This is a genomic window from Aestuariibius violaceus (genome assembly GCF_040779325.2).
In the GTDB taxonomy this organism is placed as follows: Bacteria; Pseudomonadota; Alphaproteobacteria; order Rhodobacterales; family Rhodobacteraceae; genus Aestuariibius; species Aestuariibius violaceus.
Genome location: NZ_JBFONT020000002.1, coordinates 1 through 443,563 on the forward strand (window position 1 = coordinate 1; position 443,563 = coordinate 443,563).

Annotated in this window: 459 protein-coding genes, 1 tRNA gene, 1 other RNA gene and 4 pseudogenes; 260 read left to right on the forward strand and 205 right to left on the reverse strand. The window is 64.4% G+C overall.

The window, feature by feature from the left end:
• Positions 1-345 precede the first annotated feature (345 nt).
• Both AADZ90_RS07100 and parE read right to left on the reverse strand, forming a co-directional pair.
• Positions 346-1,260, reverse strand: a complete 915-nt coding sequence (locus AADZ90_RS07100) for an abortive infection family protein (RefSeq protein ID WP_367311920.1) — start codon at positions 1,258-1,260, stop codon at positions 346-348.
• Between the two features lie 17 nt (positions 1,261-1,277).
• Positions 1,278-3,239, reverse strand: coding sequence for a DNA topoisomerase IV subunit B (gene parE, locus AADZ90_RS07105; protein ID WP_367311923.1), 1,962 nt, complete (start codon positions 3,237-3,239; stop codon positions 1,278-1,280).
• A 162-nt stretch (positions 3,240-3,401) separates the two neighbouring features.
• On the opposite strand from parE, the gene AADZ90_RS07110 reads away from it, so the two are divergent.
• The gene (locus AADZ90_RS07110) at positions 3,402-4,199 is read left to right on the forward strand and encodes a glycosyl transferase (protein WP_367311919.1); all 798 of its coding nucleotides are present in this window, start codon (positions 3,402-3,404) and stop codon (positions 4,197-4,199) included.
• A gap of 374 nt (positions 4,200-4,573) precedes the next feature.
• Entirely contained in the window at positions 4,574-5,287 is a 714-nt protein-coding gene (locus AADZ90_RS07115) for an imm11 family protein (RefSeq protein ID WP_367311918.1), read from the forward strand.
• Between the two features lie 817 nt (positions 5,288-6,104).
• Here AADZ90_RS07115 and AADZ90_RS07120 read toward each other — a convergent pair.
• Both AADZ90_RS07120 and AADZ90_RS07125 read right to left on the reverse strand, forming a co-directional pair.
• On the reverse strand, positions 6,105-7,247 hold the full coding sequence (locus tag AADZ90_RS07120) for a bifunctional helix-turn-helix transcriptional regulator/alpha/beta hydrolase (protein ID WP_367311917.1): 1,143 nt from the start codon (positions 7,245-7,247) through the stop codon (positions 6,105-6,107).
• Between the two features lie 30 nt (positions 7,248-7,277).
• Entirely contained in the window at positions 7,278-7,790 is a 513-nt protein-coding gene (locus AADZ90_RS07125) for a hypothetical protein (protein ID WP_367311916.1), read from the reverse strand.
• Here AADZ90_RS07125 and AADZ90_RS07130 point away from each other — a divergent pair.
• The 3 genes from AADZ90_RS07130 to AADZ90_RS07140 all read left to right on the forward strand — a co-directional run bounded on the left by AADZ90_RS07130 (position 7,753) and on the right by AADZ90_RS07140 (position 10,415).
• Entirely contained in the window at positions 7,753-8,688 is a 936-nt protein-coding gene (locus tag AADZ90_RS07130) for an Ig-like domain-containing protein (RefSeq protein ID WP_367311915.1), read from the forward strand. The two genes, AADZ90_RS07125 and AADZ90_RS07130, sit on opposite strands and share 38 nt — an antisense overlap.
• A 250-nt stretch (positions 8,689-8,938) precedes the next feature.
• A complete protein-coding gene (locus tag AADZ90_RS07135; protein ID WP_367311914.1) occupies positions 8,939-9,319 on the forward strand; it encodes a hypothetical protein in 381 nt (126 codons plus the stop codon).
• Positions 9,320-9,815: 496 nt separating this feature from the next.
• On the forward strand, positions 9,816-10,415 hold the full coding sequence (locus tag AADZ90_RS07140) for a rhomboid family intramembrane serine protease (protein WP_411997019.1): 600 nt from the start codon (positions 9,816-9,818) through the stop codon (positions 10,413-10,415).
• Between the two features lie 187 nt (positions 10,416-10,602).
• On the opposite strand, the gene AADZ90_RS07145 is transcribed toward AADZ90_RS07140, so the two are convergent.
• Entirely contained in the window at positions 10,603-11,184 is a 582-nt protein-coding gene (locus tag AADZ90_RS07145) for a TetR/AcrR family transcriptional regulator (RefSeq protein WP_367311912.1), read from the reverse strand.
• Between the two features lie 70 nt (positions 11,185-11,254).
• Here AADZ90_RS07145 and AADZ90_RS07150 point away from each other — a divergent pair, with 70 nt between their 5' ends.
• The 4 genes from AADZ90_RS07150 (at position 11,255) to AADZ90_RS07165 (ending at position 16,990) form a co-directional block, all read left to right on the forward strand.
• Positions 11,255-12,046, forward strand: a complete 792-nt coding sequence (locus tag AADZ90_RS07150) for a crotonase/enoyl-CoA hydratase family protein (RefSeq protein ID WP_367311911.1) — start codon at positions 11,255-11,257, stop codon at positions 12,044-12,046.
• A 1-nt stretch (position 12,047) separates the two neighbouring features.
• Positions 12,048-12,476: a DUF1330 domain-containing protein gene (locus tag AADZ90_RS07155; protein WP_367311910.1), complete on the forward strand. Its 429-nt coding sequence runs from the start codon at positions 12,048-12,050 to the stop codon at positions 12,474-12,476.
• A gap of 36 nt (positions 12,477-12,512) precedes the next feature.
• Complete coding sequence (locus AADZ90_RS07160) at positions 12,513-13,193, forward strand: dimethylsulfonioproprionate lyase family protein (RefSeq protein WP_367311909.1); 681 nt, start codon at positions 12,513-12,515, stop codon at positions 13,191-13,193.
• Positions 13,194-13,759: 566 nt separating this feature from the next.
• Positions 13,760-16,990: an HlyD family secretion protein gene (locus AADZ90_RS07165; protein ID WP_367311908.1), complete on the forward strand. Its 3,231-nt coding sequence runs from the start codon at positions 13,760-13,762 to the stop codon at positions 16,988-16,990.
• Positions 16,991-17,627: 637 nt separating this feature from the next.
• On the opposite strand, the gene AADZ90_RS07170 is transcribed toward AADZ90_RS07165, so the two are convergent.
• The 11 genes from AADZ90_RS07170 to AADZ90_RS07220 form a co-directional block, all read right to left on the reverse strand.
• Entirely contained in the window at positions 17,628-19,019 is a 1,392-nt protein-coding gene (locus AADZ90_RS07170) for a sensor histidine kinase (RefSeq protein ID WP_367311907.1), read from the reverse strand.
• Positions 19,000-19,680 (reverse strand): response regulator transcription factor, encoded by a 681-nt coding sequence (locus tag AADZ90_RS07175; protein ID WP_367311906.1) that lies wholly within the window; start codon positions 19,678-19,680, stop codon positions 19,000-19,002. Before AADZ90_RS07175 ends, AADZ90_RS07170 begins: the two co-directional genes overlap by 20 nt.
• A gap of 6 nt (positions 19,681-19,686) precedes the next feature.
• Positions 19,687-20,028 carry a pilus assembly protein N-terminal domain-containing protein gene (locus AADZ90_RS07180; protein WP_367311905.1) on the reverse strand — a complete coding sequence of 114 codons (342 nt, stop codon included), beginning with the start codon at positions 20,026-20,028 and terminating at the stop codon, positions 19,687-19,689.
• Between the two features lie 109 nt (positions 20,029-20,137).
• Complete coding sequence (sctV, locus tag AADZ90_RS07185) at positions 20,138-22,234, reverse strand: type III secretion system export apparatus subunit SctV (RefSeq protein ID WP_367311904.1); 2,097 nt, start codon at positions 22,232-22,234, stop codon at positions 20,138-20,140.
• Entirely contained in the window at positions 22,234-22,578 is a 345-nt protein-coding gene (locus AADZ90_RS07190; RefSeq protein WP_367311903.1) for a tetratricopeptide repeat protein, read from the reverse strand. The genes sctV and AADZ90_RS07190 overlap by 1 nt, the downstream gene beginning before the upstream one ends.
• A 19-nt stretch (positions 22,579-22,597) precedes the next feature.
• The gene (locus AADZ90_RS07195) at positions 22,598-22,798 is read right to left on the reverse strand and encodes a hypothetical protein (RefSeq protein ID WP_367311902.1); all 201 of its coding nucleotides are present in this window, start codon (positions 22,796-22,798) and stop codon (positions 22,598-22,600) included.
• A 181-nt stretch (positions 22,799-22,979) separates the two neighbouring features.
• A complete protein-coding gene (locus AADZ90_RS07200; RefSeq protein WP_367311901.1) occupies positions 22,980-23,858 on the reverse strand; it encodes an FHA domain-containing protein in 879 nt (292 codons plus the stop codon).
• A 75-nt stretch (positions 23,859-23,933) separates the two neighbouring features.
• Entirely contained in the window at positions 23,934-24,125 is a 192-nt protein-coding gene (locus AADZ90_RS07205) for a hypothetical protein (RefSeq protein ID WP_367311900.1), read from the reverse strand.
• Between the two features lie 102 nt (positions 24,126-24,227).
• The gene (locus AADZ90_RS07210; protein ID WP_367311899.1) at positions 24,228-24,875 is read right to left on the reverse strand and encodes a hypothetical protein; all 648 of its coding nucleotides are present in this window, start codon (positions 24,873-24,875) and stop codon (positions 24,228-24,230) included.
• A 39-nt stretch (positions 24,876-24,914) separates the two neighbouring features.
• Positions 24,915-25,193 (reverse strand): hypothetical protein, encoded by a 279-nt coding sequence (locus tag AADZ90_RS07215; protein WP_367311898.1) that lies wholly within the window; start codon positions 25,191-25,193, stop codon positions 24,915-24,917.
• A 215-nt stretch (positions 25,194-25,408) separates the two neighbouring features.
• Complete coding sequence (locus tag AADZ90_RS07220; RefSeq protein ID WP_367311897.1) at positions 25,409-25,996, reverse strand: hypothetical protein; 588 nt, start codon at positions 25,994-25,996, stop codon at positions 25,409-25,411.
• 176 nt (positions 25,997-26,172) lie between these two features.
• Between AADZ90_RS07220 and AADZ90_RS07225 the strand changes: the two genes are divergently transcribed.
• The 11 genes from AADZ90_RS07225 to AADZ90_RS07275 are packed head-to-tail and all read left to right on the forward strand — an operon-like array spanning position 26,173 to position 34,084.
• The gene (locus tag AADZ90_RS07225) at positions 26,173-26,568 is read left to right on the forward strand and encodes a hypothetical protein (RefSeq protein WP_367311896.1); all 396 of its coding nucleotides are present in this window, start codon (positions 26,173-26,175) and stop codon (positions 26,566-26,568) included.
• A gap of 28 nt (positions 26,569-26,596) precedes the next feature.
• Positions 26,597-27,349 (forward strand): type III secretion system inner membrane ring lipoprotein SctJ, encoded by a 753-nt coding sequence (gene sctJ, locus AADZ90_RS07230; protein WP_367311895.1) that lies wholly within the window; start codon positions 26,597-26,599, stop codon positions 27,347-27,349.
• 4 nt (positions 27,350-27,353) lie between these two features.
• On the forward strand, positions 27,354-27,914 hold the full coding sequence (locus AADZ90_RS07235) for a hypothetical protein (RefSeq protein WP_367311894.1): 561 nt from the start codon (positions 27,354-27,356) through the stop codon (positions 27,912-27,914).
• Entirely contained in the window at positions 27,901-28,509 is a 609-nt protein-coding gene (locus AADZ90_RS07240) for a FliH/SctL family protein (RefSeq protein ID WP_367311893.1), read from the forward strand. The genes AADZ90_RS07235 and AADZ90_RS07240 overlap by 14 nt, the downstream gene beginning before the upstream one ends.
• Positions 28,502-29,806 (forward strand): FliI/YscN family ATPase, encoded by a 1,305-nt coding sequence (locus AADZ90_RS07245; protein ID WP_367311892.1) that lies wholly within the window; start codon positions 28,502-28,504, stop codon positions 29,804-29,806. The genes AADZ90_RS07240 and AADZ90_RS07245 overlap by 8 nt, the downstream gene beginning before the upstream one ends.
• Positions 29,803-30,300, forward strand: coding sequence for a hypothetical protein (locus AADZ90_RS07250; RefSeq protein WP_367311891.1), 498 nt, complete (start codon positions 29,803-29,805; stop codon positions 30,298-30,300). Before AADZ90_RS07245 ends, AADZ90_RS07250 begins: the two co-directional genes overlap by 4 nt.
• A complete protein-coding gene (gene sctQ, locus AADZ90_RS07255) occupies positions 30,297-31,289 on the forward strand; it encodes a type III secretion system cytoplasmic ring protein SctQ (protein WP_367311890.1) in 993 nt (330 codons plus the stop codon). Before AADZ90_RS07250 ends, sctQ begins: the two co-directional genes overlap by 4 nt.
• Positions 31,289-31,951: a type III secretion system export apparatus subunit SctR gene (gene sctR, locus AADZ90_RS07260; protein WP_367311889.1), complete on the forward strand. Its 663-nt coding sequence runs from the start codon at positions 31,289-31,291 to the stop codon at positions 31,949-31,951. The genes sctQ and sctR overlap by 1 nt, the downstream gene beginning before the upstream one ends.
• 4 nt (positions 31,952-31,955) lie before the next feature.
• A complete protein-coding gene (locus AADZ90_RS07265; protein WP_367311888.1) occupies positions 31,956-32,225 on the forward strand; it encodes an EscS/YscS/HrcS family type III secretion system export apparatus protein in 270 nt (89 codons plus the stop codon).
• 6 nt (positions 32,226-32,231) lie between these two features.
• Positions 32,232-33,038: a type III secretion system export apparatus subunit SctT gene (sctT, locus tag AADZ90_RS07270; RefSeq protein WP_367311887.1), complete on the forward strand. Its 807-nt coding sequence runs from the start codon at positions 32,232-32,234 to the stop codon at positions 33,036-33,038.
• Positions 33,035-34,084: an EscU/YscU/HrcU family type III secretion system export apparatus switch protein gene (locus AADZ90_RS07275; protein WP_367311886.1), complete on the forward strand. Its 1,050-nt coding sequence runs from the start codon at positions 33,035-33,037 to the stop codon at positions 34,082-34,084. Before sctT ends, AADZ90_RS07275 begins: the two co-directional genes overlap by 4 nt.
• Positions 34,085-34,306: 222 nt before the next feature.
• Here the strand turns inward: AADZ90_RS07275 and AADZ90_RS07280 are convergent.
• Positions 34,307-34,456 (reverse strand): annotated as a pseudogene (locus tag AADZ90_RS07280) (transposase); the annotation flags it as partial.
• Positions 34,457-35,657: 1,201 nt separating this feature from the next.
• Between AADZ90_RS07280 and AADZ90_RS07285 the strand changes: the two are divergent.
• The 6 genes from AADZ90_RS07285 (at position 35,658) to yajC (ending at position 42,121) form a co-directional block, all read left to right on the forward strand.
• Positions 35,658-38,165 carry a hypothetical protein gene (locus tag AADZ90_RS07285; RefSeq protein ID WP_367311885.1) on the forward strand — a complete coding sequence of 836 codons (2,508 nt, stop codon included), beginning with the start codon at positions 35,658-35,660 and terminating at the stop codon, positions 38,163-38,165.
• A 696-nt stretch (positions 38,166-38,861) separates the two neighbouring features.
• On the forward strand, positions 38,862-39,497 hold the full coding sequence (locus tag AADZ90_RS07290; protein ID WP_367311884.1) for an alpha/beta fold hydrolase: 636 nt from the start codon (positions 38,862-38,864) through the stop codon (positions 39,495-39,497).
• A gap of 15 nt (positions 39,498-39,512) precedes the next feature.
• The gene (locus AADZ90_RS07295; protein WP_367311883.1) at positions 39,513-40,079 is read left to right on the forward strand and encodes a TetR/AcrR family transcriptional regulator; all 567 of its coding nucleotides are present in this window, start codon (positions 39,513-39,515) and stop codon (positions 40,077-40,079) included.
• A gap of 369 nt (positions 40,080-40,448) precedes the next feature.
• Positions 40,449-41,090 carry a LysE family translocator gene (locus AADZ90_RS07300; RefSeq protein ID WP_367311882.1) on the forward strand — a complete coding sequence of 214 codons (642 nt, stop codon included), beginning with the start codon at positions 40,449-40,451 and terminating at the stop codon, positions 41,088-41,090.
• A gap of 4 nt (positions 41,091-41,094) precedes the next feature.
• Positions 41,095-41,424: a putative quinol monooxygenase gene (locus AADZ90_RS07305; RefSeq protein ID WP_367311881.1), complete on the forward strand. Its 330-nt coding sequence runs from the start codon at positions 41,095-41,097 to the stop codon at positions 41,422-41,424.
• A 412-nt stretch (positions 41,425-41,836) separates the two neighbouring features.
• On the forward strand, positions 41,837-42,121 hold the full coding sequence (gene yajC / locus AADZ90_RS07310) for a preprotein translocase subunit YajC (protein ID WP_367311880.1): 285 nt from the start codon (positions 41,837-41,839) through the stop codon (positions 42,119-42,121).
• Between the two features lie 158 nt (positions 42,122-42,279).
• On the opposite strand, the gene AADZ90_RS07315 is transcribed toward yajC, so the two are convergent.
• Positions 42,280-42,486: a hypothetical protein gene (locus AADZ90_RS07315; protein ID WP_367311879.1), complete on the reverse strand. Its 207-nt coding sequence runs from the start codon at positions 42,484-42,486 to the stop codon at positions 42,280-42,282.
• A gap of 150 nt (positions 42,487-42,636) precedes the next feature.
• On the opposite strand from AADZ90_RS07315, the gene secD reads away from it, so the two are divergent.
• The 10 genes from secD (at position 42,637) to AADZ90_RS07365 (ending at position 50,142) form a co-directional block, all read left to right on the forward strand.
• Positions 42,637-44,301 (forward strand): protein translocase subunit SecD, encoded by a 1,665-nt coding sequence (gene secD / locus AADZ90_RS07320; protein WP_367311878.1) that lies wholly within the window; start codon positions 42,637-42,639, stop codon positions 44,299-44,301.
• Position 44,302: 1 nt separating this feature from the next.
• Positions 44,303-45,286: a protein translocase subunit SecF gene (secF, locus tag AADZ90_RS07325; protein ID WP_367311877.1), complete on the forward strand. Its 984-nt coding sequence runs from the start codon at positions 44,303-44,305 to the stop codon at positions 45,284-45,286.
• Positions 45,279-46,031 carry a sulfite exporter TauE/SafE family protein gene (locus AADZ90_RS07330; protein WP_367311876.1) on the forward strand — a complete coding sequence of 251 codons (753 nt, stop codon included), beginning with the start codon at positions 45,279-45,281 and terminating at the stop codon, positions 46,029-46,031. The genes secF and AADZ90_RS07330 overlap by 8 nt, the downstream gene beginning before the upstream one ends.
• Positions 46,032-46,039: 8 nt before the next feature.
• The gene (locus AADZ90_RS07335) at positions 46,040-46,792 is read left to right on the forward strand and encodes a sulfite exporter TauE/SafE family protein (RefSeq protein ID WP_367311875.1); all 753 of its coding nucleotides are present in this window, start codon (positions 46,040-46,042) and stop codon (positions 46,790-46,792) included.
• A 51-nt stretch (positions 46,793-46,843) separates the two neighbouring features.
• Positions 46,844-47,212 (forward strand): Mth938-like domain-containing protein, encoded by a 369-nt coding sequence (locus tag AADZ90_RS07340; protein ID WP_367311874.1) that lies wholly within the window; start codon positions 46,844-46,846, stop codon positions 47,210-47,212.
• Between the two features lie 194 nt (positions 47,213-47,406).
• Positions 47,407-48,039, forward strand: coding sequence for a heme ABC exporter ATP-binding protein CcmA (gene ccmA, locus AADZ90_RS07345; protein ID WP_367311873.1), 633 nt, complete (start codon positions 47,407-47,409; stop codon positions 48,037-48,039).
• Positions 48,036-48,701, forward strand: a complete 666-nt coding sequence (ccmB, locus tag AADZ90_RS07350) for a heme exporter protein CcmB (protein WP_367311872.1) — start codon at positions 48,036-48,038, stop codon at positions 48,699-48,701. Before ccmA ends, ccmB begins: the two co-directional genes overlap by 4 nt.
• Before the next feature lie 31 nt (positions 48,702-48,732).
• Positions 48,733-49,461, forward strand: coding sequence for a heme ABC transporter permease (locus AADZ90_RS07355; protein ID WP_367311871.1), 729 nt, complete (start codon positions 48,733-48,735; stop codon positions 49,459-49,461).
• On the forward strand, positions 49,461-49,607 hold the full coding sequence (gene ccmD / locus AADZ90_RS07360) for a heme exporter protein CcmD (protein ID WP_367311870.1): 147 nt from the start codon (positions 49,461-49,463) through the stop codon (positions 49,605-49,607). The genes AADZ90_RS07355 and ccmD overlap by 1 nt, the downstream gene beginning before the upstream one ends.
• Positions 49,600-50,142, forward strand: a complete 543-nt coding sequence (locus AADZ90_RS07365; protein WP_367311869.1) for a DsbE family thiol:disulfide interchange protein — start codon at positions 49,600-49,602, stop codon at positions 50,140-50,142. The genes ccmD and AADZ90_RS07365 overlap by 8 nt, the downstream gene beginning before the upstream one ends.
• A 57-nt stretch (positions 50,143-50,199) precedes the next feature.
• On the opposite strand, the gene AADZ90_RS07370 is transcribed toward AADZ90_RS07365, so the two are convergent.
• The gene (locus AADZ90_RS07370; protein ID WP_367311868.1) at positions 50,200-50,862 is read right to left on the reverse strand and encodes a DUF1223 domain-containing protein; all 663 of its coding nucleotides are present in this window, start codon (positions 50,860-50,862) and stop codon (positions 50,200-50,202) included.
• A 231-nt stretch (positions 50,863-51,093) separates the two neighbouring features.
• Here AADZ90_RS07370 and acnA point away from each other — a divergent pair, with 231 nt between their 5' ends.
• Both acnA and AADZ90_RS07380 read left to right on the forward strand, forming a co-directional pair.
• The gene (acnA, locus tag AADZ90_RS07375; RefSeq protein ID WP_367311867.1) at positions 51,094-53,868 is read left to right on the forward strand and encodes an aconitate hydratase AcnA; all 2,775 of its coding nucleotides are present in this window, start codon (positions 51,094-51,096) and stop codon (positions 53,866-53,868) included.
• Complete coding sequence (locus tag AADZ90_RS07380) at positions 53,865-54,578, forward strand: SDR family NAD(P)-dependent oxidoreductase (RefSeq protein ID WP_367311866.1); 714 nt, start codon at positions 53,865-53,867, stop codon at positions 54,576-54,578. The genes acnA and AADZ90_RS07380 overlap by 4 nt, the downstream gene beginning before the upstream one ends.
• A 101-nt stretch (positions 54,579-54,679) precedes the next feature.
• Here the strand turns inward: AADZ90_RS07380 and AADZ90_RS07385 are convergent, their stop codons facing one another.
• The 5 genes from AADZ90_RS07385 to AADZ90_RS07405 are packed head-to-tail and all read right to left on the reverse strand — an operon-like array spanning position 54,680 to position 59,020.
• Positions 54,680-55,600: a hypothetical protein gene (locus AADZ90_RS07385; RefSeq protein ID WP_367311865.1), complete on the reverse strand. Its 921-nt coding sequence runs from the start codon at positions 55,598-55,600 to the stop codon at positions 54,680-54,682.
• The gene (locus AADZ90_RS07390; protein ID WP_367311864.1) at positions 55,597-56,121 is read right to left on the reverse strand and encodes a winged helix DNA-binding protein; all 525 of its coding nucleotides are present in this window, start codon (positions 56,119-56,121) and stop codon (positions 55,597-55,599) included. The genes AADZ90_RS07385 and AADZ90_RS07390 overlap by 4 nt, the downstream gene beginning before the upstream one ends.
• Positions 56,118-57,422: a TRAP transporter large permease gene (locus AADZ90_RS07395; protein WP_367311863.1), complete on the reverse strand. Its 1,305-nt coding sequence runs from the start codon at positions 57,420-57,422 to the stop codon at positions 56,118-56,120. Before AADZ90_RS07395 ends, AADZ90_RS07390 begins: the two co-directional genes overlap by 4 nt.
• A 1-nt stretch (position 57,423) precedes the next feature.
• The gene (locus tag AADZ90_RS07400) at positions 57,424-57,984 is read right to left on the reverse strand and encodes a TRAP transporter small permease (RefSeq protein WP_367311862.1); all 561 of its coding nucleotides are present in this window, start codon (positions 57,982-57,984) and stop codon (positions 57,424-57,426) included.
• A gap of 55 nt (positions 57,985-58,039) precedes the next feature.
• Complete coding sequence (locus tag AADZ90_RS07405; RefSeq protein WP_367311861.1) at positions 58,040-59,020, reverse strand: TRAP transporter substrate-binding protein; 981 nt, start codon at positions 59,018-59,020, stop codon at positions 58,040-58,042.
• A 195-nt stretch (positions 59,021-59,215) separates the two neighbouring features.
• On the opposite strand from AADZ90_RS07405, the gene AADZ90_RS07410 reads away from it, so the two are divergent.
• A complete protein-coding gene (locus AADZ90_RS07410; RefSeq protein WP_367311860.1) occupies positions 59,216-62,839 on the forward strand; it encodes a hydantoinase B/oxoprolinase family protein in 3,624 nt (1,207 codons plus the stop codon).
• Between the two features lie 88 nt (positions 62,840-62,927).
• Here AADZ90_RS07410 and AADZ90_RS07415 read toward each other — a convergent pair whose 3' ends face one another.
• The 11 genes from AADZ90_RS07415 to purB all read right to left on the reverse strand — a co-directional run bounded on the left by AADZ90_RS07415 (position 62,928) and on the right by purB (position 71,061).
• Positions 62,928-63,818, reverse strand: a complete 891-nt coding sequence (locus AADZ90_RS07415; protein ID WP_367311859.1) for a lysophospholipid acyltransferase family protein — start codon at positions 63,816-63,818, stop codon at positions 62,928-62,930.
• A complete protein-coding gene (locus tag AADZ90_RS07420; RefSeq protein ID WP_367311858.1) occupies positions 63,773-64,669 on the reverse strand; it encodes a DMT family transporter in 897 nt (298 codons plus the stop codon). The genes AADZ90_RS07415 and AADZ90_RS07420 overlap by 46 nt, the downstream gene beginning before the upstream one ends.
• The gene (gene nthA / locus AADZ90_RS07425) at positions 64,666-65,283 is read right to left on the reverse strand and encodes a nitrile hydratase subunit alpha (protein ID WP_367311857.1); all 618 of its coding nucleotides are present in this window, start codon (positions 65,281-65,283) and stop codon (positions 64,666-64,668) included. Before nthA ends, AADZ90_RS07420 begins: the two co-directional genes overlap by 4 nt.
• Positions 65,283-65,561 (reverse strand): SH3-like domain-containing protein, encoded by a 279-nt coding sequence (locus AADZ90_RS07430; protein WP_367311856.1) that lies wholly within the window; start codon positions 65,559-65,561, stop codon positions 65,283-65,285. The genes nthA and AADZ90_RS07430 overlap by 1 nt, the downstream gene beginning before the upstream one ends.
• Positions 65,558-65,893 carry a ScnB-like protein gene (locus AADZ90_RS07435; RefSeq protein WP_367311855.1) on the reverse strand — a complete coding sequence of 112 codons (336 nt, stop codon included), beginning with the start codon at positions 65,891-65,893 and terminating at the stop codon, positions 65,558-65,560. Before AADZ90_RS07435 ends, AADZ90_RS07430 begins: the two co-directional genes overlap by 4 nt.
• A gap of 44 nt (positions 65,894-65,937) precedes the next feature.
• The gene (locus AADZ90_RS07440) at positions 65,938-66,432 is read right to left on the reverse strand and encodes a ClbS/DfsB family four-helix bundle protein (protein ID WP_367311854.1); all 495 of its coding nucleotides are present in this window, start codon (positions 66,430-66,432) and stop codon (positions 65,938-65,940) included.
• 65 nt (positions 66,433-66,497) lie between these two features.
• Positions 66,498-67,571 carry a flagellar motor switch protein FliG gene (locus tag AADZ90_RS07445; RefSeq protein WP_367311853.1) on the reverse strand — a complete coding sequence of 358 codons (1,074 nt, stop codon included), beginning with the start codon at positions 67,569-67,571 and terminating at the stop codon, positions 66,498-66,500.
• Between the two features lie 736 nt (positions 67,572-68,307).
• Positions 68,308-68,640: an ArsR/SmtB family transcription factor gene (locus tag AADZ90_RS07450; protein ID WP_367311852.1), complete on the reverse strand. Its 333-nt coding sequence runs from the start codon at positions 68,638-68,640 to the stop codon at positions 68,308-68,310.
• Positions 68,640-69,281 carry an SRPBCC domain-containing protein gene (locus AADZ90_RS07455; protein WP_367311851.1) on the reverse strand — a complete coding sequence of 214 codons (642 nt, stop codon included), beginning with the start codon at positions 69,279-69,281 and terminating at the stop codon, positions 68,640-68,642. The genes AADZ90_RS07450 and AADZ90_RS07455 overlap by 1 nt, the downstream gene beginning before the upstream one ends.
• A 238-nt stretch (positions 69,282-69,519) precedes the next feature.
• A complete protein-coding gene (locus tag AADZ90_RS07460; protein WP_367311850.1) occupies positions 69,520-69,678 on the reverse strand; it encodes a hypothetical protein in 159 nt (52 codons plus the stop codon).
• A gap of 63 nt (positions 69,679-69,741) precedes the next feature.
• Positions 69,742-71,061, reverse strand: coding sequence for an adenylosuccinate lyase (gene purB, locus AADZ90_RS07465; protein WP_367311849.1), 1,320 nt, complete (start codon positions 71,059-71,061; stop codon positions 69,742-69,744).
• 75 nt (positions 71,062-71,136) lie between these two features.
• Between purB and AADZ90_RS07470 the strand changes: the two genes are divergently transcribed.
• Both AADZ90_RS07470 and AADZ90_RS07475 read left to right on the forward strand, forming a co-directional pair.
• Positions 71,137-71,568 (forward strand): DUF6314 family protein, encoded by a 432-nt coding sequence (locus AADZ90_RS07470; RefSeq protein ID WP_367311848.1) that lies wholly within the window; start codon positions 71,137-71,139, stop codon positions 71,566-71,568.
• Positions 71,569-71,629: 61 nt separating this feature from the next.
• The gene (locus AADZ90_RS07475) at positions 71,630-72,235 is read left to right on the forward strand and encodes a biotin transporter BioY (protein WP_367311847.1); all 606 of its coding nucleotides are present in this window, start codon (positions 71,630-71,632) and stop codon (positions 72,233-72,235) included.
• Positions 72,236-72,405: 170 nt separating this feature from the next.
• Here AADZ90_RS07475 and AADZ90_RS07480 read toward each other — a convergent pair whose 3' ends face one another.
• Complete coding sequence (locus tag AADZ90_RS07480) at positions 72,406-73,629, reverse strand: bifunctional alpha/beta hydrolase/OsmC family protein (protein ID WP_367311846.1); 1,224 nt, start codon at positions 73,627-73,629, stop codon at positions 72,406-72,408.
• A 129-nt stretch (positions 73,630-73,758) separates the two neighbouring features.
• Between AADZ90_RS07480 and AADZ90_RS07485 the strand changes: the two genes are divergently transcribed.
• The 9 genes from AADZ90_RS07485 (at position 73,759) to AADZ90_RS07525 (ending at position 79,585) form a co-directional block, all read left to right on the forward strand.
• The gene (locus AADZ90_RS07485) at positions 73,759-74,418 is read left to right on the forward strand and encodes a ceramidase domain-containing protein (RefSeq protein WP_367311845.1); all 660 of its coding nucleotides are present in this window, start codon (positions 73,759-73,761) and stop codon (positions 74,416-74,418) included.
• Between the two features lie 30 nt (positions 74,419-74,448).
• Positions 74,449-74,736: an Asp-tRNA(Asn)/Glu-tRNA(Gln) amidotransferase subunit GatC gene (gatC, locus tag AADZ90_RS07490; protein WP_367311844.1), complete on the forward strand. Its 288-nt coding sequence runs from the start codon at positions 74,449-74,451 to the stop codon at positions 74,734-74,736.
• Positions 74,733-76,220 (forward strand): Asp-tRNA(Asn)/Glu-tRNA(Gln) amidotransferase subunit GatA, encoded by a 1,488-nt coding sequence (gatA, locus tag AADZ90_RS07495; protein ID WP_367311843.1) that lies wholly within the window; start codon positions 74,733-74,735, stop codon positions 76,218-76,220. The genes gatC and gatA overlap by 4 nt, the downstream gene beginning before the upstream one ends.
• A 44-nt stretch (positions 76,221-76,264) precedes the next feature.
• Entirely contained in the window at positions 76,265-76,990 is a 726-nt protein-coding gene (locus AADZ90_RS07500; RefSeq protein WP_367311842.1) for a hypothetical protein, read from the forward strand.
• Positions 76,954-77,697, forward strand: a complete 744-nt coding sequence (locus tag AADZ90_RS07505) for an N-acetylmuramoyl-L-alanine amidase (RefSeq protein WP_411997020.1) — start codon at positions 76,954-76,956, stop codon at positions 77,695-77,697. The genes AADZ90_RS07500 and AADZ90_RS07505 overlap by 37 nt, the downstream gene beginning before the upstream one ends.
• A gap of 8 nt (positions 77,698-77,705) precedes the next feature.
• Positions 77,706-78,075: RNase P RNA component class A (gene rnpB, locus AADZ90_RS07510), an RNA gene on the forward strand.
• 130 nt (positions 78,076-78,205) lie between these two features.
• The gene (locus AADZ90_RS07515) at positions 78,206-78,607 is read left to right on the forward strand and encodes a PAS domain-containing protein (RefSeq protein WP_367311840.1); all 402 of its coding nucleotides are present in this window, start codon (positions 78,206-78,208) and stop codon (positions 78,605-78,607) included.
• 109 nt (positions 78,608-78,716) lie between these two features.
• Complete coding sequence (gene rpmG / locus AADZ90_RS07520) at positions 78,717-78,884, forward strand: 50S ribosomal protein L33 (RefSeq protein ID WP_010441901.1); 168 nt, start codon at positions 78,717-78,719, stop codon at positions 78,882-78,884.
• A gap of 188 nt (positions 78,885-79,072) precedes the next feature.
• Positions 79,073-79,585, forward strand: a complete 513-nt coding sequence (locus tag AADZ90_RS07525; RefSeq protein ID WP_367311839.1) for a GNAT family N-acetyltransferase — start codon at positions 79,073-79,075, stop codon at positions 79,583-79,585.
• On the opposite strand, the gene AADZ90_RS07530 is transcribed toward AADZ90_RS07525, so the two are convergent.
• From AADZ90_RS07530 to AADZ90_RS07540, 3 genes are all read right to left on the reverse strand, one after another.
• Entirely contained in the window at positions 79,575-80,036 is a 462-nt protein-coding gene (locus tag AADZ90_RS07530; RefSeq protein ID WP_367311838.1) for a cupin domain-containing protein, read from the reverse strand. The two genes, AADZ90_RS07525 and AADZ90_RS07530, sit on opposite strands and share 11 nt — an antisense overlap.
• 73 nt (positions 80,037-80,109) lie before the next feature.
• Complete coding sequence (locus AADZ90_RS07535) at positions 80,110-80,847, reverse strand: Bax inhibitor-1/YccA family protein (protein ID WP_367311837.1); 738 nt, start codon at positions 80,845-80,847, stop codon at positions 80,110-80,112.
• A 127-nt stretch (positions 80,848-80,974) separates the two neighbouring features.
• Complete coding sequence (locus tag AADZ90_RS07540; RefSeq protein ID WP_367311836.1) at positions 80,975-81,214, reverse strand: DUF1127 domain-containing protein; 240 nt, start codon at positions 81,212-81,214, stop codon at positions 80,975-80,977.
• A gap of 121 nt (positions 81,215-81,335) precedes the next feature.
• Here AADZ90_RS07540 and AADZ90_RS07545 point away from each other — a divergent pair, with 121 nt between their 5' ends.
• Entirely contained in the window at positions 81,336-82,187 is an 852-nt protein-coding gene (locus AADZ90_RS07545) for a LysR family transcriptional regulator (protein ID WP_367311835.1), read from the forward strand.
• Between the two features lie 4 nt (positions 82,188-82,191).
• Here AADZ90_RS07545 and AADZ90_RS07550 read toward each other — a convergent pair whose 3' ends face one another.
• On the reverse strand, positions 82,192-83,151 hold the full coding sequence (locus AADZ90_RS07550) for an NADPH:quinone oxidoreductase family protein (protein WP_367311834.1): 960 nt from the start codon (positions 83,149-83,151) through the stop codon (positions 82,192-82,194).
• A 215-nt stretch (positions 83,152-83,366) separates the two neighbouring features.
• On the opposite strand from AADZ90_RS07550, the gene AADZ90_RS07555 reads away from it, so the two are divergent.
• The 4 genes from AADZ90_RS07555 to AADZ90_RS07570 are packed head-to-tail and all read left to right on the forward strand — an operon-like array spanning position 83,367 to position 86,459.
• Positions 83,367-83,729 (forward strand): helix-turn-helix domain-containing protein, encoded by a 363-nt coding sequence (locus AADZ90_RS07555; protein ID WP_367311833.1) that lies wholly within the window; start codon positions 83,367-83,369, stop codon positions 83,727-83,729.
• 25 nt (positions 83,730-83,754) lie between these two features.
• Complete coding sequence (locus AADZ90_RS07560; RefSeq protein WP_367311832.1) at positions 83,755-84,567, forward strand: inositol monophosphatase family protein; 813 nt, start codon at positions 83,755-83,757, stop codon at positions 84,565-84,567.
• Entirely contained in the window at positions 84,564-85,907 is a 1,344-nt protein-coding gene (locus tag AADZ90_RS07565) for an 8-oxoguanine deaminase (protein WP_367311831.1), read from the forward strand. Before AADZ90_RS07560 ends, AADZ90_RS07565 begins: the two co-directional genes overlap by 4 nt.
• 45 nt (positions 85,908-85,952) lie before the next feature.
• Complete coding sequence (locus AADZ90_RS07570; protein WP_367311830.1) at positions 85,953-86,459, forward strand: CAP domain-containing protein; 507 nt, start codon at positions 85,953-85,955, stop codon at positions 86,457-86,459.
• On the opposite strand, the gene guaD is transcribed toward AADZ90_RS07570, so the two are convergent.
• Positions 86,456-87,742, reverse strand: coding sequence for a guanine deaminase (guaD, locus tag AADZ90_RS07575; protein WP_367311829.1), 1,287 nt, complete (start codon positions 87,740-87,742; stop codon positions 86,456-86,458). The genes AADZ90_RS07570 and guaD overlap by 4 nt on opposite strands.
• Positions 87,743-87,843: 101 nt before the next feature.
• On the opposite strand from guaD, the gene mgtE reads away from it, so the two are divergent.
• The 8 genes from mgtE (at position 87,844) to AADZ90_RS07615 (ending at position 95,284) form a co-directional block, all read left to right on the forward strand.
• Positions 87,844-89,226 carry a magnesium transporter gene (gene mgtE, locus AADZ90_RS07580; protein ID WP_367311828.1) on the forward strand — a complete coding sequence of 461 codons (1,383 nt, stop codon included), beginning with the start codon at positions 87,844-87,846 and terminating at the stop codon, positions 89,224-89,226.
• Positions 89,226-89,774: a 5-formyltetrahydrofolate cyclo-ligase gene (locus AADZ90_RS07585; protein ID WP_367311827.1), complete on the forward strand. Its 549-nt coding sequence runs from the start codon at positions 89,226-89,228 to the stop codon at positions 89,772-89,774. The genes mgtE and AADZ90_RS07585 overlap by 1 nt, the downstream gene beginning before the upstream one ends.
• Before the next feature lie 48 nt (positions 89,775-89,822).
• Positions 89,823-90,632: a TIGR00282 family metallophosphoesterase gene (locus AADZ90_RS07590; protein ID WP_367311826.1), complete on the forward strand. Its 810-nt coding sequence runs from the start codon at positions 89,823-89,825 to the stop codon at positions 90,630-90,632.
• 112 nt (positions 90,633-90,744) lie between these two features.
• Complete coding sequence (locus AADZ90_RS07595) at positions 90,745-92,499, forward strand: SLC13 family permease (RefSeq protein WP_367311922.1); 1,755 nt, start codon at positions 90,745-90,747, stop codon at positions 92,497-92,499.
• A 75-nt stretch (positions 92,500-92,574) separates the two neighbouring features.
• A complete protein-coding gene (locus AADZ90_RS07600; protein WP_367311825.1) occupies positions 92,575-93,315 on the forward strand; it encodes a YebC/PmpR family DNA-binding transcriptional regulator in 741 nt (246 codons plus the stop codon).
• 40 nt (positions 93,316-93,355) lie between these two features.
• Positions 93,356-94,030, forward strand: coding sequence for a DUF998 domain-containing protein (locus AADZ90_RS07605; protein WP_367311824.1), 675 nt, complete (start codon positions 93,356-93,358; stop codon positions 94,028-94,030).
• A 37-nt stretch (positions 94,031-94,067) separates the two neighbouring features.
• Positions 94,068-94,970 carry a DMT family transporter gene (locus AADZ90_RS07610; RefSeq protein ID WP_367311823.1) on the forward strand — a complete coding sequence of 301 codons (903 nt, stop codon included), beginning with the start codon at positions 94,068-94,070 and terminating at the stop codon, positions 94,968-94,970.
• Positions 94,967-95,284, forward strand: coding sequence for a hypothetical protein (locus tag AADZ90_RS07615; protein WP_367311822.1), 318 nt, complete (start codon positions 94,967-94,969; stop codon positions 95,282-95,284). Before AADZ90_RS07610 ends, AADZ90_RS07615 begins: the two co-directional genes overlap by 4 nt.
• Here the strand turns inward: AADZ90_RS07615 and AADZ90_RS07620 are convergent.
• Complete coding sequence (locus tag AADZ90_RS07620; RefSeq protein ID WP_367311821.1) at positions 95,238-96,488, reverse strand: multidrug effflux MFS transporter; 1,251 nt, start codon at positions 96,486-96,488, stop codon at positions 95,238-95,240. The genes AADZ90_RS07615 and AADZ90_RS07620 overlap by 47 nt on opposite strands.
• A 169-nt stretch (positions 96,489-96,657) precedes the next feature.
• Here AADZ90_RS07620 and AADZ90_RS07625 point away from each other — a divergent pair, with 169 nt between their 5' ends.
• From AADZ90_RS07625 to AADZ90_RS07660, 8 genes are all read left to right on the forward strand, one after another.
• Positions 96,658-98,190: an acyl-CoA carboxylase subunit beta gene (locus AADZ90_RS07625; RefSeq protein ID WP_367311820.1), complete on the forward strand. Its 1,533-nt coding sequence runs from the start codon at positions 96,658-96,660 to the stop codon at positions 98,188-98,190.
• A 113-nt stretch (positions 98,191-98,303) separates the two neighbouring features.
• Positions 98,304-98,564: a DUF7218 family protein gene (locus AADZ90_RS07630; protein ID WP_367311819.1), complete on the forward strand. Its 261-nt coding sequence runs from the start codon at positions 98,304-98,306 to the stop codon at positions 98,562-98,564.
• A gap of 32 nt (positions 98,565-98,596) precedes the next feature.
• On the forward strand, positions 98,597-98,926 hold the full coding sequence (locus AADZ90_RS07635; RefSeq protein WP_367311818.1) for a DUF6497 family protein: 330 nt from the start codon (positions 98,597-98,599) through the stop codon (positions 98,924-98,926).
• A gap of 211 nt (positions 98,927-99,137) precedes the next feature.
• Complete coding sequence (locus AADZ90_RS07640) at positions 99,138-99,269, forward strand: hypothetical protein (RefSeq protein WP_367311817.1); 132 nt, start codon at positions 99,138-99,140, stop codon at positions 99,267-99,269.
• A 75-nt stretch (positions 99,270-99,344) separates the two neighbouring features.
• The gene (locus AADZ90_RS07645; protein WP_367311816.1) at positions 99,345-99,704 is read left to right on the forward strand and encodes a hypothetical protein; all 360 of its coding nucleotides are present in this window, start codon (positions 99,345-99,347) and stop codon (positions 99,702-99,704) included.
• A gap of 388 nt (positions 99,705-100,092) precedes the next feature.
• Positions 100,093-100,320 carry a YMGG-like glycine zipper-containing protein gene (locus AADZ90_RS07650; RefSeq protein ID WP_367311815.1) on the forward strand — a complete coding sequence of 76 codons (228 nt, stop codon included), beginning with the start codon at positions 100,093-100,095 and terminating at the stop codon, positions 100,318-100,320.
• Between the two features lie 78 nt (positions 100,321-100,398).
• Entirely contained in the window at positions 100,399-102,399 is a 2,001-nt protein-coding gene (locus AADZ90_RS07655) for an acetyl-CoA carboxylase biotin carboxylase subunit (protein WP_367311814.1), read from the forward strand.
• On the forward strand, positions 102,396-103,112 hold the full coding sequence (locus AADZ90_RS07660; protein WP_367311813.1) for a hypothetical protein: 717 nt from the start codon (positions 102,396-102,398) through the stop codon (positions 103,110-103,112). The genes AADZ90_RS07655 and AADZ90_RS07660 overlap by 4 nt, the downstream gene beginning before the upstream one ends.
• Before the next feature lie 109 nt (positions 103,113-103,221).
• Here AADZ90_RS07660 and AADZ90_RS07665 read toward each other — a convergent pair whose 3' ends face one another.
• A complete protein-coding gene (locus AADZ90_RS07665; protein ID WP_367311812.1) occupies positions 103,222-103,719 on the reverse strand; it encodes a DUF4174 domain-containing protein in 498 nt (165 codons plus the stop codon).
• Positions 103,720-103,842: 123 nt separating this feature from the next.
• On the opposite strand from AADZ90_RS07665, the gene scpA reads away from it, so the two are divergent.
• The 5 genes from scpA (at position 103,843) to AADZ90_RS07690 (ending at position 108,604) form a co-directional block, all read left to right on the forward strand.
• Positions 103,843-105,984: a methylmalonyl-CoA mutase gene (gene scpA, locus AADZ90_RS07670; RefSeq protein ID WP_367311811.1), complete on the forward strand. Its 2,142-nt coding sequence runs from the start codon at positions 103,843-103,845 to the stop codon at positions 105,982-105,984.
• A gap of 72 nt (positions 105,985-106,056) precedes the next feature.
• Positions 106,057-106,737, forward strand: coding sequence for a TerB family tellurite resistance protein (locus AADZ90_RS07675; protein WP_367311810.1), 681 nt, complete (start codon positions 106,057-106,059; stop codon positions 106,735-106,737).
• Positions 106,734-107,774: an endonuclease/exonuclease/phosphatase family protein gene (locus AADZ90_RS07680; RefSeq protein WP_367311809.1), complete on the forward strand. Its 1,041-nt coding sequence runs from the start codon at positions 106,734-106,736 to the stop codon at positions 107,772-107,774. The genes AADZ90_RS07675 and AADZ90_RS07680 overlap by 4 nt, the downstream gene beginning before the upstream one ends.
• A 36-nt stretch (positions 107,775-107,810) precedes the next feature.
• On the forward strand, positions 107,811-108,179 hold the full coding sequence (locus AADZ90_RS07685) for a hypothetical protein (RefSeq protein WP_367311808.1): 369 nt from the start codon (positions 107,811-107,813) through the stop codon (positions 108,177-108,179).
• Between the two features lie 17 nt (positions 108,180-108,196).
• On the forward strand, positions 108,197-108,604 hold the full coding sequence (locus AADZ90_RS07690; RefSeq protein WP_367311807.1) for a secondary thiamine-phosphate synthase enzyme YjbQ: 408 nt from the start codon (positions 108,197-108,199) through the stop codon (positions 108,602-108,604).
• A gap of 2 nt (positions 108,605-108,606) precedes the next feature.
• On the opposite strand, the gene AADZ90_RS07695 is transcribed toward AADZ90_RS07690, so the two are convergent.
• Both AADZ90_RS07695 and AADZ90_RS07700 read right to left on the reverse strand, forming a co-directional pair.
• Positions 108,607-108,813, reverse strand: coding sequence for a dodecin family protein (locus AADZ90_RS07695; RefSeq protein WP_367311806.1), 207 nt, complete (start codon positions 108,811-108,813; stop codon positions 108,607-108,609).
• Positions 108,814-108,918: 105 nt separating this feature from the next.
• Positions 108,919-109,590 (reverse strand): SDR family oxidoreductase, encoded by a 672-nt coding sequence (locus AADZ90_RS07700; protein WP_367311805.1) that lies wholly within the window; start codon positions 109,588-109,590, stop codon positions 108,919-108,921.
• A 173-nt stretch (positions 109,591-109,763) separates the two neighbouring features.
• On the opposite strand from AADZ90_RS07700, the gene nrdR reads away from it, so the two are divergent.
• The 3 genes from nrdR (at position 109,764) to AADZ90_RS07715 (ending at position 112,638) form a co-directional block, all read left to right on the forward strand.
• A complete protein-coding gene (gene nrdR, locus AADZ90_RS07705) occupies positions 109,764-110,243 on the forward strand; it encodes a transcriptional regulator NrdR (protein ID WP_367311804.1) in 480 nt (159 codons plus the stop codon).
• On the forward strand, positions 110,240-111,334 hold the full coding sequence (ribD, locus tag AADZ90_RS07710; protein WP_367311803.1) for a bifunctional diaminohydroxyphosphoribosylaminopyrimidine deaminase/5-amino-6-(5-phosphoribosylamino)uracil reductase RibD: 1,095 nt from the start codon (positions 110,240-110,242) through the stop codon (positions 111,332-111,334). Before nrdR ends, ribD begins: the two co-directional genes overlap by 4 nt.
• Positions 111,335-111,435: 101 nt before the next feature.
• Positions 111,436-112,638: a multidrug effflux MFS transporter gene (locus AADZ90_RS07715; RefSeq protein ID WP_411996971.1), complete on the forward strand. Its 1,203-nt coding sequence runs from the start codon at positions 111,436-111,438 to the stop codon at positions 112,636-112,638.
• On the opposite strand, the gene AADZ90_RS07720 is transcribed toward AADZ90_RS07715, so the two are convergent.
• Together AADZ90_RS07720 and AADZ90_RS07725 are read right to left on the reverse strand one after the other, a co-directional pair.
• Positions 112,639-116,391, reverse strand: a complete 3,753-nt coding sequence (locus tag AADZ90_RS07720; protein ID WP_367311801.1) for an efflux RND transporter permease subunit — start codon at positions 116,389-116,391, stop codon at positions 112,639-112,641.
• Positions 116,388-117,551: an efflux RND transporter periplasmic adaptor subunit gene (locus tag AADZ90_RS07725; protein ID WP_367311800.1), complete on the reverse strand. Its 1,164-nt coding sequence runs from the start codon at positions 117,549-117,551 to the stop codon at positions 116,388-116,390. Before AADZ90_RS07725 ends, AADZ90_RS07720 begins: the two co-directional genes overlap by 4 nt.
• Before the next feature lie 252 nt (positions 117,552-117,803).
• On the opposite strand from AADZ90_RS07725, the gene AADZ90_RS07730 reads away from it, so the two are divergent.
• From AADZ90_RS07730 to der, 3 genes are read left to right on the forward strand one after another with little or no spacing between them, the layout of a single operon-like run.
• The gene (locus tag AADZ90_RS07730) at positions 117,804-118,457 is read left to right on the forward strand and encodes a hypothetical protein (RefSeq protein WP_367311799.1); all 654 of its coding nucleotides are present in this window, start codon (positions 117,804-117,806) and stop codon (positions 118,455-118,457) included.
• Between the two features lie 28 nt (positions 118,458-118,485).
• On the forward strand, positions 118,486-119,805 hold the full coding sequence (locus AADZ90_RS07735; protein ID WP_367311798.1) for a PQQ-binding-like beta-propeller repeat protein: 1,320 nt from the start codon (positions 118,486-118,488) through the stop codon (positions 119,803-119,805).
• A gap of 48 nt (positions 119,806-119,853) precedes the next feature.
• Positions 119,854-121,278: a ribosome biogenesis GTPase Der gene (gene der, locus AADZ90_RS07740; protein WP_367311797.1), complete on the forward strand. Its 1,425-nt coding sequence runs from the start codon at positions 119,854-119,856 to the stop codon at positions 121,276-121,278.
• Here the strand turns inward: der and AADZ90_RS07745 are convergent.
• Complete coding sequence (locus tag AADZ90_RS07745) at positions 121,268-121,975, reverse strand: TspO-related membrane protein (protein WP_367311796.1); 708 nt, start codon at positions 121,973-121,975, stop codon at positions 121,268-121,270. The two genes, der and AADZ90_RS07745, sit on opposite strands and share 11 nt — an antisense overlap.
• Positions 121,976-122,044: 69 nt before the next feature.
• Here AADZ90_RS07745 and AADZ90_RS07750 point away from each other — a divergent pair, with 69 nt between their 5' ends.
• Entirely contained in the window at positions 122,045-123,208 is a 1,164-nt protein-coding gene (locus tag AADZ90_RS07750) for a phospholipase effector Tle1 domain-containing protein (protein WP_367311795.1), read from the forward strand.
• Here the strand turns inward: AADZ90_RS07750 and serS are convergent.
• Positions 123,201-124,493, reverse strand: a complete 1,293-nt coding sequence (gene serS, locus AADZ90_RS07755; RefSeq protein WP_367311794.1) for a serine--tRNA ligase — start codon at positions 124,491-124,493, stop codon at positions 123,201-123,203. The two genes, AADZ90_RS07750 and serS, sit on opposite strands and share 8 nt — an antisense overlap.
• A 1,044-nt stretch (positions 124,494-125,537) precedes the next feature.
• Here serS and AADZ90_RS07760 point away from each other — a divergent pair.
• The 5 genes from AADZ90_RS07760 (at position 125,538) to AADZ90_RS07780 (ending at position 131,474) form a co-directional block, all read left to right on the forward strand.
• The gene (locus AADZ90_RS07760; RefSeq protein ID WP_367311793.1) at positions 125,538-125,825 is read left to right on the forward strand and encodes a DUF4212 domain-containing protein; all 288 of its coding nucleotides are present in this window, start codon (positions 125,538-125,540) and stop codon (positions 125,823-125,825) included.
• Positions 125,826-125,831: 6 nt separating this feature from the next.
• Positions 125,832-127,619 (forward strand): sodium:solute symporter family protein, encoded by a 1,788-nt coding sequence (locus AADZ90_RS07765; protein WP_367311792.1) that lies wholly within the window; start codon positions 125,832-125,834, stop codon positions 127,617-127,619.
• 102 nt (positions 127,620-127,721) lie between these two features.
• Entirely contained in the window at positions 127,722-129,542 is a 1,821-nt protein-coding gene (locus tag AADZ90_RS07770) for a DUF294 nucleotidyltransferase-like domain-containing protein (RefSeq protein WP_367311791.1), read from the forward strand.
• Entirely contained in the window at positions 129,542-130,060 is a 519-nt protein-coding gene (locus AADZ90_RS07775; RefSeq protein WP_367311790.1) for a hypothetical protein, read from the forward strand. The genes AADZ90_RS07770 and AADZ90_RS07775 overlap by 1 nt, the downstream gene beginning before the upstream one ends.
• Position 130,061: 1 nt before the next feature.
• Positions 130,062-131,474 carry a 3'-5' exonuclease gene (locus tag AADZ90_RS07780; RefSeq protein ID WP_411996972.1) on the forward strand — a complete coding sequence of 471 codons (1,413 nt, stop codon included), beginning with the start codon at positions 130,062-130,064 and terminating at the stop codon, positions 131,472-131,474.
• Positions 131,475-131,505: 31 nt separating this feature from the next.
• Here AADZ90_RS07780 and moaA read toward each other — a convergent pair whose 3' ends face one another.
• Positions 131,506-132,498: a GTP 3',8-cyclase MoaA gene (gene moaA, locus AADZ90_RS07785; protein ID WP_367311788.1), complete on the reverse strand. Its 993-nt coding sequence runs from the start codon at positions 132,496-132,498 to the stop codon at positions 131,506-131,508.
• Between the two features lie 93 nt (positions 132,499-132,591).
• Here moaA and AADZ90_RS07790 point away from each other — a divergent pair, with 93 nt between their 5' ends.
• Complete coding sequence (locus tag AADZ90_RS07790; protein WP_367311787.1) at positions 132,592-133,074, forward strand: D-galactarate dehydratase; 483 nt, start codon at positions 132,592-132,594, stop codon at positions 133,072-133,074.
• A gap of 23 nt (positions 133,075-133,097) precedes the next feature.
• Positions 133,098-133,442, forward strand: coding sequence for a RidA family protein (locus AADZ90_RS07795; protein WP_367311786.1), 345 nt, complete (start codon positions 133,098-133,100; stop codon positions 133,440-133,442).
• Between the two features lie 254 nt (positions 133,443-133,696).
• Here the strand turns inward: AADZ90_RS07795 and glmS are convergent, their stop codons facing one another.
• Complete coding sequence (gene glmS / locus AADZ90_RS07800) at positions 133,697-135,517, reverse strand: glutamine--fructose-6-phosphate transaminase (isomerizing) (protein ID WP_367311785.1); 1,821 nt, start codon at positions 135,515-135,517, stop codon at positions 133,697-133,699.
• 5 nt (positions 135,518-135,522) lie between these two features.
• On the reverse strand, positions 135,523-136,854 hold the full coding sequence (glmU, locus tag AADZ90_RS07805) for a bifunctional UDP-N-acetylglucosamine diphosphorylase/glucosamine-1-phosphate N-acetyltransferase GlmU (protein WP_367311784.1): 1,332 nt from the start codon (positions 136,852-136,854) through the stop codon (positions 135,523-135,525).
• A gap of 108 nt (positions 136,855-136,962) precedes the next feature.
• Here glmU and AADZ90_RS07810 point away from each other — a divergent pair, with 108 nt between their 5' ends.
• Positions 136,963-137,625 carry an HAD-IA family hydrolase gene (locus AADZ90_RS07810; RefSeq protein ID WP_367311783.1) on the forward strand — a complete coding sequence of 221 codons (663 nt, stop codon included), beginning with the start codon at positions 136,963-136,965 and terminating at the stop codon, positions 137,623-137,625.
• Positions 137,626-137,980: 355 nt separating this feature from the next.
• Here AADZ90_RS07810 and AADZ90_RS07815 read toward each other — a convergent pair whose 3' ends face one another.
• The gene (locus tag AADZ90_RS07815; protein ID WP_367311782.1) at positions 137,981-138,496 is read right to left on the reverse strand and encodes a hypothetical protein; all 516 of its coding nucleotides are present in this window, start codon (positions 138,494-138,496) and stop codon (positions 137,981-137,983) included.
• Positions 138,497-138,774: 278 nt separating this feature from the next.
• Between AADZ90_RS07815 and AADZ90_RS07820 the strand changes: the two genes are divergently transcribed.
• The 14 genes from AADZ90_RS07820 to AADZ90_RS07885 all read left to right on the forward strand — a co-directional run bounded on the left by AADZ90_RS07820 (position 138,775) and on the right by AADZ90_RS07885 (position 150,593).
• The gene (locus AADZ90_RS07820; protein ID WP_367311781.1) at positions 138,775-139,977 is read left to right on the forward strand and encodes a DegT/DnrJ/EryC1/StrS family aminotransferase; all 1,203 of its coding nucleotides are present in this window, start codon (positions 138,775-138,777) and stop codon (positions 139,975-139,977) included.
• A 72-nt stretch (positions 139,978-140,049) separates the two neighbouring features.
• Entirely contained in the window at positions 140,050-140,952 is a 903-nt protein-coding gene (locus AADZ90_RS07825) for a hypothetical protein (RefSeq protein ID WP_367311780.1), read from the forward strand.
• Positions 140,953-141,021: 69 nt separating this feature from the next.
• Positions 141,022-142,185: an isovaleryl-CoA dehydrogenase gene (locus AADZ90_RS07830; RefSeq protein WP_367311779.1), complete on the forward strand. Its 1,164-nt coding sequence runs from the start codon at positions 141,022-141,024 to the stop codon at positions 142,183-142,185.
• Between the two features lie 152 nt (positions 142,186-142,337).
• Entirely contained in the window at positions 142,338-142,679 is a 342-nt protein-coding gene (locus AADZ90_RS07835; RefSeq protein WP_367311778.1) for a lysozyme inhibitor LprI family protein, read from the forward strand.
• Positions 142,680-142,833: 154 nt separating this feature from the next.
• Positions 142,834-143,367: a hypothetical protein gene (locus AADZ90_RS07840; RefSeq protein ID WP_367311777.1), complete on the forward strand. Its 534-nt coding sequence runs from the start codon at positions 142,834-142,836 to the stop codon at positions 143,365-143,367.
• A gap of 49 nt (positions 143,368-143,416) precedes the next feature.
• Positions 143,417-143,905, forward strand: coding sequence for a lysozyme inhibitor LprI family protein (locus AADZ90_RS07845; RefSeq protein ID WP_367311776.1), 489 nt, complete (start codon positions 143,417-143,419; stop codon positions 143,903-143,905).
• Positions 143,905-144,300, forward strand: a complete 396-nt coding sequence (locus AADZ90_RS07850) for a DUF1622 domain-containing protein (protein ID WP_367311775.1) — start codon at positions 143,905-143,907, stop codon at positions 144,298-144,300. Before AADZ90_RS07845 ends, AADZ90_RS07850 begins: the two co-directional genes overlap by 1 nt.
• The gene (locus AADZ90_RS07855; RefSeq protein ID WP_367311774.1) at positions 144,297-145,010 is read left to right on the forward strand and encodes a flavodoxin family protein; all 714 of its coding nucleotides are present in this window, start codon (positions 144,297-144,299) and stop codon (positions 145,008-145,010) included. Before AADZ90_RS07850 ends, AADZ90_RS07855 begins: the two co-directional genes overlap by 4 nt.
• Positions 145,007-145,504 (forward strand): lysozyme inhibitor LprI family protein, encoded by a 498-nt coding sequence (locus tag AADZ90_RS07860; protein ID WP_367311773.1) that lies wholly within the window; start codon positions 145,007-145,009, stop codon positions 145,502-145,504. Before AADZ90_RS07855 ends, AADZ90_RS07860 begins: the two co-directional genes overlap by 4 nt.
• A 49-nt stretch (positions 145,505-145,553) precedes the next feature.
• Entirely contained in the window at positions 145,554-147,140 is a 1,587-nt protein-coding gene (locus tag AADZ90_RS07865; protein ID WP_367311772.1) for a carboxyl transferase domain-containing protein, read from the forward strand.
• Between the two features lie 178 nt (positions 147,141-147,318).
• On the forward strand, positions 147,319-147,759 hold the full coding sequence (locus tag AADZ90_RS07870; RefSeq protein WP_367311771.1) for a hypothetical protein: 441 nt from the start codon (positions 147,319-147,321) through the stop codon (positions 147,757-147,759).
• The gene (locus AADZ90_RS07875) at positions 147,756-148,163 is read left to right on the forward strand and encodes an ASCH domain-containing protein (protein WP_367311770.1); all 408 of its coding nucleotides are present in this window, start codon (positions 147,756-147,758) and stop codon (positions 148,161-148,163) included. The genes AADZ90_RS07870 and AADZ90_RS07875 overlap by 4 nt, the downstream gene beginning before the upstream one ends.
• Complete coding sequence (locus AADZ90_RS07880; RefSeq protein ID WP_367311769.1) at positions 148,156-148,674, forward strand: hypothetical protein; 519 nt, start codon at positions 148,156-148,158, stop codon at positions 148,672-148,674. The genes AADZ90_RS07875 and AADZ90_RS07880 overlap by 8 nt, the downstream gene beginning before the upstream one ends.
• Positions 148,674-150,593 (forward strand): ATP-binding protein, encoded by a 1,920-nt coding sequence (locus AADZ90_RS07885; protein ID WP_411996973.1) that lies wholly within the window; start codon positions 148,674-148,676, stop codon positions 150,591-150,593. Before AADZ90_RS07880 ends, AADZ90_RS07885 begins: the two co-directional genes overlap by 1 nt.
• A 212-nt stretch (positions 150,594-150,805) precedes the next feature.
• Here AADZ90_RS07885 and AADZ90_RS07890 read toward each other — a convergent pair whose 3' ends face one another.
• The 6 genes from AADZ90_RS07890 to mepK all read right to left on the reverse strand — a co-directional run bounded on the left by AADZ90_RS07890 (position 150,806) and on the right by mepK (position 155,624).
• Positions 150,806-151,270, reverse strand: coding sequence for a hypothetical protein (locus tag AADZ90_RS07890; RefSeq protein WP_367312738.1), 465 nt, complete (start codon positions 151,268-151,270; stop codon positions 150,806-150,808).
• A 251-nt stretch (positions 151,271-151,521) separates the two neighbouring features.
• Positions 151,522-152,322, reverse strand: coding sequence for an ABC transporter permease (locus AADZ90_RS07895; RefSeq protein WP_367312737.1), 801 nt, complete (start codon positions 152,320-152,322; stop codon positions 151,522-151,524).
• Complete coding sequence (locus AADZ90_RS07900) at positions 152,315-153,082, reverse strand: ABC transporter ATP-binding protein (protein WP_367312736.1); 768 nt, start codon at positions 153,080-153,082, stop codon at positions 152,315-152,317. The genes AADZ90_RS07895 and AADZ90_RS07900 overlap by 8 nt, the downstream gene beginning before the upstream one ends.
• 45 nt (positions 153,083-153,127) lie before the next feature.
• The gene (locus AADZ90_RS07905; RefSeq protein WP_367312735.1) at positions 153,128-154,144 is read right to left on the reverse strand and encodes an ABC transporter substrate-binding protein; all 1,017 of its coding nucleotides are present in this window, start codon (positions 154,142-154,144) and stop codon (positions 153,128-153,130) included.
• A 47-nt stretch (positions 154,145-154,191) separates the two neighbouring features.
• Positions 154,192-154,881 (reverse strand): GntR family transcriptional regulator, encoded by a 690-nt coding sequence (locus AADZ90_RS07910; protein ID WP_367312734.1) that lies wholly within the window; start codon positions 154,879-154,881, stop codon positions 154,192-154,194.
• Between the two features lie 173 nt (positions 154,882-155,054).
• Complete coding sequence (mepK, locus tag AADZ90_RS07915) at positions 155,055-155,624, reverse strand: peptidoglycan L,D-endopeptidase MepK (protein WP_367312733.1); 570 nt, start codon at positions 155,622-155,624, stop codon at positions 155,055-155,057.
• Between the two features lie 338 nt (positions 155,625-155,962).
• Between mepK and AADZ90_RS07920 the strand changes: the two genes are divergently transcribed.
• The 4 genes from AADZ90_RS07920 to AADZ90_RS07935 are packed head-to-tail and all read left to right on the forward strand — an operon-like array spanning position 155,963 to position 160,213.
• A complete protein-coding gene (locus AADZ90_RS07920) occupies positions 155,963-157,561 on the forward strand; it encodes a L,D-transpeptidase family protein (protein ID WP_367312732.1) in 1,599 nt (532 codons plus the stop codon).
• A gap of 25 nt (positions 157,562-157,586) precedes the next feature.
• Positions 157,587-158,690, forward strand: a complete 1,104-nt coding sequence (locus AADZ90_RS07925; protein ID WP_367312731.1) for a UDP-3-O-(3-hydroxymyristoyl)glucosamine N-acyltransferase — start codon at positions 157,587-157,589, stop codon at positions 158,688-158,690.
• Between the two features lie 39 nt (positions 158,691-158,729).
• Complete coding sequence (locus AADZ90_RS07930) at positions 158,730-158,999, forward strand: acyl carrier protein (protein WP_367312730.1); 270 nt, start codon at positions 158,730-158,732, stop codon at positions 158,997-158,999.
• Between the two features lie 2 nt (positions 159,000-159,001).
• A complete protein-coding gene (locus AADZ90_RS07935; RefSeq protein WP_367312729.1) occupies positions 159,002-160,213 on the forward strand; it encodes a beta-ketoacyl-[acyl-carrier-protein] synthase family protein in 1,212 nt (403 codons plus the stop codon).
• A gap of 29 nt (positions 160,214-160,242) precedes the next feature.
• Here AADZ90_RS07935 and AADZ90_RS07940 read toward each other — a convergent pair whose 3' ends face one another.
• Positions 160,243-160,953, reverse strand: coding sequence for an invasion associated locus B family protein (locus AADZ90_RS07940; protein WP_367312728.1), 711 nt, complete (start codon positions 160,951-160,953; stop codon positions 160,243-160,245).
• 413 nt (positions 160,954-161,366) lie between these two features.
• Here AADZ90_RS07940 and AADZ90_RS07945 point away from each other — a divergent pair, with 413 nt between their 5' ends.
• Complete coding sequence (locus AADZ90_RS07945) at positions 161,367-162,917, forward strand: helicase HerA-like domain-containing protein (protein ID WP_367312727.1); 1,551 nt, start codon at positions 161,367-161,369, stop codon at positions 162,915-162,917.
• A 67-nt stretch (positions 162,918-162,984) separates the two neighbouring features.
• On the opposite strand, the gene ggt is transcribed toward AADZ90_RS07945, so the two are convergent.
• From ggt to AADZ90_RS07970, 5 genes are all read right to left on the reverse strand, one after another.
• Complete coding sequence (gene ggt, locus AADZ90_RS07950; protein WP_367312726.1) at positions 162,985-164,778, reverse strand: gamma-glutamyltransferase; 1,794 nt, start codon at positions 164,776-164,778, stop codon at positions 162,985-162,987.
• Between the two features lie 86 nt (positions 164,779-164,864).
• Positions 164,865-166,166, reverse strand: a complete 1,302-nt coding sequence (locus AADZ90_RS07955; protein ID WP_367312725.1) for an HlyC/CorC family transporter — start codon at positions 166,164-166,166, stop codon at positions 164,865-164,867.
• A 9-nt stretch (positions 166,167-166,175) separates the two neighbouring features.
• Positions 166,176-167,162: a site-specific tyrosine recombinase XerD gene (locus tag AADZ90_RS07960; protein ID WP_367312724.1), complete on the reverse strand. Its 987-nt coding sequence runs from the start codon at positions 167,160-167,162 to the stop codon at positions 166,176-166,178.
• Positions 167,159-168,694 carry a hypothetical protein gene (locus AADZ90_RS07965; protein ID WP_367312723.1) on the reverse strand — a complete coding sequence of 512 codons (1,536 nt, stop codon included), beginning with the start codon at positions 168,692-168,694 and terminating at the stop codon, positions 167,159-167,161. The genes AADZ90_RS07960 and AADZ90_RS07965 overlap by 4 nt, the downstream gene beginning before the upstream one ends.
• Before the next feature lie 7 nt (positions 168,695-168,701).
• Positions 168,702-168,854, reverse strand: coding sequence for a hypothetical protein (locus AADZ90_RS07970; RefSeq protein ID WP_367312722.1), 153 nt, complete (start codon positions 168,852-168,854; stop codon positions 168,702-168,704).
• A 120-nt stretch (positions 168,855-168,974) separates the two neighbouring features.
• Here AADZ90_RS07970 and AADZ90_RS07975 point away from each other — a divergent pair, with 120 nt between their 5' ends.
• Both AADZ90_RS07975 and aroB read left to right on the forward strand, forming a co-directional pair.
• Positions 168,975-169,520 carry a shikimate kinase gene (locus tag AADZ90_RS07975; RefSeq protein WP_367312721.1) on the forward strand — a complete coding sequence of 182 codons (546 nt, stop codon included), beginning with the start codon at positions 168,975-168,977 and terminating at the stop codon, positions 169,518-169,520.
• Entirely contained in the window at positions 169,517-170,644 is a 1,128-nt protein-coding gene (gene aroB, locus AADZ90_RS07980) for a 3-dehydroquinate synthase (RefSeq protein ID WP_367312720.1), read from the forward strand. The genes AADZ90_RS07975 and aroB overlap by 4 nt, the downstream gene beginning before the upstream one ends.
• Here the strand turns inward: aroB and ssb are convergent.
• On the reverse strand, positions 170,641-171,129 hold the full coding sequence (gene ssb / locus AADZ90_RS07985; RefSeq protein ID WP_367312719.1) for a single-stranded DNA-binding protein: 489 nt from the start codon (positions 171,127-171,129) through the stop codon (positions 170,641-170,643). The genes aroB and ssb overlap by 4 nt on opposite strands.
• A gap of 181 nt (positions 171,130-171,310) precedes the next feature.
• Between ssb and AADZ90_RS07990 the strand changes: the two genes are divergently transcribed.
• Entirely contained in the window at positions 171,311-171,880 is a 570-nt protein-coding gene (locus tag AADZ90_RS07990; protein ID WP_367312718.1) for a lytic transglycosylase domain-containing protein, read from the forward strand.
• On the opposite strand, the gene AADZ90_RS07995 is transcribed toward AADZ90_RS07990, so the two are convergent.
• The 7 genes from AADZ90_RS07995 to miaA all read right to left on the reverse strand — a co-directional run bounded on the left by AADZ90_RS07995 (position 171,877) and on the right by miaA (position 181,177).
• Complete coding sequence (locus tag AADZ90_RS07995; RefSeq protein ID WP_367312717.1) at positions 171,877-172,722, reverse strand: DUF1206 domain-containing protein; 846 nt, start codon at positions 172,720-172,722, stop codon at positions 171,877-171,879. The genes AADZ90_RS07990 and AADZ90_RS07995 overlap by 4 nt on opposite strands.
• A gap of 64 nt (positions 172,723-172,786) precedes the next feature.
• On the reverse strand, positions 172,787-174,862 hold the full coding sequence (locus AADZ90_RS08000; protein ID WP_411996975.1) for a dipeptide ABC transporter ATP-binding protein: 2,076 nt from the start codon (positions 174,860-174,862) through the stop codon (positions 172,787-172,789).
• A gap of 91 nt (positions 174,863-174,953) precedes the next feature.
• A complete protein-coding gene (locus tag AADZ90_RS08005; protein WP_367312051.1) occupies positions 174,954-176,408 on the reverse strand; it encodes an ABC transporter permease in 1,455 nt (484 codons plus the stop codon).
• A gap of 10 nt (positions 176,409-176,418) precedes the next feature.
• The gene (locus AADZ90_RS08010) at positions 176,419-177,465 is read right to left on the reverse strand and encodes an ABC transporter permease (RefSeq protein ID WP_367312052.1); all 1,047 of its coding nucleotides are present in this window, start codon (positions 177,463-177,465) and stop codon (positions 176,419-176,421) included.
• A gap of 90 nt (positions 177,466-177,555) precedes the next feature.
• Positions 177,556-179,211 carry an ABC transporter substrate-binding protein gene (locus tag AADZ90_RS08015; protein ID WP_367312053.1) on the reverse strand — a complete coding sequence of 552 codons (1,656 nt, stop codon included), beginning with the start codon at positions 179,209-179,211 and terminating at the stop codon, positions 177,556-177,558.
• A gap of 251 nt (positions 179,212-179,462) precedes the next feature.
• Positions 179,463-180,257 carry a helix-turn-helix domain-containing protein gene (locus tag AADZ90_RS08020; protein WP_367312054.1) on the reverse strand — a complete coding sequence of 265 codons (795 nt, stop codon included), beginning with the start codon at positions 180,255-180,257 and terminating at the stop codon, positions 179,463-179,465.
• Between the two features lie 62 nt (positions 180,258-180,319).
• Positions 180,320-181,177, reverse strand: a complete 858-nt coding sequence (gene miaA, locus AADZ90_RS08025; protein WP_367312055.1) for a tRNA (adenosine(37)-N6)-dimethylallyltransferase MiaA — start codon at positions 181,175-181,177, stop codon at positions 180,320-180,322.
• Between the two features lie 112 nt (positions 181,178-181,289).
• Here miaA and pyrH point away from each other — a divergent pair, with 112 nt between their 5' ends.
• Positions 181,290-182,015 carry a UMP kinase gene (gene pyrH / locus AADZ90_RS08030; protein ID WP_367312056.1) on the forward strand — a complete coding sequence of 242 codons (726 nt, stop codon included), beginning with the start codon at positions 181,290-181,292 and terminating at the stop codon, positions 182,013-182,015.
• 211 nt (positions 182,016-182,226) lie between these two features.
• On the opposite strand, the gene AADZ90_RS08035 is transcribed toward pyrH, so the two are convergent.
• Positions 182,227-182,616, reverse strand: a complete 390-nt coding sequence (locus tag AADZ90_RS08035; RefSeq protein ID WP_367312057.1) for a Rid family hydrolase — start codon at positions 182,614-182,616, stop codon at positions 182,227-182,229.
• A gap of 118 nt (positions 182,617-182,734) precedes the next feature.
• Between AADZ90_RS08035 and frr the strand changes: the two genes are divergently transcribed.
• The gene (gene frr, locus AADZ90_RS08040) at positions 182,735-183,292 is read left to right on the forward strand and encodes a ribosome recycling factor (protein WP_367312058.1); all 558 of its coding nucleotides are present in this window, start codon (positions 182,735-182,737) and stop codon (positions 183,290-183,292) included.
• Between the two features lie 126 nt (positions 183,293-183,418).
• Here the strand turns inward: frr and AADZ90_RS08045 are convergent, their stop codons facing one another.
• Entirely contained in the window at positions 183,419-185,410 is a 1,992-nt protein-coding gene (locus AADZ90_RS08045) for a putative bifunctional diguanylate cyclase/phosphodiesterase (protein WP_367312059.1), read from the reverse strand.
• 230 nt (positions 185,411-185,640) lie between these two features.
• On the opposite strand from AADZ90_RS08045, the gene uppS reads away from it, so the two are divergent.
• The 11 genes from uppS to lpxB all read left to right on the forward strand — a co-directional run bounded on the left by uppS (position 185,641) and on the right by lpxB (position 196,358).
• Positions 185,641-186,372, forward strand: a complete 732-nt coding sequence (gene uppS / locus AADZ90_RS08050; RefSeq protein ID WP_367312060.1) for a polyprenyl diphosphate synthase — start codon at positions 185,641-185,643, stop codon at positions 186,370-186,372.
• Position 186,373: 1 nt separating this feature from the next.
• Positions 186,374-187,177 (forward strand): phosphatidate cytidylyltransferase, encoded by an 804-nt coding sequence (locus tag AADZ90_RS08055; protein ID WP_367312061.1) that lies wholly within the window; start codon positions 186,374-186,376, stop codon positions 187,175-187,177.
• On the forward strand, positions 187,174-188,340 hold the full coding sequence (dxr, locus tag AADZ90_RS08060) for a 1-deoxy-D-xylulose-5-phosphate reductoisomerase (protein ID WP_367312062.1): 1,167 nt from the start codon (positions 187,174-187,176) through the stop codon (positions 188,338-188,340). Before AADZ90_RS08055 ends, dxr begins: the two co-directional genes overlap by 4 nt.
• Positions 188,341-188,342: 2 nt before the next feature.
• Positions 188,343-189,671 carry an RIP metalloprotease RseP gene (gene rseP, locus AADZ90_RS08065; RefSeq protein ID WP_411996976.1) on the forward strand — a complete coding sequence of 443 codons (1,329 nt, stop codon included), beginning with the start codon at positions 188,343-188,345 and terminating at the stop codon, positions 189,669-189,671.
• A 79-nt stretch (positions 189,672-189,750) separates the two neighbouring features.
• Positions 189,751-189,876, forward strand: a complete 126-nt coding sequence (locus AADZ90_RS08070) for a hypothetical protein (RefSeq protein WP_367312065.1) — start codon at positions 189,751-189,753, stop codon at positions 189,874-189,876.
• A 142-nt stretch (positions 189,877-190,018) separates the two neighbouring features.
• Entirely contained in the window at positions 190,019-192,367 is a 2,349-nt protein-coding gene (gene bamA / locus AADZ90_RS08075; protein ID WP_411996977.1) for an outer membrane protein assembly factor BamA, read from the forward strand.
• 3 nt (positions 192,368-192,370) lie between these two features.
• The gene (locus tag AADZ90_RS08080) at positions 192,371-193,009 is read left to right on the forward strand and encodes an OmpH/Skp family outer membrane protein (RefSeq protein WP_367312066.1); all 639 of its coding nucleotides are present in this window, start codon (positions 192,371-192,373) and stop codon (positions 193,007-193,009) included.
• Between the two features lie 70 nt (positions 193,010-193,079).
• Entirely contained in the window at positions 193,080-193,544 is a 465-nt protein-coding gene (gene fabZ / locus AADZ90_RS08085; protein WP_367312067.1) for a 3-hydroxyacyl-ACP dehydratase FabZ, read from the forward strand.
• A complete protein-coding gene (gene lpxA / locus AADZ90_RS08090; RefSeq protein WP_367312068.1) occupies positions 193,541-194,326 on the forward strand; it encodes an acyl-ACP--UDP-N-acetylglucosamine O-acyltransferase in 786 nt (261 codons plus the stop codon). Before fabZ ends, lpxA begins: the two co-directional genes overlap by 4 nt.
• Complete coding sequence (locus AADZ90_RS08095) at positions 194,326-195,210, forward strand: LpxI family protein (RefSeq protein WP_367312069.1); 885 nt, start codon at positions 194,326-194,328, stop codon at positions 195,208-195,210. Before lpxA ends, AADZ90_RS08095 begins: the two co-directional genes overlap by 1 nt.
• Positions 195,207-196,358, forward strand: a complete 1,152-nt coding sequence (lpxB, locus tag AADZ90_RS08100; protein ID WP_367312070.1) for a lipid-A-disaccharide synthase — start codon at positions 195,207-195,209, stop codon at positions 196,356-196,358. Before AADZ90_RS08095 ends, lpxB begins: the two co-directional genes overlap by 4 nt.
• A gap of 70 nt (positions 196,359-196,428) precedes the next feature.
• Here lpxB and AADZ90_RS08105 read toward each other — a convergent pair whose 3' ends face one another.
• Positions 196,429-196,851: a hypothetical protein gene (locus tag AADZ90_RS08105; protein WP_367312071.1), complete on the reverse strand. Its 423-nt coding sequence runs from the start codon at positions 196,849-196,851 to the stop codon at positions 196,429-196,431.
• Positions 196,852-196,960: 109 nt separating this feature from the next.
• Between AADZ90_RS08105 and AADZ90_RS08110 the strand changes: the two genes are divergently transcribed.
• Together AADZ90_RS08110 and AADZ90_RS08115 are read left to right on the forward strand one after the other, a co-directional pair.
• Positions 196,961-197,725: a helix-turn-helix domain-containing protein gene (locus AADZ90_RS08110; RefSeq protein WP_367312072.1), complete on the forward strand. Its 765-nt coding sequence runs from the start codon at positions 196,961-196,963 to the stop codon at positions 197,723-197,725.
• Positions 197,726-197,814: 89 nt separating this feature from the next.
• Positions 197,815-198,369 (forward strand): tetratricopeptide repeat protein, encoded by a 555-nt coding sequence (locus AADZ90_RS08115; protein WP_367312073.1) that lies wholly within the window; start codon positions 197,815-197,817, stop codon positions 198,367-198,369.
• A 21-nt stretch (positions 198,370-198,390) separates the two neighbouring features.
• Here AADZ90_RS08115 and AADZ90_RS08120 read toward each other — a convergent pair whose 3' ends face one another.
• Together AADZ90_RS08120 and mnmA are read right to left on the reverse strand one after the other, a co-directional pair.
• Complete coding sequence (locus AADZ90_RS08120) at positions 198,391-198,942, reverse strand: hypothetical protein (RefSeq protein ID WP_367312074.1); 552 nt, start codon at positions 198,940-198,942, stop codon at positions 198,391-198,393.
• A gap of 137 nt (positions 198,943-199,079) precedes the next feature.
• A complete protein-coding gene (gene mnmA, locus AADZ90_RS08125; protein ID WP_367312075.1) occupies positions 199,080-200,216 on the reverse strand; it encodes a tRNA 2-thiouridine(34) synthase MnmA in 1,137 nt (378 codons plus the stop codon).
• A gap of 119 nt (positions 200,217-200,335) precedes the next feature.
• Between mnmA and sciP the strand changes: the two genes are divergently transcribed.
• From sciP to AADZ90_RS08150, 5 genes are all read left to right on the forward strand, one after another.
• On the forward strand, positions 200,336-200,614 hold the full coding sequence (gene sciP, locus AADZ90_RS08130) for a CtrA inhibitor SciP (RefSeq protein WP_367312076.1): 279 nt from the start codon (positions 200,336-200,338) through the stop codon (positions 200,612-200,614).
• 146 nt (positions 200,615-200,760) lie between these two features.
• A complete protein-coding gene (gene ctrA, locus AADZ90_RS08135; RefSeq protein ID WP_367312077.1) occupies positions 200,761-201,480 on the forward strand; it encodes a response regulator transcription factor CtrA in 720 nt (239 codons plus the stop codon).
• A 368-nt stretch (positions 201,481-201,848) separates the two neighbouring features.
• A complete protein-coding gene (gene ligA / locus AADZ90_RS08140; protein ID WP_367312078.1) occupies positions 201,849-204,128 on the forward strand; it encodes an NAD-dependent DNA ligase LigA in 2,280 nt (759 codons plus the stop codon).
• Positions 204,125-206,212 (forward strand): ATP-dependent DNA helicase RecG, encoded by a 2,088-nt coding sequence (recG, locus tag AADZ90_RS08145; protein ID WP_367312079.1) that lies wholly within the window; start codon positions 204,125-204,127, stop codon positions 206,210-206,212. The genes ligA and recG overlap by 4 nt, the downstream gene beginning before the upstream one ends.
• 102 nt (positions 206,213-206,314) lie before the next feature.
• Complete coding sequence (locus tag AADZ90_RS08150) at positions 206,315-206,437, forward strand: hypothetical protein (protein WP_367312080.1); 123 nt, start codon at positions 206,315-206,317, stop codon at positions 206,435-206,437.
• Between the two features lie 225 nt (positions 206,438-206,662).
• On the opposite strand, the gene AADZ90_RS08155 is transcribed toward AADZ90_RS08150, so the two are convergent.
• Positions 206,663-207,109, reverse strand: coding sequence for an iron-sulfur cluster assembly scaffold protein (locus tag AADZ90_RS08155; protein ID WP_367312081.1), 447 nt, complete (start codon positions 207,107-207,109; stop codon positions 206,663-206,665).
• A 68-nt stretch (positions 207,110-207,177) separates the two neighbouring features.
• Between AADZ90_RS08155 and hisI the strand changes: the two genes are divergently transcribed.
• Positions 207,178-207,543 (forward strand): phosphoribosyl-AMP cyclohydrolase, encoded by a 366-nt coding sequence (gene hisI / locus AADZ90_RS08160; protein WP_367312082.1) that lies wholly within the window; start codon positions 207,178-207,180, stop codon positions 207,541-207,543.
• Positions 207,544-207,671: 128 nt separating this feature from the next.
• Here the strand turns inward: hisI and gluQRS are convergent, their stop codons facing one another.
• From gluQRS to gyrA, 4 genes are all read right to left on the reverse strand, one after another.
• Positions 207,672-208,550, reverse strand: a complete 879-nt coding sequence (gluQRS, locus tag AADZ90_RS08165) for a tRNA glutamyl-Q(34) synthetase GluQRS (RefSeq protein ID WP_367312083.1) — start codon at positions 208,548-208,550, stop codon at positions 207,672-207,674.
• Positions 208,547-209,149, reverse strand: coding sequence for a class I SAM-dependent DNA methyltransferase (locus AADZ90_RS08170; RefSeq protein WP_367312084.1), 603 nt, complete (start codon positions 209,147-209,149; stop codon positions 208,547-208,549). The genes gluQRS and AADZ90_RS08170 overlap by 4 nt, the downstream gene beginning before the upstream one ends.
• Before the next feature lie 21 nt (positions 209,150-209,170).
• Positions 209,171-210,526, reverse strand: coding sequence for a methylenetetrahydrofolate--tRNA-(uracil(54)-C(5))-methyltransferase (FADH(2)-oxidizing) TrmFO (gene trmFO, locus AADZ90_RS08175; RefSeq protein WP_411996978.1), 1,356 nt, complete (start codon positions 210,524-210,526; stop codon positions 209,171-209,173).
• Between the two features lie 413 nt (positions 210,527-210,939).
• Complete coding sequence (gyrA, locus tag AADZ90_RS08180; protein ID WP_367312087.1) at positions 210,940-213,660, reverse strand: DNA gyrase subunit A; 2,721 nt, start codon at positions 213,658-213,660, stop codon at positions 210,940-210,942.
• Between the two features lie 191 nt (positions 213,661-213,851).
• Here gyrA and AADZ90_RS08185 point away from each other — a divergent pair, with 191 nt between their 5' ends.
• Genes AADZ90_RS08185 through AADZ90_RS08195 form a run of 3 tightly spaced genes read left to right on the forward strand, consistent with a single transcriptional unit; the run spans position 213,852 to position 214,870 of the window.
• The gene (locus AADZ90_RS08185; protein WP_367312167.1) at positions 213,852-214,139 is read left to right on the forward strand and encodes an usg protein; all 288 of its coding nucleotides are present in this window, start codon (positions 213,852-213,854) and stop codon (positions 214,137-214,139) included.
• 56 nt (positions 214,140-214,195) lie between these two features.
• On the forward strand, positions 214,196-214,531 hold the full coding sequence (locus tag AADZ90_RS08190; RefSeq protein ID WP_367312088.1) for an ElaB/YgaM/YqjD family protein: 336 nt from the start codon (positions 214,196-214,198) through the stop codon (positions 214,529-214,531).
• On the forward strand, positions 214,532-214,870 hold the full coding sequence (locus AADZ90_RS08195) for a phage holin family protein (RefSeq protein ID WP_367312089.1): 339 nt from the start codon (positions 214,532-214,534) through the stop codon (positions 214,868-214,870). It abuts the gene before it with no gap.
• On the opposite strand, the gene ocd is transcribed toward AADZ90_RS08195, so the two are convergent.
• From ocd to AADZ90_RS08215, 4 genes are read right to left on the reverse strand one after another with little or no spacing between them, the layout of a single operon-like run.
• Positions 214,867-215,913, reverse strand: coding sequence for an ornithine cyclodeaminase (ocd, locus tag AADZ90_RS08200; RefSeq protein WP_367312090.1), 1,047 nt, complete (start codon positions 215,911-215,913; stop codon positions 214,867-214,869). The two genes, AADZ90_RS08195 and ocd, sit on opposite strands and share 4 nt — an antisense overlap.
• Complete coding sequence (gene rocF / locus AADZ90_RS08205; protein WP_367312091.1) at positions 215,910-216,833, reverse strand: arginase; 924 nt, start codon at positions 216,831-216,833, stop codon at positions 215,910-215,912. The genes ocd and rocF overlap by 4 nt, the downstream gene beginning before the upstream one ends.
• A complete protein-coding gene (locus tag AADZ90_RS08210; RefSeq protein WP_367312092.1) occupies positions 216,830-217,270 on the reverse strand; it encodes a disulfide bond formation protein B in 441 nt (146 codons plus the stop codon). The genes rocF and AADZ90_RS08210 overlap by 4 nt, the downstream gene beginning before the upstream one ends.
• Positions 217,267-217,845, reverse strand: a complete 579-nt coding sequence (locus AADZ90_RS08215) for a YqaA family protein (protein ID WP_367312093.1) — start codon at positions 217,843-217,845, stop codon at positions 217,267-217,269. The genes AADZ90_RS08210 and AADZ90_RS08215 overlap by 4 nt, the downstream gene beginning before the upstream one ends.
• A 68-nt stretch (positions 217,846-217,913) precedes the next feature.
• Between AADZ90_RS08215 and ypfJ the strand changes: the two genes are divergently transcribed.
• The 5 genes from ypfJ to AADZ90_RS08240 all read left to right on the forward strand — a co-directional run bounded on the left by ypfJ (position 217,914) and on the right by AADZ90_RS08240 (position 223,111).
• Complete coding sequence (ypfJ, locus tag AADZ90_RS08220; protein WP_367312094.1) at positions 217,914-218,756, forward strand: KPN_02809 family neutral zinc metallopeptidase; 843 nt, start codon at positions 217,914-217,916, stop codon at positions 218,754-218,756.
• Positions 218,757-218,832: 76 nt separating this feature from the next.
• Entirely contained in the window at positions 218,833-219,861 is a 1,029-nt protein-coding gene (locus tag AADZ90_RS08225) for a TRAP transporter substrate-binding protein (protein ID WP_367312096.1), read from the forward strand.
• 42 nt (positions 219,862-219,903) lie between these two features.
• Complete coding sequence (locus tag AADZ90_RS08230) at positions 219,904-221,157, forward strand: flavin-dependent oxidoreductase (protein WP_367312097.1); 1,254 nt, start codon at positions 219,904-219,906, stop codon at positions 221,155-221,157.
• Positions 221,157-221,762 (forward strand): TRAP transporter small permease, encoded by a 606-nt coding sequence (locus tag AADZ90_RS08235; RefSeq protein WP_367312098.1) that lies wholly within the window; start codon positions 221,157-221,159, stop codon positions 221,760-221,762. Before AADZ90_RS08230 ends, AADZ90_RS08235 begins: the two co-directional genes overlap by 1 nt.
• Positions 221,759-223,111 carry a TRAP transporter large permease gene (locus tag AADZ90_RS08240; RefSeq protein WP_367312099.1) on the forward strand — a complete coding sequence of 451 codons (1,353 nt, stop codon included), beginning with the start codon at positions 221,759-221,761 and terminating at the stop codon, positions 223,109-223,111. The genes AADZ90_RS08235 and AADZ90_RS08240 overlap by 4 nt, the downstream gene beginning before the upstream one ends.
• Here AADZ90_RS08240 and AADZ90_RS08245 read toward each other — a convergent pair.
• Positions 223,108-223,542: a cupin domain-containing protein gene (locus AADZ90_RS08245; protein ID WP_367312100.1), complete on the reverse strand. Its 435-nt coding sequence runs from the start codon at positions 223,540-223,542 to the stop codon at positions 223,108-223,110. The genes AADZ90_RS08240 and AADZ90_RS08245 overlap by 4 nt on opposite strands.
• A 72-nt stretch (positions 223,543-223,614) precedes the next feature.
• On the opposite strand from AADZ90_RS08245, the gene AADZ90_RS08250 reads away from it, so the two are divergent.
• Positions 223,615-224,034, forward strand: coding sequence for a PRC-barrel domain-containing protein (locus AADZ90_RS08250; RefSeq protein ID WP_367312101.1), 420 nt, complete (start codon positions 223,615-223,617; stop codon positions 224,032-224,034).
• A 51-nt stretch (positions 224,035-224,085) separates the two neighbouring features.
• Here AADZ90_RS08250 and eno read toward each other — a convergent pair whose 3' ends face one another.
• From eno to AADZ90_RS08265, 3 genes are all read right to left on the reverse strand, one after another.
• Entirely contained in the window at positions 224,086-225,357 is a 1,272-nt protein-coding gene (gene eno, locus AADZ90_RS08255) for a phosphopyruvate hydratase (RefSeq protein WP_367312102.1), read from the reverse strand.
• A gap of 40 nt (positions 225,358-225,397) precedes the next feature.
• The gene (locus AADZ90_RS08260) at positions 225,398-226,291 is read right to left on the reverse strand and encodes a DMT family transporter (protein ID WP_367312103.1); all 894 of its coding nucleotides are present in this window, start codon (positions 226,289-226,291) and stop codon (positions 225,398-225,400) included.
• 79 nt (positions 226,292-226,370) lie between these two features.
• A complete protein-coding gene (locus tag AADZ90_RS08265) occupies positions 226,371-226,781 on the reverse strand; it encodes a Fur family transcriptional regulator (RefSeq protein WP_367312104.1) in 411 nt (136 codons plus the stop codon).
• A 76-nt stretch (positions 226,782-226,857) separates the two neighbouring features.
• Between AADZ90_RS08265 and AADZ90_RS08270 the strand changes: the two genes are divergently transcribed.
• A complete protein-coding gene (locus AADZ90_RS08270) occupies positions 226,858-227,766 on the forward strand; it encodes a DMT family transporter (RefSeq protein WP_367312106.1) in 909 nt (302 codons plus the stop codon).
• Here AADZ90_RS08270 and AADZ90_RS08275 read toward each other — a convergent pair.
• The 3 genes from AADZ90_RS08275 to AADZ90_RS08285 are packed head-to-tail and all read right to left on the reverse strand — an operon-like array spanning position 227,742 to position 230,502.
• Positions 227,742-229,106, reverse strand: a complete 1,365-nt coding sequence (locus AADZ90_RS08275) for a protein adenylyltransferase SelO (protein WP_367312107.1) — start codon at positions 229,104-229,106, stop codon at positions 227,742-227,744. The genes AADZ90_RS08270 and AADZ90_RS08275 overlap by 25 nt on opposite strands.
• A 17-nt stretch (positions 229,107-229,123) precedes the next feature.
• Entirely contained in the window at positions 229,124-229,573 is a 450-nt protein-coding gene (locus AADZ90_RS08280; RefSeq protein WP_367312108.1) for a GNAT family N-acetyltransferase, read from the reverse strand.
• Positions 229,570-230,502 (reverse strand): nucleoside hydrolase, encoded by a 933-nt coding sequence (locus AADZ90_RS08285; RefSeq protein ID WP_367312109.1) that lies wholly within the window; start codon positions 230,500-230,502, stop codon positions 229,570-229,572. Before AADZ90_RS08285 ends, AADZ90_RS08280 begins: the two co-directional genes overlap by 4 nt.
• A gap of 361 nt (positions 230,503-230,863) precedes the next feature.
• Here AADZ90_RS08285 and AADZ90_RS08290 point away from each other — a divergent pair, with 361 nt between their 5' ends.
• Positions 230,864-231,265, forward strand: coding sequence for an NUDIX domain-containing protein (locus AADZ90_RS08290; protein WP_411996979.1), 402 nt, complete (start codon positions 230,864-230,866; stop codon positions 231,263-231,265).
• A gap of 30 nt (positions 231,266-231,295) precedes the next feature.
• Here the strand turns inward: AADZ90_RS08290 and AADZ90_RS08295 are convergent, their stop codons facing one another.
• The 9 genes from AADZ90_RS08295 to AADZ90_RS08335 all read right to left on the reverse strand — a co-directional run bounded on the left by AADZ90_RS08295 (position 231,296) and on the right by AADZ90_RS08335 (position 236,745).
• On the reverse strand, positions 231,296-231,856 hold the full coding sequence (locus AADZ90_RS08295) for a putative glycolipid-binding domain-containing protein (RefSeq protein WP_367312111.1): 561 nt from the start codon (positions 231,854-231,856) through the stop codon (positions 231,296-231,298).
• Between the two features lie 291 nt (positions 231,857-232,147).
• Positions 232,148-233,008, reverse strand: a complete 861-nt coding sequence (locus tag AADZ90_RS08300) for a DEAD/DEAH box helicase family protein (RefSeq protein ID WP_367312112.1) — start codon at positions 233,006-233,008, stop codon at positions 232,148-232,150.
• A 41-nt stretch (positions 233,009-233,049) separates the two neighbouring features.
• Entirely contained in the window at positions 233,050-233,964 is a 915-nt protein-coding gene (locus tag AADZ90_RS08305) for a DMT family transporter (RefSeq protein ID WP_367312113.1), read from the reverse strand.
• 50 nt (positions 233,965-234,014) lie between these two features.
• Complete coding sequence (locus tag AADZ90_RS08310) at positions 234,015-234,425, reverse strand: DUF1801 domain-containing protein (protein ID WP_367312114.1); 411 nt, start codon at positions 234,423-234,425, stop codon at positions 234,015-234,017.
• The gene (locus tag AADZ90_RS08315) at positions 234,422-234,625 is read right to left on the reverse strand and encodes a hypothetical protein (RefSeq protein WP_367312116.1); all 204 of its coding nucleotides are present in this window, start codon (positions 234,623-234,625) and stop codon (positions 234,422-234,424) included. The genes AADZ90_RS08310 and AADZ90_RS08315 overlap by 4 nt, the downstream gene beginning before the upstream one ends.
• Positions 234,622-235,032, reverse strand: a complete 411-nt coding sequence (locus tag AADZ90_RS08320) for an SRPBCC family protein (protein ID WP_367312117.1) — start codon at positions 235,030-235,032, stop codon at positions 234,622-234,624. Before AADZ90_RS08320 ends, AADZ90_RS08315 begins: the two co-directional genes overlap by 4 nt.
• The gene (locus AADZ90_RS08325) at positions 235,029-235,349 is read right to left on the reverse strand and encodes an ArsR/SmtB family transcription factor (protein ID WP_367312118.1); all 321 of its coding nucleotides are present in this window, start codon (positions 235,347-235,349) and stop codon (positions 235,029-235,031) included. Before AADZ90_RS08325 ends, AADZ90_RS08320 begins: the two co-directional genes overlap by 4 nt.
• A gap of 123 nt (positions 235,350-235,472) precedes the next feature.
• Positions 235,473-236,033: a type 1 glutamine amidotransferase domain-containing protein gene (locus AADZ90_RS08330; protein WP_367312119.1), complete on the reverse strand. Its 561-nt coding sequence runs from the start codon at positions 236,031-236,033 to the stop codon at positions 235,473-235,475.
• Between the two features lie 190 nt (positions 236,034-236,223).
• Complete coding sequence (locus AADZ90_RS08335) at positions 236,224-236,745, reverse strand: hypothetical protein (RefSeq protein WP_367312120.1); 522 nt, start codon at positions 236,743-236,745, stop codon at positions 236,224-236,226.
• 196 nt (positions 236,746-236,941) lie between these two features.
• On the opposite strand from AADZ90_RS08335, the gene AADZ90_RS08340 reads away from it, so the two are divergent.
• The 4 genes from AADZ90_RS08340 to AADZ90_RS08355 all read left to right on the forward strand — a co-directional run bounded on the left by AADZ90_RS08340 (position 236,942) and on the right by AADZ90_RS08355 (position 240,719).
• Positions 236,942-237,391: a hypothetical protein gene (locus AADZ90_RS08340; RefSeq protein WP_367312121.1), complete on the forward strand. Its 450-nt coding sequence runs from the start codon at positions 236,942-236,944 to the stop codon at positions 237,389-237,391.
• A 151-nt stretch (positions 237,392-237,542) separates the two neighbouring features.
• Complete coding sequence (locus AADZ90_RS08345; RefSeq protein ID WP_367312122.1) at positions 237,543-238,256, forward strand: RlmE family RNA methyltransferase; 714 nt, start codon at positions 237,543-237,545, stop codon at positions 238,254-238,256.
• Between the two features lie 28 nt (positions 238,257-238,284).
• Positions 238,285-239,772 (forward strand): glycerol kinase GlpK, encoded by a 1,488-nt coding sequence (glpK, locus tag AADZ90_RS08350; protein ID WP_367312123.1) that lies wholly within the window; start codon positions 238,285-238,287, stop codon positions 239,770-239,772.
• Positions 239,773-239,879: 107 nt separating this feature from the next.
• A complete protein-coding gene (locus AADZ90_RS08355) occupies positions 239,880-240,719 on the forward strand; it encodes a hypothetical protein (RefSeq protein WP_367312124.1) in 840 nt (279 codons plus the stop codon).
• Between the two features lie 62 nt (positions 240,720-240,781).
• Here the strand turns inward: AADZ90_RS08355 and AADZ90_RS08360 are convergent, their stop codons facing one another.
• Both AADZ90_RS08360 and AADZ90_RS08365 read right to left on the reverse strand, forming a co-directional pair.
• Positions 240,782-242,179 (reverse strand): FAD-binding oxidoreductase, encoded by a 1,398-nt coding sequence (locus AADZ90_RS08360; RefSeq protein ID WP_367312125.1) that lies wholly within the window; start codon positions 242,177-242,179, stop codon positions 240,782-240,784.
• 13 nt (positions 242,180-242,192) lie between these two features.
• Positions 242,193-244,145 carry a 4Fe-4S binding protein gene (locus AADZ90_RS08365; protein WP_367312126.1) on the reverse strand — a complete coding sequence of 651 codons (1,953 nt, stop codon included), beginning with the start codon at positions 244,143-244,145 and terminating at the stop codon, positions 242,193-242,195.
• A 209-nt stretch (positions 244,146-244,354) separates the two neighbouring features.
• Here AADZ90_RS08365 and AADZ90_RS08370 point away from each other — a divergent pair, with 209 nt between their 5' ends.
• The 12 genes from AADZ90_RS08370 (at position 244,355) to AADZ90_RS08425 (ending at position 254,848) form a co-directional block, all read left to right on the forward strand.
• Entirely contained in the window at positions 244,355-244,912 is a 558-nt protein-coding gene (locus AADZ90_RS08370) for a DUF3305 domain-containing protein (RefSeq protein WP_490372064.1), read from the forward strand.
• Positions 244,909-245,481: a DUF3306 domain-containing protein gene (locus AADZ90_RS08375; protein ID WP_367312128.1), complete on the forward strand. Its 573-nt coding sequence runs from the start codon at positions 244,909-244,911 to the stop codon at positions 245,479-245,481. Before AADZ90_RS08370 ends, AADZ90_RS08375 begins: the two co-directional genes overlap by 4 nt.
• A complete protein-coding gene (locus AADZ90_RS08380; protein WP_367312129.1) occupies positions 245,478-246,080 on the forward strand; it encodes a TorD/DmsD family molecular chaperone in 603 nt (200 codons plus the stop codon). Before AADZ90_RS08375 ends, AADZ90_RS08380 begins: the two co-directional genes overlap by 4 nt.
• A gap of 59 nt (positions 246,081-246,139) precedes the next feature.
• Positions 246,140-246,325 carry a twin-arginine translocation signal domain-containing protein gene (locus AADZ90_RS08385; RefSeq protein ID WP_367312130.1) on the forward strand — a complete coding sequence of 62 codons (186 nt, stop codon included), beginning with the start codon at positions 246,140-246,142 and terminating at the stop codon, positions 246,323-246,325.
• Positions 246,326-246,432: 107 nt separating this feature from the next.
• Positions 246,433-249,408, forward strand: a complete 2,976-nt coding sequence (locus AADZ90_RS08390; RefSeq protein ID WP_367312131.1) for a formate dehydrogenase subunit alpha — start codon at positions 246,433-246,435, stop codon at positions 249,406-249,408.
• A 16-nt stretch (positions 249,409-249,424) separates the two neighbouring features.
• Positions 249,425-250,018, forward strand: a complete 594-nt coding sequence (fdh3B, locus tag AADZ90_RS08395) for a formate dehydrogenase FDH3 subunit beta (protein WP_367312132.1) — start codon at positions 249,425-249,427, stop codon at positions 250,016-250,018.
• Positions 250,019-250,144: 126 nt separating this feature from the next.
• Entirely contained in the window at positions 250,145-251,371 is a 1,227-nt protein-coding gene (locus AADZ90_RS08400; protein WP_367312133.1) for a formate dehydrogenase subunit gamma, read from the forward strand.
• Between the two features lie 14 nt (positions 251,372-251,385).
• Complete coding sequence (locus AADZ90_RS08405; RefSeq protein ID WP_367312134.1) at positions 251,386-251,514, forward strand: hypothetical protein; 129 nt, start codon at positions 251,386-251,388, stop codon at positions 251,512-251,514.
• Positions 251,515-251,681: 167 nt separating this feature from the next.
• Positions 251,682-252,389 (forward strand): ABC transporter permease, encoded by a 708-nt coding sequence (locus AADZ90_RS08410; protein ID WP_367312135.1) that lies wholly within the window; start codon positions 251,682-251,684, stop codon positions 252,387-252,389.
• Positions 252,382-253,140, forward strand: a complete 759-nt coding sequence (locus AADZ90_RS08415; RefSeq protein WP_367312136.1) for an ATP-binding cassette domain-containing protein — start codon at positions 252,382-252,384, stop codon at positions 253,138-253,140. The genes AADZ90_RS08410 and AADZ90_RS08415 overlap by 8 nt, the downstream gene beginning before the upstream one ends.
• Positions 253,141-253,156: 16 nt before the next feature.
• Positions 253,157-253,972: an ABC transporter substrate-binding protein gene (locus tag AADZ90_RS08420; protein ID WP_367312137.1), complete on the forward strand. Its 816-nt coding sequence runs from the start codon at positions 253,157-253,159 to the stop codon at positions 253,970-253,972.
• A 3-nt stretch (positions 253,973-253,975) separates the two neighbouring features.
• Positions 253,976-254,848, forward strand: coding sequence for a substrate-binding domain-containing protein (locus AADZ90_RS08425; RefSeq protein WP_367312138.1), 873 nt, complete (start codon positions 253,976-253,978; stop codon positions 254,846-254,848).
• Here the strand turns inward: AADZ90_RS08425 and AADZ90_RS08430 are convergent.
• The gene (locus AADZ90_RS08430) at positions 254,845-256,266 is read right to left on the reverse strand and encodes an HTTM domain-containing protein (RefSeq protein WP_367312139.1); all 1,422 of its coding nucleotides are present in this window, start codon (positions 256,264-256,266) and stop codon (positions 254,845-254,847) included. The genes AADZ90_RS08425 and AADZ90_RS08430 overlap by 4 nt on opposite strands.
• Positions 256,267-256,403: 137 nt before the next feature.
• Here AADZ90_RS08430 and AADZ90_RS08435 point away from each other — a divergent pair, with 137 nt between their 5' ends.
• The 5 genes from AADZ90_RS08435 to AADZ90_RS08455 all read left to right on the forward strand — a co-directional run bounded on the left by AADZ90_RS08435 (position 256,404) and on the right by AADZ90_RS08455 (position 261,311).
• Positions 256,404-256,781, forward strand: coding sequence for a DCC1-like thiol-disulfide oxidoreductase family protein (locus AADZ90_RS08435; protein WP_367312141.1), 378 nt, complete (start codon positions 256,404-256,406; stop codon positions 256,779-256,781).
• A 129-nt stretch (positions 256,782-256,910) separates the two neighbouring features.
• Positions 256,911-257,279 carry a response regulator transcription factor gene (locus AADZ90_RS08440; RefSeq protein WP_367312142.1) on the forward strand — a complete coding sequence of 123 codons (369 nt, stop codon included), beginning with the start codon at positions 256,911-256,913 and terminating at the stop codon, positions 257,277-257,279.
• Entirely contained in the window at positions 257,276-257,560 is a 285-nt protein-coding gene (locus AADZ90_RS08445; protein ID WP_367312143.1) for a hypothetical protein, read from the forward strand. The genes AADZ90_RS08440 and AADZ90_RS08445 overlap by 4 nt, the downstream gene beginning before the upstream one ends.
• A 7-nt stretch (positions 257,561-257,567) precedes the next feature.
• Positions 257,568-260,222 carry an ATP-binding protein gene (locus AADZ90_RS08450; RefSeq protein WP_367312144.1) on the forward strand — a complete coding sequence of 885 codons (2,655 nt, stop codon included), beginning with the start codon at positions 257,568-257,570 and terminating at the stop codon, positions 260,220-260,222.
• Positions 260,223-260,288: 66 nt separating this feature from the next.
• Complete coding sequence (locus AADZ90_RS08455; protein ID WP_367312145.1) at positions 260,289-261,311, forward strand: flagellar motor switch protein FliM; 1,023 nt, start codon at positions 260,289-260,291, stop codon at positions 261,309-261,311.
• 271 nt (positions 261,312-261,582) lie between these two features.
• Here AADZ90_RS08455 and AADZ90_RS08460 read toward each other — a convergent pair whose 3' ends face one another.
• Positions 261,583-262,008, reverse strand: a complete 426-nt coding sequence (locus tag AADZ90_RS08460) for a protein tyrosine phosphatase family protein (RefSeq protein ID WP_367312146.1) — start codon at positions 262,006-262,008, stop codon at positions 261,583-261,585.
• Between the two features lie 174 nt (positions 262,009-262,182).
• Here AADZ90_RS08460 and AADZ90_RS08465 point away from each other — a divergent pair, with 174 nt between their 5' ends.
• A complete protein-coding gene (locus AADZ90_RS08465; protein WP_367312147.1) occupies positions 262,183-262,392 on the forward strand; it encodes a hypothetical protein in 210 nt (69 codons plus the stop codon).
• A gap of 41 nt (positions 262,393-262,433) precedes the next feature.
• Here the strand turns inward: AADZ90_RS08465 and AADZ90_RS08470 are convergent, their stop codons facing one another.
• The gene (locus tag AADZ90_RS08470; RefSeq protein ID WP_367312148.1) at positions 262,434-263,660 is read right to left on the reverse strand and encodes an acyl-CoA dehydrogenase family protein; all 1,227 of its coding nucleotides are present in this window, start codon (positions 263,658-263,660) and stop codon (positions 262,434-262,436) included.
• Positions 263,661-263,914: 254 nt separating this feature from the next.
• Between AADZ90_RS08470 and AADZ90_RS08475 the strand changes: the two genes are divergently transcribed.
• Entirely contained in the window at positions 263,915-264,946 is a 1,032-nt protein-coding gene (locus AADZ90_RS08475) for a phosphotransferase (RefSeq protein WP_367312149.1), read from the forward strand.
• A 178-nt stretch (positions 264,947-265,124) separates the two neighbouring features.
• Here the strand turns inward: AADZ90_RS08475 and AADZ90_RS08480 are convergent, their stop codons facing one another.
• On the reverse strand, positions 265,125-265,340 hold the full coding sequence (locus tag AADZ90_RS08480; RefSeq protein WP_367312150.1) for a hypothetical protein: 216 nt from the start codon (positions 265,338-265,340) through the stop codon (positions 265,125-265,127).
• Between the two features lie 128 nt (positions 265,341-265,468).
• On the opposite strand from AADZ90_RS08480, the gene AADZ90_RS08485 reads away from it, so the two are divergent.
• From AADZ90_RS08485 to AADZ90_RS08535, 11 genes are all read left to right on the forward strand, one after another.
• On the forward strand, positions 265,469-265,732 hold the full coding sequence (locus AADZ90_RS08485) for a DUF2312 domain-containing protein (RefSeq protein WP_367312151.1): 264 nt from the start codon (positions 265,469-265,471) through the stop codon (positions 265,730-265,732).
• Positions 265,733-265,737: 5 nt separating this feature from the next.
• Positions 265,738-268,038 carry a glycogen/starch/alpha-glucan phosphorylase gene (locus AADZ90_RS08490; RefSeq protein WP_367312152.1) on the forward strand — a complete coding sequence of 767 codons (2,301 nt, stop codon included), beginning with the start codon at positions 265,738-265,740 and terminating at the stop codon, positions 268,036-268,038.
• Between the two features lie 56 nt (positions 268,039-268,094).
• On the forward strand, positions 268,095-270,290 hold the full coding sequence (gene glgB / locus AADZ90_RS08495) for a 1,4-alpha-glucan branching protein GlgB (RefSeq protein ID WP_367312153.1): 2,196 nt from the start codon (positions 268,095-268,097) through the stop codon (positions 270,288-270,290).
• Positions 270,291-270,292: 2 nt separating this feature from the next.
• Positions 270,293-271,558 carry a glucose-1-phosphate adenylyltransferase gene (gene glgC / locus AADZ90_RS08500; protein ID WP_367312154.1) on the forward strand — a complete coding sequence of 422 codons (1,266 nt, stop codon included), beginning with the start codon at positions 270,293-270,295 and terminating at the stop codon, positions 271,556-271,558.
• Complete coding sequence (gene glgA / locus AADZ90_RS08505) at positions 271,540-272,982, forward strand: glycogen synthase GlgA (protein WP_367312155.1); 1,443 nt, start codon at positions 271,540-271,542, stop codon at positions 272,980-272,982. Before glgC ends, glgA begins: the two co-directional genes overlap by 19 nt.
• Positions 272,979-275,075, forward strand: coding sequence for a glycogen debranching protein GlgX (gene glgX, locus AADZ90_RS08510; RefSeq protein ID WP_367312156.1), 2,097 nt, complete (start codon positions 272,979-272,981; stop codon positions 275,073-275,075). Before glgA ends, glgX begins: the two co-directional genes overlap by 4 nt.
• Positions 275,072-276,703: an alpha-D-glucose phosphate-specific phosphoglucomutase gene (locus tag AADZ90_RS08515; protein ID WP_367312157.1), complete on the forward strand. Its 1,632-nt coding sequence runs from the start codon at positions 275,072-275,074 to the stop codon at positions 276,701-276,703. Before glgX ends, AADZ90_RS08515 begins: the two co-directional genes overlap by 4 nt.
• A gap of 204 nt (positions 276,704-276,907) precedes the next feature.
• A complete protein-coding gene (locus AADZ90_RS08520) occupies positions 276,908-278,332 on the forward strand; it encodes a circularly permuted type 2 ATP-grasp protein (protein ID WP_367312158.1) in 1,425 nt (474 codons plus the stop codon).
• Positions 278,333-279,274, forward strand: a complete 942-nt coding sequence (locus AADZ90_RS08525; protein WP_367312159.1) for an alpha-E domain-containing protein — start codon at positions 278,333-278,335, stop codon at positions 279,272-279,274.
• Complete coding sequence (locus tag AADZ90_RS08530; RefSeq protein ID WP_367312160.1) at positions 279,271-280,089, forward strand: transglutaminase family protein; 819 nt, start codon at positions 279,271-279,273, stop codon at positions 280,087-280,089. The genes AADZ90_RS08525 and AADZ90_RS08530 overlap by 4 nt, the downstream gene beginning before the upstream one ends.
• A 12-nt stretch (positions 280,090-280,101) precedes the next feature.
• On the forward strand, positions 280,102-280,857 hold the full coding sequence (locus AADZ90_RS08535; protein ID WP_367312161.1) for a proteasome-type protease: 756 nt from the start codon (positions 280,102-280,104) through the stop codon (positions 280,855-280,857).
• A 381-nt stretch (positions 280,858-281,238) separates the two neighbouring features.
• Here AADZ90_RS08535 and AADZ90_RS08540 read toward each other — a convergent pair whose 3' ends face one another.
• Complete coding sequence (locus AADZ90_RS08540; RefSeq protein WP_367312162.1) at positions 281,239-282,267, reverse strand: hypothetical protein; 1,029 nt, start codon at positions 282,265-282,267, stop codon at positions 281,239-281,241.
• 148 nt (positions 282,268-282,415) lie between these two features.
• A complete protein-coding gene (locus tag AADZ90_RS08545; protein ID WP_367312163.1) occupies positions 282,416-283,009 on the reverse strand; it encodes a TetR/AcrR family transcriptional regulator in 594 nt (197 codons plus the stop codon).
• 68 nt (positions 283,010-283,077) lie between these two features.
• Here AADZ90_RS08545 and AADZ90_RS08550 point away from each other — a divergent pair, with 68 nt between their 5' ends.
• Positions 283,078-283,503: a VOC family protein gene (locus tag AADZ90_RS08550; protein ID WP_367312164.1), complete on the forward strand. Its 426-nt coding sequence runs from the start codon at positions 283,078-283,080 to the stop codon at positions 283,501-283,503.
• Between the two features lie 3 nt (positions 283,504-283,506).
• Here the strand turns inward: AADZ90_RS08550 and AADZ90_RS08555 are convergent, their stop codons facing one another.
• From AADZ90_RS08555 to AADZ90_RS08565, 3 genes are all read right to left on the reverse strand, one after another.
• On the reverse strand, positions 283,507-284,418 hold the full coding sequence (locus tag AADZ90_RS08555; RefSeq protein ID WP_411996981.1) for a sugar kinase: 912 nt from the start codon (positions 284,416-284,418) through the stop codon (positions 283,507-283,509).
• A gap of 165 nt (positions 284,419-284,583) precedes the next feature.
• Positions 284,584-287,106, reverse strand: coding sequence for a glycosyltransferase (locus AADZ90_RS08560; RefSeq protein ID WP_411996982.1), 2,523 nt, complete (start codon positions 287,104-287,106; stop codon positions 284,584-284,586).
• A gap of 96 nt (positions 287,107-287,202) precedes the next feature.
• Positions 287,203-288,057, reverse strand: coding sequence for a helix-turn-helix domain-containing protein (locus AADZ90_RS08565; RefSeq protein WP_367312793.1), 855 nt, complete (start codon positions 288,055-288,057; stop codon positions 287,203-287,205).
• Between the two features lie 397 nt (positions 288,058-288,454).
• Between AADZ90_RS08565 and AADZ90_RS08570 the strand changes: the two genes are divergently transcribed.
• Genes AADZ90_RS08570 through AADZ90_RS08585 form a run of 4 tightly spaced genes read left to right on the forward strand, consistent with a single transcriptional unit; the run spans position 288,455 to position 291,831 of the window.
• Entirely contained in the window at positions 288,455-288,844 is a 390-nt protein-coding gene (locus tag AADZ90_RS08570; protein WP_367312794.1) for a cupin domain-containing protein, read from the forward strand.
• A 31-nt stretch (positions 288,845-288,875) separates the two neighbouring features.
• Entirely contained in the window at positions 288,876-289,334 is a 459-nt protein-coding gene (locus tag AADZ90_RS08575) for a (2Fe-2S)-binding protein (RefSeq protein WP_367312795.1), read from the forward strand.
• 11 nt (positions 289,335-289,345) lie between these two features.
• Positions 289,346-291,457 carry a xanthine dehydrogenase family protein molybdopterin-binding subunit gene (locus AADZ90_RS08580; RefSeq protein ID WP_367312796.1) on the forward strand — a complete coding sequence of 704 codons (2,112 nt, stop codon included), beginning with the start codon at positions 289,346-289,348 and terminating at the stop codon, positions 291,455-291,457.
• Between the two features lie 11 nt (positions 291,458-291,468).
• Positions 291,469-291,831, forward strand: a complete 363-nt coding sequence (locus tag AADZ90_RS08585; RefSeq protein WP_367312797.1) for a c-type cytochrome — start codon at positions 291,469-291,471, stop codon at positions 291,829-291,831.
• Between the two features lie 45 nt (positions 291,832-291,876).
• On the opposite strand, the gene AADZ90_RS08590 is transcribed toward AADZ90_RS08585, so the two are convergent.
• The 4 genes from AADZ90_RS08590 to AADZ90_RS08605 all read right to left on the reverse strand — a co-directional run bounded on the left by AADZ90_RS08590 (position 291,877) and on the right by AADZ90_RS08605 (position 294,538).
• The gene (locus tag AADZ90_RS08590; protein ID WP_367312798.1) at positions 291,877-292,884 is read right to left on the reverse strand and encodes an aldo/keto reductase; all 1,008 of its coding nucleotides are present in this window, start codon (positions 292,882-292,884) and stop codon (positions 291,877-291,879) included.
• A gap of 48 nt (positions 292,885-292,932) precedes the next feature.
• On the reverse strand, positions 292,933-293,802 hold the full coding sequence (locus AADZ90_RS08595) for an SDR family oxidoreductase (RefSeq protein WP_367312799.1): 870 nt from the start codon (positions 293,800-293,802) through the stop codon (positions 292,933-292,935).
• An 81-nt stretch (positions 293,803-293,883) separates the two neighbouring features.
• Entirely contained in the window at positions 293,884-294,369 is a 486-nt protein-coding gene (locus AADZ90_RS08600; RefSeq protein ID WP_411996983.1) for a hypothetical protein, read from the reverse strand.
• 34 nt (positions 294,370-294,403) lie between these two features.
• Complete coding sequence (locus AADZ90_RS08605; RefSeq protein WP_367309581.1) at positions 294,404-294,538, reverse strand: hypothetical protein; 135 nt, start codon at positions 294,536-294,538, stop codon at positions 294,404-294,406.
• A gap of 140 nt (positions 294,539-294,678) precedes the next feature.
• Here AADZ90_RS08605 and AADZ90_RS08610 point away from each other — a divergent pair, with 140 nt between their 5' ends.
• Positions 294,679-295,629 (forward strand): LysR family transcriptional regulator, encoded by a 951-nt coding sequence (locus tag AADZ90_RS08610; protein WP_367309582.1) that lies wholly within the window; start codon positions 294,679-294,681, stop codon positions 295,627-295,629.
• 5 nt (positions 295,630-295,634) lie between these two features.
• On the opposite strand, the gene AADZ90_RS08615 is transcribed toward AADZ90_RS08610, so the two are convergent.
• Positions 295,635-295,913 (reverse strand): hypothetical protein, encoded by a 279-nt coding sequence (locus AADZ90_RS08615; RefSeq protein WP_367309583.1) that lies wholly within the window; start codon positions 295,911-295,913, stop codon positions 295,635-295,637.
• Between the two features lie 840 nt (positions 295,914-296,753).
• On the opposite strand from AADZ90_RS08615, the gene AADZ90_RS08620 reads away from it, so the two are divergent.
• The 3 genes from AADZ90_RS08620 to AADZ90_RS08630 are packed head-to-tail and all read left to right on the forward strand — an operon-like array spanning position 296,754 to position 298,060.
• Positions 296,754-297,101: an ArsR/SmtB family transcription factor gene (locus AADZ90_RS08620; RefSeq protein ID WP_367309584.1), complete on the forward strand. Its 348-nt coding sequence runs from the start codon at positions 296,754-296,756 to the stop codon at positions 297,099-297,101.
• Positions 297,085-297,582, forward strand: coding sequence for an SRPBCC family protein (locus tag AADZ90_RS08625; RefSeq protein WP_367309585.1), 498 nt, complete (start codon positions 297,085-297,087; stop codon positions 297,580-297,582). The genes AADZ90_RS08620 and AADZ90_RS08625 overlap by 17 nt, the downstream gene beginning before the upstream one ends.
• A 1-nt stretch (position 297,583) precedes the next feature.
• Positions 297,584-298,060, forward strand: coding sequence for a dihydrofolate reductase family protein (locus AADZ90_RS08630; protein ID WP_367309586.1), 477 nt, complete (start codon positions 297,584-297,586; stop codon positions 298,058-298,060).
• 74 nt (positions 298,061-298,134) lie between these two features.
• Here AADZ90_RS08630 and AADZ90_RS08635 read toward each other — a convergent pair whose 3' ends face one another.
• The 8 genes from AADZ90_RS08635 to AADZ90_RS08670 form a co-directional block, all read right to left on the reverse strand.
• Complete coding sequence (locus AADZ90_RS08635; protein ID WP_367309587.1) at positions 298,135-299,094, reverse strand: 2-hydroxyacid dehydrogenase; 960 nt, start codon at positions 299,092-299,094, stop codon at positions 298,135-298,137.
• Entirely contained in the window at positions 299,094-299,258 is a 165-nt protein-coding gene (locus tag AADZ90_RS08640) for a hypothetical protein (protein ID WP_367309588.1), read from the reverse strand. The genes AADZ90_RS08635 and AADZ90_RS08640 overlap by 1 nt, the downstream gene beginning before the upstream one ends.
• A gap of 19 nt (positions 299,259-299,277) precedes the next feature.
• Positions 299,278-300,627, reverse strand: a complete 1,350-nt coding sequence (locus AADZ90_RS08645; protein ID WP_367309589.1) for an amidase — start codon at positions 300,625-300,627, stop codon at positions 299,278-299,280.
• A complete protein-coding gene (locus tag AADZ90_RS08650; RefSeq protein ID WP_367309590.1) occupies positions 300,617-302,035 on the reverse strand; it encodes a TRAP transporter large permease in 1,419 nt (472 codons plus the stop codon). The genes AADZ90_RS08645 and AADZ90_RS08650 overlap by 11 nt, the downstream gene beginning before the upstream one ends.
• Positions 302,032-302,616, reverse strand: coding sequence for a TRAP transporter small permease subunit (locus tag AADZ90_RS08655; RefSeq protein ID WP_367309591.1), 585 nt, complete (start codon positions 302,614-302,616; stop codon positions 302,032-302,034). The genes AADZ90_RS08650 and AADZ90_RS08655 overlap by 4 nt, the downstream gene beginning before the upstream one ends.
• A gap of 74 nt (positions 302,617-302,690) precedes the next feature.
• The gene (locus AADZ90_RS08660; RefSeq protein WP_367309592.1) at positions 302,691-303,821 is read right to left on the reverse strand and encodes a TRAP transporter substrate-binding protein; all 1,131 of its coding nucleotides are present in this window, start codon (positions 303,819-303,821) and stop codon (positions 302,691-302,693) included.
• Positions 303,822-304,049: 228 nt separating this feature from the next.
• The gene (locus AADZ90_RS08665) at positions 304,050-304,289 is read right to left on the reverse strand and encodes a hypothetical protein (RefSeq protein WP_367309593.1); all 240 of its coding nucleotides are present in this window, start codon (positions 304,287-304,289) and stop codon (positions 304,050-304,052) included.
• Positions 304,290-304,519: 230 nt separating this feature from the next.
• Positions 304,520-305,665: an aldo/keto reductase gene (locus AADZ90_RS08670; protein WP_367309594.1), complete on the reverse strand. Its 1,146-nt coding sequence runs from the start codon at positions 305,663-305,665 to the stop codon at positions 304,520-304,522.
• 230 nt (positions 305,666-305,895) lie between these two features.
• On the opposite strand from AADZ90_RS08670, the gene AADZ90_RS08675 reads away from it, so the two are divergent.
• Complete coding sequence (locus AADZ90_RS08675; protein ID WP_367309595.1) at positions 305,896-306,747, forward strand: helix-turn-helix domain-containing protein; 852 nt, start codon at positions 305,896-305,898, stop codon at positions 306,745-306,747.
• A gap of 239 nt (positions 306,748-306,986) precedes the next feature.
• Here the strand turns inward: AADZ90_RS08675 and AADZ90_RS08680 are convergent, their stop codons facing one another.
• The 10 genes from AADZ90_RS08680 to AADZ90_RS08725 form a co-directional block, all read right to left on the reverse strand.
• Positions 306,987-307,940 (reverse strand): ABC transporter substrate-binding protein, encoded by a 954-nt coding sequence (locus AADZ90_RS08680; RefSeq protein ID WP_367309596.1) that lies wholly within the window; start codon positions 307,938-307,940, stop codon positions 306,987-306,989.
• The gene (locus AADZ90_RS08685; protein ID WP_367309597.1) at positions 307,937-308,857 is read right to left on the reverse strand and encodes a ferredoxin family protein; all 921 of its coding nucleotides are present in this window, start codon (positions 308,855-308,857) and stop codon (positions 307,937-307,939) included. The genes AADZ90_RS08680 and AADZ90_RS08685 overlap by 4 nt, the downstream gene beginning before the upstream one ends.
• Positions 308,854-309,819 carry an ABC transporter substrate-binding protein gene (locus AADZ90_RS08690; protein ID WP_367309598.1) on the reverse strand — a complete coding sequence of 322 codons (966 nt, stop codon included), beginning with the start codon at positions 309,817-309,819 and terminating at the stop codon, positions 308,854-308,856. Before AADZ90_RS08690 ends, AADZ90_RS08685 begins: the two co-directional genes overlap by 4 nt.
• Before the next feature lie 24 nt (positions 309,820-309,843).
• Complete coding sequence (locus tag AADZ90_RS08695) at positions 309,844-310,782, reverse strand: ABC transporter substrate-binding protein (RefSeq protein WP_367309599.1); 939 nt, start codon at positions 310,780-310,782, stop codon at positions 309,844-309,846.
• A 10-nt stretch (positions 310,783-310,792) separates the two neighbouring features.
• Complete coding sequence (locus tag AADZ90_RS08700; RefSeq protein ID WP_367309600.1) at positions 310,793-311,842, reverse strand: FecCD family ABC transporter permease; 1,050 nt, start codon at positions 311,840-311,842, stop codon at positions 310,793-310,795.
• Positions 311,839-312,828 carry a FecCD family ABC transporter permease gene (locus AADZ90_RS08705; protein WP_411996984.1) on the reverse strand — a complete coding sequence of 330 codons (990 nt, stop codon included), beginning with the start codon at positions 312,826-312,828 and terminating at the stop codon, positions 311,839-311,841. Before AADZ90_RS08705 ends, AADZ90_RS08700 begins: the two co-directional genes overlap by 4 nt.
• A gap of 8 nt (positions 312,829-312,836) precedes the next feature.
• Positions 312,837-313,691 carry an ABC transporter ATP-binding protein gene (locus tag AADZ90_RS08710; protein ID WP_367309602.1) on the reverse strand — a complete coding sequence of 285 codons (855 nt, stop codon included), beginning with the start codon at positions 313,689-313,691 and terminating at the stop codon, positions 312,837-312,839.
• 603 nt (positions 313,692-314,294) lie between these two features.
• Positions 314,295-315,065, reverse strand: a complete 771-nt coding sequence (locus AADZ90_RS08715) for an isocitrate lyase/PEP mutase family protein (RefSeq protein ID WP_367309603.1) — start codon at positions 315,063-315,065, stop codon at positions 314,295-314,297.
• A complete protein-coding gene (locus tag AADZ90_RS08720; protein ID WP_367309604.1) occupies positions 315,052-316,137 on the reverse strand; it encodes a bifunctional transcriptional activator/DNA repair enzyme AdaA in 1,086 nt (361 codons plus the stop codon). Before AADZ90_RS08720 ends, AADZ90_RS08715 begins: the two co-directional genes overlap by 14 nt.
• 307 nt (positions 316,138-316,444) lie before the next feature.
• A tRNA-Ser gene (locus AADZ90_RS08725) sits at positions 316,445-316,534 on the reverse strand.
• A 154-nt stretch (positions 316,535-316,688) separates the two neighbouring features.
• Here AADZ90_RS08725 and AADZ90_RS08730 point away from each other — a divergent pair.
• The 9 genes from AADZ90_RS08730 (at position 316,689) to AADZ90_RS08770 (ending at position 325,400) form a co-directional block, all read left to right on the forward strand.
• Complete coding sequence (locus tag AADZ90_RS08730) at positions 316,689-317,510, forward strand: hypothetical protein (protein ID WP_367309605.1); 822 nt, start codon at positions 316,689-316,691, stop codon at positions 317,508-317,510.
• 191 nt (positions 317,511-317,701) lie between these two features.
• Complete coding sequence (locus AADZ90_RS08735) at positions 317,702-318,460, forward strand: 50S ribosomal protein L21 (RefSeq protein ID WP_367309606.1); 759 nt, start codon at positions 317,702-317,704, stop codon at positions 318,458-318,460.
• A gap of 6 nt (positions 318,461-318,466) precedes the next feature.
• Positions 318,467-318,736, forward strand: a complete 270-nt coding sequence (gene rpmA, locus AADZ90_RS08740; RefSeq protein ID WP_367309607.1) for a 50S ribosomal protein L27 — start codon at positions 318,467-318,469, stop codon at positions 318,734-318,736.
• Between the two features lie 146 nt (positions 318,737-318,882).
• The gene (locus AADZ90_RS08745) at positions 318,883-320,277 is read left to right on the forward strand and encodes an RtcB family protein (protein ID WP_367309608.1); all 1,395 of its coding nucleotides are present in this window, start codon (positions 318,883-318,885) and stop codon (positions 320,275-320,277) included.
• A gap of 133 nt (positions 320,278-320,410) precedes the next feature.
• A complete protein-coding gene (locus AADZ90_RS08750) occupies positions 320,411-320,956 on the forward strand; it encodes a GNAT family N-acetyltransferase (protein ID WP_367309609.1) in 546 nt (181 codons plus the stop codon).
• Complete coding sequence (locus AADZ90_RS08755) at positions 320,953-321,999, forward strand: GNAT family N-acetyltransferase (RefSeq protein ID WP_367309610.1); 1,047 nt, start codon at positions 320,953-320,955, stop codon at positions 321,997-321,999. The genes AADZ90_RS08750 and AADZ90_RS08755 overlap by 4 nt, the downstream gene beginning before the upstream one ends.
• Positions 321,996-323,024, forward strand: coding sequence for a GTPase ObgE (gene obgE / locus AADZ90_RS08760; protein WP_367309611.1), 1,029 nt, complete (start codon positions 321,996-321,998; stop codon positions 323,022-323,024). The genes AADZ90_RS08755 and obgE overlap by 4 nt, the downstream gene beginning before the upstream one ends.
• Positions 323,012-324,118: a glutamate 5-kinase gene (proB, locus tag AADZ90_RS08765; RefSeq protein WP_367309612.1), complete on the forward strand. Its 1,107-nt coding sequence runs from the start codon at positions 323,012-323,014 to the stop codon at positions 324,116-324,118. Before obgE ends, proB begins: the two co-directional genes overlap by 13 nt.
• A 16-nt stretch (positions 324,119-324,134) precedes the next feature.
• Positions 324,135-325,400, forward strand: a complete 1,266-nt coding sequence (locus AADZ90_RS08770; protein ID WP_367309613.1) for a glutamate-5-semialdehyde dehydrogenase — start codon at positions 324,135-324,137, stop codon at positions 325,398-325,400.
• Here AADZ90_RS08770 and AADZ90_RS08775 read toward each other — a convergent pair.
• Positions 325,397-326,011 (reverse strand): histidine phosphotransferase family protein, encoded by a 615-nt coding sequence (locus tag AADZ90_RS08775; protein ID WP_367309614.1) that lies wholly within the window; start codon positions 326,009-326,011, stop codon positions 325,397-325,399. The two genes, AADZ90_RS08770 and AADZ90_RS08775, sit on opposite strands and share 4 nt — an antisense overlap.
• Positions 326,012-326,036: 25 nt before the next feature.
• Here AADZ90_RS08775 and AADZ90_RS08780 point away from each other — a divergent pair, with 25 nt between their 5' ends.
• The 3 genes from AADZ90_RS08780 to olsA all read left to right on the forward strand — a co-directional run bounded on the left by AADZ90_RS08780 (position 326,037) and on the right by olsA (position 327,996).
• Positions 326,037-326,219, forward strand: a complete 183-nt coding sequence (locus tag AADZ90_RS08780; RefSeq protein WP_367309615.1) for a DUF3553 domain-containing protein — start codon at positions 326,037-326,039, stop codon at positions 326,217-326,219.
• A 134-nt stretch (positions 326,220-326,353) separates the two neighbouring features.
• The gene (gene olsB, locus AADZ90_RS08785) at positions 326,354-327,133 is read left to right on the forward strand and encodes an L-ornithine N(alpha)-acyltransferase (protein ID WP_367309616.1); all 780 of its coding nucleotides are present in this window, start codon (positions 326,354-326,356) and stop codon (positions 327,131-327,133) included.
• A complete protein-coding gene (gene olsA, locus AADZ90_RS08790; protein ID WP_367309617.1) occupies positions 327,130-327,996 on the forward strand; it encodes a lyso-ornithine lipid O-acyltransferase in 867 nt (288 codons plus the stop codon). The genes olsB and olsA overlap by 4 nt, the downstream gene beginning before the upstream one ends.
• Here the strand turns inward: olsA and AADZ90_RS08795 are convergent.
• On the reverse strand, positions 327,945-328,565 hold the full coding sequence (locus AADZ90_RS08795) for a thiamine phosphate synthase (RefSeq protein WP_367309618.1): 621 nt from the start codon (positions 328,563-328,565) through the stop codon (positions 327,945-327,947). The genes olsA and AADZ90_RS08795 overlap by 52 nt on opposite strands.
• A gap of 83 nt (positions 328,566-328,648) precedes the next feature.
• Here AADZ90_RS08795 and AADZ90_RS08800 point away from each other — a divergent pair, with 83 nt between their 5' ends.
• From AADZ90_RS08800 to AADZ90_RS08810, 3 genes are read left to right on the forward strand one after another with little or no spacing between them, the layout of a single operon-like run.
• A complete protein-coding gene (locus AADZ90_RS08800) occupies positions 328,649-329,392 on the forward strand; it encodes an RNA methyltransferase (protein WP_367309619.1) in 744 nt (247 codons plus the stop codon).
• A gap of 57 nt (positions 329,393-329,449) precedes the next feature.
• Entirely contained in the window at positions 329,450-330,592 is a 1,143-nt protein-coding gene (ctaA, locus tag AADZ90_RS08805; RefSeq protein ID WP_367309620.1) for a heme A synthase, read from the forward strand.
• On the forward strand, positions 330,589-332,058 hold the full coding sequence (locus tag AADZ90_RS08810; protein ID WP_367309621.1) for a carboxypeptidase M32: 1,470 nt from the start codon (positions 330,589-330,591) through the stop codon (positions 332,056-332,058). The genes ctaA and AADZ90_RS08810 overlap by 4 nt, the downstream gene beginning before the upstream one ends.
• 112 nt (positions 332,059-332,170) lie before the next feature.
• Here AADZ90_RS08810 and AADZ90_RS08815 read toward each other — a convergent pair whose 3' ends face one another.
• The gene (locus AADZ90_RS08815) at positions 332,171-333,115 is read right to left on the reverse strand and encodes an enoyl-CoA hydratase (protein ID WP_411996985.1); all 945 of its coding nucleotides are present in this window, start codon (positions 333,113-333,115) and stop codon (positions 332,171-332,173) included.
• Between AADZ90_RS08815 and AADZ90_RS08820 the strand changes: the two genes are divergently transcribed.
• Complete coding sequence (locus AADZ90_RS08820) at positions 333,012-333,443, forward strand: PaaI family thioesterase (protein ID WP_367309622.1); 432 nt, start codon at positions 333,012-333,014, stop codon at positions 333,441-333,443. The genes AADZ90_RS08815 and AADZ90_RS08820 overlap by 104 nt on opposite strands.
• On the opposite strand, the gene AADZ90_RS08825 is transcribed toward AADZ90_RS08820, so the two are convergent.
• The gene (locus tag AADZ90_RS08825; RefSeq protein ID WP_367309623.1) at positions 333,410-334,045 is read right to left on the reverse strand and encodes a DUF8692 domain-containing protein; all 636 of its coding nucleotides are present in this window, start codon (positions 334,043-334,045) and stop codon (positions 333,410-333,412) included. The two genes, AADZ90_RS08820 and AADZ90_RS08825, sit on opposite strands and share 34 nt — an antisense overlap.
• Positions 334,046-334,295: 250 nt before the next feature.
• On the opposite strand from AADZ90_RS08825, the gene rplM reads away from it, so the two are divergent.
• Together rplM and rpsI are read left to right on the forward strand one after the other, a co-directional pair.
• Complete coding sequence (gene rplM / locus AADZ90_RS08830) at positions 334,296-334,757, forward strand: 50S ribosomal protein L13 (RefSeq protein WP_367309624.1); 462 nt, start codon at positions 334,296-334,298, stop codon at positions 334,755-334,757.
• 2 nt (positions 334,758-334,759) lie between these two features.
• Positions 334,760-335,263 carry a 30S ribosomal protein S9 gene (gene rpsI / locus AADZ90_RS08835; protein WP_367309625.1) on the forward strand — a complete coding sequence of 168 codons (504 nt, stop codon included), beginning with the start codon at positions 334,760-334,762 and terminating at the stop codon, positions 335,261-335,263.
• A 550-nt stretch (positions 335,264-335,813) separates the two neighbouring features.
• Here the strand turns inward: rpsI and AADZ90_RS08840 are convergent.
• The 9 genes from AADZ90_RS08840 to AADZ90_RS08875 all read right to left on the reverse strand — a co-directional run bounded on the left by AADZ90_RS08840 (position 335,814) and on the right by AADZ90_RS08875 (position 340,961).
• Positions 335,814-335,951, reverse strand: a complete 138-nt coding sequence (locus AADZ90_RS08840; protein ID WP_367309626.1) for a hypothetical protein — start codon at positions 335,949-335,951, stop codon at positions 335,814-335,816.
• Between the two features lie 3 nt (positions 335,952-335,954).
• Positions 335,955-336,572, reverse strand: coding sequence for a TetR/AcrR family transcriptional regulator (locus tag AADZ90_RS08845; RefSeq protein ID WP_367309627.1), 618 nt, complete (start codon positions 336,570-336,572; stop codon positions 335,955-335,957).
• Positions 336,565-337,446 (reverse strand): polyphosphate kinase 2, encoded by an 882-nt coding sequence (gene ppk2 / locus AADZ90_RS08850; RefSeq protein ID WP_367309628.1) that lies wholly within the window; start codon positions 337,444-337,446, stop codon positions 336,565-336,567. The genes AADZ90_RS08845 and ppk2 overlap by 8 nt, the downstream gene beginning before the upstream one ends.
• A 58-nt stretch (positions 337,447-337,504) precedes the next feature.
• Positions 337,505-338,491 carry an alpha/beta fold hydrolase gene (locus AADZ90_RS08855; RefSeq protein ID WP_367309629.1) on the reverse strand — a complete coding sequence of 329 codons (987 nt, stop codon included), beginning with the start codon at positions 338,489-338,491 and terminating at the stop codon, positions 337,505-337,507.
• A 7-nt stretch (positions 338,492-338,498) separates the two neighbouring features.
• Positions 338,499-339,422, reverse strand: a complete 924-nt coding sequence (locus AADZ90_RS08860) for a homoserine O-succinyltransferase (protein ID WP_367309630.1) — start codon at positions 339,420-339,422, stop codon at positions 338,499-338,501.
• A gap of 156 nt (positions 339,423-339,578) precedes the next feature.
• Positions 339,579-340,046 carry a hypothetical protein gene (locus tag AADZ90_RS08865; protein ID WP_367309631.1) on the reverse strand — a complete coding sequence of 156 codons (468 nt, stop codon included), beginning with the start codon at positions 340,044-340,046 and terminating at the stop codon, positions 339,579-339,581.
• A 134-nt stretch (positions 340,047-340,180) separates the two neighbouring features.
• Positions 340,181-340,426 (reverse strand): hypothetical protein, encoded by a 246-nt coding sequence (locus AADZ90_RS08870; protein WP_367309632.1) that lies wholly within the window; start codon positions 340,424-340,426, stop codon positions 340,181-340,183.
• A 38-nt stretch (positions 340,427-340,464) separates the two neighbouring features.
• Positions 340,465-340,566 (reverse strand): hypothetical protein, encoded by a 102-nt coding sequence (locus AADZ90_RS22470; protein ID WP_490372065.1) that lies wholly within the window; start codon positions 340,564-340,566, stop codon positions 340,465-340,467.
• Complete coding sequence (locus AADZ90_RS08875; protein ID WP_367309633.1) at positions 340,563-340,961, reverse strand: hypothetical protein; 399 nt, start codon at positions 340,959-340,961, stop codon at positions 340,563-340,565. Before AADZ90_RS08875 ends, AADZ90_RS22470 begins: the two co-directional genes overlap by 4 nt.
• Before the next feature lie 123 nt (positions 340,962-341,084).
• On the opposite strand from AADZ90_RS08875, the gene AADZ90_RS08880 reads away from it, so the two are divergent.
• Positions 341,085-342,107 (forward strand): SDR family oxidoreductase, encoded by a 1,023-nt coding sequence (locus AADZ90_RS08880; protein ID WP_367309634.1) that lies wholly within the window; start codon positions 341,085-341,087, stop codon positions 342,105-342,107.
• Entirely contained in the window at positions 342,104-342,481 is a 378-nt protein-coding gene (locus AADZ90_RS08885; protein WP_367309635.1) for an META domain-containing protein, read from the forward strand. The genes AADZ90_RS08880 and AADZ90_RS08885 overlap by 4 nt, the downstream gene beginning before the upstream one ends.
• On the opposite strand, the gene recO is transcribed toward AADZ90_RS08885, so the two are convergent.
• On the reverse strand, positions 342,478-343,203 hold the full coding sequence (recO, locus tag AADZ90_RS08890) for a DNA repair protein RecO (protein ID WP_367310212.1): 726 nt from the start codon (positions 343,201-343,203) through the stop codon (positions 342,478-342,480). The two genes, AADZ90_RS08885 and recO, sit on opposite strands and share 4 nt — an antisense overlap.
• 80 nt (positions 343,204-343,283) lie before the next feature.
• Here recO and AADZ90_RS08895 point away from each other — a divergent pair, with 80 nt between their 5' ends.
• Both AADZ90_RS08895 and AADZ90_RS08900 read left to right on the forward strand, forming a co-directional pair.
• Positions 343,284-344,162 (forward strand): ROK family protein, encoded by an 879-nt coding sequence (locus AADZ90_RS08895; RefSeq protein WP_367309636.1) that lies wholly within the window; start codon positions 343,284-343,286, stop codon positions 344,160-344,162.
• Complete coding sequence (locus tag AADZ90_RS08900; protein WP_367309637.1) at positions 344,159-345,229, forward strand: N-acetylglucosamine-6-phosphate deacetylase; 1,071 nt, start codon at positions 344,159-344,161, stop codon at positions 345,227-345,229. The genes AADZ90_RS08895 and AADZ90_RS08900 overlap by 4 nt, the downstream gene beginning before the upstream one ends.
• A gap of 63 nt (positions 345,230-345,292) precedes the next feature.
• Here AADZ90_RS08900 and AADZ90_RS08905 read toward each other — a convergent pair whose 3' ends face one another.
• The 6 genes from AADZ90_RS08905 to choX all read right to left on the reverse strand — a co-directional run bounded on the left by AADZ90_RS08905 (position 345,293) and on the right by choX (position 352,221).
• On the reverse strand, positions 345,293-345,763 hold the full coding sequence (locus tag AADZ90_RS08905) for a universal stress protein (protein WP_367309638.1): 471 nt from the start codon (positions 345,761-345,763) through the stop codon (positions 345,293-345,295).
• Between the two features lie 3 nt (positions 345,764-345,766).
• On the reverse strand, positions 345,767-347,569 hold the full coding sequence (locus AADZ90_RS08910; protein ID WP_367309639.1) for a glycine betaine ABC transporter substrate-binding protein: 1,803 nt from the start codon (positions 347,567-347,569) through the stop codon (positions 345,767-345,769).
• A 5-nt stretch (positions 347,570-347,574) separates the two neighbouring features.
• Entirely contained in the window at positions 347,575-349,140 is a 1,566-nt protein-coding gene (locus AADZ90_RS08915) for a BCCT family transporter (protein WP_367309640.1), read from the reverse strand.
• 297 nt (positions 349,141-349,437) lie between these two features.
• Positions 349,438-350,454, reverse strand: a complete 1,017-nt coding sequence (gene choV, locus AADZ90_RS08920; protein ID WP_367309641.1) for a choline ABC transporter ATP-binding protein — start codon at positions 350,452-350,454, stop codon at positions 349,438-349,440.
• A complete protein-coding gene (gene choW / locus AADZ90_RS08925) occupies positions 350,451-351,281 on the reverse strand; it encodes a choline ABC transporter permease subunit (RefSeq protein WP_367309642.1) in 831 nt (276 codons plus the stop codon). The genes choV and choW overlap by 4 nt, the downstream gene beginning before the upstream one ends.
• 13 nt (positions 351,282-351,294) lie before the next feature.
• On the reverse strand, positions 351,295-352,221 hold the full coding sequence (gene choX / locus AADZ90_RS08930; RefSeq protein WP_367309643.1) for a choline ABC transporter substrate-binding protein: 927 nt from the start codon (positions 352,219-352,221) through the stop codon (positions 351,295-351,297).
• A gap of 143 nt (positions 352,222-352,364) precedes the next feature.
• Here choX and betA point away from each other — a divergent pair, with 143 nt between their 5' ends.
• A complete protein-coding gene (gene betA, locus AADZ90_RS08935) occupies positions 352,365-354,020 on the forward strand; it encodes a choline dehydrogenase (protein WP_367310213.1) in 1,656 nt (551 codons plus the stop codon).
• A 286-nt stretch (positions 354,021-354,306) separates the two neighbouring features.
• Here the strand turns inward: betA and AADZ90_RS08940 are convergent, their stop codons facing one another.
• Together AADZ90_RS08940 and aroQ are read right to left on the reverse strand one after the other, a co-directional pair.
• On the reverse strand, positions 354,307-355,071 hold the full coding sequence (locus AADZ90_RS08940) for a helix-turn-helix transcriptional regulator (RefSeq protein ID WP_367309644.1): 765 nt from the start codon (positions 355,069-355,071) through the stop codon (positions 354,307-354,309).
• Positions 355,071-355,499 carry a type II 3-dehydroquinate dehydratase gene (gene aroQ, locus AADZ90_RS08945; protein WP_367309645.1) on the reverse strand — a complete coding sequence of 143 codons (429 nt, stop codon included), beginning with the start codon at positions 355,497-355,499 and terminating at the stop codon, positions 355,071-355,073. The genes AADZ90_RS08940 and aroQ overlap by 1 nt, the downstream gene beginning before the upstream one ends.
• A gap of 613 nt (positions 355,500-356,112) precedes the next feature.
• On the opposite strand from aroQ, the gene AADZ90_RS08950 reads away from it, so the two are divergent.
• Together AADZ90_RS08950 and AADZ90_RS08955 are read left to right on the forward strand one after the other, a co-directional pair.
• A complete protein-coding gene (locus AADZ90_RS08950; RefSeq protein ID WP_367309646.1) occupies positions 356,113-356,703 on the forward strand; it encodes an ABC transporter ATP-binding protein in 591 nt (196 codons plus the stop codon).
• Positions 356,700-357,500: an ABC transporter permease gene (locus AADZ90_RS08955; RefSeq protein WP_367309647.1), complete on the forward strand. Its 801-nt coding sequence runs from the start codon at positions 356,700-356,702 to the stop codon at positions 357,498-357,500. The genes AADZ90_RS08950 and AADZ90_RS08955 overlap by 4 nt, the downstream gene beginning before the upstream one ends.
• Positions 357,501-357,633: 133 nt before the next feature.
• Here the strand turns inward: AADZ90_RS08955 and AADZ90_RS08960 are convergent, their stop codons facing one another.
• Entirely contained in the window at positions 357,634-358,545 is a 912-nt protein-coding gene (locus AADZ90_RS08960) for an ABC transporter substrate-binding protein (RefSeq protein WP_367309648.1), read from the reverse strand.
• A 96-nt stretch (positions 358,546-358,641) separates the two neighbouring features.
• Between AADZ90_RS08960 and AADZ90_RS08965 the strand changes: the two genes are divergently transcribed.
• From AADZ90_RS08965 to AADZ90_RS08975, 3 genes are read left to right on the forward strand one after another with little or no spacing between them, the layout of a single operon-like run.
• Positions 358,642-359,628: a FecCD family ABC transporter permease gene (locus tag AADZ90_RS08965; protein WP_367309649.1), complete on the forward strand. Its 987-nt coding sequence runs from the start codon at positions 358,642-358,644 to the stop codon at positions 359,626-359,628.
• Complete coding sequence (locus AADZ90_RS08970) at positions 359,625-360,647, forward strand: FecCD family ABC transporter permease (RefSeq protein WP_367309650.1); 1,023 nt, start codon at positions 359,625-359,627, stop codon at positions 360,645-360,647. Before AADZ90_RS08965 ends, AADZ90_RS08970 begins: the two co-directional genes overlap by 4 nt.
• Positions 360,644-361,429, forward strand: coding sequence for an ABC transporter ATP-binding protein (locus tag AADZ90_RS08975; protein WP_367309651.1), 786 nt, complete (start codon positions 360,644-360,646; stop codon positions 361,427-361,429). Before AADZ90_RS08970 ends, AADZ90_RS08975 begins: the two co-directional genes overlap by 4 nt.
• 117 nt (positions 361,430-361,546) lie before the next feature.
• Here AADZ90_RS08975 and AADZ90_RS08980 read toward each other — a convergent pair whose 3' ends face one another.
• The gene (locus AADZ90_RS08980) at positions 361,547-361,804 is read right to left on the reverse strand and encodes a hypothetical protein (protein WP_367309652.1); all 258 of its coding nucleotides are present in this window, start codon (positions 361,802-361,804) and stop codon (positions 361,547-361,549) included.
• A gap of 66 nt (positions 361,805-361,870) precedes the next feature.
• Here AADZ90_RS08980 and AADZ90_RS08985 point away from each other — a divergent pair.
• A pseudogene (locus tag AADZ90_RS08985) lies at positions 361,871-362,275 on the forward strand (RidA family protein); the annotation flags it as partial.
• Between the two features lie 37 nt (positions 362,276-362,312).
• Here the strand turns inward: AADZ90_RS08985 and AADZ90_RS08990 are convergent.
• Positions 362,313-363,209 carry a LysR family transcriptional regulator gene (locus AADZ90_RS08990; RefSeq protein WP_367309653.1) on the reverse strand — a complete coding sequence of 299 codons (897 nt, stop codon included), beginning with the start codon at positions 363,207-363,209 and terminating at the stop codon, positions 362,313-362,315.
• Positions 363,210-363,338: 129 nt separating this feature from the next.
• Here AADZ90_RS08990 and AADZ90_RS08995 point away from each other — a divergent pair, with 129 nt between their 5' ends.
• From AADZ90_RS08995 to AADZ90_RS09020, 6 genes are all read left to right on the forward strand, one after another.
• Entirely contained in the window at positions 363,339-363,953 is a 615-nt protein-coding gene (locus AADZ90_RS08995) for an FMN-dependent NADH-azoreductase (RefSeq protein ID WP_367309654.1), read from the forward strand.
• Between the two features lie 48 nt (positions 363,954-364,001).
• Entirely contained in the window at positions 364,002-364,442 is a 441-nt protein-coding gene (locus AADZ90_RS09000) for a hypothetical protein (RefSeq protein WP_367309655.1), read from the forward strand.
• 56 nt (positions 364,443-364,498) lie between these two features.
• Positions 364,499-365,503 carry a VOC family protein gene (locus AADZ90_RS09005; protein ID WP_367309656.1) on the forward strand — a complete coding sequence of 335 codons (1,005 nt, stop codon included), beginning with the start codon at positions 364,499-364,501 and terminating at the stop codon, positions 365,501-365,503.
• A gap of 29 nt (positions 365,504-365,532) precedes the next feature.
• The gene (locus AADZ90_RS09010; protein WP_367309657.1) at positions 365,533-366,450 is read left to right on the forward strand and encodes a DUF6282 family protein; all 918 of its coding nucleotides are present in this window, start codon (positions 365,533-365,535) and stop codon (positions 366,448-366,450) included.
• A gap of 73 nt (positions 366,451-366,523) precedes the next feature.
• Positions 366,524-366,880 (forward strand): cupin domain-containing protein, encoded by a 357-nt coding sequence (locus tag AADZ90_RS09015; protein ID WP_367309658.1) that lies wholly within the window; start codon positions 366,524-366,526, stop codon positions 366,878-366,880.
• Positions 366,881-367,119: 239 nt separating this feature from the next.
• A complete protein-coding gene (locus AADZ90_RS09020) occupies positions 367,120-367,590 on the forward strand; it encodes an acyl-CoA thioesterase (protein ID WP_367309659.1) in 471 nt (156 codons plus the stop codon).
• On the opposite strand, the gene AADZ90_RS09025 is transcribed toward AADZ90_RS09020, so the two are convergent.
• From AADZ90_RS09025 to AADZ90_RS09070, 10 genes are all read right to left on the reverse strand, one after another.
• Positions 367,587-368,330 carry a hypothetical protein gene (locus AADZ90_RS09025; RefSeq protein ID WP_367309660.1) on the reverse strand — a complete coding sequence of 248 codons (744 nt, stop codon included), beginning with the start codon at positions 368,328-368,330 and terminating at the stop codon, positions 367,587-367,589. The genes AADZ90_RS09020 and AADZ90_RS09025 overlap by 4 nt on opposite strands.
• A 339-nt stretch (positions 368,331-368,669) precedes the next feature.
• Positions 368,670-370,286 (reverse strand): glucose-6-phosphate isomerase, encoded by a 1,617-nt coding sequence (pgi, locus tag AADZ90_RS09030; RefSeq protein WP_367309661.1) that lies wholly within the window; start codon positions 370,284-370,286, stop codon positions 368,670-368,672.
• A gap of 88 nt (positions 370,287-370,374) precedes the next feature.
• Positions 370,375-371,046: a 6-phosphogluconolactonase gene (gene pgl, locus AADZ90_RS09035; RefSeq protein WP_367309662.1), complete on the reverse strand. Its 672-nt coding sequence runs from the start codon at positions 371,044-371,046 to the stop codon at positions 370,375-370,377.
• Between the two features lie 170 nt (positions 371,047-371,216).
• Positions 371,217-372,665, reverse strand: coding sequence for a glucose-6-phosphate dehydrogenase (gene zwf / locus AADZ90_RS09040; protein ID WP_367309663.1), 1,449 nt, complete (start codon positions 372,663-372,665; stop codon positions 371,217-371,219).
• A 233-nt stretch (positions 372,666-372,898) separates the two neighbouring features.
• On the reverse strand, positions 372,899-373,483 hold the full coding sequence (locus AADZ90_RS09045; protein ID WP_367309664.1) for an HNH endonuclease: 585 nt from the start codon (positions 373,481-373,483) through the stop codon (positions 372,899-372,901).
• Positions 373,484-373,693: 210 nt separating this feature from the next.
• Positions 373,694-374,431: a GGDEF domain-containing protein gene (locus AADZ90_RS09050; RefSeq protein WP_367309665.1), complete on the reverse strand. Its 738-nt coding sequence runs from the start codon at positions 374,429-374,431 to the stop codon at positions 373,694-373,696.
• A gap of 67 nt (positions 374,432-374,498) precedes the next feature.
• Positions 374,499-375,167, reverse strand: a complete 669-nt coding sequence (locus tag AADZ90_RS09055) for an alpha/beta hydrolase (RefSeq protein WP_367309666.1) — start codon at positions 375,165-375,167, stop codon at positions 374,499-374,501.
• Positions 375,164-375,847: a DNA-3-methyladenine glycosylase family protein gene (locus AADZ90_RS09060; protein WP_367309667.1), complete on the reverse strand. Its 684-nt coding sequence runs from the start codon at positions 375,845-375,847 to the stop codon at positions 375,164-375,166. Before AADZ90_RS09060 ends, AADZ90_RS09055 begins: the two co-directional genes overlap by 4 nt.
• Entirely contained in the window at positions 375,829-376,557 is a 729-nt protein-coding gene (locus AADZ90_RS09065; protein ID WP_367309668.1) for a cobalt-precorrin-6A reductase, read from the reverse strand. Before AADZ90_RS09065 ends, AADZ90_RS09060 begins: the two co-directional genes overlap by 19 nt.
• A complete protein-coding gene (locus AADZ90_RS09070) occupies positions 376,554-377,597 on the reverse strand; it encodes a cobalt-precorrin-5B (C(1))-methyltransferase (protein ID WP_367309669.1) in 1,044 nt (347 codons plus the stop codon). The genes AADZ90_RS09065 and AADZ90_RS09070 overlap by 4 nt, the downstream gene beginning before the upstream one ends.
• An 80-nt stretch (positions 377,598-377,677) precedes the next feature.
• Between AADZ90_RS09070 and cobA the strand changes: the two genes are divergently transcribed.
• The 4 genes from cobA to AADZ90_RS09090 all read left to right on the forward strand — a co-directional run bounded on the left by cobA (position 377,678) and on the right by AADZ90_RS09090 (position 381,984).
• The gene (gene cobA, locus AADZ90_RS09075; RefSeq protein ID WP_367309670.1) at positions 377,678-378,523 is read left to right on the forward strand and encodes a uroporphyrinogen-III C-methyltransferase; all 846 of its coding nucleotides are present in this window, start codon (positions 377,678-377,680) and stop codon (positions 378,521-378,523) included.
• Positions 378,524-378,748: 225 nt separating this feature from the next.
• Positions 378,749-380,026 (forward strand): cobyrinic acid a,c-diamide synthase CobB, encoded by a 1,278-nt coding sequence (locus tag AADZ90_RS09080; RefSeq protein WP_367309671.1) that lies wholly within the window; start codon positions 378,749-378,751, stop codon positions 380,024-380,026.
• A gap of 40 nt (positions 380,027-380,066) precedes the next feature.
• Positions 380,067-381,293, forward strand: coding sequence for an MFS transporter (locus tag AADZ90_RS09085; protein WP_367309672.1), 1,227 nt, complete (start codon positions 380,067-380,069; stop codon positions 381,291-381,293).
• A gap of 1 nt (position 381,294) precedes the next feature.
• Positions 381,295-381,984: a hypothetical protein gene (locus tag AADZ90_RS09090; protein ID WP_367309673.1), complete on the forward strand. Its 690-nt coding sequence runs from the start codon at positions 381,295-381,297 to the stop codon at positions 381,982-381,984.
• A gap of 192 nt (positions 381,985-382,176) precedes the next feature.
• On the opposite strand, the gene soxR is transcribed toward AADZ90_RS09090, so the two are convergent.
• Entirely contained in the window at positions 382,177-382,632 is a 456-nt protein-coding gene (soxR, locus tag AADZ90_RS09095; protein ID WP_367309674.1) for a redox-sensitive transcriptional activator SoxR, read from the reverse strand.
• Positions 382,633-382,700: 68 nt separating this feature from the next.
• On the opposite strand from soxR, the gene AADZ90_RS09100 reads away from it, so the two are divergent.
• The gene (locus AADZ90_RS09100; RefSeq protein WP_367309675.1) at positions 382,701-383,075 is read left to right on the forward strand and encodes a VOC family protein; all 375 of its coding nucleotides are present in this window, start codon (positions 382,701-382,703) and stop codon (positions 383,073-383,075) included.
• On the opposite strand, the gene AADZ90_RS09105 is transcribed toward AADZ90_RS09100, so the two are convergent.
• Positions 383,076-383,483: a hypothetical protein gene (locus AADZ90_RS09105; RefSeq protein ID WP_367309676.1), complete on the reverse strand. Its 408-nt coding sequence runs from the start codon at positions 383,481-383,483 to the stop codon at positions 383,076-383,078.
• A gap of 178 nt (positions 383,484-383,661) precedes the next feature.
• Here AADZ90_RS09105 and cysS point away from each other — a divergent pair, with 178 nt between their 5' ends.
• The 4 genes from cysS to AADZ90_RS09125 all read left to right on the forward strand — a co-directional run bounded on the left by cysS (position 383,662) and on the right by AADZ90_RS09125 (position 388,499).
• Positions 383,662-385,146: a cysteine--tRNA ligase gene (cysS, locus tag AADZ90_RS09110; RefSeq protein ID WP_367309677.1), complete on the forward strand. Its 1,485-nt coding sequence runs from the start codon at positions 383,662-383,664 to the stop codon at positions 385,144-385,146.
• A gap of 268 nt (positions 385,147-385,414) precedes the next feature.
• Entirely contained in the window at positions 385,415-387,037 is a 1,623-nt protein-coding gene (gene cimA, locus AADZ90_RS09115) for a citramalate synthase (protein WP_367309678.1), read from the forward strand.
• Positions 387,034-387,750 carry a class I SAM-dependent methyltransferase gene (locus AADZ90_RS09120; RefSeq protein ID WP_367309679.1) on the forward strand — a complete coding sequence of 239 codons (717 nt, stop codon included), beginning with the start codon at positions 387,034-387,036 and terminating at the stop codon, positions 387,748-387,750. The genes cimA and AADZ90_RS09120 overlap by 4 nt, the downstream gene beginning before the upstream one ends.
• Entirely contained in the window at positions 387,747-388,499 is a 753-nt protein-coding gene (locus tag AADZ90_RS09125) for a squalene/phytoene synthase family protein (protein ID WP_367309680.1), read from the forward strand. Before AADZ90_RS09120 ends, AADZ90_RS09125 begins: the two co-directional genes overlap by 4 nt.
• Positions 388,500-388,666: 167 nt before the next feature.
• On the opposite strand, the gene AADZ90_RS09130 is transcribed toward AADZ90_RS09125, so the two are convergent.
• The 4 genes from AADZ90_RS09130 to AADZ90_RS09145 all read right to left on the reverse strand — a co-directional run bounded on the left by AADZ90_RS09130 (position 388,667) and on the right by AADZ90_RS09145 (position 390,384).
• On the reverse strand, positions 388,667-389,059 hold the full coding sequence (locus tag AADZ90_RS09130; protein WP_367309681.1) for a hypothetical protein: 393 nt from the start codon (positions 389,057-389,059) through the stop codon (positions 388,667-388,669).
• On the reverse strand, positions 389,056-389,307 hold the full coding sequence (locus AADZ90_RS09135; protein ID WP_367309682.1) for a hypothetical protein: 252 nt from the start codon (positions 389,305-389,307) through the stop codon (positions 389,056-389,058). Before AADZ90_RS09135 ends, AADZ90_RS09130 begins: the two co-directional genes overlap by 4 nt.
• Positions 389,308-389,450: 143 nt before the next feature.
• On the reverse strand, positions 389,451-389,651 hold the full coding sequence (locus AADZ90_RS09140; protein ID WP_411996986.1) for a hypothetical protein: 201 nt from the start codon (positions 389,649-389,651) through the stop codon (positions 389,451-389,453).
• 241 nt (positions 389,652-389,892) lie between these two features.
• Positions 389,893-390,384 (reverse strand): PleD family two-component system response regulator, encoded by a 492-nt coding sequence (locus tag AADZ90_RS09145; RefSeq protein WP_367309684.1) that lies wholly within the window; start codon positions 390,382-390,384, stop codon positions 389,893-389,895.
• A gap of 128 nt (positions 390,385-390,512) precedes the next feature.
• On the opposite strand from AADZ90_RS09145, the gene AADZ90_RS09150 reads away from it, so the two are divergent.
• Positions 390,513-392,174: a hypothetical protein gene (locus AADZ90_RS09150; RefSeq protein ID WP_367309685.1), complete on the forward strand. Its 1,662-nt coding sequence runs from the start codon at positions 390,513-390,515 to the stop codon at positions 392,172-392,174.
• Between the two features lie 7 nt (positions 392,175-392,181).
• On the opposite strand, the gene AADZ90_RS09155 is transcribed toward AADZ90_RS09150, so the two are convergent.
• The 4 genes from AADZ90_RS09155 to AADZ90_RS09170 all read right to left on the reverse strand — a co-directional run bounded on the left by AADZ90_RS09155 (position 392,182) and on the right by AADZ90_RS09170 (position 395,585).
• Entirely contained in the window at positions 392,182-393,012 is an 831-nt protein-coding gene (locus AADZ90_RS09155) for a hypothetical protein (protein WP_367309686.1), read from the reverse strand.
• Entirely contained in the window at positions 393,009-393,404 is a 396-nt protein-coding gene (locus AADZ90_RS09160) for a lysozyme inhibitor LprI family protein (protein WP_367309687.1), read from the reverse strand. The genes AADZ90_RS09155 and AADZ90_RS09160 overlap by 4 nt, the downstream gene beginning before the upstream one ends.
• Positions 393,405-393,504: 100 nt before the next feature.
• On the reverse strand, positions 393,505-394,383 hold the full coding sequence (locus tag AADZ90_RS09165; RefSeq protein WP_367309688.1) for a CPBP family intramembrane glutamic endopeptidase: 879 nt from the start codon (positions 394,381-394,383) through the stop codon (positions 393,505-393,507).
• Complete coding sequence (locus tag AADZ90_RS09170) at positions 394,380-395,585, reverse strand: MFS transporter (RefSeq protein ID WP_367309689.1); 1,206 nt, start codon at positions 395,583-395,585, stop codon at positions 394,380-394,382. Before AADZ90_RS09170 ends, AADZ90_RS09165 begins: the two co-directional genes overlap by 4 nt.
• A 208-nt stretch (positions 395,586-395,793) precedes the next feature.
• Here AADZ90_RS09170 and AADZ90_RS09175 point away from each other — a divergent pair, with 208 nt between their 5' ends.
• A complete protein-coding gene (locus AADZ90_RS09175) occupies positions 395,794-396,819 on the forward strand; it encodes an alpha/beta hydrolase (protein ID WP_367309690.1) in 1,026 nt (341 codons plus the stop codon).
• Between the two features lie 85 nt (positions 396,820-396,904).
• On the forward strand, positions 396,905-398,101 hold the full coding sequence (locus tag AADZ90_RS09180; RefSeq protein ID WP_367309691.1) for a winged helix-turn-helix domain-containing protein: 1,197 nt from the start codon (positions 396,905-396,907) through the stop codon (positions 398,099-398,101).
• A gap of 188 nt (positions 398,102-398,289) precedes the next feature.
• Here AADZ90_RS09180 and AADZ90_RS09185 read toward each other — a convergent pair whose 3' ends face one another.
• A complete protein-coding gene (locus AADZ90_RS09185) occupies positions 398,290-399,483 on the reverse strand; it encodes an oxidoreductase (protein ID WP_367309692.1) in 1,194 nt (397 codons plus the stop codon).
• A gap of 128 nt (positions 399,484-399,611) precedes the next feature.
• On the opposite strand from AADZ90_RS09185, the gene AADZ90_RS09190 reads away from it, so the two are divergent.
• The 5 genes from AADZ90_RS09190 to AADZ90_RS09210 all read left to right on the forward strand — a co-directional run bounded on the left by AADZ90_RS09190 (position 399,612) and on the right by AADZ90_RS09210 (position 405,087).
• Positions 399,612-400,448, forward strand: a complete 837-nt coding sequence (locus tag AADZ90_RS09190; RefSeq protein WP_367309693.1) for a MurR/RpiR family transcriptional regulator — start codon at positions 399,612-399,614, stop codon at positions 400,446-400,448.
• Positions 400,449-400,471: 23 nt separating this feature from the next.
• Positions 400,472-401,593, forward strand: coding sequence for an ABC transporter substrate-binding protein (locus AADZ90_RS09195; RefSeq protein ID WP_367309694.1), 1,122 nt, complete (start codon positions 400,472-400,474; stop codon positions 401,591-401,593).
• Between the two features lie 81 nt (positions 401,594-401,674).
• Positions 401,675-403,420, forward strand: coding sequence for an ABC transporter permease (locus AADZ90_RS09200; RefSeq protein WP_367309695.1), 1,746 nt, complete (start codon positions 401,675-401,677; stop codon positions 403,418-403,420).
• Positions 403,421-403,429: 9 nt separating this feature from the next.
• Positions 403,430-404,488: an ABC transporter ATP-binding protein gene (locus AADZ90_RS09205; RefSeq protein WP_367309696.1), complete on the forward strand. Its 1,059-nt coding sequence runs from the start codon at positions 403,430-403,432 to the stop codon at positions 404,486-404,488.
• The gene (locus AADZ90_RS09210; protein WP_367309697.1) at positions 404,488-405,087 is read left to right on the forward strand and encodes a histidine phosphatase family protein; all 600 of its coding nucleotides are present in this window, start codon (positions 404,488-404,490) and stop codon (positions 405,085-405,087) included. The genes AADZ90_RS09205 and AADZ90_RS09210 overlap by 1 nt, the downstream gene beginning before the upstream one ends.
• Before the next feature lie 483 nt (positions 405,088-405,570).
• Here AADZ90_RS09210 and AADZ90_RS09215 read toward each other — a convergent pair whose 3' ends face one another.
• From AADZ90_RS09215 to AADZ90_RS09235, 5 genes are all read right to left on the reverse strand, one after another.
• Complete coding sequence (locus AADZ90_RS09215) at positions 405,571-406,437, reverse strand: transglutaminase family protein (RefSeq protein WP_367309698.1); 867 nt, start codon at positions 406,435-406,437, stop codon at positions 405,571-405,573.
• A 365-nt stretch (positions 406,438-406,802) separates the two neighbouring features.
• The gene (locus tag AADZ90_RS09220; protein ID WP_367309699.1) at positions 406,803-407,924 is read right to left on the reverse strand and encodes an alanine/ornithine racemase family PLP-dependent enzyme; all 1,122 of its coding nucleotides are present in this window, start codon (positions 407,922-407,924) and stop codon (positions 406,803-406,805) included.
• Positions 407,921-409,120, reverse strand: coding sequence for an N-acetyltransferase DgcN family protein (locus tag AADZ90_RS09225; RefSeq protein ID WP_367309700.1), 1,200 nt, complete (start codon positions 409,118-409,120; stop codon positions 407,921-407,923). The genes AADZ90_RS09220 and AADZ90_RS09225 overlap by 4 nt, the downstream gene beginning before the upstream one ends.
• An 89-nt stretch (positions 409,121-409,209) precedes the next feature.
• Entirely contained in the window at positions 409,210-410,049 is an 840-nt protein-coding gene (locus tag AADZ90_RS09230) for a hypothetical protein (RefSeq protein WP_411997021.1), read from the reverse strand.
• Positions 410,039-410,392 carry a hypothetical protein gene (locus tag AADZ90_RS09235; RefSeq protein WP_367309702.1) on the reverse strand — a complete coding sequence of 118 codons (354 nt, stop codon included), beginning with the start codon at positions 410,390-410,392 and terminating at the stop codon, positions 410,039-410,041. The genes AADZ90_RS09230 and AADZ90_RS09235 overlap by 11 nt, the downstream gene beginning before the upstream one ends.
• Before the next feature lie 348 nt (positions 410,393-410,740).
• Here AADZ90_RS09235 and AADZ90_RS09240 point away from each other — a divergent pair, with 348 nt between their 5' ends.
• Complete coding sequence (locus AADZ90_RS09240; protein WP_367309703.1) at positions 410,741-411,157, forward strand: hypothetical protein; 417 nt, start codon at positions 410,741-410,743, stop codon at positions 411,155-411,157.
• 171 nt (positions 411,158-411,328) lie between these two features.
• On the forward strand, positions 411,329-411,529 hold the full coding sequence (locus AADZ90_RS09245) for a hypothetical protein (protein ID WP_367309704.1): 201 nt from the start codon (positions 411,329-411,331) through the stop codon (positions 411,527-411,529).
• Positions 411,530-411,587: 58 nt separating this feature from the next.
• On the opposite strand, the gene AADZ90_RS09250 is transcribed toward AADZ90_RS09245, so the two are convergent.
• The gene (locus AADZ90_RS09250; protein ID WP_367309705.1) at positions 411,588-412,319 is read right to left on the reverse strand and encodes a Crp/Fnr family transcriptional regulator; all 732 of its coding nucleotides are present in this window, start codon (positions 412,317-412,319) and stop codon (positions 411,588-411,590) included.
• Between the two features lie 155 nt (positions 412,320-412,474).
• Between AADZ90_RS09250 and AADZ90_RS09255 the strand changes: the two genes are divergently transcribed.
• Positions 412,475-412,717: a hypothetical protein gene (locus AADZ90_RS09255; protein WP_367310214.1), complete on the forward strand. Its 243-nt coding sequence runs from the start codon at positions 412,475-412,477 to the stop codon at positions 412,715-412,717.
• Between the two features lie 32 nt (positions 412,718-412,749).
• Here the strand turns inward: AADZ90_RS09255 and AADZ90_RS09260 are convergent, their stop codons facing one another.
• Positions 412,750-412,884: a hypothetical protein gene (locus AADZ90_RS09260; RefSeq protein WP_367309706.1), complete on the reverse strand. Its 135-nt coding sequence runs from the start codon at positions 412,882-412,884 to the stop codon at positions 412,750-412,752.
• 255 nt (positions 412,885-413,139) lie between these two features.
• Between AADZ90_RS09260 and AADZ90_RS09265 the strand changes: the two genes are divergently transcribed.
• The 4 genes from AADZ90_RS09265 (at position 413,140) to AADZ90_RS09280 (ending at position 416,899) form a co-directional block, all read left to right on the forward strand.
• Positions 413,140-413,346 carry a cold-shock protein gene (locus AADZ90_RS09265; protein WP_367309707.1) on the forward strand — a complete coding sequence of 69 codons (207 nt, stop codon included), beginning with the start codon at positions 413,140-413,142 and terminating at the stop codon, positions 413,344-413,346.
• A gap of 348 nt (positions 413,347-413,694) precedes the next feature.
• Positions 413,695-414,375 carry a hypothetical protein gene (locus AADZ90_RS09270; RefSeq protein WP_367309708.1) on the forward strand — a complete coding sequence of 227 codons (681 nt, stop codon included), beginning with the start codon at positions 413,695-413,697 and terminating at the stop codon, positions 414,373-414,375.
• Between the two features lie 284 nt (positions 414,376-414,659).
• Positions 414,660-415,112, forward strand: coding sequence for a GNAT family N-acetyltransferase (locus tag AADZ90_RS09275; protein ID WP_367309709.1), 453 nt, complete (start codon positions 414,660-414,662; stop codon positions 415,110-415,112).
• Complete coding sequence (locus tag AADZ90_RS09280) at positions 415,109-416,899, forward strand: IlvD/Edd family dehydratase (protein ID WP_367309710.1); 1,791 nt, start codon at positions 415,109-415,111, stop codon at positions 416,897-416,899. The genes AADZ90_RS09275 and AADZ90_RS09280 overlap by 4 nt, the downstream gene beginning before the upstream one ends.
• An 18-nt stretch (positions 416,900-416,917) precedes the next feature.
• On the opposite strand, the gene AADZ90_RS09285 is transcribed toward AADZ90_RS09280, so the two are convergent.
• Together AADZ90_RS09285 and AADZ90_RS09290 are read right to left on the reverse strand one after the other, a co-directional pair.
• Positions 416,918-417,358 (reverse strand): hypothetical protein, encoded by a 441-nt coding sequence (locus AADZ90_RS09285; protein WP_367309711.1) that lies wholly within the window; start codon positions 417,356-417,358, stop codon positions 416,918-416,920.
• A 271-nt stretch (positions 417,359-417,629) separates the two neighbouring features.
• Complete coding sequence (locus AADZ90_RS09290; RefSeq protein ID WP_367309712.1) at positions 417,630-418,139, reverse strand: hypothetical protein; 510 nt, start codon at positions 418,137-418,139, stop codon at positions 417,630-417,632.
• An 805-nt stretch (positions 418,140-418,944) separates the two neighbouring features.
• Here AADZ90_RS09290 and AADZ90_RS09295 point away from each other — a divergent pair.
• From AADZ90_RS09295 to AADZ90_RS09315, 5 genes are all read left to right on the forward strand, one after another.
• Positions 418,945-420,339, forward strand: coding sequence for a bifunctional enoyl-CoA hydratase/phosphate acetyltransferase (locus AADZ90_RS09295; RefSeq protein WP_411996987.1), 1,395 nt, complete (start codon positions 418,945-418,947; stop codon positions 420,337-420,339).
• A 5-nt stretch (positions 420,340-420,344) separates the two neighbouring features.
• Positions 420,345-421,499 (forward strand): acetate/propionate family kinase, encoded by a 1,155-nt coding sequence (locus AADZ90_RS09300; RefSeq protein ID WP_367309714.1) that lies wholly within the window; start codon positions 420,345-420,347, stop codon positions 421,497-421,499.
• A gap of 164 nt (positions 421,500-421,663) precedes the next feature.
• Positions 421,664-422,434: a glycosyltransferase family 2 protein gene (locus tag AADZ90_RS09305; RefSeq protein ID WP_367309715.1), complete on the forward strand. Its 771-nt coding sequence runs from the start codon at positions 421,664-421,666 to the stop codon at positions 422,432-422,434.
• Positions 422,431-422,742, forward strand: coding sequence for a lipid-A-disaccharide synthase N-terminal domain-containing protein (locus tag AADZ90_RS09310; protein ID WP_367309716.1), 312 nt, complete (start codon positions 422,431-422,433; stop codon positions 422,740-422,742). Before AADZ90_RS09305 ends, AADZ90_RS09310 begins: the two co-directional genes overlap by 4 nt.
• The gene (locus tag AADZ90_RS09315) at positions 422,726-424,147 is read left to right on the forward strand and encodes an ArnT family glycosyltransferase (protein WP_367309717.1); all 1,422 of its coding nucleotides are present in this window, start codon (positions 422,726-422,728) and stop codon (positions 424,145-424,147) included. The genes AADZ90_RS09310 and AADZ90_RS09315 overlap by 17 nt, the downstream gene beginning before the upstream one ends.
• Here AADZ90_RS09315 and AADZ90_RS09320 read toward each other — a convergent pair.
• From AADZ90_RS09320 to AADZ90_RS09330, 3 genes are read right to left on the reverse strand one after another with little or no spacing between them, the layout of a single operon-like run.
• On the reverse strand, positions 424,144-425,499 hold the full coding sequence (locus tag AADZ90_RS09320; protein WP_367309718.1) for a cytochrome P450: 1,356 nt from the start codon (positions 425,497-425,499) through the stop codon (positions 424,144-424,146). The two genes, AADZ90_RS09315 and AADZ90_RS09320, sit on opposite strands and share 4 nt — an antisense overlap.
• Positions 425,496-426,773: a hypothetical protein gene (locus AADZ90_RS09325; protein ID WP_367309719.1), complete on the reverse strand. Its 1,278-nt coding sequence runs from the start codon at positions 426,771-426,773 to the stop codon at positions 425,496-425,498. Before AADZ90_RS09325 ends, AADZ90_RS09320 begins: the two co-directional genes overlap by 4 nt.
• Before the next feature lie 58 nt (positions 426,774-426,831).
• Positions 426,832-427,584, reverse strand: a complete 753-nt coding sequence (locus AADZ90_RS09330; RefSeq protein ID WP_367309720.1) for a cytochrome c biogenesis CcdA family protein — start codon at positions 427,582-427,584, stop codon at positions 426,832-426,834.
• Positions 427,585-427,696: 112 nt separating this feature from the next.
• Between AADZ90_RS09330 and AADZ90_RS09335 the strand changes: the two genes are divergently transcribed.
• The gene (locus AADZ90_RS09335) at positions 427,697-427,927 is read left to right on the forward strand and encodes a sulfurtransferase TusA family protein (protein WP_367309721.1); all 231 of its coding nucleotides are present in this window, start codon (positions 427,697-427,699) and stop codon (positions 427,925-427,927) included.
• Positions 427,928-427,996: 69 nt separating this feature from the next.
• Here the strand turns inward: AADZ90_RS09335 and AADZ90_RS09340 are convergent, their stop codons facing one another.
• From AADZ90_RS09340 to purC, 7 genes and pseudogenes are all read right to left on the reverse strand, one after another.
• Positions 427,997-430,609 (reverse strand): Rne/Rng family ribonuclease, encoded by a 2,613-nt coding sequence (locus AADZ90_RS09340; protein WP_367309722.1) that lies wholly within the window; start codon positions 430,607-430,609, stop codon positions 427,997-427,999.
• 650 nt (positions 430,610-431,259) lie between these two features.
• Positions 431,260-432,597 carry a sigma-54-dependent transcriptional regulator gene (locus AADZ90_RS09345; RefSeq protein ID WP_367309723.1) on the reverse strand — a complete coding sequence of 446 codons (1,338 nt, stop codon included), beginning with the start codon at positions 432,595-432,597 and terminating at the stop codon, positions 431,260-431,262.
• Between the two features lie 6 nt (positions 432,598-432,603).
• Complete coding sequence (locus tag AADZ90_RS09350) at positions 432,604-434,352, reverse strand: sensor histidine kinase (RefSeq protein ID WP_367309724.1); 1,749 nt, start codon at positions 434,350-434,352, stop codon at positions 432,604-432,606.
• Between the two features lie 34 nt (positions 434,353-434,386).
• Positions 434,387-435,055 (reverse strand): phosphoribosylformylglycinamidine synthase subunit PurQ, encoded by a 669-nt coding sequence (purQ, locus tag AADZ90_RS09355; RefSeq protein ID WP_367309725.1) that lies wholly within the window; start codon positions 435,053-435,055, stop codon positions 434,387-434,389.
• On the reverse strand, positions 435,052-436,089 hold the full coding sequence (locus AADZ90_RS09360; RefSeq protein WP_367309726.1) for a zinc-binding dehydrogenase: 1,038 nt from the start codon (positions 436,087-436,089) through the stop codon (positions 435,052-435,054). Before AADZ90_RS09360 ends, purQ begins: the two co-directional genes overlap by 4 nt.
• A gap of 86 nt (positions 436,090-436,175) precedes the next feature.
• A pseudogene (purS, locus tag AADZ90_RS09365) lies at positions 436,176-436,400 on the reverse strand (phosphoribosylformylglycinamidine synthase subunit PurS); the annotation flags it as partial.
• A 64-nt stretch (positions 436,401-436,464) separates the two neighbouring features.
• Entirely contained in the window at positions 436,465-437,226 is a 762-nt protein-coding gene (gene purC / locus AADZ90_RS09370; protein ID WP_367309727.1) for a phosphoribosylaminoimidazolesuccinocarboxamide synthase, read from the reverse strand.
• Positions 437,227-437,352: 126 nt separating this feature from the next.
• Here purC and AADZ90_RS09375 point away from each other — a divergent pair, with 126 nt between their 5' ends.
• The 3 genes and pseudogenes from AADZ90_RS09375 to AADZ90_RS09385 all read left to right on the forward strand — a co-directional run.
• The gene (locus AADZ90_RS09375; protein WP_367309728.1) at positions 437,353-437,667 is read left to right on the forward strand and encodes a DUF1476 domain-containing protein; all 315 of its coding nucleotides are present in this window, start codon (positions 437,353-437,355) and stop codon (positions 437,665-437,667) included.
• 84 nt (positions 437,668-437,751) lie between these two features.
• Positions 437,752-438,759, forward strand: coding sequence for a betaine--homocysteine S-methyltransferase (gene bmt / locus AADZ90_RS09380; protein ID WP_367309729.1), 1,008 nt, complete (start codon positions 437,752-437,754; stop codon positions 438,757-438,759).
• Between the two features lie 219 nt (positions 438,760-438,978).
• Positions 438,979-439,539 (forward strand): annotated as a pseudogene (locus AADZ90_RS09385) (endonuclease/exonuclease/phosphatase family protein); the annotation flags it as partial.
• Between the two features lie 93 nt (positions 439,540-439,632).
• Here the strand turns inward: AADZ90_RS09385 and AADZ90_RS09390 are convergent.
• The gene (locus tag AADZ90_RS09390) at positions 439,633-440,721 is read right to left on the reverse strand and encodes a PA0069 family radical SAM protein (protein ID WP_367309730.1); all 1,089 of its coding nucleotides are present in this window, start codon (positions 440,719-440,721) and stop codon (positions 439,633-439,635) included.
• Positions 440,722-440,854: 133 nt separating this feature from the next.
• On the opposite strand from AADZ90_RS09390, the gene AADZ90_RS09395 reads away from it, so the two are divergent.
• Both AADZ90_RS09395 and AADZ90_RS09400 read left to right on the forward strand, forming a co-directional pair.
• Positions 440,855-441,559, forward strand: a complete 705-nt coding sequence (locus tag AADZ90_RS09395; RefSeq protein WP_367309731.1) for a corrinoid protein — start codon at positions 440,855-440,857, stop codon at positions 441,557-441,559.
• A 103-nt stretch (positions 441,560-441,662) separates the two neighbouring features.
• Positions 441,663-441,872 (forward strand): hypothetical protein, encoded by a 210-nt coding sequence (locus AADZ90_RS09400; RefSeq protein ID WP_367309732.1) that lies wholly within the window; start codon positions 441,663-441,665, stop codon positions 441,870-441,872.
• On the opposite strand, the gene AADZ90_RS09405 is transcribed toward AADZ90_RS09400, so the two are convergent.
• A complete protein-coding gene (locus tag AADZ90_RS09405) occupies positions 441,869-442,363 on the reverse strand; it encodes a hypothetical protein (protein WP_367309733.1) in 495 nt (164 codons plus the stop codon). The two genes, AADZ90_RS09400 and AADZ90_RS09405, sit on opposite strands and share 4 nt — an antisense overlap.
• A 99-nt stretch (positions 442,364-442,462) precedes the next feature.
• Between AADZ90_RS09405 and AADZ90_RS09410 the strand changes: the two genes are divergently transcribed.
• The gene (locus AADZ90_RS09410; protein ID WP_411996988.1) at positions 442,463-443,140 is read left to right on the forward strand and encodes a DUF1638 domain-containing protein; all 678 of its coding nucleotides are present in this window, start codon (positions 442,463-442,465) and stop codon (positions 443,138-443,140) included.
• Positions 443,141-443,173: 33 nt separating this feature from the next.
• Here the strand turns inward: AADZ90_RS09410 and AADZ90_RS09415 are convergent, their stop codons facing one another.
• Positions 443,174-443,488 (reverse strand): ion channel, encoded by a 315-nt coding sequence (locus AADZ90_RS09415; RefSeq protein ID WP_367309734.1) that lies wholly within the window; start codon positions 443,486-443,488, stop codon positions 443,174-443,176.
• Between the last annotated feature and the right edge of the window lie 75 nt (positions 443,489-443,563).

The window sequence follows — 443,563 nt, forward strand, 5'->3', positions numbered from 1 at the left end:
ATGAGCGGGGGGGGGGGGGGGGCGCGCGCCCCGCCGCGCGGCCCCGGCGGGGGGGGGGGGCGGGACCCCCGGGGGGGGGGGGGGGGAACGGCGGGAGACCCCCGCCCTAAGGGTTGTGGAGCCGGGGGCGCGGGGTGGCGGCTGGGGATGGTGGGGTGGAACCCCACCCTACGGCCTATGGATGGCGGAGTGCTCCAGAGGGCGGCGCCCGACCCTGGGTGGGGTGAGAGACGTCTCGGACATCGTCCAGTGGACGATTTCAGTCTCGAACGCTGGGCGCGCAGGGCGGGGAGAGGGAGGAGATGCGGTGGGTGAAATCAGCGAGCCTACGCTTGCTTACATGATCTATTTCAGTTTCGACAAAAAGAGTATTGTTGAGCCTGTTAGGTTCAAAGCATATGAGGAGATGCTTTCCGGCACACTTATCGGTTTTTCTCCTTGTCCGTGAGCACCAATCTTGTTCCTTATGGTTGGCGACCCGCTCATAAGAAGCGTCCGAAGTGAAGTAAATTGAGACTCAAGATACTTAGGTACAATATTTTTCTCGAATGCAGTTTTGACTAGCTGGCTTGAAGACATGGTTTCGGTGTCGGATACTCCCCTGCTCGAAAGAATTATCTTTAAAGTGCTTTCAAGAGAACGGACGCAGTCAACAAGACATTCCCGATGCTCACCACTTCGATACTTCTGGTGGGCTGAGATGAATTCGTCTCGAGCAGTCAAAAATCTCTGACCGGAAAGAAAGTTCAAGGATGGCTTTATGATCTCCTTATGGGTGAACTCAGTATCTAGCTTAACAATAGCGCCAGAAACGTACTGATAACCAACGTTGTTCTCTCTCATGCGTTGGTTCAACTCCGAGACAAGCAAAGCCGCTCGCCCCTTGAATTTCCCCGACCATTCATTAGTCACTTTTTCAATCATTCGAAAACAGATCTCAATCACGTCAAGTACCCTTAAGAAGTCACCTTCACTCATAAAAAAGGTCAAGACTTCCGCTCGAAAGTCTTCTTTGTCGTTCAATCTGCCCGATAGTCTAAAGACTCCGTATTCACGTCTCAGAAGTTTAGCAATAGCTTTGTATATGCCTTCTGTGTCTCCTGGTGTGTAATGATCACGGTAATCCCGATCATCTCCTAGACCATCATCGAGAATGTGAACGATCTGAACACGAAGCTTTTCTGGGATCAGGTCGTAGATATAGACGTCATTATCTTGAACGTTTTCAGCTCTCACTCTTTTGGAGAAAAGATCAAACACTGGCATATCAATTCACCTCAAACATCCAACTCCTCCACGAACCGGGCGTTCTCCTGGATGTACTGGAAGCGCAGCTCGGGTTTCTTGCCCATCAGGCGTTCCACGAGGTCGCCGGTCTGGCCGGGGTGGTCTTCGGCGACGGTGACGCGGATGAGTTTGCGGGTCGCGGGGTCCATCGTGGTTTCCTTGAGGTCCTTGGCGTCCATCTCTCCCAGACCCTTGAAGCGGGAGACGGAGATCTGGCCTTTCCCGCCGATGCCGCGGGCCATGAGCGCGTCGCGTTCGGCCTCGTTCAGCGCATAGGCGCGGTGCGCCCCCTGCGTCAGCTTATAGAGCGGCGGGCAGGCGAGGTAGAGGTGGCCCGCATCGATGAGCGGGCGCATCTGGGTGAAGAAGAACGTCATGAGGAGCGAGGCGATATGGGCGCCGTCGACATCGGCGTCGGTCATGATGATGACCTTCTCATACCGCAGGTCGTCGAGGCGGAACTTGGTGCCCATGGCGACGCCGAGCGCTTCGCAGAGGTCCTTGATCTCCTGATTCTGGCCGAGCTTCGAGGACGCGGCACCGAGGACGTTGAGGATCTTGCCGCGCAAGGGCAGGAGGGCCTGGGTTTCGCGGTTGCGGGCGCCCTTGCCGGAGCCGCCGGCGCTGTCGCCCTCGACCAGGAAGATCTCGGTCCCGTCGCGGGTGTTGAGCGAGCAATCGACCAGCTTGCCGGGGAGGCGGGTCTTCTTGGTGGCGGTCTTGCGCTGGGTCTCCTTCTCGGCCCGGCGGCGGAGGCGTTCCTCGGCCCGGAGGATCAGGTAGTCGAGGATGGCGCCCGCCGATTTGGGGTCGGCGCCGAGCCAGGTGTCGAAGCGGTCGCGGACGGCGCTTTCGGTCATCTTCTGGGCGGCCTCGGTCGACAGGCGGTCCTTAGTCTGGCCGACGAAGGCGGGGTCGCGGATGAAGCAGGAGACGAGGCCTTGGGAGGCGGTCTGCAGGTCGTCGCGGGTGATCTGGGCGGCCTTGCGGTTGTTCGCGAGCTCTCCATAGGCGCGCAGGCCCTTGAGGAGGGCGGCCCAGAAGCCCGCCTCGTGCGTGCCGCCTTCGGGGGTGGGGACGGTGTTGCAGTAGGATTGCAGGAAGCCGTCGCGGGCGGGCGTCCAGTTGATCGCCCATTCGACGGAGCCGGGTTCGCCGAACTTCTCCTGAAAGTCGACCTTGCCGGCGAAGGCTTTTTCGGCGTGGGTGGTGGCGTTGCCGAGGGTTTCGGAGAGGTAGTCGGAGAGGCCGCCGGGGAAGTGGAAGGTGGCCTCATCCGGCACGCCGTCGGCGGGGATGGCGGTCTTCCAGCGGATCTCGACGCCCGAGAAGAGGTAGGCCTTGGAGCGGACCATCTTGAGGAGGCGGGCAGGTTTGAAGACCGGCTGGGGGAAGATCTCGGGATCCGGGTGGAAGGTGACGGTGGTGCCGCGGCGGTTGGGGGCGGCGCCGATTTGCTCGACCGGGCCGAGGGGGAGGCCGCGGGAGAAGCGCTGTTCGTAAAGCTGGCGGTCGCGGGCGACCTGGACAATCATCGTGTCCGACAGCGCGTTGACGACGGAGGCGCCGACGCCGTGGAGGCCGCCGGAGGTCTGGTAGGCTTTCCCTGAGAACTTGCCGCCCGCGTGCAGCGTGCAGAGGATGACCTCGAGCGCGGACTTGTCGGGGAATTTCGGGTGCGGGTCGATCGGGATGCCGCGGCCGTTGTCGCGGATGGTGACGGAGTGATCGGCGTGGAGTTCCACCTCGATCCGGGTGGCGTGGCCCGCAACGGCCTCGTCCATGGAATTGTCCAGCACCTCGGCCACCATGTGGTGGAGCGCGCGTTCGTCGGTGCCGCCGATATACATACCGGGGCGTTTGCGGACGGGCTCCAGGCCTTCGAGGACCTCGATGGAGGAGGCGTTGTACTTCTCGGGCTCTTGCCCACCGTGCAGGAGGTCTTCTGGCATGTCTCTGGTCCGCTCGCTCATAACCGCGCCTTGTGTCAGATTCTTATGTATGGCGCTAGATTTTGTGGGTATTAGAGCAGGTCCGGCGCCGTGAGGGAAGCCTTCTCACGACCGTTTGCCGTCCCGCTTGCCGCCTGCCCCGGGGCGCGGTAGGCGGAGGGCATGACGTCCGCGCTCGTCGCCTGCATCAAGTGGGGCACGCTCTATGGCCCCGAATATGTCAACCGCCTCTATTCCGGGGTGCGGCGGCATTTCGACCGGCCGGTGCGGTTTTTCTGCATGACCGAGAACGCGGCGGGGTTTCACCCGGATATCGAGGTGCTGGAGCTGCCGGAGGAGCCCTTCCGGGCGGAGATGGACGCGGCCCTGGAGGTCGCGGACCGGAAGGGGGCGATGCGCAAGGTCTCGCTCTTCCGGCCGGGGGTGATCCCGGCGGAGGGGCCGGTTCTGGGCTTCGATCTGGACGTGGTGATCACGGGGCCCTTGGCGGGGATCTACGACGCCGCGCCGGGGGCGGTGCGGATGCGGCACGATTGGGTCGAGGCGCGGCGGGGGCGGCCGACGGGCCACGGGTCGGTCTTTCGGTTCGATCCGGCCGAGCACGGGTTCCTCTATGAGGAGGTGGCGCGGGATCCTGTGGGTGCCGTGGAGCGGGCGCGGGGGTCGGAGCAGCGGCACACCTCGCATCTGGCGATGGCGCGGGGGGTGTTCGACTATATCCCGGGCGATCAGGTGGTGAGCTTCAAGCACGATTGCATGGACCTGCCGCCGATGAATTACCTGCGGGTGCCGGAGTTCCCCGAGGGCGCGAGTGTGGTCTGCTTTCACGGTCATCCGAAGATGGACGAGGCGGTGGCGGGCTATCGCGGGTCGTTCCTGCGCTGGTGCCGGGCGACGCCGTGGCTGGAGGAGCACTGGGTGGCCCGGGCACGGGAGGATCTGGGCGGGGATTGGGCGTGAGGGGGCTTGGGTGCGGAGCGTTGGTTGGCCCGGCTTGGGTTGCGGTCAGGGGGGTGTGGCCACCGTCCGGTGTGCGAGACGGAGCGGCCATTCTATATCAGACTCTTAAGGATCAGTTCTATACTAGCTTTCTTTGGCCGCTCGCCCTGCTGCGGGAACCGCAAGGATTTTCGCGATTGGACGTTGCGAAGGTTACTTGAGGTCGATCATTTGCGTTGCCAAGCAAGCCCAAGGGCAAATCGACACAAAACCCTACACCCAAATCTTGAACTTGAACTTTTAGTATGTATGGTTTTACGTCTTCGTCACCCTCGTATTGCTGACCTGCCGGGTTTTTGACGGTGACTTCTTTGGGGGTTTGCGGGAGAATAACATTGGTCTATCGGCTTCATTTTCAGTATCCAGGCGGTAAATCTCCTTCATTTTGGTTCGGACAGGAAGAACAGAGTGATTGGGTAGATGCAAGAATGGGTGAGTATGGCTGGGGGTTTCCGGTGCCGGAAGAACTCGCGCCACCGCCCGTTGCGCACGAGATCGAAAGTGCGCCTTTGTCGGACGTCTTTCCGATGTCTGGTGTCTTCGCGGTTAGTCAGAGATTCAGATCAATCATTGAGGAGTTTGAACCGAATGTTCATCAGTTCTTCCCGGTTACCCTTAGGCGCTATAAACCGCGTAACAAGGACGCAGAACCAGATGAGCTCTATTTCATTCTGAATGTTTGCCAGCGCTTTGACGCCGTTTTCAGCGGCCCAGAAAAACGGCGGCCGATCACCGAAACGGAGCGAGGCGATGAAGCAGGAAAACCGGTGATTTCAATCAAGGGACGCACGCGGACCTTTAGCAAACAGAAAATTGCGGGAAGGCACCTTTGGCAGGGTAATGTATTCGGGCGACGCGAAAACTATATCTCCGATGCTCTGGCCGACCGGCTCAAAAAAGAAAAGATCAAATTCATTGAAATCGGAGAGAAATACGAGGAAATCGATGCTCCTTGGGATCCACAGGAAAACATTGGTCCCGTCCTCGAATGGATGGCAAAGAATCCAGACCTGCCTGAGAAGCTTAAGAAGCTGAATCAAGAGTGCTAAGCGGCGCTTTTTGTCGATTTGCCAGCGACCGGCCCGCAACGGCACTTGAATGTCCCCTGTCAGCGCCTTTGGGACATCTGATTTGATTTCGTAGCGGAGGATTTCTGGCTCATCCGAACCGTCAAGGAGTGAAGATGAGACGGAGATCCGGAACAGCCAAACGGTCGGCCGAGAAGGTCGGCAAAGACATCCGGCGTCGAACGCGCAAGCATCACTGAGCCGAAAAGAAGATCCGCATAGTTCGGATGGCCTTCGGGGTGAGGAGAGCATTGCCGGGCTTTGCCGTCGTGAAGGGATCGCGTGAAGCTTGAGGATCGAACTCTCATCTCGTGAGATCAAGCTGCCTGGTCCAGCACGATTGTCATCTCGGGGTTAGTTGTATCTATCGACTTCGTGCCTCACAGGTTTGATGAGCGTCCTGAACCAGCGATGCGCTGGATCACTGTCATCGCGGCCGTGCCAAAGTATCCTTTCTCGGCAACCAGCATGCGGAATGGGTCCGGGAAAGCTACGCTGGACGCCCGTCCAGCCTTTGGTACGCTGCCGCATTGCCGCTTGAGTTGTCTGATTGAGGGGTAACGGCGGCCCATTGCAAACCTTGCCCACCCGAAATCAATGCGACGGTACTGCCCGCCAGGTAAGACATTCGCTGCAGATGCAAAACCACTGCGTATGGGAGAGGCTTTCGTCTTTGCCGCGCTCTATCGTTCGGCCGGTCGTGCAGAAGGCAGAAAATCAGTCAGTGTGAGCTGGTCAGCAAGCCCCGTCTATTCGGCGGGGGAACTGAGAACGGTGCACTGGCCGCAGCGCAAAGGAGTCAATCCCATTCCGCGTAGATGAAGGCATGGCCACAGTCCGGCACTTCGACGAGTTGGGACCGCTCTACCGTTTCGGCGAGCGCGCGGGCGCCTTTGAGCGGGTTGATCTGATCGCATACACCGTGAAAGAGTTGAAATGGAACGCGCAGCTCCGAGACGTCGACGTCGAGAGGTTGCGCGACGATCTGGTATTCCTGAACCAGCCCGTCCATCCCCTGGGCAATACGTTCTTCCAGCATTGCCTTGGATCGTGCGCGGATTACAGGATCCGTGAGGATCGGCAGATACCGCTCTGGATGGCCCAGAAGATCCAGTGCTCCCCCGGACAATGCGTCGTAGTGGACAATCGGATAGGCGTCTTCCCGACCAAGCTGGAAGATCTCGATCTGCCCTCCACCCGGACAATCGATGAGGCGACGAACGTCTCCCTCGCGAGGTCGTCCGTGGCGTGCTCGCAAGAGAAGCGCCGGGTTCAAGAGAACCATCCGGAGCAGTTCGGCTTGGCCGCTCACCCCGGCATGCTCGCAGATATCCTTGAAATAGGTGCGTGCCGTTTCATAGCTTAGGCCTTGGTCTTCGGCAGCGCGGCGCAGGTTCGCATGGCGCAGAAATCCGGAGAGCAGCTTTTGCCGCGACGGCGTCAGGGACAATTCGCGCGCGATATTGGCGGCAATCCCATCGCGGGCCTGCGCAAACCCGATCTGGACGGACGCGACCTTGGGCGGCAACCCCAATTCCCGCGCGCGCTCTGCGTCGAGGACGAGCATGCCGGCGTCGATATCCGCCTCCACGGCCGGCGGGGACCCACTTTGATCACCCCTGCCCAGCATACCGAGGCTGTTGCCGTCATGGCCGAACATCTCTACGCGCAGCGCGACATTGTCGAGAAGCCGGTCCTGGAGGTCGCCCCGTTCCTGCAGCTTGAGGATCCGTTCCGAGATTTGCAGGCCCTTCGCGAAGTGGACCTGCAGATCCCGCAGGCTTTCCGAGGCGGGTTCCGTTTCGCTCTCTTCTTCGAAGGCGTCGTAGATCCGCAGCACCATCTCGGGCCAGAGCGAATTATCGATTGCCGTGTCGTAGATGAGGTGGATGAGCTCAGCGCTCAGTATATCGCTGCGGCGATAGGCGAGTTCTCCTGACACGTATTCGGAACACCAACATGCGCTTTTCCATCAGTCGCCTTTCCGTTGCCTCCGCTCTGCAGTCGGCGGCGTTTCTGCCAGACATCGGGCACGAATAACGAGACCGTTTGGCCCGTCGGAACCGGCCCTCAGGTGTGTCTCTTCTACTTGCTCCAATCTGACGAGTTCAGAAACGCGCCTGTCTTTCTTCTTGGCGCTGATGGTTTGCCGAGGAATACCGGTGGCAGCTATTGGTTTGCCGATAGATTTGAGCTCGAGAAAAGGATCGTTGCCTCGGATATCGAGGAGGAATGCGAATTCTCCGATGTGACGATTATCAATCAATCCGAAGCCGACCTTCTTCGCGGATATGCGGGCGATAACTACATGGGGATCACGTTCCGCGGTACGCCCAATGGTCAGGACCAGGAATATGAGCACGAGATCGCCCTGGTCGGCGCGACAGATACGTTGATCGTCAACACGCGCATCGCGGTTCAACTCGTGAACACCCGCCCGACGGCGCATGCCGGACGGCAACACCGCCGCCCAGCGGTTCAGCATCGAGAGCGACCTCACCAGGCCGGGTGTTACGATCAGTGGCGTTCCATCGGTGATCACCGCCCTTTTCACCGCGACCATCACGTTCAGCGAGGACGTCACCGGGTTCGAGCTTGCCGATATCACGGTCACTGGAGGAACGTCGTCGGATCTCACCTCCGTCTCGGGTCGCAGCTATACAATCGTGGTGACCCCGGTTGCCGAGGGTACGCTGTCGCTCTCTGTCCCAGCAAACGTCGCAGAGGATGCGAGCGGCAACGGCAATGCGCCTTCCCCGATCTCGAGCGGCAGCAGCGATCTGACAGACCCGGACGTCACGCTCACCGGAACGGCAGCCTTCCCGGGGACGCCCTACGCGCTGACCGTCACGTTCTCCGAAGCTGTCACGGGCCTGGCTCTCGCGGATTTCGTGACGACGAATGTGATGCTGTCTGATCTGTCCGGGTCGGGAACGACCTTCACCGTTCAGGCTCTTGCGAGCGACTTTGACCAGTCGGTCCAGCTGCCGGCGAACACGGTCGCCGACGCATCGGGCCGTGGGAATACGGCGTCCAACACCTTCTCGGTCACGCCCGACGCCTCAGCCCCCGTGCTCAGCATTACCGGCATGCCCGATCAGTTTCAGGCCGGCGCCGTTTTCGACGTGACCTTTGCCTTCAGCGAAGACGTGACGGGGTTCGACGCGACTGATGTGGCCGTGACGCACGGTACTCTTGGCGGGTTCAGCGGAGGTCCATCGGTATTCTTCGCGACGATGAGGCCAGATGGCGACAATGATGTCACCGTCTCGGTCGCCGAGGTGCCGCGACCGACATCACTGGCATGCCATCGCTGGCCGCATCCGCAAGAGCCTCAATCGACAGCGCGGCCATTGCCAGCGAAGCGATCGCAAGCTTCCTAGAGAACCGGGCCCGCAGCCCGGTACAGAACCGTCACGGCTGACGGATTTTATCACACGGCAGCGCGAGGGGTCGGCACAGGCCTCTGTAACGCAAGACAGTGCTGGCTTCGAACTGCATTCGCGCGGCAATGGTGCAGTCTGGTTTTCCCTGTCCGGCTCCTGGACCGAGACCGACGCAGAGGCGCTGTCCTACTCGCTTGCCGTTATCGGGAGTCACCGCGACCTTGCGTCAGGTGCGATTCTGGGCGCCATGCTGCAATTCGACATTGCGGACCAGAGCGATAACGACACCGATGTCAGTGGGCAGGGATGGCTGGTCGGTCCCTACTTCGCCAGCCCGATTGCGGGCCATCCCGTCTATGTCGAAAGGGATTTCGAAATCGACGCCAGACAGCGCGATCTATGGTTCGATCTCGGCGTCTCCGGCATCTACTCCGAGGTGTCGAGCGACGGAGCGGCGACCGCCTACATTCCGAATGAGGACGGCGGCCGCGCAAGGATCGATTACGACCTGCGGTATGATAACGGCTCCAGAGTTACCTCCAGCCTTGCGGGATTTGTGGACGGCCTAGGCAGCGAAAGCGGTTTGCAGACGCACGGGCAGGAGTTCGAACTCCAAATGAAGTTCTGACGGTAGGAGCCTTATGCAGGTGTAGATTTCCGGCACCGCCCTCAAGGAACAAAAAAGGTCACGTATGGAACGGCCCGGAGCCTGTGTAGGTGTGCGGACGCCGAACTGAGGTCGAGCTCCCGATAGGGTCACAGGGAAACTGTGAGCATGGGAGATTTCGAACGGGGTATTTTGCGGACCTGGATGTTTCTCTGCGGTGGTGTGCAGTATGCGTGATTGACGGTAAGGGCACGGTTTTGTGCGAGCGAGAGCTGCCCTGTGAGATGAGGGAGATCGCATCCTACCTGAACGAGCTTTCCTATCCGATCGAGCGGGTCGGCGTCGAGTCCGGCACATCAAGCCAGCATCTGTTTTACGGTTTGGCATCGGTAGGGTTCGACGTCGTCTGTATGGACGCACGACAGGTGAGCGCTGCTCTATCAGTCCACCGCAGACTCCCGCACGGGCCAACTGACCAAGCCTTGATCATGTTCGACCGGCGGTTAGCTTGCAGACGATGGTTGGCCCGGATCATATGAAGGTTGTCCTTGGACGATTTACCGTTCTTTCCGTTTTCGTCGCGGCACTGTGGGTGATCCAAGCCGTGAACTGGGTCACGGGATACAATCTCAACATCGCTTTCGGCCTCGTGCCGAGACAGATCTACGGCCTTGATGGGGTTTTCGGCATGCCCATCCTGCATGGCAGTTTCGGGCATCTCATGGCGAATACTCCACCATTGCTTTTGATGGGCGCGCTGCTGGCAGCGACAGCAACTCGAGCGCTGCTTGCCATTAACGCTGTAGTTGTCGGCCTGGGAGGCGCACTTGTCTGGCTGCTTGGAAGTCCAGCTATCCACATCGGAGCGTCTGGATTGGTCTTCGGGTGGTTCGGTTTTCTCATCACACGTGGCCTTGTGGACCGATCTCCTATCGCGCTTGGGGCAGCAATATTCGTGGGCTTGTTTTATGGCTCCATGATATGGGGGGTGCTTCCAGGCCAACCCGGCGTTTCCTGGGAAGCCCACCTCTTCGGCGCGCTTGCAGGCTCAGTCGCTGCCTTAACCGTGCGTACGCATGTTCATGCTCCGCGACTGCGCGACGTGGATCGGAGATGACGAACCTTGAATGGCTGCCCTTGGCGGACTCACAGCAAGATGGGGCGATGCTGCAGTCGCAGCCCACAAAGCTGCATTAGTTGCTACAGCTTATCGTCGAACAATTCGAACTTGGACAATGCGGACAAAGATGAGCTTCCCCCCGCATCGATGACTGCTTCATTGGGTTGCAAGCTCTGACGGCCGATCACAACGCGCCATTGACCACCATCGTTCTCGCTGCCCGCCCGGCGGAAACGAGGTATTCCGGGTCACGATGGACCAGGACGGTGGAGAATGCGCCGTCCATCAGCAACACCACGTGCCTCGCCAGTTCGTGAGGGTTGTCCGTGTTTCGATCCTCGAAGACATCACAGAGCCAGGCTTCGAATTTCTTCTTGTGCGCGGCGCCGACTTTCATGGCCGGGTGGCCTGGCATGTTTGCCAGCTCGGCAGCGGTGCGCAGGAAACCGCAGCCCTTCCACCTGGGGTGGCGGGCGGATTGGGCAAGGTTCAGGAAAATCGCTTCAACCTTGTCGGCAAGCTGGCCATCGGCCTCATCAAACCACTTCCTGAAGAGTGCGAGGTTCGGCTGGTCACGCGATGCCAGATAGGCCTCGATCAGATCGTCCTTGCTCTTGAAATGGTAGTAGAGGGTCTTTTTCGTGAGACCGGCTTTTGCGGCAATGGTATCTACGCTGACGGCCCGAATTCCCTCGCTGTAAAACAGGCGGTTGGCTGCATTGAGGATGCGGTCTTTCGCAGGGAGATTTGCTGGTGACATACGCATGTATACTACTCAGTGAGTATACGTCAAATTCAAGCCTCGGTAGGGTCTTCAAAACAGAACGGAGACCATAATGACGGACCTCATAACATACGATAGGAAAGGAGCTGTCGTCCTTCTGACCCTGAACCGGCCCGAGAAACTGAACGCCATCAGCTATGCCGCAAACGACCGCTTGCTGGCGCTGCTCGACGCCATCGAAACCGACCGGTCCATACGGGCTGTGATCCTTACCGGCGCTGGGGAGCGGGCGTTTTCAGCAGGTGGCGACATTCCCGAATTCACTGAAAGCGTCAAAGCCGGTGTCGATGACGCCGTGCGAGACTTTTGCAAACGCGGCCAGACCATGACCGCCAGACTGGAAGCCTTTCCAAAGCCAATCATTGCTGCCGTCAACGGCATCGCCTTTGGCGGCGGATGTGAAATCACGGAGGCGGTTCATCTGGCAATCGCCAGCGAAAGGGCGGTGTTCGCGAAGCCGGAGATAAAGATCGGGATACCCCCGACCTTTGGCGGCACGCAGCGACTGCCACGCCTTGCCGGGCGCAAGCGCGCCTTGGAGCTTCTTCTGACGGGAGACGCCTTTTCCCCCCGGCGGGCCTACGAGATGGGGCTGGTGAACAAGGTCGTTCCGCACGACGAATTGCTGCCCGCCGCCTTTGATCTGGCAGACCGTATCATCCGGCATTCTTCGCTCGCGGCGTCACGGATCATCAACGCCGTCACAAGGGGGATCAACACAACCATTGACGAGGGACTGCTTATCGAACGCGAACAATTCGCGCGGATGGCGGCCACGCAAGATGTGCATGAAGGCCTGAGCGCGTGGATCGCGCGACGGATACCGCACCACACAGGAGCCTAGCGTGGAAGACCCTCAGTTTCATAAGAGCTTTTCGAAAGAGACATGGGAGATTTTCAAGACGCATCAGCGGCCGGGATCCATCCAGATGTTGAACCTCGTCCGGCTGCGTGCACGGGCTGAATATCCGGACGGGCGAGCCTCTACCGGGGCGGAAGCCTACAGGGCCTACAGCGACTTGAGCGCGCCTGTTTTTCAAAGGCTGGGCGGACAGATCATCTGGCGCGGCAGGCACGAGTTAACGATGGTTGGTCCGCAATCAGAAGTATGGGATATTGCTTTCATTGCGGCATATCCCAGTGTTCAGTCCTTCCTGGATATGATGAGAAATGAAACCTACCGCGATGCGATGAGACACCGGCAGGCTGCTGTGCTGGATAGCCGATTGGTGCGATTTGCATCCGGAGAAAATGCTCTCAGTTTCGCCGGATGAACGACGATCAGATCACATTGGTACTGGAGCAGTTCGATGAAGCATGCCGTCCAAACCTTCGTGGAAGGTGTCGTGCAGATGTATGCCTTGAAGGCACCCAACGGGCAAGTTCCGGGGGCTGAGCTTGGCGAATTCATTGATCTACTGCATGCCATGGACTGGTCCGCTGAAGAGAGGCCGATCCCATCGCCAGCGACCATTACCGGCCTACGCCATATGCAGAACGCACTTGCAGCTGCCTATGCGGAAGGTCCATGTCCCATCGTGGATGCCTTGCGACTTTGCATCGGAGTTACACCTTGGGAAACCTACTATGCAGACAGCGTTTGGTCGCAGCCTTTTCTACATGAGTTCGCATCTGGCGAGTTGATCGGTCCAAACGGGTTCTTTCCAAGCAGTGATGTGTCGCTCGGTCTGTTCTTACTTGGGCCAAACACAACATATACCGAGCACGCTCATACTTCGAGTGAAGTCTATTACATACTCTGCGGAACGGTGACATACCGGATCGGTGATCCGCAAAGTCCTCGAACTGCAAAGCCGGGCGATCTGATTTATACCGCCCCGAATGAACGGCATGATATCCAGACGGGTGATACGCCGATGTTGGCGGTTTACACTTGGAAGGGCGACCCGTCTGCCACGAGCTATCATTATGACGAAGGACCATGGCTTGGTGGCATTCTAGTCCACCCGCCGCTCGTCAACCGTGGGTGAAATCATCGCGCCCGGTCTGCAAGCCGTAGAGAATTCTTGGTTGAGGCAGGGACAGTTCAAGTATTCGAGGTAGGGATCGAGGAAGTGTTTTCTCAATCTTCTCAGGGCATTACCTGAAGACTTGGGGCCAATCCATGTGTTGGTCTGGAGCGCGCGATATTCGCTGCACTATACCAAAGCTGAAAATACGGAACTTTGCGGCAGCGTAACCACGCGGTGGCAATGCTGGATGGAACTGCCGTTGGTTCAATAGTCGCTGTGCAGAGGCTACGTTGACTCAGACAGCCCATTCGAAAGCATCTCCTGTTTCCAAAGATTCCAGAACCGCGGGCAGGAGATACAGAAGGAAGGGCCTCAGCTTCAGCACGAGCGCGATCGCCATCGCGCCCTGATCAGCTCCATCTGAGCGGTCCAGGTAGACTTTTAATGCCTTGTCGACCTTTGGTCCATCCAGGCGAGGGCTTCGGGCGCGGGCGGGCGATAGCCAAAAGCACTGATGTAAGGATCTCGTCAGCAAGTTCGCTCAACGTCATCGCTGGAAAACCATGAGATGGATGGAGCTAAGAATGAGCGTAGAAAGATCTACCGAAGGCGCCAGTGTTCAGCAAAACGTGCCGGACAGAGGCGCGGTACAAGCCTCTTTCACCGTCGCACAGCGTAGAAACGGTGAAGCATCAGGCCTGCAAACCACCCAGGCCAGTGTTGCGGGTGCGTTGCCCCTATCGCCGGAGCTACAAGTCCTTGGAGCGCTCGCCGGCGCTGCGGGCAAGTTCCTCGCGCCGGGCGGCGGAAGCGCGGCTGCCGGTGGGGCGGCATCGGGCGGCAGTGCCGCCGGAGGAGGCGCGGCGGCCTTCGGTGCCACACTCATGAAAGGCGGGGTGGTGACGGTCGTCGGAGCGGGGCTGGTTCTGGGGGAGGCCTTTATCCCCGGCGTCGGTTTGCCGGCGGGGAGCTCCAGATCTGAACGCACGGCGCAGAGCGGAACCTTACTGTCGCGGATCGTGAAGGAGTCTCCGGACCTCGAACTCGGGACCGATCAGAAAACCGGCCAGCGCGCGGCCGTGGACAAGGTTACCGGCAAGAGCGCCTATGTGGTGAACAAGGATGGCAGCCTGCAGATCGCCGATGGCATGAAGGCGATCGCTGCAGACCGGGCGATGACGGTGTTCGTCGGGCAGACGGTGAAGGCCATGGCCAATCAGGGTTTCGACGTCTCGAACACGGCCGATCTGAACCAGGCGTTGCGGGATTATGCGACCACGAGGGTCGGCAGTTCTGCCTCGCCGCGGGATTACGCCGCCGTTTTCGGAAAGCTCGCCGGTGACAAGGATGCGCTCAAGGCGATTGCTGACCGCGCGCAGGTGACGGCTCCGGTGTCTGCCTATCAGGGCAATGCGGCGGCGGGCGGGTCCGCTGGCGCTGTCCAGAAGCAACCTCTCCCGACCTATGACGAATACGAAAGCCGGATCCTTGGGGAAGTCGACGCGGCTTCGGGTGCGGCGTCGGCCAACGTTATGGAGCAGCGTCTCGACGATTTGGAGGATTACGACAGAGAGCACGGGACAAGCCTTGCCCGTCGGGTAAAGAAGGCCGCCAGCGAAAAGGTTCGGAAGCAAGTTGGGGAGATAGCTGAGGCCGGAAAGAGACCTCCATCACGCGAAGAACAGGAAGAGATGGAACACCAGGAGGCCGAAGCGCTCGCCGGGAGGGTTCTCGAAGATATTGACAGGTTGGAGCGTCAGATGCGGGAAGGCGATAGCCCGATCATCCTGTCGGGGGGCAGCGCGCGTCGAGCTCCCAACCGGGGGCAGATTAATGAAGCGGCCCGCGATGCGGTCAATCGGTACGCGTCATCAGGCGATATGATTACTCCGCCACCGCAGGGGAAACCTCCCAAGGTGAACTTCTCAAAAACGCAGGTCGCGACGATGGCGACTGTCGCGGGCGCGTCGGTCCTTCTTGGCGGTGGGTATCTCGGAATACGGGAGGCTGTTGAATTTTTTGGCCGCAAAGAAGGGATATGGGGTTCTGAGCCATGGACTTATCCCGAAAACGCCGATGGCTCCTATTTCGACGAGAAACGAAACCCCGAATTCAAAGAGACGGACCATAATGTCGGATCCCGAGGCTTATTCGGTGTTCGCATCAAGGAGACGAAAGAGGGGGAAGGGGCCGATGGCCTTGGCGATGTGGTGCAGATCGTCGCACCGCTTGCCAAGCGATCGGTTGTGGAGCGAAAGCAACTCGTCGACCTTGAAGAACGCGTCAAGCCGGGGCAACCGATCCTCAGAGTCAAGGATGATGATCTGGAAGCCGAGATCACAAAGCTGGAAACGGAACTGAAGAGCCTTGAAGGCCGGATCGGCGTTGAGATCTTCCGGGCCAGCAAGGCCAAGAACATCCCGCGTCAGGAGGTCGAGGAGATTGATGCCCAGATCCAGGAAAAGGAAGTGGACCTGGCGCGGGCTGAGGTGGATCTCGGGCGGATCAACTTTCTCTATGAGAATGGGGCAGTTTCCAAGCAGGCCCAGGACGAGGCGGTCGCCCTCGTCAAGAAGACCAAAGCTCAGATTTCAGATCTGAATGCCGACCGACGCGCTGCCCTTACCAACCTTGAGCTTGCCGGAGACGCGGCCAACCTTTCGCCGACCGACGCGATCGAGATCATGAAGACAGGCACTGTAAAAGAACGCGCCAACCTTCCTGAAAGCGTGGCGGAAGCTGTCGGCAACTACCTGGCTACGCTAAACGAGCTTGGCAAGCAGCTCGATATTCAGGCAAGAAACACAACGTATTCCAGCGTGTACGGTACAGTCACCAATTCCAACGCGTTGAAAACATTTGCCAACAACCTCGACAACACAACGACGTTGACGGACAACACAGAATCCGCGAATAACAAGAACCCTCTCCTGAATAACAAGAATGACGGCAATCTTGCTATCCTGATCGACAAATCGCCGGATGGTCCCTACGGACCGGACAAAGGGGATGCCTTGACGGTCGAAACCGCGGTCAGCTGGGATGTTTTTTCGAAGATAAAGAAGGGCGACAAGCTTCCCTTCGTTCTGACGGATGGCAGCACCGGTGTCGGTACGGTTGACCGCCTTGCCACGATTGGTGAGGGCGATGGTTACCGCGTCGAACTGAAAATCGACGGAACGCTGACTGCGCCAGACGGTACGAAAAAGAAGCTTGATCCTAGATATGCCGACTATATCCGGGTCTATGCAAAGACAGATCCGATTACTGTTCGACCGAAACCTGTCAACCATATTGACGGTGATGATCTCGTCAATGAGGTTTCGTTTTCGGAGGCCTCCCTGCCGACCAAGGTGGACGGGCCGACGGACTTTCCCGAGCGGCGGCAGGATTTCGAGTTTTCCCGACCCGTGTATCAGAAGAACGGTGCCAACAGAACTCGGGTGGGTACCGTCATCGTGAAAGGAACAGTTTCGACCGACGGAAAGACGGTCGCTCTTGGAGAGAATACGACAATTTCCTTCAGGTCGATTGACGGCAACACCGCTGAAACGTCCGAAATCCAACGTCCTGAGACTTTCGGAGGATCGAGCTACGGTGGTGTAGTGGGTATCGATGGCAGTATGGTGAAGGCGTCGGTGAAGCTCAACGTGACACCAGACAATGCGGCCCGGTCGTTCAATGCGACCTTCGGGGAGACGCGCCCGCCTGACAGCACCGAGACGACGGTAAAGTTCGACATCGTCCCGTCGGGTGCCAATGATGAGATCGTCCGGCTCCGCGTTCCGGATGCGATCCTGCTGCCGGATCTGTGATGACCTGTCGATGACGTGCGCTGCCGAAGATCGGTCTGCGGTCTTCGGCGGAGGTGAAAGACCTCTGATTTCAGTGCCCGAATGGCCTCTGTGCCTTTCGGGCATTTTTGCGTGAGGGTTATTTCGGGTTTTTGACGATGGTTGTGTCTGAGCGTATGAGGGCATTGTCGCCCTTATGCTTTGGATATGAGCGAGGCGCTTCGTCTAGATCCTCGCGCGGATGGAGAAATGCGCCCGGCGTTCTCTCGGCGGGTTGATGCCGGAGGTTTCTTTCGCATCATCGGTCGACGGTCGGAAATGCTGTCTCTGAAGCAGTTCACCCCTCCGAGCGGGAGGGGTGTTCAGGGCGACTAACCGGTCCCGGTCAGGCGGTTTCGTTTCGGATCAGCTTTCTTACCTGGTTCGCCGTCCTTCTTTCGAACCGGTACTTCTCTATCAGTTTTGCGGCCTTTGCGATGCAGGCGCTGAGGCTGGTGAGCATCTCCTGTCTCCTTTGTTTTCCTATAAATGTCTTGCCGAAATAGCCTTGCTTCAGCCTTACGATGCCGGCTTCAGATCTTCGCAGAGAGGCTTCCCCCGAGGAAGGATCGGGGGAGCCAGATCCCGTCGCATGGGCGGGGCCTCGAGCGGCTCGGTTTTAGAGGAGGGGCTTCTCGTTGGTAGAGAAGTGGAGGGAGAAGACGGCACCGCCCCCCTCGCGATCGGCCACGTCGACGGTTCCACCATGGACCTGCATGATCTGCCGCACGATCGCGAGCCCCATGCCGGTTCCGTTCGGTGTTGGCGTCCGGCCCTGCCCGAAGGGCATGAAGATGTGCTTCTTTTCCGAACCGGGAACGCCAGGCCCGCGATCCATGACTTCCATGGTCGAAGGCGGGTGGATCCGTATCCTGACGGTCGTGCCGGGCGCGGTATGGGCGATCGCGTTTTCGACCAGGTTGTGCAGGGCCTCGACCGCCAGATGCGCCTCTCCCGCCACGATGACGGGCGATGTCGCCTCGACCAGCTCCAGTTCGCAGCCCTGGTCGATGGCCAGCGGCGCGAGAGAGGTGGCGACCTCGGTTGCGAGTTCCGACAGGTCCATCCGCGAGGACGGATCGAGCTCGAACGCGCTCAGCCGGGCGCTGGTCAGAAGCTGGCGGACAAGCCGATCCATATGGTCCAGATCGTCCTCGACAAGCGCGCGGCCTTCGAAGGCGGGGATCGACTGGAGCCGCGCCCGCAGGACGGCCAGCGGCGTTTTCAGCTGGTGGGCCGCATCGATGGTGAAGCGCTTTTGCGCCTCGTAGCCTTCGGCCACCCGGTCGATTGCATCGTTGAACGCCTCGGCGAGCGGAGCGATTTCGGCGGGTGCCGCATGGACGGGCAACCGTGCGCGCAGACTTTGCGGGCCGATCTCGCGCGCTTTTCCGGACAGGTAGGTCAGGCCCGTGGTGCTGTATCTCACCAATCCGACGCCGAGCAGGATAAAGACGGCGAGGAAGGGAAGCCCGACCATGACGGCTTCGTCCATAAGCTCGATCGCAACCGCCCGGTTCAGGAAGTCGTCGGTGACCTTGTGCTGTGCGACGGTGATGAAGACGTCTCCGCCGCGGGTCGAAAAGCGCTCGGTCAGGCCGAAGCGTGTCGGATCGAGGCCGCGCGCCTCGGTCGGGGACATGTCGACCGCCTGGAAGAAGTCGAAGAACTCCGGAAAGGTAAATCCGGGCTGAAGGACCTCGAGCGCGTTGTCGCCATCGACAAAGAGGAGGTCCCCCCGCGCGTTCCGGATGGCGAAGATCGCGCCCGAATGCTCCATCTCGTAGAGCCGGAGCAGTTTTTCGGGTAGGTCGAGCGTCAGGCTACCGTCATCGGTCAGAACGAGCGCATCTGCCAGGTCCTGGGCCTGATGGCCCAGAGCCACTTCCTGCACCAGATCGTCGATATGGGCGATCTGGCGCACGGCCATGTAGGAGGCTGCGGCGATCCCGAGAAGCGCCAGCAGCACGAAGCGCAGACTGAGCTGAACCCTAATTGAGTTTGCGTTCACGGATCAGATATCCAACGCCTCGGACGGTATGGATCTCGGCCGTTGCACCGGCCGATATCAGGCTCTTGCGCAGCCGGCAGATGCAGACCTCGATCGAATTGGGCGTCACCTCTTCGCCATGGCCATAGAGGCTTTCTTCCAGGGACTGCTTCTGAACCACCCGCCCGGTGCGGCGCATCAGGTGTTCCAGCATGCAGCCTTCCCGGCGAGAGAGCTGTATCGGCTGCTCAGCGACGGCGGTCTCTCGATGGACGGGATCGAAGGCGACGTTGCCGGTGACCAGCTTGGTCGGCAGGAGGGCCGCGGGGCGGCGGAGGATGGCGCGGATCCGCGCCTCCAACTCATCCGGCGAAACAGGTTTCGGCAAGTAATCGTCTGCCCCTGCGTCGAGACCTTCGATCCGGTCCTCGATCTTGTCGCGCACGGTCATGAAGAGGGCGGGGGTCGCCATCCCGCCACGGCGGCGCGCGCTGAGCCAGACCTTGCTGTCCCCGTCCGGCACCTGACGATCCAGTAGCAGGAGGTCGTATGCGGCCGTTTCGACGGCGTCGCCCGCTTCATCCAGTGTGGTGACGAGATCGACCGCAAAGCCGATGCGGCGCAGATGGGAGCCGAACATATCGGCGCTTTTCGGGTTATCTTCGAGGAGCAGGACACGCATCCGGTTTTATCCGCCGGTTTCGCTGGAAAGGTCGCGCTGGAGGTGCTGAAGCGACTTCTGAACAACGACTTCCCGCTCGAACATGACCTCTTCCTGCTCGTCGAGCGCGAAGAGCGTTGTTTTGCCCACCTCATGCGCGAGAACGAAGACGGTCCTGTTCGAAATGACCTGCACGCTTGCGATTGTGGGATCTGCAACGAAAAGCGTGGCGGCCGGCTCGTCCAGGTGAATGAGCTCGCCTTCCGATTCGATGATCGATATCGCGCCGAACTGCATTTCGTCGGCGACAGAGATCACCGGGGCGACGGATAGCAGTGCAATCAGTAGTGGTTTCAGGGCGTATCTCATAAAGCTCTCCCTTGAGTGATGAAAACCATGAACTCGGATACGGGATACGCTGGACTCGCTTCCTGCATAACATTTATCGCAGGGGGATTTTTCCAGCAAATACGGCATTTCATGCGGCCTCCGCGTCCGGTTCCGTGCGCTGAGGCAGATCGATCAGAAGGGTCGAAACAGGGACGACGGTGAAGCCGTCGGCCAATTCCTGAAACGACAGGACGTCGATGGCAATCCGGTTGCGGGTGAGGAAGGTCTTGAGGTGGCGTCGGACGTCCATCGCGCTCATCAGGACCAGGGTCAGACCCTCGGGTCTGGTCTCTGCCAGCTGTGACTGCACCTTCGAGATCAGCGCGTCTGACTGCTCTTCATCGAGCACGAGGAAGGTGCCGACATTGGTCTCGCGCAGGCAGTCGCGCAGCATCGCCTCGGTGTCGCGTTCGAGGATTATCGCGGTGACGACGCGGTTTGCATCGGCGATCCGGTGGCAGATCTGGCGGCTGAGCGAGACGCGGATGTATTCGGTCAGCAGCGCCGCGGGCTGGTCGGGCGTGACCCATTCCGCGAGCGCCTCGAGGAAAAGCCGCTTGTTGGTCGGAAAGACCAGTTCCTGGACCAGGCGGCGCAGGATATCGGAAATGTTCTGTACCGAACTTGAGCGTACGACTTCGGCAACCAGGGCGCCGTAGTCGCCTTCGAGTTCGGATAGCATGGTTTGAGTTTCCTGAATGCCGATGAAGGACGCAAAATTCTTTACGATCGTGTCCTCGATGGCGTCCAGAATGCGGTCTTTGGGGGTCAGGAAGGAAAGGCCTGCGGCTTCGAGTGCGCCCGCATGATCTGCGTGGAATGCGCGGAAGCTGCGACCGTCGGATGCCGTTACCGGCTCATTGGTCAGATCCATCAGATCGATGAATTCCGGGCTGTCATCGGCATAGATTTGATCGGGTGAGACCGCGTCCCACGAGACGGGCACATCGTCGATGAGGATTTGGAATGCATCCTCCTCAAGCGTTTCGTCGAGCCGCATTGTTATGGCAGGGCAGGGCAAGCCGACGGTCTGGGTAACTTGGGAACGGATAACACCAATAGGGGCGACCAATGTGTCGCGTGGCATAACCGCCGCGAGGTTGTGGGACAGAGTGAGTATGACGGGCGCGCTTTCAGGCAAATCGTGAACGATTGCGTCTTTCGCATCCACTCCAGCCTCTGCGCCATCGTCTGGAGCGGTGGCGTTTTCTGCGCGGGGACTGAGGAAAATGCTTCCGACGGCGAAGATCCCTGCGAGAGCAAAGAGGATCAGCGTCGGAAAACCTGGCAGTAGCCCCATTCCGAAAACCGTCACCGCCGCCATTCGCATCGCGCGGCGGTCGGCGACAAGCTGAGTGATGATGTCGGCCCCCAGATTGCGCCGGGCGTCCCCCTGAACACGCGTCACGATGGTTGCTGCGGTGATGGAGATGAGAAGGGCCGGGATCTGGGAGATCAGGGCGTCACCGACTGTTAGAAGCGAGTATTTCAGCGCAGCATCGCCAAGGCTCATCCCATGCTGGAGCATACCGATCGTCAGCCCGCCTATCAGGTTGACGCTGATGATAATCAAGCCCGCGATGGCATCGCCTTTCACGAACTTCATCGCGCCGTCCATCGCGCCATAGAACTGGCTTTCCCGCTCGAGGAGTTTGCGGCGCCGCATCGCCTCGGCGTGGTCGATATCGCCATTACGCATCTCGGCGTCGATGCTCATTTGCTTGCCCGGCAGCGCATCAAGCGTGAAGCGTGCGCCGACCTCTGCAATCCGCTCCGATCCCTTGGCGATCACGATGAACTGGACGATGGTGACGATGAAGAACACCACCATGCCCACCACAACGTTGCCCGCGATCACGAAGGCTCCGAAGGTGTCGACGATCGCCCCGGCATCGCCTTGAGACAGGATCAGCCGCGTCGTGGTGACAGAGAGGGCGAGCCGGAAGATGGTCGAGATCAGGATGATGCCCGGAAGGCTCGACAATTCCAGTGCCGAGCCAAGGTAGATTGCCGTCATGAGCATCAGGACGGCGATCCCGAAGTTGAAGCCGATCAACGTGTCGACCAGTGGTGTCGGCATCGGCAGGATCATCAGCGTGATGGTCACGACCAGCAGGACACCGATGCTGAGATCCTTGCTGGCTGCCAGCGCGGTCATGAGGCGGGTGGGGACAGTCAGTTTCATCAGGCTGCTTCTTCCGAAAAGGTGGTCTGCGTCTCTTCAACGACGGCCCCAGATGCCGCCGCTTCCAGCAACTGACGAGCTTCGTCGCGGCGGCCGGCCCGGGCCAGAAGCCGGACATACAACAGACGAAGGGGTCTGCTGCCGCTATCCGACCGTTCAGGAAGCCTGCTGAAGAGAGCGGCCGCATCATCGTGACGGCCAAGGCGGCTTAGCCCTTCTGCAGCCAGCTTGACCGCCGGCCCATGATCTGGGCGGACGTTCAAGACGGGGTGGAGCAGCAACAGCGCGTGGCGCGTCCGATCGATGCGAATGTAGATCTGCGCCAGGAGCACGAGAATATCCATCTGACGTCGTGTCATCGCATCACACTTTCAGTACCGAGCAGAGCTGCCGTTCAAGGATGGACATCTTGTCAAGCTCGCGTCGGATAGCTCGGGCCGCCAACCGGTCGGTCCGGTCTTCGGACGCTTCGAGTACCCTTACGATGGCACGAAGCTCTCGCTGGATCTCGGGCGCGTTGAGCGTCGGGTTGAGTGCCTTGGGCGGCGCAATAAAGTCGAGCACGAGGCGCAACAGCCCGCGTAGCCGCGGAAAGGGGTCGGGCCTTATGCCCGATACTGGTAGCGGGCCCTCTCTCTGACTTTCGCGATGACGACTGGTTCGGCTGATCTGCCCTGGCGGAGTTGCCGGGACCGGTGATGTGGCCTTGATCGGTTGCATGTCTTTTCCCCAAGGTCCGGAAGAGTCAGTAGCGGATTTCGATCCGCTGCCCGTCGTGTTCGAAGTTGGCGGCCTCGATGCCGATGGATGTCAGGGTCCAGCCGTTGGGCAGCGTGCTGCCTTCGTGGTACCGGGCGTCGTCGACGGTGATGAACGGGCGGCCGCTGTGCCATGCGGATTGGATCGAGGGAGGACCGGCCAGTTCTTCCACAGGGGCGGACCGGATGTCGGAAATCAGAGCGACATCCCCGAAGGCGCCGTCGAACCAGCGTTCGATGGCCTGCCAGTCAGCCATTTGGGCATCCGGCAGGGTGCCCCGCGCCATCAACACCTCGCCGTCATGGTTGACGTCGATGCGATCGAGGCCGCTGCCAGACACCTTCTCGCGCAGGGCGGTTTCGGCCGTGAGGGGATCGTCGGTCAGGGCAGGGCGGACGGGCCCTGCCGCGGCAGGCGCATCGCCGCGGAGGATTTGGGCGATCGGGGTGCCATCGGCAGCGCCCGGACCGTCGCCGGTTTCCGGCATCAGCGTGAGCGCGGCGACAGCGCAGGGAACACTGGCCAGTGCCAGCGCTGCGGCGGTGAAGCTTGGCAGCTTGGCCCGAGGTTCGGGGGCGGTCAGGTGGAGTTCGACATCGCCGAGCCGCAGGTCCGCGGGGGCCTTCAGCGAGACACGATGACCGGCGGGAATGGTGCCTTTTCCCACGACATCGACCCCGGCTTCCAGCGCAGTCACGGTCATCCGCTTGCGCTTTCTCTGGATGGTCATGTGTCTGTCGGCGACACCGTCATCGGCCAGGATGACGTCGCAGTCCTGATCAAGGCCGAACACCGTTTCCCCTTCGGGAATTGGGCTTTGGGCCCCTGAATGACATCCTGACTTCACGTGCACTTCGCAGGCCATGGTGTTGCCTTTCGCTCGGCATACTTATTTGGTTGAGATGGGCGCGGTGATCGCCACCGCGCCCGCTTGGCTGCGTCAATTGACGCCGGTTTTCTTGGCCAAGTCATTTGCCAGCTTTGCAACAGTGTAATGCGCGTTGAAGTTCAGTTGCTCTGCAGTCGACCAAGAATAGTTGTCCATCATCGAGTTGAAAGACTGATCGACGGCGCTTTGGTCGACGTCGTTGGCAGAATTTGCGCCATTGCCCGAGCTACTTACTGCAGTCATTTTATTCTCCTATGGTTGAGTTGCCATCTTGTTCAAGATCGCGAGGTTGTGCGGTGCCCTGAAAGGATTGTCCTATTCCCTGGGCAGCGCTCTTTGACAGCATCAGCCGGCCTTCAGGTGAAACCCAGAGAGTTCCAGCGGTGCTGCATCTGCTTGCTCATCGGTGTCCGATGGGCCGTTAGCCAGGATTGTGTTTCTCAGCATCTGGTCCATCGCCTGTCGCCATTTGGATTCAGGGCTTTGAAACCAATCAGATAGCGGCAGTGATGAGGCGGATTCGTCGGAAACACTATCCGAGTTTGACGTCGCTTCATCGTCAGAGTTCAAAGTCACTTTGAAGATGGAGAGATCTGATTTTCCGCCGTCCCGAGCTTCAAGCTCAAGCCTGGCGAAAGATCCTTCGATATCAGCCATTGCGGTGTCCGTCTCGGTCCCTTTGACCGGGATCTCGTGGGCTGCGCAGTCGTATGTTTTTTGTAGAGGATTTTTTTGATCACCCCCAATGGAATCTTCAAGACGATCCCGCACCATCTCGATAAAGAGATCGCTGATCTTTTCAGCCAGAGACGTCTTTTCAGAAGGGTTCGATTTTCCGAATCCGCACTCGCTTGATGAAGCACTGGGCCTCTCAAACCCACAGCTGAAGCTTCGAGAACTGCTTGCATTTCGAGCATCGTCAAATTCGAAGGTGTTCCTCGAACCGGCTGCATAGTAGTTTATTGTCGGTGAGAGTGTTATGTCGTTTGGCATTCTCTTTCTCCGTGGAAGTCTTCCTTTGCTTCGCTCAAATTATCCCGAGATATCACGCCCTAGACTGAGCATCTGTTCAGTTAGCGAAAGCGCGTCGGGCGAGGAGGAGGTCGAGCCGACTCCGGTTAGGTCCGCAAATTTGCTTGCAGCAAGATCGATTGCATTTCCCAATCCGGTCATCTGCGGATTGCCAGTAAGTGTTCCGGCAAGCTGCAAACCGTCAGCAGCGAATTCTGTGAGATCACTTGCAAAGGCGAGCGTATCGTTCACCGCTTGGCCAATATCTATTTTGTCAAGCTTGATGTCGAGAAAGGCCATCTATGTCTCCTTCTGTGTTTCAGGCGCTATTCTGGACACGCCCTTGAGTTGAGTTTCCGCGGGGCACGCGAACTTGATTGCGGCCTCACTCGACGGAAGATGAGACCGTGACCTTTCCGAAACCTGACAAGATTGGCGTCTGGTTTAAGATTTTGAAATTAGATAGAAATGGAGTGAATCTCGCAGATCGGACACGAGCTGAGTGATGCTGCGAATCAGCGCTTTCCGCCGGGAATGATCTCGGTTTCATCACCCTGTATGACCATGAGGCGTCGGGGCGGTCTGGGTGCGGTCCCAGAGCCGGTCATGGCCTGGAACGTCTCTTGGACAAGTTCGATGTACCGCGGCGGGCCTGAGACACGCGCCAGCCCTTGATCGCTTGCCGCAATAATCGGATAGCGGGTGTCAGCTATACCGAGCTCGTCCAGTGTCGTTTGGAGAGTGTCGATTTCCACGTCGTTTAGCTGAAGGAGAATCGTTCGATCGTCGTTCACTGGCGTGACATGCAAGACTTGCCCGTCAAAGTACCAGCTGAATTCATGGGTTATTGATAAGTGATAGAGAAATTCACTTGGTGTGAATTCGCCTGCTACCCGCCTCACCCTACCTGTCAAGTCTTCATCGACATCCACTGGAACATCAAGAATCTCGCCAAAATCAAAGAGGACCGATTCTAGATCCTGATCGATAATCGTGTAAAATTCGAGATCCTCATTGGCAGGTAAATTGTCAGCATAGAGCGGTGTTGCGATCGCGATGCAGGCGGCAAGTCCTGAAAGGCCGTTCAGCGTCCATCTGATCATGTTTCACCTGTGGGAAGAGGATGTGCATATCTTCTGATTCGCGCTCTACGATAGGCCGTCAGATTGCCTTGCACAACTGACCTTAAGAGTTCGGAAACTCGTAAGGTAAGCGTAAGCTTGAAAATCTATTTCATTCTCTCAACCGGCTAAATGAAGCCCGAAGCGGGAGAAGTGACATGGAACTCAATAGCACTGCCATTGGATTGGAGAGCGATATCGGCGCGGCGACGAATATCGTTCAGTTCGACGTTGCCGGGTATCAGCGACAGCCTGAGTCTGGACAGTTTTTCGATGCGGCTGCCACTCATCTCGATAAGTCGCTCAACATGCATCGGGCTCTGACTGACAGGAAAATCCCGGCCGAAGGACCCTCAGTAGAAACCATCAGCCGCTTGCCCGATGGTCCTGCTTCTGGACCACTCGAGGCTAAGCCGATCGACCGGTTCTCGCTCATCGATGACTCCTTGCGAATTATGGAGGCGAGCTATGCCAATGCCACCAACATGACGCTGATCAGCAATGTGGCGCACCAATCCGCCAGCTCTTTCAACAAACTTCTCACGACCGCTTAGCGCTGGCGCTTTATTGGAGAGTATCGACATGCGGACCAGACATCTGGCCCGGTTGGCATTGCTGGTCACGGTCCTTGCCGTAGCTGGTTGCAAATCGGAGCTCTACAGCGATCTGGATGAGCAGGAGGCGAACGAGATCATCTCCGTCCTGCTCCGCCACAACATCGACGCGGACCGGCAGGTCATGAAGGGCGGTCAGATCACCGTTCTGGTCGATGACAAGCGCTTTGCCGATGCGGTCGAGCTTCTGCGTGAGCAGGGCTATCCGAAGCGGCATTATGCAACTCTTGGAGATGTCTTTCAGGGCGATGGGTTCGTGGTTTCGCCGATGGAGGAACGGGCCCGGTTCGTCTTTGCGATGTCAGAGGAGCTGTCGCGGACGATTTCCGATATTGATGGCGTTCTCTCGGCACGGACGCATGTGGTGCTGCCGACTTCGGACAGGCTTTCGCAGGACAAGACACCGTCGTCGGCTTCGGTTTTCGTGCGCCATGACGCGTCCGTCGAGCTCCAGCCCCTGGTCCCTCAGATCAAGCTTTTGGTCGCCAACAGCATCGAGGGGCTGACCTACGACAAGGTCACAGTCGTGCTCGTGCCTGCGCAGATCGTCACGCATGCGGCGCTGCCGGTCGCCCCGACCGCGCTGAGTGCGGTCGAGGCGGCAGGGCTGGGTGCAGCTCTCGTGCTTGTTTTGGGACTGCTCATCGGCGGTGGGGCTTTTCTCTGGCGCCGCGGCCGGACGGGCCATGACGGCAGCTTCCTGACAACACCGGCCGAGTAGTACGATGACGGCATCTGAAACATTGCAGCTGGCGGATATCGTACACGCGCTTGATCCCGAGCGGCTTGGAGTCCCCGGGCTGACGGATCTCTGGCCGCGGGTGGCGCAGTCTGAGCGGCTCCGCAGGATCATTGCAGAAGGAATTGCGGACGGGATCGAACTGACCTGCCTGACCGCGCCGGTCGCGCAGCTGATCGAGGTCGGACCGCACCGGCTCCACGACGTGACGAGCTATGCCGGTGCGGCCGCCCATGCGCCGGCACTGCGCCGCCTAATCCGCAAACACGTCGTCGCTGCGCTGAAGGCGGAAATCGGGGCGGATGCCTATGGATTTGCCCTGACGATGGAGGCTGAAAACTCTGCACGTCGTCAGACCACGCCGGCGGCGAAGGATATCTTGGCGGACGGACGCGCGCTTTTTGCGTCCTGGTTCGCCGGAATAACCGCGGGGGAGCAGGCACTTCTGGATCTTGCCCTCGATCCCGTCCTCCCAGGGGATCGTGCTCCTGATGCAAGCCCCACCCTGCTCCCCCAAGCGATTGAGGCTGTCCATGCGACGATATGAATTACCCAAACGCCTCGCCCTTGACCCGCCGCCGATCATTTTGACGGCTGAGGAACTGGCGCTTTGCACGCACGCGGCCGAGTTGAGTGCGCGGGCAGCGGATGAGGCGGAGCGCTGGACGAAGGCAGCACGTTTCGCCTTTCGCAAGGCCCGGAGGGACGGCTGGGCAGAGGGGTACGATGCCGGGCTCGCCGAGGCGCGTGCGACGATAGCCGAAGTGCTATCGCAGTTTCGCGAGAGTGCAGAGCAGGCGAGATCCACGACGGCGTCCCTGGCCCTCGACATCGCCCGGAAGGTCGTCGGAGATCTGCCCGATACCGTCTCATTGACGGGCGCGGTGACCGTCGCGATCCGGGAGCACAGGGATGCCGGCCGCGTCGTCGTCGCCATGCCTGCGGCTACGCCGTCTGTCATGCGGGCCTGTATCGAAGCGCTGGTCGAGAGCAGCGAAGCCGATGTCAGGTTCGAGGTCGATGCGAAGCTGGAGTCCGGCAGATGCGAATTGCGTACTCCAGCCGGTATCGTTGACGTAACGCCGCAGCGGCAACTTCAGACCCTTGCTGCCCTCTTGGCAAAGGAGAGCTGCGATGTCTGAGCTCGCCCGCCTGCGTAAAAAAATCGAAACGGCGCAGCTGCGTCGGCCCGTCGGCCGGATCGTCGAGATCAGAGGTTCGACCCTGAAGGCATCCATCCCTTCGGGCCGCATCGGCGAGATCTGCTCCTTGCGCGAACCGGGAGCCGACACTGGCCTTCTGGCAGAGATTGTCGGGCTCGCCGATGAAACCGCAATTCTGTCTCCGCGCGGCGCCGTTCGGGGGCTGTCACTGCGAACCGAGGTCATCCCGACCAGCAGCTTTGCAGCGATTCCCCTGTCCGATGCTCTGCTTGGCCGCGTGGTCGATGGTGACGGTGCTCCGCTCGATGGGGGCGCAAGTCTTTCCGGGCCGATGCTGTCCATCGACAATGACGCACCCGACCCGCTGGCGCGCGCCATCATCCGCAAGCCGTTTGCCTGCGGTATCCGCTCGATCGACGGTCTGCTGACCTGCGGTGAAGGGCAGCGGATCGGTATCTATGGCGAGGCCGGCGACGGCAAGTCGACGCTGATGTCGGCGATCGTGAAAGGATGCGTCGCGGATGTCTGTGTGATCGGAATGATCGGCGAACGCGGCCGGGAAGTTCGCGAGTTCGTCGAAGATCACCTGGGTGCCGAGGCGATGGCGAAAAGCGTCGTCGTTGCTGCGACCTCCGACCGTCCCGCGGGCGAGCGGGTTGCGGCAGCGTTTGCGGCAACCCGTATCGCGGAACACTTCCGCGATCAGGGCAAGCGCGTCCTTCTGCTGATGGACAGCCTGACCCGGTTCGCGCGAGCGCAGCGCGAGATCGGGCTGGCGGCAGGCGAGATGCCAACACGCCGGGGCTTTCCGATTTCGGTCTTCACCATGCTTCCCGGGTTGCTTGAGCGTGCCGGAACGGGGATCACCGGGTCGATCACCGCCTTTTATACCGTTCTGGTGGAAGGTGACGGAACAGACGATCCGATCGCGGATGAGACCCGAGGTATTCTGGACGGCCATCTTGTTCTCTCGGCCAAGCTTGCGTCCCAGAACCACTATCCGGCGATCGACGTCCTACGTAGCAAGAGCCGGGTGATGAACGCGGTCGTCGATGCGGCGCATCGGGACGCTGCGGGACGTGTGCGGGATCTCATCGCGGCCTACGCCGATGTCGAGCTTCTGGTGAAGGTCGGCGAATATCAAGCGGGTGCCGATCCACGAGCTGACGCGGCGCTTGCTGCACATGAGGCGATCGGTGCCTTCCTCAGACAAGGGACAGACGAATGGGAGCGATTTGACGACAGTGTCGTCCAACTTGCGGAGATCGCGTCGTGACCCCCGCCCACACCCATCTTCTTCTGCGTCTGCGCAAGCATCGCGAGAGCCGCGCGTCCCTTGGCCTGGCGCAGGCCAGAGCGCGCGCTGCAGAAGCGGCAAAGCGGTCACAAGACGCCCGCCTCGAACTTGAGGTCGCGATCCGGGCCGAGTTCGACAGGAAGGGCGATGCGTATCGCACTCTACCGGGCCAGCGCATCACTGCGGCGGATCTCGAACTGCATGAACGACAGATGGAGGCGCTTGAGGCTGTGACTGCCCACCGGCGGCAGGAGCTCGATCATGCAAGTGACGGGTTGAGGACGGCCCATGCCGCGGTGGAAACCGCCGCAGCTGATCTTCGCACCGTCCTACGGAATATGGACAAGTTGCGGACCGTCGCCGACTGCCTGCTGGCGCAGCGCCTTGCCGAACAGGCAAATCGGGAGGCGCGATCAACCGAGGACGAGACGACCGATCTTTTCGTTTTGTCCGCGCTGGGAGGCGTATCATGAAGAGCGATCTCCGCCCCTTTCGCCCGCGGCGCCTGCCTGCCGGCGACCTGTATTTGCGCAATGCGCTGATTGCTCGAGGTGGCTTGGTACTTGGCACTTTTGCCGGGCAGATGCTCACGGTCGACATCGATTCCAGCCCGCAAGTCAGCCATCTGAGAAGCACGGTTCTTGGACTTCGCTTGGGACAGGATGTGCTGGCTGTAAGAGTTAGAGAAAGCCTTCTGAAGGCTGTTCTCGGAACGCTGGAGACACAGGCGGAAGGATCCTTTGCGCTCGATGTCGTGTTCGATGCGGGGCTGACGAAGCTCGAAGATCGGCTCGGCCAGCCGATCAGCTTTGCCAGAGCGCCCGCGGTCCCCCGTTTTGTTGAGACTGGACTAGTCCTGAGCTTCGGCAGGCTGATATCGCCGCTTTGGTTGGATCAAAGGGCGGCGGAGCTTCTTGTGCGCCTTTATCAGCCGCAGCGCCGGATGCAGCCCGACCTGCTCGTGCCGCTGTCGATTCAGAGCGGCAGCGCACGCTTGGCAGTTGGGCAAATCCAGGCGCTACGGCCCGGAGATATCCTGTTGCCGGACGACCCACAGATCAGCCTGAGCCACGCCACGCTGCAGCTCGGTAACAATCTTACGGCCATGGTCGCACTCCGCGACGGCCAGGCCATCCTGGAAGAGGAACCAAAGCCCATGACCACTGCTCCCGAGATCGAGCCTGGAATGAATCTTGACTCTGACACCTCTGATTGTGCGGCAGATAACTCGGCCGGAGGCGCCGACCCTCTGGCGGAGCTAACCCTCGACGTCAGGATCGAGCTTGCCCGTCTGACGCTGAGCCTGGATGCCCTGAGCGAGGTTGGGCCGGGTCACGTCATCCCCCTCGACAATCCGATCGCGCGCGTCCGGGTACTTGTCGCAGGTCGCCCCATTGCGACCGGTGAGCTTGTGCAGGTTGGTGAGCGGTTGGGTGTGCAGATCCTTGGAAAGCCAGTCTGATGTCCGACGCCTCGCCGGAGCTTCTATCGATACTGGCCGTCACCGTCGGCCTGGGCCTGATCACCTTCTTCGTCGTCACGGCGACGTCGTTCATCAAGATCGCCGTCGTTCTTTTCATCGTCCGCAACGCGATCGGAGTTCAACAGGCGCCACCCAACATCGTCCTTTATGCGATCTCACTGGCGCTGACGGCTTTTATAGCTGCCCCGGTGATGACAGGCGCGTTCGATGCGGTCATGGCTGTCGAAAGCGACTTTAGCCGACTCGATGACTTCATGGCGGCCTTCGACCGCGGGAAGGCGCCAATCAAGGATTTTCTGGTCGCCATGACGCCGGAAGAGCAGCGTCGGTTCTTTGTCGACGCGACTATACAGGTCTGGCCGGACACTCAGTCTGCCGCGGCCAGCGAGACCGATCTGCCGGTTCTCATCCCCTCTTTTCTGATCACCGAACTGCGCCGCGCTTTCGAGATCGGGTTTCTGCTTTACCTGCCTTTCGTGACGATCGATCTGATCGTTACAACGATCCTCATGGCGATGGGCATGTCCATGGTGACGCCGACGCTGATCTCGACCCCCTGCAAGCTGTTTCTCTTCGTCGCTGTCGATGGTTGGTCGCGGCTTCTGCACGGTCTTCTGCTGACCTACACGGCCGGAGGGTAGCGGAATGGAAAACGCCGATATCCTTGTCACAGTGGCCGACGCGCTTGGCATATTCATGACCATCGTTCTGCCCCCGCTTGCCGCCGCTCTTGCCGCAGGCCTCATCGTGGGGATCCTTCAGGCAGCGACCCAGATCCAGGATCAGACACTGCCGCAGACCATAAAGCTGTTTGTGGTCATCGGTGTCTTTGCGACGATGTCGGGCACGCTTCTTTATCCTCTCATACGCTACACCGAGGCGCTGTTTGCGGGCTTCCCCGGCATGGTGCCCTGATAGCCGATGGATATTCCCGCCCTCATAGACCTGAGCGACCTTTTCTATGCGCTGTTGAAGGAATGCGTGGTGGGATCGGCGCGGATGATCGGGCTGATGACCATCTTTCCCGTCTTCCGTCGGGTGCAGATGGGCCAGCTCATCAAAAGCGGTATCGCCGTAGGGGTGGCCTTACCCATGGTGGGCGGATTGAGTGAAGAGATTGCAGCGCTTGATCTGTCGGCGACGCTCTATCCGTTTCTCGTCGCAAAGGAGGTGGCCGTCGGTGCGCTTTTCGGCCTGGTTCTGGGTATTCCGTTCTGGGCGGCACAGGCCGTAGGAGAGATCATCGATACTCAGCGGGACATAGCGGCTGGCGGACTCGATGATCCCAGCACCGGATCGCAAGCGTCGGTCATGGCGGCATTTCTCGGCTTTACGGCGATTGCGATCTTCGTCACCAGTGGGGGCCTTCAGCAGATGCTCGCCGTCCACTACGGCTCCTACGCGTTCTGGCCGCTGGCAACTTTCTGGCCCAGTCCGGAGCCGGGTGCATGGGCAATCGTCATCGAAGTTTTGCAAGCAGTGATGTTCACTGCGCTTCTGACGGCCACGCCGGTCGTCGCGTTGTTCTTGCTGAGCGACCTTTCAGTGATGGCGATGTCGAAGCTGGCACCTCAGATGGCACCGCACGTTTTGGCGCCGCTTCTGAAGAACATCCTGTTCACCGTTTTCATCGTGGCCTACAGCCAGTTCCTGCTGGGCTACATTCTGGAGACGATCCCGCCCCACAGGATCTGGGAGGAGGAGCTTCGGCTTCTTGCGCCAGAATGAGTTCAAGCGAGGAAAAGAACCTCCCGCCAACCGATAAGAAGCTGCGCGATGCCCGAAAGAAAGGGCAGGTGGCAACCTACAGGGACTTCACGAATGCGGTTGTCTTTATTGCTGCAGCGGGGGTGCTCTACGCTCAGATGCGAGGGATCCAAACGACCCTGTCGGCAGGCATTACGGAGACGATGGACCAGATCGGGCGACCTTTCGACGAAGTGGCAAAGCAGCGGTTGACCGACCTCGCGGCGGATGCGGTTGGCATCGTCATGCCGCTGCTGCTTTCCGTCGTTGCGATGACCATCCTCGTCAATATCCTGACAAAGAAGGGATTTGTCTTTTCGACCGAGGCCCTTTCTCCGAAGCTGGAAAACCTGGACCCGATAAAGGGTTTAGGCCGGTTATTCGGGGTCCGATCACTGATAGAATTTGGGAAGTCGCTCTTCAAGCTCGCCTCGATCGGAGGAGTTCTTTGGCTGATCGTCTTGCAGATCGTCCCCTCACTCGTTCACGTACCCTACTGCGGGTTTGGCTGTTTTGATGGCGTGTTGCGCACGATTACGATTCTCTCAATGACGTCGGCCGCACTCATCTATCTGGTGATTGGAGCTGCGGATATTCCGCTTCAATCCTGGCTCTTTCTGAAGGACCAGAAGATGAGCAAAACCGATGTCAAGCAGGAGCGGAAGGACCAGGACGGCAGCCCCGAAATCAAGTCGGCACAACGAAGGCTCCGGCAGGAGATGTCGAACGCTCCACCGGGCAGACCGTCGATCGAGCGAGCAACACTGGTCATCTATGGTGGCGTTGCTGCTGTCGCATTGCGCTTTGTGCAGGGCGAGACGTCAGTCCCTCTTTTCATGGCGAAGGCGCAGAATACGAAGGCGGCCGAGCTTCTGCGGGTCTCAAATAGACTGGGCGTTGCCCTTCATCACGATGAAGGGCTTGCAAGAAGTCTTCTAAACGGGGGCGGTCTTGGTCAGCCTATCAAGAAAAGACACTTCGAAGGTGTCGCAGGGGCTCTCCAGATGATCCGTATCCATCAGAGGTAGTCGTAACCCTTTTCGTAAGTCCCAATTGGCGGCTGTCATTCACGTATCTCCGGTTTCCCGCATAAATCAGATCGTCTTGACCTTGCCCCTTCAAATGCAGCCACCCTGAGTGGAAGAGCGGCTTACTCAAGGGGGGCAAGGTCGGACCGCGCTCCGCTCTCTTTACGCTTCGCCCCACAGCTCTAGAGCTTCGACTGCGATGTCGAGCGCTTCGGCCGTGGTTGAGGCAAGACGCTCCTTGCCACTGCTTGATTGGTTCAGGGACGTCAGACCCAGCCATGCCGCGAACTGCCTCCCATTCCGGAACTGGTGTCCATCACCTGCGGTTGCGACGATGGCTGACGCGGTGATCGGCCCGATCCCCGGCAGGACCCTCAGCAACATGACACGCGGATCTTTGCGCCCCTCGAGCCGCATGCGTTTCTCATACCGAAGGATGCGCAGGTGCAGAGCGGCCATCTGGTTGCTCAGGTTGACCAGAACGTCGACAGCGACTTCAGGTATGCGATATGCGGGGCCGCCCGAGATGAAGGCATGGGCCCAGGCAATCAACGCACGCTCAACTATGAGAAAGGCCAGAGCAGGGTTGGCCAGACGCCTCGCCATCATCCTTCATGCGATGATGCATGACGGAACTGAATTCCAGGTCGCATGGCAACGATTACAAAAAAAACGTGAGGATTCCTGAAGCAGAACTCCCATCCCGGACAGCGTCCGAGAGAGGGCGTGAGACACGGCGACGATTCTGTCGCAACGGTCAGAACTACGGCACGATTGCGGTTTCCACCTTGCCGACACACACACCCAGCCAACCCCATCATGAACCACGGAGTTCGAAGAGAGCAAAGGCAGCCTCAGACGCAAAAACGAAGGAAGCCCAGTGAGAGCGCATTGACAGATTAGAGAACAGAAGCGGCTCAAACCCGCCGTTCACTCATATTTCAGATGCTGCGAGCAGCTCGTCAAACGAGCCATTTGTGGCGAGCGCAAACCTGCGGCTGGTTGAAGCTACGCGACGCTGGAGGAAGCCGTCGTTTTGATATTGGCTTCGGAGATCTGCTCTTTCGGTCTTCTTGAAAATCTTTGTCTTCGGTGATCTGTTTGAATGCTGTTTTAGGACCTAGCCATCATAGAATTCAATATGCCAGCCGGTTCTTCGAGCATGATCGGTTCAGTGGAGATGTATCGATATGTTCACCTAAAAACCATTCGATGATTTCTCCTGCGCCACCAATTTCGACCACCTTTCAACCCGGACTCCACCTCTCTGAAAGGACACGTAAAGCAATATAGGCGGGTAGACTTTTGGCGAGCCATAGATGAGCATTGCTTCGGAATCTGGCATTCCACGCTTGGAAGTCTTCAGATAAACCGCCCTCTAAAACACAGACCAGTCGTCTTGTCCGGGGACGTAATGTTGAATAATGACGATCACTCTCTCAGACAGAGTGACGACGCGTTCCTAGTCAGAGGTGGATTTGCGGTTTGGACATAAGTGTTCCCCGCAAGACTGAGGCCGTATTCTAATGGAGGCTCTTCGTCTCTTGTCAGGTTAGTGTAAGATCACCTCGCGATGATGTTGGCAACAGCAGCCATTAGCGAGGGGCGATTTAACATGTTGGAATTAGAGGGGGCCGGAGCCGAGAATCCGGCGGTTGCAGCACGCCAGCCGAAACGGGAGGTTTTTTTGGCAAGCGCGGCCGTCCTCGCCCCGCCTGCGCCGCCGCCGACCGCCCCCGCCCCGATGGCGCCCATTGGCGTGGGCGCCACAAGGGATCTTTCGCCCTTGGGGCCAAGCAAGGACGTGCTGCAGGACATGATCAAGCACGCCCTTTTCTCGCGCCTCTTCGACGTCGGAGCCCATGTTGGCCAGGCATTGAAGAATATGTCCGATCCCACGCGCATCTCAGCGCCTTTCTTTGGTGTGCAGGACGCGGTGCGTGCGGTCGGCGATCTCAAGACGGAATGGGGGAAAGCGCGCATGTCCTGGTCCGAGCCGGAGAAGAACGAGCTGGCCGGTCAATTGAGCGAGGCGATCGTCGCCTGGCGGAGCGACACATCACCCGACCGCCAGTCGTTGCAAGACACACTCAAGGACGTTTTCAAGTCGAACTACAGCAGGATAGAGGCGAAACGCAGCGCGGGACACGAGGCACAGCGCGAGATCGTCCAACGCTCCGGCAAGCAGGGCGGCGATATTGGCACACGCGAAAAGAACGAGGACAAGGCGCGGCATGATCGTCCCACCAATCAGGCGCCGACAGACGGCAAGGATAACGCGGCAGCGGCGCAAGGAATTGTAAGCCAGGGCGATACCAGCCCAGCATTTGAACAGAAAGACCGACACCGGCCAAATTCCGAGCCAAGCATCAAACGCCGCCAGGAAGCGGAGATACGTGCCCATAGCCGTGACGCGAAAAAGCAGGTGGATGACATCATCGCTCGCCACAAAGCTAATCCGCACGCCGCCGTCGAAGAGCTGAACGCAGCGTCGATGAATGCGATCAACAAGGGCCAGTTGCTCAAGGCAGACGTCTTCTCGACCGCCAGCTCGATGCTGTCCGAAGAGCTTGCCGGGCCGGGCACATCCGGTCCCGACGTCAGCACGCCCATCAGACCGGCGACGTCACCACCCGTGATCGAGCAGCAGGAAAACTCGGGCAAGCGGATTGGAGAGGCCCACGAAAGGGCCGATAAGATAATCAAGGAGATCAATGAGCGCTACAGGACGCCGCTGATCCGTCCGGGCCGCGAGCACGATCTGAAGGATGCCGCGAATAGGCTGGCAAAGGACGGCGACGTTCTGGCGGCCATCATCGTGCTGTCGCATGTGCCGCGATCCGGTCCTGCGGGACATACCGGCGGTACAGGACCCGCAGCAACGACAAGCGACGGCGGTAGTGCTGGACCAACCGAAAACGCCAAATCAGATCATGTGTCCAACCCTGATCGACTGGACCCCAGATTTGTCGCCTCAGTTGAAGAATGGTTGCGGACGGCCCCATTGGACGATGTCGTCCGTGTCGCCGGCCGAATGACCTCCGAATTCACAGTGTATCTCAAAGAACAGGCACCAGATGTCTACAAGCTGATCGAGCAGCGCCTGACGGAGGCAGTGCAAGCCTCTCCCGCGACCAATGAACCAGGTCAGTCCAATGGCTTCGCGTCTTCTCCGGTGAACCCGGCCAGAGCACCGGACGGCACTGCGCTCCGTCATGCCGAGAAGTTCGGAGGTCCGATCGATAGCGGAACGCGTCATATCAACACTGACCCTCCTGGCGATGAGGGGCCTACGGAGGACGCGCAACTGTCGGCATCAGAACAGCAGGCCGTAGACCATGCTCTCCAGATGGTTCGAGCGGCAAGCGAGCTGGGACTGGTCGAAAGCCAGATAAAGCGATCTCGCCGAGCCCTCCCGAGTGATCGGGCGCGCGAAGTCTTCGATGCGGCGTTGAAGGGCGGCACTGACCGTGTAACCGGAGAGCCAATTCAGCCTATTAATCTTGAAAAACAAAAAGAGGATGAACAGGCACTGGCAAAGATGCAGAGCGGTGATCTGCAAAGTCTCGATGGCGCGCAGAGCTACCCGCTTGGGCGCCGTCGAACAGCGACTGTTAACCAGGGCGAAGCGAAATTCATATCAAGTGCGGGACAATCAAAAGGGCTCTATACCTTTGGCGCCAGCGTTTGTCTCCTCATGGTCGCCACAAGCAAAGATCCGGACGGGAATGTGACGAAAGTCGGTCTGGCGCATATCGATATCGCTACGCCGAAATCAAGTATCTCGGAGTTTCTTGATCTTGCCACGAATGGAAGCGACAGCGTGGAGATTACGATCGTATCTGGTGCCCGAACGATCGCGTTAAGAGCGCACGATGCAATCAGAGACAAAGGGCTGGATGTTAATTTTTCAAGTATTGATTTGAATGCTCAAAGATCCGATGCACTTGTCGTGGACAATACGGGCCGCGTCTTTTACGGATCGCGACTGGATCTTATGAGTTTCGATACGGACGCGCTTTCCAGAATTGCAAAACGGAATAGATCTGATCTCCCGCTAGAAATCGATGGTTCTCCATAGATATGCGCTTCCCAAACGATTGATGCTCTGGTTGACGCCACGCCAAGGAAGGCAAGCAAATCAAGTTAAGGCTCGTGATTCCATCCAGCGCTAAAATCGCGGTGCAGATCAGGGACGGAGGATCTAGGCGATCTGCAGGAATCTTCCCCGCCGACCGCTCAGGTACGTTCCTGGAGGAACCGCTAAAGTTCATCCATGCGGTCCGGCCAGGACGGTCCGTTCCCCGGCATGATGTGGTTGCGACTGTCCATCGTGACGAGGCGGGCGTCTGGAAGGACGAATGGCTTTTATTCTTGGCCAATGCGATCATGTATAAGAGAGCATAGCTGACGTTCGCGCACGCCGCAGCATCCGATAAAGTGGGCTCAGAAGAGCCATTAGCTCCACTTTGTCCGAACGACGTTTACGGACAAAACCCCTATGACAAGACTTGCCTGGCGAAAACGGTCGGTTCCGCCGAGACTCCCCGATTGAAGCAAGCGGTTCCTCACTACAATCTGGCGCGATCTCTTCGGTGTTACGTGGCAGCAACGGCGAGGATTGCTTGCATGACCTCGGCCTGGTCTCTGACAGCAGGACAGAGGGCGATCATTTTTCGTCGGGCGTCATATTGCAACTTGTTGCTGCAATATCTCGATTGAGTCCCCATGTCGGGCCGCACGGCGGGTTTCGCCGGGCCGTTCGGGCATATGCAGGATGCGCCGTAAACCACTGATTGCCTGTCTCGGCATCGCCGCAATTCTGATGTCCGGTATCGGGATATACGCCTACCAGACCTTTCTGGCTCTGTCCTCGGTGTGGGATCGATCCGAGATGCGCGTTGCCCTGCCGGCGCTCTGTTTCGATCCGATGGAAGAGCGCACCACGCCTGACGGCGTGGCCTTCATCCGCACGCGGACCGCCTGCTTCGAGGGTTTGCCCGACTGGCTCTATGAGACGCGGTTTGTCGCGATCGACGGGTTGCAGCAAGGCTATGTCGAAGCCGGTTCGGAGGATGGCGAGATCCTCCTCATGCGGCATGGCCAGCCTTCGGGGGCCTACCTCTATCGCTTCATGATCCCGGTGCTGGCGGATCGGGGCTACCGCGTGATCGCGATGGATCATCTGGGTTTCGGCACATCAGACAAGCCTGTCGATCCCGCCTATCATTCGTTGACGAACCACGCGGATCGGCTTGCGGCGTTCATGGATACCGGGCGCCCAAGGCCAACCCCATCAACGTCTGCCGGAAACCAGCCATTTCCTGCAGGACGAAGGGGGTGCGGAAATCGCCGACATGGTGGATGCGTTCATCAAGGCGAATCCATAGCATTCGTGCGGATGGCAATATGAGTGGCATGAGACGGGATGCGGGTCGCGCGCGGCGATGCGATAGAGACGGCGATCCTCGATGCCGCAACCGAAGAACTGGCACGCCATGGCCCCGAAGGGTTCAGCGTTGTCCGCGTCGCGGCGGCGGCCGAGGTCAACAAGACCTCGATCTACCGGCGCTGGCCGGACAAGGACGCCCTGATGGCCGCCGCGATCGCGCGAACGCTCACCTCGACCAAAGAACGGATCATCGACACCGGATCTCTGGTGGGGGATCTGTCCGCGCTGGCCCAGATCATCGGGGGCCGTCTCGGCAGGCCTCAGGGCAAGGCACCGGCTCTTGTCTCGCTGTCCGAGGCGGCGGCCGATCTCGTCTCCGACGTCGCCTCCCATCCGATGGCCGAAGCCGACAAAGTCGCCTCCGATGTTATCCAACGCGCCCGACAGCGCGATGAATGGGATACCGAAGCCCATCCGCTGGACACCGTACTGATGATGCTTGCGGGTGCCGTGTTCCATCGCATTCTCATCCGACGCAGACCGGTATCGAGGGGCTGGGCACACAGCATCGCAACCATTATCGGCCGTGGCGTGTCGCCTTAGGTCAGTTCCGAGCAGTGGTTTCGCGACGAATAGCAGAACTTCGGTTTTCAGGCTGCACACAGCTTCTTCACTTGATCAGCGCATATGCGCTCCTGCTTCAAAAACATGGCCGCAAACGGATGTTTCTGTCACAGCACTCCGGCCAACATGAGATCAGCCACATAGCCCGGTCAGAAACCTCCGGAAAAATAGGATGAGTTTGTCACATTTCTGCGCCTCCCGGTCGCGGGGGGCAAGGTTGGCTGAGCGGATGGAGCGGACCTCACCTGTAATCTGTCCAATGTCCACTTCCGCAAAATCGAATTGATTTGCCAAACCAGGATATACGGAACATAGTGTGAACAAATTGGCTGAGTGAAAGGCGAATCCATGCAAGACCTCTCCCTCTATCTGCCTGGTATTCTTCTGGCCTATTCGGCCTTTCTTCTCGCTATCGCCAGCCCGGGGCCGAACATCCTGGCTGTCATTGGCACCTCAATGAGTGTCAATCGTGCGTCGGGAATGGCGCTGGCCATGGGGGTCGCAACTGGCTCCTTTACCTGGGCACTGCTTACCGTGTTCGGCCTCTCGGCGATCTTGGCCACTTACGCCTCAGCACTGCTCTTCATCAAGATTTTCGGCGGGATTTATCTGCTTTGGTTAGCCTATAAGTCGTTCAAGTCCGCAGCCTCCAGCCATGATATCGAAGCGAAAGAATTGGCCGGGGGACGCCGCACACCGTTCGGATATTTTCAGCGGGGCTACATCATACAGATGACGAATCCCAAAGCGGCGCTCGCTTGGATTGCGATCATCTCGCTCGGGCTGCAAGAGGGCGCACCTTTATGGGTCGGTGCAGTGATTGTGTTGGGCACGTTCGCGCTCTCGATCGTCATTCACCTCCTCTACGCCGTCGCGTTCTCAACCCCTGTCATGGTGCGCATCTACGGAAAAGCGCGCCGGATCATTCAAGGTGTCCTTGGCACGTTCTTCGCACTCGCAGGATTGCGGCTTCTGACCAGCAGGAGCTGAACCCATGACGCTATATCCTGACCCTGCCGCCGCCAACCTGAATGAGGGCTTTGTGGTCGCCATCACTATCGTTGCGAAAGAGGGTGAAGCGGATGCGGTTGCTGACATTCTCGAACGCCTGATCGCGCCGACGATGGCTGAGGAAGGCGTGAAGTTCTTCATGCCCTACCGATCACCGAACGATCCAAATGCCTTCTTTGTTTACGAGCTTTATAAAGATGCGGCCGGTTGGGATGCGCACAACGAGTCTGAGCATTTCCGAAGCGCTGTTGAAGAGTTGTTGCCGAAAGTTGAGGTGCGGGAACGGGTTCCTTTTGTTCCCTATGTCGAATGAGGCATTTTTCCGAAGCCGACATTCACCACATTGCTGCATCCATCACTCTGGGCTCAAACCGAACATCAGAGAATTAGCCAGGTCGCCCGGAACAAGCGGTACCGCCGCTGCCCGGGCGAGCGCCAGACCGGCCCGGCTGTCTGGCGCTCGCCTGGCGCTTGGGGCTAGGCCATGGCGTTGATGCAGGACGCAGTGACGCTGTCGTTGCGACATTCGGTGCTTGGTTTCCCATGGGGTTCGGTTGCGCAAGTGCTCTGGCGGTTCCATATGGCGCGGGAGGCGGGAAAAGAGGGCCTTTGGTCGGTTGCCATTCGCCGGGGGCGTCCGTAGGTTGCCGCGACTTTGCGCCGGGGCTCTCCGGCGGTTCGGGAAAAGGGCCCGGTGACAGGGCCAACAAAAGGGAACGTACTTCATGCAAGGTGGTGGCGCGCAGCTGATCTTTCCGCTTCTGCTGATCCTGATCTTCTATTTCTTCATCATCCGGCCCCAGATGAAGCGCCAGAAGGATCATCAGGCGATGGTCGACGCGATCCGGCGGGGGGATCAGGTGATCACCCAGGGCGGGCTGATCGGCAAGGTTCAGAAGGTGAAGGACGAGGGCGAGATCGAGGTCGAGATCGCCCAGGGCGTGACGGTTCGGGTGGTGAAAAGCACGATCACCCAGGTGGTGAACAAGACCGAACCGGCCAAGAAGTGAGGCGGTGGGCGCGACATCTCGTCGTTGGAGCGGCGGCTCTCCTTTCTTGGGGTGCCGACGGCGTGAGCGCTCAGGTCGCGCTTGGCTGTAACTTCGAGGTTTCCTGCCCGGTACCGCTCAATGCGGCGGCGGCCGTCAGTAAGTGTGGGGGCGTCCGGCTATCGCTGACGCCGGACGCTGCGCAGGGTGACGAGATCGCCGCTTTGCGCGATGGCCTTCAGCTGCGTCTTGAGCGACTTGACCGGTGCTATCGCTGCATCGATGCGGTTTCGTTCGCGGGCGGCGGGACGCTGCGCGTTGATCTCCCCGGCGCGGAGCTGGACGAGGTGATGCCCGATCTTGTCGACCTGCTCACAATGCGGCACCGCATCATGTCTTCGGATCCTCCTTCCGCAGGCGCTGTCTTACACATATTTCCGACTGATTTGAGAGTGCAGAACGTCGAGCGGGTTGATCCGGCTCAAGACCATGACGCGGCCCAATGCGGCCGATACATTCGATAGGGCGACCGAGAAATGCTGCAAATCGAGCCTTGGAAGCGGGTTCTGATCTGGCTGACCGTGGCTGCGGGGCTGCTTCTGGCGATGCCGAACCTGTTCTACCCGCGGGTCGAGCAGCATAACGACGCGATGGCGCAGATCGCGCTGGGGCTGGATCCGGCGACGGTCGAGGGGGAGGAGCTTTGGCCCGCCTGGCTGCCGTCGGGGCTGGTGAACCTGGGGCTCGACCTGCGGGGCGGGGCGCATCTGCTGGCCGAGGTGCAGGTGGAGCAGGTCTACGAAGCAAGGCTCGAGGCGATGTGGCCTGCGGTGCGGGATGTCTTGCGGGACGAGCGGCAGCTCTTCGAGTCGATCCGGCTGGTCGAGACGACGAACGAGGCGCTGCGGGTGCGGATCGGGAACCCGGAGGCGATGCCGCGGGCGCTGGAGCTGGTGCGCGGGCTGGCGCGGCCGGTGCAGACGCTGGCCGGGGTGAGCGGGACGGATCTGGACGTGCGGGCCGAGGGGCGGGACGTGATCGCCGTGTCGCTGAGCGAGGAAGAACAGCAGGCGACCGATGACCGCACGATGGCACAATCGCTCGAGATCGTGCGGCGGCGGATCGACGAGGCGGGCACGCGGGAGCCGACGATCCAGCGGCAGGGCGGCGACCGGATTTTGATCCAGGTGCCGGGCGTGGGCTCGGCGCAGGAGGTGAAGGACCTGATCGGGACGACGGCGCAGCTGACCTTCCAGCCGGTGGTGAACCGGATCGAAGGAGGCGAGGCGCCGGCCCCGACTGGGTCGACGGAGGTGCTGCCGTCGCTGGACGAGGAGGGGGTGTTCTACATCCTGGAGCGGACGCCAGTCGTGACGGGCGAGCAACTGGTCGATGCGCAACCGTCGTTTAACGAGAACGGGCAGCCCGCTGTGACCTTCCGGTTTAACCCGACCGGCGCGCGGCAATTCGGGGACTACACGGCTGAGAATATCGGGTCGCTGTTTGCGATCGTGCTGGACGAGGAGGTCGTCTCGGCCCCGGTGATCCAGAGCCATATTCCGGGCGGGTCGGGAATAATTACGGGCCGCTTTACGCTGGAGGAATCGACGCAGCTGGCCATCCTCTTGCGCGCGGGGGCGCTGCCGGCGGAGTTGGTGTTTCTCCAGGAGCAGACGATCGGACCGGATCTGGGGGAGGACAGTATCGAGGCGGGGCGGATCGCGTGCCTTGTGGCCTTTGCGGCGGTGCTGATTTTCATGGCGCTGAGTTACGGCCTGTTCGGGATTTTCGCCAATATCGCGCTGATCATCAATGTGGCGCTGATCTTCGGGCTTCTGAGCCTCATCGGGGCGACGCTGACCTTGCCGGGGATCGCCGGGATCGTGCTGACCATCGGGATGGCGGTCGACGCCAACGTGCTGGTCTTTGAGCGAATACGGGAGGAGCTGAAGACGGCGAAGGGGCCGTCGCGGGCGATCTCTCTGGGTTACGAGAAGGCTTTGTCGGCGATCGTGGACGCGAATATCACGACCTTCATCACGGCGACGATCCTGTTCGCCATGGGAGCGGGGCCGGTGCGGGGCTTTGCGATCACCTTGGGGCTGGGGATCCTGACATCGGTCTTTACGGCGATCTTCGTGACGCGGGTTCTGGTCGTGATGTGGTTCGAGTGGCGACGGCCCAAGACGGTGGAGGTCTGAGATGCGGTTGCGGCTGGTTCCCAAGGAGACGAGCTGGGATTTCTTCTCGCGCTCGAAACTGTGGCTCGGCATTTCGGCGCTGATGATGGTGGCGGCCTTCGTGTCGTTCCTGATCCAGGGGCTGAATTACGGGATCGACTTTGTGGGTGGGACGACGATCCGAACTGAGAGCACGCAACCAGTCGATGTCGGGGTCTATCGGGAGGTTCTGACGCCGCTCGAGCTAGGGGATTTCTCGATCACGGAGGTGACCGATCCGAGATTCGGGCCCGACGAGAACGTGGCGTCGATCACGATTCAGGCTCAGGAGGGTGACGAGGCGGTGTCGCAGGACACCATCAATTCCGTGCAGGAGGCTTTGCGCGGGGTGGCACCAGACATCACCTTTCCCGCCATCGAGTCCGTAGGGCCTACCGTTAGTGGGGAGCTGATTCAGGCAGCGGTGATTGCAGTGTTGCTCGCGATCGGGGCGGTGCTGGTCTATATCTGGCTGCGGTTCGAGTGGCAGTTCGCGTTGGGGGCCGTGGCGGCGCTGGTCCATGACGTGATCCTGACGATCGGCGTGTTTTCGGAGCTGCAGATCCGGTTCGATCTGGCCATCATCGCGGCCCTTCTGACCATCGTGGGCTATTCGCTGAACGACACCGTGGTCGTCTTCGACCGGGTGCGGGAGAACCTGAGGCGGTACAAGAAGAAACCGCTGAAGGAGGTTCTGAACCAGTCGATCAACGAGACGCTGAGCCGGACGGTCATGACCTCGGTCACGACGCTGCTGGCTTTGATCTCGCTTTATATCCTGGGCGGGGACGTGATCCGCGGGTTCGTCTTCGCGATGATCTGGGGCGTGATCGTGGGGACCTATTCCTCGATCTTCGTGGCCTCGGCGATGCTGCTGTGGCTGGGCGTCAAGCGGGACTGGTCTAAGCCCGATGACGGCGCGCCTGCGGGAACGCAGTTCGCGACGGCAGAGACAAAGGATGCCTGAGGGCCTTTCGGCGGCGCTTGCGCTGCCGGGGCTTTGGGCGGTGCTGGGGGCCGTGACGGTCGCAGGCGTCGTTTACGGCTTTGCCGGGTTCGGAGCGGCGCTGATCTTTACCCCCATCGCGGTGGCCTTCATCGCGCCTGAGACGGCGATTGCGGCCTTTGCGCTGTCGGCCTTGGTGTCGGTGTTCACCGTCGTGCCCTCGGCCTGGGGGGAGGCGGACCGGCGTGCGGCGGGAACGATGATCGCCGCGGCAATCCTGGCGGCACCCTTGGGCGTCTTGGGGCTGTCGGTGCTCGACCGGGAGGTGATCCGGACGATCGTCGCGATCATCGTAGCAATCACGCTGGCCGCGCTGATCGCCGGCTGGCGGTTCTCGGCCCCGCCGACGCTGGCGAGCCGGGCGGGGATCGGTGCGGGCGCGGGCGTGATGGGCGGCATGACGGGGCTGAACGGGCCGATCGTGATCCTGTTCCAACTGGCCGGGTCGGACGGGGCGCGGCGGGCGCGGGCGAACCTGATCCTGTTTCTGACGGCGACCTCGATCTCGTTCCTGCCGCTTCTGTGGATGCAGGGGCTGTTGACGGTCGAGGCGTTGTGGCTGGGGCTGATCCTGATGCCGCTTTATGCGGTGGGGACGCGGGTCGGGAAGGCGCTGTTCACGCCGGGGCGGGAGCCGATCTATCGCGGGGTGGCCTACGTGATCATCGGGCTGGCGGCGCTGGCGGCGTTGCCTGTCTGGGACTGAGCCCCGGGGTGGGCGACGCAATCACGGCGGCATGGGCGACGGATGGTCTGATCTGGCTGTTCGGGATCGCGCTGCTGGCGGGGCTGGTGCGCGGGTTCGCAGGCTTCGGGTCGGCGATGATCTATATGCCGTTGGCCAGCACGATCCTGCCGCCGGTCACGGCACTCGCCACGATGGTGATCTTCGACGTGATCGGGCCATTGCCCAACGTGCCGCGCGCCTGGCGGGAGGGGCGCCGGGCGGAGGTGAAGTTGTTGGTGATGGGGGCGGCGATCGGGTTGCCGCTGGGCCTGTGGGTGCTGACGCGCCTGCCGCCGGAGCCGTTCCGCTGGGCGGTGTCGCTGGTCGTCCTGGGCCTGCTGGCCGTATTGCTGACGGGCTGGCGCTATGGCGGGCCGCGAGGGCGGCCGGTGATCTTCGGAACGGGGATGATCGGCGGCGGACTGGCGGGATCGACGGGGCTCGCCGGCCCGCCAGTGGTGCTGCTTTACGTCGCGGGGCGGGACCGGGAGGCGGTGATCCGGGCGAACATGATCCTGTACCTGTTCTTCGGGGATCTGGTGACGGTGGCGCTGCTTTTCGGGACGGGGCTGGTGGCCGGGCCGACGTTGGCGCTGGGGCTGATGCTGGCGCCGGTGTATCTGGGCGGGAACGTTCTGGGCGCGTGGATCTTCCACAAGGAGGCGGAGCGGTTCTATCGCCGGGTGGCCTATCTGCTGATCGCCGGATCGGCGGTGCTGAGCCTGCCGCTTTTCAGCTGAGGCTTGGCGCCGGGGGCGGGTATGCTAGCTAGGGCGGAAAGGAGGTGGCGCATGCGGCTGAACGAGGTGGTCTATTCCGGCGGGGTTCCGGTTGATGGATACGGGCCGGGGTTCTTTCGCGTGGGCGGCGAGGCGCGCCAGGGCGCCGTGCTGATCGGGCCGGGCGGTGTCGGCGACTGGGCCGGGCTGGACGACCGGGAGCCGCTGCTGGCGCTGGCGGGCGAGATCGACGTGCTGTTCGTGGGCATGGGGGCAGAGATCGCGCCGTTGCCCGCCGCGTTGCGCAACGTGTTGGAGGGCGCGGGGCTGGGGGTCGAGGTCATGGCCTCGCCCGCGGCATGCCGGACCTATAACGTTCTGCTGGGCGAGGGGCGGCGGGTCGCCGTGGCGCTGCTGCCTATCGACGGCGAGGCAGAATGAAGAAGCGCTTTGCGTCCTGGGCTTGATCCGGGATCTCAGCCTGCCGAGCCGCAACGTAACGGGACTTGATGCGACAAGCGGCGCAAGAGGTCCCGCGTCACGCCCGGGACGTGCGACGCCTCATCTTTCAAGTCGGATGTTGTGGAACGTATCCCGAGCTTCCGCCTTTGCGGTCAATGCGTTAAGCCGGACGCATGACGCTTTCCGTGACAGATCTGAGTTGCGCACGCGGCGGGATGCCGGTGCTGGAAGGCGTGTCGTTCACGCTGGAGCCGGGGCGCGTGCTGGTCTTGCGGGGGCCGAACGGAATCGGGAAGACGACGCTTCTGCGGACGATCGCCGGGTTGCAGCCCGCGCTTTCCGGGGAGATCACGGGGGCCGAGGATCGGGTGGCCTATGGCGCCCATGCGGACGGGCTGAAGGCGGCGCTCACCGTATGGGAAAACCTCGCCTTCTGGGCGGGGATCTACGGAACGCCACTGGAGCGGATCAAGCCGGCGCTTTTCGCCTTTGATCTTTATCCGCTGCAATACCGGCAGGCGCAGGCCCTGTCAGCGGGGCAGAAGCGGCGGCTGAGCCTTGCGCGGTTGTTGTTGACCGGGCGGCCGGTCTGGCTTCTGGACGAACCGACGGTATCGATGGATGCGGCCTCGGTCGGGCTGTTCGCCGAGGCCGTGAAGGCGCAGTGCGCGGACGGCGGCTCGGCGCTGATCGCGACGCATATCGATCTGGGGCTGGAGACGGATACGCTGGATCTGACACCTTACAAGGCGACGCCGGTCTGGGAGTTTGCGGACAGGGCCGAGGAAGAGGAGTTCTTTGCGTGATCGCGCTTTTGCGCCGGGATCTGATGCTGGCAGTGCGGGCGGGCGGCGGGTTCGGCCTGGGGCTGGCCTTCTTCCTGATCGTCGTGGTGCTGGTGCCGTTCGGCGTGGGGCCGGAGACGGAATTGCTACGGCGGATCGCGCCGGGGATCCTTTGGGTGGCGGCGCTGCTGTCGGCTTTGCTGACGCTCGACCGGATCTTTGCGCTCGACTGGGAGGACGGGTCGCTGGCGCTGCTGGCGACGTCTCCGCTGCCGATGGAGGGGGTGGCGCTGGTCAAGGCGGCGGCCCATTGGCTGACGACGGGCTTGCCGCTGACGCTGGCGGGGCCGGTGCTGGGGGTGCTGTTGAGCCTCGATCCGGCGGTGGTGCCGGTGCTTCTGGCCTCGCTGGCCATCGGGACGCCCGCGCTGTCGGTCATCGGCGCGTTCGGAGCGGCGGTGACGGTGGGGCTGCGGCGCGGCGGGTTGCTTCTGTCGCTGCTGGTGCTGCCGCTTTACGTGCCGACGCTGATTTTCGGGGCCGAGGCGGTGCGGCTGAGCGCCGAAGGGCAGGGGGCGGGCACGGCGCTGCTGCTGCTGGGCGGCGTGACGCTGGGCACCTGCGCGCTTTTGCCCTTCGCCGCGGCGGCTGTTTTGCGGATCAACCTTCGGTCATCGGCTTGAGGGGGCGCGGCGCGGCGTCTAGATAGCAGACATGTCGATCTGGGAATATGCGAACCCCAAGCGTTTCATCGCGGTAAGCGACCGGGTGGTGCCGTGGCTGTCATGGCTGGCGGCGGTGCTGCTGGTCGTGGGGCTTGGCTGGGGCTTCTTCTTCGTGCCGCGGGCGGAGAATTTCGAGTACAGCGTCAAGATCATCTACGTCCATGTGCCGTCGGCCATGATGGCGATCAACATCTGGGTCATGATGCTGGTCGCCTCGCTGGTCTGGCTGATCCGGCGGCACCACGTGAGCGCCCTGGCCGCCCGCGCCGCGGCGGGCGTGGGTCTGGTGATGACGGTGATGGCACTGTTCACCGGCGCCGTTTGGGGCCAGCCGATGTGGGGCACCTGGTGGGCCTGGGACCCGCGGCTGACCTCGTTTCTGATCCTGTTCCTGTTCTATCTGGGCTATCTGGCGCTTTGGGCCGCGGTCGAGGATCCGGATGCGGCGGCCGATCTGACCTCGGTCCTGTGCCTCGTGGGATCGGTCTTTGCGGTTCTGTCGCGCTATGCGGTGAATTTCTGGAATCAGGGGCTGCATCAGGGCGCGACCCTGTCGCTGGATGCGGAGGAGAACATCGCGGATGTCTACTGGTTCCCGCTGCTGGTGTGCCTGGCGGGCTTCGTCGTGCTGTTCCTGGCGCTGGTCTTCGTGCGGACGACGACGGAGATCCGGCTGCGCCGGGTGGCGGCCCTTCAGCGGCGGGAGGCGATGGCGTGATGACCGGATTGGGGGAATACGCGGCCGAAATCCTGCTGGCCTATGTTGTCTCGATCGCGCTGATCGTCGCCCTTGTCGGCATGAGCTGGGCGCGGGCGCGGCGCGCGAAGCGGCTGCTGGACGAGATGGAGGGTCCGCGTGAGTAAGGTTCTGATCTTTCTGCCGCTTGCAATCTTCGGGGCGCTGGGCGGGCTGATGCTGGCCGGGTTGCAGCGGGAGGACCGGGACAGCACGAACCCGTCGGTTCCGCCTTCGGTCTTCGTCGGCGCGGAGGTGCCGGAGGTCGTGAGCGCACCGCTGTCACCCTATCCGTCCTTCGACACGGCGCTCTTGCAGGAGGACGGGGTGAAGCTGGTGAATTTCTGGGCCAGCTGGTGCCCGCCCTGCCGGGCCGAGCATCCCGCGCTGGAGGAACTGGCGGCGGAGGGGATCCCGATCTACGGGGTGAACATCAAGGATCAGGACGCCGAGGCGGTGAGTTTTCTGGAAGAGCTCGGCAATCCCTATGCCGGGATCACCGTCGATCCGCGGGGGCGGCAGGCCATCGACTGGGGGGTCGTCGCGCCGCCCGAGACCTTCATTATCGATGGGGACGGGGTGATCCGGTTCGTCTTCAAGGGGCCGATCCACCGGGTGATGGATACGGTGATCCGGCCGGAGCTTGCGGCGGCGGCGGAGTAGGGGGAAAATCCTTCTAGAAGGATTTTCGGCTGCAAAATCTTCTAGAAGATTTTGGCTCTAGCGGAGGCGTGCCGCGCCGAAGATCGGGCCGCCTTCGGGGCGTTGCGCGATCACGACGACCGGTTCGGGCCCGGCGACCGGCACGCTTTTTTCGAACGGCGTCCGGGGATCCCAGCGTCCGACGATCTGCCACTCTGACACGATATTGGCATAGGTCAGCGTCCGGCCGCGGTTTTCGCCCCGGGCGATCCTGACCTCCTCGGACGGGATGTACCGGAAGAGGTGGATCTCGATGGGGCCGGACAGATCCGCCGACACTGCGCGGATCGCCAGCACATCGCCTTCGCGGCCCAGCGTCACCACCGCCGCGGGCGGCTGCGCCTGATGCGCCATGATCGTTTCCACCAGCTTCATCGGCTTGATGCCGACCACGTGATCCTGGCCCGCGATCACGAATTGCGGCGTGTAGACCGTGCGTTCCCCGGCAGCGCGGGCATAGGCGCGTTGGCGTTCCGTATGGGCGGGATCGCCGAAGATGTCCTTCCAGCCGATATAGTCCCAGTAATCCACATGCAGGGCGAGCGCGATCACGTCGTCGCGCGGCGCCATCTCGCGCAAGATCGCATCTGCCGGCGGGCAGGACGAACAGCCCTGCGAGGTGAACAACTCCACCACGACCGTCGTCTCGGCCTTTGCCGGTGTCATCAAAAGGGCAGCCATGCAGGCGCCCAAAACCGCCCCAAATCTCATCTCTTGCCTTTCATCCACCCCCGGAGCCCAGAGGTAGGGGAGCATGGCTGAAATGACCAATCAACGCTTTGAGAGAGAGATGTCATGAAACGTCGGCAAATTAGTGTACATTTGCATACCGAAATCACCGATGCCCCCTTGAACGGCTCCCCGGGCCCCGTTAGGTGAGCCCCAAGCCATCCAGCCAGCGAGGAGAGAGACATGCCCATCACCGTCGGCCACGACAGCGCAAAGACCCGCAAAACCCTGACCGCAGGCGGCAGCTCCTTCGCCTATTACTCGATCCCCGCAGCCGAGGAGGCGGGTCTTGGCGATTTCTCGAAACTGCCTGCCGCGCTCAAGGTGGTGCTTGAGAACCTTTTGCGGTTCGAGGATGGCAAGACCGTCACGACCGACGACATCAAGGCGTTTGCCGATTGGGCCGCGAATGGCGGCAAGACCAATCGCGAGATCTCGTACCGCCCGGCGCGCGTCCTGATGCAGGACTTCACCGGCGTGCCTGCGGTCGTCGATCTGGCCGCGATGCGCGACGGGATCGTGGCGCTTGGCGGGGATGCAGAGAAGATCAACCCGCTGAACCCGGTTGACCTTGTCATCGACCACTCGGTGATGATCGACGAGTTCGGCAACCCGCGCGCTTTCCAGCACAATGTGGACCGCGAGTATGAGCGGAACCTCGAACGCTATACGTTTCTCAAGTGGGGCCAGTCGGCCTTCAACAACTTCCGCGTCGTGCCCCCCGGCACCGGCATCTGCCACCAGGTGAACCTGGAATATCTCGCCCAGACCGTCTGGACTGACAAAGATCAGAACGGGGAAGAGGTGGCCTATCCCGACACGCTCGTCGGCACCGACAGTCACACGACCATGGTCAACGGCCTTGCTGTCCTTGGCTGGGGCGTCGGCGGGATCGAGGCCGAGGCGGCGATGCTGGGCCAGCCGATTTCGATGCTGATCCCCGAGGTCGTGGGCTTCAAGCTGACCGGAGAGATGACCGAAGGCACCACCGCGACCGATCTCGTGCTGCGGGTCGTCCAGATGCTGCGCGAGAAAGGCGTCGTCAGCAAATTCGTCGAATTCTACGGTGACGGTCTCGATAACCTGCCGCTGGCCGACCGGGCGACCATCGGCAACATGGCCCCCGAATACGGCGCCACCTGCGGCTTCTTCCCGATCGACAACGAGACGCTGAAATACCTGCGCCTGACGGGCCGCGATGAAGACCGCATCGCGCTGGTTGAAGCCTATGCCAAGGAAAACGGCATGTGGCGCGGTGCCGATTACGATCCGGTCTATACCGACACGCTCGAGCTTGACATGGGCACCGTCATCCCCGCGATCTCCGGCCCCAAGCGCCCGCAGGATCACATCGATCTGACCAAGGCCGCCTCTGCCTTCGCAACCTACGTCAAGGGGGAGCGCGCCAGCGACGCCTCCGAAACCGCCGAGGTCCGCTGGGAAGGCGAAGGCGGCCAGCCCGAACCGCAGCATATTCCCGGCGACGAAGGCCATCATAAGCGCGGCTATGTCGATGCCGATGGCGGTGCCTATCAGCTGCATGACGGCTCGATCGTGATCGCTTCGATCACCTCCTGCACGAATACGTCGAACCCCTATGTGATGATCGGTGCGGGGCTTGTCGCCAAGAAGGCGCGCGAAAAGGGCCTGACGCGCAAGCCATGGGTCAAAACCTCGCTCGCGCCCGGCTCGCAGGTCGTCAGCGAATACCTCGAAGCCTCCGGCCTGCAGGAGGATCTCGACGCGCTCGACTTCCACCTGGTGGGCTACGGCTGCACCACCTGCATCGGCAATTCCGGCCCGCTGGAGCCCGAGATCTCCAAGGCGATCAACGATTACGACCTGATCGGCGTCTCGGTCCTCTCGGGCAACCGCAACTTCGAAGGACGGATCAGCCCCGATGTGCGCGCCAACTACCTCGCCTCGCCGCCACTCGTCGTGGCCTATTCGCTGGTGGGCGACATGAATGTCGACATCACGACCGAGCCGCTGGGGCAGGATCAGGACGGCAACGACGTCTATCTGAAGGACATCTGGCCGTCGCAGAAGGAAATCGCCGACCTGGTCGAGAAGACCGTCACGCGTGAGGCGTTCCAGTCCAAATATGCCGATGTCTTCAAGGGTGACGAGAAGTGGCGCTCGGTCGAAACCACCGACAGCTTGACCTATGACTGGCCGTCCACCTCGACCTACGTGCAGAACCCGCCCTACTTCCAGGGCATGGGCGCGCAGCCGGGCGATATCACGGACGTCAAGGGGGCCAAGATCCTCGCCATGCTGGGCGACATGGTCACGACCGACCACATCTCGCCCGCCGGTTCCTTCAAGGAATCGACGCCAGCCGGCATCTACCTGCGCGAACGGCAAGTCCCCGTGCGCGAGTTCAACTCCTACGGCTCGCGCCGCGGCAATCACGAGGTCATGATGCGCGGCACCTTCGCCAATATCCGCATCCGCAACGAACGGGTGCCGGGGGTCGAGGGCGGATATACGAAGGGCCCGAACGGGGAGCAGATGCCGATCTTTGACGCCGCGATGGCCTTCCAGGAACAGGGGACCCCGCTCGTCATCATCGCGGGCGAGCAATACGGCGCCGGGTCAAGCCGCGACTGGGCGGCCAAGGGCACTGCGCTTCTGGGTGTGAAGGCGGTGATCGCCGAAAGCTACGAGCGCATCCACCGCTCCAACCTCGTCGGCATGGGCGTCATCCCCTTCGAGTTCACCGGCGGCGACAGCCGCAAATCGCTCGAGCTGACGGGCGAGGAAACGGTCGACATCGAAGGCCTTGAAGGGGTCACCCCCGGCCAGGAAGTCCCGGCCAAGATCACCTATGCGGACGGGACCGAGAAGACGATCACGCTCAAATGCCGGATCGATACGGCGGTCGAGAAGGACTATGTCGAAAACGGCGGCGTCCTGCATTACGTGTTGCGCAACCTTGCAAAAGAGGCCGCGTGACCCGGCCGGTCGCCCTCGTCACCGGCGGCGCGCGCGGCATTGGCCGCGCCATCGCCGAGGAGATGGCGGCCGACCATTACATCGCGCTGACCTATCTGGGCGGCGGCCCTGAGGCGGCTGCTTTCGCCGCCGACCATCCGTCGACGCTCCTGATCCAGGCCGACCTGACGGAGATGCCGGCGCAGGTCCTGATCGACCAGGTTGCGGACCATTTTGGGCGGCTCGACCTGCTCGTGAACAATGCGGGTCATGTGCAGGAGAACCCGTGGGACAGCTTCGATGCTGCCATCGCGTCCCATGCGATGCTGCTTAACGCGGTTGTCCCGATGGCGCTTATTGCCGCCGCCGCCCCGAAGATGCCGCGTGGCGCGTCCATCGTGAACATCGCCAGCACCAACGCCCGCTTCCCGCCGAACGCCGCCCCCGATTACGGGGCGAGCAAGGCCGCCCTTCTCAACATCACGACGAGCGCTGCCAAGATGTTCGCGCCTATGGGGCTCCGGGTGAACGCCGTCTCTCCCGGCGCCGTCGAACGCGCTTACAAGCCGCGCCCGGCAGAGATGGTGGCCGAGATCGAGGCGGCCACCCCCTTAGGGGCCATGGCAACGGTGACAGATGTGGCCCGCGCCGTCCGCTTTCTTGCCTCGCCTGCTGCCGCGTCCATCACCGGTGAAGAGATCACGGTTGCGGGGGGCTACGGCCTGTTCTGACAGCGGTCAGTCAACAGGATTTTCTAGAAAATCCTGCAGAAGCAAAATCTTCTAGAAGACTTTGTCTGAGCAAATTTTTCGAGAAAAATTTGGCGATCGCCTTATCGGCTGGGATGGGTCCAGGCCGCGAGGCGGGGCAGGATCAGGGGCGTCAGGTACATCGGGATCTGGTAGCAACCGATGACGAGTAGCAGGTCTGTCGTCGCTGGGGCGGGCAGGACACCGAGGAAGAGGGCGACGTTGCGGTTGCCTGCGGCGACAGCCAGCGGGATGGCGCCGGACGTTCCGGGCCAGAGGCACAGGAGTACCGCCTGAAGGCCGAAGGCCAGCACCGACACGAAGGCGAGCGTGAGGGCCAGTTGCGCCGGGCTCTGGCGGAGCGCGTCGGCGGCCGCGGACATGAGACCGATGACGACGAGGGCGAGCAGGATGGCGGAGGCGGCGTCGATCAGGCTCGGCGCCTTGGCCGCGGCGCCTGTTTTGCGCAGGGCGAAGGCGGCCGCGGCACAGAGGCCGATGATGATGAGCAGGCGCAGGGCCGTCCCAAGGATCGCGGAGGTGTCGCCGAAGGCGGGGGCCAGGGCGAAGACCGGCAGGACGGTGAGCGGCAGGAGCGCGGTGCCGAGGATCGTCTGGCGCAGGGCAGGCGCGGGATCTCCGCCCGCCATGGCGGCGATGGGGGCTGCGCCGGTGATCGGGGCGGCGGTGAGGATCAGCACCGTGCCGAGCGCGAGCGGCCGGTCGAGGATACCAAGCATCAGGAAGAGAACCGCGGCGGCGCAGGGCAGGGCCATCTGGAACACCAGGGTGATCCCGAGCGACCGGGTCATGTCCCGCCGCCCGATGCGGAAGGCCTGCGGCCCGATCTTGAGCATGGCGAGGAAGAGCACCGCGATGACGAGCGGGCCGACATGAGGTTGTATGGCGGCGGCGGCCGCCGGCGAGGCGAGCCCAATGGCGAGCCCGGCGATCAGGATCCAGCGGCCGCGCCCGGCGATTGCCGCGGCCAGCCGTTCGATCATAGCGCGGCGGCGGCGCGGGCGGCCTGATCGTAGCTGCCCGAGAGCGCGCGCAGCAGTGCCGCGACCCGGCTGATATCCGCGGGATCGTGGCCGAGCTGGCGCGCGGCGCGGACGAGCAACGCCTCACGCACCTCTTTGTAGCGGGTGCAAAGCGCCGCGCCCGCCTCAGTGATCTCGACGGTCTTTTCCTTGCCCTTGCGCCCGGCCTTGAGGAGCTTCGCCTGGGTCAGTTTACGGATCGCGTAATTGGCCAGATGCGTGTCCTCGATATTCAGGATCAGGCAGACCTCGGCCAGCGTCTTGGCTCGGCCCCTGTGGTGGACGAGGTGAAGGATCAGCACCTCGAGCGGCGACATGGTAGGCCCGCCCGCCGCCGTCATGCAGCGGACCATCCACCGGTGATAGGCGTTGTTCATCATGGTCACGGCGAACTCGACCTCCGAAAGCGCGGGCAAGGCGCTGTCGGCGAGATGGGCCGACGAGACGACGGGGCCGATATCGGGAAGCGGTTTCTTCGTCATCGGGCGGACATGGTCGAGGGCAGCCAGAGCGCGATCTGGGGAAAGACCATCAGGATCGCGGTGGCCGCGACGAGGAGGAGGAAGAACGGCGCCGCGTAGCGCGCCACGGTGAATATGTCTCGGCCGGTGATCGATTGCAGCACGAACAGGTTGAAGCCCACGGGCGGGGTGATCTGGCTCATCTCCACGACGAGGACGAGGAAGACGCCAAACCAGATTGGGTCGATGCCCGCCGCCAGCACCATCGGCAGGATGACCGAGACGGTCAGCACGACGATGGAGATCCCGTCGAGGAAGAAGCCCAGGACGATGAAGAAGACGAGGAGCGCAGCGAGGAGCGCGTAGGGGGACAGGCCGAGCTCGCCGATCCACGTCGCCAGAGCGCGGGGGATGCCGGTATAGCCCATGGCGCCGGTCAGGAAGGCGGCGCCTGCCAGGATGAAGCCGATCATGCAGGAAGTGATGACGGCGCCCTTCAGGCTGTCCCACGCGCCTTGCCGGTCGATCCCGCCGGAGAGGCCCGAGATGAGAAGGGCACCGACGACGCCGACCACCGCCGCCTCGGTGGGCGAGGCGAGGCCCGCGTAGATCGAGCCGATGACGGCGACGATCAGCAGGATCGTGGGCAGGAGGAGGGTCGCGGCGCGGAGCTTGTCGCCGAGCGGTAGAGGCGCCTCTGCCGCAGGCATCCGGTCGCGGTTCAGGTGGGCCCAGAGCATGACGTAGCCCGCGAACATCGCGGCCAGCATCAGCCCCGGCAGGACGCCTGCGAGGAAGAGGCGGGCAATGGATTGCTCGGTCGCGGCACCATAGACGATCAGGATGATCGAGGGCGGGATGAGGAAACCGAAGGTGCCCGAGCCCGCCAGCGTTCCGATCGCCATGCGGTCGTCATAGCCGCGGGCGCGCAGCTCTGGCAGAGACATGCGGCCGACGGTCGCCGTGGTGGCCGCCGACGAGCCCGAGACGGCGGCAAAGAGCGCGCAGCCCAGGATGTTGACGTGCAAAAGCCCGCCCGGCAGGCGCCGGGTGAAGGGGGAGAGGCCGCGGAACATGTCGGAGGAGAGGCGGGAGCGGAACAGGATCTCGCCCATCCAGATGAACATCGGCAGCGCTGTGAGATCCCAGATGTTGAGCGCGGCCCAGGCCTTGGTCGCGAAGACCGCGCCGACGGGCGCCGGTGTGGCCAGCGTCATCGCGGTCAGCCCCACGACGATCAGCGAGAAGCCCACCCAGAGGCCGAGCGCGAGGCAGAGGAAAAGGACGCCGACGAGGATGAGGGAGAGGGTGGTGAGGTCCATCCTAGTGTCCCGCCTCGTCAAGACTGCGGCCGCTTTCCGCGGCAGCGAAGGCGGGGGTTTCGCCCCTGAGCGCGGTGAGGAGTTCGTCGGCCAGCGCCAGCGCGAAAAGGACGAGGCCGAGCGTCATGGCGCCCTGCGGGATCCAGAGGGGGATCGGGATCATCCCGAAGGAGACCGACTCGAACTGCCAGCTGTCGAGCACCTGAAGCCAACTGTGCCAGGAGGCGAAGCCCGCAAGGGCGAGCGCGGCCGCGAGAACGAGGATCGTCAGCCCTTTGGCGAGCGGCGCCGGCAAGGCGCGCGCGAGCATCGTCACGCGGACATGGCCCGCTGCCCGAAGGGTCCCCGGCAAGGCCAGGAAGGCCGCCGCGACGAAGAGGAAGCCGCCGATTTCGGCCAGCGAGGGGACTTGCAGGCCGATCGCCTCTTGCCCCAGGGCGAGGAGCGCGCGGTCGAGGATGCGGCCCAGGATCTGGACGAAGACCAGCACGGCGATGGTGACGAGGGCGACGGCCGAGGCGGCCAGCGCCGCGGCGTAAGTGAGATCGAGCGCGCGTCGCATGGGCCCTCCTTCCATAGTCGAGGGCCGGGCACCTGGCCCGGCCTCCGTTGGGCGTTTACTGCGCCGCTTCGTAGGCTTCGAGGATGGCGGTGCCTGCCGCGCCAGCGCGTTCGAGCCATTCGGCGGTCATGGTCTCCCCCGCCTCCGCCAGCGCCGTGGCTAGCGCGTCAGACGGTTGCACCACCGACATTCCGTTATCGGCCAGCGCGGCGGTCTGAGTCGCGGTTTCCGCCTCGGACATTTCCCAACCGCGGGCTTCGGCGGCGGCTGCGGCCTCCATCAGGGCGGTCTGTTGATCCTCGGGCAGCGCCTCGAAGGCGTCGGTGTTCACGAAGACGACGTTCTTCGGCAGCCACGCATTCACGTCGACGAAGACCGAGGTGAAGTCCCACGCTTGCGATGACACGCCGGTCGAGGGCGAGGTCATCATCGCCGAGACGCGTCCTGTCGCGAAAGCGGTCGGGATATCGCCCGCCTCGACCTGGGTCGGGACCATGCCGAGCAGGTTGGCAAGCTGTTCGGTCGCCGTGTTGTAGGCGCGGAAGCTGACGCCCTGCAGGGCGGCGGGATCTGTCACCTCTTCGGTCAAGTAGAGCGACTGGCCGGGCCACGGCACGGCGTAGAGAAGCGTCAGGCCCTGGTCCGCCAGAAGCTGTTCCACCGCGGGGCGGGAGGCGGCCCAGAGGGCGCTGGCGTCCTCATAGCCATCGGCGAGGAAGGGGATCGAATCGGCCTCGAAGACCGGGTTTTCGTTGGCGAGCCGCGACAACAGGATTTCTCCGATCGGGGCGAGGCCGCGGCGGACGGCATCCTTGATCTCGGGATGGCCGAAGAGCGATCCGGCGGAGTGGACGGTGATGTCGAGCTGGCCATCCGTCGCCTCGCGCACGTCATTGGCGAACTGGCTGATATTCTGGGTGTGGAACACCGTGTCGCCATAGGGCGTCGGCATGTCCCAGGCGGTTTGCGCGGCGGCGGGAAGGGCGAGGGCTGTCAGTGCGGTGGCAAGCGCCAGGCGGCGGAGCGAAAGGGTCATGGGTCGGATCTCCCGATGTTGGTCGGCCCGGGCTGGCCGGGCGGGTTCGTCCGGATTCTTGATTGACCCGGCGTAAGGAAGAGGTTGACCATTCATCGGCAATTTGTCAACAAAATGTCATCGTTTGCCGTGGCGGGTCTTGTTGCCGCTGTGGAATGCCGGGAAAACAGGCAAGCTGCCTGCAGGGAGATCGCCATGACAGATGCCACCGCGCCCCAACGCTGGGATTTCTGGATCGATCGCGGCGGCACGTTCACCGATGTGGTGGGGCGCGAGCCGGGCGGCGAGATGCGCCCCCTGAAGCTGTTGTCCGAGAACCCGGAGGCCTATGAGGACGCGGCGATCGAGGGGATCCGGCGGCTGCTGGGCGGAGAGATCGACCCGGCGCGGATCGGCACGGTCAAGATGGGCACGACGGTCGCGACCAACGCGTTGCTGGAGCGGAAGGGCGACCGGACGCTGCTGCTGATCACGCGGGGGTTCCGTGACGCGTTGCGGATCGCCTACCAGGCGCGGCCCGATATCTTCGCCAAGGAAATCGTGCTGCCCGAACAGCTGTATGAGCGTGTGATCGAGGTGGAGGAGCGGTTTCGCGCGGACGGATCGGTCGAGCTGCCTTTGGAGGCTGAGGCGCTGCGGCCAGAGCTTGAGGCCGCGCGGGCTGACGGGATCGACGCGGTCGCGATCGTGCTGATGCATTCCTGGAAGAACCCCGATCACGAGGCGGCGCTGGCAAAGATGGTGCGCGGCATGGGCTTCACCCAGGTTTCGGTCAGCCATGAGGTCAGCCCGCTGGTCAAGCTGGTGGGTCGCGGCGACACGACGGTGGTCGATGCCTACCTGTCGCCGATCCTGGGCCGCTACGTCGCGCGGGTGGCCGGTGCTTTGGGCGCGACCCCCGCGACGGAGGATGGGCCGACGCTGCAATTCATGATGTCCTCCGGCGGGATGACGGCGGCGGAGCGGTTTCAGGGCAAGGATGCGATCCTGTCCGGCCCCGCGGGCGGCGTTGTCGGCATGGTCGAGACGGCGGGCGATGCGGGGTTCGAGAAGGTCATCGGCTTCGACATGGGCGGCACCTCGACCGACGTGGCGCATTTCGCGGGCGATTATGAGCGTGCCTTCGATACCGAGGTCGCGGGCGTGCGGATCCGGGCGCCGATGATGCGCATCCATACCGTGGCCGCGGGCGGCGGGTCGATCCTGCATGCGGATCCGGGCCGGTTCCGGGCGGGGCCCGATTCGGCAGGCGCCGATCCCGGGCCGGCCTGCTATCGCCGGGGCGGCCCGCTGACGGTAACGGATGCGAACGTGATGCTGGGCAAGCTACGGCCCGAGTTCTTTCCGCGGGTCTTCGGGCCCGGGCAGGACGAGCCACTCGATGCCGAGGTCGTCCGCGCCAAGTTCGCCGAGATCGCGGCGGCGGAGAGCAAGTCACCCGAGGCGGTGGCCGAGGGCTTTCTGACGATCGCGATCGAGAACATGGCCAACGCGATCAAGAAGATCAGCGTCCAGCGCGGCTATGACGTGACGAAGTATCTGCTGAACGCCTTCGGCGGCGCGGCGGGGCAGCATGCCTGCCTTGTCGCCGATGCGCTGGGGATGGAGGCTGTGCTGATCCATCCGCTGTCCGGGCTGCTGTCGGCCTACGGGATCGGGCGCGCCACGGTGGCGGCCAGCCGCCAGCAGGCGCTGGTGGAGCCGTTGGGGTCGGGCAGTCTTGACGCCATCGCGGCGCTGGAGGCGGAGTTGCAGAAGGCCGTGGGCGCAGAGCTGTCCGAGCAGGGGATCGATGCGGGTACGGCTGCGTCTGTGACGCGGCTGCATCTGCGTTATGAGGGGACGGATACGGCGCTTCCCGTGACGTGGGATGGGGACGCCGAGGCGGCGCGGGACGAGTTCGAGGCGGCGCACAAGGCGCAGTTCGGCTTTGTCAGCCCGGGCAAGCCGGTGACCGTGGAGACGGTCGAGGTCGAGATGACGGAAGCGGCCCGCGAAACCGGCCCGGCTGCGGAGGGCGCGGTCGAGGCGCGGAAAGCGGCCTCGAACCAGACCGTGCCGGTCTTCTGCAACGGCAAAGAGGTGCAGGCGGCCGTCTTCCGGCGGGAGGGTCTGACACCCGGCGACCGGATGACCGGCCCCGCACTGATCATCGAGCCGAACCAGACAATCGTCGTCGAACCCGGCTGGACGGCGGAGCTGACCGCGCGGGACGACATCCTGATGCGGCGCCATGAGAAGATGGCGCGCACCTCGGCCGCGGGGACGGTCGAGGCGGATCCCATTCTGCTGGAGGTCTTCAACAACCTTTTCATGAACATCGCCGAGCAGATGGGCGTGGCGCTGCAGAACACGGCGCATTCGGTGAACATCAAGGAGCGCCTCGATTTTTCCTGCGCGGTCTTCGATGCGGACGGTGCGCTGGTGGCGAATGCGCCGCACATGCCGGTGCATCTGGGATCCATGGACCGCAGTGTGGAGACGGTGATCCGCCTGAACGAAGGGAAGATCCGGCCCGGCGACGTCTTTGCGCTGAACGCGCCCTATAACGGTGGAACCCATCTGCCGGACATCACGGTCGTCTCGCCGGTCTTCGATGACGCCGCCGCCGGGATCCTCTTTTGGGTGGCAAGCCGGGGGCACCACGCCGATGTGGGCGGGACCGCGCCGGGGTCGATGACGCCGCTGGCCACGACGGTCGACGAGGAAGGCGTGCTGTTCGATAATTTCGTGCTGGTCGAGGAGGGGAGTTTTCGAGAGGAGGCGCTGCGCGACCTGCTGACCGACCATCCCTACCCGGCGCGCAATCCCGACCAGAACATCGCCGACCTGAAAGCCCAGATCGCCGCGAACGAACGTGGCGCGGCGGAGCTGCGACGGATGGTGGGCGAGTTCGGCCTGGAGACCGTGCAGGCCTATATGGGCCACGTCCAGGACAATGCCGCCGAGGAGGTGCGGCGGTTGCTCGGGCGGCTCGAGGATTGCGCGTACGAGTATCCAACCGATACCGGCCAGGCGATCCGCGTGAAGATCACCGTCGACCGCGAGGCGCGCGAGGCGGTGGTCGATTTCACCGGGACGAGCCCTGCGACCGACAACAACTTCAATGCCCCCGAACCGGTGGCGCGGGCCGCTGTGCTGTATTGCTTCCGCGTGATGGTCGAGGCGCCGATCCCGATGAATGCCGGCTGCCTGCGCCCGATTCGCATCGTGATCCCCGAGGGCTGCATGCTGCGCCCGGAGTACCCGCGCGCGGTCGTCGCCGGCAATGTCGAGACGTCACAGCACGTGACCAACGCGATCTTCGGGGCGCTCGGCGTGATCGCCAACAGCCAGGGGACGATGAACAACCTGACCTTCGGCAACGAGACCTATCAGTATTACGAGACGATCTGCTCGGGCTCGCCCGCCGGGGTGACGAATTCCGGTCGCGGCTTTGCGGGGACGTCGGGGGTCCATGTCCATATGACGAATTCCCGCCTGACCGATCCGGAGGTACTGGAGATGCGGTTTCCGGTGCTTTTGGAGCGTTTCGGGTTGCGCAAAGGCTCAGGTGGGCGGGGCGCGTATCCTGCGGGGGACGGGACGGAGCGGCGTCTGCGGTTTCTGGAACGGATGGATTGCGCGATCCTGTCCTCGCACCGAAGGATCCCGCCGCGGGGCCTCGAGGGCGGCGGCGATGGTGAGGTTGGGCGGACCGAGGTGAGGCGCGGCGACGGTCGGGTCGAGACCTTGCGCGCCTGCGATCAGACTATCCTCGACGCTGGCGAGACGATCACCGTCATCACGCCCACCGCAGGCGGCTTCGGGGCAGGGTGAGGGACGCAAAATTTTCTAGAAAATTTTGACCGGGCAAATCCTTCTAGAAGGATTTGGGTTTCAGGATTTTCTAGAAAATCCTGCCTGTTCAGAGCTTGCGGTGGGGTTTCCAGCGGCGGTGGAACCAGAACCATTGGCCGGGATGAGTGGCGATGCGGGCCTCGAGCCGGCGGGTGGCCTCTTCCATCATTGCGACCGGATCGGTCCGGGCGATCGGCGCCTCCACCGCGATCTCGAAGGACAGGCCGTCGGGCTGGCGGATACCGAAATAGGGCACCATGAGCGCATCGTATTTCAGCGCCATCTCGGCGGCGGAAAGGCTCGTGGGCGCGGGCTGACCGAGGAAGTTGATCACAGCGCCTTCGCGCGACCAGATGTCGAAGAAGAGCGTCGCCATGCCGCCGTCCCGCAGGTGCTTGACGAAGCCCGCTGTGCCGCGGCGGCCTTGTTCGAAGACGGGCCCCGAGACACGCTCCATCGTGCGGGCGTAATGGGCGTTGAAAAAGGGGTTGGCCATCGGGCGGTAGAGGCCGCCGATTGTGAATCCTTTCGCATCAAGCGCATGGCGGGGGGCTTCGTAATTGCCGAAATGGCCGGTGACGAAGATGACGGGGCGGTTCTCGGCGCGAGCCTGTTCGATGGCAGGCAGACCGTCGCCGGTGATCGGCGCGGCGCCAGCCTGGGCGCGCAGGCCCTTGTGGGAATAGTTCTCGATCAGCGTGCGGCCGGCATTGCCGAGGGCGGCGTCGGCGATCTCGCGGCGCTCTGCCTCGGGCCTGTCGGGATAGATATAGGCCAGGTGATCGAGCGCGCGGCGACGGAAGCCGGCCATCGGACCGAGGACGTGGCGGAGTGTCGTGTCGAGGAGGGTGGTTCGGGTGGCGTAGGGCAGCCGCTTGGCGGTCCAGATCAGGCTGCGCGCCGCGCGGTCGGTCAGCCAGTGGGCGGCGCCGCCTTCGTCCTGCCGGAACTGTCCCATTTCGCCGCCCTCGTCTCGCGGTGCCAGACATAGAGACCGGCCCCCGCGATCACAAGCGCGCCCAAGACTGTCGCCGCGTCGGGCCAGAGGCCGAAGACGGCAAGCTGGAGGAGCGTCGCCCAGAGGAAGGACGCGTAGAAGAAGGGCGCCAGCACACCCGCCTCGGCCAGGCTGAGTGCGCGGATGAGAAAAAGCTGGCCCGCCGCGCCGAAGAGGCCGATGCCGATGAGGAACGGCCAGTCGGAGGGGATGAGCGGCTGCCATGCGAAGGGGACGGCGGCGCTGAGGATCACCATCGCGAAGAGGGGGGCGTAGAAGAGCGAGGTCCAGACATCCTCGTCACTGCCGACGAAGCGCGTGGTCAGCGCGTAGCCAGCGTAGCAAAGCGTGCCGGCGATGACGAGAAGGCCCCAGGCGGTGAACGCTTCTGTCCCGGGCCGGATGATGATCAGCGCCCCTGTGAGGCCGACGAACACGGCGAGCAGGCGGGCGCGTCCGAGCTTTTCGCCGAGGAAGAGCGCGCCGCCAAGGGTCAGCCAGAGCGGGGCGATCTGGCCGATGGCGATGTTTTCGGTGAGCTCCAGCCCCAGATAGCTCGCGAAGAAGAAGGCCGAAGCGGCGAAGAGGAAGACGGAGCGCAGGAGTTGAAGCCCGGGATAGCGGGTGCGCAGGACGCTGCGAAACCGGGGCAGGATAATGAGCGTGACGATCACGACCTGCACAACGTAGCGGAACCAGAGGGTCTGCAGGAGGTGGACACGCTCGGCCAGGAGTTTGGCCATCAGGTCCATGCAGGTGAACATCAAGCCGCCCGCGAGAAAGATCAGGATGCCGCGGGCGGTCGGGCTCATTCCGGTTGTCGCGGCAGGCCGGTGCCGATCATGCTGTCGCGGGTGACGAGGGCGGCGAGTGCTTCTTCGGTCAGGTCATCGGTTCCGGCGGGGCGTTCTGGCAGGACGATATAGCGCATGTCAGCGGTGGAATCGTGGACGCGGATTTCGGTGGCTTCAGGCAGCGTCACGCCGAATTCGGCCAGCACCTTGCGCGGTTCGCGGACCGTGCGCGAGCGGTAGGCGCGAGATTTGTACCAGTCGGGCGGCGGGCCGATCAGGTAGCGCGGGTAGCAGGAGCAGAGGGTGCAGACGACGACGTTGTGGAGGCCGGGGCGGTTTTCGACCGCGATGAGGTGCATCGGGCCGATATCGAAGCCCATTCCGTGGCAGGCGGCGGAAGCATCTTTCAGGAGGCTCGCCTTGAAGGCGGGATCGGACCAGGCGCGCGCGACGACCTTGGCGCCGTCGGCGGGAGAGCGGGCATCCATCGCGTCGATGGCCTGGGCGATTTCGGTGGCGTCCGTGACGCCCTTTTCGATGAGGAGCTCGCGGACGGCGATCTCCATGCTCTGCCAGTAGGTGAGCGGTTCGTCGTTGTCGGGCCGCGGCGGGGCGTGATGGTCGTGCGGCATCAGGCGGGCTCCAGCCAGTGGGCGTAGATTTCCGCTTCGAGCGTGTCGGCGGGGGCTTCGGCGCGGTCGCCCCAGATTTCGGCCATGGTGAAGCGGACGCGGTAGAGCGGCTGCGTGTCGGCGGGCAGGCCGTAGGCGAGCTGTTCGGGGTTGCCGAAGGGGCCAAGGCGGCGCTCAACCTCGCCTCTGCGGCCGCGCAGATAGGCCGGTGTACGGACATGGCCGGGCGGGTGCCAGTCGCGGACGCGGACGGGATCGCCGGGGGCGAAATCGGTCATTTCGCGGCCTCGCCATAGGTGGGGCCGCGTGCGGCGACCTGTTCCATCTTCGCGGCAAGCTCTGCCGTCGTGTAGGTGCCGCGGCCGATCAGGTTGCGGTTCACAGCGGCGATCCAGCGTTCGTAGTAGCTCATCGTCTCGAAGGCGTCGGGCCCCAGCTCTTCGAGGGCAGCGCGCAGGGCATCGACGGTGAAGAGGCCCTTGCCCGCGCAGAGGACGAGGAGCGCGTCGACCCGCTTTTCCCAGAGCGCGTGATCGTGGTCGTCGGGCACGACGGGGCCAGCGGCGTCGCCGCCCATGTCGTGCCAGGATTTCGGTGTGCTGCCCGCCATGAGGCAGAGCCTAGGCGGGTCGCGGGGGCGTGTCCATCGCCGCCTCAGGCGGCGGCGCGCAGGCGGGCGCGGATGTATTTCCCGGCCGAACGGAAGTGGCTTGCGCCAGAGGCTTCAGCGAAGCGGCCTGCTGTCCAATTGTTCTTGGCGCCGGGCATGGGGCCGCCGTAAAGCGCCTTTTCGGAGAGGCTTTCGATGCGCTCCATGAGCAGCTTGTAGCGGTCGTCGAGCATGGACTTGGCTGCGTTCCAATCGAGACCGGCCTGCTTCTGCCGTAGGTCTGCGTTGTAGCGCTTGAGATCGTTCCACTTGTAGCCTTCGGCGGGGAAATGGACCGTTTTGCCGGCACGGCCATCGGCCTCCCAGCCGAGGAAGAGATCGATCCAGTGGGCGCGGTGGGCGATCACATCCTTGATCGACGTATCGTCCTCGTCCTTCACAAGGGCCGCGTCTTCCGGAATGACAGCAATCAGTTTGCTGAGCTTAGCGTATTCCTTTTCCGACAGGGTCAGGAGGTCTTTCTTGGTGATCGCCGGCATCATCCTCTCCGCAGGTGGTTCGGGGCGAGGATGCGGCAGGGTTAGGCGGGTGGCCTTGACGGGGATCAAGTGTCGGCGTCTTCTTCCTCGAGCAGGGTGATTTCCCCGCCCGCAGCGAGGGCGCGGATGGCATCGACGACGTCGGTCATCGCCGCCTCGCCATCGGCGGGGGCGATCTTGCCCACCTCTTCGATCTGGTCGCGGAGCTGGCCCGCCATGCGCTGGGAGATGTTGTCGAGCAGGAAGTCGGCTGACGCCGCCTCTTTCCCGTCGGTCGTCTTGGCGAAGGTGAGGGCGATGACGAGTGTGTCGTTGTCGACCTCGCGCAGGATCGCGGGGATATCCTTGGCCTCGAGCCGGTCGGCGATGTCGGCGAAGGTGAAGATCGTGCGGCGGACCTGGGTGGCGAAGACCTCGTCTTCTTCCGTCAGGCCGCCGAGGACGTCTTCGCGCGTGATGGCCTGGGAGGAGTTGAGGATCGCGCCGATCCGGTCGACCGGTTCGCCCGAAAACGCGCGCGGTGGGATGTCGTCGAGTTGCCGCGCCAGCGCTTCCCCGATCCGGGCGACGGCCTGCGGCGTGATGCCCGAGGTTTGGGAGACGGCATAGGTGATCCGCCGGGCCTGGTCGCCGGGAACGAGGCCAAGAAGCGCCGCCGCTTTCTTGACGGGCAGCTTGGAGAGCAGAACCGCTCCGATCTCGACCCCTTCGCGTTCGAGGATGGGGAGCAGATCCTCAGGTTCCAGCGCGCGCAGGCGATCCCAGGGGTCGATCCGGTCGTTGAGCGCGTTGCGGGTGCGGAAGGCGCGGGCGGTGTCGTCGCTGATCCGGCCGTCGAGGAGGTTGAGGGCGTTGCGGGCGCCGCCACCGAAGCTGATGGCGAGCGCGTCGAGTTCCGAGGCGAATTCCTCGGCCACGCTTTTCAGGGTCGCCTTGTCGATCGAGCGCAGGTCGGCGATTGCTTCGGTCAGGGCAAGCTGTTCGTCGGTCGTGAGGCTCTGGAGTGAGAAATCGGCGCCTTCGGCAATCAGCCATTTGACGACAATCGCCGCTTTCTGGCGCCGGGAGAGCGACAGGAGCGGTGGCGGCCCGGGCGGTGCCGGTGTGGTTTCGGGCGGGGCTGTGTCTGCGACACTCATGGCAGGTCTCCGTCTAGCGGGGCGGACCTGCGAGCTTTAGCCGGAGGGTGGTAAAGGAAGGCTTTACGGATATGCGATCCGGCGCCAACCGAAGCGTGGCCCAGTGGGGGTGCCACAGATGTTACGGAGAGATTGGTCCACCGGGCGGCGGGCCGCGCGGAGTGTGACGGGGAGAAGCCGCGAATCAGGTGTTAACGCAGGTTTGGACAGCAAATACGGCCATGCGGCATCCGGGCGGCATGACGTCGGCATCACGTCGGAGGGGTGGACGCAACATCGGCCGGCTAATGATGCGTTCTGCTGCGGTGCAGCGCAACAGTTTGGACAATTCTGCGAATGGCCGGCTTGTTTCCAGCTTAGTCGGTGCGCCGAAGCACACCCTTTCGCGGGTCTCACCGGGCCGGGAGATCCTCGGATCAAGTCCGACGATGACGGGACGGCGCAGGGGCGGCCGGGGAAGGCGGATGGCGTGGGTCGCGTGGCAGCGCTTCTTCAAAGTGGAGGTCCCGGCTCGAGGCCGGAACGGCTGAGGAAGAGTGGTCAGGTGGCGGGATGGGTGACATCACCCATCCTACGGATGATTGCCGACGGGGGGACGCTGTTGTCGATCGGTCTGTTCCGCCGGGCAAACGTGAGCCGGCTGGGCCTATTCATGCAATACGATCAATTGCCGAAGTGCGGACTTTGCGGCCGTTCGTCATAGCGCTTCCAGTGGCCGCTTTTGAGCCGACAACAGCTACTTTGCCGTGCCGGAACGCTTGCCTCGCTCGATCTCGGTCGCAAGAGATTCCATCTTGGAATCCCAATAGCGACGAAGCTGATCAAGCCATCCCTGAACATCCTCGAAGCCTGTTGGATCAATCGAATAGCACCGTCTCGCACCGTCTTTGCGCACCTGTGCAAATCCAGCATCGCGCAAGATACGAAGATGCTGTGAAACTGCTGATTGCGAAATGCCAAATTCAGCTTCGATGACGTTAACGATTTCTCCTGATGCATGCTCCTCCTGGGCTATCAGCTCCAGCGTGCGTCGCCGAACGGTGTCCGACAGAACATCGAAAGCGTGCATCACTCTTCTCCGGTGTAGAAGTCTGCGGTGCGAGCGGCAGTTTCCATCGCGATCTTCATGGGCGTGCCATGCTCGGCATGGGCCTTCCCCCAAGCCTCAGCCCAAGAACGCAACCTGTTCTTGCCGTCTTCTCCCTCTGCCCATACCTGACCCGCCTCAATCACACTTTGGCCGTTCGTTTGCACATGGCCGTCCAGACCCAGCATTGCCATTTCCCAGCCAACAACTGTTGCGCCGGGACCGTATCTTTCCCAATGCGCTTCGCTTTCCTCGTCAGTCGGAAGTTCGTGTTCAAGCGTCAACAGCACGCAGTCCTCCACATCTTGGATCGTCGCAGTGACCCAACTCTTGTTTCCGCCAAACTCCCAAGTGAGGGCCAAAGTATTCGGAGGATCGCAGGAGATGATGTCGCCGTCTGCGTTGTTCTCGATGGAAAACCGCCCACCGAGGTTGAAGTCGCCGGAGACGTTACCGAACCAGCGTTCTATCCGCTGTTTTTCGGTGATTGCAGCCCATAGGTCGGCCTGACTGGTCCGGTAGGTGCGAGAGGCGCGAACCAAGTGCGTGGGGCGGCCTTCGCGCTCACGTTTGCCGACCTCGCGAATGTCAGCACCAAACGCTCTCTCGAAATCTATGATCATACTCCCCAGGCACAAGTATATTAGCCACCACTAATATCATGTTTCCCTAATATGATCAAGTTGGCGCTCACCAGCGCCGACATTCGTGCAGCATGTAGCATCATGCAAAATGGGCTCTCTGCCGACATTTGGGCGCGGATTGAGCGAACGCGGCATTGGCCGTCACGCCTAACATTGGTCCGGATAGGAAAATGGCCCCGCCTTATCGGCAGGGCCATCGAAATTCAGGTGGGCGCGCTTAGCTCGTCGTCGGCACGCAGGTGCGCGTGCTTTCGTCGTAGGCGGAGCCTGCGGCGCAGGACATGGCCTGCTGCTCTTTGGTGTAGTTGCAGCCCTGGGCCATCGCGAGGCCGGGCGCGAGGAACAGGACAGTCGTTGCGAGGAGGGTCTTGGTCATGGAAGGCGTCTCCCTGTCTGGCTGATGGACGAAGGGTAACGCGGGTTGACCTTGGGTCAAACCCTAATCCTGCGACGGAGTGTCGCCGAAGACCCTGTGAAACAAGGTGTCGACGTGCTTGGTGTGGTAGGCGAGGTCGATCTTGTCCTCGATCTCGGCATCGGTCAGCGCCTTGGTGACATCGGGGTCGGCCTTGAGTTCGGCCATGAAATCGGCGCCGTGTTCCCAGACCTTCATCGCGTTGCGCTGGACCATGGCATAGGCGTCCTCGCGGCTGACGCCGTTCTGGGTCAGGGCGAGGAGGATCCGCTGGGAATGGACGAGGCCACGGTGGCGGTTGAGGTTGTCCATCATCGCGTCGGGGTAGACGACGAGCTTGTCGATGACCTGGGTGAGGCGAGCAAGGGCGAAGTCGAGCGTGACGGTCGTGTCGGGGCCGATCATGCGTTCGACGGAGGAATGCGAGATGTCGCGTTCGTGCCAGAGGGCCACGTTCTCCAACGCGGGGGTGACGGCCATACGGACGAGGCGGGCGAGGCCGGTGAGGTTTTCGGTCAGGACCGGATTGCGCTTGTGCGGCATGGCCGAGGAGCCTTTTTGGCCGGGGGAGAAGTATTCCTCGGCCTCGAGCACTTCGGTGCGTTGCAGATGGCGGATCTCGATCGCGATATTCTCGATCGAGGAGGCGACGACGCCCAGGGTCGCGAAGAACATCGCGTGGCGGTCGCGGGGGATGACCTGGGTCGAGATGGGTTCGGGCGTGAGGCCGAGCTTGTCGCAGACATGGGCTTCGACCTGGGGGGCGATATTGGCAAATGTGCCGACGGCGCCGGAGATGGCGCCGGTCGCGATCTCGGCGCGGGCACTTTCGAGGCGGGCCTTTGCGCGGTCCATCTCGGCGTAGAAGCGGGCGAATTTCAGGCCCATCGTCGTGGGCTCGGCGTGGATCCCGTGGGAGCGGCCGATGCAGATATCCATCTTGTGCTCATGGGCGCGGCGTTTGAGCGCCTCGAGCAGCGCGTCCATATCGGCCAGCAGGAGGTCGGCGGCGCGGGTGAGCTGGATGTTGAACGCGGTGTCGAGCACGTCCGATGACGTCATGCCCTGGTGGACGAAGCGCGCCTCATCGCTGCCCACGATTTCGGCAAGGTGGGTGAGGAAGGCGATGACGTCGTGTTTGGTCACACGCTCGATCTCGTCGATGCGGGCGATGTCGAATTCGACGTCCTTGGCTTTCCAGACGGCCTGAGCGTTTTCGTGCGGGATCAGGCCGATCTCGGCCATCGCGTCGCAGGCATGGGCCTCGATCTCGAACCAGATGCGGAACTTGGTCTCGGGCGACCAGATGGCGACCATGTCGGGGCGGGAATAGCGGGGGATCATGGGACCTCACTGGATTCGGGTGGGCGTGCCGGTTAGGGCGGGGTCTTACGGAGCGGAGCGTTTGGGGACAAGCGGATGGCTGAGCTGACGGTCGAGGATCTGCGGCGGGGGCTGCCCGGGCGGTGGCGGCTGGAAAAGCGCGTGGAAGACCGGCTGCTGGGCGCGGATATGGCGTTCGTCGGGGAAGTCGAGTTCTGCGAGGCGGCGGACGGGCTGGTCTATCGCGAGAGCGGGGAGTGGCGGGATGCGCCCTGGGGGCCGCTGGCCGGGGAGCGGGTCTATCGCTGGCGGATGGAGCGCGGGTTCGTCGATGTGCGCTATGCGGACGGGTCGGCTTTTCATGCGTTCGAACCGGCCCTCGCGGCGGAGGCAGAGCATCTTTGCGGGCAGGATCGCTATCGCGGGCTTTACCGGTTCGACCTTCCGGAGGCGTGGTCGCTGACCTGGCATGTGACGGGCCCGCACAAGGATTACAGCGCGGCCGCGCTGCTGTCGCGCCCGGTTTGAGCCTTGCGGCTTCGCGTGGGGCGAGGCAAACAGGGTGAAACAACGGATGGAGGGCCGCTCAATGGCTGTGATGGGACGCGACCGGGTGCTGGTCGAGACGTTTGGCGACGAAGGCGCGGTGCGGATCGCGAAGCAGGTTCTGCTGGTGGCCTTGGGCGTTGCCGCGCTGGCGATCGCGGCGAAGATCAAGGTGCCGATGTGGCCCGTGCCGGCAACGCTGCAGACCTTCGTGGTGCTGTCGATCGGGGCGTCCTACGGGATGCGGCTGGGGCTGGTGACGTTGGTTGCTTACCTGGCCGTGGGGGCGCTTGGCTTCGACGTGTTCACGGGGTCGAGCGCCGAGGTCGGCGGGCTTTCCTACATGCTGGGCGCGACGGGCGGCTATCTTGTCGGCTTTGCGGTGGCGGCCGGCGCGATGGGGGCCTTGGCCCGCGCCGGATGGGACCGGAGCGTCGGACGGATGGCCCTGGCGATGCTGATCGGCAACGCGATCATCTACCTCTTCGGGGTGCCGTGGATGGCGTATCTGTTCCTCGAGGATCGTGGCTTGGCCTGGGTGATGCAGTGGGGAATGACGAACTTCCTCGTCTTCGATGCGCTGAAGCTGGCGCTGGCGGCGCTGCTCTTCCCGGCGCTGTGGAAGCTGGTGGGCGACGCGCGGCGCTAACGCTTAGCATCGCCGTCTTTCGTAGGCCCGGCCCCCGGCCGGGCAGCGCCTGCCTGCCCCCCGGCAGGCGCTTTCAAGGTTTCAGTTGTTTCTGCGGTTCGGCGTTGTGCGGGTGACCCGCAGCTTGCAGCGTTTCGACTGGGCGCCCACCCAGGCAGGCGCTTCCCGGCCTAGTCGCTTAGCTTGGTTTCGATCGCCGAGCTGCGTTCCAGCGTGCGATGGACGGGGCATTTGTCGGCAATCTCCAAGAGCTTTTGTCGCTGCGCCTCGTCCAGATCGCCCTTCACCGTGATCTGACGCGTGAAGCGGTCGGCGCGGGCGTCGCCGTTCTTTATGCAGTCTTCTTCAGCATCCTTGAGATGGGTCTTGTCGTGGCGGATATCGACGCTGACGCCGTCGAGCGGCAGGCCCTTGTGGCGGGCATACATACGGATGGTCATCGCAGTACAGGCGCCGAGGGCGGCCGAGAGCAGATCATAGGGCGTCGGGCCGCGATCGGTGCCGCCGACGCCGGGCGGTTCGTCGGCGAGGAAGCTGTGCGGGCCGCTCTGGACCGTCTGGAGGAAGCCGTCCGCGCTGACCTCGGACACGCGGACGACGCCATCGGGCGGGGCGGACGTATCATCGGTCATCGAGAGGTCCAGATAGCGGGTGGCCCAGGCCGAGATGACATCGGCGGCGTAGTCGGCATCGGCGTGGTCGCTGACGAGGTGGTCGGCCTTGTCGAGGGTGACGAAGCTCTTGGGGTGTTTCGCGGCGAGGAAGATTTCGGAGGCGTTCTCGATCCCCACGGTCTGGTCGACGGGGGAGTGGAGGACGAGGAGGGCGGCCTTGAGGCCCGAGATCGCTGGCGTGAGCTGGCCTTTCGACACGTCTTCGAGGAAGTCGGAGCTGATGCGGAAAGGGCGGCCCGCCAGTTTGACCTCGGCGATGCCCTTTTCGATAATCTCCGGCAACTGGTCGCGGAAGTTGTTCGTCACATGCTCCGGATCGAACGGGGCGCCGATCGTCACCACAGCCTTGATCGACGGGATCTCGGGCGCGGCCTTGAGCACCGCCGCACCGCCAAGCGAGTGGCCGATGATGAGCTGCGGGGCGAGGCCGCGATCGGCGAGCGCCTGAGCCGCGAGGCGAAGGTCGGCGACGTTGGAGGTGAAGTTGGTGTTCTCGAACTCTCCCTTCGAATGGCCGAGCCCGGTGAAGTCGAAGCGCAGGACCGCGATGCCGAGCGCGGCGAGGCGCGCCGAGATGCGGCGGGCCGCGGGGATGTCCTTTGAGCAGGTGAAGCAATGCGCGAAGAGCGCGGTTGCCTTGGGCGGCCCGTCGGGGAGGTCGAGGCGGGCGGCGAGCGTGTCGCCGGAATGGCCGGCGAAGGTGAGCTTTTCGGTGGGCATGGGGTGGGCTCCTCTGCTGGGGCCAAGGTGGCGAGGCGGCGGGGGGGCGGCAAGGGGCCTGACGGGATGGTGAGAGGGCGGTAACATCCACCCCTTGTGGTGCGCGGGGCAGGGGGTAGCCTCGCCGCCATGGAATCGCTTTTCGAGCAGATCGACGGCTATTGCGAGCGGACGGATTTCACCTTTTGGGCGGAGCCGATCAACGCGGTGACGAATGCGGCCTTCATCCTCGCGGCGCTCTGGATGTGGCGCCGGACCGAGGGGGTGGTCTGGGGCCGGGTGCTGAGCGTGATCCTGTTCGCGATCGGGGTCGGCAGCTTTCTGTTCCACACCTATGCCACGGTCTGGGCGGCGATGGCCGACACGATCCCGATCGGGATCTTCATTCTGGTCTATCTGTTCCTCGTTCACTGGCATGTGCTGAACCTCAAGCTGTGGCAGGCGCTGGTCGCGGTCCTGCTGTTCTTTCCCTATGCCTGGGCCGTCGTTTCGGTGGCGAACCAGCTGCCGTTCTTCGCGATCTCGAACTTCTACTGGACGGTGCCGATCCTGCTGTTTCTCTACGGCCCCGCGCTCTGGCGGAGGTATCCGGAAACGGCGCGGGGGTTCGTCATCGGCGGGGCGATCCTGAGCCTGTCGATCACGCTGCGGTCGCTTGATGAGACCCTCTGCGACGTCAAGCCGATCGGCACCCACTACTGGTGGCACATCCTGAACGGTATCATGCTGGGCTGGATGATCGAGGTTTACCGCCGTCACAGGGTTGCGGGGGGCGGGGCGCGGGTCTAGACCCGGCCCGCAGTCGCGAAAGGAGCCACAATGTCCATCGACATCGAGACGGCGCGGAAGGTCGCCAAGCTCGCCCGGATCCGCGTGGAGGAGGACGATCTGCCGGCGCTGGCCGGAGAATTCTCGGCGATCCTCGATTTCATCGAGCAGCTGGAAGAGGTGGATGTGGAGGGGATCGAGCCGATGGTGTCCGTCACGCCGATGCGGCTGAAGCGGCGTGAGGATGTGGTGACGGATGGCGACCGTCAGGGAGCCGTGCTGGCGAATGCGCCCGATGCGCGGGAAGGGTTCTTTGCGGTGCCGAAGGTGGTGGAATGAGCGATCTGACGGATCTGACGATTGCCGCCGCGCGGGACGCGCTGCGGGCGGGCGAGCTGAGCGCGGTGGAGCTGACTGAGGCGTGTCTGGACGCCGTCGAGGCGGCCGAGGCGCTGAACGCCGTGGTCCACAAGACGCCCGAGATCGCGCGGGCGCAGGCGAAGGCGGCCGATGAGCGACTGAAAGGGAGCGATGAGGCCCCCGCTTTGTGCGGGATCCCGCTGGGGATCAAGGATCTGTTCTGCACCAAGGGTGTGCCGAGCCAGGCGGCGTCGGCCATCCTCGACGGGTTCAGGCCGGAATACGAATCGACCGTCACGCGCCAGCTGTTCGAGGCGGGCGCGGTCATGCTGGGCAAGCTGAACATGGACGAGTTCGCCATGGGATCGTCCAACGAGACATCGACCTATGGGGATGTGGTGAACCCCTGGCGGGCCGGGAATTCAGAGGCGGCGCTGACGCCGGGCGGGTCGTCCGGTGGCTCCGCCGCGGCGGTGGCCGCGCGGCTGTGCCTTGGCGCCACGGGGACCGATACCGGCGGGTCGATCCGGCAGCCCGCGGCGTTCGTGGGGATCACCGGGCTGAAGCCGACCTATGGGCGGTGTTCGCGCTGGGGGATCGTGGCGTTCGCGTCGTCCCTCGACCAGGCGGGGCCAATGGCGAAGGACGTGCGGGATTGCGCGATCCTGCTGGGGGCGATGGCGGGGCACGATCCGATGGATTCGACCTCTGCTGATCTGCCGGTGCCGGATTTCGAGGCAGCGCTGACCGGCGATATCCGGGGCAAGGTCATCGGCATCCCGAAAGAGTACCGGATGGACGGGATGCCGGGGGAGATCGAGGATCTCTGGACGAAGGGCCGCGAGATGCTGGCGGATGCAGGGGCGGAGCTCCGCGATATCTCTCTGCCGCATACGAAATACGCGCTGCCTGCCTACTACGTGATCGCGCCCGCCGAGGCGTCTTCGAACCTTGCGCGCTACGACGGGGTGCGGTTCGGGCATCGCGCGAAGCTGAGCCAGGGCGATGGCATCACCGAGATGTACGAGAAGACGCGGGCCGAGGGCTTCGGGGCCGAGGTGAAGCGGCGGGTGATGGTCGGGACCTATGTTCTGTCGGCCGGATTCTACGACGCCTATTACAACCGCGCGCGGAAGGTGCGGGCGCTGATCAAGCGCGACTTCGAGAAGGTGTTTGCCGAGGGCGTCGATGCGATCCTGACACCCGCCACGCCGTCGGCGGCGTTCGAATTGGGATCGGCGTCGGACGATCCGGTGCAGATGTACCTCAACGATGTCTTCACGGTGACGGTGAACCTTGCCGGCCTGCCGGGGATCGCGGTGCCCGTGGGACTTGACCGGCAGGGGCTGCCGCTGGGGCTGCAACTGATCGGGCGGCCTTGGGAGGAGGGCGATCTGCTCAACACGGCTTATTGTCTGGAGCAGGCGGCGGGTTTTGTGGAAAAACCACAGAAGTGGTGGTAGTCTTCGCAAAACGAAGCACCACAAGCAGTATGGGCAGGGTTGACGTGAGACTTCAGATCATTTGTGCGGCGGTGCTGGCGCTGTCGGCATGTGCGCCGGCGGGGCAGCAGGCGACGCGGCAGGGCGTAGGCTTCGGCAGCTACGAGGAATATGAGGCGGCGCGTCTGCAGCGCGAGAGCGAGTTGCGGGGCGGGCCGGTGCGCCCGGCGCAGGTCGTCGTCCCGCCGGAGACGCAGCCTGCGGCAGGTGCGGGGGCGATTTCCAGTAGCGAGTTGGCCGCAGCGGGGATCGGTGCGTCGTCCGGAACCGGCGCGGATCGCGATGCGCTGGGCGACGGGCGGGGGGCGTCGACCGTCGGTGTCGACGTTCAGATCGCGTCGAGTGGGATCTCGGACGAGCAGGACTTCGAAGCGGTGTCGGACCGCGAAACGATCGAAAGCGATGCGCAGCGCCGCCAGCGGCAGGCCGCGGCCTATCGCGTGATCCAGCCGACACCGGTGCCCGAGCGGGCAGCGGCCGGCGGGCCGAACATCGTGGAATTCGCCCTCAGCACCTCCCACCCGAAGGGGCAGCAGATCTATAGCCGGTCGCCTTTCGCCGGTGAGAACCGGCAGGCGCGGGCCTGCGCGGAGTTCTTTGCGCCGGACCAGGCGCAGCAAGCCTTTTTGGCTGCGGGCGGGCCAGAGCGTGACCGGCTGGGTGTCGATCCGGACGGGGACGGCTATGCATGTGGCTGGGATCCGGCGCCGTTCCGGGCGGTGCGCAACTGAGCCGAGAGCTTCTGCCGATCCCTGGTGGATCGCCGAATTTCGGAGAGCGGCGGGATGGCGCCGCGATCTCGCTCATCGTTTTGCACTACACTGCGATGGAGAGCTGTGAAGCGGCCCGCGAGCGGCTTTGCGATCCGGAGGCGGAGGTTTCCGCGCATTACCTGATTTCGGAGGGCGGCGCGTGTACCCAGCTTGTCGCGGACGACGTGCGCGCTTGGCATGCGGGGGCAGGGGCCTGGGGGACGGTTACGGACGTAAATTCGGCCTCGATCGGGATCGAGCTTGCCAATAGGGGCGCGCATCCGTTCGCGGCGCCGCAGATGGACCGGCTGGAGGCGCTGCTTGTCGATCTGCTGACGCGTCACGGTCTGGGTCCGGAGGCGGTGATCGGCCATTCCGACATGGCGCCGGGCCGGAAGTCGGATCCCGGCCCACGTTTCGACTGGCGGCGGCTTGCCTATGCCGGGCTGTCGGTCTGGCCTGGAGACGATCGGCCCGAGGGCGATCCGGAGCGGTTCGCCGAGGATGCCGTGCGGTTCGGCTACTCGCCGAATCTGACCGAAGAACTGCTGCTCGGCGCCGTCAGGCTGCGGTTCCGGCCTTGGGCGCGGGGGCCGCTCGATGCGCGAGACGCGGCGATCATGGCTGATCTGGCGGAGCGCCATCCCGCGGGCGGATTGACGCAGGCGCGGGCGGTGGTTACGTGAAACATTGCACGGATGGTCGGATGATCGCGGGCTTCGCCCGAGGAAAGTCCGGACTCCATGAGGCAGCGGTGCCGGGTAACGCCCGGCCGGGGCAACCCGAGGGATAGCGCCACAGAAAACAGACCGCCCCGGACCTGATCCGGGGTCAGGGTGAAACGGTGGGGTAAGAGCCCACCGCGGGACGGGCAACCGGACCGGCACGGCAAGCCCCACCGGGAGCAATGCCAAATAGGGACCTCGCGCCTTCGGGCAGGGTGGCTTCAGCCCGAGAGGTCCGGGTTGGCAGCTTGAGGGCCGCTGGTAACAGCGGTTCCAGATGAATGATCATCCATCGGAGCAATCCGAGGACAGAATCCGGCTTACAGGCCATCCGTGCGTTCCACCCTCGAAGATGTGCTTTGACTCTTCGAGGGTTCGCCCCCTAATTTAAAGCGTTTGAGTTGTATTGGGTGGCGGCAGATCGCCCAAGGGGGTGTTTCAGTCACCCAGTTGTTGGAAGGGTCTGGTGATGTCCAGTCGGCACAGATCGCAAGCGATTGGAGCGGAGGCCCGCGCCGTCGACGATATCGACGTTGTTGCGCCTGGCTTCACCCTTGCCTTTCTGCGGGCTTGCCCCGATGCGGTGGCGATCCTGAACGTGGAGGGGCGGGTCGGTTTCCTCAACCAGGCCGGGCACCGGACCATGGAGATCGACGCCACCGAGAGCGTCTCGGGCCGGGCGTGGTGGGACCTGTGGCCCGATGCGGACCGAAGCGCGCTGGAAACCGGGTTTCGCCGCGCCGTGTCGGGGGAACTGGTGCGTCTGAAGGCCGGGCGGGCGGCGCGGATGTGGGACATCACCTTGTCACCGATCATCAACCTGGCAGGCGAGACCGAGTCGGTCCTGATGGTGTCGCGCGTGGCCCCCTGAGCCAAGGGTTTCCGGTTGACAGCCTCGGACCCGGCAGTAAAAGGCGGGCTTCACCGAGAGATGACACGCCCGGGACGCAAGCCGCGGACGGGCCGGAAAGCGAGACGACATGGCGAAACCGACGACGATCAAGATCCGTCTGAATTCGACCGCGGGCACGGGCCACTTCTATGTGACGAAGAAGAACGCGCGGACGATGACGGAGAAGATGACGATCCGGAAATATGATCCGGTGGCGCGCAAGCACGTGGAATACAAGGAAGGCAAGATCAAGTAATCTTCGCCTTTCGAGGGACAGAGACCGCGTCGGAGCAATCCGGCGCGGTTTTCATTTGGCAGGTTCTCTTCGACAAATCCCCGCTTTTCACTGAAGTTGCCCCGGGCAAGCTTTGCCTGCGCCGCGCCACGGTCGACCCTCCGTCCTTTCGGGCATGACTTTTGCGGGGGCCGTGATAGGCTCGACCAATGGCCGATACGATCACGATACGCATTGCGGCGCCCAAGGATCTTGCGGCGCTCGATGCGCTTTACCGGCGCAGCTACCCCGCGTTGCTGAAGGCGCATTATCCCCCATCGGTCTACGTCACGGCTGTTCCGCTTCTGGCGCGGGCCCAGCCGCGCTTGATGCGGAGCGGGCAGTTCTTCGTTGCCGAGGATGCAGGCGGCGCCCTTCTGGGCGCAGGCGGCTGGAGCTTCTCGGCCCCGCAGGGGGGCGAGTTGAAACGGACGCGCGGACATGTGCGGCATTTCGCGGTCGACCCGTCCCATGTGCGGCGCGGCATCGCCTCGGCCTTGATGATGGCCGTGAAGGGGCAGGCGGATGCAAGGGGGATCGCGCGGCTGGATTGCCTGAGCACACGGATGGCCGTGCCGTTCTACGAGGCGCAGGGATTTCGTGTACGGGGGGAGATCGACGTGCCGCTGCGGCCGGGGATCAGCTTTCCGGCGGTGTCGATGCGGTCGCAGATCACGTCTTGAACGGATCGTCAGCGGCGTTGCCTGCAAGATCGGTCCATCGGGACCTCTCGCCCCGGTGCAGGATGCGATCGCGATCAGGATAGGTGATGCGCTCTTCGGTCTTTCGCGTGCCGATCACAAGATAGCGGGCAGGCGCGGTGCTCTTGTTCTCAAGGCAATGGGCCTTCGGATCTCCGGCCTTGAAGGTTGCTGCGTCGCCGGCCCGGAGGGGGATCGTTTCATCGTCTTCATGCAGGAGGAGCTCGCCGGAGAGAATGTAAACCATCTCGTCCTCTTCGGCGTGCCAGTGTTTGACGGAGGAGGCGGAACCTGGCGGCAGGATCTCGACGTTTGCGCCGAACTGGGTGAGGCCGCCGGTATCGCTGAAGCGCAGGATCTCGACCGGGCCACAGGGGTCATCGGGGTCGTCGTGGCTTTCCCGCTTGACCATGGCTTCGGTAATCTTGGGCATTCGGTTCTTCTCCAGTCTGGATCGAAAAAGGGCCGCGCAATGCGCGGCCCTTCGGTCAAACGATTTGCCTTACTTACTCTTGGGGCATGAAGATATACATGATCGACCGGAAAATCGCGATGAACGAGATGTAGAGCTGCAGCGCACCGATGATCGCGGCTTTTTCAAGGAACATGTCCGCTTCGGGGCCACCGACGGTGCGGGCCTCGATATAGGTGTTCTTGATCTCCTGTGTGGAGTAGGCCGTCAGCACCGCGAATACGCCGAGGATGGCGATGTTGAAGAGCATGAACATCGCGTCACCCATGCCGCCGAAGAACATCGAGCCGATACCGATCGCCACAAGACCCCAGGCCATCATGATGCCGACCTGACCGATCGGGCCAAGGTTCCGCTTGGTCGTGTAGCCCGTCAGCGTCAGGCCAAGAAAGGCGACCGACGTGAAGAGCAGACCGGTGATGATGTCGGTTGTCGCGAACATCGCGAAGATCATCGCAAGCGACGCACCGGTCAGCGCGGCATAGGCCCAGAAGAGACCGTTGAGCGCCGCGACACTCAGCCGTTCAAAGGCGAAGCTGCTGATCAGCACAAAGGCGAGGGGGCCGAACACGACCACGTAGAAAAGCGGCGTGCCGAAGATCAGGCTCATGAGTGCGGGCGTCGCGCTGACGACATAGCCGATCGCGAAAGATGCGAAGAGCGCCGCGGACATCAGCCCGTAGACCTTGTTCATATGGGCGCGAAGGCCCTGGTCGATTTCCTGTGTGCGGATGCCGGCCGTCGTGGACCGGACGTTCGCGTATTCTGCCATCGGTTCCTCCAAAGGATTTATCGTGGCCCGGCCGGGACGGACGGGAACTCCTGATGGAAGATTGGCGGGATTGCCCCGGATTTCAAGGTGCCTTTGGGACGCAGGCGACGGGAAATCCGGGGATTTTTCAGGAATGACGGCTCAGGGGAAGATCCCAGAAGCCCCGGCGCGTCTCGCGCTGGACATCATGGGCGCTCAGGCCGAGGTCTGCCAGCCGCTCATCGCTGAGGCCGGCGAGGTTGCGGCGTTCGTTGCTGACGCGGATGGCCAGCATCAGCCATTCAACGGCGGAGCCGAGGGTGGGCAGGGCGGTTGTGCGTCTGCCACCCATGGTGTTGCGGCGGACGGCTGGAGTTGCGGCGGTCATCTGTCTATCCTTTCCAAATCGTGATGCTATCGCGGCCTTTAATCGGGATGCTTGATATCTAGGGGTGGACATGTCATTTGAGAAATGAATGTTTGAAAGATGAACCATCAGGATTTGTGATATGCCTCGGAATCTCGATATGACCGCCCTTCGCTCTTTCGTCACCGTCGCAGAAGCCGGCGGTGTCACCCGTGCGGCGGGTATCCTCAACCTCACGCAATCCGCGGTTTCGATGCAGCTCAAGCGGCTGGAAGAGGCATTGGGGCTGTCACTTCTCGACCGCTCGTCGCGGGCCATCGCCCTGACGAGTGCGGGCGAGCAGCTTAAGAGCTACGCCCAACGGATGCTGGTTCTGAATGACGAGATCTGGGGTAAGCTGACGGCGACGGAATACGAAGGTGAGCTGTCGCTCGGCGTACCGCACGACATCATCTACCCGAACGTCCCGAAGATCCTGAAGAAGTTCGCGGCGGAGTTTCCGCGGATGCAGGTCCGGCTCGTTTCTGCGCCGACACGGGCGCTGAAGGCGATGTTCGCCCGTGGCGAGTGCGACATGATCCTGACCACCGAGGATCGGCCGGACGCGGATGGCGAGAGCCTGATCGAGCTGGATCTCGTCTGGATCGGGGCGATGGGCGGCACGGCCTGGCACGAGCGGCCGCTGCCGGTGGCGTTCTGTTCGAACTGCATCTTCCGCCCGGACGTGATCCGCGCGCTCGACAAGGCTGGTATCGACTGGGACATGATCGTGGAGAGCGAGCTCGACAATGCCGTCGAGGCGGCGGTGAGCGCTGATCTCGCGGTTCATGCCGCGGTGCCCGACAACCTGCCGCCCCAAACAGAGCGGATCGACCATGGCGGGGTGCTGCCCGCGCTTGGGACGACGCAGGTCAACCTTTATCATCAGCGCCCTGACGATCCTGTCCACGGCGCGCTGGCCGAGATCGTGCGGAGCGCTTACCGCAACGGCTGAGCCGTCAGGGCGTCACCACGACCTTGCCCGTCGATTTGCGCTGCCGCATCAGGTCGAGCGCTTCGGTCGCCCGGTCGAGCGGCAGGACATGGCTGATATGCGGATCGAGCTTGCCCTCGGCGTACCAGCCCATGAGGTCGCGGACGCTCATCACGAGCGGGCCGGGATTGAAGGTCGTATAGGCGCCCCAGTAGAAGCCGATCACGGTGATGTTCTTGACCAGGATGATATTCGCCGGGATCTGCGGGACATCGCCGCTGGCGAAGCCGATGACGATGATGCGCGCCTCGGGCTTGCAGGCGCGCATGGCCTGCTTGAAGAGGTCGCCGCCGACGGGGTCGTAGATGACATCGGCCCCGCCGAGGGCGCGAACGGCCTCGCGGATATCCTCTTTGCTGCCGTCGATCAGGTGATCGGCGCCGGCGTCCTTGCACGCCTGCAGCTTCTCTGTGCCGTTGGCCACGGCGATGACGGTCGCGCCGAGCTTCTTGCCGACCTCGACCGCAGTGAGACCGACGCCGCCCGCCGCGCCGAGGACCAGAAGCGTTTCGCCCTCTTTCAACCGGGCCCGGTGGGTGAGCGCGAGGTGGCTGGTGCCGTAGGCGACGATGAAGCCCGCGGCCACCTCGGACGGCATTCCGTCCGGGACCGGGATGCAGCGGTCGGCCGGGAATACGCCGTATTCCGCCATCCCGCCCGAGCCGCCGAAGACGGCGATCCGGGTGCCGGGCTTTGGCCCCTTGACCCCTTCTCCGAGTGCCTCGATCCGGCCTGCGACCTCCATCCCGAGGGCAAAGGGCAGTTCGGGCGTGTCCTGATAGGTGCCCTTTGCCATCAGAAGGTCGGCAAAATTCAGCGCACAAGCCTCGATCCGCACGAGCACCTCGCCGGGACCCGGGGAGGGGGTTTCGACCTCTTCGATCCGGGGATCTGCGTCGAAATCAGTAACAATGAGGGCTCGCATCGTGAGATTGGCTCCTTTTTGCAATGCCGGACCTGTCTTTTGGTCAGGTCAGTTGATCGAGGGTGGTGAAAACCGGGAAAATCGCGTAAGGGTTGTATCCGTGGTAAGGGTCTCTTCATTGGATGCCGATACTGTGGTATCCGCGAGCCCGCCCTTTTTTACGGCAGCAGCGCCGCCCCCGCCAGATCGCGGGTTCGATTGTTGGAGATTAGGTCATGAAGCATCCCGTAGACGTCCATGTCGGCAAGCGTATCCGTCACCGGAGATGGACGCTCGGGACGACCCAGCAGCAGCTTGCCGAAGAGGTCGGGATCAAGTTCCAGCAGATCCAGAAGTACGAGACTGGGACCAACCGGGTCAGCGCGTCGCGCCTTTGGGACATTGCGCGGGCGCTCGATGTGCCGGTCGCTTTCTTCTTCGAAGGGCTGGACAGCAGCAGTGAAGAGCCCGCTCAGCTGCCGACCGATATTCTGGCCGACCGCGAGGCGCTGGAGCTTGTGCGGTCCTACTACGCCATCCCCGAGAACCAGCGGCGCCAGCTCTTCGAACTGGCCCGGGTTCTGAGCACCGCCGCCTGATCTGAAGACGGCCAAGGGCGGCCGCATGACGTTCAATATATCGAAGGACGACGCCGACGCGCTGGTCGCCGTGGCCCATCGGCTGGCCGATGCAGCGCGGGTGGAGACGCTACGGTATTTCCGCGGGTCTTCTCTGGATGTGGCGGATAAGGGCGGTGCGGTCTTCGATCCGGTGACGGCAGCGGATCGCGCGGCCGAAGCGGCGATGCGGGCGATCCTCGCGGAGGCCCGGCCGCAGGACGGGATCCTTGGCGAGGAGTTCGGTGCCGTTGAGGGCGAGAGCGGGCTGACCTGGGTGCTGGACCCGATCGACGGCACGCGGGCCTTCATGAGCGGAACACCGACCTGGGGCGTCTTGATCGCCGTGGGCGGGGCGGACGGGCCCTGCTACGGGATCATCGACCAACCCTATACTGGCGAGCGGTTCGAGGGCGGGTTCGGCCGGGCGCGGATGGTGCGCGGCTCGGACGAGTGGGCGCTGGGTGTTCGCGGAACGGTCAATCTGGGCGGGGCGGTGCTGTTCACGACGTTCCCTGAAGTGGGGAGCGAAGCGGAGCGGGCAGCGTTTCAGCGCGTTGCTGCGCAGGTGCGGCTGACGCGATACGGCATGGACTGCTATGCCTATGCGCTGCTCGCGGCAGGGCAGATCGATCTGGTCATCGAGGCGGGGCTGGCGGCCTATGATATTCAGGCGCCGATCTCGGTGATTGAGGCCTCAGGCGGTATCGTCACCGATTGGGCGGGCGGGCCGGTCCATCAGGGCGGACGGGCCATCGCCGCGGCGACGCCCGAGATCCATGCGCAGGCTTTGGCGCTCTTGCAGGACGGGGCTGCGTGACAAAGCTTCTGGTGCGGCGGGCGCAGGTTGTCGTCACGATGGACGATGACGGGGCTGAGCACAGCGTTTGTGACATCCTGATCGAGGACGGATGGATCCGAGAGGTTGGGCCGGATCTGCTTACAGATGGTGCCGAAGTATTGGATGCGGCGGGCTGCGTTGTCACGCCTGGCCTCGTAAACACCCATCATCACCTGTTCCAGACGCTGACGCGGGCGGTGCCCATGGCGCAGGATACGGCGCTCTTCAGCTGGTTGCAGGCGCTCTATCCGATCTGGGCGCGGTTCGGGCCGGAGGAGATGCGGGTATCGGCCGCCGTCGGGTTGGCGGAGCTGGCCTTGTCTGGCTGCACGATGAGTTCGGATCACCTCTATCTCTTCCCGAACGGTGCGCGGCTGGATGATACGATTGACGGAGCCAAGCTGATCGGGCTGCGGTTTCATCCCACACGCGGATCGATGAGTATCGGGGAAAGCGGCGGCGGGCTGCCGCCCGATGGGCTGGTGGAGCGGGAAGAGGCGATCCTCGACGATTGCATCCGGGTGATCGACCGCTACCACGATCCGGCGCCGGGGGCGACGCTGCGGGTGGGGGTCGCGCCCTGCTCGCCGTTTTCGGTGAGCCGGGAGTTGATGCGGGATGCGGCTTTGCTCGCGCGGGACAAGAGCGTGCGGCTCCATACCCATCTGGCCGAAAACGCGGAGGATGTTCTCTATTCCGAAGAGATGTTCGGATGCCGTCCCGGGCAATACGCGGAGGAGCTGGGCTGGACCGGCGCGGATGTCTGGCATGCCCATTGCGTCATGCTGGAAGAGCGGGAGATCCGGCTGTTCGCGCGCAGCAGGACCGGTGTGGCCCATTGTCCCTGTTCGAATTGCCGCTTGGGCTCCGGAATCGCGCCGGTGCGGGCGATGGTCGATGCGGGTGTCCCGGTGGGGCTGGGTGTTGACGGTTCGGCGAGCAATGATCAGGGCAACCTGATCGGTGAAGCGCGGCAGGCGATGCTGCTGCAGCGCGTCACGCGCGGGGCCGAGGCGATGAGCGCACGCGAGGCGCTGAGGTTGGCGACCCGCGGCGGGGCAGCGGTGCTGGGACGCGAGGAGTGCGGGCAGATTGCGCCCGGGTTCTGCGGTGATCTTGCGATCTGGGATGTCAGCGGTGTGGACAGCGCGGGGAGCTGGGATCCGGCGGCCTTGGTTCTGGCCGGGCCGCGCAAGGTGCGCGATCTGATCGTGCACGGTCGGCGGATCGTCGCGGAGGGGCAGTTGGTTTCCGCCGATTTGAGTGACCTCACACAGCAACTCCGCGCTCTCGCCTCAAAATTGTCTGAAAGCCTTTGATACACCAACGCATCTCTCGACCACTCCCGCGAGAACAGGTGCGACATGAAGAATTTGAGACACGTCATCGGTCTGGTGGCAGTTCTAGCGCTGGGTGCGTGTGCAACTGCAGGCGGTAATGCGGGCACGCGCAGTAGCATCGATCATGTAGACGTCACGGTGATCGAGCGAATTCAGCCCGCTTCGACCGGCGGATCTTTCGATCAGCGCTACAAGTCGTTCCGTGCGCAGCAGGGCCTGCCAAGTGTGCAGGCAGACAGCCGCCTGACACGGGCCGCGCGGCGGCATGCAGCGGATATGGCGCGGCGCGGGTTCTTCGGGCACCGCGGTTCGGACGGGACCAAGCCCAGCGATCGGGTCAAGGCGGCTGGGTTCCGGCCGTGCTATACGGCCGAGAATATCGGTCAGGGACCGTTCAACGAGGCGCAGATCTTTGATGCCTGGGTGCGGTCCTACGGGCATCGGGTGAATATGGTGCGCCGGGGCAATACCCGCTACGGCGTCGCCGAGGTTGGCGGCTATTGGGTCATGGTGATGGCGGAGCCCTGCTAGACGGGCTTGCCGGACACCCAGACCGCGCGGATCGCGCGGTCGTCTCCCATCATGATTGTCGGGAAGAGTGCTTCCCAGAGGGTTTCGGCGCGGCTGCTGCGCTGAGCGATCGGAGGCGTCGAGGCGAGGTTGAGGATCGTAAGATCGGCCTCGCTTTTCGGCTCGAGGGTGCCGATCATGTCTTGCATGTGGAGCGTGCGGGCCGCGCCTTCGGTCGCCAGCCAGAGGAGCTGCGCGGGGTGAAGCGACGTGCCGCGCATTTGGGCAATCTCATAGGCTGCCGCCATTGTCCGCAGCATGGAGAAAGACGACCCGCCGCCGGTATCGGTGGCAAGCCCGACCGGGATACCGCGAGCGATGAGACCTGGCAGGTCGAAGAGCCCCGACCCGATAAAGGTGTTCGAGGTGGGGCAGTGGGCGATGGCGGCACCGGTTTCTGCGATGCGGGCGATCTCGCGCTCGGTCAGGTGGATGGCGTGACCGTAGATCGCGCGGGGGCCGAGGAGGCCAGCCTGTTCATAGGTGTCGAGATAGTCTTTGGCGTCGGGGAAGAGGTCTTTCACCCAAGCGACCTCGTCGGTCTGCTCGCTCAGGTGGGTTTGCATGAGGCAGTCGGGATGCTCGGCCCAGAGGGTGCCGAGGGCTTGGAGCTGCTCGAGCGTTGAGGTCGGAGAAAAACGCGGGGTGATCGCGTAGGTCGCGCGGCCTTGGCCGTGCCAGCGGGCGATCAGGGCCTTGCTGTCGTCATAAGCGCTTTGCGCCGTGTCACGCAGGCCGTCGGGCGCGTTGCGGTCCATGCAGGTCTTGCCGGCGATGATGCGCATGTGGCGATCGGCGGCGGCGGAGAAGATCGCCTCGACGCTTTCGGGATGGATCGTACAATAGCTCGTCAGCGACGTGGTGCCGTGGGCGAGAGTGAGGTCGAGTGTGCGTTCCGCGATCTGCTTTGCATAGGCCGGGTCAGAAAAGCGCATCTCTTCTGGGAAGGTGTAGGTGTTCAGCCAGTCGATCAGGCGTTTTCCCCAGCTCGCGATGATGCCGGTCTGGGGGTAGTGCATGTGAGTGTCGATGAAACCGGGCAGGATCAGCGCGTCGCCGTAGTCGATGATCTCTGCTTCCGGATGGGCCGTCCGGAGTGCATCGGCCTCGCCGGTGTCCACGATCAGGCCACCGTCGATAAGCACGCCGCCGCGGCTGCTGTGGCGAGTGGCCTCGTCGGGCCAAGCGTTAAAGGGATTGGCCGTAAAGGCGAGCGTCTGGCCGAGGAGGAGCGTTCTGGTCATCGCGCCCACCCTAGGGGCGGGGGCAGCGGAGGTAAATCATCCGGCTTGCCGCTGGGAAACGCGGCCTTATGGTGCGCCTCGCGCGAGCATGGAGGCCCGGCATGGCGGATGAGACGGTCGAGATAGAGCTGCCGGATGAAGACAGTTACGCGCTGGCCGCCAAGAAGGTTCAGTCGATCCTGATCGCAGTCGAAGAGGGTAACAGCGCGGGCCTGAAGGAGCTGCTGGAGCCGCTGCACCCTGCGGATATTGCCGACCTTCTGGAACAGATCGACGAGCGTCAGCGGAACGACCTGATCGCAGTGGCCGGAGACGGTATCGCCGGCGAGGTCCTGTCGGAGCTTGAGGAGAGCCTGCGGGAGGATGTGATCGGCCAGCTCACGCCCGAGGCGCTGGCCTCGGCCGTACAGGAGCTAAGAAGTGACGACGTCGTCGACCTGGTCGAAGACCTGGAGGAAGAGCAGCAAGAAGCAGTCCTTGATGCACTTGAGCCTCTTGATCGGCACGCGGTCGAGCAGGCGCTGACCTGGCCGGAGGAAAGCGCCGGGCGGCTCATGCAGGTCGAGACGGTGCGCGCTCCGGAACACTGGACGGTGGGCGAGACCATCGACTATCTGCGCGGAGAAGAGGATCTGCCTGATCAGTTCTATCATGTGATCCTTGTGGATCCGCGGATGAAGCCTGTCGGTTACGTCACTCTTGGGCGGCTTCTCGGGTCGCGGCGCGAGGTGCCGCTGAAGGACATCACCGAAGACAGTTTTCGGATCATTCCCGCGCTGCAGGACGAGGGCGAGGTCGCTTATGCGTTCAACCAGTATCATCTGATCTCGGCCCCCGTGGTGGATGAAGAGGGGCGGCTCGTCGGGACGATCACGATCGACGACGCGATGGCGGTGCTCGACGAAGAGCATGAGGAAGACATCCTGCGCCTTGCCGGGGTGGGCGAAGGGTCGCTGAGCGACCGGGTTTTCAACACGACCAAGCAGAGGCTGCCGTGGTTGGCGGTGAATCTCGCGACCTCGATCCTGGCCAGCCTTGTGATCGCGCTGTTCGAAGATGCGTTGCAGCAGATCGTGGCGCTGGCGGTGCTGATGCCGATCGTCGCCTCGATGGGGGGCAATGCGGGCACGCAATCCTTGACGGTCGCGGTGCGGGCGATTGCGACGAAGGATTTGACCGGTTCGAATGTCTGGCGGGTGATCCGCAAGGAGATGATCGTCGGCCTGATCAACGGCGTGTTCTTTGCCGTGACGATGGGTGTGATCGGGGTGATATGGTTCGGGACGCCGATCCTGGGTGTGGTGATCGCTCTGGCGATGGTCATCAATCTGGTCGTGGCGGGGCTCGCCGGGACGGTGATCCCGGTGGTGCTGGAGAAGCTGGGCATCGACCCTGCGTTGGCCTCGGGTGCGTTCGTGACGACGGTGACCGATGTGGTTGGCTTCTTCGCTTTCCTGGGGCTCGCTGTGGTTCTGATGCTTTGATGGACAAGGCGGTGCTGAGGAAAGAGGCCCTTGCCCGGCGGGCAGAGGCGCATGCGGCGGCGGGACCGGCTGCATCGGGGCGCCTGTCTGAGGTGCTGGCGGGGCATCGGGGCGTGCCGCTGGCAGGGTATTTGCCGGTCCGCAGCGAGATCGATCCCTTGCCTGTGATGGCCGAAGCCTCTGCCTGGGGGGCGGTCGGCGTCCCGGTTGTGGTTGAGACGGCGCATCCGTTGACGTTTTGGCACTGGACGCTGGAGACGCCTCTTGTGCAGGGGGCGTATGGTATCCCGCAGCCTGAGGCAGACGCGCCGATGGTCCCGGAGATCCTGATCGTGCCGCTTGTCGCGTTCGATCAGACCGGGCGGCGGCTGGGTTATGGGGGCGGGTTCTACGACAGGACACTGGCGGCGTTGCGGGGGCATCGGGCGATTCTGGCCATCGGATTTGCGTATGGTGCACAGGAGCTGCCGGAGTTGCCGGAAGAGCCGACCGATGCGCGGCTGGATCTTATCGTGACCGATCGTGAGGTCATCGAGCCGTCGCGGTGAGAGCCTTGCCCTCTTGCGTGGGCCGTCGAACGGGCCTAGCAGCGGACGATGCGTATTCTGTTTCTTGGCGATGTGATGGGCCGCGGCGGGCGGGCTGCGGTGGTGGAACGTCTGCCGGGGCTACGGGAGCGGCTGAAGCTCGATTTTGTTGTCGTCAATGCCGAGAACGCGACAAGTGGTGCGGGGCTGAATGCGGATCACGCGAAGGCGCTGCTGGAGGCGGGCGCGGATTGCCTGACCCTGGGCGATCACGCTTTCGATCAGCGTGAGATGTTGAGCTTCATCGAAGGCGAGCCGCGGATCATCCGGCCGTTGAATTATGCCAAATCGGCGCCGGGACGTGGGGCGCGGCTTTACGAGGTGAAAGGCCGTAAGATCCTCGTGGCGCAGGTGCTTGGGCAAGTCTTCATGAAGCGGGCGTTTGACGATCCGTTCTCGGCCGTCGACGCAACATTGCGCGCGCATCCTCTGGGTGGGCAAGCGCAGGCGGTGCTGCTGGATGTCCATTGCGAGGCCACGTCCGAGAAGATGGCGATGGGTCATTTCTGCGACGGGCGGGCGAGTGTCGTCGTCGGCACCCATACCCATGTGCCGACGGCTGATGCGATGATCCTGCCGGGCGGGACGGCTTATCAGACTGATGCCGGGATGTGCGGCGACTATCATTCGGTGATCGGTATGGATCCGGCAGAGCCGATGCGGCGTTTCGTGACAGGTATGGGCAAGGGGCGGTTCACGCCTGCGCTGGGCGAGGCGACGTTGTCGGGCCTTTTCGTTGCGACTGACGATCGGACCGGCAAGGCCGTAGAGGTTGCGATGGTGCGCGACGGTGGGCGGCTGGCAGCGGCGGGTCCGTAATGATCACTGGACCTTTCAGGCGCTAGGGCGCAAATCTGTGCGCCAGCGCTGGCGGTAACCGGCGCATCGAGTGGCGGGAGTGAATTTGACCGGGATCTTCGAGTTCACCGAGATGCAGGCTGCGTTTTTGTCGCTAGGCGTCGTGGCGGTGATGTTCATCCTTTTTTTACGGGAGACGTTCCCGACGGAAGTGACCGCGCTGGCGGGCGTTTCGTTGCTGCTGATCCTCGGCATCCTGCCATACGAGGCAGCGCTCGACGTCATGTCGAACCCGGCCCCTTGGACGATCGCGGCGATGTTCATCATCATGGGGGCGCTGGTCCGGACGGGGGCACTGCACTCGCTTACGACGCTGTCGGACAGGTTTGGGAAGACGCATCCGGCTCTTGCTGTCGCGGGGTTGCTGGCGTTCGTCGTGCTCGCCTCGGCCATCATGAACAACACACCGGTCGTCGTCGTGATGATCCCGGTTTTTGTGCAATTGGCGCGGACGCTTGGCCGGTCGGCTTCGAAACTGCTGATCCCTCTGAGCTACGCCGCGATCATGGGGGGCACGCTGACGCTGCTGGGCACGTCGACCAATCTGCTGGTCGATGGTGTGGCACGGTCGCGCGGGCTGGAGCCGTTTACCATCTTCGAGATTACGCCGCTTGGGATAATCGTGGTGCTTTGGGGGATGCTCTACCTGCGGTTCGTGGCGCCCTTACTGCTGCCAGACCGAAGCAGCATGGCGACGATGCTGTCCGATCGATCCAAAATGCGGTTCTTCACGGAGGTTGTAATCCCGCCGGAAAGCAACCTGATCGGGCGGGAGGTTACAGGGGTTCAGCTGTTCAAGCGCGAGGGCGTGCGTTTGATCGATGTGGTGCGCGGGGATGCGTCATTGCGGCGGAACCTTGAAGGAGTCGAGCTGCGGGTTGGTGACCGGATCGTGCTGCGCACGCAGATGACCGAGCTTTTGTCGCTGCAGCGGAACAAGGAGCTCAAGCGCGTTGATCAGCTGTCTTCGGTCGAGACCTCGACTGTTGAAGTGCTGATCACCCCGGGCTGCCGGATGGTCGGGCGCCGGCTGGGTGAGATGCGGCTGCGGCGCCGGTATGGGGTCTATACGCTCGCCGTACATCGGCGGAACCAGAATATTGGGCGGCAGCTGGATGAGCTGACCGTGCGGGTCGGCGATACGTTGCTGTTGGAGGGGGCGCCGGAGGATATTCAGCGGCTCGCGGCGGATATGGATCTGGTCGATGTGACCCAACCGTCTGAGCGGGCGTTTCGTCGGTCGCACGCACCGATCGCGGTTGGAGCGCTGCTGGGGATCGTGGTGCTGGCGGCGTTGGGCGTTGCCCCGATTCTGCTGCTGGCCATCCTTGCAGTGGCGCTTGTTTTGGTGACCCGATGCATCGATGCGGAGGAGGCGTTCGGCTATATCGACGGGCAGCTGCTGGCGCTGATCTTCGCGATGCTCGCGGTGGGGGCGGCGCTTGATGCGTCGGGGGGCGTCACGTTGATTGCAGAGACCTTGGCACCGCTCATCACCGGGCTGCCGCCTTTCGCGATTATCCTAACGGTCTATCTGCTGTCGAACATCCTGACGGAAGTTGTGTCGAACAATGCGGTCGCTGTTGTGATGACGCCGATCGCCATCGGGCTGGCTGCCGTTATCGGGGTAGATCCCCGGCCCTTGCTGGTGGCGGTCATGTTCGCCTCATCAGCGAGCTTTGCGACGCCGATTGGATACCAGACCAACACGATGGTCTACGGACCGGGCGGCTATCGCTTCATCGACTTTGTGAAGGTCGGATTGCCGCTGAACCTGAGCCTTGCCATCATCGTGTCGCTCGTGGTGCCGTTCATCTGGCCGCTTTGAGGGGCAGGGATTGCCCTTGGCCAAGGGGCTGGCCTATAGACGGGTCTTGTTCACGACAGTCAAAGAGAGAGACCCATGGCCGGCCATTCCAAATGGGCGAATATCCAGCACCGCAAGGGCCGTCAGGATGCGGCGCGGTCGAAGCTGTTCTCCAAACTCGCCAAGGAGATCACCGTCGCGGCCAAGATGGGCGATCCAGATCCTGACAAGAACCCGCGGTTGCGGCTGGCCGTGAAGGAAGCCAAGTCGCAATCGGTCCCGAAGGATGTGATCGAGCGGGCTATCAAGAAATCTCAGGGCGGGGATTCCGAGAACTACGAAGAGATCCGGTATGAGGGTTACGGCCCCGGTGGGGTTGCGGTGATCGTGGAGGCGATGACGGATAATCGGAACCGGACAGCGTCGACCGTGCGGTCGACCTTCGGCAAGAACGGCGGGAATCTCGGCGAGACGGGATCGGTCGGATTCATGTTCGAGCGGAAAGGGCAGGTCGTCTATCCGGCGGATGCGGGCGATGCGGATACCGTGATGATGGCCGCCATCGAAGCGGGGGCCGAAGATGTCGAAAGCTCTGAGGAGGGGCACATCATCTGGTGCGCCGATACGGATCTGAACGACGTTTCGAACGCCCTGGAGGCGGAGTTGGGCGAGAGCGAGACGACCAAGCTCGTCTGGCAGCCCACCACGACGACCGAGCTGGATCTTGACGGGATGCAAAAGCTGATGAAGCTGGTCGAGGCGCTGGAAGACGATGACGATATCCAGAACGTGACGACCAACTTTGAAGCGTCCGACGAGGTGCTGGCCCAGCTTTGATCGGGCGGAACTGCGGCTGATCCGGGCGCGTTGCGTCCCCATGACGGATATCACCGCCAATGCTGGGCAAGGCAAAGAAGGTCAGGCCGACGCGCCCGTGACGGCGCAGGAGCGTCCTGACCTTCTGATCGGACTTGGACTTATCGCCATCGGCGGCTGTCTGATCTTCACGCTCAGCATCCTCATCGCCGATTTCGTCGTGCCGCATCACGATTGGGTGGCGGATACGATCAGCGACCTTGGCGCGGGTGAACTGGAGTGGATCGTCGATATCGGGATCTATTCCTTCTCTGCAGCCCTTTTGGCCTGCGCGACCGGTGCGGCGCATGTTCATCTGGGGCGGCATGGATGGACCTTTGGGATCTATGGGCTGATCGTCACCGCCTTGGTCGTCTTCCTGATCGGCGCCCGCAATGAATATGGCGACCAAGATCAGGACGGGGCGGTGATCCACATCTACCTGGTCTACGCGCTTGGAGGTCTCTTTGCGGCGATCCCCTGGGCGATGTCGGCAGGCGCGCGACGTGCTGGCGAGGGATATGGGCGGGCCTGCCTCTGGGCATCGTGGCTTTGGATCGTGTCCGCTCCGGTCTTCTTCATGCTGCCGACATCCATCGACGGCATTTACGAAAGGTATCTTGGACTTCTCACCTTTGTCTATGTCTGCGCGCTCGGCCTGCTTTTCATCCGGCGGGGTCTGGCGAAGCGCGGCTAGGCTTGCGGTCACCGCCCCTCTCTGCCACGCCGCATTCATGGAAAAAGCGCGCGACACCAACGTTCTGGCAGGCGTCCTGTGGATGGCGACCACCGGATTTCTGTTTGTAGGTGTCACGGCCATCGTCAAGCACCTGGGCGATGCGGTCCCGGCGGCGCAGGCCGCCTTTCTGCGGTACGTGCTGGGGCTGGTGTTTCTGGTCCCGATGATCCGGCCCATCCTGCGGGCGCGGCTGACGAGGCGACAGCTGGGCCTCTTCGGAATGCGCGGCGTGGGGCATACGCTCGCGGTGATCCTGTGGTTTTATGCGATGACGCAGATCTCGATCGCCGAGGTGACGGCGATGAATTACCTCTCGCCGGTTTACGTGACGCTCGGCGCGGCCTTGTTCTTGGGGGAGCGGTTGCGCTGGCGGCGGGTGGCGGCGGTGATCGCTGCCTTGGTTGGGGCACTGGTCATCCTGCGACCTGGGATCCGGGAGGTCGATGACGGGCATCTGGCGATGCTGGCTACGGCGGTCCTCTTTGCTGCAGGGTATTTGATTGCCAAGCAGCTGTCTGGAGAGGTGAGCGCGACGGTCATCGTGGGAATGCTGTCGGTGACGGTGACGATCGGGCTCTTTCCGTTTGCGCTGGCTGTCTGGGTTCCGGTGAGCGGGGTCGAGTTGGCGTGGCTCTTCGGCGTCGCCTGTCTGGCCACCGCGGGGCATTATACGATGACGCGAGCCTTTGCGGCGGCGCCCGTCAGCGTAACGCAGCCGGTGACGTTCCTGCAGCTTATCTGGGCGACGGCCCTTGGCGCGCTCGTCTTTGGTGAGGCGGTTGACGCGTGGGTACTGGCGGGGGGCGGGGTCATCATCGGGTCGGTCAGCTTCCTCGCCTGGCGGGAGGCGATGGCGCGCGGGAAGGCGGCCGCTGTGGCTACGCCGTTGCCGCGGTGATCATTCCAGAGACGGCGGAGCGCGTGGCGCTGGAGGCGCGATGGCTGGAGCTGACGCGGCAGGATCTTCCTGCGGCAGCTACAAACGACTGGCCGATCCGCCTGGATCACTGCTTTCAGCGGGTTCTGCTCGATGTCGCCTGTGAGGGCGTCTGGTACGATCGGATCACCGGGCGGCCGGCCTATCGGCACGCGCCGGATGACGTACTGCGCAAGGCGGTGATCCTTGGGGAGGATGTTTTGATGGGCCGGGCCGATCTTCGCACGCTCAATCAGCGGAGTTTGGTGTGGCGGGGGAAGGTGCCTCGCCCATAACGATGCGGCTGCGGCGCATGACGTAGAGGATTGCGATGAGCGCAAGGAAAGTTGTGGCCACCATGATGATCTGAAGCGGCAGTGCCCCGCTGCCCTCGGTCAGCATCAGGCCAGCGACTGCCGCCAATGCCGCGCCACCGCCGACCATCATCGCGCTACCAAGGCCAGAGGCGGTGCCTGCCAGGTGCGGCCGGACCGAAAGGAGGCCCGCTGTCGCGTTTGGAAGGACCATTCCATTCCCGAGGCCAAGAAGCGTCACGAAGCCGAAGAACGTGTAGGGATCGTTCATGCCCGCAATGCCAAGCGCGAGCGAAACCGTGAGACCACCGAGGGCGATGAGGGTGCCATATAGGATCATCCGGTCGATCCCCAGGCGCACCGAGAGCGCGCCCGAAACGTAGTTGCCCGCCGCATATCCGATGGCAGGCGCGCCGAAGGCGAAACCCGACCAGAACGGCGAGAGGCCGAAGACGGTATCGGCGACGAAGGACGTTCCGCCGAGAAAGGCGAAGAAGGCGCCGGAGCTGAACGCGGCGCTGGATGCGTAGCCCCAGAACCGGGGGCTCGCGAGAAGTTCGGGATAGGTGCGGATCTGGTCGGCGAAGCTCATGCCGCCACCGCTCACCGTCTCGCCAAGATCCCGCCAGACGAGCCAGAGGACGCCTAGCCCGCAAAGGAGCAGGAAGGTGAAGGCCGCCTGCCATCCGAAGAGCTGGTCGAGCGCCCCGCCGATCATCGGCCCCACCATCGGGACGAGTGCCATGCCCATGGTGACGTAGCCGATCATCGAGGCCGCCTGCTCTTGCGGGACGATGTCGCGAATGACGGCGCGGCCAAGCACCATGCCGGTCGCGATGATCCCTTGGAGCATTCGGAAGAACAGGAAGACGCCGACCGTAGGTGCGAGGATCGTGCCAAGTGTCGCCAGGCAGAAAAGGGCGATTGAAGCCAGCAGGACAGGCCGTCGTCCGTAGCGGTCTGAGATCGGGCCGATGACGATCTGGAGGATCGCGGTCCCGGCGAGATAGCCCGAGACGGAGATCTGCATGACGGAGTAGCTCGTGTCGAAATACCGGGCCATGTCCTTGAGTGAGGGGAGGAAGACACTCATCGACAGGGCGGAGACCCCGACGAGCAGGACGAGCGTCATGATGTGGGGCGGCGTCTGGCGGTCGAGGAAGGTCGTCTTCGGGAAGTCGGACATGAACCGGAGGTAGCGGGGCGGTGCCCTGCTGTCTATGGAAGATTGGCTTCAGTAGGCTTTGCGAAAGTTGCGCAAAAACACGGCCTTGCGTTGGATTTTTGCGCAAACCTGCTTTTGCCCCCCGATTGCTGTTGATAGGGTGCGCGGGAAACGGAATAGGGCGGCGACGATGACCTCGATCCTCGACGAATTGGAAGCGCGGCGCAGCGTTGCGCGGCTGGGTGGCGGCGAGAGGCGCATCGACGCGCAGCATGCCAAGGGCAAGCTGACGGCGCGGGAGCGGATCGAGCTGTTGCTTGATGAAGGATCGTTCGAAGAGTTCGACATGTTCGTGGCTCATCGTGCCACGGATTTCGGCATGGCCGAGAGCCGTCCGTCAGGGGATGGTGTCGTGACCGGCTGGGGCACGATCAACGGGCGGATGGTCTATGTTTTCAGCCAGGACTTCACGGTCTTTGGCGGATCGCTGAGCGAAACCCATGCGCAGAAGATCTGCAAGATCATGGATATGGCCGTGCAGAACGGCGCGCCGGTGATCGGGCTGAACGATTCGGGCGGGGCGCGGATCCAGGAAGGTGTCGCGTCGCTGGCTGGGTATGCAGAGGTCTTTCAGCGCAATGTCATGGCCTCTGGCGTGGTGCCGCAGATTTCCGTCATTATGGGACCCTGTGCTGGGGGGGCGGTGTATTCGCCTGCGATGACCGACTTCATCTTCATGGTGAAGGATACGTCTTACATGTTCGTTACCGGCCCGGACGTCGTGAAAACCGTGACGAATGAGGTGGTTACGGCCGAAGAACTGGGCGGCGCAACGACCCACACCCGCAAGAGCTCGGTCGCGGACGGGGCGTTCGAGAACGATATCGAGGCGCTGGCCGAAGTGCGGCGGCTGGTGGATTTCCTGCCGCTGTCGAACCGGGAGAAGCCGCCAGTCAGGCCGTTCTTCGATGATCCGGGGCGGGTCGAGGACAGCCTTGATACGCTGGTGCCGGACAATCCAAACACGCCCTACGACATGAAGGAACTGATCATGAAGGTTGCCGATGAAGGCGATTTTTATGAGATACAGCAGGACTTTGCGAAGAACATCATCACCGGCTTCATCCGGATGGAGGGGCAGACGGTTGGGGTCGTCGCGAACCAGCCGATGGTGCTGGCCGGGTGTCTTGATATCGACAGCAGCCGCAAGGCGGCGCGGTTCGTAAGGTTCTGCGATTGCTTTGAAATCCCGATCCTGACCTTTGTCGATGTGCCCGGCTTTCTGCCCGGGACGGGGCAGGAATACGGAGGCGTTATCAAGCACGGTGCAAAGTTGCTCTTCGCCTATGGTGAGGCGACGGTTCCGAAGGTCACGGTGATCACCCGAAAGGCCTATGGTGGGGCCTATGATGTCATGAGTTCCAAGCACTTACGGGGTGACTTTAACTATGCCTGGCCGACGGCAGAGATTGCTGTGATGGGGGCCAAAGGAGCGGTCGAGATCCTCTACCGGTCCGAATTGGGCGATGCGGAGAAGATCGCGGCGCGAACTAAAGACTATGAAGATCGCTTCGCAAACCCTTTCGTGGCCGCGGAAAAAGGCTTTATCGACGAGGTGATACTTCCACAATCGACACGCCGAAGGGTGTGCCGGGCCTTTGCGTCGCTGAGGAGCAAGCAGCTTCAGAATCCGTGGAAGAAGCATGACAACATCCCGCTCTGACAGGCCGAAAACAGCTGGCGGCATACTGTCGGCTTTCTGTCGGACTCTTGTCGGACGGAACCGCGCGTTGCCGGCATCCGTTGCGCAACGTACGGCGCAAAAGGGAAACGATCATGACCAAGGACCACGGACCGTCGATCAAGGACGACGAGACCTACGAGGCGCTTCGCGAGGAGGGGTATTCCAAGCAGAAGGCGGCGGCGATCGCCAATGCACAGGCGAACGACGACATGGAGCCATCGAAGAAGGGTGGCAAAGCGCCACCTTACGAAGAGTGGACCAAGGATGCGCTTTACGAACGGGCGCAGGAGCTCGATATCGACGGCCGTTCGGACATGACCAAGGACGAGCTTATCGCGGCCTTGCGCGACTAGCCGTCGGTCTTGCCCTTGTGGGCGGCGGAGCTTTGGCCGACCCGGTGCAGGTGCCCTCGGGTGAAGACGTCGCGCTTTACGATCTGATTCTCGAACCGGAAACCCGAATCGCCCGGTTCCGGTTTGTCGTCCCCGCGATTGGCCCTGGCGGGCCGGGCTATGCGGAACTTGAGGCAGATTTTACCCATCTTTGCGAAAGCTACGCCCTGCCTGCCCTGGCAGAGACGAGCTGGGCGGCACGCCAAATCGTGATCTCGATGTCAAACCGCGAGACGGAATTTGGTGTCGCAGATTACGACGCGGTGCAGTTTTTCGAGGCATTTCGCGTCGAAAGTGGTGTCTGTGTATGGGAGCAATTCTGATGCAGGCACAAGATATGGGGGGAACCCCGCCCGAAGAGGGGCTAATTGATGCGAATTGGCGACAGAATGGAGCGATATCTCTCTTCCGGGATGCGCGCCCTGCCGATTTCCGTATCTTTCCGGTGGGTTATCCTGTGATAACCCGGAATGTCGGGGTTGGGGCCGGGCATGGTGTCCGGCGTTGTCCCGTTGAAATATCGAGGAGTCCTGGATGTCGAATTCCATCAAGCGTGTTGCTGCGCTCAGCCTTCTGGTTCTTGCAGCTGCCTGTGCCCGCAACGAACCCGAGCCGGTCATTATCGAGCCCGTCTCGAACGAACCGGTTTTCACCGGCAAGCTCTGATCGCTTTCCGGCGGGGCGGCCTGTCCGGGCCGTCCCGTCACCCTGCATGGGCCCGGATGGTACGGGCGCGGCACCATGCTGAAACATCGCGGCTTTCCTAGCCGCCTGCCCGGATCCGATTATCAGTTCACCATTCGGCGTGAGAACAAGGCCGGCGCAACCCGGTTGATCGCGCGCGAGCGCTATGCGGACAGGCGCCCGGCGGACCGTCGCGCCGACGAGGCCTTTGTCGCCGCGCTTTGGCATCATTTCGGGGATGCACCTTTCGAGCGGGGAAATCTGGATGCAGGGCGCCTGTCCTGGGTGTTCGAGCGCGAGGTCGTTCCTGCGGAGGACGAATTCGACCCCGAGAGCTATGATTCCCTGCTTAAACTTGACGAGACGCGCGCCCGCGCAGCCTTTCCCGGCGCCTTTGAGACGGGGAACTGGTTCTGATGCGAGGAGAATTTGGGCAGCCTAGAATACAATCTAGGCGGGAATCAGCCGACTTTTGCAAAAGTGTTAATCCCGGCTTGGCACCGAAAGCGCTTTCATGTCATCGTTCTTGTGCAGGTGGTGGTCCCAGCAAGCCAGCATCTGCAAATTGTCAAAACCGTTACCCTTCCCCTAGGAGGCGGGTCATCCACATTAAGGATGACCCGCCTCCATCCTTTCGGGGGTGCCCCTTCTCACCTGCGGTCTTTTCCTTGTCGGCCAAAAGCTGCGTGATATTGAATAACAGCGTTCTGACGCTTTCCTTTTCCGCAGACGGTGTTCTATTCGCCGCAGGAAAGGGCTTGGCGTACAGTAAAGACGCTGGGCGAACAAAAACAGGAGCAGACCAATGTCCATTAAGATCCAGACCCTCGGTGCGATCTGCGCGTTCTCTGTCCTGTCGGCCTGTGCCGGCAGCGGGATTGGCGACAACGACACCGAGCGGGCCGTCATCGGCGCCGCGGGTGGCGCGCTCATCGCGGATGCGACTGAGAATGACGTGGCGACCGGCGCCGCTGTTGGCGCGCTGGCAGGTGTCTTCTGCGACGACGCAGGGGTCTGCCGCCAGTCGAACTGAGCCGCACCTAACAGGTAACAGAACAATCGGGCCGTCCGGAGCAATTCCGGGCGGCCTTTTCGTGTCTGAGGGAAACCTATGTTCAAGAAGATCCTGATCGCGAACCGGGGCGAAATCGCCTGCCGGGTCATCAAGACTGCCCGCAAGATGGGGATTGCCACGGTCGCCGTCTATTCCGATGCGGACCGCACTGCGCTGCATGTGAAGATGGCGGATGAGGCGGTGCATATCGGTCCGCCGCCGGCGAACCAGTCGTACATCGTGATCGACAGGATCCTTGAGGCGATCCGCAGGACCGGCGCGGAGGCGGTGCATCCGGGATATGGGTTCCTGAGCGAGAACAAGGAGTTTGCCGAGGCGCTTGAGAAAGAGGGGGTCGCCTTCATCGGCCCGCCCGCGGGCGCGATCGAGAAGATGGGGGACAAGATCACCTCGAAGAAGATCGCGGCGGAGGCGGGGGTTTCGACCGTGCCGGGCCATATGGGGCTGATCGAGGATGCGGACGAGGCGATCCGGATCTCGGGTCAGATCGGCTATCCGGTGATGCTGAAGGCGAGCGCCGGCGGTGGCGGCAAGGGGATGCGCATCGCCTGGGACGAGAGCGACGTGCGCGAGGGGTTTCAGGCGTCGAAGAACGAGGCCGCGGCGAGTTTCGGTGACGACCGGATGTTCATCGAGAAGTTCGTCACCCAGCCGCGGCATATCGAGATCCAGGTGCTGTCGGACGGGCAGGGGACGACGCTCTACCTTGGCGAGCGGGAATGTTCGATCCAGCGGCGAAACCAGAAGGTGATCGAGGAGGCGCCGTCGCCGTTCCTCGACGAGGCGACGCGCAAGGCCATGGGAGAGCAGGCCTGCGCGCTGGCCGATGCGGTCGGCTATCGCAGTGCGGGGACGGTGGAGTTCATCGTCGACGGGGAGCGGAACTTCTACTTTTTGGAGATGAACACCCGCCTGCAGGTGGAGCATCCGGTGACGGAGCTGATCACCGGCATCGATCTGGTGGAGCAGATGATCCGGGTGGCGGCCGGGGAAAAGCTGTCCTTCGGGCAGGCGGACGTCCGGCTGAATGGCTGGGCCATCGAATCGCGGCTTTATGCGGAGGATCCCTATCGCAACTTCCTGCCGTCGATCGGGCGGCTGACGCGGTATCGCCCGCCCGAGGAGGTGGCGTTCGAGGACCGCGTGGTGCGCAACGATACCGGCGTGTTCGAGGGTGGCGAGATCTCGATGTATTACGACCCGATGATCGCGAAGCTGTGTACCTGGGCGCCGAGCCGTGCGGCGGCGATCGAGGAGATGCGCGTGGCGCTTGATGCGTTCGAGGTCGAGGGGATCGGGCATAACCTGCCGTTCCTGTCGGCGGTGATGGATCACCCGAAATTCGTCGCGGGCGAGATGACGACGGCGTTCATCGCGGAGGAGTTCCCGGATGGGTTCCAAGGCGTCGATTTGCCGGAGGAGGATCTGCGGCGGATCGCAGCCTCGGCGGCGGCGATGAATCGGGTGGCGGAGATCCGGCGGACTCGGGTGTCCGGCCGGCTGGGCAATCACGAGCGGAAGGTCGGGACGGACTGGGTGGTGCGGATCGACGGGCATGTCTGGCCGGTTGAGATCGACGCCGACCGGGAAGGGGCGACCGTGCGGTTCGAGGATGGTTCTGATCTGCGTGTCGCGAGTGACTGGACGCCGGGGGATACCTTGGCGCGGGTCGACGTGGACGGAGACCTGCTGGTCCTGAAGGTCGACAAGATCACCGGCGGGTTCAGGATGAGGTCGCGCGGGGCGGATCTGGACGTGAAGGTCCTGCATCCGCGGCAGAATGCGCTGATGGCGCATATGATCGAGAAGGTGCCGCCGGATACGTCGAAGATGCTGCTGTGCCCGATGCCGGGGCTGATCGTCAAAGTCGATGTGGGTGTGGGTGATGAGGTTCAGGAAGGGCAGGCGCTCTGCACCGTCGAGGCGATGAAGATGGAGAATATCCTGCGGGCGGAACGAACGAGCGTCGTCGCCAAGATCAACGCCGAGGCGGGCGACAGCCTGGCCGTCGACGACGTGATCATGGAATTCGAGTGAGCACTCTGACGGCGATCTACACCTGGTTCGCGACGCTCGATCCACGGATCTGGCAGGCGGTCATCGCAGGCGTCTTCGTCGCGGGCGGCTGGATCGTGAACGGGTCGCAGAACCGGCGTCGCAGCCTGCGGATGCGGCAGGAGCGGCTGCGCGACGTCCATCGCGCGCTCTTCGCCGAGATCGGCGCGAATCTGCAGACGCTCGGGACCGAGGAGGATCTGTGGGCGAGTTCCGCCGCGGTGGTGGAGCGGATGCGGAAGGGGGCCGTGCAGGGCGAGCCCTACTTGCCCTTTGTGGTGCGGGACCGGAAGGACGAGGTCTTTGCCTCGATCATCGGAGAGATCCATATCCTGCCGCGGACGACCATCGATGCGGTGGTGGCCTATTACGCGCAGCTTAAGGTGATCGCCGACGTGACCGAAGATCTGCGGGGGGAAAGCTTCGCCGCCCTGCCGGTCGAACGGCAGATCAAGCTATACGAGGATCTGACGGGAATGAAGGTGCTGGCGATTGCCTTTGGCAATCACGCCCTGCGGATGATCGACACCTATGCCAGGGACGGCAAACAGGCCGCGCAGGCACTGGATCAGGAGTTGAAGAAAGAGACGGTCGCGTTCGAGATAAAACGCCTGAAGGCGGCGAAAGCCCCTGAAGCGGAGCCTCAGGACACGCCTAGTATCCCTCAGGACGAGGGCCGGTCCGGCCCGTCGTGACGGGGATCGGGGTATATGGTAGCGGCTGGGGCGCCGGCTTTTGGCGATCTGACATGCGCTATCCTCCTGCCCTGAATATAGCAGCGGGCCGGTTACGGTTCAATGAAGACTACTGGTTTGCATTGCGCCGATCGATGATTTCCTGCTCGCGGAGCGGCATCTTGTCGATCGAACGGGAGATCTCGCGCACGTCCCAGGGGGCCGGTTTGCGCAGTTTCACGCCACCATCCTTGCCGACGATGACGAGCATGAAGCCCCGCGGGCGAAGCTGCTCGCGGAGCTGCGAGAAGGCCTCGGGATCGGTATCCGTCAGGACAACGACGTCGCGTTCGACAAGATCTTCCATCCGCGAAACGAGCAATTCGACCTGCCGTTGGAAGCGGGGATCATTGGGCGTATCGGCGAAAACGACGATCGGGCGGGCGACCCAGAGGAAATCTTCGAGATTCACATCCGTTGCGTCGAAAACTACGGTAGGATCGGCCCGCCAGCTATCCACCGCCGTCAGGGCGACAGGCGTCTTGACCGCCTCCTGCGCGTACAGGGCGGTCGCTGTCAGTGCCGCGGCGACGAGGCCGACAAGGGTACGGAACGGGGTTGGGGTCATGCTGTCTCCTGTTGCCCAAGATATAGTCTGGGCCGTGGGGATTGCGAAGAGGCCGCCGCAGGGCGCGCCGGACAAATTTACGTTTGCATGTGCGAGGGCATGTGCGGATCGGAGGGCTTGAGGATGGGACGCAAGGACGTTTGGGCAGAGATCGCGGCGAAAGAGCTCAAGGCGCGGTCGGTCGAGGATCTGACCTGGGAGACGCTGGAGGGCATCCCGGTGCAGCCGGTTTATACCGCCGACGATCTGGAAGGCGTCGACCATCTGGGCGCGGTTCCGGGGGAGGCGCCGTTTGTCCGCGGTGTGAAGGCCACGATGTATGCGGGCCGGCCCTGGACGATCCGGCAATATGCCGGGTTTTCGACCGCTGAGGAGTCGAATGCCTTCTATCGCAAGGCTTTGGCGGCCGGGCAGCAGGGCGTTTCGGTGGCCTTCGATCTGGCGACGCATCGGGGCTATGACAGCGATCATCCGCGGGTCGACGGCGATGTGGGCAAGGCGGGTGTGGCGATCGACTCGGTCGAGGATATGAAGATCCTCTTCGATGGCATTCCTTTGGACGAGGTCAGCGTCTCGATGACGATGAACGGGGCGGTGATCCCGGTTCTGGCGTCCTTCATCGTGGCGGGTGAGGAGCAGGGGGTCGACCGGTCGGCGCTGTCAGGCACGATCCAGAACGATATCCTGAAGGAGTTCATGGTGCGGAACACCTATGTGTATCCGCCGGAGCCGTCGATGCGGATCGTGGCCGATATCATCGACTATACGAGCCGCGAGATGCCGAAGTTCAATTCGATCTCGATCAGCGGCTACCACATGCAGGAGGCTGGGGCGAACCTGGTGCAGGAGCTGGCCTTCACGCTGGCCGACGGGCGGGAATATGTCCGGGCTGCGATTGCGCGGGGGATGGATGTCGACAAGTTCGCCGGGCGCCTGTCGTTCTTCTTCGCGATCGGAATGAACTTCTTCATGGAGGCGGCGAAGCTGCGCGCGGCGCGGCTTTTGTGGTACCGGATCATGGAGGAATTCTCGCCGAAGACCCCCCGATCGATGATGCTGCGCACCCATTGCCAGACCTCAGGGGTGAGCCTGCAGGAGCAGGATCCCTACAACAACGTCGTGCGGACCGCGTTCGAGGCGATGAGCGCGGTGCTGGGCGGGACGCAGTCGCTGCATACGAACTCTTTCGACGAGGCGATTGCCTTGCCGACGGAATTTTCCAGCCGGATCGCGCGGAACACCCAGCTGATCCTGCAGGAGGAGACGGGGGTGACCAATGTGGTCGATCCGCTGGCGGGGTCCTACTACGTCGAGAAACTGACCCACGATCTGGCCGAGGCGGCGTGGGCGCTGATCGGCGAGGTCGAGGAGATGGGCGGGATGACCAAGGCCGTCGCCTCTGGCATGCCGAAGCTCAGGATCGAGGAGACCGCGGCGCGGCGGCAGGCGATGATCGACCGGGGCGAGGAAGTGATCGTGGGTGTCAACAAGTACCGGCTGGCGAAGGAAGACGACATCGACATCCTCGATATTGACAACGCAAAGGTGCGGGCGTCCCAGGTGGCGCGGCTGGAGCGGATCCGGGGCAGCCGGGATCAGGCGGCGTGCGATGCGGCCTTGGCGGCACTGAAAGAGGCGGCTGCGGGCGACGGCAACCTGCTGGACGCGGCGGTCGAGGCGGCGCGGGCGCGGGCGACGGTCGGCGAGATTTCGGATGCGATGGAGGCGGTCTTTGGTCGCCACAGGGCGGAGGTGAAGACATTGGCGGGAGTTTATGGCGCGGCCTATGAGGGCGACGAAGGGTTCGCCGAGATCCAGAAATCAGTCGAGGCCTTTGCCGAGGCCGAAGGGCGCCGACCCCGGATGCTGGTCGTCAAGATGGGCCAGGACGGGCATGACCGCGGCGCGAAGGTGATCGCGACGGCCTTCGCCGATATCGGGTTCGATGTGGATGTGGGGCCTCTGTTCCAGACGCCGGACGAGGCGGCGCAGGATGCCGTCGATAACGATGTGCATGTCGTCGGCATCTCGTCGCAGGCGGCGGGGCACAAGACGCTGGCGCCCAAACTTGTCGAGGCGCTGAGGGCGCAGGGCGCGGGCGATATCCTGGTGATCTGCGGCGGGGTGATCCCGCAGCAGGATTACCAGTTCCTCTACGATGCCGGGGTGAAGGCGATCTTCGGGCCGGGAACGAATATCCCCGAGGCGGCGCAGAACATCCTGCAGCTGATCCGGGAGGCGCGGACGCAGGAGGCGGCGGAGTAGCGCAGGGCCTCATCGTTTTCTGCACGTTCGACTGCTTCACCTTCGGAGCGGATACCGGATAGGCTAGATCGCATGTCGATCTGGAGCCGGATTCTGGAAGCCCTGTCGGCCCTGCGCGCAGGCGAGGGTCTGTCGGCGCTGTTTGACCGGTTCCGCACGCCGCCGGAGCGGTCGGTGGCGTTCACCATTGCTGTCATCGCGCTTGGGGCGAAGATGGCGAAAGCCGATGGCCTTGTGACGCGGGACGAGGTGACGGCGTTCCGCGAGGTCTTTCACATCGGTGCCGAGGACGAGGCGGGGGCTGCGCGGGTCTTCGATTTGGCCCGCAAGGATGTCGCTGGGTTCGAGGATTATGCCAAGCGCATCCGGGGGATGTTCGAGGGCGGCGAGGACGCTCTGGTGGATCTGGTGGAAGGGCTTTTCCACATCGCAATGGCCGATGGGGAGTATCATCCGCACGAAGACGCGTTTCTGGAACGGGTCGCGGATATCTTCGAGATCGGGGATCCCTGTTTCCGGCGGTTGAAGGCGCGGTTCGTGCCGGATGCGGAGCCGGACCCCTGGGATGTCTTGGGCCTCGATCACGCCGCTTCCGTCGATGAGGCACGGGCGGCCTGGCGAGCGCTGGTGCGGGAAACGCATCCGGATGCGATGGTGGCCCGCGGGGTGCCGGAAGAGGCGGTGAAGCTGGCCGAGAAGCGGATGATCGCGATCAACCGCGCGTGGGAGGCGATCTCGGAAGGGCGCGTATGAGGATCGCGACTTACAACGTCGAGTGGTTCTCGTTTCTCTTTGATACGGACGGGACGCCGTTTGATGACGGCGAGTGGTCCAAGCGGCACGACGTGACGCGGGCGCAGCAGTTGGCTGCGGTGGGACGGGTGTTTCAGGAGATGGACGCCGATGCGGTGATGGTGATCGAGGCGCCGCATACCTCGAAACGGCGGTCTGGGACGGTCGCCATCGAGGGGTTCGCCGAGCGTTTCAGGCTGAGGGCGCGGAAGGCGTTGAGCGGGTTCTTCAATGAAACGCGGCAGGAGATCACGCTGCTTTATGACCCTGGCCGGGCCGTGGCGGAGCATGATCCGAAGGGCCGGATCACCGGCAAGGACGGGGCGGAGGGCGCGCCGCGCTTCGACGGGGTGCTGCGCTATGACCTCGATATCGATGCGGCGCCGGAGAAAGTGGTGTTCTCGAAGCCACCGCTTGAGGTGGCGTTCCTGCCAGTGGACGGCCCGATGCTGCGGCTGATCGGGGTTCATGCCAAATCGAAGGCGCCGCACGGGGCGGTGACGCTGGACGAGATCATGGCGGTGTCGATCGCGAACCGGCGCAAGCAGCTGGCCCAGTGCGTCTGGATCCGGCGGCGGGTGGAAGAGCATATGGAGGGCGGCGAGCCGGTGATCGTTCTGGGCGACTTCAATGACGGACCGGGGCTGGACGAATACGAGCAGCTTTTCGGGCGGTCGGGGGTCGAGATCGTGCTGGGCGAAGGGGATGGCGTGCGGATGATGGAGCCGCACGCGAAACGTGCCTTGAGCCGGAGGCTCAGCGCTATGCCGACAACCGCCCGGTTCTGGATCTCGAGCGAGCAGCGGTATCTGTCTGCTCTTATCGACTACGTCATGCTCTCGCCGGATCTGCGCGCCCATCATCCGCGCTGGCGCATCTGGCATCCCTTCGATGATCCGGTCTGTTTCCAAGACCCGGAATTGAGCCATGCGCTGCTGACAGCGTCAGACCACTTTCCTGTCTCCGTGGACCTCGATTGGACTGTCGTAGGATCTTGATTTGGGATTTGCCGCCAGATCGCTTATATTGAAGCCATGAAACAGTTCATCGCTGCCATGTTTGCCGTTGGCCTTGCCGCCGTTCCGATGACCCTCCCTGCTCAGGACGCGGAGCCCGAGGATGAGGGCGGGTTCAGCCTCATGGAAGAAGGGGCGCAGCTGTTTTTCCGCGGTCTGCGTCAGCAGATGGAGCCTGCCCTGGACGAGCTTGAGGGGCTGAGCCGCGATATTGGTCCGCAGATGCGGGAGCTGATGTCCGAGATGGGTCCTGCCTTGGCTGATCTGATGTCGCGGATCGACGACATGCGGAATTACGGCCCGCCAGAGATCCTGCCGAACGGCGATATCCTGATCCCGCGGAAACCGGAGGCGCCTGAGTTGAACCTGGATGGGATCGAGATCTAGGGCCGGTCTCGCCGCTCATGAAGACAACGCTTTTCGAGGTCTCGACACGCGGGCAGGGGCTTTACGAGATCACGCATCAGGTTGCCGATTGGGTCGCCGGGGATGGTGTCTTGACGCTGTTCGTGCGGCACACCTCCTGCTCTCTGCTCATTCAGGAGAACGCCGATCCTGAGGTTCAGACAGACCTAAAGGCGTTTTTCGCGCGGCTTGTCCCGCCCACCACTGATCCGTCGATGTCCTATCTGACCCACACCTATGAGGGCCCTGACGATATGCCCGCGCATATCAAGGCGGCGCTTCTTCCCGTCTCGTTGCAGATCCCCGTGATTGATGGGCGCATGGCGTTGGGCACCTGGCAAGGGATCTATCTGTTCGAGCATCGCGACGCGCCGAAGCGGCGGGAGATCGTCGCGATGCTTGGCTGACGTCAGTCGTCTTCGAGGACGAAAGTGACCATCATGTTGACCTGATAGTGGTCGATCTTGCCGTTTGTGACCCGAACGGTCTGCTCCTTCACCCAGGCGCTTGTCACGTTGCGCAGGGTCTTGTTCGCGCGGTCGATGCCTTGGGTGACGGCGTCTTCGAAGCTGTTTGGCGACGTGGCAGAGATCTCGGTGACGCGGGCGATGCTCATGGGACAGTCCTTTCGCTTGGACGGGCGGCAGACGGCCCGTCCGGTTGGCTTGAACTTTCCATGGTAGCACATCCAAGAGTGGGCGGCTTGACCGCTGTCATGGGCCTAGTTGTTGGGCATCAGGAAGACCTCGCGGATGCAGTTGCGCGGGTCGGCGTCCAGCGCGAGCATCGCGGCGTCGGCGACATCCTCGGGCTTGAGCTTGTCGGGGCGGGGTTCGTCGAAGAAGGGCGTGTCGACCATGCCCGGCGCGATGACGGTGCAGCGGCCGCCCCATTCGCGGACCTCTTCGGCGAGGTTGCCCGCGTAGCCATGGATGAACCATTTGGTCGCACCGTAGATCGAGCCCTTGATGTGGCGGCGCCCGGCGGCGGACCCGGTGAAGAGGATGTGGCCCTTGGTCTTCTTGAGCTCCGGGATTGCGACGCGGGCGGTGAAGAGGGCGGCCATGATGTTGATATGGATCATCTGGTGCCATTCCTCGGGGTCGCCCTCGACCGTGCCCGGCTTGTCGAGGCCCTTGCCCGCATTGGCGAAGGCGGCGTCGAGCGCGCCGAATTTCTCGACGGTCTTGGCGACAGCATCAGATTGAGCGTCGAGGTCGGTCGCATCGCCTGGCACTGCAAGAGCTTGATCGCCAATCTCGGAGGCGAGCGCGGTCAGCTTTTCTTCGCTTCGAGCCATGAGCGAGACATTCCAGCCAGAGCCGGCTGCGGCCCGTGCGGTGGCAGCGCCGATGCCCGAGGAGGCGCCGGTGATGAAGAGTGTCTTGGCCATGATCTGCCCCTTTCGTCGTCTTGGACCTGTGTGGGCAGGTAGGGCGCTGTTGCGTTCCGGCCAACTCTAGGTCTTGGGGCAGGATTTCGCCTCTACCCAATCTCTGGATGCGCTTCTATAGTGATGTGGGAGACGGGGTTTGGACCCCAAGGGCAAGAGATCGAGGGACGTCCATGCGCTGTCCGTTTTGCGGAAATGTCGACACTCAGGTGAAGGATTCACGGCCTGCGGAGGATCACGTGGCGATCCGAAGACGCCGGTTTTGTCCGGCCTGCGGGGGGCGGTTCACCACCTATGAGCGGGTGCAACTGCGCGATCTGGTGGTCATCAAATCCAACGGTCGGCGCGAGGATTTCGACCGCGACAAGCTGGAGCGATCAATCCGGATCGCGCTTCAGAAGCGGCCGATCGAACCTGAGCGGATTGACCAGATGATATCCGGCATCGTGCGGCGGCTCGAGAGCATGGGCGAGACCGATATCCCGTCCAAGACGATCGGTGAGATCGTGATGGAGGCGCTGCACCGGATAGACACGGTCGCCTATGTTCGGTTTGCCAGCGTTTACAAGAACTTCCAGGCGGCAGACGACTTCGACAAGTTCGTGGCAGAGCTGCGGCCGGACGAACCAGCCGACGATAAATCCGAGACGTGACACGCGCGTCGGACGCGCGGTTCATGGCGCTGGCGCTGTCTTTGGGGCGGCGCGGGTTGGGGCAGGCTTGGCCCAACCCGGCGGTGGGCTGCGTGATCGTTCGCGACGGTTGGATCGTGGGGCGGGGCTGGACCCAGCCCGGTGGGCGGCCCCATGCGGAGCGGGTAGCTTTGGATCAGGCCGGGGAGGCGGCGCGCGGGTCGGATGTCTTCGTGACGCTGGAGCCGTGTGCCCATCATGGAATGACGCCGCCTTGTGCGAATGCGCTCGTCGCAGCGGGTGTTGCGCGGGTCGTGGTGGCCTTGGGCGATCCGGATCCGCGTGTGTCGGGGCGGGGTTTGAAGATCTTGCGGGAGGCGGGGATCACGGTGGAGACCGGCCTGATGGAAGACGCCGCGCGGGCGGATCAGGCGGGGTTTCTGAGCCGAGTCGAACGCGGCCGGCCGTTGGTGACCTTGAAGCTCGCAACCTCGGTTGACGGTCGGATCGCGACGGGCTCGGGGGAGAGCCAGTGGATCACGGGGCCGGAAGCGCGGCGGGTGGTTCATGGGATGCGCGCGCGGCATGATGCGGTGATGGTCGGTGGCGGGACGGCGCGGGCGGATGATCCGTCTTTGACGGTCCGGGGGCTGGGCGTGATGCAGCAGCCGGTGCGGGTGGTGGTCTCTCGGCGGGCGGATATTCCGGCAGACGGAGGGCTTGCACGGACGGCGCGAGAGGTACCGGTTTGGGTGTGTCACGACGCTGATGCGGCTCTTCCAGGGGTGCTGGCCGATGCGGGTGTCGACGGGCTGCCTTGTGCGGTTCGGGGACGGAATGTGGAGATCGGGTCTGTGCTGAGCGCGCTGGCCGAGCGGGGCATCACGCGAGTTTTCTGCGAAGGCGGCGGGTCGCTCGCGGCGTCGCTTTTGCAGGCGGATGTGGTGGACGAGATGGTTGCGATGACGGCCGGGCTGGCTCTGGGTGCGGAGGGGATCCCTGCGCTTGGCGCGCTGGAGATCTCCAAGCTGGCAGAGGCGCAGCGGTTCGAGCTGGCCGAGCTTCGCCCGGTGGGCGGGGACGTCATGGCGCGTTGGGTGGCGTGCCGCTAGGACAGCGTCAGCCAAATTTGGCTCAGTTTCGGTTTTTCAGGGGTGCGGCGTTCTGTCTTCGTGATAGGACGGCCCTCCATTTGAGTCGCGGGAATTTCGAGATGTCTGCCCAGCTATCCATGACCCGCTCTGCCCTGATTCTGGGGCTTCTCGCCGCTGTCGGTCCCTTCGCGATCGACATGTATCTGCCTGCGCTGCCTCAGATCGGGGCGGCTTTGGGCACCGATGTTGCCGCGATGCAGGCGACGTTGACGAGCTATTTTCTGGCCTTCGGCTTGGCCCAGCTGGTCTATGGGCCGTGGGCGGATCAGGCGGGGCGGAAGGTGCCGCTTTATTTCGGCCTGGGGCTTTTCCTGGTCGGCACGGTGGCGTGTGCGCTGGCACCAAGTGTCGGTTGGCTGATCGTGGCTCGATTTGTCCAGGGGTTGGGCGGAGCGGCGGTGATGGTGATCCCGCGGGCGATCATTCGGGATCTGCATACGGGCACGCAGGCGACCAAGCTGATGGCGCTGGTGATGCTCGTGATTTCGGTCTCGCCGATGCTGGCGCCGCTCGCCGGAAGTGGGCTGATGGCCTTGGGCGGGTGGCGGACGATCTTTGCCGTGCTCGCCATAGCGGCCCTGGTGAGCCTCGCGATCACCGCGTTCGTCCTGCCGGAGACTTTGGAGGATAAGGACCGGGTGACGGTCAATGCGCGCTCTCTCTGGAAGAGTGCGGGGGTGCTGGTGCGCGATCCGGTGTTTATGGGGCTGACCTTTATCGGCGGGTTCGGGATGGCGAGTTTCTTCGTCTTCATCGCAAGCGCCGCTTTCGTCTATACAGATACGTTCGGGCTGACGCCGACCGGGTTCAGCATTGCCTTCGCGATCAATGCGGCGGGGTTCTTTGCGGCCTCGCAGACAGCGGCGCCTTTGGGAGAGCGGATCGGGCTGGCCCGCGTCGTGCGGATTGGGGTCGTTGGGTTCGCCGTCTTTACTGCGTTTCTCTGCGCCCTGGCGCTGGCCGGTGCGGCAAGCCTTGCCGTCGTCGTGGGCGTGCTCTTCTGCGCCAATGCATGCCTGGGGCTGGTGATCCCGACGACGATGGTCATGGCGCTTGACGATCATGGAGAGATCGCGGGGCTGGCTTCGTCGCTGGGTGGAACGCTGCAGATGGTCGCCGGCGGGGTCGCGATCATGGCGGCGGCGCCGTTCTTCGACGGGACGGTTACGCCGATGGCCGTCGCCATCGCGGGCTGCGGTGCGGCGGCACTGGTCCTGACAATGGTGACGTCGCCGCGGATGCGCAGGGCACCCGCGGCCTGATCACTCCGCCGCGCGAAGCGGCGTGTCGAGCGGCAGTTCCTTTTGGTCGTTGTCCTCTGCCGGTTCGTTGGTCGGTGCAGGTTGGATGTCGTCCTCCCACAGGATCTCAGGCGCCTTGACGCGCCGCGCTTCGCGGTTGAGCGCCCAGTCCCGGGCGGCCTGGCTCGACCGGCCCATGGAGAAGCGGGCCAGCAGGCGCGCCATCCAGTGGAGATAGGTGCTGAACCAGACGCGGATGGCGAGCATTGAGGGCGTCATGACGAGTGTCAGCACAGTCGCGATGCCGAGGCCGAAGACGACGGCGGTTGCCAGCTGCTTCCACCAGAGGGCTGTCGGGCTGTCGATTGAGTAGCCGCCGCCGATGAAGTCGAGCGAGAGGCCGAACATCATCGGCGCGAGGCCCGCCATCGTGGTGATGGTGGTCAGAAGCACGGGCCGGATACGGCTTTCAGCGGTGCGCGTGATCGCCTCGATCCTTGGCATGTACTTCTCGTATTCCTGGTAGGTGTCGATCAGCACGATGTTGTTGTTCACCACGATGCCGGCCAGCGCGACGATGCCGGTGCCGGTCATGATGATCGAGAAGGTCTGGTCCATGACCAGCATCCCGATCAGCACCCCGGTGGTGGAGAGGACCACGGCCAAGAGCACCAGGATGGCGTTGTAGAACGAGTTGAATTGGGCGAGCAGGATGATGAACATCAGCCCGAGCGCCCCCAGGAATGCGCTGGAGAGGAAGGCCTGGCTTTCCTCCTGTTCTTCCTGGTCGCCGGTCCAAGCCCATTCGACGGAGTTCGGCAACCCGGCCTCGTTCTCCAGCCAGGGCGTCAGAAGCGCGATCCGTTCGTTGGGGTTGATCGGAACCGTTGCGAGCGTGCCGTTCTCCTCTGCCGCCCGCAGATCGGTGAGGCGGAGATCGGTCAGGTAATGCGTAATGACGTATCGGGTGCCGTCACCGCGCTGGAGGATCGGACCAGAGGCTTCTTCACCCGTCTCATCGGTGACCACTTGCCCGACCGCCGCGGGTTCGCCTTCGACGTTGAGGTTGAAGAGCCCCGGGCCGACATCCGCTTTGACGTCGTAGTAGCGCTGCTGGTCGACGCGGTCGATCTGGGCGAGCTTGGGCACCGGCGTGCGGGTGATGAAGTTCGACAGCGGGACGAGTCCCTCGCTTGTCCGGACCCGGAGCGTATCGAGGGTCGAGAGCACACGCTGCTCTTCCGGCAGGCGGACGCGGATGTCGATCTCTTCGTCCGATGTATCGACACGCATCGTGTCGAGCAGGATACCGCGGGTCACGAGTTGGACCATCGCGCCAACCGTGGCGACGTCGGCACCGAAGCGACCGGCCTTTTCGACATCGACATCGATCTGCCAGTCGATGCCGGGCAGGGGCAGACTGTCTTCGATCAGGATGAGACCCGGCGTCTCTTCGAACCGGTTGCGGGTGATGCGGACCGCCTCGCGCAGGTCTTCGGTGTTGTCACCCCGGATGCGCAGATGGACCGGCTTGCCGGAGGCGGGGCCCTGTTCGAGCGCAAGGATCTCGGCCTCGAAACCCGGCAGGCCGGCAAGCTGCGCGTTCAGTTCGTCGATCACTACGTCGCCGTCAAGCTCCGGACGATCGGCGCGGTCCTCCCAAGCAATCGTTTCGAACTGGACCTGGCCGACCGTATCGGGCGGGATGGCGGCGCCCGAGGCATCGGTGTTGAGCCCGCCGTCGCCGGCGAAGGAGAAGGTGTTGATGACGCCGGGATGGGCGATCACGATCTCTTCCACCTGACGCACCATCGCATCCTTTTCGGTGAGCGAGAGGTTGCCGCGGGCCCGGACATAGACAGTGCCCTGTTCGGGCTCGCTTTCGACGAAGAACTCGACGCCGTTATTGTTGGCGTCGAAATAGCCGAAGACGCTGATCACGAAGAAGATGATCGCGCCGATGGTGACGATCGGCATGATCGGATTGCCGGCGATGAAGTGGGTGAACCTACCGAAGAGCGTGCGGCGGTACCCGGCGCGTATCGTGCGCGGTTTGCGCTCGATCTGGACGGCGCCGAGCGTGACGGAGGTTGCGAAAGCGCCGAAGAGGAAGATCGCGGCACCGGTCAGGCGGGCCATGGCGGCAGGCGCATCTTCAGGCAGGATGTAGGCGGGGTTGAGCGTCTGCATCGCGCCGATGAAGACAATCATCCAGGCCACAGGGACGAGGGCGGCCCGGACGACCCAAGGCAGGCTCCGCTTGAGCGCGTCGGACGTGTTGCCGAACGTGCGTGACAGCCGGCCCGTAACGCCGCCCATGACGGGCAGGTAGACGAGGGCGACCACCAGCGAGGCGGACAGCACGAAGATCAGCGTGACGGGGAGCATTCCCATGAACTCGCCCGGGACGCCGGGCCAGAAGAGCATCGGCAGGAAGGCGCAGAGCGTCGTCGCCGTGGACGACACGATGGGCCAGAACATGCGCTTGGCGGCCTCCACGTAAGCGTGCATGGGGCCGGTGCCTTCCTTGATGCGCTTGTCGGCGTATTCAACGACGACGATCGCACCGTCGACGAGCATGCCCACGGCGAGGATCAGGCCGAACATCACGATGTTCGAGATCGAGATGCCCATCACCGCCAGCAGTGCAAAACAGAGGAGGAACGACGTCGGGATCGCGAACCCGACGAGTAGAGCCGGGCGGGTGCCGAGCGCCGCAAGGACGACGATCATGACGAGCGCGATGGCGGTCAGAACCGACCCTTCGAGCTGACGGACCATGGAATCGACCGTGCGGCTCATGTCGTTGGAGACGCCGACGAGGATTGCATCCTGCAGTTCATCAGGCCAGGTCGCCTGTTCGGCCTCGACCGTGTCGCGGACGAGCTGCGCCGTTTCGATGACGTTGAAGCCCTTGCGCTTCACCACCTGCAGCGCGACCGTGTTTTCCCCGTTAAAGCGGGCGGTTCCGGCGCGGTCTTCGAAGGTCAGGTGGATCGTCGCGAGATCGCCGAGGGTGACGACCCGGTCGCCATTCGTCTTGACCGGCAGGTTGTAGACGTCGCGGGGTTCATCGAAGCTCGACGGGATCTTGACGGAGAACGTGCCCTGGGGCGTGTCGACCTCGCCTGCGGCGACGAGCAGGTTGTTGTTGCTGACAACGTTGATCAGTTCGTTTGCGGTGACGTTGTAGGCCTCGAGCCGGAGGGGATCGATCGTGACCTCCAGCATCTCGTCACGCTGGCCGGCAAGGCCCGCTTCGAGGATCGCGTCGAGGCTTTCCAGCCGGTCCTGCAGATCCTTGGCCACCTGCACCAGCGTGCGCTCGGGCACGGCGCCGGTGAGGTTCACGATGATGATGGGGAATTCCGAGAAGTTGATCTCGGTGATCGTGTATTGCTCTGCCCCGTCGGGAAAGTCCGCTTCGGCATTGTTCATCGCCTCGCGAACATCGGCCATGATCTGGGTCTTGTCCCAGCCGAATTCGAATTCCAGCCCGATCCCGGCAAAGCCTTCGGCGGCGGTCGCCGTCATCTCTTTCAGGCCGTCGAGATCGGCAAGCTCGGTCTCCATCGGTTTGACGAGGAGCGTTTCGCTGTCTTCTGCCGAGATGCCCGGGAAGGGGACCGAGACGAAGAGGGCCGGGATCTCGATATCCGGCTCACCCTCTTTGGGGAGGTTCCAGTAGGAGTAGCCGCCGACGACGAGCGACAGCACGATGAAGGCGATGACCATACGGGCGCGGGAGGCGGCCCAGTCGACGATGCCGGTCATTGTCCGGTCTCCTCGGATGCGGATCCGTCTGGTTGTGGCGGCAGCTCGTCGGTCATGACCGGCGTTTCTTCGGGTGTCTGGGGGTCGCGAAAGGTGACGTCGACCGGGATGCCGTCGCTGACGAATTCCTGACCGACGACGATGACTTCGACGGTGTCGTCAAGCCCGCCCAGCCACACGCCCTCGACCGTGTCGCGCAGCAGCGTGACGGGCACGAAGAGGGCCGTCTGATCGGACGCGACGGTGCGGACGCCCAGATCGCCCTGATCGTTGAGGGTCAGCGCCGATTGCGGCAGCAGATGCGCCTGCACACCGTCGGCCTGCACGATGATCTCGGCGGTCTGGCCGTCGCGGATGGTCAGATCTTCGTTGGCAACCTCGACCTCCACCCGGAAGGTGCGGGTCGTATCGTCGGCAGAGCGGCTGAGGAAGCGGACGGAGCCCGCGACTTCCCGGCCGGAGGCGAGGCGGGCGAAGGCAGGCGCGCCGACCCCGATCCGGCTGACCTCAGTTTCGGGGACGAAGCCGACGAGTTTGATCGGGTCGAGCTGGATGACCGTCGCGCAGAGCGATCCGGCCTGAAGGAGCGACCCGATTTCGGCCGTATCGGATTCCAGAAGGCCGGCGAAGGGCGCCATGATCCGCAGCCGCTCGATCTCGGTCTCGGCGGCGGCGACAGCGGCCTGTGCTCCTTCGGCTGCGGCTTCCGCTGCGGCGAGGCGGGTTTCGGAAGCGAAGCCGCCTTCGCTCAGACGCTGGGCAGCGTTCAGTTCGATGTTCGCCTCGGCAAGGCCTGCGCGGGCTTCGGCCAGCGACGCCTCGCGGGTGCCGGGGTTAAGTTCGCACAGAAGATCGCCTGCTTCGACCGACGCGCCGCTGCGCAGCGGATCGGAGATGACGAGGCCCGACGTTTCTGCCCGCACCTCGACCTGGCGCGCGGCCTCGGTCTCGCCCCGCATGAGGACGCCGTCGTCGATCTGGCGCGCCTCGGACTGGACGGCGACGACGCTGATCCGGCGCAGTTCATCGGCGATTTCGTCATCATCACGGGCGGCGATGGGCGTGGCTTGGGCAAAGGCAAGCAATGCCTCCCGCTCGAAAATCATGAGGTAGAGGAAGCCTGTCACCAGAAAGGCGGTGAGGATAGGAATGAGTCTCATGTGGGCCTTCGATCTTGCTCGCTTCTCTCAAGACACGCGTCCTGGAATGCGTCTGGCGCGGTGTCTATCACCTTAACATAGGATGTTATAGACTAAACTAACCAGTTCAGATCACCATTTCTTTCACATGGCTGCGAGTTTTCGCCGCTCTGCCGTTTTTGAGAGCAGCCTATCTGCGGCCCCTTGGCTTTTGCAGGCGCTTCACGCTATCACCCGCGCATGTCCGGAGGCTGGGTCCGGCAGGAGAGATTAGTGAGCAACAACGACAGCTTCATTGACGAGGTCAGCGAGGAGTTGCGCCGGGATCGCCTGTATCAGGCGATGCGCAAGTATGGCTGGATCGCGGTGGTCGCGGTGCTTGTGATCGTGGGCGGTGCGGCGTTCTATGAGTTCCGGTCGTCGCAATCGCAATCGCGGGCGCAGGCTTTCGGCGATGCGGTGCTCGCGGAGCTGGGCACGGCCGACCCGTCGGCTGCGGATCTGGCGGCGATCGAGGCGGACGAGAGGGCGGCGCCCGTTCGGGCGCTTCTTTCGGCCGGTCTGGCGGTCGAAAACGGCGTGCCGGAAGAGGCGGCGCAATATCTCGAAGGGCTGGCCGTCGATGGCGAGATGCCGGTGCTCTACCGGGATCTGGCGGCGCTGAAGCTCGCCATGACGCAGGAGCCGGGCGCCGACCGGCGCACCGCGCTCGAGGCCCTTGCAGTGCCGGGGCGGCCGTTCCGGCTGCTTGCGGCGGAACAGCTGGCCTATGATTTTCTTGCCGTGGGCGAGACCGAGGCGGCGATGCAGCGATTGCAGGCCATTGCCGACGATGCCGAGGCGACGCCGAACTTGCGCAGCCGGGTCAGAGGCGTGATTGTGGCCCTTGGCGGAGACCCGGATGCGGCCGCCGGGACGGGCGGTTAGGCCCGAAAGGCGGAACGGAAGGGCAGGCGTGAAAGCAAGCTGGATCATTGCGGGATGTGCGGCGCTGGCGCTGCTGGCGGGTTGTGCCGAGCGGGAGGTGATCCTGCCGGGGGAACGTCTGGATGTCCGGGCCCTGTCGGGCGGGGCAGAGGTCCCTGTCGAGGCCGACCGCGCCTTGCCGATCGCGCTGCCCGCGCAACGGGCGAATGCGGAGTGGACGCACCGGAATGGTGGGCCGCAGCACCGGATCGTGCATCCGGCGCTGAGCCAGTCGCTGAGCCCGCTTTTCAGCACGCGGATCGGCGAAGGCGACAGCCGCCGGGCGCGGATTACGGCCGATCCGGTCGTTGCGGGCGGGCGGATCTTCACGCTCGACGCGCGGTCGCAGGTCACGGCGGTGGCGACGAATGGCGGGGTGCTGTGGAGCCAGGATCTGGCCCCCGCGCTTGACCGGCGGCGCGATGCGTCGGGCGGTGGGCTGGCCTTCGGGGCCGGGCGGCTTTTTGTGACGACAGGGTTCGGGGATCTAACGGCGCTCGACCCGGCCTCTGGTCAGGTTCTCTGGGTTCAGGAACTCGATGCGCCGGGCGGGTCGGCGCCGACGGTCTTCGGCGATCTGGTCTATGTCTCGGCCCGCGATAGCCGCGCCTGGGCGGTGGAGGTCGAGACCGGCCGCGTGCGCTATACGATGACCGGCGCGCCTTCGACCGCCAACTTCTCCGGCGGGTCCGGTGTGGCCGTGACCGAGGATCTGGCGATTTTCCCCTTCGCCTCGCGCGAGGTGATGGCGACGTTCCGGCAGGGCGGGCTACGGCGCTGGTCGACCTCCGTTCCGGGAGAGCGGCTGGGGCTGGCCGCCGCCGTGGCCGTCACGGATATCTCGGGCGATCCGGTCGTGGATGGCAATCGCGTGTATGTTGGCAACTACGGCGGGCGGCTCGTGGCGTTGGAACTGGGCTCGGGCGAGCGGATCTGGACGGCGACCGAAGGCGCGCTGAGCCCGGTCTGGCCGACGGGCGGATCCGTCTTCCTTATCAACGACTTGAACGAGCTTCTTCGCCTCGATGCCGAGACGGGGCAGCGCATCTGGTCGGTCGATCTGCCGAGCGAGATCACCCGGCGCTTCCGCGGCCGCGACAAGCGCATCCATGCCCATTACGGGCCGGTTCTGGCCGGTGGACGGCTGATCGTTGCGTCCTCGGACGGGGAACTGCGCAGCTTCGACCCGACTTCTGGGCGGCTCATCTCCTCCGTCCCGCTGCCTGGGGGGGCAGCGACCAATCCGGCCGTCGCGGGCCAGACGCTTTATGTGGTCAACAAGAACGGGCAGCTTCTGGCTTTCCGTTGAGGCGCGCATGGTGTAGGCGCCTCCTCTGATTTCGCGGAGGCGCGTTCCATGTCGTTCACCCTTGCCATTGTCGGGCGGCCCAATGTGGGCAAGTCGACGCTGTTCAACCGGTTGGTCGGCAAGCGGCTTGCGCTGGTCGATGACCAGCCGGGCGTGACGCGCGACCTGCGGGAAGGGGCCGCGCGGCTGGGCGATCTGCGGTTCACGGTGATCGATACAGCGGGGCTGGAAGAAGCGACCGACGAAAGCCTGCAGGGCCGGATGCGGCGGCTGACCGAGCGGGCGGTCGAGATGGCCGATGTGTGCCTCTTCATGATCGATGCGCGGGCGGGGGTTTTGCCGGCGGACCGGGTGTTTGCAGAGATTCTGCGCAAGAAGTCGGCCAAGGTGATCCTGGCGGCCAACAAGGTCGAGGGGCAGGCAGCCGATGCCGGGCTGATCGAGGCCTACGAGCTGGGGCTGGGCGACCCGGTGCCGATCTCGGCCGAGCATGGGGAAGGGATGGCGGATCTGCTGCAGGTGCTGACGCCGGTGGCGGAAGCGGCGGAGAGCCACGAGCCCGAGACCGAGGTCGATATCGACGAGGAGGTTGACGAGGGCAAACCGCTGCAGATTGCCGTGGTGGGGCGGCCGAATGCGGGAAAATCCACGCTGATCAACAAGATACTTGGCGAAGATCGTCTGCTGACGGGGCCTGAGGCGGGGATTACGCGGGATGCGATTTCAGTCTCGACCGTCTGGGACGGCACGCCAATGCGGATCTTCGACACGGCGGGGATGCGCAAGCGAGCGAAGGTGCAGGACAAGGTCGAGAAGCTGTCGGTTTCGGACGGGCTGCGTGCGGTGAAGTTCGCCGAGGTCGTGGTTGTCTTGCTCGACGTGGAAATTCCCTTTGAACAGCAGGATTTGCGGATTGCGGACCTGGCCGAGCGCGAAGGGCGCGCGGTCGTCGTCGCCGTCAACAAGTGGGATCTGGAGGACGAGAAGCAGGCGAAGCTGAAGGAGCTCAAGGAAGAGTTCGAGCGGCTGTTGCCTCAGCTGCGCGGGGCACCCTTGGTGACGGTGTCGGCCAAGACCGGCCGCGGCCTTGACCGGCTGCGGGAAGCGGTGCTGCGCGCCCATGAGGTCTGGAACCGGCGAGTCACGACCTCTCAGTTGAACCGGTGGCTGGCGGGGATGATCGAGATGCATCCGCCACCTGCACCGGGCGGGCGGCGAATCAAGCTGCGCTATGCGACACAGGTGAAGACGCGGCCGCCCGGGTTCGTGGTGATGTGTTCGGCGCCGGAGAAGCTGCCAGAGAGCTATTCCCGTTATCTTATCAATGGGTTACGGGACGATTTTGATATGCCTGGGACGCCGATCCGGCTGACCATGCGGTCGCAGGCGGACAAGAACCCCTATAAGGGAAAGACGAAGTCGACGCCGTCTCGGCTGCGGAAGCATCTGGGGAAGCCGCCGCTCAAGCCGTGACCCGCTGGCGTAACGGCAGGGCGGCGAGGACGAGGATCGCCGCGGCTGCGGCCAGCGAGATGCCGACATTGGCGTAGCCGTTGGCGGCGATGATTCCGATCAGCGCCCAGCCGATCGCGATCGCATAGGTGGGCACGCCGGGCCTGCGAAGCTGCACCGGCAGCGCGATGGCGAGCGCGCCGATCACCGCGATATAGGCCCAGCCGACCTGGTCAGTCAGGATGCCGTAGCCCGCCCCGATGCTCGCGAGCGACACGAAGGAGGCCGCCGTCAGCCAGCCCGCATAGAGCCCGACCGGCGCGGCCAGCAGCCAGCGGTCGCGCTGCGGGGCGCGGACCAGGGCGAAGACGGCGCCGCCCAGCATGACCCAAATGAGGGCCGAGGCGGCCTCGGACGAGCGTGTCGCGATCGCGAGCCAGGGAACGCCTGCGGCGAGGCTGATCATCAGCGGCGCCCGGGCCGCGTCCCAGTCCGTTGCGTCGGGCCGACGCAACGCCCCGAAAGCGGCAGAGACGACCAGCCAGGCGTAGATCACCCCCCAGATCGAGAACGCCCAGCCCGCGGGTTGCGCGGGCGGGTCGACCTGCGGGATCGGAAACTGGTCCGCCGTGAACCCCGTAAACGGGTCAGAGACTAGCGGCGAGACCGCGAAGGCGAGGGTGAGGGCCAGCGTTGCCCAGGCTTTCCATGTGTTCATGGACTGCAGTTAGTCATGAATTGCGGTAAAGAAAGTCTGACCGTTGCGGGCTTTGGTTTGGGGGGCGAGATGAAGCGCATCGCGATTTTCTTTGACGGAACGTGGAACCGGCATGACGCGCCGCATCAGACCAACGTGGTTTTGATGTCGCGGGCAGTGGCCCATAGCGACGCCGACGGAAACGTTCAGATTGTCCAGTACTATCCGGGCGTCGGCAGCGGACGCGGGTCGAGCCGGATCGCGCGGTTCTCGGACAAGATCCTGGGCGGGGCGTTGGGGATGGGTGTCGTGGATGTGCTGGCCGAGGCGTATCGGAACCTCGTTTTCAGCTATGAGCTGGGGGACGAGATATATGTTTTTGGCTTCTCGCGCGGGGCCTATACGGCGCGGATGTTCGTGGGATTGCTGCGGTGTTCGGGGATCTTCACGCGGCAATATGTGGGCGAGATTTCCAATGCCATCGCGCGGTTTCAGCAGCACCAGAAATGGACGGCACCCGATCACGAACGCAGCCTGAGCTGGCGGGCGGGGTTTGCGCCCTACACGGCCACGAGTGACGTCGACCTTGAGCAGCGGCTGGAGCGCGGGCTGCAAAGTATCAAGCTGGAGATCCCCTATGTGGGCCTCTGGGACACGGTGAAGTCGCTCGCCGTGCCGCAGACCGTGCCCGGGGCCCAGAAGTTCAACGAAAAGCCGCGGGCGTTCTTTGATCTGAAGCTGTCACGCATGGTGAAGGCGGCGCGGCATGCGATGGCCCTGGATGAAAGGCGGTATCTCTTCACGCCGGTAGAGTGGAGCAATCTCAAGGACTTGAACAGTCAGGCGGGCGAGGGGCGGCCCTTCCGGCAGGAGTGGTTTCCGGGGGATCATGGGTCGGTCGGCGGCGGCGGGGAAGTCGCGGGTTTGTCAAGCCATGCGCTGGAGTGGATCGTGGCGGGCGCGCGGGAGGCGGGGCTGCGGTTCTCGGAGCCGGATCTTGAGGAGGCGCTGATGCCGCGTGATGCGATGGCGCCGTTGACGAACAAGATCGGGGAGCAGGGGATGCTGGCGCGGGTGCTGGCGGCACTGACACAGGACAGGGCGGGGCCGCGAGGGATGGACGATCTGTCAGCCGTCGCCATGGAGCGGTGCCGTCGGGACGGGTCCTATCTGCCGCACCGGAGCTTGAAGGAGGTGCATCCGATGGTTGTCGCCGCCCTTCAGAAGGAGAACGACGACACGAGGGTCACATGAGCGTGCCGTCCGGGGCGATGCGGGTCTTGCCGCCCATGTAGGGGTGCAAGGTCTGGGGCAGGAGGACGGAGCCGTCCTCGCGCTGGCCGTTCTCGAGCACCGCGATCAGGGTGCGACCGACGGCCAGCCCCGAGCCGTTAAGCGTATGGACAAACTGGGGTTTTCCGCCATCCGCAGGCTTGAAGCGGGCGTTCATCCGGCGGGCCTGGAAATCGCCGCAGGTCGAGACGGAACTGATCTCGCGGTACTTGTCCTGCCCCGGCAGCCAGACCTCGATATCGTAGGTGCGCCGGGCGCCGAAGCCCATGTCGCCGGTGCAGAGGACGACGGTTCGGTAGGCAAGACCGAGGCGGTCGAGGATACCTTCGGCGCATTTGAGCATCCGCTGTTGTTCGTCGTCGGAGGCGTCGGGATGGGTGATCGACACCATCTCGCATTTCTCGAACTGGTGCTGGCGCAGCATGCCTGCGGTGTCGCGCCCGGCGCTGCCCGCTTCGCTGCGGAAGCATTGGGTGAGGGCGACGTAGCGACAGGGCAGATAGCTTTCCTCGATCGTCATCCCGTTCGGAATGTTGGTCAGCGGGACTTCAGCTGTCGGGATAAGCCATTGGCCGGTCGTGGTTTTATAGCTTTCCTCGCCGAATTTCGGGAGCTGTCCGGTGCCGTACATCATCGCCTCGTTCACCAGCACGGGGGTGATGGTTTCGGTCAGGCCGTTCTCGGTGGTGTGGACGTCGAGCATGAACTGGCCGAGGGCGCGGTGGAGGCGGGCCATGGCGCCGGAGAGGAGGACGAAGCGCGACCCCGAAAGCTTGGCGGCGGTCTCGAAATCCATGCCGGGTTTGACGGCGGGAATGTCGAAGTGTTCGAGCGGCGTGAAGCCGAAATCGGGGGGCGTGCCGCGGCGGTGAAGCTCGACATTGTCGTCTTCGTCTGCGCCGTCGGGGACGTCATCGTAGGGCAGGTTCGGCAGGCCCATGAGGAGGTCGGTGAGGGCCGCATCCTGCGCCTTCGCCTCGTCCGTCAGGCGGGCGATTTCGGCCTTCTTTTCCGCGACCAAGCTACGGAGTTCGTTGAACTTTTCCTCATCGCCCGCGGTCTTGGCCGCGCCGACTTCCTTGCTGGCGCGGTTCTGGTCGGCCTGGGCGGTCTCGGACGCGAGGATCTTGGCGCGGCGGGCCTCGTCGAGGGCCAGGATCTCGGACGACATCGGCGCGTGTCCACGGCGGACGAGGGCAGCATCGAAAGCCTCCGGGGCCTCGCGGATGGCGCGGATGTCGTGCATTGAGAGATCCCTTTCGCAACGTTCGGTGGGCGTATGCCGCATGTCGGCGCGGGGGGGAAGACGAATCGGGGTTAAGCCTCGTGTGGGTTGGAAAATGGACGGTCGGACTTTTGTCGGACTCCTGTCGGCCTTCCGTGGGGCATGCCGGGCGCGAAATCTTGGGTTAAGGCTACGCGCGGTGGGGTTTGGCAAGGTTCTGTTAGGGATGGGATAAGTGGCGGCTTATCGGTGATCGATCTTCCGCATTCGCCCCAAAGCCGTCCGGCAAGTGGATGCCAAACGGCTGTTTGCTGCGTCGCGAACCGGGTTCACTGCGATGCCGGTTTGCCTCCAGTCCAGGCAGGTTGACGCGGCCCCCGGACCACGTGCCAAGAGCCCGCGACGGGTCCTTTCGCTTTGGTCCGAGCAAGCAGATCCGGCAGGTCCGCGGCGAACGAAACATGGCGGCATCGAACGCCTTCAGAAGGCGCGGTGATTCTTTATTTTCGGCGATGACGGTCGGTTTGTCGCAGAGAGGATAAGGCAAGTATGGTGCCCTTTTGCATACGTTGGCATGCCTAAGACGGATCGGTTGACTCGAACGTGGCGAAGGCAACCCTCGGAAACCTCACGGCAAACTTGCCCGATAGTAAAGAAATTTACAGAATCGCGAGGCCGCCTCGTAAGGCTATTTACAAAAAAGACCATCTACTAAAGCAGCTAACGCCACACTTCACAAAATTGGGTACTTTCCTGTCTGAGCGCTGTCCGCCTGGAGGAGGCATCGGACCGGCGCGTCAGGGAGGTGTCATGACAGATCAAGGCCCGACGAGTGCGATTGGCGCGCCAAAAGGCGCAAGGCCGACGCGGCGTGAGACCGCGGATCGATCTGCCGGCATCCTTGCGACGCCCGTGACGGGCCCGGACGCATCGGGGGATGAGCGGAGGGTCGGCCACCCCTGCATCACGCGGGTCGAGAGATCTGCCTGACCGAGAGGGGCGTTCCCGAGGCGCATTCCATCAAGACATCTGACAACGAACTGCAATCAGCGAGGAGGCTCAAGCATGGTAGACCAACAGGTCGAAACTCCAGATGCCGCGAAGGAGACTGATGTCGGCTACTGGAGGACGAACATCCGCATCATCACGATCTGCCTGATCATCTGGGCCCTGGTCTCGTTCGGCTTCGGCATCGTCCTGCGGCCACTGCTGTCGGGCATCGAAATCGGCGGCACCGACCTTGGGTTCTGGTTCGCGCAGCAGGGGTCGATCCTCGTCTTCCTGGCACTGATCTTCTTCTATGCGTGGCGGATGAACCGGCTTGATAAGCAATACGGCGTGGACGAGGAGTAGACGCAGATGGATCAGTTCACCCTCAACCTGCTGTTTGTGGGCGCATCTTTCGCGCTCTACATTGGCATCGCAGTGTGGGCCCGGGCCGGGTCTACCTCTGAGTTCTATGCCGCGGGTCGCGGCGTTCACCCGGTCACCAACGGCATGGCGACCGCGGCGGACTGGATGTCTGCCGCCTCGTTCATCTCGATGGCGGGTCTCATCGCCTTTACCGGCTACGACAATTCCAGCTTCCTGATGGGCTGGACCGGTGGCTACGTGCTGCTGGCGCTGCTTCTTGCGCCTTATCTGCGCAAGTTCGGCAAGTTTACCGTGTCTGAGTTCATTGGCGACCGGTTCTATTCCAGCACCGCGCGCATGGTCGCGGTCATCTGCCTTCTGGTCGCCTCGATCACCTATGTGATCGGCCAGATGCAGGGCGTGGGCATCGCCTTCGGGCGTTTCCTCGAGATCGACGCCTTCTGGGGTCTGCTCATCGGGGCCTGTGTCGTGTTCGCCTATGCGGTGTTCGGCGGCATGAAGGGTGTCACCTACACCCAGGTCGCGCAGTATTGCGTGCTGATCACGGCCTACACGATACCGGCTGTCTTCATCTCGCTGCAGCTGACCGGCACGCCGATCCCGGCGCTGGGCCTCTTTGGCGAGCACACGACGTCGGGGGAGCCGCTTCTGACCAAGCTCAACCAGATCGTCACCGACCTGGGCTTTGCAGAATACACGGCGGCGCATGGGTCGACCATCAACATGGTGCTCTTCACCCTGTCGCTGATGATCGGGACGGCGGGCCTGCCCCACGTCATCATGCGGTTCTTCACGGTGCCGAAGGTGTCGGATGCGCGCTGGTCGGCGGGTTGGACCCTTGTCTTCATCGCCCTTCTCTACCTGACGGCTCCGGCCGTGGGGGCGATGGCGCGGCTCAACATCTCGGAACTGATGTGGCCGAACGGGACGAATGCCGAAGCGGTCAGCCTTGAGCAGATCGAGACGGACCCCGAATATGCCTGGATGGCGACATGGCAGAAGACCGGGCTTCTCGATTGGGAGGACAAGAACGGAGATGGCCTGATCCAGTACTACAACGATCAGAATGCCGATCTTCAGGCCCGTGCCGCGGAAAACGGTTGGGAGGGCAACGAACTGACCAACTTCAACCGCGACATCCTGGTTCTCGCCAACCCCGAGATCGCGAGCCTTCCCGGCTGGGTCATCGGCCTTGTCGCAGCGGGCGGCCTTGCCGCGGCGCTGTCGACAGCGGCGGGCCTGTTGCTGGCGATTTCCTCAGCGGTGTCGCATGACCTGCTCAAAGGTCAGTTCACGCCCAACATGTCTGAGAAGGCCGAGCTGATGGCGGCCCGCGTGTCGATGGCGGCGGCGATCGTGGTGGCGGTTCTTCTGGGGCTCAACCCGCCGGGCTTCGCGGCGCAGACAGTGGCCCTGGCTTTCGGTCTGGCGGCAGCGTCGATCTTCCCGGCGCTGATGATGGGCATCTTCTCGACCCGCATCAACAACGCGGGCGCGGTTGCGGGCATGCTGGCGGGGCTCGTGGTCACGCTGCTCTATATCTTCCTGCACAAGGGTTGGTTCTTCATCCCGGACACCAATTCGTTCACGGATGACAACCCGCTTCTGGGCCCGATCAAGTCGACCTCGTTCGGGGCGATCGGTGCGGCGGTCAACTTCGCTGTGGCCTACTTCGTCTCCAGCATGACGAAAGAGACGCCGCAACATATCAAGGACCTCGTCGAAAGTGTCCGGGTTCCGCGCGGCGCCGGTGGCGCGGTGGCGGGGCACTGACGCCCAACGGCATCCCCGCGCCTGGCGGTGTTGCCGGCCCCTTTGCGCTTCTGTCCTGTCCGCCTGATGGCGGGCAGGACGTCTTTTCGATAAGGCGCTAGGATGCCCCTTTCACCTGAACTGATCCAGTTCCTCGCCTCGGTGCACCCCTATGACAGCCTGAGCGACGCCGATCTCTCGTCGCTGGCGGCCTCCTGCACGATCAGCGAGGTGCCTGCGGGTGAAACCGTGTTTGCCATAGGCGATGCGATCGGGTCTCTCTACATCATCATCGCCGGCGAGGTCGAAATCGTCGATGAAACCGGCGTGCAGCTGTCCCTGCTCGGCCCGCGCAACTCCTTCGGCGAACGGGCACTTCTGCGGGGCGATGAGGCCAGCCGGAGGGCGACGGCAACCGCCAATACGACAATGATCCTCGTGCCGGCCCCGATTTTCTTCGATCTCATCGGCATGCATCCTCGCGTCGCAAAGTTCTTCGACCGGCGCCGGCCGCCACGGCCGCACCGTCGCGATCTGGGGACAATGGCGGTCGAACAACTGATGACGCCCGATCCCGCGGCCTGTTCGCCCGACGCCACGGTTCGCGCTGCTGCAGAACGCATGCATGAGAGCCGCATCTCGTCCATTTGCATCTGCGATGACAGGGGGTTCCACGGCATCGTCACGTTGCGCGACATGAATGGAAAGGTGATCGTCAGAGGCGCAGACCCCGCAGGGCCGGTCTCGTCGATCATGACGCAGGATCCCCTGACGCTTGGCCCCAAGGCACTGGTGACGGATGTTCTGCATCTGATGGTCGAGCGGGATATTGGCCATGTCCCGATCGTGGATGGCGATCAGCTTGTCGGGATTGTCACCCAGACCGACCTGACCCGGGCGCAGGCTATGACCTCGGCCGATCTGGTGGGCCGGGTGGCGAAGGCGGCGACCCCCGGAGAGATGGTCCGGGCGACGCGTGAGATCCCGCAGCTTCTGGTGCAGCTGATCGAAACCGGAAGCCGGCACGAGGTCACCACACGCCTGATCACCGACATTGCCGACACTGCAACACGTCGCCTTCTGACCCTGGCAGAGGCCGAGCTGGGCGCGCCGCCCGTCCCCTACCTGTGGCTCGCCTGCGGCAGCCAGGGACGGCAGGAACAGACGGGCGTGTCCGATCAGGACAATTGCCTGATCCTATCGGACGAGGTGAGCGAGGGCGACATGCCTTACTTCGAGAGCCTCGCAAAGTTCGTCAGCGATGGCCTGGACACGATCGGGTATTTCTATTGCCCCGGCGACATGATGGCGACCAACCCGCGCTGGCGGCAGCCGCTGGCGGTCTGGCAGAGCTATTTCCGGAAGTGGATCGACACACCCAATCCCGAGGCGCAGATGCTGGCCTCGGTCATGTTCGATCTGCGCCCGATCGGCGGCGACGAGAGCCTTTTCGATGGTCTCCAGCAAGAAACGCTGAAAGCAGCCTCGGCCAATTCGATCTTCACCGCGCACATGGTCGCGAATTCGCTCAAGCATCATCCACCGCTTGGTCTGTTGCGCGGGCTCGCCACGATCCGGTCAGGCGAGTACCGCAACCAGATCGACCTGAAGCACAACGGCGTGGTCCCGGTGACCGACCTTGCCCGGATCTATGCGCTGCGGGGGCGCCTTCTTCCCGTCAACACACGCGCGCGCATCGATGCCGCGATTGACGCGCGGCTGCTGTCGAAGTCGGGCGGCGCGGACCTGATGGATGCCTACGACCTGATCGCGACCATGCGGCTGGAACACCAGGCCACCCAGATCAAGGCGGGAAAGGCGCCGGACAATTACCTTGATCCCGCCACCTTATCCGATTTCGAGCGAAGCCACCTGCGTGACGCCTTTGTGGTGGTAAAGACGATGCAATCTGCTGCGGGATCGGGGAAAGGAGCGCTGGCCTGATGTTTGTCGAGCTGATTGCCACGGTCTTTGCCGGGATCGCCTGTGCCGGCGTTGCGATGTTGCTCAACCGGCTGACCGGCAGACGGCTGCCGCGCTGGATCACGCCAGTCGCTGCCGGCGCTGGCATGCTCGCCATGACAATCTCGAACGAATACACGTGGTTCGAACGGACGGCGGAGCGTCTTCCCGACGGGATCGAGATCGCCATGACGGTCGATGAGCAAAGCTGGCTCCGGCCCTGGACGCAGCTGCGGCCCTATACGAAACGTTTCGTCGCGGTCGACACGGGCATGGCCCGGACACATGACGCGGTGCCCGATCAGCGGATGGCCGACCTCTATTTCTTTGGGCGGTGGTCGCCGGTCAATCAGGCCCCGATGCTCTTCGATTGCGGCGCCGGACGCTCGGCACTTCTGATCGACGGCGCCGAGTTTGCCGAAGACGGCACGGTGTCCAACGCCGACTGGCAGGCCATGCCGGCCAACGATCCGATCCTGAAACTGGTGTGCGAGACCTGAGATGATGACCCGCCTCCCGCTGCGCCTGCGCATCTTCCTCTTCTTCTGCCTTTTGGCAGCGGGGGGCGCGGCAGTCGCGGCGGGGACGCTGGCATTCGGCTGGTCCCGTGGCGAGGAGGCTTTACCGGCGATGCCGTTCATCACGGCGCTCGTGGCCTTTGCCTTTCTCAACACCGGGCTGGTCCTGGGCATATGGCTGCTGTTCGACGAGAATATTGCCAAGCCCATCGACCGTTTGTCGGCCGACTTGCGTTTGCGGGCCCATTCCGGGGTCGATCGCGAGATGGATGTCGAAGGCGCGCGTTATCTGGGCGATCTGGCGCGTGCGGCGCGGGCGCTGTCGCGGGTGACGGGGTCGTCGCTTACGGATACCGCGGCACGCGTCGCGCGCGAGACGCAGAGGCTGCAAAGCGAAGCCGACCGGTTGACCGCGATCTTCAGCCAGCTTCCGATTGCCACGATCCTTCTGAACCCCGCGCGAGAGATCGTGCTTTATGACAGTCAGGCGGCCGAGATCCTGTCGCGAATTGCGCCTGCGCGCCTGAAGGCGCGATTGGCCGATTACTTCGACCTTGGCGACTTCTCAAAGGCGGTCGAGGAGTTACCCGGAGCGCCGAGCGCCGTTCCCTTCCGGCTGCAGGATGAGACCGGGGAGCATGTCTTCGATGCCAAGCTGAAGGCCCTGGGCAGGGATGGTTTCATGGTGCTGATCGACGTGCCCGAAGCCCCCACCCAGGACGTTGCGCCGCGCCCGCTTGTCTATGATTTCGACCTCCTGAACAGTTCGGAGACCAAGGATGTCGAGGAGACGCGGCTTTCCGATCTTTGTTTCGTGGCCTTTGATACCGAAACCACCGGGCTTTCCGTCGAAGACGATGCCATCGTGCAAATCGGAGCCGTTCGCGTGCTTGGCGGCCGGATCGTGGAGGGCGAAGTCGTCGATACATACGTTGCGCCCGGACGGCCGATCCCGCCCGCATCGACGAAGATCCATCGGGTCACCGACGACGACGTAAAGGGCGCACCCGATATCGCAACCGCGGGCCGCGCGCTTTACCACTTCGCCCGCGACGCGGTGCTCGTGGCGCACAATGCGCCGTTCGATGTCGGCCTTCTGCGAAAGAGCCAGTTAGAGATGGGTGTCGACTGGTCCCACCCGATGCTCGACACGGTGCTGCTGTCCGCGGTGGTCTTCGGCACCAATGAAGACCACTCTCTCGACGCGCTTTGCGAGCGTCTGTCCATCGACTTGCCAAACGACCGGCGACATACGGCCCTTGGTGACGCGCAGGCAACGGCAGAGGTTCTGGTGCGGTTGCTGCCGCTTCTTGAGGGCAAGGGCCTTGTGACGTTCGGCCATCTCGTTTCGGAAACACGCAGACATGGCCGCTTGCTGCGCGATCTGAACACGTGACGTTGGTCGGGCCGTCCGAAGGCCCGGAGCCTCAGCCGCCGGTGTGGCTCATGTGGCGGGTCATCTTGCCGCCTTCGCTCTGGCGGGAATAGTCGAAGTCGTGGCCCTTTGGTTTGAGGGCGATGGCAGCATGGATGGCCTCTTCGAGGGGGGCGTCGGCCTCGGAGGCGCGCAGCGGTTTGCGCAGGTCGGATTTCCCCTCCTGACCTAGGCAGGTGTAGATCTCTCCGGTACAGGTGATGCGCACCCGATTGCAGCTTTCGCAGAAATTGTGGGTCAGCGGCGTGATAAAGCCGATCTTCTGGCCCGTCTCTTCCAGTCGGACATAGCGGGCGGGGCCACCGGTGCGCTCGGCGAGGTCGGTGAGGGTGTAGCGGCTGGCCAGCGTGCCGCGGAGATCATCGAGTGCCCAGTACTGGTCGAGCCTGTCGGGTTCGATATCGCCCATCGGCATGACCTCGATAAAGGTCAGGTCCATGTCGCGGGCGGCGCACCATTCGGCGAGCGGGAAGAGCTCGTCTTCGTTGAAGCCTTTGAGCGCCACAGTATTGATCTTGACGCGGAGGCCCGCCTTCTGGGCGGCGTCGATGCCGCGCAGGACCTGGGGCAGGCGGCCCCAGCGGGTGATATGGGCGAACTTGGCTTCGTCCAGCGTGTCGAGCGAGATGTTGATCCGCTTGACGCCGCAAGCGGCAAGGTCATCCGCAAAGCGTTCGAGCTGGCTGCCATTGGTGGTGAGCGTGAGCTCTTTCAGGGCGCCGCTGTCGAGGTGGCGGGACATGGCCTTGAAGAAGGTCATGATGTCGCGGCGGACGAGGGGTTCGCCCCCGGTGATGCGCAGCTTCTGGACGCCGAGGCGAATAAAGGTGGAGCAGAGGCGGTCGAGTTCCTCCAGCGTGAGAAGTTCCTTCTTGGGCAGGAAGGTCATCTGCTCGGACATGCAGTAGAGGCAGCGGAAGTCGCAGCGGTCAGTGACCGAGAGCCTCAGATAGGTGATGTCGCGCTGGAAGGGATCGGTAAGCATGATTTCGACGGTATGTGCGGAAGTTAACCTAGGCAAGGGGGTGGGGCCGGTGATCTCTTGTCAGAAGGTCGCAGTGGGGGCTAGCGTCCGACCATGAGATACGCCCTGATGTTCGCCCTTCTGCTTCTGGCGCCGGGATGTGACCGGATCCGCCAGGCGGTGTCGCCCGCGGCCGAGCCGGTGCCCGCCGCGGTGCCGAATGCCGCGCCTGCACCTGTACCGGCAGCGCCCCGGCCGCCTGCGGCCGCCCGGACGGCGGAGGAGTTCGATACGACGAGCGCCGAGGATCGGGCGGCCGCGGCTGCCGCGCCGGATACGGCGGGAGAGGAGCGGCTGGGGACGACGATCGCCTCACTTGGGTCGCCGACGGAGCCTGGGTTCTGGCTGGAGACGCCGCTTGTGTCGGCCGTGCGGCAAGGCCGGGCGGAGCTGGCGGGCGGCGGCGCCTCGGTGAACGTGGAGTTGCGGCCCTCGGGCGGGGCCGCCGGATCGGGCAGCCAGATCTCACTTGCCGCGATGCGGGTGCTGGACGTGCCGCTGACGGATCTGCCAGAGCTGGTGGTCTTTGCAGAGTAACCTGCCGCGGGGCTCTGGAGCAGATGAAACGGTTTCCTGAGAGCATGACAGGCAAGAGCGGCGCCGTCGTTGCGGGCGGTCTGGTCTATGCGGTCGCATTTGATCCTGGTCCCGCGGCTGGGATTGCGGAGCAGACGGCGAACACGTTGCGCTACCTGGACGAGTTGCTTGAGAAGGCTGGAAGCGGGAAGGATCGCCTGATCCAGGCGACAGTGTATCTGAGCGATATCGCGGATAAAGCCCGGATGGATGCGGTCTGGTGTGACTGGATCGGCGGCGAGGAAAACTGGCCGCAGCGGGCTTGCGTGGGTGTGGATCTGGAGCCGGGGTATCTGATCGAGATCGTGGTGGTTGCGGCGGTGGTTTGATCACCGGTGTGACCGTGGTTGCGGTGCCTTGATTGGCCCGGAATCAAGCCGAAGGCGCCGGGCCAGCGCCGGCCCACCCCGACGGGCTGGCGCTTTGCCACCCGTGCGCTGAGCTTTGAGGGAAGATGTATGTGGCACCATAAAAGCGCTCCGCTTTGCCGTTGCAGCGCCATCCCGCGGGCCGGCGCTGGCCCGGCTTGGGTTGATTTGGCATTGCGCTGGGGCTTGGCGATCTCTTGATATCTTCCTGCCAATCACTCCACCGTCACGGACTTCGCCAGGTTCCTTGGCTGATCCACATCCGTGCCCTTCGCGACCGCCGTGTGGTAGGCGATGAGCTGGGCGGGGATGGCGTAGAGGATGGGGGTGAAGATCTCGGGCAGGTCAGGCATCTGGATGCTGCGCCAGATGCCGTCTCCGGCCGCTTCGATGCCTTTGGTGTCGCTGACCAGAAGGATGCGGCCACCTCTCGCCATGACCTCTTGCATGTTGCTGGTTGTCTTCTCGAACAGACTGTCGCGGGGGGCCATCACAATGACCGGGACGTGGTCGTCGACGAGGGCGATGGGGCCGTGCTTGAGCTCTCCCGACGCGTAGCCTTCGGCGTGGATGTAGCTGATTTCCTTGAGTTTCAGGGCGCCTTCGAGGGCGAGGGGATACATGGCTCCCCGACCGATGAAGAGGATGTCGCGCGCTTCGGCCAAGTCGCGGGAGATGCGTTCGATCTTGTCGCCCGCGTTGAGCGCCTGGTTGAGGAGGCCGGGGAGCGCACGGAGGTCGGCGAGGTGGCTTGCGAGGGTTTCGGCGTCGATCTCGCCGCGCTGGCGGGCGGCTTCGAGGGCGAGCAAGGCCAGGACGGCCAGCTGGCAGGTGAAGGCCTTGGTCGAGGCAACGCCGATCTCGACGCCCGCATGGATCGGCAGGGCGAGATCGCTTTCGCGGGCGATGGAGCTTTCGGGGACGTTGACGACCGAGACGATGCGGTCGGCCTTCCCGGCGCAGTAGCGCAGCGCGGCGAGGGTGTCGGCCGTCTCGCCCGACTGGCTGACGAAGAGCGCGGTGGTACGGGGCGGGACCGGCGGTTCGCGGTAGCGGAATTCGGAGGCCACGTCGATTTCGACGGGCAGGCGGGCGATGCGTTCGAACCAGTATTTGGCGACCTGGCAGGCGAAGAAGGCGGTGCCGCAGGCGACCATGACGAGGCGGTCGGTGGCGGTGAAATCGAGCCCCTCGGGCAGGGCGATGCCGTCGGCGCCATCGGGGAGGTAACGGGCGAGCGCGTCGGCGAGGACGACGGGCTGTTCGGCGATCTCCTTGGCCATGAAGTGCCGGTGGCCCGCCTTGTCGACCTGGGCCGCGTCGAGGCGGATCGTCTTGACCGGGCGGTTGGCGATGCGGCCTTCGGCTTCGAGGATCTCCAGCGTTTCGCGGGTGACGATGGCGGTGTCGCCTTCGTCGAGATAGGTGATGCGGTCGGTCATCGGCGAAAGCGCGATGGCGTCGGAGCCGATGAACATCTCGCCTTCCCCATGGCCAATGGCGAGCGGGGAGCCTTTGCGGGCGCCGATCAGCAGGTCGTCCTCGCCTTCGAAGAGAAAGCAGAGCGCGTAGGCGCCGTTGAGGCGCGCGATGGTCTGGAGCGCGGCATCGCGGGGGCTGTTGCCCTGATCGAGGTAGTGCTGGGCGAGCCGGGCGACGGTTTCGGTGTCGGTTTCGCTTTCGAAGGCGATACCCTGGGCCTGAAGGTCTTCCCGGAGCTCCTGAAAGTTTTCGATGATGCCGTTATGGACGACCGCGACGCGGTCTGCGCGGTGGGGGTGGGCGTTCGCCTCTGTCGGGGCGCCGTGGGTGGCCCAGCGGGTATGGCCGATCCCGGCCTTGCCGGGCAGCGGATCGTGAACCAGCAGGTCGGACAGGTTGACGAGCTTGCCCACCGCGCGGCGGCGGTCGAGCGTGCCGTTCCTGACCGTCGCGATCCCGGCGCTGTCATAGCCGCGATATTCCAGCCGCTTGAGCGCATCGACCAGGATCGGGGCCGCTTCGTGATCGCCGAGAACGCCGATGATGCCGCACATGGGCCCTACTCCTTCTTCGCGGCGCGCAGGCGCGCGAATAGTTTGCGGGCGAGGCCCGGCTTGTTGGTCTGCTGCGCCCGGCCAAGCGCCAGGTCGCCATCGGGCACGTCCGACGTGATGACGGAGCCGCTGGCGGTCATCGCCTCGTCGCCGATGCGGACGGGGGCCACGAGCATCGTGTCCGATCCGATGAACGCGCGGGCGCCGATTTCGGTTCGGTGCTTGGAGACGCCATCGTAATTGCAGGTAACGGTTCCGGCGCCGATATTGGCGTCCTCGCCCACCGTGGCGTCGCCGATATAGGTCAGGTGGTTCACCTTGGCGCCCTGGTGGACCTGGGCCTTCTTGATCTCGACGAAGTTGCCGATCTTGGCGTTCGGGCCGATCTCGGCGCCGGGGCGCAGGCGGGCATAGGGGCCGATGATGGCCCCTTCGGAGATGTGGGCTCCCTCAAGGTGAGAGAAGGCGCGGATCGTGGCGCCGTTTTCGACGGTCACATCGGGGCCGAAGACGACGTTGGGTTCGATCAGGGTGTCGGGGCCGATGACGGTGTCATGGGCGAAGAAGACCGTTTCGGGTGCGGTGAGCGTGACGCCGTTTTCCATGTGGGCGGCGCGGGCTTGCATCTGGAACGCGGCCTCGGCTGCGGCGAGGTCGGCGCGGGAATTGACGCCGAGCGTTTCGGCCTCGTTGCAGGCGATGGCGGTGACGGAGAGGCCGCGGGTGTGGGCGATCTCCACGATGTCGGTGAGGTAGTATTCGCCCTGGGCATTGTCGTTGGTGACCTCGGAGAGGAGGTCGAGGAGCAGCGCCGCGTCGGCGGCAAGAACCCCGCTGTTACAGAAGGTTATCGCGCGCTCCTCTTCCGTCGCGTCCTTCCATTCGACGATCCGCTCGAGCTGGCCGTCTTTCATCACGAGGCGGCCATAGCGGGCGGGATCGGCGGCCTCGAAGCCGAGGATGACAATGTCGGCTTTGCCACGGGCCTCGGTCAGGCGGCCAAGCGTCTCTGCCCGGATGAAGGGCACGTCGGCGTAGAGCACGATCGCGTCGCCTTCGAACCCTTCGAGCGCGGGTGCGGCCTGCTGGACGGCGTGGCCGGTGCCGAGCTGGTCGGCCTGGATCACGACGCGCGCCATGGGGTCGAGCGCATGGGCCGATTTCTCAACGGTATCAGCACCGTAGCCCGCGACGACGATGGTGCGCGCCGCCCCCGCGCCGGTGCGCATCGCGTGGTGGAGGAGCGGCGCGTGGGCGACCTCATGCAGGACTTTCGGGCGGTCGGACCGCATGCGGGTGCCCTTGCCGGCGGCGAGGATGATGAGGGCGGTGGACATGCTCGGCCTCTTGCGTTTTCTGGGTCTCTTGACGGCAATCCGGGCTTGGCACAAGGGCGGAGGGCATCACATCTGATGTCGGGACGTTACGGGCAGGAAAGGCGAGATATGCGCAGTGTCATCTTCGATCTGGACGGGACACTGGCGGACACGTCGGGCGATCTGATCGCGGCGGCGAATGCCTGTTTCCGCGATCTGGGGCTGGGCGATCTGCTGGAATGGGGGTCAGATAACGGTGTCGCCTTCCGTGGCGGACGGGCCATGCTGACCGAGGGGTTTTCGCGGATCGGGGGCGACTGGCAGGCTGAGATCGACCGGCAATACCCGCGGTTGCTGGACTATTACGGGGCCGAGATCGACCGGCACACGGTGCTTTATCCCGGGGTGCGCGAGGCGGTCGCGGCTTTGAGTGGCGACGGCTATGCGGTGGCGGTCTGCACGAACAAGCCGGAGCGGCTGGCGGAGATTCTGCTTCAAAGACTTGGGTTTAGGGACGCTTTCGGAGCTTTGGTGGGGGCCGATACGCTGCCGGTGCGCAAGCCCGACCCGGCGCCTTTGGTGGCCGCGGTGGAGCGGGCGGGCGGGAACCCCGCGCGGGCCTGTCTGGTGGGCGATACGGTGACCGACCGGGAGACGGCGCGGGCGGCGGGCGCGGCCTCGATCCTCGTGACCTTCGGGCCGGAAGGGGATGCGGTGAAGGCGCTGGAGCCGGAGGCGCTGCTTGAGGATTATGCGGAGCTTCCCGGCATCGTGGCGCGGCTGGAGCTTTGAGGCGGGATAAGAAAGGCGCGCGTCTTCCGATTTAGCGATCGGCCGGTATCGCCACAAATGTGACGCGAAGGTTGACGTATCGGTCGGTGAGGTCAGGCACCGTAACCCCTGATCCTCCGCGAATCGCGTGTTAATGCAGGCAGCATTGGGGGATTTGGCGTGTCGGCATCCGGTCGGCTTTGCGTCGGCATTCTGTCGGGCATTTAAATGCAACATCACCCGGTAACGGAGCGTTCTGCTGCGGTGCAGCGCAACAGTTTGGACAATAGTGGAAATGGCGGGAATTGTTTCCGTTTCAGAATGGCGGGTAAACCGTTGCTGGAGGTAGGTGGCAGCGGTTTGGAGATCCCGATTGCTAAGGCGGCATTTGCCAATGATGTGAAAGTGCTCTTCCGACGTGACTGCCGCCCGGAGCGTAAAGATGTTGGTCGAGATAATACCACGCGGCAATGATCGCCGCCTTCTGCGCAGTATCAAGCAGCTGCTGGACCTCTTCATCTATCGGCCAGCTTTCGAGTTCCATCGAAAGGTTGTCGACAGCTTGGGCCTTTGCTGCTCCGGAGCGTCTCAGCAAGACGATCTTGAACAGGCGTGGAAGGAGATAGACCTTGCTTCTTGCAGGACAGACCGTAGCACCGTCGGCGCCTTCGCTGAAGTCAGAATATGTGGCGTGATCCCAATCGGTGTTGTTGAAGCTGTCGACCTCTTCAGGAAATTGAGATCCCTGACGATTGGCTAGAGGTTCGGGTCTCTCTACATCCTTGAATGCGTCAAAGAGCAGATTGAGAACACGTTCGCATTCCGGATGATTCATAACGTTTCGGGTAACGGATTTGCTTTGATACAGAAAGCCGCAGTGCCAGCCTTTCATACATTCACTGCCGAGTACCCTGAACCCGAGATGCAACGCAAGCCGGGCCAGCGGCGGCCCGTGGGATGGCGCTGCAACGGCTGAGCGGCGCGCTTTTATGGCGCCGTGTTCATCTTCCCTCGGAGGTCAGCGCGCAGGTGGCAAAGCGCCAGCCCGTGGGGCGGGCCGGCGCTGGCCCGGCGCCTTCGGCTTGATTCCGGGCCAATCAGCGCGCCGCAACCCATGCTGGATGAAGCCTGCGTTGACGTTGGGTCGCCGCGCCCTCACTATATCGCGCTATGGAACGATTTGACGGAACATTCACCCAGCAGGAGCCGATCCCCGAGGCGGGGATCGAGGCCGCGCTGGAGGTGATGCGGAGCGGGCGGTTGCACCGCTATAACACGGTACCCGGAGAGGTCGGCGAGGTGGCGCTGCTGGAGGAGGACTTCGCGGCGATCACGGGCGCGCGGTATTGCCTCGCCGTTGCCTCTGGCGGGTATGCGATGACGACGGCGATGCGGGCCTGCGGGGTCAAGCCGGGGGATCCGGTTCTGACCAATGCCTTTACGCTGGCCCCGGTGCCGGGGGCGATCGCAAGCCTGGGGGCGGTGCCGGTCTTTGTCGAGGTGACCGAGGACATGGTCATCGACCTGGATGATCTGGCGGCCAAGGCTGGGCGTGCGAAGGTGCTGCTGCTGAGCCATATGCGCGGCCATATCTGCGACATGGACCGGCTGATGGCGCTCTGTGACGCGGCCGGGATCACGGTGATCGAGGATTGCGCCCATACGATGGGGGCGTCCTGGAACGGGGTGCCGTCGGGGCGGTACGGCGCTGTGGGCTGCTATTCGACGCAGACCTACAAGCACATCAATTCGGGCGAAGGCGGGCTGATCGTCTCGGACGACGAGGTGCTGATGGCCCGGATGATCCTGCTGTCGGGGAGCTACATGCTTTATGCACGCCACAAGGCTGCGCCGCCGCCGGAGGTGTTCGAGGGGTTGCGGCTGGAGACGCCCAACATCTCGGGCCGGATGGACAATCTGCGCGCGGCGATCCTGCGGCCGCAGCTGGCGTTGCTCGAAGGGCAGGCGCAGCGGTGGAACGCGCGTTACAAGGTGATGGAGGACGGGCTGCGCGGGGTGCCGGGGCTGGGTCTGCCGCACCGGCCGGAGAAGGAGGGGTATGTTGCCTCCTCGTTCCAATTCCTGCTGACGGATTGGGCGGAGGATGACGTGCGCGCCTTCGTCGAGCGCTGCGCGGCCCGCGGGGTCGAGCTGAAATGGTTCGGTGCGCCGGAGCCTGCCGGGTTCACCTCGCGCTACGATCATTGGCGCTATGCGGCGGCGGAACCGATGCCGCAGACGGATCGCATCCTGGCGGGGCTGATCGACATGCGGCTGCCGCTCACCTTCTCGGAAGAGGACTGCGCGTTGATCGCGCGGATCCTCCGCGAGGAGGTTCTGGCGACGAATAGCGGAAAGGAAGCGGCGGAGTAGGCGGGGTGGTATCGTATATCGGGGCAGGGAATGCATAGCGTTTCCCCGCAGACATCCCGATGGAGATACCCCATGTTGAAAAAGGCCTTGGCCGCCCTCCTTTTTCTCGCGACGCCCGTGCAGGGGCAAAGCGTAAATGACCAGATCGCCGTGGCGGAAGCGACCGCGCGCGCCTACACCGATCTTGGGGCTTTGCGGCGGGCGGGCTGGAAGAAATTCGGTGGCGACGAGCCGCTGATGGGCGAGCATTGGTTCCCGCCCGGCGGGGCGGATTACGTCGGCGTGGATCGGATCGACCCGGCCCGGCCGTCGAACTTTCTTTTCACCGAAATCGGCGGGCAGAAGCGGCTTGTCGCGCTGTCCTACAACGTGTGGATCGCGCCGGGCGATCCGGTGCCGGAGGGGTTCGCCGGGAGCGCCGATGTCTGGCATGTCCACGATGCGGTGGCCTTCACCGATGCGGCATTGGAGGAGCGGCCGTTCCTGGGCGCCATCGCGCAGGGCTGGCTGGCGGACGAGGCCGCGAAGCGCGGCGGGCGGACGCGGCTCGCCATGGTGCATCTGTGGCTGATCCCGAACCCCGACGGGCGGTTCGCCGATCGCAACAGGACGCTGCCCTATCTTGACCTCGGACTGCCGGTGGAGTGGGCGAACGGTGCCTCGATGGCGGCGGCCCACGGTCTGGCGCTCGCCGGACGCGACGGGTGCGACGAGGCGCTGGACGGCAAGCTGTGGGTCGCGGCGGCCGATCGGCGGACCGTGCGCAATCTCAAGGCGGTGTGCGGACAGCTGGCGGCTTTCGTGCGCGAGGATCTGGGAAGCAAGGCATCGGCGAACACTCGGGGCGCGCGCGCCTGGGCCACGCTGCAGCGCGAGATGAACGCGCGGCTTACACCCGAGGAGCAAGCCCGTATCGCAGCGATCAGCGAGCATGGCGAGGACCATATGGGCCACGGCAAACATGGCGGCCACTGACACGGCCCATTGACCGGCGGTCAGCGGCCCCCTAATAATTGAACGAGCGTTCAATAAGGGGGGCCGCCGATGTTCACTTCCTCGATGTCATTCGATCTGGGCGAGGACGTGAATGCCCTGCGCGACATGGTCCATCGCTGGGCGCAGGAGCGCGTGAAGCCGATCGCGGCAGAGGTCGACCGGTCGAACGAATTTCCCTCGGACCTGTGGCAGGAGATGGGGGAGCTGGGCCTTCTCGGGATCACCGTGCCGGAAGAGGAGGGCGGCGCCGGGATGGGGTACCTCGCCCATACGGTCGCGGTGGAGGAGATCGCGCGGGCCTCTGCCTCGGTCTCGCTCAGCTACGGGGCGCATTCGAACCTCTGCGTCAACCAGATCGCGTTGAACGGCGATGCGGACCAGAAGGCGCGGTATCTGCCGAAGCTCTGTTCGGGCGAGCATGTGGGCGCGCTTGCGATGTCGGAGGCCGGGTCGGGGTCGGACGTGGTGTCGATGAAGCTGCAGGCCGAGAAGCGGAACGACCATTACCGGCTGAACGGGACGAAATACTGGATCACCAACGGACCGGATGCGGATGTGCTGGTGGTCTACGCCAAGACCGATCCCGATGCGGGGTCGAAGGGGATCACGGCGTTTCTGATCGAGAAGACGTTCGCCGGGTTTTCGACCTCGCCGCATTTCGACAAGCTGGGGATGCGCGGGTCGAACACGGCGGAGTTGGTCTTCGAGGACGTGCGGGTGCCGTTCGAGAATGTGCTGGGTGAGGAGGGCCGCGGCGTTCAGGTGCTGATGTCGGGCCTCGATTACGAGCGGGTGGTTTTGGCCGGGATTGGCCTCGGGATCATGGCAGCCTGCCTGGACGAGATCATGCCCTATCTGGCCGAGCGCAAGCAGTTCGGAAAGCCCATCGGGTCGTTCCAGCTGATGCAGGCGAAGATCGCCGATATGTACACGGCGATGAACTCGGCCCGCGCTTACGTCTATGAGGTCGCCAAGGCCTGTGACCGGGGCGAGGTGACGCGGCAGGATGCGGCGGCCTGCGTGCTTTATTCTTCCGAGGAGGCGATGAAGCAGGCCCATCAGGCGGTGCAGGCGATGGGCGGGGCGGGCTTCATGAACGAGACGCCGGTGTCGCGCCTGTTCCGGGACGCCAAGCTGATGGAGATCGGGGCGGGGACGAGCGAGATCCGCCGGATGCTGGTGGGCCGCGAGCTGATGGGGGCGATGGGGTGAGGGGTGTCGCCCTTCTTCTTTGCCTGCCCATACCTGGCCTCGCGAGCGCGCAGTCTGACTTACCGTTCGACATCGCTCCGACGGCAGAGTGTGTGAATGCGGCTGCACCGGGTAAGGGGAGCGATTGCATCGGAGAGGCCACATCAGTCTGCATGGCCCTGGCTGAGCCGCAGAACACAGCAACCTCTGTGAATTGCGCCGTCAGTGAATACGAATGGTGGCAAGAGGCGTTCGAGACGACATCTGCTCGTCTGACGGAGGAACTTGCTGCGGATGATGTGCGAGACGAGTTTCTAGGAGCTGACCGCGCCCCGCTCCTCCAAGTGGAAGCGGATGCCTTTGTCGCCTGGCGTGAGGCCACCTGCGACGTCGTCGAGGCGGAGGCCAGGGGTGGGACGCTGGGCGGAGTCCTCAAGGCGAATTGTTTGCTCGAGATGACGGCGGAATATGTTTTGGACCTGTCGGCGCGACTGATCGCGCTTCGGAGGCAATGATGGGTAAGTTAGCCACATTCTTCGAAGCGCCAAAGACACCTCTCGTCGGCTTGGAGTGGCGCCGTCTTACCGTCGCTCTAGAATCGGATCGTCACCGCGCGTATCGACGTGGTGGCCGGATGCTGGCGGGGCGCGAGCTGATGGGGGTGATGGGGTGAGACCTCTGGCGCTTGGTTTGGCCTTTCTGGCGGCGCCTGTGCTGGCGGATGCGGTCGAGGCTGAGAAAGAGGCCTATACCCGCGACCGGGCTGCACTGGAGGCCTGCACCGATGCGGCGGCGGACTTCGAGAGTTTCATGGCCTGCACGCGGACAACTGTCGAGGCGTGCCGCGAGCGGCGCCCCGATGGCCGGTCAAATGCCGGTGGGACCGCGTGCCTTTACGACGAGCTCCGGATCTGGACGGAGCTCTACCAGCAGGAGGTCGCCGGGATCCTGCGCTGGGCGCAGGACTTCGATTCCGATGCGTCTCGCCTTCGGGCCAGCTGGGGCAGGGCGCATGAGACCGTGCTGCGGGCGGAGGTCTCATGGGCGGAGTACGTTCGTGATCAGTGCAATATGGAGAATGTGGGCTATGCGGCGGGGACGGCAGCGGCATCGGGGCAGGCGGCCTGCAGGCTGCGCCTTCATGCGGAGCGGGTGTTCCATCTGAGATCGCTGGACGACTTGCGTCCGCGCGATGAGCGATGACCGAACGGCGGTCGGCGGTCGGCGGCATGCGGATAGGAGGATTGGACAGTTGAGACGTGGCTTCATCTTTCTTTTCAGCGCTTTGGCGGCCCCTCTGGCGGCGCAGGAGATCGACTTTGACATCGCGCCCGTCGAAGCCTGTCTGCTGGAGGCGCCGGACAAGCGCAGTTGCGTCGGGCTTGCGGCGGAAACCTGTGCGGAGACGCCGGATGGCGGCACGACTGTCGGGCTTGGGTTCTGCTATGGCCGGGAGCTCGATTGGTGGGATGCGCGGCTGAACGTGGCCTATCAGGACCTGCTGGCCCAGAAGCGGGAGCTCGATGCCGAGATGGAAGAGATCGGGGCGACGGTGCCGTCGCAGGCCGATGCGTTGCAGGCCATGCAGCGGGCCTGGATCGCCTATCGCGACGCGACCTGCGATTATGAGCGGTCGCTTTGGGGTGGCGGGACCGGCGGAGGGCCGGCGACCTCGGCCTGCCTGATGCGCGAGACGGGGGAGCAGGCGCTGTATCTCGAAGCGGGGCTCGAGCAGCGGTAATGGGCTCTCTCGTCGAATTCGAAAGCCAGAACGGCTTTCTCCACAGCCGGTTACCCGGCCTTCTTCACGTGCTCGAATGGGCGGCCGTCGTCGTCGATGTGGCGGCGATCCTCGTGATGCTGGTCGGCGCCGTGCGGTTCGTGATCGGGTTCGGGCTGGCCGAGATCGCGCGGGACAACCTGGTGCGCGTCCGCAAGATCAATGCGGAGCGGATCGAGCTGGGGCGGTACATTCTGGCGGGGCTGGAGCTGTTTATCGTGTCCGACATCATCCACACGGCCCTGTCGCTGAGGCTGTCGGATCTGATCTTCCTGGGGCTTCTGGTGCTGATCCGGTCGCTGATCAGCTATTTCCTGGGGCGGGAATTGAAGGAAGTGCGGGAGGAGATGGTGTGAGTTTCGAGGGTCTGAAAGCGCTCTACGTCAACACGTCGCTTAAGCGGCAAGCCTCTGAGAGCCATACGAAATTACTGATGAACGCGTCTTCCGCGATCATGGAGAAGAACGGAGTGGCGGTGGAGCATGTGCATCTGCTCGACCACCGGGTCCCGCCGGGGGTCTATCCGGACATGACCGAACATGGCTGGGCGCGCGACGACTGGCCGATGCTGTGGGAGAAGGTGCTGGCAACGGATATCCTGGTGATCGGGACGCCCTTGTGGCTGGGCGAGGAAAGCTCGGTCTGCCGGGTCCTGATCGAGCGGCTTTACGGGATGGGTGGTGAGCTAAACGACCGGGGGCAATCGGTTTTCTACGGGAAAACAGGCGGTTGCGTGATCACCGGGAACGAGGACGGGATCAAGCATGCGGCGATGACGATTGGCTTCGCTCTGAGCCATCTGGGCTTTACGATCCCGCCCCAGGCCGATTGCGGCTGGATCGGAGAGGCCGGGCCGGGGCCGTCCTATGGCGACGAGGTGGAGGGCGCGCCGGCCGGGTTCGACAACGAGTTCACCAATCGGAACCTGACGATCATGACGTGGAACCTGATGCACTTGGCGGCGATGCTGAAGGCAGCGGGCGGCTATCCGAGCGAGGGCAATGACCGCCGCGGCTGGAAGGCCGGGTGCCGGTATGATTACGAGAACCCGGAGTATCGGGCGTGAGGGCGGTTTTCCTCCTTGCCATCCTGGCCTCGCCACTTGCGGCGGAGGACATCGTTTTCGACGGGATGATCGCGATGCGGTGCTGGGAGGGCAGCGGCGTCGATTGCGCCGGGCTGGCGGCGAGGAGATGCATTGAAGAAAGCCCCGAGGGACTTGGCACGGCGTTGTATTCGCTGTGTTTTTACCGGGAAGCCGAGATCTGGGAGAAGCAGGTCGAGATCGAGATGGCCGCCCTGACGGAGCAGGCTTCGGAAGACGATACGGCCAATGCGGAATACTATGACACCTCGACTTTGCCGGGATCCCAGGTGCTGGCGCTTGAGGAGATGCAGGCCGCTTGGGAAGGGTTTCGCGGGGCGCGGTGCGATGCCGTCGCGGCGGAATGGGCCGGAGGGACGGGCCGACAACCGGCGCGGGCGGAGTGCATCATGAGGATGACGGCGCAGCAGGCGCTTTACTTGGCGCGGATGCCCGAAAACAGGATTGCCCAATGACCAAAGTGGCTTGCCTTGGATATCTCATGTCTTCTCGGGGGCGTTGTTCATGAAGATCGGGTCTGTTGCGGCGCCGGGGGAGCACCGTGCGGTGCATTTGGACTTTCTTAGGAAAGTCGAGGAAGCGGCGCGGTTTGCGGCGGCCGGTGGCGGGGAGAAAGCGCGGGCGCGGCATACCTCGCGGGGGAAATTGTTGCCTCGGGAGCGGGTGGCGCGGCTGCTTGACGTAAGTTCTCCTTTCCTGGAGGTCGGCGCGACGGCCGGCTGGGGGATGTATGACGATGACGCCCCGTGCGGCGGCGTGATCGCCGGGGTGGGCCGCGTGTCGGGGCGCGACGTGATGGTCGTGTGCAACGATGCGACGGTGAAGGGCGGCACTTATTACCCGATCACCGTCAAGAAACACCTGCGCGCACAGGAGATCGCCGAGCAATGCGGGTTGCCCTGCGTCTACCTTGTCGACAGCGGCGGGGCGAACCTGCCGAACCAGGACGAGGTCTTCCCCGATCGCGACCATTTCGGGCGGATCTTCTACAATCAGGCGCGGATGAGCGCGCAGGGCCTCGCGCAGATCGCGGTCGTCATGGGCTCCTGCACCGCTGGCGGCGCTTATGTGCCCGCGATGTCGGACGTGTCGATCATCGTGAAGGAGCAGGGGACGATCTTCCTCGCCGGGCCGCCCTTGGTGAAGGCGGCGACGGGCGAGGTCGTCAGCGCCGAGGAGCTGGGCGGGGGTGACGTGCATACGCGGCTGTCCGGCGTCGCCGATTATCTGGCCGAGGACGACGCCCATGCGCTGGCGCTGGCGCGGCAGGCGGTGGCGTCATTGTCGGGCGGTAACACATTGGGAGCACTCAAGGATCCTGTGCCGCCCGCCTTTGACCCGGAGAGCTTGTTCGACGTCGTGCCCGGCGACCTGAAGACGCCCTATGACGTGCGCGAGGTGATCGCGCGGGTTGTCGATGGCTCGGAGTTCGACGAGTTCAAGGCGCGGTTCGGGGAGACTCTGGTCTGCGGCTTTACCCATATCGAGGGGCTGCCGGTGGGGATCGTGGCCAACAATGGCGTGCTGTTTTCCGAGTCGGCGCAGAAGGGGGCGCATTTCGTCGAGCTCTGCTCGCAACGGAAGGTGCCACTGCTGTTTCTGCAGAACATCACCGGGTTCATGGTGGGCCGCAAATACGAGAACGAGGGGATCGCGCGGCACGGGGCCAAGATGGTGACGGCGGTCGCGACGACGGCGGTGCCAAAGGTGACGGTGGTGATCGGCGGATCGTTCGGCGCCGGAAATTACGGCATGTCCGGAAGAGCTTATTCGCCGAACTTCATGTGGTCCTGGCCGAATTCGCGGATCTCGGTGATGGGGGGCGAGCAGGCGGCGGGCGTGCTGGCCACCGTCAAGCGCGAGGCGTTGGAGCGGCAGGGCATGGAGTGGGTGACGGAGGAAGAGACGGCGTTCAAGCGCCCGATCCTCGAGCAGTTCGAGGCGCAGTCGGACCCGCTTTATGCCTCCGCCCGGCTGTGGGATGACGGGATCATCGATCCGCGCAAGACGCGGGAGGTTGTGGCGCTGTCGCTGAGAGCATCGCTGAACCGCGAGATCGGAGAGACGCGGTTCGGCGTCTTCCGGATGTGATGGGGTCGATCAAGAAAAACTTGTGTGAGAGGGGCGAGGTCCCCCGGTCGGCGTTCCGTCGGCGTTCTGTCGGACTCTTGTCGGACATGGTTTGCGGAAGTCCCTTGTTTCAAGGGGATATTCGCGAAAACCCATCGGCCGCCGCCTATAGGTCGGCCGGACATATCGGTGACGGACGATGAGTGTGCCGTGGGTCAGCGTCACCCCGGCAGAGGCCGCCGCGCATCCGAAAGGGCGGCCGGGGCTGGTGATCTACGCCATCGCGCTCTGGCTCGCGGTGAGCGGGGCGTTCGATGTGCTCGCGCTGTTCGGCCCGGTCGGGTCGCTCTGGTTTCTGGTCTTCGGCGGGCTGTCCCTGGTCGCTGCCCTCGGGCTGGTGCTGGGCGCGCCCTGGGCGCTGGTTCTGTCGGTGCTGATGTGCGGGCGGTATCTGGTCGCCTCGATCGCGGAGCTGCGGATCTTCATGTTCGTCGATGCGGTGGAGGAGCAGGGGCTGGCGCTCTTGATCCTGGCGCAGGGGATCGTGGCGGTGGCGGCGGCGTTCCACCTGCTGGAGGGGGACCGGCCGAACCTGATCTTCCGGCACCGGTATCGGGCCTATTCGGAGGCGGATGAATGACACTGGACGAGGTTCGCAAGCGGTATCCGGGGGCGGAGACGTTCAGCTTCGGGGACGGCCCGGAGATGTGCGCGTGGCTGCTGCAGCTGGTGCGCGAGGGGAAGAAGACGGCGACCTGCGGTGCGGCGCGGGATTTCGGCCCGGGCAAAGAGGCGATGCCGGTCGTGGGTCGGCGGGACATCGCTTTGGATTGGGACGGGCGGCCCGCGGTTGTCATCGAGACGGTCGAGGTCACGCGGCAGCGGTTCTGCGACGTGACGGAGGACTTCGCCCTGGCCGAGGGCGAGGGCTCTTATGAGGAGTGGCGGGATGAACACATCGCCTATTTCGGCCGCAATGGCGGGTTCGACCCGGAGATGGAGCTGATCTGCGAACGGTTCCGGCTGGTGGAGGATTTTGGGTGAGGGGGACGGCGCGATGTGTCTAGGCGTTTATCTCGGGGCTGAAGTGCCGTTGGTGGCCGCGCACGGTGCTGCAGGCGATCTCGATTTTATCGAGAGCGACTGGACGCCACCTCCGCTTCAGAAAGTCAGCCATGTCTATCGTGTGGGTCAGCGCGGTTCTAACGGCCGCGTCTACTGCAGTTGTTTGCTTCTTGAACACGTTGATTGGACGGAGCGCGGTCCGGTCTATCGGCCGGATGACGACTTTTCAGAGGATCGGCCTGATCCGTTCGAAGACCTTCATGTCTGGAGCGAGGATCTATTGAAGAGAAGCTCTTCGGGATGGGTGGGCCTCGTCTGCGATGACGGAGGCGGTGAGCCGTCTGAATATACCTCAGAGGCCTATGAGCAGCGGTACCTGAACCTTGCTGACATTCGGCGTGGATCGATGATCTTCAGCGATCTGCACGGCGGATTTCCGGTTCGAAGTTACACTGTCATCAATCCTGTCTTGCCAACGAAGGCTCTGTAATGTTTGGGAAAATCCTGATTGCCAATCGCGGCGAGATTGCCTGCCGCGTGATGCGGACCTGTGACCGGATGGGGGTGCGGACGGTGGCCGTGTTCTCGGACGCGGATCGCGGGGCGGCGCATGTGGCGGCGGCGGGGGAGGCGGTGTGGATCGGGGGGGCGGCTCCGGCGGAGAGCTATTCGCGGGGGGAGGCGATCATCGAGGCGGCGCTCTCCACCGGGGCGGAGGCGATCCATCCGGGATATGGCTTCCTGAGCGAGAACCCGGATTTCGTGGAAGCTGTCGAGGCGGCGGGGCTGGTCTTTATCGGGCCGTCGGCCAAGGCGATCCGGGCGATGGGTCTGAAGGACGCCGCCAAGGAGGTGATGGAGCGCGCGGGCGTGCCGGTGGTGCCCGATTACCGCGGCGACGACCAGGATCCCGGGCGGCTGGGGCAGGCGGCGGAGGCGATCGGCTATCCGGTGCTGATCAAGGCGGTCGCGGGCGGCGGCGGCAAGGGGATGCGGCTGGTGGAGGCCCCCGGCGACTTCGCCGAGGCGCTGGAGGCGTGCCGGTCGGAGGCGGGCAAGGCCTTCGGGAACGACCGGGTGCTGGTCGAGAAATTCATCGAGCAGCCGCGGCATATCGAGGTGCAGGTCTTCGGGGACGGGGCGCGGGCGGTTCATCTGTATGAACGCGATTGCTCGCTGCAGCGGCGGCACCAGAAGGTGATCGAGGAGGCGCCTGCGCCGGGGATGACCGAGGACGTGCGGGCGGCGATGACGGGGGCCGCCGTCAAGGCAGCGGAGGCGATCGGCTACAAGGGCGCGGGGACGGTGGAGTTCATCGCGGACGGGTCGGGGGCGTTAAGGCCGGACGGGTTCTGGTTCATGGAGATGAACACGCGCCTGCAGGTGGAGCATCCGGTGACGGAAGCCGTGACGGGCGTCGATCTGGTGGAGTGGCAGCTCAGGGTCGCGGCGGGCGAGGCGATGCCGGAGGTGCCTGCTTTGGACGGTCACGCGGTGGAGGCGCGGCTTTATGCGGAGGATGTGCCGGCGGGGTTCCTGCCCGCCGTGGGGCGGCTGGCGCATCTGGCGTTTCCGGACGGGGTGCGGGCCGATAGCGGGGTTCGCTCGGGGGACGAGATTTCTCCGCATTATGACCCGATGATCGCGAAGGTGATTGCCCATGGGGCCACGCGGGACGAGGCGTTGGCGCGGCTGGAAGGCGGGCTGTCAGGGACGGAGGTCGTGGGGACGGTGACGAACCTGGGCTTTCTGAGGCGGCTGGTGCGGCATGAGGGGTTTGCCGCGGGCGACGTCGATACGGGGCTGATCGGGCGGGATCTGGAGGCGCTGACGGTGGCCGATGTGCCCTGTTCGCGGAGCCGGGCGCTGGCCTTTGCGGGGCGGGCGGCGGAGGCGGAGGGGGACTTCGCCGGGTTCGCGCTGTGGGCGCCGTTGGAGCGGCCGATGGTGCTGCTCTTCGGCGACGAGGAGGTCGAGGGGCGGCTGAGCGTGCTGGCCCCGGGGCGCTATGCAGTGCGGATCGGGGAGGATCGGCACGAGGTCGAGCATCGGCAGGGGCGCTGGTGGGTCGACGGGGCTCAGGTGGCTGCGAAAGTGGTGATGGTGGGGCGCCATGTGGCGGTGATCTGGGGGGCGACCTATGCGTTCACGGTGCCCGATCCGGTGGCGCGCGGGGCCGCGGGGCCCGCGGCGGGCACGGTCGAGGCGCCGATGCCGGGGCTTTTGAAGGCGGTCTTCGTGGAGGCAGGCGCCGAGGTCGCCGAGGGCGATCGGCTGGCGGTGCTTGAGGCGATGAAAATGGAGCATGTGCTGCGCGCGGGGCGGGCCGGTGTGGTGGCCGAGGTGCTGGCCAAGGCGGGCGATCAGGTGGCGGCGGGGGTGCCGCTGGTGCGGCTGGAGGAGGAGTGAGGTTGGGGCGCCGGGATAAATCCGATCCTGCCTGGGAAGGTGCGTGAAAACACCCACCCTAGGCTTGTCGGAGGAGGAGCCGCGGGCGGTGGGGTGAAACCCCACCCTACGGTGGGGTACGGAGGGTCTTACAGGATGATCTTTTGAGCGAGGACGTTCGGGCCGATGGCTGAAGATTGCACTGAAGGTTGGCCAATATTAGGTCCGCTTCATTACTGAGATAGTTCAAGGGCTTTGATGATGGCTTCGCCCAGCTCCTTAGGTTCCTCAGAACCCATTATGCTTTCTCCGCAGCCATCGTAACCTTTGGTTCCCACTTTCTTTGATGGGTGCACCGTTATGTTGTTTTCGATTTGGACTACCGATGCGTATTTACTGGTAGCTTTTACAAATTCTGTCCAATTCTTCTTTCGCGCTGCCGATACTAGCGGAGATACCTTTTGCAGGTCTTTATCGAGATCGACGTTGTACCTGAAAAGCCCGATTGCCTCTAACGCAGTCTCTCCGAGTCTTCGCTCATCCACGATACTTGACTGCAAGACAGGCCCAGTCACGACCGGAAGACCTCGGGTAGTCTCTCCGTGAACGGGAATGTAGCACTCGTCGCCGATCAGATATACCGATGTACTACGAATTACCTTCAAGTTCTTAGCTGGTCGGAAGAATCTCAGTATCATTTCGTTCTCTTGCTCGTGGTGTGAATATTCAGAAATCCAATACTGCCTGCGCTGCTGAGTTTCGTTATGTGGTGTAGCGGTGATATTCTGTAAAGCGAATTAGCTTTAGGCACCCCGGTCCTGTTTGAGCTTCAGCTTAGCAATAGAATCTGCCAGGCTGCTTTCTTGTCTCTCTAACTCTCGCTGGAACGCTATTCGTCTACGGTAACGACCGTTTACCGTTGATGTCGAGGCCAAGCAGTAGACACAGCTCACGACCGCCAGTTCAGCAGGCGCTTTTCGATCTGGCCGATGAGGAAGCTGACGGTCACGCCCAGGATCGACAGGATGGTGACGCCCGCGAAGAGGCGTTCGAGGTCGTAGAGGGAGCCTGCCTGGAGGATGTAGGCGCCGACGCCGTGGGTGGCGCCCAGCATCTCGGCCGCGACCAGCAGGATGATCCCGATGGCGAGGCTGATGCGGAGCCCCGAGAGGATACCGGGCATGGCGCCGGGCAGGACGATCTTGCGGACGATGGAGAGCCAGGAGAGCCCGAAGCTCTGGCCCATGCGGATGAGGGTGCGGTCGACATTCTCGACCGCGCCGTAGGTGGCGACGACCGTGGGGGTGAAGGTGCCGAGCGCGATCAGCGCGTATTTCGAGCCCTCGTCGATGCCGAACCAGATGACGAAGAGCGGCAGGAGCGCGATTTTCGGGATCGGGAAGATTGCCGCCACCAGCGGGACGAGGCCCGCGCGGATCAGGGAGAAGAGGCCGATCAGGATGCCGAGGCCGATGCCCGCCGAAACGCCGATGGCCGAGCCCATGACGAGCCGCGAGAGCGAGACCGACAGGTGATCCCAGAGGGCGCCGGTTTCGTAGAGTTCGACGAAGGTGGCCAGCACGTCGGAGGGGCGGGGCAGGGTGAGGTTGGAGATCCAGCCGGCCCGGGTGCCCCATTCGACAAGCGCGATCAGCACGACGAAGACGGCGAGCCCGACAAAGCGGATGGGGCGCGGGCGGAAGCCGCCGCCGCGGAAGGGGACGGGCTGCTTGGTGCGGGCGTCAGCCATTCACAAGCTCCTCATCGGCGGCGCGGGCTTCGCTGTGCATGACGTCCCAGAGGTGTTTCTGGCGCGCCTCGAGATCGGCGTCGCCGAGGCCGCGATCGGTCAGGGGGCGGTCGATCTCCATCACTTCGCGGACCTGGCCGGGGCGGCGGGAGAGGACGACGATCTTGTGGCCGAGGCGGACGGCCTCGGACAGGTTGTGGGTGACGTAGAGCGCGGTGAAGGGCTCGCGCGCCCAGAGCGAGATCAGGTCGTCGATCAGGAGCTCTCGGGTCTGGGCGTCGAGGGCGGAGAGCGGTTCGTCCATCAGCATGACGGCGGGCCGGACGGCGAGCGCGCGGGCGATGGCGACGCGCTGCTTCATGCCGCCGGAGAGCTGCCGGGGCAGGGCGCGGCGGAAATCGGAGAGGTTGGTGCGGGCGAGGACGTCGGCGATGGTCGCCTCGGCCCTGTCGCGGCGGAGGCCGTGATCTTCGAGGACGAGGCGGATGTTGCCTTCGACGCTGCGCCAGGGGAGGAGCGCGAAATCCTGGAAGACGAAGGTGAGCGGGTTGAGGCAACCTTCGGGCGGCTGGCCGACCTGGAGGATCTGGCCCGCGTCGGGGCGTTCGAGGCCGCCGGCCATCCTGAGCAGCGTGGACTTGCCGCAGCCGGAAGGGCCGACGAGGCAGACGATCCGGCCGGAGGGCACGTCGAGGGTGATGTCGCGCAGCACCTCGACCTCTCCGTAGGAGTGAGAGACGCCGTTGAGGGACAGGTCCATGGGGGTCCTTCTCGGGTGGGGGCGGCCCGGGGGCCGCCCTTGGGGTCAGACGGTGGCGACGTAGGAGGTGTCGACGACGGTGTCGAAGGCGATGTCCTGGTCGACCAGATCCTCGGCCTTGAACCAGTCGAGCTGGTCCTGAAGCGAGGCGGTGTTGAGCGCGGCGCCCGGCGTAAGGCGCATGGCGCCGTTGATGATCGAGGGGGCGGCCTTGTCGTAGTCGCGATCCGTGTAGACGAAGTTGTGGATGAGGCGCACCATCTCGTCCCGCCCGTCCTCGCCGAGGGTGCTGTCGACCATGGCGGCGTTGAAGTCTTCGGCGCCGCGGCTGTAGGCGGCGAGGAAGTCCTCGGTCATCTGCCGTTGGTTCGTGGCGTTGTCGGCCGAGGTGAAGACGGTGGTGACCTGGTAGTTCGGGATGTAGTCCGAGACGTCGCCGATCAGGTGCACGGCGCCGGAGCCGGAGAGGGCGAGCGCGATATGGGGGACGATGGCCCAGCCGTCGACCTGGCCGGAGCGCAGCGACGAGATGATGTTGCCGACGCTTTGCAGCGGCGTGTAGCTGAGGGAGATCCCTTCCTCGGCGGCCATCTTGGCGCCCATGTAATGGAAGGAGGAGCCCGCCTGGCTGATCGCGAAGCGGCGGCCGTCGAGGGCGGCGGGGGTGGTGACGCCGTCCTGATAGGCGGCGTCGGAGACGAGGAATTTCTGGCCGGTGACGCCCGGTTCCTCCTGCAAGGCGCCGCCGATGACGCGGACCGCGCCGCGGCTGGCGAGCGAGATCAGGCCGCCGGTCATGGCGGTGACGGCGTAGTCGACGTCGCCCGAGGCGATGGCGACGGCCATGGGCTGGGCGGCGTCGAAGAAGCGGAGGTCCACGTTGAGGCCTGCCGCGTCGAAATAGCCGCGTTCGTAGGCGGCGAAGGTGCCCGCGTGGCTGGTGAAGCGCAGGGCGCCCACGACGAGCGGTGTGCTGGCAATGGCCGGTGTGGCGAGGCCCGTGGCGGCGGCGGCCGCGGTGCCGCCCATGAGGGTGACGGCCTGGCGTCTGGTGATGCGCATCTTTGTTCCTCCCTGGATTAGTCGGATGCGTGGTTGAGGGCCCGGGCTTAGGGCACGGGGCCCGTCCGGTGGGGCGCGAGATCGCCCAGGATGTTGTCGGTGAGGGCTGCGCGCGCGGCGGGCGCGTCGCGGTCGAGGACGGATTGCAGGAGCGCGGCCTGGCGGGCCTTGCGGGCGGCGAAGTCGAGGCGCGCTTCGCGCAGGGCGGCCAGCGTGAAGCGGCGGGACTGGTCGTAGAACTGTTTTTGGAGCGCGATGATGCGGGGCGATCCGCTGGCGGCGGCGAGGGCTGCGTGGAAGGTGCGGAGCGCCTCGTCCCATTCGAGCGCGGTGAGATCGTCGGGGGCGGCCGCGACGGCCTCTTCAGCGCGTCCGAGGGCGTGGTGGGCGGCGATGACGCTGCCTTCCCAGGTGACGTCACCATGGGCGAGGGACCAGTCAAGCGCGGTGCCTTCGATTTCGACGCGCAGGCGCAGGATGTCGGCGAGGTCGGCCTCGGTCGCGGAGGCGACGCGGAAGCCGCGCTGGGCCTCTGCCTCGACCAGGCCTTCGGTGGAGAGGATGCGGAGCGCTTCGCGGATCGAGTGGTTGGAGCCGCCGTAGCGGCTGCGCAGATCGGTCAGCTTGAGCCTGGCGTCGGGCGGCAGCACGCCGAAGGAGATGTCCCGCCGGAGCCCGCTTGCGACAAGCGAGACGATCGTGTCGTCCTCGTCGGGAGTTCGGCTGAACAGCGCCATTGTTCCATCATACCCAAAACGTTGGACATTTTTGGGTGTGTTTGGCGAGGCGAGTCAAGGCGGGTTTTTGCGGGCGGGCCGCTCATCGACCCTTGCGGGTCTCTTCGCTGGGGCGCGGGTTTCGACCGTCGCGCGGCGACGGAAGCCTTTCTGACGTCGGATGGGCCTGACGCCTAGCGGCCCCAGGTGCGCACCGGGCCGCAATCCATATGGACGAAGTTCGAGCCGGAATACTTGCCGACACCCCCCCCGCGGCAGGCCGCGGCGGCGCGCGCCATCTGGCCGACCGAGCGGCTGTCGAGGCGGAGGTCGGCGGCCTGGCCTTTCATATGGAGCGAGTTCTTCGCCACGCCCGAAGACCGGCTGCGCAACATCGCGTTGGTCTGGGGAGAGCGGTAGCCGGAGAGGAGCATGTACGGTTCGCTTGCGTCCATCAGGTTGTGGGCGGCGGCCATGATATCGACCGTGCGCAGGTCGATCTGGATCGTCGTGTTCGTCCGCCAGTCGCGCATGAAGTGGTTCACTTCGTGGACGGCATCCGCGATGTAGTCGCCTTCGATCCAGTAGATCATGTTGATATGTTCGCCCGTTCGGCCCGAATACATCCGTATCCTGCGAACATCGCCTGCGCCCCTAAGGAACCCTGCGGCTTGTGAATACGTTGGGGCTGCAGTGATGGCGGTTGCCCCGAATGCCGCCAAGAGTCCGCGCCGTGTCAGGCGCACCTGTCCTTCAGTGGTCATTGCCTGTGTCCCGTCGTTCTTATTGGCCCGCTTTGCGCGGATCCTTTAACCTGCCCATCGTCGTCCCCAGTGCTGGAATCTATGGCACAGCCGGATTCACCGACCAAGTGCTTCGTAGCCGTAAAGGAGTTAACGTATAGGAAATGAGCGGGATTTTGCGCAGAATTGCAATAATAGATGTGCAGGAGGCCGGTGTGGCGCGTTTGCGACTGTCCTTAAGGACACAGGCGCAACTCCTTGCTACCCCGTCTCGCAGTTGTGAGTAGACTGGAGATCGGAGGCGCGTCCTGATGGGAGGCGCTGTTTTTCAATTGCCAAGACAACGAGGTGATATCTCGATGCCGACCGTTTCAATCCGCCATTTCCGGCCCGGCCCTATTTTGGCTGCTCTTTCTTTGCTTGCGATTTCCGCAGTGCCTGCGGTCGCGCAGGTCACGCCGTTCAAGCAGGCGGTGGCCGAGGCCGCCGCGCGGGACGATGCGCTGGCGCAATTCTATCGCTCGGTCCAGTTCGAGGGGATCTGGGTCGATAATGATGATCGGGCCCGCCGCCAGGCCTTCCTGCAGGCGATGGAAAGTGCGGGCGATCACGGTCTTCCCCCGCAGCGCTATGATGCGGCCCGGATGACGCAGGCCCTGCGGGCGGCAAACGATCCGGTGTCGCGCGGGCGGGTCGAGGTCGAGATGAGCCGTCTGTTCCTGCAATATGCACGGGATATTCAGACGGGCGTTCTGGTGCCGTCGCGCGTCGATAGCGGGATCGTGCGGGAAGTGCCCTATCGGAGCCGGGTGGGCACGCTGACCGCCCTGGTGCAGTCGAACCCGGGGGCGTTCATCCGCTCGCTGGCGCCGGCGGCGCCGGAATACACCCGCCTGATGCGCGAGAAGCTGCGGCTGGAGCGGCTGATCGCCCAGGGCGGCTGGGGACCGACGGTGCCGGGCACGCTGAAGCCGGGTGCCTCGGGGCCTGCGGTGGTTGCGCTGCGTGACCGGCTGGTGGCCAAGGGGTTCATGAACCGCAGCGCGACGAGCGTCTATGACGACAGCGTGCGCGCGGGTGTGCAGCGGTTTCAGGTGGCTTATGGCCTGAACCCCGACGGCGTCGCCGGGCAGGGCACGGTCCGCGAGATCAACCGCGCCCCGGAAGAGCGGCTGCGCAACATCATCGTCGCGATGGAGCGGGAGCGGTGGATCAACCGTCCGCGGGGCACGCGGCATGTCTGGGTGAACCTGACGGATTTCACGGCTGCGATCATCGACAACGATGCCGAGACCTTCAAGACGCGGTCGGTCATCGGGGCGACGCAGAGCGACCGGCGCAGCCCGGAATTCTCGGACGTCATGGAGTTCATGGTCATCAACCCGAGCTGGTATGTGCCGCGGTCGATCGTGACCAAGGAATACCTGCCGATGCTCAAGCGGAACCCCTATGCGGTGAACCATATCCAGATCACCGACAACCGGGGGCGGGTGGTGAACCGGGCGGCGGTCGATTTCAACGCCTATACCGAGCAGACCTTCCCCTTCGCCATGCGGGAACCGCCGAGCCAGGGGAATGCGCTGGGTCTGGTGAAGTTCATGTTCCCGAACCGGTACAACATCTACCTGCATGACACGCCGGCCAAGAGCCTGTTCGGACGCGAGGTGCGGGCGTTCAGCCATGGCTGCATCCGGCTGCGGGATCCGTTCGATTTCGCCTATGAGCTGTTGTCGAAGCAGACGGCCGATCCGGAGGGGTTCTTCCGGGAGCGGCTGCGGACGGGCCGCGAGACGCGGGTGGATATGGCGCAGCCGGTGCCGGTGCATATCGTCTACCGGACGGCCTTCACCGATGCGCGGGGGCAGATGAACTATCGCCGTGACGTCTATGGGCGCGATGCGAAGATCTGGAACGCGCTGGCCCGGGAAGGGGTGGTCATCCGCGCGCTCGGGGGCTAGTCACGGCCCCGAGAGCGGGGACGAGATGGCCTTTACGATCGAGGAAATCGCAGCGGCGCTGGAGGCGGACGCCTTCGGCGCCGTTTCGCTTGAAGTGGAGGGCCTGGCGGAGCCGGGATCGGCGGGGCCGGGCGATCTGGCTTTGGCGTTGGCGCCGGCCTACGGCGAGGATCTGGCCAAGGGCGCGGCCCGGGCGGCGATCGTCTGGCCCGGGGCGGATTGGCGGGCGCTGGGTCTGGAGGCGGCCATCGAGGCGCCGCGGGGGCGGCTGGCAATGGCGGGGCTGACGCAGCTGATGGACCGCCCGCCGGAGTTGCCGGAGAAGACGCGGGTGCATCCGAGCGCGGTGATCGAGGAGGGTGCGGTGATCGGCGCGCGGTCGGTCATCGGGGCGTTCGCCTTTGTCGGCGCGGGGGCACGGATCGGGGCGGGCGCGCGGATCGGGGCGCATGTGTCCATCGCCGCTGGTGTCCGGATCGGCGCGGGGGCGCTGCTGGATGCGGGGACGCGGATCGGGCACCGGGTGGTGATCGGTGACCGCTTCGTGTCGCAAATGAACGTGGCGATCGGGGGCGACGGGTTCTCGTTCGTGACCGCGGAGCCGTCGGCCGCGGAGCTGGCGCGGGAGAGCCTGGGCGAGGCCGAGATCACGCCGCCGGAGGATGCGAGCTGGCATCGGATCCACTCCCTTGGCGGGGTGGAAATCGGGGACGACGTCGAGGTTGGTGCAGGGTCCTGCATCGATGCCGGGACGATCCGGCCGACGCGGATCGGGCGGGGGACGAAGATCGATAACCTCGTGCAGGTGGGTCACAATGTCGTCGTGGGCGAGGATTGCCTGCTCTGCGGGCAGACGGGGATCGCCGGATCGGCGGTGATCGGGGACCGTACGGTGCTGGGCGGGCGGACGGGTGTTGGCGACAATCTGGTGATCGGAGAGGACGTGGTGACCGGCGTTGCGACGGTCGTGATGTCGAACGTCCCATCCCGGCGCATCATGCTGGGCTATCCGGCGACGAAGATGACGACGAACATCGAAAGCTATAAGGCGCTGCGCCGCCTGCCGCGGCTTTTCGCGGAGGTTGCACGGCTGAAGAAATCGGTTTCAAAGACGCAAGAGAGTGACTAAATCCACTCCAGCAAGACGAAATGTGGGGGCAGACGGCCGATGGATATCAGGGACCGGGTGATCGCGATCATCGCCGAACAGGCCATGCTGGAACCGTCGGACGTGAAGATGGACAGCACGCTTGAGGATCTGGGCGTCGACAGCCTGGGCCTGGTCGAAAGCATCTTCGCCATCGAGGAAGAGTTCGATATCTCGGTGCCCTTCAACGCCAATGACCCCCAGCAGAGCGAGTTCGACATCTCGTCTGTCGCCGCCATCATCGGCGCGGTCGAGGGGCTGGTGCGCGAGCAGAAAGGCATATCCGCCTGACCATGCGCCGTGTCGTTATCACTGGGGCCGGCACGATCAACGCGCTTGGCCACGACGTGCCTGCGACGCTTGAGGCGATGCGCGAGGGGCGCTGCGGGATCAGTGCGCTGGATATCCGCGATGTGGACCGGCTGTCGGTGAAGATCGGCGGGCAGGTGACAGGGTATGACGAGCATACCCATTTCAACCGCCAGCAGATCGCCCTTTACGACCGGTTCACGCAGTTCACCCTGCTCGCCGCGAAGGAGGCGATGGATCAGGCCGGGATCGAGGATGTCGGCGGGCGGCTGGCCGCGCGGTCGGGCGTGATCCTGGGCACCGCGGGCGGCGGTGTGAATACCTGGGACGAGAATTACCGCACCGTCTATGAGGACGGGAAGAACCGGGTGCATCCGTTCGTGGTGCCGAAGCTGATGAACAATGCGGCGGCGAGCCATGTGTCGATGGAGTGGAACCTCAAGGGGCCCTCCTTCACCGTCGCCACCGCCTGCGCCTCGTCAAATCACGCCATGGGGCAGGCGTTCTGGATGATCCGGTCGGGCGCCTGCGACGTGATGGTCACCGGCGGGTCGGAATCGATGCTGTGCTTCGGCGGCGTGAAGGCCTGGGAGGGGTTGCGCGTGATGTCGAAGACCGCCTGCCGGCCGTTTTCGGCCAATCGCGACGGCATGGTGCAGGGCGAGGGCGCGGGCGTCTTCATCTTCGAGGATTACGAGCATGCGAAGTCCCGGGGTGCAGACATTCTGGCCGAGGTGGCGGGGTTCGCCATGACCTCGGACGCGTCCGATATCGTGATGCCCTCGAAGCAAGGGGCGGCGCGGGCGATCGCCGGGGCCTTGGCGGATGGCAAGATCGCCGCGACGGCGGTGGGTTATATCAATGCCCATGGGACGGGGACGGCGGCCAATGACAAGACGGAATGCGCGGCGGTGGCCGACGCATTCGGGCCCCATGCGGATGAGCTGATGATCTCATCCACCAAGTCGATGCACGGGCATCTGATCGGCGGGACGGGGGCGGTGGAGCTTCTGGCCTGCATCATGGCGCTGCGCGAGGGCGTGATCGCACCCACGATCGGCTATGAGGAGGCCGATCCGGAATGTGCTTTGGACGTGGTTCCGAATGTCGCGCGGGAGGCGAAGGTGAAGGTGGCGCTGTCGAATGCGTTTGCCTTCGGGGGGCTGAACGCCGTGCTGGCGCTCAAGGCGGCTTAGGCGCGCGACTTTTGCCGCGCGCCTGAGGGTCAGTTGCCTTCCGGAACGGCGAGCGCGTTGAAGCCGGCGGTAAAGCCCGTGAGCGAGATCGTCAGATCGATGCTCTGGTCCGGCGCGGCGGCCGGCACGATCCGCATCCGGGCGGCGTTGCCGGCGCGGAATTGCGCGATTTCCGCGCCCGTGAAGCCCACGCGGCTGACGCAGCCGCCCTGGTTGCAGAAGCTGAATTCATAGACCCGGTCGGCGCCGCCATCGACGGAGATGCGCAGGTCTTCGGTCAGCAGCGTCTCGAGCGGGGTGACGATCGTCGCGCCCGCGGCGGCGGCGCTGCCTTCGGGCAGGCGGACGATGCTGATTTCGGCCACCGGGTTGTCGTCGCTGCCGCGCAGAAGCTGGTAGAGCTGGCAGGGATCGGGCTGATCCTCGGGCGTCTTGAGGCAACGGATGGACCAGTCGCCGCTTGTTTCGGCGATGTATTCCTGCCCGACCTGCGGTTCGCCTGGTGCGGCCGCTTCCCCGGCGCCGCGGCCCATGTCGAGGCCGGTTGTGGGATCGTTCGTCGTGGGCGTCTCGTTTTCGGCGGGCGGCGTTGCACCGCCTGCGGCGGGGTCGGCTTCGGTCTGGGCCGGTTCCGCCTCTTCCGTTTCGGGGGCAGTCTCTGTCGGCGTCTCTTGCGCCGTTGCGGCCATCGGCACTGCCAGAAGCAGCGCCAGGCAGGTCGGTCTGAGTGCAGTCCACATGGGTGCGTTCTGTCCTTCCGGTCTGTGTCTCATTCGGCGCAGGCTCTATCACGACGCTTTGGCCGTGTCAGGGGCAATCCTTGAGGAAGCGCGCGGGGCATCGCCCATCGGCGATGCCCTTGAGAGCAAAAGGAAAAAGGGCCCGAGTGGCGGACCCTTTTTCGCTTGTCTCCCTGCCGGACTTGGCCGACTTGCGGACAGACGCTACGCATTGGCCCCCCCGCCGTCAACAGGCAAGATGCGACTTTCGTGCTATGGTTGATGCGGTCAAAAGAGCCGCGCCTTAGAGGCGCGGCCAGTCTGACAGGGAGGAAACCAGACGCACCGGACGCTGATCCCGGTGCCTCCACGATTGAGACTGGCAGAGGCGGGTTAAGATTGTATTTTCCCACTCGAAAAATGAGGGCGGTGCCATGGTTGACGAGACGAGCGGTGTGTTCATCGGAGGCGGGGGAGAGGGCTATGCGGGCCCGCAATATCTGAGATTCGACCATGCAAACCGGCATGGGCTGATCGCCGGGGCGACCGGAACGGGTAAGACGGTGACGCTGCAGATCCTGGCGGAGGGGTTTTCGCGGGCGGGCGTCCCGGTCTTCCTGTCGGACGTGAAGGGCGATCTGAGCGGGCTTGCCGCTGCCGGTCGGGAGGATTTCAAGCTTCACGACGCATTCATGAGCCGGGCAGAGACGATCGGGCTGGATCTCGCCTATCGCGCCTTTCCGGTCGTGTTCTGGGATCTATTCGGGGATCAGGGGCATCCGATTCGCACGACCGTGGCCGAGATGGGGCCGCTTCTGCTGTCGCGTCTGCTGGATCTGACCGAGGTGCAGGAGGGCGTTCTGAACGTTGCCTTCCGGGTGGCGGACGAAGAGGGGCTGCCGCTTCTGGACCTGAAGGATCTGCAATCGCTGCTGGTCTGGTGTGGGCAGAACGCGGCGGATCTGAGCCTGCGTTACGGGAATGTCGCCGCATCGTCGGTGGGGGCGATCCAGCGGTCGCTGCTGACGCTGGAGAACCAGGGCGGTGCGCAGCTGTTCGGGGAACCGGCGCTGGAGATCTCGGACCTGATGGCGGTGACGGCGGAAGGCGAGGGGCGGGTGAACATCCTGGCCGCCGACAAGCTGATGGGCTCGCCCCAGCTTTACGCGACCTTCCTGCTGTGGCTCTTGAGTGAGCTGTTCGAGACGCTGCCGGAGGTAGGCAACCCGGAGAAGCCCAAGCTCGTCTTCTTCTTCGATGAGGCGCATCTACTGTTCGACGATGCGCCCGATGCGCTGGTTGACAAGGTGGAGCAGGTGGCGCGGCTGATCCGGTCGAAAGGGGTGGGCGTCTATTTCATCACGCAGAACCCGGGCGATGTGCCGGATGACGTGCTGAGCCAGTTGGGCAACCGGATCCAGCACGCGCTGCGCGCCTTTACGGGAAAAGACCAGCGCGAGCTGAAGAAGGCGGCGGAGACCTACCGGCCCAATCCGGCTTTCGATACGGCCGACGCGATCCGCGAGGTCGGGACGGGCGAGGCGGTGACGTCGATGCTCGACCGGAAGGGGGTGCCGGGGATGGTGGAGCGGACGTTGATCCGGCCGCCGTCGTCGCAGTTGGGGCCGATTTCGGCGGCCGAGCGCAAGGCGGTGATCGACGGGCAGACGGAACTGCGGCGCTACGCGGAGGCGGTCGACCGGGAGAGCGCGGCGGAGATCCTCGCCGCGCGGGCGGCAAAGGCGGCGGCCGATGCCGAGAAGACTGAGGCGGAGGAGGCGGCCCTGCCGGAAGGCGAGCGGGAGTTCCGGACGGGGCGCCGGTATGACGGGCGTCAGGTGGGGCGGTCGACCTCGCGCCGCCGGTCGTCCGACACGGGCGGGCTGGGCGAGGCGCTGACCTCGGCCCTGGTCAAGGAGCTGCGGGGGACGACGGGACGCCGCATCGTGCGCGGCGTCCTCGGGGGGCTCTTCAAAGGGCGATAGGCTCAGGACCCGTTCTTCTTGCACCTCTGGCGCCAAATCCGCGAAATATCAGGGGTTTGGAGCCTCGTCATTCGCCGATCGCGATGCCCTCGCGGCGGGGATCGGCGCCGCCGATCAGGCCGTTGTCGATCGCGATGACGTGCAGGCCCGAGGTCAGCGCGCGGATACTGGTTTCGTAGCCCATCTGCTGGAGCGGGCCTTCGAGAGTGACCGCGTCTGTGCCTTCCTCCAGGTCGAACGTGCCGAAGCGGTTGACGAGATGCGGCATCGAGACGGCCTCTTGCGGGTTCATGCCCCAGTCGAGATAGGCGATGATCGACTGCGCGACGTAGCCGATGATGCGGCTGCCGCCGGGGGAGCCGGTGACCAGGATCGGCTCGCCGCCTTCGAGCACGATGGTGGGCGACATTGACGAGCGGGGGCGCTTGCCGGGTTCCAGCCGGTTGGCGATCGGGATGCCGTCGGCATGGGTGCGGAAGGAGAAATCGGTCAGCTCGTTATTCAGCAGGAAGCCGCGGGTGAAGAGGCGGGAGCCGAAGCCGTTTTCGATGGTCGTCGTCATGGACAGCGCATTGCCGTCTGCGTCGACGATCGAGATGTGGGAGGTCGAGGGGAGCTCCAGGCTTTCGTCGTCGGCCAGTTGCAGCCAGGCGTGATCCCATTCCGGCGTGCCGGGGGCGACCTCGTCCAGCGCGGCGTTGGTCTGCAGGAGGTTGGCGCGTTCGGCGAGGTAGGTCGGGTCGACCAGCCCCTCAGTCGGGACGGGGACGTAATCGCTGTCGGCCATGTAGCGGCCGCGATCGGCGAAGGCGAGGCGGGAGGCGTCGCCGATCAGGCGCCAGGCGGTCGGATCCTGGGCGTTCATCGCGGCGAGGTTGAAGTTGCCGAGCATCCCGAGGATCTGGCCGACGGTCAGCGCACCCGACGACGGCGGGCCCATGCCGCAGACCTGGGTTTCGCGGTAATCGGCGCAGACGGCGGGGCGTTCGATCACCTGATAGCGTTCGAGGTCGGTGAGGGCGAGGAGGCCGGGATTGCCTTCGGCGTTGCGGACGGTACGCACGATATCCTCGGCGATTTCGCCTTCGTAGAACGCTCGCGATCCGTCGCGGGCGAGGGCGCGCAGCGTGTCGGCGTAGTCCGCGTTGAAGAGCGTGTCGCCCTCGGCGATGGCTGTGCCGCCGGGGAAGAAATAGGCGGCCGTGTCGGGGAAGCGTTGCAGCCGTTCCTCGTCGTTCGAGACGAGGGTGGCGAGGCGGGGAGAGACGGTGAAGCCGTCTTCGGCGAGCGTGATGGCCTCGGTGAAGAGCCCCTCCCAATTGGCGCGGCCCCAGCGGCGGTGGGCGGCTTCGAGAAGGGCAGGCGTGCCCGGCGTGCCGACGGAGCGGCCGCCCACGACCGCGTCGAAGAATTGCAGGGGCTCGCCGTTTTCGTCCTGGAAGTAGGTGGGTGTCGCGGCCATGGGCGCGGTTTCGCGGCCGTCGAGGGTGGTGACCTCGCCGCTGGCCGCGTCGTACCAGACGAGGAAGGCGCCGCCGCCGAGACCGGAGCTTTGCGGTTCGACCAGGCCAAGGACGGCCTGGACGGCGACCATGGCGTCGGCGGCGGTGCCGCCTTCGCGGAGGACGCGTGCGCCGGCCTCGACCGCGAGCGGGTTGGCGGCGGCGACCATCCAGTTTTCGGCGGTGACGGGTTCGCCTGCGGCTTTCGCGTCGAGCGCGGCCTGGGCCGCGGGGGTCAGATCGGCGAAGGCTGCGGGGATCTGGGGCGCGGCGGCCTCGGGGGCGACGCTGTCGGCCGCCTCTTGCGCGAGGAGCGGCGTGGCTGCGACGGCGGCGAGTAGGGTGGTGCGACACAGCATGGCGGTCCTCCGGGCGGTAAGTGACGTTTGGTCAGAGGGTTGCCCGGATCGCGACTGGGTTCAACCCCGCGACGAGGGTCCTGACCCTAGAGCTTGCGGATCTTGAGGGTCGCGATCCGGTTCTGCTCCATCGTGACCACTTCGAACCGGAAGCCGTGAAAGGAAAACACCTGTCCGGCGCTCGGGATGATCTGCGCCTCGTGGATGACGAGGCCCGCGACGGTGTTGGCCTCTTCATCAGGCAGGTTCCATTCGTTCGCGCGGTTGAGGTCGCGGATCGTCATGCTGCCGTCGACGAGGAAGGCACCGTCGTCGCCCTTGGCGATGGGCAGACCCTCGCCGGTGTCGAATTCGTCGGTGATCTCTCCCACGATCTCTTCGAGGATGTCTTCGAGCGTGATGAGGCCCTGGAGTGTGCCGTATTCATCGACGACGAGGGCGAAGTGGCTGTGACGCCGCAGGAACTGGCGCATCTGGTCGTCGAGCGTCGTCGTCTCGGGGATGAAGTAAGGGGGCATCGCGACCTCCATCACCTCGAACGCGGCGAGGTCGGTGGCGACGCTTTCGGGCGTTCCGCGGTGCTGGTAGATCGCGCGCAGAAGCTCCTTTGCGTGGACGATGCCGACGATGTTCTCCTGATCGCCCTTGAAGAGTGGCAGGCGGGTGTAGGGGCTTTCGAGGCACTGGCGCAGGATTTCGTCCGGCGAGGCCTCGCTGTCGATCATCTCGATCCCCGAGCGGTGGAGCATGATCTCCTCGACCGTGCGTTCAGAGAGGTCGAGGGCGCCGAGGATGCGGTCGCGATCCTCTTTCTCGACCACACCTTCGGAGCGGCCGAGCTGGAGGGCGCCTTCGATTTCTTCCCGGATGGCGAGGATGTGGCTGTCGGGGTCGATACGGACGCCGAAGATGCGCAGGACCCCGCGCACCAGCCAGCGGACGGCGGAGACGACGGGGGAGAAGACCGTGACGACGATGGAGATGGGCCGCGCGACGGCGGAGGCGGCCTTTTCGGCGTTGGTGATCGCGTAGGTCTTGGGCAGCACCTCGGCAAAGATCAGGACGAGGAGCGTCATGACGAGGGTCGCGAGCGCCACCCCGGATTCGCCGAAGGCGCGGGTGAAGAGGGCGGTGGCGAGCGAGGTGGCGAGGATGTTGACCAGGTTGTTGCCGAGCAGGACCGAGCCGATCAGGCGTTCGCTGTCCTCGGTCACGCGCAGGGCGCGCGATGCCCCGCGCGAGCCGCGGTCGGCCTGGGCGCGCAGCTTGCCGCGGGAGGCGGCGGTCAGCGCGGTTTCGGAGCCGGAGAAGAAGCCCGACAGGATCAGCAGGAAGAATATAGCGCCAGCTGTGATCCAGAAGGCGGCGTCGGCGACGGGGGCGTCCATGGGTCTCTCTTACGTTTCGTTTGCCTGCTTATCTGCGCGATTGCCCGCCTCTATCAAGGGCTTGCTGAGCGGGTGGTGGTCGAGGACGAGGTCGCGCAGGCGGGCGTCGAGGACGTGGGTGTAGATCTCGGTCGTCGAGACGTCGGAATGGCCGAGGAAGGTCTGGATCGTTCTGAGGTCGGCGCCGCGGCCCAGCAGGTGGGTCGCGAAGGCGTGGCGAACGACATGGGGGCTGACCTTGGCGGGCGGGATGCCGGCGGTGACGGCGAGGTCTTTCAGGATGCCGTGGAGGCGCTGGCGGGTCAGGTGGCCTTTGCCGCGGCCGGAGGGGAAGAGGTGGGGTGCGGGCGGGCGGCGGTCCTGGCGGGTCTTGTCCTCTTCACGCTCACGGTGGGTGAGCCAGGCCGCGAGCGCTGCGCGGGCGGGCGGTGAGAGGGGGACCATGCGATCCTTGTCGCCCTTGCCGCGGATGAGGAGCATCTTCGGGTCGCCCTTGGCCGCCGCCATGGTCAGCGAGACAAGTTCGGTGACGCGCATGCCGGTTGCGTAAAGCAGTTCGAGGAGACAGGTGTTTCGGAGGCGGTCCGTTTCCGTCCGGCCGGTGGTGCGGGCGGCGGCGAGCAGGCGGTCGACGTCGTCTTCGGTCAGCGTCTTCGGCAGGCGTTTCGACTGGCCGGGGCCGGAGATGTCGACGGCGGGATTGTCGTCGCGCAGACCTTCCTCGACCGCGAAACGGTAGAGCTGCCGGATGGAGGAGAGGCGACGCGCGCGGGTGGCTTTGGAGAGGCCGGAGGCCTCGCAGTCGATCAGATAGTCGGTGATCGTCTGGGTGGTGGCCGTTTGAAGGTCGTCTTTCCGCCGGTCGAGCCAGGCTGCGAAATCGCGCAGGTCCCGGCCGTAGGCGAGGAGCGTGTTTCGGGAGGCCCCAAGCTCGGCCGCTTGAGCGTCGAGGAAGACCGATATCCAGCTGTCCGCGCTGTGCCGGGTGGAGGTCACACCGGCTGCCGCAGGATGAGGAGCTGGAGCGCGGATTGGCGGGCAATGTCTTCCAGCCCGACATAGAGGAGCGTGGCAAGCCCATCGGTGACCTTCTGTGGATCACCGGTGCGGCCGTCCTCCATCAGGCTGATCGTGTGGAGGAGCGCCTCGCCCAGCTTGCCGGCATCAGCGAGCTGGGTGAGCTCTGCGGGGGCCGCGCTGCCGCTGAAGGCATCCGCGATTGCACGGGCCAGCGGGTCGGTTGGGGTGTTGACGTCCGACAATCGACCACGGGCGATGGCCTGCAGGAACGGATCGGCGGCTGCCGCAGCACCGCCCGGACGGACGGCAAGTTCGTAATCTGTGCCGAGAAGAGCGATCTCGCCTGCGATGTCGGCGGCCGGGCCGGTCAGGCCGACCTCGGAAAGCGGCGCGCCATATTGCCGGGCGAAGGCGAAGGAAGCGCCGATTTCGCCCATCGCCTCCCAGGCGGGTGGGAGAGTTTGCGCGATCGCGTCTGCGTCTTCCTCCTTGAGCGCCTTTTCGAACGCCTGGAACGCGGCGACCCGGTCCCAGACGCCGCCCGAGGCGGCGGGGCGGCGGCTTTGATAGGTGCCGAAGAAGCGGTTGGGGGCAATCGCGCCGGCCTGGATCAGACGCTCTGCCGCGGCAAGCTGGGGGCGCCAGCCGTTCGTGGCGCGCAGGTCTGCCGCGACGAAGGCGCGGGGCAGGTCGGTGGTGTCGAGCGCCTCGCCGATCGCCTCGTAGAGACGGAAGGTGAGCGGCGTGGGACGCGCGGGGCGGGGCAGGGGGTCACTGATTTCGGCCAGGTCGGGGTCGAGGAAGCGGGCGAGCAGGTCGTCCTCTTCCGCGGTCAGATCGCCGATGGCGCGCCCGCTGTTGAGCGTCAGCGCGGCGGCGGGCCAGTCGCCGCTGCGGGCGAGGCAGAAGACGCGCGCTTCGATCGTGGGGGCCAGATCGGGCGTTTCGAGGAGGATGCGGCAGGCGCTGTCTTCGGTTCCGTTCAGCAGGGCCACATCGAAGAGGCGGCGGAAGGTGCGCGGGTCGGGCTCTGGCACGCCGTCGAGGAGCGCCTGGGCCGGTTCGAGCGCGCCGATATCGAGCAGCTTGTCGACGCGCGCGAGGAAGAAGCGGGCGTTGGGGCCGGAGCCAAGCGGCGGGTCGGCCTCGGCCAGCAGCAGCGTCTGGAGCAGGCCCTGCATCGCCGGAAGCGCCTCAACCGGCTGGGCCGTGACGAGACGGCTGAGCGTGGCGGGATCGCTGGCCGCCCAGAGCGAGCGGGGCAGGCCGGACTGCGCGGACGACAGGAGGCCGACGCTGTCGGCCGACGGCGCGTCGAGCGGCGTGACCTCGATCGGGGAGACGGCGATCGCCGAGGCCGGCGGCGGCTCGAGCGGGAGCGGCTGGGCAAGCCCCATGGTTTCGACGCTTTCGCTCAGCCAGTCGATCGCGGAAAGCGGCGCCCCTTCCTGTTGCGCGGAAGCGACGCTCGCGGCTGATCCGAGTGTCAAAGCGAGGAGTGTACGCATGGAAATCCTATTCCAGATCGAGCGTGACCGGCTCGCTGACCTCTTCGCTGGGTGCCACGAAATCCTCGGGCGTCACGATCGGGCCGATATAGGCATAGCCAATGAACACAACGGCCCCCAGGATCAGGAGGTACAGTAAGAACTTGATCAGACGCCACATTTTCGCGACCTTCGACTGCTCGATCTTCTTTTGCGCACCTTATATATGGCCTTATCGGCAAGATCACGCCATGGAAGATCGGATTTTTGCATTAGGCGGTGGCGCGCCGACCGGGGAAACGTGGGACAGGCACTGCTCAAGACCGTAGCCCTTGTGGGCATGATGGGGTCGGGCAAGACGGCGATTGGCCGGTCTTTGGCCGCCCGTCTGGACGTGCCGTTCCTGGACACGGATGCCGCGATGGAAGAGGCGGCGCAGGCCACGGTTCCGGAGATCTTCGAGCGGGACGGGGAGGCGTTTTTCCGGGCCCGGGAGGCGGAGGTGATCGAGCGGCTGCTGGACGGGCCGCCCGCGATCCTGTCGACCGGGGGCGGGGCGTTCCTGGCAGAGCGGAACCGGCGGGCGATTTCGGCGAAGGGACTTTCGGTGTGGCTGAAGGCGGATCTGGATCTGCTGTGGGAGCGGGTGCGGCACAAGGATACGCGACCGCTTCTGCGGGTGGCCGATCCACGCGGGAGGCTGGCGAGCCTTCTGGCCGCGCGGGAGGAGCATTATGCGCAGGCCGATCTGGTCGTGGAGGCGGACCCTGATTTTTCGATCAGCGACATGACGGACCGGGTTTTGGCTGCCATCCGCGCGCATCCCGGCATATTGGAGGCGGCATGAGCCTTCCTGTTCACGACCGCGTCCATGTGGACCTGCACGGCCGCGCCTATCACATTCTGATCGGGCCGGGTCTGCTGGGATCTGCTGGCGAGGCGATTGGCCCGCTTCTGGCGCGCCGCCGGGTCGCGGTGGTGACGGACGAGGCGGTGGCGGAGGCGCAGCTTGAGGTGCTTCTGGCGGGTCTGGCGGCAGGCGGGATCGAGGCCGATGTGCTGAGGCTACCGCCCGGCGAGCAGACGAAGGGCTGGGCGGAACTGACGCGGACGGTGGAGTGGCTGCTGGACCGGAAGGTGGAGCGGCGCGATGTCGTCATCGCCCTGGGCGGGGGGGTGATCGGGGATCTGGTGGGGTTTGCCGCCGCGATCCTGCGGCGGGGCGTGCGCTTCGTGCAGATCCCGACGAGCCTGCTGGCGCAGGTCGACAGCTCTGTCGGCGGGAAGACGGGGATCAATTCGCGCCATGGGAAGAACCTGATCGGCGCGTTCCATCAGCCCTCGCTGGTGCTGGCCGATACGCAGAGCCTTGCGACGCTGCCCGACCGGCAGATGCGGGCGGGTTATGGGGAGGTCGTGAAATACGGGCTGCTGGGCAATGCGGAGTTCTTCGGCTGGCTGGAACAGAACGGTGCGGCGGTGCTGGCGCGGGAGCCGGCGGCGCTGCGCCATGCGGTGCGGGTGTCCTGCGAGATGAAGGCGGGGATCGTGCGCCGGGACGAACGGGAAGAGGGGGAGCGCGCGCTTCTCAATCTGGGGCATACGTTCTGTCATGCGCTGGAGGCGGCGACGGGCTATTCGGATCGGCTGCTGCACGGGGAGGGGGTCGCGATCGGCTGTGCGTTGGCCTTCGATCTGTCGGCCCGGCTGGGGCGGTGCCCGCAGGAGGACCCGAGCCGGGTGGCCGCGCATCTGGCGGCGCTTGGCCTGAAATCCTCGCTTGCCGATATCGCGGGGGACTTGCCGGATGCGGACGGGCTGCTCGACCTGATGGCGCAGGACAAGAAGGTCGTCGATGGCAAGCTGCGGTTCATCCTCGCCGACGGGATCGGCGAGGCGGTGATCGCCGGCGACGTTCCGCCGGCGATGGTACGTGATCTTCTGTCGGACGCGCTGGCCGCGCGGCCTTAGAAAGGGATCTCGTCGTCCAGGTCGCTGCCTGCCGGGGCCTGGTCGCCATACCCGCCACTGCTTTGTCCACCGCCATAGCCGCCAGACGATGACTGGCCGCCGCCGTAATCCCCGCCGCCGCCGCCGCCTTCGCCGCGGCCGTCGAGCATCGTCAGCTCGCCCTTGTAGGGGCGCAGCACGACCTCGGTCGAGTAGCGGTCGGCGCCGGACTGGTCCTGCCATTTGCGCGTCTCGAGCTGGCCCTCGATATACACCTTGGAGCCCTTCTTCAGGTACTGCTCGGCCACGCGCGCCAGCGGTTCGGAGAAGATGGCGACGGAGTGCCACTCGGTCCGCTCGCGCCGTTCGCCGGTGTTGCGGTCCTTCCAGGTTTCCGAGGTCGCGATCCGCAGATTGACGACCTTGCCGCCGTTCTGGAACGTGCGCACCTCCGGATCGCGGCCGAGATTGCCGATGATAATGACTTTGTTGACGGATCCGGCCATCGGAGGCTCCCCCTTCATTCTTCGAATCTGCTCACCTTGGAGCGCGACCTTACATGATGCGAACATCGTTAACAGACCCCTAAGGCGGGCGCTTGGGGGTTTTCGCCCTCGCCAAAGGCGGTATAGTCCCGCGCAGTTCGGGACGGGGCGGAGTTTTTCGGGAATGCATTTGAGGACAGTGATGGTCGCAGCCGTTTTGGCGATCTTTGCGACCGATGCCATTGCGCAGCAGGTGTCTACGCGGTCGCGGACGGCGTTGTTCAAATCCCAGACATCAGTATTGGACGGGCGGGCGGCGCAGCAATATTCGAATTCGGTGCGTTTGCAGCCGCCGCGGGTGGACATCCCCTATGGTGGGCAAAGCAACGTTGCCTATTCGGGGCGGTATCGCGGCCAATACCTCGACATGGCGCGGGCTGCGGCACGGCGGCACGGGATCCCGGAGGATCTGTTCGCGCGGCTGGTCCAGCAGGAAAGCAACTGGAATCCGCGGGCGCGGTCGCACAAGGGCGCGATGGGGCTGGCGCAGCTGATGCCCGCTACGGCGCGCTATCTGCGGGTCGATCCGAACGATCCGGCGCAGAACCTTGATGGCGGGGCGCGCTATCTGGCCGAGCAATACCGGACCTTCGGGTCGTGGCGGCTGGCGCTGGCTGCCTATAATGCCGGGCCCGCGGCGGTACAGCGGCACAATGGAGTGCCGCCTTACCGCGAGACGCAGAATTACGTGCGCATCATCCTCGGCAGTTAAGCTGACTGAGCGTGGGCCTTGGCCTTGCTCGCGAGACTTTGGATGTCGTCGCCCGCGGCCTTCGGGACGATCCGGTAGGCGGCGTTGACGAAGCAGAAGAGCGAGAAGCCTGCGAGGCCGACGCAGAGGATCGTCACGAGGATCTGGCCGTAGATCTGTCCGGAAAGCCAGGAGAACGCCCGGTCGAGCCCGCCGGCCTGCGACGGATCGGCCTGCAGGGCGGCGACGACGAGGAAGACCCCGATGATCGTCACGGTCACGCCCTGGGCCGCGACGCCCGCCTTCAGCGCGAGGTTCCAGTTGCGGGTGAAATGGTTCGCCTCGAGCTTTTCCCGGTATTCTTCCTTGTAGGCCTTCTTGAGGTAGTAGAGCCCGGCGCCGACCGTGATGGCGCCCGCGATGCCGACGATCCAGATGCCCGCGGGGAGCGACATGACCTGACCGGTGAATTCCGCGATCTTGGAGCCGCCGCCGCTTGAGGCGGCACTCAGCATGATGGCGAAGACGGCGAAGCCGAGGGCGCCGTGGATCAGGCCGGTGACGATCTGCCCGGTGCGGGCGATGGCAGCCTTGGCGCCGGTGCCTTCATCTTCCAGATCGTAGAGGCCGCAGACCACGCGCCAGAGCATGTAGGCCAGAAGGCCGATCCCGATGGCGATAAGCGCCGCGGTGCCCCAGGCCGATTGTTCGAGCTGTGCGAGGGCCGCGCTGGTGCCCTGCGCCTCTCCGCCCTGCCAGATGGTGTAGAGCGAGATCCCGGCGACGGCGAGGTAGACCAGGCCGCGCCCGGCATAGCCCGCCTGCATCATCGGGATGGCCCATCCGAAATCGCGATCCTGCATATGCATTCTCCCCTCACTGACAACCTGAGGGGGGAATGCCTTTGTCGGCCAGATCGTTCCGCCGCTATTCGGCGGCGATTTTGATCACCGGCTCCATCTCGGCCATCTGATCGTCGGTCAGATGGCACTTGATCTGCAGACCGTCCGCCATGGTCTTGATCGGCGGCACCTCGGTTTCGCATTTGTTTCCGGGGACTTGGCTCTTCCAGCGGCAGCGGGTCTGGAAGGGGCAGCCGGGGGGCGGGTTCATGGCCGAGGGAATGTCGCCCTCAAGCACGATGTGCTTTTTCTGGACCCGGGTGTCGGCGATGGGGACGGCCGACAGAAGCGCCTCGGTATAGGGGTGATAGGGCGGGGAGAAGACCTGTTCGGTCGTGCCGAGTTCGACCACGTGGCCCAGATACATGACCATGACGCGATCGGCGAGGTAGCGGACGATCGACAGGTCGTGGGAGATGAAGAGAAGCGTCGTCTTGTGCTCCCGCTGGATCTCCATCAGCAGGTCGGTGACGGCGGCCTGAACCGAGACATCGAGGGCCGAGACGGGTTCGTCGGCCACCACGATCCGGGCATCACCGGCGAAGGCGCGGGCGATGCCGACGCGCTGTTTCTGCCCGCCGGAGAGCTGGCGGGGCATCCGGCCGGCGAATTCGCGGGGGAGTTTGACGAGGTCGAGAAGCTGGAGCATGCGGTCGCGCCGCTCGCCCTCGCTGCCTCCGACGCCGAAGATTTCAAGCGCGCGCATGATCTGGCGGCCGACGGTCATGGAGGGGTTCAGCGTGTCGAACGGGTTCTGGAAGACCATCTGGATGTCGGCGATGGTGCCCGTGTCACGGTCGGCGATCGCCGTGCTGCCGATTTCGCGGTTGTCGATGATGACGGAGCCTTCGGTGGCCGTCTCGAGCCCCATCAGGACCTTGGCGAAGGTGGACTTGCCGCAGCCGGATTCTCCAACGATGGCAAGGGTTTCGCTTTCGCGAGCCTCGAAGGTGAGGGACTCGTTGGCCTTGACGACCTTTGTGTTGCCGCCGCCGGTGAGAGCATTGGCGGAGACCTGATAGTACTTTTTCAGATCGTCGATCCTGAGGATGACGTCGCCCGGTTCCGCACCCGCTTTGCCGTCGCTGCCGAGGGGGATCATCGACCAGTCGATTTCCTCGTGCCTCAAACACCTTGTGCGGTGGCGTTCATCCCCCGCGACCCGGTCCATCGGGATCGTCTTGGCATCGCAGCGGCCGGCGTCGAAATAGTCGCAGCGGGGGCCGAAATTGCAGCCGGGGGGGCGTTCGTGGGGGAAGTTGCCGGGGATGGCGACGAGGGGCTTGGCGTTCTTGTCGGCGCCGGGCAGCGGGATGGAGCGGAAGAGGGCCTGCGTATAGGGGTGGCGCATCTTGTCGAAGACGTCTTCGATGGAGCCCGTTTCGACCGCTTCGCCGGAATACATCACGCAGATCCGGTCGCAGGTTTCGAGGACTAACCCCAGGTTATGACTGATGAAAAGCATCGAGGTGCCGTATTTGCGGCCGAGTTCCTTCACCAGCTCGACCACCGCCGCCTCGACCGTGACGTCGAGCGCGGTGGTGGGCTCATCAAGGATCAGGAGGGAGGGTTTGGACATCAGCGCCATGGCGATGACGATGCGCTGTTGCTGGCCGCCCGACAGCTGGTGGGGATAGGCGTCGAGGATGCGCTTGGGGTCGGGCAGCTTTACATCGGTTACGACCTCTAAGGCCCTGTTATACGCCTCTTTTTCCGAGGCGCCCTCATGGATCATGGGGACTTCCATCAGCTGTTTGCCGATCTTCATGGCCGGGTTCAGGGAGGCCATCGGTTCCTGATAGATCATCGCGATTTCGGAGCCGCGGATATGGCGCAGTTCCTCTTGCGAGAGGGTGCTGAGGTCGCGGCCCTTGTACTTGATCGTGCCGCCGACGACGCGGCCGTTGACGCCGAGATCCTGCATAACCCCAAGCGCCACCGTGCTTTTTCCGCATCCGGATTCGCCGACGAGGCCCATCGCCTCGCCCGGGAGGACGCGAACGGAGAAGTCCATGACGGCGGGGATTTCGCGCAGGCGGGTGAAGAACGAGATCGACAGCTGGTCGATTTCAAGGATCGGTTCGGCGTTTGGGTCGGTCATTAACACTCACTCATCTGGGCCGATTTGGCCCTGCGGCATTCGGGCGGCATCCGGTCGGCATTACGTCGGAGGGGAACGAACGTTCCGGTCGTTAATCTTTAAGGCTTTCCTCCCGCAGGCCGTCCGCCAGAAGGTTCAGCCCGAGGACGAGGGTCAGCAGCGCGATGGCGGGTGGCAGGGCCGGGTGGGGGTAGATCGACAGGAGCTTGCGGCCTTCGTTGATGGTCGACCCCCAGTCGGGGCTTTCGGGCGGCAGGCCGAGGCCGAAGAAGCCCAGGGTGCCGAGCAGGATCGTCGTGTAGCCGATGCGCAGGCAGAAATCGACGATGAGGGGCCCGCGGACATTCGGCAGGATCTCCCACAGCATGATGTACCACGACCGCTCCCCCCGGGTCTGGGCGGCGGCGACGTAATCGCGGGTCTGGATGTCGAGGGCGAGGCCGCGGACGATCCGGAAGACGGTGGGCGAGTTCACGAAGACGACCGAGACGAAGACGGTGAGGATACCGCCCGGCACATCGAAGAGGTCGAGACCGCCCGGCATGAAATTGAGCGGCGTGCCGCGCTGGCTGATCACCGAGAGGTAGAGCCAGATGAGAGGCACAAGGACACAGGCGAGGATGATGAGATTGGCCTGCGGCCGGGTCCGGTAGCGGGAGTTGATCAGGACCGCGCAAAACATGGGCACGAAGATGAAGAGGACGGCGGCCATGTAGCTGGGAATGCCGGTCTGCACGATCTCGGGCGTGACCAGCAGATAGAAGAGCAGGATGACGGGGAAGGCCAGGATCAGGTTGGCGACGAAGGTCAGGAGCGTGTCGAGCTTGCCGCCGAAATAGCCCGCCGGCAGGCCCAGCGTGATGCCGACCATGAAGGCGAAGACCGTGGCCAGCGGGGCGATCTGGATGACGATCCAGGAGCCTTCGACCATGCGGGAGAACACGTCGCGCGACAGGTTGTCCCCGCCGAGCAGGTAATGGGCGCCCGGCGCCATTTCGGTCGCGTCGGGAAGGGGCATGCCCGGTACTTCGTTCTTCATGCCCGAGGCGATGCCGAGCGGGTCGTGGGTCAGGATCATGTCGAGCGGGCCGCCGAAGATGCCGGCGAAGACCCAGAACATGACCAGACCGAAGCCCACCATGCCGATCGGGCTGTCGAAGAGTTTGCCGTAAAGGCCGAGCCTGCGCTTGAAGGTGATCGACAGGGCGAAGGTCGCGACAAGCGCGATCCAGACCGGCAGGAAGCGGGCCGCCATGGCGCCGATGATCCCGCCGGTGCCGTAGGGCGTGACGATCCCGCCGACGATATAGGCGAGGACGACGAGGATCAGGCCGAGAAAGCTCCACTTCATCGCCTCGCCCGCCCATTCGCGGGGGCCGCGGCGGACGGTGAGCGTGCCGTCGGGATTGGCCACCGTTTCGCCTTCGGCGGTGACGAAGCCGAGAACGATCTGCAGAAGGGCCGTGGCGAGGAATGCCGCGGCGAAGAAGGCAAGGGCGGGATCCAGGAAATTCCCGAGCTCTCCGGTCCAGGTAAGCGGTTCCATCATGATCCTCCTACGAAATCCGGATGCGCGGGTTGAGGTAGACGTAGCCGATATCCGAGATCAGCTGGGTCAGCAGGACGACGATCACCGAGACGATCGAGACGCCGAGCAGTAGTTCGATATCGTTGTTCGAGGCGGCCTGGACGAGCGTCCAGCCGAAGCCCTTGTAGTTGAAGAGCGTCTCGACGATCACGACGCCGTTCAGGAGCCACGGGAATTGCAGCATGATCACCGTGAAGGGCGCGATCAGCGCGTTCCTTAGCGCGTGTTTGACGACGATGTTGGGGAAGGACACGCCCTTGAGCCGGGCGGTGCGGATGTATTGGGCCGTCATCACCTCGGTCATCGAGGCGCGGGTCATGCGGGCGATGTAGCCCATGCCGTAAAGCGCGATGGTCAGGACCGGCAGGGTGAAGTTGGCCCAGGTGATGTCGTCCATCGCGCTGGTCGCCGTGCCCTTGAACCATTTGAGGCCGACGGCCGACGACGCGAAGACGGCGATGAAGATGACGCCCGAGACGTATTCCGGCGTCGCCGTCGAGATGATCGACACGGTCGAGAGCGAGCGGTCGGTGCGGCTGCCCTCGCGCATGCCGGCCAGCACGCCAAGGAGCAGCGCGCCGGGGACCATCACGCACATCACCGCCAGCATCAGCCAGCCGGTGAGGCCAAGCCGGGTGCCGACGATTTCGGCGACGTTGTCGCGGAAGACGGTGGAATAGCCCCAGTCGCCCTGCAGGACGCCGCAGAAGCGGTCGGCGTCCTCGGGCGCCTGGCCCGGGTCGATGCAGCGGCCGCGGATCTGACCGTCGGAGCCTTCGATCACATAGCCGGGCAGGACGCCCAGCCATTGGCCGTACTTGACCGGGAGCGGGTCGAGGTAGCCGCGATTGTCGAGCCAGGTCGTAACCTCCGCATCGCTCATGCGGTTGTTGGCCTGGGTTTTGGCGAGCTTTTCGAGATTGGGGTAGAGGTTCGTCAGCGCGAAGACGATGAAGGTCAGGCAGAGCGCGGTCAGGATCATGATCCCGAGCCGTCGCAGGATGAATAAAGCCATCTTTTCCCCTGTCTGTCAGACGCCTTGCGCGCCGTTTGTTTGATTGGTGGGAGAGGGCGGCTTACCGCCCCCTCCGGATGTCGCGGCGCGTCAGGCGGCGGTGCTCCATTTGTAGATCTGGGGCAGGTAGGCAATGTGCATGTCCGCGCCGACGACCTGGTCGGTGTAATGGCGGTAGAGCGACCGCCAGTAGGGCTGGATGGTCACGCCTTCCTCGACCATGATTTCCTGCAGGCGGGTCATCACCGCGCGCCGCTGGTCGACATCGGCGATCGAGTTCGCCTCGGCCAGGCGTTCGTCGAATTCGGCGTTCGAGAAGCCCGCCTCGTTCCAGGCAACGCCGGACTTGTAGGCGAGGCCCAGGATCTGCGTGCCGAGCGGCCGGTGGTTCCAGTTGGTCGAGCTGAACGGGTACTTCGTCCAGTCATTCCAGAAGGTGGAACCGGGCAGGATCGAGCGGCGGACGGGGATGCCCGCGTCGCGCAGCTGGGCCGCGACCGCGTCGGTCGTGTTGCGGCGCCAGTCGTCGTCGATCGAGATCAGCTCGTGTTCGAAATCGGCCATGCCGGCCTCTTCGAGCAGCGCCAGCGCGCCGGCCGGATCGTGGGGGATGCGGGTGACGGACGGGTCGTGTTCCGGGTGGACCGGGCCCACATGGTGGTTGTCGGCCGGGATGCCCTGGCCGGCATAGCCAAGTTCGAGGCAGACCGCGTTGTCGACGGCCATGGCAAGCGCCCGGCGGACGCGGGCATCCTCATAGGGGCGGACCCCGTCGACCTCGGCCAGCTGATTGGGCCGGATGCAGATCGTGGCGCCCGAGACGACCTCGGACTTGGTCCAGCCGATCGCGTCCATGATGTCGACGAAGTCGCCGACCGTCTCGTAGAGCATGTCGACTTCTTCAGACTCGGCCGCGGCGATCCAGGAGGCGGGGTCGGTGCCGTAGTCGACATATTCGATCCGGTCGAGGTAGAAGCCGCCATCCTCGAACGCCTCGTCGCCCCACCAGTCTCGGTCGGAGCGCTGGATGACGGCGCCGACGCCGACCTGATGTTCCAGCACGTCCATCGGCCCGGTGCCGACGAGGTCGGTCAACGGCGCTGCGGCGTCATAGGAGCTGTGGTAGATCGCGGCCGGATAATCGGCCATGCCGGGGATGATCGTGATGTCCGGTGCGTTGAGGACCAGCTGCACGGTCATGTCGTCGACCTTGGTCACAGCACCGTCGGCCACGGCGGAACCGTCTTCGTTCAGAATGCTCGCCATGCGGGATTGCATCGAGTTGCCCTCGAGCGACCCGTCGCACCAGTCGGTCAGGATGCGCACGACATCGTCGGCGTTGAACGGATCGCCGTTCGACCAGGTCACGCCGGGGCGGACGCGGAGCGTGTATTCGGTGGCGTCGTCATTGACCTCCCACGCTTCGATCAGCATGCCGCGGAAGGAGCCGTCGGAATTGTATTCGACGAAGTATTCCAGCGTACCGGCGGTGACATAGGCCATCTCGGTCCAGTCGTAGGTGCGCGGATCCTTGTTGGCCTTGACCTGCATCTGCATGCGGATCGTGCCGCCGCGCTGGATATGGCCCGCCGCCTTAGCCGGGCTTTCGAGGCCGATCATTGCATAGGCCGTGGTCGCGGTGACACCCAGTGCGGTGGAGCGTGCCAGGAATTCCCGGCGGTCGATGTGACCCTCGCGATATTCCTTGGCGTAAAGCTCCGCTCCCTTGTGGATCGGTGACGTCATCGAATTCTCCCTGTTGATCGTTAAACGTTGGTGCCAGCACCGGATCGGCGGTTGGATGGTGGGTCTGCTTGGTGGTGCAGCAAGTTCTCTGTCCTGTGCCATCCCCCCCGGATGAGACTATTCGGTCCGCTTTTCCGGCTTGCGTCAACAGCCGCTTTCGTCACTTCCGTGTCAGAAAACGACATCTGCGGAGCATGAAAACGACATGCCCGCCATCATGCAACCGGAAAAGCGGACCGGATCTGCCGCTATCAGAGCGCGTCGCGGCGGAAATCCGACGGGCTGCGCCCGGTATGGGCGTGAAAGACGCGGGTGAAATAGGCGGGCGAGCCGAAGCCCAGATCGCCCGCGATCCGGTTGATGGGCTCGGCCGTGTCGGTCAGGCGCTTGCGGGCCTCGTAAAGTCTGCGGTCGGCCAGCAGCGCGTGGGCCGCCCGGCCCGTGGCGGCGCGGCAGCAGCGGGAGAGATGGGTGGAGGTCACGCCAAGCTCGCGTGCGTAATCGGCGATGGTGCGGCCAAGGGCGAAGTCCCGGGCGACCAGATCGGTGAAGGCCGCGGCGATACGCGTGGTGGAGGTGTCGGGCAGGCCCGCATCGCCTTCGGCCTCGGCCAGGCGGCGTTCGAGGAAGACGGCGAGGAGGCCCGCATGATGCCCCACGGCCCGTTCGGCGGCGGGGCGATCGGCCGTCAATTCGCGTTCGATCGCGTCGAGACGGGCGGCGATTTCCATCTGGGGGTGGTTTTCGAGGACGCGCAGGTGCACCGGGGCCTCGGGCCACTCGTCGCCAGAACGTGCGGGCAGCGCCAGCTGGGTGCCGGTGAGCGGGCTGAGCTGCTGGATCCCGTAGAGCGTGTTGCCGGGGATGAAGATCAGGTTGTTGGGGGTGAAGCCCCGGGTTTGGCCAGCGAGCGTGATCCGGCCCTGGCCATTGGAGATCCAGAGCAGGCGGGGCCTGGAATGGCTGCGCAACGCCTCGAGCCGCCATTTGCCGCCACGCGCCAATTGGGCGAGCGAGGTGATCGCGTAGGCCGTGGAAAGTTCCATGAAAATACCGTTCCGTCCCAATCTTTCCAAAGGGATAGCAGCGTTCCGCGAGTCGGGGAATATCAGGGAAGCGGGATGTGCGACCATCCGCGCATCCGGGCCCGGAACCATGTGCGCTGGCGCTTGGCATATTGGCGGGTCTGGATGATCGCGGCCTCCTTCGCGGCATCGAGGGAGAGGTCGCCGTGCAGATGGGCGATCAGTTCTGCGGCGCCGATGGCCTTGGAGGAGGGGTGTTTCGGCTTCCAGGTCGGCGCCATGGCGCGGGCTTCGTCGAGGGCGCCGGCGTCGAGCATGAGGTCAAAGCGGCGGGCGATGCGATGGGCGAGCCAGTCGCGGTCGGCGTCGAGCAGGATCGGGGTGGTACGGTCGAGGGGGAGGAGCGGCGGCGGCGTGTCGTCCTGCCAGTCGGCGAGGGGTCGGCCGGTGGCGCGCAGCACCTCCCAGGCACGCTGGACGCGGGCGCGGTTGAGGGTGTCGATCCGGGATTTCGTTTTCGGATCAAGCTCTTCCAGAAGGGTCTGGAGGGTTCGTTCGTCGCCTTCCGCGCGGATCTTTGGCGGGGTTTCCGGGATCTCGGCCAGGCCCTCGGTCAGGGCCGCGAAGTTGAGACCGGTGCCGCCGACGATGATCGGGCGGGTCGCCGTCAGGTGGGGCGTGACGTCCCGCAGCCACTGGCCCGCGGAATAGGGTTGGTCGTGGGGGACGTGGCCGTAGAGCGCGTGAGGCGCGCGTGCCTCGTCTTCGGGCGAGGGGCGGGCGGTGAGGATGCGCCAGCCGTCGTAGACCTGCAGCGCGTCGGCATTGACGATGGTGCCGCCCTGCAGCTCGGCGATGCGGAGCGCGAGGTCGGACTTGCCGCTGGCCGTCGGACCCGCGATCAGGACCGGTTTTTCCGGGGGGATATCCCTTATTTCCATGGGCTTTCCGGGGGTCTCCGCCGATCTGCCGCGGCGGGGGGCGATCCGCCATTGAACCGGCGGGCCTTTTGCGACATTTTCCCCGGGAACGAAAGAGCGGGGGCGTGACGCGATGGATGCGAGCGGGCAGACGACCTTCCGGCGGGTTCTTCTGAAAATCTCGGGCGAGGCGCTGATGGGGGATCAGGGATTTGGCCTGCATCCGCCCACGGTGGAGCGCATTGCGCGCGAGGTGGCAAGCGTTCAGGAGATGGGCGTCGAGATCTGCATGGTGATCGGCGGGGGTAACATTTTCAGAGGGTTACAGGGCTCTGCCCAGGGAATGGAGCGGACCACGGCGGATTATATGGGGATGCTGGCGACGGTGATGAATGCGCTGGCCATGCAGTCGTCGCTGGAGGGGCTGGGGATCCATACGCGGGTGATCTCGGCCATCCGGATGGACGAGGTGGCCGAGCCCTATATCCGGCGGCGGGCCGTGCGGCACCTGGAGAAGAAGCGGATCTGCATCTTCGCGGCGGGGACGGGGAACCCCTATTTCACGACCGATACGGCGGCGACCCTGCGCGCCTCGGAAATGGCTTGCGAAGCGATCTTCAAGGGGACGAAGGTCGACGGCGTCTATGACAAGGACCCGAAGAAGTTCGAGGATGCGAAGCGTTTCGAAACAGTGACTTATGATGAGGTCCTGCAGAAGCATCTTGGGGTGATGGACGCCTCCGCGATTGCGCTGGCGCGGGACAACAACCTGCCGATCATCGTCTTCTCGCTGGACGAGCCGGGCGGATTCCGGGGGATCCTGGCGGGCGAGGGAACCTCGACCACTGTCCACGGGTGAGCTGCCACAGGTTTTGACGGTTGCTGCGGCTGCGGTTCTGCCGGTTTACTGGTGCATGCGGTCGGTCGGATACATCTTCACTTTGGCGACAAATCTGGTTCTGACGCTGTCAGTGTTCTCTTGGGTAAGGCAAATTCTTCTAGAAGAATTTGCGGTGGCAGAATTTTCTAGAAAATTCTGGGTTTCAAAACCTTCTGGAAGGTTTTGCAGGTCAGGAATGGCTGGCGATGATGCGGATCTCGACAATAGCCCGCTCGCGGCGCAGGCCAGCGGCTTCGACGGCTGTCCAGGCCGGATAGGGGGCGGCGAAGACCTCGCGGCGGATGCGATCGAAGAGGTCGAAATGGGCGCGAAGGCCGATATGATAGCTCGTCATCTCGACCACGGCGTCGAAGGTGAGATCCGCCGCAACGAGGACCTGGCTGATCTTCGAGAAGGCCTGGCGGATCTGCGCTTCGGGATCGGCGGGCATGACGCCGTTGGGTCCGCTGCCGGTGGCGCCGGTGAGGAAGAGGAAGCCGTTCGCCGCAATGGCCGGGGTCATGCCCGTTTGGGCAGCGGCGGCGTCGAGACCGGCGGGGATGATGGCGCGGCGGGTCATGACTGTTTCTTACGGTTTGCGGCGTGGTCGGCTCAAGCTGCGAAACGCGCGGTCCCGCTGGAAACCGCCCGGCGGCGCGGCTATACCGCGTCGAAACGATCAGAACCGGGCGACGAACATGGCGGATGACTTCGAACTGGATACCGACGACCTTGAGCGGCGGATGGAGGGGGCGATGACGTCGCTTCGGACGGAATTTGCCTCGCTCAGGACGGGGCGTGCGAGCGCGTCGATGCTGGAGCCGGTGATGGTCGATGCCTACGGGGCGATGACGCCGATCAACCAGGTGGGGACCGTGAACGTGCCCGAGCCGCGGATGGTGACGGTGAATGTCTGGGACAAGGGGCTGGTCGGCAAGGTCGAGAAGGCGATCCGCGAGTCGGGACTGGGGATCAATCCGCAGCTGAACGGCACGATCATCATGCTGCCGATCCCTGAACTGAACGAGGAGCGGCGGCGGGAGCTGACGAAGGTGGCCGCGCAGTACGCCGAGAATGCGCGGGTCGCGATCCGCAACGTGCGGCGCGACGGGATGGACAAGATCAAGAAGGCCGACGGGCTGTCCGAGGATGACGCGAAGTTCTGGGAAAGCGCGGTTCAGGAGATCACCGACAAGCACATCAAGGCCGTGGATCAGCAGCTCGAGACCAAGCAGGGCGAGATCATGCAGGTGTGAACGCCGTCTTGAAAAGGCTCCAATGGAGCCTTTCAGGCGCGAGCGGGCAGAGCCTGACATCTCGAACAATCGACGATCCGGCCTGTGCGAAACGCGTCATCTTCGGTCAATCACGACATCCCGGCCTCAGGCCGACTTTCGTTCGCTGACGGTTTGGTCCTGCACACCATCCTCGAGCAGGGTCGCGGCGTCGTTCGCTGACATCGGCCGACCGAAGAGATATCCTTGGAGCTGATCGCATTTGAGGCGGTCCAGCATTTCGTCCTGGCTGGCCGTTTCGACCCCTTCGACGGTCACCTCCATCCCCATTTTGTGGCCGAGGAGGATGATCGTCTCGATGATGTCGCGGTGCTTGTCCTGGTTGAATTCGTAGCCTTCGAGGAAGACGCGATCGACCTTGAGCTTGTCGAAATTGTATTTCCAGAGATAGCCGAGGCTTGAATAGCCGGTGCCAAAATCGTCCATCGCGATGGACACGCCCAGCGCGTTGAGGCGGGACAGCTGGTCCGACACACGCTCTTCGTCCCGCAGGAGCAGGTTTTCGGTGACTTCGAGTTCAAGCCGATGGGACGGAAAGCCCGCCTCTTTCAGGATGCTGTCGATCCGGGAGACGAGATCATGGCGGCGGAACTGCTCTGGCGAGAGGTTGACGGATACGAAGAGATCTTCGGGCCATGTCTTGGCGATGTCGATGGCGCGGCGGATCGTCTCTGCTCCGATCTCGTGAATCAGGCCGGTCTGTTCGGCGATCGGGATGAATTCGTTTGGGGGGATCTGTTCGCCGGTGTCGGTCGTGAGCCTCAGGAGCGCTTCGAAGCTGACAATCTCTCTGTTCTTGAGCTTGATGAGAGGCTGGAAGTGAAGCTCCAATCGGTTGCCCTCCCACGCGCCGCGCAGCGCGACCTCGATCATGCGGCGGCGCTCGCGTTCGATGTCGAGGTCGTCGAAATAGGCGACGACGGCGTCGCGTCCGCTGAGTTTGGCGTGGTAGAGCGCGAGGTCGGCGGCGTGGAGCGCCTCTGCCATCTTTTCGGGCGGGACGGACAGGTGCGTGCCGACGCTGACATGGCCGGTGACGCTGCGCCCGTGATGTTCGAACGGCTGGCGCACGGCACGTGTCATGCGCTTGGCTGTTTCGCTGAGTGTCACATCGCTGATCCCGGGCAGGAGGATGACGAATTCGTCGCCGCCGAGACGGCCAACGATATCGGTCTCGCGCACCGAGCGCGTGATCGCGCTGGCGATGTGGCAAAGGAACTGGTCGCCGAAATCGTGCCCGTGCAGATCGTTGATGTCCTTGAAGCGGTCGGCATCCACGAACATGACACCGACCGCGTCCGTTTCGGATTTTCGGCCGGCGAAAGCGCTCTCTGCCTCTGCGGTGAAGCTGCCGCGGTTCAGGACGCCTGTCAGCGGATCGAAGCGGGACAGGAGCGCGACGGCGTTGTCCCTTTTGCGCTTCTGTTCCGAGCGGACGAGGTAGCCGATCGTCGGGATCAGGAACAGAAGGGCGCATATCGCAGGCAGGGCAACACCAAGCCAGTGCAGGGTGGAATGCACGAAGGAGAGATACGAGGTCTCATCGACACAGACCTCGATCACGCCCAGAACATCGCCGTTTTCGGAGAGGGCTGGAATATAGGCCGCGGTGTAGTAGTCGGGGCGGTTGGGCTTTCCGGAGCCGTCATGGACGGCGACTTCGCTGATGCCGGTCTGGTAGACCCGCCGGGCGGTTTCGTTGATATCGGTGGTGCCTTGGGTGAAATATGTCGCCTCGTCAGCGACGAAGATCGGGCGCCCGCTGCGATCGAAGATCTTGAAGTGGAAGACATCGCCGTAAGACACGGCGAGGCGGGCGATTTCCATGTGGTGCATCGTGGCGGTGCGGGTGGTGATCAGCCGGTCGAGATCCGGCACTTCGCCTTTGAAGAAGGTGACCCAGTTCTTGGCCTTTTCTTCCGAGCCGCGCAGAAGCGACGCCTCGATCGTGCGGTCGAGGATTACGTGGACGCCGATTATGATGACCGTCATGAGGCCGAGGACCGTCATGACGAGCGATGCGAGGCGCCGGTGTCCGGAGAAGGTTCGGCCCAGGCGGTTCGGTCCTGTCAGGGTCATCGGGGTCACCAAGCAAAATGCACAGGACTCCACGTCGCCCGCGGATGCTTAACTCTTTCTGAATTCGGCCCGGCGATTTGATGTCGTTTCGAGACGCATTCGCAGAAAATCGCTGAAAAATAGTGCTGTTCTGCACGGGAGAGGGTGTCTGCGTGCTTTCAAAACCCTGGGTTGGGCGCTATGGCTGGCAGAAAGCGCCGCCGGTGAGCGGGGCTGGCAGAGGGGGCCCGATGGCCGAGCAGACAGAACAGAGACCCATATGTGGGCCGCAACACGTGGCGATCATCATGGATGGCAATGGCCGCTGGGCGCAGGCGCGCGGGCGGCCGCGGCTTTTCGGGCACCATGCGGGGGCGCGGCGGGTGCGCGAGATCGTCGAGGCCTGCCCGGATCTGGGGGTGAAGTATCTGACGATCTTTGCCTTCTCGACCGAGAACTGGAAGCGGACCCAGGCCGAGGTCGCCGGGCTGATGAAGCTCTTCAAGCGCTATATCGAGCGTGAGGCGCGGGCGCTTCTGGAGAACGGCGTGCGGGTGCGGTTCATCGGCGACCGGGTGCGGCTGGAGGACAAGCTGGTCGCGATGATGGACGAGCTGGAGCTGCTGACGAGCGGAAACGACAAGGTGCATCTGACGATCGCGCTGAACTATGGCGGCCGGGACGAGGTCGCGCGGGCGACGAAGCGGCTGGCCTATGACGTGTCGGTCGGCAAGCTCTCTTACAAGGATGTCACCGACGAGACGCTGGCGCGATATCTGGACACGCGGGTGCTGCCCGATCCGGACCTGGTGATCCGGACGAGCGGGGAGGCGCGGATTTCGAACTTCTTGCTGTGGCAGTCGGCCTATAGCGAATACGAGTTCGTGGATACTCTGTGGCCTGATTTCACCCGGCACGAGTTCGCGCGGGTGCTGAGCGGGTTCGGCCAGCGGGACCGCCGGTTCGGAGCCGTGAAGGCCTGACGTGTCGCTGGGACTGCCCGATCCGGGAAGATGGGACGACCTGACGGTCCGGCTGGTGTCGGGCGCGGCGATGGCGGCAATCGGAATTGCTGCGATCCTCGTGGGCGGCGTGTGGTTCCAGATGCTGGCGGTCTTCGTGACCGCGATCATGGTCTGGGAGCTGTGGATGATGATCCGGCCCGAGGTGCCGACGACGGGGGCGCTGCTGGCCGCAGGTGTGGCGAGCGTGCTGTCGGGGCTCCTGGTGTCGGACCGGACGATGCTGTGGGTCTTCATGCTGATCGTGCCGATCGTGGGCGCGGTGGTCCTGAAGACCGAGCGCAAGACGTTCTTTCTGTTCGCGCTGGGCATTCAGCTGGCGGGCTGGGGGCTTGTGGTGTTCCGCGAGGATTACGGGCCGCTGTGGCTGCTGTGGCTGATCCTGGTGGTCGTCGCGACCGATGTTTTCGGCTATTTTGTGGGCCGTGCGGTGGGCGGGCCGAAGTTCTGGCCCGCGGTGAGCCCCAAGAAGACGTGGAGCGGGACGGCGGCCGGGTGGGCCTCGGCCGCTGTCGTGGGCGCGTTGTTCCTGACGTTTACGGATGCGGGGTTCGATATCGTCTGGATCTCGGCGATGCTGAGCCTGGCCTCGCAGATGGGAGATATCGCGGAGAGTGCGTTGAAACGGCGGATGCATGTGAAGGATTCGAGCGCTTTGATCCCGGGGCACGGGGGGCTCTTCGACCGGTTCGACGGGCTGCTGGGCGCGTCGCTCTTCATGCTGTTCGTGGCGCTGGTCGTCGATGTGCCCGGGGTCGCGTTTTGAGGCGGGTGAGCGTCTTTGGCGCGACCGGATCTATCGGGCGGCAGACGTTGGATCTGGTGGGCCGTGGGGAGTATCGGGTTGTCGCGTTGACCGCGGGATCGGATGCGGCGGCGCTGGCGGACCTGGCGCTGGAGCATCGGGCCGAGGTCGCGGTGATCGCGGACGAGGCCGCTCTACCCGAACTGCGCACGCGGCTGGAGGGCAGCGGCGTGGAAGCGGCGGCGGGGCAGGCAGCCTTGGTCGAAGCGGCGGCGCGGCCCGCGGACTGGATCATGTCGGCCATCGTTGGAGCGGCGGGGATCGCGTGCTCTCTGGCTGCGGTACGGCAGGGGACGACGTTGGCACTGGCCAACAAGGAGACGCTGGTGGCGGCCGGGCCTTTGCTGATGGCGGAGGCGAAGCGGCACGGGGCAACGGTGCTGCCGGTCGACAGCGAGCATTCGGCGGTCTTCCAGGCCCTGGTGGGCGAAGATACGGCCGCGGTCGAGCGGGTCGTCATCACCGCGAGCGGTGGGGCGTTCCGGGACCGGCCTTTGGAAGAGCTGGCCCATGTGACAGTGGCCGAGGCCTCGAGCCATCCGAACTGGGATATGGGGCAGCGGATCACCATCGATTCGGCATCCATGTTCAACAAGGCGCTGGAGCTGATCGAAACGAAGGAGTTCTTCGGCATCGCGCCCGCGCGGATCGAGGCGGTGGTGCATCCCGAGAGCCTGGTTCACGCGCTGGTGGGCTTCCGCGACGGGGCGCTGATGGCCCATGTGGGCCCGCCCGATATGCGCCATGCGATCGGCTATGCGTTGCACTGGCCCGAGCGGGGGCATGTGCCGGTGGAGCGGCTGGATCTGGCGAAGATCGGCCAGCTGACCTTCCGGGAACCCGAGCCCGCGCGCTATCCGGCGCTGGCGCTGGCGCGCGCGGTGATGGAGACCGGAGGCATGGCGGGGGCCGCTTTCAACGCGGCCAAGGAACGGGCCTTGGACGGGTTCATCGCGGGTGAGATCGGGTTCATGGCCATGGCAGGGGTCGTCGACCGCACGCTCGACGCGATGTCAGGCAAGGACGGCCTTGGAATCGCCGCAGAGAGCTTAGATAGGGTCATGGAGACCGACGCTCGCGCGCGGGAAATCGCCGGGCAGATGATCGAGACAGGCAGGGGGTAGTTTTGGAGTTCTTGACGCAGTTCCTCGAGACGTCAGGCGGCGTTGCCTACATCATCTTCTTTTTCATCGTTGCGTTGTCGATCATCGTCGCGGTGCACGAATACGGCCACTACATCGTGGGCCGCTGGTGTGGCATCAAGGCGGACGTCTTTTCGATCGGGTTCGGACCCGTGCTGTTGTCGCGGACCGACAAGCGCGGGACGGTCTGGCAATTCGCGGCCTTCCCCTTGGGCGGTTACGTGAAGTTCAAGGGCGACGCGAATGCGGCCAGCGTCGGGTCGGACGGAACGGTGGCCGAGGCCGCCGTGGCGCCGCGCGATACGATGCTGGGGGCGCCGCTTTGGGCGCGGGCGGCGACGATCGTGGCCGGGCCGCTGTTCAACTTCATCATGAGCTTCTTCATCTTCGCCGGGGTCGGCCTGTCGGTCGGGCAGGTTGCGACGCCGCTGGCCGTGGGCGAGACCAAGCCGCTGCCCTTCACGATGGAGCTGGAGCCGGGGGATGTCATCCTCTCCATCGAGGGGGAGCCATTTGACGAAGACAATCTCGGCCCGCTCTATGAGATGCTACCGACGCAGCCATCGCTTGACTACACCGTGTTGCGGGACGGAGAGGAAGTGACCGTTCAGGCGCCGCATCCGCAACCGGCGACGGTGTCGTCGGTCGTCCCACGCTCGCCCGCGTTCCAGGTCGAGATCCAGCCGGGCGACGTGATTACGGCAGTGGAGGGCGAGGCGATCTACTCCTTCGGCGAGCTGATCGAAGCCGTGCGCGCCGTGGACGGCCGGGCCGTGCTGCTGGATGTGTGGCGCGACGGGGAGACGCTGGAATTCGTGCTCGTGCCCGAGAGGCGGGCGGCGCAAGGCGCCGATGGCAGCATAGAGGAGCGGTATCTGATCGGTATCCGCGGCGGGTCGCTGTTCGAACCGGCGACCGAGCCTCGCGGGCTTCTTGAGGCGGCCGAAGCGGGACTTGCGCAGGTCTGGTTCATCATCACCGCATCGCTGGACGGTATGTGGAAGATGATTACCGGCGTGATCTCGACCTGCAACATCAGCGGGCCGGTCGGCATCGCCGTCTCGAGCGGGGCCGCGGCGAGCGAAGGGCCGAGCAGCTTTATCTGGTTCGTGGCCGTCCTTTCGGCGGCGGTGGGTCTTCTGAACCTGCTGCCGGTGCCGGTTCTCGATGGCGGGCATCTGGTGTTCCACGCCTACGAGGCCGTCCGTGGCCGCCCGCCGTCGGAGAAGGCCCTGCGGGTTCTGATGTCGGTCGGTTTGGCTATGGTTGGATCGCTCATGTTTCTCGCGCTTTTTAGCGATTTGTTCTGCTAGTCCCACGAAGGCTCCGCGCTGCTGCCCCGATTTCGTCACAATTGGACGGCAGGTTAACGGGCGTCGAAGGAGTGGTGACATGCAGACATTGAACGACGGTGTGCGCGCGCTGACATTCCTGGTGGAGCTGAACCGGGATCGGCTGATCGCGCTTGGAATCCTCGGCGGCGCCTTGTGGTTCGGCGCCTATATCTCGGCGCCTTAATCCCGGTCTGAACCGTCAAAAACCGGCCCGGGGCGCTCATATTTTTCGCGCCCCTGTTTTTTGGTCGCGAGATTTTGACAAGGCTGGGTGATTTGGCTAACCGTCGATGCCAATGAAAGCGGGCAACGGGCGGAACCACATCATGATATCTTGGGGGAGCGCCGCGGCGCGTCACAAGCCCTATGGGGCATTTCGGGCGGTGCTTGCCATGGGGCTGGCCGTTCTCCTGTTCCTGGCGGCCGGGATCGCCAGCGCCCAGCAATTCCGCTTCAACAACGTTTCGGTCGAGGGCAACCAGCGGATCGAGGCGGCGACCATCCTGACCTTCGCGGGCATCACGCGCGGCGAGGCCGTGTCGGCCGGGGAACTAAATGACGCGGCCCAGCGTATCCGCGCCTCGGGCCTGTTCGAAAGCGTGGAGGTGATTCCGCAGGGCGGCACGCTTGTGATCCGCGTGGTGGAGTTCCCGACGATCAACCGCATCGCCTTCGAGGGGAACCGCCGATTGTCGGACGATGACCTTGCCGGGATCATCCGAAGCGAGCCGCGGCGGGTCTACAGCCCCTCGGTCGCGGAACAGGACACCGCGATCATTACCGAGGCCTATGCCCAGCAAGGCCGGATCTCGGCCACCGTCACGCCGCGGATCATCCGGCGGAGTGACAACCGCGTGGATCTGGTGTTCGAGATCTTCGAGGGCGGGCTGACCGAGATCGAGCGGATCAGCTTCGTCGGCAATACCGAGTTTTCCGACCGGCGCCTGCGCCGGGTGCTTGAGACCACGCAGGCGGGCCTTTTCCGGCAGGTCGTCGGGCGGGACACGTTCATCGCCGACCGCGTGCAGTTCGACCAGCAGCTGCTGACCGACTTCTACCGGTCGCGCGGCTATGTGGATTTCGAGATCCAGAATGTCGATGTGTCGCTGACGCGGGAGCGGGATGCGTTCCTGATCACCTTCAACGTCCGCGAGGGCCAGCGCTTCGAGTTCGGCGACATCACAGTCAGAAGCGAGATCGCGGAGGTCGATGAGGATGTCTATCTCGACCTCGTGCGGCTGCGGCGCGGGGTCACGTTCAACCCCGAACGGATCGATGCCGATATTGCCCGGCTGGAGGTGCAGGCGCTGCGCGACGGGCTGAACTTCGTCCGGGTCGAGCCGCGGGTGACGCGTGACGACCGGGCGCTGGAGCTCGACGTGGAGTTTGTCGTGTCGCGGGGGCCGCGGGTCTTCGTCGAGCGGATCGATATCGAGGGGAACACGACCACGCTCGACCGGGTGATCCGGCGGCAGTTCCGGACGGTCGAGGGCGACCCGTTCAATCCGCGCGAGATCCGGGCGGCGGCGCAGCGGATCCGGGCGCTGGGCTATTTCGCCGAAAGCGACGTGGAGACCCGGGAAGGCTCCTCTCCCGATCAGGTGATCGTGGATGTGGACGTGGAGGAACAGCCGACAGGCTCGCTGTCCTTCGGGGCGAGCTTTTCGAGCGATAGCGGGCTGGGCTTCGCGGCCTCGCTGGCGGAGCGGAACTTCCTGGGGCGCGGGCAGCTCCTCGAGGTCGGGATCTCGACCGCGGAATCGAACCGGCGGCTGAACTTCCAGTTCGCCGAGCCGAATTTCCTGGGCCGCGATCTGCGGTTCGGTGTGAGCCTTGGCTACACGACGACGGATAACGAAAACGCGCTTTATGATACCGAGACGTTGCGCTTCAGCCCCTCGCTGACCTTCCCGGTGAGCGAGAACGGGCGGCTTGCGCTGCGCTATACGCTAGAGGCGCAGGACCTGTTTGACGTGCAGGGCGAGCGGGAGGACGATCCGGACGACCGGGCGAGCCTTCTGGTGTTCGATGAAGCCGATGACGGCCTGCTGGTGTCGAGCGCGCTGGGCTACACCTACAGCTATGACAACCGGCGGTCGGGCTTTGATCCCGAGACCGGGATCGTGCTGCGGTTCGGCCAGGACTTCGCTGGGCTGGGCGGAGATCAGCGGTTCATCCGCACGACCTTCCTTGCCGCGGCCGAGAGGGAGACCTTCGGTGGGGACGTCACTCTGCGCGCGACCTTCGAGGGCGGTACGCTCACCTTTCTGGAGGACGAAAGCCGGGTGACAGACCGCTTCTTCCTCGGCGGGCGGACGATGCGCGGGTTCGAGGCTGGCGGGATCGGGCCGCGGGATGCGGATACCGACGATGCGCTGGGTGGCAACACCTTCGCTGTGATCCGGCTGGAATCGGAGTTTCCGCTGCCCCTGCCGGACGAGTACGGGGTCAGTGGTGGCGCGTTCTTCGACTACGGGTCGGTCTGGGATGTCGGCAAGGAGCGTGACGATGTGGAGATCCTCTATGACGACTTCACACCGCGCGCCGTCGTCGGGCTTGCCGTCTTCTGGACCACGCCGATCGGCCCCCTGCGGTTCAACTTCACCGAGGCGCTGATCAAGGAAGACGAGGACGAGGACCGCAGCTTCGACATCACGATCCAGAGCCGTTTCTAGGCGATGCGGGTTCTCGCGCTGATCCTCTGCCTCCTCGCCGGGGCCGGATCGGCGCAGGACACGGCGCAGTCGCCCGTCCTGGTCTTCGATTTCGACCGGATGCTCTTTGACAGCGCCTTTGGCCAGCGGGTGGCGGGCGAGCTGCGCGCGGCGGGGGACGCCCTGGTCGCCGAGAACGAAGCGGCCGAGGAGGCCCTTCTGGCCGAAGAGGAAGCGTTGAGCCGGCGGCGCGACGAGATCAGCGCCGAGGAGTTCGCGGCGCTGGCCAGCGATTTCGACGCGCGGGTCCAGCAGATCCGCCTGGAGCAGGACGTCAAGGAAGCGCAGCTGGAACAGATGCTGCGCGAATGGCGGCAGCTGTTCCAGCGGGCGGCCAATCCGGTCCTGTCGGCGATCCTCGAAGAGCGGGGGGCGGCGATCCTGCTGGAGCAGCGGTCGACATATCTGGCGGCCAATACGGTCGACATCACCGACGAGGCCATCGCGCGGATCGACGCGGAGATCGGCGGCGGGGAAGCACTTCTGAACGTCGGCGTCATGCTCGACCAGCGGTTTGCCGATTGGCAGGCGGGGCGCCGGCCGGCCCCCGATGAGGGAGCGGAGGCGACCGACGAGGGCCCGGTTCCCGCCCCCGCGGAATGAGCGTCGCTTGCCCCGTTCCGGGTGAGTTGCTAGGCAGGCCGGGCCGAGACCTCCGCAGAAAGATCCCTTGATGACAGAGCCCGTGACCACCGCCGATATCGACCTGATCCAGCGGATCCTGCCGCACCGCTACCCGTTCCTTCTGGTCGACAAGGTGGTCGATATCGACGGCACGTCGTCGGCCAGGGGGATCAAGAACGTCACCTTCAACGAGCCGCATTTCCAGGGGCATTTCCCGGGCGCGCCGATCATGCCGGGCGTCACCATCGTCGAGGCGATGGCGCAGACGGCCGGCGTGATGGTGGGGGCGGGGCTGGGCCTCGCCGACAGCAACATGCTGATCTACTTCATGGCGATCGACAACTGCAAGTTCCGCCGCAAGGTGGTGCCTGGCGATGTGCTGGAGATGAAGCTGGAAACCGTGCGGGGCAAGGCGGGCGGCAAGGTCTGGAAGTTCAAGGGAACCGCGACCGTTGAGGGAGAGCTTGCCGCCGAGGCGGAGTTCACCGCGATGATGGATTTGAGCTCGGCGTGAGCACGGAGATCCATCCCAGCGCCGTGATCGAACCGGGCGCGCAGATCGGGGCGGGTTGCCGGATCGGGCCGTTCTGCCATGTGGGCCCGGACGTGATGCTGGCCGAGGGGGTCGAGCTGAAATCCCATGTGGTCGTGACCGGGGACACCGTGCTTGGGGCCGACACCATCGTCTTTCCGTTCTCGGTGATCGGGGAGATCCCGCAGGACCTGAAATACGATGGCGCGGCGACGCGGCTGAGGATCGGCAAGCGCAACCGCATCCGCGAGCATGTCACGATGAACACCGGCACCACGGGCGGCGGTGGCGTGACGCGGATCGGGGATGACGGTCTGTTCATGGCGGGGTGCCACATCGCCCATGACGCGCAGGTGGGCGACCGGGTGATCGTCGTCAATTCGTCGGCCATCGCGGGCCATTGCGTGATCGAGGACGACGTGATCATCGGCGGTCTTTCCGGCGTGCACCAATGGGTGCGGATCGGGCAGGGGGCGATCATCGGGGCGCTCTCGATGGTGGCGAAGGATGTGATCCCCTATGGCCTCGTCCACGGGCCGCGGGCGCAGCTGGAGGGGTTGAACCTCGTGGGGCTCAAGCGCAAGGGGGTCGACCGGACGGACATCACCGCGCTGCGCGCGGCGCTGCAGACGCTGCGGCAGGGCGAGGGGACGTTCCACGACCGCGCCGCCCGGCTCGCCGAGGAGAGCGAAAGCGAGTATGTCGACCGGCTGGTCGCTTTCGTCCTGGGCGCCAGCGACCGGCAGTTCCTGACGCCGGTCTGATGACGCTGGCGTTGATCGCGGGATCCGGGGCCTTACCGCCAGCCATTCTGGAGCGGTTGCCTGAGCGCCCCTTGATTTGCGCATTGGCGGGGAGCGCCCCGGCTGTCACGCCGGATCTGACGTTTCGGCTTGAGCGACTGGGCGGGTTCCTCGCCGATCTGACGGCGCGGGGCGTGACGCGGATTTGCATGGCCGGTGCAGTCGCTCGGCCAGAGATCGATCCGTTGGCCCTCGATGATCCCACGCGGGCGCTGCTGCCGCGATTGCGCGGGGCTTTGTCGGTGGGAGATGACGGCGCGCTTCGCGTGGTGATCGCGATCTTCGAGGAGAGCGGGTTCGAGATTGTGGCAGCCCATGACGTGGCGCCGGACCTTTTGCCGGACGCCGGAGTGCCGACGGCGGTGTCACCGGATCTGGCGCATCGCGAGGATGCGGTGCTGGGAGAACTTACTCTGGCCCAGATGGGCGCGGCCGATATCGGGCAGGCCTGTATCCTGAGGGGCGGTCATGTGCTTGCGCGGGAGGATGCCGCCGGGACCGATGCGATGATCCGGCGCTTTGTGCCGGAGCGCGGCGGGCTTTGGGCACCGGCGGATCTGCTCGGCGATGCCTTGGGGCAGGCGGCGGAATGGCTGAGCGGGCCGGAGGGCAGCCCGGTGGATGTGCGGGGCGGGATCCTCTTCAAGGGGCCGAAGCCGGATCAGGACCGCCGGGTGGATCTGCCTGTCATCGGGCTCGAAACGGCGCAGCGCGCGGTCGAGGCGAGGCTTGCGGGGATCGTCATCGAGGCCGGTGGGGTCATGGTTCTGGACCTTGGAGGGGTGGTCGACACGCTCAACCGTGCGGGAGCTTTCCTCTGGGTTCGGCCGAAAGGCGGCGCATGAAGGTCTTTCTGATCGCGGGGGAGCCGTCGGGGGATAAGCTGGGCGCGGCCCTGATGGCGGGGCTGAAGGAGCTGGCACCGGACGTGTCCTTCGACGGGGTGGGCGGCGCCGGGATGATCGGGGAGGGGCTGGAAAGCCGATTTCCGATGGAGGAGCTGAGCGTGATGGGCCTGGCCGAGGTGCTGCCGCGCTATTTCGATCTCAAGCGGCGGATCGCCGAGATGGCCGAGGCGGTGCTGGAGGTGAAGCCGGCCGTTCTGATCACCATCGACAGCCCGGATTTCTGCCTGCGGGTGGCGAAGCGTGTAAAGGCGGCCTCGGATATCCGGATCGCGCATTACGTGGCCCCGACCGTCTGGGCCTGGCGGCCGAAGCGCGCCGAGAAGATGGCGGCGCTTGTCGATCAGGTGCTGGCGCTCTTGCCGTTCGAGCCGCCGTATATGGAGGCCGCCGGGGTAGCCTGCGACTTCGTCGGCCATCCGGTGGTGGCGGAGCCTGTGGCGACGGAGGCCGACGCGGCACGCTTTCGGTCGGTCGCCGGGATCGGCGATGCGCCGTGCCTGCTGGTATTGCCGGGCTCGCGGCGGGGGGAAGTCGCGCGGCTGGCGCCGGTTTTCCGGGAGGTGCTGGAGGTCGTGGTTGCAGCCCGGCCTGATCTGCGGGTTGTCGTGCCGACGGTTGCCGGGGTCCGGGACGACGTGGTGCGTCTGACGGCGGACTGGCAAGGCGATCCGGTGGTGCTGGGTCCGGAAGGCATCGAAGGGTTTGCGCCGGGCGACGCGAAGCGGGCGGCGTTTCGCGCGGCGGATGCGGCGCTTGCGGCGTCGGGGACGGTGTCGCTGGAACTGGCGGCGGCGGGGACGCCGATGGTGATCGCCTATGACATGGCGTGGCTGAGCCGTCAGATCATCGGCCGCATGTTGCGGGTGGAGACGGTGACGCTGGTCAATCTGGTGAGCGAGACGCGGGCGGTGCCGGAATTCATCGGGGCGGAGTGTGTGCCGAAGAAGATCGCGCCCGCGCTTCTTGAGGTGCTGGCGGAGCCGGGGGCGCAGGCGGAGGCGATGCGGCTGACGATGGAAAGGCTTGGGCGTGGCGGGGAGGCACCGGGGCTGCGTGCGGCGCGGGCGGTGCTGGACCGATTGTGAGGGACGGGAGCGGCGCGCATCGGCGGGCTGGCGCCCGCGATGACGCCCCGCCCACCGTCCCCGGCCGTTTTCAGGTGGCTTGTATGGTCGCGGTAGGTTTCAGGATAGGACCCGCCATGAGCGCGAGGAAGGCGAGGTTGCCGACCACGTTGAGGGGCGCGCCCGCGGCGACGGAGGCGGTCGAATCGATGGCGAACCACGCGACGTAAGCCGTCAGCGCGATGCGGCGGGTGGTGTCGGGCGCCTGGCGCGCGGGCTCTCCGGCGAGGCCGAGGACGAGGACGCCCCAGCCGGCGAGAACGCCGCCGGAGATTGCCAGAAGCAGGCGGCTTTCAGGCGCGGCGAGGGTCTCGGCGCCGTCCATGGGCCAGAGGATGAGGTCGGCGAGCAGGCGGATCGGCAGGTTGAGAGCGGGGAGTGCTGCGAGCGCCATGAGGCTACCGAAGCCGATCATGATGGCGGCGCCGAAGGTGAGGCCTTTGCTGAGGGTCATTTGGATCTCCTGTTGCTTGGATGGGCATCAATCTCGCGCTGGGAGGTGGGCAATCCAATTACCTCTCGGGTAGGTGTTTTGCGGCGCGGCGCGGGCTAGGCTCGGGGTCATGGAGCTGTTCGGAACGGAATTGCGCCGCTGGCGGCGGGTGCGACGGATGAGCCAACTGGCGCTGGCCTCGGATGCGGGCGTGTCTGCGCGGCATGTGTCTTTCGTGGAGACGGCCCGGGCGCGGCCGAGCCGGGATATGGTGCTGCGGCTGGCCGAGGCTCTGGAAGTGCCGCCCGACGGGCGGAACGCGCTGCTGGAGGCGGCAGGCTATGCGGCGCATTACCGGCGCGGGCCGCTCGAGGCGGAGGCGCTGGCGCCGGTCCGCCGCGCGATGGAGCGCCTGATCGCGCGGCACGATCCCTATCCGGCCGTGGTGTTGGACCGACTGTGGCGGATCGTGGCGCTGAACCGGTGCGCGGGGATTCTGTTCGGGGCGCATGGCGTCGGGGTGGGGGAGGACCTTCTGGAGGCGCTCCTCGCGATTGGGCCCAACGCGGTCGAGAACTGGGGCGAGGTCGGGGACCATATGCGCCGCCGGCTACGGGCAGAGAGCCGAGCGGCGGGCGGGTTGCACCGGCTGGACCAGGTGGCGGCCCGGCTCGACCGGGATCCGGCCGTGGCCGGGTGGACGGGCGCGCCGTCGACGGGGCCGCTGATCGCGACACGGTACCGTGTGCCGGGGGGCGTGCTGGCGCTGTTTTCGACCTTCACGCAGTTCAGCGGATCGGAGGATGCGGGGGTGTCGGAGCTGAAGATCGAGCTGATGTTCCCGGCAGATGCCGAGAGCGAGGCGGCGTTGGAGGCGATCGCGGCGAAGGGATAGGCCGTCTTGATCGGCGAAACGCCTACGACCATAGGCACGGTGACGCTGGCCGGGCCTGGTGGTAGAGTCGCAGTACGGAGGAGACCGTCATGCGATATCCGGCGCTGGCCCTTTCTGTGATCCTTCTGGCGGGGACGGCAAACGCCGAACCGCCCGCCACAGTCGAGGACGATCTGGGCATTCTCAACCCTCAGGACACGGGCCGCGAGATGCTGACCCGCAAGATCGAGATGGGTGTGATCGATTCGGTGACCTGTTCGCTTGGGATCAACGTCACCAAGAACGACAATCACGAGCTGGCCCGGCGACTGACCCGGCAATGCGCGGAAGCCGGCTATACCAAGGCGATGACCTGGATGAGCCAGCTTGAGAACAACGGCCTGGGCGGCGAGTACAATCCCGATGCCTCTGCCGAGTGGGACCGCCGCGCGGCCGAGGCTGGCGATCCGAACGGACGCTTCAATTACGGGCTCGACCTGATGCGCGGGCATGGGGTGGCCAAGGACGAGGCGCTCGGCCGCCGCTATATCGACGAGGCGGCGGAGGCGGGGCTTGAGATCGCGCAGCGGCTGCAGGGGGCGGATTATGATCTGGATGAAGTGACGCCGGATGCGGATGAGTGGAAGTACGCGCCGCTCTTTTGATCCTTAAGGTTCCACCGCGCGTCAGCCCTGCAGATCGTCCGGCAGGTCAAGATCGGGCCGTGACAAGCGAAGTTGCATCAAGAACATCGGGTGGCCGGAATAGAGGTAGCTCCAGTAGATGCGCTGCCCGTTCCGGCCTTCGACATACCAGTAGCCACTCGCTGTCTTGCCGCTTCGGAACAGATCGCTCCAGACGAGCCGTGCGCGGCGAAGGCCGAGGCTGGGGCCGAAGAGCTGCGAGGGGCCTTCGATGAACTCGTAGGTCCAGATCACGTCATGGGCGGGGTTGAGCGACAGCGCCATGAACCCGGCGATGGCAAGCCCTAAGAGAGCCGCTAAGAGTCCGGCGAGGCTGCTGCTTGCCATCACGATCGCTGCGCCGCCGGCGGTGATGGCGATACCGATGACGACGACGACCCAGATCGCGGTCCGGTTGGGATAGATCCTGAGCGTGCCGTCGATGAGTTCGGCATCCCGGCGGCCGATCCCATGCGCGATCAGGGCAACGAGGGCGGCGCTCAGCACGGCTCCGGCGAAGGAGGCGAGAAGGACGAGGGCAGCGTGTCCGATCATCGGCGGGCCGTTTTTGAAGCAATCGAGCGATCTTGGGCCGTCCGGGCGGATTGATCCATTCCGGGGGACCACCATCCGTGCGTCTTTTTCCGCTGAGCGTCACACTTCTGGTACAGGAGGCGAGAGGTTCGGCTAGCTCAGCCCCGTGTGATCCAGCCGCCGCCCAGCACGCGCGTGCTGTCGGGGGCGTAGAACACGCAGGCCTGGCCGGGGGAGACGCCGGTTTCGGCGGTCACGAGCTCGACTTCGGCTTCGGTGGCGGAGGTCGGGTGGAGGACCGCTTCGCCGGAGGGGCGGGTGGAGCGGATCTTGACCTCGACGGTTTGACCCTCGGTTGCCTCAAAGGGGCCGTCGCCGAGCCAGTTGATTTCCTTCACCGGGATGCGGCGGGTGGCGAGCAAGTCTTTCGGGCCGACGATGACGCGGCGGGTGTCGACGTCGAGTTTGATGACGTAGAGCGGATCGCTGAGGCCGCCAATACCGAGGCCCCGGCGCTGGCCGACGGTGTAGTGGATGACGCCGCTATGGTCCCCCAGGACGCGGCCGTCGGCGTGCACGATCTCTCCGGGATCGGCGGCGCCGGGGCGGAGTTTTTCGATCACCGCGGCATAGTCGCCATTGGGGACGAAGCAGATGTCCTGGCTGTCGGGCTTGTCGGCGACCGGCAGGCCGAAGCGGGCGGCAAGCGCCCGGGTCTCGGCCTTGCTTTGCAGGTGGCCGAGGGGGAAGCGCAGGTAGTCGAGCTGCTCGGGCGTTGTCGAGAACAGGAAATAGCTCTGGTCGCGCGCGGTGTCGGCGGCGCGGTGGAGTTCGGGGCCACCCGCGCCCATCTTGCGCTGGATGTAATGGCCCGTCGCCATGCAATCGGCGTCGAGATCCTTGGCGGTCGCCAGAAGGTCCTTGAATTTCACCCGTTCGTTGCAGCGGATGCAGGGGACGGGGGTCGCGCCGGCGAGGTAGCTGTCGGCGAATTCGTCGATCACCGCGTCCTTGAAGATGTTTTCGTAGTCGAGGACGTAGTGGGGGAAGCCCATTTCCTCGGCCACGCGGCGGGCATCGTGGATGTCGCGGCCCGCGCAGCAGGCGCCCTTCTTGGCGAGCGCTGCGCCGTGATCGTAGAGCTGCAGGGTGACGCCCACCACATCATAGCCCTCGGACGCGAGTTGGGCTGCCACGACAGAGCTATCGACGCCGCCCGACATGGCGACGACGACGCGGGTATCCGCGGGGGCTTTCGGCAGCCCGAGGGAATTCAGGGTCGTATCGAGGGGCATCAGACCTCCGGCGAAGTCGGCGGGAATATATGAAAATGCAACGGACTAACAAGGGGTCGTTTCACGCCTCTTTAAGGCCTCTGCGTCACGAAGAGGCGAGATGCGCAGAGGAAAGACTGATGTATTTGCGAAAGATCGACGGCCCGCGCGCTGTCACCCTGGAAGACGGTACTGTGATGACGCGGGCCGATCTGCCCGATCCTTCGACCCGCCGCTGGGTCGCGTCGCGCAAGGCGGCGGTGGTGCGCGGGCTGATGGCAGGCCTGATCACCGAGGAGGAGGCCAAGACGATGTATGGTCTGTCGGACGACGAACTGGCAGAATGGTCGTCGCTTGTCACCAATCATGGCGAAAGCGCCCTAAAAGCCACGGCATTGCAGAAATATAGACAACTTTAAGATGTATTTCCAAATCATCGTTTTCGGGTAACCTGCGGTTAACCAATGTTTCGCAAGGTCGTCCCGTTAGGTGCGTGTGCTGAAGGGGCCGGCCGGCAGGGTCGGAGGCTGATCGCGCCTTTGCTGGGATAACGGAGACAAGTGTAATGCGTGTTTTGCTGGTAGAAGACGACCCGACGACCTCGAAGAGCATCGAGTTGATGCTTTCCCATGCCAATCTTAATGTCTACTGCACCGATCTGGGTGAGGAAGGCATCGATCTGGCCAAACTTTATGATTACGACCTTATTCTTCTGGATCTGAACCTGCCGGACATGAATGGACATGACGTGCTGCGCCAGCTGCGGCTGGCCAGGATCGAGACGCCGATCCTGATCCTGTCGGGCAGCGACGATACCGAAAGCAAGCTGAAGGGCTTCGGCTATGGCGCCGACGATTACATGACGAAACCCTTCCACCGAGAGGAACTCGTCGCGCGGATCCACGCGATCATCCGCCGGTCGAAAGGCCATTCGCAGTCGATCATCCGGACCGGCAAGATCACCGTCAACCTCGACGCGAAGACGGTCGAAGTGGGGGGTAAGACGGTGCATCTGACCGGCAAGGAATACCAGATGCTGGAGCTTCTGAGCCTGCGGAAGGGCACGACCCTGACCAAGGAGATGTTTCTCAACCACCTCTATGGCGGCATGGACGAGCCGGAACTGAAGATCATCGACGTCTTCATCTGCAAGCTGCGCAAGAAGCTTGCCCAGGCAACGGGCGGCGAGAGCCATATAGAAACGGTCTGGGGCCGCGGCTATGTCCTGCGCGATCCCGAGCCGACAGCGGGCAGCGAGCCGGAGCGCGTGGCGATCGGCGCCTAAGGGTATTTACCAAGAGGATGGCCTCGCCCGGCGTTGGACGGGCGACGGTCTGCTGGGCGTCCGGCGCTATAGGCCGCGCAGATTGGTGTTCTGGTTGCGCGGCGACGATGAGTGAGGCCGACGGCTCCTGCATGATGCGGAGGATTGATCGGATCGGGTACGGCCTTGACGACGGGGCTGGGCCGGCGGTCGACGTTCCGCCGGTTCTTGCGCCTTGGTGAGGTCGAATCATGGCGGCGGATCGGCCCGCAGACCTTGATCGGAGATTGTACCGTTGTTGAAGACGGGTTCGGCACGAGACTGGACGGGGCCGATCGCCACTCCTATCACTTGGGCGCGACGATGACTGCCCGGAGGCTGCGCCCCAGATGTCCGATCCTTCCCTGCATGCCCCGGACCAGCGGGGCGACATTGGCGCCCTGCTGGAGATTGACCCGGACGGGGTATCGGCGGAGGAGGCACCGGATCTGCTGGCCCAACTGGCAGCGGAGATCGGCGCGGCAAACCTTGCGTATCACCGGGACGATGCGCCTGAGATCTCCGATGCGGAATATGACCGGCTGAAGCAGGTCAATGCCGCGCTCGAGGCGCGGTTTCCGGATCTGGTGCGTGAGAACAGCCCCAGTGAACAGGTTGGTGCGGCGCCGTCGGAGGGGTTTTCGAAGGTCGTTCATGCCCAGCGGATGCTGTCGCTATCGAATGCGTTCACGGACGAGGATGTGACGGATTTCGCGCAAGGGATCGCGCGGTATCTGGGGCTCGATGCGGCGCCTGCCTTCACGGCCGAGCCGAAGATTGACGGGTTGTCGTTGTCTTTACGCTATGAGGGCGGCCGGCTGGCGCAGGCGGCGACGCGGGGCGATGGCTCGGTCGGTGAGAAGGTGACGGCCAATGCGCGGACCGTGGCGGACATTCCGGAGGTGCTCAATGGGGCGCCGGAGGTTCTGGAGGTGCGCGGTGAAGTCTATATGGCGCATGGGGATTTCGCGGCGCTGAACGCGCGTCAGGAGGCAGAGGGCGCCAAGGTGTTCGCCAATCCGCGGAATGCGGCGGCGGGATCGCTTCGCCAGCTTGATGCGGAGATCACGCGGACCCGGCCCCTGAGGTTTTTTGCTTATGCCTGGGGAGAGCTGTCGGCGCCTTTGGCGGAAAGCCAGAGCACGGCGCTGGAGCGGCTACGCGCGCTGGGGTTTCAGGTCAATCCTTTGACGCGCCGTTGCGCAAGTGTTGAGGAGATGATCGACCAGTACCGCGAGATCGAGGCGCAGCGGGCGACGCTGGGCTACGATATCGACGGGGTCGTCTACAAGGTCGACGATCTGGACTATCAGCGGCGGCTGGGGATGCGGTCGACCACGCCGCGCTGGGCGATTGCGCATAAATTCCCGGCAGAGCTTGCCTGGACCCGGCTTGAGGCGATCGACATCCAAGTGGGTCGGACGGGCGCGTTGAGCCCCGTGGCGCGACTACAGCCCGTGACGGTCGGTGGCGTCGTGGTGTCGAACGCGACGCTGCACAATGAGGATTACATCGCCGGGCGTGACGCGAACGGGCAGCCGATCCGGGACGGCAAGGACATCCGCGTCGGTGACTGGGTCCAGGTCTATCGGGCGGGCGACGTGATCCCGAAGGTGGCTGATGTGGACCTCGCGAAGCGGCCGGACAGGGCGGAGCCCTATGTGTTTCCGGAGACTTGTCCGGAATGCGGGTCCGAAGCGGTTCGGGAAGAGGGCGATGCAGTGCGGCGCTGCACGGGCGGGCTGATCTGCCCGGCGCAGGCGGTGGAGAAGCTGAAGCATTTCGTGTCGCGCGCGGCCTTCGATATCGAGGGGCTGGGGGTGAAACAGGTGGAGCAGTTCCACACCGATGGCTGGATCGCGGAGCCTGCGGATATCTTCACGCTGGAAAACCGCAAGGCTGAGGAGCTGCGCGAGCGCGAGGGGTGGGGCGAGAAGTCGGCGACCAACCTGTTTGCCGCGATCCGGGAACGGCGGCGGATCGCCTTGGGTCGCATGATCTTTGCGCTTGGGATCCGGCATGTGGGGGAGGTCGCGGCCTCTGACCTCGCGCGGCATTTCGGCAGCTGGGAGGCTTTGGCGGAGGCCGCGGATATGGCGGCCCCCGCGGCAGAGCGGTATCGCACCGCGGATGCGGCCGAACTGGCCGAACGGGAAGCGGCAGCGGATGAAGGGCGGCGGGCGCAGGTCAAGAAGGCGCGCGATGCGGTTTGGGAGGCTGATCCGGTATCGTCCGAGGCGCGGGCGGCGTGGGACGATCTGGTGGGGATCGACGGGATCGGGGCGACGGTGGCGATTTCGCTCGTGACGACGCTGAACCAGGAGGCGGAGCGGGCCTCGATCGACCGACTGGTTGCGTTTTTGGAGATTGAGGCGCCCGCTGCCGTCGCCTCTGAAAGCCCGGTGGCGGGCAAGACGGTCGTCTTCACGGGCTCGCTGGAGCGGATGACGCGGGCTGAGGCCAAGGCGCGGGCGGAGGCTTTGGGGGCCAAGGTCTCGGGCTCGGTGTCGGCCAAGACCGACCTTGTGGTTGCCGGGCCCGGCGCGGGGTCGAAGGGCAAGAAGGCGGCGGAGCTGGGGATCGAGACGATCGACGAGGATGGCTGGCTCGCCCTGATCGGAGACGCATGAGCCGCCCGGAAATCCTGTTTCCGCTGTTCGGGGATCTGACGGCGCTCGACGGGATCGGGCCCAAGACGGCGCGGGCGCTGGCGGCGCTGCATGTCGAGGTGCCGAAGGATCTGCTGATGACGCTGCCGCACGGGGTGATCGACCGGCGGCGGAAGGAGAGTGTTCTGGGCGTGGCGTTGCCCGCCACTCTGACCGTGGAGGTCGAGGTCAAGGAGCATCAGCCGCCGAAATCGAAGGGGCGGCCCTATCGGGTGAACGTGGCGGATGCGAAGACGGCGTTTCAGATCGTCTTTTTTCATGCGCAGCGGGATTATATCGCGCGGATCCTGCCGACGGGGCAGCGGCGGCTGATCTCGGGCAAGGTGGAACTGTTCGACGGGATGGCGCAGATGGTGCATCCCGATCACGTCCTGATGCCGGATGAGGCCGGGCAATTGCCGGAGTTCGAGCCGGTCTATCCGCTGACCGCCGGGGTCACGCAGAGGGTCATGGCGAAGGCGGCGGCGTCGGCCCTGGGTCTGGCGCCGGAGCTGGCAGAGTGGATCGATACGGCCCTGCTGGCGCGTGAAGGCTGGCCGGGGTGGCGGGCGGCCTTGGAAGAGGCGCATCATCCGGCGCATGCCGGAGCGGCCACGCTGACCGATCCGGCGCGGGTGCGGCTGGCGTATGATGAGCTCTTTGCCCATCAGGTCACGCTGGCATTGGCCCGGGCGCGGGACCGGGCGAAACCTGGCCGAGCGACAGAGGGCGACGGGCGGTTGCGGGACAAGGTTCTGGCCTCCTTACCCTATGCGCCGACCGCGGCGCAGGCGCGTGCGATGGCGGAGATCGCGGCGGATATGGGCCGGGGCCTGCGCATGAACCGGCTGCTGCAAGGGGATGTAGGCTCTGGCAAGACGCTGGTGGCGCTGATGGCGCTGCTGGTGGCGGTCGAGGCGGGCGGGCAGGGCGCGATGATGGCCCCGACCGAGATTCTGGCGCGCCAGCATCTGGAGGGGTTGCAGCCTTTGGCCGAGGCCGCTGGGGTGCGGCTGGAGATCCTGACGGGTCGGGACCGCGGCGCCGAGCGGCGGGAGAAGCTGGAGGCGCTGGCGGCAGGGGAGATCGCGGTGTTGGTGGGCACCCATGCGGTGTTCCAGCGGGATGTCGTGTTCAAGGATTTGCGGCTGGCCGTGGTGGATGAACAGCACCGGTTCGGGGTGCGCCAGCGGCTGGAACTGGGGGCCAAGGGGGACCGGACGGATGTGCTGGTGATGACGGCGACGCCGATCCCGCGGAGCCTCGAGCTGGCGCAGTATGGGGACATGGAAGTGTCCGTCCTCGATGAGAAACCGCCGGGGCGGAAGCCGGTGACGACGGCGCTGGTGTCGACAGCGAAGATGGACGCCGTTGTGGAGCGGCTGCGTGCGGCGGTGGCGGAAGGACGGCAGGCCTATTGGGTGTGTCCGCTGGTGGAGGAGAGCGAAGTGCTCGACATGACCGCGGCGGAGGAGCGGTTCAAGCGGCTGCGCGCGGCGTTGGGCGAGGGGGTGGTGGGTCTGGTCCACGGCCAAATGCCGACGGTCGAGAAGGACGCTGCGATGGCGAAGTTCGTCGCCGGCGAGACCTCGGTTCTGGTCGCGACCACGGTGATCGAGGTTGGCGTGAATGTGCCCAACGCCTCGATCATGGTGATCGAGCGGGCCGAGACGTTCGGGCTGGCGCAATTGCACCAGCTCAGGGGCAGGGTCGGCCGGGGTAGTGCGGCGTCGACCTGTCTTCTGATGTATCAAGCTCCACTGAGCGAGAGTGGCGAGCGGCGTTTGCAGATCCTGCGCGAGACCGAGGACGGGTTCCGGATCGCCGAGGAGGATCTGGCGATGCGGGGAGCGGGGGATGTGTTGGGCACGGCGCAATCGGGCCTGCCGCGGTTCCGCATCGCGGATCTGGAGCGGCAGGCGGCGCTGATGGCCGTGGCACAATCCGATGCGCGCAAGTTACTAGCCGATGATCCCGACCTGACGACGGAGCGCGGGCAGGCGGTGCGGGTGCTTCTGTGGCTGATGGAGCAGGACAAGGGGATCCGTTTGATTTCAATTGGTTAACTGCAGAACGCCATTTTGTTCGCGAATGTTCTTAAAAAGTTCTTTACTTTGCGTTTGGTTAATGAGAACAAAAGGTCAACGAAGCGTTAAGGAGATACGCCGATGGCCAAGGAGATCAAAACCGCTCTTGCCCGTTCCCGGTCCACGATCGTGGGCGATGCCGTCGGTGCCGTATCGCTTGTCGTGATGTTGTTTGTCGGGCTCTCTCTGCCCGGTCTGATCTGAGGAGACCTGAGAGAGACCGATCAGCCTGCGGTCCGTGCCGATCCCGCCTTTTGCGCGTTCCTGTCCCAACATTTATGCGCTGAAACGGAGGCCTTGCCTGTTCCGCCTCCGTCCGGGTCCCGAGGGTTCTTGCCTCCCCTCTTGATCCATTGCGGGCTTCGGGTCCCACGCGGACACGCTTTTCTCCGCCGCCGTCCTTCTCCCAGGACGTGCGGCGGCTTTTTTTTATGCCTTGGCCTTGGCAGCTTCGAAGGCGTCGAGCGTGGCGTCGAAAGCAAGCATGATCGAGGCGTGACGGTTTTTGTAGTCCTTGGCGGGTTCCAGGACCTCGAGCCCGTCGAAGGGGGCGCCGGGAACGGGGCCGTTTTCCTTCAGCATGGCGTGAAGCGCGTCACGACCCGCGCGGACCTCCGGTTCGGTCAGGCCGATGATGTTGGCGCCGACGACGGAGGCCGCGGCTTGCCCGAGGGCGCAGGCTTTGACGTCCTGGGCGTAGTCGGTGATCGCGCCGTTTTCGACCTGCAGGTCGACGGTGACGGTGGAGCCGCAGAGCGGCGAGCGGCGCTTGGCTGTCGCCGTGGGATGCTCAAGCCGCTCGGTCCGTGGCATGTCGGCAGCGAGCGCAAGGATGCGGCTGGAATAGAGCTTCATCAGGTCGGCATCGGTGGGCATGGTCTGGCCTCTGCTCGGGTTTGTTCCTAGATAGGCCGCCTGTCCGCCCAAGCCAAAGGGAAAGTGCGATGGCTTTCGATCCTGAGACGCTGAGCTACGATGCGCGGGGGCTGTTGCCCGTGATTGCGCAGGAGGCGGAGACGGGTGAGGTGCTGATGCTCGCCTGGATGAACGCGGAGGCGGTGCGGCGGACGCTGGAGACCGGACGGGCAACCTATTGGTCGCGGTCGCGGCAGGCCTTCTGGGTCAAGGGAGAGACCTCGGGGAACGTTCAGGAGCTGGTGGAGCTGCGGGTGGATTGCGACCGGGATTGCCTGCTGGCGCTGGTGCGGCAGACCGGGCCGGCCTGCCATACGGGCGCGCGGACCTGCTTCTTTACCGCGGTGCGGGAGGGGGAGGAGGCATTGGTTGAGGGATCCGGCGGGAGTATCTGACCTCTGTTCGCAAAAGGCTGGATGAACCGCTTGCGACAGATGTTGGAGCCTCCGGCGGGAGTATTTGTGGCCAGATGAATGACGGGGCTTTCCAGTCCCGGGGGCATTAAGGTTAATGGCTGTTGTGGTTAACGGACGGTGGCTGAAGGCGTGGTGAGGCCGACCTTTTGGCGGATGTCGGTTGGCGTGAGGCCTTCGGCGCGGTAGCGGGCCAGAGCGCGGGCATCGTCGCGTTTGGCGAGGCGTTTGCCGGTGTCGTCGCGGATCAGGCGGTGGTGGTGGTAGATTGGCGTCGGCAGGCCGAGGAGGCGCTGAAGAAGAACGTGGATCTGCGTTGCTTCGAAGAGATCCTCGCCGCGGACCACATGGGTGATCTTCTGATAGGCGTCATCGAGGACCACGGAGAGGTGATAGCTCGTCCCCATGTCGCGGCGGGCGAGGACGATGTCGCCGACATTTTGGATGAGGTCTTTCGGGGATATCCGGATGTCTCCGACCTCGCCATGGGGACCGCGGCCGGTCTCTTTGAAGGTCGATGTATCGAGGGATGCGACAGCCTTGGTGACGTCGAGGCGAAGGGCGAAGCCCTTTGGGCGCGGGCCTTGGAGGGGCTGGTCCGGACGGCAGGTGCCGGGATAGATCAGGCCGTCGGGCCCGATGAGGGGCGCGCCTTCTTGCGGGGCGGATAAGGCGTCTTCGATGTCGCGCCGGGTGCAGGTGCAGGGGTAGAGCAGGCCGTGCCGCCAGAGCGTGTCGAGGGCGGCGTTGTAGGCTTCCATGCGCTCGGATTGGCGGAGGACGGGTTTGGGCCAGTCGAGGACGAGCCAGTGGAGATCGTCGTAGATCTGCGCCTCCCAGTCGGGGCGGGCGCGGCTTTGATCGATATCCTCGATCCGCAGGAGGAAGGTACCGCCCTCGGCACGGGCAAGGTCATAGGCTGTCATGGCCGAGAAGGCGTGGCCGAGGTGGAGGGGCCCTGTGGGTGAAGGCGCGAAGCGGGTCCTCACGCTTTTTCGAGGACGTAGACAGTCGATTTGAGGCCGATCCCCGGCAGGTGGTCGCCGTATTCGCGGAAGAGAAGGCGGGTGGCGCCGCAATCGATCCAGTCGTTGAGGGCGCCCGTGTAGGCGGGATCTTTCAGTGTGTGATCGTTGTAGCTGAGGCCGAGATGGCCGCCCTGGGGGAGGGCCTTGAGGAGATCGCCCAGGGTTGAGGGTGGCGCGGCACCTGCGCTGACGACGCCGGAGGCGCAGATCGTGGAATAGCCGCTAGGGATCGGATCGGTCGGGGCGATATGGGAGAGACTGCGGTAGATCGCCTTTTCTCGGGCCTTGGCCAGCATCTCTTCAGAAATGTCGGTGCCGTCGATCTGAGCGAAGCCCGCGGCCTTCAGCGCGAGGCCGGAGAGGCCGGTGCCACAACCGAAATCGAGGATGGGGGTGGTCTTGTCGGCATGATCGCTCAGCGCGTTGGCGAGGCGTTCTGGCGTCACGTATCCCGCGACCGAGACCTCTTCGTCATAGCTCGCGGCCCATTCGGTATAGATCTGGCGCCGCTCGTCATCGGTTTCGGCGGCGTAGATGCGGTCGAGGAAGGTGCTGGCCATGGAGGAACGGTAGGGCGGTCCTCAGGCTGCGTCCAGTTTCGGGGCCGTGAGCCAGGCTTGCCAGTCGGCCTTGGCGCGGTCGGTATAGGCCTTGTAGCGGTCCTTGCGGCCGCGGCGTCCGCCCTTGAGGCCGGCGACGGGGGGGAAAAGGCCGAAATTGACGTTCATCGGCTGGAAGGTCTTGGCATCGGCGCCGCCAGTGATGTGGGTGACGAGGGCGCCTGTGGCGGTGGTGGGTGGGACCGGGGGGAGGGTTTGGCCGGTGATTTCGGCCACGGCGAGGCGGGCGGCGAGGAGGCCCATCGCGGCGCTTTCCACGTAGCCCTCGACGCCGGTGATCTGGCCCGCGAAGCGGATGTTAGGGCACGACTTGAGGCGCATCTGGGCGTCGAGGAGGGTCGGGGAATTCAGGAACGTGTTGCGGTGGATGCCGCCGAGGCGGGCGAAGCGGGCGTTTTCAAGTCCGGGGATATTTTTAAAAACAGTGGTTTGGGCGCCGTATTTCATCTTCGTCTGGAAGCCGACGATATTGTAGAGCGTGCCGAGCGCGTTATCCCTGCGGAGCTGGACGACGGCGTAGGGTTTGACCTCGGGTTGGTGCGGGTTGGTGAGGCCGACCGGTTTCATCGGGCCGAAGCGGAGCGTTTCGCGGCCGCGTTCTGCCATGACTTCGATCGGGAGGCAGCCGTCGAAATAGCCGGCGGTCTCCCCCGGTTTGAATTCGGTCTTTTCCGCGGCCAGAAGCGCGTCGATGAAGGCTTCGTACTGATCCCGGTCCATCGGGCAGTTGAGGTAGGCGGTGCGTTCTTCCTCGGTCTCGCCCTTGTCGTAGCGGGACTGCATCCAGGCCTTCGACATGTCGATGCTGTCATGATGGACGATGGGCGCGATGGCGTCGAAGAAGGCGAGGGCGTCGGTGCCGGTTTCCTGCTGGATGGCCTGGGCCAAGGCGCCGGAGGTGAGGGGGCCGGTGGCGATGATCCAGTGGCCGTCGGTGGGGAGCGTTGTGATTTCTTCGTTTGATATCTTGATGTTGGGGTGGGATTTGAGAGTTTCTGTGATGGTCTCGGCGAAGGGTTCCCGGTCGACGGCGAGCGCCCCGCCCGCAGGCAGGCGGTGGCGGTCGGCGGTGGTCATGATGAGACCGTTCGCCTGACGCATCTCCCAATGGAGGAGGCCGACGGCGTTCTGTTCGTCATCGTCGGAGCGGAAGGAGTTGGAGCAGACCATCTCTCCCAGATTGCCGGTCTGGTGGGCGAAGGTTTCGACCTTGGGGCGCATCTCGTGGAGGACGACCTGCAGCCCCGCATTGGCGGCCTGCCAGGCGGCCTCGGACCCGGCCATGCCGCCGCCGACGATGTGGAGTGTGTTGGACATGGGGGCGAAATAGTCCGCGTGGGGCCTTTTGTGAAGAGATCGTAAAGGGGGCGGTCGGGGGGATTTGCCGCACCAACGCGAATCGGTTCGGGTTGGTCAGTTAATGCGGGGAAATCGGAGAAAATGGCTGTGCGGCATCCGGTCGGAATATGGGCGGCATCACGTCGGAGGGATTTTGGAGAAACGGAGCGGTAACGGAGAGTTCTGCTGCGATGCAGCGCAACAGCGCGAGCGGTTCTTTGGAATGCTGGGGATTTTTTCGAGAGGGGTGGGGCGGTTTGGTCGCGGGGCGGTGAGAGACCGGAGCGGCTTGCGCCGCGTTCGATGCTTTTGCGCTCGGGCCGCGCGGGCCTTCAAGGGGACGCTGTCCCCTTGAAAATCCCCTGGAGTATTTTTGGCAAGATGAGGATTGCCTACTCCTCTGTATCCTCGTCGCCCTGATCGGCGATCCAAGCGACGCTGACGACCTCTTCCCCCTTGGCGGTGTTGAAGACTTTGACGCCGCCCGCGGCGCGGGAGCGGAAAGAGATGCCGTCAACGGGGACGCGGATCGACTGGCCGAGATTGGTGACCAGCATGATCTGATCGTGGATGTCGACCGGGAAGCTGGTGACGAGGGGGCCGCCGCGCATGGCCTTGTCCATCGCGATGACGCCCTGACCGCCGCGGCCGCGGACCGGATAGTCATGGGAGGAGGAGAGCTTGCCGGAGCCCTGGGACGTGATCGTGAGGATCAGGTTTTCGGCGGCCGACATCTCGGCATAGCGTTCCTGGCTGATGGAGCCGGGCGCGGCGTCTTCCTCATCGTCGGTCTCGGCATCGTCGGTCAGGCCCGCCATGGCGCGGCGCATCTTGAGATAGGCGGCGCGCTCGGCCGGGTCGGCCTCGAAATGGCGGATGATCGACATGGAGACGACGCGGTCGTCCTCGCCCAGGCGGATGCCACGGACGCCGGTGGAGTCGCGGCCTTTGAAGACGCGGACGGCTGTCGTCGGGAAGCGGATCGCGCGGCCCTGGCGGGTGACAAGCATGACGTCGTCATCATCGGAGGCGATGCGCGCGTTGACCAGTTGCGTGCCGTCCTCAGGCAGTTTCATCGCGATCTTGCCGTTGGCCTTCACGTTGGTGAAGTCCGAGAGCGCGTTGCGGCGCACGTCGCCGGCGGAGGTGGCGAAGACGATCTGGAGGTCCTGCCAATCGTCCTCGTCCCGGTCGATGGGCAGGATCGCGGCAACGGAGACCCCCGTGGGAATGGGCAGGATGTTGACGATGGCCTTGCCCTTGGCCGTGCGCCCGCCTTGCGGCAGGCGCCATGTCTTGAGCTTGTAGGCCATCCCGTCGGTCGTGAAGAAGAGCAGCTGGGTATGGGTGTTGGCGACGAAGAGGGTGGTGACGACATCCTCTTCCTTGGTCTGCATGCCCGAGAGGCCTTTGCCGCCGCGCCGCTGGGCGCGGAAATCGGCGAGCGGGGTGCGCTTGATGTAGCCGCCCTGGGTGACGGTGACGACCATATCCTCGCGCTCGATAAGGTCTTCGTCCTCCATATCGCCGGACCAGTCGACGATTTCGGTGCGGCGGGGGACGGCGAAGAGATCCTTCACCTCGGTCAGTTCGGTGCGGATGATGTCGAGGATGCGCTCGCGGGAGCCGAGGATTTCGAGGTAGTCGCGGATCTTGGCGGCGAGCTGTTCCAATTCGTCGGTGACTTCCTTGACGCCGATCTGGGTCAGGCGCTGAAGGCGGAGCTCGAGGATCGCGCGGGCCTGTGTTTCGCTGAGGTTGTAGGTGCCGTCGTCGTTGGCCGTGTGGGTCGGATCGTCAATCAGCTGGATGTATTCCAGGATGTCCTCGGCGGGCCAGGGGCGGGTCATCAGCTTTTCGCGCGCTTCGGCGGCATCGGCGGAGGCGCGGATGGTGCGCACAACCTCATCGACATTCGAGACGGCGACGGCGAGGCCGCAGAGGATGTGGGAGCGTTCGCGGGCCTTGCGCAGCTCGAACGCGGTGCGGCGGGCCACGACCTCTTCCCGGAAATCGAGGAAGGCGGTCAGGAAGCCGCGCAAGGTCAGCGTTTCCGGCTTGCCGCCGTTCAGGGCCAGCATGTTGCAGGCGAAGTTGGTTTGCATCGGCGTGAACCGGTAGAGCTGGTTCAGCACGACCTCGGCCGTGGCGTCGCGCTTGAGTTCGACGACCACCCGGACGCCATTGCGGTCGCTTTCGTCCTGGACGTGGGCCACGCCTTCGACCTTCTTGTCGCGGACCTGTTCGGCGATCTTGTCGATCATCGCCGCCTTGTTCACCTGGTAGGGAATTTCGTCGACGATGATCGCCCAGCGATCCTTGCGGATTTCTTCGGTGCGGACTTTCGCGCGGACGATGACGGAGCCGCGGCCTTCGAGATAGGCCTTCCGCGCGCCGGAGCGGCCGAGCATTATGCCGCCGGTCGGGAAGTCGGGGCCGGGGACGTAGTCAATCAGCTGTTCGGTCGAGAGGTCGGGGTCGTCGATCAGGGCGAGGCAGGCCTCGATCACTTCGCCGAGGTTGTGCGGCGGGATGTTGGTCGCCATGCCGACGGCGATACCGCCCGCGCCGTTGACGAGCATGTTGGGGAAGCGGGCGGGCAGGACCGTCGGCTCTTGGTCCTTGCCGTCGTAATTGTCCTGGAAGTCGACCGTATCCTTGTCGATATCGGCCAGCATATAAGCGGCCGGTTTGTCCATGCGGACCTCGGTATAGCGCATGGCGGCGGGGTTATCGCCGTCCATCGAGCCGAAATTGCCCTGACCGTCGAGAAGCGGCAGCGACATCGAGAAGTCCTGCGCCATCCGGACGAGGGCGTCGTAGATCGCACTGTCGCCATGGGGGTGGTACTTACCCATAACGTCGCCCACGGGCCGGGCCGATTTACGGTAGGCCTTGTCGTGGGTGTTGCCCGTCTCGTGCATGGCGTAGAGGATTCGACGGTGCACAGGTTTTAGGCCATCGCGCAGATCGGGGATCGCGCGGGAGACGATCACGCTCATCGCGTAATCGAGGTAGGAGGTCTTCATCTCATCGGAGATGGAGATTGTCGGCCCGTCATATTCGGGGCGCTTTTCGCCTGTGTTTTCAGGATCTTCTGGGGTGTCGCTCACGTGGGATGCCTGTTTACCGCAGCAATCTATATGTTGTTGGCTGCACTCTATCAGACCGTGAATATGGGGTGCAACGGAGAAGCGCGCAAGGTTTTAGCAGCCACCCTTCTAGAGCGCCAACATACTGTTTTTGTTGATTTATTAACTGTCCCGCGATCTCATCCCAGAACGGCAGTCAAGACATGGAGCAAATCATGCGATCTGAGACTGAGTTGATGCTGCGGGGGTACGGGCTGACCATTGCGGAGTTTTTCTATCATATGCCCGATCACCCGCATGTCCTGAACACCTTCGTCTGGCAGGAGTATGATCTGGCGCCAGACCATCCGCGGCTCTTCAAGTTCATCGAGTTCTGGCAGGACGAGATCGAGGGGCCGCTGCATTCGGTGCGGTTCGCCCACCGCAAGGAGGTCTCTCCGGGCGAATGGCAGAATATGGTGGGCGAATACAGCGTGGACGGTGGCCTGAGGCTGCATTGACGCTGGAACTCTGACGCGGCCGTCGCGTTGTGCTGTCGAAATCAACGGAGGATTCGATGGCACAGCAGATGACTGCGACACCGATCAAGACCAAAGAGACGACGCTTGACGACCTTGCCAGTCAGATCGAGACCCTGAAGAAGGATCTCGCGGACCTTGGTTCTGTCATGAACGATTACGGAAAGGCCCGTGGTCGGGAGGCCAAGAGAGCCGTCAAAACTAAGGCGCGCGATCTGGAGGAGGAAGGCCGGCGGCTGGCGCTGCAGGCGGAAGACAGCTTCAACGAACTCAGCGATGAAGCGACGCGGCAGGTACGCGAGAATCCGGGAATGGCGCTTGGCATTGCTGTCGGGTTCGGCTTTCTCGTCGGGATGCTTGCAAGGCGCCGGTAAATGATCGCTTTACTGGAAGTCGCCGAGTGGCGCGCGAAACGCGCCGCTCGCAACACGGGGATCGCCATATTTGCGGCGATCCTCATTCTTTTTGGCGTCGTTTTCCTTTCGATCGCGTTTTGGCTGCTGCTCGCAGAGATGCGGACACCCACCTTTGCCGCGTTCGTGATCGGCCTGTCTTATGCCGGGTTGGGTATCTTGATCCTCGGCATCCTCGCGATCCGCAGGCCGCGGCAATTGCCGCCGCGTATGGCCAGTCAGGTTGGCGTGGCATCGCTTGTGGAAGGGTTTCTGATCGGGATGTCTGCGGCCCAGACCCGGGGGCAGGGTCGCCGTTAGGGCGCGGCCCTCAGGAGCATTCCAAAGAGGTCTCGCGGATCATCCGGGTCCGCGAGCATATCGAGTTCCACATAGAGACCAGTCTCCGGCAGTAACGAGTGAACGTAGCGCAGGGCCGAGAAATCCTCGATCGCGAAGCCGACGCTGTCGAAAAGGGTGATCTGGGCAGCTGAGGTCCGGCCGGGGGTACGACCCGTGATGACCTCCCAAAGTTCGGTCACGGGATGGTCGGGGGCGAGCTGCTGGATTTCGCCTTCTATGCGCGTCTGCGGCGGGTATTCCACAAAGATGTCTGAGCGGTGAAGGATGGCTTCGGCCAGTTCGGTCTTGCCGGGGCAGTCGCCGCCAACCGCGTTTATGTGCAAGCCAGAGCCGACCATATTGTCGGTCAGGATCTGCTGGTTGCGCTTGTCCGCTGTCGCCGTTGTGACGACCTGGGCGCCTTCCATTGCGTCTTCGGGCGTCGGATGAGTGGTGATGGCCAAGCCGGTGCCGGTGAGGTTGCGGACAGCCTTTTCGGTCGCTTCGCGGTCGATGTCGTAGAGGCGGATGGCATCTATGCCGCAGATCGCCTTGAACGCCAGAGCCTGGAATTCAGATTGGGCGCCGTTGCCGATGATTGCCATGGTGCGCGCGCCATCAGGGGCGAGGTGTCTGGCGGCCATCGCCGACGTCGCCGCGGTGCGCAGGGCGGTGAGGATCGTCATCTCGGACAGCATCAGCGGATAGCCGGTGGCGACCTCTGCGAGGACACCGAAGGCGGTGACGGTCTGGCGGCCCCCTTTCCAATTCTTGGGGTGGCCGTTGACGTATTTGAAGCCGTAGTTTTCGCCGTCGGAGGTTGGCATCAGCTCGATCACCCCCTCGGCGGAGTGGGAGGCGATGCGGGGCGTCTTGTCGAAGCTCTCCCACCTCCGGAAATCGTCTTCTATGGCGTCGGCGAGGCCCTTGAGCATCGTCTCGATCCCGATCCGGTGGACGATCTGCATCATGTGATCGACCGAAACGAAGGGGACAAGGGCGAGCTTGCCGGGGTCTGTCATTGCGGGCCTCGGGTGGGACGGTCGAAGATCCGGCGGCCCATCAGCGAGGCGGTGAGGTCCACCATGAGCTGTGCGGTCTGGCCGGCATGGTCGAGGAAGGGGTTGAGTTCGACGAGGTCGAGCGAGGTGACGAGACCGCTGTCGCAGAGAAGCTCCATCACCAGATGTGCCTCGCGCATCGTCGCGCCGCCTGGGACGGTGGTGCCGACCGCGGGGGCGATCTGAGGATCGAGGAAATCGGTGTCGAACGAGACGTGAAGGAGGCCGTTCGCCTTTGTCACTTCATCCAGGAAGACGGCGAGCGGTCGTTTGATGCCGCTTTCGTCAATGACGCGCATGTCGGTGAGGTGGATGCCCGTTTCGGCGAGGGCGGCCCGTTCTGCCGGATCGACGGAGCGCAGGCCGATCATCGCGATCTGGTTGCCGGGGATCGGTGCGGGGAAGGGCGGGAAGTCTTCGAAGCCCTTGCAGCCATAGGCATAGGCGACCGGGGTGCCGTGGAGGTTGCCGCTTTCGGTTGTCGCGGGCGTGTTGAAATCGGCATGGGCATCGAGCCAGAGCACGAAGAGCGGGCGGTCTGCGGTTTGCGCATGTGCGGCGAGCCCGGCGAGGCTGCCGAGGGAGAGCGCATGGTCGCCGCCCATGAAGATCGGCATTCCGTCCTTCGCGGCATCCTCGGCAGCTTTTGCGATGGCCCGCGTCCAGCCAACGGTTTCGCCCAAGGCATGAAGCGGCTCCCGATCCGGCAGGTCTGTCGCCTGAGCTGCCACGTTGCCATCGTCGCGAACGCGATGGCCGAGTTCCGAGAGGCTTTCGGCGAGCCCTGCGATGCGGAAAGCGTCCGGCCCCATCCGGCAACCCTGTCGCCGCTTGCCGCAATCCAGGGGCACGCCCAGCAGGATGACATCTCGCGGTGTCATGTGCGCCGGGCCGCGATCACCCAGAGCCCGGCGAGGCCGAGCGAAAGGATCGCGTTCCAGCTGGCCATGGAGAGGCCCGCGAACTGCCAGACGACCTCGTCGCACATCACGACGGGGGCGATTTCGGTCGACAGCAGGTCGCCGCTTAGGAGGTCTCCACCGCCGGAACAGGAGGCAGGCCCGTCCCACCAGCCACGCTCGACACCTGTGTGATAAACGCCGATCCCACCCGACGTGGCCGCTGCCGCGCCGCCCGCCCAAGCCAGCATAGGCTGTGCATAGGCCAAGATCCCGATGACGATCGCCGCGCCGTGGGGCCAGCGCTGCCAGAGGCACATCTGGCAGGGCGCATAGCCTGCCAATTGGAAGGCCCACGCGCCGAGAAGCAGGGCGGCCGAGCCACCGGCGGCAATGAGGATCAGGTGTTTGGCGGTCATATGAAGCGGACCAAGGCAAAGCTCCCGACAAGCAGGACGCAGAAGAGGACGAAGAGCAGGTTCAGGCGGCGTTCGATGAACTCGCGCATCGGCTCTCCGAACTTCCAGAGGAGGCCCGCGACCAGGAAGAAGCGGAAAGCGCGCGCGATGATCGAGGAGATGATGAAGACGGTCAGGTTCAGCCCCGTCGAGCCCGAGAGGATCGTGATGACCTTGAACGGGAAGGGCGTGACACCCGCGATCAGCACCGCCCAGGCGCCCCATTCGTTATAGCGCACCGCGAAATCGTCGAAATACGCGTCCTTGCCGTAGAACTCGAGCACCGGGCGGCCGACCTGTTCGAACAGACCGAAGCCGATCCAGTAGCCCACTAAAGCGCCCATAACAGACCCCACCGTGCAAAGGGCGGCGATCTCAAACGCCTTGCGAGGGCGGGCGATGACCATGGGGATCAGCAATACGTCGGGCGGAATCGGAAAGACGGAGCTTTCGGCGAAGGAGACGAGAAATAGCGCCCACATCGCGTGGCGTGTCGCGGCAAGCGCGAGCGTCCAGTCGTAGAGGCGTCGGATCATTTGCTGCTCTTTTGTGTTGAGGTCTTAGGCCATGCGATACGGCTTGGGTCAAGGCGGGAGGTAACGGCATGAAATGGCGCGGACGCAGGGGCAGCCGGAACATTGTGGACCGTCGCCGATCTGGCGGACGGGCGGCGGCCGGAGGGATCGGCGGGCTGGGCCTGATCATCGTGCTGGTTTTGGGCCTTTTCTTCGGGGTCGACGTCACGCCGCTGCTGCAAGGAGGCTATAGCGAGCCCGAACGGCGGGAGGTCAGTGCGCAGGATGACGCAATGGCGCAGTTCGTCTCGGTCACGCTGGCAGATACCGAGGAGGTCTGGGCGGATATCTTCCGAAACCAGCTGGGCCGGACCTACGATCCGCCGCAATTGGTGCTGTTCTCCGGTACGACGCAATCCCCGTGTGGCGGGGCGAGCACTGCGACCGGGCCATTCTACTGTCCGGCGGACGAACGTGCCTATCTCGACACGGATTTCTTTATGGTGCTTGACCGGCAATTGGGCGCGGGCGGGGATTTCGCCGCGGCCTATGTCATCGCTCACGAGGTGGCGCATCATGTTCAGCAAGAACTTGGCATCCTCGGCCAGGCGAACGCCGCGCGCCAAGCGGCGGGCCAGCGCCGATCCAACGAGATCTCGGTCCGGATCGAGCTGCAGGCCGATTGCTTGTCAGGCATCTGGGCGCGGGCGGCTCAGGCGCGGTTCGGGTCGCTCGAACCAGGGGATCTGCAGGAGGCGATCAACGCTGCGAAGGAGATCGGCGATGACGAGCTGCAGCGCGAGGCGGGGCGGGTGGTGCGGCCGCACACCTTTACCCACGGCTCCAGTGAGCAGCGCCAGCGCTGGTTCATCCGCGGCTACGAGAGCGGCGATCTGCAAGCTTGCGATACCTTTGGGACGAACCGCCTCTAAGGCAGGTTGCAAGACCGCGCCGTCTCTGGCTTGAATACCTTCCGTGGCGGCAGAGAACGCCAAGGGAGGATTTATGATGAAAACGGTGAGACGCGCCTTCATGGGGGCGCTTGCATTTGGGATCAGTGCGACTGTCGCCTCTGCGCAGGAAGTTACGCTGCGGTGCCAGCACTTCCTGTCGCCGATGGCTTCGGTGCCCGCGATGTTCATGGAGCCCTGGGCCCGGAAGGTGGAAGAGGAGTCGGACGGACGGATCAAGGTCGAGCTGTATCCGGCGATGCAACTGGGTGGCGCCCCGCCGGCGCTGTACGACCAGATCCGGGACGGGGTGATCGATTGCGGCTGGGCGCTGCCGTCCTACACGCCGGGCCGTTTCCCGGCGACCGAGGTCTGGGAGTTGCCCTTCATGACCTCGATGAGCGCCGAAGAGACCTCGCGCGCCGTTTGGGCCTATTCCGAGGAATACGTCGCCCCGCAGATGCAGGACATCAAGCTGATGGCCACCCATGTGCACGGGCCGGGGATCATCCACACCAAGGGCACCGCGGTAGAAACACTTGACGATCTGCAGGGGCTGAAGCTGCGCGGGCCGTCGCGACAGGCCAACGCGTTGCTGGAAAGCCTGGGTGCCGAGCCTGTCGGGATGCCGGTGCCCGCCTTTCCCGAGGCGCTGTCGAAAGGCGTCGTGGACGGGGGCGTCATTCCCTATGAGATCGTGCCGCCTTTGAAGGTGCATGAGCTGGCCGACCATCACACCCAGATCGGCGGTGACCGGGCGCTCTATAACACCTTCTTCGTCTGGGGAATGAACCTCGACACCTATAACAGCCTGCCGGATGACCTGAAGGCGGTGATCGATGCCAATTCCGGGGCGGATGTCTCTGCCTGGGCCGGCAAGGCGATGGATGACGGGGACGATACCGGCGAACAGGTGGTCCGTGATGCGGGCAACACCGTCGTCACCCTGTCGGATGCGGATCTGGCGCGCCTGCAGGAGATCGGGGCGGCGCAACGGGCAGCGTGGGTCGAGGAGGTCTCGTCCCGCGGGCTGGACGGGCAGGCCATGGTCGACCGCGCGACATCGCTGATCGACGGCGGCAGCTAAGGGAAGAGGGCGGGGGCGACCCCGCCCGCCGGGAGGCATTTGATGACCGTTCTGATCGCCGGTGCCGGGATTGCTGGCCTGACGCTTGGCCTCTGCCTCGATCGGGCCGGGATCCCGTTCCGCATCTTCGAGGCGGTGCGCGAGCTGCGCCCGCTTGGCGTCGGCATCAACCTTCAGCCCCATGCTGTGAAGGAGCTGTTCGCCTTGGGGCTGGAGGATGCGCTGGACGACTGTGGCTTGCGGACGGAGGAGGTGGCCTATTTCTCCACCCACGGCCAGCTGATCTGGCGTGAGCCGCGCGGGATGGGTGCGGGGTATAACTGGCCGCAATTCTCGGTCCATCGCGGACTGTTCCAGATGGCGCTTTATCACGCGCTGGTCGCGCGGGCGGGGGAGGATGTCGTCCTTCCCGGTCATGCGGTGACAAGCTGGATCGAGCGGGACGGGCAGGTGCGGGTTGATCTGACGGATCGCGCGACCGGGGCGCCGCTGGGCTCGGCCAAGGGGGACGTTCTGATTGCTTGCGACGGGATCAACTCGGCCCTGCGGGCGCGGCTTTACCCGGAGGAGGGAGAGGCGAAATGGGGCGGCACGATGATGTGGCGCGGTGTGACGCGGGGGCCAAGGTTCCTGACCGGGCGCAGCGTGACGATGACGGGCCGGAAGGATGTGAAGTTCGTGGCTTATCCGATCGGCGATACCGAGGAGGGGGGATCGGTCATCAACTGGATTGCCGACCTGACCATGCCGCCGGACTACGATTGGGCCAGGCAGGACTGGACACGGGAGGCGCAGGCGGAGGATTTTGTCGCGGCGTTCGAAGGCTGGTCCTTCGACTGGCTCGACATCCCGGCGACGATCCGCGCGGCGGATGGGATCTGGGAATACCCGATGGTCGACCGCGATCCGCTCGACCGCTGGACCCACGGGCGGATGACCCTTCTGGGCGACGCGGCGCACGCCATGTATCCGATCGGGTCGAACGGGGCGTCACAGGGGATCATTGATGCCTGCTGCCTTGCGTCCGCCTTCGGCGAACAGTCGGTCGGGGCAGGGGCGCTTGAAGCCTACGAGGCGGAGCGCCGCCCGAAGGTCAACGCGCTGGTCCTAACCAATCGCGGCGACGGGCCGGACAAGATCCTCGACATCGTGGAGGAGCGCGCGCCCGAGGGGTTCGACGACATTGAAACCGTGATGCCGCTGGCCGAGCGTCAGGCGTTTGCGGACGGCTACAAGAAGGTGGCTGGGATGGATATCGCGGCGCTCAATGCCGCGCCGCCGGTGCTTCAGGTCTGATGCAGATCGCCCCTGCCGCCCAGGCGCGCACGGAGCGTGCGCTTGAACCTCTCGCCCGGTGGCTGGCCTATCTGGGCGGGGTGATCCTCGTGGCCGTGGCGATCATGGTGGTCGCCTCGATCATCGGACGGCGGCTGATCTTTGCGGGGCTTGGCCCGATCCCCGGCGACTACGAGCTGGTCGAGGCGGGTGTGGGTATCGCCGTCTTCTACTTCCTGCCGTGGTGTCAACTGCGCCGGGGGCATGTGACCGTCGACATCCTTGTCGATACGCTGCCGAAGCGGGGCAAGGCGCTGTTCGGGTTCCTTGGTGACAGTTTGATCGCGCTTGCCGCGGGCGTGATCTTCTGGCGCTTCTATCTCGGTTTCGGTGAGAAATTCCCATATTTCTCAGAGGCGTGGCGCGATCGGCTGGCGATGGGCTACAAACCGTTCTTTCCTGAGACATCCTATGAGCTCGAGATCCCGATCTGGATCATCTACGGCCTCGCGCTGATCGGGGCGGCGGTGTTCTTCGTCGTGTCGCTCTACGCTGTCTGGCGGTCGCTCAACTGGCTGCTTGCTGGAGAAGAGGGCCGTACCACCCCAGAGGAGTCGCCGATTTGAGCGGTGTTGAGGTTGCCCTGATCGGGTTTGGACTGATGCTTTTGGGCATCTTCCTGCGTGTGCCGATAGCTGTCGCCATGGCGCTGACGGGGTTCATCGGCGTTTGGGTCGTGCGGGGCACGCCAGCGCCGCCGCTCGCCCAGCTGAAGACGCTGACCTACGACACGTTTTCCAGCTATTCGCTCTCCATCGTACCGCTCTTCCTGCTGATGGGGCAGTTTGCGACGAAATCCGGCATGTCGGCGGCGCTGTTTCAGGCGGCATCGGATTGGCTGGGCCACCGGAAGGGGGGCGTGGCCATGGCGGCTGTCGGAGCTTGTGCGGGGTTCGGAGCGGTTTGCGGATCGTCACTCGCCACGGCATCCACCATGGGGCAGGTGGCGCTGCCCGAGATGCGCCAACGGGGCTATTCCGATGCGCTGTCGACCGGGGTGCTCGCGGCGGGCGGGACGCTGGGGATCCTGATTCCGCCCTCGATCATCCTCGTCATCTACGCGATCCTGACCGAGCAGAACATCGTCAAGATGTTCATCGCCGCGCTGATCCCCGGGATCCTGGCCGCACTTGGCTATATGCTGACCGTCGCGATCTATGTCCGCGTCGTCAAAGGAGCAGCCGGGACGGCTGACCGTGTGCCCTACGCCCAACGGTTCCGGTCACTGGCCAAGACGTGGCCTGTCATCCTGATCTTCGCCCTCGTCATGTACGGCATCGCGGGGGATTGGGACTGGAGCAATCCAGGACCCGATGCACTGTTCACGCCGACTGAGGGCGCCGCGGTCGGCGCGGTCTTGGCGGGGCTCTATGGTGTTCTGACCGGGGATCTGACGAAGGATGCTTTCCTCGCCGCGATCCTGGAGACAGCGCAGGCCACCGCGATGATCTTCTTCATTGTCTTCGGCGCGGCGCTGTTCAATTCCTTCCTCGCCACCACCCGCGCACCGCAGATGATGGCGGAATGGGTGACGGGGCAGGGCTTCGCGCCACTGACCGTCCTGATCGCGATGCTCTTGGCCTATCTCGTCTTCGGCTGCGTGATGGATTCGCTGTCGATGATCCTGCTGACGATTCCGATCTTCTTTCCCATCGTGCAGGCGCTCGATTTCGGTCTGACGCCGGAGGAGACAGCGATATGGTTCGGCATCCTCGCGCTGATCGTGGTGGAGGTCGGGCTGATCACGCCACCGGTGGGCATGAACCTGTTCATCATCAACCAGGTGGGGCGGGACATCCCGATGGGCAAGACCTATCGCGGGGTGACGCCCTTCGTCGCCTCGGACCTGGTCCGGGTGGCGATCCTTGTCACCTTCCCGGGGATAACGCTCTGGCTCGTGAGTGTGATGTTCTAGGGAATCTCGAAATCCGGTTCGGCCAGTGTGAAACCGTCGAATGTGAAGCCGGGCGAGACGATGCAGGAGACGAGCGTATAGGGTCCGGTCGTCTCGGCCGTCTGCCAGTGATGGGCGGGGACGATCACCTGCGGCGCTTGACCCGTCAACGGATCGGGGCCGAGCGTGTGGGGGGCTGCAGGCCCGGCATCGCTTTCGGCGATCTGCAGGGTCAACGGACTGCCTGCGTGGAATAGCCACAACTCCGCCGCATCGACCTTGTGCCAGTGGCTGCGCTCGCCCTCGGCCAGCAGAAACAGGATCGCCGTCGCCATGGGGCGGCCCGGGTTATCCGCGACCCAAGTCTGGCGGTAATGGCCGCCTTCGGGGTGAGGGGCAAGACTGAGGCTCTGAATGAGGTCGATTGCCGATTTATTGGGCAAACTTGTCATAGTTTCGGAACGGTATGCAGGCGAAGTTTCATTGAGGTCAGGCAAATACACTCGAAGCGAGGATCGACCAAAATGAAATATTCTATCGCTGTTATTGCTGCAACTCTGACTGCCGGGTCAGCCATCGCCGAAACGCAGATGGACACAGAGAACCTGATCCGCACGCGCGACATCACCGGCGGTGATATCTACACGATGAACGTTGAGGCCGACGATGCGATGTGGGGCGATGACGACGCCTTCGCTGAGATCGATGCGGAGTGGAACGATATCGGCGAGATCGAGGATGTCATCCTCTCGCGCGACGGCCAGATGATTGGCATCGTCGCGGAGATCGGCGGATTCCTCGATATCGGCGACAAGCACGTGATGATCCCGGTCGAAGACGTGAAGCTCGTTCCGGTCGACGATCAAACCTACGCTTACGTCACACGCATGACCGAAGAGCAGCTGGAAGAGATGGAAAGCGTCGACGAAGGCTGGTGGAACTGAGCCGTCACGCAAGACCTGAGTTGAGGAAGGGGGCCCGACGGCCCCCTTTCTTCATTTCAGGATCGACTTTCCGGCATATTGTGCGGTCTCTCCCAGCGACTCCTCGATGCGGATCAACTGATTGTACTTCGCCAGCCGGTCCGAACGGGAGAGGGAGCCGGTCTTGATCTGACCGCAATTGGTGGCGACGGCGAGGTCGGCGATCGTGGAATCCTCGGTCTCGCCAGAGCGGTGGGACATCACGCAGGTGAAGCGCGCGCGATGGGCCATGTCGACCGCCTGCAGCGTCTCGGTCAGGGTGCCGATCTGGTTGACTTTCACCAGCAGCGAGTTGGCCGAGTGCTTTTCGATCCCGTCCTTGAGCCGGGCGGGGTTCGTCACGAAGAGGTCGTCGCCCACGAGTTGGACCTTGTCGCCGAGGACTTCAGTGAGGGTCGCCCAGCCGTCCCAGTCATCCTCGGACATGCCATCCTCGATCGAGATGATCGGATAGTCGTTCACGAGGGCCTGGAGATAGGAGACGTTTTCGTCCGAGGTCAGAATTTTGTCTTCGCCTGCAAGGTGATAGGCGCCGTCCTTGAAATACTCGGTCGCCGCGCAGTCGAGCGCGAGCACAACGTCGTCTTGGGGTGTGTAGCCCGCCTTTTCGATGGAGCGCAGGATGAAGTCGAGCGCTTCTCGGGTGGAGGAGAGATTGGGGGCAAAGCCGCCCTCATCGCCGATGCCGGTGTTGTGGCCGGCCTCTGACAGCTCTTTCTTCAGGGTGTGGAAGATCTCGGACCCGACGCGCACCGCCTCGCGGATGGAGCCCGCGGCGACCGGCATGATCATGAACTCCTGGATGTCGATCGGGTTGTCCGCGTGTTCGCCGCCGTTGATGATGTTCATCATGGGCACAGGCAGCAGGCGCGCCGATGTGCCGCCGACATAGCGGAAGAGCGGCTGGGTCGTGAAATCGGCGGCGGCCTTTGCGGCGGCGAGAGAGACGCCGAGGATCGCGTTGGCGCCGAGGCGGGATTTGTTGTCGGTCCCGTCAAGTTCGATCATCGCCTCATCGATGGCCGCCTGTTCGGTCGCGTCGATGCCCAGAAGCGCCTCGGCGATCTCACCGTTGACAGAGGCCACCGCCTCCATCACGCCCTTGCCCTTGTAGCGGCCGCCGCCGTCGCGCTTTTCGACCGCCTCGTAGGCACCCGTCGAGGCCCCGGAGGGAACGGCGGCGCGGCCCATCGTGCCGTCTTCGAGGATCACGTCCACTTCGACCGTGGGATTGCCCCGGCTGTCGAGGATTTCGCGGGCATGGATGTCGATGATGAGGCTCATGGGGCGCGTCCTTTCCGTGGCGTTGCGCCCCTCTTAACGGTCAGGGGCGGGACAGGGAAGCGGCCGGGCGGCGGCGCGCGGCCTGCGCCTCGCGGAGGAGCGTGTAGAGGCCGGATCCGACGATGATCGTGGCGCCGAGATAGGTGAGCGCGTCGGGGTTTTCAGAGAAGACGAAGATGCCGACGAAGAGCGCGAAGACGAGGCGGCTGTAGCGGAAGGGTGTGACAAAGGCGATGTCGCCGATCCGCATCGCGCCGACGATCCAGTAATAGCCCATCACGCCAATGGTCAGCGCACCCGCCAGATAGCCCCAATCGCCGGCATCGGGGAGGACCGGCCCCTGACCCATAGCGGCCATCATCGCGACGCCTGCGGGGATAACGGTCGCGAAGGCGTAGGTGGAGAGCTGCATGGAGGAGATGTCGGCGGGCACGCGGCGGGTGGCGAGGTCGCGGATGGCGAGGCCGAAGACGCCTTGCAGGGCGAAGAGCGATAGCGGCTCGAAATCCGCGGCGCCCGGCCGGATGATGAGGAGGACACCGACGAAGCCTACGGCAATGGCCGTCCAGCGGCGCCAGCCGACCTCGGCTCCAAGGAAAAGCGCGGCACCCAGGGTGACGACAAGCGGGGTGGCCTGGAGGATCGCGGAGGCGGAGGAAATCGGCGTCAGTGCGATCGCCGTGACGAAGCCCATCGTCCCGATCAATTCGCCCAGGCACCGGAGCTGGACCGCGGGATGGCGCAGGGCGCCATCGAAAACGCGAGCGCCCGTGGCGCGGGTCAGGGCGGCGAAGATAAGCGCGCCGCCAGTGCCGAGCAGGATAAGGATCTGCCCCACCGGCATGGCCGAGGCCATCAGCTTGATGAACATATCCTCAAGCGCGAAGCAGGCCATGGCGGCGGTCATCAGTGCCGCGCCGCGGAGGTTCTCCATGGGGCGTCCTTTCGAGGTCCGCTTCAGGCGGTAGAGGCTCGGCCAGGCGGCGGCAAATCAAGGATCGTGATGGGATACATCACTTCTTGAGGGGCACACCGTAGAGCTCTAGCCGGTGCCCTTTGAGCTTGTAGCCCAGCTTTTCGGCGATCCTTTCCTGAAGCGCCTCGATCTCTTCGTCCACGAACTCGATCACCTCGCCCGATTGCAGGTCGATCAGGTGGTCGTGGTGGTCGCCACCCGCGATTTCATACCTTGCACGGCCCCCGTCGAATTCGTGCTTTTCAAGGATCCCGGATTCTTCGAACAGCTTCACCGTCCGGTAGACCGTCGCGATCGAGATCCGGGGATCGCGGGCGGCGGCGCGCGCATAGAGCTCTTCCACATCCGGGTGATCATCGGCCTCTTCGAGGACGGCGGCGATGGTGCGGCGCTGGTCGGTCATGCGCAGGCCGTTGGCCTCGCAGCGGGAAAGGATCGTGGTCGTCATCTCGCATCCCGATTTAGCGGCTCAGACGGGCGGGGGCCAGCTTGACTTGATCCGACCGCCGGGCTTCTGTCCGGCCATGGAAAAGCGGGACAGCATGGATGCGTTCGGGGCGGTCTCGCTGATCGGGTTTGCTGCCCTCATCGCGTTCAATCAGGTCGTCATCGCCGTGGTGAATGAGGGGTTGCAGCCGGTGTTTTTCGCCGGGTTGCGGTCGGCGGGGGCGATCCTGCTGATCTGGCTTTGGATGCGGTTCCGCAGGATCCCGGTGATGATCACGCGCGAGACGATCATGCCCGGGCTGGCGATCGGGGCGGTCTTTGCACTGGAATTTGTCTTTCTCTTCATGGCCTTGGACCTGACGACGGTGTCGCGGACCAGCGTGATCTTCTACACGATGCCGGTCTGGCTGGCGATCGCGGCGCATTTCTTCGTTCCGGGCGACCGGATCACGCCGGTGAAGGCGCTTGGGCTGGCGCTGGCGCTAGCCGGGACGGCCTGGGCGATCCTCCAGAGACCGGATAGCGGGGAGGTGTCCTTGGCCGGAGACCTCTTTGCGCTTGGGGGAGCAATCTGCTGGGCCGCTATTGCGTTCATCGCGAAGGCGACGACGCTGAGGAACGTCACACCGCATACGCAGCTTCTCTGGCAAGTCGGGGTGTCGGCACCGATCCTGCTGCTCGCCGCGCCGCTTTTCGGGGATCTGGTGCGAGATCTGCAGCCTATCCACTTGTGGGGATTGGCGTTTCAGATCGTCGTCGTGGTCAGCGCCGGGTTCCTGTTCTGGCTCTGGCTCCTCTCGATCTACCCGGCGAGCGGTGTGGCCTCGTTCAGCTTCCTGTCACCGGTCTTTGGCGTGCTGTTCGGCTGGGCGCTGCTGGGCGAGGAGGTGGGGCCGGTGATCTTCGGGGCGCTGGCGCTGGTGGCGCTGGGGCTGGTGCTGATCAACCGGCCGGCGCGGGCTCAGGTGCCGCAGAAGGTGGCCTGAACGACCTCTTCGGGTTCGGGAGGGGCTTTCAGCGTCCTGTCCTCGGGGTCTTCATAGGGCCTGGAGAGCGCTTCGTTCAGCGCGTGGAACGGGGCAAAATCGCCGTCCAGCGCGGCGGCGATCATCGCTTCGATCCGGTGGTTGCGGGGGATGATCGCGGGATTTGCCGCGGCGGTCGTTGCTGCCGGATCGGGTTCGGAGGCGAGGCGGTCCTGCCAGTCTTTTTGCCACTCGGCGGGAAGATCGACGCTATCCAACGCACGGAAAGTATTGGTGAAATCCGCTCGCGTCTCGACCATCCAGCTGAGGAGCCGGCCGATCAGCTCGGCATCGTCGGGCCCGGGATCAGAGATCCCGATCTTCGCGCCGAAGCGGCGGAGCCAGGCCGCCTGGTAATGATCGGCGAAGCCGTTGACGAGGGCTGTGAAGTCCTCGATCGCGGCGTCCTGATCGGGCATCAGGGGCAGGAGGGCCGTGGCGAACTGGGCGAGGTTCCAGACGGCGATCTGGGGCTGGTTGGCATAGGCATAGCGCCCCATCTGGTCGATGGAGGAGAACACCGTCTGGGGGTGGTAATCGTCCATGAAGGCGCAGGGGCCGTAATCGATGGTTTCGCCCGAGATCGCGCAATTGTCCGTGTTCATCACGCCGTGGATGAAGCCGACCGACATCCAGGCGGCGATGAGCTGTGCCTGGGCTTTGACGACGGCTGTGAGCAGGCCGTGCGGGCCGTCCGCATCGGGGTAATGGCGGGCGATGGCGTGGTCCGTAAGGGCCTGTAATCCCTCGATATCCTGGCGGGCGGCGAGGATCTGGAAGGTGCCGACGCGGATGTGGCTGGCGGCGACGCGGGTGAGGATCGCGCCCGGCAGTTCGGCCTCGCGAAAGACCGGTTCGCCCGTTGTGACGGCGGCGAGGGCGCGGGTGGTGGGGATGCCGAGGGCGTGCATCGCTTCGGAGACGACGTATTCGCGCAGCACGGGGCCGAGCCAGGCGCGGCCGTCGCCCATGCGGCTGTAGGGGGTGCGGCCGGAGCCCTTGAGCTGGATGTCGCGGCCTGCGACCTCGCCCAGAAGGATCGCGCGGCCGTCGCCCAGCTGGGGATTCCAATGGCCGAACTGGTGGCCCGCGTAGAGCTGGGCCAAGGGCTCGGCACCGTCAGGAATTTCGTTGCCGGAGAAGATGTTAGCGAGGGTTTCGTTGTTTGGTTTGGTGATGCCAAGCTCTGCCGCCAGCGCATCGTTGAAGGCGATCAGGCGGGGTTCGGCGACCGGAGTGGGGTCGAGCCGGGTGAAGAGCCGGTCGGGGAGGCGGGCATAGCTGTTGTCGAAGGCGAACATTGGCTTGACTTAAGAGCTCACATGGCCCGCGTCATCAGGGCGTAGCGGTCGCGGAGGGCGAAACCGGCCTTCTTATAGAGGGATTGGGTGGCCTTGTCGTCGCGGTCGACCTCAAGGTGGAGCGCTTTGAGATCGGTGTTTTTCAAGGTACGGCAAAGGGTTAGGAGGGCTTCTGTTCCGATGCCGCGGCCGCGGACGGCGGGGCGGATCCAGATCTCGTCGATGAAGCCGTCGAGGCCGCCCATCTCGATCGACCAGCCGAAGGTGACGACGACGTAGCCGACCGGGGCGCGGGCGGGGCCGATCAGGTAGGCGGCGCCGTGAGGGCTGCCTTCGAGGAGGGGCAGGAGGGCGGATTTTCGTTGGTCGTCAGTGCGTTGAAGCCCGTATTCCTCGTGGAACCGGGCGACAAGGCCGGCGAAGATGTCGAGGTCTTCGGGGGCGGCGAGACGGAGGATCGTGCTCATAGCCGGGCCAGCCGGTCGGTGAGGTTGGCGAAGACGCCGCCCGCGTCGAGATCCCCGATAAAGAGAGCGTTTTCAGGGCGTTGCGTGACGCGCCACCAGTCGGCGACGGTCATGCCGCGGGTCAGGTCGGAGGTCGTTTCGACCTCGACGTTGATGTGGCGGCCCGAGAAGAGGTCGGGCCAGAGCAGGTAGGCGATGACGCAGGGGTCATGGAGGGGGGCGCCGGGGGAGGCGTATTTCTCCATATCGAAGCGTTCGAAGAAATGGGTCCAGTCGGCGACGGTCTGGCCGACCCGGGTGCCCAGGTCGCGGAAGGCATCGGCGCGGTCCCTGGTGACCAGGAATTTATGTGTGCAATCAAGAGGTAAGATGGTCAGCTTGATGCCGGAGGCGAAGACCTCGGCGGCGGCTTCGGGATCGACGTAGATGTTGAACTCGGCGGCGGGGGTGATGTTGCCGACCTCGAAATAGGCACCGCCCATGAGGACGATTTCACCAATGTTTTCAGCAAGATCGGGGGCCTTGCGCAGAGCGGTCGCGATGTTGGTCAGCGGGCCGATGGGGCAGAGCGTCAGGCCGGGGTGGTCGCGGGCGAGGCGGATGATGGCGTCCACGGCATGTTCGTCCTGAACGGGCATCGTCGGCTCGGGCAGCTCGGCGCCGTCGAGGCCGGTCTTGCCGTGGACGTGTTCGGCGGTGACGAGGGCGCGGACCAGTGGCTTGTCGCAGCCGGAAAAGACAGGAATGTCAGGGCGTTGGGCCAGTTCGAGGACCTGCCGCGCATTGCGGGTCGTGAGGGGGAGCGGGACGTTTCCGGCGACGGTGGTGACGGCCAGAAGCTCGAGTTCCGGCGAGGCGAGGGCGAGGAGGATCGCGACGGCGTCATCCTGGCCCGGATCGGTGTCGATGATGATCTTTCGGGTGGCCATGGGGCGGGCGTATCCCGCGGTGGGGGCAGCGGCAAGAGGCCCTGCCACAGGTGTTAAGCGGAGATTGACCGCCCGTTTGGCGTGCCGGACGGGGTGCGACGGAGAATGGCCGCGAATCGTGTGTTAACGCAGGCTTTGCGGGGGATTTGGCGTGTCGGCATCCGGTCGGCATCGCGTCGGCTTTCTGTCGGACATCCGGACGCAACATCGGCCGGTTAACGGGGCGGACTGTGGTTAACGGGGCAACGGTTTTGGAAACAATCGTTGGCGGCTTATGGGACGGAGCGGCCATGGCCGGGCCGCCGCCGCGCGTTAGCTCTGCCGCATGGTGAAGAGGTCAGTTCAGAAAGCATGTCCTGTCGTGCTGCGGCCGGCCGGGGGCCGGTTGGAGATACTGGCATTCCGGCATCCCCTGGCTGGCCTGCAGCTGGTCAAGGGGACGATCGAGGCGGGCGAGGATCCGGGCGCCGCAGCCTGCCGCGAGTTGGCGGAGGAGTGCGGGCTGGTCGCCGTTGGCCCGCCTGTCTTCCTTTTCGACAGCAGTGATCTGCCGGATGCGGATCGCTGGTTTTTCTATCTTTGCCCGGTCGAGGGGGTTTTGGAGGACAGGTGGGATTTCGAGACGGCGGATGATGGCGGGCAGAGGTTCCGGTTCTTCTGGCACGGTTTGGAGGACGACCTGTCGGACGAGTGGCATCCGCTGTTCGTAGAGGTGTTTTCGAAGCTTTTGCCGGTGTTGAAGGCGCTGGTTGCGGAGCCTTGATTGTCGCGGAAGAAGGGTTGGCCGGGCCTGTCAGCCGGCTTTCGGATCGATTGCCATCCAGAGGGCCGGATAGTCGCGGACGATGCCGAAATCGTCGACGCGGAGGGTCGCCTGATAGTCATGGAGCGGGGAGGTGTAGGCGTAGTTTTGGTCGTCTATGCGCCGGTAGGTTTGGGGCAGCATCTTCACGGTCCAGTCCGCGGTATCCAGCCAGATGGCGGTGGATTGGGCCTCCTTTCCGTTTGAGAGGTTTAGCCTGCGGATAGCGTTCGTATTGGTGGCGGGGGTGAAGCCGAGGTCGATGTCTTTGAGGTCGTCGAGGTTGGGGTCGTTGGTGCCGTTGATATGCCAGTGTCCGTTGTCGGTGCGTTCGATCAGCACGTCGATATCGGTCTGGCCGACCCAGCCTTTGACGTGGGCTTGACGGCTGGTCCAGTCGCTGTCGCAGAGAAGGGTGTAGTTCAGGGCGGCGGCGTGTCCTTCGTGGTCGAAGACAGCGGTGCCGTCGAGGGACCATCCGGTGGCGGTTTTCTTGAAACGACAGGTGTCATGGCCGTCGGTCTCCAGTTGTTTCCATAAGACGGCGGGCATGCTGTGTCCTTAGCGGCGGGCTTCTTCGGTCAGGTTAGCGTCGTTGGGAAAGGGCATAAATGCCGCTTTGCTTGAGCAAAAGGCGCAACATGAGCCGGGTCAGCGGCGGCCCGTGGGGTGGCGCGGCAACGGCGGAGCGAAGTGCTTTTATGGTGCCGTGTACATCTTCCCTCAGGGGTCAGCGCGCGGGTGGCAAAGCGCCAGCCCGTGGGGCGGGCCGCCGCTGGCCCGGCGCCTTCGGCTTGATTCCGGGCCTGTTGGCGCTCCGGAGGCGACGGCTATCTCGTCCGCTTAAGTGCGTACGGCGATCGCGTCGGCCACCAGATCGGTCAGGTCGGCTTCGCTGCGGACCTTGGCGACGTCGTCGGCCTTCACGGTCACGCCCCATTTCGCCATCCCGGCATAGAGCGGCTGGCGGTGGGCGAGGGCGCGGGCGTAGGTCCAGCGGATGAAGGCGTCGGGGTCGACCTGTTCGGGCGGCAGGCCGCTGTCCTGCAGGTAGGTGGACCAGGCGGCGTCTAGGAAGTCAGGGCGGTAGTACATGGGCTTTGGGGCGGCGTCGAAGCGGGCGACGAGCTCTGCCGTGTGGGCATCGCTGCCTTCGATCCAGACCAGCAGCATGTCGCGGGCGAGCGCGGTCAGGACGGGGTCCTCGGGGTCGTCGGGATCGACGACCTCGCAGATGGAGCCGCCGGAATCGCAGACGAAATGGGGATAGCCGTAGAGGCGCTCGGCCCGCCCGATGAAATGGGACGTGTCGAGGAGGGCGGCGATTTCGGCCTGGCGGTGTTCGTCCTGGCGGCGGCGGTAGTCTTCGATCGGCAGGCCGCCTTTGGCGGGGTCTCCGGGCTTGCCGAGATAGGTCGAGAGGGGCGCGAGATTGTCGAAGGTGATGTTCGAGCCGATATAGATCGAGTCGCTTTTCAGAAGCTCGGCCAGGAAGGGGACCTGCATCGCGTGGCGCTTGGCGTTGTCGGCGATGAGCTCTCCCATATAGCGCGTGCCGATGCGGTAATCGACGGAGTAGTGGAACCAGCCTCCTTTCGCGCGCAGGAGGTTGGCGAGATGCGTCTTGCCGAGGCCGGACATCCCGAAGAGCAGGATCCGTTTCTGGGGCGCTGTGCGCCAGGCCTCGGGCGTTTCGTAAATCATGGGAAAGGGTTAGCGGACGGGCTTCGCCTTCGCTAGGGGCTTTACGCGGCGTGGGGCGCGTTCTTGCGGAAGAGGCGGCCGTCGAGGATCAGGAGGCCGAGGGCCAGCATCGCGAAGCCGATATAGGCGCGGGGGTCGAGGCTTTCGTCGCGGACGAGGGCACCGAGGACGATGGCGACGGGCGCGATCAACAGGGTGCAGAGCAGGAGATTGCCGCTGCCGGCGAGCTGGAGGACCTTGTAGTAGAGCAGGTAGGCGATCGCGGTGGCGACGACCGCGTAATAGCCGATGGCGATCCAGGTGTCGGTCTGCAGCGCGAGCGTCGGCGGGCCTTCCGTCAGCCAGGCGAGCGGCAGCGTGATGAGCGTGGAACCGGTGAGCATGCCGGCGGCGGCGACCTCTGGCCGGAGGCCGGAGAGGGTCTTGCGCGCCCAGATACCCGCCAGCGCGTAGCTGATCGTACCGCCGATGACGGCAAGCTGGGCGAGGGAGCGGAGGTCGAAGGTCACCAGGTTGCCGAGGCCGATGGCCGTGGCGACGCCGAGAAAGCCGAGGCTCACGCCGAGGCCGCGGCGCAGCGTCAGCCGCTCGTCCGGGAAGGCGAGAGCGGCAGCGAGGACGCCGAAGATGGCGGTCGCGGCGTTGAGGATCGAGGTGAGACCCGTTTCGATATGAAGCTGGCCCCAGGCCATCAGGCCGAAGGGGATGACATTGTTGAGGAGACCCATGATCAGGAAGGCGCCCCAGAGCCGTGGGTCTTTGGGGACGGGGAGGCGGAGCACGGCGATGACGGCCCAGAGGACGAGCATGGCCCAGAACGTCCGGTGCGCGACGGAGGTGAGCGGGCCGATCTCGTCAAGCGCGACGCGGATCGACAGGAACGACGCGCCCCAGATGAGGGCGAGCAGCAGGAGGAGCGCCCAGGCGGCGCCGGTGAGGGATTTCTGGGCGGTCATGGCGCAGGCTTAGCATCTGCAGGCCCCGTGTCACGATCCGGATCGTGCGGTTAGAGCTTTTCGCCGGGCAGGCGGCTGGCCTGTAAGGTCCAGTCGGTGAGTTGGGCGGCGTCGAGCGGGTCGTCCTCACGGATGTTCAGATAGCGGACCTTCGGGTGCTTGGAAGGCTCAGGCGGCATCGGATCAAGCGACGTGCCGTCGAAGAAGGTGAGCTTCACGTAACGGGTGAAGCAGTGGAGGCTGAGGAACCAGCGGTTCCTTTCCACGCCGTAGAAGGGGGAGTTCCACTTCACCGCCTTCTGGACGTCGGGGAGGGTCTTGACGACGAGCGCGTCGATCTCCGTGCCGATCCGTTTCTTCCAGCCGGGCATGGCGGCGATGTAGGCCTGGACCGGCCCGTCGCCGTAGCCCTTCGGGATCTGCGGATTGCCGCCGGAGAGGAGTTTTGGGGGCTTGGTCATGGGGCTCGTCGCCTGAAATAGGGGCGCGCGAAGAGATAGAGCCCGGTTGGCACCATCAGGGCGAGCGGAGCGAGGGGGAGATAGAAGATCCAGTCCGGCGGGGCCGGCCGGGTCTGGGCGACGAAGACGGCAATGACGACGCCGGTGAAGGTGAGGGAGGCCCAGCGGTGGGTGTGCCGAAGGAGGGAGTGGAGCGTCATCCTGCGGATCCCCCCGCCAGCAGCCGATCGAGGGCGTCGAGGAACCGCGGCCAGCCGGTTCTGGCGCCGCCATAGGCGAGGCGGTCGCCCGGGCCGAAGCCGGTCTGCTCCATGCGGAGCATCGTGCCGTCATCTTTCGGCGTGAGTGTCCAGGTGACCACGGTGTCGAGTGTGCCGCCTGTCCACGTGTAGCTGAGCGCCTTCTCGGGCTCGAGGGTCAGGACGCGGCAGGTGATCTCTCCCCACTCAGCGGTCAGCGTGAAGGTGTGGCCGACCTCTGGCCGGAAATCGTTCTGGAGGAGCCAGTCGGCGAGGAGGTCCGATTGGGTCAGGGCGCGCCAAACCTTGGCGGGCGGATGGGGCAGGTCGCGTTCCAACACCACGATGCGGGGTTCGGCCACGGTCATTGGTCGATCCGCTTGAGCGTGTCTTCAAGCGCGTCGAGGCGACCGTCCCAGAAGGCGGTCATCCGGTGGGTCCAGTCGACGAGCGGAGCGAGCGCCTTTGGGCGGGCGCGGTAGCGGGTCTGGCGGCCCGTCGGGGTGCCGTCGACCAGGCCGGCTTGCTTAAGAATGGCAAGATGTTTGGAGACCGCGGGCTGCGAGATGCCGGCCTTGTCGGTCAGCGCGCGAACGGTCTTGTCCCCGTTCAGGCAAAGATCCTCGAAAATGCCCCGCCGGGTGGGATCGGCCAGGGAGCGGAGGAGTTCGGTTGGAGCGTCCATAGATCAATCCATAACTGGGCGGCTATCATTTGGAGATTGATAGCTACTCAGTTATGGGTTCGTCAAGGATTGTACGCCGCCTGCGGTGTCCCAAGCGGCGCGCTCTGTCGGCAGCAAAGGATCTCAGGCGACGGCGCGGAGCCCGTTGGAGCTTTCCACGGCGGTTATGATCGTGTCGCAAAAGGCCGGCAGGTCATCCGGGTTGCGGCTGGTGATCAGGCCCGCATCCTGGACCACTTCCTCATCGACCACCTCGGCGCCGGCATTGCTGAGATCGGTGCGGATTGAGGGATAGGCGGTGACGCGACGGCCGAGCACCAGATCCGCCTCGACCAGCATCCAGGGGCCATGGCAGATCGCGGCGACGGGCTTGCCCGCCCCGTGGAAGGTTTTGACGAGGGCCACCGCATCCTTCTTGGTGCGCAGGATGTCGGGGTTGATCTGGCCGCCGGGCAGGACGAGGGCGTCGTAGTCGCCTGCATCCACGTCCGCGATCTTGAGGTCGGAGGCAATGGCATCGCCCCAACTGGTTTCGTCCCAGCTGGTGATCTCTTCCCCCTCGGGGCTGGCGATGTGGACGGTGGCGCCGGCGGCCTTGAGGCGGTCCAGCGGCTCGCGCAGTTCGGAGCGTTCGTAGCCGTCAGTCGCCATGATCAGGATTTTCGCGGTATCGATCTTGGGCATCATGTCCTCCTTGGTTTGCTTGCCGGGAGAACGGGCTGGCGGTCAGCAATGTTCCGGGACCGCTTTCGGTCACCCTGCGGCCAGTGAGCGCAGGGATCAGAGCGGCGAGCGGAGGCTGGGCGCACCCCCGGGAGCGCCCGGTGGCGCCGATGGCCCCCGAGACAGGGTTTCGCGATCGGCCGCCGTGGCCCTAGCGGATGCGGAAGGCCCGCTTGATCTCGTCCAGCGCCTCGCGCTGCGGATCGCTGAGGCCGTCGGCATCGGCGCTGTCGTTGAGCAGCTTGAGCAGCATGTCGAACGAGGCGTCGCCGTCGATCTTGTAGAGCTTGCGGGCGATGCGGCTGATCGCCTCCTGCGGGCCGCCGCATTGGGTCTGCAGCCAGCGACCGAGGGTCTGAAGCTCTTCGGCCTCTTCCTCGGAGGTGCGCAGGTCCTTGCGGATGGCCAGGTTCAGGCCGTTGCGCTGGTCCTGGGTCGGCAGGTCGTCAAGTTCGAGAAACGCCTGGGCGATGGCGACCACGGCGATCATCGGATCCTCGATCCCCTCGACCGGGTGGGCATTGGTCTGGCGCCGGAAGGCGAACCTGCGCGGCGCGTTGCGCGCGGTGGTCAGGATGTCGTCGGCCGTCTGGATCGCGCCCCTCGGGTTGGAGCGGACATACCACCAGATCGCGCCCCCAATGGCGCCGAGAATTGCAATAAGAATAGGCATGGCTCAAATTCCCTTACTAACCCCAAACAGCGGCATAATAACGGAAAAGGGCAGGAGTTTGACGGTCGGATGCGGACACAGCTGCCTTACGGCGAAGGCTTCAGAAACGCGTCATATTTTATGCTTCAACCGGACAAGCAACCGCCGCTTTCTGATATCAGTCTTTCGCAAGTGATCGTTTTTGAGGCCGCTCATATTGAAGGATCTGCAGGATGTGTCGCCCGAAGCCTATCCAGGGAGCAGTGCCAGCATAGCTGATGTGCTCGGATTAGCGGAAGCCTACTTCATCGCAGCCAAAACCCTATTTCGCGAGACAAAGAAGGGTGGACTTATAGCTTACGCTCCGGCGTACCTGTGCGCGCTTCATTCTACAGAACTCTTCCTGAATGCCTTTCTTCGTCATCGTGGAGAATCTGCTGCCGCCATTCGTGGCCGATTACACAGCTTGGAGAACAAAGAGTTCGTATCTGTCCTGAAGCTTAGGAAGAAGACGGCCCAACATCTTCTCGAAGCAACGAACCGACGTGAATACCTGATTGTTCGGTACGCGCCTGAACTGACATCAAACCTAGCGGAACTCACCAGACTTCAAGCCACCCTTGACGAGGTGATGCGCAAGGTTACAGCACATATTCGCAGTGATTGACACAGTTCCTATTTCGTTCAGAACGATGTTGAATGTCTGCGTAACTCAGTCTTCTGCGATTTGTGGTGGGTGAGTAGGTAGTTTTTCTGCATAGTACCCAGCCGATGTCAGGGCCTCGCCATTCGGTCCCTCACCCCCTATCTCTTCGCCCATGGTCAAGAAACCTACCAAGAACACCTCCGGCCGGGGGCAGCGCGACCTGAAGGTGAAGGTCAAGACGGCGCGCGGGCGCAAGCTGTCGTCGACGCTTTGGCTGCAGCGGCAGCTGAACGACCCATATGTGAAGCGCGCCCAGGCCGAGGGGTATCGGGGGCGGGCGGCGTTCAAGATCCTTGAGCTGGACGACAAGTACGGGTTTCTGGTGCCGGGTGCGCGGGTGGTGGATCTGGGCTGTGCGCCGGGTGGCTGGTGCCAGGTCACGGTGAAACGGGTGAACGCGTTGGGCGACCGCGCGGGCAAGCCGCAGGGGACGGTTCTGGGGATTGACCTGCAGGAGGTCGAGCCGATCCCCGGGGCGGAGATCCATCAGCTGGATTTCATGGCCGACGGGGCGGATGATCAGGTGAAGGCCTGGCTGGGCGGGCAGGCGGATGTGGTGATGTCGGACATGGCCGCGGCGTCGTCCGGGCACAAGCAGACGGATCATCTGCGGATCATCGCGCTGTGCGAGGCCGCCGCCTATTTTGCCTTCGACACGCTTGCCGAGGACGGCACGTTCGTCGCCAAGGTGCTGGCTGGCGGAGCCGAGGGCGAGTTGCAGAAGCTTCTCAAGCAGAAGTTCGCGAAGGTCGCCAATGTGAAGCCGCCCGCCTCACGCTCGGACAGCTCGGAAAAGTTCGTGGTGGCTACCGGATTCCGCGGCTAACCTTCCGGCCAAATACGGGAGGCACCACATGACCCACATCCTTGCCATCGACCAGGGCACCACCTCGTCGCGCGCCATCCTCTTCGACGGGGAGCGGCGGATCAAAGCGATGGCGCAGGAGGAGTTTCCCCAGCACTTTCCGCGGTCGGGCTGGGTGGAGCATGATCCGGCGGATATCTGGTCGACGACCGCCTCCACCTGCCGGGGCGCGATGGAGCGGGCCGGGGTGCGGGCCGAGGACATCGCGGCGATCGGGATCACCAACCAGCGCGAGACGACGCTGGTCTGGGACCGGGAGACGGGCGAGGCGATCCACAACGCGATCGTCTGGCAGGACCGGCGGACAGCGGCCTTCTGCGAGGAGTTGCGCGCGGAGGGGTTCGAGGCAGAGATCACGGCGCGGACCGGGCTGCTGGCGGATCCGTATTTTTCCGGAACGAAGGCGCGGTATATTCTGGAGAGTGTGGACGGTGCGCGGCAGAAGGCGGCCGAGGGCAAGCTCGCCTTCGGGACGGTGGATACCTATCTGATCTGGAAGCTGACGGGCGGGGCGGCGCATGTGACCGATGCGACCAATGCGGCGCGCACGATGCTTTACAACATCCGCGAAGGGCAGTGGGACGAGGTGATCTGCGACCGCCTTGGCATCCCGCTGTCGATGCTGCCGGAGGTGAAGGATTGCGCGGCGGAGTTCGGGACGACCCGGGCCGATCTGTTCGGGCGGGAGCTGCCGATTCTGGGCGTGGCGGGCGACCAGCAGGCGGCGACGATCGGGCAGGCGTGCTTCAAGCCGGGGATGCTGAAATCGACCTACGGGACGGGGTGTTTCGCGCTGCTGAACACGGGCGATACGCTGGTAGAGAGCCAGAACCGGCTGTTGGGGACGATCGCCTATCAGCTGGACGGCACGCCGACCTATGCGCTGGAGGGGGCGATTTTCATTGCCGGCGCGGTGGTTCAGTGGCTGCGCGACGGGCTGAAGATCATCCGCGATGCGGCCGAAACCCAGCCGCTGGCCGAGAGGGCGGACGACAACCAGGAGCTTTATCTCGTTCCCGCCTTCACGGGGCTGGGGGCGCCCTACTGGGATGCCGAAGCCCGGGGGGCGATCTACGGGCTGACCCGCAATACCGGCCCGGCAGAGCTGGCACGCGCGGCGCTGGAAAGCGTGGGCTTCCAGACCCGCGACCTGCTGGAGGCGATGCAGGCCGACTGGCAGATCGACGGCGGCCCCGAGGTGCTGCGCGTCGACGGAGGCATGACGGCATCGGACTGGACCATGCAGTTTCTGTCCGACATCATCGGCGCCCCCGTCGACCGGCCTGTAATCCGCGAGACGACGGCTTTGGGCGCGGCGTGGCTCGCCGGGATGAAGGCGGGGGTCTATCCCGGGGTGGAAGACTTTGGAGAGCTTTGGGAGCGGGATACCCGGTTTGAGGCGCGGATGGATGCCGGGACGCGGGAGCGCCGGTATGCGGGCTGGAAGGATGCGGTGGGGCGGACGCTGACCGCATGAGGCAGCCGAAAGCCGGACCGCGTGATGTCTCGGAACAGCATGTAAGGGATCTGTAAGGCGTGCAGGCTAGGCCCATTCCCGATGTGGAAATCACAAGGAATGCATTCATGCCCAGCCCGACCGTCGGAACCCCGGATATTCATGCCTCGCAGGCGCCAATGAAGGTGGAGGCGGACAGCTTTTCTGCAGGTCCGGCGCAAAGCAGAACCGCGTTTCTGCCATTCAACTCGAAAGTTCATCCCGACGATATTCGCATTTCGGGGCGAAATTCAGTTGGGCGGGACAGGAAAGTGGACCTGGTCGATATAGAGAAGAACACGGATAGCAAGACGAAGGAAAAGATCGTCGAGCTGCGGAACGGTATCACGTCCAACGGCGGCATTACCGAGGCCATTGCAAGGGACGTTTCTCAGAACGAAAAGATAAACTGGAGTGACGTGCTTGCGCCGGGTCTTTACATGGCGTCGTCCAAGCTGGTGAACGGCTTGGCCGATCACAGGCATTTTCTTTACGTTCCGGCGGATGGATCAGACGCGACGGTCATTACCGGCGGGCCGTCGACGGAGCCGAAGACGAATGGCGCCGATCAGACCAAGCTGATCGTCGATGTGATGGATCTGGGAGATTACCTTGGAGAAGATCGCACTCGGCGAGGGGGCGGTCTTACCGGGACATGGGAGCTCTACAGGGCCGAGATCGGCAGCAACCGGAGCCCTGAGGGAACGGTGAACGCGATGAAAAGGACGGCGCGCGATATCAATGACGCACATCTCAATTACCATTTCACACGCCAGAACTCCAACAGCGTCTTCAAGACGATCGCCGATCAGGCCATGCTGACCATCGAGACATTTGGGCGGCCTCCGGTCGGTATTGACAATAATCTATGGGACGAAATGCAGGGGGCGCCTCAGGCCCCCAGCGAAGATGGCAATATCAAGAAGTGACCCGCCCTGATGTTCCGGTCGTCTGGCTTGCCGGTGGTCGATCAACCCGTCTTCGGGCGGCGTTAGAAAATCTTGCCGGGGTTCATGATGCCCTTCGGGTCCAGGGCGGCCTTGATGGCGGCCATGTCGTCTGTCGCGGCGCCGAGTTCCTTCTTCAGGTAGGGCTTCTTGCCTTGCCCGATCCCATGCTCGCCGGTGCAGGTTCCGTCCATTGAAATTGCGAGGTCGTTGAGCCAGCTGACGAAGCCTTCGGCGCGGGCGACTTCGTTGTCGTCCTCCATGTCGACCAGGACGAGGGTGTGGAAGTTGCCGTCGCCCACATGGCCGATGATGGGGGCGATGAAGCCGAGTTTGGCGGTCTTTTCCTGCGTTGCCGTCACGCAGTCGGCGAGGCGGGAGATGGGGACGCAGACGTCCGTCGAGATGCCCTTGGCGCCGGGGCGGAGGGAGAGGGCGGCCCAGTAGCCGTCGTGGCGGGCCTGCCAGAGCTTGGTGCGCTCTTCGGCGTTGGCGGTCCAGGCGAAGTCGGAGCCGCCGCAATCGGCGGCGATTTCCCCGAAGGTCTCGGCCTGTTCGGCGACGCTGGTTTCGCTGCCGTGAAATTCGAGCATGAGGAGCGGCGTTTCGGGCAGGGAGAGCTTGGAATAGCCGTTCATGCCCTGGACCATGGGCGTGTCGAGCAGTTCGATGCGGGCGACGGGGACGCCCATCTGGATCGTGGCGATGACGGCGTTGCAGGCCTCCTCGACCGTCCGGAAGGAGCAGGTGGCGGACGACATCGCCTCGGGGATGCCGTGGAGCTTGAGCGTGATTTCGGTGATGATGCCGAGGGTGCCTTCGGCGCCGACCAGCAGGCGGGTGAGGTCGTAGCCGGCCGAGGATTTGCGGGCGCGGGAGGCGGTGCGGATGACGCGGCCGTCGGGCATGACGGCCTCGAGCGAGAGCACGTTGTCCTTCATCGTGCCGTAGCGGACGGCGTTGGTGCCCGAGGCGCGGGTGGCGGCCATGCCGCCGAGGGAGGCGTCGGCGCCGGGGTCGATCGGGAAGAAGAGGCCCTGGTCGCGGAGATAGGTATTGAGCTGGCTGCGGGTGACGCCGGGCTGGACGACGCAATCGAGGTCTTCGGCATGGACGGCGAGGACCTGGTTCATCTGGCTGAGGTCGACACAGATGCCGCCTGCGGGGGCGTTCACGTGGCCTTCGAGCGAGGTGCCAGTGCCGAAGGGGATGACGGGGACGCCGTGATCGGCGCAGGTTTTGACGATCTCGGTCACCTCGGCGGTCTCGGTCGGGAAGACGACCGCGTCGGGGGGCTGGGTCAGGATCCAGGTGGTGGTGTGGCCGTGCTGGTCGCGGATCGCCTGGCCGGTCTGGAAGCGCTCGCCGAAGCGCTGTTTCAGGATGCCGATGGCCGCCGCGATGCCGTCTTCGTTGCGCGGCAGGTAGGTGATGAGCGCCATGGTGTCCTCCCGGCTAGTGGTCCTTGCGGTCGGAATAGTAGTCGTCGGTGGTGCGCGGCTTGGGGCGTTCACCGGCGGCGAAGGGGTTGTTCTCGGAATGGTACTGGGCGTTGATCCGGCAATTGTCGCACATCTGGATCATGCGGGCCGCGTCGGGATTGGCGAACATGGAGTGCTTGCCGGCGAGTTTCTCGGTGATCTTCTCGACGGTGGATTTGACGCCGAAGAGGGCGCCGCATTCGATGCAGGCGAAGGGTTCTTCCTCGTTGAGGACGACCTGGGAGAGGGCGGCGTCGGTGAGGTTGAGGCGCGGTTCGAGGGTGATCGCGGTTTCGGGGCAGATATTGGCGCAGATGCCGCATTGAAGGCAGGCATCTTCCTGAAAGCGCAGTTCGGGCCGGTCGGGGTTGTCGCCCAGCGCGCCGGACGGGCAGAGCGACACGCAGGAGAGACAGAGCGTGCAGGCGTCTTTGTCAACGAGAACGGCGCCATAGGGGGCGCCCTCGGGGAGCGGCAGGATGTCATCCTGGCCGCGCATGGTCCGGGCGGCGAGGCGGGTGACCTGGCGGCGGGTGCCCATGGGCAGGATCGCGTCGGCGACGAGCGGGGCGGGGCTGTCGCCATAGAGCGCGTCTGACAGCGCGTCGGGATCGGCGAGGTCGAGAAGGCGCATCGCCTGGCGCCCCGCGATGGCGTTGGTGAGCGCGGTCTGGTTTTCCGGCGTGTCGCGTTCGGTGCGGGGGGAGAGAAGGATCGACACCTCTGTAAAGCCGCAGGCGAGTGCCGCCAGCGCCTCGGCATGGCCGAAGCGGGCGAGCGCGTCGACCTCGAGCGGGATGACATCGGCAGGCAGGCCGCGGCCGTGGCGGGCGGCGAGCGAGATCATTTCCCGCCCATGGCTTTCGTCATGGACGAGGAGGCGCGGGGCGGTGCCGCCGGCGCTGCAATAGGTGGAGGCGAGCGTGGTGAGGCGGCGGAACAGCGCCTCGACCGGGGGGGCGTCGTAGGAGATCGCCTGGGACGGGCAGAGCGCGGCGCAGGCGCCGCAGCCCGCGCAGACCATCGGGTCGATCGTCACGTGATCGCCCGCCGGGCTGATCGCGCCGGTCGGGCAGATGTCGAGGCAGCGGGTGCAGCCCGTCTGTTCGGCCCGGGAATGGGCGCAGAGGGCAGGCTCGGCGTGGATGTAGAGCGGCTTTTCGAAGGTGCCGACGAAGGCTGCGGCCTCGCGCACGGCATCGGCCACGGCGACGGGGCTGCCGGGATCGGGGCGGAGGTAGCCGTCGCGCTTGTGGTGCGCCGGGAAGAGGGGGGTGCCGCCTGTGAGGTCGAGGATGATGTCGCAGACGCTTTCGGCGCCGTCGCGCGGGGCGGTCATCGCGAGCGGGCCGCGCCCGCCAGGGATGACCTGGCGCAGGCCGTCGATCGTCAGGCGGAACTGGCCGAGCGTGCCGTGCGCCTTGCGGAGCGTGCCGTGGATCGGATCGAAGGCGCGGGTTTCCGGTGGGTCGGCGGCATCGGTCAGAAGGACGGTGACGGCGAGGGTGTCGGCCAGTGTTTCCGCGGCGGGGAGGGCGACGTCGGACTTACCGAGGATCAGGCAGGTGCCTTCCGAGACGATGTCGCGGGTTTTTGGGAGCGGCAGGTCGAGGACGGCTTCGGCGGCGAGGGCGGCCTGTTTCGGCGTCGCGTCGGGATCTGCGGTCCAGCCCGCGCGGTCGCGGATATCGACGAAGGCGGGGGGATCGACGTCGAGTTCGTCGGCGAGGGCTTCGAACCGGGCCCGCTCCTGCTGGCAGGCGATGATTGCGTCGCCTGCGGCAATTTCACGCGCCGCGTCTTCGATCTGGTCGCCGCAGAGGAAGGTGTAGGTCTTGGAGCAGGGCAGATTGGCCGCGTTGCCGAGCGCCTCCGGGTCGACCCGCTGGCTGCCCATACAGTCGCATACAATGAGCTTTTTGGCCATGAACCCCATTCCTCCCGCTGAGCTGCGAGACGCTAATCGGAATCTCTGGGACGCGCAAACCGGTTCGGCCCGGCCGATCCAAAAGCCCCTCTAGATAGGGGCCTACATCGTTAGTCCAATACCGGGCCGGCGGAGAAACGCTAATAATTCCTTTCATTCGGCGTCAGGATCGTGTTCGATACAACCATAAGCCGAAAGACGGGAAGATTTTGGCACAGAAGACTCACAATTCGTTGGCGGTACCGTTGGGTATTGTCGTGCGGCGTTTACCGGGTGTGACCCGTTGGGCGAAGTGGAGTTGGCGTGCCGTTGCCGTCTTGCCGGGCGCAGCCCCGTCGGACTGGAAAGTGCTGCGCAAGGATGGCGATGCGGTGGAGTTTCATGCCGCGACCGTGCCGATGGAACTCTACCGGACCGATACCGAAGCGTACCTGCACGAACTGCAGGCCGAGAGCCCGAGCATCTACGTGGTGATGCGGCAGGGAACGGCCGAGCGGCCGGAGATCCTGCTGGCGACGGCGTCGCCCTATGAGGGGCAGGATTACTGCGACAGCGGCGAAGAGCTGGTGGAGCGGGTGCCGATGCCCTCGGCCTTGCGGGCGATGGTCGAGCGCTTCGTGGCGGAACACCACGAGGAAGAGGAATTCGTGAAGCGCAAGCGCGACAAGAAGCGGATCGACCGGGAGGTCGATGGCGTGGGCGATGCGCGGATTTCCCAGATGACGGATGTCTACCGGGCGCCGGGCCGGAAGGTGCGGGTGTCATGAGCGATTTCTGGGCCCGCCGCAAAGCTGCCGTTGCCGCCCAAGAGCAGGCGGAGGACGCCGCGCGTGTGGCCGAGGCCCGGGCGGCGGAGCAGGCGGGCAAGACCGACGAGGAATTGCTGGCCGAGCTGGAGCTGCCGGATCCGGATACGCTGGAGCCGGGCGACAACATCGCGGCCTTCATGAAGGAGGCCGTGCCGGAGCATCTGCGGCGCCGGGCGCTGCGCGCCTTGTGGAAGACGAACCCGGTGCTCGCCAATGTGGACGGGCTGGTTGATTACGGCGGCGATTTCACCGACAGCGCGATGGTCGTCGAGAATATGCAAACGGCCTATCAGGTCGGTAAGGGGATGCTGCGGCATGTCCTCGAGCTGGAGGCGCCCGCAAACGACGCCGAAGCGCCTGTCGAGGAGGTGGCCGAGCTGGACGAGGAAAGCCCGACCGAAACCGTCGTGATTGAGGAGCCACAGGCCGTGGAAGTTGTATCCGAGGCGCCGATCGAGGAGGACGAGGAGATCTTGACCCTCCGCCCGCGCCGGATGAGTTTCAGCTTCGGGAGCGAAGGGACATGACGGCGTTGGCCGACAAGATCGAGATTGCGGATGAGGACCGGCTGCGCGCCGATCTCTATAACTATCTGGGCCTGATGCTGTCCGGGCCGCCGGATCAGATGCTTTTGAACCAGACCGCCGGCCTGACGGGCGACGAGACCGATCTGGGAAAGGCGATCGCGGGGCTGTCGCGGGTTGCGAAGGCCTGCAAGCCCGGGGGCGTTGAGAGTGAGTTCAACGCGCTCTTCATCGGATTGGGCCGGGGCGAGCTTCTGCCCTATGCCAGCTACTACCTGACGGGCTTCCTGAACGAGAAGCCGCTGGCGCAGCTGAGAAACGACATGGCGGCGCGGGGGATCACGCGCGCGCAGAACGTCTATGAGCCTGAGGACAACATCGCCTCTCTCATGGAGATGATGGCAGGGATGATCGTCGGGCGCTTTGGAGCGCCGGCGAGCGTCGAGGATCAGAAGACGTTCTTCAACAAGCATATTTCGCCCTGGGCCGGGCATTTTTATTCGGACCTGGAGGCTGCGAAGAATTCGGTTTTGTACGCGTCACTGGGGGCGGTGGGGCGTGTTTTTATGGATATCGAGTGTGAAGCGTTTCGGCTGGCCTGACGGCCGGTTTTCGGGAATCGCGGGTCAGTGGGGGCCCGCATGAACAGGAGGGGACACACATGACCCAATCGAAAGACGGCGCCTCGCGCCGAGACTTTCTGAAACTTGCGGGCACCGCCGCGCCGGCGGTTGCCGTCGTTGCCGTGAGCGGGACCGCTGCGGAGGCCGAGGAGGTCGATCTGACCTCGGAGCGGATGCAGGATACGGCGCATACCCGCGCCTATTTTGACAGCGCACGGTTCTGACCGGACGCCCGTAATCGTCCCGAGGCGACTGGTTGCGTGAGGCCCGACTGCCAAAGGACAAAACCCAGCTAGCCTGACTTCGGTCAGCGCTCGCAAGGAGAGACGAAATGCTCAGGAAGAAGACCAACGGGGTTGCGCGACGCCCCCAGCGGACCGGCATCCTGTCTGACGTGGCCGAGAAATCGGTCGACAGACGCGGATTTCTCAAAGGCTCCGGCCTTGCCATCGGCGGATTGGCCGCCATCGCCGCGACAGGCGGCAACGTCACAAAGGCCACAGCCTCGACCGCCGCGCAGGGCGCGGTTCAGACCGTCAAATCGGTCTGCACCCATTGTTCGGTCGGCTGTACCGTGATCGCCGAAGTGCAGAACGGCGTCTGGACGGGCCAGGAGCCCGGCTGGGACAGCCCGTTCAACCTGGGCGCCCATTGCGCCAAGGGGGCTTCGGTCCGCGAGCACGCCCATGGCGAGCGCCGCCTCAAGTACCCGATGAAGCGGGAAGGCGGCGAGTGGAAGCGCATCAGCTGGGAGCAGGCGATCGACGAGATCGGCGACGGCATGATGAAGATCCGGGACGAAAGCGGCCCGGACAGCGTCTATTGGCTGGGTTCGGCCAAGCACAACAACGAACAGGCCTACCTGTTCCGCAAGTTCGCGGCCTATTGGGGGACGAACAACGTCGACCACCAGGCGCGGATCTGCCACTCCACCACCGTTGCCGGTGTTGCGAATACATGGGGCTACGGCGCCATGACCAACTCCTACAACGACATCCACAACAGCCGCGCGATCTTCATCATCGGCGGCAACCCTGCCGAAGCGCACCCGGTGTCGCTTCTGCACGTCCTGAAGGCCAAGGAAGAGAACAACGCGCCGCTGATCGTCTGCGACCCGCGCTTTACGCGCACCGCAGCGCATGCGGACGAATACGTTCGCTTCCGGCCCGGCACGGACGTCGCGCTGGTCTGGGGGATGCTCTGGCACATCTTCGAGAACGGCTGGGAGGACAAGGAATTCATCCGCACCCGTGTCTGGGGGATGGATCAGATCAGGGAAGAGGTCGCCAAGTGGACGCCCGAGGAAGTCGAGCGGGTCACCGGTACGCCCGGCAGCCAGCTTGAGCGGGTCGCGCGGACGCTGGTCAACAACCGTCCGGGCACCGTGATCTGGTGCATGGGCGGCACCCAGCACACCAACGGCAACAACAACACCCGCGCCTATTGCGTGCTTCAGCTTGCGCTGGGCAACATGGGCACGTCGGGCGGCGGCACCAACATCTTCCGCGGCCACGATAACGTGCAGGGGGCGACGGACCTTGGCGTTCTGTCCCACACGCTGCCGGGCTATTACGGCCTGTCGGCAGGGGCCTGGGCCCACTGGGCGCGCGTCTGGGACGAGGATCTGGACTGGCTGAAGGGTCAGTTCGCGACGATCCAGGGCGCCGACGGCAAGGACAAGCCGCTGATGAACGAGACCGGGATCCCCGTGTCGCGTTGGATCGACGGTGTTCTTGAAGATGCCGAGAACATGGACCAGCAGGACAATGTCCGGGCCATGGTTCTTTGGGGTCACGCGCCGAACTCCCAGACCCGGATGACGGAGATGAAGACGGCGATGGAGAAGGTCGACATGCTGGTCGTGATCGACCCGTTCCCGACCGTCTCGGCCGTGCTGCATGACCGGGAGGATGGGGTCTACCTTCTGCCCGCCTCGACCCAGTTCGAGACGCGCGGATCGGTGACCGCCTCCAACCGCTCGCTGCAGTGGCGCGACAAGATCGTGGATCCGCTGTTCGAGAGCCTGCCGGATCACATCATCATCGCGAAGTTCGCCAACAAGTTCGGCTTCGGCGACCGGTTGTTCCGCAATATCGAGATGGAAGACGCGGAGACGCCGAACATCGAAAGCGTCACCCGCGAGTTCAACCGCGGTATGTGGACGGTGGGGTACACGGGCCAGAGCCCGGAGCGCATCAAGCTGCATATGGCGAACCAGCACACCTTCGACCGCACGACGCTTCAGGCGGTCGGCGGACCGGCGGACGGGGATTACTATGGTATGCCCTGGCCGTGCTGGGGAACGGCCGAGATGAACCATCCGGGCACGCCGAACCTCTACGACATGTCGAAGCCGGTGTCCCAGGGTGGCCTGACCTTCCGCGCGCGTTTCGGCGTGGAGCGGGACGGCGACAACCTGCTGGCCGAGGGCGTCTATTCGGTGGGGTCGGAGATCCAGGACGGATATCCGGAATTCACCTACCAGATGCTCAAGGATCTGGGCTGGGATTCGGAACTGACGGATGCCGAGCGCGCCCATATCGCGCGCGCCGCGGGTATTCCGGAATTCCAGAAGAACACCGCAGAGGTCGGCGAGGCGGGCATGTCGCCCTTCCCGTCGGACTATGACGAGAAGGTCGCCGGTGTGAACTGGAAGACCGACCTGTCGGGCGGGATCCAGCGGGTTGCCATCGCGCATGAATGTGCGCCGTTCGGCAATGCCAAGGCCCGCGCGGTGGTCTGGACCTTCCCGGATCCGATCCCGCTGCACCGGGAGCCGCTTTACACCAACCGGCGGGATCTCGTGGCCGACTATCCGACCTACGAGGACCGCAAGTTCTACCGTCTGCCGACGATGTATGCGTCGATCCAGAAGCAGGACTTCTCGAAGGACTTCCCGATCATCCTCACCTCCGGCCGTCTGGTCGAATACGAGGGCGGCGGGGACGAGACACGGTCGAATCCGTGGCTTGCGGAGCTGCAGCAGGACATGTTCGTCGAGATCAACCCGCGCGATGCCAACAACCTTGGTGTTCGCGACGGGGCGCAGGTCTGGGTCGAAGGTCCGGAAGGCGGCAAGGTAAAGGTGATGGCGATGGTCACCGAACGGGTGGGCGAAGGCGTGGCCTTCATGCCCTTCCACTTCGGCGGTCATTTCCAGGGGGAGGACCAGCGGTCCAAATACCCCGACGGCGCCGATCCGTACGTCCTGGGGGAAAGCACCAACACCGCCCAGACCTATGGCTACGACTCGGTGACGCAGATGCAGGAGACGAAAGCGACTCTCTGCAAGATCTCGGCCGCATAAGGAAGGAACGACGAAAATGGCACGAGCTAAGTTTCTTGTCGACGCCGAGCGCTGCATCGAATGCAATGCCTGCGTCACGGCGTGTAAGAACGAGCATGAAGTCCCCTGGGGGATCAACCGCCGCAAGGTGGTGACGATCCAGGACGGCAAACCGGGCGAGCGGTCGATTTCGGTCGCCTGCATGCATTGTTCGGATGCGCCCTGTATGGCGGTCTGCCCTGTGGACTGCTTCTATCAGACCGCCGATGGCGTGGTCCTGCACTCCAAGGACCTCTGCATCGGGTGCGGCTATTGCTTCTACGCGTGCCCGTTCGGCGCGCCGCAATTCCCCGCAGCCGGCAATTTCGGATCGCGCGGCAAGATGGACAAGTGCACCTTCTGCGCCGGTGGCCCGGAAGAGACCCACTCCACCGCCGAGTTCGCCAAGTACGGCCGCAACCGGATCGCGGAAGGCAAGCTGCCGATCTGCGCCGAGATGTGCGCGACCAAGGCGCTGCTTGCCGGGGACGGGGACGTCGTGTCCTCGATCTACCGGGAGCGTGTGGTGGCCCGCGGCTTTGGCTCCGGCGCCTGGGGCTGGGGCACGGCCTACGATCAGAAGGGCAACTGACGCCTTCTAGTGACCGGGGCGGATCTTCGCGGATCCGCCCCGAGCGTCTTTGGTTCAGCGGTCGTCCCGTCCCGGGAGGCCGTTTCTTTTACAGTCCCAACGAGCACCCAATCACGAGGTTTCTCGATGAATGTGAGATTGTTCGCTTTCCTCTTCGCGATCCTGCTGGGATCGGCCGCGTCCGCCCAGGACGCGCCGGAAGAGGCGGCGCCCGCCGACCGCAGCGCCACCGGCGGCGCGCAGACCCTGGAAGATATCCTGCGCCGTCAGGAAGGGCTTCCCGTTGAAGACAGATCGGGCGCGCCAGCAGGTGAGGCGCCCGTGTCATCGGACCAGCTTGGCACGCTGGGCGGGGCCTCGGATTCCGACCTTTGGCGTGAGCTGCGCTATGACACGGCGGATGTGACGAGCCAGATCCGCGGACCGGCCACCACGACGCTGATCCAGGATAGCGGGATGGCGTGGACGCAATTCCGCGAAGGGCCGCTTGCGACCTATGGGGGGTACCTGCTTCTGGGCACGATCGTCGCGCTGTTCCTCTTCTACATGATCCGCGGCAAGATCCGGGTCTATGGCAAGAAGTCGGGCCAGCGGGTTACCCGCTTCAAGGCGTTCGAGCGGTTCAGCCACTGGCTTTTGGCGGGCTCGTTCATCCTGCTGGGGATCACCGGCCTGATCACGCTGTTCGGCCGGATGACGATCGGGCTTTTCGCAAACAACCCGGCGGCCTACGACACGGCGCGCGAGATCTATGCCTTCATCGCGCTTTACTCCAAGTGGGTGCATAACAACGTCAGTTGGGCCTTCATGCTTGCGCTTATCTTCGTGTTCGTCCTTTGGGTCTGGCACAACCTGCCCGACCGGACCGATTTCAAGTGGATCGCTCAGGGCGGCGGGATCATCGGAAACGCGCACCCGCCTGCGAAGAAGTTCAATTTCGGGCAGAAGATGATCTTCTGGTCGGTGATCGTCCTTGGCGGGTCGATCTCGGCCTCTGGCCTGTCGCTGCTCTTTCCGTTCGAGTTGCCGATGTTCGCGGCCACGTTCGACAAGATCAACGCGGTCGGCGTGCCGGGCTGGTTCGGCTTCGCGCCGCTGCCCACCGACCTTGCGCCGCATCAGGAGATGCAGCTGGCCCAGGCGTGGCATGCGATCGTCAGCTTCGTGCTGATGGCGATCATCATCGCGCATATCTATATCGGCTCGGTCGGGATGGAGGGCGCCTATGACGCCATGGGATCGGGCGAGGTTTCGGTCGAGTGGGCGGAACAGCACCATTCGATCTGGGCCGAGAAAGAGCTGACCATGCCGCGCAAGGCGCCGGCATCGGCCGGCGCGACACCGGCGGAGTGACGGGAGTGGGACAGATGAAACCGATGCTGGCCGCCTTCGCCGCCACAGCGCTGATCGCCGTCGGGGCTTACTTTGCGCTGAACGAGATCGCGCCGTTTTCGAGCGCGGACCGGCAGACGGGAGATGCGGTGCGGCTGGACTGATCCAGGCCGGAAATTCTGCAAAGAAATGCAAGGTCGCGCGGGCAGAGGCTCGCGCGGCCTTTTTCTTTGGGATTCTACCATTTAGACCGCCAATTCTACTTGCGAGCCCGGTTCGCGGTAGAGTAGATTTGTCCTAACTAGGCGCTTCTTCCGGCGGGTCGGAAATTTTGCAAGATTACTCGGAAATCCTGGGATTGGCGGCGGGCCTTGTCCTGTCGGGCGATGCCGATCTGGCAGAGATCGTCGGATTGTCGCTGCAGGTCAGCCTGACGGCGACGGCCTTGGCCTGCCTGATCGGGCTGCCTTTGGGGGCGCTGGTCGCGACGACGCGGTTTCCGGGACGCGGAGCGGTTCTGGTAACGCTGAACGCGCTGATGGGGCTGCCGCCGGTGGTGGTGGGGCTTTTCGTTTACCTTCATCTGTCGCGGGCCGGGCCGCTGGGGTTCTTGGGGCTGCTCTACACGCCCACCGCCATGATCATCGCGCAGACGATCCTGATCACGCCGATCGTCGCGGCCCTGTCGCGGCAGGTGCTGGAGGATCTGCATGCGGAGTATTCCGAGCAGTTCCGGTCGTTCTGCCTGAACAAGACGCAGGTCATCGGTGCCGTCCTCTGGGACGGGCGCTATGCGCTGCTGACGGTGGCGCTGGCGGGATTTGGGCGGGCCGTGGCCGAGGTGGGCGCAGTGATGATCGTGGGCGGCAATATCGACCATCTGACCCGGGTGATGACGACGGCGATCGCATTGGAGACCTCCAAGGGAGAGCTGGCCCTGGCGCTGGCGCTTGGCATCGTTCTGATGGTGCTGGCGCTGGGTGTGAACGCGGCGGTGCACGGGGTGCGGGCGACGGCGGCGCGGCAAGCCTATGCCTGACGGGATCGTCCTTCCCTTCGAGGGCGTGGCCGACGCGCCCGTCGCCGCGGCCCCCTTGCCGCTGCGCGTGTCGAAGCTGCGGCTGGAGGCGGGTGGCCAGGCGCTGATCGACGGAATTGATCTGGCCCTGGCGCCCAGCGGCGTGACGATGGTGATGGGCCCGAACGGGGCGGGAAAGAGCCTGCTCTTGCGGCTTCTGCACGGGTTGGTGCCCGCGAGTTCGGGAGAGATCTGTTGGGGCGGGCTGCCCCTGGATGAGGTGCGCGGGCGGCAGGCGATGGTGTTTCAGAAGCCGGTGCTGCTGCGCCGGTCGGTGGCGGCGAATGTCGATTTCGTGCTGAAGAGCCGCGGGGCGCGCGATGATAGGCGTCGCGACGCGCTTTTGGAACATGTGGGCCTGCTTGACCGCGCGCGGCAGCCGGCGCGGCTGTTGTCGGGGGGCGAGCAGCAGCGGCTGGCGCTGGCGCGGGCGCTGGCGACGGGGCCGGAGGTTCTGTTCCTGGACGAGCCGACGGCGAGCCTCGACCCGGCCTCCGTCGGCATGATCGAGGATATCGTCCGGGCGGCGCGGGCCAGCGGCACCAAGATCATCTTTGTAAGCCACGATATCGGTCAGGCCCGGCGCCTGGCCGATGACGTGGTGTTCCTCCATGGCGGGCGGCTGGCCGAGCACAGCCGCGCCAGCCGCTTCTTCTCTTCGCCCCTGTCGGAGGCCGCGGCGCGCTACCTCGATGGTGGGTTGCTTTACTGACGACAGGGACTTCACGATGACTTTCACCCGCACTCTGGTTTTTGCCTTTGCCGCGACCCTTGGCGGGGGCGCCTTGGCCGAGGGGGCCGTGCTGGTTCAATCGACGACCTCGACCGCCAATTCAGGGCTTTACGATCATCTCTTGCCGATCTTCGAGGAAGAGACGGGGATCACCGTGAACGTGGTGGCAGTTGGCACCGGTCAGGCGCTGCAGAATGCGCGGAATTGCGACGCGGATCTGCTGCTGGTTCATGCCAAGGCCTCGGAGGAGGAATTCGTGGCCGGGGGCTACGGCACGGTGCGGACGGATCTGATGTACAACGATTTCGTCATCGTCGGCCCGGCGGATGATCCGGCGGGTATTGCCGGGATGAGCGATGTGCAGGAGGCTTTGGCGGTGATCGCGGCGGCCGAGGCGCCGTTTGCCTCGCGCGGGGACGATTCGGGGACGCATAAGAAAGAGATGGCCTTGTGGGCCGAGACCGGGGCCGATCCCGCGGCGGCCTCGGGCGCGTGGTATCGCGAGACGGGATCCGGGATGGGCGCGACGCTGAATGCCGGGATCGGGATGGGCGCCTATGTGATGACGGATCGCGCGACGTGGATCAGCTTCGGCAACAAGGGGGATTTCGGGATTGTCGTCGAGGGTGACGCGGACCTGTTCAACCAGTATGGTGTGATCCCGGTCAGCCCGGAGGCCTGCCCGCAGGTGAATGCCGAAGGGGCGCGGGCTTTTGCCGATTGGCTTTTGTCTGCCCAGGGGCAGGCGGCCATCGCGGCGTTCGAAGTCGATGGACAGCAACTGTTTTTTCCAAATGCCCCAGAGAGGTGATGTATGGCGGCGGCCGATCCTGAGAGCCCTGAGTTTCTGACGGTCAAGGAGCTGGCGCAGCTTCTGCGCATCAAAGAGCGGAAGGTCTATGATCTGGCTGCCTCGGGCGCTGTGCCTGTGTCGCGGGTGACGGGGAAGCTGCTGTTTCCCGAGGCCGAGATCCGGGACTGGATCGGGCGCGGGCGGTCTGGCGCGGTTCAGGCCGCACCGGTGCGGCCGCCGGTCTTTCTGGGCAGCCATGATCCGCTGCTGGATTGGGCGCTGCGGCAGTCGCGGGCCGGGCTGGCGACGTTTCTGGATGGAAGTCTGGATGGTTTGACGCGGTTCGGCGCGTGCGAAGGCGTTGCGACGGGGCTGCATCTGCGGGATGCCGCGTCGGGCCTGTGGAACGTGCCCGCGGTCGAGGGGCTGGGCGATGCGGTCCTGCTGTCCTGGGCGCGGCGGCGGCGCGGGCTGCTGGTGCGCACCGAGGAGATCGGCGGGCTTCCCGCCCTTGCCGGACGGCGGGTCGTGCCGCGGCAGGCGGAGGCGGGCACGCAGGCGCTGTTCCAGCAGGTCGCAGGAGAAGCGGGGCTGGATCTGGCGGAGGTTCAGCTTCTGACACCTGCGCGCAGCGAGGATGACGCGGCGCGCGCCGTGGCCGAGGGGGTCGCCGATGCGGCCTTCGGGCTGGAGGCACTGGCGGGGCTTTACGGTCTGCGCTTTGTGCCGGTGGTCGAGGAGCGGTTCGATCTGCTTGTCGACCGGCGGGCGTGGTTCGAGCCGCCCTTGCAGCGGCTCGCCGCCTTCTGTCGCGGCGCGGAGTTTGCCGAGCGCGCAGAGGCCCAGCGGGGTTACGATTTCAGCGGCCTCTTCGAGGTGCGCTGGAACGCTTAGCGGGCCGGGACGATCTGGGGCAGCTCCTCCTCCCGCTGCAGAGGGAAGGGGGGCAGCCAGTCGGGCACGATCCCGTCGGCGGCGCGCTCGTAATTCGGCAGGATCCACGGATCGGGGCCGAAGAGGTTGTAAGGCACCTCGGTCAGGTCGACATTCGGGTCGGTGAATTGCTGGGGCGGGCGGCCGTTAAAGGCCACCTGGACGTCGGCGCGGACGGAGACATCGGAATAGCCTTGTTCGATGAAGTAATCCTCGAGCTTGTGGGCGAAAGCATGGACGAGATCGGGCCGTGCGAGAACGTTTCGGGCCTGGCGGTTGCTCATCGCATCGCGGGGATTGATCGCGACCGAGTCTCCGTCCGGCCCGGTGACGATGAAGACGCCCTCGCTGTCGCGGTCGTAGATCCGCATCCGCCAGGAGAAGCGGTGGCCGTCGCCGCTCCACCCGACATTTGTCGGGAAGAAGGCTTGCCGTTGCGGGATGATGATCTGGACGGCGAACCAGACGGCGAGTGCGGTCAGGCCCCAGGGGGCGATGCGGTAGGTGGCCTGCGGCAATGGCGGCTTTTCCGGCACGGCTTCGAACAGGCCGAGGAACCGGCGGGCGAGTTGCTGGGGCCAGTCGGGGGCGAAGAAGATCGTCGTCAGCGCCAGCGTGATCCAAGGGAAGATGCCGATGTTGAAGAGCTGCGCGTTCGACCAGTGGAAGAAGGCGTAGATCAGGAAAACGGCGAGCCGCGTCCGATGCCAGAGGAGGAGCGGCGCCCCCACGACATGGAGCAGGACCGTGCCCCAGGAGGCCAGCACAAAGGAGATGTCGTAGTTGAAGAGAAAGCCGAAGAAGACGTCGCCCTGGGCATCGCTGAGCCATTCGCGCAGGGGCTCTCCCCTCAGCCAGTCGTCGGTAATCTTCACGATGCCGGCGTAGATCAGGATGATCTCGGTCTGGAGCTTGATCACGCTGACCGGCCAGCGGGGGATGACCTGTGACCGGATCTGCGGCCGGAGCCAGGCATCGACGGAAAAGGCCCGGTTCGCGGGCATGAAGCACATCAGGATCCCGTAGAGGATCACCATGTAGTTGTGGTTGAGGTACTGGGTCCGGTCGAGCAGGAAGTAATAGGCGAAGATCGCCGTGAGCGCGACGATCGAGATGCGGTAGAAGGCGCCGAAGGCGACCATCAGTCCGAACAGGCCGACGCCGAGCCAGAGGATGTGGATCCAGGGCTCCGGCAGGGGGTGGACGAAGGGCAGGAAGGGGAAGTTGAACTGCGGATCGACGTAGTAGCGCCCGATCCGGTCGGCCCGGATGTAGCGCACGCAATCCCAGGCGAGGATCAGCCCGAAGGCGATGCGCACCACGACGAGGGATTGGATCGAGATCGGATGTTCGAGATGGGTGCGGATCTTGGCCAGCACGGCTTCTGCCCTGATTTTGCTTTGCTTTCCGGGTGACTATATCAAGGTGGTGAAGCTGTTCTAGCGCTCTGGCCTCAACTGAAGAGCCATCAGACATAAACCGCCGGTGTAAACCGCAAGAGAAGGGGAACCATTCGATGTCAGAACCCGTACGCGTGGTCTATGACGGCGAGTGTCCGTTCTGCAGGGCCTATATTCGCATGGTCCGCCTGCGGGAGGCCACCGGTGGTGTCGAGCTGGTCGATGCGCGGTCCGATCATCCGGTTCTGGAGAGGATTGCTGCCGCTGGGCTGAACCTGGACACCGGGATGGTGGTGGAGCTTGACGGCCAGCTTCTGCACGGGGATCAGGCGATGACGGCGCTGGCTGGTATGACCACGCGGTCAGGCGCGTTCAATCGGCTGGTGCGCGGGCTGTTCCGCCGCCCGGGCCTGGCCAAGGTCGTTTATCCGCCTATGGTGGCGGGCCGGAACCTGACCCTGCGGTTGTTGGGGCGGAAGCCGATCAATGGCTGACGGGCTGTCATCCGTGAAATAATCTTGCGTGATCCCCTGTGGTCTTTTGACAGACCGCCCCTTTGCCGCAATAGTCCATGAACGGGCCCGCAGACGGCCCCTTGGACAGGTTTGGGGAGGGCCTGGGCCATGGGACGACGAGTTCTTCTGATAGAGGATGAACCCAACATCATCGAGGCGATCAGCTTCATCCTGTCCCGGGACGGTTGGACCGTTCACACCCATTCCGATGGGCTGACGGCGGCGGACCGCGTGCGCGAGGGAAAGCCGGAGCTTGTGATCCTCGACGTCATGCTGCCCGGCCGCAGCGGCTTCGACATCCTGCGCGACCTGCGCGCGTCGGAGGAGACGGCGGCGGTGCCGGTTCTGATGCTGACCGCGCGGGGGCAGACCAAGGATCGCGAGATGGCCGAGCGGCTGGGCGTCAGCCAGTTCATGACCAAGCCGTTCTCGAATGCCGAAGTGATCGAGAGCGTGCGGGCGCTGGTCGCGTCATGACTGTCCAGCGCCCCGGTATCTTCCTCGCCAAGGCGTCTTACCGCCAGCGGCGGATGCGGGACGCGGCGCGGATGCTTCCGGTGATCGGCGCGGCCCTGCTGCTGCTGCCGATGGCGTGGAGCGGGCCGGCAGAGGGGGCGGCGCAGCGGACTTCTGTCGCGGGGCTCTACCTTTTTGCGGTCTGGATCGGGCTGGTTGCGGCCGCCGCGCTGCTGGCGCGCCCGCTGCAGCGGCCGGATGTGATGCCCGAAGATCGCGAGGCGCCGGTGGACGAGGGCTAGCGGGACCATGCTGACCTTCAACCTTCTGGTTGCGGTCGCTTTGGGCTATGTCGCGCTGCTGTTCCTCGTGGCCTTCATGGCCGAGAGGCGCGCGGCACGCGGGCGGGACGGCTGGCTGCGCTCGCCGCTGATCTACACCCTGTCCCTGTCGATCTATTGCACCGCCTGGACGTTCTACGGTGCCGTGGGATATGCGGCCCGGTCGGGGCTGGAATTCCTGGTGATCTACCTTGGCCCGACGCTGGTTCTGGTCGGCTGGTGGGCGATCCTGCGCAAGCTCGTGCGGGTCGGGCGGGCGCAGCGGATCACGTCGGTGGCCGACCTGATCTCCTCCCGTTTCGGGAAGTCCAATACGCTGGGCGTGATCGTCACGCTGATCGCCGTGATCGCCACGACACCCTATATCGCGCTGCAATTGCAATCGGTGACGCTGTCGGTGCGGGTCTTCGCGGAAGGCGCCTGGAGCACGGCGGAACTGGAGGCGACGGCGTTCTGGGTGGCCGCCGGGCTGGCGCTCTTCACGATCCTCTTCGGGACGCGGAACCTCGACGTGAACGAGCGGCACCACGGGGTTGTCATGGCGATCGCGGTCGAGGCGGTCGTGAAGCTGTTTGCGCTGCTGGCCGTGGGGATCTTCGTCGTCTGGTCGGTCGCCGACGGGCCGGCGGATGTGATGGCCAAGATCGACGCCTCGCCGCTGTCGTCCTGGGAGATCGGGGCGGGCCGCTGGGCCGGGCTGATCTTCCTGTCGGCGGCGGCCTTCATCTGCCTGCCGCGCATGTTCCACGTCCTGGTCGTCGAGAACGCGGATGAGCGGCATCTGGCGACGGCCGGCTGGGCGTTCCCGCTGTATCTGGGGGCGATGAGCCTCTTCGTGGTCCCGATCGCCGTGGTGGGCCTGGAAGTCATGCCGGTGGGGGCCAATCCCGACCTGTTCGTGCTGACGCTGCCGCTGGCGCTGGAGGCGGAGGGGCTGGCGCTGCTGTCCTTCCTGGGCGGGCTGTCCTCGGCCACATCGATGGTGATCGTGGCCTCCATCGCGCTCTCGATCATGGTGTCGAACCACATCGTGATGCCGATCTGGCTGAGCGCGGGGTCGGGCGGGGCGACCATGTCGGGGGACGTGCGGCGCATCGTCATCCTGTCGCGGCGGTTCGCCATCGCGGGTGTGCTGGCGCTGGGGTGGCTTTACTTCCGGCTCTCCGGCGCGGGGACGTCTTTGGCGGCGATCGGGCTGATCTCCTTCGTGGGGATCGCGCAGGTGTTGCCGTCGCTTCTGGGCGGGCTTTACTGGCGCGGGGCCACGCGGATCGGGGCCGGGGCCGGACTGATCGTGGGGTTCGCCATCTGGGCTTACACGCTTTTCGTTCCGGCACTTGCGGGCGGGTCGAACCTGGTGGTTCTGGGCCCGGCGGGGATCGGCTGGCTGCGTCCGCAGGAGCTGTTCGGTTTCGAGGGGATGGACCCGGTCCTGCATGCGGTCCTCTGGTCGATGCTGTTGAACACGCTTGCCTTTTTCGTGGGCTCTGTCCTGACCTTTCCCACGCCTTTGGAACGTCTGCAGGGGGCACAGGTGGTCCATGTCTTCGACCACACGACCGGGCCGCGGGGCTGGCGCCACGGGGTGCCCGAGGTCGAGGATCTGCTGATCATGGCGCAACGTATCCTGGGCGCCGCGGAAGCGCAGGCGCTGTTCCAGGCCGAGGCGGAGCGGCAGGGGAGCACGGGCTATCTGCCTGAAGTCACGCCAGAATTTCTTGATCATTTCGAGCGGGAACTGGCGGGATCGGTGGGCGCCGCGACAGCGCATGCGATGGTCGGGCAGATGATCGGGGGCACCGCGGTGTCGGTCGAGGATCTGATCGCGGTGGCCGATGAGACGGCGCAGATGATGGAGTATTCCTCACGCCTTGAGGCGCAGTCGGCGGAGCTGACGCGGACCGCGCGGCAACTGCGGGATGCGAACGAAAAGCTGACGGCGCTGTCGATCCAGAAGGATGCCTTCCTCAGCCAGGTGAGCCACGAGCTGCGCACGCCGATGACGTCGATCCGGTCGTTCTCGGAACTGATGCGCGACGGGGCGGCCGGCCCGGAGGAGCAGGCGCGGTTCGCCGGGATCATCCAGGACGAGGCGGTGCGTCTGACCCGGCTGCTGGACGACATCCTGGACCTCAGCGTCATGGAGAACGGGCAGGTTTCCCTCAACATATCAACGGGTAATCTGGCGGATCTGATCGACCGGGCGATTGCGGCGACGGGCCTTGGGCCGGAGGATCTGAGGATCGTCCGGGACCGGGAGGCCGAGCGGGCGGTGACGCTGGAAACCGACCTCGACCGGCTGTCGCAGGTCTTTATCAACGTGATTTCGAACGCCGGGAAGTATTGCGATGCGGAGGCGCCGGAGCTGCGGATCGAGGTGCGGGGCGGCGCGGTCGATCTGATCGATAACGGGTCGGGCATTCCCAAGGACAGCCGCCGCGTGATCTTCGAGAAGTTCTCGCGCCTGTCGGATCAGTCGGCGGCGGGTGGGGCCGGACTGGGCCTCGCCATCTGCCGCGAGATCATGGAAAAGCTGGGCGGATCAATCTCTTACCTGCCGGGGCAGGGTGGGGCTGCATTCCGGATCGGCCTGCCGGAGCGGCGCGCGCTCGCGGCACAGTAACAGCCTTAACCGATCGGTAATGGGCGGGCCGCTAAGGTCGTGCGAGAGGTGAGCACGAGCGGCGGAATGGGCGAGACGGATCAGACGACATCTGTGCTGCGGCGGAAGGCGCGCGGGTCCGGCCGGCCGGTTGCGGAGGCTTTGAGCGATGTGGGGATCGGGCGGGCCACGCGGAAGGCGGCGGAGGCGGCGCTGGGGGCGCCGCTGCATGTGCTTGATTTCGAACGGGAAACCTGCGGGCTGGAGGGCGGCTTGTCGCGCTGCGGGGACGATCCGCTTCTGTTCGGTCTGGACGGCCCCACCGGGCGGCGAGGGCTGATTGCTCTGGACGCGCAGGCACGGGCGGCGGTGGTGGAACTGTCGACGTTGGGCCGGGTTCTGGCCGAGGCGCCGGTCGGGCGGCGCCCCACGGCGGCGGAGGCGGCGCTGGTGGTGCCGTTTGTGGAGGCGCTGATGGCGGCACTTGGAGAGGCCGCCTTGGGCGAACTGGCGGCGTTCGGCGGGGCGGAGATGCTGCCGGATCCGGGAACGGCGGAGCTGTTGCTGGCACCGGAAAACCATGAGGTGACCCGGATCCGCCTGCGCCTGAACGATGCGGGACGGGAGGGGCAGGTGCTGATCATGCTGCCCGCGCCGGTCGATAAGGTGATGGAAGACAAGGCGTTACCGTCCAAAGTGGAGGGATGGGAGGCGAAGCTGCGGCAGGGGGTCCTGGCCGCGACATCCGATTTGGAGATTGTGCTGGCGCGGATGAATCTGCCGTTCTCGGCGATCCGGACCTTTGCCCCCGGGGCAACAATTCCTTTGCCGTCGGACGCCTTCGGGAAGGTCACGCTGGAGAGCCTGGATGGCCGGGTCGTGGCGCGGGGGCGATTGGGCCAGGTCTCTGGCGTCCGGGCGGTGCGGCTGGCGGAGGAGGCCGGACAGGAGGGTGTGTTCTCGCCCAGCGGGGCCGTGGCGCGTGAGGCCGAGAGTGTCGAGGCCCGGCGGGTGGGCGAGGCCCCTTCGGACGCGGCCGGGGACGGTTCGGTGATGCCGTCGGCTCCTGCACGGGAGTTGCTGGAAGATGATTTGAAAACAGGAACTTAGAGGAAGGTCCTCGAAGGGTGCTTGCAAGTTGAGAAGGCGGAGTTGGCCAACGCTGTTGAGTAGCGTGGGTGACGGAGGCAGAGGGCTGCCTGGTTGTTCAAGGATGCGCTGCGTGGCCTCGCGGCCTGTCGCCTGGCAGCGCCTGCCGTTTCGGATGGTGACGGCCCTGATCTGCATGAGGGTCTTGGTTCGGCGGACGGTCCGGCGCCCGGCCCAATGCGGCAACAATATGCGTTAACAAAGGGTTAACGCGTCTTATCCGCAGCGCCGCTTAGCCGTTGGCGAGCGCGTCGAGCTGCGGACGCAGGCCGGCAATGTCGTAGCCTGCCTTTGCGGCCGCGCCGATGATCTTGTCCGCCGGCTGCAGGCCCGCCTGACCGAGAGCCCAGACGATCGTGCAGCGCGTGCCCGAGGCGCAATAGGCCATGACCGGCCCAACGGAGCCTTCCACGATCGCACGTTGCTCGGCCACAAGCTCTGGCGTGATGGTCTGGTGGGTGACCGGAAGCACCTTGAATTCAAGGCCCGCCGCCTTGGCCGCTGCGCCCACCGCCTGAGCCTGCAGGGGTTGCGGCACTTCGCCATCGGGGCGGTTGCAGAGGATCGTGGTAAAGCCTGCATCGCGAATCACCTCCACATCTTCCGGGGTAATCTGCGGCGAGACGGCGTAGTGATCGGTGAGCGGACGTATCTCCATGCCGCTTCACTACCGGCTGTGGAATGGGCGGTCCAGATTTCTATGGATCAATAATGCAGCACCGGGCGAAATGTCGCGGAATCCTTTGTTTTCTTGATCTCGAGCAATGCACATATGCGATTTATCCGTATTATTGAGAGGCACGCTGGTGGCGCGTGCAACAGGGAGAGAGAGATGCACGAAGAGCGCATTGTTCATGAACTGAACGACGTTATGGCCCAGATCGAGGTCAGCCGTGACCGCCTTGATCTTCAACCGAAGCTGCACCAGGTGATCCTTGAGATGGATCGGCGCCGGGTTGCGGTTCCCAAGCGGGCCCGGCGGATGGAGGCCGCGTTGAAAGACGAAGCCGTCGAGGCGATGTTCGACAACGTGCCGGTCTAGGTAAGCCAAGCCCAACGACTTTGCGGTAAGCGTCTGATCCGTCAGACGCTTTCCTGCGTGTAGCGGCGCAGTTCCGCGCGGGCCACCTGGCGCCGGTGGACGGCATCGGGTCCGTCGGCGAGGCGGAGGGTGCGCAGATGGGTCCATTGCCGGGCGAGCGGGGTGTCCTGGGAGACACCGGCGGCGCCGTGCATCTGGACCGCGGCATCGGTGATCTTCAACGCGATTTCGGGGGCGATCACCTTGATCTGGCTGATCCAGGGGGCGGCCTCGCGCGGGGTGGCGTTGTCCATCATCCAGGCGGCCTTGAGGCAGAGCAGGCGGGCCTGTTCGATCCCCATCCTTGCATTCGCGATCTCGTCGTAATTGCCGCCGAGGGCGGCGAGCGGCTTGCCGAAGGCGGTGCGCTGGAGGGACCGTTTTGCCATGAGTTCCAACGCTTTCTCAGCCTGACCTAAGGCGCGCATGCAGTGATGTATGCGGCCGGGGCCGAGGCGGCCCTGGGCGATTTCGAACCCGCGACCTTCGCCGAGCAGGAGGTCTTTCATCGGGACGCGGACGTCGGTGAAGCGGATATGCATATGGCCATGGGGGGCGTCGTCGTGACCGTAGACTTCCATCGCGCGCAGCTTTTCGACGCCCGGCGCATCGGCGGGGACGATAAACATGGAGTGCTGGACGTGTTTTGGCATGTGATCGCCGCCGGTACGGGCGAGCACGATGTAGACGGCGCAGCGGGGATCGCCGGCGCCGGTGGCCCACCATTTCTCTCCGTTCAGGACGAATTCGTCGCCGTCGAGGATGGCGGACATGGCGATATTCGTGGCGTCCGACGAGGCGACATCGGGTTCGGTCATCAAGTAGGCGGAGCGGATTTCGCCGTCTTTCAGGGGCTTTAGCCAGCGGTCCTTATGGTCGTCGCTGCCGTAGCGGGTGAAGACCTCCATATTGCCGGTATCGGGCGCGTTGCAGTTGAAGACCTCTGCCGCGAGGTGGGAGCGGCCCATCTCCTCGGCCAGGTAGGCGTAGTCGACCGTCGTGAGGTCGGCGCCGCCGGTCAGCGTGTCCCAGAAGTTCCAGAGGCCGCGGGATTTGGCCTTGGTCTTGAGGGTTTCCAGGATCTCGGCCTGGCGGGGGGTGAAGGTCCAGCGGTCGCCTTTGTTCACCTCCGACAGGAACTCGTCGTCGAGGGGGGCGATCTCGTCGCGGACCATGTTCTGGACAGCCTCGAAGGTGGGTTTCAGGCGGTCGGAGAGGCCGAGATCCATCGTATTGGCTCCTGCTTATGGGTTCTGTGCCGGAAGAGGGCCGAATCGGGGGTTAATGTGTTGATTTTGCATGGGATCGGCGTGTCGGCATTTGGTCAGCATATTGTCGGACTTTCGTCGGGCATAAAAGGCCGGGTTTGGCCGGGTGAACGGGGCGCGCGTTGCATGGGTCCGGAGGGCGGGAAACAATCGCCGGGTTTGGGCCGGATCGTTTGCGGGTTGCGCGGGGCCGTGCGCGGGGCGCAAATGAGGCTATGAAAGATGAGATTTCAGGCCTTGGGATATCGCAGGCTGCGCTTGGCGCGTGGCTGGAGGATCATGTCGGCGGGTTTGCGGACCTGCGGGCGGTGGAGAAGTTCGGGGCAGGGCAGTCGAATCCGACCTACCGGCTGGAGGCCGGGTCGGGGACCTATGTGCTGCGGTCGAAGCCGCCTGGGAAGTTGTTGAAGTCGGCGCATCTGGTGGAGCGAGATTTCCGGGTGATGGCGGCGCTGGCGGGGACGGATGTGCCGGTGCCGGAGGTGTTTGCCTTGGCCGCCGACGAGGCGTCGCCGACGGGGCGGGCGTTCTTCGTGATGGAACATCTGGAGGGGCGGATCTTTTGGGATCCGGTGTTGCCGGAGTTGGAGGTCGGTGGGCGGCGGGCGTATTACGACGAGATGGCGCGGGTTCTGGCCGCTTTGCATTCGGTGGATGTGGAGGCGGCCGGGCTGGGCGATTACGGCAAGCCGGGGAACTATTTCGCCCGCCAGACCGAGCGGTGGGCGGGGCAGTATCGCGCGTCGGTCGAGGTGCCGTCGGCGGAGTTCGAGCGGATCGCGGCGTGGCTGGCGGAGCGGATGCCCGAGGATGACGGGCAGGTGGCGCTGGTCCATGGGGATTACCGGCTGGACAACATGATGTTCGCGCCGCACGGGGCGCGGGTGATCGGGCTCTTGGATTGGGAGCTGTCGACGTTGGGCCATCCGCTGGCCGATCTGGCCTATCAGTGCTTTCAGTGGCGGCTGCCCCATGGTGGCCACATGCGGGGGCTGGCCGGCAAGGACCGGGCGGCTTTGGGGCTGCCGACGGAGGAAGAGTATGTCGCGGCCTATGTGGCGGCGCGGGGGGCCGAGGGGGTCGGGGACTGGACGTTCTACCTCGTCTTTTCGGGCTTCCGGCTGGCGGCGATCCTGCAGGGGGTCGCAGCGCGGGCGAAGGCGGGGAATGCGTCGGATCCGAAGGGGGCGATGTATGGGCAGCTGGTGCCGCTGTTGGAGGGGATGATCGTCGGGATGCTGGACTAGCAGCCGGCGCTTCGAAGTAATGTCCCGCCCGGCGGCAACGCCGGGCAGCGCCCGACCCGCCCCCCACGGGGCGGGCGCTTTTGCAACTGTCCAAGCGGCACGACGGTCGCGCTTTGGGCGAACGATGCGATTAGCTCACGGCCGCCCCGTCGGGTCGGGCGCTGCCCTCAGCCCTCGGTCAGCTCAGGATCACCCCGACGACGACGCACATCAGGCCGAGCATCGACAGGAAGAAGGCGCCGAGATTGAGGGGGACGAGCTTTTGCAGGCGGGTGCGAAGCTCTTCCTCGGGCGGGGCCTCGCGGCGGATGGCGAGGACCTTGACCACGCTCCAGACGATGCCAGCGAGGCCGAGCAGCGTGACTGCGGCGCCGATCCAGACCAGAAGCTCCATCCGCTTTTCCTTTTGTTTAAGCGCCTTGGCGTAGCGTGGCCTTGGGGCACGCGCAAGCGGGCTTGCGCGGGGCAAGCGGGGCGCGCTAGGACGCGCGGCGGCAGGATTTTCCCGACAAGAGGTGTGGCATGAGCGACGAGACGAGCAGCGTGACCGAGCAATACCGCGTGACGGCGGACGAGCTGCGATCCTTCATCGAGCGGTTCGAGCGGCTGGAGGCCGAGAAGAAGGATATCGCGGACCAGCAGAAGGAGGTCATGGCCGAGGCCAAGGGGCGCGGCTACGACACCAAGGTCATGCGCAAGGTGATCGCGCTGCGCAAGCGCGACCGGGACGACATCGCCGAGGAAGAGGCGGTGCTGGAGATGTACAAAGAAGCGCTAGGTATGTGAGCCTGATGCGCGATTTGCCGATCTCTGAGGATGCGTTCCGGGCGGGCGTCGATATGCGGCTGGCCGCGGGCGACGGCGTGGCCGAAGCGCTTTGCGGGGCGGCGCGGGACGCGATGGTGCCGCTGTGGCGGCAGGCGCAGGCCAGCGGTGGCAAGCGGGTCGCCTATCTGTCGATGGAGTTTCTGATCGGGCGGCTGCTGCGCGAGACGCTGCGGGCGTTCGGGCTGGAGCGGGCGGCGTCGGAGATCTGTGCGGCGCAGGGGACGACCCTTGGCGAGGTGTTCGAGGCGGAGCCGGATGCGGCTTTGGGCAATGGCGGTCTGGGCCGGTTGGCGGCGTGTTTCCTCGAGTCGATGGCGACGATCGGGTGCCCCGGCGTGGGCTACGGATTGCGATACGAGCATGGGCTGTTCCGGCAGTCGCTTGTTCAGGGCAAGCAGGTGGAGGCGCCTGAGGACTGGCTGCGCTTCGGCGCCCCGTGGGAGCTGAATCCGGGGCGGGCTTACGAGGTGGGCTTTGGCGGCCATGTGACCGACGGCGTCTGGCACCCGGGCGAGCGAGTGCGGGCGGTGGCCCATGACGTGGCCGTGCCGGGCGAAGGCGGACGCTTTGCCGTGATCCTGCGGCTCTGGCAGGCGGAGGCGCTGCGGCCTTTCGATCTGGGCCGGTTCAATTACGGGGATCATGTGGGCGCGTCCGCGGCCGAGGCCTCGGCCCGGGCGCTGACGCGGGTGCTTTATCCCGACGACACGAATGAGGCGGGCAAGGCGCTGCGGCTGAAGCAGGAATATTTCCTGGTGGCCGCGTCACTGGCCGATCTGATGGCGGATCATGAGGGGGCGCTGGCGGATCTGGCCGACGCCCTGGCGGTGCAGTTGAACGACACGCATCCGGCGATCGCGGGGCCCGAGCTGATCCGGCTGCTGGTCGACGGGTGGGGATTGGCGTTCGACGAGGCGGTGGCGCTGGCGCGCAAGGTGCTGGCCTATACGAACCACACGCTGCTGCCCGAGGCGCTGGAGAGCTGGCCCGAGGGGCTGATGGCGTGGCTTTTGCCGCGGCATATGGAGATCATCCGGGATCTGGACGCCGCGCTGCCGGAGGCGGGAATTCTGGACCATGGCGCGGTGCGGATGGGCAACCTGGCCTTCGCGCTGGCGCATCGGGTGAACGGCGTCTCGGCGCTGCATACGGAGCTGATGAAGGAGACGGTGTTTGCCGGGCTCCATGCCAGCTACCCCGAGCGGATCGTGAACCAGACGAACGGCGTGACGCCGCGGCGGTGGATCGCAGGGTGCAATCCGGCTTTGGCAGAGGTGATCACGGGGGCCATCGGGGACGGGTGGCTGACCGATCTGGAGCGGCTGAGCGGGCTGGAGCCGTTGGACGGCGGTGTCGTGGACGCAATGGCCGGGGTGAAGCGGGCGAACAAGGCGCGGCTGGCGGAGTGGCTGGCGGACGAGCATGGGGTGCCGGTCGATCCCGGTGCGATGTTCGACGTGCAGATCAAGCGGATCCATGAATACAAGCGGCAGCATCTGAACATCCTCGAGACGATCGCGCTCTGGCAGGAGATGCGGGACGCGCCTGAGGCCGGTTGGGTGCCGCGGGTGAAGATCTTTGCCGGCAAGGCGGCGCCGGGATACCATTTCGCCAAGGAGATCATTCACCTGATCAACCGCGTGGCGGAGCGAGTGAATGCCGACGAGGTGACGGGCGATCTGCTGAAGGTCGTGTTCGTGCCGAACTACAACGTGAGCGTGGCCGAGCGGCTGATCCCGGCGTCGGATCTGTCGGAGCAGATCTCGACCGCGGGGAAAGAGGCGTCGGGGACCGGCAACATGAAGTTCGCGCTGAACGGCGCGATCACGATCGGGACGCTGGATGGCGCGAATGTGGAGATCCGGGAGCGGGTCGGGGCGGAGAACTTCCTGCTGTTCGGGATGACCGCCGAAGAGGTCGCCGCGCGGCGGGAGATCCCGGGCCACGCGGCCGAGGCGGTGGCGTCGGAGCCACGGCTGGCGCGTGCGCTGGAGACGCTGCATGACGGGACGTTCATCGACGATTGGCCGGATCTGTTTGCCGGGATCGCGGGGAACGTCGCGGGGCATGACCATTACCTCGTCGCGTCGGATTTCGCCGATTACTGGCGCGCGCAGCGCGAGGCGGATGACTGGTACGCCGATGCCGATGGCTGGGCGCAGAAGGCGGCGCTGAATATTGCGCGGTCGGGGTGGTTCTCGTCCGACCGGACGATCCGGGGCTATATGCGCGATATCTGGGGTATTGAGACTGTTAGCGCCTGACGGAACCGAAGATCGCGGCTAGGGTTGGGTCGGAAACAGGGGGACGACCGACCACCATGCCGTCCGGGACAGAGATCACACGCGCCGATATCCTCGATGCCGAGACGGCGCATCTGCTAGCCGCTGGCCATCATCCCGATCCGTTCTCCATCCTCGGTCCGCACGAGCGGGGCGGGGTGATGACCGTGACCGCCTTCGATCCCGGGGCGGATGCGATGTGGGCGGTGGAGGAAGGGACGGCCTTTCCGTTGCACCCGACCGAGGCGCCACACGTCTTCGCGGGCGAGGTGCCGGGGCGGGAATATGTCCTGCGCGGCGGCAAGGACGGGTCGGAGTGGGAGTATGACGACCCCTACCGGTTCGGGCCGGTGCTGGGGGAGGTCGACGAGTATCTGCTGGGCGAGGGCACGCATCACCGGCTGTGGCAGGTGCTGGGCGCCCATGTGATCGAACATGAGGGGGTGGCGGGCACGCATTTCGCCGTTTGGGCGCCGAATGCGGACGGGGTCGCCGTGGTGGGCGAGTTCAATTTCTGGGACGCGCGGCGGCATGTGATGCGCAAGCGCGGGTCGACCGGGGTCTGGGAAATCTTCGTGCCCGAGGTCGGCGAAGGCGCGGCCTATAAATACATGATCCGGGGCGCGCATGGGCGGCCGGTGCCGCTGAAGGCCGATCCGGTCGGGTTTGGGGCTCAGCATCCGCCCGAGACGGCGAGCATCGTGCGCGACATCGCGGGCTATGGCTGGGACGATGGCGACTGGATGGCGGCGCGGGCCGGGCGGAACCGGCGGGACGCGCCGATTTCGATCTACGAGGTGCATCTGGGGAGTTGGAAGCGGAAGGGCGGGCGGCCGATTTCCTACAAGGAGGCGGCGGAGGAACTGGTGGGCTATGCCGCCGGGATGGGCTTCACCCATCTCGAGCTGATGCCGGTCAGCGAGTATCCCTTCGACGGATCGTGGGGCTATCAGCCGGTGGGGATGTTCGCGCCGACGATCCGGCACGGGCCGCCGCATGAGTTCCGCGATCTGGTGGAGGCGGCGCACAAGGCGGGGCTGGGCGTGCTGGTCGACTGGGTGCCGGGGCATTTCCCGAGCGATCCCCATGGGCTGGGCCTGTTCGACGGGACGCACCTGTATGAGCATGCGGATCCGAAGGAGGGGTTCCATCAGGACTGGAACACGCTGATCTACAATTACGGGCGGCGGGAGGTGGCGAATTACCTGACCTCGAACGCGCTCTATTGGCTGGAGGAATATCACCTCGACGGGCTGCGCGTGGATGCCGTGGCTTCGATGCTCTACCGCGATTATTCGCGGAAGGAGGGCGAGTGGGTGCCGAATGTCCACGGGGGCCGCGAGAATTACGAGGCGATCGCGATGCTGAAGGCGATGAACACGCTCGCCTATGGCGAGGTGCCGGGCATCATGACGGTGGCCGAGGAATCGACGGCTTATCCGGGCGTGTCGTCTCCGGTCGATGCGGGGGGGCTTGGCTTCGGGTTCAAGTGGAACATGGGGTGGATGAACGACACCCTGGAATACATGGCCGAGGAGCCGATCAACCGGAAATACCATCACCACAAGATGACCTTCGGGATCGATTACGCGTTCTCGGAAAACTTCATCCTGCCGATCAGCCATGACGAGGTCGTCCACGGCAAGGGATCGATGCTGGGAAAAATGCCGGGCAACGATTGGGAGAAGTTCGCGAACCTGCGGGCCTATTACGGGTTCATGTGGGGGCATCCGGGCAAGAAGCTGTTGTTCATGGGTAATGAGGTCGCACAGGGGGCGGAGTGGAACCATGACGCCTCGGTCGATTGGGACGCGCTGCAGAACCCGGCCCATGAGGGGATCCAGGCGCTGATCCGGGATCTGAATGGCGTCTATCGCGACCGGCCCGCTTTGCATGTGAAGGATTGCGAGGCGGAGGGGTTCCAGTGGATCGAGGGCGGTGATGTGGACCATTCGGTTCTGTCCTTCCTGCGCTGGGGCGCCGAGGGCGATGCGCCGGTCGTGGTGATCTGCAACTTCACGCCTGTCGAGCGGACGGATTGGCGGATCGGCCTGCCGAAGGCCGGGCGCTGGCGGGAGATCCTGAACACCGATGCCGAGGCCTATGGCGGCGGCGGGCGGGGCAATAAGGGCGGTGTCGCGACCGAGGAGGAAGGCGCACATGGGCAACCCTGTTCGGCCCGGTTCGTGCTGCCGCCGCTATCGACGATCATGCTGGTTCACGAGGGAGGATAACCATGGCAGGTGCGGGAAGCAGGCTTTCGAGCCGGACGATGGCCTTCGTGCTGGCGGGCGGGCGCGGATCGCGCCTGAAGGAGCTGACGGATACGCGGGCCAAGCCCGCCGTCTATTTCGGCGGCAAGACGCGGATCGTGGATTTCGCGCTCTCGAACGCGCTGAACAGCGGCATCCGGAAGATGGCGGTCGCCACGCAGTACAAGGCGCATTCCCTGATCCGGCATTGCCAGCGGGGCTGGTCCTTCTTCCGTGCCGAGCGGAACGAGTATCTCGATATCCTGCCCGCCTCGCAGCGGGTGAGCGAGGAGAAATGGTATCTGGGCACGGCCGATGCGGTGACGCAGAACATCGATATCGTGGACAGCTACGATGTCGATTACCTGCTCGTCCTGGCCGGCGACCACATCTACAAGATGGATTACGAGCTGATGCTGCGCCAGCATGTCGACAGCGAGGCCGACGTGACCGTAGGCTGCCTGACCGTGCCGCGGATGGAGGCGACCGCCTTTGGCGTAATGCATGTGGACGAGACCGACCAGATCACCTCGTTTCTGGAAAAGCCCGCCGATCCGCCGTCGATCCCCGGGGAGCCGGACAAGGCGCTGGCCTCGATGGGGATCTATGTCTTCAAGTGGTCCTTCCTGCGGGAGCTTCTTCAGCGGGATGCGGACGATCCGAATTCGAGCCACGATTTCGGCGGCGATATCATCCCGGACGTCGTCAAGAACGGGAAGGCGGTGGCGCACCGGTTCGACACGAGCTGCGTGCGGCACGACGCCGAGGCACCGTCCTACTGGCGGGATGTGGGGACGATCGACGCCTATTGGCAGGCCAATATCGACCTGACGAATTTCGACCCGGATCTGAACCTCTGGGACAAGAACTGGCCCGTCTGGACCTATTCGGAGGCCGTGCCGCCCGCGAAGTTCATCCATGACGAGGAGGATAGGCGCGGGGTCGCCGTGTCGTCGCTGGTGGCGGGCGGCTGCATCATCTCGGGCACCGAGATCCGGGAGAGCCTGCTGTTCACGATGGTGCATACCAATTCCTATGCCTCGCTGACGCGGGCGGTGGTGATGCCCTATGTGACGGTGGGCCGCCATGCGCAGCTGACGAATTGCGTGATCGACCGGGGGGTCGAGATCCCGGAGGGGCTGGTCGTGGGTGAGGATCCCGAGGAGGACGCGAAGTTCTTCCGCGTCTCCGACGGGGGCGTGACGCTGATCACCAAGCCGATGATCGCCAAATGGGCGGCTGCCCAGTGAAGGTTCTGTCTGTCGCGTCGGAATGCGCGCCACTGGTCAAGACCGGGGGGCTTGCAGACGTGGTGGGCGCCTTGCCCGCCGCGCTGGCGGGGCAGGGGGTGGAGATGCGGGTGCTTCTGCCGGGCTACCGGCCGGTGCTGGGCGCGGTGGGCAAGGGGAAGAAGCTGGTCGACCTGCCCGATTTCTTCGGTGGCAAGGCGGTGCTGCGTGCCGGGCAGGCGGCGGGTCTGGATCTGATCGTGCTGGACGCGCCGCATCTGTTTGACCGGGAGGGGACGCCGTATCTGGACCCCGCGAACCACGACTGGCCGGACAATCCGGAGCGGTTCGCGGCCTTGTCCTGGGCGGCGTGCCTCGTGGCAGCAGGGGAGGCCGGGACGTGGCGGCCGGATGTCGTTCATGCCCATGACTGGCAGGCGGGGTTTGCCCCCTATTACCTGAAGGCGCATTTCGGCGCGCCGGTGCCGTCGGTCCTGACGATCCACAATATCGCCTTTCACGGGGTGGTGCCTGTGGACCGGATGGCCAACCTCAGGATCGAGGCGAAGGATTACGACCGCGAGGGGGTCGAGTTCTGGGGGCAGATCAGCGCGCTCAAAGCCGGGCTGGTTTATGCCGACAGGCTGACGACGGTCAGCCCGACCTACGCGCGAGAGCTGACGCGGGCGGAGTTCGGGATGGGGATGGACGGGGTGATCCGATCGCGGGACGCCGATTTCGTCGGCATCCTGAACGGCATCGACGAAGAGGTCTGGGACCCGGCGAGCGACCCGCAGATCACGGCCTACAAGAGCGCCAAGGGCAAGGCGCGCAACAAGGCGGCTTTGCGCAAGGAATTCGGGCTGGGCGAGGCGGAGGGGCCGTTATGCGTCGTGGTGTCTCGGTTATCGGATCAGAAGGGGCTGGATTTGCTATTGCAGGCGCTGCCCGCGCTGATCGACCGGGGCGGGCAGTTGGCGCTTCTGGGCTCGGGCGATCCGGGGCTGGAGGTGGCGTTTACCCACGCGGCGGAGGCGCATGACAACATCGCGGTAAAGATCGGTTATGACGAGGGGCTGTCGCACCGGATGATGGCGGGGGGCGACGCGATCCTCGTGCCCTCGCGGTTCGAGCCGTGTGGGCTGACCCAGCTTTACGGGCTGCGCTACGGCACGGTGCCGGTGGTGGCCCTGACCGGGGGGCTGGCCGATACGGTGATCCCGGCAAGCCCGGCGGCGATCGAGGCGGGCGTCGCGACGGGGATCCAGTTTCATCCCGTGACGGCGGACGCCCTGGCGCATGCGCTGATGCAGCTGGTGGATCTCTATCACCGGCCCGAGGATTGGGCGCGGTTGCAGAAGAACGGGATGGCGCAGAACGTTGGCTGGGCGCGGTCGGCGGCGAAATATGCGGAAGTGTATGGGGAGCTCGTCGCAGCCGCATGAGCAGCCCTTACCGGATCAGTGCGGGCCGCCCCTGGCCCATGGGGGCGACCGTCGAGGGGGATGGCGTGAACTTCGCCGTCTTCTCGCGCCACGCGACACGGATGACGTTGTGCCTGTTCGACGAGGAGGGCCGGGAAGAGGTTCTGATCGACCTGCCGGAGCGGCTGGGCTCGGTCTGGCACGGGCACGTGGCGGGCGTGGGTTCCGGGCGGATCTACGGCTACCGGGCGCATGGCGCCTATGCGCCGGAGAAGGGGATGCGGTTCAATCCGCACAAGCTGCTGCTGGATCCCTATGCGAAGGGGATCACCGGACTGCCCGAATGGGACGATGCCCTGATGGGATACGAGGTGGGCCACGAGGATCGGGATCTGAGCTGCGACCCCCGCGACAGTGCGGCGGTGATGGCCAAGGGTGTGGTCGTGCAGGATGCGTTTGACTGGGAGGGGGACACGGCCCCGCGCCGTCCCGCCGCCGAGACGGTGATCTACGAAGGCCATGTGCGCGGGCTGACGATGCTGCACCCCGAGGTCGCCGAGAAGGGGCTGTTCACGGGCGTCGCGTCGGACGCGGTGATCGGGCATCTGACCGATCTGGGGGTGACGGCGCTGGAGCTGTTGCCGGTGCACGCCTTCATCAGCGACCGGTTCCTCGAAGAGAAGGGGCTGACGAATTACTGGGGCTATCAGACGCTGAACTTCTTCACCCCGCATCCCGCCTACGGGTCGATGCGGGACTTTCAGGAGATGGTGAAGCGGCTGCACCGGGCGGGGATCGAGGTGATCCTGGACGTCGTCTACAACCACACCGCCGAGGGCAACGAGCTGGGCCCGACGCTGAGTTTCCGGGGGCTCGACAATGCGAGCTATTACCGGCTCGATGCGCTGGAGCCGCGCTATCACGTCAACGACACGGGGACGGGGAACACGCTGAACCTCTCGGACCCGCTGGTGCTGCGGATGGTGATGGACAGCCTGCGTTATTGGGTCGAGGTGGGGCATGTGGACGGGTTCCGGTTCGACCTGGCGAGTGTGCTGGGGCGCGAGGCGCAGGGGTTCGATCCGCAGGGCGGGTTCTTTCGCGCAGTCCGGCAGGACCCGGTGCTGGCGCGCGCCAAGCTGATCGCGGAGCCTTGGGATATCGGGCCCGGGGGCTATCAGCTGGGGGCCTATCCGCCACCGTTTCTGGAGTGGAATGACCGCTATCGCGACGATGTGCGCCGGTTCTGGCGGGGGGATGCGGCCCGGGCGCCGGGCCTGGCGACGCGGCTGAGCGGGTCGGCGGCGGAGTTCGACCATGGCGGGCGGCCTGCGACCTCGTCCGTGAACCTGTTGACGGCCCATGACGGGTTCACGCTGGAGGATTCCGTCAGCTATGCCCGGCGCCACAACGCGGCCAATGGCGAAGAGGGGCGCGACGGGCACGGCGAGAATTACTCCGACAATATGGGGCAGGAGGGGCCATCGACCGACAACGCCCTGATCGCGGCGCGGGCGGCGCGGAAGCGGGCGATGGTGGCGACGCTGCTGCTGTCGCAGGGGGTGCCTATGATCCTGGCGGGCGACGAGATCGGCAACACGCAGGGCGGCAACAACAACGCCTACAACCAGGACAACCCGACGGGGTGGATCGACTGGACCGAGGCGGATTGGGATTTTTACGCTTTCGTCAAGCGGATGATCGCGTTCCGCAAGGCGCATCCGGCGCTTAGGCAGGTGCGGTTCCTGCATTCGCGGGAGCGGCTTGTAGACGGCACGCCCGATCTGTTCTGGCATCGGGCGGGCGGCGGCGCGATGGAGGCCGGAGACTGGGCGGATCCGGAGCTGCGGTGCGTCATCGCCGAGGTGCGCACGGCCGCGGGCACGCCGGAATATGTCGACCGGGAAGGCGCGCTTCTGATCGTGCTGAACGCCGGGACGGAGTTGAGCGTTTTCATGCCGGAGGCGCTGGGCGGGCGCTGGCGGCGCGAGATCGACACGGCTACGCCTGAGGCCGCGCCGCGGATGGCCGCGGATGTCGAAGAGGTCGCAGGCCAGTCGGTCACGGTCTTCGTTTTGCAGCCCGATGGGCCCGATGGGGAGGAAGAGAGATGAGTGTCATCACCGTCAGGACGACGCCGTTCGAGGGGCAGAAGCCCGGAACCTCGGGCCTGCGCAAGAAGACGCGGGTCTTCATGGGGAACCACTATCTGGAGAACTTCATCGAGGCGATCTGGCAGGGCATCGGCGGGGCGGAGGGGAAGACCTTCGTCCTTGGCGGTGACGGGCGGTACTTCAACGACCGGGCGGCGCAGGTGATCCTGCGGATGGCCGCCGCGTCGGGCGCGGCGCGGGTGATCGTGGGGCAGAACGCGCTTCTGTCGACGCCGGCTGCGTCGAACCTGATCCGCAAGCGGGGCACGGATGGCGGGATCATCCTGTCGGCGTCCCACAATCCGGGCGGGAAGGACGCGGATTTCGGGGTGAAGTTCAACGGCGCGAACGGGGGCCCGGCGCCGGAGGGGCTGACCGCGAAGATCCATGCGGCGACGGAGGCGATCAGCGAGTACCGGATCTGGGAGGGGCCAGATGTGAACCTGACCATCCAGGGCGAGACGCAGCTGGGGCCGATGGTGGTCGAGGTCGTGGATTCGGTCGCCGACTATGCGGCGCTGATGGAGGCGCTGTTCGATTTCGACGCGATAAGGGCGCTGTTTGCGGGCGGGTTCACCATGCGGTTCGACGCGATGCATGCGGTGACGGGGCCTTACGCCTGCGAGATTCTGGAGGGGCGGCTGGGCGCGCCTGCGGGGACGGTGCTGAACGGCGTGCCGAGCCCGGATTTCGGCGGCGGGCATCCCGATCCGAACCCGACCTGGGCGAAAGAACTGATGGACATCATGATGGCGGACGACGCCCCCGATTTCGGCGCGGCGAGCGACGGGGACGGCGACCGGAACATGATCGTGGGCCGCGGCGTCTATGTAACGCCATCCGATAGCCTGGCCGTGTTGGCCGCGAATGCGACTGAGGCGCCCGCCTACAAGGATGGGCTGAAGGGGGTCGCGCGGTCGATGCCGACCTCGCGGGCGGCGGACCAGGTGGCCGAGGCCTTGGGGACCCAATGCTACGAGACGCCGACGGGGTGGAAGTTCTTCGGCAACCTGCTGGATGCGGGTCGGGTGACGATCTGCGGGGAGGAGAGCGCCGGGACGGGATCGGACCATGTGCGCGAGAAGGACGGGCTGTGGGCGGTGCTGCTGTGGCTGAACATTCTGGCGGCCAAGAAGGTGTCGGTGGCCGAGGTGATGGCGGATCACTGGAAACGCTTCGGCCGGAACTACTATTCGCGCCATGATTACGAGGCGGTCGAGACCGAGAAAGCCAATGCGCTGATGGAGCGGCTGGTGCGGGAGTTGGCATCGCTGCCGGGGCGGGAGGTTCAGGGGATGACCATCGAGGCGGCGGACGAGTTCGCCTATGACGATCCGGTGGATAACTCCCGCTCCGAAGGGCAGGGGGTGCGCGTGATGTTCGAGGGCGGCGCGCGGATCGTGTTCCGCCTGTCGGGGACCGGGACGGAAGGCGCGACGCTCAGGGTCTATCTGGAGGACCGGGTGGAGGGTCCCGAGGGGCTCGACCGGGATCCGGCGGAGGCGCTGGCGACGGTGATCGCGGCGGCGGACGAGATCGCGCGGATCAGGGAGATGACCGGCCGGGATGGGCCGGATGTGACGACGTGAGCGAGGAGGCTCGGGCGGGGCTCCGCCCGTTCGTGCCGGAAGCCGTCCACTGGACGGTTTCGTTATCGGCCCTCACCCCGGCGTGCCGCCGGGCCAGTGAGTTGGGCGAAGAAAGTGCTTAGAAAATGGGCGGTTGTGGATGGATATTCAGTTGATTGGCCGCGTCGCGTTGTGGTCGGGCCCCTGGCCCGTTAACGTTGGGCGATGACGGACAACCGGTACTTCGACGAGATGTTCGGCGGCGGGGATGCTCCGCGCGAGCCCTACGCGGATTTCAATGAGTGGTTCTCGTCGGAAGACCCCTCGCGGCTCAGGCGCAAGGCGCAGCAGGCCGAAGAGGTGTTCCGACTGACCGGCATCACCTTCAACGTCTATGGCCGCGAGGAGGCGGCGGAGCGGCTGATCCCGTTCGATATCATCCCGCGCATCATCTCAGGGAGGGAATGGCGGCGGCTGTCGAAGGGGATCGAGCAGCGGGTGCGGGCGATCAATGCCTTCCTGCACGACATCTATCACCGGCAGGAGATCCTGCGCGCCGGGCGCATTCCGGTGGAGATGGTGGCCCGCAACGAGGCGTTCCTGCCCAAGATGATCGGGGTGGAGCCGCCGGGCAACGTCTATACGCATATCGTCGGCATCGACCTGGTCCGGACGGGCGAAGACGACGTCTACGTGCTGGAGGACAACGCGCGGACGCCGTCGGGCGTGAGCTATATGCTCGAAAATCGCGAGACGATGCTGCAGATGTTTCCGGAGCTTTTCGCGACGAACAGCGTGCAGCGGGTGAGCAATTATCCGAAGCTGCTGCACCGGTCGCTCTGCAATTGCGCGCCGTCCGCTGCGGGGTCGTCGCCCGTCGTGGCGGTGCTGACGCCGGGGATCCATAACTCGGCCTATTACGAGCATTCGTTCCTGGCCGATCAGATGGGGGTCGAACTTGTCGAGGGGCATGACCTGCGCGTCGTCGACGGGCGCGTGGCGATGCGCACGACGCGGGGGTATCGCGCGATCGATGTGCTCTACCGCCGGGTGGATGACGATTTCCTCGATCCGCTGAACTTCCGGTCCGACAGCGCGCTGGGGGTGCCGGGGATCATGGATGTCTACCGCGCGGGCGGGATCACGATCGCCAACGCGCCGGGGACGGGGATTGCGGACGACAAGGCGATCTATTCCTACATGCCCGAGATCGTTGAGTTTTATACCGGCGAGAAGGCGCTGTTGAAGAACGTCGAGACGTGGCGCTGCAACGAGCCCGAGGCGTTGGCTTACGTGCTGGATAACCTTGCCGATCTGGTGGTGAAGGAGGTCCATGGCTCGGGCGGGTACGGGATGCTGATCGGGCCGACGGCGACCAAGAAGGATCTGGCCGAGTTCCGCAAGAAGCTGGAGGCGAAGCCGGACAATTACATTGCCCAGCCGACGCTGAGCCTGTCGACCGTGCCGATCTTCACCAAGGCGGGGCTGGCGCCGCGGCATGTGGATCTGCGGCCCTTCGTGCTGATGAGCCCTGGCGGGATCGAGATCACGCCGGGCGGGCTGACGCGGGTGGCGCTGAAGAAAGGATCGCTTGTCGTGAACTCCAGTCAGGGGGGCGGCACCAAGGATACCTGGGTGCTGGAGGAATAGATGCTGGGGAAGACGGCAGGAGGGGTCTACTGGCTTTTCCGGTACATGGAGCGGTCCGAGAACACCGCGCGGCTGGTCGATGCGGGACAGCGGATCGCGCTGACGCGGTCGTCGGACGCGGCGAGCGAGTGGGAGTCGGTGCTGACCTCGGCCATGGTGCGCGAGGCGTATCTGCAGAAACATGAGACGTTCAGCCAGGACGCGGCGGTGGATTTCCTGCTGCGCGACCTCGACAATTCCTCGAGCGTCCGGAGCGCCATCCAGGCGGCGCGCGACAACGCCAAGACGGTGCGCACGGCGCTGACGCGCGAGGTGTGGGAGGCGGTGAACGAATGCTGGATGGTGCTGCAGCCGATGCTGGAGCGGAAGGTGCCGCTGCGGGAGTTGCCCGAGGTGCTGAACACGATCCGCCAGCGGTCGGCCTTTGTGAGGGGCGCGCTGCACGGCACGATGATGCGCAACGAGATCTACAATTTCGCGCGGATCGGCACGTTTATCGAGCGGGCGGACAATACCGGCCGGATCCTGGACGTGAAGTATTACGTGCTGCTGCCCCATGCGATTTCGGTCGGCACGTCGCTGGATAATGTGCAGTGGGAGACGATCTTGCGCTCGGTTTCGGCCGAGGGGGCGTATCGCTGGGCCTATGGGCAGGATGTGCGGCCCCGGCAGATCGCCGATTTCCTGATTTTTGACGGGCGGATGCCCAGGTCGCTGCTCTTCTGCACGCGGAAGATCGCGGAGAACCTCGGCTATCTCTGCATGGACGAGCCCGGCGGGACCGAGGCGCTGGCCATGGCCGAGGATCTGCAGGCAATGCTGAAGGGGACCGATATCGACCGGGTGATCGAGGCCGGGCTGCATGAGTTCATCCAGGATTTCATCCAGCGGATCGGCGATTTCGGGCGGCAGATCGAAGTGCAATACAGGTTCTACGGATGACACGGCTCGCCATTTCCCATCGCACCACCTATCGCTACGACGCGCCGATTTCCTATGCGCTTCAACAGCTTAGGCTGACGCCGAAGAGCCATAACGGGCAGGAGGTGATCGAGTGGCAGGTGCGGATCACCGGCGGGCGGCATGAGCTGTCGTTCGAGGATCAGCACCGCAACACCGTGCAGCTGGTCAGCTTCAACGACGGGGCGCAGGAAGTCGTCATCGATTGCACGGGCATCGTCGAGATCGAGGATCGGCACGGGGTTCTGGGCGCCCATGCGGGATACATGCCGCTATGGCTGTTCCAGCGCGACACGGAACTGACGAAGCTGGGGCCCAAGATGCGGGCGCTCTTGCGGGAGGTGCCCGAAGAGGGCGAGGTGCTGGACCGGCTTCACGCGCTTTCGACGAATATCCGCGAGCAGGTGAGCTATGAGACCGGGCGGACCGGGGCCGGCTGGACCGGAGAGGAAGCGGCCGCGGCGGGCCACGGCGTGTGCCAGGATCATGCGCATATTTTCTTGGGCTGCGCGCGCGCCATGGGCGTGCCGGCGCGGTACGTCTCGGGCTATCTGATGATGGATGACCGGGTAGAGCAGGAGGCGACCCATGCCTGGGCCGAGGCCCATGTTGCCGGGCTCGGCTGGGTCGGATTCGACATATCGAACGGAATTTCGCCCGATACGCGTTACGTCAGGGTCGCCACGGGCCTGGATTACGGCGAGGCTGCGCCGACGCACGGGACCAGATTCGGCCAGGGCGAGGAATATCTCGACGTGACCGTGACGGTTCAGGAGCAGAGCCAGCAACAGCAATAGGCTGCGAGTGAGATGACGTATTGTGTGGGGCTTCGCCTGCGGGATGGCCTTGTTTTCATGGCCGATACGCGGACGAATGCGGGGATCGACAACATCTCGGTCTTCCAGAAGCTGCATACCTGGGCGATCGAGGGCGAGCGGGTCGTCACCGTCATGACCTCGGGCAACCTTGCGACGACGCAGGCGGTGATTTCGCTGCTGGACGAGCGGATGAAGGCGCCGAGCGAGCGGTCGCCGGGGCTGCTGGAGGCGCCGTCGATGTTCCAGGTGGCGCGGATGGTGGGCGAGACCCTGCGCGAGGTCATCGCCGAGAACAAGGCGGGCGGGCAGGAGGCGCAGAACCGGTTCAACGCCACGCTGATCGTCGGCGGGCAGATCAGGGGCAGCCAGCCGCGGCTGTTCATGGTCTATCCGGAGGGCAATTTCGTTGAAGCCGGGGACGACACGCCGTTCTTCCAGATCGGGGAGACGAAATACGGAAGACCAATTATCGTAAGGGCTTACCGGCCGGATATGTCCTTTGAAGAGGCGGCGCGGCTGCTGCTGGTGAGCTTCGATTCCACGATCAAGGCGAACCTGTCGGTGGGGCCGCCGATCGATCTGCAGGTCTACGAGAAGGACAGCTTTCACGTGGGCGTCGTGCGCCGGTTCGAGGCGAATGATCCGCTGCTGGCCGAGATTTCCAAGAGTTGGGGCGAGGCGCTGTCGCTGGCTTTGGAGAGCCTGCCCTTGCCTGCCCTGAGCGACGAGGTGCTCGAGGCGGGGTGACCCTCGCCTCATCCCTTAGCAAGATGTGAGCGGTCCGCGCGGTCGGGTGCGGCGCGGCTTTCGGCAGATCCGGCGATTCGGGGCTTAAGGGCGGGATTTTCGGGAAAAACGTGCCGTCGGCATCCGGGCGGCATCACGTCGGCATCTGGTCGGAGGGAAATGGAGCGGTTTTCCCGGTTAACGCAGCGTCCGGTGGCGGGCCGCGCAACGTGCGGAAGCGGTTCAGGATATTTGGGGGATTGTTTCCGGCCGGACGGCGGTCATTGCTGATGTCGCGAAGGCCGGACGAGAGGTCCCGGCGCAAGGCCGGGACGCGGATCATCTGCTTGCTCTGGGCAGTAATGGACAGACGCGCCTACCCTATGCGCTGCCTTGCCCCCGTCAGTCGCAGACAGCCTGCTTGCCGGGCAGGAACGGGATCATCATCTTGTAGAATGCCAGTGTCGGGCGCGGGCGGTAATCGTGATTGGAGCTGGGCCTCGTCCGCGGGTCGACCCCGCGTGTCAGGTAGAAGTAATCCTCGACCAGTTTTGCCTGAGCTTCCCTGCGCAGCATCAGGAAATGCGCCTTTCCCGGAGCCTTCAGCATGTAGTTGTAGTCGGTTCTGGAATGAGCGTGTTCGTTGCTGTCGTCCAGAGCCGCCATCTGCATCTTGTCAATGAGGTTCGCCTTGGTCTTGTAGCGTCTCTGGATAAGCGGGCTGCGCCAGACGAAATCGGACAGACGTTCGCCGGGCTTGGGCGTATGGTCGAGGCTGAGACCGACGATGACGTTGCCATCTGTCGGCAATGTCCATGGCCTTGCGTATTGCGGTTGCGGACCGGGCTGGAAAACAGGGTCCCAGCTGTCGCGCTCACGGTAGCTCCACTTGTCCGCTTTGTATCGATCGGTATGGAATTCGGCGAGGTCGGAGCTTTTCCGGTATTCTGCGATGGTTTCTGGAATGGCCGCCTTGACTGAATCGATGGCAGCGTCTTCAGAGATCTTCTTGTACCGCCGCTGGAAGTGCTTGATCCCACTCTCGATAATGGTCTCCAGCGAGTCGACCGCGGCTTCGTAGATGTCCATCTGGGCGCTGTGGTAATTGTCCATCCTCTGGATGCCGCCCAGCCCGACATCGTTCTGGTTTTGCCAGATATGCGCCATCTCATGGACGAAGGTGCCGAGCTTATCGATATTCCCGTCCTTCGTCAGATCCTCCGACCAGTCGTCACCGACAAGGTAGATGTCGTTGCCCGTCACGTGGGAGCGGCCCTCGATCTCTTTCTTTTCCTCTTCGGTGAGGTCGGGATGGTATCCTTTGTGCACGCGGATCAGATCGAATGTCAGACCGGTTGCGAAGATGCCGGACAGAAATGTGATTTCCGCAGCCGTCAGTTTTCGGCCGCCGCGCGTGTTCGTTTGAAGCATATAGATTGGCTTTCTTGATTATCAGGCCATGCGGCCCGTTTCTGAAAATGGATGGTCTCCAAACACTATTGCGAATTGTGTAGCGGCAGGGCGATCGGGCTGGCAAGCCCGCCCGTTTGGGGGGGCTGCCGACGGACGCGGATCCCCTTCAGTGTCTCACGAGGCCCCTGAGGATCGTGTTCAGAACCGAGAGATGATCTTCGGCAGCGTCCCCCTTGGCGACGCCGAGGGCGGCGCGGTCGAACATGGCGGAGAGCTGCGCGGCGAGGGCGTCGAGCGGCAGGGGGCGGATCTCTCCCGCGTCCATCGCGGATTTGAGGCCGAGGCGGAGGGTGTCGGCCGAAGTCTCCCGGTCAATTGCGTCAAGCTCGAGCCGGCCGAGGATTGCGGGGCCGTCGAGCAGCATCAGGCGGACGCGGCCCGGCTGCTGCATGGCGCGCAGGAAGGCGTCGCCGCCGGTGGTGAGTGCGTCGATGGTAGACGTGGTGGTCTTGGCGGCCGCGTCGATTTCAGCGGCGACGGCGGCGTATTCCTGACGGACGACAGCACGGAAGAGGTCGGCCTTGTCGGCGAAGTGGTGGTAGAGCGCGCCGCGCGTGACATTGGCCGCCTTGACGATCTCGGGCGTGCCGGTTTCCGCATAGCCCTTTTCGACGAAGAGCCTGCGGGCGGCCTTGGTCAGCGCGGCGCGGGTCGCGCGGGTGCGGTCTTCGTTCGAGCGGCGCTCGGGGTTTGATTGCATACGTGCAGCCTGTATGTTAATTCGAAGTTACATACAGATTGTATGCATCTTGACGAAGGAGTAAAGCGATGCGGACGACACAATATTACCCGGTGATCATGACAGCGGATGTGGCCGGGACGGCGGAGTTCTATCGGCGGCATTTCCGGTTCACCCCGACATTCGAGAGCGACTGGTATGTGCATCTTCAGTCGGAAGAGGATCCGGGCGTGAACCTGGCCGTGTTGCGCGGCGATCACGAGACGGTGCCGGCGCAGGGGCGCGGGCAGGTTTCGGGGCTGATCCTGAATTTCGAGGTTGCGGATGTGGATGCGGAGTATCGCCGGGCGGTCGCGGCGGATCTGCCAGTGCTGCTGCCGATCCGGGACGAACCATTCGGGCAGAGGCACTTCATTGTGGCGGATCCGAACGGGGTGCTGATCGACGTGATCAAGCCGATCCCGCCCGCGCCGGAGTTTCTGGCGCAATATGCTGCAGAGGCGGTTCCGGCGTGAGCCCTACGGCGCCGTTGCGAGGAGGTCGCGGACGAGACCCGCATGGGGGATCGGGGCGACCGCGCCGTGGCCGGTGACGGCGATGGCGGCGGCGGCGCTGGCGTAGCGGGCGGCGGGGACGGGGGCGTCGCCCGCGGCGAGGCGGGCGAGGAAGGCGCCGTCGAAGCAATCGCCCGCGCCGGTGGCGTCGACGGCGTCGACCTGGGTCGCCGGGATATGGGTCTGCGCGGTGCCGTCCGAGACGAGCGTGCCTTGGGCGCCCATGGTGAGCGCGATGATCTTCGGGCCGAGGGAGTGGATGTGGGCGAGGATGTCCTCCGCCGTCTCGAGGCCGGTGATCTGGCGGGCGTCGTCGAGGCTGGGGAGGGCGATGTCGGCGAGGCTGAGCGCCTCTTCGATGGCGGGGCGGGCTTTGTCGAGCGGCCAGAGCTTGAGGCGGAGGTTGGGGTCGTAGGAGATTTGGGCGCCGGCCTCGCGGGCGATCTGGGCCGCGGCGCGGGCGGCGGCGTCGGCGCTGTCGCTGATCGCCTGGGTGATGCCGGAGAAATGGAGGATCTTTGTCTGACGCAGGGGCTCTTCCGGCAGGCTGGCGGGGCAGAGACGGGACGCGGCGGAGCCTTTGCGGCGGTAGTCGAAGACGTGGCCGTCCGGCGTCTGGCGGATGAAGTAGAGGCCCGTGGGCGCGTCGGGGTCGGTGGCCACATGGCTGTGGTCGATGCCGTCGGTGTCCCAGAGCTTGCGGAAGCTGTCGGCGAAGCCATCGTCGCCGAGGCGGGTGACGATGGCCGTGCAGGCGCCCTGGCGGGCGGCGGCGATGGCGACGTTCGAGACGTCGCCGCCATGGCCCGCGCGCCATTCGGTGCCGCGGATATGGGCGAATTCGAAGAGCGGTTCGCCGAGGGTGACGATATCCATCGGTTTGTCGGGTGCCATGCGGAGAGACGAACGCGTGGGCGTGCGGGTGTCAAACCGGTTTTGGGGCAGCGGGGCGGGTCTTCGACCCGGAGGGCCTGATGGCCCTCAGCCTCCGGCGGAGGTATTTATGGCAAGATGAGGAGGGGGGCTTTGAGCCCGGTCAGGTCAGGGGGAGATCCTGGGATCTGCGGCTGAGATTTCCGACAGGATGCGCTTCGGGTCGTCGGGACTGGCCGTGAGGACATGGCCGTTTGGGGCGGCGGCAACGGCCTCGGCCTGGGCGCCGAGGGCGAAGCAGAAGGTGGGCAGGCCGGTCGCGAGGGCCTCGTGGGTGGTGTAGGAGAAGGTCTCGGGCCAGATCGAGGGGATGAGCCAGGCGTCGATCTGGTAGCGGTCGATAAGGGCGCCGAGTTCGGGCAGCGTGTAAGGGCCGTGGACGCGCAGGCGGCCCCGCGCGCGGAATTCGGGGCCTAGCATGCCGATGAGGACAAGGCGGGGGCCGGTCTTTTGGGCGGCGAGCGCCTCGACGACGCGGGCGCCTTTGTGCAGGCCGATATTGCCGAGGATGCCGAGGGTCCGGATTTCCCTGCTGTGGTCGGCCTTTGGGATGGTGTCGCGGAGCGTGTGGGGGCGGACCTGGATGGTGTCTGCGACGGCGGGCCAGGCGGCGGTGATCTGGGCCTTGCTGTCCTGGGAGAGGGCGGCGATCCCGCCCGCCGGGGCCAGGGGCGGGGCCCAGGCGGCGCCCCAGCCCTCGGGGGGGCCCCCGCGGCCGCCGGCGGGGGGGAAGGTACGGGCGGGGTCTGTGCTGTCTTCGGGCGGGACGCCATGGAACGCGCTGTTGCTGTCCAGGAGCGTGTAGGACGGGCTGATCGGCAGGTAGTCGTGGAAGAGGACCTCGATCCGGTCCTCCGGGGTCTCTTTGAGCGACAGGAGGTGGCCGGGGATCCCGATCGGGTCCGCGTGGCCGACGCCGCAGGAATAGACGATCCGGCGCCGCTTTGCGGGGGCAAGGAGGGCGGCGGCGGTTTGGAAGGTGGTGCTGGCGGCGCGGGCGGTGCCTTCGGGGGCGTGGAGTTCGATCTGCCAGGGAGTGGCGGGCCGGCCGACGCGCAGGACCACGGCGAAGCCGCCTTCAGCCAGGTCGCGCGCGATCCGGTCGCGGAGGTAGTACTCCGCCCCGCCGCCGAGGCTATGGGCCAGGTAGACGGGCAGGGGCGGCGCGGCCGCGTGGTTGTGGTGGGCGGCGGCAAGCGCGACCGCTAGGACGAGGCGGGGGACCGAGAGCGGATCGGTCTGGATGAAGGTGCGCACGTCGGCGTCGAAGGCCGGGTAGCGCCGGGACAGGATCGCGCCGTTCTGGCGGAGCAGCGCCTGCTTGGTCTCGGACCCGAAGGAGGTGCCGCCGCGATGTTCGACGAAAAGACTGCCGAGGCCGATATGGCGCCCGCCGGCGGCGCTGGCGCGGCGGCACCAGTCGACCTCCTCCCCGTAGCCTTTGCCGAAAGCTGTGTCGAAGGGGCCGATGCGGTTCAGGAAGTCGATGCTCATCGCCATGCAGAAGCCGACGCCGGTGGGCAGGTCGGCGCTGGCGGCCTTGGGCGCCAGTTGGCGGGCGGTGGCGTCGATGGCGTCGCCTTGGCCTGCGGTGAGGGGCCGGGGCGCGCAGATGACCGGGGCGGTCAGGATCTCGGCATCGTTGGACATGGGCGTGACGGTCGCCACCGTGGGGTCGGCCAGGAGCGGCGCGAGGAGGCGGCTGGCCCAGCCATCCGGCACCAGCGCGTCGGAATTCAGAAGGACGACGTGGTGCTTCAGCTCGAGCGCACGCTCGAAGGCGCGGTTGACGCTGCCGATGAAGCCGAGGTTTTCGGGGTTCTCGATCAGCTCGACGCGGGCGGCACGGCCGGGCGCGGCAGCCCAGTCACGCAGGTAGGGGCGGATCCGATCGTCGGTCGAAGCGTCCTCGACGAGGATCAGATGCCAGTCGAGATCGGTGTGCCGGGCGATCCGGTCGAGCGCCTCTGCCGTCAGATCGAAGGCGTTGTAGACGGGCAGGACGACGGTGATCGGCACTGGCGTCGCGGCGGCTTGTGGCTGGGCGAAGAGGGTCGCGGCATCGACCATGCGGAGCGCCGCGTCGGTCTCCGTGAGGCCAAGGAGATCCCTCAACTGCTGCTTCAGCGCGTCCGACCGGGTGCGGCGCCAGGTCAGCGCGGTGGGCAGTGCCTTGGCCGCGCGCAGGGCGAAGGAGGGCAGCAGGCGCAGCTTCTGCGCGCGCAGCTGCCAGCGGGGGATCGGCGGCAGCGGGTAGGTGTGGCGGACCGGGCCGTCGTGCGTATCGAGGCTAAGGGTCAGGGCGAGGGGCGCCGGATCGAAGGGCAGCGTGATCTCGAAGCTGTCCTGCCGGGCCGGAGCCGCGGGTGCGACGAGGCCGGTGGCGGGCTGGTGGCGACCGCCGGCGCGGTCGGTTCTGTCCGAGGTCAGCGCGACCGAGGATGCGGTGGACCAGCCGGTGACGGTCAGCTGGCCGTTCTCGAGCGTGATCCGGTCGACCATGCCGATAACGGCGCCCGCCTTGTCGTGCAGGGCCAGGCCGGGGCTTTCCGCCCGTATGCGGGGGGCGGCATAGAGCTGGAAGACGCTGCGGAAGAGCGTGAGCGATCTTGCGAGGGGGACGCGCGCCATTCGGAACGGGGTGCCGTTTGCTATCGGGCCGGTTGCGCCCGTTCGCTTCCGGGTATCGCGGAGCGATGCGGGGTTCAATTCGTTTTCGGTACGCGGTCAGCGCATATCCCTCGGACTAGCCCCGTAGCGCGCGGTGAAGAGGCGGGTCATGTGGCTGTGACTGGCAAAACCGCAGGCATAGGCGATCTGGGCGATCGAGAGGCGTCTGTCGGCGAGGAGGGTGCGGGCACGGTCCAGCCGACGCTCGCGGACATAGGCGAAGACGGGTAGGCCCATGACAGAGCGAAAGGCGGTCTGGAACCAGGAGGGGGACATTGCGGCGGCGGCGGCAATCCCAGCCACCGAGAGGTCGTTGCCCAGATGCGCCTCTATGTAATCAACGGCACGGGTGATACGGGGATCGATGCTTGCATGCGTCGTTCCATTTCGGTCCTGATCGGGGCGGTGGATTTGCCAGGCGCAGGCCCACAGGGCGATCGACATTCCTTCGATGAACAGCCGATCAGGGTCCTCGAACCGCAGGTGATCGATGAGCTGGCGCGCAAGAATCGCGCCTCGCGGTGACTTTCGATAGCTGGCGAACTCGGTTGGAGGGCCATGATTGTGGAGTGCATCTGCGAAGATCCCCTCTACACGTGTGGGATCCATTTCAAGGAGCAGACCCCAATCGAAGTTCTTTGCCCGCAGCCGAAGATCTGTTTTGGCCGGCGACCACCCGACGCTGTCCGACGGTGCCATAAATGTTTCCAGTCGGTCTGAATTCACCGACCATGACATTGGTACTTCATTCAGGTTGAAATCCGCGATGTGGACCTCTGTACAGTAGTGCACCTCGGCCTTGCCGGGAGGCAAGGCAATGGCCCGGACGCCCGCCTGTCTGAACTCGTGATCGAGCTCTGGAACCTGGCTGATGGGTGGTCCGTCGAAGGAAAGATTGAGCAGTCTCGTCATGTGAAGACCCGGGGCAGCCGCCTCATCGTCTCGCCCGTCCAGCCGGCTTCAGGTGCTAGGGCGGTCCTGTCCTGATCTTCAGAACAGCCGCAGATCGATGAACTGACCCTGTCCGGAACTTTAGAAGCATGGTCTTTGGTCGGTTTCGTCAGCACGTGATCACCCGTCATTAAAGACTGCTATGGCTCGAATTTCTTTCCCGTTCTTTCCATCTGTTCAAAGGCTCGATCGACGTTTTGACACCGTTTCCGGTGTCTTCGCAGGCTTTATCCGAAGCGCGCCGGCGTCCTGCCTTCAGGCGGCACGCATGTGCCAGCATTCAGGTCCCTTGTGAAAGACTAGGACAACTTTAGCGGTCAAAACTGTCGATACCCTTTCAGTGGATTGATCCTTTCAAATGACCTCTGCCTGGACGCCCGACACGATACGCTGGCAGCAGACCGGCCCTGACGGGAGCCGCCTGTGCGAGCTGGGGCGGTTCGATATGGGCGGAGAGGTAAACGCGGTTGCGCAGTTCCTGCCCGCGGGCACCTGGCATTCGCCTTACCGGGTCGACCGGCCGATCTGGATCTTCGTGGCCGACGGCACCTTCTGCCTGGGGCGGGGGGAGGTCGTCGCGACGCGCGGCCTGGCCGAATACCCCACCGGCAGCCTGATCGAGATCCCGGCGGATATCCCCCATTTCGATGGCTGCCATGAGGGGACCCTGATCTTCACCCTGGCGGTGGAGGGGACGCGGCTTAGCTTTGTGAAAAAGCGTTCCCGGCACTTCCCCAATAAAGACTGACGATCTTTCATCCTGGAGAAGGAGACGACGTATGACAGACTTCACCCTCAATGGCAGCGGCGTCTCGGTCGAGGCGGATCCCGATACGCCGCTTCTGTGGATCCTGCGGGAACGGATGGGGCTGACGGGCACCAAATTCGGCTGCGGGATCGGCGCCTGCGGGGCCTGCACCGTGCATCTGGACGGGCAGGCGGTGCCGTCCTGTTCGATCCCGTTATCGGTCGCCGAAGGGGCGGAGGTGACGACGATCGAAGGGCTGTCGGAGGGCGGGCTGCACCCGGTTCAGGAGGCCTGGATCGAGATCGACGTGCCGCAATGCGGCTATTGCCAGACCGGGCAGATCATGGCGACGGCGGCGATGCTGGCCCAGGTGCCGGAGCCGACGGACGAGGATATCGACAGCTATCTGGCAGGCAACATCTGCCGCTGCGGGGTTTACCCGCGCATCCGGGCCGCGGCCAAGCGTGCCGCCGAGCTGAGCCGGACATGAGGGAGGGAACGATGACACAGACGACACGACGCACGTTCCTCGCCGGGTCCGCCGCGACGCTTGGCGTTCTTTCCGTGCCGATCCGGCTTCCGGCGCAAGAGGTTACGCAGCCTTCGGCGCCGGGGGCATATCTGCGGATCGGGGCCGATAACTCGGTCACCTGCATCCTGCCGACCTGCGAGATGGGGCAGGGAACGCATACCGGGCAGGCGCAGATCCTGGCCGAGGAGTTGGGCGCAGACTGGCAGACGATCCGCATCGAGATGCCGGTGCAGCCGGGGCCGGATTACCGTCTGCCGTTCGGGCAGATGCGGTCGGTCGGGTCCTACGGGATCCGCCACTGGCACGACCCGATGCGCCGGGCCGCGGCGCAGATGCGGATGATGCTTATCGAGGCCGGGGCGTCCCGGCTGGGCGTTCCGGCGGACGAGCTGAGCGCGGTGGGCGGGGCGATCGTCCATGCCGCGTACGGCCAGGCGATCCCCTTTGGGGAGCTGGTCGAGGCGGCCTCCGCCTTGCCGGTGCCCGCCGATCCGGTGCTGCGGCCGGAGGAGGAGCGGACGCTGACCGGGCGGACGGTCCCCCGGCTCGATACCCGGGTGAAGGTGACGGGTGAGGCCGTGTTCAGCATGGATGTGACCCTGCCCGACATGGCGTATGGCGCGGTCCGGATGGCGCCGGTCTTTGGATCGGACGTCGCCGCGATGAATGCGGACAGCGTGCGCGGGATGCCGGGCGTGATCGAGGTGGTTCAGGTGCCTCGTGGGGCCGTCGTGGTCGGCGAAAGCTGGTGGCAGGCCAAGCAGGCGGCCGATGCGCTGGATATCACGTTCACCGAGACGGAGAATGACGGGCTCGACACGCCTGCGATGGAGGCGGAGATCCAAGCGGCGCTCGACCGCGCAGATGTGCCGATGACGCTGGAGCGGGGTGATCTGGACGGCGCCTTCGCCGGGGCGGCGCAGGTGGTCGAGGCCGATTATGCCGTGCCGATGCTGGCCCATGTCTGCATGGAGCCGATCAATTGCACCGCGCAGGCGACCGACGACAGGGTCGAGTTGTGGACCGGCACGCAGGGGCATGACTGGATCCGGATGGGTCTGGAGCGCGCGCTGGGTGTGACGGCGGATCAGCTGATCATCAACACTGCCTATCTGGGCGGCGGGTTCGGCCGGAAGACCTGGGAGAACGAGGCGATCCAGGCGGTCATGGCCTCCCGCGCGGTTGGCGGGCGCCCGGTCAAGGTGATCTGGGCCCGCGAGGACGACGTGCAGCAGGGGCTCTATCGTCAGACGATGCAGATCCGGTTCCGGGCGGGCCTGTCCGAGGACGGGCGGATCACGGCGATGCGGGTCCGGATGGCAGGGCCGCAGATGGGGGCGGCCATCGTGCGGGACAACAATATGGATCCGTTTTCACTGCTTGGCCTGATCAACATCGCCTATGACATCCCGAACTATGCGCTGGACCATGCGGTGGTGCCGATCCCGGTGCCGCTGTCGCCGTGGCGGTCGATCGCGGAGAGCTTCAACGGCTATTTCGTGGAGAGCTTCATCGACGAGCTGGCCGATGCGGCTGGGCAGGATCCGTTGGCGTTCCGGCTGGCGAACCTGCCGGCAGAGTCTCGCGCCCGCCCGGTGCTGGAGAGGGTGGCGGAGATGGCAGACTGGTCTGGCGCGGCGCCCGAGGGTGTGTCGCGCGGGATCTCGGTCGTCGAGAGCTACAACAGCTATGTCGCGCAGGTCGTGGAAGTCACGATGGAGGGCGAGCGGGTGCGTGTGCCGCGCGTCCATGCCGCCATCGATTGCGGGCGGGCGATCAATCCGGGGCAGGTCGAGACGCAGGTCCAGGGCTCGGTGATCGAGGCGCTGGGTGCGGCGCTCCGCGTCAAGATCAGCCTGGCCGGGGGGCGGACGGAGCAGACGAATTTCACCGATTACCCGATCCTGCGGATCGACGAGGCGCCCCAGATCGACGTTGCCATTGTCGAGACGGGCGCACCGCTTGGCGGGGTCGGGGAGCCGGGCGTGCCGCCATTGGCCGGGGCGCTCTGCAATGCGGTTTTTGCCGCAACGGGGCAGCGGATCCGCAGCCTGCCCTTGGCTGATCATGGCCTGGCCTGAAGGAGAAAACGATGAAACGCTATTTCGCTTTGTGTTTTCTGATGGTTGCCGCGCCCGTTTACGCGCAGGAGGGGGACCCGGCGGCGGGCGAACAGCTGTTCGGCCAATGTTCGGGCTGTCACATGCTGGAAGAGGGGCAGAACCGCGCCGGGCCGCATCTGTTCGGGGTCGTCGGGCGCGAGATCGGATCGGTCGAGGGGTTTCGCTATACGGGCACCTTGGCCGACAGCACCGAGGTCTGGGATGAGGCGAGCCTGATCGCCTATCTGACCGCGCCGCGCGAGGCGATGCCGGGCACGCGCAAGACGGTGTTCCTGCGCAGTGAAGAGGATGCCGCGAACCTTGTCGCCTATCTGCGCAGTCTTGGCGGCTAAGGGCCGCCCCGCCGTGGCTACTCCCCCGCGGCGGGGCGGAACAGGTTAAGCCCGCTCGCTGTCGAGCATGGCCATGCCGTGGTCGTCGTAGCGGCCGCCCGCGATCTTGCCCGCCGGGACGGCAGTTTCGATCTGGGCGATCTCGTCCGGGTCGAGGGCGATTTCCATCGCGCCGATGGCCTCGGCCAGCCGGTCTCGGCGGCGGGCGCCGATCAGGGGGAGGATGTCCGCGCCGCGGTGCAGGACCCAGGCAATGGCGAGCTGCGCCGTGGTCACGCCGCGGTCGTTGGCGAGGCGGGTGAGCGCGTTTGTCAGTTCGAGATTCTGTCTCAGGTTCTCGCCCTGAAAGCGGGGCTGCATCGCGCGGAATTCGCGTCGGTTCGCCATGCTGTCGGCTGTCATGTGACCCGAGAGGAGGCCACGGGAGAGAACGCCATAGGCCGTGACGCCGATGCCAAGCTCGCGGCAGACGGGCAGGATGGCGCCCTCGATAGAGCGGCTGGCCAGCGAATACTCCATCTGGATCGCCGTGATCGGGTGGATGTCGTGGGCGGCGCGGATCGTCTCGGGGCCTGCTTCACTAAGCCCGATGTGACGGATCCAGCCGGCCTCGACGCAGTCCTTGAGCGTGCCCATCCACTCCTCGACCGGGACGTCATGAGGGACGCGGGCGGGCTGGTAGAGGTCGATGTGATCGGTGCCGAGCCGCTTGAGCGTCTGGGCGAGCGCGTTCTTGATCGCGGCCGGGCGGTAATCGGCGCCCAGGAAGCCGCCTGCCGGATCGCGCAGGACACCGAACTTGACCTGGATGAAGGCCCGGTCGCGGTGGCCGTCGAGCGCACGCGCCAGCAGCATCTCGTTATGGCCGGAGCCGTAGAAATCGGCGGTGTCGAAGAGGGTGATGCCCTGGTCCATCGCCATGTGGATGGTGGCGAGGCTTTCGGCCTGATCCGCGGGGCCGTAAAAGTCGCTCATCCCCATCAGGCCGAGGCCCATGGGCGAAAGCGCGGGGCCGTCTTGGCCGAGTGTGCGTGTCTGATGTCCGTCGAGCATGTCTGTCTCCTGCGAGGGCCGCGCCACTTGTGGGCGCGGCAGGATTGGTTAGCGGGTCAGGTAGCCGCCGTTGATGAAGAGGTTCTGGCCGTTCACCCACTGGCTGTCGGGATGGGCGAGGAAGGCAACCTGCGGCACGAGATCCTCGACCGCGCCGAGGCGCCCTTCGGTCGAGAGGCCCGCGGCGTAGGCGACCGTCTGCGGGGTTTCGGCGGCGTGAAAGAAGGGCGTGTCGATCGGCCCCGGGGCGATCGTGTTCACGGTGATCCGGCGCTCGCCCAGTTCGCGGGCAAGGATGCGCGTGAACTCTTCGACCGGCGCCTTTGTCCCGGCGTAGCCTGCATAGCCCGGTGCGGTTCCGGCGGTCAGCGAGGTGCCGACATTGATGATCCGCCCACCGTCGCGCAGCCGCCGCGCAGCCTCGCGCATGGAGTAGAACATCGTCGCGACGTTGTCGTTCTGCAGCCGCTCGAAATCGGCGTCGGTGAACTCTGCCACCGGTTTCTTGATGATCGTGCCCGCGGTGTTCACCGCGATGTCGACGCCGCCGAAGGCCTGTTCTGCCGCGTCGTAGAGGGCGGTGACGTTGGCGCTGTCGCCGAGATCGCCTTGGGAGAGGACGGCGCGGCCGCCCGCTTCGCGGACCAGCTGCGCGGTTTCCTCGGCCTGGTCACGCGTTTCGGCGCGGTGGTAGTGGATGGCGACATCGGCGCCCATGCGGGCCAGTTCGACCGCGAAGGCGCGGCCCATATTGTTGCGCGCACCGGTGACGATTGCGGCCTTCCCGGCGAGCGGGCGGGCGCTGTCGGCCCCCTGGGCCGAGGCGGGGGTGACGCCGGCGGCGAAGGCGCCGATCCCGGCGAAGCCCGCCCCGCGCAGGGCCTGGCGGCGATTGATTTTCTGGCTGTCCTTGGTCATTGTGAGGGTCCTTGATCCTGAGATGGGTGACGTTTCGGGACGGCGCGTGGAGGGGGCTACCTCCACGCACCACCCGTGGGTTCAGTCGTCGTCGCTGAAGCGGTCGAACGTCATCCGCGTCAGCTCTGCCGTCGTGTAGGCCATCGGGTCGACGCCCAGCTGCGCAGCAAGCTGCATGTGGCCAGCGCCGGGCGTGTTGCGGGTCGAGACGATCGCGTCGCTGCCACCGGTCAGGCGGTTCACGGTCACGCTGTCGTTGTCTTCCAGGGCGCGGCGCAGGACGATCAACTCATTCACGCTGTAGCTGGCCGGATCGACGCCGAGTTGGGCGGCAAGTTGCGCATGACCGGCGGAGATCCCGACGCTCTGGGTCGAGGGGACCGCGCCGCCGGTGATCTGGCGGATGCGCTGGTGGTCGTTGTCCTGGACCGCGCGGCTGAGCTGGATCAGCTCGCTCGTGGAGTAGGTGCCGGGGGCGACGCCCAGCTGGGCGGCAAGCTGATCGCTGGCGAGCGCCGGAGCGGCGATGAGAGCGGCAACAGCGGCGGGGAGGAGGATCTTGAACATGGGTCTGGGTCCTTTCTGAGGGGGTTGGGTGAGGTCAGTTGGTTGCGTCGGCCCGGGCCGCGGCCTCGTAGGCGGCGAGCATTTCGGGCGTGGCGATGGTGTTCTCCGGACGGTCGAACGCGGCGGCGCCGGAGACATAGGCGGTGATCAGAAGCGTCATGATGGTCATCGTCTTGTCCTTTCCTGTTTGTCTGCCGGAGCGTCCGTGCCCTGGCGTCCTTCGATGAATTGGAATGTAGAGATCAACGGATTTGCTTGAACTGCGAAAAAATCGCTTAGTTCGATCAACTGAATTGATGGATCGGTTGGATGCTGGATACGGTCACCCTTGATCAGCTGCGGATGCTTGTCGCCATCGACGAGACCGGCAGCTTCACCGCCGCCGCCAAACATGTGCAGCGCGCGCAGTCTGCGGTCAGCCACGCGATCCGCACGCTGGAGGCGGATATTGGCGTGGAGCTGTTCGACCGGTCGCAGCGCAAGCCGTCGCTGACCGCGGCGGGGGAGGCGGTGCTGGCCGAAGCGCGATCGGTCCTGTCGCGGATCGACCACCTCAAGGCGCGGGCCCGCGGGATGGCCGCGGGGATGGAGGGGGAGGTGACGTTCGCGGTCAGCGTCGTCGCCCCGCAGGCGGGGCTTGTCCGGTTGCTCGACCGGTTTCGGCAGGAGTTTCCGACCTGCGGGCTGCGCCTGTTCGTCGAAGAGGTCGGCGGGGCGCCGCAGCTGGTGCTGGACGGGCGCGCCGATCTGGGCCTTGTCGGCAAGCCCAGCCTGAAGGCGCATCTGTTCGAGCCGATGGAATCGGTGGCCGTCGGGTCGGTCGAGATCGTGGCGGTCGCGCGGTCGGACCATCCGCTGGCGTCGCGGCACAGCCGGCTGGCCGAGGCGGATCTGCAGGACCACCGGCAGCTGGTGCCCACGAGCCGGGCCTTGCCGCGCTACCAGAACCGGCTGGTCAACGATGTGTGGGAGGTCGCCGATCTGGGCACGCGGCACCAGATGATCCTCGCGGGCCTCGGCTGGGGCACGATGCCCCGCCATTCGGTGGCAGCAGATCTGGAGGCGGGGCGGTTGGTGCCGCTCGACATCTCGGCCCGGCCCGACGAGGCCATGCGCGTGCCGCTTTTTGCGATCTACAAGCGCGACGCGGCGCTGGGTCCGGCCCGGCGGTGGCTTGTGGAGCAGATGGAGATGGAGATCGGGACCTCAGCCCCTTCGGAGGCGTTGCCGGTTGAGCCAACGCCAGGCACGACCCCTTGATTTGTCTATCTAAAATCCTCGTCCGTGTCGTGCGGTGACGCCTTGTCGCGGCGGCGGCGCCAGGCATCGACAAGCGGTTCGATGTCCATCGCGATGACGGCGATCCCAAGCGGGATCATCCAGAAGCCGAGGACCGGAAGAAAGCCGAAGACGCCACCCAGGATCAGCACGAGCCCGAGGAGCGTGCGCGCCCCTGGCGGGACGTGATGGCGTATCCAATGCGCCCACGGCCTCCAGGCCGTGCGCAGCTTCTCTGCCCTTGTTTTCTTCGGTTGCTGAGCCAATGCAGCGTCCTTTCTGCGGGCGATCGACCGCGGAGGACAGCATGGGAAGCTCGGAGGGACAGAGCAAGTGGCGGCTGGGGGTGGTCCGCCGGCCGGGCGTCTGTTTCCATCCGGCGCCGCGGTGTTGTTGGTGTTCGGCGCCCCCCGCGATTGTCCCACTCGTTGGCCTCACGGGCCGGGACGCGGGGCCGAGAGGTCCGTGGCGGACGCCCCGCTTTCTTAAGCGGAGATTGACCGCGCGAACGGCGGGGTTCGGCGGCGCAACCCGGCCTGCCAAGCGAATCGCCCGTTAACGCAGGTTTTGAAGGGGGATCTGGCGTGTCGGCTTTTGGTCGGCATCGCGTCGGCTTTCTGTCGGACATTCAAGCGCAACATCGCCCGGTAACGGACCGTTCTGCTGCAGCGCAGCGCAACAGGTGGCGCAGGGCTGTGGAGGAGAAGTGATCGTTTCCGGACGAGGTGACCCGGTGAAGTCGGCCCCAGAGGTCGCGCCGGAAAGCGCCTCTCCCTCGTCGAGGCCGTGCTCTGTGATCTTCGAGAGGGTCAGCTGCCGCAGCACGAGAAACGCTGTCGCTGCGACGGCGGAAAGACGGAGGAAGTTTTCGATCGGCTTGCCAGGGTCAGGATCTGTTGAGCAGGTTGTCGGGGTGCACTTCGCGGCGCGAAAAAGGGCGCGGTGACATGGGCAATCCGTTCTGGCTGAGCGGAGCGCAAATGGCGCGCCCTAGCGGGGCCTCGGTTCGCCGGGGATCCCGGAGATCCTGCCGCTTCAAACCTCTCATCCAAGCAAGCATTATTTAACTACTTGATTAATTAACCGGTTGGTATATTGCTAACCGCATGAATGAAAGCGATCAGCTGGACGCGGCATTTGCTGCCTTGGCCCATCCCGCGCGACGGGCGATCTTGGCGCATCTGGCCAGGGGAACCGCCAGCGTCAATGCACTGGCGGAACCGTTTGATATGTCCTTGCCTGCTGTGTCCAAGCACATCCGGGTGCTCGAAAACGCGGGCCTGATCACGCGTGAGCGGGACGCTCAGTTCCGGCTGTGCACACTCGAGACGAAGCCGATCCAGAACATTTCAAGCTGGACGGAGCAGTATCGGCACATTTGGGACGCCCGCTTTGACGCGATGGGCAAGCTGCTGAACGACATCAAGGAGAGCAATGATGAGCCAGGACACTGACTGGGTCCGGATCGAGCGGGAATTTGACGGCCCTATCGAATTGGTGTGGAGGATGTGGACCGATCCGGAGCTCTTCAAGCAATGGTACGGTCCCAACGGAGCGTCCGTTCCCACCGCCGAGATGAATGTCACGGTCGGCGGCACGCGCAAGATATGTATGGTCATGCAATCGCCGGAGCGATCCATGGAAATGTGGTTCACCGGCGTCTACAAGGAGGTCAGCGCCCCACGGCGTCTTGTCTATACCGAGAGCATGTGTGACGCCGATGGAACGCTTGTCTCTCCGCAAGCGGCGGGACTGCCCGAAAGCTTTCCCGATGTAACCGAAGTGATTGTGGAGTTGACCGAGGACGGCGACAAGACCCGCATGGTCATGGTGCATGTCGGTGTGGTCGAGGGTACGGCAGGTGCCGGGGGGTGGAACCAGGCCTTTGACAAGCTTGGGGCGCTGACCCGTTCGATGGCCAGCAAAGCGCTGTAAGATGCGCCGGCTCGCGGTTCTGTCTTTCGTCACGCTGGACGGCGTGATGCAATCTCCCAGCGCACCGGAGGAAGACACTTCAGGCGGTTTCAGCGAGGGGGGATGGGCCGCGCCCTATTGGGACGAGGTCATGCCCCATGTCGAGCGCATCGCGATGTCACGCCCTTATGACATCCTGTTTGGGCGCAAGACCTATGACCTCTTTGCAGGCCACTGGCCGAACGCGCCAAAGTCTGATCTCGGCGACCGGCTGAATGCAGCGCGAAAGTATGTCGTAACCTCCCGATCCGAGCCGCTGACATGGGAAAACACGCACGCGCTGACCGGCCCGGCCGCATCGGCCGTGAGAGAGCTGAAAGCCGCTGCTACAGGTCCATGGCAGCGCCGCGCTGGTCCAGACCTTGCCGCTGAGGACCTGTCAGCCATCTTCCAAATCTCCAAGCCGGTCGGTCGGAACGGGATGGCATGCATTCGATGACGCGGCGAGATCTCGGCGAACGAGCCTGGCGCCTCATCTGATTTGACGGACGAGGTCCTCGCAAGAGGCGAAGGTCAGAGCGCATCTTTCGGTGCATGCCCATCGAAAAACGCATCGAGGTTGTCGAGCGCCCGAAAGCCCATCGCGTCGCGGGTCTTTCGGGTCGCGCTGCCCGCGTGCGGCATCATCACGATGTTCTCGTGCTTGGCGAAGGCGGGGTTGCCGCCCGGCTCTGTCACGAAGCAATCGAGCCCGGCGCCCGCAAGGTGACCGGCTTCGATGGCGTCAAGCAAGGCGTCCTCGTCGACGAGAGCCCCGCGGGCGGCGTTGACCAGGATACTGCCACGGGGCATCCGGGCGAGGCGTTCGGAGGTCATCATTCCCGTCGTCTCGGGCGTGGCGGGGCAATTGAGGGACAGGAAATCCGAGACCTCCAGAAGATCGTCGAGCGTCTTGTGGTAGATGGCGCCCATCTCGGCCTCGGTGGGGAGCCTGTGCCGGTTGTGGTAATGGACCGCCATGTCGAAGCCGCGCGCCTTTCTGGCAAGCGCCCGCCCGACACCGCCCATCCCGACGATCCCAAGCCGCGCACCGGTGACCTGCTTGCCCACCATGAAGGCGGGCGACCAGCTGTCCCAGGCGCCCGTCCGGACGATCCGGTCCCCCTCGACCGCACGCCGCGCGGCGTTCAGCATCAGCATGACGGCCAGCTCGGCCGTGGCGTCGTTCAGGACGTCCGGCGTGTTGGTGACGGTGATGCCGCGCGCTTTCAGCGCGTTCAGGTCGCAGTGGTCGGTTCCGACCGAGTGGTTGGCGATGATCTTCAGCCGGGGATCGAGGCGGCCGGCGACATCTGCCGTGAAGTGTTCGGAATGGCAGGGGATCATGCCGTCTGCCTGCGCGCTCATCTCGATGATCTCTTGCGCGGTGCCGGGGGTATCTTCCTGCTTGAGGATCACGTCGTAGTCCCGCCGCGCCCGTTCGAGGGTGGCGTCGGAGAGATGGCGCGGGATCCAGATGACGGGCTTGGCCATCACTTCTTGGGATCGTTCTTGCTTGAGGTGATGAAGTCGTAGGCCACGAGGGCAGTGGTGAACAGGATGACGATCACCAGGTCCGGGCTGGGAACCTCGTAGGCCAGGATGCCGACGAAGCCCGCGAAGACGGCGAAAGCGAAGAGGGCGAGGAAGCGGTTCATAGGGTGTCCTTTCGCGACGTCAGTGATTGGCCCAGTCATAGAGCCAGCGCGCCGTCCGCAGAAGGCGCGCATCGTTGCCGTGGGAGCCCACGAGTTGCACCCCCATGGGCATCCCGTTGGTGGCGGTGAGAAGCGGCAGCGTGACGGCAGGCGTCCCGCAGAACGTCCAGAGGCTGTTGAAGACCGGATCGCCGGTGGTGCCCACGTCGCGGGGGGCGGGTCCGGGGGCTGCGGGGCAGAGGATCGCGTCGCAGCGTTCGAAAATCTCGCACAGCGCGGCGTTCAGAACCGGTTTCCAGTCGAGCGCGGCGAGGTAGTCGCGGGCAAGGATGGCGTTCCCGTCCTCCAGGGCGCCGCGAATTTCCGGGCCGAGCATGTCCTGGGCGTCGCGCCCGTAGCGGAAATAGTGCCGCGCCATCTCGGCGAAGTTGATGCGCCGGCGCTCGCGGGCGGCGGCCTCGAACGGGGCGGGTAGCGCGACCTCGATCACCTTGTCGCCCAGGGCCGCGACAAGCTCGGCCAGCGCATCCCTGGTGTCCTGGTCCGCCGCATCCCAGCCGGGCGGGCGGACGAACGCGAAATCCGGCAGGACGGGCGGCTTGGACAGCGCTGTTTTCGACAGGCGCGGGAAGGGCCGCGGGGCGGTGGCGGGGTCGGACGGGTCATGGCCGTAGAGCACCTCGGCCAGCAGAGCCGCGCCCGCCGGATCGGCGGCGAAGACCCCGACGGTATCGAGGCTTGGCGACTGCATGAGGATGCCCCGGCGCGGGATGGCCCCGAAGGTGGGCTTGAACCCGGTGACACCGCAGAAGGCCGCGGGGCGGATCACCGAGCCGCCGGTTTGCGTGCCGACCGCCAGCGGGATCATCCCGGCCGCGACAGCCGCGGCGGACCCCGACGAGGATCCGCCTGCCGTATGGGACGTATCGTGGGGGTTGCGTGTCTTCGACGGGCGCATGAAGGCAAGCTCGGTCGTGACCGTTTTGCCCATGATCACCGCGCCCGCCGCCTTCAGCCGCTCCACGACGAACGCGTCTTTCTTCGGCACGCGGCCCTGGTCGGCCTCGCAGCCGTTTTCGGTCGGGACCTTGGCGGTGTCGATTATGTCCTTGAGACCAACCGGCAGGCCGTGCAGCGGCCCGGTCGGCAGCCCTGTCGCGCGGCGGGCGTCAAGCGCGCGGGCCTGTTCGCAGGCGTAATCGCTGTCGAACCATGCCCAGGCCCCGATTTCTGGCTCCCGCGCCGCGATGCGGGCGATGCAGGCCTGCGTGAGATCAAGCGCCGAAAGCGCGCCTGAGGCGAGCCTGTCGCGTAGCTCCAACACCGGAAGGGCCAGCAGTGCCTCTGCGTGCTGCGGGTTAACTCCCATAGAAGAGCTCCGGCAGGTAGAAGACGATCTGCGGGAAGACATACATCAGCACCATCGACACAATCACGCAGAACAGGAACGGCATGACGCCCGCGAAGATCTGCGTCAGCCGGACCTCGGGCGGCGCGATCCCTTTCAGATAGTAGGCCGACATGGCCATGGGTGGCGTCAGGAAACTGGTCTGCAGGTTCAGCGCAACGAGGATGCCGAAAAACAGCGGGTCGATATCGAAGATCGCCAGCAGCGGCAGGAAGATCGGCACGAAGATGATGATGATCTCGGACCATTCCAGCGGCCAGCCAAGCAGGAAGATGATCAGCTGCGCGAGGATCAGGAACATGATCGGCGACAGATCGAGGCTTTGCACGAATTCCGAGATGACGTGCTCGCCGCCCAAGTAGGAGAAGACGGCCGAGAAGGTGTAGGAGCCGACGAAAAGCCAGCAGACCATCGCCGTGGTCCGCACCGTCAGGTAGACGCTTTCGCGCATTCTTTGCCAGCTCATCGCGCGATAGATGAAGGCCAGGGCGATCCCGCCAAGCGCGCCGATCGAGGCCGCCTCGGTCGGTGTGGCCAGCCCGAAGAGGATGGATCCCAGTACCGCGAGGATCAGGAATGCCAGCGGCAGGAACGAGGTGAGGACCATGAGGAGGAGCTTGGATTTCGGCACATCCGGCACCTCGTCCGGGCCGGGGCGCGGGGCGGAGGATGGCTGCAGTACCGACCGCCCGATGATGTAGAGAAGGTAGAGACCGACCAGCGTCAGCCCCGGAAAGAGGGCCGCCGCATAGAGCCGGACGATCGAGACGTTCGTCGCCGCGGCATAGACGATCAGCATGATCGAGGGCGGGATCAGGATGCCCAGCGTGCCGCCCGCGCAGATGATGCCGCTTGCGAACGAGGTGTTGTAGCGCGCCTTGAGCATCGCGGGCAGCGCGAGGAGCCCCATCAGCGTCACGACCGCGCCGACGATCCCGGTGGCCGTGGCGAAAAGCGCGCAGGTGATCAGCGCGGCGACCCCCATCGAGCCCGGGATGTTCTTGGAGGCGATGTTCAGTGTGTTGAAAAGCCGGTCGACGATGTTCGACCGCTCTACGATGTAGCCCATGAAGAGGAACAGCGGCACTGCTGTCAGCACCTCGTTCGACATCACCGTGAAGGTCTGGTTGATGAATAAGTCGAAGATGCGGTTGTTGTAGAACCCCTCGAACCAGAGCGACCAACTTTCCCAATTGCTTGCCGTTTCATCCAGCCGGTTGAAGGCCCGCCACTGCCGGTCGGCGTCGAAATAGGCGTAGTAGCCGAAGCCGATCCCCATCGCCATCAGCGTGAAGGCGATCGGAAAACCGAGGAAGACAAAGATGATAAACAGGCCCAGCATCATCAGGGCGACTTGAGGATCCGTCATGGATGGGCGTCCTTTTCGGCCTTGTTGGCCTGTTGAATCATCAGATCTTCGGTTTCGAACACATCCTCACGCGCGGCGACCCATTCGTTCGTGCGCATCGCGATGATGCAGCGGCAGAGCTGGGCGATACCCTGGATGAAAAGAAGGATTCCGGCGGCCACGATGACCGTCTTGAACTGATAGATCGGCACGCCCGCTGGCGAATTGACCGAGACCTCGCCGTAGCCCCATGAGCGCGACGCGTATTTCCAGCCCGACAGGATCAGCGCGGTGACGCCTGGAAAGAAGAAAATGATGTAAAGAATGAAGTCGATCTTGGCCTGCGTGCGCGGCTGCCAGAGACGATAGAGGAAATCGCCCCGCACGTGCCCGCCGCGGGAGAGCGTGTAGGCCCCGCCCATCATGAAGAGCGTGCCATACATGATGAAGGACACGTCGAGCGCCCATGCCGTGGGCTGGTTCAGCACGTAGCGTACGAAAACCTCGTACCCCGTGCCGACGGCCATGAGGACAATCAGCCAGGCAAAGGCCTTGCCGAACCAGGCCGACAGATTGTCGGCGAAATGAATGAAGCCAAGCATGTTCCCACACTCCTGATCAGGAGACCCCCGCCGCAGAGGCGCCGGGGGTATTGGTCAAAGACCTGCGACCTACCTTAGATGGCCAGCTTGCCGGGGAAGTAGTGCTCGAAGGCGAGCGCATAATCCGGCGCGTTCATCAGCTCGTAATAGGACACCCGCTCGACCCAGGCGCGCTGGCTGTCGAGTGTCTTCTTCATGAACTCGTCCGCTTCCAGTTCGGGGATCAGCTCGTCCCACGCGCTTAGCTGTGCCGCAAGGATTTCGGGCGAGGTCCGGTGCACCGTGACGCCGTCGTCGTTGGCCAGCGTCTGCAGGTCGGCAGAGTAGCGATCCATCGCCTTTGCGGTGTTGGCCGTCGACACGGCTTCGACGCCGTATTTGAGGATCGCCTGCAGATCGGGATCGAGATCCTCGAGGAAACCGCGGTTGAACAGGAACTCGAAGCTTTCCGACGCCTGGTGGTAGGACGACAGGTAGTAGTTCTTCGCCACGTCCTGCGCGCCGAAGTCGCGGTCGGACGACGGGTTGTTGAACTCGAACGCGTCGATGACGCCGCGCTCCATGGCGGGCACGATCTCGCCGCCGGGAAGCTGCGCGACCGACATGCCGAGTTTCGCCATCAGGTCGGCGGCCAGACCGACGGTGCGATACTTGAAGCCTTCGAGATCTGCGGCCGTGTTGACCTCTTCCTTGAACCAGCCGAAGGGCTGCGCGAACATCGGAAAGCCCAGGTAGCCCTGGATATCGAGGCCCATGATGTCCTGGGTCAGCTCGTCATACAGCTCCTGACCGCCGCCGGCATAGAACCAGCTGAGCATCGTCGTGGCCGAGCCGCCGAAGACCGGGCCCGTCCCGAAGAGCGAGGCGGCCTTGTTCTTGCCGTACCAGTAGACCGGCACGGAATGGGCCGCGTCGAGCACGCCGTCATTGACCGCATCGAGAACCTGAAACGCCGCGACGACAGCGCCCGCAGGCAGCACGTCGACCTGGAGCCGGCCGCCCGACATCTCGCCCACGCGGGTTGCGTAGTCCTTGGCGAACTCGTCCCAGATGTTGGCCGCGCCCCAGGATGTCTGCATCTTCAGGACGATCGGCGCCTGTGCCAGCACAGCCGGAGCCGCAAGGGCGCCCCCTGCGACCGTGCCGCCCGCAAGTGCTGATTTCCGTAGAAAGGATCTACGGTTGATGGTGTTTTCTTTTGACATTCTCTTCCTCCCTATACGCTCAGGTCAGAGCGCTCCTTTGACCGCACGTCACGTCGTGCGACCAAAATGGTCAGTCGTTCCCAGAAGCTGGAGACGATATCGAAGCCGAGCCTAGCAGGCGTTTGAAGTTCAAGGCAAATCCCACGGATGAGAAGGGGGCTGATTGATCCGGCAGCGATCGTGGGATCTGATCATCCCTCCCCCTGTCAGGTGACCTCTTTCGCCGGGTCAATCCAGAACAGGCTTGCCGTCGCCCTGCCGACAATCAAGGTCCAGACCAGCGGGCTGCCAGCACTGGAACTCAGCCTTGAGAGCAAGACATTCGGCATCGTAATCCGGTCTTTCCTGCAGGGAATTCTGATTGGAAATCGCGCCCATACTGGCCGGTAAGAACACGGGCGACGAGGTCGCACGGCCCAGCCGTCTTACCGACGCGCCCGCTTTTCTCTGGCTGGCAGCGGTGTTCATCCGGCGCGTCTGATTGCTCTGATCCTGGCCGACGTGGCCAGTGTGCTCACGGACATGTCCCAGACGTTGCGGATGACCGAATGGAGTAGACAGCGCGCACGATGCCGACATCAGACGCAGTGGCCCAAGCATCCATTTCGATCAGCTGCGCTTGGACCAGTCTGCTGTCGGCGGAGCTGTCGCGGCGGCCGGGGTGATGAAGTCCTGCCGCCACGCTGCTGTAGGAGGCGTCAGACGTCGGGCGCCTCGGTGCCGTTCCAATCCATGACGATCGACGGCGCGCGCTCCCCACGCACTTCTATCGCGTCGAGCGCGGCCGTTAACTCGGCCAATTCTTCTGCCGTGAAGCTGACCTGCGCGGCGCCGATGTTATCGCGCAAGTGTGGCAATTGGGTCGTGCCGGGGATGGGCACGACAGATGTCCCTTGGGCCATCAGCCACGCAAGAGCGATCTGCCCCGGCGTGGCCTCCTTCCGCTCGGCCCAGTCCCGCGCGAGGGTCACCAGGGCGAGGTTCGCTTCGCGGTTCTCCGGGTCCATGCGGGTCGTGTTCGCCCGGAAGTCGGCCGGGGCAAAGCTTGTCTCCATATCGATGGCGCCGGTCATGAAGCCGTATCCGAGTGGTGCGAAGGGCACGACGCCGATGCCCAATTCCTCACAGATCGGCAGGATTTCGGCCTCCGGTCCGCGGTAGAGCATTGAGTATTCGTTCTGTACGGCCGAGACGGGCAGCACCTCGTGCGCCCGGCGCAGCGTGTTCGGCCCCATTTCCGACAGACCCCAATGCAGCACCTTGCCCTCGTCCATCAGGTCGGCGACCGTTCCAGCCACATCCTCGATGGGCACGTTGGGGTCGACGCGGTGCTGATAGAGCAGGTCCACCCGATCGGTCCCGAGGCGCTGCAGCGACCCGTCCACTGCAAGACGGATGCGGGCGGGATCGCTGATGACGCCGCCGCCCCACGCCCCGGTCTCGGGATCGACGTCGAAACCGAACTTGGTGGTAATCTGGATCTCGTCGCGGAAATCCGCAATCGCCTCGCCCAGGATGCGCTCGCACTCGAAGGGTCCGTAGACTTCGGCGCAGTCGAAGAACGTGACACCTTCGTCGAAAGCGGTGCGGATCAGCGTGATCATGTCGGCCCGTTCGGGGACGATGGTATGGAAGGTACGGTGCATGTTCTGCACGCCCAAGCCCAGTTCGGAGACCTCTAGACCGCCGAGCATCCGGCGACCCGGCGCCGGCGTGGCATCGCCGGTCTGGGAGGTTTGCGCAGACGCGCGCGTAACCCCAAGGGCGACCGCCGAGGCGGTCACGGCGGCCCCGGTGAGGATCGTGCGGCGGATGGGGTCGATTTCTTGGTGATCGTCAGACATGGGTGTCCCTTTCACGGCTGCTGAACGTGGTGGTGTTGGATCGGACTTGAAATGGAGGGAGGCGTTCCGACCGGGCGGCTTGATCCCTGCCGCAAGACGGCGCTGGCACTTGTTCGGAGGAAGAGCATCGGGGCATCTGGCGTTGCAAAATATCGGTTGCCGTTGAACCTATGACGCGGGGACGCTGCAGCCATATGGCGGGGCAAGATTCGCGCGTTGCGGAGGTTCGGATGTCTAAATCATTGATATACCGGCAGAACTGGTCTGCCGCGGGCGCCACCTACGGCCGAACCAATCGCGTGGGTCGCCGGTCGATTGACGGGCTGACATCGGCGCCCTTCGCGTTGGATTTTGCGTTTCGCTCCCATGGGAGGACCGTGGTCGAACGCTGCGGGCGGATCGAGGAACGGCCGATCCGGGCCCTGACGGGTGGCGCTGTCGGTGTGGAGCCGGTGCTGTTCCTGGAAACCGACGGGCCGTCCGAGTTTGTGGAAGTGCGCCCCGCGTCCTGGCTGCGTAACGAAGTCGTCGAGGATCTACGCGCCGCTGAGGTGGCTGAGCACGAACGGGTCTGGAACAGCCCCGACCCTGCGCTCTTTGCCCTTGCGGTGCGGGTGCGTGCCGACGCGCTTGGCGGTCCGCAGCTTGGCGCCCTCGAGCTGGAGCAGCTGATCCGCAATGCGCTGTCGCGCAGCCTGGAAGCCGTCGGTGCGCGCCTTCGGCCGAAGGCGGTACGCGGGCTTGATGCGCGGCGCCTCGATCGGGTTACGGAGTTCGTCGATGCGCATCTCGATGGGGACTTACGCCTCTCGGCGCTCGCCGATGTCGCCGCAGTGAGCCGCCACCACTTCGCGCGAATGTTCTCGCTTGCCACCGGCCTGACCCCGCACGCCTTCGTCGCCGCGCGGCGCATGGAACGGGCTGCCGAGGCGATCCGCACAGGGAGGAGCATCGCGCAGGCTGCCGCGAGCGTGGGCTACGCCCCCGGCCACCGCTTCCGCGCCGCCTTTGCCGCACAGTTCGCCCGGGCGCCGAACCGCTATGCTCAGATGGTCCGGCGTTCTGTTGGAAGAGCGGTCTGATCACACCAACCGGGTTCAGATCTGCCGTCAGAGGCGCCACAATACCGGCCTCAGCCATCCTTCAAAACGCCAGAGAAAAGGCGGCCCGACGCCTGTACCGGTTGCTTTTCGCAAATGATTTCTGGCATGCGCCCGGAAGTCGCGCATAGCTATCCGGCCTGCCGATCGACGCGCGGGTATTGAGCTTGCCGGCAATGCCAAAGCGGATCATCTACCGGGCAGGGATCCGGCTGCCGGTCTTATCGGTCGAACTCCCGCCCCACCGTCAGCAATGCCAGGCCGTCCAGCGCCCGGTCGAGCGACGCGAAGGAGTAGCCGACCCAGATATCGCGGGGATACCAATAGTGATCGCCTGCCGCGATGGCGGGCAGCTGGCGCCAGAACGGGGCGACGCTGTCGTAGAGACCGGTCAGCATCGAGACGTCCTGATCGAAGTGCGGCGCGAGGGAGGAGATCACGATATCGCCGTCGAATTCCTGGAGGCGCTCGACGCTCATCCCGTTGAAGCCGTCGGGGGGCAGATCCTCAAGGATCGCAGGGCGGGTGAAGCCCACATCGTCGATGACCTGCGATACGGCGCCCCAGTCGGGATAGAACCAGAGGCCGTCTTCCCAGATATCGAGCTGGGAGATGGTGATCGTTGAGGGGTCGCCAAGGGCCGTGCGCAGGCTCTCGACCCTTGACCGATAGACTGCCAGCCGGTCGTCATAGGTCCCTGCGCGTCCGGCGGCGTCGGCGATGAAGGCGAGATGATCCAGGAAGGGCAGATCGGCGGGCACCGCCACGGTCGGCGCGATCGCTTCGAACTGGTCAAGGCGGTCGATCTCGCGGGCACGGATGAAGATCAGGTCGGGATCGAGCGTTGCCACAGCTTCGATATCGACTTGGTTTGGGTCGCCCACGCTTGCCAGACCCGCAGCATCCACGAAGGCCGCACCGAAGATGTCGCTGGCGCCGCGAACGTAAGCTGTGCCGTCCTCCATCACCCGTATCCCGGCGCCGATGACGGGCGCGCCGATATCGAGGAGCGGGGTGACGAGGCTGTCGCCCCGCGTCGCCACGATCCGCTGGGGGTCTTCAGGGATGCAGGAGGTTCCGGCGGCATGGTCGAAGGGGCGCTGCCCGTCGGCGCAATCCTGTGCTGCGGCGGGCAGGGCGACGAGTGTCAGAAGGATCATGCGGAGCGGTTTCATCTCTGGGTCTCCGGTTTGCGGGTGAGGGACAGGACGTCGCCGTGCCAGATCTCTGCCGGGTCGGGCGGGGCGGCGTCGCGCATGTCTTCGCAGGCGCCGTAGGAGCGGACGCTTCCGGGGTGGCAGGCGATTTCGGCAAGGTGGTCCGCGACCTTTACGATGAAGCGTCTGGTGCGGCCGGAGCTTGGGATTTCGGTCACCTGTGCCGGAGGGTGGGGCGCCGTCGGCGAGAGGGCCTGAAGCGCCGTGACCTCGGCCACCTGCGCGGCGGGGTCGAGGTGGCAGGCCCCGCGGTAGCAGGGGAGGTAGGGGCGCCCCTCCGCCTCGGCCGCGAGCAGTTTCGGCGCGTCGGCCGGGGCGAGACGGCCGTATTTGCGCATCGCGGGGAAGGTCAGGACCCCCGCGGCGAGGCGGCAGCCACCCAGATGTGTGCATTCCCAGACGTCGAAGTCCTGCCGCTTCGCAGCCTCTGCCGCAAGCGCCTTGTAGACGGCGAAGCCCCATTTCGCGCAGCACCGGTCGTGTTTGCCGTGGGTGCAGCAGAGGACGAGCGGCCGGTCCAGCGGCTGGGGCGCGAAGCGGGCGAGCGATGCGGCGCCGCGCGGCACGGTGTCGAGGAACGCGGCGAGGTCGTCCGGCGCGAGGTCGAAAGCCAGGCCCTCGGGCATCAGGAAGACGCGAATGCTGTCACCGTCATGGGGCTTGCGGTCGATCAGGTTGACCCGCCATCCGGCCTCGACCACGCGGGCGATGGCGGCCTCAACCTGCGCGTTCATCCCGCCCGCGATCCGAAGCGAGTGGCGCCACTTTCCCTTGGGCCAGCGGATCAGCACGTTCTTCGCCTGATGCTTTCCCCAGCCCGCGAGCGGTTCGCCGACCGCGATGCTGTATTCTGTGCAGAAGCGTAGATGGCTCATGACGGCGCCGGGACGCGGGCGACATGCGTCGTGACAAGGTGCAGCAGCATGTCGAGCTGACGGAAGGAATAGTCGGTCGACATCTCGCGCGGCAGGACGATGTAGCGGCCTTCGGCACAGGCCGTCAGTGCGTCGCACCAGGATGGCAGCGCCGCGTCGAAGCGCGCCCTTGGGTCGGACAGCGTGTCGCCATAGGCGATGGTGTAGGTGTCGAAGAGGTAGTCGGCCTCGACCTGGGGCAGGATTTCGAGGCTGACCTCCTCGCCCCAGACGACGCCGCGGTTGGCCATTTCCTGCGCGACGGGGATGCGCTGGAACCCGAGATCGCCCAGCACCATCGTCAGGCCGCCATAGCCCGCATAGACCTGAAGCTGGCCGTCATGCATCTGGATCTTGCCGTAGGTCGCGCCGTCGGCCTGCGGAAAGGCCGCGCGGGCGCGGTCCACGTTGGCCCTGTAGGTGGCGTGCATATCCTCCCATCGATCAAGGGCACCGGCGGCATCCGCGACGCCGCGGGAGAAGGCCAGTTGGTCCTTGGGATCGTTTTCGATGAAGACCGCGGGGGCGAGCGCCTCGTATTGCGCGCGCGTCTCGATATCGAAGAAGGCCCGCCCGATGATCAGATCGGGCTGCGCCGCGGCGATGGCTTCGAAATCCATCGCGTCGAACGCACCGATGAAGGCGATGTCCGAGCTTTCGAAATCGAGGCCGAAGATCAGGTCGACCGACCGCATATAGGGATTGCCGTCATCGTCCAGCCGCCCGTGGGAGCCGACGACCGGCGCGCCCATCTCGATCAGGGCCAGCGTGACCGACTGATCGTGAAGCCCGATGATCCGCTGCGGGTCGTCCGGAATGCAGGTCGTGCCGCCGGCATGGTCGAAGGGGCGCTGGCCGTCGGCGCAGTCCTGCGCGGCGGCTGGAGCGGCGATGAGCGCGAAGAAGGGGAGAAGGCGGATCATGGGCAAGGCTCCATTCGGGGCGGGTCAATCGGTTGGCTGGCGGGCGGGATCGGACAGGTGGCTGACGATCGCGAAGGCCACGGCCATCGCGGCGTCGTAGGAGGGGGTCGAGACTTCGGCCCGGGGCAGGTAGACGACGCGGCCCTCGCGGCAGGCGGTCAGGACCTCGCACCAGGAGGGGAGGACCGTTTCCATCGCGGCGACAGCGTCCGCCGGGGTCTGCGCCTGATCGGTCCGGTAGGTGATGAAGAGCCAGTCGGCGTCGAAATCCTGCAGCCGCTCGGCCGAGAAGCGGGCATGTTCGCCGTCGGGGATGGTTTCGATGATGTCGGGGAAGGCGAGGCCTGCATCCCGCAGGAGCGCCCCGATATGGAAGTATTCGTGCCACGAGAAGAGCGCGCCGTCGAAGGCGTGCAGGTAGCTGACCGTCGTGCCCTCGGGGACGAGCGCACGGATCTGCGCGACCTGCGCATCGTAGCGGATACGGTTGTGGCGCAGCCGCGCGCCGGTTCCGGTGATCTCGGCGAAGAAGGCTTGCGCCTCGTGAAGCGGCGTGTCGGTTGCGTAGACGATCGTGGGCGCGATCGCCTCGAGCTGGTCCAGGCTCACCTCGTCCTGCCAGTCGGGCAGGATGATGAGGTCGGGATCGGCGAGGGCGACGGCTTCGATATCGATGGGGAAATTGCCGAGGAACGAGATCCCGGAATTGTCGAAGTCGATCCCCGTCGTGACCTTCGAGGCGCGCATCAGTTCGGTTCCGTCGGGCAGGACGGACCCCTGGCTCGCGACGGGCACGATGCCCAGCTCGATCAGCGGGACGGCAACGTTCTTGGCGCCGAGCGCCGCGATGCGCTGGGGATCGGCCGGGATCGTGACGGTGCGGCCTGCATGGTCGGTGACCTCGCGAGTGTCGGCCAGCGCCGGAGTGGCGAGGACGAGGAGAATGGCGAGGACGATCCGCATGGGTTGCCTTTCAGAGCTGGCTTCGGGCCTGGCTGCGCAGGATCAGCCAGACGAAGACGGGGACGCCGATCACCGCGGTGACGAGGCCGGCGGGGATCTGGACCGGTGCGAAGAGGGCGCGGCCGAGCAGGTCGGCGAGGCTGACCATCAGCGCCCCGGTCGCAGCCGAGAGGGCCAGGTGCAGCCCGACGCCGGACCGCGCGATGCGGCGGGCGATATGCGGTGCGACGAGGCCCACGAAGCCGAGCGGGCCGACGGCGGCGACGGCGAAGGCGGCGAGCGCGACGGAAAGCGTGATGAGGATGATCCGGTCGCGGCGGACGGCGATGCCGAGGCCCGTCGCAACCTCCGGCCCGAAGCGCAGCGCGGCCATCGGCCGGGCCGCCCAGACCAGCGCCGGGGTGCAGAGCAGGATGCAGAGCGCGAGCGACCGGACCTCTCCCCATCCCGCGGCGTGGACCGATCCGGCGAGCCAGCCGAGCGCGGCGATGGCCCGGTCGATGTCGCCGTAGGTCAGGAGGGTGTTCGTCCCGGCCGTGATGAAGGCCGCCACGCCGATGCCCGTCAGGATGAAGCGCATCGTGGCGCCGCCCGTGCGCTGCATGGCGATCCACTGGATCAGCGCGGCAACGGCCAGCGCGCCGCCGAAGGCCAGCAGCGGCCGCCAGCCAAGGCCGATCCCGGGGAAGGCGATCATCACCGCGACGACGGCGAAACCCGCACCCTGGCTGACGCCGACAAGGCTGGGATCGGCCAGCGGGTTGCGGGTGACGTTCTGCAGGACGGCGCCCGACAGCGCGAAAAGCGCCCCCGTCATGGCGGCCGCAAGCGAGCGGGGGAAGCGGAAATCCCAGACGACGGTCTCTGCCGTTTCGGACGGCGGGTTGGCGAAGAGGGTTGCGAGGACGCCGGCGAGGTCGATCGGGTAGGTGCCCGTCAGGAGGCTTGTGGCGAGGACCCCGACATTCGCGGCGACGAGCAACGCAAGGATACCAAGCGCGCCGAGGGGAAGGGCGAAGGTGACCGGCCCGTCGAGCCGCTGCCAGACCGCGCCGGTCATAGCCGTGCCCTTACCAGCCAGACGAAGAACGGGGCTCCCAGAAGCGCCGTGACGATGCCCGTCGAGATCTCGACGGGTGCCAGCACCATCCGGGCGGCGATGTCGGTCAGCAGCAGGAAGGTTGCCCCGAAGAGGGCCGAGAACGGGACGATCATGCGGTAATCGTGACCGACGATCAGGCGCACCGCATGGGGCACGATCAGGCCGACGAACGCCATCGGCCCGGCGATCGCCACGGCCGAGGCGGTCAGGGAGACGACGGCGAAGAGCACCAGCGCCTTGAGCCGCGTCACGTCGACGCCGAGGCCGGTCGCCGTCTCGTCGCCCATGGCGAGCGCCGTGACCTGCCGTGCGACGGCGACCGCGACCAGAAGACCGGCGGCAAACCAAGGAAGCGTCCAGATCAGGATTCCAGGCGGGCGGCCTGCCAGCGTACCGGTCAGCCAGACGCGGAGATTCTCGAACGTGTCCTCGTCGAGCAGATTGGCAATCGAAATCAGCGCGGCGAGGAAGGCCGTGACCGCTGCACCCGACAGAACGAGCGTGAGCGGCGTCGCCCCTCCCGGGGCAGAGACGGCGATCGTCCAGACGATGACGGCCGCGCCGAGCGCCCCTGCCGCAGCAATCAGCGGCACGACGGCAGTCGTCGCCAGATCGAAGACGCCGACCGCCATCACCACCGCGAAGGACGCGCCGGACAGGAGGCCCAGCAATCCGGGCTCTGCCAGCGGATTGCGCGTGACGCCCTGCATGAGCGCGCCGGCCACGGCGAGCGCCGCGCCGACCAGAACGGCGAAGACCGCACGTGGCAGGCGCAGGTCGCGGATAACAACATGATCGAAGCTTTCCGGATCGGGCGAGAAGACCGCTTCCGCCACGGTCAGAAGCGGGATGGCCTTCGCACCCACGGCGATGTGCCAGCCGAACGCGAGCGTCAGAGCGCCGATGGCCAGTAAGGCACCGCCTCCCATCAGGCCCTGACGCATGACGGCGGTCATTGCGCAGCGACCGGACGGGCCAGGTCCGTCCGCGGGACACAGACCGGGCGGCCGCTTTCGGGATCCATCAGGACGACGGCGTCGAGGCCGAAGATGCGGGACAGGTTGCCTGTCGTGAAGACCTCCCGCACCGGCCCCTCGGCGACGATCGCGCCGTCTTTCATCATGACCAGCCGGTCGGCAAAGGCGGCAGCGACGTTCAACTCGTGCATGACGATGACAAGCGTACGGCCCGCCCCGTGGGCGATCCCGTGCAGCAGCTGCATGAGTTCGACCTGGACCTTGAGGTCGAGGAACGTCGTCGGCTCGTCGAGCAGCAGGATCTCGGTCTCCTGGGCCAGGACCATCGCGATCCAGCAGCGCTGCCGCTGCCCGCCCGACAGGTCGGACACCCGCCGGTCGGCGAATTCGGTGACATCCGCGGCCGCCATGGCCTCGGCCACGGCCCGGGCATCCTCGCGCGACCACTGCCGGATGAGGGACTGATGGGGAAAGCGCCCTTGCGAGACGAGCTCCCGTACCGTCAGCCCCTCCGGCGCGACAGGTCCCTGGGGCAACAGCGCGATACGCCGGGCGATCTTGCGCGTCGGCTGGTGGTGGACCGGTTCACGGTCAAGCAGGACGGCGCCTTTTGCAGGGCGGAGGATGCGAGCCATGGCCTTCAGGAGGGTCGACTTCCCGCATCCGTTCGGCCCGACCACGATGGTGACCTGGCCCGCTTCAACCGCGAAATCCAGGTCGAAAATGATACGTGTCGTGCCGTAATCCACGGCAAGCCCGCTGACGGATAAGCAAGTGCTCTTCCGGAAGCGCGCGACCTGAGCCTGTGCTGGACCTGCGGCCTTGGACATTGGTCAGCCTTCCGCCGCCGTCGCTGCCTTGCCGGATCGCCAAAGCCAGACGAGGTTCGAGGTGTCGCTTGATGTCGTTGCCATGCCTCTCCGACCGCTCGTGGGGGCGTATTCGTCGCCGACCGGGCTTGTTGCCGAATGCAACTGGCTTGGCAGGAGAAATCTGAGTGATATTATCAGGAAAGTCCAGAGCAAGGAATTGACTCCATTGCCCGTTGGGATTCTCCGGCCTGCATCTGCCTTGTTTGTAGGCAGGGGATGAGGTTTCCGGAGTTCCGGAGATGAATGCGAGCTTGACTTGATTCCGCTCCGAGGATGTCAAAACAGTCTCGCGATATTTTCGAAACGCGTCGTGGGCCTACACTTGCTCTCGCCGCTGGGGTCTTTGCCTTCTCATTCGGAAAACTATCTCATTTCCCGCCGCACTCGGCGCATGCCTGCCGTCGATCGGATCGTTGACGTGCTGCGGCGCGGCCCACCGAAGCGACAATTCGCTGCGGGCGCATAATCCTTCATTTGAAAGATGACCCGGCCCCCGGAACAGAGCGGACCTTGGACCGAGAACACTGAAGGGCCGCCTTTCAGCTGGTGCGTCGCAGCCTGCTAATCCGGGACTTCCCGAATCTCCCTGAACCGTGTTTCCAAATCTGTCGCGGCACTGAAGAACGGCGCGGGGCCATAGCTGAAACGGGACACGCCACAACCTTTCACATCGCTCATCGACGAAAGATCCCTTAGCATCATTGCGTTCACCGGCAGATTGGCTGCTGCAGTGATGTCGGACAGAAGGTCCAGTTCGGTGAGGCCGGGTACAAAAAAGCCACTTGCGCCCGCATCCGCATAGGCCGCTTCACGATCCAGCGCTTCAGATATCCGATCCTTGTGGGTCTCGGGATCTTTTCCGAGGAACAAATCCGTTCGGGCGTTAATGAAGATCGGTACGTCTTCTTCCTTAGCCATGGAGCGGATCGCTTCAATTCGCTTCGCTTGCACGGAAACCGGGTGCAGCCCCTCACCGCCGACAATTCTGTCTTCGAAATTGATACCGATTGCGCCCGCGCGAAGGACGCGCCGGACATTCTCGGCGACATCCCGCGGGGCGGTCGCATACCCGCCCTCGAAATCGACCGTCACAGGAACGTCGACACTGGCGCAGATACGTTCCACGATGGTCAGCACGAGGTCGAGAGGAATGACCTCTCCGTCATCATAGCCATGGGCCGCCGCTATTGACCAACTGCCGGTCGCGACCGCCGATGCGCCAGCTTTGGCAATGGCTTTGGCTCCGCCCGCATCCCAGATGTTATAGAGAACCAGCGGATGCTCTTTCCGATGCAGTGCAGCGAATTGCCTGGCTCTATCATTCTGTGGCACGTGCTTTTCCTTCGGTACGGGACGGCAGAAACTGCCGTTCAATTTCCAGGAGTTTCTGCTTGCGCCAGAGGCCACCGCCATAGCCTGTCAGCGACCCATCTGCACCGATGACCCTGTGGCATGGGATGACCAATGCGATCTGATTGGCCCCGTTTGCGCGCGCGACCGCGCGCACGGCAGAGGGGCGGCCGATGCGTTTGGCGATGTCGGAGTAGCTGCGCGTGGCACCAGCCGAGATTTCGCGCAAAGCCTCCCAGACCTGTTTCGTGAAGGTTGATCCGTGCAGGGCCAGAGGTGTTTGGAACGCCGCCGATCTGCCCTCGAAAAACGCCGTCAGTTCGGTTCTGATCTGGTCCGAGGGGTCAGTCCGCCCAATTCCGATCTTTCCCTTCGCGAAGCTATCCAACTTTCTGATCTCACTGCGCAACGCCTTGCGATCGAAGAATTCCAGCAGGTGAAGCTGGGATCGACTGGCGATCGAGATCATGTCGCCAAGCGGCGTGGCGATCCAGTCCGCGTAGAGCAGAGGAGTGCGAGACATGTTGCCAGGGGCTTTGCCTATCAGGTTCGAAAAAGCGGCTCGAAACGCGCTTGCGGACTCAAAGCCTGCTTCCAACTGTCCCTCAATGACCGCACCGCCATTGGCAATGGTTTCGAAGCCATCTCTCAATCTGCGCTGACGGGCCATTTCGAGGAAGGTCATCCCGAACTGACGCTTGAAGCTTCGGCGTACAGTTGACAGATCAAAGCCCAACCGTTCGATATCACTTTCGCGCCAGCGATAGTCTGGACGCTCATCCAGCGCTGCAAGAAGACTGGCAATGGCCGGGTCAGCCATTGCCATTGGTGCGAGGGGGTGGCAGCGCTTGCAGGCGCGATATCCAGCCTCGATGCACTCACCCACCGTGCCGAAAAAGGTGCAATTCTCTGACTTCGGTTTGCGCGCAGGGCAGGTCAGGCGGCAGAAAACACCGGTGCTGGATACGCAGACATAGGCGCGGCCATCGAAGGCGGCATCTCGGTCAAGGAGTGCCTGAAACAGGGTGTCGTGGCTTGGCAGATCAAATAGCATAGCTGCCTCATACCACAGGCAAAACGGTGCGCCGCCTGTGATCGGGCGTCTATTCCAGGTTTTCACGGTTCCCCAAAACGGTGGCCTGTTGATGTCGGAGGATCAGCCCGTGTGGGCCCTGCAGAGACCTTCGTCCACCCGCGCCGGAAAGCATCGTTTCAATGGACCAGAGGCCCCCACCGCACTGACCATCAAACCGGACCAAGGGCGAGACGGAGCATCAGAAACAGGTTGTGGAGTGGATTTTGGCTCAAGCGTTTTCGTGAACCTCATCTACTCTTTTTGCCAGGCAGCTAGAGAAATGAAGTGGCGGAGAGACAGGGATTCGAACCCTGGGTGGGCTTGCACCCACAACGGTTTTCGAGACCGCCCCGTTCGACCACTCCGGCACCTCTCCGCGAAGGGTCGTGGCGGGCGACATAGGCAAAGCACCGCGCACGCGCAACATGTTTTTCCAAGGACACGATTTCGCCATGCATCTTTTGGACAGTTGGACAAATCGCCGCGACCTCTTAGGTTGCAAATTCTGAGACCGATGAGGAGCCTGGTGTATGATCGCTCGACTTGCTGCTGTCTTTCTCGTGCTTGCCGCGTCTGTTCAGTCCGTTGCGGCCCAATCGCTTCAATCCACCCTCTTCGACGTGCTCGGCATGCCGCAGATGGTCGAGATTGCGCGAGAAGAAGGTCTTGCGACGGCCGAGAACCTTGGCACTGACGTCTTCCCGGGGCGCAGCGATGGGGAGTGGCAGCGCAAGGTATCCCGGATCTATCAGTTGAACGCGATGACCGATCTGGTCGAGGCCAACTTCACCCAGGCGCTGTCGCCGGAAGAGGCGACGTCCCTGCTGCAGTTCTTTACCTCGGCGCGCGGCGAATCGATCGTGACACTGGAGCTGAGCGCGCGGCGTGCGCTGCTCGACGAAGAGATCGAGGAGGCGAGCAAGGTCGCCGCGACGCAGATGGCCGCCGAATACGGTCAGCATTACCAGCTGGTCGAAGAGTTCATCGATGCCAACAATCTGGTCGACAGCAATGTCGCTGGCGCGCTGAATGCGAGCCTTGCCTTCTATCGGGGGCTGGCCGATGGCGGCGCCTATCCGGCCGAGATGGGCGAGCGGGCGATGGTGGCCGAGGTCTGGAGCCAGGAGGGCGAGATCCGCCAGAACATGACGGAATGGCTCTATTCCTATCTGTTGCTGGCCTATGAGCCTTTGCCGACCCAGGATCTGCAGGCCTATATCGACCTCAGCCAGACGCCCGCAGGGGCTGCCCTGAACCGGGCGATGTTCGCGGCGTTCGAGCCGCTGTTTTCGGAGACCTCCTATGCACTGGGCCGCGCGGCGGCCGAGATGATGGCGAGCCAGGAGCTCTGATCCCAGGAAAGGCTTGACAGGGGCGTGCGCCCCGTGGATAAGCCGCGGGCCTCGATATTCGGGGCTTTTCGCACTTTCGCGATGAGATAACGAACGCTCGTGACGAGCGCGCAGTCCGAGGGTGGGGCGAGTCCCCGCAAATGCCGCAGAGCGCGGAACCCGAGAGACGCGGGATACGAAGGAAGAGAGATATGTTTGCGGTTCTGAAAACCGGCGGCAAGCAGTATCGCGTCACCTCGGGTGACGTGCTGCGGGTCGAGAAGATCGCCGCCGATGCAGGCGAGACAGTCCAGTTCAACGAGGTTCTGATGGTCGGCGGCACAGTTGGCACGCCGTTCGTGGCGGGTGCCGGTGTGCAGGCCGAGGTGATCGAACAGATCAAGGGCGAGAAGGTCATCCACTTCGTCAAGCGCCGGCGGAAGCATTCGTCGAAGCGCACGAAGGGCCACCGCCAGCAGCTGACGCTGCTGCGCGTGACCGACATCCTGGAGAAGGGTGCGGACAAGTCCGGCGTGAAGGAAGCGGTCGGCGCGGGCATCGCGGGCTGGACAGGCGTCGCGGCCGACAAGGGCAATTATGCGGATAACCGCGCCGAGCAGGCCGAGATGAAGAAGCGCGTCAAGACGGGCGGCGCCAAGGAGAAGGTCGCCGAGAAGGCCGAGAAGCCGAAAGCGGCCCCCAAGGCGGATACAGCCGCATCCACCTCGAAGCCCGGCAACCTGCTGACCGAGGCGCGTGATGGCCAGCCCGACGATCTGAAGAAGATCTCTGGCGTTGGTCCGGCACTGGAAAAGAAGCTGCATGACAACGGCGTTTTCCACTACGACCAGATCATGGCTTGGGGTGCGGAAGAAATCGCTTACATGGATGATCAGCTGTCCTTCAAAGGACGCATCGAACGTGATAACTGGGTCGAGCAAGCCACGGCGCTTGCCGCCGAGAAGGAGTAACGACCAATGGCACACAAGAAGGCAGGCGGTTCCTCCCGTAACGGCCGCGACAGCGCGGGCCGTCGTCTGGGTGTGAAGAAGTTCGGCGGCGAATTGGTCGTTCCGGGCAACATCATCATGCGCCAGCGCGGCACCAAGATGTGGCCGGGCGATGGCGTTGGCATGGGCAAGGATCACACGATCTTTGCGACCGTCCAAGGCAACGTGACATTCCATAAAGGTCTCAAGGGCCGCACGTTCATTTCCGTGCTGCCAGCCCAGGAGGCCGCTGAATAAGCCGACACCAAAAGGTTTAGCGAAAACCAGGGATCGGCTTACCAGGCCGGTCCCTTTCCTTTTCCTGCCACAGGAAAACCAGGGTCCGGTCCATCAAGGCGCAACATTTGCGCGCTAACCCGAAGAGGAAAGAATGGATTAGGACCATGACGATTACCGGACGCGATCTGATCGATCTCGGCTTTGAGCAAGGCAAGGCACTGGCCGCCGCGCTCGAGCACGTGAACGCCCGCGGGCTGGAGGGGGATGCCCTTGCCGCCTGGGTGGCCGAGAACAAGCCCGCCCCGCGCCTGCAGCTGCAGGACGCGCCCGAGATCCGTTTCAATCTGGATGCGGAGACCGAGGACGAGGTGGAGAACGTCGCGAAGGTCCGGTCGACCATGGATGTCCTGATGCGGACGCCGACTTTGCGGGCCGGGGCCGTCATGCCCGATGCCTGCCCGGCGGGGCCTGAGGGGACGATCCCCGTGGGCGGTGTCGTGGCCGCGGAAAACGCGATCCATCCGGGGATGCACTCGGCCGATATCTGCTGTTCAGTGATGATCACCGAATTCGCCGATGCCGAGCCGTGCGAGATTCTGGAGGCCGTCCATCAGGCCACCCATTTCGGCCCCGGCGGGCGCCCGAACGGCAAGCGCTACACGATGTCGGCGGATCTTTACGACGCGTTCCGGGAAAACCGGTTCTTGCGCGACGCCAAGATCCTGCGCGCGGCGGTAGAGCATATGGGCACCCAGGGCGACGGCAACCATTTCGCCTTTGTCGGCCGGTCCAAGGCTAGCGGGACGACCTGCCTTGTGACCCACCACGGCTCTCGCGGGCCGGGGGCTGGGCTCTACAAGCTCGGCATGAAGGAGGCGGAGCGGTTCCGCAAGGCGTTGTCGGTCGGTGTGCTCAAGCAGAACGCGTGGATCCCGGCGGATACCCCCGAAGGCGAGGCCTATTGGGAGGCGCTGCAGCTTGTCCGCAAGTGGACGAAGGCGAACCATAACTGCCTGCACGCGGCCACGGCGCAGATCGCCAAGGCCGACGTGAAGGAGCGGTTCTGGAACGAGCACAACTTCGTCTTCCGCAAGGGCGACATGTACTGGCACGCCAAGGGTGCGACGCCGATCGATGACGAGATGCTGCCGGACACCGGCGGCATCCAGATCGTGCCGCTCAACATGGCCGAGCCTGTGCTGCTGATCCGGTCGGAGCCGACCGAGGCGAACCTTGGCTTCGCGCCCCACGGGGCGGGCCGGAACATGTCGCGGACGGCCCACAAGCGGATGGTGGCCGGGCGGACCGAGGCGGAGATCTTCGCCGAGGAGACCGATGGCCTCGACGTGCGGTTCTATACCGGCAATGTCGACGTCTCCGAGCTGCCGTCGGCCTACAAGCCCGCGGCGACGGTGCGTGCGCAGATGGCGCAGTATCGGCTGGCCGATGTCGTCGACGAGATCGAGCCCTATGGGTCGATCATGGCCGGCGACTGGGAGCGCGACGCGCCCTGGCGCAAGAAGGCCGCGGCCAAGCGCGCGGCGAGGGCACGTCAATGAGCCGCGTCTTCGCCCCTTTCACGGTCTCCGGCGCGGGGTGTTTCCCGCGCCGGATGACCCCCATGTCTTTTAACCAGTGCTCATCCGAGCGCCCGGCGCCCCTTGCGCCAGCGACCAATTGCGGAGCCTTGCCATGACCGCTCTTCTGAAGACCCCTGTCCAGTCGATCATCGAGACCGAGCGCCTGACGCTGCGCTCTTTGCGCCGCAGTGATGCGGGTCTGATCGACCTTCATGCGGGCGATGAGCGCGTGGCCCGGATGACGACGTCGATCCCGCACCCGCTGCCCCCCGGCGCGACCGAGGCGCTGCTGGCGCGGGCGACCGATCCGCAGCGGGTCGAGGATATCTGGGCGCTCGACGGGTCGGCCAACGGCCATGCGGAGCTGATCGGCCTGATCGGGCTGGAACGGCTGGACCGGAACCAGTCCGAGATCGGCTATTGGGTGGCGCCTGCCTTCTGGAACACCGGCTTCGCGACCGAGGCTGTCGGTGGCCTGATCGAGGCCAATCCGCATGGAGATACCCATGTCTTTGGAACGGTCTTTCAGGACAACCCCGGCTCGGCCCGTGTGCTGATGCTGTGCGGCTTCGACTATCTGGGCGATGCGGAGGCGTTTTGCGTGGCTCGCGACGCGCTGGTGCCGACATGGACCTATAGCCGAAAGCTGGTGCCGTGACCCCGGTCCTGCGGACGCCACGGCTGAAGCTGCGTCCGCTGCGGGAGGGGGATGCGGAGCGGATCACGGCGCTGATCTCGGATTTCGAAGTCACGCGCTGGCTGTCGCGTGCACCGCATCCTTATAGGCTAGCGGATGCTGAACAATTCCTCGGTGACGTTGTGACAGAGGACGGTTCGGGGTTTCACTGGGCCATTGAACGTGGTGGATCGCTTGTCGGCGTGATTGGAACAGAGGAGCACCTAGGCTACTGGCTGGGGCGCGAGGCCTGGGGGCAGGGGATTGCGACCGAGGCGGGGGATGCGGTGCTCGACGCGCATTTCGGGCTGACAGCGGCTGACGAGATCGTTGCGAGCTATACGCTTGGCAATGTCGCGTCGGCCAATGTTCTGGTCAAACTCGGCTTTGTCGAGGCAGGGCGGAAGACCAGTTACTCTAAGGCACTCGATAAGGAGATGGAGAGCCAGGCGCTGGTTCTGACCCGCGCCCGCTGGCGGGACCGGCGGGCGTTCCGGATCGAGACGGAGCGGCTTGTGATCCGCGAGACCCGCGATACCGACTGGCCGGATCTGGCGCGGATCGGGGGCAATCCGCAGGTCGCGCCGATGCTGGCGAGCGTGATGACTCCCTGGCCGGAGGTTCAGTGCCGCCGCTGGATCGCCGCCGGGCGTTATCACGGGCGGCCCGGGTTTCGCGCGACGCTTATGACGAAGGACGATCGGATCATCGGGTCTTTCGGGTTTGGCAAGGCGCCCGGGCCGGGACATCAGTCGGTGGCATACTTCCTCGACCCGGAAGAGTGGGGCAAAGGCTACGCGACCGAAGGGCTGCGGGCCTTCCTGGGCTTCTGCTTCGCGCGGTTCGATGTTGAGGTGATCGAGGCGGATCACTACGACGACAACCCGGCCTCGGGAATCGTCATGCGCCGCCTGGGCTTCGAGGAAAGCGGTCATCGGGAAGACAGCTGGTCCCTCGCGCGGCTTGAGCCTGCGCCCGCAACGGAGTACCGGCTGACGCGGGACGCATTCGAGGCGCTGACATGAAATTCCTCGACCTTGCCAAGGTCTATATCCGCTCCGGCTCTGGCGGGGCCGGATCGGTGTCGTTCCGGCGTGAGAAGTTCATCGAATACGGCGGGCCAGATGGCGGCGACGGCGGGCGTGGGGGCGATGTTGTGGTCGAGGCGGTCGACGGGCTGAACACGCTGATCGACTTTCGCTACCAGCAGCATTTCTTCGCCAAGAACGGCCAGCACGGGATGGGCCAGAACAGGACCGGCAAGTCCGGGGCCGATATCCTGCTGAAGGTGCCGGTCGGGACGGAGGTGCTCGACGAGGACGAAGAGACGGTGATCGCCGACTTGACCGAGGTAGGCGAGCGCGTGACCATCGCCAAGGGCGGCAATGGCGGCTTCGGCAACCTGCATTTCAAGACCTCGACCAACCAGGCCCCGCGCCGCGCCAATGCCGGCCAGCCAGGGGTGGAACGGACGATATGGCTGCGGCTCAAGCTGATCGCCGATGCGGGGCTGCTGGGGCTACCGAATGCCGGGAAATCGACTTTCCTTGCGGCAACCTCAAATGCGCGGCCGAAAATCGCGGATTATCCGTTCACCACGCTGCACCCAAACCTTGGGGTCGTGGGGATCGACGGGACGGAATTCGTCGTCGCCGACATCCCCGGCCTGATCCAAGGCGCGTCGGAAGGGAAGGGGATTGGCGACCGGTTTCTGGGCCATGTGGAGCGGTGCGCGGTGCTGCTCCATCTGGTCGACGGCACGTCCGAGACGCTGGCCGAGGATTATCAGACGATCATCGACGAGATCGGGAACTACCGGCTGCTGTCCGAGAAGCCGCGGATTACCGCGCTCAACAAGATTGATGCTTTGGACGATGAGGAGCGGGCGGAGGCACGGCGCGTTCTGGAAGAGGCCTCGGGTGGACGGGTTTATCTTGTCTCCGGTGTCAGCGGGGAAGGGATCCAACCGCTTCTGCGCGCATTGAGGGCCGAGATCGACCATGCGCGCAAGGCAGCCGAGCCCGAGGACGAGGCGCCGTGGCAACCCTGACCGACGCGAAGCGGCTTGTTGTCAAGATCGGCTCGTCCCTGCTGGTCGATCCAGAGACAGGACTGCGCACCGATTGGCTGTCCTCGCTGGCGGAAGACGTCGCGCGGCTGCGCGGCCGCGGAACCGATGTGATCCTTGTCTCGTCGGGATCCATCGCCCTGGGGCGCCGCGTGCTGGGTCTGGACGCCGGGGAGTTGCCGCTGGAGCAGTCGCAGGCGGCGGCGGCAGTCGGGCAGATCCGGCTGGCGCGCGCCTATGAGGAGGCGCTGGTGCCGCATGGGCTGACGACGGCGCAGTTGCTGGTGACGCTGGAGGATTCGGAGGATCGGCGGCGGTATCTGAACGCGCGGGCGACATTGCAGCAACTTCTGGCGCTCGGCGTGACGCCGATCGTGAACGAGAATGACACGATTGCGACGGACGAGATCCGCTATGGCGACAACGACCGGCTGGCCGCCCGGATCGCGGTGACGGCGGGGGCGGATTGCCTGGTGCTGCTGTCGGATGTGGATGGGCTCTATACGGCGAGCCCGTCGCTGGATCCGACAGCGCGACATCTGGAGGAGATCGACCGGATCACGCCCGAGATCGAGGCGATGGCGGGCGATGCCGGATCCGGCCTGTCGCGGGGCGGGATGAAGACCAAGCTGATGGCGGCGCGGCTGGCGACGGATGCGGGCTGCGCCATGGCGATCGCGTTAGGAGCGCCGCGGAACCCGTTGAAACGGCTTGAGGAAGGTGGGCGCGCGACCTGGTTCCGCCCGCAGACCGACCCGCAGGCGGCGCGCAAGATGTGGATCGCGGCGATGAAGCCGCGCGGCGAGGTTGCCGTCGATGACGGGGCGGCGCGGGCGCTGGCCTCGGGCAAGAGCCTGTTGCCCGCGGGCGTGACCGGCGTGACGGGCCGTTTCGGGCGAGGCGATCCGGTGGCGATCACGGCGGGGGGCGCGGCGCTCGGGCTGGGGTTGAGCCGGTACACGTCGGAGGAGGCGCAGGCGATCCGCGGCCTCAACACCCGTGACCTTTCCGGCGTTTTGGGCTACGACGCGCGGGCGGCGCTGATCCACCGGGACGACATGGTCCTGAAGCAGTAGAAGCGGGAGGCCGATCATGCTGGATTTCAACGATATTCCTGCCCTCATGGCCGAAATCGGCGCCCGCGCCAAGGCGGCTGCGGGCGAGTTGGCGACAGCGAGTGCCGAACGCAAGTATGCCGCGCTGATCGGCGCGGCGGATGCCGTCTGGGTCAACCGCGCGGAGATCCTCGAGGCGAACGCGAAGGATATGGAGTTTGGCCGGGAGAAGGGGCTGACAGCCGCGATGCTCGACCGGCTGGAACTGAATGAGGATCGCATCCTCGGCATTGTCGATGGCCTGCGCGCCATCGCCGAGCAGTCCGATCCGGTGGGACGGGTTCTGGCCGAGTGGGACCGTCCAAACGGCCTGCACATCAAGCGGGTCGCGACGCCGCTTGGCGTGATCGGGGTGATCTACGAGAGCCGCCCCAACGTGACCGCCGATGCCGGGGCGCTGTGTTTGAAAGCCGGCAATGCGGTGATCCTGCGCGGCGGGTCGGAAAGCTTCAACAGTTCCGAGGCGATCCACAGATGCCTCGTGCAAGGGCTTGAAAGCGCTGGCCTTCCGGCTGATGCGATCCAGCGGGTGCCCGTGCGCGACCGGGCTGCGGTGAGCGAGATGCTGACGATGACCGATGCGATCGACGTGATCGTGCCGCGCGGCGGAAAGGGCCTTGTCGGGCTGGTCCAGCGCGAGGCGCGGGTGCCGGTCTTCGCGCATCTCGAAGGGATCTGCCACATCTATGTGGGCAAGACCGCGGATGCGGAGATGGCCCAGAGCATCGTGGTGAACGCCAAGACCCGCCGGACGGGGATCTGCGGCGCCATGGAATGCCTGTTGATCGACTGGCAATTCTACACCCAGCACGGAACCCGCCTGATCGAGGCGCTTCTCGAGGCTGGCGTCGAAGTCCGGACAACCGGGGAGCTTCTGAAGATCGAGGGGACGGTCGAGGCCCAGCCGGACGATTTCGGGCGGGAGTTTCTGGACATGATCGTCGCGGTCAAGCTCGTGGACGGGCTGGGCAAGGCGATTGCGCATATCCGCCACCATGGCTCGAACCATACCGATTGCATCATCAGCGAGGATCCGGTCGCGGTCGAGACGTTCTTCAACAGCCTCGACAGCGCGATCCTGATGCACAACGCCTCGACCCAGTTCGCCGATGGGGGCGAGTTCGGGATGGGCGCCGAGATCGGGATCGCGACGGGCAAGATGCACGCCCGCGGGCCCGTTGGGGCCGAGCAGCTGTGCAGCTTCAAGTATCTGGTCAGCGGAGAGGGGGCCGTCAGGCCCTAGAACTCCATCAGGATCCGCGTTTCGGCCTGGTCGATATTCAGGCGCCGCCCAGCCTCGCTGAGGAGAAGCGGCAATAGCGAGAACTGAACAAGGCCCGGGGCTGTGACATCAGCGCCTAGCGGGCCTGCCATGGTCGACCAGAGTTCAGCCTCGTAGCGCAGCTTCGGCGCCTCGGCTAGCAGCCGCCAGGTGCCGTCTTCCCGCCGGGCGAGGGAGATTTCGCCGCCGAAGGCGAGCGCCGTCTCCAGGCAAAGAAGCGCTAGAAAGACGATGCGGGCCTCTGTCCGCGTGACCTCTCCGACAGCATCCCAGCGATAGCGCAGACGGCCGCCTTTCTCGATCAGGTCCAGGATCTCCCGCAATTCGCGGGGATCGACGGATTGACCGTCGCCCGCAGCGCCGAAGGCGATACGGAAGAACCGGATGCGGGCATTGGCGTTGGCGACGCTGTCGCGGATCAGTTCCAGCTCCTGCGAGGGCGCGACGCCCGACATTTCAAGCAGTTCCAGACCGTTGGCGATTGCGCCCAGTGGGCTGACCAGATCATGGCAGATGCGGGAGCCGACTTGGCCCAGCAGGATGGACGGTGGTCGGTTGGATGTGTCAGACATCGGGTATCATTTCGCGATTGGGGCTATGTCAGACCTGAACTCTATCCTGGAACCAGGCATGCTAGTCCGGCATCCCGGAGAACCCGACTGGGGGGTCGGGCAGGTGCAATCGAACATTGGGGGACGCATTACTGTGAACTTTCCGGATCACGGAAAAGTCGTGATCGATGGGACGCGGATCGAACTCGAAATCGTATATACCCCTTAACCCGGCTCCTCGGCTATTGAATCTTCAACTTACGGTAGCGATCAAAAACGTGCTGTCAATCGCGATCGGAACCGGGCTGTTGCGCCCGGTTGGGCAGCACCCTAAAAGCCCTGAGCTTCTGCAACCATGGACACATGGCACGGATGGGGACGTCGCCACGATTTGAAACGCGCTTTGCTGCGGATGAGGATGACGTCGCCGCGGCGCAGCGGTTGCGTTACGATGTGTTCGTTGACGAATTGGGTGGCCATGGGGCGCTGATCGATCATGAGAAGCGGCTGGAGCGGGATCGGTTCGATCCGTTCTTTCAGCATCTGTTATTGTTCGATCGGACGCGGGAGGCAGACGACCAGGTGGTCGGCGTCTATCGCGTCATGACCGAAGACGGGGCGGCGGCGGCCGGGCAGTTCTATTCGGAAGACGAATACGACCTTGGCCCCCTGCGCCGGTCGGGGCGGCGGCTGCTGGAGCTTGGGCGGTCCTGCGTCCATGCCGACTATCGCGGGGGGCTTGCGATGTACGAGTTGTGGAACCGGCTGGCGGAGTTCGTGACAGAAGAGGGGATCGAGGTTCTGTTCGGCGTGGCGAGCTTTCACGGAACGGATCCGGCGCCGTTGGGGCAGCCGCTGGGGTTGTTGCATTACCGGCATCTGGCGCCCGAGGAGCTGCGGGTTCGAGCGAAAGAAAAGGGGCGGCAGGAGATGGATCTGCTGCCGGAAGAGGCGATCGACCGGCGTGGAGCGATGCTGGAAATTCCTTCGCTGATAAAGGCTTATCTGCGGTTGGGGGGCGTCGTCGGCGACGGAGCCTTCATTGACCGGGAGTTCAACACGACGGATGTGTGCCTGATCCTGGATATCGCGGCGATGAACCCGCGGCAGCGGGCGATCTATGCGCGGGGCGTGGACGGATGAACACATGGCAGTCCGAAGTGCCGCCGCCGCCGGAGGTCGCGCCGGGGTGGGTCGGGTGGCTTCGGGTCGTCATCAAGGCGGTGCCGCTTGCGATCGTGGTGTTCGGCGGGCTGGCGGTTCTGCTGATCCTGCGCCTGGTTGAACGGCCGATCTTCGGCCTGCGGCGGCCGGCAACGCCGTTCGTCACGCAAGGAGTCTGTAGGACCGCGCTGGTCATCGTCGGCCTGAGGCTGAGCGTCGAGGGTCCGCGCTGTAGCGGCGGGCCGATCGTGGCCAACCATGTGTCTTGGCTGGATATCTTCGTGCTGAATGCGGCGCGGCGGGTCTATTTCGTGTCGAAATCCGAGGTCGCCGGGTGGCTTGGGATCGGCTGGCTGGCGCGGGCGACGGGGACGGTGTTCATCGAACGCGACCGACGTCTGGCCGCGGCGCAGCGCGATCTGCTGATGGAACGGGTGCGGATCGGGCATCTGCTGGCGCTGTTTCCGGAGGGCACCTCGACAGATGGAAAACGCATTCTGCCATTCAAATCAACGCTCTTCGATGCGTTTCTGAACGGGGAGGGGGCCGAAAGCATCCAGCCGGTGACCTTGGCCTATCACGCCACGGACGGCGAAGATGACAGGTTCTATGGCTGGTGGGGCGACATGGAATTCGGCGCGCATCTGATCAAGGTGCTGGCTGCTCCGCGGGGCGGACGTGTCGAGGCGGTATTCCACGAGCCCATGGTGACAAACGAGTTCGCGAGCCGCAAGGCGCTCGCCAAGGCCGCGGAGGAGGTGGTGCGCGAGGGTCTTGCCCGGCGGCTGCCTCAACCCATCGCGGCGGAAAGCACCTCGAGGGCGGCGGCGGGATCGTCCTGAAGCCAGATTTCTTCGCCTAGCGCGAAGAAATCCGTGTAAGGCGAAAGGGTTCGGATGGCTTCCTCACTCAGTCCGCCTTCGGCGACGACGGGGAGTTCGATCATCTCGGACCACCATTGAAAGAGGTCTTTCTCGGCGGTCTTGCCGTCGCCGAGGGCGCCGCCGACTGGCCCGAAGGAGATGTAATCGGCGCCGATCTCTCCCGCCGTCATGCCGTCGTGTGTCGAGGTGCCGCAGAAGGCACCGACGATGGCGTCGTCGCCCAGCTTTTTTCGGGCAGCGCGGACGGATCTCGCGCCGTCGGTCAGGTGGACGCCGTCAAGGCCCAGACGCTCTGCCAGCAGAACGTGGCTGTCGATGACGAGTGCGATGTCACGGGCGTGCAGGACCTCGCGCAGGGTGTCGCCGGCGCGGGCGATACGGTCTTCGTCCTGGGTGACGAGGGTCAGGCGGACGCAGGCGACCTCCACCCGGTCGAGGCAGGCCTGAAGTTCGCCCGGAAAGCGCGACAGTTCGAATTGCGGCGGGGTCAGCAGGTAGATCTGCGGCCGTTGCGGGGCGTTTGTCATTGTTCTTCCGCGCTTTTTCGGGTGGGTGCGCCCCTCGTAGCGGAGGCTTGCGGTCAAGCCAAGTCCTGCTATGGCGTGGCGCTATGACCGAGCCTGCACCACAGCCCGCCTTTGTCCTGATCCGCCCCCAGATGGGCGAAAATATCGGCGCGGCGGCGCGGGCGATGTGGAATTTCGGGCTGGACCGGATGCGGGTCGTGGATCCGCGCGACGGGTGGCCGAACCAGAAGGCGGTCGCGATGGCGAGCGGCGCCGGGCGGCTGTTGGATGAGGCGCAGCTGGTCGGGACGACCGAGGAGGCGATTGCCGATTGCGCTTGGGTGGTCGCGACGACGGCGCGGCCGCGGGGGCTGACGAAGCCAGTTCTGAGCCCGGAGCGGGCGATGGAGATGGCGCGCGACCGGATCGCTGCGGGAGAGAAGGTCGCGGTGATGTTCGGCCCCGAGCGGGCGGGGATGGAGAACGACGATATCGCGCGGGCGAACGCGATCGTCTCAGTGCCCGTTAACCCTTTGTTTCCCTCTCTTAACCTCGCGCAATGCGTTTTGCTCGTCGCCTATGAGTGGCGGCGCGCGACGGAAGAGGCGTTGCCCGAACGCGTAGACGCTGTTGCGGACTGGGCGACTCAGGTCGAGATCGAGAAACTATCGGAGCATTATGAAGATCGCCTTAACGACGCCGGATTTTTCTTCCCCGAGGCAAAGGCGGACGGGATGAAGCTGAACCTGCGCAATCTGTGGAGCCGGATGCTGCTGACGCGGGCGGACGTCCAGATGCTCCACGGGGTCCTGCGGCAAATGGTGCGCTGGAAGGAACGGGGGGACTGACTTGCCGCTCTGAGGCGGCAGGCATAGGTTCCGGCCAGTTGTGGCACGCGGGGGATCATGGCGGAAAAGCGGAGCATTTTCGAAGAGGTCGGCGAGGGCGCGAAAACCGAGGCGGCGAAGCCGGGTGTGATCGATAGCGGGCGAACTGGTGCGCGCGGCGCGATCCGCGCCTGGCTGATCGCGCTGTTCGCGCTGGTTGTGGTGATGATCGCTGTGGGCGGGCTGACGCGGTTGACCGATAGCGGCCTCTCGATCACCGAATGGGCGCCCGTGACGGGCGCGGTCCCGCCTTTGAATGCCGAGGAGTGGGAGGCGGAGTTCGAGCTTTACCGCCAGATCCCCGAATATCAGGAGCAGAACCGCGGCATGAGCCTGGCCGAGTTCAAGGTGATCTACTGGTGGGAATGGGGGCATCGGCAGCTCGGGCGGTTCATCGGGCTGGTCTGGGCCGCGGGTTTTGTGGGCTTTCTGGTCGCGCGGAAGATCCCGCCGGGATGGACGGGAAAGCTGCTGCTTCTGGGCGCGCTTGGCGGGCTGCAAGGGGCGATCGGCTGGTGGATGGTGGCCTCTGGGCTGGAGGAGGGGATGCTGGATGTGGCGTCCTATCGGCTGGCCACGCATCTGGGGCTGGCCTTTGTCATCCTCGGACTGATCGCGTGGTTCACGTTCCAGCTGTCGCGGCCGCAGCTTGCGCTGATTCAGGCGCGTCGGGAGCGGGATGTGGGGCTGTTCCGGCTGGGGGCCGTGCTGGCCGCGTTGGCTTTCATCCAGATCCTGCTGGGCGCCTTGGTCGCCGGGATCGATGCGGGGCGCAACTATACGGATTGGCCGCTGATGGCGGGCGGGTTCCTGCCGCCGCAGCCTTTCGATCTGGAGCCGCTCTGGCGGAACTTCTTTGAGGATGACGGGCTGGTGCAGTTCATGCACCGGATGAGCGGGTATCTGTTGTTCGTCGTGGGCATCGGCATCTGGTGGGTGGCGCGACGGTCGCCCTTTACTGCCGTGCGCGGTGCGTTCGGGGTGATGGCGGCGGTGATGGTGTTGCAGATGCTGATCGGCATCATGACGGTGATGTATTCCGCGCCGTGGCATCTGGCGATCGTGCATCAGTTGATGGCGGTGGCCCTGTGGGTGCTGATCCTCAGGGCGCGATTCCTTGCGGGCTATCCGCCTGCGCAATCGGTAAGGGGGGCGGCATGAGCGGCTATGACGATCTGATGGCCTTTCAGCGCGAGACGGAGGCGCTGTCGCAGGTGGCCGGCCGGTTGAGCTGGGATCAGGAGACGATGATGCCGAAAGGCGCCGCCGAGCAGCGGGGGGAGGAGATGGCGGCGATGGAGGGGATGCTCCACGCGCGCCGGGTGGATCCGCGGATCGGGGAGTGGCTCGAAGCGGCCGAGGCTGTGGACGACGTCGCCAAGGCGCAGCTGCGGGAGATCCGGCGGAGTTATGAGCGCTACGCGAAGGTGCCCGCCAAGCTCGCCTCCGAGATCGCGCGGGTGACGAGCCGGGCTCAGGGGATCTGGGCCGAAGCGCGGGCGGCGGAGGATGTCGCTGCCTTCCTGCCGGTGCTGGACGAGGTCGTGCGGTTGAAGCGCGAGGAAGGGCAGGCGCTGGCGAATGGCGGGGGCGTCTATGACGCGATGCTGGGCGATTACGAGCCCGGCGCGACGGGGGCGGAGCTTGAGGCGATGTTCGGCGCGCTCAGGCCGCGGCTGGTCGATCTGCGGGACCGGGTCCTCGATGCGGGACCTGCTCCGGAGCTGACGGGGAGCTTCGCGGAAGAGGGGCAGCTGGCGATCTCGACGCGGCTGGCGGAGGCGTTCGGCTACGACTTCCACCGGGGGCGGATCGACAAGGCGGTGCATCCGTTCTCGTCGGGGTCAGGGGACGATGTGCGGATCACGACGCGGACCAATCCGCTGGACCCGTTCAACTGCTTCTATTCGACGGTCCATGAGGTGGGTCATGCGGCCTATGAGCAGGGGGTCGATGAAGCCTATGCGTTGACGCCGATCGGGCAGGGCGCCTCGATGGGGGTGCATGAGAGCCAGAGCCGGATCTACGAAAACCAGATCGGGCGAAGCCGGGCCTTTACGGGCTGGCTTTACGGCCAGATGCGGGAGGTTTTTGGCGATCTGTCGGTGGACGGGCCGGAGGCGTTCTATGCCGCCGCAAACCGGGTGCATCGGGGCTATATCCGGACCGAGGCGGATGAGGTGCAGTATAACCTGCATGTGCTGCTGCGCTTTGACCTTGAGCGGGCACTGATGGCGGGGGATCTGGGGATCGCTGATCTGGAAGCGGCGTGGAACGACCGGTTCAAGGCTGATTTCGGCTATGCGGTCGATAAGCCGTCGGACGGGGTGTTGCAGGACGTTCACTGGTCGGTGGGGCTGTTTGGGTATTTCCCGACCTACACGTTGGGCAACGTCTATGCGGGGTGTCTCTATCAGGCTCTGCGCGCGGACGTGCCGGGCTTGGACGCGGCTTTGGCGGACGGTGACACGGCGCCGGCGACAGCGTGGCTGCGGGAGAAGTTGCAGCGCCATGGCGGGTTGATGCTGCCGAAGGATCTGATCGCGCAGGCCGCGGGCAAGGCGCCGTCGGAAGGGCCGCTTCTGGATTATCTCGAGGAAAAGTTCGAGGCGCTTTATGGGCTGTGACCTGCCGGTGCGGGCTGTCGCCCGCGCGCGATGTTTTCGCGCTCAGGCCGCGCGGGCCTTCAAGGGGCGCTGCCCCTTGAAAATCCCCGGAGTATTTTCAGCCAGATGAGGATCAGAGCCAGTTGGGTGGGCGCTTTTCTAAGAAGGCGGAGATGCCTTCGTCGGTGTCCTGGTCGAGCATGTTTTGGGTCATGACCTCTGCTGTGTGGGCATAAGCGGCCTCGGTCGTGAGGTCGGTCTGGTCGTAGAAGGCGCGTTTGCCAATGCGGACGGCGGTGTCGAGTTTGGCGGCGATGGTTTCGGCGAGGGTGCGGGTTTCCTGGACGAGGTCTTCCTCGGGGACGGCCTTGTTGATGAGGCCGAGGCGGAGGGCCTCGTCGGTCGCGATGAAGCGGCCGGTGGTCAGCATCTCGAAGGCCTGTTTGCGGGGGATGGCGCGGGTGAGCGCCACCATCGGGGTGGAACAGAAGAGGCCGATATTGACACCGTTGACGCCGAACCGGGTGCCGGTGGCGGCGATGGCCAGGTCGCAGGTGGCGGCAAGCTGACAGCCGGCCGCGGTGGCGATGCCGTGGACCTGGGCGATGACGGGCTGGGGGAGGGATTGCAGGCCCATCATGACCTTGGCGCAGCGTTCGAAGAGGTCGCGGAAGGCGGCCACGCCCTTGTCGGGGGATTGTCGCTTGGCCTGCATTTCCTTGAGGTCGTGACCTGCACAGAAGGCCTTGCCGGTGCCGGAGAGGATGACGGCACGGGTCTCTTTGTCCTCCTGCAGGGCGTCGATCTGGTCTTGCAGGGAGGCGAGCATCGCGTCGGAGAGCGCGTTCAGGCGGTCCGGCGCGTTGAGAGTCAGATGGGCGATGCCATCTTCGTCGTGGCGGTCGAGCAGGGGCATCTTGTCCTCCCTCCTGGCTTCGGCGAAGTCTAGGCCGAGGCCGGACGGGAGGGAAGACGTGGCGCTGAAGATGGACAAGGCGGCGCTGGAGGCGTTTCTGGTGAAGGCGTTTCCGCAGGTGGCGGGCGATTTCGCGATCGACCGGGTGGATATGGACGGCATCCGGGTGCGGTTGGTGACGGCAGAGAAACACCTGCGGCCCGGCGGGACGGTGTCGGGGCCTGCGATGTTTTCACTGGCGGATGTGGCGATCTATCTGGCGATCCTGTCGCGGATCGGGCCGCAGGCGCTGGCGGTCACAACGAATTGCTCGATCGACTTCATGCGCAAGCCGGCGGCGGGGGCAGACCTGATCTGCGAGGCGCGGCTGTTGAAGCTGGGGCGGGTGCTGGCGGTGGGCGATGCGCTGATCTTCAGCGAGGGCTTGGATGGGGCGGTGGCGCGGGCCGGGCTGACCTATTCCATCCCACCGGTGCGGATCGAGCGGTAGGCGTGTCGGATCCAGAACCCGCTCCATAATGCGAAGCCGAGGAGTTTGGCGAGGTCCTCGGCCACAGGCAGGCCCAAGGCGTCATCCGAGAGGATGTCAAGGGCGACCGACACGAAGAGGGCGACGCCCGACAGCAGCAACGGCCACTGGGCGGGGGCGACGAGGCGGCGCCCGAAGCTGAGCGTCACGGCAATCGCCCAGATCGCGTAGAGCAGTATCACGACCTCTTCGCTGGCGCCGAAATAGGCCGGCGCGAGCCGTTCGTGAAAGAGGTAGCGGTCATCGAAGGCCAGAACGGCCGAGAGGGCGCCGGCGGCCATCAGCTTTCTGCGGTCGATCTGCGCCATGACGGCGCCGAAGCAGGCGATCGCGGCGCCGGTCACGAGCGTATAGATGCCGATCTCGGTGACGAGGCCGGTGAAGATCGGGAGCTGGTAGACGGTCGCCGTGTCCTTGAGGACGCGCACGCCGGTGCCGGAGGCGGCGAGGATCACAAGATAGGCGGCGAGGACAACCGCACAGGCGGCAGCAATGACAACAACGTTGGACAGCCCCGAGGGCTGAGGCTTCATGTGCTCGGCAGAGATGTCACTCGTAACCATGGGCAGTCGTCATTGGATCGTCATTGATCTGTTACAATCCCAGCTTTGGCAGGCTGCTTCAAGGCCAACGTGCCGTCGCGAAGGAAGACTCTCGACGGCAGGAATGTGGGGTATTATAATACCTAATTTACAAGCCTCTGTTTCTTAATGATTTATTCGCGCAACGCTCCCTTGACCCGTTCGGTGCGATGCTTATAACCCGCCCATCCTATTCACCGCGGCCGCATGGCCGATCGAGACGGGTCGAGACATGAAAACCTACACTGCCACCCCGGCGGAGATCGATAAGAAGTGGATCCTAATCGATGCTGAAGGCATCGTACTGGGCCGTCTTGCATCGATCGTCGCGGGCCGCCTGCGCGGCAAGCACAAGCCCACCTTCACGCCGCACATGGATATGGGCGACAATGTGATCGTCATCAATGCGGACAAGATCCAGCTGACCGGCAACAAGCGGGACAAGCCGAACTACTGGCACACCGGCTATCCGGGCGGGATCAAGAGCCGCACGACGGGCCAGATCCTGGAAGGCGAGCATCCCGAGCGGGTCGTCATGCAGGCGGTCAAGCGGATGCTTCCGGGCAACCGGCTGAGCCGTAAGCAACTGACGAACCTGCGTGTTTTCGCAGGGCCCGAGCACACGCACGAGGCCCAGCAGCCCGAGGTGCTGGACGTGAAATCAATGAATTCCAAGAATACGCGGAGTGCCTGAGCATGGCTGAGCAAGTTTCTTCTCTGGACGAGCTGGCGAAGGCCGTCACCGCCGATATCGGCGGCGTACAGGGCGTGGCGCCCGAAGAGGCGACCCCGCGCGAGCCGGTGCGTGACGATCTGGGCCGGTCCTATGCGACGGGCAAGCGGAAGGATGCGGTCGCCCGCGTCTGGATCAAGCCGGGATCGGGCAAGGTCAGCGTCAACGGCAAGGAAATCGACAAGTATTTCGCCCGTCCGGTGCTGCAGATGATCCTGCGTCAGCCGTTCTCGGTCGCCGGTGTCGACGGCCAGTTCGACGTTCAGGCGACGGTCAAGGGCGGCGGTCTGTCCGGTCAGGCCGGTGCCGTAAAGCACGGAATTTCCAAGGCTTTGCAGCTTTACGATCCGTCCCTGCGGCCGGCCCTGAAAGCCGCTGGCTTCCTGACCCGCGACAGCCGCGTGGTCGAGCGGAAGAAGTACGGCAAGGCGAAGGCGCGGAAGAGCTTCCAGTTCTCCAAGCGCTGATCTTCAGCTTACGACTTTTCGGGAAAGCCGTCCTTCGGGGCGGCTTTTTCCGTTGCAGGGGGGCCGTTCGTTAACGCGTCGCGCGGTGGGTCGTCCGCACCGTTCGACGCACCGCCGCGAATCATCCGTTAACGAAGGGAAATGCTGGGAAATCGGCGTGTCGGCATTCCGTCGGCATCCTGTCGGCATCACGTCGGACGCTTTTTCGCCGGATCGCCCGGTAACGGACCGTTCTGCTGCGGCGCAGCGCAACAGCGTGGACAAGAGCGCAGATGGTTGGGATTGTTTCCGGATGGGGTGGTGGGGTGGAACCCCACCCTACGGACTAGGGTGAATCGCATCGCCGGGGATCGGCGATGGCGTAGCTTCGGACACCGGAGTCATGGAAGCGGGTTTCTATGCAGAGGGTATCATCTGCGCTGCGAGCCATGGATGGAAAGCGTGTCGCAACCCGCCGGAGTTCGCCGTCTGCCAGTCTTACTGTGAATTCTCCGACATAGCTGTCGTCGCCCGTGGTATCCATGAAGCCAACCACAGTTGCGGCCTCATATCACCGCTCCACGACAGGCCCATAATTCCTCGCCATTACAAAGAACACCATGAGAGCCACGATGGTGGCGCATACCGAAATGATCGTCAGACCGCCATCCAGGATGAAGGCCTGAACGCGGAGTGGCAGCCACTTCACCGCCTACTCCTCCATCGGGATCAACCCCAGCCCTCTGAGATAGACACCGATACCGGTCTCGAGAAGGTCCTCTGGCGGGAAGGGGGAGCGGGTGCCGGGGGAGTTTCGGGCGAAAAGCTCGACCACGCCGTGGGACATCGCCCAGATATGGGCCGAGAACATCTCGGCCGGGGGGCGTTTTTCGGCGGGGATGTGTTGCGAAAGATCGGCGGCGGCGCGGTCGAGGATACCGCGGCCGCGGGCGGCGACGACGGCGAGGTCGGGATTGTGCTGGACCGAGATGCCGCTTTCGAACATCGCCACGTAGTGCCCGGGGAACTTGCGGGCGAAGGCGAGATAGGCGCGGCCGGTCGCCTCGAACGCGGCAAGGGCCGAAGGCTGGCCGCGGTCGTAGGCATGCTCCATCAGGTCGGCGAAGATGACGTAGCCCTGGCGCGCGGCCTCGGCGATCAGGTCCTCGCGGCCGGCGAAGTGGCGGTAGACGGCGGCCGGGGTGACGCCCGCCTGCTTGGCCGCCTCGGAGAGGGTGAAGCCCGTCGGGCCCTTCTCTTCGATCAGCTTCAGCGCGGCCTCGACCAGCGCTGCCTTGAGGTTGCCGTGGTGGTAGCCGCGTTTAGGCATGGAGCGCCTTGTGCCAAAGGGTCGGACCGCCGAGGATCTGGTCGTCGAGCGGCTGTAGCGCCTCGTCCTTGCGGCCGTCATAGGGGATCGCCGTGAGGACCGAGCGCAGGGCCTGGATACGCGCGCGACGCTTGTCATCGGCGCGCACGATCGTCCAGGGCGTCTCATCTGTGTGGCTGCGGCCCAGCGTCTCTCCGATCGCCTTGGTGTAGGTGTCGTAGAGCGCGAGGCCCTTCACGTCGATCGAGGAGAGCTTCCACTGCTTCAGCGGGTTGCCTTCGCGGTGCAGCATCCGGCGCAACTGCTCGGCCCGGCCGACGGTCAGCCAGATCTTGAAGAGGCGAATGCCCTCGCCCACCAGCATCGTCTCGAACGGTGTGACCTGACGGAAGAACAGCTCGCGTTCCTCGGGCGTGCAGAAGTCGAAGACATGTTCGACCACGCCGCGATTGTACCAGGACCGGTCGAACAGCGTGATCTCACCTTCGCTGGGCATGTGCTTGATATAGCGTTGAAAATACCATTGGCCGCGTTCGCGGTCGGTCGGCTTGGGCAAGGCGGCGACATGGACGCCGCGGGCGTTCAGGTTTTCGCGGAAGCGCTTGATCGTGCCGCCCTTGCCCGCCGCATCGCGCCCTTCGAAGACGACGACGATGCGCTCGCCCGATTTCTTGATCCAGGATTGCAGCTTGACCAGTTCGATCTGGACGGCGTGGAAGGCGTCTTCGTATTCGTCCTTGTCCCAGCGGTGATCGTAGGGGAATTCGGGATCGAGGACACTGTCTTTCTTGGCCTCGTCGATCTGCTTGCGCACCCAGCCCGGCGCCTCGTCCTGATAGTATGTCGATATGGCGCCGTCGAAGGGCAGGGACATGCATCGCCTCCTGTGCTGTGCGGACCGCCTTTATGGACGGCGGCGGCCGGTCGCGCAATCAGCGCAGTCCGGCGCGGTCGGCGGCGCGGTCGATGGCGGCTTCGACCGCCTCGGGCGCGACGTGGTGCGGCATATGGCCGATCCCGTCGAGGATCTGCAGCGTCGCGCCCTCGATCCGCAGGAACAGCGGCAGCGCGTGGATATCGGGCGGCACGATCGGATCCTCGGCGCCATGGACGATCTCGACCGGCATGTCGATAGCGGCGTAGTTCGGCGCCATTTCGGTCACGTCCCGCTTGAGCTGGGCGACCTGCCGGCCATTGGCGCGGATCGCCGAACGGCGGATGGAGAGGCCCGCGCCGACATAGTCGCGATACCCCTCGGGCACCGCCTGGGGCGCGAAGATACGCTCGACGATCGAGGGCAGGAGGGTGCGCGGCGCGTAGGCGGTCACGAGCGGCGGCAGGGTCGCCCCGCCGAGCGCGGTGCCGTTGATGCGGTAGAGCGCGCCGAGCTCTCCCGGCCAGGGTTCCGTCGCGCCGGAGACGATGACGAGGCCTGCGGGGTGGTCGGGGAATTCCAGCGCCCAGGCGAGCGCCACGGCCGCGCCGTAGGAATGGCCGAGGATGATCGGGTTTTGGACGCCCAGCTTGTCGGCGGCGGCTTTCAGCATGCGGGCCTGTTCGCGCGGGGTTTCGGCGTTGGGGTTGAACGGGTCCTCGTAGGCGGCATCGGCCCGGTCGGACCAGCCGAGACCCGGCCTGTCGAGGACGATCGTCCGGTAGTTCTCGCCCATCCGGCCCGTGAAGCGGAAGGTGAAATCGCGGGTATTGCCCGACGCGCCGTGGATCAGGATCAGGTCCGGCCCTTCGCCGGTGACGAAGGCGTGGACGTTGCGGCCATTGCCCACGTCGATCAGGTCGCCGCCCGGGGGGAAGCGCGTCTCGGCCTCGACCTCGCGCCTGTCGGCGATCTGGTCGGTCACGGCGGCGCAGCCGGCCAGGACGAGGGTCGATGTGATCGCGAGGGTGAGGGCCAATTTCATGTCCGAACTAGCTACCGATGAGGTCCCGGTCGTAGGGGGTCGACTGGTAAATCTGGTTGATCCAGTTGCCATATAGAAGGTGCGCGTGGCTGCGCCAGCGGTTGAGCGGCGTGCTCTCGGGATCGTCAGCGGGGAAGTAGTTCCGGGGCAGCTGGATCTCCTGGCCTGCCACCTGGGATTGGGCGCGGTCGCGGTCGTACTCTTCCTTGAGCGTCCCGCTGTCGTATTCGAAATGGTTGAGCATGTAGAGCGCCCGGTGACCCGGATCCTCGATCAGGCAGGGGCCGGTTTCTTCGGACCCGAGCAGCTGGGTGACGGCGGGCGGCAGATCCTCGCCGTGGATCTCGGTCCAGCGGGAAACGGGCACAAAGCAATCGTCGGAAAAGCCCCGCAGGTAGGGCGAATTCGGCGCGAGGTTGGTGTGCCGGAAGCAGCCGAAGAGCTTTCCATCGAGCAGGTATTTCGGCACGCAGTGGAAATGGTGCAGCATCGCCATGCCCCCCCAGCAGACGCCGAAGGTGGAATGCACGTTGGTCTGGGTCCAGTCCATCACCTCGGTCAGTTCATCCCAATAGGTCACCTCCTCATAGGGCAGATGCTCGATGGGGGCGCCGGTGATGATGAGGCCGTCGAACTTCTGGTCCTTCACCTCCTGGAAGGGGTGGTAGAATTCGGCCATGTGCTCGGCCGCGGTGTTGCGGGTCTGGTGTTCGGACATGCGGATCAGATTGAACTCGATCTGCAGGGGCGTGGCGCCGATCAGCCGGGCGAACTGGTTCTCGGTCTGGATCTTCTTGGGCATCAGGTTGAGGAGCCCGATGCGCAAAGGCCGGATATCCTGCCGCGCCGCCTGATCCTCGGCCATCACCATCACGCCCTCACGGGTGAGGACGTCGAAGGCAGGCAGCGAGGCGGGCAGGCGGATGGGCATCGTGGTCTCCGGGTCGGTCAGAGGGTCGGAGATAGGCGGGATGGGAGCGAGGCTCAAGGTGGGGCGGTGGCCTGGCGCTCGGAGGCAGCGGCCGGATAGGCAGAAGGATGGGCAGACTGCCCATCCTAAGCTTGACTAAGCTACGGAGTTACGAGTTCACATAACTTTTCCGTACACGGCTTTCTCGAAGGCGTTACCTTCCTCGTTGGTCGGATCTCCCGGAACAAGATCATCTACGCCATCGTGAGCGTCAGCCCAATGAGTCAGCTCGTGCAGAATGGTGGCGCCCAAGAGGTATACATCATGGCCCCTGGTTGTCCTTCTCTTGACGCCTTTGCCGGCTTCGAAGTCAACAACAAGCTGCTCTTCCACTTGAATGACATTGGAGCCCCATGAGTAGCATCCATATGCTTTCGATGACGCACAAATAAGGTTTTTAACCAGCTTGATCTCTGGATCGGATCCCCACTTCAGTGCGGTTTTGATGGTGGCTTTTGTGGTCTTCCCAGAGAAGCTCTTTATCGACCCCACGATTGCTTGGTTGCTCGCAAGGTTTGGGATGTCGACAGTCAAGTAGTAGTAGAATTTTGGAAAAGCTCTGATTGCTGCGGCGTCAATTCTCATCTGTCTATCCTCGAAATGGAATGGGTAGGCTATGGGCAAACTCATCTTACTCAAAACACCAAGGCTTGAGTGCTACACGAATAAGAATGATGTTCAATATGTACGGTTTTGCACGCTTCAAACCCGTTCGTAGTTCATCGCCCTGGCTCCAGCGGGATCTGCACGGGCACTTCCTCCAGCCGTTCGTCCGCTACCCGCAGCGGTTGTGAGATCAGCTTGATGTCGCGGAGGCCCGCCGCGGGGATCGTCAGTCCCATGGAATGGGCGACCGGCGCGCGGCGTCCGGGTTTGGGGTTCAGGCCCGCGGCGATGTCGCGGGTGCCCATTTTCAGGTGGTGGGCGATGTCCCATTCCAGAACCTCTCCATCCTGGCGGGTCACGACCCAGCAACGGGAATCCTCGCAGCAGTCGCCCTTTTTCACCGGAAAGAAATAGCCGGTGATGTCGCCGTCTCGATTCCCGCCGCGCGGAGGAGTGCGATGAAGTAGAGGTTGATGTCGACGCAGCTGCCCTCGGTCATCGAGCAGAGCTGGGGGACGGTGTCGTGCCCGTCGTAATAGCGCGTGTCGGGATGGCCGTAGTGGAACAGCTATGCCACGTAGCGGGCGATATCGTAATATCGGTGCCGAGGTCCCTTGCATCTGTCGTCAGAGCCTCGGAGGCGCGGGTGAAGCGGCTGTCGTGGCGCCCGAAGATGGCCTCCGGGTAGCCGCTGCCGGGGCGGCAGATGTGCCTGACCGTGAAAGGACGCGTCCCGTCGCAGAGGAAGACATCCTGACCCGTTGCCTCTTCGGTGATCCGTTCCGCGTTGGTGTTATCGATATGGGTCTCGGTCAGATCGTATTCCGGGCTGGTAATCGCCACCAGAACAAGGACTGGCGCATCCGCCTGCGCGACCCGGACCGTGACTTGCATTCGACCGTCTCTCTCTACGTCCGGGCGAAGTTATATCGCCCGCCGTAACAGATGCGCGACAGGGCCCTTGACCTCGCGCGTGCCGCCCTAGAATGTTAGAGCATCTAACTTTGCGGGGGTGCCATGGCGCAAACTGTTCTGCTGACCGGGGTGACCGGCTTCATTGCCCGGCATATTGCCGCCCGTCTTCTCGATCAGGGTTTTGTCGTTCGCGGCACGTTGCGCGATCCGGGCCGGGCGCAGGAGGTGCGGGACGGGATACGACCCGCGCTGACAGATGCGGACGCGCCGGAGGAGCGGTTGTCCTTCGTTCCGCTCGACCTGTCACGCGACGAGGGGTGGGACGAGGCGATGGCGGGGGCGGACGTGCTGATGCACACCGCCTCTCCCTTCCCGTTCACCCAGCCGAAGGACGAGGCGGAGGTCATCCGCCCCGCGGTCGACGGCACGCTGCGGGCCTTCGAGGCGGCGCAGAGGGCCGGGGTGCGGCGGGTGGTCATGACCTCCTCGACCGTCTCTGTCGTCAACAAGACCCCGCCGGAGGGCCGCCCCTTCGACGAACGCGACTGGTCCGACCTGGAGCATCCGGGCATCACCCCCTACGCAAAGTCCAAGACCCTGGCCGAACGGGCGGCGTGGGAATTCACCGAAGCCAATCCCGAGATGGCGCTGACAATCGTCAATCCGGGCTTCGTCCTTGGCCCGCCGCTGGGGGACAGCTGGAACACCTCGCTTGGGGTGATCGAGCGGATCCTGCAGGCGAAGGATCCGATGCTGCCGCGGTTCGGGTTCACCTCTGTCGACGTGCGCGATGTGGCCGAGGCGCATGTGCGGGCGTTGACAGGGGACGGCACGGTCGGGAAACGTTTCCTCGCGGTCAATGAATGGATCTGGTTTGTCGAGATGGCGCAGCTGATCAAGGATACTTGGCCCGAGCGGAAGGTGCCGACGAAGCAGGCGCCCGATCTGCTGCTCAAGGCGATCGCGCTGTTCGATCCGTCGGTGCGGCAGCTTTTGCCCGATCTCGGCAAGCAGCAGGCGGTGTCGAACCGCCGGGCGCAGGACGAGCTTGGCATGACCTTCCGTCCGGTGCGCCCCGCGGTGATCGACAGCGCCGAAGCGGTGATCGCGGCGGGCCGGGTGTGAGGGCACTTTTCGTCCTGCTGGCGCTGGCCGCCTGCGGCGGGGACGAGACGGTGGCCGCCTATGGCGGGGCCGGGTCGTGGGAATTGCGGGAACTCGATGGGGTGGCCGCCGACGGGCTGTCGCTGACCTTCGGTGCGAATGGAGAGGTGAGCGGCGAGGCGCCGTGCAACCTGCTGAACGGTACACAGACGGCGCCTTATCCGTGGTTCGAGCTGTCCGGCCTGGCCGTGACCCGCCGGGCCTGCCCCGATCTGGCACGGGAGGAGGCGCTGATCGCGCGGCTCACGGCCATGTCGATCTCGGAGGTGTCGGGCGACGTGCTGATCCTGTCCGACCCCGAGGCGGGCGAGATGACCTTCGCGCGCGTGCCCTAAGCGACCCTGGCGATGGCGCGGATCAGCCGTGCGCGCGCCTCGGGCACGGGTTTGTCGCCCAATGACGGGGCGAGCGCCTCGGTCAGGAAATGCCCGGTGACGCGCAGGGCTTCGACGATTTCGGCTGTCTCGGCTTCTCCTTCGCCGCGCAACACCGGGGGCAGGGGGAGCAGCCGGTCGGCATAGGCGCCTGCACCCGCGGCACTGACGGCCCGGCCGGTGCGGGGGGAGACATAGGTCAGCCCCTCGGTCGCCCCCGTCGCCGCGCAGCGGCTGAGGTCGAGGCCGAAGCCCATCTCGTCGAGGAACCCCATCTCCCACCGCAGATAGGCGAGCGGCCAGAGGTCGGGCTGGTCGAGCAGATCGAGGAGCGCCGTGGACCGGCGGTAGAGGTCGGGATGCGCCTCCCGCTCGGGCAGGCCGAAGGACAGCAGAGCGGTGACGGCATTGAGCCCGGCGAGCGCCAGGCGGCTGGCCATCGCGGTGGCGGCGCGGCTGCGGACGGGTTCGATGGTGAAGGCGCCCAGATGCTCTTCCAGCCGGGCCTTCCAGACGGCCGAGACCTGCGCGCCGGGCTGGAGGACGGGCGCGATCTTGCGCGAGGTCGCGCCGCGGACGATCCCGGCATGGCGGCCGTGGCCCTCGGTGAAGACTTCGACGATGGCCGAGGTTTCCCCGTGGGGACGCACAGTCAGGATGGTGCCGTCATCGGTCCATTCGATCATGGTGTCTGACTAGACCAGGTGCGCGGGCAGCGCGAGGGCTTGCGCATGGGCCGACAGCGGGCCATCACCGGCCGAGGATGAGTGCGGATCGGCATCAGGCCCCGGCAGGGCGCTCTCTCGGCGGCATCGATGTCGGCGGGACGAAGATCGCCGCCTATCTCTTTGCTCCCGACGGAACGATCGCGTGGACCGAGACGGTGCCGACGCCGGGGGAATACGGTGCGCTGCGCGGTGTTCTGACGGATGTGATTTCCCGTATGCGGGCAGAGGGGGGCGCCGGGATGCCGGTGGGTCTGGGTCTGCCGGGCCGGATCGACCGGGCGACGGGCGCGGTGCGGGCGGCGAACATGCCCCTGAACGGCGAGGCTTTGGCGACCGACCTTCCAGACGGGGTTCTGCTGCTGAACGACGTGCGCGCCTTTGCCCTGGGCGAGGCGGATGGTGCGGGATCGCTCGTCGCCCTCTCGATCGGAACGGGGGTCGCCGCGGCGGCGCTGCCCAGCGACGCGCATAGCGGGGCAGGGGGCGAGTTGGGCCATCTGCCCTTGCCGTCGCCGCTTGTGTCGGACCGCGGTTTGCCGTTGATCGCATGCCCCTGCGGGCGGCGTGGATGCTATGAGACGCTGTTGGCAGGTCCAGGCTTCAGCCGTCTGGCGGCGCATCACGGGCTGGGAGCACTGTCGCCCGAGGAGGCCGCGAAGACCGACCGTGTCATGGAGGACTGGCTGGCGATCGCCGCCCAGCTGCTCGTGCTGATCCAGCACAGCTACGATCCGCGGGAGGTGGTCCTTGGCGGCAGCGTCGCGCGCATCCCGGACCTGCTGCCTCGCCTGATAGCTGCCTTTGACGCCGTCCGCTGGTATGATCTTCCCGCGCCGTCCTTGCGCCTCTCTGCCGATCCCCGGCTTGCCGCAGCGCGGGGGGCCGCGCGGGCGGCTGCGGAGGCGTTTGCATGACCGCCCTGCGGCCGGATCACCTGTTTGACGGTCATGCCTTCCGGCCCGATGCGGCGCTGGCGGACGGCCGTATCGTCGGCGAAGACGGGGCAGAGGCGATCGCCGGCATCCTGAGCCCCGGCTTCCTCGACCTGCAGGTCAATGGCGGCGGTGGGCTTTTGTTCAACGACAGCCCCGACGTGGCCACCGCCCGCCGGATCGCCGCGGCCCACCGGGCCTTCGGGACGGTTGCGATCCTGCCGACGCTGATCACCGACGCGCCCGAAAAGATGGAGGCGGCTTTGGACGCCGCGCGCGCTTTCCGCCTGTCCGACGGGCTGGCGGGCCTGCACCTGGAGGGGCCGTTCATTGAAGAGGCCAAGCGCGGCACCCATGCGGCGGAGTTCGTGCGCCCCATGGGAGACACCGACCTGCGCGGGCTTTGCGACGCCGCGCGCGAGATCCGGCTGATGGTCACCGTGGCGCCGGAGGTGGTCGGGCCACCGCAGATCGCGGCGCTGACCGAAGCGGGTGTGATCGTCTCGCTCGGCCATTCCAATTGCTCGGCGGAGGAGGCGCAGGCGGCCTTTGCGGCAGGCGCCCGCAGCGTCACGCACCTGTTCAACGCGATGTCGCAGATGACCTCCCGCGCGCCCGGCCTGACGGGCGCGGCCATCGCGTCAGGGGCGTGGTGCGGGCTGATCGCGGATGGGATCCATGCGGCGCCCGAGATGCTGGAGATCGCCATCCGCGCACGGCCCGTGCCGGACCGGATGGTGCTGGTGTCGGACGCGATGGCGACGGTCGGCGGGGGCGACAGCTTCGAGCTTTACGGGCAAGAGATCCGGTTGCGCGACGGACGGCTGGTGAATGCCGAAGGGAACCTTGCCGGGGCACATCTAACGGTGGCCGACGGGGTGGCCAAGCTTTGCGCCATGGGGCTGCCGGACGAAGCGGTCCTGCGGATGGCGACGGCTAACCCTGCTGCACTGATCGGCCTCGATATCGCAAACGATCCCGACTGGCCGTGGATCCTGATCGGAGAGGACGGCAGCGCCCACCCGGTCGATCGGGGGAGGGAAGGATAACAGGGTGACGGTGCGCCCCGGGCTGTCGCATGTCACCCCTGGCCGCGTAGAGGTGGAGAAGTGTCAGTCCCGCACCACCAGCACCGAGCATGTCGCGTGGCGCACCACGCGCGCGGTGTTCGGGCCGATCAGGTAATCGGCAAGCGAGGGGCGGTGGGCGGCCATGACGATCTGGCCTGCGCCAATCTCTTCGGCGACGTCCAGGATCTCTTCATAGACCGTGCCATAGCGGGCGATCACCTCGAAACTCGTGCCCTTCGGCGCGTGTTCTTTGCCGATCTCCTCAAGCCGGGCGCGCGCCGCCTGTAGCCATTCGTCGACCTTCAGTTCCTCGGATCCATGGGTTTCTCCCCGGATCGAATAGCGCCAGTCGAGGCCGCTGAGGATCTCGGGGATCACGGTCAGAAGCGTTACGCCCGTGCCCATCGCGCCCGCGATCTGAAAGCCCTGGGGCAGGGCCTTTTTCCACGACGATTCGTGCGAGAGGTCCATCGGCACCAGAACCGGGCCTGCAGTGTTTGTCGTCTCGGCCATCCTCTATCTCCGTTCCGGTCGCCCATAGAGCCATATCAGCCACGCGAAGAGCGCCAGCACCAGCGCGGTCAGCACCGAGACGCCCGTCGAGGGGTTCACCGCCCGCGGCGGCTCTGGCAGGGCGGGGGCGAGGGCAGGTGCCGCGCGGATCGCCGGGTCGAGCCCCACGGCAGAGCCGAGCGTGGCGTTCAGCGCGTTCACCGTCTGATCGGCGAGTGCTGCGACCTCGGTCGGCAGCGATGCGCCGGGGCCCTGGGGGCCGACCGCATCAGTATCGGTGACGACCGGCCCGGCCAGCAGCAGTTGTGACGAGAGCGTGTCGATGGCCTGCCGTTGCCCCGCATAGGTGCCCGCCGGGATCCGGGCCTGCCTGAGCTGGGGATAGAGGATCAGCGCGTTGCCGTCCTCCCAGCCGGTCATCGGTAGAAGCCGCCCGCCGTCGATCAGCCCGCTGACGGTGTCAGAGCCGAGCGGGGCGAGGACGAGGACCGCATCTGCCTCGGCCGACGATGGGTCGTCGGACGGGATCAGGGTGATCCCGTCGCGTACGGCGGCCACGATCTGCCCTGCCCGGTGGGAGGCCGAGCCTTCTGGCCCGGTGGCAAGCGTCGAAACGCCGTCCAGCCGCCGCACCGTCCCGCTTCCGATCAGGTGCAGGTAGGTCTGGCCGACGACGCCCACGGCCTCGACCGGGCGGGCCTCTGGCCTGTCACTGTCGTCCAGCGTCACGAATTCCACCGCCGCCGCGAGCGCGACCGGGGCGTTCCCGCTGCCGAGCGCGGCCAGCGGATCATCCGCCGCTTCCAGGACCACGCGGCGGCCCGGGAAGGCCTCGCGCACGGCGCGCAACGCCTGGCCGGTTTCTTCGTCCGCGCCGATGAAGGGCGAATGGACGACGGCCAGCGGTTCGGACACCTCGATTTCGGTCGCCGCATCGATCAGCCCCAGATCGGCCAGCGCGGCGCGCGCCACCTCTCGCGGGGCGAGCGCATCCTGATCGACGCGGGAATTCAGCTCTTGCATCAGGCTGGCGTCGATCGCCCCGTCCAGCCGCGCCAGCGCGCCTTGCAGGGCCGGGAAGCGGGACAGTGCGTCGGACCGTACCAGCGGCGCGGCCTCGTAGACCGGGAAGAAGTCCAGATCATCCTCAAGCAGCGTTAGCCCCAGATCGGCAATCTGCCCGTCGGTCGTGAAGACCTCGATCACGTCGGCCTCGCCCGCCAGAAGCGCGTCATAAAGGCTGGTGCGGTCCTCGGCGCTGACGACCGAGACATTGCCGAAGCTCATCCCGTAGCGCGCCGTCATCGGGCCGAAGCCGTCGAGCGGGCGCGTCTCGAAGTTCTCCTCGATCCCGATCGTCAGGTCGCCCGCCGTGCCGACCAGATCCGAAATGCTGTCGACCCCCAGCTCCTCTGCCCGGCCGTCGCGCATGGCCAGCCCGTAATTGTTGGCGAAGCCGAAGCGATCCCCCCAGACAAGGCCCAGCGGCTGGTAGAGCGCGCGCACCCGTTCCATCGCCGCGTCGCCATCGGTCATCGCAGGCTGGCCCAGCATGACAAGCCCGGTGCCATTATATTCGGCATAGAGGTCGATATCGCCGTTCCGAAGCGCTTCGAGGTTGACGTTGGTCGGCCCGAGATCAGTCCGGCGGGTGACGGGGATGCCGGCCTCTTCGGCCAGGGCCGCCATCATCTCGGACAGGATCGTGCTTTCCGAGAAATCCTTGCCGCCGATGACGAGAGGATCCTGTGCCTCGTCACAGGAGGCGAGGCTAAGGGCGGCGAGCAGAGCGAGAACCCGTTTCATGCCGCTCACTCCGCCGCCACATCGACCCGGGCGCGCGCCTCGCGCGGGCGCCGCTTGTCGGGGCGCTCCCGCCGGATCTCGCGCAGGAAGCCGACGATCTGGAGCAGCAGGATCACGGAAAAGGGCAGGGCGCCCGTGATCGCCATCGCCTTGGCCACGGTGATCGACCCGGTCAGCAGCGTCCCCGCGGTCAGAACGGCGATCAGCACGCCCCAGACCATCTTGTGCAGGATCGGCGGGTTCAGGTTGCCGCCAGTCGTCATCATAGACAGCACGAAGGTGCCGGAATCGGCAGAGGTCACGAGGAAGATGAAGATCAGCAGACAGGCGACGCCGCCCAGGACCGCGCCATAGGGGAAGTAGTCGAGGAAGGCGAAGAGTGCCGCGGTGACATCCGCGAAGACCAGTTCCGACAACCCGCCGCCGCCGAAGAGCTCGATATAGATCCCCGTGCCGCCGAAAGCCGCGAACCACAGGATGGAGAACATCGTCGGCACGAAGATCACGCCGATGCAGAATTCCCGGATCGTCCGGCCCCGGCTGATGCGGGCGACGAAGATGCCCACGAACGGTCCCCAGGCGAGCCACCAGATCAGGTAGGTCAGAGTCCAGCCGCTGGTCCAGCCGGCCAGATCCTCGAACGGGAACATCTTGAAGGCCATGGCGGGCAGGCGGGCGAAATATTCGCCAATCGAGTTCACGAAGGTTTCCAGGATAAACCGCGACGGCCCGAACAGGATCACGAACAGCATGATCCCGATCGCGATGATCATGTTGATGTTCGAGAGGATCTTGATCCCCTTGTCGACCCCCGTCGTCGCCGACAGCATGTAGCAGACGAAGAGCGTTCCCATGATGATGAGTGACAGCGTGGTCGTGGCGTCGAGGCCGAAGACCGCGCTGAGCCCGCCGCGGACCTGCAAGGTGCCCATCGTCAAGGACCCGGCAAGGCCGAAGACGACGGCCAGAACCCCCAGGACGTTGGCGATGACCGCGATCGGTTTCCCCTCAGGGCCCGTGAAGACCGACAGGATCGGCGTGGAAATCTCGGAACTCTTGTTCCGCCGGAAGGTGAAATAGGCGATGACCAGCGCGCAGACCCCGTAGATCGCCCAGGCATGCAGGCCCCAATGCAGGTTGGTGATGACCATCGCCTCGCGCGCGGCGGCCGGTGTGCCGCCTTCCATGCCGGGCGGTCCCTCGAAGTGATAGATCGGCTCGGCCACGCCCCAGAACAGCAGCCCGGCGCCCATGCCGCCCGCGAAGAGCATGGCGATCCAGGACGCGGTGGAGAATTCCGGCCGCTCGTCATCGGCGCCCAGCCGAACGCTGCCATAGGGGCCGAAGGCAAGGTATCCGCTGAGGATCAGGAAGCCCGTCGTGATGATCAGCCAGTACCAGCTGATCCCTGTCAGCATGTAATTGGTGAAGCCCAGGAACGTGTTCGTCATCGCATCCGGGTCGATCAGACCCCAACCGCCGATGCCCGCGGTGCACAGCAGCGCAATGGCGAAGACGGCGTTGAAAAGCGGTGGTTTCCCGTCCCGCTCGGAATCGGCGTCTGATGCCATCGCATGGTCCCCCTGATCATTGCGGGAGATGGGTCTCTTGCGGACCTTTCCGCTCCCGGTTGCGAGTCCGCCTGAACGTCTCGCTTGACGGGATGCTACGGCAGGCAATCCGTTTTGTCACGCAAACGGTTGAGAGAGCTGGATTTTACCGGAAGCGTCACCGTGGCAGGATTTTCCAGAAAATCCTGAAGGAGCAAATTTTTCTAGAAAAATTTGGTGTCAAAATCCTTCTAGAAGGATTTTTCACCGCCGAAACCAACGGTTCGGTCGCCTGAAGATCCGGCAGGTCTGCGGGGCTTACTCCAGCCGCCGCAAGACGCTGCGCCGCGTGACTTGTCCGACAAGCTGGCCGTCCCGGCGCACGGCCAGCGCGTCGCAATCGCCCGCAAGCCGTTCCATCACAACGGAAATCTCCGTATCCGCCGGGATCTCGGCGGCCGGGCGGGGCGCCGAGAGCGGCTCGGCCAGGTCCTCCGCGCAGAGCACACCCAGCGGGTTCATGTTGGCTACGAAATCTGCCACATACCCGTTGGCGGGCGCGGAATAGATCTCGCGTGGGGTGCCGCATTGCACGATCCGGCCGCCTTCCATGATGGCGATCCGGTCGCCCAGCCGGAACGCCTCGTCCAGGTCGTGGCTGACGAAGATCACCGTCCGCCCCAGCCGGTTCTTGAGGTCGATCAACTCGTCCTGGAGACGGGTCCGGATCAGGGGATCGAGGGCCGAAAAAGGTTCGTCCATCAAAAGGATAGGCGCCTCTGTTGCGAAGGCGCGCGCCAATCCCACGCGCTGCTGCATGCCGCCCGACAGTTCGCCCACGGCGCGGTCGGCCCAATCGCCAAGGCCCACCAGATCGAGCTGCTTGTCCACTGCACCGCGCCGCGCGTCGCGGCCCAGCCCGCCCAGCTCCAGCCCCAGCCCGACATTTTCTCTGACCGTGCGCCAAGGCAGGAGGCCGAATTGCTGGAACACCATCGCGATCCGCGTCAGCCGCAGGTGCCGCAGCGTCTTGGCATCCGCGGTCGAGACGTTGACGTCGCCGTCTTCCGTTGCCACCAGAACGCGGCCCCGGCAGACCGGATTGAGCCCGTTCACGGCGCGCAGAAGCGTCGACTTGCCCGACCCGGACAACCCCATCAGGACAAGCGTTTCGCCGTCCTCGACGGTTAGTGAACAATCGTGGACGCCCAGGATCTGCCCGGTCCGCTTCTGGATTTCACCACGCTCCAGCCCCTCGTCCATCAGCGGCAAGGCCGCCTCCGGTTTGCCGCCGAAGACGATGGAAACATTGTCGAAAGTGACGATCGCGCTCACCGGTCCACCCGCAGCATCCGGTCAAGCATGATGGCCACGACGACGATGACGAACCCGCTTTCGAAGCCCAGCGAGGTGTTCACCTGGTTGAGCGCGCGCACCACCGGCACCCCCAGCCCGTCGGCCCCGACAAGTGCTGCGATCACCACCATCGACAACGACAGCATGATCGTCTGGTTCAGACCCGCCATGATCTGCGGAAAGGCGTAGGGCAGTTCCACCTTCCAGAGCCGCTGCCGCCCGGTGGCCCCGAAAGCTTCCGCCGCCTCAAGCAAAGTGGCAGGGGTGGATGAAACACCCAGATGGGTCAGCCGGATCGGCGCAGGCAGCACGAAGATGATCGTCGCGATCAGACCCGGCACCATGCCGATTCCGAAAAAGACAATCGCCGGAATGAGATAGACGAAGGTCGGCAAGGTCTGCATCAGGTCGAGGACCGGCCGCATCCCCTTGTAGAGCCGCGGCCGGTGCGCCACGGCGATCCCGATCGGAACACCCACGCCCATGCAGATCACGCAGGCCGACAGGACCAGCGTCAGGCTCTCGGTCGTCTCCTCCCAATAGCCCTGGTTCAGGATGAAGAGGAAGCCGAGGAAGACCAGCAGGCAGGTCTGCCAACGCCGCTGCAGAAGCCAGGTCAGGCCGACGAAGGCGGCGATGACCACAAGGGCAGGGGGCGTCTGCAGCCCCCAGAGGATCGCGTCGATCAGCCCCTCGAGCCCCGCCGCCAGCCCGTCGAAGAACCAGCCCGCATTGACCTGCAGCCAGTCAAAGACCGCCGCCGCCGCATCGCCGACGGGGATCTTGTTGTCGGTGAGCCAGCTCACCGTTCAGCGCGGCTCAAAGCCCGAGCGCCCCGCGCACGGCGGCCAAACCATCGCCGCCATCGGCGGTTTCCACACCGGCGAGCCAGCCGTCCAGAACGCCGGGATTGGCGGCGAGCCAGGCCCGGGCGGCATCCTGCGGGTCCTCGCCGTCATCCAGGATCGCCCCCATGATCTCGTTTTCCATTTCCAGCGTGAATTCAAGGTTTTGCAGCAGGGTGCCGACGTTCGGACACGCGTCCACGAAGCCCGCGGTCGTGTTGGTGTAGACGGTGGCGCCCCCCAGATCGGGGCCGAAGTATTCGTCGCCGCCGGTCAGGTAGGTCATATCGAAATTGGCGTTCATCGGATGCGGCTCCCAGCCGAGGAAGACGATCGGCTCGCCTCGCCGCGTCGCCCGGTCGACCTGCGCCAGCATCCCCTGTTCGGAGCTTTCGACGACTTCGAACTCTTCCAGCCCGAAGGCATTCGCCTCGATCATGTCGAGGATCAGGCGGTTGCCGTCATTGCCGGGCTCGATCCCGTAGATCTGACCCTCCAGCGCCTCCTGATGCTCGGCGATGTCCGAGAAATCGACGATACCCAGCCCGGCCGCGACCTCGTTCGCGGCCAGCGTGTACTTTGCGCCTTCCAGGTTCGCGCGCACGGTGTCGACCGTCCCCGCCTCGCGATAGGGGGCGATGTCGCCTTCCATCGTGGGCATCCAGTTGCCCAGGAACACGTCCAGATCGCCTGCGGCAAGCGAGGTATAGGTGACCGGCACCGACAGCACCTTCACGTCCGTCTCGTATCCGAGCGCCTCGAGCACCAGGGTCGTGGCCGCCGTCGTTGCGGTGATGTCGGTCCAGCCCACATCCGAAAACGCGATCGTCTCGCAATCGGCGAAGGCAGGGGCGGCGAGCGCCGTCAGGACAAGCGTAGAGGCGGCGGTGAAGCTGCGCATGTAAGGGTCTCCCTTTGGTTCTTGACGGCCAAGCCGTGCCCGGCGTTCTGTTGGGCCGTTGCGCGGGCAGGATACCGACCCGCGCCGGGGATGGAAGGGCTAGGTGAGACATCGTGGATAGGAGTGCCACAAGCGGTGATGCGTTGGAGGCCGATTTCGTCATCGTCGGCGCCGGATCGGCGGGATGCACGCTGGCCTATCGGCTGTCGGAGGCGGGGCAGAGCGTCATCGTCATCGAATATGGCGGCTCGGACGCGGGGCCGTTCATCCAGATGCCCGCCGCGCTGAGCTATCCGATGGGGATGGCGCGCTATGATTGGGGCTACCGGACGGAGCCAGAGCCGCATCTGGGCGGCCGCAGGTTGGCGTGCCCGCGCGGCAAGGTGATCGGCGGTTCGTCCTCGATCAACGGGATGGTCTATGTCCGCGGCCATGCCCGCGATTACGATCACTGGGCCAAGGCCGGCGCGGCGGGTTGGAGCTATGCGGACGTGCTGCCCTATTTCAAGCGGATGGAAAGCTGGCACGATGGCGGCCATGGCGGCGATCCGGACTGGCGCGGCAGGGATGGGCCGCTCCATATCACCCGAGGGCCGCGCTCCAATCCTCTTCATCAGGCCTTTGTCGCGGCGGGGGCGGAGGCGGGCTATGCCCTGACCGACGATTACAACGGCCAGCAACAGGAGGGGTTCGGCCCGATGGAGCAGACGGTCTGGCAGGGCCGCCGCTGGTCCGCTGCCAACGCATATCTCCGGCCCGCGCTTCAGCGCCCGAACTGCCATCTTATCAGAGGCTTAGCGCTTCGTGTTGTCTTCGAGCACGACCGCGCGACCGGCGTCGAAATCGCGCAGGGCAGGGCGGTCCGGCAGGTGCGCGCCCGGCGGGAGGTGATCCTTGCGGCGTCGGCCATCAACTCTCCCAAACTCCTCATGCTTTCAGGGATAGGCCCGGCGGAAGAGCTTGAAAAACATGGGATTTCCGTCCGCGCCGACCGGCCCGGCGTCGGGGCCAACCTGCAGGATCATCTGGAGGTCTATGTCCAGATGGCGGCCCAGCTGCCGGTCACGCTCTATCCCTATTGGCAGCTTATCCGCCGGACGATCGTCGGCGCCCAGTGGGTCTTTACCCGCCGCGGCCTGGGCGCCTCGAACCAGTTCGAAAGCGCGGCCTTCATCCGGTCCCGCGCCGGGGTCGACTATCCCGACATCCAGTTCCACTTCCTGCCGCTCGCCGTCCGCTATGACGGCACGCTGCCGTTCCGTGGCCACGGCTTTCAGGTCCATACCGGGCCGATGCGGTCGAAATCCCGGGGCAGGGTGCGCCTGCGCTCGGCCGATCCCGCCAAGGCGCCCGAGATCCGCTTCGACTACATGTCCCATCCCGACGACTGGACAGAGTTCCGCGCGGCGATCCGCCTGACCCGCGAGATCTTCTCAACAGACGCCCTCAAACCCTTCGTAAATCACGAGATTTCCCCGGGTGCGCGTGCCTTCTCGGACGATGCGCTTGACGATTTCATCCGCGCCCATGCCGAAAGCGCCTATCATCCCTGCGGTACCTGCCGGATGGGGGCCGGCGACGATCCTATGGCGGTGGTCGACCCCGAAACGCGGGTGATCGGGGTCGACGGTCTGCGCGTCGCAGACAGCTCGATCTTTCCGCGTATCACCAACGGCAATCTCAATGCGCCATCGATCCTGGTTGGCGAAAAGGCGAGCGATCACATTCTGGGCCGCGCGCTTCCGCCGGACCCTTCGGAGCCCTGGATTCATCCTGACTGGCGGGAAAAGCAACGTTAGCTATGTGTGATAAGTGACTGAAAGAAAAGGCGGTGTCGATGCGGGAGGGATCGACACCGCCAGACAGGCGTCACGCGACCGGGGAGACAGCGGACGCCGTATTCATGGCCGGACAGTGCGCGTTTGAATTCCGCCACCCATCCGACCGCCGGTTTCCCGGTCCGAACCGCAGGGCCCCGGTATCTCGGGGGTCCGATCCGATGTTCCTTAGCCTTAGGCTACCACTCACGGAACGATCTCAGGATGCCCTTTGACGCAGCGTCACGAAAGTGGGGGAAACCTTACCTTACGCCGCCTCGGGTGGCTCCAGGATGAACATCTGGTTCTGGAACGACGCCTTTAGCACCGCCTGCGCCGTCGTTTCGACATCCAGCGCATCCCGCGCCAGCCGCAGATGCTTTTCGATCGTCGCTGGCGTAAGTCCCAGCAAAATAGCGATATCCTGCGTCGTTTTCCCATCGCCAACCCATTCCAGCACCTCGCGCTGGCGTTTCGTCAGCGTCCGCGAGCCGCTATAGGGCAGGGTGAGCAGTTTGAGGTGCGCGACGTTGTTCATCAGGATGATGTCCGCGCCGTGCTTCTCCCAGGTGGCGTCAGCCTCGTCTTGGGTCACATCCCGATGCGCCGTCAGCGCGATGCCGCCCTTCGACCGGGCCGAGACCGACTTGAAGCTGATCGTGTAACCAGCCCGCACACCCATGGAGCGGTTGAACTCCATCACTTTCTGCTCGCTCGGCGTCAGGTTGTCCGTCCGGCCCATATCCTCCATCCAGCGCCAGCTGCAGGCGCCTTCATTCTCCAGCGCCCAGCGGACCATAGGGGCGTGGTGGTAGAGACCTTCGTCCAGGAACGCCTTCAGATAGTCCTGATCATGATTGCTGAGCAGCACCATATCTTGTGGGTCGCCCAGCGAGGTCAGCGTCTTGTAGCGGGTAAAGCCGTAGATCAGCCGGTCGAACCCGTATTCTCCCATCCGGTCACAATGCATGTCCCACAGGAGTTCGACCGTGGGTGCGTTGGACAGATCATGCAAATGCCGACGCAAGCTCATCATTGTCGGAGATGCCGCAACAAAGCGTCGATGGCAAGAAGGTAAGAGCCAATTCCGAAACCGGAAATCTGGCCCAGCGCAACGGGTGCAATCAGCGACCGATGGCGGAAATCCTCACGCGCATGAACGTTCGAGATGTGGATCTCCACAACCGGCGCCGCAATCGACGCGATCGCATCTCGCAGAGCGACCGAGGTATGCGTGTAGGCGCCCGCATTCAGTATCACGCCGTCGGGCGCATCCTGCAGCGCATCGATCAGCGCACCTTCGGAATTCGATTGAAACGCTGTCAATTCGGCGTCTTGAGAGGAGGCATGTGCACGGCATATCTCCTCAATCTCGACGAGGGTCTGCGAGCCGTAAAGATCCGGCTCGCGCGTTCCAAGCAGGTTCAGGTTAGGGCCGTTCAGTAACAAAAGATGCGGCATGTCAGCTCCTTACGCGGCACGGCATACCGCCATTTCAGCGACACTGTCGAGCGTAAGGTTCGGAATTCTCTGCCAGAATGGCGGATGAGTACATTTGACATAATATTGATTATGCGAATTACCTTGGAGTGCAAAGGTGGTTACTATTTCTCATATAGAATGAGACTGAACTGATAAGACTCCGGATCTTACGGGATCAAGCCCCTGGCTCAGCGGGCACTTGGACAGACTTCATGAACTGGAGCTTAATATTGTGGTGCGACCCGAACCCATCGTTTTGTCGATCTCGATGAGGATCCGAGTCGCCATCTAAGGTAAGAGCCAGGGCATTTGGCACCCCATAGCCGGTCGCGCGCGTCGAACGAACGATGTTCGCCTTGACCGGCCCGTATACCGGGTAGCCATCTGTGCGCTCACCGCGGGCCCGGCGAACGCGATGAGGGTTTTCGTCGAGCGACCTCTCCGCAATCGCACTTGCAGGCCCCCTGCCCCGACTCGCCCTGTTACCCGCACGATGCCGTAACCCGTCCAACATCTGCGACACTCCGAAACTTCCAGGCGGCGGTCACGGATCAGCCGTTCTGGTGCGCCGCGCTACAGTCTAGGATCAGGCGTGCTGACTCATCTCATCGAGTATCCGGGGCGAACCGCCATGCTCAACGCCACGAACCTGTCGCTAGCAAATGGGCGGACCGTTTCGTTCTCCGCCACGGCGGGACGGCCGCTCGCCGTGGCGGGTATATCGGGGAGCGGGAAGACGCTGCTGCTACGCTCATTGGCCGATCTCGATCCTGCTCGCGGCACGGTGAATCTGGACGGCGTTTCACGCGACGCGGTGTCGGCTCCGGACTGGCGTGCGCGTGTGGCCTACGTCCCGGCGGAACCGGGTTGGTGGGCGCCTACCCTTCGTGACCATCTGCCGGACAGTTCGTCAGACGGGCTGGCGGCTCTGGGGCTTGCCGAAGCCCTGCTCGACGCGCCCATTGACCGGCTCTCCACCGGAGAGCGCCAGCGCGCCGCGTTGCTGCGCGCCATGACGCGGCGGCCCCGCGCGCTGCTGCTGGACGAACCGACCGGCCCCCTCGACCCCGCGACGACCACCGCCGTCGAGGCGGTGCTGAGGGACTGGCCCGGCATCCTCGTTCTGGTCAGTCATGATCCCGGGCAGCCTGACCGTCTGGGCGCAGAAAGGCTCTCGTTGTGAGCGCGCCGGTCCTCTCGCAGCTCGACGTCGCGGTGGCTGCACTGGCGCTGGTGCTCTGTGCCGGAGCGTCGGCGGCATTATCGCTGGGCATCGCGCGGACCTTGCTGATCGCAGGTGCGCGAATGGTTGGCCAGCTCCTCCTCTTGGCGGTCGTCCTGCGCTGGCTCTTCGCGCTGCAATCGCCTGCGGTGACGGCGCTGGCGATGCTAGCGATGGCAGGCTTTGCCGGGGTCGAGGTGATGAACCGCCAATCCCGCCTTGCTGGCCGCGGCTGGACGCTGGGCCTGGGCGCGGGTGTGATGCTGGCAGGCGGCTGGCTGGTGACGGTGCCTGCGCTTGCGCTGCTTGTTCGGGCCGATCCGTGGCACGCGCCGCAGGTGGCGCTGCCGCTCTTCGGGATGGTGGCGGGCAGCGCGATGACGGGTGTCGCGCTCGGATTGGACACCTTCGCGCGGACCGTGACGCGTGAGGCGCGCGCGATCGAAGGCCGGCTGGCGCTCGGCGCGACGCGCGAAGCGGCACTGGCGGATGCCCGGCGCGAGGCGATCCGAACCGGGCTTATGCCGGTGCTGAACGCAATGGCGGCGACGGGCGTCGTGACGATCCCGGGGATGATGACAGGGCAGATCCTGGCCGGCGCGGATCCGATGCAGGCCGCCAGGTATCAGATGCTGGTCATGTTCCTCATCGCCACGGTCAGCGTCGGTGGCACCATCGGCGCGGTCCACGCGCTGGCGCGGCGGCTCACGGACGAGCGGCACCGCCTGCGGCTGGACCGGTTGCGCGGGTCAGGGTAACGGGCCGGGACGCGCCCTCCCTCGTTTCGACCGCGAGGTCGTCGCAAGTGCCTGGCCGGGCGTTGTGCATGTCGACTACCGCTTCGAGACGCGCTTCCATATCCCACGCGGCTAAGATCGGAGCAGAAGGCCGTCAGTCGGGCGCGACGCCGTAGATGCGGGCGATGTCGTCCAGCATGAGATTTGCGGCGATCACCCCGCCCGCCGTGTTCCAGATGGCGTCGTCCACGGCGTGAACACGACCGGCTTGAACCGCCGAGAGCTGCTGCCAGAGGGGATCGGACAGCGCGTCGGCCGCGGCGGCCGCGCCTTCGCCATCGCCGGTGTCGTAGGTGAAATGGAAGATGCGGTCGCCGTCCATATCGGGGATCGATTCCTTGCCGACGCGCAGGACGAATGCCTCGACGTCCTGCAACTGAGGGCGCGCGAAGCCGAGCTGTTTCAGCAGCACGCCCGAGAAGCTGTCGAGCTGGTAGATGCGGATCTGACTGGCGAGGAAGCGGATCACGCTCACCTCCTCTTCGGTTGCCTCGCCCAGGGCCTCGGACGTTGCCGCCACGCGATCGCGGAAGGCATCCATCACAGCCTCGCCTTCTTCTGCGCGCCCGAGCGCCTGCGCATAGAGTGCAAAATTCTCCATCCAGTCACCGCGCAGCCGTTCCGACAGGATTGTCGGCGCGATGGTTGAGAGCTGATCGTAGATCTCTTCGTGGCGCTGCTTGTTGCCGAGGATCAGGTCCGGCTCGAGCGCCGCGATGAGTTCCAGGTTGACGGCATTCTCCTTGCCGACCGGCTCCACCCCCTCCATCGCGTCTGCGATATGATCGTACCATGGGTCGCCCAGCCAGGAATTCGCAGCCCCGACCGGCGTTATGCCGAGCGCCAAGGCAGCTTCGGTGCCCTCGTTGGTTAGTACGACGACGCGCTGCGGATCGCCCGGCACATCGGTCGTGCCCATGCTGTGCTCGACCTCGAATCCAGCTGCGGGAACCGCGAAAGCCGCGGCGGCGAGCGTGAGAAGAAGGCGGCGTGTCGTTCTGAGCATGGGAGGATCCAGTCTGTTGCGCCCGCATTGGAGCAATGTTGACTGGAACAGTCGGATATGTGACTGACTTTTTTTGTCAAGTATGGACTGCGCCTCGTGCCTCTTCGCCTCCCCTCCCTGCTCGCCGCTGTTTTTGGCCTTCTGGCGGTGGCATCCCTGCATCTCGGGCTCAGGACCTATCCGCCCGCGACGGTCTGGGCGGCGTTGACGCAGGGCGGCACCGATGCTGAGGCTTTGATTGTGACGACCCTGCGCCTGCCGCGCTTGCTTCTGGCGACAGTGGTGGGGGCCATGCTCGCCCTGTCAGGCCTGCTGATGCAGGCGGCCACGCGCAATCCGATCGCCGAGCCGGCGCTGATCGGTGTCAATGGCGGCGCGGCCTTCGCGGTGGTTGCCTGGATCGTTTTCCTTGGCGATCCGGGGATGCCCGCGCTGATGGCCATCGCGGCTTTCGGGGCGCTCGCGGCGGGGGCGCTGGTCTTCGGGTTTGTCGCTGCGGCGGCCCCCGGCTTCCCGGCCGCGGGGCTGCTTCTGGCTGGCGTCGCGGTGTCGGCGCTGCTGGCGTCCGGCGTGCAGGTTGTCGTTCTGATGAACGAGGGCGTGATGGAAGAGCTGATCTTCTGGCTCTCCGGTGCCTTCGAGGGCCGCCCGCTCGCCGGTTTGCCGCTGGCGGCTGCGCTTGGGTTGGCCGCCGCGCTGGCCGGTCTGGCGCTGGCACCCGCGCTGGACGTGATGGCAGCGGACGACGCGACCGCGGCCGCCCTGGGCGTCGCGACGGGCGGGGTGCGCGCCGCTTGCCTGGTGGCAGGTGCCGCGCTCGCGGGCGCGGGCGTTGCGCTGGCGGGGCCGGTTGCGTTCGTCGGCCTTGCCGCGCCGCACCTTGCACGTCTGTCCGGCCTGCGCGGCCACCGCGCGCTGATTCCGGTCGCGGTCCTTTGGGGCGCGATCCTCGGCGTGGGCGCCGACATCGCCGCGCGTTTCGTCCTTTATCCGTCCGAGGCGCCGGTGAGCGCGGTGACGGCCCTGATCGGCGTGCCGATCCTTCTGGTCCTGCTGCGACGTGGCGCGCGGATGCCGACGTGACCGGCGCCGCGCTGCTGCTCCGCCGCCGTCTGCCGTCCGCGGCCTGGGTGCTGCCGCCAATCCTGGCTGCGTTGTTCTTGATGGGGCTGGGCCTTGGCGCGTCGTTCCTGCCGCCCGACCGGGTCTTCGCCGCCCTGACAGGCACTGGCGTGCGCAGTGACGGGATCATCGTCTGGAACCTGCGGATGCCCCGCGTCCTGATGGCGATGCTCGCAGGCGGCGCCCTGGGGCTGGCAGGGTTCCTTCTGCAACGCGCGACGCGCAACCCGCTGGCTGCGCCCGCGACGCTGGGCATTGTCGATGGCGCCGCCCTGGGGGTTCTGACCTTCCTCTGGGCCTTTTCGGATGAAGCCAATGCTCTGACCGTCCCGATCCTCTGGCAGCCGGCCGCCGCGGCCGCGGGCGCGCTGATCTTCGCGGCTGCCGTGGCCTGGCTCGCCCGCCGCGACCTGGGCGGGCCTCTGCGCCTGATCCTCTACGGCATTGCGCTCGGCGCGTTGGCCGACGCGCTGGTGACGCTGATGATGGTCGCGGGGCCTGTCTACCGCGCGGGTCAGGCGCTGATCTGGCTGGCCGGATCGGTTCACACGGCAAGCTGGTTCGAGGTGACCTTGCTGTCCTCCGTCGTCGCCGTGGCGCTTGTCGGAGCGGTCCCGTTGATGCGTCCGCTCGATAACCTGCGGTGCGACGACGCGACCGCGGCGGCGCAGGGGGTGAACGTCATGCTCACCCGTGGGGCGGCGATCGGACTGGCTGTCCTGTTGACCGCAGCGGCGGTGTCGGTGGCGGGCGGCATCGGCTTCGTCGGTCTGGTCGCACCGCATCTGGCCCGCCGGATCGCGCCGTCCGGGACCGGAGCACAGGCGCTTACCACGCTCGGCTGCGGGGCCGGGATCGTGGCGGCAGCTGACATTTTGGCGCGCCTCGCCTTCGCCCCGCTCGAGATCCCGACCGGTGCGGTGACCGCGATGATTGGCGTTCCGGTCCTGCTGTTACTCCTCCTGCGGGGGCGAGGATGACACTGCGGCTGGACGCGGCGCAGGGCGGGTACGGAGGCCGCCCGGTTCTCGAAGGGATCGACCTTGCGTTGGGGGCTGGCGAGGTTGTGGCGCTCTGCGGGCCGAACGGCTGCGGCAAGTCCACCGCCCTGCGCGCCCTGCGCGGCGCGCTGCCGTTGACGGCGGGGGCGGCGATGCTGGGGGACCGCAAGGTGACCGAGATCGGTGCAAAGGCGCTGGCGCGCGAGGTGGCCATGCTCGGCCAGACGCCTGTTCCTCCGGAAGAGATCGTCGTTCGCGACCTCGTGGCGCTCGGCCGCTACGCCCATCGGCGCGCCTTCGCGCCTCTGGCGGCGGCAGACCATGAGGCCATCGACCGGGCGCTCCACCGGACGGGGGCGTGGTCGATCGCGGATCGGCCCGTGGCGGACCTTTCGGGGGGCCAGCTCCAGCGCAGCTGGATCGCGATGACCGTCGCGCAGGATGCGCCGCATCTCTTGCTGGACGAGCCGACGAACCACCTCGACATGGGCCATGCACTGGTGGTGATGGACCTGATCCGCCGTCTCGCGCGGGAGGACGGGCGCGCCGTTGCGGTCGTGCTGCATGACCTCAATCTCGCCGCGCGCCATGCCGACCGGATCGTGCTGATGGCCAACGGCCAGGTTCAGGCGGACGGCGCGCCGCGCGAGGTCTTGAGCGAACAACGCCTGGCCCTCGTCTACGACACGGTCTGCGCGGTCCTGGATCATCCCAAGGGCGGACCGCTGATAGTCCCTTTGGGCAGCCAGCGGACACTCTGACACGCCACGTCTGCCCCATCGGAACCGGATCTACCCGAGTTCCCCTTTGCTCTGACCTGCGACAGGCGAACAGATGCTGTGACAGAAAGGCAGCGGAGCAGATCCGGGTGACGTGGGCTAAAGGCGATCAAGCTCATCGGTCAGACCGTAAAGACGGGCCCGGCCATCGGCGGTATAGCGATCGAGCGCCTCCCTGTAGAGCGCATCTTTCGACCCAAAGGCTGCCGCCGCCTCGCAAGGCCCGATCGACAGTGCCTCGCTTGGCACGCCGGTGACGCAGCTCGCTTGGGAGAGCAAGCCGAACTTCGCCATCGTCTCGACCGAGGACCGCATGACACCGACTGCGATCCAGCGCGACCAGATCAGCAAGCTCAACGCGACCTCCGTCGAAGTCAGGAGAAGCCACGAAGTAAGCACCGCCCTCGACAGGGAGTAACCACGATGAAACGACTTCGCACCCTTGCCACAGCGGCTTTCTTGATCGCCGCGAGCGCAGCCCAGGCCGAAGACGCCCGCACTGGCGTCTATCCGGCCGGCAACGTTCCGATTGCGCCGTACTCACCGGGCATCAAGACGGCCAGCGGCTTCTTCTTCGTGTCGGGACAGATCGCCTATGTCGGCGGCGAAATCCCGGAACATGCCCGCGATGGAGAGAACGACCTTCAGGATCAAACCAGGATCGTCATGGACAACATCGCCCGCGTCATGGCGGAGGCAGGCTACGGCTTCAACAATACTGTGCGCGCGACGGTGTTCATCACGGATATGGGCAATTACGGTGCGTTCAACGAGGTCTATGGCACCTATTGGGACGAGGGTCAGATGCCACCGGCCCGCGCTGCGGTCGAGGTCGGCGCGCCGCCCGTCACCGCCTGCCAGCCCCCTACCCTTGCATTCGCGTCCGGACCGCCTCCAGCAGCCATCGTGCCGCGGGCCCAAGGGCGCGGTCGCGCCGGTGGGCGGCATAGATCGTCAGACCTTCGGGCGGTTCGGTATCGTCCTCGATCTCAAGCGCGACTAACCGGCCGTCCTTTAGCGCATCCGCGACAAGGTGGTCGGGCATCCGGCACCAGCCGAACCCGGCCAGAAGGAAGTCCAGGCGCCGGGTCAGATCGGCAAAGCGCCAAAGCCGGGCGCTGGCCAGACCGTAATTCGGCCCGGACGGCGCGACTGGATCGGACAAGACCAGTTGCACGTGATCCTCCAGCTCGGCGGTGGCCACGGGGCGCCTGAGGGTGGCGAGCGGATGATCTGCCGCCGCGACGGGCCGCATTGCTGTCCGCATCAGCGGATAGGCGATGACATCCTCCGGCACGCTCGGCAAAAGGGCGCAGAAGGCAAGCGCCGCCGACCCATCCCGCAAGCGTCGGAGCGATCCGCCCAGGCCCTCGGTCGAGAATGCGATCGGCAGATCCGGATAGAGATCGCTCAGATCGCGCAGGGCGCCCTGGAACGGCGCGCTTTGCACCAGCGGATCGATGGCCAAGGTAAGCTCCGCCTCCAGCCCTGCGCGCGTCCCCGCGGCCACCGCCTCGAACCGTGCGGCTCCTGCCAGAACCGACCGTGCCTGATCGACAAGGACCCGGCCCGTCTCTGTCAGGATCGGGCGATAGCTTGTCCGATCGAAGAGTATCACGCCTTGCGTTTCTTCCAACGCGGCCACCGATTGACTGATCGCCGATTGGACCCGGCCCAAAGCCCGTCCAGCGGCTGAAAAGCTGCCTTCATCCGCGATCGCAACGAGAATGCGCAGTTGGTCGAGGGTCAGCGTCCCGATCATCTTCATCTCCAAATAAGATGGAGATGATCATAGTTTCATCTCTTTTTCCAGAGGCGCGATAGCGCTTCAATGCTCGCGACAAACATCCGCGGCCTTCCCCTGGTCGCGCGTCTTTGAAGGAAAAATGATATGCCCAATCTCCTCGTCATCGAAACCAGCCCCCGGGGCGACGCTTCGGTCTCGCGCACCATCACCCGCCGCTTCGTCGACGATTGGCGTGCTGCCCATCCCGGGGGTGCGGTCGTGAACCGCGATCTGACGGAGACGGACCTTACCTTCGTTACGGCACCGTGGCTCCAGGCCTACTTCACGCCGCCCGATCAGCACACGCCCGAGATGAAGCAGGCTCTCGCGCTATCGGATGAATTGGTCGCCGAACTCATGAACGCCGACGAGATCGCGATCGGCACGCCGGTCTACAATTACAACGTCCCTGCCCTCCTGAAGGCGTGGATCGACCATATCGTCCGCAAAGGGCTGACCCTGGGCATGGATGGATCGGGTCTTCTGACCGGCAAGAAGGCCACCGTTCTGATGGCCTCGGGCGGAGTTTATACCGAGGGCTCGCCCATCGCAGCGCGCGACATCGCAACGCAATATCTGCGGCTGATCCTCAACGTCATCGGGATCGAGGATGTGACCGTGGTCGCCGGCGGCGGCGCCAAGGCGGTCGATCTGGGCGAAACCACGATGGAGGCGTTCGTAGGCGCGCTTAAAGGACAAATCCGAACTGCCGCGGCGTAGCGGCGGTCGACGACCCGATCGAGGGCCAAGACGCAGGGAGGGCGTCGGATGTTGCTGACAGCCAAGATACTGCTGACCGTCGCCACGCTGGGCTACAGCGCGATCCCGACATTCTTCGATTGGAACGCGTCTCACGCGACCAATCCGTCGTGGACCGGTCATGCCCGCTATCACGTGGTCTGGCAGGTCTCGAGTTACGACTTCACGGCGCTCTTGTCGCTGATCCTGATCTGGACCGCCGGACCCGATGCTGCCGCGCTCTGGGTGCCGGCCCTTCTGGCGCTTGCGATCTATGGCGGCTTCTGGATCGCCTGGGCCACCCGCCCGATCTATGGCGGCGTCCTCCAGGACAAGGTGAACGGTGTCCCGGACATCCATTACAGAATCTTCGGGCGGGCCTTTGCCGTCGACGCCAACGTGTCGCTCTTTCTGCCCCTGACGCTCAGCACGGTCGCCGCGACCATGCTCGTCTGGGGTCTGACGACCTAACCGTCCGGGCCGAGACGCAGCCGCGGACACACGGAATATCTTGTGGGAGGAAACAGATGTCCGATGCGGAACCGATCTTTGATGTCGCCCATCTGAGCCACGCCGAACTGCTGACGCCAAGGTTCGATCAGTCGGTGCGGTTCTTCAAGGATCTGATGGGCCTTTACGAGACCGGTCGCGACGACACGTCGGTCTATCTGCGCGGCTACGAGGAAAGCCATCATCACTCCCTCCGGCTGACCCGGGCGGATGAGCCTGGCCTGGGCCATATCGGGCTGCGCACGACGTCGCGCGCCGCGCTCGACCGCCGCGTGGCCGAGATCGAGGCGATGGGCGCCGGGATCGGCTGGGTGGACGACGCGACCGGCTATGGTCCGGCCTACGAATATCGCAGCCCCGACGGCCACCGGATGCGCATCTTCTGGGAGATCGAGCGGCCGGAGGTGGCAAAGGATCAGCGCTCGCGGCTTCTGAACCGGCCGATGAAGCGGCCGGGGATCGGCGTGCCAGTGCGCCGTCTCGACCATCTGAACATCATGTGCTCCGACGTCGCCCCCGTCCGCGACTTCCTGATCCGGTCCACCGGCGCGCGCCTTCGCGAGGCGGTCGTCGCGGATGCGGGGCCTGTGATCGGCGCCTGGCTGTCGCACAATAACATCAACCACGACCTTGCCTTGACGATGGATATGACAGGCGCAAGCGGCCGTCTGCACCACGTGGCGTTCTACTACGGCGTCCCGCAGCATCTGAACGACATGGCCGATCTGCTGCGCGAAAACGAGATCGCGATCGAGGCTGGGCCCGGACGGCACGGGATCACGCAGGGGTCGTTCCTCTACTGCTTCGAGCCCGGCGGGAACCGGATCGAGCTCTTCGGCGACGAAGGCTACCTGATCTTCGAACCCGACTGGCAGCCCGTGATCTGGCCCGAACGCGATCTGGCGCTGGGGCTGAGCTACTACGGCGCCGAACTGCCGCTGACAGGCGCGGCGATCGGCACACCGCCCAGGCCGATTCCGGACCCGGCCGAGATCATGGCGCGGATCCAGGGCAAGGCCTGACACGCCGCGCGCATCGGAAAGGACATCCAATGGACAAGCAAGCCAGAGACACCACGTTCTCGGACCGCGCGACCCGCCTGCTGCGCGGCGCGGTCGATCTGCATATTCACTCGGGCCCCTCGCTTCACCCGCGCAAGATCGACCATATCGAAGCCGTGCGCCAAGCGGATGCTGCCGGAATGAAGGCGATCCTGCTGAAGGATCACTACTACCCGACGATGCCCATCGCGACGATGCTGAACGAGAACCTGGGCCTCGCCACCCGGGTCATCGGCGCGATTGTCCTGAACAACCCTCTGGGCGGTCTGAACCCCGTGGCGGTGGACTACGCCCTCAAGCAGGGCGCACGCGTCGTCTGGATGCCCACCGCCCATGCGCAAAACCATATCGACAAAACCGCCAAGGCCTTGAAGGGAAAGTTTCCGGCTCACACGACGAAGGTCATCGAAGGCGACGGCATGCGCCTGACCGACGCTGCCGGCGCGGTGCTGGACCCGGTCAAACGGATCCTTGATCTGGTTGCAGAGGCTGATGCCTGCGTTTCGGCCGGGCACCACCATGTCAAGGAGGCGATCCCGTTCTACCAAGAGGCAAAGGCTCACGGTGTCGCCCGCATGTTTCTCAACCATCCCACCTACGTGAATGCCTGCTCGCTGGAAGACATCGCCCAACTCACCCGCTTAGGGGTCAAGATGGAGCACGATATCTGCATGTTCGTGCCCTCGACCTTCCAGCTTTTCGATGGAGATGATCTGCGCGCGGCCATCGATGCAGGCGGGGTGGAAAACACTTTCGTCGGCTCCGATCTGGGTCAGGTCGGCAATCCCAGCCCGGTCGAAGGCATGGCGCAAATGATCGATCTGCTGTCCGATATCGGGTATTCCGACGCCGACATCATTCGCATGACCTCGACGAATGCCGCCTCCTTCGTTGGCAATCTCGCCTGACATGGCGGGGCTGCGTTCGTTTCTGCGCGCCGTCGCCCGAAGCCTTCTGGCACCCTTCGAAGGGGATAGAGGTATGATCCATAGCATCAATTGGGACAGCATGGCGTGGAAGACAATCCGTCCAGGTGTTGAGCAGAAGGCCATCTCCGGGCAGGGCGGAACCGTGGCAATGCACCGCCTCCAGCCGGAACACGAGCCGAAGCCCCACAGCCACGTCCACGAACAGATCGCCTATATCGTTTCGGGATCGGTCGACTTCCACATCGGTGGCGAGGTCATCCGCCTCGATCCCGGTGGGGTGGTCGTCATCCCGCCGAACGTCATGCACCACGCGGTCGTCATCGGACCCGAAGAGGTCATCAATATCGACTTCTTCACACCGAACCGCCCGGAATATGCGGAAGCGAATGTCTGGGGTCGACCTATGTGAGGGGTCCCGGCAATCTGCCGGTTTTGCTCGCTGTTCGCCTCGGCCATTCAAGAACCCAGCGCGACCTCGCCAAGCTCTTGATCTTTCTGGCAGACCCGTCTCGGTGTTTCCGAACCTGAGAGATACCCCCCGGCCCTCCCCAGCATCTTGTCGCGACAGGGCTTCGGGCCCTTACCTCCCGAACCGCATTGACCTATGGAGGCCCAAAGACCCCGACCGATCGCAAAAGAGCCTCCCCGATGAAGATCTCCTACCTCACGCCGCTTGCCGAGGCCGAGCTTCGGCAGCTTGGCATCCCCGAACCCTGGACCTATGGCCGCGCCGACCGGACCCGGTTCGGAGAGCTCGACGCGCTCGCTCATATCAACAACACCGCCTATCTGCGCTGGTTCGAAACCTTCCGGATCCACTACTTCCGGGACTACGGGATTTCGAACTACACCCCCGAAGATCCCCGCATCGTCCTGCGCCGGGTCGAGGTCGACTACCTCGCCGAGATGTTGCTGGAGGAAGACTATGTCGTCGTCGGCCGCACGCGCGAACTGCGCACGACCTCCTTCACGATGGACTACGCGATCTTCTCAGGCGGCACCCTGCGCTGTACCTCGTCGGCCGTGCTGGTGCTGCTTGAGGCCGACGGTACCAAACGCCCGCTGTCGGACGCGATCCGCCAGACGCTGATCGCGCGCGACGGCGCGGGCCAGGCCTAGATCCAGCCCGCCGCGCGTAAGACATCACCAGCCGTCCCGCCCGCGGAATGGGCCGCCGTGCTGCCGCCGATCAGCGGCAGATAGGCCCGCAGGAACCGCTGATAGACCTCGTTGCGGTAGCTGTCGGAGGCCTCGCGTGCGGACATCCCCCGCTGGCTGACGGCGCCCCACATGTAATTGTTGTAGCCGTCATTCGCCTCGGCCATCCAGCGCGCCCGCGCGGCCTCGGTGCTGCCGCCGGTCACGTGGTCCCAAAGCGTCTCGTCCGGAACATCTAGAAGCCGCCTGACCTGAGCGAGCTGCGTCGGCATCTCGGCATAGCCGCTGATGCTGTCGCGGTTGATCAGGATGATATCGGTCTGTAGACGCGACGCGCGGCCATAGCGATGTACCCCCGCGCCCGCGCGCAGGAATTGCTGCCAGATATTTCCCGGAATCCAATGCGGATGGGCCGCGCTGTAGTCACGCGTGTCCGCCAGCCCCGCCATCTGCCGGGCCGCTTCGGGCCGGATGAAGCTGTAAAGGTTTGGCCGCGCGGCGAAGGCGGTCCGCGCCAGCCCCCAATGGGTATCGCCGATATCGATCCCGCTCGGATCGACAGGACGCCGCGGATACAGTTCCTGCAGGCTAGGCGGCGGCTGCATTCCGGTGTTGAAGAAGTACCGGATCGCTTCGCTGCGCAGGGCCGCCTGGTTGAAGACGAACCAGGTGCCGTCTTTGGAAATCAGTCTCAATGTCATCGCACTCGTCACCGTGAAATCAGTTGGTTGAAAGGGGTTTCGAACGCGCGCAGCCTAGACGTTGACCCTGCGTCAAGCAAGCCGGACGCGCCAACCCCGCAGATCTACAATCATGGGTGGCACTGGATTGTCTTTGCCATCGTTGCGTGCGGCAAGACCGGCCGCTGCGTTAACCGGGCTATTCAGGGCGGCTATGTCCGACACTATGCTGACGCGATGCCGACCCAATGCCTCTGGCCCGCAGAGGCCCTCCCGGCCAGCGTTAACAGGCGATTCGCAGCGCGGCGCGGGTTGCGCCCTCCCTGCCCGCCGGTCGCAGCCGTTACGATCGGTTCACATCTAAGGCGATGTTGCTCGCTCCTGCAGGAACCGCACTAGACCGGCTGTCGACCCGTCCTTGCCGTCCGGCGCCTCCTCCCCGCTGACGATGGGGCCAAGCGCCGTGGCCAGCTCCTTGCCCAGTTCGACGCCCCACTGGTCGTAGGAATTGATGCCCAGCACCGCGCCCTCGACGAACACCCTGTGTTCATAAAGGGCTATGATCATTCCCAGCATGAACGGCGTCAGTTTCGGATAGGCGATCGTCACCGAGGGGCGATTGCCCGGAAACACCCGATGCGCCGCCTGCCGCTCAAGCTCATCCCCCTCGAACTTGCCAGCGATCTTCTCCCGCGCCTCGTCCAGATCGCGCCCCTTCATCAGGGCTTCCGACTGGGCGAGACAATTGGCAATCAGCAGCTCATGCTGGTGCCGCAGCTCCGGCTCATGCCCCTCCGCGGCGATCAGGAACTCGCATGGCACAACCTGGGTCCCCTGATGGATCAACTGATAAAACGCGTGCTGCCCGTTCGTCCCCGGCTCCCCCCAGACAACGGGCCCCGAAGGCACGTCCAGCGCGCCTCCGTCCATCGCGACGCGCTTCCCGTTGCTCTCCATCTCCAACTGCTGAAGGTAGGCGGGCAGCCGGGCCAGACGGTCGTCATAAGGCAGCACCGCGCGGGTGGGATAGCCGCAAACCTGATTGTGCCACAGGCCGACCATCGCCATCAGCGCCGGCAGGTTCTCGAACCAGTCAGCGGTCGCAAAATGGCGGTCCATCGCCTGCCCGCCGCGCAGGAAGGCCCGGAAGGCCGCAGGCCCGATCGCGATCATCAGGCTCAGCCCGATCGGCCCCCAGATCGAATAGCGCCCGCCGACCCAATCCTCGAACCCGAAGACCCGCTCGGCCGGGATGCCGAAATCCGACGTCTTCTCCTCCGACGAGGACAAAGCCGCGAATTGCGCCGCCGGGTCGTCCACCGCGTCGCTCATCCAAGCCCGCGCCGTGCGCGCATTGGTCATCGTCTCGATCGTCGTAAAGGTCTTGGAGGCGACGATCACCAGCGTTGTGCCCGCATCGCACTGCCGTAAAACACCAGCGATATCAGCCCCGTCGACGTTCGAGACGAAATGGCACCGCGGCCCGTCATGGTACGGCGCAAGCGCCCGCACCGCCATCGCAGGCCCCAGATCCGAGCCCCCGATACCGATATTGATCACATCCGTGATCGCCCCCCCTGCCCCGGCAAACGTCCCGTCCCGTACTGCCTCGGCAAAGCCTTCCATCCGTCCCAGCGTCTCCAGCACGCCGGGCATCACATCGGTGCCACCCACTTCGACCGGACCGCCATCGAGGTTGCGCAAGGCGGTGTGCAGCACCGCCCTGCCCTCGGTCTCGTTGATCGTCTCGCCCGACAGCATGGCATCGCGCCGGGCGGCCACACCGGCATCCTCCATCAGCCGCACCAGCAGCGCGCGGCCTTCGAAATCGATATTCGTCTTGGAGTAATCGAGCAGCAGATCGCCGTCGCCCGTCGACAGCGTTGCCCGAAACTCCTCGGCCCGCTGGCTGCCGAACAGCGTCTCGAACCGGCGATCCTTCACCTTGTCGTACTGGGTTCTCAGGGCATCCCACATCGCGCCGCCTCGCTTCTCTGCCTGTATCCGGGTCCGCTCGTTCTCTCTGCAGACAAGACCCGGAGAGTCGCCGCAGGTTCCCTCGCCCCTAGTCGCGCGCCCAGTGAACGGTGGCGCCCGGAAGAACTGCGGCCACCGGCGCCTCTTCCGGCGACAGCCCCCGCGCCTTTTCCAAAGCCGTGCGCTTTTCGTCTCCGGTGATCACGATATGCCGGCTCATCGCGCCCTTCAGCACCTGTGCCGTCAGCGTGATCCGCGGCTCCTCCGCCCCCGGCGCGCGCATCGGCAGAAGGATCCGGTCGGTCCGCAACGCCTCTCCCAGCTTGTCCGCCCCTGGAAAGAGCGAGGCGGTATGCATATCCGCCCCCATCCCCAGCAGCATAACCGAGATCGGCAGTTCCTCGGCAAACCCCGCCTCAAGATCCTCCAGAACGTCTTCCGGCGCCTCCGCCTCCTTGTAGAGGGGGATCATCGTTGCCGCCGCCGCGCGGTCCGTCAAAAGCCGTTCGCGCACCAGCCGCGTGTTCGATCGCGGATGGTCCGGGGGGACCCACCGCTCGTCGGTCAGGGTGACATGGACGCGGCTCCAGTCGAGATTGGCGGCACACAGGCTGTCGAAGATCGGGCCGGGCGTCGTGCCGCCCGGCACCGCGAACGAGGCGTGGTCGTGCTTGAGAAGGCAGTTCTCCAGCTCCCCGGCCAGCGAATTGGCCAGATCGATCATCATCATCTCGGCGTCGGGATACTCGATCAGTTGCATGGCGCCTCCTCTCAGGGCCGCAACGCCCCCGCGCCCGGCCCGTTAACCTCTTTGCAGATCCTGCCCTCTAGATATTCAAGCGCAACGATGAAAGCGGCTCGACGGGCGAGCGGGCAAAAACCGGGCCTCCGCCCGTTGCGGCAACGATCGCTTAACCATCGCTGACGGGATCATGCCTTGATGTCCCGCCAGCGGCGGCCGTCGCGGTGCATCAGCATCATCGCATCCTCGGGCCCGGCCGAGCAGCTGTCATAGGGCTTGGGCACATCCCCCCGCTCTTCCCAGCCATCGATGATGGGATCGGTCCAGGCCCAGGCGGCCTCGACCTCGTCGCCGCGCATGAAGAGCGTCTGGTTCCCGCGGATCACGTCCATGATCAATCGCTCGTAAGCATCTGGAATATCGTTATTTTCCGGCCCCAGCGCATCGGCGAAGGTCATGTCGAGCGGCACGTCGATCAGCCGCATGCCCCCCGGCCCAGGCTCCTTGATCGTCACCTGCAGGTTCATCCCCTCATCGGGCTGCAGCTGGATCGACAGGATGTTGCGGTGCCGGGCCTCGTCGCCCGGGAAGATCGAGTGGGCCAGATCCTTGAACGTCACGGCGATCTCGGAGCTGCGCGCCTTCATCCGCTTGCCCGTGCGCAGGTAGAACGGCACGCCCGCCCAGCGCCAGTTCGAACAATGGACCTTCAGCGCAATGAAGCTCTCCGTATGGCTGCGCGGATCGCCCACATCTTCGCGATAGCTCGTCATCCCATCGGCGCCATCGTACTGGCCGCGCACGATCTCGTGGCTCGCAACGGGCTGCAAAGCACGGATAACCTTCAATTTTTCGTCCCGCACCGCATCCGAACCGAAAACGCTGGGCGGCTCCATCGCGATCAGGCACAGAAGCTGCATCAGGTGGTTCTGCACCATGTCCCGCATCGCGCCGGAGCGGTCGTAATACTCACCCCGACCTTCGACGCCGATTTCCTCGGCCACCGTGATCTGGATGTGATCGACGTAATGCTGATTCCAGAGCGGCTCGAACAGAACGTTTCCGAAGCGGACGGCCATCAGGTTCTGGACCGTCTCTTTGCCTAGATAGTGGTCGATCCGGTAGATCTGCCGCTCGTCGAAATGATCGGCCAGCGTCCGGTTCAATGCTCGTGCGCTTTCCAGATCCCGCCCGAACGGCTTTTCGACCACGACCCGGCTATCGCGATCCGCGATGCCATGGGAATGCAGCCGCTCGGCCAGATCGCCAAACAGGCTTGGACCGACCGAGAAATAGAACGCCGTGATGACGTCCGAGCGGATCAGATCCTTCAGCTCGCCCCACCCCTTGTCGCCCTTGGCGTCGATCGCAATGTAATGCAGCTGATCGAGAAACGCGCTGAGCTTGTCTCGATCCACGTCAGCGACATGTTCCACGATCGCATCATGGGCGAGGTCGCAATAATCTCCGTCGGAATAATCGCTGCGCGCCGCACCGATGATGCGGGCGCTTTCCGGCATCTGCCCGGCGACGTACCGACGAAACAGGCCGGGAAGGATCTTTCGCTGTGCAAGGTCGCCGGTGCCGCCAAAGACGACGAGATCGAAATCCTCCACAGGGATGACGCGCGAAACCATAATCCTGTGCCCTCGAACCGATTTTCGTTAGCGCAAACATGCACATCTCTCGGACCGTGACCAGCCCGGTTCGGGAGTTTAGCGTCCAACCGACGGTTGGAAACGCCGAAAACGCACATACCGGGTAGCCAAGGGCCAGATCCTTCTAGAAGGATCTGGGAAACAAATTCTTCTAGAAGAATTTGCCTGAGCAGAATTTTCTAGAAAATTCTGACGCTTGGCCGGCTTTGGCCTCAGCTCTCCAGTTCCGCATCCCAATAGAGGAAGTCGACCCAGGTTTCATGCAGATGGTTCGGCGGAAACTTCCGGCCGAGATTGCGCAACTGTTCCGCCCCCGGCTGCCTCGGCGGCTTGCGCAGGTTCATGCCGCACTGCATCAGGCTGCGCGAGCCCTTGCGCAGGTTGCACTTGGAGCATGCCGCGACGACGTTTTCCCAGCTGGTCACGCCGCCCCGGGCACGGGGGATGACATGGTCAAAGGTCAGATCGCCCTTCGCACCGCAATACTGGCAGCAGAATTCGTCCCGCAAAAAAAGATTGAAGCGCGTGAAGGCCACGCGCTTCTGAGGTTTGACGTAATCCTTGAGGACGACCACCGAAGGTATTCGGATCTCGGTCGAGGGACTTCGGACAACCTCGTCATATTCCGCGACGATATCGACCCTGTCGAGCCAGGCAGCCTTGACCGCTTCCTGCCAGGGCCAGAGCGACAGCGGGTAGTAGGACAGCGGGCGGTAATCGGCATTGAGGACCAATGCCGGGTGCTGTTTCAGACTGCTTGGTGCACGGACAAAGCTTGTCCTGAAATCGCCGTCCATCTTTGCTTCTGCCGCCTCTGCTCGCCGGTTTGCGCCCGTGGGGCACATCTTTGCAGGGTGCCCTCGACCTTGACTATATCTGGCGGTTCGATTCGGGCAAGTGCCACAATATCTCGCGCCACTGCCTCTCGCCTTACAAGAGCTTGATGACGGATCGGTGACATTCGTCCGGGTGTCGGACCGACTTATCCACAACCGTGGCGGAGATCCTCAAGCGGCGTCGGCTGAGTGATGCGGTGTCGCAAGCACAAAGCGCGCACGCCCTGACGCCTTCGCCTCGTAAAGCGCCTTGTCAGCCTGCCGCATCACCTCTTCCACAGCGAAACCGCGCTGCCATTCACAGGCCCCGATAGAGATCGTGACGGCGAACTCGGCCCCTGCTTCCTCTGCCGCAACTGCGACGCCATGGCTCAGCCGTTTTCCGATGGCGCCGGCCACATGAACGGGTGCCCCGGCCAGGTAGATTCCAAACTCTTCCCCGCCCAGGCGACCAACCACGTCTTCTTCGCGCGTGATGTCCCGCATCCGTCCGGCGACGGCCCTGAGGCAGGCATCTCCCGCAGCGTGCCCATAGGTATCATTCACGCCTTTGAAATGGTCGAGGTCGAGCATCAGCAGAACGCCGCATTCCCGCTCTGCCGCCGCCTCGACCTTTGCGAAGAAGGCGCGCCGGTTCGGCAGGCCGGTCAGCAGATCTATCTTGGCCATCTCATCATACTGTCCGTTAAGCTGGGTGAGTCGCGAGATCAGCCAAAGCGAGAGCAGCGTGAACGGTGTCGCGACGATGGAGCCCACGATCAGATTGGCCTTCACCGTCCCGGCCCAACCGCCGCTGACGGCATATTCGACGCCGAGATTGGACAGGTTCACCAGGACCAACCAGAAGACCGGCTTCCAGACCCACTGAAAGGCCGTCTTGGGCGCAATTGCCGTGATAAGGCGCATCATCGGACGGGTCCGCTGTTCCACACCCCTCCTGCCTAGAGCGGAACTCCTACCAAAAGGTTAATGAAACCTAACCGTAGCCGAGCCGGTCGCGCATGAAGGCCAAGGCGACGTTCAGACCATCCGGCGCGATGCCGTGCCCTGTCCCCTTCATGATATGGGCATAGACGTCGCTCCATCCCGCCTGCTGCAGTGCCTCTGCCGCCTGCGGCAAGGCAGCGGGCGGCACCACATCGTCCATGTCCCCGTGGACCAGCAGCACGGGCGGGCGGACCTGCACCTCGTCCGCCAGCAGTTCCGGATCCAGCAGCCGCCCGGAAAAGGCAGCGATCCCGGCAACGGCATCCTCGCGCCTGGGGGCCACGTGCAGGCTCATCATTGTCCCCTGGCTGAACCCGAACAGCAGCACCTGCTCGGCCAGAAGGTCATGTTCGATCATCAGCCCGTCGAGGAATGCGTTCAGGTCCTCCGCCGCTCGCATCATGCCCGCGCGGCTGGCCTCTTCCGACGAGCCGTCGATCCAGGGGATCGGGAACCACTGAAACCCCATCGGCGCCCCTGCACAGGCCTCCGGTGCATCGGGGGCAACGAAGGCTGTGTCGGGCAAATGCTCCCCGAGCGGATCGGCCAGGCCCAACAGGTCCGCCCCATTGGCCCCATAACCGTGCAGAAACACCACGATGGAGCGCATGTCGCCCGAAACAGGGCCCTTCATCTCAGCCTCAAGACCCCGTGTCACCGAATGCCCTCTCGCGATTTCTCCCGCGCGTAGTAGGCCCAGAGCAGCCGCGCCGCAACCGACCGCCACGGGCTCCATGCCTCGGCGATCTGGCGCAAATCCCGCTCCTTCGGCCGCTCCGGCAGGTCGAGGATCAGCCGCGCCCCCTCCTGCAGGGCCAAATCGCCGGGGGCAAACACGTCAGCCCGCCCGAGTGAGAACATGGCGTAGATCTCCGCCGTCCAGATGCCGATCCCCGGCACGTCTGTCAGCGTCGCGATGACCTCCTCCGTCGGTGCCTCCCTCAAGCCACCGAAATCGATCCGTGCTTCGGCGAGCGCCCGGGCATAGCGGATCTTCTGCCGACTCAGCCCCGCCGCCCTAAGATCGTCGTCCGAGGCCCACATAATCTTGCGCGGGCCCGTTAGCCGCGCGTCCTTGAGCCGCTTCCAGATCGCATTCGCCGCCGCGACCGAGACCTGCTGTGAGACGATCGCGGAAAGAAGCTGCGCGAACCCGTCCGGCCGCCGTCGCAGGGGCAGCTGACCACAGGTCGCAAAGGCCGGGACGAGGCGCGGATCGGCAGCGGCGAGATACGCGGCGCCGTCCGCCACGCAATCGGGCGAGACGATGATCCGGCCCACGCCGGGCGGCCCGTCAAAGCACACCGACGCGGCATCGTTCAAAGCGTCGTCAGCCATGCCATCGCCTCCTCAACGGTCTCCATCTTCGCTCCCGGCGGCTGCGGTGGCCGCGCGATCATCGCCACCGGTATCTCCAAGAGTTTTGCCGCGTCCAGCTTCGACCGGCTGGGCGCGCCGCCCGCATTCTTCACCACCAGCCAATCGACCCCAAGGTCACGAAACAGCGCCACCTCGTCCTCGACCGAAAACGGAGGCCGCCCCACCAGAAACCGCCCGCCGGGAAAGGGAAACGGACCGTCCGGTGGATCGATCTGCCGGGCGATCACGTCGCAATCCTTCAGCCCGGCAAAACGTTCCAGCGTCTGCCGTCCGGTCGCAAGAAACACCGTTGCACCGCTCGGGATCAGGCCTACGACGTCCTCTTCGCGGTCGACTTCCCGCCAATTGTCCCCCCGCCCCGCTTGCCAGGCGGGCCGCAGAAGCTGGAGATACGGTACCCCCAGATCACCGCAGACCCGCTGGCTCCGCGCCGAAATCCGGTGCGCGAAGGGGTGCGTGGCGTCCACCACTGCGCCGATCCCTTCGTTCCGCACGTAGTCCGCAAACCCCTCCGCCCCGCCAAAGCCGCCAACCCGCGCCGGCAGGTCCGGCATTGCTGGCCGCCGGACGGCACCCGCGAGGGAGGCAACACCATTGATTTCGGCGGCCGCCATCTGCGCCGCCAGTTCCCGCGCCTCTGCCGTGCCAGCGAGGAGCAAAACCTTCATCCGGCGCGCCCCACGATCTGCCCTGCTCGGTCGACGATCACCACATCCGTGGCGATCTCAGCTCCCAGCATCCGGCGCACCTGCGTCAGAGCGTCCGCGGCCACCCGCTCCGCCATCACAGGCCCGGCGATCTCCAACGCCTCCAGCGCCGTATTCGCCTTCGCGACCTCACCGGCCCCGGCCAACTCCGCCAACCGCCCGAAATCCACCTGGCTCCGCCCCGAATGCAGGTCCGAGGCTCCCTGCGCGAGCTTCGTCATCTTCCCGATGCCGCCGCCCACAGTCAGCCGCTCCACTGGATGCCGCCGCAGATACTTGATCATCCCGCCCACGAAATCGCCCATATCCAGCATCGCGTGATCCGGCAGCCCGTAGAGCGCTTGCACCGCCGCTTCACTCGTTGCCCCGGTGCATCCAGCGACGTGGCGCAATCCGTCTGCGCGGGCGACATCGATCCCCCGATGGATCGAGGCAATCCACGCCGCACAGGAAAACGGCCGCACTATCCCTGTCGTCCCAAGGATCGAGATCCCGCCCTCGATCCCCAGCCGCGGGTTCCACGTTTTCGCGGCCAGTTCCCGCCCGCCGGGCACCCGCACCATGATCTCGACGCCCGCTTCGCGCCCGTACCGCGTCGCTTGCTCTTCCACGACGGCGCACATCATCTCCCGCGGTACCGGATTGATCGCCGGCTCCCCGACCCCGATGGGCAAGCCAGCCTTCGTCACCGTACCAACGCCGTCTCCGGCCCGAAACGTCACGCCACCGCATGCCTCTCGCACCCGCGCGATCACCAGCGCCCCATGGGTCACGTCCGGATCGTCGCCCGCATCCTTGACCACGCCGGCCTCGGCCCAGCCGTCGCCAGCTTCGCTCCAGGCCAAGGAAAAGACCGGCAGTTCGCCCTTCGGCAGCACGATCACGACCTCCGCCGGAAAGGTCCCACCCCACAGCCGGTCGAGTGCCGCCTTGACGGCAGCTGTCGCGCACGCGCCCGTGGTCCATCCCCGGCGCAGCTCTCCCTCGGGCTTGCGGCTCATGGGCGGCGACTATAGGGCCGCAGCTCGCTCCTGCAATCGTCCCTATTCCCACAAGCGCACACCGTTGTCATAACGCTGTCATGACCGACTCGCTGCCCGACCATAGCTGGCCTACGCTCGACCCCGGATGGGTCTGGCTCTGCGGTGCCGGTCCGGGCGATCCGGGCCTCCTGACGCTGCACGCCCTCAACGCCCTCCGCCAGGCTGATACGGTGATCTACGACGCCCTAGTCGAGCCCGCTATCCTTGAGTGGGCGCCCCAGGCCGAGCACATTTACGCCGGCAAGCGCGGCGGCAAGCCCTCGCCGAAGCAACGCGACATCTCGCTCCGCCTCATCGACCTCGCCCGCGCCGGCAAGCGCGTTCTGCGCCTCAAAGGTGGCGACCCTTTCGTCTTCGGCCGCGGCGGGGAGGAGGCGCAGACCCTTGTCCAACACGGCATCCCGATCCGTATCATCCCGGGCATCTCCGCGGGGATCGGCGGTCTGGCTTACGCGGGCATCCCCGTCACCCATCGTGACATTAACCAGTCCGTCACGTTTATCACTGGCCACGACCAGTCCGGCGAAACCCCCTCCTCGCTCGACTGGCAAGCGATCGCGAAAGGCGCCGAAACTCTCGTGATCTATATGGGGATGAAGCACATCGCTCGGATCACTACCGATCTGATCGCCGCGGGCCGCCCCCTGTCCGAGCCTGTCGCTGTGGTCACAACGGCCACCACCGACACCCAGCAGGTGCTCGAAACCACGCTCGCCGAAGCCCCCGCAGCAATCGCCGAGGCCGCTCTCGAGCCGCCCGCCATCATCTGCATCGGCCGCGCCGTTCTGATGCGCCAGGTCCTCGACTGGCAGGCGATGCTGGCAGGCCACCCGCCTCGCAGTACCGACCCGCTGGGCCGGGGCTGTCCCGCCGAAAGCGCGTGATCCAACCCACAGCGCCAGCGTCTGCCGAAAGGACCGGGGCGTTGCCCCGGACCCCAGAGTATTTTGGGCCAGATGAAGTGCAAATGAGCTCCCTTCATCTGGCTTCAAATACTCCCGCCGGAGGCACCCGCCAATGCGCGAACCATCCCCGCTGGACAAGATGATGCGACCACTAAGCCAGCCACGTCCCGCCCGCCGCAGGCGGCGCTCCGCAGGAGCGCTCTGATGCCGGGTCTCATCCTCGCCGCGCCGGCCTCAGGTAGTGGCAAGACTACCGTCACCCTCGGCCTCCTCCGCGCCCTGTCGCGGCAAGGTATTCCTGTTGCCGCGGCCAAATCTGGCCCCGACTATATCGATCCGCGCTTTCACGAAGCCGCTTGCGGCCGCCCCTGCCTCAACCTCGATGCCTGGGCGATGAGCGAGGCGCGCATCCGCTCCCTCGCCACCACGGAAAGTCTGCTCCTGATCGAGGGCGCGATGGGCCTCTTCGACGGCGCCCCGCCCCATGGCAAGGGAGCGACAGCGGACCTCGCTCGAATGCTGGACCTGCCCGTGGTTCTCGTGATCGACGCCGCCCGCATGGCGCAGTCCATTGCGCCGCTCGTGGCCGGATTTGCAGCCCACGACCCCGCCGTCCGCATCGCGGGCGTTATCCTGAACCGCATCGGCAGCGACAGGCACGAGCGGATCTTGCACACGGCGCTCACTCCCCTCGGCATCCCGGTCCTCGGCGCCTTGCCCCGCGATGATGCACTCGCCCTACCCTCCCGCCACCTGGGCCTCGTCCAAGCAGGGGAGCGCGCCGATCTCGAGAGCTTTCTAGATGATGTGGCTGACCGGATCTCGGCGGCGATTGACCTCGATGCCCTTCGCGCGCTCGCCGCGCCTATTGAAGGAGCGAGCCTCTTCCGATCGCATCTCGAGAGAAATGCCCTGAAGGGTCGCCGCATCGCCATCGCCCGCGATGTGGCCTTCGCCTTCACCTATCAACACCAGCTTGCGCTTCAGCGCGACGCCGGGGTCGAGCACCTCTTCTTCTCCCCCCTCGCCGACGACCCCGTGCCCGAGGCTGACGAGATCGTCCTCCCCGGCGGTTACCCGGAGCTCCACGCCGCCCGCCTCGCCGCCGCCTCGCGCTTTCTCGACAGCCTGCGGGAGGCCGCGCGCACCACCGACATCTACGGCGAGTGCGGCGGTTACATGGTACTCGGCGAGAGCCTCACCGATGCCGATGGGATGCGGCACAAGATGGCTGGGCTGCTTGGCCTCGAAACCAGTTTCGCCACACGCAAACTCCATCTCGGCTACCGTACCCTCCGCGCGCGCGGAGGTGCCTTAAAGGGCTTCTACAAAGGCCATGAGTTCCACTATGCCACCACGCTCCGCGCCGAAGGTGCGCCCCTCTTCGAAGCCTGGGACGCGGAAGGCATCGAACTGCCGCCCATGGGGCTGACCGACGGCCGCGTCTCCGGCTCCTTCGCCCATATCATCGACACCGCCTGACGGTCTTGCCCTGCCCTGCACTCAGGCGTAACCCGTCCCCATGACCCTCGCCGATACGACAGCCCCTCTAGAGGACGACCGCCGCGCAAAGCGGAACGTCGCGGTGCTGGTGGCGGCGCAGGCGTTCCTCGGCAGCCAGATCACGATGATCTTCGTGGTCGGCGGCCTCGTCGGCCAGTCGATCTCGCCCAATCCGTGCCTCGCGACCCTGCCGATCTCGATGATCGTCTTCGGGTCGATGACGACCGCACCGTGGCTCTCGCAGATCATGCAGCGCTTCGGCCGGCAAACCGGCTTTCTGATCGGCGGCGCGGGCGGGCTCGCAGGCTCCGCCATCGCCGCCTACGGGCTTTCGCTCGGCAATTTCTGGATCTTCCTCGCGGGCAGCTACCTGACGGGCATCTACATGTCGGCTCAGGGATTCTATCGCTTCGCCGCCGCCGACACGGCGTCGGAGGTCTTCCGCCCCAAGGCGATCTCCTACGTCATGGCGGGCGGCCTCATCTCGGCGCTGATCGGCCCGCAACTCGTCAAGGTCACCGACGATATCTTCGCCGTCCCGTTCCTCGGCACCTACCTCGTCGCGATGGCGATCAACGTGATCGGCATGGCGCTGTTCTTCGCCCTCGACATCCCCAAGCCGCCCGTGGCCGATGCTTCCACCCCCGCCTCCCGCTCGCGATGGGAGCTTCTGAAGACGCCCAGGATCGCGGTCGCCGTCATCTGCGCCATGGTCAGCTATGCTTTGATGAACCTCGTCATGACGTCGACCCCGCTCGCCGTCGTGGGCTGCGGTTTCACGGTGGGCAACGCGTCGGACGTGGTCACCGCCCATGTCATCGCCATGTTCGCGCCGAGCTTCTTCACCGGCCACCTGATCGCCCGCTATGGCGCGACAAAGATCGTGGCCAGCGGCCTCGTCATCCTCGCTGCAGGGGGCGCCGTTGCCCTCTCGGGCATCGAGCTTTTCAACTTCTTCGGCGCGCTCGTCCTCCTGGGCATCGGCTGGAATTTCGGCTTCATCGGGGCGACGACGATGCTCGCCTCCGCCCATGCCCCGCATGAGCGTGGCCGGGTCCAGGGAATGAACGATGCGCTGGTCTTCGGTTGCGTCACGCTGGCCTCGCTGGCCTCGGGCGGGCTGATGAACTGCTCCGGCGGCACCGCGGCGGAGGGGTGGAATGCCGTCAACCTCGCCATGGCACCCTTTCTCGTCCTTGCGGGCGGCGCGCTGATCTGGCTGGCGCTGCGGCCCCGCTCCAGCTGAGATGTTCCGCCGCCAGCCGCTCGTCAGCGCTGATATGGCGGACTGGACCGCCGACAATTTCGACTGGGCCACGCCCGCCCTGCCCCATCCGGCGCCGCTGATCCTGCCGACGAAGGACTTTTTCAAGGCCGGGCGCGGCGAAGACCATGCGACTGCCATAGCGGTAACCGACGACATCAAGCGCCATCTGCAGATCACGCGGCCGATCGAACTCGAAGCGATCCTCGACGTGCCGGAAGAGTTCCAGCACAGTTATCAGGCCACAGGCGCCGCCGCGGGCACCTACCACTACGACGAAGAAACCCCGCTGATCCGTTATGCTCCGCGCCTGCTGCGCCGGCCGGTCAGCTTCATCAACGTCATGGCGCACGAGCTGATGCACGACAAGCTGGCCGGCCGGGAGCACCTGATCCCCGGCGGTATCGCGGTGCATGAGCTTGCCACAGATCTGCACTGCATCATCTGGGGCTTCGGCGTCTTCCAGCTGGAAGATGCCGAACAGAGCGGCTGGTCCGGCTACATGACACAGGCCTCCCGCGCTTGGGCGCTGGCGGAATTCCTCGCACGGAATGGACATGGCGCCGAAGAAGCGCTGTCGCATCTCTCGCCGCGGCCAAAACGCTTGTTGAAACGGGCGGTGGCGGAGTTCGCCGCGGCGGGAGTGGCGGGTGGCGGAGCGTCCCCGCGCTGACGCGCGGACCCGCACCCCTGCGGGGAGCGGGACGCAGCAGGCGGGGTTGACGCCTTGTATCGGATCGAGGGAGTGGTTCGCGCGAGGGGGTCTTCGACCCTTCGGGCCTGAAAGGCTCCACCGGAGCTCTTCTCAGACGGCCCTCGGCCTCCGGCGGGGATATTTGGGAGGCAAAGACGAATGCGGAGCCCTTCAATCCGGCGGCCGGTCGCCCTTGAGGTAGCGTGGGCCGGGGCCGTGGCGGCGGGCGCGGTCCTCAGGGTTGTAGAGCTTGCAGCTTTTCAGCGACAGGCAGCCGCAGCCGATACAGCCGTCGAGCTTGTCCCGCAGGACCTCCAGCCGCGTAATCCTCTGGTCGATATCCGCCCGGAAACCACCCGCGATCCGGCCCCAATCGGCCTTGGTCGGCGAGCGGCCTTCCGGCAGGCCATCAAGAACCTCCGCAATCCGTGACAGCGGGAAGCCGAGCTCCTGTGCGATCATCACGAAAGACAGCCGCCTTATATCCGCCCGGTCATAGCGGCGGTGCCCGCCCTTGTTCCTCAGCGGCCGGACCAGCCCCTTCGTCTCGTAGAACCGGATGGCGGAGACGGCGAGGCCGGTCCGGTCCGCGAGATCTCCGATCGTTAGGCCGGGCTGTCGGGTCATGGCGCTTGATCTCAAGTTAGGTTGAGGAATTATCCATGATTCGCCAAGGTAATGACAGGAGAGATCAGATGGCGATGTTGGAACATGTAAACGTGACCGTGGCCGACCCGGCGGCCACGGCCGAGATGCTCTGCGACCTTTTCGGCTGGCGTATCCGTTGGGAGGGGGACGCGATGGTGAGCGGCCATACCAAACATGTGGGCGGAGACGACTTCTACCTCGCCATCTTCTCTCCGGGCGAGACCGAACCCGGCGACGGGCGCTACCAGCGGCGCGGCGCGCTCAACCATCTGGGCGTCGTGGTCGATGACCTCGACGGTGCCGAAGAGAAGGTCAAGGCGCACGGCTACACGCCCGTCAGCCACGCCGCCTACGAGCCCGGGCGGCGCTTCTACTTCACCGAAGAGAACGGGATCGAGATCGAGGTGGTCAGCTACGCCTGATTACGGGGCCAGAAGATGCGCGAGGCTGATCGCCGGGATGGCGACGGCCAGCGCAACTGCGATGGCAAGGAACGGCAGGCCAAGGGTCGCAATCCGGCCCGCTTTGTCGCCGCCCTGAAGACGCCGCATGACCGGGTTGACCAGCGCGACGACGTAGCCCGCCACCAGCGACCCGGCGACCCCCGCCCGGGGTGGCGCGCTCGCCGCGTTCTGCGCGTCGAGCGGCACATTCATTTGCAGCCACAGCACATAGGCCATCAGCGCGATGCACCCGCCGAAGAAGACCATCCCGAAGGTCGCGGACCCGTGGCGCAGCACGAGGTACACCGGCATCCCCAGCGCGATGCCGTAAAACCCGGCGAAGAAGGCAAGTTGAGCAGTCGTCATCGGCGGCACGGTTGGGCGCATGGTGCCGGTCTGTCAAGCCGCCCGGAAAGGGTTGCGCGCGGGGTGTGTCTTTCTGTAGAGGGGTGCCCATGACGACCTGCTGCATCATCCGCTGCATTATCCGCTGACACCAGTCGCGGGCCTTTCGTCGTATCCTCCTGATCCACACGATGTCACCGGCCCGCGGGGAGAGACCGCCATGGGCCTGACCCTCTACAACACCAAGACCCGCCGGAAGGAGCCGTTCGCGCCGCTCGATCCCGAAAACGTGCGGATGTATGTCTGCGGGCCGACGGTGTACGACCGGGCGCATCTGGGCAACGCGCGGCCGGTGCTGGTCTTCGACGTGCTCTACCGGCTGTTGCGCCATCTCTATCCGAAGGTGACCTATGTCCGGAACTTCACGGATGTGGACGACAAGATCAACGCCACCGCCCTGGCCCGGAAGGAGGCCGGTGCGGAAGGCACGCTGGAAGAGCTGGTCCGCGAACGCTCGGACGAGACGATCCGCTGGTATCACGAGGACATGGAAGCGCTGGGCGCCCTCCGCCCGGATCATGAGCCGCGGGCCACGGCCTATATCGGCCAGATGATCGCGATGATCGAGGCGTTGATCGCCAACGGCCACGCCTATGCGGCAGAGGGCCACGTGCTGTTCTCGGTCGACAGCTACGGTGACTACGGCGCCCTCTCCGGCCGGACGGTCGAGGACATGATCGCCGGCGCCCGGGTCGAGGTCGCGCCCTACAAGCGCGACCCGATGGATTTCGTCCTCTGGAAGCCGTCGACCGACGAGTTGCCGGGCTGGGAGAGCCCCTGGGGCCGCGGCCGGCCCGGCTGGCATATCGAGTGCTCGGCCATGGCCTACGAGCTGCTGGGCGACACGTTCGACATCCACGGCGGCGGCATCGACCTGCAATTCCCCCACCACGAAAACGAGATCGCCCAGTCTAAATGCGCCGGGCACGGCTTCGCCAAGGTCTGGATGCACAACGAGATGCTGCAGGTCGAGGGCAAGAAGATGTCCAAGTCGCTGGGCAACTTCTTCACCGTGCGGGATCTGCTAGATCAGGGTATGCCCGGAAATAGGGGAGTGCCGGGACCGGTCATTCGGTTTGTCTTCCTACGCACCCACTACCGTAAACCGATGAATTGGCGGCAGTCATTCGCGATAGAAGCAAGGAAGAAACTTGACCTTTGGGCACTTGAGGTATCGTTAAACTCTGACTTAGAGGCGGAGTTCACCTCTAACCGCGATGCATTCGTAAGACATCATGTCTCGAAAGATGTCGTTGAGGCACTTTGTGATGACCTCAACACACCTTTGGCTCTCAGCCATATTTCCAGAATTTGGCAACCACTGGAGGGGCTGAACCGAGCAAGCTTGTCTTATTCCGAGATCATGGAGCAACACAGACGCCTTGTCGCAAGCTGTTTTATTCTCGGCATCGACCTGTTCGAATATGCGCGCGAAAACTCAAATGAGAAGATCGACCTCTCCGAGTTTGAGATTCGACTCCAAGAAGCGCGTGAAGCCGCGATTGAGACTAAGGATTTCTCCGCGGTAGATGCGCTCAAGGCAATGCTTGTAAACTCAGGAGCCGAGGTGCGCATGAGCAAGGCAGGGGTCCAAGTGATCGCCGGTCCAAACTTTGATCCGTCGAAGTTGGAGGTCCACAAGTGAGCGTGCCCGTACCCAAGCTACACCAAACGAAGGTTCGCCCCCGGCCCGAGGGTGGGGGCGAATTCGCCCCCGCCCTGGGGGGCGGGTCGGGGGCGAACCGGGCCGCAAGCGGCCCGAGGGAAATAGCAGTCAAATGCTTCACTCTGTCTGCGCTTTTTCGAGGCACTGAACCAGAGGTCCCGGCTCAACGCCCAGACGACGTGTCGTGGAACGGCCGTTGGTGCGCTCCTAAGAGGTCCGCCGCCCGAAGCCACGACGGAGCGACCTGATGCCTGACCGCCTCTACCTCTACGACACCACGCTGCGCGACGGACAGCAGACCCACGGCGTCCAGTTCTCGACCTCAGAGAAGCAGCGCATCGCCAAGGCTCTCGACGCGCTCGGCATCGACTATGTCGAAGGCGGCTGGCCCGGCGCCAACCCCACCGACAGCGCGTTCTTCGATGCCGCCCCCACGCTCACCGCCCGCCTCGCCGCCTTCGGGATGACCAAGCGCGCGGGCCGCTCGGCCGAAAACGACGACGTCCTCGCCGCCGTCCTCAACGCGGGCACCGACACCGTCTGCCTCGTGGGCAAGACCGACACGACCCATGTCAGCGGCGCGCTCGGGATCTCGAAGGAGGAGAACCTCGAGAACATCCGCGCCTCCATCGCCCATGTCACCGCAAAGGGCCGCGAGGCGATCTTCGACGCCGAACATTTCTTCGACGGTTTCGCCACCGATCCCGCCTATGCCGCCCTCGCCGCCCGCACCGGCTATGAAGCCGGCGCCCGCTGGGTCGTCCTCTGCGACACGAATGGCGGCGCCATGCCGCAAGAGATCACCGCCGGGATCCGCGCCGTCATCGACGTGGGCGTCCCGGGCGACCATATCGGCATCCACACCCACGACGACACAGGCCAGGCGGTCGCCAACTCGCTCGCCGCCATCGACGCGGGCGCCCGCCAGATCCAGGGCACGCTGAACGGCCTGGGCGAGCGCTGCGGCAACGCCAACCTCACGACGCTCATCCCGACGCTCGTCCTCAAACCCGCCTTCGCCGACCGCTTCGAAACCGGCGTGACCGAAGACGCGCTGGCCGAACTTCGCCACATCTCCCGCCTGCTCGACGACATCCTCAACCGCGTCCCGGTCAAGCAGGCACCCTATGTCGGCGCGTCGGCCTTCGTCCACAAGGCGGGCCTCCATGCCAGCGCCATCGCCAAGGACCCGTCGCTCTACGAACATGTGGAGCCTGCCGCGGTCGGCAATGCCCGCGTCGTGCCGATGTCGAACCAGGCGGGCCAGTCGAACCTGCGCGCCCGCCTCAAGGAGGCCGGGATCGAGGTGGCCAAGGACGACCCCGCCCTCGGCCGCATCCTTGATACGGTCAAGGCGCGCGAGGCGGCGGGCTATTCCTACGACACCGCCCAGGGCTCGTTCGAGCTGCTGGCGCTCGCCGAACTCGGCCGCCTCCCCGACTTCTTCGAGGTCAAACGCTACCGGGTCACGGTCGAACGCCGCAAGAACCGCTACGACCGGATGGTTTCGGTCTCCGAGGCCGTCGTCGTCGTCAAGATCGGTGACCAGAAGATGCTCTCGGTCAGCGAGTCGATGGATGTCGAAGGCCGCGACCGCGGCCCCGTGAACGCGCTGGCCAAGGCGCTGGCCAAGGATCTCGGCCCTTACCAAAGCCTCGTCGAAGACATACGTCTGGTCGACTTCAAGGTGCGGATCACGGATGGAGGGACCGAGGCGGTGACGCGCGTCATCATCGACAGCGAAGACGGCGCCGGACGGCGCTGGTCGACCGTCGGCGTCAGCGCGAATATCGTCGACGCCAGCTTCGAGGCGCTGCTCGACGCTGTCCGCTGGAAGCTGGTCCGCGACGGGGCCAAGACCGCCGCATGAATTGGGACGCCTTTTTCACCCTCCACCGCGACCTCCCGCGCGAGGGGCCCGGCACGGCGGATGACGTGCGCTGGGTGCTCGACACCGCCGGGATAACCGGGCCCGTCACCGTGCTCGACGCCGCCTGCGGCCCCGGCGCCGATACGGAAACGCTGGCCGACGCCCTGCCGGATGCACAGATCCACGGCATCGAAAAGACCCCCCATTTCGTCACGGAGGCGCAGGCCCGTACCGCCCGCTTCGGCCCCCGCGTCCGGATCACCGAAGGCGACATGGCCAACCCGCAAGGCGGACCGTTCGATTTCATCTGTTCCGCCGGTGCCGTCTACTTCCTCGGCATCACCGAAGCGCTGACCGCCTGGCGCTCCCACCTGCGCCCCGGCGGCGCCGTCGCCTTCTCTGAACCTTGCCTCTTCCAGACCCCGGCATCCGACGACGCCCTCGCCTTCTGGGAGGGCTACCCCACCACTGACGCCACAGGCATCGCCGACCGTGTCACAGCTGCAGGCTACCGCACCATCGCGACCCGCAAGGTCAGCGACCAAGGTTGGGAGGACTACTTCCAGGGCGTCGAAATCCGCGCCAAGGCTCTCGAACCCGACGCTGACCCGGACCTCGCCGACATCATCGCCCAAGCGCGCAAGGAAGCCGCCGACTGGCGCCGTCTGAAGGACCAGACCGGCTACCTCCTGACGATCGCGCGCCCCGCATGAGCGTCGCCGCCTGCGCAGCCCTCGTCCAGAAAGGCGACCCCGACCGCTTCCTCGCCGCCATGGCCGCCCCGGTTGCCGCCCGCGACGTCCTCTTTCCGCTCTACGCCTTCAACCTCGAGGTCGCCCGCGCCCCCTGGGTCACATCCGAGCCGATGCTGGCCGAAATGCGTCTTCAATGGTGGCGCGACGCGCTGGCCGAACTCGCGGGCAACGGCCCCGCCCGCAGCCACGAGGTCGTCGATGCGTTGACCTTCCTCGACCCGGACAGCGCGCAATGCCTAGACGCCCTCATCGAAGCCCGCCGCTGGGACGCTTACAAGAAGCCCTTCGCCGACGAAGCAGCCTTCTTCGCCTATCTCGACGCGACCGCTGGCCACCTGATGTGGACTGCTGCTCGCGCCCTCGGTGCCCCGCCCGAGACCGAACCCCAGATCCGCAAATTGGCCCACGCCGCCGGCCTCGCCCGCTTCCTGCAAGCCATCCCCGCCCTCGAAGGATCCGGCCGCATTCCTTTGGTTGATGGCCGCCCAGAGGCCATCACAACCCTCGCGACCCGGGCCCTTGAGGAAATGCCCCGCTTGCGCCCCCTCATGCGCCGCTTCGGCGCCCCCGCCAAGGGCGCCCTCACCGAAGCTGCCCAGGCCCGCCCGCTCCTCGAACGTGCGGCTAAGGCACCTAAGAGCGTGGCAGACGGCACCCTCGCCCTCTCTCCGGTCCAGCAACGCCTCCGCCTCCTGATCCTGCCCTGAGCAGCCTGATGTGCGACGGTGCACGTCCTTCCTCGATGCAACTTCTTGGGACGCAACGCAGCCGGCCGGTCATGTATCTCTGGCCCGGATCTCCGTTCTTTGCGATCTGGACTGAACGCTCGATCCCGCTCTCCACATCGCGACGAACAGACCGGCGCGGCAAACTCTCAGGCCATATCCGGCAGCAGGAAGATGGCACGCGCCGCATCCGTGCTGAGCCTTTCGGCGTCGTACCATCTTAGCAGCACGTTCTTTGACATGAGGTCCGGGTTCTCGCCAACGAAGACATCAAAGTCATTGGCGGGTTTCATGGCCAGCCGTTCTGCAATCAGGCTCAGGAAGGCATAGGTGATCGTCAGGTTGAACTTCCGGGGCGCCCCCGCCCTGGCGGCAATTGTCCTGATCCCCTTCGCATAGATGACCGACGCATCAAGGAAATCGTATTTCCGAAGCAGATCAAACGCCACACGCACATGCTCGGCGTGGTGAAATGTGGCCGCATCGATGTCATGCGCCTCAAATGCCAGAGTGACAGGCGCGCAGTCAGGCGCATCCCTCACGTCTCGGTCTCCTTAAACTTGTGACTGTCCGATGCGCTCCAATCCAGGTCGTAGACTGATTTCAGCTGTGCGATTTTCTCGATCGTCTCTTCCGAGAACGGCGGTTTGTTCTCGAAACTGTGCAGCACAATCCCTTCGATAAGATCGCCAAGGGACATATCCAGATGCTCTGCTGTTGCTTTAAGCACCTTCAACAGCCGCTTTTCGATCCGTATGCCGGTCTGGGTGCGTTCGATCTTAGCCTGCATGTTGATACATATGTACATAAATACCAAAAATGTCCACCACCAAGTCTGATGCGCAGCCGACCGCGGCGGGGCAGACGCCGTCTCGGTCGCGGGCTCATACTGTCACCGATCATCGCAAAGCGATGCGTCAGATCGGCAGCTCCTCAATGCTTCAGGTCGTTCCCCGGGGCCATCCCTCCAACACACATGCCCTTCCGGCCCTGGTGGGTATCTGCGACACGCAATAATTCACGCAACCAGCCTGCAGAGCCTTTGCGACGAGCGCTTCCTGCCCGCTCGGCACCGCAGTGCTTGCCGACGGCATCATCGGCCGCCCAATAAAGCGCCTCGACGAGAGCGATCATGAATTGATCGGTTTCGGATTGGCTGGGGGGTCGATTGCTGGAATCCATCGGAGGGGTCTGCTCTTCAGTTGTTATTGTGTTCTACGGCCAAAAGATGTGACCGGATGCCGGGCACGTGCGCGGCTGCGAGACGCCAAAGCGCCCCGTGACAGAGACAGGCGAAGGCCGAAGGCACTGTTGCCCGGTCCAGGATGTCGTCGATCCGCGTACTGTATCTGCCGCACCGTCTGAGCCCGCACGATCAGTCCTTTGCTCTGTAGGCCCCGAGCGCGGACAGCACCTTGGTAAGTGCGTCGCCGAGACCCGAAACCGGCGGCGCCAGACGGGACATGAGCTCCTCCAGCAGCGCACCTTCTAAGGCCGGCTCGCCATTAATCGGAAACACGATGTCTCCCCCGGCGCGTGTGATCTGTGCTCCCAGACCCGGCAGGATCAGCGGCGCAACCGCGACGACCGGCGCCGTTGCTGATCGTCCGCCCGATGACCGAAGACGTCTTATCAGGTGCGGGGCGTAGCTCTCGGTGCGGTCAATCTCGATCATAACAAGATCGAACCGCTCGTTGACGAACAGCTCGAGCGCCTCCGCATCGTCCCGTGCGGCGACGGCCCGCCAGGCCTTGCGCTGCGAGGCAGCTTCAAGCTGATCGGCGGTCTCCGTGTCGAACCCCACCAGCAAAATCGAAACTGCCTCGCGCGACTGCCCGTCGGTGGGCTCGCCACTCTGGTCTTGCATGCTTATTCTCCCTGCCCACAATGACGCTATGATGTGCAGGGCGCTGTCGGGCCAGCACGTGCCCCGCTGTGACATGTATTCAGGCGCGTTCTGTCGGCGGGCCTGACGCCGGGCTGAAGGATCGGGACATGGCCGGAAACGAACCTGACCGACTGCGCTCCGAAAAGCTCGAGGCCACCCTTTCGGACATTGCCGCATCCGGGGTCCTGGGGACCGGCCGGCGTCGAATGGCCTTGCTTCGCTATCTCATCGAACAGGAACTTGCCGGGCGCGGCGAACAGATCAAAGCCTACTCGATCGCCGTCGATGTGCTGGGCCGCGGTGAGGACTTTGATCCAAGCACGGACAGCATCGTGCGGACCGAGATCGGCCGTCTGCGGGACGCGCTTCATCTGTTCTATGCCGACCGCCAGGGCTCTGGCCATGTACAGATCGAGATACCAAAGGGCACTTACAGGCCGCGATTGCAGGTTTCGGAGCCTACGCCTGTGCACCCGGCGGCCAGATATCGCCCGCCAAGGCGCGTCTTGCTGGCGGGAGCAGCGCTTCTGCTGCTTGCGGCCGGTGGGCTGCGCCTTGCGACACTCATTGCGGATACCGGGGCACCCGCAAGCAGGCCAGGTGGCGAGTTCATTCGGATTGCGGTCTCACCGATCCGCGCGACGGGCACCCAGCCCGACGTGTCCCGGCTGGCATTCGGCCTGCGTGCAGAACTTGTCACCGATCTCAGCGCATTCCCCTGGATCGTCGTGGTTTCAGGCACTTCGGCCGATGCGGTCGACGCCGATTACGACCTGCGGGTCCAACTGCAATGGACCGGCGCGCGCCTTCAGGCGAGCTCTGTCCTGACAGAGCGTCCGGCACAGGCCGTCATCTGGACCAACCGGCAGGATATCGACGCCGCGCTCGGCCCGATCGAGGCCGTGCAACACGAGGTCGCCACGACCCTTGTCGAACGCCTTGCAACCCGCCACGGCATTGCGCCGGACCTTGCAAGGTCCACGGCCGCGCGCAGGTCCAACGCCGATCTCGACGCCTTCATGTGCTTCATGGGGATCTACGCCTATTGGGACGTGCCAAGCGACGAAAGGCACGCGGCGCTGCGGGATTGCCTGCAATCCGCCGTGGCGCGCTTTCCCGAATACGGGGAAGCGTGGGCAGCGCTTGGATTTCTCTACATGGACGAGGCACGACAGGGTCGAAATCCAAGGCCGGGTCGGGATGCGTGGCAGGATGCTGGAGCGGCGATATCGAACGGGCTGGTCTACGCGCCGCTGCGGCAGCCCACCCTGAACGCCGCGATGGTTTTCAACATGGAGCGGCCGGACCGCGATCTCGACGCCTTCCGGCGGTACGGGGATCGCTTGGTCGAACTCTTCCCTCGCCACACGCTGTCGCTTGCGACCTATGGCAGCAAACTGGCAGAGTTTGGGGGACAATGGGATGAGGGTCTGGAACTGGTCGATCTGGCGCTTCAACTCGATCCGCAACCGCCCAGTTGGTACTTCCTGCCCGGCGCGCTTGACGCGGTCGCGTTCCGCGATACCGACGCCGCGCTGCAGGCAGTCGTTCCGCTCAGCTCGCAAACCTCGAAGCCCGAGCTTGTCGTCAAGCTGCTGGCGGCAGCCCGCACCGGCGATAGGGCAGCGATGGATGTGGCAAGGGCCCTGCTTCGGGAACAGGGCCTCGATGGCGCCGAAGACGTCGCCAACTACCTTCGCAACCGGCGCTATCACCCGGATCTGGAAGCGGCCTTGCTTGATTACGTCTCTATTCTGAGCCGGGACTAGGTAATCGCTAGTCGCGCGGAACAAGGCTTGGATCGTAGGGGACCACGAAGACGTTTCGCGTCACCTGAGTGCTGGCCGTATAGTCGCCGTCGCCAAGGAACGCGACGGATCCAAGGCCAAGCCGCTGCATATCCGCAAGGCTGTACGTCCATCCGGTATGACCGCTCTGACGCCAGGCCCCGATATTGCCCGGCCGCATCCCGTGAAGGGTGAACTCGCCGGAAATGCCAAGGGTGTCGAAGAAATCCGCTTCGTCCTGGCGCGAGATCTCCGCAAACGCCACCTGCTGGTCGATTGCCTGCTCGATCACCTCGCCGGACGCGCCTTCGGGAAGGGCCGGAACAAGCGCGGCTTTCAGCGCTTCACGTTCCAGATCTTCGCCGCTTTGGCCGGGCGTGCTCAGCGCGATCACATCGTACTGCGTTTCCGATCCGTGCCATCCGACGAAGGATGCGGCCCGGATGGTCTTGCCGGACCCGGCCGGAAAAATGTAATTGGCGCAGGACGAAAAGCAGATGGCGTCGACAACGATGTCGAGATCTTCTTCGTTGATCCATCGTCCGATCACCCGCGCGCTGTTGGTGTCACCTCCCAGAGAGTTGACCACGAATGTCCCGGCGCCGGATGTGTCCTCCGTGGCCAGAAACTCCAGAAACGCATCCTGCGACGCGATCGAGATCGACCCGAAGAAATGTATCGCGCCGTCCTCAACCCAGATCCGCGCCGGATCGTCCTGAGCGAAGACCGGCGTCGGATCCTGCGCGACTGCCGGTCCCGATGCGAGCGTCCCCGCGACGGCAAGCCATAGCTGGCGTCCCGCGCCGGATCCGATCCTCACGGCAGTGAGGCCATCAGTTCGTCGATGCGCTGGCGCGTGGCCGCGACCCGGCAAGACCCCTCCGCGATCTCGGCCCCGGAACCGCCGCCGAACAAGGCCGCCCTATAGGCACAACGCGCGTCCCGGTAGGCCACCCAGGCAACCTGCGCCTCCTCAAGCGCTGGTACGGCGACCTCCCTCTCGGTGACCGCGTCAAGCTCTGCCGCGGCGTCCCGCGCGAAACCAAGCGCCTCGTCCAATGTCTGATCCAGCACGCGGATCTGTGCTTCGACACAGGATGCCACCTCCACCTGGCTGGAGACCTGAACGCCGCATTCCATCGCCGTGTCCGCCGGTGCGGGGCCCGCGATGGCAAGGACGGTAAAGGGGATAATCACATATGATCGGGTCACCGGAAGCTCCTGCTGGTTCTCAACGACTTGGCTGAAGGCGAATCAACGTATGGTGGCAAAAAGGATACTCCTTTTGACTGCTGCGCGCAGTACATCACGATCAACTCGGGCGCGCGGCCTGCCGCCGACGCCACCGCAGCCAGAAAAGCAGCACGATCAGGCCATAGATCGGCTCGTTCCCGTAAAGCAGCACCTCCCCGATCCGCCCCAGAAACGTTGGCGCCATATCGCCCGCGGCAGCCACTGCATCCAGCGACGGGTCCTGATCCTGCCCGAACGTCGCACTGTTCAGGCCCACCGAAAGGTCCCAAAGCGCGTGCAGGATCACGCTCGGCCAGATACTTCCCGTTCGCAGCATCAAGGCGCCGTAGAGAAATCCGCCCCCCGCGGCGTGGAGCACTTGTATCGTCGTCGCGCCCAGCGGCTGACCACTCATCCAGTTGACGTAATGCATCGCGCCGAAAAGAAGCGACGACAGGAAAAGCGCCACCACCGGCCCGCCGACCCGCTCGATCGCATGGAATACGATCCCGCGGAACAACACCTCCTCAAAGATGCCGACCAGGACGACGAAGATAAGCACGCGCCCCCAGATAGCCGAGGTCAGCGGCGGATCCGTTTCAGCTCCGCCGATGAGCGCAAGAATGGACAAGCTGATGAGGCTTCCTACGAATAGGGCCGGCAGAAGCAGGGCCCAAAACCCGACCCCGACCGGGCGCGAAACGATACGGCACTCTTGCCACCAGCCAAGGAGTGCAACCACTGCAAGGACACTGGCGGCCAGTCCGATCTCTGTCGGAAGCTTCGCCAGAAAAGGGGCAATCCCCGTCTCGACCTCGCCGCGTCCAAAAGCATTCGATTGGGTCAGGGCTGGAATTGCAAAATAGGCGAAGTAGACGCCGATCAAGGCAATCATCAAAAGCAGCCCGTTGCGCGGCTGCGCAGCCCAACTCCGGAGCAGGTGCAGGCGGAAGGTCATGGCCTTGCGTCACCCTTCACGGTCTCTGATCGGACGAACAGAATCAGGACGCAGGCGGCCAGCAACGCCGCTGGCAGAACCGACAAGGCCTCCGCGAAGAGGCCGCCCGTGAGGTCGAGGATAAGGCCCACCAAAGGTTGAAACAACAGCGCAGCCCCGATGCCGATCATGTTCACGAAGGCGACGATCGTGCCGACGACCGATGGCGGCTGTCCGTCCCGCGCGCCCGCGAAGGTCAGCATCTGGGCGCCGCCAAACAGACCCGCTGCAAACAGCATCCCATTGAGTAAGACGGGTGATCCACTCTCGCTGTAGAGGAGCAGCGTCCATATCATCGCGGCGGCGAGTGACCCCGCAAGCATGATCCACTTCCGGTTTCCCAGCCAGTCCGACAAGGCCCCGGCAGCGACGCTCCCTGCCGCCATGCCAAAGAACATCGCCGCGATCGCGGTCTCGGCCGCCATGCTCGACAGATGGTGATCGGCGATCAGTTCCGCATTTCCCCAAAGGCCGCCGAAGACGTTGATCGGAATGTACATCAGCGCGCCGACAACGGCGAAAAGCCAGATCCGGCCTTGTGTGATAACCGCTCCCAGAGTCCTTAAGACGGTCAGCGTCCCTTTGTCCTCTGCCTGTCTGGGAGGGTCGTGCAACACCACAACGGCAAATGCGAACAAGACCAGCCCGGCCAGGCCCGTGCCGACAAAGGTCTGACGCCAGCCAAAGACACTCACGAACTCGGTCAATACGACGGCCCCGATGGCCGCGCCGGTCATTCCGATGGCGTTCACCAGGCCCGAGAGAAGCGCAAATCGTTGCGGCGCAAACCAGTGATTGACCACGAACAATGCCGACACGAACGCGAACGAGGCGCCAAACCCGGTCAGTACGCGGCCTGCCCCGGCGACAACCGGCGTGCTCGCAAGCCCGACCATCGCCGTTCCGCTCGCACAGGCCAGGATCGCAGGAAGGACGAAGCGACGCAGCCCATAGCGGTCGAGCAAAAGGCCAACCACAAGCTGCATTGGCGCGTAAGTCCAGAAGAAGAGGCTCGAGATCAGACCGAACCCCGTCGCGGACAATCCCAGGTCGTCAGAGATCTCGCCAGTCGCGATACTAGGCTCGATCCGCGCAACGAATTCGTACAGAAAGAACAGACCTGCCGTCGCAAGGGCCGCGAGTGCCGAAAATCGTGTGCCCAACGACGCATCTCCCTCCTGGTCCTTCCGAAACTCGAGACCAGTGTGTCCCGCAGAGGCAACGGATGCCTCGAAAACTCTACCTAGCGTAGATTACCGTAAGGGCATTCCGGTTGCTTGTCTGTGCCCTGGGTGATGCCGGCCGGTTTGTGATCACCCAGGCCCCTCTCTATATGTCGAACCAAAGCGACACGCGTCTTGGTCATCTCAATTGAAGCTGCATTCGTTACTGTTTATCGGGCTCCTCGCGGTCGTCTTTGCCGGTGTCGCGTTCTGGCGCCTCCTGGACCATGATCTTGACCGGCGAAGCAGCGAACCGTTCGACGTCATCTCCTCGGACAAGGTGGTTTCCGGAACGCTTTGGCTGCCGGATGGGGCAGCACAGGCCGCGGTCGTGCTTGTCCATGGCGATGGCCCGCAAGACCGAACCTCCGCCGGGGGATATGCCCCGCTGATCAATGCATTTCTCGACAGCCGTATTGCGGTCGCATCGTGGGACAAGCCGGGTATCGGCGGATCGGATGGGAACTGGCTGCACCAGTCCATGGCCGATCGTGCTGCGGAAACCCGCATCGCACTCGACCAGCTGACCCAACGCTTCGATGATGCCGCCATCGGCGCGGTCGGTTTTTCCCAGGCTGGCTGGGTCCTGCCCCGATTGACCTCCGATGACGCGGATTTCCTGGTGCTCATCGGTCCTGCGGTCTCATGGCAGGATCAGGGCGACTACTACATGAGGACACGGCTCAAGCGGAACGGCATGGGCGACGATGCGATCGCACAGGCGCTGGCAGACGCAAACAGGGATGACGAACGCGTTTTCGGCGCAGCAGCCCAGCCAGGCGACGCCCCGGACGGCATGTCACAGGATCGCTGGCGCTTCATCCGCGAAAACCGCGATGAGGACGCGCGACAGGCCCTCGCCCAACTCAACCTGCCGCTCCTTGCGATATGGGGCGCCGACGATCTGAACGTCGATACAGCCACCGACGCGGCCACCTACCGGCGATTGTTGGGCGATCGTCTCGATGGGACACAGATCATCGTTTGGCCGATGGCCACACACAGCCTCCTGAAAGCCGACGCCTACAATTGGCAACTGACCGAAGACTGGTCACGGTTCGCAACACTGCGTTTCGTTGCAGAAGGCCGTCACGCATTTGCGCCCGGCGCCCTTGAAGCGATTACCGAATGGATCGGCGAGCGGGCGAACCGATCGTTAAGGGCTGAAAACTGACATGCATCCACTTTGCAGCATCCGGACGTCTGGGCTCAAACCGGCCATTGAACTCTCTACGCCGCATCGCCGATAGAGTGTCGGGATGACCCGCCCGCATTTGGACAATCGGCGCGCCCGCCGCCTGTTTCTGGACCGACACCTATTGCTGCGCCCAGGATCAGGGCCTGGCAGGGGCAAGGATCTGGACGATATGCTCCACTCCCTCGGCTTTGTTCAGGTCGACAGCGTCAATACGCTCGCCCGCGCCCATGACCTGATCCTGTGGTCCCGCCGGGGACAGTACCGGCCGCGGGCGCTGGAACATCTTGTGGCCCGCGATCGGACCGCCTTCGAGCATTGGACGCATGACGCCGCGGTCATTTCGATGCCATTCTATTCCATGTGGCGGCTGAAGTTTGCCCGCGATGAAGCGCGGATGCGGGCACGCTGGCCCGAGGGGCGCCGCGCCGGATGGGAGGCAGAGATCGAGACCGTGCTGCGCCACATCCACGATCACGGCCCTGCCAGCTCGCTCGACGTCGGCGGTGACGAGAAGAAGGGGTCGTCTGGCTGGTGGGACTGGCATCCCTCCAAGACGGCGCTGGAGTTCCTCTGGAGGTCCGGCCAGCTGGCGATCTGCCATCGGCAGGGGTTCCGGAAGATCTATGATCTGACCGAACGCGTTATCCCGCCCGAGATGCTGAACCGCCGCTCGGACGATGGCGAGATCGTCGACTGGGCGATGTGGGAGGCTTTGCAGCGGCTCGGCTTCGGGACGAGCGGCGAGCTGGCCGCGTTCTTCGAAATCGTGACGCGGGACGAGGCGAAGGCCTGGTGTGCCGAGGCGCTTTCGGAAGGTCGCCTCATCGAGGCGGATATCGGGATGGCCGACGGCACGAGGCGGCGGAGTTTCACGACCGATGCGCTTCTTGACACTGCGGCGTCGCTGCCCGAGCCGTCTAACCGTCTGCGCCTCCTTTCACCCTTCGATCCCGCCCTGAGGGACCGGGCGCGGGCCGAACGTCTATTCGGCTTCCACTATCGGATCGAGATCTTCGTTCCCGAGGCCAGGCGGCGCTACGGCTACTACGTCTTCCCTGTCCTGCAAGGCGATCGCGTCATCGGCCGGATCGACGCCAAGCGGACCGGAAGTACCCTCGCCGTGCGCGCATTCTGGCCCGAGGCGGGTGTCCGGATGGGAAAGGCGCGCACTTCTGGCCTGATGGCAGAGCTTAACCGGCTCAAACCCTTGGCCGGCGTGAAGGATGTCGAGTTCTCAGACGGCTGGTTGCACGACTAACCCTAGGCGCAGGTTTGGTGGCGGCCCAAAGCTTGAGTTCGACACCTAGCGGCGCCATTCCAAAAGCTGCCACCAGCACATCGTACAGCCTCTTCCATATTCGATGGCTGCGCCGCGAACGACTTGTCTTTTGGCACTCGACATTGAAAGGCCCACTCGTCCTCGAACACGTTGCTCTCAAAGGCAGCTCATGTCCATTTGCGGGCGTTCCAAAGCTCAATTCGGGCGGTGTCGCGCGTCTCGTAGTCCCTCACGGCTGTCCTCAGGTCCGCGCCATCTGATGCCTCACGATCCTCGCCGATCTCCGTCAAGCGCATCGTATACCAAGCCGTGATCCCGCCTTCCGGAGGATCCGTAAACGTAGGAAAGGCAGGGCCGCCGGTATCGCCCGACCGCCACCTGTCCGGAAGTGCAGGGTCAAGGACGAGCGCGCGCGCAAGGCCGATGACATCGACGCCTCGATCAAGAGCATCCGCGGCCTGTTGCTGGGTCTTGAAACCACCAGTCACCATAAGGGGTTTGCGAGTCAAAGGCCGGGCTTTCTCGGCGAAATCGAGAAAGTAAGCCCCCCCGCCGGCTCTATCCGATGCAGATCGGGCTCCGGGGAAATACGTCCCGCCGCTGATGTCGATCAGGTCGATCCCGGACCCGTCCAGTGCCGTGATGACGGCGAGGGCCTCGTCTTCGACGAGTCCGCCTTCCAGCTGGTCAGTCGCGTTCAGCTTGATCGCGACCGGGAAACTCGGCCCGACCTCACCGCAGACTTCCTCTACAACTTCAAGCAGCAGCCGCATGCGGTTCGCGATGGGCCCGCCGTACCCGTCCTCCCGCTTGTTGAACAATGGGGAGAGGAACTGGCTTAGGAGGAAGCCGTGGGCCGCATGGACCTGAACACCACCGAAGCCAAGCTCCTTCGCCAAACGGGCGGTTCGTGCAAATTCCGATGGCAGAGCTGCCACCTCGTCGGCCGTCAGGGCCGAGCAGGCCACGCCAGGGATGTCGAGCGCGCTGGGCCCCTTCGGATCGCTGATGGGAGGATGGGCCATCGCACCCGCATGGCCGAGCTGGAGCCACAGCTGCGCGCCATTGGCGGACCCGCTACGAGCCAGGGCTCGAAACCGGCCGAAATCGGACGCTGGCCCCAAAACGAGGTTGCCCGGCTTCTCGGCGGATCTCGGATCGCCCTGCACCTCCCCGACGATCGAGACGGCCAGCCCGCCTTCCGCCCAGCGCTCATAAAGCCGGATCTGCGCGTCCGTCGGATCCCCCCGACCATCACCGAGCGAATCTGACATCGCAGACTTGGCGATGCGGTTCTTCAAGATTGCCCCGCAGGGCAATTCGAGGGGCTGAAACAGGCTGGCGTTGCGAAGATTGTCCATGGCGCAGCCTTAATCTGCCAACCGCGCTTTGTCTCCAAGTGCGGTCATTCAATATCACGTCGCAGCAATTCATCTTGCGATCTTTGGGGTATTGTGCAAGATTTCTTGCATACCGTCTTGGACTTCACATGTCGCTCATCGAAAAGATCTCGGATCAGGCCATGACACTGACGCCCAGCGAGCGCCGGCTTGTGGAAAACGTGATCGAAAGCCCGACCGCGGCTGCGCTCGGCACAGCCGGGGCGCTGGCCCGGGCGGTGGGTGTCCATGAAGCGACGGCCTCGCGGCTGGCGAAGAAGCTCGGCTTTGACAGCTATGCCGCGTTCCGTGATGCGCTGCGGGACGAGTTCATCGCCACGCGCGAAACCGCCACACGCTTCGAAAAGACCATCGCCGAAAGCAGCTCTGACACGATCTTGGGCAAGCTGGCGCGGGACGAGGCGCTGACCCTTGGCGGGATCGAAGACTTCATCAAGCCCGAGCAGATCTCCGACATCGCGTCCCTGTTGATGACGGCGAACCGGATCTTCATCTACGGCTACGGCAACGCGGAAGTTCTGGCGCTCATGATGGTCAAGAGGTTCCGCCGCTTCGGAAAGAACGTCCAGCAGCTCGACCCCGGCCCGCGCGGGCTGGCCGAACAGATGCTGGGTCTCGACTCCGGGGACGTGGTGCTGAGCTTTGCGTTCCGCCGCCCGCCGCGCGGCCATGCCGCCCTGATCGAGACGGCGAAAGAGGTCGGGGCGACGACTATCGTCATTTCAGGCAAGTCCGGCGCGCTTCTGACGCCTCGTCCCGACCATCTTCTGGCCGCGCCGCGGGGCGGCGATCCGGACGCGTTTCAAACCCTGACCGTGCCGATGACGGTGTGTAATGCAATTGTCATCGCCGCCGGTTTTACTGCCAAGAAGGAATCGCTGAAGAAGCTCGATCGGCTGGGACAATTGATCGAGCGCTTCGAGTAAGGAAGAACCCGAGGGAGGATTAGATGACGGTTTTGACGGCAACGCGCCTTGGCGCGATAGCTATTCTTTTGTCCACGGCCGCCTTGGCTGACGGGCATCTGGACGAAATGGGCCCGGAGGATCTGTTGCCGCTCGCCCAGGACGAGGGAACGGTGACGGTCTATTCGTTCACCAGCAGGATCGGTCGGGTCGAGACGGCGTTTGAGGAGGCCTATCCCGGCATCGATCTGCAAGGTTTCGACATCTCGTCGACAGAGCAGATCGCCCGGCTTCAGGCCGAGGCCCAGGCGGGCGTTACCAACGCCGACGTCATCTATATCTCAGATACGCCCGTGGTGCTGACCGAGCTGTTGGAGACCGGGATCATCGCGCCCTACGTGCCGCCGCGCGTGGCCGGCCGTGTTGCGGAGCAATACCAAAGCCCGCTCTTGGCCCAGCGTCTGTCGACCAAGGTGCTCATGTACAACGAAGAGGCCCATCCCGACGGAGCGCCGGTTTCCAACCTCTGGCAGCTGACGACCGGGGAATGGAATGGCCGCGTCGTGATGGTCGATCCGTTGCAGCGGGGCGACTACCTCGACCTGATGACTGAGATCGTGCTGCGCTCCGACGAGATGGCGGCGGCCTATGAGGCCCAGTTCGGTCAGGCCATCGACCTCGCCGGCGCGGCCAATGCGGGCGAGAAGTTCATCATCGATCTCTTCGCCAACGACGTGATCCTGGTAAGCTCGACGGATGATGTGAATGTGGCTGTCGGTGCCGTGGGGCAAGAGACCCCGCCGGTCGGCTTCACCAGCTATTCGGACCGCCGCGACAACGAAGAAGAGGGATGGGCGTTGCAGGTCGCCAACGGCGTGGAGCCTGCTCCGGGCATCATCTTCCCCGCCGTGCTGGCACTTGCAGCAGAGCCGAACAACCCCGCCGCCGCCCGCCTCGTGATCGACTTCCTGATGGGCGATGAAAGCGAAACCGGCGGCCCGGGACTGGCCCCCTTCTATGTCGCCGGGGATTACGTGACGCGGACGGACATTCCCCCGCATCCTGATGCAGTGCCGCTTGGCGATTTCACGGCCTGGCGGATCGCACCGGCCGAGACTGCGACGATCCGCGCCGAGATCGGCGATCTGATCCTGACGCTTCAGTAGCTCTGTCGCCGCAGCCGGGCCGGGCGTGGTGACACGCCTGCCTCGGCGCTATCGTCCCATTGTTGACCGAGGATAATCTCGATGGCGGATACAGCCATGGTCGGGCAAGGCAGACGGGTGTACGTTCCGCAAGGCACGGTGCTGAAGGCGATCGTGCTGGCCTTGCTGATCCTGCTGATCGTGTTGCCCCTGATCAGAACAGTGCTTTTCACCCTGCGGCCCGACACGATCGAGGCGTGGTCGGACGTGCTTGCAGGCCGGCTGTCGACCAACCTGTTCTACAAGCCGTTGGGCAACACGCTGCTGATCGGTACCGTCGTCGCAACGGCCTGCGTGTTGCTGGGCGGGTTTCTGGCCTGGCTTGTCGTGATGACGAACATCCCCTTCCGCAAGACCATCGGCGTTATGGCCACGCTGCCCTTCATGATCCCCTCGTTCGCGGCGGCGCTGGCCTGGGGGTCGCTCTTCCGCAATGACCGCGTGGGCGGTCAGGTGGGTTGGCTCCAGGGGCTGGGGCTCGATATTCCAGACTGGCTGGCCTGGGGGATGGTGCCGACCCTGGTTGTGCTGACGCTGCATTACTTCAGCCTCGCCTTCACGATCATTGCCGCGGCCCTGGCCACCGTGAACTCCGACCTTGTCGAGGCGGCGCAGATCGCCGGCGCTAAGGGACGGCGCATCCTGCTGGGGATCATCCTGCCGGTGACAACGCCGGCGCTGGTTGCGGCCGGGTCGCTTTGTTTTGCAGGCGCCGTCTCGAACTTTGCGACGCCCGCGCTGTTGGGATTGCCGGTGCGAATGCAGACGTTGTCGACGCGCCTCTTCGGCATGATCGAGGTCGGTCAGGTCGGGCGCGGTTATGTGATCGGCATCCTGCTGGTGCTGATTTCCGGCCTGTTCCTCTGGGTCGGCAACCGCGTGGTGTCGGGACGCCGATCCTACGCCACGATCACCGGCAAGGGCGGGCGGGCCAAACGCTTCGACCTGCGCAAGGCGCGCTGGCCGCTCTTCTGTGTCGCGTCGGCGATCCTTCTCAGCTCGACCGTTGTGCCGGTGATCGTGCTGACAGCATCAAGCCTTGCGCCGTCATCGGCCAGTCTCTTTTCCGGCTGGACGCTGCACTACTGGCTTGGCGAAAGCGACCCCTCCTTCGCGCAGGGCATTCCGGGCATCGCCCACAACGAGGATATCCTGCGCGCATTGACCGTCACGCTGGGGCTCGGGCTGGCCGTCGCCTTCACCGGGATGGCCGTCGGGCTTCTGGCCTCCTACACGACCGCCCGCTTTCGCGAGGGGTGGGCGTCCGCCGCGATCACGCAGATCAGCTTTCTGCCGCTTCTGGTGCCCGGCATCGCGTTCGGGGCGGCCTACATCGCCTATCTGGGCGCGCCGATCGGACCGTTCCCGGCACTCTACGGGACCTTCGCGCTCCTCGTCATTGCGGGGACGGCCTATCTCCTGCCCTTCTCGGTGCAGACAGGCCGGGCGGTGATCCAGCAAGTCGGTGGGGAATTGGAGGAAAGCGCGCGGATCACCGGCGCGAGCTTTCCCCGCAGGCTTTTCGCCATCACGGTGCCGCTTGCGATCCGGGGGCTGGCAGCGGGCGGCATCCTGATCTTCGTGAAGATCGTCCGCGATCTGTCGCTCGTCGTGCTCCTCTTCACGCCAACCATGCCGGTCCTGTCGGTGGTGGCCTATCGCTACGCCTCGGAAGGGTTCGGGCAATTCGCCAACGCGATCACGGTGGTGATCCTGTTTATCTCTATCGCCGCCTCACTGATCGCCAGCTGGCTGCAGACGAAATCCCAGCCCTGGCTGAAGAACTGAAGGTACCCCATGCTGGATATTCGAAACCTCACCAAACGCTTCGGTCAGGTCGAGGCTGTCAAGGACGTCTCGATATCGGTTCCCGATCGCGCTTTCCTCGTGCTGCTCGGTCCGTCCGGCTGCGGCAAGACCACGCTCCTGCGGATGCTGGCCGGTCTCGAATTGCCGTCCGAGGGGCAGATCGTGTTCGACGGGCAAACCGTTTCGGACGGCGATCGCGACTGGGCCGTCGACCCCGCCAAGCGCAACTCCGGCCTGGTGTTCCAGTCCTATGCGCTTTGGCCGCATATGTCGGTGCGCGGCAATGTCGAATGGCCGCTGAAGGTCATGAAGATGCCGGCGACGGATCGCGCCGCACGGGTCGCAGAGGTTCTGGAGCTGCTGGATATCGGCGAACTGGCCGAGCGATACCCCAACGAGATATCGGGCGGGCAGCAGCAGCGGGTCGCGATTGCCCGCACGATTGCGCCGAAGCCGTCGGTCCTGTTGTTCGATGAGCCGCTTTCCAACCTTGACGCCAAGCTGCGCGTCGAGATGAGGACAGAGCTGATGCGGCTCCACCGTGCAACCGGTGCGACCGCCGTCTACGTCACCCACGACCAGATCGAAGCGATGACCATGGCAACCCATGTGGCGGTGATGAACCAGGGCCGCGTGCAGCAATTTGGCGCGCCTGCCGATCTGATCGAACACCCCGAAACCGCGTTTGTCGCGACCTTCGTGGGCACGCCGCCGAACAACTTGGTTCCGGTCGTCAAAAGCGGCGCAGGCTACAGGGTTGGCGGGCGGCCCATGCCGCTGACGCCGCCTGCCGATGAATGCCTGGCGATGTACCGTGCCGAGACGATGACGCTGAGTGATCATGAGGGCGCAACCACCTTGCCGATGGAACTGGTCGAGGCCAGCGCCATCGCCGGGCGGACGCTGGTGACGGGCTTGACGGACGGGCTGCGGCTCTCCGCAATCGTCGATCGCCCGCCTGATGCGCAAATCGGCGATATGATCCAGTTCTGCCTGCCGCCCAGGCCGGATGGCTGGTTCGGCCTCAACGGCGAAAGGATCGGCTGATGCGACTGCTTCTGGTCCGCCACGGGCAATCGACGTGGAATGCCGCGCGCCGGCTTCAGGGACAGGCCGATATCGGCCTGTCCGACATCGGGAAAGGCCAGGCCGATGCGCTGCGGTCGACGATTGAGGCGATCGGCCCTTGCCGCGCCATCTCCTCCGACCTTGCGCGGGTGCGTGACACCGCGCATCGCATCGGGGCGAAGACCCCCCGGTTCACCAAGGACCTGCGCGAGATCGATGTCGGCAACTGGACCGGGCGCGCCATCGACGAGCTACGTATCGAGGACGAAGACGCGTACCAAGGCTGGCGCGCGGGCAGATATGCTCCGCCGGGCGGAGAAAACTGGGCCGACTTCGTCGACCGGATCAGCGGCGTGATCGAGGCAGAGCGGCGCACGCCGTGTGACAACCTGCTCGTCGTCTGCCACGGCGGCGTGATCCGCGCGGTCCTGCAGCACTACGTCCGGCTCGACCCCGCCCATATCATCCCCGTCGCCCCAGCAAGCCTAAGCGCGCTGCGTCTGAACAACGCCAAGCCACCGCGACTGGAGCTCTTCAACTATCTGCCCGACAGCCTGGACTTCGGGGCACCAGACTAGCGCGCCACCCCCTGATCCTAACCACGGGTCTCGGGCAGACATTCGCTGTGTTCTGGGCAAGTGAACACTCAGCGGGGCAAAGCGGACCTCTGACATGGCGGCTGGTGCTTGCGCAGAAAACACTTCCCTACACAGCGCGCCTCTTCTTGCCGCGCAGCGTGTGAAACCAGGGCAGTCCTCGAAAGCCAGTCTGTGGCGCGCTGTCTTAAGTGCCCATTTGTTACAGTTGGTGCCTATGATCAAAACGCAGGACAATGCCGCCACCGGGCTTACCAATACGAAGGCTTCTTAGACTGCACGCTGCGGAAACCCGTTTCCGATCGCACGTGAATGTTTCTCTCTGATCCTGCATGGCCCTGAATTGACCAGCAGGTCGGCACGACCTTCAAGCAGCGCACGCCTAGGACCAATCACATAAGGGCCGTGGAATGTCGCGCGTTCGCACTTCCAAATCTAACAACCGTCCAATCTTCGTCGTTGAAATCATTGATCCTCAACACGAACAGCGACGTCCATGGAAATAAGATCACTTGCTTCGCCCTGAAAACTCCCAATCACTGGAGTGATCTGTGATATGTCTCGGGCTACCGCCACCGGGATCAGGTGCGCTGATCCCACGGACCTGTTCGTCGGGTCGAACGGGATCCAGCCGACTCCGGGGACGTAGACCTCGACCCATGCGTGCGTGGAGCCGGCTGCCGCTGATCCCAGCTGGTCACCGGCGGGGTCGTAGAGGTAGCCGGACGTCAAACGGGCACCCAGACCAAGGGTCCGGACGGCGTCAGCAAAGAGAACGGCAAAGTCACGACAGGAGCCAAAGCCCCGGTCGATTGTGTCAAGCGGCCCTTGCGTGCCTTCCGCCTCGCGGATCTCATACGCGATCTGCGCCGTGATGCCGTTGCTGATGTCCTTTAGCAGAGACAAAGTATCGGTCGGCCTGCTCATCACGAATTGCTCGACCCAAGTTGCCAAGCGCCCGGTGTTGTCGGCGTATTGGGGCGTCGAAAGCGCCCCGAGATCTGTCCAGTCGTGGTCTGAGTAAACAAACGGATAAGAAGCCGCCGAGGCCGCGATCGGGAAGACAGGCCAAGCGGGCGCCGTCAAATCCACTGTCGTGCTGGATCGGATCGCAAGTGTGTCCGTCGTAACCTCGAAACTGGCAGAGGCGATGGCGTTGCCAGCAACGTCGTGAGACCAGTCGACGCGGGCGGTCGGAACGATCTCAAGATCGAAAGACGTCAAAGTCAGGTCCCGCGTCTCACGGGGACGCAGCATAAGCCTGTGCGGCCCAAGTCTCACGGAGGCTCGGTAGCAAAAAGTGGTTGCGTGTGTGATGGTGATCAGCGCCAAAGAGCGGACCTAATATGATCGACCGCCGGAACGGCGCCGCCCTTGGCCGTTCCCCTCCGGCGTTGCCGCGCGCCAGGCGGATGATCCTTTGCAACGCTTACAAACCCGCTGGCCGAACCCTTCGCTCCAGAACGAGGTCTTGCACCGCAAGCAGAATCGCGTCCTTGGTGCATCGCCAAGGGCACGCCTCGGCTGATCCATTTCAATGTGGTCACTTTTGGTTTGCATGGGGCTCCCCCGTTCAATTGCGAGCAAAATCGCGTCTCCATCGTTACTCGCAAAGGGATGAAGGGGGCGGTGCGCATGGCGCCCCTCGATTGTCGGCGATATGATGGTCTTGGTTCGTCGGGCGGGTCATTCGAACTTCATACCAGCCGCAAAAGCGATTGGGGTCCGGTGTCTGTGACCGTCCCGTTGACCGGCAGCCCGTGACGGACGACTTTTTCGACATCGGGCGCGCTCATCGCCCGCATGAGCGCACTGTAACTCATACCGATCTTCATCTCGGATCCGACGGAGAGGTCGGCCCTGCCCGTATCGACAATTGTATGGTCGCTCGTCGCCCCGATACACCCGAACCCCGAGGGAAAACGCAGTCCGCTTACATCCGTGTCCTGTTGCCCGATAGCAAGGACGGCGCGGTGTCGTTGGTCGCCATTCGAAACCAGTTCGAGCTTGCCGTATTTCGGCGCACTCGGTCTCATCGGCATTGAGCTCGGTTTGGGTCTTGCTTCGATGACTTCGGCAAACAGAGCAAATGCATCTGTATGAAGACCATTGATCGGTAGCCCCGACACGGGGTCGATGCCCAACAGGATGGCCTCGCCCAGACGCAAGCTATTGATCCGCCCGGTCGCCCCGTCGCCAAGCGCCCAAGCCAGATTGGCCGAACCGCCACCAGATACCAGGGCCACATTCGATCCGCACGCGCCTTCGACCTGGTCGGCCAGCCGCGAGAGCTTGGCCATGTCCCAGGCCGTCGGCGCAACATCTCCCATGCAAGCAAAATTTGCGGCGATCCCCTTCAGCGCGACGCCCGGCGTTGCGACAACCAGTAACGCGACATCGTTGAGGTCCTCGGGCATGATGCCGTCGCGCAAGTCCCCCATTTCGACATTCAGGACGACATGGTGCTCCGTGCCCTCTTTCCGCGCGACGGAGCCGAGTTTCAGGATCGTGCCCGTCTCCGTATTGTAACTCGCGTCACAGCATCTGATGACATCTCTGGTCTCATGCACCATTGGGGCGCGTATCATCGAAATCGGGCATGCAATCCCCGCTGCCCGCATCCGAGTGACGTTGCGGACGCGCGCGTCAGCAAGGCCAGCAACGCCGCCGCCCAGCATCGCCTGGGCCACGTCAGGATGACCGCAGACGGCCTTGGTCACACCGGTGACAGAGATACCACGAGCACCAAGACGACGGACGAGACATCGTGCGTTTTGAGTGATCTTGCCAAGGTCAATCTCGACACGCGGCGCGATCACTCCGCGGCCACGAGAGGGACGGTGCGCAGCTGCGGGAAGGCAGCTAGCACCATGTCGGTCAAGTGCACGTCCGGCCGGGTCAGCGCGTCCGTCACCGGAATTCCAAGATCGCGCGAAAGCGTTTCGATTGCCAGGCCGACCTCTGCGTCCGTCATCGCCTCGTGGTTGATCGTCAAGCCGACCACCCGTGTCTCGGCAAAGGCTTCGATAAGGACGATTTCGCTTTTTGGGTCTGGCATCGGGAAGGCGGGAAAGTCACATCGATGGGGACGCTTTGGCGCGTGCTGAAGAATGACACCCTGCGGCTGGCTGCCGCGCAGAATGAACGCCGAGGTGCAAAACGCCGGATGGCTGAGCGCCCCTTGTCCTTCGATCAGGATGACGTCCGGGTCTTCGCCATCAGACGCCGCGACAATCACGCGCTCAAGTTCCCCGCAGCAGAATTGCGGTGGGACGGCGTCCATCGCAATCCCGTATTTGGCCCCCTGCATCAGCCCGGTCTGACCCGTGCCCACTAGGATAGTCTTGATGCCACGCGCATTCAGTGCCGTTGCAAGGACGGTCGCCGTTGTCCGCTTGCCGATTGCGCAATCGGTCCCCAGAATAGCGATGCGGATCGCGGTCACGTCGGAGACGCTGCCGTCAAACAGGCGCATATCCTTGCTGGGTCGAGGCTTGCGTATATCACGGATCGTCACGTTGGCCGCATGAGCAGCCGTCGAAATCGCGAGATCATCACCAAGGTATTCGTGCAGGCCGCTGACGATGTTCATGCCGAGCGCAATCGCATCCAGGATGACCTCTCGATCCTCTTCGGACAGCTTCCCCGTCGAGGGAGCCATCCCGTAGATCAGCGTATCGGGGATACTTGCTTCGCGCATAACCGCGGCCTCGATGTCTTCAAGGATGGGGATCCCATTGCTGACATTGTCCAGCACCTGCCCGCTGTCGCGCCCGGCCAGCCTGTTGTCGATGATCGAAAGAATGCGGTAGGCTTGGGAATGGCGAACAAGTCCGTTTGCCGTCTTGCCGTCGATCCGTCCGAAGTTCCCCTCGCAGTAGACAATCGCGGTTGGTGCCCCGGTGTTAAGGTGCTTGACGGCACGAGATGGATGCGGGGCTGATCGGTCCGGTGGGGCTTGGGGGCCCATGATCGACAGCCTTGTCGTGGGCTTTTCTGCATTTTCCGTTTCCATGACTTTTCCTTTGCCAGGTGGCTTTGTGCGGGTCCGGTCAGAGGACCCGCCCGGGTCTGTGGGCTGCGTCTCGATCCCGAGTGTGAACGCTAGTCGTTCAGAACGCAGCGTCCTCGCGCTCGCTGAAAATTCCGGTGGCATTCCCACCGGTTTCCCGATCTGTCGAGGTGCGCATTTTCGGGAAGGTCGATCTTGGCGCAACTTTCACCAGAGGCTGCAAAGCCCCGATTACACGTCCACCCCGGCCCATAGCTTGCGTCGTTGAGATATGCATTCTCTGGAACAACAATGGCCTGACAGGTGCCATCGCGCTCAAAATATCCCCGTTCGCATGTCCATGGCTGCCCATAGCTGGACCCCTTCAGAAACGCGTTCTCCGGCACTGCGATTGCCGCGCATGTGTCGCCATCGACCTCGAAACCTCGGTCACATAGCCAAACCGATTGAAAGGAATTGTCTGCCAGATATGCGTTCGGGGGCAAAACGATCTCGAGACAGAGATCGTCAACCTCCATGTATCCGCGAAGGCAGCTCCAGCTCTTGCCTGATGGGTCGAGATATCCGCCATCTGGGACGACGACCTCACGACAGCTCATGTCATCGACTTCCCGAAAGCCGTGCAGGCATTCCCAGCCGCTGCCATAGCTTAGATTTGTCGCGTAGGCGTTCTCCGGTACGATGATGGCGAGACAGGCATCGCCGTCGCGATGAAATCCCCGAACGCATTCCCACCCGTCGCCATAGCTTTTGGCCTGCGCGTTCGCTGGTATTGGGACGGCTTGGCTTTGCGCCGACAAGGGCGAGGTTGCGGCGATCAGGATGGCGAAAGTGAGCGCGATGAGGTCCCTATAAGACAGGGCAAGGCGGTGTTCGGCGCTTGAACGCCGCCTTGGCATGCCCGACGATCGCGCGAAGCGCTTAGGATGCATCAAGGTCGAGTCCCTCAATACACGCTTGGGCCAGGTCGCGGTTCGGTCCCTCCGCTCCGGGCATTGTTGTCCAGCCCGTCTCCATGACGGCGTCGCGCTGCCTGAACGACGATGCCTCACGGATCGTGGCGAGCTTTGCGATGCGTTCTTCGTCGGTGCGGGACATGTCGAGGCAGAAGGGCACGAGTGCCGCAATAACTCTGTCCTCCGCCATCTCGCTTGCCATCTTCTCGGCGTTGCTTCCTGTCACCCATCCTCCCCAGGAGAATCCGACAATTCCAACAAAGGCCCCACCAAGGAGCGCGCCGTAGATGCCGGGTTTGAGCCATTCAGGGGTTGTCATGTCGTGTCCTCCAGCGCGGAAAGCGCCGCGTCGCTATTTTTGTCATTTCGAGAGACGGCGGATTTACACGCCAAGGCATGTTCCGGACGCTTCGGTGTTGTGTTTTGCATCGTTGGTTTCGCGGCGCTGTGCCCATTGCTGTGGGCCATCACCCAAGTCGCGTCGCGTTGGCACGAGCCAACATGGACCCTCGTGAAGCCAAGACGATTGAGCGCACACTAACCAATCCTAGCGAACGCGATGCTGATCGAGATTAGCCCGCGCCGAACCAATTGCTGTCAGAGTAGCCGCAAAAATCGGGCTTCGTTTTGGAAGCCTCCATGGCAACTTTTCCTCGAAAGGAAACACATGTCTGCCTCAGATGTCCTTCACCCGGATGGTTCTGACTACGATGTCTTCCTGCAAGCTGAAGTGGGCAAAGACAGAACCGGCGCAGCCTTGACGGTTCTGTCGGCGCTTGCGCGTCTCGGGCTCGAACCCTGGACCGAAGCCAAAGAGCTGGCACGTCTTGGCAAGGAAGATGCCGAATTTCGGCTGAACGCCCATCTTGAAGCCATCACCGATGTACCGGCGCTTGCTCTGGCAAGCGAAAGCAAGGCGACCAAGCTCGTATCATTGCTACCCAAGCGAGCGTCACTTCCTTTTGTCAAAGAACGTCATACGGGCCGCTTCCGCTTTCCACGGGTTCGGTTGTTTTGGATCCTGTCAGTGCTTCTTGTCGCCGCAGTGATCGCGCGGATCTTCTATCTGGCCCAGATAGGCTAACTTGCGTCAGTACGCAGTCTCCTGGAACCGGATAGGCGGGGCCTGACCATCGCAGTTTGAGGTGGCAATCTTACCGAGTGTCTTAGAGGCGCGGGAAACATGCTGTGCCTCCCTCGTGCCGCATGGTCTTTGCGCCTCTAGTTCTCGGATCTCCCAGAAAAGGACATCTCCATGAACGACGAAAATCAAAGCCAGGAAAACCATACCGTGAAACACATGGCTTCGGTCAAGGCCGCCTGGGACAAGGCGCCAGAAGGCCCCAAGAAGGCGACCGCGCTGAAACATTATCAGGCCGCCGAGAAGGCGCATGAAGCGGAAAACGACGAAGAGGCGCATGAGGAACTCAAGCAAGCAAGCCGCGCCTTGATGTGATGCATAGCCGCACGGTGTGATCCCGGGGTCGTCCGAAGCCGGACTTCGGGCGGCCGTCTCAGGGCAAAAGAGGCCGTGCGTGGTCCAGATACGCAGGATCGAAATCGGCCAATGCCACCAGCCCCTCGTAATCATCAAACACAACGACACCGTCCCGAAAGGTGACGAGCCCGTCTTCCCGGAGCTTGCGCAAGACCCGGTTGACATGGATCGCGCTCAATCCCAGAGCATCGGCCAAATGATACTGCGTGAGCGGGCACGGATAGCTTTGCCGACTGCCCATTCCAACCAGGGAAAGCCTTGCGCCAAGTTCCAGCAGGAAATGCGCCATGCGCGCATCCGCATCGCGTCGTCCCAGCCCAACCAGATGCTCGACAACCATCGCCTCATCGCGTGACACGGCCCAAAGAATTGCGGTGGCCAGCCGTGGCGTCTCGGCGAAGGCCCGCAGAAGATCGCTCACGAGAACCTCCGCCGCCTCGATATCGACGATCGGTTCGATACCGTGATCGGATGTGTGCAGGAGAACGCTCCGCAGCCCCAGAAAATCCCCCGGTATCTGGAAGTCGACGATCTGGCGCGATCCGTCAGGCTGGATCTTGTAGGACACCACCCAGCCCGCGGCGAGAATATAGGCCGCCTGTTCCGATTGGCCCTGATGCACAAGGTCTCGTCCTGCGGAGAAGGATTTCCGCCGTTCATGCAACCGCTCCAGCACGACCAGTTCTGACGCCGAAAGTTTGACGAACGCAGAGAGCTTTCGGGCAAGCGGGCTGGTTCCGATTGCCATCACCGGGCCCTCTCGAACCGGTCAATGCGCCTAGAAGAACTCTTCATCGAGACTGCTTTCGATCAGTACGGACGACAAAAACCTCCGTGACAGTGTTCAGGAACATCACGACCTCGCCCATGCACGATACCATGAACGAAACAAGGAACGCTGCGATGTCAGAACAACCGGACGCCGCGGGCTTGGCCGCCCTCTCGATCTGCGAGGCCCTGCTGCTCGCCTTGCACGATCGCGACTTGCTTCCGGAACGCGAGATCATCGGTATTCTACGCGATGCCGCGGAAACCCACGAAAACACAAAAGAGCCGGAGCTGGAACGGCAGGTACACGCGGCAGCAGCGGATCTGATCAACGGGATCCTCCAAGGAGGAATCCTGTTGCGCCGAACTAAGCTCTGACTGGGCGTATCAAAGCTTCTTCGACGCGCTTGTCAGCTCTGAGACGGATCCATCGGCTTGGTCCCCGATGCGACGCTTTCGTCAGTTTTGGCCGGTGATTTCGGTTCTTTTTCTTGCGAGGCCTTTTTGTTGGCGGCCTCTTTCTTTGCCAGGTCGTTGAACGACATGCGGGCTTTCCTTTGCGCGCTACCGGGGTACCCGGCAACGTGCTAGCCATAGAAGATCGATGCCCCTTTGGCAAAGGAAACATTGGTCGTCAGGCAAGGCGCACCTTGTAACTCTTCCGGTTGGGTACCACCTATGAGATGCTACTGACCTCCATTCGACTTTCTGTTTTCCTTAACCGGCTCACAGCGCTCGACATTGTCGTGAGAAGCCGGGCTGCCGCGTGTCGCGGGCAGCGATCATGAAGGAAAATTCACATGGCCAATGGCACAGTGAAATGGTTCAACACCAACAAAGGCTTCGGCTTTATCGCACCGGAGACGGGTGGGAAGGATGTGTTCCTGCACATTTCCGCACTCGAGCGCGCGGGCATGACGAGCTTGAACGACGACCAAAAGGTGACGTTCGATATCGAGCCTGGCCGCGATGGCCGCGAAAGTGCGACAAACATCGCGCTCGCCTGAGCATTGCCGGGGATGGGCGCTCCCTCGGAACGCTCATCCCGACGGATGGCAACCTGGCCTGACGCAATCGAAGCTCTCAGTCTGAACGCTGCGTATCTGATCGTACGAATGCGCTTCGCGCGACAAGATCGTCGACTGATCGACCGCTTGTTTTCGATCCTGATGTTTTCAGCCGATGAACGTGCTTGAAACGCTGGTGACTTCAGACGGTATGCAATTCACCACTTGCCGATTCAGGCGGCCTGGCGCCGTGGGTCAACGCTAGAAAGCCATATGCCCGTGTCTCAGCGGCATCGCTATCCATTGTCGCCGCTATTTCAAAAAACATCGTCCGGAAGGGGATATCCAATGACAGATTTAAGCTTGGGGCGCCGATCAAACCGGGAACAGAACCTCTTTAAAAGCATGACGAAGACGAAGAAAGGCAAGATCGACAAAACAGAAACGCGGTCTCCGATCCACGTAAGCGAACATGGCAGATATCTGATCAAGTCCGGGCTCCTCGCCGGCAAATTCGTCGCCCGCGCTTTTGCAAAACCGCCAACCAAGTCGCGCGGATTGATCGCTGAGGCGACCGGGGCGACCGAAGAAGCCGCGACCACCGCCTTGCACGACGTCATCGACGCAAGGGAAAACCGCAGGATTGAAGCCCGCAGAGAAGACGCGCGCACAGGTATCTCGGTGCCGAGCGTCGAGGAATATGCTGAAGCATTCGGCCACGTTCCGCTGACCCGCCCGCAGCGCGCGATGCTGACGGCATTGTCGGTAGCAGACGCAGACGGGCTGACAGATGAGCAACTGGCAAAAGCAGCAGGATACAAGTCGCTGGCATCAGCAAGCAGATCACTCGCGAATGCAGGTCGTTTATTCTCCGATTTTCTTGCCTTGGAGACAAACACGAAAGTGCGGTCTATGACCTCGGATGGCAGCTCGCTTGTTGCGTTTCGGGGTGAGCCCCAAGATGAGGCGGATACCGGAAACTGGATACTCTATCCGGAATTGCGTGATGCCGTGAAAGCAACCTTGTGATGGAATTGGAAGAACGCTCGTATACCCCACGGGAACTTCCAGCGGGACCAGCGAACGGTTAACCGGAAAGAAGGGCCACAAAGCACGGCCTTGCTATCGTTGACGCGTCAGGTAGCCTCCTAAGATATGGGTTCATCGACCAAGTGCTACGGATGGGCCTTGCGCCCGGTCTGGATTGGCGATCGGCCAATGCCGCTCGCCAGCTAAGTTCAGATATCAATTCGCTCGCCTCTCCCCACCGACTCCGGCATCCTGCGCAAAACGCTCGCGCCAAGACACCGACCATGCACATCTCGCTTGCCACAACGGATAAGGATATCGCCGACTGCCTGCACCTCCGCCGTGCCGTTTTCATAGACGAACAGGGCGTCAGCGAAGCCGAGGAGGTCGATGGCGAAGACAACGCCTGCTCCCACGTCCTCGCCCGAGACAACGGCCGCCCGGTCGGCGCCGCCCGCTTTCATTACAAGGACGGCACCGCGAAAATCCAACGGGTCTGTGTCCCAAAGGACCATCGCGGCAAAGGTTATGGCGCGTGCCTCATGTCCTTCATGATCGACCACATCCGGCAGGACGGCGCAGCGCACCGCATCGAACTCGGCGCTCAGACCCACGCGATCCCGTTCTACGCGGCGCTCGGCTTCACCCCCTACGGCCCCGACTACCTCGACGCCGCGATCCCCCACCGCGACATGGAGCTTCGGCTCGCCCGCCCCCACGAAGGACCCACCCCATGAGCGACACACCCAAACTCCGCTCCCGCAACTGGTTCGACAACCTCGCCGACCCCGAGATGACGGCGCTCTACCTCGAGCGCTACCTCAATTTCGGCCTGACGACGGACGAGCTTCGCTCGAACCGTCCCATCATCGGCATCGCCCAGACCGGCTCCGACCTCTCGCCCTGCAACCGCCACCACCTGGAGCTGGCCAAACGCGCGGCCCAGGCGATCCGCGACGCGGGCGGCATCCCCATCGAATTCCCCTGCCACCCGATCCAGGAAACCGGCAAGCGGCCCACCGCGATGCTCGACCGCAACCTCGCCTATCTGGGTCTGGTCGAGACGCTCTACGGCTACCCGCTCGACGGCGTGCTCCTGACCATCGGCTGCGACAAGACGACCCCCGCCCTGCTGATGGCCGCCGCCACCGTCAACATCCCCGCCATTGCGCTCTCCGTCGGGCCAATGCTGAACGGCTGGCATAACGGCAAGCGTGCAGGCTCCGGCACGGTCATCTGGGAAAGCCGCCAGCGCCTCGCCGCAGGCGAAATCGACGCCGATGAGTTCCTAGAGATCGCTGCCTCCTCCGCCCCCTCGAACGGCTACTGCAACACGATGGGCACCGCGACCACGATGAACTCCCTGGCCGAGGCGCTCGGCATGCAGCTCCCCGGCTCCGCCGCTATCCCGGCGCCGTATCGCGAGCGCGGCCAGATGGCCTACCACACCGGTCGCCGCATCGTGGAGATGGTCAACGAAGACCTCCGCCCCGCCACGATCATGACCCGCCAGGCGCTCGAAAACGCGATCGTCGTCAACTCCGCCCTTGGCGGCTCCACCAACGCGCCGATCCACCTCAACGCCATCGCCGCGCATCTGGGCCTGCCCCTGACGAATGACGACTGGGAAAAGATCGGCCACCACATTCCGCTGCTCGTCAACCTCCAGCCCGTCGGCGCGTATCTGGGCGAGGACTTCCACCGCGCCGGCGGCGTCCCCGCCGTCATCGGCCAGCTCCTCAAGGCTGGCCTCCTGCCCCACCCCGACATCGTGACCGCAAACGGCAAGACCCTGCGCGAGAACTACGCCGACGCTCCCGTCCACGATGCCGACGTCATCCGCTCCCCCAATGACCCGCTCAAGCAGACTGCCGGGTTCCTGAACCTCTCCGGCAACCTCTTCGACAGCGCGATCATGAAGACCTCCGCCATCAACGACGAATTCCGCACCCGCTACCTCTCGAACCCCGACGACCCCGACGCCTTCGAAGGCCCCGCCATCGTCTTCGACGGGCCAGAGGATTTCCACGCCCGCATCGACGACCCCAGCCTCGGGATCACCCCCGACGCCATCCTCGTCATGCGCGGTGCGGGGCCCAAGGGCTATCCCGGCGGCGCCGAGGTCGTAAACATGCGCCCGCCCGCCTACCTCATCAAACAGGGGGTCCACGCCATGCCCTGCATCGGCGACGGCCGCCAATCGGGCACCTCCGGCAGCGCCTCGATCCTCAACGCCTCCCCCGAAGCGGCGGACGGAGGCGGCCTCGCGCTCCTGAAGTCGGGAGACCGCATCCGCGTCGACCTCAAAACCCGCAAGGCCGACATGCTGGTCCCCGAGGAAGAGCTCGCCGCCCGCCTGACAGCCCTCACCGACGCCGGAGGCTACCCCAGCCCCGCCAGCCAAACCCCCTGGCAGGCCCTCTTCCGCGAAAAAGTCAAACCCTTCGCCGACGGCATGGTCCTGGAGGGCGCCCCCGACTTCCTCGACGTGTCCTCAAAGGGGCTGCCGCGGAACAATCATTGAGACCCAAAGTCCATCTTACTAGAACTTCTCAAATACATTTTGAAGTAACGTCTCAATATGAGCAGCAGACTTATTTGCCCCAACTCTGAGTGTATTTGGATGACCGCAGCCATTTCTAAGACCGAGAGCTTTTTGTAGTTCTTCTTTTGGGTTTTTTCCGATTATGGATATTGCTGCGATCCGATCGAGAAACTCTGCCTCACCCATCTTTCCTAAATCATCAGGCGTCTTCGCTGGCTTCCACTTCGCGTTCACCCGCTTTGCTTCAGTGTTGAAGGCCGCCAGATGATTAGCGTGAACAAACTTGTGTAACACATCCATCGCACCAAGCCAGGACATAACGATGGCCGAACGATACAGCTCAGCTTCATGACACTTGATTGCTTCTTCTACAAAATTGCGAGTTTCATTATCAGTAATCCCATTCAGGTGAGATCGAAGGTCCACAGCGACCTGCATCGCTGCTGGGCTTATCTTTGATACCCCAAGGTTTCGCAGGTGTAACTTACCGGAATCCGTCAGTTCCCAACCGTTGCCTATACGTATAGCTTTGCCCTTACTCGCGGAGAGTGCCTGAGAGATATTCTAGTTCTTGTTTTTGGGGTCGTGGAATCCAGCTGCAGAAGCTGCTTCCTTAATCTGCGAAACAGACAAAGGACCATTTGCCGTGGCAAGAACGAGCAAGAGTTTGTCAACTCTTTGTAGATCGCGGTACAGCCAGTCTTTTAATTCATCCGATTTGAGCAATTTTCGTCTCGAGCTCTTTTCGTTCCGCAGCACTAAGCGAATAGGTTTTACCTGAAACCAAGTTTATCCGTTTGCTCTTTGTAAGATTGGTCAGAGTTGTACTCAAATTGCTGCTCATATTTTGATTGTAGTAAGCATTCGCGCTCTTCATCTCGCTTAGGATCTCGGTGCGGGAGGAAGTTGATTTTCCTTGCACGAACTCAAGGTGTGCCATGGCGCAGATTACCAGTTCGGGCCCGGTCTTTGCGTTCAGATGAGCTGCAATTGTGTTCGTTGAGAAGTTGAAATCGCGAACACTTGTTGGCTTAGATCCACTGCTACTATTGGTTTTTAGTTCGGGAAGGGTGACTGAAGCTGGTTCGCTCGGCACTTGGGTTGAAAGTTCGCCCATCGTCGTCAGCAAAGCCTCAATCCCTTCTGTTAGAAAGGCTGGATCCCCCTCATACTCGAGTTCCATCGTGCCAACCTTAATGCGGATTTTCGCGATAGCCATATTCTACCCTACCAATATCCAAACACGACATTTCTACTACTAGATGTGGGTATCGGCAAGTTTTCGCTCGCGCGGTTGCATCAGCAAACGTCGTATGGGCAATCACCCACCCTCCTACCTCTACACCAACCTGAACCCAAAGCGCCGGGCGAGCGCCTGACCGGGGGCTGGCGCCGCAACGGCCGAGCGGAGCGCTTTATGGCAGCCAAGCTCGTCCCACAAACACCGCGGGCAGCGCTCCCTCCCCAAAGCGCCAGACCGCGTTCGTCGGGCGAAAGGTCCACTGGACCTTTTGCTGATCCTCCTCAGCGGTCAGGCGCTCGCTTGGGCAGCGGCGGCGCCGCTTGAGTCCGGGCGGAGCATAGTAAGGACCCACCGCCAAAAAAAATAATTCCAACTGGACGCAACACTTCAGGCCGCTCTTATCCCGAAACAATCCGCCCTTATCCCGCCCATTTTCCACACCGTTGCGCCGCAGTGCAGCAGAACGGTCCGTTACCCGGCGAATTCCGCCGTCCCCCCTCCGACGTGATGCCGACGCGATGCCGACCGGATGCCGACACGCCGCAACGCCCCGGATTTGCTCGCATTAACCGGAAAAGCAGGTGAGTCGCTGCAGGCCGCGGTTGCCTCTTTCGCGCCCCTTCGTCCGTGCTGTTATCGGTCTCTTCATCTTTCTCCGGGCCCGCCCGCCCTGTCATCAGGCGGTCGCCTTTCCCATTTAAAGGTTGTCGCCGCCCTGCAGCACGGGTCAACTGACACGCGCCGGGGTGGCAAAACACCAATGGGAACAAGGGATAACGCGATGGAAGGCAATGGCAGGCAGATGGTCCGGAACACCCCCTGGGACGCGCTCGAGATCGGGATGGAGGCCGAGGCCCGCCGTCTGTGCGTCGCCGATGACCTCTACGTCTTCGCCCATGCCAGCGGTAATCTGAACCCGATGCACCTGCCGAAGGAAGACGGCGACGGCGATGGTGAACCCGAAGCCATCGCCCCCTCCCTCTGGGTCGGTGCCTTGATCTCCTCCGTCCTCGGCAACCAGCTCCCCGGGCCCGGCACCCTTTACCGCAGCCAAACGCTTGATTTCGTTGGCCGGGCCGAAGCCGGGGACGAGTTGGTGACCAAGGTCCGCCTCACGGAAAAGGGGGCGGACCGTCTGGCCGTCTTCGACACCTGGGTGGACCTCGCCGACGGCACCCGGATCTGCGAAGGACAGGCCAGGGTCACCGCCCCCGAACACGCGCTCAGCTACGCCCCGCACGAGGTGCCTGGCCTGCTCGTCCAGCGTCATGTCCATTTCGACCGCCTGCTCGAACGGGCCGAACCCCTGCCCCCGATTCCCACCGCCGTGGTCGCCCCGGAGGGTCCGAATTCCCTCGGCGGCGCGATCCTCGGCGCCCGCCATACGTTGATCACGCCGATCCTGATCGGCGCCGCCGACAAGATCCGGGCCGCCGCCGAATCACTGGGCGAGGATATTTCCGGCTTCGAGCTCATCGACGAACCCGACCACGACCGCGCCGCCGCCCGCGCCGTTGCGCTGGTCCACGAGGGCCGGGCACGCGCTGTGATGAAAGGTCATCTTCATACGAATCAGTTACTTGCCGCCATAGTCGCAAAAGACGGCGGCCTGCGCACCGGCCGCAAACTTTCGCATGTCTTCGTGATGGACGTTCCCGGCCTGCCGCATCTGCTGATGGTGACCGACGCGGCGATCAACATCATGCCGGACCTGAAGACCAAGGTCGATATCGTGCAGAACGCGATCGACCTCGCCCGCGCCCTCGGCAATGACGAGCCGAAGGTGGGCATCCTTTCGGCGGTCGAGGTCGTCAATCCGGCGATCCCGTCGACCATCGACGCGGCGGTTCTGTCGAAGATGGCCGAACGCGGGCAGATCAAGGGTGGCCTCGTGGACGGGCCCCTGGCCATGGACAACGCGATCAGCCTGGAGGCCGCAAAAACAAAGGGAATCAAAGGCTTAGTGGCGGGTCGAGCCGAAATCCTCATCGCGCCGAACCTCGAATCCGGCAATATGCTTGCCAAAGAGTTAACGTTCGTTGCACATGCAGAGGCCGCGGGGCTCGTCATGGGCGCCTCTGTGCCGGTGATCCTCAACAGCCGGTCGGATGACGACGAGGCCCGCCTCGCCTCCTGCGCCGTGGCAGCCCTCTACGCCGAAAGCCTGAAGGGCTGATCGCGATGGCCGGTGCGATCCTGGTACTCAACGCGGGCTCGTCCTCGTTGAAATTCGCGGTCTACGAGGCGGATGACGATCCGGCCCGCTTGGCCAATGGGCAAGTGGAACGTTTGGGCCCGGCGGCGGTGCTGCATCTGAAGCGGGAGGGCGACCGGGAAAGCCGCGATCTGGGCGCGGCGGATCACCGGGTGGCCCTGACAGAGATCATGAAAGCATTGGGGCCGGTTCTGGAGGGTCGTGCCGTCCGCGCTGTCGGGCATCGGGTGGTTCACGGTGGTGTCGACTTCGCCGCCCCTGTTGTCATAACGTCAGAGATTATCGAGAAGTTACAGGCGCTTGTGCCGTTGGCCCCTCTGCACCAGCCCCATAACCTCGCGGCGATCGAGGCGGCAACGGCTGCGTTCCCCAACGCCGCTCAGATTGCCTGTTTCGACACCGCCTTTCACCGGGGGCACCCTTGGGTGAACGACACCTTTGCCCTGCCCCGCCACTTCTACGAGGAAGGGGTCCGACGCTACGGGTTCCACGGACTGAGCTACGATTTCATCACCGGAGAGCTGCAGCGACGCATGCCGGAGCTGGCGCGTGGTCGCGTAGTAATCGCTCATCTTGGCAACGGCGCATCCCTTTGTGCGGTGCGGGAGGGGCGAAGCGTTGGATCGACGATGGGCTTCTCGGCTCTCGACGGGCTGCCGATGGGCACGCGCTGCGGTCAGATCGATCCCGGGGTGTTGCTGTACCTTGCCGGAGAGCACGGAATGAGCGTGGGGGAGATCTCGACGCTTCTCTACCGGGAAAGCGGCCTGAAGGGGCTTTCTGGGATCAGCGGTGATATGCGGACCCTCGAAGCCTCGGATCTGCCAGAGGCGAAGGAAGCCATCGACTACTACGTTTTTCGCCTGCGGCGAGAGATCGGGGCCATGGCGGCGGTTCTTCAGGGATTGGATGCGATCGTTTTCACAGGCGGGATCGGGGAGAATTCGGCGCGGATCCGGCAGGAGGTCTGTGCAGGGCTCGGTTTTCTGGGGGTGGAGATCGACCCAAGGCAGAATGCCGCACAAGAGGAAGAGCTTGGTGTCGGGGCCGTTCGCATCCTGCGCCTTGCGACGGACGAAGAGCGGGTAATCGCCAGGGCTGCGGGGGCGGTCATCAGGTGAATCTCTCCCCCAACGAGCCAATGTGAACGAAGAAAGCGTGGGTTTTCTCGAGTGTGGGGTGTGAAGGTTCAGCGACATTCAAATTAGTGTCAGCTCCCGCGTCGCTTGCGCCTCTCCGATGCTTCTGGGTATAGCGGCAGGAGCTTTACTTAGCCCTAGCAGGTATGACCGACACCTCCTCCCTCCATCCTCAGGCGCCGGACGTGTCCTTTGTCATCCCCGCTTTGAACGAGGCCGCCTCGCTTCCAGATCTGATCGCACGGCTTCGGGCCGCGGTTGAGGATCGCTTTGGCTTCGAAATTGTGGTGGTCGATGACGGCTCGCGGGATGGAACACCTGACGTGGTTCTTGCCGAGCGGACGCAGGATGAACGGGTTCGGCTGGTTCGGAACCGGTTCAATGCGGGGCAATCAGCGGCAATCCACAACGGTACGATGCACGCTAGCGGACGGGTGATCTGCACGCTGGATGGCGATGGTCAGAACCCGCCGGAGGACGTGCTGCGGGTTTGCCGCCCGCTACTGAACGACCCACCGGAGAAGCTGGGTCTGGTGGCTGGGCAACGGGTCGGGCGGCAGGACACTGCCTCGAAGAAACTCGCCTCACGCTTTGCCAACTGGGTGCGCTCGCGACTTCTGAAGGACCAGACGCGGGATACAGGCTGCGGGCTCAAGGCATTCCGCCGGGATGCGTTTCTCGCTCTGCCCTTCTTCAATCATATGCACCGCTATCTGCCGGCGCTCTTTCGGGCCGCCGGGTGGCAGGTGGAACTGGTCGATGTAAGCCACGCAGCCCGGACCGCAGGCCAATCCAACTATTCGAACTGGCAACGGGGCCTTGTGGGTGCGGTCGACCTCTTCGGGGTTCTCTGGCTTCTGAAGCGCCGCAAGCGCGCCGAGGGCGACGAGGTGTTCGCGCCGGGAGAGGTGCGATGACATGGCTCTATGGCCTTCTCGGCGTCGAAAACGCGCTGGAATTCTGGTGGGTCATGTTCGGGCTGGCCGGGCAACTCCTCTTCGCCTCCCGCTTCATTGTCCAGTGGATCGCATCGGAACGAGCGGGCCGATCGGTCATGCCGATGGCCTTCTGGTACTTCTCGATCGGCGGCGGGATCATCCTCTTCTGCTACGCGCTCTACCGGGCCGATCCGGTCTTCGTGCTGGGGCAGTCTATGGGCCTGTTCATCTACGTCCGGAACCTGTGGCTGATCCGATCGGAGCGGAAACGTGACCTCGCGGGCTGAGGGCTGGCTGGCACCAGCCCTGACGCTGGTGATTGTCCTCGTCGGACTAAGGATCGTTGCGCTCTGGTTCGCAAAAGCCGATTTGTTTGTCGACGAGGCGCAATACTGGTTCTGGGGGCAATCCCTTGATTTCGGATATTATTCCAAGCCGCCGCTGATCGCCTGGGTGATCCGCGGGATGACGGATCTGGTGGGAAGTGATGCCCCGTTTTGGGTGCGACTGCCCGCGCCGATCTTGCACGGGGTGACGGCCCTGCTGCTTGGAGCGCTTGCGGCACGGATCGCGGGGCGGACGGTCGCTGTCTGGACGGTTGCCACCTATTTGACGCTGCCGATCGTCGCCGTTGGATCATTTCTGATCTCGACCGACACGGTGATGGCGCCGTTTCTAGTCGGCGCGCTGTTGGCCTATCTGCGGGTACTGCGCGGTGGTGGCGCGGGGTGGGCGGTGTTGAGTGGTGCGCTGTTCGGGCTCGCGATGATGGGAAAGTACGCCGGGGTCTATGGGCTGCTGGGCGTCGCTCTGGCGGCGGTGTTCCTCAAGGCGGCGCGGCCGGGATGGGTAAACGGAGCGCTGGTATTGCTCTTTGCCCTGGTCTTCCTCGGGCCGAACATCTGGTGGAACTTCGCGAATGATCTGACGACGGTGGAACACACGCTCGACAACGTCAGCTGGGTCCGCGAGGCGGATCCGGTGTCGTGGAACGTTCTGGGATTACTCGGATTTCTCGCCGGGCAGCTTCTGGTCTTTGGGCCGATCCTGTTGCCGGCCTTCATCTGGGCCTGCATCCGGCAAGGCGGATGGGAGGGGCGGTGGCTTGCCTTTCTCTCGCTGCCTGTCCTGCTCGTCGTCTCAGGGCAGGCTTTGCTGGCAGAAGCTTATGGAAACTGGGCCTTCGTCGCATATCTGGGCGGCACGATTCTGGCAGTTTGGTTTCTGCTCGACAGGGGTGCTGTTTTGCTTGGGCTGTCTGTCGCGTTTAACGCACTTGTCTCGACGTTCATCGCAATTGCCCCGATTGTCCCTGACAGCCTTCGGTGGGGCGACGGCGACAGCTTGATGGCCCGCTATATGGGCCGGGATGAGGTGAGCTTGGCGATCCTAGATCTGGCCGAACAGGAGGGCCTCGACGTTATCGTCGCGTCGAACCGGGATATTCTGGCGGATCTCTTCTATACCGCGCGCGATAGCGAGGTAACGATTTACGCAGAGAGTGACGGCGGGCGGCCGGATCACTTCTACGAACAGACCCGGGCCGAGCCGGATGATCTTGGGCGGCACATCCGGATCGTGTCGCGGGATCCCAATTGCGGCGTGCAGATTGCGGACCTGTCCCCGGACGAGGGCGCCTATGCAGGGGACAGCATCCTGGCCTATTGGGTCGAAGGTCCTTGCCTGCCCTAACGCGGCGTGAGTGACAGCCAGATGCCATCACGGGCCCGCACGGTGAGGTAGGCGACCGGGACGGGATCGCGCGTGGCGTCCGCAGTGACGCTGAACCGGGCGCAGATCATGGCGAGCAATAGTGTCCCTTCGGCCATGGCAAAGCCCGCGCCGGTGCAGACGCGGCGGCCTGCGGAAAAGGGAATATAGGCTTTCTTTTGGCATTCCTTGCCGTTCGGTGTCTCCCAACGAGACGGATCGAAGGCATCGGGGTTATCCCAGAGCCGGTTCTGGCGGTGCAGGTGCCACGGCGACAAGACGATCTGGGCGCCGCGGGGGACGGTGCGCTCTCGGAAGGTCGTCGCTCTGGAGGCTTCGCGGACCATCATCGGGACGGGAGGATAGAGGCGGAGCGCCTCACGGAAGACATCACGCGTGACCTTGAGCTTTGAGAGGTCAGAGAAGGATGGATCACGGCCGAGCGCCCTGCCTTCCTCCGCCACCTTCGCTTGCCAGTCAGGCGAGCGGGCGAGCAGGTAGAGCGCCCAGCCAAGGGCGGAGGCGCTGGTCTCATGGCCTGCCAAGAAGAAGATCGCGACCTGATCGACCATCTCTGCCGTGGTGAAGCTGTCGCCGGTCTCAGGGTCGTTTGCAGTCATGATCTTGGTGGCGAGGTCGTCGGGGGCGGTGCCAGCGGCGATGGCCTCGGCCCGGTCGGCCGTCAGACGCTCGATCAGGCGACGGATGCGGGTGGCACTGGCGCGGGTCTCCTGCCGGAAGAAACGCGGCATCCAGCGGGGGCCGGGCAGGAAGGCGGCGAGGTTGAGGATCGGCTGGCTGCGCTGGTAGGCCCGGAATTCGTGGAAGACCTCTGTCGCGATCTCGTGGTCGATCGGGATCGAGAAGAGCGTGCGGAAGATGACGTCTGCCGCGGCATGGCTCGTTTCCGGTTCGATGTCGAATGGTCGGCCATCCGCGAAAGCGTCGAGCCGCTCAAGGGCAGCGTGGCCCGCCGCGACCATGGCTGGAAAGGTGTCGCGCAGGCGTCCGCCCTCGAAAGCCGGGTCGATGAGGCGGCGCTGACGCTCCCATACGGTGCCGTTCGTGAGGAAGACGCTGTCGCCCAGAAGTGGGCGTAGTCCCTCGCCGATGCGGTCGGACTTGGGGTAGTCCTCTGGCCGTTCTTTCAGGACATGCGCGACGAGCTTTGGATCGTTGACGAGGAAGCTGCGGAAGAACGGCGTTTTGAACTCTGCCATCCAGGCCCGGTAAAGCCGTTCCGGCTGGGCCGAGAGGATATCGGCCCGGAAGAGCCGCATATACCGCCAGAGCGACACCCGGTCGGGCCGCGCTGGCGGTTTCGGCGGAATCATGCGGCGATCGACGTGTACTTGGAGGCTGCGACGTCGATCCGGCTGTGGGAAGACACGCGGTTGGCGTAGCGGTCCCGCAGGCTGCGCGGGCCGGCTGTGATCTGGAAGTAGTCGTAGTCCCGCGGCTTGTCGAAAGCGCAGAGATACTGGAAGTGGCGGCGGAAAAAGCGCCACTGCATCTCGTCCTGCTTTTCCTGGCTCAGCGACTGGGTGAAGGCGGCGGAGAATACCGTGGGCCACTTCTGGTCGTCTGGCGCGACCCCGCTGACGGCCACCGGATCGCACAGCGCGAAGGAGCAGCCATCGCCCGGGGCGGTCACATCGATCCAGACGATCTGGTCCGAGGTCGAGAGATAGGCGAGGTCTGCGCGCAGCTGGCGGGCTTTTGGCAGGAAGGACAGCATCGGTATGGCCTCGCCGATCGTCAGCAGTGCCAGTTCGGGGCCGCCGGGTTGGGCTTTATGGTCGCGCATAAGGTTGGCGACGACCGAGACAGCGAGCATCGCGCCGGAGGAATGACCGACGACGAGCACCTCGTCCACGTCGCTCGCCAACGCTTCGGCTACCTGTTCGCTGAATTCCGTGATGCGGTCCGACAGCAGGGCCGGATAGGCGCCGTTCTGGCTGGCCGTGTAAGCGTAGTCATGCATCAGGTAATAGGCGTAGATCTTGCCGTCCTTTGCCTTGAACCATTGAAGGATCAGGTAGGCGCCGCCCAATGTCAGCGCCCATCCGATGGACCAGGTCATCCAGTTCCAACCGGCGGCAAGCCAGGCGGGCCATTGGATGCCGATGGAATCGTCGATGCTGTTGGCCAGATTGCTGATGATCGACAAAAGGATCGACGGGATGAGAAGCGCGACGAGTGCCTGGAGTATCAGGACGACGATCGGATAAAGCGCGGCGACCACCGGGCCCTTTGCGACCCATGTCAACCGGCGGAAAGTGCCTGTCACGATGTAGGTCCAGGTCGTGCGGAGCATCTGCATATAGGTCGCGCCGATCGAATCTGGCATCGAGGCCTGGACGATGTCGGACCAGCGCAGGACGTCGATCTGTGCCTCTGTCATGTGGCCATCGATCTTCGTGCGGGCGCCCCAGCTGAACCCGTCGCTGCGATCGGTGCCTGTCAACTCGAGGTCGTAGCCCGAGATCTGCGCCTGGGAGGCGCCTTCCGTCCGGTAGAGCTCGCGGTAACGGCGGGCCGGAAGGGGGTCGTAGCCGGGGATGTAAAAGACCCGGCGCCGCCGGACCGACTGGGAGTATTCGCTCATCATAGCCCTCGCTTTGGGCGGAGCTTAGTCGATTGATGCGGCAGGGGAAAAGAGGGGTTTAACCAATCTCTGCGAGAGCGGGGAATTGTTCCAACAGCCACCAGGAGAAGGCAGTGAACTGGCCGGTGACCATCATGAGGCCCACGGTCCAGAGGAGGACGCCGCTGATCCGTTCGATCTTTTCCGTATGGCGCTTCATCCACGCCATGGCGCCCTGCAACCGCGGGAAGAAGGCCGCAACGAGCAGGAACGGGATGCCGAGACCGAAGGCGTAAAAAGCGAGGAGCGTCGTGCCGCGTGCCACGCTGGCCTCGGATGCGGCAAGGCTGAGGACCATGCCAAGGATCGGGCCGAGGCACGGGGTCCAGCCGAAGGCGAAGGCGAGGCCCAGGATATAGGCGCCGAACGCGGTTCCGCCGCCGGCGCCGCTGTCAAGCCGTGCTTCCTGATCGAGCAGGCGGATGCGGAAGATGCCCAGAAAGTGCAAGCCAAAGATCATGATCACAACGCCTGCGGTGGGCACGAACCAGGCCTGATACTGCAGAAGTGCCCGCCCGAGCACAGAGGATGCGAGGCCGAGGAGGAGGAAAACGGTCGACAGGCCGAGAACGAAGAGCCACGCGGCTGTCAGAACCTTCCGGCGTGCGGCACGGGCTTCGGCCATCTCGGAGACGGAGACGCCGCCCATATAGGCGAGATAGGGCGGCACGATGGGCAGGACGCAAGGGCTGAGAAACGACATAAGGCCGCCCACCATCGCGATGAGGATCGCGGGCAAAAGCGCGGCATCGATCAGCTGTTCGGCGAACATGGTTGGTGTCTTCCCTTGCCTATCCGACCTATGCCGGATCGCGCGTCGCGTCACGCCCCCAGATGGTCACGAGGGCGTGGACTGTCTGTAACATCGCGCCTATCTGGGGCGGATGGAACACGATCAGGATCTCGACGCAATCGGGCTGTTATGCCCCCTGCCCGTCCTCAAGGCGCGTAAGCGGCTGTCTGCTATGGCGGAGGGGCAAGTGTTGCGGGTCCGGGCCGATGATCCGGCGGCGGTGGTTGATGTGCCGCATTTCTGTGCCGAGGCCGGGCATGGTCTGGTCGGTCAGGCGGATGAGGGGGCGGTGCAGGTCTATCTCATCCGAAAGGGCGGATGAGACTTTCCGCGTAGACATTTGCTATTGGTAAGAAATGAGCCCCGGCGCAAGGCCGGGGCATCGTGGGTCTTAGCGCCCGAGCGACCACCAGCCGCGGCGTTTGGGCTTGTCGTCCGCGGCGGCGTCGCTGGCTGAAACCGGCTCCGGCTCCGGCTCGGTCTTGGAAACGCGGGTGCGGCGCCGTTTTGGCTTATCTTCGGGCTGCGGCTCAGGCGTGGCGTCGACGGCCGGTTCAGCTTCCGGCTTGGCCTCGCCATTGACGACCTGCTCAGAAGCGGGCTCTGCAGAGCTTTCAGAGACGTCCTTTGCCGTGGCAGCCGCGTCTGCAGCAGGCGCTTCGTCCGCCGGAGCGGGCGCAGCCGGGTCGGCTTTCTTGCGCGAGCGGGTGCGGCGGCGCTTGGGCTTTGGCTCCTCCTCGGACGCTTCTGCGGGTGCAGGTGCGGGTGCATCGGTCTCGGCGCTGTCTTTGTCTTCCTCTGCCCCGGTGTCGGCCTCGTCGGCCTCGTCAGTGAAGTTTTCCTGTCCGTTATCAGATGCTTGCGCGTCTCCGTTGTTGCCTCCCCGGCGGCGACGGCGGCGACGGCGGCGCTTTTTCGGGCGATCTTCACCGTCTTCAGTTGCCGCCTCTGGCGCTTCGGCCTCTGCCGGTTCCTCTTCGACATCTGCCATCAGCGAGGCGTCGCCGGAGATGAAGGTGGCGGAAGGTTCGGGCACATTGCGGGTGGCGGTCTTGAACTTTTCGAGCGTGAAGTCAGGAGAGATCAGCGTGGTGTCGCCCTCGATCCGGACGGAGAGACCGTAGCGACCTTCGATCTGGGCGATGTGCTCGCGCTTTTCGTTGATGAGGTAGTTGGCGACGTCGACGGGTGCCTTGAGGAGCACCTCTTTCGAGCGTCCGCGCACAGCCTCCTCCTCCAGCTGGCGGAGGATCGAGAGGGCGATGGAGTTGTCGGAGCGCAGGAGGCCCGTGCCGTGGCAATGCGGGCAAGGCTGGGTCGTCGCCTCGAGCATGCCGGGGCGGAGGCGCTGGCGCGACATCTCCAGAAGACCGAAGCCCGAGATGCGGCCGACCTGGATGCGGGCGCGGTCGGTCTTGAGCTTATCCTTCAGGCGCTTTTCGACGGCGGTGTTGTTGCGCCGCTCGTCCATGTCGATGAAGTCGATGACGATCAGGCCCGCCAGATCGCGCAGGCGCAGTTGGCGAGAGACTTCTTCGGCGGCCTCGAGATTGGTCTTGAGCGCGGTCTGTTCGATCGAGCCTTCCTTGGTGGCCCGGCCGGAGTTGACGTCGATGGCAACGAGCGCTTCGGTCACGCCGATCACGATGTAGCCACCCGAGGGCAGCTGGACCGTCGGGTTGAACATGGCGGCCAGCGTCGTTTCGACCTGGTAGCGCGCGAAGAGCGGCAGGCCATCCTCGTAGCGTTTCACGTTCTTGGCGTGGGACGGCATGATCATTTTCATGAAGTCCTTGGCCGTGCGATAGCCGTCTTCCCCTTCGACGAGGATCTCGTCGATGTCGCGGTTATAGAGGTCGCGGATCGATCGCTTGGTGAGGTTGCCCTCCTCGTAGATCTTGGCAGGCGCGATAGATTTGAGCGTCAGTTCACGGATCTGCTCCCAGAGCCGCTGGAGATACTCGTAGTCGCGCTTGATCTCGGACTTGGTGCGCTTGGCGCCAGCGGTCCGGACGATGAGACCCGCGCCGTCGGGCACTTCGATCTCGTTGGCGATCTCCTTCAACTTCTTGCGGTCGGCCGCGTTGGTGATTTTGCGGGAGATGCCGCCGCCGCGGGCGGTGTTTGGCATCAGGACGCAATATCTGCCGGCCAGAGACAAATAAGTCGTTAACGCAGCGCCCTTGTTGCCGCGTTCCTCTTTGACGACCTGGACGAGGAGGATCTGGCGGACCTTGACGACCTCCTGGATCTTGTAGCGCTTGGGGCGCTGTTTGCGGGCGGGGCGGATGTCTTCGCTGTCGTCCTCGTCGGCGACGGATTCGATGTCGTCGTCGGCGTCGTCCTCGTCGTCCTCCGCCGCGGCTTCGACGGGCGGCTCTTCGGTTGCTTGCGCGCCCTCATCGCTGTCGTCGGCCGTCTCGGCCTTTGGGCTATCGTCCTGATCTTCCGTCACTTCCTCGGCTTGCGCCTCGGCCGCGGCCGCTTCGCTGTCTTCGCGGCTTTCGATCTCGATCGGGGTGAAGCCTTCGGGCGGCATCGTCAGGTCGAGGGGTTCATTGACGCGGTCGGGATCGGGTTCCTCGAAGGTCTCCATCCCGCCGATTTCGCCTTGGGCGACGGCGTCGTCCGACTTTGTTTTCTCGGCCTTGGTGCGGCTGCGGCGGCGCTTTTTCGGCGCGGGCTTTTCGTCTTCCTCGGCGCGGAGGCTTTCGGCATAGGCCTTTTCTTCGGCCAGCAGCGCCTCGCGATCCGCAACGGGGATCTGGTAGTAATCCGGGTGGATTTCCGAGAACGCCAGGAAGCCGTGGCGGTTGCCGCCATATTCGACGAAGGCGGCCTGCAGAGAGGGCTCTACGCGGGTGACCTTGGCGAGGTAGATATTTCCGGCGAGCTGCCGTTTGTGTTGGGATTCGAAGTCAAAATCCTCGACTTTGTTCCCATCCACCACCACGACGCGGGTTTCTTCCGCGTGGGTGGCATCGATCAACATTTTCTTTGCCATAGTGTCCGTTCGCATGCGGGACGCCACCGCACCCGGGGGGCGCAAGAGAGCGTCTGGCATGTCTGATTGGGGCGGCAGGCACGGTGCAGGACGGGGGAGCCTGCATGGCCCCTGCCCGTTCGATCTGACCTAGCGCGCGCTGCATCGCGGTTCTTCTCCGACGCGGTCCGCTGGGCGGGGCGCCTATTCTAAAGTGCCTGATTTGGCTTGCAAATCCGGCGGTTCACTGGCGGCGCTGTCCGACGTGGGGGCGCGGCCTAATCGGTCCGGAGCGGTGGGAAAGCTGACCCTGCCCGCGCCGGCGAAACTCATGCGGGCCTGGGCCCGTCCCACCTACATAAGGGGGGTGGGACGGGGATGACAATGGGGAAATGTTTTAACGTGCCGTGCGGCAGGTCGGTGATGGATGCAACCATGGGTGGCCGAATCGATGATTAACGCCAGGAAAAACGGGCCGATCGGCGATGCGGCATCCGGTCGGCATCGCGTCGGCATTCCGTCGGACATTTGTATGGCAAATCGGCAGGTTAACGGTGCGAACGGTGGGGGTTCGTTAACCTTTGGGCGCCATCGATAAGCGGCGGCTTATCGGTAAGGCGGCGGGCCGAAGCCCGCCCTACGCTGCGTCGACGGTGCGCAGACCGCCCACCCTACCCGGCGAGGTAGTCGGAGCGCTGGAGGCCGTATTTGGCCATCTTCTCGTTCAGAGTCCGGCGGGGTAGCTGGAGCTCTTCCATGACGTTGACGATGGAGCCGCGGTGACGGCGCATCGTGTTGTCGATCAGCATCCGTTCGAACGCTTCGACATATTCCTTGAGGGGCTTGCCCTCGGTCGTCATCACCGGCTGGGTCTCTTCGTTGTCGGCCATCAGGAGCGAGGCGATGGTGCCCGTGCCGCGGCGGTTCTGAAGGACCGCGCGTTCGGCGACGTTGATGAGCTGGCGAACATTGCCGGGCCAGGGCGCCTGGAGGAGCTGGGCGGCTTCCTGCGCCGAGACCTCGGGCGCGTCGCAGCCATATTCGTCGGCGAATTGCTCGGACAGGCGGGTGAAGAGCGACAGGATATCCTCGCCCCGCTGGCGAAGCGGCGGGACGGTGATCTTGAGGGCCGCAAGCCGGTAGTAGAGGTCCGGCCGCAGCGCGTCCTCGCAGGTCTTGCCTTCGTCCTGCAGATTGCAGATGGCCACGATGCGGGTTTCGGCGGGCGTGCCCTGATCGTTGATCGATTGCAGGAGACGGGCCTGAAGGGCGGGGCTGAGCGCCTCCACATCCTCGAGCACGAGCGTGCCGCCGCGCGCCTCTTCGATCAGCGGCAGGGCGTCGTCGGGGCCTGCGGGGCCGAAGAGCTTTCTCGCGAGCGTCTCTTCCTCGTAGGCGCCGCAGGCGAGCAGGACGAACTTCTTCGACGCACGGGCGCCGACCGCATGCAGGGCGTGGGCGACGAGGGTTTTCCCGGTGCCGGTTTCGCCATCGATCAGGACGTGGCCGTCGGCCTGGCCGAGATCGAGAATGTCCTCGCGCAGGCGTTCCATGACCGGCGAGGCGCCGATCAGCTTTTTCATGATGGCGCTGCCGTCGGAGAGCTCCTTGCGGAGGGCGCGGTTGTCGAGGGTCAGCCGCCGGGCCTGCGTTGCCTTCTTGGCGAGCTGGGTCATCCGGTCGGGATTGAAGGGCTTTTCGAGGAAGTCATAGGCGCCGACGCGCATGGCTTCGACTGCCATGGGCACGTCGCCGTGGCCGGTGATCATGATGACGGGGAGCGCGCTATCGACGCTCATCACCCGCTTGAGGAAGGCCATCCCGTCCATCCCCGGCATCTTGATGTCGGAGACGACGACGCCGGGATAATCGGGCGTCAGGCCCTTCAAGGCATCCTCGGCCGAGGGGAAGGTTTCGGTGTCGAACCCGGACAGGGCCAGCCATTGGCTGATCGATTGCCGCATGTCCTGTTCGTCGTCGACGATCGCGATTTTCATGGCCTGGGCCATCTTTGACTACTCCGCTGCCTGTGCTCCGGCTTCGACGATGGGAAGCCGGACTTCGAACACCGCTCCCCCGTCCGGTCCGTTGCGGGCGGTGAGCTGACCGCCCAAGTCCGATACTATGCCCGAGGAGATGGCAAGACCTAGCCCGACGCCGTCGCCGGGCTGCTTGGTCGTGTAGAAGGGTTCGAAGAGGCTATCGAGATCGTCGATCCCGGCGCCGTTGTCGCGGACGCTGAGGATGGCGGTTTCCCCCTGGGCAAGCAGGAGGCCAATCTCGGCGTCCTCCCGCCCCTTTGTCGCGTCGAGCGCGTTTCTCAGGAGGTTGATCAGCACCTGTTCGAGGCGCAGCCGGTCGCCGTAGATCATCACCGGTTCCTCGGGCAGCGTGGTGGTGATCTTGACCTCGCGGGCGCGCAGTTGCGGTTCCATCATCGCGAGCGCCGAGGAGACCGCATCGCGCATATCTATGGGCTCGAACGCCTCGCCGCCCTTGCGGGCGTAGGATTTCAGCTGGCGGGTGATGGCCCCCATCCGTTCGATCAGGTCATCGATGCGCTGGAACGACGACAGCGCCTCCTCCGGTCGCTTGCGCTGGAGGAGGAGACGGGCGCCGGCAAGATAGGTCTTCATCGCAGCAAGCGGCTGGTTGAGCTCGTGGCTGACCGCCGCCGACATCTCGCCCAGGGCCGCGAGTTTCGAGGTTTGAGCGACCGTCTGTTCGGCGGTCTGAAGGTCCTTTTCGACCTTCTGACGTTCGGCGATTTCCTGCTGTAGCCGCCGGTTGAGCTGGCGGAGTTTGGCCGATTCCCGTTGAAAAAGGACAAGGCGCGAGGCGGTCTTGCGGTTCGACACCCCGAAAAGCAGCGCGAGGAGAATCGCAAATCCCGTAATCTCAAGCGCGAGGACGGCATTCACCCGTTCGCGCACCCCCGCATAGGTCGTGAAAGAGGCCATGCGCCAGCCGCGGAACGGCACGCGGGTTTCGGAATACATGACCGCCCTGCCCCGCAGATACGCCTCGGCCGGGACCGATCGCCAGTCCTGGGTCGCGCTGATTGCCTGTTCGATGGCCGATAGCGGCGATTCCCGGTCGAGCGCGTCTTCCATGGTGAAGCCGCGCCAGCGCCCTTCGGTCGCGAGGATGATCCGGCCGGTGCTGTCCATGACGAGCACGGCGTCAGACGTGCCGGCCCAGACCCGTTCGAGCCGGGCAAGATCAACCTCGACGACGACGACGCCGACGACCTCGCCCGCGAATTCGACACGGCGCGAATAGCTGAACGTGTAGCCTGGCGTATCGCGTTCCTCGAGCGTGAAGACGGTCATCTGGGACCGCATCGCTTCGACGAAATGCGCCGCCAGGCGGTTGTTTTCACCCAGGCGCGACCGGTCGAGCGCCGCGACCGTGCGCCCTTCGGCATCGAGCAACCGTGCCGAGGAGGCATCGGCCTCTTCCACCAGTTCGGCAAGGCGTTGGGAGCTTTGCGTGTGGTCGCCGGAGTTGAGCGCGCCCGCGATCGTGGGGTTCTGCGCCAGCAGTACCGGCACGTTCGCCGCGGCGCGCAATTCGGCCATGAGCCGCCCGGCATTCTGCGTCAGGCGGACTTCGGCGCGCTGTTGGGTGGTTTCGGTGAAGCGTTGGGTGAGCAGGATATTGGTGATCCAGACCGTCGCGACAAGCAGCACGATGAGGACGCCGAAAGCGATCCGAAGCGACCAGATACCTCGGTCGCGGGGTTTGGCGGGCGTCTTGGCCATAGTGGAGTGAGTGTAGTGGGCGTGGGTGTGCCGCTCAAGCGTGGGCGAGTTGATCGGTCAGAGCGGCAAAAAGGAGCGCACCGTCGTTGAGGCCGAGCGCCGGGTCGGCGGCGCGTTCTGGATGCGGCATCAGACCAAGGACGCGGCGGTTTTCCGAGAGGATCCCGGCGATGTCGTGGGCGGAACCGTTGGGATTGTCGGTGTAGGTGAAGGCGATGCGGTCTTCTGCCCCAAGGCGGGTCAGGGTTTCCGCGTCGGCCTGATAGTTGCCGTCGTGGTGGGCGATGGGAATTTCGATCTGTTGGCCGGGCTTGTAGCGGGTGGTGAAGGGGCTGTCGGTCGTGGCGACTTTCAGCGTTTCGGTGCGGCAAAGGAAGCTGATGCCGGAATTGCGCATCAGCACCCCAGGCAGAAGGCCCGTTTCGGTGAGGATCTGGAAGCCGTTGCAGATGCCGAGGACGTAACCGCCCCTGTTTGCATGGGCCTTGAGCGCCTTGCAGATCGGCGCGTTGGCGGCGATGGCGCCGCAGCGGAGGTAATCGCCGAAGGAGAAACCGCCCGGCACGGCAACAAGGTCGGTGCCATCGGGCAGCGTGTCGTCCTTGTGCCAGACCATGGTGACCTCGGCACCCGCCTTGCGCAGGGCGACGGCGACGTCGCGGTCGCAATTGGATCCGGGGAAGACGAGGATTGCGGCTTTCATGCGGTGAACTCCGTGACGACGGCGGTGCCCGGCGGGGCAGGACCGTTGAAAAGGGCAAGCTCGGCGCTGACGTCGCTGAGCGCGACCTCGCGGGAGATGAGCGGTGTGATGTCGACGCGGCCCGCCTCGATCAGGCCGAGGAGGCTGGGATAGCGCCAAGACGGCATCCCTCGGGTGCCATAGAGGGCGAGATTGCCCGCATAGACGGCGGCCATGTTGACCTCCATCCGGGCGGTGTGGCCGACGGGCATGCCGACCTGAATGTGCCGCCCGAGGGGGCGAAGACATTCGAGCGAGGCATTGACCGTCTGGGGAATGCCGAGCGCCTCGACGCTGACATGGGCGCCGCCTTTGGTCACCTCACGGATCTGGGCCGCGGCGTCGCCCTTGCGGGCGTCGAATATGGCCTCGGCGCCCAGCTGTTCAGCGAGGGTGAGCTTTTCGGGGACGATATCGACGCAGATCACGCGGGCGCCAAGGGCGCGGCCGAGGATCAGCGCGGCGAGGCCGATGCCGCCGGTGCCGTGGATGGCGAGCCATTCGCCCGCCTGAAGCGCGGCCCGGCCGGTCAGCGCGTGCCAGGCGGTCGTGACGCGGCAGCCGAGGCCCGCGGCCATCGCGGGGGCGAGGCTGTCCGGCAGGCGTGAGAGGTTATGGTCGCGCGGGACGGCGATCAGTTCGGCGAAAGCGCCCGGTTCGGTGAACCCCGGCAGGCGCTGGTTCGGGCAAGTTGTCTGCTCCCCTGCCCGGCAGGAGGGGCAGGTGCCGCAGGCGAGGATGAAGGGCGCGACGAGGATGTCATCCTTGGCGAAGGTCGCCTCCGGCCCCGCCTCGACCACTTCGCCGCAATATTCGTGGCCGCCGATCTGGCCGGGCTTCACCTTGGGATGTTCGCCGCGCCAGCCGTGCCAGTCGGACCGGCAGACGCCGCAGGCCAGCACCTTGAGCACGACGCCATCGGGCGGGCAGTCAGGATCGGGGACGTCCTCGAGGGACAGTGGTTCGTCATAGGCGCGCAGGATGGCTGCCCGCATCAGGCGTCGCCACCCGCGGCACCGGGGCCGTCCGGCGCGTCGGGCCCGCCCGGTTCCTCTGCACCGGAGGTCGGCACGGGAACCGGCATCTCGATCCGGTAGCTTTCGATCACCGTGTTGGCGAGCAGCTTGCGGCACATCTCGTCCACCTGATCCCTGCTGGTGCCGGGATCGAGGTCGAGTTCGATCACCTTGCCTTGGCGCGCGCCGTGGACGCCCGTGAACCCGAGAGAGCCGAGCGCATGCGCGATCGCCTCTCCCTGCGGGTCGAGGACGCCGTTTTTGAGCATGATATGGACGCGCGCTTTCATCCTGCCCCTCCAACTCGGCGACAGATCCTCTTCATCTGGCCAAAAATACTCAAAATCCCAGGCCTCAGTTAATCAGTGTCGGCTTGATGATGGGCGTGGCGTTGGCCGGCAGGACGCCGAGACGCCGGGCGACCTCTGTATAGGCGTCGGCCAGGTTGCCCAGATCACGGCGGAAGACGTCCTTGTCGAGCTTCTGGCCCGTCTCGATATCCCAAAGGCGGCAGCTGTCGGGAGAGATTTCGTCGGCCACGATCAGGCGCTGGAAATCGCCGTCCCAGAGGCGCCCGACCTCGATCTTGAAGTCCACCAGCTTGATGCCGACGCCGTACATGAGGCCCGACATGAAATCGTTCACGCGCAGCGCCAGGGCGACCATATCGTCGAGATCCTGCTGGGAGGCCCAGCCGAAGGCGAAGATATGCTCTTCGGACACCAGCGGATCGCCCAGCTTGTCGTCCTTGAGGCAGTATTCGACGATGGGCCTCGGCAGCGCCTCGCCTTCTTCGAGGCCCAGCCGTTTGGCCATCGTTCCGGCGGCGAGATTGCGGACGATGATTTCAAGCGGAATGATCTCGACCTGGCGGACGAGTTGTTCGCGCATGTTGAGGCGCTTGAGGAAGTGCGTCGGCACGCCCACGGTGCCGAGACCGGTCATGAAGAATTCGGACAGCCGGTTGTTCAGGACCCCCTTGCCTTCGATCACGTCGCGCTTTTCGGCGTTGAAGGCGGTGGCGTCGTCCTTGAAGTACTGGACGATCGTTCCCGGCTCTGGCCCTTCGTAGAGGATCTTGGCCTTGCCTTCGTAGATTTTCTTGCGACGCGCCATGGAGGCTCCAGTTCAGGGCGGGGGTTGCCCGCGGATCGCGCTCTGATACGCGCTTGTCCCCTTGCGGGCAAGCGGATGGCCGGGCATATCTTGCGCAACGTCACAAAGCCCGGGGAGCCCATCCAGATGTCGAACTTCAAGGACCGCGAGAAGGCCTTCGAGAACAAATACGCCCATGACGCCGAGATGCAGTTCAAGGCCGAAGCGCGGCGCAACAAGTTGCTGGGTCTGTGGGCGGCGGACCTTCTGGGCAAGGACGGCGACGACGCGCAGGCTTATGCGCGCGAGGTCGTGAAGGCCGATTTTGAAGAGGCCGGGGACGAGGATGTCTATCGCAAGGTGGCCGGCGATCTGGGCGACAAGGCGAGCGAGGCCGAGATCCGCCAGCAGATGAAGGATCTGATGGCCGAGGCGAAGGCGCAGATCCTGGCCGAGGACTGAGCGCGGGGCGGCCTGAGCCGCCCTCATCATCCAGATGAGAATTATGAGCTGGATTTGATCGCGCGGCTGTGGCACGGGCGCCCGATGGCTGATCTTCTGACACGACTTCTGGGCGAACGCGACTGGCTACTGGCTGATGGTGCCACGGGCACGACGCTGTTCAATATGGGGCTATCGGCGGGCGATGCGCCGGAGCTTTGGAACGCGGACCATCCGGACCGGATCCGCGAGCTTTATCGCGGCGCGGTAGAGGCCGGGAGCGATCTGTTCCTGACCAATTCCTTCGGTGCGAATGCGGCGCGGTTGAAACTGCACGATGCGCAGGGCCGTGTGGGCGAGTTGAACCGGCTGGCCGCCGAGATCGGGCGCGAGATCGCGGATGCGGCGGGGCGGCCTGTGGTCGTTGCCGGGTCGGTCGGCCCGACCGGAGAGATCATGGCCCCGATGGGCGCGCTGAGCCACGAGGACGCGGTGGAGATCTTCCACGAGCAGGCAGAGGGGCTGAAGGCGGGCGGTGCGGACGTGCTGTGGGTCGAGACGATCAGCGCGGGCGAAGAGATGAAAGCGGCGGCAGAGGCCTTTGCCCTGGCCGAGATGCCCTGGGCCGGAACGATGAGCTTCGACACGGCGGGGCGCACGATGATGGGCCTGACCGCGCCACAGGTGGCCCGGCTGATGGCGCGCCTGCCCAACCCGCCGATCGCCTTCGGGGCGAATTGCGGCGTCGGCGCGTCGGATCTGCTGCGGACGGTGCTGGGGTTCGGCGATGTGACACTGCCGGTGATCGCCAAGGGCAATGCGGGGATCCCGAAATATGTGGATGGACACATTCACTATGACGGCACGCCGGAGCTGATGGCGGATTACGCGATCCTGGCGCGCGACGCGGGTGCACGGATTATCGGCGGCTGCTGCGGAACAACTCCCGATCATCTGCGAAAGATGCGGGCAGCGTTGGAGGGCCGTCCGAAAGGCCCGCCCCCGTCGCTGGACGAGATCGCGACGCGGTTGGGCGGGTTCTCGTCAGAGAGCGACGGCACAGGCGAGACAAAGGCTCCGGAGCGGCGCGGACGGCGGCGGGCCCGGGCCTGAAGCGAGGACAATATGCGGGCTCTCGGCTGGATCGGGCTCTTTGGCGCCGCGGTCGCGGTTTTCGGTGCGATCGGCAGCGGGTTGAGCCCGATGCTGGATTCGCTGGGCGTCGGTCTGCTTTTCGCAGTCGTTTTCGCCGGGGCGGTCCTTCTGCTGGCGCTTTTCGCCGGACGCTGGCGGATGGCGGTGATCGCCAGCGCCGTGTTGACCTCTGGCGCGATGCCGCTCGTGCCTGTGCTTGATCCGGGCGGAGCCGATGGCGCGCCGGGCCTGCAACTGCTGCAGCACAATCTGAGCTTTCGGAACACCGATCCGCGGATCGCGGAGCGGATCCGGGATGTCGATGTCGCGACCTTTCAGGAGGTGGCGGGCCCGTCGATCGAGGCACTGGATGCGCTGCCCGAGGGTTGGGCGGTGCAGGTCTGCGCCTTCGCCACGGTCGGGCGGACAGCCGTTGTGAGCCGGCGTCCGGTTCTGGCGTCCGGCTGTCTGGATGAAGGCGGCAGCTGGTTGCGCCTCGACGGGCCGCAGGGCGCGGTGACGGTCGTGTCCCTGCATCTGCATTGGCCCTGGCCGTTTCGTCAGGAGGCGCAGGTCGCGCGTCTTTTGCCCCAGTTGGCCGAGTTGTCACAGCCGGTGATCGTGGCTGGGGATTTCAACCAGACGCCCTGGTCCGCGACGGTCCGGGATGTTGAGACCGCGACCGGTACGGAGGTGGCGCCTGGCCTACGGATGACCTTCCACGTGAAAGACGTCGTTCCGGTGCCCATAGATCACGTGCTTGTCCCAAATGGCTGGAGCGCCGTCGCCGAACGAGCCGAATTGGCCGGGTCGGACCATGCGGCGGTGCGGGCGGTGCTGCGCGGCCCCGCCTCAGAACAGGCTGAGCTGATCTCCGGCCCGGGGTGGCACGGCAAAGAGATCGTTGCGGAGCGGCGGCAGGCGTTCGGCCAGGCCGTTGCGGCGGACGGCGATGGCGAAGCGGTGGTGCATGAGGCGCGCCCAATGCCCCTGCCCTGTGAAACGCTTGCCCCATTCGGGATCGTAGAGCTTGCCGCCGTGAAGCTCTCGGATCCGGTTCAGGATGCGGTCGGCCCGGTCGGGGAAGTGTTCGGCCAGCCAGTCGGTGAAGAGGCCCGAGACCTCTCGCGGCAGGCGCAGCAGGATCGTCGAGGCGGCGATGGCCCCTGCCCCGGCGGCGGCTTCGAGGATCGCCTCGACCTCGTGATCTGTCAGCGCGGGGATGACCGGCGAGACCATGACGCGGACGGGACAGCCCGCCTCGGTCAGGGTCCGGATCGCCTGCAGGCGCCGGGCCGGGGATGGCACGCGGGGTTCCATCAGGCGGGCGGTCTTGGGATCGAGTGTCGTGACGGTCATGCCGACGCGGACGAGGCCCTTGCGGCCCATCCGGCCCAGGATGTCTGCGTCGCGTTCGATGAGCGTGCCCTTGGTCGCGATGCCGACGGGGTGGTTATAGGCCTCGAGCACCTCGAGGATCGCGCGCATGATGCCCCGGTCGCGTTCGATCGGCTGGTAGGCATCGGTATTGGTGCCGATGGCGATGGTCGCAGGGCGGTAGGAGGGCTTGCGCAATTCCCGCTCGAGCACGTCGGGGGCGTCGGGGCGGGCGATCAGGCGGGTTTCGAAATCGAGGCCGGGCGAGAGGCCCAGATAGGCGTGGGTCGGCCGGGCGAAACAGTAGATGCAGCCATGTTCACACCCCCGGTAGGGATTGATCGACCGGTCGAAGGAGATATCGGGCGAGGCGTTGCGGGTGATGACCGTGCGCGGCCGCTCCTCCCGCACTTCGGTGCGGATCTGAGGCAGATCTTCGGGGAGGTCCCAGCCGTCATGGGCCGCCTCGCGGGTCACGGCTTCAAACCGGTTGGTGGCGTTGGTGAGCGCCCCGCGGCCTTTGCGGCGCGCGGCGGGGATCTTGTCGGGGGCAGCGTCTGACATGTGGACAGAATGGAACAAAAAAAGAACATTTGTAAAGATCGGTCGGGGATGCTGCGGCGCGTGTCGTAATTGGTCGCGTTGTGTGCCGCGCATCGGCGCATCACTTTCTGCAAGGGATAAAAGGGTTTGAGCGATGTCGGACGAAGACGACGAAATCATCCTGAGCGAGCTGGACGACGAGGAACTTGTCCAGCAGATGTTCGACGACCTTTATGATGGTCTGAAGGAAGAGATCGAGGAGGCCGTTCGGATCCTGCTCGACCGCGGGTGGGAGCCGTATCGCGTGCTGACGGAGGCGCTGGTCGGCGGCATGAAGATCGTGGGCGACGATTTCCGCGACGGGATCCTGTTCGTGCCCGAAGTGCTGCTGGCGGCGAATGCGATGAAGGGCGGGATGGCGATCCTGAAGCCCCTGCTTGCCGAGACCGGGGCGCCGCGGATGGGCAAGATGGTGATCGGCACCGTGAAGGGCGACATCCACGACATCGGCAAGAACCTCGTTTCGATGATGATGGAGGGTGCCGGTTTCGAGGTGGTGGACCTGGGGATCAATACCGCGGCCGAGGAGTATCTTGAGGCGCTTGAGGCCGAGGAGGCGGATATTCTTGGCATGTCGGCGCTGCTGACAACGACGATGCCCTACATGAAGGTCGTCATCGACGCGATGGTCGAGAAAGGGATCCGGGACGATTACACGGTGCTCGTCGGCGGCGCGCCCCTAAACGAAGAGTTCGGAAAGGCGATCGGCGCCGATGCCTATTGCCGGGATGCCGCGATCGCCGTCGAAACGGCGAAGGACTTCATGGCCAGGAAGCACAACCAGCTGGCGGCAGGGTAACCTGCCTTCGCAGAATATGTCGCAATTGAGGCAAAAGTTTTGCAATTTCTGGATGGACGCCTATCTTCCCTGTTGTCTAGGATGAAATCGGACAATCGGGGGTATGGCAGAGATGCTGGTGCAGACGTTTTTGCTGATGCTTGGAACTGTATACACGGCGGGCGTCCTGTCGATCGCGGCCTTTTGGGGCGTGGGAGAGATGGTCACGGCCGGCGTCAGTTGCCTGCTTCTTTTCGTTGCCGCGGCGCGGATCGGAGATTTTCCCGTCCTGGCGCGCCGCAGCCGAGCGATAGATCACTCCCGCCAGAGTTAACGGCGCTTTTCGATCCAGGAAGCTGCCCACCCGGCGGCGATCCCGTAAATCACGTGCCCGATCAGGGCCACCCAGGCGATGCGCGTAAAGCCGAGGAACCAGGGCTGTCCGGCAAGCTTGGCGATCAGCCCGATAGCGAAGATCCAGAGGCCGACGCCGTAGATGGCGGACGGGATGAGCCATCCCGTCATGCCTGTCACACGCTCCCAAAGCGGGCGGAAGATGAACAGATAGCCGATCGGATAGGCGAGCAGCCCGACGAAGAAGAGATGGACGAGCTGCCCATGAGCACGGGTCGTCGTTTCCATCCCGAGCGTTTGGAGCAGCGAACGGGCAAGGCCGTCGGGCGAGAGGTTGCCCCAGCCGATCAGGGGAGAGATCGCCTGCCCCCAAAGATCAAAAGCGACGGTGCCGACCGATCCGATCAATATCAGGGTAACGAAGGTGGCTGTGTTGAGGCGCGGAAAGGCGCCGGGGTTGTGCGTATTCATGGCTAGCGGTCCTTTGCATGCGGTCGTTTGTGCGGATACGCTCATGACATGGGGCAGAACGTCGCGTTTGAGCAACGTGCGGAAGCTGGGATTGACGGCATGGTGACGGATGTTTCAGACCTGAGCAGACCGACTGACGACGCGGCCTTGCCGGGTGATGACGTGTTGACCGAACGCGGGCTGGCACCATCAGGACAGGGCCGCATCCTGATCGTGGCCTGTGGTGCGCTGGCACGGGAGATCATCGAACTTCGCCGGGTAAACCATTGGAACCACATGGATCTTCAATGCCTTCCTGCCATCCTTCACAATCATCCCGACCGCATCCCGGCGGCTGTGGAGGCCGCCGTCCTGAGCCGTTCGACCGACTATGCCGAAGTCTTCGTCGCTTATGGAGATTGCGGCACCGGGGGGCGCTTGCAGGCGCTTTGCGGCAGGCTGGGCATTTCGATGATCGAAGGCCCCCATTGTTACAGTTTTTTCGAAGGTAACGCCGCCTTTGCCGCGCGGGAGGAGATGACGGCCTTTTATCTTACCGATTTCCTCGTCCGGCAGTTCGACGCGTTCGTCTGGCGGCCCCTCGGTCTTGACCGGCATCCAGACCTTCGCGATGCCTATTTTGGCAACTACGAGAAGCTCGTCTACCAGGCCCAGACGGACGACACCGCGCTGACCGCACAGGCGCAGGAGCATGCGCGCCGCCTCGGCCTTCCTTTCGAACGCCGCTTCACAGGCTACGGAGATCTTGGGACGAGCCTCGCAGAACGTGCAAGATAGCTTTCATCTTGCCGAGCCCCTTAACGGATGCGCTTAATGCTTTTGGGCCTCGTCAGACAGCGTTGGTAGCGTCCGGACCAGAAGGCTTATGAGGAACGCGGTGCTTATGCCAAAGGTCAGAAGCCCCGCGATGGCCGCAAAGGTCGCAAACACCCTAACCTCGGGCTGAAGAACAACGTCACCGTAGCCAAGGGTCGTGTAGGTGACGGTCGAAAAGTAAAAGCTCGTCGGAAAGTCGCCAAATGCATCGACAAGCAGAAACGACCCGGCCCAGATCCAGATCTGGATCGTGTGGGCAATGACAATCACGATGATGCCGAAGAGCAGGATACCTCCAGCTTTGATCATCATGCCTCGCGGTGCTAGTGCGGATGCAAAGCGCGGGAAGGCCGGTAGGCTCACTATCACCGCGCCGACGTGGAT

Bases quoted from the DNA above. Each gene is read 5' to 3' on its own strand.
- AADZ90_RS08660 (WP_367309592.1), bottom strand. From the start codon at position 303,821: ATGTCAAAAGAAAACACCATCAACCGTAGATCCTTTCTACGGAAATCA.
- AADZ90_RS07820 (WP_367311781.1), top strand. From the start codon at position 138,775: ATGGAACGATTTGACGGAACATTCACCCAGCAGGAGCCGATCCCCGAG.
- bmt (WP_367309729.1), top strand. From the start codon at position 437,752: ATGGCTGATCTTCTGACACGACTTCTGGGCGAACGCGACTGGCTACTG.
- AADZ90_RS08155 (WP_367312081.1), bottom strand. From the start codon at position 207,109: ATGCCCACCGATGCCGACCTGATGAAGCTCTATTCCAGCCGCATCCTT.
- AADZ90_RS07355 (WP_367311871.1), top strand. From the start codon at position 48,733: ATGTCGATCTGGGAATATGCGAACCCCAAGCGTTTCATCGCGGTAAGC.
- AADZ90_RS08825 (WP_367309623.1), bottom strand. From the start codon at position 334,045: ATGGTTACGAGTGACATCTCTGCCGAGCACATGAAGCCTCAGCCCTCG.
- AADZ90_RS08150 (WP_367312080.1), top strand. From the start codon at position 206,315: ATGGCCAAGGAGATCAAAACCGCTCTTGCCCGTTCCCGGTCCACGATC.
- AADZ90_RS08020 (WP_367312054.1), bottom strand. From the start codon at position 180,257: ATGGAACTTTCCACGGCCTACGCGATCACCTCGCTCGCCCAATTGGCG.
- AADZ90_RS07875 (WP_367311770.1), top strand. From the start codon at position 147,756: ATGACACTGGACGAGGTTCGCAAGCGGTATCCGGGGGCGGAGACGTTC.
- AADZ90_RS08310 (WP_367312114.1), bottom strand. From the start codon at position 234,425: ATGACCAAGCCCCCAAAACTCCTCTCCGGCGGCAATCCGCAGATCCCG.
- eno (WP_367312102.1), bottom strand. From the start codon at position 225,357: ATGAGCCTCATCATCGACATCCATGCCCGCGAAATCCTCGACAGCCGG.
- AADZ90_RS08555 (WP_411996981.1), bottom strand. From the start codon at position 284,418: ATGGATATCGTCACCCTCGGCGAACCGCTCTTCGAATTCGCCCATATC.
- AADZ90_RS09125 (WP_367309680.1), top strand. From the start codon at position 387,747: ATGAGCGTCGCCGCCTGCGCAGCCCTCGTCCAGAAAGGCGACCCCGAC.
- AADZ90_RS09330 (WP_367309720.1), bottom strand. From the start codon at position 427,584: ATGTTCGCCGAACAGCTGATCGATGCCGCGCTTTTGCCCGCGATCCTC.
- AADZ90_RS07485 (WP_367311845.1), top strand. From the start codon at position 73,759: ATGGAATCGCTTTTCGAGCAGATCGACGGCTATTGCGAGCGGACGGAT.
- AADZ90_RS08425 (WP_367312138.1), top strand. From the start codon at position 253,976: ATGGCGGCGGCCGATCCTGAGAGCCCTGAGTTTCTGACGGTCAAGGAG.
- AADZ90_RS09100 (WP_367309675.1), top strand. From the start codon at position 382,701: ATGGCGATGTTGGAACATGTAAACGTGACCGTGGCCGACCCGGCGGCC.
- AADZ90_RS07130 (WP_367311915.1), top strand. From the start codon at position 7,753: ATGCCGGACGGCAACACCGCCGCCCAGCGGTTCAGCATCGAGAGCGAC.
- AADZ90_RS08565 (WP_367312793.1), bottom strand. From the start codon at position 288,057: ATGACGAGACTGCTCAATCTTTCCTTCGACGGACCACCCATCAGCCAG.
- AADZ90_RS08960 (WP_367309648.1), bottom strand. From the start codon at position 358,545: ATGCTCAGAACGACACGCCGCCTTCTTCTCACGCTCGCCGCCGCGGCT.
- AADZ90_RS07900 (WP_367312736.1), bottom strand. From the start codon at position 153,082: ATGGACCTGTCCCTCAACGGCGTCTCTCACTCCTACGGAGAGGTCGAG.
- AADZ90_RS09000 (WP_367309655.1), top strand. From the start codon at position 364,002: ATGTTGCTGACAGCCAAGATACTGCTGACCGTCGCCACGCTGGGCTAC.
- rocF (WP_367312091.1), bottom strand. From the start codon at position 216,833: ATGACACCGCGAGATGTCATCCTGCTGGGCGTGCCCCTGGATTGCGGC.
- AADZ90_RS08875 (WP_367309633.1), bottom strand. From the start codon at position 340,961: ATGCAAGTCACGGTCCGGGTCGCGCAGGCGGATGCGCCAGTCCTTGTT.
- obgE (WP_367309611.1), top strand. From the start codon at position 321,996: ATGAAATTCCTCGACCTTGCCAAGGTCTATATCCGCTCCGGCTCTGGC.
- AADZ90_RS07530 (WP_367311838.1), bottom strand. From the start codon at position 80,036: ATGCCCAAGATTACCGAAGCCATGGTCAAGCGGGAAAGCCACGACGAC.
- ccmD (WP_367311870.1), top strand. From the start codon at position 49,461: ATGACCGGATTGGGGGAATACGCGGCCGAAATCCTGCTGGCCTATGTT.
- AADZ90_RS07865 (WP_367311772.1), top strand. From the start codon at position 145,554: ATGAAGATCGGGTCTGTTGCGGCGCCGGGGGAGCACCGTGCGGTGCAT.
- AADZ90_RS07955 (WP_367312725.1), bottom strand. From the start codon at position 166,166: ATGGACGCCCCCGTCGCCGACGCCGCCTTCTGGATCACAGCTGGCGCT.
- acnA (WP_367311867.1), top strand. From the start codon at position 51,094: ATGCCCATCACCGTCGGCCACGACAGCGCAAAGACCCGCAAAACCCTG.
- AADZ90_RS08280 (WP_367312108.1), bottom strand. From the start codon at position 229,573: ATGAGCACGATCCTCCGTCTCGCCGCCCCCGAAGACCTCGACATCTTC.
- AADZ90_RS08995 (WP_367309654.1), top strand. From the start codon at position 363,339: ATGCCCAATCTCCTCGTCATCGAAACCAGCCCCCGGGGCGACGCTTCG.
- bamA (WP_411996977.1), top strand. From the start codon at position 190,019: ATGATATCTTGGGGGAGCGCCGCGGCGCGTCACAAGCCCTATGGGGCA.
- AADZ90_RS07370 (WP_367311868.1), bottom strand. From the start codon at position 50,862: ATGGCTGCCCTTTTGATGACACCGGCAAAGGCCGAGACGACGGTCGTG.
- AADZ90_RS07815 (WP_367311782.1), bottom strand. From the start codon at position 138,496: ATGAAAGGCTGGCACTGCGGCTTTCTGTATCAAAGCAAATCCGTTACC.
- ssb (WP_367312719.1), bottom strand. From the start codon at position 171,129: ATGGCCGGATCCGTCAACAAAGTCATTATCATCGGCAATCTCGGCCGC.
- mgtE (WP_367311828.1), top strand. From the start codon at position 87,844: ATGGCGGATGAGACGGTCGAGATAGAGCTGCCGGATGAAGACAGTTAC.
- AADZ90_RS08665 (WP_367309593.1), bottom strand. From the start codon at position 304,289: ATGAACACCGCTGCCAGCCAGAGAAAAGCGGGCGCGTCGGTAAGACGG.
- aroQ (WP_367309645.1), bottom strand. From the start codon at position 355,499: ATGCCGCATCTTTTGTTACTGAACGGCCCTAACCTGAACCTGCTTGGA.
- AADZ90_RS08365 (WP_367312126.1), bottom strand. From the start codon at position 244,145: ATGGCCAAAAAGCTCATTGTATGCGACTGTATGGGCAGCCAGCGGGTC.
- AADZ90_RS07430 (WP_367311856.1), bottom strand. From the start codon at position 65,561: ATGACCGATTTCGCCCCCGGCGATCCCGTCCGCGTCCGCGACTGGCAC.
- zwf (WP_367309663.1), bottom strand. From the start codon at position 372,665: ATGGTTTCGCGCGTCATCCCTGTGGAGGATTTCGATCTCGTCGTCTTT.
- AADZ90_RS09180 (WP_367309691.1), top strand. From the start codon at position 396,905: ATGACCCGCCCGCATTTGGACAATCGGCGCGCCCGCCGCCTGTTTCTG.
- AADZ90_RS07110 (WP_367311919.1), top strand. From the start codon at position 3,402: ATGACGTCCGCGCTCGTCGCCTGCATCAAGTGGGGCACGCTCTATGGC.
- frr (WP_367312058.1), top strand. From the start codon at position 182,735: ATGGCGGATGACTTCGAACTGGATACCGACGACCTTGAGCGGCGGATG.
- AADZ90_RS07390 (WP_367311864.1), bottom strand. From the start codon at position 56,121: ATGACGAAGAAACCGCTTCCCGATATCGGCCCCGTCGTCTCGTCGGCC.
- glgB (WP_367312153.1), top strand. From the start codon at position 268,095: ATGCCGTCCGGGACAGAGATCACACGCGCCGATATCCTCGATGCCGAG.
- ocd (WP_367312090.1), bottom strand. From the start codon at position 215,913: ATGACAGACCCCGGCAAGCTCGCCCTTGTCCCCTTCGTTTCGGTCGAT.
- AADZ90_RS08640 (WP_367309588.1), bottom strand. From the start codon at position 299,258: ATGAACCGCTTCCTCGCCCTCTTCGCTTTCGCCGTCTTCGCGGGCTTC.
- AADZ90_RS09260 (WP_367309706.1), bottom strand. From the start codon at position 412,884: ATGTCGTTCAACGACCTGGCAAAGAAAGAGGCCGCCAACAAAAAGGCC.
- AADZ90_RS08910 (WP_367309639.1), bottom strand. From the start codon at position 347,569: ATGAAACGGGTTCTCGCTCTGCTCGCCGCCCTTAGCCTCGCCTCCTGT.
- AADZ90_RS09340 (WP_367309722.1), bottom strand. From the start codon at position 430,609: ATGGCAAAGAAAATGTTGATCGATGCCACCCACGCGGAAGAAACCCGC.
- AADZ90_RS07720 (WP_367311801.1), bottom strand. From the start codon at position 116,391: ATGACCGGCATCGTCGACTGGGCCGCCTCCCGCGCCCGTATGGTCATC.
- AADZ90_RS09195 (WP_367309694.1), top strand. From the start codon at position 400,472: ATGACGGTTTTGACGGCAACGCGCCTTGGCGCGATAGCTATTCTTTTG.
- AADZ90_RS07995 (WP_367312717.1), bottom strand. From the start codon at position 172,722: ATGCAGGATCGCGATTTCGGATGGGCCATCCCGATGATGCAGGCGGGC.
- AADZ90_RS07920 (WP_367312732.1), top strand. From the start codon at position 155,963: ATGCCGACCGTTTCAATCCGCCATTTCCGGCCCGGCCCTATTTTGGCT.
- AADZ90_RS08610 (WP_367309582.1), top strand. From the start codon at position 294,679: ATGCTGGATACGGTCACCCTTGATCAGCTGCGGATGCTTGTCGCCATC.
- AADZ90_RS07455 (WP_367311851.1), bottom strand. From the start codon at position 69,281: ATGATCATAGATTTCGAGAGAGCGTTTGGTGCTGACATTCGCGAGGTC.
- AADZ90_RS07895 (WP_367312737.1), bottom strand. From the start codon at position 152,322: ATGGCTGACGCCCGCACCAAGCAGCCCGTCCCCTTCCGCGGCGGCGGC.
- sctT (WP_367311887.1), top strand. From the start codon at position 32,232: ATGGATATTCCCGCCCTCATAGACCTGAGCGACCTTTTCTATGCGCTG.
- AADZ90_RS08560 (WP_411996982.1), bottom strand. From the start codon at position 287,106: ATGGCGCGCGTCCCCCTCGCAAGATCGCTCACGCTCTTCCGCAGCGTC.
- cobA (WP_367309670.1), top strand. From the start codon at position 377,678: ATGACCGACTCGCTGCCCGACCATAGCTGGCCTACGCTCGACCCCGGA.
- glmU (WP_367311784.1), bottom strand. From the start codon at position 136,854: ATGTCCACCGCCCTCATCATCCTCGCCGCCGGCAAGGGCACCCGCATG.
- AADZ90_RS07295 (WP_367311883.1), top strand. From the start codon at position 39,513: ATGCGGGTCGCGCGCGGCGATGCGATAGAGACGGCGATCCTCGATGCC.
- AADZ90_RS07830 (WP_367311779.1), top strand. From the start codon at position 141,022: ATGTTCACTTCCTCGATGTCATTCGATCTGGGCGAGGACGTGAATGCC.
- AADZ90_RS08530 (WP_367312160.1), top strand. From the start codon at position 279,271: ATGACACGGCTCGCCATTTCCCATCGCACCACCTATCGCTACGACGCG.
- AADZ90_RS08520 (WP_367312158.1), top strand. From the start codon at position 276,908: ATGACGGACAACCGGTACTTCGACGAGATGTTCGGCGGCGGGGATGCT.
- AADZ90_RS08855 (WP_367309629.1), bottom strand. From the start codon at position 338,491: ATGAAATTGGCCCTCACCCTCGCGATCACATCGACCCTCGTCCTGGCC.
- AADZ90_RS08480 (WP_367312150.1), bottom strand. From the start codon at position 265,340: ATGGAGCTTCTGGTCTGGATCGGCGCCGCAGTCACGCTGCTCGGCCTC.
- AADZ90_RS09065 (WP_367309668.1), bottom strand. From the start codon at position 376,557: ATGAAGGTTTTGCTCCTCGCTGGCACGGCAGAGGCGCGGGAACTGGCG.
- AADZ90_RS09280 (WP_367309710.1), top strand. From the start codon at position 415,109: ATGAGCGACACACCCAAACTCCGCTCCCGCAACTGGTTCGACAACCTC.
- AADZ90_RS07420 (WP_367311858.1), bottom strand. From the start codon at position 64,669: ATGAGCCCGACCGCCCGCGGCATCCTGATCTTTCTCGCGGGCGGCTTG.
- AADZ90_RS08285 (WP_367312109.1), bottom strand. From the start codon at position 230,502: ATGGCCACCCGAAAGATCATCATCGACACCGATCCGGGCCAGGATGAC.
- glgX (WP_367312156.1), top strand. From the start codon at position 272,979: ATGAGCAGCCCTTACCGGATCAGTGCGGGCCGCCCCTGGCCCATGGGG.
- AADZ90_RS09320 (WP_367309718.1), bottom strand. From the start codon at position 425,499: ATGATTCCGCCGAAACCGCCAGCGCGGCCCGACCGGGTGTCGCTCTGG.
- ccmA (WP_367311873.1), top strand. From the start codon at position 47,407: ATGACGCTTTCCGTGACAGATCTGAGTTGCGCACGCGGCGGGATGCCG.
- AADZ90_RS07570 (WP_367311830.1), top strand. From the start codon at position 85,953: ATGAAGAATTTGAGACACGTCATCGGTCTGGTGGCAGTTCTAGCGCTG.
- AADZ90_RS07930 (WP_367312730.1), top strand. From the start codon at position 158,730: ATGGATATCAGGGACCGGGTGATCGCGATCATCGCCGAACAGGCCATG.
- AADZ90_RS08215 (WP_367312093.1), bottom strand. From the start codon at position 217,845: ATGATCCGACGCCTCTACGACTGGACGCTCGCGCTTGCCGCGACACGC.
- AADZ90_RS08545 (WP_367312163.1), bottom strand. From the start codon at position 283,009: ATGCAATCAAACCCCGAGCGCCGCTCGAACGAAGACCGCACCCGCGCG.
- AADZ90_RS09345 (WP_367309723.1), bottom strand. From the start codon at position 432,597: ATGGCCCAGGCCATGAAAATCGCGATCGTCGACGACGAACAGGACATG.
- scpA (WP_367311811.1), top strand. From the start codon at position 103,843: ATGGGACGCAAGGACGTTTGGGCAGAGATCGCGGCGAAAGAGCTCAAG.
- AADZ90_RS08265 (WP_367312104.1), bottom strand. From the start codon at position 226,781: ATGACGACCACGATCCTTTCCCGCTGCGAGGCCAACGGCCTGCGCATG.
- AADZ90_RS08345 (WP_367312122.1), top strand. From the start codon at position 237,543: ATGGTCAAGAAACCTACCAAGAACACCTCCGGCCGGGGGCAGCGCGAC.
- AADZ90_RS07545 (WP_367311835.1), top strand. From the start codon at position 81,336: ATGCCTCGGAATCTCGATATGACCGCCCTTCGCTCTTTCGTCACCGTC.
- AADZ90_RS07160 (WP_367311909.1), top strand. From the start codon at position 12,513: ATGAAGCATGCCGTCCAAACCTTCGTGGAAGGTGTCGTGCAGATGTAT.
- hisI (WP_367312082.1), top strand. From the start codon at position 207,178: ATGGCTTTCGATCCTGAGACGCTGAGCTACGATGCGCGGGGGCTGTTG.
- AADZ90_RS08705 (WP_411996984.1), bottom strand. From the start codon at position 312,828: ATGCGTCAGGGCCTGATGGGAGGCGGTGCCTTACTGGCCATCGGCGCT.
- AADZ90_RS08115 (WP_367312073.1), top strand. From the start codon at position 197,815: ATGCGATATCCGGCGCTGGCCCTTTCTGTGATCCTTCTGGCGGGGACG.
- AADZ90_RS07240 (WP_367311893.1), top strand. From the start codon at position 27,901: ATGCGACGATATGAATTACCCAAACGCCTCGCCCTTGACCCGCCGCCG.
- AADZ90_RS09060 (WP_367309667.1), bottom strand. From the start codon at position 375,847: ATGGCTGACGACGCTTTGAACGATGCCGCGTCGGTGTGCTTTGACGGG.
- AADZ90_RS07690 (WP_367311807.1), top strand. From the start codon at position 108,197: ATGAAGACAACGCTTTTCGAGGTCTCGACACGCGGGCAGGGGCTTTAC.
- AADZ90_RS08485 (WP_367312151.1), top strand. From the start codon at position 265,469: ATGAGCGACGAGACGAGCAGCGTGACCGAGCAATACCGCGTGACGGCG.
- AADZ90_RS08120 (WP_367312074.1), bottom strand. From the start codon at position 198,942: ATGATCGGACACGCTGCCCTCGTCCTTCTCGCCTCCTTCGCCGGAGCC.
- AADZ90_RS07445 (WP_367311853.1), bottom strand. From the start codon at position 67,571: ATGAGTGTCGCAGACACAGCCCCGCCCGAAACCACACCGGCACCGCCC.
- AADZ90_RS09375 (WP_367309728.1), top strand. From the start codon at position 437,353: ATGTCGAACTTCAAGGACCGCGAGAAGGCCTTCGAGAACAAATACGCC.
- AADZ90_RS09150 (WP_367309685.1), top strand. From the start codon at position 390,513: ATGGCCGGAAACGAACCTGACCGACTGCGCTCCGAAAAGCTCGAGGCC.
- AADZ90_RS07835 (WP_367311778.1), top strand. From the start codon at position 142,338: ATGGCCCTGGCTGAGCCGCAGAACACAGCAACCTCTGTGAATTGCGCC.
- sctR (WP_367311889.1), top strand. From the start codon at position 31,289: ATGTCCGACGCCTCGCCGGAGCTTCTATCGATACTGGCCGTCACCGTC.
- AADZ90_RS08650 (WP_367309590.1), bottom strand. From the start codon at position 302,035: ATGACGGATCCTCAAGTCGCCCTGATGATGCTGGGCCTGTTTATCATC.
- AADZ90_RS07790 (WP_367311787.1), top strand. From the start codon at position 132,592: ATGAGATACGCCCTGATGTTCGCCCTTCTGCTTCTGGCGCCGGGATGT.
- AADZ90_RS08320 (WP_367312117.1), bottom strand. From the start codon at position 235,032: ATGACCGTGGCCGAACCCCGCATCGTGGTGTTGGAACGCGACCTGCCC.
- AADZ90_RS08900 (WP_367309637.1), top strand. From the start codon at position 344,159: ATGACCGCCCTGCGGCCGGATCACCTGTTTGACGGTCATGCCTTCCGG.
- AADZ90_RS07235 (WP_367311894.1), top strand. From the start codon at position 27,354: ATGACGGCATCTGAAACATTGCAGCTGGCGGATATCGTACACGCGCTT.
- AADZ90_RS07945 (WP_367312727.1), top strand. From the start codon at position 161,367: ATGGTTGACGAGACGAGCGGTGTGTTCATCGGAGGCGGGGGAGAGGGC.
- AADZ90_RS07165 (WP_367311908.1), top strand. From the start codon at position 13,760: ATGAGCGTAGAAAGATCTACCGAAGGCGCCAGTGTTCAGCAAAACGTG.
- AADZ90_RS07700 (WP_367311805.1), bottom strand. From the start codon at position 109,590: ATGGCCAAGACACTCTTCATCACCGGCGCCTCCTCGGGCATCGGCGCT.
- AADZ90_RS07225 (WP_367311896.1), top strand. From the start codon at position 26,173: ATGGAACTCAATAGCACTGCCATTGGATTGGAGAGCGATATCGGCGCG.
- AADZ90_RS07210 (WP_367311899.1), bottom strand. From the start codon at position 24,875: ATGCCAAACGACATAACACTCTCACCGACAATAAACTACTATGCAGCC.
- AADZ90_RS09335 (WP_367309721.1), top strand. From the start codon at position 427,697: ATGGAACACGATCAGGATCTCGACGCAATCGGGCTGTTATGCCCCCTG.
- AADZ90_RS08780 (WP_367309615.1), top strand. From the start codon at position 326,037: ATGTCAGACCTGAACTCTATCCTGGAACCAGGCATGCTAGTCCGGCAT.
- glgA (WP_367312155.1), top strand. From the start codon at position 271,540: ATGGGCGGCTGCCCAGTGAAGGTTCTGTCTGTCGCGTCGGAATGCGCG.
- rpsI (WP_367309625.1), top strand. From the start codon at position 334,760: ATGGCTGAGCAAGTTTCTTCTCTGGACGAGCTGGCGAAGGCCGTCACC.
- AADZ90_RS08035 (WP_367312057.1), bottom strand. From the start codon at position 182,616: ATGACCCGCCGCGCCATCATCCCCGCCGGTCTCGACGCCGCCGCTGCC.
- AADZ90_RS09105 (WP_367309676.1), bottom strand. From the start codon at position 383,483: ATGCGCCCAACCGTGCCGCCGATGACGACTGCTCAACTTGCCTTCTTC.
- AADZ90_RS07340 (WP_367311874.1), top strand. From the start codon at position 46,844: ATGCGGCTGAACGAGGTGGTCTATTCCGGCGGGGTTCCGGTTGATGGA.
- trmFO (WP_411996978.1), bottom strand. From the start codon at position 210,526: ATGTCCAACACACTCCACATCGTCGGCGGCGGCATGGCCGGGTCCGAG.
- AADZ90_RS08210 (WP_367312092.1), bottom strand. From the start codon at position 217,270: ATGACCGCCAAACACCTGATCCTCATTGCCGCCGGTGGCTCGGCCGCC.
- AADZ90_RS08680 (WP_367309596.1), bottom strand. From the start codon at position 307,940: ATGAAACCGCTCCGCATGATCCTTCTGACACTCGTCGCCCTGCCCGCC.
- AADZ90_RS09230 (WP_411997021.1), bottom strand. From the start codon at position 410,049: ATGCATCCTAAGCGCTTCGCGCGATCGTCGGGCATGCCAAGGCGGCGT.
- AADZ90_RS08045 (WP_367312059.1), bottom strand. From the start codon at position 185,410: ATGACCCTGACAGGACCGAACCGCCTGGGCCGAACCTTCTCCGGACAC.
- AADZ90_RS07605 (WP_367311824.1), top strand. From the start codon at position 93,356: ATGACGGATATCACCGCCAATGCTGGGCAAGGCAAAGAAGGTCAGGCC.
- AADZ90_RS08015 (WP_367312053.1), bottom strand. From the start codon at position 179,211: ATGACGTCACCGATCCACAAGGGAGCGGAGCTTTACGCCAAGGAATAT.
- AADZ90_RS08770 (WP_367309613.1), top strand. From the start codon at position 324,135: ATGCTGGATTTCAACGATATTCCTGCCCTCATGGCCGAAATCGGCGCC.
- AADZ90_RS08260 (WP_367312103.1), bottom strand. From the start codon at position 226,291: ATGGAGAACCTCCGCGGCGCGGCACTGATGACCGCCGCCATGGCCTGC.
- AADZ90_RS09255 (WP_367310214.1), top strand. From the start codon at position 412,475: ATGTCAGAACAACCGGACGCCGCGGGCTTGGCCGCCCTCTCGATCTGC.
- AADZ90_RS07265 (WP_367311888.1), top strand. From the start codon at position 31,956: ATGGAAAACGCCGATATCCTTGTCACAGTGGCCGACGCGCTTGGCATA.
- nrdR (WP_367311804.1), top strand. From the start codon at position 109,764: ATGCGCTGTCCGTTTTGCGGAAATGTCGACACTCAGGTGAAGGATTCA.
- AADZ90_RS07795 (WP_367311786.1), top strand. From the start codon at position 133,098: ATGAAACGGTTTCCTGAGAGCATGACAGGCAAGAGCGGCGCCGTCGTT.
- purC (WP_367309727.1), bottom strand. From the start codon at position 437,226: ATGGCGCGTCGCAAGAAAATCTACGAAGGCAAGGCCAAGATCCTCTAC.
- AADZ90_RS09135 (WP_367309682.1), bottom strand. From the start codon at position 389,307: ATGCAGGCTAAGATCGAACGCACCCAGACCGGCATACGGATCGAAAAG.
- sctJ (WP_367311895.1), top strand. From the start codon at position 26,597: ATGCGGACCAGACATCTGGCCCGGTTGGCATTGCTGGTCACGGTCCTT.
- AADZ90_RS07850 (WP_367311775.1), top strand. From the start codon at position 143,905: ATGGGCTCTCTCGTCGAATTCGAAAGCCAGAACGGCTTTCTCCACAGC.
- AADZ90_RS07450 (WP_367311852.1), bottom strand. From the start codon at position 68,640: ATGCACGCTTTCGATGTTCTGTCGGACACCGTTCGGCGACGCACGCTG.
- mepK (WP_367312733.1), bottom strand. From the start codon at position 155,624: ATGACCACTGAAGGACAGGTGCGCCTGACACGGCGCGGACTCTTGGCG.
- AADZ90_RS07685 (WP_367311808.1), top strand. From the start codon at position 107,811: ATGAAACAGTTCATCGCTGCCATGTTTGCCGTTGGCCTTGCCGCCGTT.
- AADZ90_RS07400 (WP_367311862.1), bottom strand. From the start codon at position 57,984: ATGCGACGCGCGCTCGATCTCACTTACGCCGCGGCGCTGGCCGCCTCG.
- AADZ90_RS09200 (WP_367309695.1), top strand. From the start codon at position 401,675: ATGGCGGATACAGCCATGGTCGGGCAAGGCAGACGGGTGTACGTTCCG.
- AADZ90_RS08735 (WP_367309606.1), top strand. From the start codon at position 317,702: ATGTTTGCGGTTCTGAAAACCGGCGGCAAGCAGTATCGCGTCACCTCG.
- AADZ90_RS07610 (WP_367311823.1), top strand. From the start codon at position 94,068: ATGGAAAAAGCGCGCGACACCAACGTTCTGGCAGGCGTCCTGTGGATG.
- AADZ90_RS07385 (WP_367311865.1), bottom strand. From the start codon at position 55,600: ATGATCGAACGGCTGGCCGCGGCAATCGCCGGGCGCGGCCGCTGGATC.
- sctQ (WP_367311890.1), top strand. From the start codon at position 30,297: ATGAAGAGCGATCTCCGCCCCTTTCGCCCGCGGCGCCTGCCTGCCGGC.
- AADZ90_RS09025 (WP_367309660.1), bottom strand. From the start codon at position 368,330: ATGACATTGAGACTGATTTCCAAAGACGGCACCTGGTTCGTCTTCAAC.
- AADZ90_RS07825 (WP_367311780.1), top strand. From the start codon at position 140,050: ATGTTGAAAAAGGCCTTGGCCGCCCTCCTTTTTCTCGCGACGCCCGTG.
- AADZ90_RS09405 (WP_367309733.1), bottom strand. From the start codon at position 442,363: ATGAATACGCACAACCCCGGCGCCTTTCCGCGCCTCAACACAGCCACC.
- AADZ90_RS09120 (WP_367309679.1), top strand. From the start codon at position 387,034: ATGAATTGGGACGCCTTTTTCACCCTCCACCGCGACCTCCCGCGCGAG.
- AADZ90_RS08275 (WP_367312107.1), bottom strand. From the start codon at position 229,106: ATGTTCGCCTTCGACAACAGCTATGCCCGCCTCCCCGACCGGCTCTTC.
- AADZ90_RS08225 (WP_367312096.1), top strand. From the start codon at position 218,833: ATGAAAACGGTGAGACGCGCCTTCATGGGGGCGCTTGCATTTGGGATC.
- AADZ90_RS08685 (WP_367309597.1), bottom strand. From the start codon at position 308,857: ATGAGCCATCTACGCTTCTGCACAGAATACAGCATCGCGGTCGGCGAA.
- gatC (WP_367311844.1), top strand. From the start codon at position 74,449: ATGTCCATCGACATCGAGACGGCGCGGAAGGTCGCCAAGCTCGCCCGG.
- AADZ90_RS07135 (WP_367311914.1), top strand. From the start codon at position 8,939: ATGCTGCAATTCGACATTGCGGACCAGAGCGATAACGACACCGATGTC.
- fdh3B (WP_367312132.1), top strand. From the start codon at position 249,425: ATGGCACGAGCTAAGTTTCTTGTCGACGCCGAGCGCTGCATCGAATGC.
- AADZ90_RS08800 (WP_367309619.1), top strand. From the start codon at position 328,649: ATGACCGAGCCTGCACCACAGCCCGCCTTTGTCCTGATCCGCCCCCAG.
- AADZ90_RS07780 (WP_411996972.1), top strand. From the start codon at position 130,062: ATGATGACCCGCCTCCCGCTGCGCCTGCGCATCTTCCTCTTCTTCTGC.
- AADZ90_RS09265 (WP_367309707.1), top strand. From the start codon at position 413,140: ATGGCCAATGGCACAGTGAAATGGTTCAACACCAACAAAGGCTTCGGC.
- fabZ (WP_367312067.1), top strand. From the start codon at position 193,080: ATGACAGAGCCCGTGACCACCGCCGATATCGACCTGATCCAGCGGATC.
- AADZ90_RS09295 (WP_411996987.1), top strand. From the start codon at position 418,945: ATGGAAGGCAATGGCAGGCAGATGGTCCGGAACACCCCCTGGGACGCG.
- AADZ90_RS09070 (WP_367309669.1), bottom strand. From the start codon at position 377,597: ATGAGCCGCAAGCCCGAGGGAGAGCTGCGCCGGGGATGGACCACGGGC.
- AADZ90_RS08110 (WP_367312072.1), top strand. From the start codon at position 196,961: ATGGAGCTGTTCGGAACGGAATTGCGCCGCTGGCGGCGGGTGCGACGG.
- AADZ90_RS07725 (WP_367311800.1), bottom strand. From the start codon at position 117,551: ATGAGACTCATTCCTATCCTCACCGCCTTTCTGGTGACAGGCTTCCTC.
- AADZ90_RS07435 (WP_367311855.1), bottom strand. From the start codon at position 65,893: ATGGCGGGCAGCACACCGAAATCCTGGCACGACATGGGCGGCGACGCC.
- purQ (WP_367309725.1), bottom strand. From the start codon at position 435,055: ATGAAAGCCGCAATCCTCGTCTTCCCCGGATCCAATTGCGACCGCGAC.
- AADZ90_RS09020 (WP_367309659.1), top strand. From the start codon at position 367,120: ATGAAGATCTCCTACCTCACGCCGCTTGCCGAGGCCGAGCTTCGGCAG.
- AADZ90_RS07630 (WP_367311819.1), top strand. From the start codon at position 98,304: ATGACCAAGGACCACGGACCGTCGATCAAGGACGACGAGACCTACGAG.
- AADZ90_RS07550 (WP_367311834.1), bottom strand. From the start codon at position 83,151: ATGCGAGCCCTCATTGTTACTGATTTCGACGCAGATCCCCGGATCGAA.
- AADZ90_RS07125 (WP_367311916.1), bottom strand. From the start codon at position 7,790: ATGCTGAACCGCTGGGCGGCGGTGTTGCCGTCCGGCATGCGCCGTCGG.
- AADZ90_RS07515 (WP_367311840.1), top strand. From the start codon at position 78,206: ATGTCCAGTCGGCACAGATCGCAAGCGATTGGAGCGGAGGCCCGCGCC.
- AADZ90_RS09310 (WP_367309716.1), top strand. From the start codon at position 422,431: ATGACATGGCTCTATGGCCTTCTCGGCGTCGAAAACGCGCTGGAATTC.
- AADZ90_RS08895 (WP_367309636.1), top strand. From the start codon at position 343,284: ATGAGTGCGGATCGGCATCAGGCCCCGGCAGGGCGCTCTCTCGGCGGC.
- AADZ90_RS08810 (WP_367309621.1), top strand. From the start codon at position 330,589: ATGAGCGGCTATGACGATCTGATGGCCTTTCAGCGCGAGACGGAGGCG.
- AADZ90_RS08330 (WP_367312119.1), bottom strand. From the start codon at position 236,033: ATGCCCAAGATCGATACCGCGAAAATCCTGATCATGGCGACTGACGGC.
- AADZ90_RS07810 (WP_367311783.1), top strand. From the start codon at position 136,963: ATGCGCAGTGTCATCTTCGATCTGGACGGGACACTGGCGGACACGTCG.
- AADZ90_RS07585 (WP_367311827.1), top strand. From the start codon at position 89,226: ATGGACAAGGCGGTGCTGAGGAAAGAGGCCCTTGCCCGGCGGGCAGAG.
- der (WP_367311797.1), top strand. From the start codon at position 119,854: ATGTCGTTCACCCTTGCCATTGTCGGGCGGCCCAATGTGGGCAAGTCG.
- AADZ90_RS08670 (WP_367309594.1), bottom strand. From the start codon at position 305,665: ATGTCTGACGATCACCAAGAAATCGACCCCATCCGCCGCACGATCCTC.
- AADZ90_RS09415 (WP_367309734.1), bottom strand. From the start codon at position 443,488: ATGATCAAAGCTGGAGGTATCCTGCTCTTCGGCATCATCGTGATTGTC.
- AADZ90_RS07885 (WP_411996973.1), top strand. From the start codon at position 148,674: ATGTTTGGGAAAATCCTGATTGCCAATCGCGGCGAGATTGCCTGCCGC.
- AADZ90_RS09305 (WP_367309715.1), top strand. From the start codon at position 421,664: ATGACCGACACCTCCTCCCTCCATCCTCAGGCGCCGGACGTGTCCTTT.
- AADZ90_RS08390 (WP_367312131.1), top strand. From the start codon at position 246,433: ATGCTCAGGAAGAAGACCAACGGGGTTGCGCGACGCCCCCAGCGGACC.
- AADZ90_RS08455 (WP_367312145.1), top strand. From the start codon at position 260,289: ATGGGCGAGACGGATCAGACGACATCTGTGCTGCGGCGGAAGGCGCGC.
- AADZ90_RS07600 (WP_367311825.1), top strand. From the start codon at position 92,575: ATGGCCGGCCATTCCAAATGGGCGAATATCCAGCACCGCAAGGGCCGT.
- AADZ90_RS08235 (WP_367312098.1), top strand. From the start codon at position 221,157: ATGCAGATCGCCCCTGCCGCCCAGGCGCGCACGGAGCGTGCGCTTGAA.
- AADZ90_RS08105 (WP_367312071.1), bottom strand. From the start codon at position 196,851: ATGACCCTCAGCAAAGGCCTCACCTTCGGCGCCGCCATCATGATCGGC.
- AADZ90_RS09300 (WP_367309714.1), top strand. From the start codon at position 420,345: ATGGCCGGTGCGATCCTGGTACTCAACGCGGGCTCGTCCTCGTTGAAA.
- AADZ90_RS09350 (WP_367309724.1), bottom strand. From the start codon at position 434,352: ATGGCCAAGACGCCCGCCAAACCCCGCGACCGAGGTATCTGGTCGCTT.
- AADZ90_RS07940 (WP_367312728.1), bottom strand. From the start codon at position 160,953: ATGTGGACTGCACTCAGACCGACCTGCCTGGCGCTGCTTCTGGCAGTG.
- AADZ90_RS09190 (WP_367309693.1), top strand. From the start codon at position 399,612: ATGTCGCTCATCGAAAAGATCTCGGATCAGGCCATGACACTGACGCCC.
- olsB (WP_367309616.1), top strand. From the start codon at position 326,354: ATGGCACGGATGGGGACGTCGCCACGATTTGAAACGCGCTTTGCTGCG.
- AADZ90_RS07645 (WP_367311816.1), top strand. From the start codon at position 99,345: ATGCTGAAACATCGCGGCTTTCCTAGCCGCCTGCCCGGATCCGATTAT.
- AADZ90_RS07625 (WP_367311820.1), top strand. From the start codon at position 96,658: ATGACCTCGATCCTCGACGAATTGGAAGCGCGGCGCAGCGTTGCGCGG.
- AADZ90_RS07440 (WP_367311854.1), bottom strand. From the start codon at position 66,432: ATGCCGGCGATCACCAAGAAAGACCTCCTGACCCTGTCGGAAAAGGAA.
- AADZ90_RS07540 (WP_367311836.1), bottom strand. From the start codon at position 81,214: ATGACCGCCGCAACTCCAGCCGTCCGCCGCAACACCATGGGTGGCAGA.
- AADZ90_RS09290 (WP_367309712.1), bottom strand. From the start codon at position 418,139: ATGGCTATCGCGAAAATCCGCATTAAGGTTGGCACGATGGAACTCGAG.
- yajC (WP_367311880.1), top strand. From the start codon at position 41,837: ATGCAAGGTGGTGGCGCGCAGCTGATCTTTCCGCTTCTGCTGATCCTG.
- AADZ90_RS09285 (WP_367309711.1), bottom strand. From the start codon at position 417,358: ATGCAGGTCGCTGTGGACCTTCGATCTCACCTGAATGGGATTACTGAT.
- AADZ90_RS08635 (WP_367309587.1), bottom strand. From the start codon at position 299,094: ATGGCCAAGCCCGTCATCTGGATCCCGCGCCATCTCTCCGACGCCACC.
- guaD (WP_367311829.1), bottom strand. From the start codon at position 87,742: ATGACCAGAACGCTCCTCCTCGGCCAGACGCTCGCCTTTACGGCCAAT.
- AADZ90_RS08250 (WP_367312101.1), top strand. From the start codon at position 223,615: ATGAAATATTCTATCGCTGTTATTGCTGCAACTCTGACTGCCGGGTCA.
- AADZ90_RS08325 (WP_367312118.1), bottom strand. From the start codon at position 235,349: ATGGACGCTCCAACCGAACTCCTCCGCTCCCTGGCCGATCCCACCCGG.
- AADZ90_RS09250 (WP_367309705.1), bottom strand. From the start codon at position 412,319: ATGGCAATCGGAACCAGCCCGCTTGCCCGAAAGCTCTCTGCGTTCGTC.
- AADZ90_RS08880 (WP_367309634.1), top strand. From the start codon at position 341,085: ATGGCGCAAACTGTTCTGCTGACCGGGGTGACCGGCTTCATTGCCCGG.
- AADZ90_RS09400 (WP_367309732.1), top strand. From the start codon at position 441,663: ATGGCAGAGATGCTGGTGCAGACGTTTTTGCTGATGCTTGGAACTGTA.
- AADZ90_RS07715 (WP_411996971.1), top strand. From the start codon at position 111,436: ATGTCTGCCCAGCTATCCATGACCCGCTCTGCCCTGATTCTGGGGCTT.
- AADZ90_RS07925 (WP_367312731.1), top strand. From the start codon at position 157,587: ATGGCCTTTACGATCGAGGAAATCGCAGCGGCGCTGGAGGCGGACGCC.
- AADZ90_RS08380 (WP_367312129.1), top strand. From the start codon at position 245,478: ATGACGGCGTTGGCCGACAAGATCGAGATTGCGGATGAGGACCGGCTG.
- AADZ90_RS08400 (WP_367312133.1), top strand. From the start codon at position 250,145: ATGAATGTGAGATTGTTCGCTTTCCTCTTCGCGATCCTGCTGGGATCG.
- AADZ90_RS08300 (WP_367312112.1), bottom strand. From the start codon at position 233,008: ATGATTTACGAAACGCCCGAGGCCTGGCGCACAGCGCCCCAGAAACGG.
- AADZ90_RS07305 (WP_367311881.1), top strand. From the start codon at position 41,095: ATGACGCTATATCCTGACCCTGCCGCCGCCAACCTGAATGAGGGCTTT.
- miaA (WP_367312055.1), bottom strand. From the start codon at position 181,177: ATGGAAATAAGGGATATCCCCCCGGAAAAACCGGTCCTGATCGCGGGT.
- AADZ90_RS07190 (WP_367311903.1), bottom strand. From the start codon at position 22,578: ATGGATATTCTCGTGCTCCTGGCGCAGATCTACATTCGCATCGATCGG.
- AADZ90_RS08845 (WP_367309627.1), bottom strand. From the start codon at position 336,572: ATGCCTAAACGCGGCTACCACCACGGCAACCTCAAGGCAGCGCTGGTC.
- AADZ90_RS08080 (WP_367312066.1), top strand. From the start codon at position 192,371: ATGCGGGTTCTCGCGCTGATCCTCTGCCTCCTCGCCGGGGCCGGATCG.
- AADZ90_RS08445 (WP_367312143.1), top strand. From the start codon at position 257,276: ATGACTGTCCAGCGCCCCGGTATCTTCCTCGCCAAGGCGTCTTACCGC.
- AADZ90_RS07275 (WP_367311886.1), top strand. From the start codon at position 33,035: ATGAGTTCAAGCGAGGAAAAGAACCTCCCGCCAACCGATAAGAAGCTG.
- AADZ90_RS09390 (WP_367309730.1), bottom strand. From the start codon at position 440,721: ATGTCAGACGCTGCCCCCGACAAGATCCCCGCCGCGCGCCGCAAAGGC.
- AADZ90_RS08405 (WP_367312134.1), top strand. From the start codon at position 251,386: ATGAAACCGATGCTGGCCGCCTTCGCCGCCACAGCGCTGATCGCCGTC.
- AADZ90_RS08515 (WP_367312157.1), top strand. From the start codon at position 275,072: ATGAGTGTCATCACCGTCAGGACGACGCCGTTCGAGGGGCAGAAGCCC.
- ligA (WP_367312078.1), top strand. From the start codon at position 201,849: ATGTCCGATCCTTCCCTGCATGCCCCGGACCAGCGGGGCGACATTGGC.
- AADZ90_RS09015 (WP_367309658.1), top strand. From the start codon at position 366,524: ATGATCCATAGCATCAATTGGGACAGCATGGCGTGGAAGACAATCCGT.
- AADZ90_RS07330 (WP_367311876.1), top strand. From the start codon at position 45,279: ATGCCTGAGGGCCTTTCGGCGGCGCTTGCGCTGCCGGGGCTTTGGGCG.
- AADZ90_RS08675 (WP_367309595.1), top strand. From the start codon at position 305,896: ATGTCTAAATCATTGATATACCGGCAGAACTGGTCTGCCGCGGGCGCC.
- AADZ90_RS08645 (WP_367309589.1), bottom strand. From the start codon at position 300,627: ATGGGAGTTAACCCGCAGCACGCAGAGGCACTGCTGGCCCTTCCGGTG.
- AADZ90_RS08795 (WP_367309618.1), bottom strand. From the start codon at position 328,565: ATGACAAACGCCCCGCAACGGCCGCAGATCTACCTGCTGACCCCGCCG.
- AADZ90_RS08730 (WP_367309605.1), top strand. From the start codon at position 316,689: ATGATCGCTCGACTTGCTGCTGTCTTTCTCGTGCTTGCCGCGTCTGTT.
- AADZ90_RS08450 (WP_367312144.1), top strand. From the start codon at position 257,568: ATGCTGACCTTCAACCTTCTGGTTGCGGTCGCTTTGGGCTATGTCGCG.
- AADZ90_RS07535 (WP_367311837.1), bottom strand. From the start codon at position 80,847: ATGGCAGAATACGCGAACGTCCGGTCCACGACGGCCGGCATCCGCACA.
- AADZ90_RS08575 (WP_367312795.1), top strand. From the start codon at position 288,876: ATGACAGACTTCACCCTCAATGGCAGCGGCGTCTCGGTCGAGGCGGAT.
- AADZ90_RS08360 (WP_367312125.1), bottom strand. From the start codon at position 242,179: ATGGCGCTCATCACCTACCTGCCGCGCAACGAAGACGGCATCGCGGCG.
- AADZ90_RS08750 (WP_367309609.1), top strand. From the start codon at position 320,411: ATGACCGCTCTTCTGAAGACCCCTGTCCAGTCGATCATCGAGACCGAG.
- recG (WP_367312079.1), top strand. From the start codon at position 204,125: ATGAGCCGCCCGGAAATCCTGTTTCCGCTGTTCGGGGATCTGACGGCG.
- AADZ90_RS08595 (WP_367312799.1), bottom strand. From the start codon at position 293,802: ATGACCAAGGACAGCCAGAAAATCAATCGCCGCCAGGCCCTGCGCGGG.
- AADZ90_RS07590 (WP_367311826.1), top strand. From the start codon at position 89,823: ATGCGTATTCTGTTTCTTGGCGATGTGATGGGCCGCGGCGGGCGGGCT.
- AADZ90_RS09210 (WP_367309697.1), top strand. From the start codon at position 404,488: ATGCGACTGCTTCTGGTCCGCCACGGGCAATCGACGTGGAATGCCGCG.
- olsA (WP_367309617.1), top strand. From the start codon at position 327,130: ATGAACACATGGCAGTCCGAAGTGCCGCCGCCGCCGGAGGTCGCGCCG.
- AADZ90_RS07145 (WP_367311912.1), bottom strand. From the start codon at position 11,184: ATGCGTATGTCACCAGCAAATCTCCCTGCGAAAGACCGCATCCTCAAT.
- AADZ90_RS07470 (WP_367311848.1), top strand. From the start codon at position 71,137: ATGGCTGAGCTGACGGTCGAGGATCTGCGGCGGGGGCTGCCCGGGCGG.
- rpmA (WP_367309607.1), top strand. From the start codon at position 318,467: ATGGCACACAAGAAGGCAGGCGGTTCCTCCCGTAACGGCCGCGACAGC.
- AADZ90_RS07650 (WP_367311815.1), top strand. From the start codon at position 100,093: ATGTCCATTAAGATCCAGACCCTCGGTGCGATCTGCGCGTTCTCTGTC.
- AADZ90_RS08315 (WP_367312116.1), bottom strand. From the start codon at position 234,625: ATGACGCTCCACTCCCTCCTTCGGCACACCCACCGCTGGGCCTCCCTC.
- AADZ90_RS08095 (WP_367312069.1), top strand. From the start codon at position 194,326: ATGACGCTGGCGTTGATCGCGGGATCCGGGGCCTTACCGCCAGCCATT.
- AADZ90_RS07655 (WP_367311814.1), top strand. From the start codon at position 100,399: ATGTTCAAGAAGATCCTGATCGCGAACCGGGGCGAAATCGCCTGCCGG.
- secD (WP_367311878.1), top strand. From the start codon at position 42,637: ATGCTGCAAATCGAGCCTTGGAAGCGGGTTCTGATCTGGCTGACCGTG.
- AADZ90_RS08975 (WP_367309651.1), top strand. From the start codon at position 360,644: ATGACACTGCGGCTGGACGCGGCGCAGGGCGGGTACGGAGGCCGCCCG.
- AADZ90_RS08460 (WP_367312146.1), bottom strand. From the start codon at position 262,008: ATGGAGATACGTCCGCTCACCGATCACTACGCCGTCTCGCCGCAGATT.
- parE (WP_367311923.1), bottom strand. From the start codon at position 3,239: ATGCCAGAAGACCTCCTGCACGGTGGGCAAGAGCCCGAGAAGTACAAC.
- AADZ90_RS08570 (WP_367312794.1), top strand. From the start codon at position 288,455: ATGACCTCTGCCTGGACGCCCGACACGATACGCTGGCAGCAGACCGGC.
- AADZ90_RS07620 (WP_367311821.1), bottom strand. From the start codon at position 96,488: ATGTCCGACTTCCCGAAGACGACCTTCCTCGACCGCCAGACGCCGCCC.
- AADZ90_RS09275 (WP_367309709.1), top strand. From the start codon at position 414,660: ATGCACATCTCGCTTGCCACAACGGATAAGGATATCGCCGACTGCCTG.
- AADZ90_RS09235 (WP_367309702.1), bottom strand. From the start codon at position 410,392: ATGACAACCCCTGAATGGCTCAAACCCGGCATCTACGGCGCGCTCCTT.
- AADZ90_RS08230 (WP_367312097.1), top strand. From the start codon at position 219,904: ATGACCGTTCTGATCGCCGGTGCCGGGATTGCTGGCCTGACGCTTGGC.
- AADZ90_RS08465 (WP_367312147.1), top strand. From the start codon at position 262,183: ATGCACGAAGAGCGCATTGTTCATGAACTGAACGACGTTATGGCCCAG.
- AADZ90_RS08625 (WP_367309585.1), top strand. From the start codon at position 297,085: ATGAGCCAGGACACTGACTGGGTCCGGATCGAGCGGGAATTTGACGGC.
- AADZ90_RS09325 (WP_367309719.1), bottom strand. From the start codon at position 426,773: ATGAGCGAATACTCCCAGTCGGTCCGGCGGCGCCGGGTCTTTTACATC.
- AADZ90_RS08245 (WP_367312100.1), bottom strand. From the start codon at position 223,542: ATGACAAGTTTGCCCAATAAATCGGCAATCGACCTCATTCAGAGCCTC.
- AADZ90_RS08010 (WP_367312052.1), bottom strand. From the start codon at position 177,465: ATGGCTTTATTCATCCTGCGACGGCTCGGGATCATGATCCTGACCGCG.
- AADZ90_RS08600 (WP_411996983.1), bottom strand. From the start codon at position 294,369: ATGTTCAAGATCCTCCTCCCCGCCGCTGTTGCCGCTCTCATCGCCGCT.
- soxR (WP_367309674.1), bottom strand. From the start codon at position 382,632: ATGACCCGACAGCCCGGCCTAACGATCGGAGATCTCGCGGACCGGACC.
- AADZ90_RS08475 (WP_367312149.1), top strand. From the start codon at position 263,915: ATGAAAGATGAGATTTCAGGCCTTGGGATATCGCAGGCTGCGCTTGGC.
- AADZ90_RS07285 (WP_367311885.1), top strand. From the start codon at position 35,658: ATGATGTTGGCAACAGCAGCCATTAGCGAGGGGCGATTTAACATGTTG.
- AADZ90_RS08605 (WP_367309581.1), bottom strand. From the start codon at position 294,538: ATGACCATCATGACGCTTCTGATCACCGCCTATGTCTCCGGCGCCGCC.
- AADZ90_RS09205 (WP_367309696.1), top strand. From the start codon at position 403,430: ATGCTGGATATTCGAAACCTCACCAAACGCTTCGGTCAGGTCGAGGCT.
- AADZ90_RS09245 (WP_367309704.1), top strand. From the start codon at position 411,329: ATGAACGACGAAAATCAAAGCCAGGAAAACCATACCGTGAAACACATG.
- AADZ90_RS07965 (WP_367312723.1), bottom strand. From the start codon at position 168,694: ATGCGTACACTCCTCGCTTTGACACTCGGATCAGCCGCGAGCGTCGCT.
- AADZ90_RS07765 (WP_367311792.1), top strand. From the start codon at position 125,832: ATGGATCAGTTCACCCTCAACCTGCTGTTTGTGGGCGCATCTTTCGCG.
- AADZ90_RS08720 (WP_367309604.1), bottom strand. From the start codon at position 316,137: ATGCTATTTGATCTGCCAAGCCACGACACCCTGTTTCAGGCACTCCTT.
- AADZ90_RS07935 (WP_367312729.1), top strand. From the start codon at position 159,002: ATGCGCCGTGTCGTTATCACTGGGGCCGGCACGATCAACGCGCTTGGC.
- serS (WP_367311794.1), bottom strand. From the start codon at position 124,493: ATGCACGACATCCGCGCCATCCGCGAGGCCCCGGAGGCTTTCGATGCT.
- choX (WP_367309643.1), bottom strand. From the start codon at position 352,221: ATGCGCAGCTTCACCGCCGCCTCTACGCTTGTCCTGACGGCGCTCGCC.
- moaA (WP_367311788.1), bottom strand. From the start codon at position 132,498: ATGCTTACCGATCCCTTCCAGCGCGACATCACCTATCTGAGGCTCTCG.
- AADZ90_RS09410 (WP_411996988.1), top strand. From the start codon at position 442,463: ATGGTGACGGATGTTTCAGACCTGAGCAGACCGACTGACGACGCGGCC.
- AADZ90_RS09050 (WP_367309665.1), bottom strand. From the start codon at position 374,431: ATGATGCGCCTTATCACGGCAATTGCGCCCAAGACGGCCTTTCAGTGG.
- AADZ90_RS08525 (WP_367312159.1), top strand. From the start codon at position 278,333: ATGCTGGGGAAGACGGCAGGAGGGGTCTACTGGCTTTTCCGGTACATG.
- AADZ90_RS07180 (WP_367311905.1), bottom strand. From the start codon at position 20,028: ATGAGATACGCCCTGAAACCACTACTGATTGCACTGCTATCCGTCGCC.
- AADZ90_RS08710 (WP_367309602.1), bottom strand. From the start codon at position 313,691: ATGTCCAAGGCCGCAGGTCCAGCACAGGCTCAGGTCGCGCGCTTCCGG.
- AADZ90_RS07215 (WP_367311898.1), bottom strand. From the start codon at position 25,193: ATGGCCTTTCTCGACATCAAGCTTGACAAAATAGATATTGGCCAAGCG.
- AADZ90_RS07665 (WP_367311812.1), bottom strand. From the start codon at position 103,719: ATGACCCCAACCCCGTTCCGTACCCTTGTCGGCCTCGTCGCCGCGGCA.
- AADZ90_RS09185 (WP_367309692.1), bottom strand. From the start codon at position 399,483: ATGGACAATCTTCGCAACGCCAGCCTGTTTCAGCCCCTCGAATTGCCC.
- AADZ90_RS07300 (WP_367311882.1), top strand. From the start codon at position 40,449: ATGCAAGACCTCTCCCTCTATCTGCCTGGTATTCTTCTGGCCTATTCG.
- AADZ90_RS07150 (WP_367311911.1), top strand. From the start codon at position 11,255: ATGACGGACCTCATAACATACGATAGGAAAGGAGCTGTCGTCCTTCTG.
- AADZ90_RS09090 (WP_367309673.1), top strand. From the start codon at position 381,295: ATGTTCCGCCGCCAGCCGCTCGTCAGCGCTGATATGGCGGACTGGACC.
- AADZ90_RS07775 (WP_367311790.1), top strand. From the start codon at position 129,542: ATGTTTGTCGAGCTGATTGCCACGGTCTTTGCCGGGATCGCCTGTGCC.
- AADZ90_RS08815 (WP_411996985.1), bottom strand. From the start codon at position 333,115: ATGCCGTCCATATCCACCCGGTCGATCGCGAAATCGCCCGCCACCTGC.
- AADZ90_RS09145 (WP_367309684.1), bottom strand. From the start codon at position 390,384: ATGCAAGACCAGAGTGGCGAGCCCACCGACGGGCAGTCGCGCGAGGCA.
- AADZ90_RS07525 (WP_367311839.1), top strand. From the start codon at position 79,073: ATGGCCGATACGATCACGATACGCATTGCGGCGCCCAAGGATCTTGCG.
- AADZ90_RS07910 (WP_367312734.1), bottom strand. From the start codon at position 154,881: ATGGCGCTGTTCAGCCGAACTCCCGACGAGGACGACACGATCGTCTCG.
- AADZ90_RS09395 (WP_367309731.1), top strand. From the start codon at position 440,855: ATGTCGGACGAAGACGACGAAATCATCCTGAGCGAGCTGGACGACGAG.
- AADZ90_RS07760 (WP_367311793.1), top strand. From the start codon at position 125,538: ATGGTAGACCAACAGGTCGAAACTCCAGATGCCGCGAAGGAGACTGAT.
- AADZ90_RS07990 (WP_367312718.1), top strand. From the start codon at position 171,311: ATGGTCGCAGCCGTTTTGGCGATCTTTGCGACCGATGCCATTGCGCAG.
- AADZ90_RS08580 (WP_367312796.1), top strand. From the start codon at position 289,346: ATGACACAGACGACACGACGCACGTTCCTCGCCGGGTCCGCCGCGACG.
- rplM (WP_367309624.1), top strand. From the start codon at position 334,296: ATGAAAACCTACACTGCCACCCCGGCGGAGATCGATAAGAAGTGGATC.
- glpK (WP_367312123.1), top strand. From the start codon at position 238,285: ATGACCCACATCCTTGCCATCGACCAGGGCACCACCTCGTCGCGCGCC.
- gatA (WP_367311843.1), top strand. From the start codon at position 74,733: ATGAGCGATCTGACGGATCTGACGATTGCCGCCGCGCGGGACGCGCTG.
- AADZ90_RS07205 (WP_367311900.1), bottom strand. From the start codon at position 24,125: ATGACTGCAGTAAGTAGCTCGGGCAATGGCGCAAATTCTGCCAACGAC.
- AADZ90_RS07750 (WP_367311795.1), top strand. From the start codon at position 122,045: ATGAAGCGCATCGCGATTTTCTTTGACGGAACGTGGAACCGGCATGAC.
- AADZ90_RS08695 (WP_367309599.1), bottom strand. From the start codon at position 310,782: ATGCGGATCGTCCTCGCCATTCTCCTCGTCCTCGCCACTCCGGCGCTG.
- AADZ90_RS08550 (WP_367312164.1), top strand. From the start codon at position 283,078: ATGCGGACGACACAATATTACCCGGTGATCATGACAGCGGATGTGGCC.
- AADZ90_RS07905 (WP_367312735.1), bottom strand. From the start codon at position 154,144: ATGCGCATCACCAGACGCCAGGCCGTCACCCTCATGGGCGGCACCGCG.
- AADZ90_RS08375 (WP_367312128.1), top strand. From the start codon at position 244,909: ATGAGCGATTTCTGGGCCCGCCGCAAAGCTGCCGTTGCCGCCCAAGAG.
- AADZ90_RS07595 (WP_367311922.1), top strand. From the start codon at position 90,745: ATGCAGGCTGCGTTTTTGTCGCTAGGCGTCGTGGCGGTGATGTTCATC.
- AADZ90_RS08005 (WP_367312051.1), bottom strand. From the start codon at position 176,408: ATGGAACCGCTTACCTGGACCGGAGAGCTCGGGAATTTCCTGGATCCC.
- AADZ90_RS09270 (WP_367309708.1), top strand. From the start codon at position 413,695: ATGACAGATTTAAGCTTGGGGCGCCGATCAAACCGGGAACAGAACCTC.
- AADZ90_RS07245 (WP_367311892.1), top strand. From the start codon at position 28,502: ATGTCTGAGCTCGCCCGCCTGCGTAAAAAAATCGAAACGGCGCAGCTG.
- AADZ90_RS09240 (WP_367309703.1), top strand. From the start codon at position 410,741: ATGTCTGCCTCAGATGTCCTTCACCCGGATGGTTCTGACTACGATGTC.
- AADZ90_RS08630 (WP_367309586.1), top strand. From the start codon at position 297,584: ATGCGCCGGCTCGCGGTTCTGTCTTTCGTCACGCTGGACGGCGTGATG.
- purB (WP_367311849.1), bottom strand. From the start codon at position 71,061: ATGATCCCCCGCTATTCCCGCCCCGACATGGTCGCCATCTGGTCGCCC.
- AADZ90_RS08865 (WP_367309631.1), bottom strand. From the start codon at position 340,046: ATGAGAATTGACGCCGCAGCAATCAGAGCTTTTCCAAAATTCTACTAC.
- AADZ90_RS07770 (WP_367311791.1), top strand. From the start codon at position 127,722: ATGCCCCTTTCACCTGAACTGATCCAGTTCCTCGCCTCGGTGCACCCC.
- AADZ90_RS08295 (WP_367312111.1), bottom strand. From the start codon at position 231,856: ATGCCCGCCGTCTTATGGAAACAACTGGAGACCGACGGCCATGACACC.
- AADZ90_RS08490 (WP_367312152.1), top strand. From the start codon at position 265,738: ATGCGCGATTTGCCGATCTCTGAGGATGCGTTCCGGGCGGGCGTCGAT.
- AADZ90_RS07410 (WP_367311860.1), top strand. From the start codon at position 59,216: ATGACAGATGCCACCGCGCCCCAACGCTGGGATTTCTGGATCGATCGC.
- AADZ90_RS07460 (WP_367311850.1), bottom strand. From the start codon at position 69,678: ATGACCAAGACCCTCCTCGCAACGACTGTCCTGTTCCTCGCGCCCGGC.
- AADZ90_RS08860 (WP_367309630.1), bottom strand. From the start codon at position 339,422: ATGCCCATCCGCCTGCCCGCCTCGCTGCCTGCCTTCGACGTCCTCACC.
- AADZ90_RS08540 (WP_367312162.1), bottom strand. From the start codon at position 282,267: ATGCTTCAAACGAACACGCGCGGCGGCCGAAAACTGACGGCTGCGGAA.
- AADZ90_RS08915 (WP_367309640.1), bottom strand. From the start codon at position 349,140: ATGGCATCAGACGCCGATTCCGAGCGGGACGGGAAACCACCGCTTTTC.
- AADZ90_RS08620 (WP_367309584.1), top strand. From the start codon at position 296,754: ATGAATGAAAGCGATCAGCTGGACGCGGCATTTGCTGCCTTGGCCCAT.
- AADZ90_RS08355 (WP_367312124.1), top strand. From the start codon at position 239,880: ATGCCCAGCCCGACCGTCGGAACCCCGGATATTCATGCCTCGCAGGCG.
- AADZ90_RS09225 (WP_367309700.1), bottom strand. From the start codon at position 409,120: ATGGAAACGGAAAATGCAGAAAAGCCCACGACAAGGCTGTCGATCATG.
- aroB (WP_367312720.1), top strand. From the start codon at position 169,517: ATGAGCCTTCCTGTTCACGACCGCGTCCATGTGGACCTGCACGGCCGC.
- AADZ90_RS09165 (WP_367309688.1), bottom strand. From the start codon at position 394,383: ATGACCTTCCGCCTGCACCTGCTCCGGAGTTGGGCTGCGCAGCCGCGC.
- AADZ90_RS07680 (WP_367311809.1), top strand. From the start codon at position 106,734: ATGAGGATCGCGACTTACAACGTCGAGTGGTTCTCGTTTCTCTTTGAT.
- ggt (WP_367312726.1), bottom strand. From the start codon at position 164,778: ATGCTGTGTCGCACCACCCTACTCGCCGCCGTCGCAGCCACGCCGCTC.
- AADZ90_RS08335 (WP_367312120.1), bottom strand. From the start codon at position 236,745: ATGCCTATTCTTATTGCAATTCTCGGCGCCATTGGGGGCGCGATCTGG.
- AADZ90_RS07970 (WP_367312722.1), bottom strand. From the start codon at position 168,854: ATGTGGCGTCTGATCAAGTTCTTACTGTACCTCCTGATCCTGGGGGCC.
- AADZ90_RS08435 (WP_367312141.1), top strand. From the start codon at position 256,404: ATGTCAGAACCCGTACGCGTGGTCTATGACGGCGAGTGTCCGTTCTGC.
- lpxB (WP_367312070.1), top strand. From the start codon at position 195,207: ATGAAGGTCTTTCTGATCGCGGGGGAGCCGTCGGGGGATAAGCTGGGC.
- glgC (WP_367312154.1), top strand. From the start codon at position 270,293: ATGGCAGGTGCGGGAAGCAGGCTTTCGAGCCGGACGATGGCCTTCGTG.
- rpmG (WP_010441901.1), top strand. From the start codon at position 78,717: ATGGCGAAACCGACGACGATCAAGATCCGTCTGAATTCGACCGCGGGC.
- AADZ90_RS08590 (WP_367312798.1), bottom strand. From the start codon at position 292,884: ATGCTCGACGGACATCAGACACGCACACTCGGCCAAGACGGCCCCGCG.
- sciP (WP_367312076.1), top strand. From the start codon at position 200,336: ATGTATTTGCGAAAGATCGACGGCCCGCGCGCTGTCACCCTGGAAGAC.
- AADZ90_RS08700 (WP_367309600.1), bottom strand. From the start codon at position 311,842: ATGACCGGCGCGGTCTGGCAGCGGCTCGACGGGCCGGTCACCTTCGCC.
- AADZ90_RS07415 (WP_367311859.1), bottom strand. From the start codon at position 63,818: ATGGGACAGTTCCGGCAGGACGAAGGCGGCGCCGCCCACTGGCTGACC.
- AADZ90_RS08990 (WP_367309653.1), bottom strand. From the start codon at position 363,209: ATGATCGGGACGCTGACCCTCGACCAACTGCGCATTCTCGTTGCGATC.
- AADZ90_RS07555 (WP_367311833.1), top strand. From the start codon at position 83,367: ATGAAGCATCCCGTAGACGTCCATGTCGGCAAGCGTATCCGTCACCGG.
- AADZ90_RS08470 (WP_367312148.1), bottom strand. From the start codon at position 263,660: ATGGATCTCGGCCTCTCCGACCGCCTGAAACCCACCTTCGAGGCTGTC.
- AADZ90_RS09045 (WP_367309664.1), bottom strand. From the start codon at position 373,483: ATGGACGGCGATTTCAGGACAAGCTTTGTCCGTGCACCAAGCAGTCTG.
- AADZ90_RS07200 (WP_367311901.1), bottom strand. From the start codon at position 23,858: ATGGCCTGCGAAGTGCACGTGAAGTCAGGATGTCATTCAGGGGCCCAA.
- AADZ90_RS07560 (WP_367311832.1), top strand. From the start codon at position 83,755: ATGACGTTCAATATATCGAAGGACGACGCCGACGCGCTGGTCGCCGTG.
- AADZ90_RS08690 (WP_367309598.1), bottom strand. From the start codon at position 309,819: ATGATCCGCCTTCTCCCCTTCTTCGCGCTCATCGCCGCTCCAGCCGCC.
- mnmA (WP_367312075.1), bottom strand. From the start codon at position 200,216: ATGCCCCTCGATACGACCCTGAATTCCCTCGGGCTGCCGAAAGCCCCC.
- AADZ90_RS07395 (WP_367311863.1), bottom strand. From the start codon at position 57,422: ATGGACCTCACCACCCTCTCCCTCATCCTCGTCGGCGTCCTTTTCCTC.
- sctV (WP_367311904.1), bottom strand. From the start codon at position 22,234: ATGAAACTGACTGTCCCCACCCGCCTCATGACCGCGCTGGCAGCCAGC.
- AADZ90_RS08000 (WP_411996975.1), bottom strand. From the start codon at position 174,862: ATGACCGACCCAAACGCCGAACCGATCCTTGAAATCGACCAGCTGTCG.
- pyrH (WP_367312056.1), top strand. From the start codon at position 181,290: ATGGATGCGAGCGGGCAGACGACCTTCCGGCGGGTTCTTCTGAAAATC.
- ypfJ (WP_367312094.1), top strand. From the start codon at position 217,914: ATGAAATGGCGCGGACGCAGGGGCAGCCGGAACATTGTGGACCGTCGC.
- AADZ90_RS07220 (WP_367311897.1), bottom strand. From the start codon at position 25,996: ATGATCAGATGGACGCTGAACGGCCTTTCAGGACTTGCCGCCTGCATC.
- AADZ90_RS09080 (WP_367309671.1), top strand. From the start codon at position 378,749: ATGCCGGGTCTCATCCTCGCCGCGCCGGCCTCAGGTAGTGGCAAGACT.
- AADZ90_RS08305 (WP_367312113.1), bottom strand. From the start codon at position 233,964: ATGACCGCCCAGAAATCCCTCACCGGCGCCGCCTGGGCGCTCCTCCTG.
- AADZ90_RS08905 (WP_367309638.1), bottom strand. From the start codon at position 345,763: ATGGCCGAGACGACAAACACTGCAGGCCCGGTTCTGGTGCCGATGGAC.
- AADZ90_RS08195 (WP_367312089.1), top strand. From the start codon at position 214,532: ATGATCGCTTTACTGGAAGTCGCCGAGTGGCGCGCGAAACGCGCCGCT.
- AADZ90_RS08585 (WP_367312797.1), top strand. From the start codon at position 291,469: ATGAAACGCTATTTCGCTTTGTGTTTTCTGATGGTTGCCGCGCCCGTT.
- AADZ90_RS08420 (WP_367312137.1), top strand. From the start codon at position 253,157: ATGACTTTCACCCGCACTCTGGTTTTTGCCTTTGCCGCGACCCTTGGC.
- AADZ90_RS08440 (WP_367312142.1), top strand. From the start codon at position 256,911: ATGGGACGACGAGTTCTTCTGATAGAGGATGAACCCAACATCATCGAG.
- AADZ90_RS22470 (WP_490372065.1), bottom strand. From the start codon at position 340,566: ATGACCGAGGGCAGCTGCGTCGACATCAACCTCTACTTCATCGCACTC.
- AADZ90_RS07890 (WP_367312738.1), bottom strand. From the start codon at position 151,270: ATGATACTGAGATTCTTCCGACCAGCTAAGAACTTGAAGGTAATTCGT.
- pgl (WP_367309662.1), bottom strand. From the start codon at position 371,046: ATGCAACTGATCGAGTATCCCGACGCCGAGATGATGATGATCGATCTG.
- uppS (WP_367312060.1), top strand. From the start codon at position 185,641: ATGGCCGAGCAGACAGAACAGAGACCCATATGTGGGCCGCAACACGTG.
- AADZ90_RS07870 (WP_367311771.1), top strand. From the start codon at position 147,319: ATGAGTGTGCCGTGGGTCAGCGTCACCCCGGCAGAGGCCGCCGCGCAT.
- glmS (WP_367311785.1), bottom strand. From the start codon at position 135,517: ATGTGCGGCATCATCGGCGTTCTCGGCGATCACGAAGCGGCCCCGATC.
- cimA (WP_367309678.1), top strand. From the start codon at position 385,415: ATGCCTGACCGCCTCTACCTCTACGACACCACGCTGCGCGACGGACAG.
- AADZ90_RS07695 (WP_367311806.1), bottom strand. From the start codon at position 108,813: ATGAGCATCGCCCGCGTCACCGAGATCTCTGCCACGTCGCCAAACAGC.
- AADZ90_RS08655 (WP_367309591.1), bottom strand. From the start codon at position 302,616: ATGCTTGGCTTCATTCATTTCGCCGACAATCTGTCGGCCTGGTTCGGC.
- AADZ90_RS09360 (WP_367309726.1), bottom strand. From the start codon at position 436,089: ATGCGGGCAGCCATCCTGCGCGCCTATGACGAACCACTGTCCCTCGAG.
- AADZ90_RS07475 (WP_367311847.1), top strand. From the start codon at position 71,630: ATGGCTGTGATGGGACGCGACCGGGTGCTGGTCGAGACGTTTGGCGAC.
- ppk2 (WP_367309628.1), bottom strand. From the start codon at position 337,446: ATGTCCCTGCCCTTCGACGGCGCCATATCGACATACTATCAGGACGAG.
- AADZ90_RS08170 (WP_367312084.1), bottom strand. From the start codon at position 209,149: ATGGCCAGCACCTTCCTCGACCGCATCTACGCCGCCGAAACCGATGAC.
- cysS (WP_367309677.1), top strand. From the start codon at position 383,662: ATGGGCCTGACCCTCTACAACACCAAGACCCGCCGGAAGGAGCCGTTC.
- AADZ90_RS08745 (WP_367309608.1), top strand. From the start codon at position 318,883: ATGACGATTACCGGACGCGATCTGATCGATCTCGGCTTTGAGCAAGGC.
- AADZ90_RS07140 (WP_411997019.1), top strand. From the start codon at position 9,816: ATGGTTGGCCCGGATCATATGAAGGTTGTCCTTGGACGATTTACCGTT.
- AADZ90_RS08535 (WP_367312161.1), top strand. From the start codon at position 280,102: ATGACGTATTGTGTGGGGCTTCGCCTGCGGGATGGCCTTGTTTTCATG.
- AADZ90_RS07480 (WP_367311846.1), bottom strand. From the start codon at position 73,629: ATGCCCACCGAAAAGCTCACCTTCGCCGGCCATTCCGGCGACACGCTC.
- AADZ90_RS07745 (WP_367311796.1), bottom strand. From the start codon at position 121,975: ATGAACACATGGAAAGCCTGGGCAACGCTGGCCCTCACCCTCGCCTTC.
- ctaA (WP_367309620.1), top strand. From the start codon at position 329,450: ATGGCGGAAAAGCGGAGCATTTTCGAAGAGGTCGGCGAGGGCGCGAAA.
- AADZ90_RS08385 (WP_367312130.1), top strand. From the start codon at position 246,140: ATGACCCAATCGAAAGACGGCGCCTCGCGCCGAGACTTTCTGAAACTT.
- AADZ90_RS07405 (WP_367311861.1), bottom strand. From the start codon at position 59,020: ATGACCCTTTCGCTCCGCCGCCTGGCGCTTGCCACCGCACTGACAGCC.
- ctrA (WP_367312077.1), top strand. From the start codon at position 200,761: ATGCGTGTTTTGCTGGTAGAAGACGACCCGACGACCTCGAAGAGCATC.
- AADZ90_RS07675 (WP_367311810.1), top strand. From the start codon at position 106,057: ATGTCGATCTGGAGCCGGATTCTGGAAGCCCTGTCGGCCCTGCGCGCA.
- AADZ90_RS08775 (WP_367309614.1), bottom strand. From the start codon at position 326,011: ATGTCTGACACATCCAACCGACCACCGTCCATCCTGCTGGGCCAAGTC.
- nthA (WP_367311857.1), bottom strand. From the start codon at position 65,283: ATGCCGCACGACCATCACGCCCCGCCGCGGCCCGACAACGACGAACCG.
- AADZ90_RS07290 (WP_367311884.1), top strand. From the start codon at position 38,862: ATGCGCCGTAAACCACTGATTGCCTGTCTCGGCATCGCCGCAATTCTG.
- AADZ90_RS08940 (WP_367309644.1), bottom strand. From the start codon at position 355,071: ATGAGCTTGCGTCGGCATTTGCATGATCTGTCCAACGCACCCACGGTC.
- AADZ90_RS09140 (WP_411996986.1), bottom strand. From the start codon at position 389,651: ATGATCGCTCTCGTCGAGGCGCTTTATTGGGCGGCCGATGATGCCGTC.
- pgi (WP_367309661.1), bottom strand. From the start codon at position 370,286: ATGTGGGATGCCCTGAGAACCCAGTACGACAAGGTGAAGGATCGCCGG.
- AADZ90_RS07175 (WP_367311906.1), bottom strand. From the start codon at position 19,680: ATGCGTGTCCTGCTCCTCGAAGATAACCCGAAAAGCGCCGATATGTTC.
- AADZ90_RS08270 (WP_367312106.1), top strand. From the start codon at position 226,858: ATGGAAAAGCGGGACAGCATGGATGCGTTCGGGGCGGTCTCGCTGATC.
- AADZ90_RS08070 (WP_367312065.1), top strand. From the start codon at position 189,751: ATGCAGACATTGAACGACGGTGTGCGCGCGCTGACATTCCTGGTGGAG.
- AADZ90_RS09005 (WP_367309656.1), top strand. From the start codon at position 364,499: ATGTCCGATGCGGAACCGATCTTTGATGTCGCCCATCTGAGCCACGCC.
- AADZ90_RS08415 (WP_367312136.1), top strand. From the start codon at position 252,382: ATGCCTGACGGGATCGTCCTTCCCTTCGAGGGCGTGGCCGACGCGCCC.
- AADZ90_RS09085 (WP_367309672.1), top strand. From the start codon at position 380,067: ATGACCCTCGCCGATACGACAGCCCCTCTAGAGGACGACCGCCGCGCA.
- AADZ90_RS09010 (WP_367309657.1), top strand. From the start codon at position 365,533: ATGGACAAGCAAGCCAGAGACACCACGTTCTCGGACCGCGCGACCCGC.
- AADZ90_RS07640 (WP_367311817.1), top strand. From the start codon at position 99,138: ATGTCGAATTCCATCAAGCGTGTTGCTGCGCTCAGCCTTCTGGTTCTT.
- AADZ90_RS08190 (WP_367312088.1), top strand. From the start codon at position 214,196: ATGGCACAGCAGATGACTGCGACACCGATCAAGACCAAAGAGACGACG.
- secF (WP_367311877.1), top strand. From the start codon at position 44,303: ATGCGGTTGCGGCTGGTTCCCAAGGAGACGAGCTGGGATTTCTTCTCG.